A 461,373-nucleotide genomic window follows, 5' to 3' on the forward strand; every position below is an offset into this window, starting at 1 on the left:
ATATAAATTAGCACTTTCTAAACATTTTACTATCGATTTTATGATTGCAGGACCTGGTTCAGGAACATATAAATTCAAATTTAAAAATCATAAAGATCTACCTAACGAATTTTATGAAGATTTCAATGAAGCTTTAGAGAATTACAGTATATTAGATTTTATTAATTCAGATTTTAGATTATCTGAAGTGAATAGACGATCACAATTTTCAGCATTTTCATTTAGATATGGTATCGCTCTAGGTTATACTTTTTAATTGTAATTAAAATTTAAACACTATTATAATGATCACATTAGCTAAAAATGAAAAACTTATTCTTTTTGATGGTGTTTGTAATTTATGTGATAATTCTGTGCAATTTGTAATTAGACATGATAAGAACAACAACTTTAAGTTTACGACGTTACAAGGTGAAACGGCAAAGCCGATACTAGAATCTTTTAAAATCGATACCACTACAACCGACTCTATTTTACTTTATACTCCAGACCGTAAATTATACACAAAATCTAGTGCAGCGTTAAGAATCGCTACCCAATTAAATTTTCCTATAAATGTATTAGGTATATTTTTAATCGTTCCTAAAGGGATAAGAGACGTTATTTACGATTATATCGCAAAGAACAGATACCGTTGGTATGGTAGAAAAGATGATTGTATGATACCAACAAAAGCTTTAAAATCTAAATTTTTTGAATAATTTTACAATTTATTCATTGTTTTTTCTTTCAAATCAAGTTTTAACCATTTACTTTTGAAATCTTATTTTAACCAATTAATACACACTTTATGAAAACATCAAATTACTCACTTTTAATACTTATGATTACTTTAGTTTTAAGTAGTTGTTCTAGTGTAAAAGTTTTAGACTCTTGGAAAGCAGATAATGTATCTTCTATTAAAGATAAAAACATTCTTGTAATTGCGAGAACAGATAATAACCAAGCACGTATAGCTTTCGAACAAGAAATTGCTAGCCATTTACGTGAAAAGGGTTTTAAAGCAACTGAAAGTTTTAAAAAATTACCTCATATCGAGCCAAATAAAAAATTAGATGAAGCTCAAACTGCTGCACTTTCGGCAACTATTAAAAGAGAAGGATTTGATGGTGTTGTACTAAGTGTTATTAAAGATTATACTGAACAACAACAAACAACGACCGATGGCGGATATTACGCTGGAGGAACTATGGGTGGTATGTACGGAATGTACCCTGGCTACTATGGTGGTTTTGGTGGTTATTACGGACACCCAATGGGTTACGTTGGTGTTGGAACTTATATGCCAGCAACATCTACAACGAGAACAGTTAAAACATTTGTTTTAGAAACTGTAGCTTATAATTTAGATGAAGTAGAAGGTAAACAACTTGTAGCTGTAGTTACTTCAAGCATTGAAGACCCAAGTAGTGTAAGTAAAAATGCTGCTGAATACGCTGATAAAATAGAAAAAGCTTTAAAATAATTTATAGTTTATTTCATATAGAAAAAGCCTCATAACATATTATGAGGCTTTTTTATGCTTTAAAATTAGTCGTTCAAAATGTCTTAAGACGCCTCTAAAAGTTCTTGTAACACACTTTTAAAGACATCCACGGGTTGTGCACCTGTAACGGCACTCTTTCTGTTAAAAACAATAGTTGGTACAGAAGACACTCCCATTTGTTGCCAATACAACTCTTTACTTTTTACTTCTTCACGAGCTTCTTTATTATCTAATAAAGCTAAACCTTCTTCTGCATTTAAACCGACATCTAATAATGCTTGTTTTAATATAGATCTGTCAGAAACATCTTTTCTCTCGCTAAAAAACGCAGTCATTAATCGCATTTTTAATTCGGTTTGTTTCCCAAATTTATGAGCATATTCTAATAAAATATGATTTTCGAAGGTGTTTACCATTTTAAATTTATCAAAATAATCGAAGGTAAAACCAAGTTCCGCGCCAGCATCTGCCATATGTTGCTGAGAATCTTTTTGCTGCTCTAAAGACGATCCATATTTTTCTTCAATATGTTCCGTTAAGTCCTGCCCTTCTACAGGCATATTCGGATTTAATTCGAAAGGTTGCCATTCGATCTCTACTTGATCTTGAATACCTAATTCTGAAATCGCTTTTTCTAAGCGCTTATATCCAATAGTACACCACGGGCATACAACATCTGATACAATATCTATTTTTAATTTATCTTTCATCTTTAAAATTTTATAAGTTCACTTATTTGAAGTTCTCCATTTACGTTTGAATAATTCTTTAAATCGGCAGCAAATGTTTCGGCATTTGGCCCAAAAGCGTTCTGAAAAGACTCAAGATTTTCAAATGTTAAATGTGCAATGGCGACATATGGAGCAGGTTCATTTGGTGTTCTACCTGCAAGACCTAAATCTAACTCTAAACCTTTTAAAGCATCACCACAAGCTTTAGAAACCATTGGTAAATGTGTGTTTTTATAATAATCTGTATCAAACTTAACATCTTTAGTGTTTGGATACATTACAGATACTTTTATCATAATTTCATGTTTTTATAAAATTAATACACCTTCTGTAAAAATACAAAAGGTGTACAAGCTATTAATCAATAGTAACTAGGGAGGTTACTTATTTTCTTTAGTCCAAGCAAATTTTTTGAATGGCGCATCTACAGGTGTATTTGCTATATGGTTTGTATAATTACTAATTACTTTTTGAGATAGACCTAAAATAATATCTAGTACTTGTCTTTCTCCGTAACCTACAGCATAAAATGCTTCTAATTCTTCTTGAGACACATGTCCGCGATTACGAACCATAGCTAAAGTTAAAGTACGTAAAGCTTCCAATTTAGCATCTGCTAGAGGTGTCTCGTTACGTAAAGCTTCAGTAATCGCATCATCTACTTTCATCATTTTCGCGATTCCAGTGTGTGCAGGAACACAATAATGACATGCGTGCTCAACGTTAATCGTTTGCCAAACAACAGTTAGTTCTTCTTTATTAAAAGATGAATTAGAGAATAGTTCGTGTAAAGTTTGGTAGGCTTCAAATAACTGAGGAGACCCTGCCAATACACCGTGTAAACCAGGAATCATTCCATTAGCTTTTTCAGATTTTTCTAATAACGCAATGCTTTCGTTAGGTGCTGTTTCTTTATTTTGAATTTTTAATGTTGTCATAATTTATTATTTTAAGTATTATTAATAACTAAACATTCATTTAGTTATGTGATAAAAAAATATTATACGTTTTTAAAAATGTGTTCTATATAATGATCTAATTGAATTCTATTAAATAATTTTGAAGCAGATGATAAACCAATCATAGATATTATTAAATAATCGGCTTGTGCTTCTAATGTTAACTCGTCTTTAGACTTGTCTTGTGCTAATACAGATTTGAATACGTCTCTCACTTCATTAGTAAAAGAACTTAAAACCTGTTTAATTTTTTCATCTGTATCTTCCCTAACTTCATGCGCTGTATTTGTAATTAAACACCCTTTACCGATTTCATTATCCTTACTAAATTCTATAAAGTCTATAAAATAATCCTTCAAGCCGTCTAAACCTTTAGTCGAAGATTTTAAAAGACCTATCAGTTTATTTAATTTTTTCTTATAACATTTAACACTTTCAAGGAACAAACCGTGCTTACTTCCAAAACTTGAATAAATTGAAAACTTATTTATGCCCATTTCTTTTTCAAGCATTTGCATAGACGTTGTCTCGTAACCATTACGCCAAAAAACATTCATCGCTTTTTCGATAACGTCTGCTTCAATATATTCTTTTTTTCTAGCCATTGTTTCTAAATACAGTACAAATCTAACCAATCGTTTAGTTATAGCCAAAAAATTAACCTTTCATTTAGAAATAAAGATGAAAGGTTAATGAGATTTGTATTGATAAAAACGCTTAATTAATCTAACAAAAAGTTTAAATAAACACATTCAATACACTCTAAGCAAGTAGATTGTGTTAAATTTATAAATTATTTTTGTTTTTTATAATTATCGTCCCAATGTTTTTCTTTTGGATCACCTAGTTTCCCTACAGATTTAGCAACGATCATGGAAACAGCGGCATCTCCAGTAATATTTACAGTAGTACGACACATGTCTAAAGGCCTATCTACCGCAAAAATAAGTGCTAAACCAGCTTCTGGAATACCAGCTTGAGCCAATACAATAACCAACATTACCATACCTGCACCGGGAACAGCAGCGCTCCCAATAGACGCTAAAGTAGCTGTGGCGATAATTCCTAATTGTGCACTTAAACTTAAATCCATTCCGAAAGCTTGAGCAATAAACACAGCAGCAACGGCTTGATATAAACTTGTTCCGTCCATATTAATAGTTGCACCAATAGGTAATACAAAACTTGCCACTTCTTCTTCTACCCCTAAATGTTCTTCAACACGTTCCATTGTAAGCGGTAATGTTGCCGCACTACTACTTGTTGAAAAGGCTAAAAGTTGTGCAGGAGAAATTCCGTTGAAAAAGAATTTTGGTGTCTTTTTAGTAAAAAGGTATACAATTCCAGCATAAACCATCATCATAAGTGCTAATCCTAAAACAACACTCAAGGCATACCAACTTAGCGCTTTAAACAGATCTGTACTAGGTGCTTCTACAATTAACGCAGCTAATAACGCGAATACACCATAAGGTGCCACCAACATAATAATATCGATAAGCTTTAAAATAACTTCATTAAAACCATCGAAAAAGTCTTTAACTGGTTTCGATTGCTCTTCTGGAATAAGGATTAATCCCACACCAAAAAATATAGCAAAGAAAATAACCTGTAACATATTACCGTTATCACTAGCGGCTAGAAAGATGTTACTTGGCACAATATCTTCTAATGATTGTAAAGGTCCTGCTTCCTTTTGTTTTGCAGCGGCAGCAATTTTAGAATCGGCATCCCCTTTATAACTTTCAACCAATTGTAATCTGGTTTCTTCTGTAATCGAGTGACCTGGCTTAATAATATTTACAACAGCTAAACCGATAGAAACCGCAATTAAAGTTGTAATAATATAAGTTCCTATAGTCCGTCCTCCCATTTGAGACAGTTTGGAAATATCTTTTAAATCTGAAACTCCTTTTATTAAAGACCCCAATATTAAAGGAACTGCTATTAATTTTAACGAACTAATAAACATGTTTCCGAAAGGTTTTATCCAATTGCTAACAAATTTACTTCCCCATTCAAATTGTGTCATAATTAAAGCGAACACAACGCCTAAAACCATTCCTAATAATATTTGCCAATGCAATGCGAGTTTCTTCATAGTGAAAATGTGGTATTTTTTTATATTGTTGGTTAAGTTAGCCGTTTGCGTAAAAAAACAAAAGGTTTTCTAATAGAATTTTTATCGACAAGATATCGATTTATGAATTCATATAGAAAACCTTAAAAAAATGTATGTATTTATTTTATTGATAGGTTTTATCTAGTAAAAAGTAATCGGCTAAAACTAATGCTGCCATAGCTTCAACAATAGGTACGGCTCTTGGTACAACACAAGGATCGTGTCTTCCTTTTCCTTCCATTTTCACAATATTACCATCTTTATCGATCGTATCCTGCGTTTGCATAATAGTTGCAACAGGTTTAAACGCTACTCTAAAGTATATGTCCATACCGTTACTTATACCACCTTGAATACCACCTGAAAGATTAGTTTTAGTCGTTCCGTCTGTGTTATATAAATCGTTATGCTCGCTACCTTTCATTTTCGCACCACAGAATCCGCTGCCGTATTCAAAGCCTTTTACAGCGTTAATAGATAACATGGCTTTTCCTAATTCTGCATGTAATTTATCGAAAACAGGTTCGCCTAAACCGACAGGTACATTTTTAATCACACAAGTCACTGTACCTCCAATTGTATCTCCTGATTTTCTAATTTCCTTAATTTTAGAAATCATTTTATCTGCAGTTTCTGTATCTGGACAACGTACGATGTTACTTTCAGTGTTTTTAAAATCGATATCTTGGTATGGTTTTTCCATGAATATATCACCTACAGAAGATGTAAATGCATGAAATTCCATCTGACTTAAAAATTGTTTAGCAACAGCACCTGCCACTACACGACAAGCTGTTTCTCTTGCAGAACTTCTTCCTCCACCTCTATAATCGCGAATGCCATATTTTTTTTCGTACACATAATCGGCATGCGACGGACGAAAAGAATCTTTTATATGAGAATAATCGTGAGACTTCTGATTTGCGTTTTCAATAATAAATCCTATTGAAGTTCCGGTCGTTTTACCTTCAAAAATACCTGATAAAAATTTAACTTCATCTGGTTCTTTTCGTTGAGTAACAATTGCAGATTGCCCGGGTTTTCTGCGATTCATTTCATTTTGAATGGCATCAAAATCTATTGCAATCCCAGCTGGGCACCCATCGATTACACCACCTAGTGCAATACCATGCGATTCACCAAAAGTAGTGAGTTTAAATATTTTTCCGAAGGAATTTCCTGCCATAACAACCTGTATTTTTTTGCTAATTTAACTGTATTATTATGAATAATAAAATAGAATGGCAGGAATTGCAAAATTATCTATCATCATATAGGTAACATTAATTTTACAAAAACCTATTTATTAATTAATTAGGAGTTTAAGTTAAAGTAACATGTGTTTATGTTATTTGTTTAAAACAATATTTAAATCCCTTAAATTAGTTGAAAATCAAAAGAAAAATTGAGGTTGCCGTTATATCAGATGTGCATTTAGGAACATTTGGATGCCATGCCAAAGAACTTTATTCTTACCTAAATAGCATAGATCCAAAGACATTAATTTTAAATGGCGATATCATTGATGTTTGGCAATTTAATAAGCGTTATTTTCCTAAATCGCATATGCAAGTCATCAAAAAAATAATGGATATGGCTTCAGACGGTGTAGAGGTGATTTACATCACTGGAAACCACGACGAAATGCTTAGACGCTTTAGCGGAGCTAAAATCGGTAATTTTTCTATAGTCGATAAATATGTTACCGAGTTAAACGGGAAAAGCGCTTGGTTTTTTCATGGCGATATTTTCGATGTTTCTATACAGAATGCGAAATGGCTAGCTAAACTGGGTGGCTATGGCTATGACTTTTTAATCTTAATCAATCAAATGGTAAATTGGGGGTTATCTAAAATGGGGAAAGAAAAATATTCGATCTCTAAACGTATAAAAAACGGTGTAAAAGGTGCTATTAAATATATTAGTGATTTCGAAAAAGTAGCCACAGATCTAGCCATAGAGCAAGGCTATGACTATGTGATTTGCGGACATATACACCAACCAAAAATGCTCATTAAAGAAAATAAGATTGGGAAAACCATGTATTTAAATTCTGGAGATTGGGTAGAAAACTTCACGGCTTTAGAATATCAATTTAAGCGTTGGAAAATTTACAACTATAACTACGACAAACTATCTCCGTTTTTTGTAGATGAAGACTTAAAAGACATGGACATGCAAGATCTAATAGCTGCTATAACTATAGTAGACAAAAAGAAGAAGAAATCTAAAAAGAAAAAATCAGAGTAAAGCTCGTCTTAAAATAGTCACTGGATGAAGCGCTTCGCGATTTGTACCATCCTTAATTTGGTGTCGACAACTTGTACCATTTGCAGCAATAACAACTTGTTCCTTTGCTTTTCGTATCGCAGGAAATAAAGTTTGCTCACCAACGGCCATACTGACCTCATAATGTTCTTTTTCGTAGCCAAAGCTACCGGCCATACCACAACACCCACTTGGAATAATTGTCGCTTTATAATTTACTGGCAGGTTTAATATTTTAAACGTAGATAACTGATTGCTCATTGCCTTTTGATGACAATGGGAATGAATCTTGATTGTTTTTTCATCTGTTTTAAATTGACTCGCACGAATGTGACCTTTTTCCATTTCTGAAAACAGAAAATCTTCAATTAAAAATGTGTGTTTAGCAATTTTGCGTGCGCCTTCTTTATCTTCAGCCAACATGAGATATTCATCTTTAAATGTAAATATTGCAGATGGCTCTACCCCTATTAAAGGCGCTTCTTTTGAGATTAAATCTTTATATATATTTACATTGTTAGTCGCACAAACTTTAGCGTGATCTAAAAAGCCTTTAGATATTAGCGCACGACCAGATTCATCATGTTTTACAAACCTTAATTCATAATTCAACCCTCGTAATAAGGCTATAGCATCTAAACCTATTTGCGTATCTAAAAGGTTCGTGAACTCGTCTACAAAAAAATAAATAGATTTTATATACTTTTCAACAACTACTTTATTATCAGTATTCTGAATATATTTATTTAAACTTTTAGATGAAACTAAAGGCATGCTTCGTTTTTCAGCAATACCAAACGTTTTTTTAATGATATCTGACGTAAATTTGGTTGTAAAAAAGAAGTTCGTAATACCAGAGACATGAGTCGACAATTCGTTAATCTTATTGTTATGGGCGAATAATTTTGAGCGTAAACTGAAACCATTTTCTTTTTGATACTGGTATAAAAATTCAGCTTTCATAGTAGAAATATCTACGGTACTTGGACATTCGTTCAGGCATGCTTTACAACTTAAACATAAATCTAAAATATCTTTTAATTCCTCGTGATTAAACGGATTTTTATCAGCTCCAGTATTAGTTAAAAATTCACGAAGTGCATTTGCTCTAGCACGTGTAGAATCTTTCTCGTTTCGAGTCGCGCGATAACTCGGACACATAGTTCCTCCTAATTCAGGTGGTTTTCTGCAATCTCCACTCCCATTACATTTTTCTGCTTGTCTCAGGATTCCTTCTGAAGCTGAGAAATCCATCAACGTTTTTATTTCAGGTTCTTTACGATCGGGAACATAGCGCAACCCTTCATCCATTGGAAAAGCATCTACAATCTTTCCCGCATTGAATATGTTTTTAGGATCGAAAACGGTTTTAATTCGTCTAATTATGTCATAGTTCGCTTCCCCAATCATTAACGGAATAAATTCAGCTCGTACAATTCCATCTCCGTGTTCACCTGACATAGAACCACCATATTTCTTAACTAAATGCGCAACATCGGTTGTTATTTTACGAAATAAAACGACATCTTTACTAAGCTTAAGGTTTAATATGGGACGTAAATGTAATTCTCCTGCTCCGGCGTGTGCGTAATAAATGGCTTTCTGATTATACCCCTTCATTAAAGCCGTAAATTCATTTATATAATTAGCAAAATCTGGAAGTGCTACCGCAGTATCTTCAATACATGCCGCCGATTTCTTGTCTCCGATAATATTTCCCAAAAGTCCTAAACCCGCTTTTCGCAATTCAATAGCTTTATCGATATCATCGTCAAGTAAAACAGCATTCGCATAACTTAAACCTTCTACCTGTAATGCGTTTACTAGAGCTTCTGCCTGAAGTTTAACATCGGTTATAGAATTACTTTTTAATTCACACATTAAAATAGCCTCTGGGTCTCCAACCACAAATTGCCTGTTTTCCTGCTGTTTTAAGTTGTTTTTAGTACAATCTAATATGGTTTTATCCATCATCTCGCACAAATACAAATGGTGCTGCATACACGTCGTTGTAGCGACTAATGCATCTTCAACACTTTTAAAATGCGCAGCTACCATAACACGTTCTGTTGGTGGCAAAACATCTAATTTCAGAGTGATTTCTGTTGAAAAAGCCAAAGTACCTTCGCTACCTGCTAACAAATTACACATGTTAAAAGGCTTTGAAGACTCTTTAAAAACAGAACAATCTACCAATTTATCGATTGCATATCCTGTATTTCTGCGATGAATTTCAGGTTTTGGAAACTCCTTATGGATTTGAGATCGAACCGTATCTAATTTTAATTCGTTGAAAATGGTATTGTATAATCGACCTTCTAAATTTGATAATGCCGTTTTCTTCAGAAACTCTTCTGGTGTTAGATTCCCAAAGACAGCATCGCTTCCATCACTTAAAATGGTTTTTAATTCTATTACCTTATCTCGAGTTACACCATATTGAATAGATGTAGTCCCCGACGAGTTATTCCCCACCATACCACCAATCATACAACGATTAGAGGTTGACGTATCTGGTGCAAAAAACAAACCATACGGTTTTAATTGAAGGTTTAAAAAATCCCTAACAATTCCGGGTTGTACCGTAACCGTTCTGGCATCTTTATTTATAGATATAATTTCTGTAAAATGTTTAGAAACATCTACAATAATACCATCGCCAACACATTGACCAGCTAAAGACGTCCCCGCAGTTCTTGGAATTAATGTTATATCATTAGAATTAGCAAAGGCTATTAAAACTTTTAAATCTGCATCATGTTTCGGGTAAGCTACTGCTAGAGGTAATCGTCTGTATACTGAGGCGTCTGTAGCGTAGATAGACTTCATTAAATCGTCGTAAAACAATTCGCCATCTAAGGTATTGTGTAAAGCTTGTAAATGAGAAAAAACAGATTTGATCATAATAGTCTGAAATAAAATGCTCCGAGTTCCGGAATCAAATAAATGTAATGATAGTTGATAAAATGAGCAAGAGTATCCCATTCAATCTTAAAAAAGGGTATCGTTTTAAACCTAAAACACTTCAGATTATAACTAAACCTGAAGTGTTTCTATACTATTTATATGTAAAATAATTTAACTAATTCTGAAGACCGTTCACAATAGTTTGTTCGTATATTTTCTCGTATTGAGGTACGATATTATGCAAATCGAATAGGTAAGAACGCTCTTTTGCATTATGCTTAAACTGTTGTAATCGTGCTTCGTCACTTAATATATGAATCGCATTTGCACTCATATCTTCTACATCACCAACGTTACTTAAAAACCCAGTAATACCATTAATATTCACTTCAGGAATACCTCCTGTATTACTAGAAATTACAGGAACCCCAGAAGCCATTGCTTCTAAAGCAGCTAGTCCAAAACTTTCTGTTTCCGATGGTAGAAGAAACAAATCAGAGAAACATAAAATTTTATCTATCTCGTTACTACGGCCAAAGAATACAACTTTATCTGATATACCTAATTCCTGACATAAATTTTCAGCTTTTTCCTTATCAGGACCTTCACCAATTAACATCAGTTTAGCAGGGATTTCTTTCTGAATATTATAGAAAACTTTAATCACATCTGTTATCCGTTTTACGGGTCTTAAATTACTAATGTGCGTAATAATTTTTTCGTTATCTGGCGCCATCATACCACGCTGACAATCGGTATAACTGTGTTTATATTTTTCAATATCAATAAAATTGGTAATCACATGGATCTCATTTTTAATATCAAATAATCTAAAGGTGTCATACTTTAAACTTTCAGAAACCGCTGTAACCGCATCCGACTTATTGATACTAAAAGTAACTGCCGATTTATAAAAGGGATGACTACCAACCAATGTTATATCTGTACCGTGAAGTGTGGTTACAATTGGAAGATGAATACCTTCTTCTTGTAACATTTTTTTAGCCATATAAGCTGCATACGCGTGAGGTATAGCATAATGTACATGTAGCACTTCTATTTTATGAAGTTTTACGGTATCTACTAATTTACTAGATAACGCCAACTCATAGGGTTGATAATGAAATAAAGGATATTCGGGTACATTAACTTCGTGAAAATGCACTTTGTTACCTAATAGATCCAACCGTACTGGCTGATTATAAGTAATAAAATGTATTTCGTGTCCGCGTTTTGCTAACTCTAATCCTAATTCTGTTGCAACTACGCCACTCCCTCCAAATGTTGGATAACAAACAAGTCCTATTATCATTTTTATTTTATAATTGCTTCGTAAATAAGTTCCTGAATATCGGTTCTAATATTCTCTCGTAATAACATGTTAATTTCGGCAGACGGATACGTTCTATTTGCCAAAAACACATACACTAATTCTTCATCTGGATCTGCCCAAGTATACGTTCCTGTAAAGCCAGAATGACCAAAACTTTTCATAGATACACATCCACAAGTTGGTCCACTTTTTCCTAATTGCGGTTTATCGAACCCTAAACCACGTCGGTTTCCTTTACTAGAATAGTATGTTTTATTAAACATATCTATTGTTTCAGGCTTTAGAAAACGTTTATCACCATAAAATCCTTTTTGCAAATACATCTGCATAATTTTAGCAATATCATTGGCGTTACTAAATACACCTGCATGACCGCCAATACCATTCTGCATAGCAGCTCCCATATCGTGAACATACCCCTGCACGACTTGATGTCTGTAATACGTATCATTTTCGGTCGGTACTATGTCTTTCATAGGAAACTTTAAATATGGGTTATAGGTTGATAAATTCATCCCTAATGGCTCATAAAATTTAGTTTGAATCAGGTAATCTAATGTTCTGTCGTAATAAACTTCAATAAATTTCTTTAAAATATAATAAGGCAAGTCACTGTAGCGATATCCCGTCTTAGTTAATAAATCTGTTTCTTTTATAATCTTCTGAATCGTATCCGGATAATCGCGTTTTAAATAAATATTATTCGCCACTTTAATATTAAAAAGCTCACTTGGGGCATTGCTATAATATTCAGAACTCGGCTGTTTAGCCGAGTCAAGTGTTGCAACATAAAAAGGGATCCAGGGTTTTAATCGGGCATAATGCGATAACATTTCCTTAAGCGTAATATTCTCTTTATTAGATCCGACATACTCTGGTAATAAGTTTGAAAGTTTTGAATTTATTGAAATTTCGTCATCCTGTTCAACAATTTCCATCAATAAAGGCAGACTAGATAAAATTTTGGTTAATGAAGCAACATCATAAACATCATTAAATTTTACAGGTTCCGAGTCTTTTTCGTAAGTATGTTTTCCAAAGTTCTGATTGTAAATCACCTTTCCTTTTCTAGCCACTAGAAGCTGTATCCCTGGCGTCATATGGTCATCTACCGCACGTTGTGCAACAGCATCTATTTTATGTAATTTCTTCGAATCGATTCCCACACGCTCAGGAACCGTATATCCCAATCGTGAAATGGAATTGATACTAATACCATCTCCCACGTGTAAACCATTACCAACCGAAACAGGTAATTTTCCTTTAGCGGCAAGTGCTCCAAAAATAATTTGAGCCGATTTTTCCTGAGACACAACGCTGTTCTGGTAACTTACCATAATGCCTTCAATATTTTCTACAGAAGGTAAATCTAATAAAGCATATGGTTTAACAAATACATCTAAAATAACAGTATGGTTTTTAGCAATACTATCTAGAAGCTGTATTTCCTGAGACGTAAAACTATAACTTTTCCAAGGATTAGCATTCGAGCGATGTAAACCAACAATAACCGTATTATAACTATCTAATTTATTTTTCACAAACTCGTAAGCATCCGACCTCACTTCGTGGACTTTCGTATATTTTTTTAATTCGTTTAAAAATGGTGTTCCACTATCGTCTCCCAATTTTATATAGGCAATTGATTTTTTGTCTAAATCGCGAAGAGGTAAAATGTCCTTATCGTTTTTTACAACTGTAATGGCATTTTCAAATAACTCTTCATTTAGAATATCATCTTCAAGTCTATTTAAATCGTTAACCAAATTGGCTAATTCTATGGGTTTGTATTTATTTAAGCCGACCTTATACTTAGACATTAGAATTTTCTTTACAGAATATGCTAAACGTTCTTCAGTAATTGTTTTGTTATTATACGCTTCAGTGATTTTAGCCATTGCTTTTGGCACATCTTCAGAAATTAATAAAATGTCATTTCCTGCTAAGAACGCAGCCAAATCGATATCTCCAGGACTACTAAAATTTGCAACCCCTTTCATCTCTAAAGCATCGGTGAAGATTAAACCTTCAAATCCCATCTTATCTTTTAATAAATCGGTTATAATCGCTTTCGATAAAGATGATGGAAAATCGGGTCTAGATTCTAAACTCGGAACATTTAAATGCGCTACCATTACGCTTTCCATGCCATTTTTAATCATTTTCTTATACGGATATAACTCAATAGAATCAATTCGTTTTTCAGAAAAAGTTATTGTTGGTAATGCTTTATGAGAATCTGTTTCGGTATCTCCGTGACCAGGAAAATGTTTTCCTGTTGCCATGACACCTGCGCTTTGCAATCCTTTCATAAAGGCTACGGCATGCTCTGTAACTTCATCCCGATCTTCACCAAAAGAACGGTTTCCAATAATTGGGTTTTTCGGATTTGTATTAATATCTACATCAGGACCAAAATTAAAATGAATCCCCAGACGCTTACAATGTTCTCCGATATGTTTTCCTGCTTGCTCTACTAAAGCCTTGTCCTTAATTGCTCCTAAAGTCATATTCCAAGGAAATGCGTAAGTCGAATCAAGACGCATGCTCAATCCCCACTCTGCATCCATACCAATTAACATGGGTACTTTAGACATCCCTTGATAGCTGTTATTAAGCTTAGCCAGTTTTACAGGACCACCTTTTGAATAGATAATACCTCCGATGTGGTTGTTTTTAATTAGGTTTTTAACAGCCGTAACATCTCTTGTATTTGCAGATGTCATGGCACGAACCATAAATAACTGACCAATACGTTCTTTGAGTGTTAATTTTGTATACACACTATCTACCCATTTTTGTTGAGCTATAGCGTCCTTTGTGACTAAAGGATTTGTAGAATTTTGACCAAATGAAAAGTTGATACTAAAAATTATGAGAGAGATATATAAAATATTGCGCATGAAAATTCTGTTTGAATGTAAATATATTCTTGAGGGTAAATATTAAGGCAAAATACCATATTTAAAATGAAGTTAAAAAGACTTTATGATAGATTTATAAAGATTTAATTAACAGTTGAAAATCTGACGTATTAAAAATCCAGATTAGATATTTATACAACCTTAAGTTACTGATATACAATCCTTACTTTTAATTTATAAGTGATTAAAGTCTTAAAACAAAAAGCTTCATTCAAAATAAATTGAATGAAGCTTTTTTATAATTTATATAATCTGAAGTTATTCTACTAAATCAATATATCTATCATGATATCCTAATAAATATAAAACACCATCTAGACCAATACTCGAAATAGAACTTTGTGCATTGTCTTTTACCTTAGGTTTTGCATGGAAAGCAATACCTAAGCCAGCAAGATTAAGCATTGGTAAATCGTTAGCACCATCTCCTACAGCAATTGTTTGAGCGATATCGATGCCTTCTTTAATTGCGATTTCTTTTAAATACTCTGCTTTTTTATTTCCGTCTACAATATCACCAAGATAACCACCAGTAAGTTTACCATCTTTTATTTCTAATTGATTCGCGTATACATAATCGATACCCAATTCTTTTTGTAAATAATGTCCGAAATACGTAAATCCACCTGATAGAATGGCTGTTTTAAATCCGTATTTTTTAAGTGTATCAATAAGACGTCTCGCACCTTTGGTAATCGGTAAATTTACAGCGACTTGTTGCAATACATCTTCGCTTAATCCTTCCAAAAGTTTCATACGTTTTTTAAAACTTTCATTAAAATCAATTTCACCTTGCATCGCAGATTCCGTAATAGCTTTAACTTCTGCTCCAACGCCAGCAAGTTCTGCTAATTCATCAATTACTTCTGTCTGAATCAAAGTAGAATCCATATCAAAACACACCAAACGTCTGTTGCGTCGATAAATATTATCTTCTTGAAATGCAATATCTACATCTAGTTCACGAGAAATTTCCATAAACTTTGCTGTAATATCGGACTTATCTTTAATTTCTCCTCTAATCGATAATTGAATAGAAGCTCTAGGATATTCCTCCTCTTTAACTAAAGACAAACGACCAGTAAGACGTTTTATCGCATCGATGTTTAAATTCTTTTCAGAAATCACTTTCGTGACTTCCGAAATTTGCTCTGCCGCCAATTTTTCTCCTAAAATGGTTATAATATAACGATCCTTACCTTGAAGCGTTACCCAATTTTCATAATCATCTAAAGTAATAGGTGTAAACTTGGCTGTAATTCCTAGTTCGTATGCCTTAAATAATAAATCTTTTAAAACAGCAGCCGATTTTTTCTTCGATTTTATTTCAAACAGAATACCCAAAGACAGTGTATCGTGAATATTGGCTTGTCCAATATCTAGAACTTTAGCACCATATTGCGCTAAAACACCTGTTAAACTTGATGTTAATCCTGGCTTATCTTGCCCCGAAATGTTTAATAAGAAAATCTCATTATTCATAATATCGTTTGGTTTTTAAAATGAAAATTTAAAGTCTTTTGGTTTTAAAGACCTTATTGAATTAATTAATAGATTCTTTAAGTTTTAAATTAAGCGTTAAACAGCTATCACATTTTAAACTTTTAGTGAAGATTATTTAAGAAACCTGTTGTGCCAACTGTCGCTAGCAGGAACTTCCCAATTTTCGTTATATTCTGCAATATTTGTCACTAAATTATTAAAAACAATTGTGTTTTTTGACACCGCTTTATCCTTAGCCATTTTTCTAAATTCGGTTAAGGTTTTATAGGCTACAAATTCTCCTTGTTTGTAAGACACATTCATTTTATCCAATAAATCGACATTGTAGTCTTTTTCTAATTGCTGAATAAAATGTACAGAAGCATCTACAGAACATCCTGTAGCATTATTAACTTCTTGATTTAAACCAAGAATAATAAAACGCTTATATTTAATATCGTATCCCGCATTTAAATCGGCACCATGAGCCGTCCAATTTTCTATAAAGACATCTAATTTAGATTTTATCTCTTCTAATTCTTGATCATTAAATGAACGATTTGCTTGATAAATCCAAACCTTTGAAGTTTCTGGTAATGTATTAAAATCTACTAACATTTATTGTGCTGTTAACTTAGTTATTATTTTAAAATTGCGATAGTCTTCAATTTTTGAATCATAAAAATCTTGTTCTTTATATTGAATACTAAAGTTTGTTTTCTTTATTTTTTTTGTGTCTTGTAAATATTGTGACCCTTCAAAATACGTTAACCATAAAAAACTATATGATCTTCCGCTTGAAGCATCTTTAAAACGAATGACATTGAAAAGTTGATCACGCTCTAACTTAGAAAACTCCATGTTATCTAAAGCATATTCTTCTGCGTTAATATTAGCATCTGATTCTATTTCGTCCATGTAATTCCCTACAAGTAAAGACATAACATCCGGACAACTATTCATCATTCTAAGCGCAATTAACTCACCTAATTTTTCTAAAGATTTATCATCTTCAAAGGAAACATTTAATGCGGAAACAGCTTCTGGGTATTTACCATAACTCTCCATAACACAAAGCCCGAAAGTCATTTCTATAGTTGATTTATCCACAGTAGCTAAATTAAAATCTTTAGCAGCCATACATACACAAGTGTCGTCTGAAATTTTTTGAATGAGTTCGTCTTTAGTTAGTTCTTGCGCAAAAGAAACACAAGACACAAAACCGACTATTAATAATGCAACGATGTTTCTCATTATAAATCTTGTGCATTTGCAATAAGCTCGGCGATATCCATAACCTCTACTTCAGCTTCTTTGTCTTTTGCTTTTACTCCATCAGTCATCATGGTGTTGCAAAACGGACATCCTGCTGCAATAATATCAGGCTTAACTTCTATAGCCTGTTCTGTGCGCTCCACATTGACTTCTTTATCCCCTTTTTCGGCATCTTTAAACATTTGCGCTCCACCTGCTCCGCAACATAAACCTTTGCTTTTGCAATTTTTCATCTCGACCAACTCGGCTTCTAGTTTTCTAATTAAATCCCGAGGTGCCTCATAAACGTTATTTGCACGACCTAAATAACATGGATCGTGGAATGTAATACGTTTACCTTTATATTGACCACCTTCAATACTTAATTTACCTTCTTCTAATAAAGATTTTAAAAACTGCGTATGGTGCATAACCTCATAGTTTCCACCTAATTGAGGATATTCATTTTTGATGGTATTAAAGCAATGCGGACATGCAGTAACGATTTTTTTAACCTCGTAAGCATTTAAAACTTCGATATTTGTAACCGCTTGCATTTGAAATAAAAACTCGTTTCCTGCACGTTTTGCAGGATCTCCAGTACAACTTTCTTCTGTACCTAAAACCGCAAAATCAACATTCGCTTTATTTAGTAGTTTCACAAATGCTTTGGTGATTTTTTTTGCTCTATCATCAAAACTTCCGGCACAGCCTACCCAAAATAAAACATCTGGTTGCTTACCTTGAGCCATATATTCTGCCATAGTAGGCACTTTTAGTAATTCGCTCATTTTTCTATTCTGATTTAATGTATGTGTTAACTTTAAGCATAATACACTTATTCGTCTTTCCAGTTTAAACGGTCCATTTGATTGTAAGGCCAAGGGGCACCGTTATTTTCTATGTTTGTCATCATGTTATTTAATTCTACAGGAGCAGCAGACTGTTCCATAACTAAATAACGTCTCATTTCAATAATTATCGATAACGGATCGATACTAATCGGGCAGGCTTCTACACAAGCATTACACGATGTGCATGCCCATAATTCTTCGTTAGTAATATAATCGCCTAATAATTGTTTTCCGTCGTCGGTAAAGACACCATTATTAGCATCTATATTCTTACCTACTTCTTCCAAGCGATCTCTCGTATCCATCATGATTTTACGAGGCGATAATTTTTTTCCTGTTTGGTTGGCAGGACATTCACTAGTACAACGTCCGCATTCAGTACATGTATACGCATTTAACAATTGTACCCAATTTAAATCCTGAACATCGCTAGCTCCAAATTTAACCACCTCTTCTTCTGCAGCATTTTCATCAGGAGTAGCAAATGGGTCGGCATTAGGATCCATCATTAACATAACCTCTTTAGTTACAGCTTCAAGATTATCAAGTTGTCCTTTAGGTTTTGTTTTTCCATAATACGTGTTTGGAAATGCTAAAAGAATATGTAAATGTTTAGAGAAATATAAATAATTTAAGAATGCTAAAATACCAGTAATATGTAGCCACCATGCTCCTCTTTCAATACCATGCAATGTTGACTCTGAAAGATTACTAAATAAAGGTGCAATAAACTGACTGATTACATTTCCGCTATTCATGGCTTGAAAATGCACATCGGTGGCATTCATAACAAGAAACAATAGCATTAGCACCATTTCGATATATAAAATAATGTTTCCATCATTTTTTGGCCAACCTTTCATTTCAGGTTTCCAGAATCGCTGTAACTTAATAACATTTCGTCGCATCCAAAATATAATTACAGATACGAATACTAAAAATGCTAGAACCTCGAAAGTACCAATTAGAATACCGTAAAAATGACCTAAAGAAGAGAATATCCTATGCGTGCCAAAAAGACCATCAATAATAATTTCTAAAACCTCAATATTAATAACTACAAATCCTACATATACAATAACGTGTAAAAAACCTGCAATTGGTCGCGTAACCATCTTACTCTGCCCAAGAGCAATCATGGCCATGTTTTTCCAACGTTGTGATTTATTATCACTAACATCGACATCTTGACCAAGATTAATATTTCGGATTAATTTCTTTACGTTTTTCGTAAAATAACCGATTCCGACAATTAAAAGTATTGCAAATAATATGTTAGGAATGAAGCTCATATTTTAGTTAGTTGTTTTTGGCTCGACGTCTACATTTAAACCGTTATCATCGGCTTGGTTTTCTTCAGCATCAAAATCGCCTGCTCGTTTTCCAAATAATGAAAAATGTACATAACGTTTTGGGTTTAATTTCATATCCTGAAGTAATTGTTCTAATTGAAGTGATGCTCCTTCTAAATTACCGTAAAGTTTATCGTCTTTTAATAATTTTCCTAAAGAACCTTTTCCATTATTAACGTCGGCTAATACCCCATTAAATGTTGTTAAGGTTTCTTCTAAATTATTTACAACTGCAGAAAAATTAGTCGCAGCTAGAGAATCTGAAATTTTAGAAATGTTACCAGACGCATTACTAAAATTAGTAAGCGTTGTATTCAAGTTTTCTTTATTAGATTCTATAACACCATTTAAACTATTAGAAGTTTTTTGAAACGAAGAAATCGTTTGGTCTAAAGATGCAATCGCCTTTTTTAAACTCAATTTAGTGTCTTCGTCGAAAATACTATTCACATTTAAAAGTAATGAATCTGCATTATTCGTTAACGATTCTATTTTTTCTTGCAACGGCGCTAATTTTTCGCCAACAAGATCTGTTAATCCAGATTTTCTTGCAGCCAACAAATAATCATTGTCTTTAGCCAATTCCGCGTTATCTAAAGCAGGAACAATAGCTACAGATTTACCACCTATTAAACTGGTATCGTATAATTCGGCTTTACTATTCTTTGAAAAAGAATAATCGTTATCTATAATTAGTGTGACTAATAATTTAGCATCGTCTTGTAAGGTAATGTCTTTTACATTACCAACTTGTAATCCACTAATGGTTACAGGTGTTGAAGGCGTTAACCCTTCGACATTTTCATATATTACATAAAATGTTCTGGAAGATGAAAATAAATTTACACCCTTCAGAAAGTTTATTCCAAATATTAAAAATAATACTCCAGCAATAACTAGGATAGCTGTTTTAACTTCTCTTGATATCTTCAAAGCAATGATTTTAGTTTATAAACAAAATTAGAAATAATAAAATTAGAATACAGTTAATTTGAGGTACTATTTAGCACTTTGTCTAAATGTACTTTTTCTCCATTTTTAAATGCAACTATAAAACTTGTATCGAATCCTTTGGCTTTTGCGTGAATAAGCAAATCCTTTATTACGGAATAATCCGAGGTATCTCCATAATAATATTTATAAATATCACCTACTTTATCTCTAGAGATAGGGCTTAATCCATTAAAGTTAAATGCTTTTGTTTCCAATTTCTTAGAACTCGCCGCAATTTGAACTTTAAATACCACATCGCTTTTTACTACCGTCTCTTTTGTATCTGAAACAACATCCTCCTTAACTATAGGTTGCACTCGTGAGGAACCTATATTCTCTCCAATATTTAGATCTAATGATGTTTTGTATTCTAAAATAGCATCTTTTATTGATGTTGAAATCTCTGATTGTCCTTTTTTCGAATTTAAATACTGTCCTTCAGAACTGTTGGTAATAAAACCAGTTTCAATAAGCACACTAGGCATATAGGTATTATGCATAACCCATAAACTAGCTTGCTTTACCCCACGACTTTTGCGTTTCAGTTTATTCGCAAAATTACTTTCAATCATTCCTGCAAGCATAATACTATAATCGATATAATCTTCTTGCATTAAGGTTAACCCGATTAAAGACTCAGGCGCATTAGGATTAAATCCGTCGTAATGAGTTTCATAATCATCCTCCAATAGTATTACTTCGTTTTCCTGTTTGGCAACGTCAAAATTACGTTTGGTATTCGCAACTCCTACAACATAGGTCTCAGTTCCATAAGCTTGAGAATTATGAGCATTGCAATGCACAGAAACAAATAAATCGGCATCTGCTTGGTTTGCAATTTGGGCACGACCTCTTAAAGTTACAAAGACATCGGTTTTACGTGTGTAAATAACTTTTATATCCTTGTTTTTTTCTAACTCTGCTCCTATTTTTAAAACAATTTTTAAAGCCACTTCTTTTTCCGTAAATCCAAATTTTGTTGGTTTTCCAGGATCATGACCACCATGTCCTGCATCTAACACAACTACAAATTTGCTAGAATAGAGCGGTTTATCGCTCTTAAAAGAGGTTAATAAAATTAATGATATAAAGGACAAGAAAAATAATATAGATTTTGTTTTCATATAGACTATAACACTTAAGGCATCTGTTTATTATTAAAATTTAGTGAATATTAATCAATCACAAAAAAATATATGTAATTTTGGCCTTTCATACACTAAACCTGACTTTACAAAAATACATTTAAAAGCATTGCGTACAAACTACTTTCAAATACTTTTAGCTTTAAGTTTTACTGTGCTTATAAACACGTCTGTCTTTTCTCAAGACCTACCCACTCGCGCTAAGGTTATACGTCCTATTACTCAGGACATTCCGCTTTACACGCCTAGTATAAGTGTAGATTCCGTAGCTATAAGAAGCATCACAGAAGCAGTCCAAGATACAGTTAGATTAGATAGTATTAAACTAAAAAAAGAATTTTTAACCGATGTAGTAGATTACGATGCTAAAGGTTACACGTCTTTTAAGCGGTTGGAGCAAAAATTATACTTGTATGATGAAGCTGAAGTTAATTATCAAGATATGAATATCAAGTCCGGTGTAATTATTATTGATTACAGTAAAAATGAAGTTTATGCAGGACGAATAAAAGATACTTCTGGCGTTTTAACACAAAAACCGGTATTTACACAAGGCCAAAGTGTTATTGAACCTGATTCTATTCGTTTTAATTTCGACACAAAGAAAGCCTTAATTTTTAATTCGAAAACAGAACAAAGCGGATTTAATATTCTTGCACCCGTAGTAAAAAAGGAAAATGATTCTGTGGTATTTATGGCTAAAGCCCGTTTTACGACTTCGGAAGATTTAGAAAATCCGGATTACTATTTTAAGGCTAGTAAAATTAAATTTGTTCCTGGTAAAAAGATTGTAGTTGGGCCAACACATATGGTTATTGCCAATGTGCCTACTCCTATTGCTGTACCCTTCGGATTTTTCCCATTAACAGATACCCAAACTTCAGGTATAATTATACCTACTTTTGGAGAAGATAGTACACGAGGCTATTTTATTCAGAATGGAGGTTACTATTTTGCAATAAGTGATTATGTCGATTTGGCACTTTTAGCCGACTATTACACCAATGGAAGTTACGGATTTAGAGCAGAAACTACCTATGCAACGAAATATCAATATAGAGGTAGTGCCGCGTTTAGATATGAAAGTTTGATTAGTAGTGAAAAAGGATTTCCAGATTACTCGAAGTCTACCGTGTATAACATTCGTTGGTCTCATAGTCAGGATTCTAAATCTAATCCCAGTTCACAATTTTCGGCTTCTGTAAACTTAGGTAGTAGTTCCTATTATCAGCAATCTGTAAATCAGATTAACACGGGTAACTTTCTAAATAATACGTTGTCTTCATCTGTATCATATTCAAAATCTTTTACAGGAGAACCACAAGTAAACTTAAGTGTTACTGCCACACATTCGCAAAACACACAAACCGAACAAATAAACATGACCTTACCAACCTTTCAAGGAAGTGTAGGACGTGTATTTCCATTCGCTCCTAAAACAGGTTCATCAAAAGGAATTATTCAGAATATAAATTTACAGTACTCTGTACGTGCCGAAAATCAAATTCAAACTACAGATTCTTTATTTTTTAAACCTCAAATGTTTGAAGACGCCAGAGCTGGAGTACAACATAATGTTCCTTTAAGTACAAACTTTAAATTATTTAAGCATTTTAGTTTAAGCGCAGGATCGACTTTCCAAGAAAATTGGACATTTAAAACAGTCGAAAAATATTACGATCAAGATTTAGATGAAGTTATTACCGAAAGTGTTAACGGTTTTGATGCCTACAGAACTTATAATTTTAGTACAAGTTTAGGAACCACTATTTATGGTATGTTCGATTTTAAGAAAGAGGGAAAAGATCCAAAGGTACAAGCTATTAGACACGTAATTAGACCTGCTATTAGTTATAACATTAATCCGTCTTTCGATCAATATTACGACACTTATGATGTGATTTCTGCCGACGGAACGACCCAGGATACCTATTCTAGATTCGAAGAAAGTATATTTGGTTCTCCAAATCAAAACTTTTCATCGTCTGTAGGACTATCACTTTCAAATAATTTTGAAGCTAAAGTAAGAGATAATGATAGTACTGCCACTGAACCTAAAAAAGTGATGTTACTTAATAACTTAAATTTTTCTACTGCTTATAATATTGCAGGAGATTCTTTACAGTGGAGTCCAGTAAGAGTTAGCGGTGGTACTCAGATTTTGAATAATAAAATGAATGTTAATTTTGGTGCGACCTTAGATCCATATGCTTTAGACAATAACAACAATAAAGTAGACGTCTATAATATTAATAACAATGGTAGTTTATTTCGATTAACATCTGCTAATTTAACATTAAGCTATTCTTTATCTAGTGATATATTTAGTAAGGAAAAAAAGGATGAAGAGGATGAACGTGGTATTGAAGAAAATCTACGTGGTGGTGGTCGAGATGATGATTTATTTGGTATATCACAAGATTTTTCTGACCAGAGTTTCTTTGACAATAAAGATGAAGAAGATGATGAAGAAAAGAAAGATAACGAGTTTTATAAATTTAAAATTCCGTGGACTTTAAATTTAGCGTATGCCGTAAATTATTCCAATACACAACGTCAAAATGAAGTATCGTCGCATTCCTTAATGTTTTCTGGAGACGTCACTCTTTCTCCAAAATGGAGTGTTGGTGCATCATCAGGTTACGACTTTAAAAATCTAGGATTCACATATACCCAATTGCGATTAGAACGTGATTTAGAAAGTTGGAGAATGAATTTTAGTTGGGTGCCTTTTAGCTCAAGAAAATCTTGGTATTTCTTTATAGGAATTAAATCTAGTATTTTAAGCGACCTTAAATACGATAAACGTTTACAACCAGATCAACAACTTTAAACTTACAGATATGAAAACGATAATTACAACACCAAATGCTCCTGCTCCTATCGGACCTTATAATCAGGCTGTTTTAAAAAATGGAATGTTATATGCTTCAGGTCAAATTGCAATTAATCCTGCTACTAGTGAATTGGTTTTAGACGATATTAAAACGGAGACAAAACAAGTAATGGAAAACATAAATGCGATTTTAAAAGCTGCAGATATGACATTTGAAGACATAATTAAAACATCGATATTTATTAGCGACATGAATAATTTCGCGCAAATTAACGAGGTTTACGGTCAGTATTTCGACGAAGCAACTGCTCCTGCAAGAGAAACTGTAGAAGTCGCAAACTTACCAAAATTTGTAAATGTTGAAATTAGCTTTTTAGCATCTAAATAACAGACCTCTTTTTTAAAATTAAAGCTCAAGTTTAATGTACAGTGTACGTTAAATTTGAGCTTTTTTTTGGAATCTACTTTCGCATACAGAACTTAACCCGTATTTTTATAACATAACTTATTCCCTTTTATATGCGTATTGAAAATGATATTAAATTAGGCTTTAAAGATGTTATGTTCCGTCCAAAACGATCGACCTTAAAAAGTCGTTCGCAAGTGAGTTTGGACCGCGAGTTTACATTTTTACACAGTCAGAAAACATGGACAGGTGTTCCTATTATGGCAGCCAATATGGATACCGTAGGGACGTTTCCTTTAGCTTTAGCGCTTGCAAAACAGAATTTATTCACAGCCATTCATAAACATTATAGTTTCCAAGATTGGGACCAATTTCTTTCTGAAGCTCCTGAACATATCGAAAACCATATTGCAGTAAGTACTGGAACAGGTAGTAAAGACATAGCAAAATTAAAACAGATTTTTGATAAACATCCCAAACTTCAATTTATCTGTATAGATGTCGCTAACGGGTATTCTGAACATTTTGTGAAGTTTGTAAAAAAGACACGAGCACAATTTCCTGACAAAGTTATAATCGCAGGAAATGTGGTTACAGGAGAAATGGTTGAAGAATTAATACTATCTGGTGCCGACATCGTAAAAGTAGGTATAGGTCCCGGATCTGTATGCACAACACGTGTGAAAACTGGAGTGGGTTACCCACAATTATCTGCTATTATAGAATGTGCTGATGCCGCACATGGCTTAGGCGGACAAATAATTAGTGACGGTGGTTGTGCTGTTCCTGGAGATGTATCGAAAGCTTTCGGTGCTGGTGCAGATTTCGTTATGCTTGGCGGAATGCTCGCTGGACATGAAGAAAGTGGTGGTGAATTAATTGAAGTAGACGGTAAACAATACAAACAATTTTATGGAATGAGTAGCGAAACGGCTATGGAAAAATATGTAGGTGGCGTGGCCGAATATAGAGCGAGCGAAGGTAAAACTGTTCAGGTGCCATTTAAAGGCCCTGTAGACGATACACTACATGATATTTTGGGAGGCATTAGAAGCACCTGCACCTATGTAGGCGCACAACGCCTGAAAGAATTAACTAAGCGCACTACATTTATTCGTGTTGCAGAGCAAGAAAATCAAGTGTATACAAAGTAATAAATATCTTATCATATTCTAAAAACAGGTCTATTATATAAACAAAAAATCTCGAGATTTACGTCTCGAGATTTTTTGTTTTATTTTTTAAAAAACTAGAATTCTAATAGTTCATGATTTTATTGACTACCAATTGTCTCATACCTTCATTATCTTCTAAATTATACTGAATTTGTCTAATTTTTTCTGTGGGTTCATTATTTTCATAAATCGGAAAACGTCTAATAAAAGTACCTTCAACCATTGCAAATTCATCATAACCTTGATAGCCTTCGTTCGTTTCCGTATTATCAGAAACTTTAGAAATAGAAATTCTATTCATCGATTTTCCATTATTTACAGAAAACCCGATAACTTCACCTCTATTATTTACTCCAGATTTGGTATAGATTAACAACTCCGGATATGTGTCGTTATTTAAGTCGTCTACTTCAGCATTAATAATCTCGCCTTTTACAGGGTAACTTTCTGCTTTACCTACTTCTAAACCTTCGGGAGTTACAGTTACCATTCCCTCATTTTCCTCAATTCTAAATAAAATATTATTATAAACTAAGGATTTAGAGTACCCTGTTTTATCTATTTGATTGGTATCTAATACACCATCAATTTTAGAATAGGTGTCTGCTAAATTTGCTCCACCCGAACAGAAGTATGTCAATTTATCTGTAGACATTTCAGAAACCGTTGCAATTGTTACTTCTTTATCAGTAAAAGTAAATACGATGTTGATTCCATTTTCAGAAACTTTTAAAGTATGCTCGTCATTAACATAGCCAATAGCATCGAACGTACAGGTTTCCTTTTTTTTATCGGCTCTAGAACGCACAGATAACTTTACTCTAAATCTATCGATAGGCTTAACAATAACAGCAACCCAATCGCTACCTTCATCTCTATTTTCGTAATCACTATTAACAAAATTTCCATAATGCTTACTATTGAATTTGGAAATTTCCACCTCTTTTTCAACTGAAACTTCAGTCGTTTTTAAAGTGCCTTTAGCAATGGTTTCGTTTCCTTTACCCCAGGTGAACTCACTGCCTTTTGTCCATAATGTATAGCCGTTTTTACTTTCGTATTTAATACCACTTTCACTCTCTACACGTTGTAAAGCATATTCTTTATTTTCTTTAGAATCGTGTACAGTGATTTTACCATCTACACTTCCTGGATTAGCAATAACTACATATTCATGCAGCTTATCATTAGAAATAAAGATTGTTGAGGAACTCGAATCTGCAAATTGAGATACTGCTATATTTTCATTTTTTTCTTTATTACAAGAATAGAAACTTAACGATATAACTAAAGCACTGGCAATGAAATGATACTTATTAAAAGAAAACATACGTTGCATTTTTAGAAAGTTAAAGTGTTAAATTTAGTTAATAAATAAATTACCATCCAAATTTAATTTAAAAATATTAGAACAGAATAAAGGCTTGAAAAATTTACTTTAAGTCCACTTAATTTAGAATTTAGTAGATAAAATCATTATATAAATCGACAGTCACTACTCACTTTTAATCAAGGTGATAAACGTTCCTTTGTCCAATCGTAATTTTCTTCGAGCTTATAACGAATACGATCGTGTAACCTATTTGGTCTACCTTGCCAGAATTCTAATTCTACAGGACGTACCATAAAACCACCCCAATATGCTGGTCTAGGGATTTCTTTACCTATAAAAGATTCCTCTAATGCTTTTAAATTAAGATCTAACACATCACGACTTTCTACAACTTCACTTTGTTGAGATACAATGGCGCCTAATTGACTACCTCGCGGACGAGATTCGAAGTATCCATCGCTCATGTTTTCAGGAATCTTTTCAGCTTTACCTTTAATAATAATTTGTCGTTCGGCTTTAGGCCAAAAGAAAGATAAACATACATTTGGATTGGCTAAAATGGCTTTTCCTTTTTCACTTTCGTAATTCGTGTAAAATATAAATCCTTCGTAAGTATATCGTTTTAATAGTACCACCCTACTTTTTGGAAATCCGTCTAAACCTATGGTCGAAACCGTCATAGCATTCGTTTCATCTTCCAAAAAATGTTGATCGACTTCTAAAAACCAACTTCTAAATAATTCTAACGGATTTTCGGGAGTGTCTTCTGTAAGCAGTTCACGCTTCTCGTAAACTTTTCTATAATTACTTAAATCTTGTTCTTTCATTGGTCAATCAAATTACAGATTATATTTGAAATACTTTTCCTGCACATGCAATATCTACTGGCTCGTAAATTTCTTGAGCTTCAGTTTTAAATTCATTTAAATCGTCGTAACGCGTCGAAAAATGACCTAAAACAAGTTGCTTAGCTTGGGCTTGTTTCGCAATACTAGCAGCTTGTTTTGCTGTACAGTGCTTTGTTGGAAACGCATTTTTTTCGTGTTTTTCTAAAAAAGTAGATTCGTGATATAATAAATCGACATCTTTAATAAGCGGGACAATAGCTTCATTATATACCGTATCGCTACAAAACGCGTAACTTTTAGGAGGTGTTGGTTCTGATGTCACATCTTCATTTTTAACTAACTCTCCAACTTCGTTTATAACATCTGCACCCTGTTTTAATTTTCTATAATACGCGACATTAATATCATCGTTCAAAATGGCATTCATATCTAGTTTACGTTCACCTACTTTTTCTTTGAATAAGAAACCGTTAGTATAAACGCGATGTTTTAATGGAATAGTATGTACTTCAACCAATTCGTCTTCGTAAATAAGTTCTGATTCTTTGGACGATAATTCATGAAATATCAAATTAAAATTAGTCCAAGATCCACCTAATTTCATTTGTAGTAGAATCACCTCTTCTAGCCCTTTTGGACCATAAATATGTAAATCGGTATCGCGAGTTAGTAGTCTAAATGTAGACACTAATCCAATGAGCCCAAAATAATGGTCGCCGTGAAGGTGTGATATAAATATATGTTTAATGCGGTTAAATTTAACCTTGTACTTTCTAAGTTGTACTTGCGTGCCTTCGCCACAGTCTATTAAAAACACATGGTTTCTAATTTCTAGAACTTGAGAAGTTTGATGAGCTGAAATTCGTGGTGTTGCACTATGGCAACCTAGAATAGTTAATTGCATAGATTAAAATCCTAAATCACGTTCCATATCTTCCATTTCAATAATATCGTAAGCCTCTTTTAAGGTAGGCACAACGATAATTTCTACTGGAGTCTGATCTACATTTATTTTATCAGTAACAATAACAAACGAATGTTTTGCTTTTCTATGTGTGTTAGAAAGTTGAAGAAATTCAACAATATTTTCTAATGATAGTGAATCTAAAGACGATAAATTCACAATAATATTATCGCTTTTAAATTTAGTATACGAGGCTTCAATTTTTTTGACTAATTGAATTGGTGTCGCATTTTCTTGAGTAATAATGGTAATATTACCTTCTGTATTTAAAATCATAATTACTGTTTTATTTTTGAAGCTAGTAAATAAATTACAGCCATCCTAATCGCTACACCATTTTGAACTTGATCTAAAATAATAGCCTGTTTAGAATCTGCCACATCACTTGTAATTTCGACACCACGGTTTATTGGTCCAGGGTGCATGATGATAATCTCTTTATTTAAGCTATCTAGCAAGGTTTTATCTACTCCAAATTGTTGCGTATATTCTCTAGTAGAAGGAAAATAACTAATATCCATACGCTCGTTTTGAACGCGAAGCATATTTGCTACGTCGCACCACTCTAAGGCCTTTCGCAAGTCTGTCTCCACTTTTACTCCAAGTTTATCTATAAATTTAGGAATTAAAGTTTTTGGTCCGCAAACCATAACTTTAGCACCTTGAAGTTGTAAAGCATATATATTTGAAAGAGCGACTCTACTATGAAGAATATCGCCAACGATAACTACGTTTTTACCTTTAACTTCTCCTAATCTTTCGCGTATAGAATACGAATCTAATAAGGCTTGTGTTGGATGTTCGTGAGCACCGTCTCCGGCATTAACAATACTTGCATTAACGTGTTTTGATAGAAATACACCTGCTCCAGGATTTGGATGACGCATAACAACCATATCTACTTTCATAGATAAAATGTTGTTCACCGTATCGATTAAGGTTTCTCCTTTTTTAACTGAAGATTGTCCTGCAGAGAAATTAATAACATCTGCAGATAATCGCTTTTCTGCCAATTCGAAAGATAATTTCGTTCGTGTAGAATTTTCGAAAAACAGATTGGCAATAGTTATGTCTCGAAGTGAAGGCACTTTTTTAATGGGCCTATTGATAACTTCTTTAAAATGATCGGCAGTTTCAAAAATTAACTGAATATCTTCTTTCTTAAGATATTTAATACCTAGTAAGTGATTCACACTTAATTCGCTCATCTTAGTCTAATTATTAATTAAGTACACAGCATCCTCATCAGCTTGTTCTTGCCATTGTACTATTACTTTTTCCTTGTTTATTGCATCTACTTGTCGACCGCGATAATTGGGTTGAATTGGTAAATGTCTGCTAAAGCGTCTATCTATTAACGTTAGTAGTTCTATTTCTTCTGGTCTTCCAAAAGATTGAATTGCAGTTAGTGCAGCACGTATACTACGTCCTGTATATAAAACATCGTCTATAAAAACGATATTTTTATTATCGACTACAAAATTAATTTCTGTGGTATTGGCTTCCAAGGGTTTGTCACTTCTTCTAAAATCGTCTCGATAAAAAGTAATATCTAATAGGCCTAATTTAAGGTCTTTAATCTTATACTCTTCTTTAAGAATCTTAGCTAACCGTTTTGCTAAAAATATTCCTCTAGGTTGTAATCCTATTAAAACGGTATTTGAAAAATCGTTATGTTTTTCAATAAGTTGACAAGCCAATCGATGAAGAATGATGTTTACCTCTGTTGCATTAAGTAACACTTTTTGACTCATATTGTTTCCAAACGTATTTGCTAAACAAAGGTAAGGTAAAATTTTAATAATACGGATTGCCTTTAATACAAAACATAAAAAAAGCCTTCCAAATAATGGAAGGCTTTTAAGTTATAAATAGTTAGGAGAATTATTTCCCTTCCATTTTGTCTTTAAGAGCTTGTAAAGCATCGTTAGCATCACCTAAAGTTGGTTTAGCTTCTGAAGCTTGAGCTGTTTGTTTTTTAACAGCAGCTTTTACATTTGCAATCTCTTCTTCTTTAAAAATAGCAGTATGTGAAGCAACTACTCTTTTAAATTCTTTGTTAAATTCAATGATTTTGAATTCAGCAGAATCTCCTTTACCAAGTTTCTTACCATCTTCTTTCTCTAAATGACGAGAAGGAACAAAAGCAACGATATCTTCGTTAAAGTCGATTGTAGCACCTTTATCTACTACTTCAGCAATTTCAGCAGTGTGAATAGTTCCTACAGCGAATTCAGTTTCATACTTATCCCAAGGATTAGGAGTAGTTTGTTTGTGACCTAAAGATAATTTACGTCCTTCAACATCTAACTCAAGTACAACAACTTCTAATTTATCTCCAACCGCACAGAATTCTGATGGATGTTTGATTTTCTTAGTCCAAGATAAATCAGAGATATAAATTAATCCGTCAATTCCTTCTTCTAATTCAACAAAAACACCAAAGTTTGTGAAGTTACGTACGATACCTGTATGCTTAGAGCTTAATGGGTATTTAGTCGTAATATCAGTCCATGGATCTGGAGTTAATTGCTTAATACCAAGAGACATTTTACGCTCTTCTCTATCTAGAGTTAAGATAACTGCTTCAACTTCGTCTCCAACAGATACGAAATCTTGAGCTGAACGTAAGTGAGTAGACCAAGACATTTCAGAAACGTGAACTAAACCTTCAACACCTTCTGCAACTTCGATAAATGCACCGTAATCTGCGATTACAACAACTTTACCTTTAACTTTGTCACCAACTTTAACTTCTTCACCTAAAGCATCCCATGGGTGCTTAGATAATTGTTTAAGACCTAATTGGATTCTTGATTTATCTTCATCGAAGTCAAGAATAACAACGTTTAATTTTTGATCTAATTCAACGATTTCGTTAGGGTGATTAATTCTAGACCAAGAAAGATCTGTAATGTGAATTAATCCGTCTACTCCACCAAGGTCGATGAATACACCGTAAGAAGTAATGTTTTTAACAACACCTTCTAATACTTGACCTTTTTCTAATTGACCAATAATTTCTTTTTTCTGTTCTTCAATATCAGCTTCAATAAGCGCTTTATGAGACACAACAACGTTTTTAAATTCGTGGTTGATTTTCACAACTTTGAATTCCATTGTTTTGTTTACATACTGATCGTAATCTCTAATTGGCTTAACATCGATTTGAGAACCTGGTAAGAATGCTTCAATACCAAATACGTCAACGATCATACCACCCTTAGTTCTACACTTAACAAAACCGTTAACGATTTCACCAGTATCATGAGCGTTATTTACGCGATCCCATGCTTTAATTACACGAGCTTTTCTGTGAGATAATACTAATTGACCAGTTGCGTCTTCACGAACATCAATTAATACTTCTACTTTGTCACCAACTGCTAAGTTCGGGTTGTAACGGAATTCGTTTAACGAAATTACACCTTCAGATTTAGCGTTAATGTCAATAATAGCATCACGGTCAGAAAGGTGTACTACCGTTCCTTCTACTACTTCGTCGTTTAATGTGTCAACGAAATTTTCTGCTACTAACTTTTCAAATTCTTGTAATTGAACATCATCAACTTCGTCAATACCTTCTTCGTAATTGTGCCAGTTAAAATCTGCTAAGAATTGTTTAGGATTTGCTTGAGCTTCAGATACTTTTGGAGCTTCTACATTTTGTGCTTCAGTTGCTTCAACTTCAGCTTGTTTTGCTTTTTCAGCCATTAAATAAAAATTTAATAATGTATTTGTATTTGCTTTCGCACAAATTACATTACATCTTGTATCCTATATGTTCTTGGAAGAATTAAGCGACAAACACATAGAAGTGTTATATATAAATTTTTCAGCTCCTCTTATCTTTCCAACTGTCGCTAAAAGGAGTGCAAAATTAATTATATTTTATTAAATAGCCTAATAATTGTTATTTAAATTAAAATACTGAAAACAAGTCAGTTATTCAACAAAATCAATATTTAATTAATACAAATACTAATACCTTTTTATTTAAGCGGAATTCCTGTTTCACATTAACTAATCAGATGCTCAAACATGAGCTGTCGTATACTTTTATTTATGATTAATTGAATCAGACCTTTTATTATGATAAAAGTAATCTTAATAAAGAAAGAGTACTACCTATAGCGTTTATAAATATAGTTAGATTAAAACTGATTTATACAGAAGTAAAGCATTCCAATTATTTTATTACCTAAAAAAACGGCAACTTTTAAAAGAAAATTAATATCTTGTATACTTAAAATCAAACTCAATTATGGCAGTAAAATCAAAATATCAGGACGTTCTTGATTTAGGAGAATCACTAAACATTCAAAACGGAGATGTAACTGAAGAAAATGGTGTATTAAAAGTAAAAGGTACAGCTCAAACTCAGTACGAAAAAAATATAATGTGGGATAAAATTAAAGCTATTGGTGGTGAGAACCCAACAGATATTATCGCAGATATCACTGTAGCAGACACTAGTGTTTTCCACAGACATATAGTTAAAAGTGGTGATACTTTAGGAAAAATAGCAAAACAATATTACGGTGAAGCTTCTAAATATCAAGATATATTTAAAGCGAATACAGATATTCTTAAAAATCCAGATGTAATTCATCCAGATCAAGTATTAGTTATTCCTAATTTGTAATACCTAATAGAGCTACTATATTAAGAGCAATCTAACCGATTGCTCTTTTTTTTATGCCTTTAAAACTGAATTGACAAGTTTTAAAATATTTTGAAATTGTTCTTCTATTGTAACGTCAGAATTATCGATTTCTATAGCATCTTCAGCTTTTAATAATGGTGAATCTTTACGGGTACTATCTAAATGATCTCGTTTTTGGACGTTCTCTAGAATGGCATCAAAAGTAATCGCTTCGCCATTGTCTTTAATTTCATTATAACGACGCAATGCTCGTGTTTGTGCTGAAGCATTCATGAAAATTTTAAGCTCTGCATCTGGAAACACTACGGTACCGATATCCCGACCGTCCATAACAACAGCTTTATTTTTTCCAATTTCTTTTTGAATTTTAACCAATTGCTTTCTCACTTCTGGAACAGCGGCAACCGTACTTACTAAATTAGATACTTCTAGAGTACGTATGTTCTTTTCTATATTTATATCGTTTAAATACACTTCGGCAAACCCGAGACTATCATTAAACTTAAAGGACACTTTTGCATTTGGTAATTCCGAAATCAATCCATCTCTATCAAAATGTTCTGTAGAAATCTTGCCTTCCTTCATGGCAAAAAACGTAATTGCACGATACATGGCTCCAGAATCTACGTACACATAACCTAAAGATTTGGCTAATAATTTGGCAATGGTACTTTTTCCTGTAGATGAAAAGCCGTCGATAGCAATGGTAATATCTTTCATTATTGTAAATCTATATTTAATCCGAAAAAGCTAGAACTTGACGCACTCGAATATCTCGCATACGTATAACTAAATCGTAATTTATTCATTTTAATTCCTATTCCTGCCGAAAGTCCGGAGAAGTTTCTCTCGTCTACAATCCGCAATTCCTCTCCCCGTCTAAAACTATACCCGAACCGAAGGTTGAATCCGCTTTCAGGAAACAACTCTGCTCCTATTATAGTATGTCGGATCACATTTGATAAGAAGCTAACATCTTCAGAGGTCTTATTTCCTTCTAAGTCACTAGTAGAACGTGCCGGATTGGCAACAGCAATTGGCCATTGTTGTAAATTTTCTAAAGTAAGGTGCCACCGAATGGGAACATTCTCTAATCTTTGGGAAAATCCCAAATCGATTTCTAAAGGTAAAGGTTCATGCTGACCTGCATACGTTGTTATCTGAGTTCCTAAATTTCGAACCACTAAAGCGGCATTAAAATTTATATTCTCATTGATATAAATCGCACCGATATCCACAGCGGCCCCAAAAGAAGAATATTGCTCTAATTTAGAGGTGATTAATTTTAAATTTCCTCCAACATAAATATTAGACCGTCCTAATTGTGTGGCGTAACCTAAGGATAAAGCCGATTCTCCACCACTAAATGTACCGGTTTTATTTCCTTCTTCGTCATACCCTTCAAACTGTCCGTAATTTACATATGTAATTCCAGCATGAAATGTCTGGGTTCGTCGGTCATAAGTATAAGCATAAGCGGCAGTCCCGTAACTTATAGCTCCTAAATGACTGGTGTAATTTAATGCCAACTGATTATCCATTTCAACATTTATAGTTGCAGGATTATACAGAGCTTGAGTTACGTCGTAATCGACATTCGTAATAACTTTTCCTCCCAAAGCAGCTTGGCGTGGCGACGACACTAAATTTAAAAATTGGTAAGTAGACTCACCCCCCAACTGAGCGGACGCGACGTAACTACAACAACCAATAAATAATAATGCCAATTTTTGCCTCATACGGGTGCAAATTAAATAAATCTTATGTTTAAAACGTGGTTTTATCAATTATATTTTCAGACATATTCAATGTTTCTAAGCCAACTAATTGCACGTTTAACTTTGATTAAAATTTTAGCAAGATTAAATAGATCACTTTGTCTTTTTAATATAGAAAACATAGTACAACAAACAGTCAAACATAAAAAAAGCATCCAAAACCGTCAGTTTTTGGATGCTTTTAAATAGTTTAAAAAGAAATAACTCTAATTTAAAATTATAATGTTTTTGCGTTTTTTACTTTTTCCGTAGTTAAAGCAAATTTTAAAACATCACTCATTTCTGAAACATAATGAAAGGTTAAACCTTTTAAATATTCCTGTTTTATTTCTGCGATATCACGTCTATTTTCTTCACACAACATAATTTCTTTGATTCTAGCACGTTTCGCAGCAAGGATTTTCTCCTTAATACCACCAACAGGTAATACTTTTCCACGAAGTGTAATTTCTCCTGTCATAGCCAAACTACTTTTCACTTTACGTTGCGTAAATAGCGACACTAAAGACGTTAACATGGTTACACCTGCACTAGGACCATCTTTAGGCGTTGCTCCTTCTGGCACGTGAATATGCACATTATATTTATCGAAAATATCGGAATCTAATCCTAATTCTTCTGCATTTGCTTTAATGTATTCCATTGCAATGGTTGCAGATTCTTTCATCACTTTCCCTAAATTTCCAGTAATCGTTAAATTCCCTTTTCCTTTAGATAAAATAGATTCAATAAATAAAATATCTCCACCAACGCTTGTCCACGCTAATCCTGTAACAACTCCTGCTACATTATTATTTTCGTATTTATCGCGTTCTAACTTCGGACCACCAAGTACAGATATAATATCTTCGTTAGAAATTTTCACATTGTACTCGTCTTCCATTGCAATATTTTTAGCTGCGTAACGCACCATTTTTGCAATTTGCTTTTCAAGTCCACGAACACCAGATTCTCTAGTGTACCCTTCAACTATTTTTTCTAATTGAGGTTTTCCTATTTTAATATCTTTCTCGGTTAAACCGTGTTCCTTAATTTGCTTTGGAAGTAAATGACGTTTCGCGATTTCTACCTTTTCTTCAATAGTATATCCCGTGACGTTAATAATTTCCATACGGTCCAATAACGCTGGCTGGATAGTATTTAAACTATTCGAAGTCGCAACGAACATTACTTTAGATAAGTCGTAACCTAATTCTAAGAAATTATCGTGAAACTCATTATTTTGCTCGGGATCTAAAACTTCTAATAATGCCGAAGATGGATCGCCTTGATGTGAGTTCGATAACTTATCAATTTCATCTAATACAAAAACAGGATTCGATGTTCCCGCCTTTTTAAGACCTTGAATAATACGTCCTGACATGGCTCCGATATACGTTTTTCTATGTCCGCGTATTTCTGCTTCATCACGTAAACCTCCTAAAGACACACGCACATATTCTCTTCCTAAAGCTTCAGCAATAGATTTCCCTAAAGATGTTTTACCAACTCCCGGAGGTCCATAAAGACATAAAATCGGGGATTTCATATCGTTACGTAACTTTAAAACCGCTAAATACTCTATAATACGACGTTTTACATCTTCTAAACCATAATGATCACGGTCTAAAATACGTTGTGCACGTTTTAAGTCAAATTTATCTTTACTGAATTTATCCCAAGGTAAATCTAGAAATAGATCTAAATAATTACGCTGTATAGAATACTCCGCTACTTGCGGATTCATACGTTGCATTTTAGCTAATTCCTTTTCGAAATGCTTAGAAACCTCTTCATTCCATTTTTTCTTTTTAGAACGCACTCGCATTTCCTCTACTTCTTCTTCGTAACTCACGCCTCCCAATTCTTCCTGAATGGTTTTCATTTGTTGATGTAAGAAATATTCACGTTGTTGTTGATTCATATCACTTTGAACTTTTAACTGTATGTCGTTTTTAAGTTCTAGTTTCTGAAATTCAACATTCATATAACGCAACGTTTCTAAAGCACGCTCTTTAAGTGAATTGTTTTCTAAAAGACTTTGTTTTTCCTGAACCGTTAAGTTCATGTTAGAAGACACAAAGTTGATTAAAAACGAATTGCTCTCGATGTTCTTTATCGCGAAAGACGCTTCGCTTGGTATGTTCGGACTTTCCTTAATAATTTGAAGCGATAATTCTTTAATTGAATCTAATATCGCAGCAAATTCTTCATTTTTCTTTGCTGGTTTTTCTTCTGGCACTTCAGAAATTGTAGCCGTTAAGTACGGTTCTTCTGTAGTAACTTCATTTATTTTAAAGCGTTTTTTACCCTGAATTATAACGGTTGTATTTCCGTCAGGCATTTTTAAAACACGTAAAATACGGGCAACCGTACCTGTTTTAAAAATATCTTTTGCAGTCGGGTCTTCAATGCTTTCGTCCTTTTGAGAGACAACACCAATGACTTTTCCGCCTTTATTAGCATCATTAATAAGCTTAATCGATTTGTCTCTTCCGGCAGTAATCGGAATGACAACGCCCGGAAACAATACAGTATTTCTTAAAGATAATATAGGTAAAGTGTCTGGAAGCTCTTCGTTATTTATTTTTTCTTCATCTTCCGGAGTCATTAAAGGAATTAATTCTGAATTCTCATCAAACTCTTGAAGTGACATATTGTCTAGAGTTAAAAAATTAGATTTTTTCATATATATATTTAGGTCAATCTGTCATTACAATTACGTATAAACACATTGTTTTGTTTTATTCATTAATCAACTAATCTTTTATGTAGCTCTAAATTAGAGCATTAATATTATATACATTCGAATAGTTACTAATATTTTTCAATTAATATGCCAAGCTAAGAACAAATAGAAAAACTTTATAGATTATACTGTAACAATTAATCAATACCTTCATCTTTATATTAAACCACTTGATCATAATTGTAATTGTCACTAACCAACCAACATATAGATACCCTTGTAGAACTCTGTAAAACAGGAAACCAATCTGCACAATTGGAAGTTTATAACAGATATTATAAGGCCATGTATAATACGTCGTTTAGAATTGTAAAAAACAGTTTTGAAGCGGAAGATATTATGCAAGATTCATTTTTGTCGGCTTTTACAAAACTAGACACATTAAAAGACATTAAGACTTTTGGTGGTTGGTTAAAGCGTATTGTAGTAAACAATAGTATTCATCATTTTAATAAAAATAGTAAATATGAAGATGTGCCTTTTGAAACGGTAATGTATAAGGTTGAAGATACATACGTAGATACCAACCAAGATGAAGATGCCAACGCGCAAGCCAAAGTTGTTTTAAAAACCATGAATACCTTAAAAGATAATTACAGAATTGCACTCACGTTGCATTTAATTGAAGGGTACGATTATGAGGAAATTTCAAGCATTATGGATGTGAGTTACGCCAATTGCAGAACAACTATTTCGAGAGCAAAAGAAAGTTTAAGACAAAAATTACAACACGTCGTTTAAAACATATAGATTATGAAACCAGAAGATAATTTAGACCATCTTTTTAAAACGTTACAAAACGATTTTGATGTTGCAACCCCAAATACACATCATGAAGATCGGTTTTTAGCCAAGTTAAAAAAGCAGGAAATAAACATTAGACCTGCAAAAAAAACATATCCGTTTTTAAAACCATTACTTGCTGTAGCCGCAACTGTGGTTTTAATTATAACCTTAACATTTACATTAAAAACCAAAGATAATAATACGTCGGATTTAGCAAGTGTATCTCCAGAAATGGCTAAAACACAAAGCTTTTTCACGGCAACAATTACTCAGGAATTAAAACAATTAAAGAAAGAAAGTGCACCAGAAGTGCAGCCCTTAATACAAGATGCTTTAAAACAATTAAATGTGCTTGAAGTAAATTACGAAAAATTAAAATTAGACTTAACAAAAAGTGGTAACGATAAACGCGTAATCTATGCCATGATTGCAAATTTTCAGAGTCGAATTGAAATTTTAGAAAGTGTTATGGAAACTATAGATAATGTAAAACAATTAAAAAATATTTCTCATGAGAAACAAACAACCATATAAAATCACTTTTTTGCTCTTGCTGATTCCATTTATAGCTTTAGCGAACAATCCGATTAAGGAAAGGCACACTGAAGAACGTGTTATTAAAAAAGAGTTTTCTGTAAATAGTAATGCCACTTTAAGTATTGATAACAGTTATGGTAATTTAGATATTATAACATGGAAAGAAAACCGTATTGTTTTTGAAATTACCATTACAACTAATGGTCGAGATTCGGAAACAGTTCAAAATAAACTAAAAGAAATTTCTGTAGAATTTAACGGATCGCCAAGTCATGTTTCTGCAAAAACCATATTTAGCAAAACGAAATCGAAATGGTGGGATTGGAACGGTGCCGATAATGTGAACATGAAAATTAATTACATTGTTAAAATGCCAATCACCAATAACGTCGATTTAACTAACGATTATGGCGCAATTAACCTAGATAAATTGGAAGGTCGAGCAAAAATTAATTGCGATTATGGAAAGATAACGACCAAAGAATTGATGGCCGATAATAATGATATTGAATTTGACTATACCTCTAATTCTTATTTTGAATACATTAAAAGTGGAACAATAAATGCCGATTATAGTGGCTTTACCGTTGCAAAAACAAAAAAACTATTTATTGAAGCAGATTATACTAATAGCAAAGTAGAAATCGGAGAAAATGTAGATTACAATTGCGATTACGGAAGTATGACAGTAGATAAAGTAAACTACTTTAAAGGCGATGGCGATTACCTTACCGTTGTAATTGGAGATGTTTATAAATCGGTAGACATTACTGCAGATTACGGTTCAATAAAAATAAAAAACATGACGGCAAATGCCAACAATGTACATATCGATTCCGATTATGTGGGCATCAAGATTGGCTACGATCCGAATTACCATTTTAATTTTGAATTAGACTTGGACTACGCCGATTTACGAGATCAAGAGGATTTTGAATTCAGTTCGAAACGCACCGAATCGAGCAACAATTATTACAAAGGCCATTATGGAAGTTCTAACACAACCAACACCATAAAAATTAATTCAGATTACGGAAGCGTATCATTTATAAAAAATTAACCTCAACTAATTAATCAACATATGAAAAGCGTTATTTTAAAAAAAGCCAGTTTATTAATCGTAGCCATTATAACTTTAAACTCTTGTGTGAGTATAAATAAAGGAATTCAAGGAAATGGTGAGTTTGTTACCGACCAAAGATCAACCTCTAGTTACGATAATATAAGTTGTACAGGATCTATGAATTATATACTTATAAAAGGTACTGAAGGAAAAATCACAGTTGAAGGTGAATCTAACTTAATACAGTATATCATAACCGAAGTACACGGGAATACATTAACTGTAAAAACCGAAGATGGCGTAAGTTTAAGTCCAAGTAATAACAGAGATATTATAATTACAATCCCTTTTGAAGCTGTTTCTAAAGTATCACTAACTGGTTCTGGAGATCTTATAAGCAAAGATGTTATTAAAACCGAAAATTTAAACGTAAGCATTACCGGTTCTGGAGATGTTATATTAGATATAGAAACTGTATCTGCAGAAGGAAGTGTGACAGGTTCAGGAGATTTAACATTAAAAGGAAAAACAGAAAACCTAAATGTTAATGTTACCGGTTCTGGAGATTTTCATGGATATGGTTTAGACTCCAAAAATACAGACGCTTCTGTTACAGGTTCTGGAGATGCTGAAGTTATAAGCACTGAAGTTTTTAAAGGTCGCGTGTCTGGATCGGGAGATATAGATTATAAAGGAAATCCTAAGAAAGAAGACACCAAGGTGTCTGGTTCTGGAGGTATAGAAATGCAATAGAATCTGAAGTATAAAACTAAAAAAGCATCCATATTCGGATGCTTTTTTTATGCTTTAAAGTTTCTGTTTTTCATCTCTAGGAACTCGATATAACAGTATAATTCCGATTAAAAAGAAGATAAAAAGGAATAATATAGAATTCCGCATACTCCCTGTAATCTGATCGATACTACCATAAATAACCATTCCGATTACAATTCCTATTTTTTCTGCAACATCGTAAAAACTAAAGTAAGAGGTGGTGTCTTTAGTATCTGGTAAAAATTTTGAATACGTCGATCTTGACAATGCTTGAATTCCGCCCATCACTAAACCTACAAACATAGCCGTGATATAAAACTGAGTTGGTGTTTCTACAAAATAACCATAGAAACATAAACACATCCATATAAAGTTGATTACGATAAGTGTCCTGATATTTCCAAATTTCTCGGAAGCTCTAGACGTTAAAAAAGCGCCTAAAATCGCTACAATTTGGATTACCAAAATACTCACAATAAGTCCCATTGTTTTTTCTTGTTCTCCGCCCCACTCCACTTCTTGTTCTCCAAAATAAGTCGCCACTAACATAATTGTTTGCACCGCCATACTATACACAAAAAAGGCTCTTAAATAACGTTTTAATCTTAGGTTTTCTTTGATATCTGCAAAAACCAATTTCAATTCTTTGAAACCATTGAAGACCACATCTTTCGTTACTTTTCTATCCGTTTTAACACCTTTTGGTAATATATAATAGGTGTATTGACTAAAAAGAATCCACCAAATTCCTACCATTATAAACGAGTAGCGCATAGCTTTCATAGCGGCTTCACCTTCAGTTCCTGTAATTCCAAAGAGCTCAGGTTTCATTACCATCGCTAAATTAACGATCAGTAATAAGACACTTCCTATATAACCTAAAGAAAATCCTTTAGCACTAATTCTATCTTGTTGTTCAGGAAAAGCAATATCAGGGAGATACGAATTATAGAATACTAAACTCCCCCAATACCCTATTAAACCAAGAAAATAAAATGCCAAACTCACATAAATATAATCGAGACTAAACCAATTTAAACCAATACACGCGAGAGCTCCTGTATAACAGAAGAATTTCATAAATACTTTCTTATTCCCAATATAATCGGCTATACCAGATAAGATTGGAGACATAAAAGCGATCACTAAAAAAGCAAAAGCAGTCACGAACGAAATAAGCGCCGTGTTCTTGATATCTGTTCCAAAAACATTTACCTGTTTATTGTCGGTTAAAAACAGAGCACCATAATAAATAGGAAAAATCGTTGAAGCTATAGTTAACGTATAAACTGAATTTGCCCAGTCGTAAAATGCCCAAGCATTTAATAATTTCTTACTGCCTTTTGGATAACTTTTCATGTCGTAAAAAATATAAAATCTAAAGTTGAATGTCCTCTGATGTGAATTTAGAACTAGTTACTAAGTTTATTCTGTAAATGTTGTTACACCAAACTTCTTCGCTTCAGATATAGCACCAGGAACTAATGAGGTTAAGGCTGAAATCCGAGTTGCATTGGCTGGGTGTGTACTTAGAAGTTCCGGCGTGCCAGAAGACTCCATACGCGTCCATAATGCCGGTGCAGCCTCAGGATTATATCCTGCTAATGCCATTAATACAATGCCGATTCTATCTGCTTCAGATTCATGACTACGGCTAAAAGGTAACATTGCTCCTACATTAGAACCAATTCCGTAATACTGATTAAACATATCACGACTTTTTTCATCCGTGATTGCCACATTTCCAGCAATAGCAATACCTTGTTGTATATACGCCGCACTCATACGTTGCTGTCCGTGGTTTGCTAAAGCGTGAGCAACTTCGTGACCCATTATAGCCGCAATTCCGGCATCACTTTGTGCAACGGGTAAGATACCTGTATAAAACACAATTTTACCACCTGGCATACACCACGCATTTTTTTGATCGTCTTCTATTAAATGATATTCCCACTTATAATCTTTTAAATACCCTACATAACCGTTTGCATTTAAATACGTCTCGGCAGCCTTTGCAATACGTTGTCCTATGCGTTTTATACGGGCAGCGTCAGTCGTTCCTTCAATAACTTTATTTGATTGTAAAAATTCATCGTATTGTTGAAATGCAGTTGGAAATAATTGATCGTTAGACACAAGTGCCATAGTTTGCTTCCCTGTAAACGGATTTGTTGCACAAGAACTTAAAGCTAACATACTAGCTAAAAAGCAAACACGAAGAGTTGTTTTCATAAATATTTATTTTTAATTAAAATCACAAAACACTAAAACTTTGTTATTCTAAAAACTAATAGTATAATTTTTCCGTAAGTATAACCATATAAAACGACAATATAAATAAAACAAAAACATTATGAAATCTATTTTATTATTATGCTTAGCTTTTAGTTTGTTTACTTGCCAAGGATTTTCTCAAAAAAAAGAATCTAAATCGGCGACTACTTATAAAGTAAGTAAAAGTGAAACCGAGTGGAAAGCAGAACTTACCGATTTACAATATAAAGTTTTAAGACAAGAAGGTACGGAACGTGCTTTTTCTAGTCCGCTAGACAAAAATTACAAGCCAGGAACATACGTTTGTGCCGCTTGTGACACCCCATTATTTGAAAGCGAAAATAAATTCGATTCAGGTACAGGATGGCCAAGTTTCGACAAGTTTATTGATGGTAATGTAATTGCATCTTCTGGAGGTAGTGCCATGTACGGTATCGAAGAACATTGTGCAACTTGCGGTGGCCACCTAGGTCATGTGTTTAGCGATGGACCTAGAAAAACAACAGGAAAAAGACATTGTATTAATGGTGTGGCTTTAAAATTTATACCTAAATCTAATTAACATCAGATTTTAGTTTCTTTTTAAACGGACGGATAATTAATCGTGCTTCCCTATCAAATCGGATGTAATTGTATACCCAATTCACAAATACAATCATCCGATTTCTAAATCCGATTAAAAAGAAAAGATGTACAAACATCCACACAAACCATGCAAAAATGCCTTGAAATTTAAAATTTGGCATATCTACTACAGCTTTATTTCTACCTACTGTGGCCATTGCTCCTTTATCTTTATAAATAAAAGGAACCATACGTTTCTCTTCCAATAGTCGTTTTAAATTACGCCCTAATTGCTTTCCTTGTTGTATAGCAGGTTGCGCCATCATAGGATAACCTAAAGGATGTGTCTCAGTTTCAACCTGTGCAACATCTCCAATCGCAAAAATATTAGGATAGGTTTTTAATTGATTGCAGGCGTTAACAATTATTCTATTACTTCTAGATACCAAATCGGCACCTTCTATACCTTTTATATTAGCCCCTTTTACACCAGCGGCCCAAATCATAGTTGCTGTTTCAAAAGTCGTATCGCAATTTGTAGTCACCGTTTTTCCGTCGTAACCAGAAACACGTAAATTTTTCCAAACGTTTACACCCAATTCTTCTAGAAATTCTTCAGCTTTTTCGGAAGCTTTATCGCTCATTTCTTTTAAAATCCGATCTCCAGATTGAATTAAGTGAATCTGCGCCAATCGGGTATCTAAGTCAGGATAATCCTTTGGAAGAATACCTTTTTTAATTTCGGCTAAAGCGCCTGCAAGCTCTACTCCCGTCGGCCCCGCACCTACAATTACAAAATTCATTAATGTATTACGTTCTTGCAAATCTGTTGTAAGTAAAGCTTCTTCAAAATTTTCAAGAATCAAACTTCTTAAATCTAAAGCTTGCGGAATGGTTTTCATGGCCATACTATGTGCTTCAATAGATTCGTTTCCGAAAAAATTTGTTTCAGAACCAGAAGCAATCACCAAATAATCGAATTTTAACTCCCCAATATCCGTAATTACTTTACTTTCAATAGGATCTATTTCTAGAACTTTAGCGAGTCTAAACTGAAAATTCGAATAATCTTTAAGGATTTTCCGAATAGGATAAGCAATAGAATCAGGTTCTAATCCACCGGTAGATACTTGATATAGTAGGGGTTGAAAATTATGATAATTATGCTGATCCAGCAGAACGACCTGCACGTCTTGTTTAGAGAGTTGCTTAGCAAGCGAAACACCTGCAAATCCGCCACCAACAATTACAATGCGCGGATTACTCGTTCTGTTTATATTCATATATAGTCTGTTACAAAACAAAGGTAATAAAAGATCTATTTTTTATCGGATCTAAATACAATATTTGGAATAGGTTTCGTAAATTCGTAGCTGTAAACGATTTAATGAATTAATCATGAGTAAATACGATATTATTGTTCTTGGAAGTGGTCCTGGAGGCTACGTAACCGCTATTAGAGCGTCTCAATTAGGTTTTAAAACTGCCATAGTAGAAAAAGAAAACTTAGGTGGTGTATGTCTAAATTGGGGATGTATTCCTACCAAAGCCCTTTTAAAATCCGCACAAGTATTCGAATATTTAAAACATGCAGACGACTATGGTTTAACGGTTAAAGAATTCGATAAAGATTTCGGTGCTGTTGTAAAACGTAGCCGTGGTGTAGCTGATGGAATGAGCAAGGGTATTCAATTTTTAATGAAGAAAAATAAAATTGATGTCATTGAAGGTTATGGTACATTAAAAACTGGAAAGAAAATCGATGTAGATGGTACTGTATATAGTGCAGACCATATTATTGTTGCAACTGGAGCACGTTCTCGCGAATTACCTAACTTACCACAAGATGGTAAAAAAGTAATTGGTTACCGTGAAGCCATGACTTTACCGACTCAACCAAAGAAAATGATTGTTGTGGGTTCTGGTGCCATTGGTGTTGAATTTGCATACTTCTACAACTCTATGGGTACGGATGTAACTATTGTTGAATACTTACCAAACGTAGTTCCTGTAGAAGACGAAGATATCTCTAAACAATTAGAGCGTTCTTTCAAAAAGATTGGAATTAATGTAATGACATCTGCTGAAGTTACTACTATTGATACATCTGGAGAAGGTGTTAAAGCAACAGTAAAAACAGCTAAAGGTGAAGAAGTTCTTGAAGCTGACATTATTCTTTCTGCTGTAGGAATTAAAACAAACATTGAAAACATCGGATTAGAAGATGTTGGAATTGCTGTAGATCGCGATAAGATTTTAGTAAACGATTTCTATCAAACTAATATCCCTGGATATTACGCGATTGGAGATGTTACTCCTGGTCAAGCTTTAGCTCACGTAGCTTCTGCTGAAGGAATTTTATGTGTTGAAAAAATTGCAGGAATGCACGTTGAACCAATCGACTACGGAAACATTCCTGGTTGTACATATGCATCTCCAGAGATTGCAAGTGTTGGTTTAACTGAAAAACAAGCCAAAGAAAAAGGTTACGAATTAAAAATTGGTAAATTCCCATTCTCTGCTTCTGGAAAAGCAAGTGCTGCTGGAAACAAAGAAGGTTTCGTAAAAGTAATTTTCGATGCTAAATATGGCGAATGGTTAGGATGCCACATGATTGGTGCTGGTGTTACCGATATGATTGCTGAAGCTGTTTTAGGTCGTAAACTAGAAACTACTGGTCATGAAGTATTAAAAACAATTCACCCTCACCCAACTATGAGTGAAGCGGTAATGGAAGCTGTTGCAGCTGCTTATGATGAAGTAATTCACATCTAATAAAACACAATATTTATTACCATAAAAAAAGGAGATTCAATTTGAATCTCCTTTTTTTATGTCCAATTTACATTTGTACATAAACGAGATTATTCTCAAAAGTTGTGTCTGAATTGATAAATAGTTTTACTTCTGTTAAATAGAAACGCATTGAATTTATCATTAGACGTTCTTAAACTATTGCTATCAGAGTTGCATATAGATTATTTTATAATCACGAATCACACGATCAATTAAAGCAATGGAAAATTGTTTGGAGATTATCATGGCGAGAACATAACAATCGCTCTTGATCCCATAACAGTATAAACAACTAGAAAACTTTAAAGCATAAAAAAAAGTCTCAGAACTATTCTGAGACTTTTTTTATGTCATATATGTGGTGCGGTTTAGAACATATAACCTAAACCAAATTGCCAAACATCGTTCTTACCATCTACATTTTCAAAAACAGTATCGTCTTCAAATATATTGGTTAATCCTAAAGTATATCGTGCACTTACAAAGAAACCACCATCAAACTTATAAGATGTACCAAATGCTAAGCTTGTATCAAAATCTTTAACGTAAGAGTCGTTACTATCGATTTCGAAATCACCTCCATCAGAATTTGGCTCTGAATCAAATTCTTCATGAATTTTAAATCCGAATTGCGGACCAGCTTCAACGCTTAATCCTTTTATTAAATACACTTTTAATAGCAATGGCACTTGAATATAATCTAATTGATATTCTACATTTTGATCGGTATCAAAAATATTATCTTGGTCTATCTCTACGACATCAAAACCTTGACCAGAGTAAAAGACCTCAGGTTGAAAAGAGAATCTTTCAGAGATTGGAATTTCGGCAAGTAAACCGGCATTAAAACTTGTTCTTGAATCTACATCTTGGAAATCATCTCCACTAAGCTTAGAAAAATTCACTCCTGCTTTTGCACCAAATTGTACTGCTTTTGAATCTGATTGTGCATAACCTGATGTTAATGCAAATAATAATGCTCCTGTAAATACAATTAATTTTTTCATAATTTTTAATGTTTTATTTGGGTTATAAGCACAAATCTAAAGACCGAAAACCTACTGACAATAAGGCTTAACATCAAATTAACAAGATGTTTGTTTCTTCAAAAAAAGAATCGTAATTATTATATTTAAGGGTCAACTCTATTGAAATAATTGTTAACTCCATTGTGATTTTTTATAAACTAAAGCCAAAAATCATGAGTCATCATAAAATCATCTTAGACGGAAAAATCTTTCAATTGATACACATATTAGCATAAATTAAAAATAAGAGTACATGAAAACTGAAACATCGTTTCCATTTCATTTCATTTAAAAGTTTTATTTAACGCTCTATTTTATGCGATATTTTTGAAATAGTATAAATATGAGCCCCTCTATTCTTACTTTTGAAAAAAATGATATCACATGGAATTAAAAGACCTTATAAAAAATAGACGCTCAGTTTTTCCTGATCAATATAATTCTGACCCCATTTCTAAAGACACTATAAATCAACTTTTAGAAGCTGCGAATTGGGCACCGACACATAAACGTACAGAGCCTTGGCGTTTTAAAGTATTACAAGGCCATTCTCAAGAAAAATTAGGCATATTTCTTTCTGAAAAATTTAAAGAAACTGCCGATAAATTTTCAGAATTTAAGTATAATAAAATTCAAAGAAATTCTAAGAAGGCAGGTGCTATTATCGCAATCTGCATGGAAAGAGATCCGGAGGAAAGCATTCCTGAATGGGAAGAAATTGCATCTACAGCCATGGCAGTACAAAATATGTGGCTTACAGCAACACAATTAGGACTAGGTGCTTATTGGAGTTCACCAGGATTAATTTCTACGATGGACGAATTCTTCAATTTGAAAGCAAATGAAAAATGTATAGGCTTTTTCTATTTAGGTTATTATGACAACACAGCCCCAGAGCGTACCCCTAAACCGATCGAGGATAAAGTAGAATGGATTTAATTTATCAAATATTTAGTGCTCTAAACAAAGCTTAAAAAAGAGAAAGATAGTATCTTTATGCAATAAAAGACAAGTTTATCTTTTATTGCATAAAGACTATATTATGAACACTGTTATACCAGTAATAGATACATTAGCAGAAGGGCATCCTGTGCGTGTATATTTTGAAGAGGCTAAATTAATTGAAGGTTTATTAAAGGAATTACATACTGTTAATCCGTCTGAAGACTTTCAGAAGTACTATAATATCTTTAACCAATTAGCAACCATAGAGAAACGTTTTGCACGTAAAGAAAATCAGTTGTTTCCCTATTTAGAAAAGTACGAATGGTATGGACCTACTAAACAAATGTGGTCGTTTCATGATACTTTAAGGGATCAAATTCGATTATTAAATACACATAACGAAGCTCATAATATCTCTAAAATTAAAGAAGATTTGCCATATTTATCTGATGGTATTAAACGTCTATTAGAAATTGAAAAAATGCGTTTATTTCCGAATGCAATAGATTTATTAAGCGAAGCAGATTGGAAAGAATTTTATGAAGGTGATGAAGAAATTGGTTGGATGTTACCAAATAAACCAATGCCCTATCCCGCTATCGTTAAACGCGCCTACGAGCATCCTAGTCAAGCCACAAATGCACCAGATTTATCGTTCTCTTTAGATAACACTTTTCATTACGATGAGGGTTATATGACACCAGAGCAAGTAAATTTACTATTGCGTGTTTTACCTTTTGATGTAACGTATGTCGATGAAAATGATAAAGTGATTTTTTATAATCGTGGAGACAATCGTGTATTTCCAAGAAGCAAAGGAATAATTGGTCGTGAAGTGAAATTTTGCCACCCGCCAAAAAGTGTAGATACCGTTCTAAAAATTTTAGAAGAATTTAAAGCTGGCCGACAAGATGTAGCCGATTTCTGGTTTGATATGAAAGGACAAATAATATATATAAGATATTTCGCTATTCGCGATAATAACAAAGCATATAAGGGCGTGCTAGAAGTTTCTCAAGACATCACCAATATTAAAAAGCTAGAAGGTCAGAAACGACTTTTAGATTGGGCTTAGATTTCTATTTATAGTAAAAAAGACAAAAGGCACTTTATATAAAGTGCCCTTTGTTTATATAAAACTCTTTATTGCCAACTCGTAACTTTGTAGACCAAAACCTAGAATAACACCTTTAGCATTTGGAGAAATATAAGACTGGTGTCTAAACTCTTCTCTAGAAAACGTATTCGAGATATGAACTTCCACTACAGGAGTTTCAATAGCTTTAACCGCATCTCCTATCGCAACCGATGTATGTGTATAAGCCGCCGCGTTTAATACGATTCCGTCGAAACTAAAACCAACTTCGTGCATTTTATCTATTATTTCTCCTTCAACATTAGATTGAAAATACGATAACTCGACTGTAGTATAGCGTTCCTTAACGGTCTCAAAAAATTCCGTAAACGTTAAACTTCCATAAATAGCAGGTTCACGTTTTCCTAATAAATTTAAATTGGGTCCGTTTATAATTAAAATTTTCTTCATAGAGTAAATGTAAAAAAGATTAAGACATAAAAAAAGAGCGATTGTTAAAATCGCTCTTTAAAATTATATTGTAGGTTATATTTAGTTCAAGTTAAACATGACACCAAAATTTAATGTAGACCAAGTTACCCAACTTCTGTTGTTACTTACACCCGTATACGAGAAGTTTAATTGAATTAAATCTGTTACATTAAATCCAATCACAGGTCTGTAGTAAAATCCGCCATCAAATAAATCATCTGTTAGTGAAATTGCATACCCTAAATCGGCTCCAAATTCCACTTTAGAAGTCGGTATGTAACGTGTTGCTATAGACACAGGAATAAACTGAACGTCTTCCGCAAACCATGACTCAGAAAAAATGCCATCGTAATCATTATAAACCACACTATATCCAGTAGCAAACCCCATATTTATACTTGGTGCAATAGGGTATAAATAATTAATATCTAAAGCTAAACCTGCAGAAGAATAATCACTTAATACATCTATAGGAAGCATAAAACTAGCTCCTACGTTTAAACCGTCGTGACCGTTAGGCAATGCTCTATACATTGTTTGTTGATTACTAGTTGTAGTTGTACGTACTACTGTTTGAGAAAACGCACCAAATACCATTAATACTGTGAAAACGGTTGCTAAGTAAATTTTTTTCATAATATCTTAAATTATTGATTTAAAATTATAGTCTATTTTAAATGGTTATTTAGAATCAAAAATAATATTTTTAGATCAAAATCCTAATTTCTAAAACAAATAAAGTAATCATTCAGATAGATTGAAAAGTTTAAGATATATTCTCTAATCACTTAAGTTTAAAGTAACTCCAAAATTTATGGCAGACCAAATCCAATCATTTGCAATACCTGTATAGGATATATTTAGTTGCATTTTTTTAGAAAAATTATAACCAAATACAGGTCTATAATACGCACCACCGGTATAGTCGTTACTAAACACGTAAGCATAACCAATATCTCCGCCAATAATTAATCCTGAATTTAAAGCATAGCGTGTAGCAATTGCAAAAGGAACATATCTAAATTCAGAATCAGTAGTTATCGGTCCCCAAGTATCATCCGTGTCTTTTCCAAAATACCAACCATATCCAAAGGCAATACCCAAAGCTAAATTTCTGTCTGATTGAATTAAAAAATTCACATCTAAAAGGAAACCAACAGGAACTATTTTATTTGCTTTACTTATAGGTGTAGATAGACTTAAACCAACATTTAATCCTTCTTGCACATTGCTCCCTCCAAATGAACCAGAAGCTGCCGTAGATTCCCAGTCGTTAAAGCACAAATAATTGCGTTCGATGACTAAGGGTTGAGCGATAATTCCGATAGTAAAAAATGTTAAAATAACAGTCGTAAGTAGTCTTTTTCCCATGAATAATTAAGTTTATGAAGATTATTGGGGATACTAAATTTACGAAATTTTCATATAACTACCATTCAATTTGTCAGTTTAATAATTCGGGATTGTACAGTTTATTCCGCCTTGAAATGGGAAGTAGCAAATGCCTTAAAAGATTACAATTCATCATTAAAAACGAATCATAATCAATCTATATTTATGTTGTAAACAGCTCTAAACTTATGTTTTAAAAGATACTATTGTATTCAGGTTACAAAGGGTTAGGCAACTCCCCTTTTTTTGAAGTGTTGGAATCTTATGTCGTAATTCAATTAAAAATCGTCTCAAGCATTAAAAAACGTATACTCACCAATGTTTAGTCTCTCACCTTTTGGAACTTTTAGGCTACTTTATTTTTAATTATGAATTCAAATACTTATTAAATTATTCTGAAGCAAACTTGATATAAAAATAGAATTTTAGGTTTAACCTATTCTATCCTCTTTTTTGGTTTTGATTATATTTTCTTTTAAAATAAGCTTATAATCCTTAGAAGACCTCTTATTATCTTTAAATACTTTAAAATAAAGCAAAGAAATTAAAACCACTCCAATTACTAAAATAGCAATATAGAATACCTGCAAATAATTTATTATAGTAATATGACCCATTAAATTCTGTATATATTATTATGACGCATAAAATCAAAATGGTCACTCAAAAAATTAATGTTTTTTACGAAAAATTAATCGATTATTTCTATCTTACTATTTACTATATACTTAACTGGATATACTACTTTTTTATCTTGAAATTTCACTATAATACTTATGTTATCCATACTAAAGACAACACCTTCTTTGTCGTCTAAAACAATTCTTTGCCCTACAAAATAATTTCTTTTACTATAGAACCCTAATAAAAGTCTATAGATAACATCTCTCGCTCCTAACCCGAAAGCAATCGCAAAAGAAACCATTACAGTTCCTAATATGAGTAACAAATTACTCGTAATGATATCTGTATTAAAGCCTGCTTGATTAAGCGCCATAATGGCCACCATAATAAAAGCAATTATAAAAATAATATTGCTTATCCCTTTTGAGCCATTAATATCCACCGCTTTCAAGAACGTCTGAACTGTTTTTTTTAAATAATTCGCGCCGTACAATCCGAATATTAAAATAACTAAAGCACTAAAAAACTTAGGCAGATAATTAATCAATTTACCTATTTCATTAGAGACCAGACTTAAATTTAAAATTTCGGATCCGATAATGATAAAAGCTAATATTAGAAACAATTTTACAAAGACCAGAATAATTTTTTCGGGTTTAATCTTTATAGCAGAATCTAAAATTGGAAGCTCATTTATTTTTTTGGTTAGTGTCTCAATTCTCGCAAATTTTAATGATTTTTTGACTACAAAAAGAATTAGTTTTAAAAGTATCCAACTAATTATAATAAACAGAATTCCAAAAACAACCTTCGGTAAAAAAGTATATATATTTTCAATTAATTTATCTAAAAGGTTAAAATTTATTTCTGTATTCATAACTCACTATAGTTTATTAATTATTGTTTTTTGTTTTGATTCTTATTTTTTAAAATATCACCTATGGTATCCGGAAACTTAATTACAATTAAATCCGCAACATCTAATGCCAGCTTGATGACATTTATGTCGTCAAGCACCTTCTTCTTGATTAAATCAGGAAGTTTTTCATTATTAATTACTTTTTTAAATGGGTTTCCCAAAATTACAATTGATTATAAATTTTTATTAATTTACTTTTGGCTCTACTTAACCTCATTTTAACCGCACTTTTACCTAAATTTAAGGCAAGTTCTATTTCTTCTATCGTCATATCATCTTGATATTTCATGAACAATAAAATTTTATCATTAGGATCGATTAAATCAATAGCTTTTTCGAAATTTTCGTAATCCAAATTAAAAATTTGTTCATCATCTATCTCATCATGTAAATAATCAAGCTGATTCTCATCGTCTGTAAATAGAATTTTTTTCTTTCTTTTATTCAAATCTCTTTGTAAATAACTTACGCAGTGATTATATGTAAAGGAATATAACCATGTGGAGAATTTTGACTGATTGTTAAACGTTTTAATTTTAACAAATAGTTTTACAAAAATATCATGGGTTAGGTCTTGAGCTTCCTCATTGTTCTTTACAAAACTAAGGCATTTATTATATATTATTTCAGAATATCTATCATAAACAACCGAAAACAGCTCAGAACTTTTAGTTCTAACTATCTCTGCGACAAGATTCTCGTCGCTTAATAAGCTGTCTGTTTGTAATTCGTTCAAGGTTGGGTTGTGATGTATATGCCTATTAAGACACACGCTTTTAATTAAAGTCACATTAAAAAGTAACTTTAATTAAAAGAATGTGTATAAAATAAATGCGTTTTAAAAAGTTCTGCAAACTTAATAATATAAGGTTGGTAATGGCTATAAAATAGTCTGGATCGTTAATTCATTATTTCACCACGTATTACCTACGCTAATTTTTATCTCGTAGGTCGTTTAAAAGCATAGATACATACAATTTTCATTATAAAATGTTTTTAAATAGTATCCCTTCAAATTAAACCTTATTTCGTTTAGCTTAATTCTACTTAAAATATCAATTTAATAATTCGAGATTGTGATATTTATTCTACTTTTAAGCATGAAATGGGAAAATGCCTTAAAAGATTACAGTTTATTTTTAAAAATAGAACGAGGATTATCTACAAACTCTGTAAATAGTTATGTTTTAGACGTTAGAAAATTGATTTTATTTTTAGAGCTAAAGGCATTAAACATCTCTCCTATTTCCATTCCTACAGATTTAATTCAGCAATTTATTTACGAATCGGCTAAATCGTTAAACGCACGATCTCAAGCCCGCTTAATTTCTGGGCTTCGTAGTTTTTTCGACTATCTAATTTTTGAAGATTACCGTCCTGATAATCCTTTAGAATTAATTGAATCGCCAAAAATTGGTCGCAAATTGCCAGACACCTTAACTGAAGACGATATCGATTGTTTAATAGAAGCTATAGATCTATCGACTAATGAAGGGGAACGCAACCGTGCCATGCTAGAAACGCTTTACAGCTGTGGATTACGTGTAAGTGAATTAACGCATCTTAAGATATCTGACTTATATTTTGATGAAGGTTTTATAAATGTAACGGGAAAAGGCGATAAACAGCGTTTTGTACCAATAGTACCTTCGACCATAAAATACATAACTATTTATATGGAGCAAGTACGTCCACATTTAAATATACAGCCAGGACATGAAGATACCGTGTTTTTGAACCGTCGAGGTAAACAACTCACACGGGCCATGATTTTCACAATTATTAAACAATTAGCGGTGAAAATAGATTTAGGTAAGAAAATATCTCCGCATACTTTTAGACATTCGTTTGCTACACATTTACTTCAGAATAATGCCGATTTAAGATCCATACAGTTGTTATTAGGACATGAAAGCATTACCACTACCGAAATTTATGTACACCTTGACAAAAAACATTTAACCGAAGTCGTCGAGAAATATCATCCAAGAAAATAAACTGTTGTTTGGTATTACATATGAATAGCAACCTTTAAAAATATTAATTAACATCGTTAGTTACTAGAACAAAAAAAAGGTTCACAACATGAATGTTATGAACCTTTTTACAAAATATTTAAAATACGTTTAGCCTTTTAACCACGCTTTACGTAATTCATTTTGATCTGCTGTAGCATCAGGATTAGGTTGTAATACGGTTCCTGTTGTGTACGTTTTTGTTAATTTAGTTTTAATAATAACGTCTTCTCCATTTCTATCTAATACCACTTCAATATCTTGACCAGGCTGAATAGATATCATCTTCTGTAGCATTTCATTCGCATTTAAAATGGTCATTTCGTCCCCATTTACACTCTTAATAACATCGTTTGGTAACACGCCATTATCATTCCAAAAACTATTATCAGAAACTAAATCGCTAAAAAAGATGGCTCTTTTTACAGGATCTCCGCCTAAAATTAGATTTCCGTTATTTAATAAAATATTAGTTTCAACCTTAGCTTCAGCTTCAATTAATCCTACTTTATCAAAATATACGTTATAATCTATTGGTGTTGTTCCTACAACATGTTTCTCTAAAAACGTACCAACTTCAGGATATGTCATCGTAATAATTTCATCTATAATCGTGTCATCATTAAATGGTTTATTGCTTCCGTATTTAAGAGATAATTCTTTCATTAAAGATAACACACTGCGTTCTCCATTGCTTTCTTCTCTCATTATAATATCGAGACACATACCTATTAATGCCCCTTTTTGGTAAACATTAAAGTAGTTAGATGCATAAGGCTCGTCTATAACATTTTCACTCATTTTAGTAAAACTCATGGTATCGTCCATACGTAACGACATACTAATTTTATCTACTAATGTCGAATAGAACTTAGATTCATCTACTAAACCTTCCTGCACTTGAAATAAAGTTGCAAAATATTCTGTAATTCCTTCGTACATCCAAAGGTGTTTAGAAAATGTCGGATTGTTATAATCGAAATAATGAACATCCTCAGAATGGACACTTAAAGGTGTTACAATATGAAAGAATTCGTGAGATACCACATCAATCATACTTTCGTCTAAAGATGCTTCAGATTCAGATTCTTGAAGTACAACCACAGTAGACGTATTATGCTCTAAAGCTCCAAAACCTTTGGGTTGCCCTTCGCCATCTCCAGCTAAATACAAATAGATATCGTAACGTGGTGTAGAATTAATATCACCTAAAAATGCTTTTTGCGCTTGCATCATTTTTTCCATGGTCTCGCGCAATTTCTTAGCATTATGCGCCTTTGTTGGAGAATACACACTTAAAACAATTTTAATATCGCCTACTTGAAACTCTTCAACATCTAAATCGCCATACATCATCGGGTTATCCGTAATATCGAAATATCTAGGAGCGGCGTAACTTGTAGTGATAACTTTACCATCTTCACTAGGCGTATCTTTAACTTTTTCTAATGCAGAAGAACGCTTAAATGAAGCCGGAGCAGTTACATCTAAAGTATATTGGTTATTTTTTAGAGAATCGAAATATCCTATAAATCCGTGTAAATTCAACACATAATTATCTGTTTCGATATTTGTTCCTGCCGGAGAAAATGGCTGTTCTCCACCTATTCCACCTTCTTCTTCAATATCGAACGTGTCATTCACATTATAAGTTATATAATCTAAATTTGAAGCATTTGCTATAGACCAAGAATTCACGTCTAGTTTACTAGTAGGAATTTCTACACCTTTATAATCGAAAGCTTTAAAATCGTCTATATATTTTCCGAAATCACTTATAGAATATGTGCCTTGTACAACACGAGGTAATCTGTAAGTCACTGTATCTTGAGTAAAACGTCCAGGATTTATAATTACTGGGGCTTTATCGTTTACAACTTTTGTTAAATTAATAGACGTCGCAATCGGAGTTTTTAAAGCCGAATCGTCTTTAGAAACGTTTTTAGTAGAGCCACAACCTACAAGTACGACACTCGCAAATGTTAAGGCTAAAAAATGATTTTTCATGAATTGTTATTTGGTTTTTCTATTTGTATCTCAAAGGTACAATCTGTTACAAAAAAATGAATATAAGGTTTTGTTAAAAGAAAAATGCCCGATTACAGGCAAAACTAAATTTTTAATTGAATTTTAAAATATTCTTATTAATTCTGCATGCAATTATTATCTTTGACAAACATATTTTAGGAATGCAGTTTAAACACCCAGAACTTCTTTACGCTCTATTTTTATTACTTATTCCTATTATTATTCACTTATTTCAGCTCCGACGTTTTAAAAAAGAAGCATTTACCAATGTTGCCATTTTAAAAACAGTTTCTCAGCAAACACGAAAAAGTTCCCAAATTAAGAAGTGGCTCACTTTATTGACACGTTTATTACTTTTAACATGTCTTATTCTTGCATTTGCACAACCTTTTACAACAAACAAGAATAATGCAAAGACCGCTAAGGAGACCGTTATTTTCTTAGATAATTCATTCAGTTTACAACAAAAAGGCCCTCAAGGCGATTTATTAAAACGTGCCGTACACCATTTAATCTCCGAAACAGATTTTGACAAAACGGTAACTTTGGTCACTCATAATGCCGTTTATAAAAACACCACCTTAAAGGCGATAAAAAAAGAACTATTGCAACTGCCTTATGCTTCTAATCCATTGTCTTATAAAGCGGCACTTTTAAAATGCAAATCTTTACTTAGTACAACTTCAACAGAAAATAAACAACTTATTTTTATTTCTGATTTTCAACAAATGGAGGAACCTTTTACTGCTGAAACAGATTCATTAACTCAAATAAACTTAGTAAAATTAACACCTACAAACACAAACAATGTCGCTTTAGATAGTGTGTTTTTTTCTAAAAACAATCCGAATCAAACGGAATTAACATTGGTATTAAAAAACTTTGGAACTCCAGTGAACAATATATCGGTTGCTTTACATAACGCTGATAAATTAATCGCAAAATCTGCGGTATCTATTACAGAACAAGCAGAAATACAATTTACAGTTCCGAGTAAAGACGTTATTAAAGGTACATTTAGTATTGAAGATAATGGATTACAATTCGACAACACTTTATTCTTTAATATAAATACACCATCTAAAGTGAATGTATTAAGTATAACAGATGGAGATGATGGGTATTTAAGTAAAATTTATTCTGAAGATGAGTTTAAATTCACTTCAATTTTAGCAAATCAATTAGATTATAATATCATTGAAAACCAAAACACCATTGTTTTAAATGAATTGAAAGATATACCTACAAATCTTATAAATAGTTTAAAAGCGTTTACAGATCAAGGTGGAAATTTAATTATTATTCCTTCAGAACAAGCCAATATAAACGCTTACAACTCATTATTGATTAACTATCAAACAAAATTTGAATCACTTATAACATCTGAAAAACAAATTACTACAATTAATTATTCTCACCCTATTTATAAGGATGATGTGTTTGAAAAACAGGTGAAAAATTTTCAATATCCTAAAGTGAATCAGTATTTTAACCTTAGCCAGAATACAGGAAGTATTGCTTTAAGTTTTGAAGATAGTAAACCTTTTTTAACGCAATTCTCAAATGTATTTCTTTTTACATCCCCAATAAACGCGGATGCCTCTAATTTTAAAAGTTGGGCATTAATTGTACCGTCATTTTACAAAATAGCAATGCGTAGTTTACAGCACCCAAAACTGTATTATACAATTGGAACTCAAAATACTTTTGATGTAGATGTATCCTTAAATCAAGACGATATTATTTCGATTACAAACGAGCAAGAGCAATTTATTCCACGACAACACTATTTTAATAATAAAGTGAGTGTAATTACAAAAGAGCGACCTGAGTCTTCAGGAATTTTCAATATTGAAAACAAGTTAAAAGCGATTAAAAATATCAGTTTTAACTATAATCGCGCCGAGAGTAATTTAGTGTATCAAGATCTTTCTACGCTTAAAAATGTAACCATCAGTGATTCTATACCGAGCCTTTTCGACACGTTAAAAAGTAATACAAAAATTAATGAGCTATGGAAATGGTTTACTATTTTTGCATTAGCCTTTTTGATTATTGAAATGCTCATCTTAAAATTTTTTAAATGAACGTACTTATAAAATCTGCAACTATAATTGATACTAAAAGTGAGTTTCATAACCAAACTCTTGATATTTTAGTAGAAAAAGGCAGTATTTCCAACATTGGAAAATCTTTAGAAAACCCTAAAAACTACAACGAAATCGCACTCGATAATCTCCATATCTCTCAAGGTTGGTTTGATAGTAGTGTGAGTTTTGGTGAACCTGGCTTAGAACAACGCGATACCATAGCAAACGGACTAAAAACAGCAGCGTATTCTGGTTTCACTACGGTGGCATTAAATGCTAATAGTCATCCTATTATAGATACCAATAGCGACATTGTTTTTGTAACAAGCAAATCGAACAACAATGCGGTAAAATTATTACCAATTGGAGCATTAACTCGAGAAAGTGAAGGTGTAGATTTAGCAGAGTTATACGACATGAAAAATGCTGGAGCTGTAGCCTATTACGATTACATGAAACCTATTACTAATGCAAATCTTATGAAAATTGCTTTGCAATATGCGAGTAATTTTAACGGATTAGTATGCTCCTTCCCTCAAGATAATAAAATTGCAGGAAAAGGTGTTATGAATGAAAACATAACAAGTACTTCTTTAGGATTAAAAGGTATTCCGTCTATTGCCGAAGAACTACAAATTGCTCGCGATTTATTTTTATTGGAATATACAGGTGGTAAACTTCATATTCCTACCATATCTACAGCAAAATCTGTTGAACTTATTCGTGATGCTAAAGCGAAAAAACTAGATATAAGTTGTAGTGTGGCTATTCATAATCTGTTTTTCGATGATAGTGTTTTAAACGATTTCAATACACATTATAAAGTATTACCTCCACTACGTATTCAAAGTGATATTGATGCTTTAATTGAAGGTGTAAAAGATGGCACTATAGATATGGTTACTAGCGATCATAATCCATTTAACATTGAAGAAAAGAAAGTAGAATTCGATTATGCTGCTTACGGAACTATTGGATTAGAAAGTGCTTTTGGTGCTTTACAAAGCATCTTTTCTTTAAAGAAAACAATCGATATTTTAACTAAAGGAAAGCAACGTTTTAGTACAGTAGGCACTCCTATAAACATAGGTAATTCTGCAAATATCACGTTATTTAATCCAGACACCAAATACACATTTACTAGAGAAGATATACTATCCAAATCTAAAAATGCCATTTTCGAAGGGGCCAAATTAAAAGGTAAAGCCTACGGAATCCTTAGTAATAATCAACTTGTATTAAACACAAAATAATGATAGACCAAACCGTGAATGAAGGTAAAAATTTAGCCGTAATAAGTTATCTAACTTTTATCGGATTAATTATTGCCATAATAATGAATCTTGAAAAACGAAACCCGTTTACCTCTTTCCATATAAGACAAATGCTAGGCTTAGTAATTATGGTTATTGTTGCCAATATGATTGAAAAATATATAAACAGTTGGCTTGGTACCATGTTTTGGTTCCTTTCTGCTGCAGGTTGGCTTTATGCTTTCTATTATGTAATTAAAGGACAGATGAAACCAATACCTTATATTGGCGAATATTTTCAAGAATGGTTTAGAAACGTTAGATAAAATGAAAGACCTTAGTTTATATCACATTACCCGCCCTTCAACATTGAAGGAAAATGCACCACTTTTAATTATGTTTCATGGTTATGGTAGCGACGAAAACGATTTGTTTTCATTTGCTTCAGAATTACCAGAAGAACTTTTTATAATTTCTGTACGTGCACCTTTTGCCATGCAACCACAAGGAAATGCGTGGTACGCTATTAATTTTGATGAAGTGAATGGAAAATGGAGTGACGATGACCAAGCACGTACCTCTAGAGATTTAATTTCCAAATTTATAGATGAAGCCGTAGACGGTTATCCTGTTAATAAAGATAATGTTACCCTTTTAGGATTTAGTCAAGGTAGTATTTTAAGTTATGCTGTGGCCTTAACTTACCCTGAACAAGTAAATAATATTATCGCTTTAAGCGGCTATATAAACACAGAATTATTACCTAAAAACAATAATCTTGAAGACTATAAGCATCTAAATTTCTTTTGTTCTCACGGGAGTGTAGACCAAGTGATTCCTGTAGATTGGGCAAGAAAAACGCCTAGCATCTTAGATGGATTAGAAATTAAACACGAATACCATGAATATCCTGTTGGCCATGGTGTAGCACCACAAAACTTCTATGACTTAAAACAGTGGTTATCTAAATTGATTTAGATTATAAAATAGAAATTTCAAATGTGGTTATGAAAAACAAATTGTTCTCTTTAATTTTAGGTATTATAGCATTAATACAGGTTATTTATAGCTTTTTTAACGATGCCACAACGGATAGAATTTTAACATTCGAAATAAACATCTGGCTTTATAGATTCGTTTGGTTTTTAGTCACTATTGGTTTTTTCTTTGATTATTATAAATCCTTAAGAAAGGAGAAAACGCAACAAAAATAGATTTCACGCATAGTAGTTATTGTAAGTAGCCTATATGAGATTGGCTTAAATTTAAAAGTGTTTTGAAAATCACGTAACATATGATTTTCAAAACACTTTTAATATATTATAAAACAAGTAATACAATATTACTGTAGCGGATACAATAAAGAATCTATAACTTCAAAAGTTACATCATTCTGATTAATGACTTCGTATTTAAGAAGAAGTTCTCCCCAGAAAATACCATCTGAAAAATCGGTGATTATCCATTTATGATTTAATATTTTAATCGAATTAATTAGCATGGATTTACCTTCATTAGCCGCATATGGAATTAAAGGGTTTCCTCCTTTTACATTTTGCTTGTAAATTTCGTCTTTAATAAACGGAATTAATGCAGGCACATCTAAACCTTTATTTTCAAAATAGGTATATGCATCTTCATTATGTTCGATATTAAAATAAGATAAATCTAAATTCTTATCATTTAAAACCGCTATCGAATCTGTTAAGGCTTCGACCCTCGCTTTACTTTTTTCAATCGTTCGTATATCATCCTCGAATACATTTTTTGCGTTTACGTATTGAAATAAAATAAGGAGTAATGAAAATAAAAACAGGTACATGAAAATTTTTTGCTTCATTATATTGTGATTTGGAGATTATCGTATGCTAAAAATACGTTGTTTGGTAATTCGTTTTGAACGGTTTCATGAAACCCAAGTAAATGACTAATGTGTGTTAAATACGCACGCTCAGGCTTTACTTTGCTAATAAACTCTAAGGCTTCTTCTAAATTAAAATGTGAAATATGTGGTTCTTTTCTAAGTGCATTTATCACTAAAACTTTCACGCCTTTTAACTTCTCAATTTCATCTTCTTCCACAGTCTTCATATCTGTTAAATAAGCAAAATCCTTAAATCTAAATCCAAAAACTTGTAATTTAAAATGTTGTCCATTTATAGGTACAACCTCAATATTACCTATAGAAAATGGGCTATTTGTAATAATATGGGATTCTACATTAGGTGCCCCAGGATATTTGTTTTCTGTAGTGAAAATATAATCGAAACGTTGTTTTAGTTCATTAAAAACCCGTTCGTGAGCATAGAGATCTATATCGCCTTGACGAAAGAAAAACGGACGAATATCATCCAAGCCAGCCGTGTGATCTGAATGTTCGTGAGTAAATAAAATCCCGTCTATTTTTTCGACAGCGTTACTTAACATTTGCTGTCTAAAATCGGGGCCGCAATCTACGACATAACAAAAATTATCCCATTCAATTAAAACAGAAACGCGAAGCCGTTTGTCCCTCGGGTCTTCACTTAAACAAACAGGATGTTTACTCCCTATTATTGGGATGCCTTGTGATGTTCCAGTACCTAAAAAAGTGATTTTCAAAAGTGTAAAAATTTAGTACAAAAATATGGTTATTTTTTTGTTAAGTAGGCTATTTTGATATCTTTGTTAAACACATACAAATCTACATTTAAACATGGAAATCACCCTAAAAGGAGACAGAAAAGTTAATGACATACCTTCCCTGAAAACGAAAGCTCTTCGAATTAATTTAAACGAAAATATTTATGGTACGTTTGCGGAGATAGGTGCAGGACAGGAAACCGTTCGTCATTTCTTTAGGGCTGGTGGAGCTTCAGGAACCATAGCAAAAGCAATGTCTGCTTACGACAAATCGTTTAGTGATGCTGTTTATGGCGTCGAAAAAGATGGTAGATATGTAACTGAGGCGCGTTTAATGAAAATGCTAGATCACGAAATTCGTTTAATTGAAGAACGTATTACTAGAGATAAGCACCCTAATAAAATGTTCTTTTCGTTTGCAAACACGGTAACTACCATCGATTTTGCAAAACAATTTAAAGGCCACGGTTGGGTTGGACTGCGTTATCAAGTAGAACCAGATCAAGAATACAATCAAATCTCATTGCACCTTCGTTTTAAAGAATCGGATGCTAGGTTGCAACAAGAGACCCTTGGTGTTTTAGGAACAAACCTAATTTACGGTGCATTTTATAAATATAACGAGCCTAAAAAATTACTTCGTTATTTGTATGATCATTTAGATAAAGATCAGATAGAAATTGATACCATTAATTTCTCTGGACCTATTTTCGAAAACGTAGATAATCGTTTAATGAGTTTACAATTGGTAAAAAACGGAATGACAGATGCCGTAATGTTTGATCCTGCTGGAAATAATGTTTTACCTGCGCGTATTCTTTACAAGAAAAATATTTTAGCACTTCGTGGTAGTTATAGACCGGTAACGAAAGTGAATATGGATATGTTTCATAAATCGTATGAAATGTTTATTAAAGAGAATAAGGTCGATGAGAATAACACGCAAGTTATTTTTGAAATTACCTTATCTAATTTACGTGCCGAAGGTGAGATTGATGAGCAAGATTTCTTAGATCGTGCAAAACTATTATGTTCTTTAGGACAAACCGTTTTAATATCTAATTTTCAAGAGTATTATAAATTAGTTGAATATTTCTCTCAGTATACTAAGAACCGTATGGGATTAGCTATGGGAGTAAATAATTTAGTCGATATATTCGATGAAAAATATTACCGCCATTTAAGTGGTGGAATTCTGGAAGCTTTCGGAAAATTATTCTTTAAAGATCTTCGTGTATATCTGTATCCAATGACAGACGAAAATGGACATTTAACAGATAGTGAAAACTTAAAAGTACACCCACGTATGAAAGAATTGTACAAGTTCTTTAAATACAATGGTAAAGTTGTAGATATCACGGATTACGATCAGACCATCTTATCTGTATTCTCTAGAGAAGTATTAAGAATGATCGCTAATAACGAACCAGGTTGGGAAGCCATGTTGCCAGAAGGAGTCTCTAGCTTAATAAAACAAAAGTGTTTATTTAGTTGTGTCTCGGATGATAGCATAAAAGAAATCAAAGAATAAACTAAAATATCTTATATACGAAAGCGACCATATTTTAAAAATATGGTCGCTTTTTTTTTGTGGTTATAATGTTTTAGAAAACAATTATTTAAAACTAAAAACTAATGCTTTAACATTTTAAATTGATTTCAATTTATATGCAATTTTAGATTAAACTTTTTTGGATTTGAAAAAATCAATTTCAGATTGAGATAATTTAGATGTTGGTATTGAGATCGCAAATGGTCTTGCTTCATTTAAAGTTAACCAAACTCTATCTTTTTTAACATCGATAGTATTTATCCAATTCCAATCTTTAACGTCAATCGTATCACTATTATTATGACATACTTTAATTTCATGTTCGTTAAACTCGACCAATGCATCAAAATTAATTAATTTACTAAATCGTTTCGCGCTTAAATACTGTAAAGGCCATAGTAAACCCATAACAGCAATAAAATACACCATACCAGATAGTATTGGGCTCATTTCATTTATTGGCAATGCGAACCCCATAATGATTGTTAATATCACATATTTCCAAATTGATTTCTTAAAAAATAAATATAATTTTGCACTCCATATTGTGTCAAAATTCAGGACCAATCTTTGTTTAACCATTATCAATTATTTTATCTTTAAAAGGTTACTTATTTTCCATTCTGAAAAATATAAACTTCAGTAGCTCCTACCCCATATTTTTGATAGTTAGCATCGTAAAACTTTAAATTATCGTAATGATTAAATAAATATTCCAATTCCATTTTAAGGACACCTTCTCCAACTCCATGAATAAACACCACCTTTTGGATTCTGTTTTTCATTGCGAACTCTAACTTATGTTTCGCTGTTTCCAATTGTAACGTCAACATATCGTAATTCCCCATGCTCCTTGTCGATTTAGTGAGATTATGGATATGTAAATCGACTTCCATAGTCGGTTCAAAACGTTCCTTAGGTTTAATTCGAACCGATTTTTTAGGCTTGTATTCTTCTTTTTCTGAAATGACATGAACCGACGGATTGTTAAAAAACAAATCTGAATCTAAACCTTTCTCAGATTTAATTTTAATGAGTTCATGCGCTTCAAAATTCAATATAAATCCATCTTCAGTTTCAACTGAAATAGTATTTCCACCAACTTTTAAAACAACGCCAGATATATCTTCATCTAAAACAGAAACGGTATCTCCTTTCTTAAAACTCATATTATTCCTCTTCAGTATTAAAATCGTTTTCTTTTTCTGTTTTACTTGGTATAGTTTGGGATATTTTAAACACACCAAATAATAAACTACAAATACCTAAAATTAAGAGATAAGTGTTTTCCGAATCGTTCACCTTGGCGTACATAGCCACAAGTATTCCGAAAATAATTAAGATATAATTTAATGTTTGAGAAGTTTTCATGGGTTCAGTTTCGAATTAAAAGTCAAAATTACAATTTTAAATAAAGTAGTTTCATTTTCTTACGTATAAAATGCATAATACTATATTTGTAGTCCTAAACGAAACCTTATATGTCTTCTATTGAAGATTACATGTTACCTTGTCTTACTAAGAAGCTATTTGGCTACGACTGCCTAGGTTGCGGACTACAACGTGCGATCTCCTTAATTTACAATGGTCAGTTAATAGAAGCATTTAAAATGTATCCCGCAATTTACACTTTATTAATTTTAGTCATTTTTCTAATCGTTACTATTTTTAGAACTATTAAACACCAAGAGGCTATTAAGAAATGGCTATTTATAATTAATATTGCCATTATTTTAATCAGTTATTTTATAAAACTATCAACTACAAACATTAATTAATACTATGGAAAGAATTTATTTAAAGACTACAACAATATATGTGCTTGCCGGACTTGGACTTTTATGCTGTTGCTTTGGGGGTTTAGGTGTTATCCCTGCGGGAATAGCATTTTACATGGCTCACACAAAATTAAAAGAAGTTACCCTTAATCCTGAAAATTACGACAATGTTAAAGGTATGAGTGATGCCAAAACGGTAACCATGATTATTTTAATTATTTGTGCCTTAAATTTTATTTATACCGTGTATACAGTTTCTACAACGGACTGGGATGTTTTGATTGAACAAACTCAGGAAATTATGAATGAGAATCGTTATGAGGATTAAGTAGCGGTTATTTAGAAACGTCGCATAGTGGCATATAAACTATGCGGAGTATTATTAAAAAATTATTTAAAGCTGAACAATTTCAAGTCTGTTCAGCTTTTTCTTATTTGTACTGCTTCCTTCTCAAAAGTGTAAATTAAGTCAAAGAATATGACTAAAATAAAATATTACACTGTTACAAAAGTGAACCATATCATACGTCACTTTCTTTCTCAATACCTTTTATTGAATCTGATATACAATTAAAAACGACCCTGTTTTTCAATTTTACTTATAAAGAACATCTTCTAGCCTTTCAGAAATTTTAGAAAAACTCGGACGAGATTTTACGTCTGGATTAAAACAATCTAAAACTAATTTATCCCAAGATTTTCGAGTGGTGCCATCCATAGAATGATCTGGTATTAAGTTTAAAAGATCTTCTATCAAGCAGCCATAAGCACGGACTTCAACACGCTCTATAGTATTGGACCAGACTGAATTTTTATCATAAAAAGTAGCAGCTCCAAAATCACCTAAAAGACAATCTGCTGTAGTATTAACCAATATATTATGCGCATAAAAATCCCCATGGTTAATTCCTTTACCATGTAATTGATAGCATACGGATGCCATGCTTTTTGCAATTTTCAGCAATTCTTCACTAGTAAACAGAGACTGGGCATCGAAAACATCTCGTGTACAGCTTTCCATACTTGGCGGATTACCTAAATTAACAAAGGCAGGAGAAATCAGTTTCATAATTAAACCACTTTTATCTTCTGGATGCGACTTAATCTTTCCTAAAACTTCAATTAAACTATCGTGAGCACCAGCAGCAATGGAAACATTCATTTCATCGTCTGGTAATCCGTCACTCGTTACATCTCCTTTAAAAACCTTAATGGCCACATCTTCTTCTCTAGAAATCCACTTTGCTTTAGAAATATATCCTGAAGCTCCCTCTCCTAACAATTCATTAATCGTAAAATCGCCCCAATGAAACGATTCCAAATTAGTATCCAATTGAAATTTATAGGTGCCCGGATTTCCACTAAACGCAATCCATGATAATTTAGGCAATTCAAACAACCATTCTGGAATTTCTTTTAAACGATTCGCCGAAATTCTAAGGAGCTCCAGATTTTTACAATTAGACATTTCTTTGGGCAACGTTTCGATACGGTTTCCTGCCAACGCACATTTTTGAAGTAATGTACAATCACCAATACTTTTAGGTAATTTTTCAATTTTATTATCGGTTAAAATCAACCAATTTAATTTTGGAGGAAATCCGTGGCCTGCCACCGTTTGAATCTGATTTGTTTTAAATCCAATCATATTCAATTCAGGACATTGCGCTAATATCACAGGGTATTCGGTGAATTTATTACGTGCAAAGAATATAATTCTTAATTTTTTGAATTGAGAAATCCACTCTGGGATAGAAGCTAACTGATTATCTGACAAATCTAATACCTCCAAAGTATCGGCAAGTTCTAATATTTCTTCCGGAAATGTCTTTAAACCACAGGCTAATTTTAGTGTTTTAGTTCCTTTTAATTGCCCTGATTTTAATGCCTCTAAAGTATGCGTCATATCCAAAATATTAGGATGCAAACTTAAGTATTATTGACTTTAATTAACAATTAAATCTGTGAATAAGTAAGGTGATTACAATACTGAAAATGACTATGTATAATTGTAAATAAATATTGAACACTTAGTGAAATTACTCCGAATACGCTTACGATCTACCCTAAGTAGAGTAAATCATCTCTTAGTACTAACCCCTTTCTAGCGGAATTTATCCGCTTATAGCAATTACCAAAACGCACGCATACTAGTGTGAAACGCCAACTGAACTAAAAGGTGATCAAGACATACGATTCCTCTATAAACTAATTGAGCAGCTTAATTGAAGGTATAGTGTTTACGAATTAAAAAAAAATTATTCGTTCCCACTTTTAGCAAGTAAGGTTTTGACTTCCTCTAAACTATTTTCGTTATCTAATAGGAACACTAAAGTATCGTTAGCTTCGATAATTGTAGAACCTCCTGGGCGGACAAATTTACCATCTCGTTTAATCATGACAATAAAAGCGGACTTCGGGAAGTGTAAATCAATGATACGTTTTTCTACAGCATAACTATTTTCAGGAATAGATATTTCTTCCATCCCCGATTTAGGCAAGTCTAGAATATAACGCTCATCATCCGATGGGGATTTAATTTTTTCTGGTAAGCCTACCTTTAACCACTTCGCAAATACCGATAAGGTGGTTCCTTGGATTAAAATTGACGTTACAGAAATAAAGAATACAATATTAAAAATCATATTGGCTTTTTCTATTCCTGCTAAAAGCGGATATGTTGCAAATACAATAGGTACTGCACCACGTAATCCTACCCAAGAGATATAGAATCGTCTTCTCATCCTCATTTTAAAAAACATCGTACTTATAAATACACTTACTGGTCGAGCCACAAGAATAAGAAAAACAGAAATTAATAATCCGACACCGATATAAGGAACTATTTGAGACGGAAAGACTAATAAACCTAGAGTTAAGAATAACACAATTTGCATTAGCCAAGCCATACCATCGAACATTTTTAGTATCGTAGATTTATGAATTAAATCTTGATTCCCTAAATAAACAGAACAAATATAAATGGCTAAAAATCCGTTTCCTCCAAGCGCATTGGTCGCAGAAAACGTAATAAACATAAGAGCTATTACTAAAACAGGATATAGTCCCTCGAAATCTAAAGTGATTCTGTTAATGATTAATTTACTCAGTTTTCCAAATCCAAAACCTGCAATTCCTCCAACAATCATTTGTTGAAAAAACATAAAGATTATAGAAAACACATCCTGATCTTGATTTATAACTAAAGATAAAAAGGCTAAAGTAAGCACATAAGCCATGGGGTCGTTACTCCCACTTTCCAATTCTAATGTCGGTCTTAAGTTTTCTTTTAAAGCTAAATTTTTGGATCGCAATATTGAAAATACAGCTGCCGCATCTGTAGACGATACGATAGACCCTAATAACATACTTTCGAATATGGTAAAATCTGTAATATACCATACAAAAGTTCCAAGCGTTACTGCAGTAAGTAAAACCCCTAAAGTAGATAAAACAAGTCCTTCTTTTAAAATTGGTTTTACCGCATTAAAATTAGTATCTAATCCCCCTGAAAACAAAATAAAATTTAGTGATACGACCCCTATAAACTGAGCGATTTTGGGATCGTTAAACAGAATTCCACCAACACCTTCGGATCCTGCTAACATTCCAATAGACAAGAATAGTATTAAAGTAGGTACACCAAATTTATAAGATGTTTTTCCAACCACAATACTTATAAAAAGTAAAAAGGAACCGATTAAAAGTATGTTTTCAATAGTTAAATTCATGCTTTGCTTTGTTAAATCTATCGAAACAAATTTAGTTTATTTATTTAGTAGGGCTAAAATAAATCCGTAAACATTTCAAAGAATTCACTCTTATTTCGAAATAAATTTAAATCCACCGATTACTTTAGAATCTAACAAAATTAACATCCTTTCTTTTGATATAAAGATTATTAACTCTGGTAATACCTTTTGTAGTATTTAATGAAACCACACACCTTTTAAACCAAAATAACAGACTTAAACTCTAAAGAAATCTTTATGTCTTTTAATTGTTTTTTCTTTATGCTTTTCTTTATTGGAGATACTCTTGTACCTTTTATAATACGTATATTAATAAATAAACCAGAACGCAAAAAACAAGCATAAAAAAACACACAAACCAGAACGTATAAAATGCTTTTGGCTTGTGCGTTTTGAGGTTTTTATAACCCAATTACCCTAATCCAATAAATCAGGCGTATTAAGTATTAATTCAATTTTTCTTATTATAACAATAACTTGATTCATTTGCGCTTCAATATTTCTAAAATAGATGCTTATATCTCTATTTACCCAACTTTCTGAAATGACTCTTGCACCTAAGCTAATTCTAAGAATGGCACTTTGAAGATCGTTACCATATTTTACATTTACAGCTTGCCCAATATGGCATCTTTGAGCCGCTAATCTAACCGTTTCTAATGGATAGCCTTCAAACAGTTCTGAAATGTCGGAGTTTAATAATTTATAGAGTTTTTTCACATTATCTACAGACAATGCTTCGTTATCTTTTATAATGAAGAACGGAAAAATGGTACGTATATTTCTAATTCCGAATTCATGCACTGTAGTACTATCCGTTTTAGTTAAATCGGTATAAAGTTGTTCCAAAAATGGAGCATCTTTTATAGAATCTTCAATAAAATTACAGAACATTTCGATTCCTAAATTACGATATAAAATGGGTGTCTTATAATATCTATCCATTTCTACTATGGCCGCATTCCAACGCATATAAGAGCCATAATTAAAACCAACTGATAAATTTTTAGAGCACGTCCAAGCCGCTGGCCAATCTGAACGATTATAATATTGGTTTAAGCTAGAAGGCAATGGTGTTTTCGCAGATTCAATTTGTTTACCAATACGTTCTGGAATAATTAATGCACCGGCATATGGAGGGCCTGTAAAATATTTACTTCCTGTAATTGAAACTATATAATCTTTGTTTAAATAATTTTGAATATCAGTAGGATCTAATCGCAGTTGCGCAGCATCTACAACAATTTGTAAAGATAGATCTTCTGCTTCACTTAACTTTTGCATCATATCTTCACTAGGCGATTGATATCCTAATTTTGAATGATCCATTACATGTAATACAATCTGTTTGCCTTGTTTATTGGTTTCTAAGATTACATCAAGAATCTCTGCATCCAATTGATCTGCAGATTTTAGCTTCCCACTTTCATCTCTAAACGGGATTTTAATGATATCGACAGGTCTAAAGCCGTCAATTTTATCGCCCTTTTTAACTGGAAAATTTAGTGCTGTTGTGTTCTCAAAATGACATCCATTTAAAGCACCTGCCACGCCACTTCCTGTTTCATCTGATGCGATTAAAACATGTGTAATTTCTTTTTCAGTTATAATTTGAGTAATAGCTGCTACCTGAAGAGAAGAATCTGTACCAGATGGTGAAAAGATAATTTGGCATTCATCATTTAATTCAAACAGGTTTTTAAGATTGTTCTTTAAAGATTCGGCATATGACATTGTGGTGTCTTTAAAACCATTTTTTAAACTATCCTTAATTAAGATACTTCTAACTTTGGCCGCCTTATCGAAAGCATAATTTGAAACACTCGTCGCTGTAGAAGATGCAAAGGTAAAAGCATCAGGTCGTGGGAATGGGCGGCACCCATATTTATTTAGTAAATCAATTTCGTCTATATTTAATCTAAGATCTCCACCAGACATTAATAAATACTCTGTGGGCTTAGCTAGATTTTCTACTATAGGTTTCCAAGAGTCTTGAAATACTTTATTAGCGTTATTTATACCATGAAAACCTTGCAATTCTCCATTAGCTAAAAGCGATTCCGGACTTGAATCGGCATCATTTTTTATAAAATCTATTAACGTATAACCTATATTATCTAGCTTCTCTTTATCTTCTTTTGGTAACAATTGATAGAAGATTCTAGCCACTTCAAAAGCTGCGATATCACATAACACCGTATCTTCTTCTTTATCGTTTAACGCCTTATACCAAAGTTGCCACTCTATACCATATCTTAAATATACCAAAGCTAGCACCGGTTTTCTTAAATATAACGAACCAATTACAATAGCCTTATTTGGTATAATTTTAAATATTCTAGGTTCCTTTTCGGATGTAATAATGTGTATGTTATTAAGTTTAGGAACCGTATTAAAACGTTTTAAAACGTGAACAAGATCATTTACATTCTCTTTTTCAAATAAATGAGTTCTTTTATATTGATCCTCAATAGGTAAATTATTCAGCATAGGTAGTTAAATTAAAAACGCTCCTAAGAACGGTATCTTCAATGACAATTTTTTACAAAGTAAATAATCAGTTAATTATTAATATTTTTTAACCTTATTTAAATAAGGTTTATTCGTCTCTCTTACAAAGTTTACAATTCTTACATATGGCGCCTTTTTCAGTATGAGTAATGCTTCCAAAACATCTATCACATTTACAAGCTACCGAATTGAATTCGTATTCACCACCCTCAAATATAATAGACTTTCCTTCAACGAACGCCCGACCTATTTTTTTTAACGCAGAATTATAAATTCTAGTCAGTGTAGGTCTCGAAACTTCCATCTTAATTGATGCATCACCTTGTGAGAGATCATCATGAATAACTAATTTTATGGTTTCGTATTCCTCATATTCCATTAAAACATGCTCATTATCGTTTCCAAGCATTCCAAAAGGCTTAAAGCCCTTCATTCTTGGAGGAGCATCGACTTTTCTCTTTTTTCTTCGACGTGGCATTTATTTAAAATTTGGGCAAAAATAATGAACTTGCGTTCATATCAAAACAATTATTCTAATAAAATTTAAAAGGATATCAATATATTTTAATGTATAACTTGGCACATCATTCTAATTTTCGCGCAATCTCCCTTAAAATCAATCACATGCATAATTTTATTTACATTTATTTTCAACTGAAAAACAATTTATATAATTTGCTTGATAAGAACAGACTTATAGCATGATCGTAATTTCTCCAAAAAGTTAAAACTAGATTTATAAAACCATTGATTAACTTAAATCCTAAAAATGAAAATAAATTGACTGCTTTAAAACCGATAGTTCCTTAATTATAAATATTTGTTTTTTTTTATCTTTATAGTGAGTTAGGAATGAAGCATTATTATGACTATTAAACCTACACTCTAATCATAAAAATTAAAATCTCGATTTATGAATACTAAAATCATCTTACTTTTCGCCATTCTATTTTCATTCTTAGCTTGCGAATCTGTACAAAAAAGCGAGACTAATACCGAAACTGTTATCCCTAACAAAAAAGAGAAGCCCAAACAACATGATTTTAATTCGTATTGGTTTTCTGGTAAAGCAGAAATTAGTAGTTACGATGTAAAACAATCTAGATATGGTGAAATGCGAGATGCAGAGGTGGTTTTAGTTTTTGTAACAGAACCTTTTTCATTAAGCAAGCAAGTTAAATTAGATCGTCCGAAAACTGCTGGGGAAGATATGATTTCTGTTATGAAACTTAACAATGTCCGAAAATTTAATACAGGTATTTACGATTATTCAATACTCACATCTACCTTTACCCCTATCAATTCTAAAAAACATCCTCTAACATTAAAATCGACCACTAGCATTCAGGAATGGTGCGGCCAAACTTATACGCAACTGAATCTAGATGGGAATAACTACCAATTTAAACAATTCTCTTATTTTGAATCTGATGGAGATGAAGAAAAAATAGTACCTGCCGTGCTATTAGAAGAAGATCTTATGACACGCATTCGGATTAATAACGGAGAACTGACGCTAGGTGAAATGACATTAATGCCTTCGACCATTTACAGTCGTTTTTCACATAAAACCATGCAAGCTGAAAAAGCGATGATTAACAAAGCAACTTTTAATAACACCATACAATATACTATTTCATATGTAAATATAGATCGCACATTAACAATTGATGTAGAAAATTCATTTCCTTATAAAATCATGAAGTGGACAGAAGATAACGGCGATGATTTAATTACTACAGCAGTATTGAAATCTAGTGTACACGAACCGTATTGGAATCAGAAAAGTGTAGCTGACGAAGCGCAACGCGATATTCTTAAATTAGTAAAATAAAGCATAATCTATAATTGAAGGAATCTATTTCTGGCTTAAACAACTAATAAGAAATTACTAGGATAAAGCTGAAACACGATTATTTAAGGTAAATTATATTCTATTAATAATATATAATCTACCTTAAACAGGTCACCTAATTATTTTATAATCTTCTGTATTTTCTATAGTAAGTCTATCTGGCTATGAACAATCCTCCAACACTAAATATCAAAGTTTCAGGTTTTAGTTTTTATCATTCCGATTGAAACATTTCTAATGCTCTACAGCGGAATATCAATTCCGAATCATTAGAATAAACAACTAAACCTTTCATTAGATCTTTCATTTTTTTCTAAAAAAACAGCTTTTATAAATTAGTCAAATCCTATTGGCTGAATATAAACACCCGTTTACTTAAAAGTTTACCGCTTTAATTGATTGTATTAATATTATATCTGGGTAATCCTTAGTTTTATCCCACAAATTGAAATTATTTAAAAAGAATCGATTAACACACAAGAAAAAAACACCTAAAAAATGAAAAAAACATTCAGAACATTAATATTCACAACATTGGCTATCTCATTATTTATGGGATGCTCAAGTGACGAGTCGAGTTCAACTAGCGACTCGAGCTCTACAGACGACCCTACAAATCAGGACGATGATGATGGTGATACCGTAACAGAACTACACGCAGCATTCGCTGCATTTAATACAGAAGCAACCACTATTTATTTAGACGGGTCGAAAGTGGTTATAGAAACTACAGGCTTACCAGATCACGAAAGCGTATACTGGGGAGAAGGAAATTCGTTATACAGAGAAGAATCTGACGTAGCCACAACCCCATCAATTATGTCTAGTAACAATAATGCAGTGACAATTTCCGTAGACGCTACACCTGATTTAACTGGAAATACAGTAGATACAGAATTAAATACCATAGGTATTGCAGTAAGTGGGGCTTCAATCTTTAACGACCAAGAAGGTGCTGGAGATTTAGATCAAGCTGCTGCAAGTTTAGACTGGACAGGAGCACATATTGGTCCTGGTGTATATCACTATCATCTAGAACCAGTTGCATTTACAGACGACGACAATAGCTTGGCTGGAATCTTGTTAGATGGTGTGTTTTTATACGGTAGAAAATGTTTTTCTACAGGAACTTACCCTACAGATTTAGATGCCTCTGGCGGACATACTTCTACAACACAATATACCGATGGCGCAGAAGAGTACCATTATCATATAATAAACGAAATATATTCTACTACAGGATCTTATTTAGCATTTGCTGGTCCTTTTCAAGGTTATTAATTCATGAAAACACGATATCTCATAGCTTTTTTCTCTTTACTTTTTCTTATCGGCTGTCATACAAAGACGGCTGAAAAAAGAGAGGTTGCTACAGAAGCTCCCTTAGAAATTAACAATCTTGAGGTATTAAAAGCAGACTTGGTTTTAAATCAGCTTGAAGGCCGATGGTACTATAAAGACAAACCGTATTTTGGCTACTCCGTAACTTATCACGCTAACGATACTCTGGCAGAACGCATAGGTTTTGTTAACGGAAAAAGAGAAGGTTTAGCCAGAAGATGGTCGGATAAAGGGATACTTCGTGTAGAATTATATTACAAAAACAACCGTTTAAATGGCGCATATAAAACATGGTGGGACAACACTGTTTTATCTTCGCAAACCTATTACGAAAATGGCGTAAAACAAGGGTTTGAAAAAGAATGGTATCCTACAGGGCAATTGGCAAAACATAGACAACTTGTTAATGGGAAAGAAAACGGTTTACAGAAAGCATGGTTAAAAAACGGAACCTTATATGTAAATTATGAAGCCAAAAACGGACGTATTTTTGGTATGAAAAGAGCAAATTCATGTTATACACTAGAAAATGAAGTTATTAAAAGAGATAAATAAATATAGCCCATTATTAATTATACTACTTGTACTAAGTACCAGTTGTAAAAATGAGCAAAAAAAGGAAGATATTATAACTGTTGAAACAAGCAGAGTTGATTATCTGCCATATTACGAAGACGAGTCTTTTACACCGAATTGGATCACTCCTGGCTCTGAAGAGGAAAAAGCATTTCATAAGATTCCTGATTTTAAATTAGTGAATCAATTAGGAGATACTATTTCTCAAAACACTTTTAAGGATAAAATATATGTCACCGATTTTTTCTTTACCATTTGCCCTGGAATTTGTCCGCAATTGGCCGAAAGCATGCTAAAAGTTCAAGGTGAATTTATAGACGACCCTGAGGTCCTTATGCTATCTCATTCTGTAATGCCTACAAAAGATTCTGTTCCCGTATTAAAGGAATATGCAAAATCTCATGATGTTATCGATAACAAATGGCACTTAGCAACGGGTGATAAAAAAGAAATTTACGATCTAGGTAGAAATCAGTATTTTGTTGAAAACGACTTGGGTGTACCAAAAAGTTTAGACGATTTTCTTCACACCGAAAACTTCTTGCTTATTGATAGAAACAAACATATAAGAGGTATTTATAATGGCTTAAACAGAGCTTCAATAGCACAACTAATAACAGATATTAAAGCACTTAAAAAAGAACAATTATAGAAAAGGTTACACCACTTTTTATATCATTTAAGTAAAGTAATGCTTGATAATTTAAATTATGAAGAACGCTTACACTTTGTATACTTTAATACAATATTAGATAACATTTTGTTAAAAAAGGAAACGCTAAGCTTATAAGCTTAGCGTTTCCTTTTTTTCATTACTAATAAGAAGAAAGCGACAAACTAAATAATATTGAAAGACTAATAAAATCTAAAATTTTCTATTTAAGCAATAAGAGTACAATTATTCGTAACTTTGTTCACTTTAATTTAGGCAAAATCCTAGGTTAATTTGGAACCAATAACAGTGTAATGAATTATAAACACTTAGTAGAAGAGATAAAAGAAAACAGTCAGCATTTTAAAAATAAAAATGCAGTCTATTTTAAGGACAATACGCGTAATACATGGGAAGGTATATCTTGGTTAGATTTTGAGTCTCGAATAGAAATCTTATCTAAAGCACTCTTGAATTACGGCATTTCGGAACAACAAAATGTTGCGATTTTTTCAGAAAACATGCCAAATTGGGTCATTGCAGATTGCGCAATTATGCGAGTTAGAGCTGTGACGATACCAATTTATGCTACAAATTCTAAAAAAGAAGTTGAATATGTCGTAAATGATGCGGAGGTAAGTTTACTTTTTGCAGGAGACCAAAACGAATATGATAAAGCATACGAGCTTCTTGAAACATCTAGTTACTTAAAACAGATTGTAGCTTTAACAAAAACAATAAAACTTCAGCCGTCAGGTAATTCTATTTATTTAGAAGATTTTATAGCCTTTGAACCTTCAGAAATGATCGATACCGAACTTCAGAAAAGATATTACGAGTGTAATTTTGAAGATACAGCAAGTATCATTTACACCTCTGGAACTACTGGAGAACCTAAGGGTGTTATGCTAGATTACACGAACTTTGGAGGATCCTTGTATGGCCATGATTATGAACTAGACGTTTCAGAAAAAGATGTCTCGTTAAGTTTTCTTCCTTTAAGTCATATATACGAACGTAGCTGGGTATTTTTCTGTTTGAAAAAAGGAATTGAAGTCTACTTTAATCAAGATCCTAAAAAAATTGTAGATGTTATAAAAGAAGTTAAGCCTACTTTAATGTGTACAGTTCCTCGCATATTCGAGAAGATTTTTGCAGCTATTCAAGATAAAAGAAAAGAAGCTTCTCCTACTAAAATGAAATTAGCAAGCTGGGCTTTAGGTATTGGTAATAATTATTATAACAAGCACAAACGCCTAGAAAAGAAAATTCCACTTGCTCTAAAATTAAAATATAACATAGCCGATAAATTGGTGTTAAGCAAATTACGTGACGTATTTGGCGGACGTATAAAATTTATGCCTTGCGGAGGAGCTCCCCTAGCACCAGATATGGTGTCGTTTTTCCATTCATTTGGTTTAAATATAAAATGTGGCTATGGCTTAACCGAAACCACAGCAACCGTCACACTCTTTGGAGATACACATTTTGAATTTAATTCGGCTGGAAAACCTATAGAAGGCTCTGAAATTAAAATTGGACATAATAATGAAATTTTAGTCAAAGGTCCAGGAGTTATGAAAGGTTATTATAAAAAACCCGAAGCTACAGCTGAAGTTTTTGATAATGGTTGGTTTAAAACGGGTGATGCAGGTAAGATTGACGAGAAAGGGAACTTGATTATTACAGATAGAATTAAGGATTTAATGAAAACGTCTGGAGGTAAATATATTGCCCCTCAAAAATTAGAAAATGCGTTAATTACGGATTCGTTTATAGAACAAATTGCCGTGATTGGAGATCAGCAAAAATATGTTACAGCTCTTGCTGTTCCTAGTTTCGACAATCTAAAAAAATATGCTTTAGAACACAAAATCAGTTTTAAAAATGCTGAAGATCTAATTTCTAATAATCAGATTATTGATCTTTTTGAAAAACGCTTTGAAGAACTACAGAAAGAATTCTCGAAATTTGAAAAAATCAAAAAGTTCACTTTATTACCTAAAGAGTTTAGTATAGAGGCAGGAGAAATTACCGCTACTTTAAAATTAAAACGAAAGGTCATTCATAATAAATACAAAGAACTAATCGATAAGATGTATTCAGAATAAAAGCTTCTTTTATTTTGAAATTTATTTCCTTCAGAAATATGTTTATCCATACGATAAACATATTAGCAATTAAAAAGGACAAAAAATAGTGAAGCCTGGCGACACCCCAACTGTCGCCAAAATGCTTCTCAACACAAAACAATCTTTCCTTTTTTAGATAGAATTAAATTTTAAGAACTCAAGTCTTGTTATTATAGATTCTACTCTTTATTTTTAGTCAGGTACTTTTAAGGACTAATTTTAGTAAATTCTTAATTCAGATATTTTCAACACATTAAAATAATTTGCTTTTAAAATAGAGGACTTAAAATCTACAAGTTCAATTGAAAAAACAACGATTCTATTTTAGACGAAACAGAGGTTATTGTAATATTGCTATATAAGAATTCGTATTGAAAACATCAAAACAAAATAAATTGCATTGGACCATGTGTTTGGAATGCCAAGGACTTGGAAAAAAAAAGCGTAGAATCCGAAAGCAAGATCGGCTACGTTACCAAAAGGCATTAGTTGTATTCAATAAATCCGATGGCCAAGGAAAACCACCAACACCATTAAAGCATAGTCTCTATCCTTGCGAGAAATGTAATGGATCTGGAATAATTCCTAGTGCTACTCAGCCAATTCCAGACACAGATAACTATCCGCATATTGCCATTATTGGAGGCGGAATTGGAGGTGTTGCGTTAGCAGTTGCCTGTTTACATAGAAATATACCATTTACACTTTATGAACGCGATCATAATTTTGATGCACGATCTCAGGGCTACGGCCTAACGTTACAACAAGCAAGTAAAGCCATGTCGGGATTCGGAATTTTAGAACTCGACGCTGGTATTATATCCACTCGCCATGTCGTGCACACCACAGATGGTACTGTGATTGGCGAATGGGGTTTTAGAAAATGGATGCAAACTGATTCGCAAAACAAAGGAAAAAAAACCAACGTACATATTCCTAGACAATCGTTACGATTAGCACTTCTAGACCAACTACCAAGCCATAATGATGTGCAATGGGGACATAAATTGATAGATTTTAAAATAAATGAAGGCGAAAAGACAGAACTTAATTTTCAAGTAGATGGCCAAATAATAAAAACCTATGCAGATTTAGTCGTTGGTGCAGACGGTATTCGCAGTACAGTACGAAAACTTCTTATTGGCGAAGATCATTCACCTTTACGTTACCTTGATTGTATAGTCATTTTAGGTATTTGTCCGTTAAAAAACCTTAAAGGTATTGAAAGCGATTTGTTAGATTCTGCCACTGTATTTCAAACAGCAAATGGTAATGAACGCATTTACATGATGCCATTTTCTTCAGATTCTATCATGTGGCAACTTAGTTTTCCGATGGCTGAAAACGATGCTAAATTATTAAGTTCCCAAGGCTCAAAAGCGCTTAAAAAAGAAGCTTGTAAAAGAACACTATGGCATAATCCTATTCCTCAGATCATGGAAGCCACTAATGAATCTCAAATTTCAGGTTACCCCGTTTACGATCGTGCGTTACTTACAGATGAAGAATTATCACAAGAACGCCAAATCACACTTTTAGGAGATGCAGCTCATCCTATGAGTCCCTTTAAAGGACAAGGTGCCAATCAGGCCTTGTTAGATGCATTATCTCTCGCTCGTGGTATTACGAAAGGATGTAAATGGTCTTCAGATTGGAAAGAAAACGGAATACGAGAACAGGTGTTAACAGAATTTGAAGCTGAAATGCTAGCCCGTAGCACTTCAAAAGTTAAAGATTCTGCAGCGGCTGCAAAGTTTTTACATTCCGAAATTGTACTACTAAAAGATGATGCTCCAAGAGGAAGTACATTAAAAAAAAATGATAAATAACAAATCGATTCTTGTATTATAACACTCCTCTTCTAACCTTCGATACAGCTTAAAATCTATTCCTTAGAATCCTTTAAACCCCAAGCATCTAATCCTCTCAAAACAGATTCCAGAGACATTCCTCTTTCCGTTAACTTATATTCCACACGAGGAGGCACTACAGGAAACACTTTTCTAACAACAAGACCATCTTTTTCTAACTCTCTAACCGTTTGTGTAAACATTTTATTAGAAATACCATCAATATGTTTTTGTAGAATTCCAGAACGTAATTCCCCTTCTAATAAATGAAATAAAATCAACGGTTTCCATTTTGTTCCTATTAAATTCATAGTATAATTAAGCGGACATTTAACTTCTTTATTCAAAATTTTAATTATATTTAATTGATATATAGTATTTTACTCGTTTAGGTAACTATAGCACAATAATGTAAGTACTTGCCTAACATGCAAATATAGTCTAAATTTGTAATCTAAATAAAAAATTATGTCAGCAAAACAAGATTATCCAAAATCATTTTCACATATTGGAATCACTGTTCCAGATATTCAGAAGGCTGTAAAATTCTATACCGAAGTTATGGGTTGGTATACGATAATGGAGCCATCGACTATTAAAAAAGAAAAAGAAACGGCCATTGGCATCATGTGTATCGATGTTTTTGGCGAAGATTGGGACCAATTTGAAATCGCACATTTATCGACTTCAGATGGTGTTGGTGTCGAAATTTTTTGCTTCCCTCACGGTGTAAAAGAAGCCCCTGAATTTAGTCCGTTTAACACGGGCTTATTTCACTTCAGTATTCAAGATCCAAACATTGAAGATTTAATTGATAAAATAGTGGCCTATGGTGGTAAACAACGGATGCCAATTAGAGAATATTATCCGAATGAAAAACCTTTTAAAATGTGTTATGTAGAGGATCCTTTCGGGATTGTTTTCGAAATATACACCCACAGTTACGAATTAACATATTCTTCTGGAGCTTATACAAAATAAGCCTTTTAACATACAATTCGCTATAAAGCGTAAGTCGAAATGGGCTTACGTTTTTTTTGTTTGCTATGGATACAGCTGTTACTTTACTATCGTTACACTGAACTTGTTTTAGGGTGACGTTTTATATATAATAAAGTTTAACAACTATTTTAATTTATAGGATAAAAATATCTTATTTAAAAAGCTAAAAAACAGTTAAACAAACAGATAGAAGCTTTTTTAAAAATGTTATATTTGAGTGTACATTTAATATTTTTTACGCAAAAAAATCAATGAAAATCAAATTCATAAAAGCTCATAATGGAGATTCAATAATTATATCATTTAAAGATACTAACGAAAAAAACAGAAATATTCTCATAGATGGTGGAATGCCAAAAACATATTATGGATCAGGTAAATATGGAGATCTATATGATACTATTGAACAAATTAAAATAAAAGAAGAAAAAATTGATCTTCTTATACTCACACACATTGATGAGGACCATATTGGAGGCTTGAAAAAATGGTTTGAAAAAGACAAAGATGCATTTGAAATAATTGAAAAGGTTTGGTTCAATTCAGGACGATCTATTGCTAAATATTTTGATGAGGAAGAGAATAAAGAATTAATTGAAACCCTTAAAATATTTGAAACAACTCAGACCAGTGTGCCTCAAGCAATAGTTTTTGAAGATTATATTGAAAAATTTAATGTTTGGGATAAGGAGATTTTAAAAACAGGACAAACCGTTAATCAAAATGGAGTTGAGATAAAACTTCTTTCCCCTAATGATAAAGCTCTTAAAAGATTATTAAAGGAATATAAAAAACCAAAACATAATTATCAAACCTCAGGAGCTTCAACCGATTGGAATACTTCTATTAGTGACTTTATAAAAGAAGAAAATAATCCTAATTATAAATTAGAAGAAGATGGTAGCGTGCCTAATGGTAGTTCAATTGCTTTTATATTAACTTTTGAATCTAAAAACTATTTATTTTTAGGAGATGCGCATCCATCAATTATTATAGACTCTTTAAAGGACTTAGGATACACTAAAGAGAACCCCATTAAATTAGAATTTTTAAAGGTTTCTCATCACGGAAGTTGCAAAAACACGAACCAAGAATTATTAGAACTTATTAAAGCAGATAATTATGTTATAAGCTCAAATAGTGAAGTTCATGGGCTACCAAATAAAAGAACTATTGCACGTTTAATTAATCATAACTCAAACTCTAATATTCATTTTAATTATGATAGCGTAAGGCAGAACATATTTAATGAAAAGGATTTTGAAGATTTTGAAGGTTTCAAAATAAACACTATTGATGAATGGGAATAGACGATTTAAAATTATATAGTGTAAAAGTTGGCGAAGGTAGCGGTGTTTTATTTCAACCTATGAATAAACTGGAATACACATATATTCTAACAGCTAAACATAACCTGTATATTGAAAAACCAAACGAAAGAGGAGTAGATGAAAAGCAATTATTGAATGATCTTATTATTTACATTCAAAAACAGGAAGTCCCAATTAAGCTAGAATTGAAAGAAAATGACACCTATTTTCCACACAAAGATGCTGATATTGCAATATTGAAAATCGCCTTTTTAGAAGGTTATGAAAAAATTTATAGTAATACTTCTTTTTCTGAATTAACTAATACTGATTTATGTGGTTATCCTGGATATTTAAAAGAAAAAGCTACCCTAAGTGAAAAGTATAATAGTTTTAAAATTGATTCTTTTAAAAATGAGAGCAGTAAACTTTGTCGAGCTCAATTAATTGATACAACTAAAGAACAAACACAAATATCAGGATTTTCTGGAGGTGGGATAATGAAAATAGAAAATAATACTATTTCATTATTTGGAATACAAAGCGAAGTTACTTCTCAAGTTCCGAATGGAGAAATAGAATTTGTACCAATAAAGTATTTTGATGACATTATAAATTACCCAGAAAATAAAGATAAATTATGGCTATTGTTACCTCCATATATGGGAAGTTTTATATACTTAAAAGATAAAGCATTTAATATTGATGCTGGAATTGATGATGAAGACATATCCTTCACAAGAGCTTATCTAAAAAGTAAAGCAAATGAAGTTATTACAAGCGGCATCACTCCTATTTATATAAAAGAATATTTCAAAGAACGTTTACTTCTAAATGAAAGTGAATCTTTCAAATTAAACAATGAACTTATATACTTAACTTGGTTAGAATTTATCTGTATAATTAATATTGCAAAGGACAAAGGTCATTGTAGTAAAGATTTAGAAGATGTTTTTAATACCTTGAGATTAATCTATCGAGACACAGATGCTAATTGGCAAGATCCTGATTTTCTTACAGAATGTATTCTGTATGATTATCCCAATTTGAAAATTGGTGGAACAGTAATGATTAAAACAAATAAATTACCTATTAAAGCAGATATAAGGCATTATAAAATTGATAAAGAAAGTATTATACCTAGGATTGATTACTTGAAGAATCAATTCGAAAAAGGAAATATTGGAGATATTTTTATTGACAATGCTTCTAACGAGTTAAAAGAATTTGCTTTTGAAAAATATAATTTTATACATTTTGAATATATAAAAGAATTTTTGTTAGTGGCGAACTCTAAAGATTACAGTGCATATAACACTAAAAACATTGAGGCTTTAAAAGATAAACTTAAAAAAGAATATGGAAAATTATTCAGCATATAGTACTACAGTTTTAGATGACTTATCCAAAAGATTTGAGAATTTAAATTTTAAATTTTTAGTACATGACATAGGTGTAAAAATAAGTGTATTTATAGTGAACGGTAAATCTTCTGATATTGAGCAAAAAGATAATTGGCGTTTAGTTTCAGAAGAAATTGCACTAAAATTTCAAAGCAAAATGGATTCCAAAGATGATAAATGGAATTTATATATAATCTATACTTTCTCAGATAAAGTAGACAAAGAATTAAAAGCAAAAATAGAAAACAATAAATTCTCAAGTAGAAAAATTGTTGTAGACAGTCAAATAGATAAACTAAGAGATGAATTAATAAATAATTTAATTATTCAACATATTACCAATACTGATTTAATAGATATCGTGAATAAAACAGATGAAAGTGTTGAAAAAAAATACGAACCAAAAAACAAATCAATTTGGGATTTAATTCCCAAAACTGATTCAATTATAGGAAATACGAAGTTACAAACAAATATTATCGAACAATTAAAAAAAGCTTACTATGAAGATTAAGAAAGTTGAAATTTCTGCGTTTAGAGCTTATGATAATGTTGAACATTCTACATTCGATTTTTCTATTGGAAAAGACACAGCTAATTTTATTTCTATATATGCACCGAATGGATATGGAAAAACATCATTCTATGATGCTGTCGAATGGGGAGTAACTGGACAAATATCTAGATTCCAGAAGAATGCATCTGAAAATCAAAAGATTGGAAAAGAAAACAGAAAAATTAACAAAGACAATTATCTCTTACAGCATAAAGGTCAAGATAAATTAGGGTTTGTTGATGTTTTCACAAACGATACAAAGAAAATATTTCCAAAAAGGAATATATCGAATTCCAAAGTCTATAATTTTAAAAAAGAACCAATAAATGGGTATTTCAGAGATGTTGTCTTATCCCAAGATTTAATAGACTCTTTTATAAAAGAAGAAAAAGCTGATGATAGATATAAGAAATTTATATCTAATATTCCACATTTAAATGATTCTAATATTGGTCTTCAAAATTTAGACAAGTTAATCGAAATCACCGAAAAAGAGATATACAATTTAAATAAACAAAAATTAGATTTAGAAAATAAACAACTACAATTTGATTTTGAAGGAGATTCAAAAGTACTTGAAGAAATTAACAATTCCATTAGCTTCCTAATTAATAAAGAAGAAGAATTAAGCTTGATTAAGAAGAACTACTTTGAAAAAACAGAACATACTGTTCTAACTCAAAAAATAGACTCCTCATTAACTGAACTTAAAATTGACATTGAACATTTAAAGTTAAGAAGCAAAAATATTCAACTTGCTTTTAATGGTAGTAAGGATGATGAAAATAAATCTGGAGTTATTCAATATTACAATAATATCGAAAAGTCAAAAGTACTTAATCAAGAAATTAAAAGTCTAACTAAAATACTCTCTGATTTAAAGGAAAAAGAAATCTTAGAAAAAACAAGTTTAGAATTAAATAAAGAACTAGACAAAAATATAAATACTCTTGATGAATCTTTAAAAATTAAAAAGCAATATCCAAGATACTTAACTATACTTGATAATATTAATCAATTAGAAAAGAAGAAAAAAGAAAGTATTAAACTAAATGAAGATCAAAAAACAGTCTTGCAACAATTAAACTTAAGTTTAAGCAACTTAAAAATAGGTCTCTCTAATCATCAAGATAAAATAATTACTCTAAATAAAAAACTAGAAAAAGTAAACTTATTTGAAGCTACGCTTAAGAAAAAGAATGAAGAACAAGAAATTCTTTTAAAAAAAATGTCAACTCTTGAAGTTGATATTAAAAAAACTATAGATTTAGTAAAAAACTCAACAAATAAAATTGAAGCTAATAAAGTCTATTTAATTAAATTAGATAATGATATTGAGTTGTTGTTGGATGATTCATTGTTTAAAGACTACGAAAATGAAATCCAACAAGTTATAGAATCAAGAATTGAAATTGCCAAACTAGGAAACGAACTTTCAATTTTAAACTTACAAATTGACAATCAGAAAAATTTGAATTCTGAATTAAAAGAATTCATATCTAAAGGTTTAAATTTAATTTCTGAAAAAGAAGAATCTTCTTGCCCTCTTTGTCAAACAAACTTTAAAACATTTTCAGAACTTTCTAATAAAATATCTAGCAACCCATTAATAGATGATTTATTAAAATTAAACTTAACAATAAAAGCTAATCTAGAAACAAAAAAAAGTAAACTACAAAAACAAAATTCTAATGTTTTAAATAAACTTAAAGAATATATAAAAACACTAGTATCAAAAGAAGAAATCAATAAAACCAAACATATCAATGAACTAGAAAGACTAAACCTAATACTAAAAAAAAATAATGAATCATTAAGTTTATTAAAAGAAGAAATAACTATTGCGTTACAATTTTTTGAAGGACTTAAAATTAATGATTTTAAAGATAAAATCAGTACTGAATTTGAAAATCATAAAAACCAAATAAATGAACTTAATACTCAAATAAACGATACTAATTTATCAATACAAAAATCAACAGAAATAATAAACAAATCTTTAAAAGAGTTAGAATTGTTTAAGAATAGTATTTTAAAAGAAGAGGAAAATGAAGTTTTTATATTAATTGTTAATTATTTTAGAGAAACTTTAAAAACAAATTCTATTGATAGTATTGTATTAAACACTTTTATCTCTCAATTAGAAACAACTATTACTTCTATCAAAGAAAACATTAAAAATGAAAATTTAAAATTGAAGAAACTTAAAGAGATATTGGTTAATAATGACTTATCAAAAAAAGAGATCAATAAAAAAATAGATCAATCATCAATACTTGAGTCATCAAATAACAAAACAATTAAGAACTTTGAGAATTTTATCTTCAGTGAATATAAAATAAACTTATCTAACCTATTATTAAAAGATACTACAGACCAATTTGACTCTTTAAAAAATAAAATATCAAAGCAAATTGAAGTAAAACAAGAAATTCAAAAACATTATGAAATTGTTCAAAATCTAAAAGATAATGTTCTTAATTTTTTAGAAACAGAAAAAATAAAAGAAAACATTAATTCTTTAAGAAAAGAAATTGGAACATTAGAGAAAGTTAAAACGGCTTTAGAAAATGAAAAAAAGAATCTCGAAGTATACCTAAAAGAAACAATTGATAACTTTTTTTACACTGAATTAATAAACAAAATCTATTCAAAAATAGATCCTCATCCTGATAATTACAAAATAGAGTTTGATTGTGATTTTAGTGAATCAAAACCAAGACTTCAAATTTATACGGTTGATCCTGATGGAAAAAAATCTATTCCTGCTCTTTATTTTAGTTCTGCTCAAATTAACATTTTGAGTTTAAGTATATTTCTTGCCAGAGCATTGAAAGCAACAAATCCTGAAACAAAAGAACCAATAAAATGTATCTTTATTGATGATCCAATTCAATCAATGGATAGTATTAACATTTTATCTTTTATTGATTTATTTAGGAGTCTAACTATTAATCTAGATAGTCAATTAATTGTATCTACACATGAAGAAAATTTTCATTTATTGTTACAAAAAAAGATACCAGAAAAATTACTTAAATCTAAATTCATACAATTTGAAACTTTTGGAAAATTAGAAACAATAAGACACTAGAATTCAACACCATCAACATGAAAACCAACCTACTCTTTACAATACTCAAAGTTACATTTTTAAATTTTTTAGAAAGTAAGGCCGTGTACCTGAACAAATAAAATTGTTCAACCACTCATATATTAGCATGCATCTGGAGTTTTGGTAACCTTTAAAGAAAATAAAAGCTAAGACAAGGAATAATACTAGTCATTTCGGTAAACTCTATATTAGGTTTTTAAATGAAGCTTCAAATTATATAGATAATTCTGTAGTAATAGACATTATGAAAAAGAAACAACCATTAAAATTCTATCTTCCAAAATCTTTAGTAAAAGATAATAGAAACTTAAAATTCAACACCTAAAAACAATCTTAAATTCATGAACATCGCCATCAAAATACACTATGTTTAATGTCATTATTATTCAGAATTTCGTTAAATTTATAGTTCATTTAAGAACGTAAATAAGAGTAATATCATCAATTGAATTTTATTCTAATTTTGTTTATATAACACTAACGTGTTAGTATTTTAAATACTTTTTTATGAATACCAAAACAGAAATTTTAGAGTACGATTTTGAATCTTTATCACATAAAATACTACCTGGAAATTCCGATTATGAATGTCTAAAACATCATATAAATCTAAAAAGCACTACGGCGTTTCATACTGAAGTTGGTACCATAAACGACAATGTCCATATTAAGGATATTTATGTAGACGAAAATCGGTTTTTTAAATACCAGATTATAAAACCCAAAGACACCACCGTTGCTAAAAAAGTGATCTTTCTATTACATGGTTTTAATGAGAAGGATTGGACAAAATATTTGCCATGGGCACAAGCAATTTGCGAAGGTACCGGAAGTCACGTTGTTTTATTTCCGTTAGCGTTTCATATGCAACGCGCACCAAAATATTGGAGTAGTAAACGGGATATGTATAAGTTGAGCGAAAACAGAAAAAGCCGCTATCCTAATGTTGTAAATTCCACGTTGTCTAATGTCGCGATAAGCATGAGGTTGCATGCTATGCCTCAGCGTTTTATTTATTCAGGATTACAAACGTATTACGATTTTATTCAACTTATTGAAAATTTTAGAGCTGGCATGAATCCAGAAGTTAGTAAAGATTTTAAATTCGATATTTTTGCCTATTCCATTGGTGGTTTTCTTGCTCAAATTTTGAAATTAACGAATTATAAGAATTATTTTTCAGACACAAAAATGTGCTTATTCTGTAGCGGAACCACATTTAATCGTCTCTCTTCTGTATCCAAATTTATTTTAGACAGTGAAGCCAATGTCGCTCTATATTCATTTTTAATTGAACATTTTGACAAATTCTTAAAGAAAGATGAAATACTAAATCATTATATTTTAAATGATCATATGGAAGGTGAAGTGTTTAATTGTATGCTTGACTATCAGAAAAAGAGAGAATTTAGAGAAGGATTATTGAAGACATATGAAGATCAAATTTATGCAATCACGCTTAAGAAAGATAAAGTTATCCCTTCCTTTGAAGTCATTAATACTTTAAAAGGTGCCTACAGAGATATAAATATTAAAGTTGATGAAATAGATTTTGATCGCGACTATACTCACGAAAACCCATTCCCGACCAACACAGACTGCGAGGCTCAAATTTCGGAAGATTTCAATATGGTTTTCGATAAAGTTTGTAATTTTTACAATACCTAAAACAGGCATTAGGAATTGACAACCTATTAACCTTTAAGTTGATGCTTTAATAGATCCTTATTTTAATTCCATTCGATTTCTCATTTTCACCTTGAGACAGATCTATAAAATTCAAGGGGAAACTATTTATATGTATGCACAACAGAAGTAATATTTGAAACATTAGCGGATACCTTTAAAACACGAAGTTCTGTATAATGTATTTATGACTATATGTTATAAAACACCTTCTTTCATATAAGCAATGCAGTGTCTCCTTTTCAATTCTTATAAATGTTAAAATTATTTTAAAAAATCGATTGAGTTAAAAATGCCCTACAGAAACCATTAATTTCATAAAAAAGCTATAATTATGAGAAAAAACAGACCCTTATTATTCCTACTGATTTTAATTTCTTTCGCTGCTTGTAAAACGAAAGAGGAAAAAGAGATGAAGGTTTCCGACGAAAAGAAAGAGATAATTTCCCAAAAACCAGCAGACACCGTACAAACTGCAATTGGAGAGTTAATTCTACCCAAACCTTATGCTACAGAATCCGTTAGAAAACAAAATAACCTTGTAGATTGGCCTGAAGGAAAAATGCCTATAGCTCCTGCAGGATTTACAGTAACAAAATTGGCCGACGGATTCAAAAATCCGAGATGGACGTATATTGGTCCAAATGGCGACATGTTTGTATGTGAGGCCAATACTAAAAAAAGTGCTGGGCTTATCACGGTTTTAAGAGACCAAGATAACGATGGTACTATAGAATTACGTGAAACCTTTCTTGAAGAATTAAAACAGCCTCTAGGCATGTTAATTATAGGTGAATATTTTTATGTAGCAAATACCGATGGCTTATATAAATATCCTTACAAAGCTGGGCAAACTAAACTAGATCCTTCTAAAAGTGAAAAAATAGTAGACCTTCCTGCCGGTGGTTATAACAACCATTGGACACGTAATATTATTACAAACACTGCTCAAGACAAAATTTATATTTCTGTCGGTTCTGCAAGTAATGTGGGAGAATACGGTATGGAAGAAGAAATTAGACGTGCCAACATTTTAGAAGTAGATTTAAATGGAGAGAATGAAAAAATCTATGCTAGCGGACTTAGAAATCCAGTAGGAATGGATTGGAATCCGGTAAATGGTGAACTTTGGACCGCTGTTAACGAGCGTGACGAAATTGGAGATAATCTTGTTCCAGATTATGTAACAAGTGTTAAAGAAGATGGTTTTTACGGATGGCCATATGCCTATTTTGGATCTATTGAAGATCCTAGACTTGCAGGAAAAGCTCCCGAATTAGTAGAAAAAACGATAGTGCCCGATGTATCGGTAGGACCGCATACGGCTTCGTTAGGATTAACATTTTACGACCAAAACAGTTTCCCCGAAAAATATAAAAACGGAATATTTGTTGGTCAGCATGGGTCTTGGAACCGTTCAGTGCTTTCTGGTTATCGTGTCGTTTTTATTCCTTTTAAAGATGGTAAACCAACTTCGGAACCTCAAGATTTTCTTACTGGCTTTATTGCCGAAAATAGTGAAACAGATGTATACGGACGACCAGTTTGCGTTACTGTAACTCCTACAGGCGACTTATTAGTAAACGACGATTCTGGAAATACCATTTGGAAAGTAAGTTACACCAATTAATACATTTAGAATCTAAAGTTAATACCTACAACTTAATGAACTTTATACCTTATAAAATAATGGCGGTTATCTTTTTAATCGCCATTATTAATCCCTTATATGCTCAAGAAATTAGCGGTCGCATCTTTAATTTTGAAGACTCCCCTATTTCTAATGTCTCTATTATATTGAATTATGAAGAGATTGCTAAAACAAATTCCGAAGGTCTTTTTACTTTAACTGGCAGCTATAAACTTCCTTTAAAACTTAAATTAGAGCACCCCGATTATTATATAAAATCTGTAACATTATCGCAATACAAAACGGTTTTAAAATTAACGGCTTTAGATACCACTGAAGACCTTGAAAAAGTGATTATCTCTTCAGCTTATCAAAAAGAAAGTAAAGTTATTATTCCTACATCCAAAATATCGTCACAAAAATTTGACGAATATAGCCCGACAGATTTAGTATCTGCCATAAATGAAACTCCAGGTGTGTATATCCAAAGTGGAGCATTAAATACCAATAGAATTGTTATTCGTGGTGTGGGTTCAAGAACCTTGTATGGAACGAATAAAATACGTGCTTATTTTAACGGAATTCCCATTACCAATGGAACCGGAGACACCTCTATAGATGCTTTTGATCCTGAAGATATAGAAAACTTAGAAATTGTAAAAGGTCCGAAAGCAACTCAATATGGTACGAACTTGGGAGGAACGTTATTACTAAATTCAAAAACCGCTTTAGAAGGTGAAACTTATTTTAGAAATAATTTTACTGTCGGGAGCTTCGGGTTGATTAAAAACAATGTATCGGTTGCCACTGCGAACCAAAAACTAGCATTAAATATAAATTACGATCATTTAGAAACCGATGGCTTTCGCGACAATAGTAATTACAATAGAAATGCGCTTTTATTAACTTCTAATTATAAATTCAACGATAAAAATGAAATTGGAGTCTTAGTAAACTACACCGATTATTATGCACAAATACCAAGTTCCATAAGCAAATCTAAATTCGAAGAAGATCCTTCTCAGGCTGCGTTTACTTGGGGATCTTCAAAAGGTTATGAAGACAATAAACAGATCTTAACAGGTATTAGTTATACGCATCGTTTTTCGAAAAACTTTAGTAACACAACCTCAATATTCTACAGTTACCTTGATCACTACGAACCAAGACCCTTTAATATATTAGATGAATTCACTACTGGTTATGGAGCTAGAACGTTATTCGCTAAGGATTTCAAATTTCTAGAAACCAAAGCAAATCTAAGTTTTGGTGGAGAACTATACAAAGATGAATACCATTGGAAAACTATAGAAAATCGTTACGAAGACAATAATGGAAACGGTAGTTTAGAAGGAGAACTTTTGAGCGACAACATTGAAAAGCGAAATAATCTGAATGTTTTTGCCACGGTAACATTACCCTTGACTGAAAAATTAAAAGCGCAATTGGGAATAAACATGAATACAACCAATTACAATTTTAAAGATGAATTTAATTTGGATGAAAACAACAAGGATGCGGATCGAAATTTCGATCCTATTTTTGCCCCGAATTTAAATGTTTTATATCAATTTACTTCTAATGTAAGTGCTTATGCCAATATAAGTCGCGGATTTAACTATCCATCTATTGAAGAAACGCTAACTCCGGAAGGTGTAGTAAATCCAGATTTAGGTCCCGAAACGGGCTTTAATTATGAAATTGGTAGTGAAGTTTACTTATTTAATAGTGCTTTACATATGCAGCTTTCTGCTTACTTACTGGACATCGATAATTTATTAGTTGCAGACCGTGTTGGAGACGATCAATATATAGGTCGTAATGCAGGTAAAACGGAACATAAAGGGATTGAATTATCCCTTTTATATACCCACATGTTTGCAAATGGATTTTATATATCCCCTTATGTAAACGCAGAATTTTCCAATAACAGATTTATAGATTTTGTGGATGATACCAATAATTACTCCGGAAATGAGCTTACCGGCGTGCCTAATAAAAAAGTTAATGGCGGCATACACATTGGATTTAAAAACCTTGTCTTAAACACAAATTTTCTTCATATTGGAGATATGCCTCTAGATGATGCCAACACCCTTAATTCCGATCCGTACACCGTGCTTAACGCAAAATTATCTTATAGTAAAGATATTACAGAGCACTTATTTGTAGGACTTAACGTAGGCTTAAACAATTTTACCAACGAAACCTACGCATCTTCTATACTTATAAATGCTGTAGGCTTCGGAAATTCGGAACCGCGCTATTATTATCCAGGCATGCCAAGAAATTGGTTCGGAGGTATTAAAATTGGATATACAATTTAAAAACTCTCGATTAAAAGAACCAAACAAAACTTATATTTATTCCTTTAATAAAACACCATCAGCTTCAAAACGATACTCAAATTTTGGAGCTGTAATGGCTGCAATTTGATCTTCAGATTCACCAGCATCTTCTGCATAGTGTCTTAACTCTTCTACAGATGTTTCTGTAACAAATGCCTTACCATTTATTACAACATCTCCTACTGCATTTAATGGCATAAAAAATCCGTAGTCCTTAAACTTTACCATGACTTCATTTTCTCCATCCACATCTAAAGTCATCCAACATCCTTTTTTAGGACACACTTTAATAATTTTACCTTTCATTTTAGAATCAACAGTATCACCTACTTTTAAATTCTGATACAGTGTCATTATGCGTTCTGAATCTAAAACATCATCAACTGTTATATCATCCCCAAATGAGGCATAAATCATCTCTGGGCTATCAGCTTCAAGAGTTGTTTTACCAGGTTTTGATTCATTTTTACAAGAAAATATCGTTAAGCTAATTACTAAAAGAAAAATAATTTGTTTCATAGGGAGTAGAATGGGTTTATTAATTGATTGCAAATTTAAATAAATTAAAATAATATAAGCATTTTAAATCATCACACAAAAAAGCCATAGTAAAAAAACTATGGCTTTTTTCTATGCATTAACGTATAACTACATATAAATCAATTTTTTAAAAATTATAAAATCAAATGTTATTTATATATTAAGCTTTCGATGTTACCGATTCATAAGTTCTAGGTGTTTCTGCTTTTATAACCATCATTTTACCATTAGCTTGTTTTAAAACGTCTTGTAAATCTACTTTTTTTACCGTCGGATTTTTATACGTCTTATAATAATAAGCACCATTTTTAGTATCTGCGGCAGAAGTCCAAACGGTATACTCAGACATAGATGTATTTTTTTCCTTCTGCTTTACAATACCTATGGGAATATCAAAATTATTCAAAATATGAAAAGCTCTAAATACACCTTCTTCTTCATCCTTACATGGTTCGGCGGCATTAACAAAAGCGGCGGCTCTAACAAAACGGGATGCCGAAGTAAAATCCCCTGGTAATCCTACCATTCCTGTTCCTTCACTTAATGGAGCATATTCTTCTCCATTTAATTTAATACCATTCACATTATCCGGACTAAGATTAATATAATTTCTAAGGTTAGTAAGATGCCAATCGTAAGATGGATTATTAGTTATAACTTTTACGGTATTATCAAAAATTCGCAAACCATCTTTAGAGTATTCAATAATAATCGATTCTCCAGTTTTATCTGTAACCGTATAATGAAATGGAGCCACACCTTGAATTTGTTCCATAAATGTTCCTACTACTGCGATATCCTTTAAACCCGCTTTTACCTCCTTTACAGTGGCAAAACTTCCTAAGACATAATTGCCCATTTCTTCACTAGAAACAGCCTTAGATTGATTAGCTGCAGTCAATTCTTCGTAAACGGCATAACCACTAAAATAAAAACTACCTAAATATAATCCTGCTTCATTAATACCGTCCACAACAATTTTTTTCCCCACGGCATCCATACCGGCAAAGCCATATTTCGCTTTCATTTTATAACCCTCTTTATCTTTTACGGAACTTAAGAAATTAATCGATGTCCCTTTTGGAATCACTAGAATATTAGATTGAGGATCGAATCCAAATTCTAAAGTTCTTGCTGGAATAACAGCTCCATTTTCAGTTCTAATAATAATTCCGGTACATCCAAAACTGACTTGAATGCATAGAAAATAGCACACAAATAATAACGAAAAACCTTTTTTTACATTCATAATATTTGAAATTAATAGTAAAATATTAATACTATAAATGAAATAGATTTATCATTTAAAAGCATTTTAATTTCACTTTGGTTGATTTACCCTAAAAATAGTAGATTATGATAATTTTTCAACATTAATCTTATTATTTTTATTTAACGAAATTTTTCATTCAATAAATGGTTCTAAAAATGCCAATTTATAATCGATTACATATTAATTACGTCTAAAAATACGGTATTAATAATTTGAAGCCGTTTGCATTTATTTACCATACTTTAATTGCATTTGATCATTTGATAGCCTTGAGTTTTGTTGCGATTTGTAGTATATTGACAACCAAAAAAAAATCCCTTCATGAAATTTAACTTTACATTAGTCTTCCTTTTAATTTCGCTTTTAAGTTTTTCTCAAAAAAAAGTACTTGAGCATTCCGACAAATCCCTTTGGAATAAAATTAAAAGTAAATCTATTTCTCCCGACGGAAATTATGTTATGTATACCTTGGAACAAGGTGAAAAGGATACGTATTTAAAAATTAAAGATGCTAATGCCAAACTCATCCTTGAGCATGATCGTGCTAAAAACGGAAGGTTCACTTATAATTCTGAAATTGCTCTTTTCACAATTAATGCTTGGACCGATAGTATAATAGAATTAAAACGAGATAAAGTAAAGAAAGAAGACCTGCCTAAAGACACCCTTGGTATTTATAATTTTAAGAGCAAAACGACACTAAAAATCGCAAATGTGTCTTCTTACAAAACACCTGAAAAATGGGATGGATATCTTGCCTATATGTTGGCAGACGTAAATCCAATAAAGAAGGACAAAGACAGTATTTCCGATGATAAAAAACAGGACACTTTACCCTCTGTTAAAAAGAAAAAAAAGGGTAAAAAAGTAGGCAAGAAAAATGGATATCATCTTGTGCTTAGACATTTAAAAACACAGAAAGAAGATACCCTAAAATTTGTTACAAATTACACTTTTGCAAAAGAGGGACAACGACTTGCGTATACCACAACGGGAGATAAAGCCAACGTAACCGCGGGCGCCTATGTTCTAAATTTAGAAAACAATACACAAACTCAAGTTTTTGAAGGTCATGAAAAGGTAAAATACTACCAATTAAATTTTAGTGATTCCGGTGAAAAATTAGGATTTATTGCCGATTTAGATTCAACCAAAGTACAGGAGCGTCCAAATGAATTATACGTTTGGAAAGCAGGAGAAACTAAAGCAAATCCTGTTTTAAATAAAGACACCGCTCCAAAAGGGTATCGTGTCTCTGCAGATAGAAGATTAAATTTCTCAAAAAACGAATCTAAACTCTATTTTGGTTTAGCCGCACCAAGTATCATTAAAGACACTACTTTAATAGATGAGGAGATCTCAAGTGTAGAAGTTTGGACGTATAATGAACCTAGATTATATACCGTTCAAGAATTATCTAAAGATAGGGATCAGAAAAAATCATACGAAACAGTTCTAGATTTAAGTACAAACAAAATCACGCAATTGGCTACGCTATCCTATCCCAACATAAATATAGGGGACGAAGGAAATTCGAACACAGCCTTAGTTAGCACCCAAGAACCGTATTATTTAGAAAGTCAGTGGACAGGAATTAGAGCGTCCGATTACGCTTTGGTAAATACCACTACAGGAGAGACTAATCCCATTTTAACTAATATGCCTGGAGGCATGATTTTAAGTCCGAAAGCTAAATATGCTTATGGATACAATCAAATAGATAGTACTTGGGTAAGTTATAATATAAGTACAGGTAAACAAATTAAACTAACCAAAGACAAAGTGTTTTATGATGAGCTTAATGACTCTCCAAAATATCCAAGATCTTACGGTATTGCAGGATGGACAACCAATGATAAGGCTATATTAATCTACGATAGGTTTGATGTTTGGTCGGTTAATCCTGAAACTGGTGAGATGTCAAGATTAACAGAAGGAAGAGAAACAAAAACGCAATACCGTTATATCCAATTGGATAATGAAGAACGTAATTTAAATCCAGAAAAAACGTGGTTATTCTCTAGCTTTAATGAAGACACAAAACACTCTGGTTATTATAAATATGATGTTAAACGACAAAAAGGAAGTCAAATTTTAGAAGGCCCGTTTAAATATTCTACACCGACTATGGCTCAAAAAAGTACAGATGTCATTTTCACTAGAGCCTCTTTCACTGAGTTTCCTGATCTTAGATATTCAGATTTAAGCTTTAAAAAACAAATACAAATTAGTGATGCTAATCCACAACAAAAAGATTACAATTGGGGAACTGCAGAGCTGATAAAATGGACTTCTTTAGATGGAAAACCATTAACAGGAATGCTAATAAAGCCAGAAGATTTCGATCCCTCGAAAAAATATCCCATGATTGTCAATTTCTACGAACGAAGCTCAGATAGATTGTACGATCATAAAGCGCCATCCTTCGGACTTTCAACCATAAATTATAGTTTTTATACTAGTAGAGGTTATCTTATTTTTAATCCCGATATAGAATATCGCGATGGTTATCCTGGTGAAAGCGCTTACAATTGCTTAATGCCTGGTGTGACCTCTCTAATCGAAAAAGGATTTGTAGACAAAGACAATATCGGACTTCAGGGTCATAGTTGGGGAGCTTATCAAATTGCGTATATAATTACTAAAACAGATTTATTTAAAGCAGTAGAATCTGGAGCACCTGTAGTTAATATGGTTAGTGCATATGGAGGTATCCGCTGGGGAACAGGATTAAGCAGACAGTTTCAATACGAGCATACACAAAGTAGAATCGGAGGAACGCCTTGGGAATATCCGATGAGATATATAGAAAACTCACCTATTTTTAATCTCGATAAAATAAATACACCCGTTTTAATAATGCACAACGATGCCGACGGACATGTGCCATGGTATCAAGGTATAGAGTTTTTCGTGGGTTTACGTCGTTTAGGAAAACCCTCGTGGTTATTAAATTATAACGGAGAACCTCACTGGCCTAGAAAATTACAAAACCGAAAAGATTTTAATATTAGAATGTCTCAATATTTTGATTATTATTTAAAAGGCGCTCCAAAACCGGTTTGGATGGAACGCGGTGTACCGGCTTTAGAAAAAGGCATAAATCAAGGTTATGAGCTACAAGATGAATAAAATTTTATTAAGTAATTTATAAATGAGTTCTAAAATATTTAAGCGCTTAAAATCTAATTTATAGCGCTTAAATACACTCAAAATTCAATCCATTAAATTAGTAATTCAATTACTTTTAAGGTAAAAAAATATCTAGTTCTCCCCAAAGACAAAATCATGTTAAGTAAAAATAAAATCAGCACCCTATTTTTTATAGCACTTCTCCCCTTTCTTTTTACGTCTTGCAAAACAGGTGAGACATTAAAAGATTCTACTATAACTACAAATTCTAAAAAATCGGAAAAGGCTTCTTATGTTATATTAGTCTCTTTAGATGGTTTTCGTTGGGATTATGTAGAGAAATACAAACCCAAACATCTTTCAAATTTTATAAAAAACGGTGTTCAAGCGGAGTCATTGATTCCCTCCTATCCTTCTAAAACATTTCCTAACCACTATACCATTGCAACGGGAATGTACCCTGAAAATCATGGTCTTATTGGAAATGCGTTTTATAGCTATAAAAAGGATGTTACCTATGCTATTAGAAACAGAGAAATGGTCGAAGATGGTTCCTTTTATGGAGGTACCCCAATTTGGGTTTTGGCAGATCAGAACAATATGGTGTCGTCCAGCTATTTTTATGTAGGTTCAGAAGCAGATATTCAGGGCGTGCACCCAACCTACTATCGCAAATACGATGGGAAAATTAAAAATGAAACCCGTATTTCGGAAACCTTAGATTGGTTAAAATTACCTAAAGCTGAAAGACCACATATTCTTACAATATATTTCTCAGATCTAGATGATATTGGACATTGGTATAGTCCAGGAAATGATGAAGAACTTAAAAAAGCAATTCTCAAATTAGACACCAATTTAGGAGCTTTATTTGAAGGCGTTGCAGACACAGGTTTAGACGTAAACATTATTATAGTGTCCGATCACGGTATGACTACTGTTGAAGCCACACATTTTATCTCAATAGACGACGTGACGAATACGGAATTGTATACTGTTATAGACAATGGTAGCATTTTAAATATTCATCCTAAAAATAACGTGACTGTAGATTCTATTTTAAACGTTTTAAAACCAAAAGAAAATAATTTTAAAGTATATAGAACCGAAAATACACCCGGTTTTGAATATTCTCCTAAAAATAAAGATTGGGGATCAATCCAAATTATACCTGATTTTGGATATTATTTTTCATCCACCTTGCGTATAGAAAGTATGAAAGCCAATAATACCAAAGCCGTAGGTGTCCATGGTTATGATACCAAATACAAAGACATGCACGGTATTTTTTATGCAAATGGTCCTGCTTTTAAAACCGACTATACAATGCCTTCTTTTAAAAATATTGATATTTACCCATTAATGTGTGAGTTATTGGGACTTAAAATTCCGGCTTCTATAGATGGCAATTTAGACGTTATAAAAGAGGCTTTAAAATAAGAGTTAGCATAAACGATACGGGATCGTTCACTTCATTTAAAAATAAACTGTAAAGAAAATGGAAATATTAAATATAATGCAAAGTCGCTTATTATTAGTAATGCTTATTATCTCCTTTACAAGTTGTAAAAATGAAGTAGAAAGTAGTGATGAAGACCAACGCTGGCAAAATCATGTACAAAACACAGAAATTATAAGAGATAATTTTGGGGTGCCTCACATTTATGGAAAAACAGATGCCGATGCTGTTTTCGGGTTACTATATGCCCAATGTGAAGATGATTTTAACCGTGTAGAACGTAATTATATTTGGGCCATTGGAAGACTTGCCGAAATTGAAGGAGAGTCATTATTATATAGTGATTTAAGAGCACGGTTATATATGACCAAAGATGAAGCTATTGAAAATTTCAATACGAGTCCGAAATGGCTACAAGACTTATGTGTTGCCTTTGCCGATGGTATAAATTACTACCTAGAAACACATCCTAAAGTACAACCAAAACTACTTACACATTTTGAGCCTTGGATGCCCATGTATTTTAGTGAAGGCTCCATTGGCGGTGATATAGAAAGAGTTTCAACTAAAAAAATTAAAGCATTTTATGGTGATCCAGAACATGTATTGGCTGTAAATGATGGATTTATAACACCTAAGGATAATGAACCCAGAGGATCTAATGGCTTTGCTATTTCTGGGGATAAAACAAAGTCAGGAAATGCCATGTTACTGATTAATCCGCATACGTCTTTCTTTTTTCGTGGTGAGGTACATGTTGTTAGTGAAGAAGGACTTAATGCTTATGGTGCCGTAACATGGGGGCAGTTTTTTGTTTATCAAGGTTTTAATGAAAAAACGGGTTGGATGCACACCTCTACAGGAACAGATATTATTGATGAATTTGAAGAAACCATCGTTAAAGACGGCACTAAAAGCCTCTATAAATATGGAGATCAATTAAAACCAGTGGACTCAATCGCAGTGACTCTAAATTATAAAACCGCGAATGGAATAATGGATAAAACATTTATGACCTATCGTACACATCATGGACCAATTACACATGCAAATGAAGATAAATGGGTGTCTACAGCTTTAATGTGGAGCCCCATAAAAGCCTTGGAGCAATCTTATACACGCACAAAGAAATCGAATCATAATGAGTTTCGCGAAATGATGAATATCCGAACCAACTCATCTAACAATACGGTCTACGCCGATGCAGATGGAACCATTGCCTATTATCATGGAAATTTTATTCCAAAGCGTAATGAGAAATTCGATTACACTAAACCTGTCGATGGTAGTAACCCAGAAACAGATTGGAACGGACTTCATGCTTTAGAAGATAATATTACGGTAATAAATCCGCCAAATGGTTGGATACAAAATTGTAATTCTACACCATTTACAAGCGCAGCTTCCTACAGTCCTAAAAAGGAAGATTATCCCAAATACATGCATTCCTTTCCTGAAAATTTTAGAGGTATACACGCCGTGCAATTATTGCAAAAAGCAGATAGTCTAACCTTAGATTCTTTAATAGATTTGGCTTACGATTCCTATTTACCGGGTGCAGATGTTATAATTAGTGGTTTATTAGATGCTAGCAATAGTTCCGAAATCAAATCACAAGACGTTAAAGATGCGCTTAACCTTTTAAGTAAATGGGATTTTAGGGTGAATGTGAATTCTGTAGAAATGACTTTAGCTAGTTTCTATTTAAAAGCCTATCTAGAATCGAATAAAATTCCAAGTATGCGCGACAATAAGAAAATGTCAAGATTAGAGATTTTCGATTATGCTTCTAAAATGTCTTCCCCTTCAGAACGCTTAGACATTTTTGAAACGGCCGTAAATAATCTGAAAAACGATTTTGGTTCATGGCAAACACCTTGGGGAACATTTAATAGATACCAAAGAAATAATGGTGACATTTTTCAAGAATTTAACGATAACGAACCAAGTTTAGCTGTTGGTATGGCTTCTGGAAACTGGGGTGCTTTAGCTTCTTACGGAACACGCTTTGGTAAAGACACTAAACGCCAGTATGGTGTAGCCGGAAATAGTTTTGTTGCCGTGCTCGAGTTCGGAGATAAGGTTAAAGCGAAATCTATGCTTGCCGGCGGACAAAGTAGCGACCCCAATTCGCCTCATTTCTCCGATCAAGCACAGCGCTATGTAGATGGGCTGTTTAAAGACGTTGCTTATTACAGAGAAGATGTAGAAAAAAGAGCTTCATCTAGATATCATCCAGGGAAAATTAACACTTTCTAATTTCATTTTATAAAGTATAATGTATCTTAGCAAAACGATTCGACAATAAATTTTAAATAAGAACTAAATACTCAATTGCAGTGAAAGAGTTCAAAAACAAAACACACGTTTAAAACGAATTATATAAAACTTAAACTATGGCAAAAAAACTGGTAACATTTGGTGAAGTAATGATGCGCTTATCTCCTCCTGGATATTTAAAATTTTCGCAAGCAAACTCTTTCGAACTTGTTTACGGAGGTGGTGAAGCGAACGTTGCAATTTCATGCGCTTATCTTGGTATGAAAGCGGCACATATGACACGGTTCCCTGATAATGCCATAGGACGAGCAGCCACTCAGTTTTTACGTAAGAACTGGTTAAGCACCGATCAGATTATATATGGAGACAATAAATTGGGTATGTATTTTCTTGAAAAAGGAGCGGTACACAGACCAAGCGTAGTCGTTTATGAAAGAGAAGGCTCTGCATTTTCTTTAATTGAACCTGGAATGATAAACTGGAAAGAGGTTTTAGAAGGGGCAGATTGGTTTCATTGGACAGGAATTACACCAGCTATTTCCGATGGTGCTGCTATATGTCTATTAGAAGCTATAAAAACGGCAAACAAAATGGGCATCATGGTTTCTGGAGATATTAATTCAAGAAAAAACATGTGGAAGTACGGAAAAACCATGCAAGAGGTAATGCCTAAATTAGTACAGCATTGTGATATTGTTATTACGAGTCCGCGTGGTATACACGAAATGTTTGGATTAGGAGAAATCGGTGGGAAATTTAAAGATTCTGCGAAGGAACTTATGGATGCGTATCCGAGGATTAAAAATGTTGTAGGAAAAAAAAGAAAATCGATAAGTGCTTCCGAACAGGAAATACAAGGAAGAATCTGGAATGGAACGGAATATATTAAAACCGAAACATTCGAGATTTCTCATGTTATTGATCGCGTAGGTACAGGAGACGCCTTTGCTGCAGGATTAATATATGGACTATTGCATTACGACGATGACTTAGATGCCTTAAATTTTGCTTCGGCTGCATGCGCACTAAAGCACACTATTTTAGGAGATGTAAATATGGCTACATTAGACAATGTTACCAGTTTAATGGGCGGTGATACTTCGGGTGCATTAAAACGATAATTATAAAAACGTAATGGATATGTCTACAAAATTAATACCTATAAAAATATCATCCTTTTTTATAAGTATTAGTCATGATTCATATGATTTCAAAAATGAAAATTAATACTAAAAAAGAAAAATGAAAAACACAGGCTTAATAGTCGTAACGCTTTTAATGTTATGCTTTAGTTGTAAAGAAGAAAAGAAAGAAGAGGTTTCAGAAAAACAGGAACGTCCAAACATTGTTTTTATAATGAGTGACGACCACGCTTATCAGGCAATTAGTGCTTATGGTAAAGGTTTAAACAATACTCCTAATATTGATAGAATCGCTAAAGAAGGTGCTCTATTTAATAGAGGTTTTGTTACAAATTCAATATGTGCACCTAGTAGAGCTGTGCTTTTAACAGGTAAACACAGTTTTGTTAACGGTAAAGTAGATAATGTTAGTCCGTTTGATTGGGAACAAGATAACTTTGCGAAGGCACTTCAAAAATCTGGATATCAAACAGCGATGATAGGTAAAATACATTTAGATGGTTTACCACAAGGTTTTGATTATTCTAATGTACTTCCTGGACAAGGGCTATATTATTCTCCTGAATTTATAGAAAATGGTGTTAAAAAAACCTACCCAGGTTACATCACTCAAGTCACAACAGATATTGCTTTAGATTGGTTAGAAAACAAGAGAGAGAAAGACAAGCCATTTTTAATGATGTATCATCAAAAAGCACCTCACAGAACATGGATGCCAGAGATAAAGTACTTAACATTAATGGATAGTATAACATTTGATCCGCCTGCTAATTTCTTTGACAACTATGAAAGAAGACCTGCTGCTGCGAAACAAGAAATGAGCATTTTTGAAGATATGGATGTTGTTTACGACCTTAAAATGTTAGATAAGGAAGGTGAGATTGAAACCAAATACAGAAAATATTTTCAGAAAAAATATGATCGTATGACAGAAGAGCAAAAAGTGGCTTGGGATGCATATTACGACCCTATTATTGCCGACTTTAAGTCTAAAAATTTACAAGGAAAAGAACTTGCTAAATGGAAATATAACAGATATATGCACGATTATTTAAGAACAGTTCAGTCTGTAGATGATGGTGTTGGTGAAGTATTAGATTATTTAAAAGCAAACGGATTAGAAGAAAATACAATAGTTGTTTATACGTCGGATCAAGGTTTTTATTTAGGAGAACACGGTTGGTTCGACAAGCGTTTTATGTATGAAGAATCTTTTAGAACACCTCTATTAGTTAAATACCCTAAAGAAATTAAACCTGGTACAGTTATTAACGAACTTGTACAAAATATAGATTTTGCACCAACATTTTTAGATTATGCAGGTATCGATATATCTAAAGATATTCAAGGAGAATCTTTTAGAAAACTTGTAAAAGGAGAAGCAAGCGAATGGAGAAATGCTATTTATTATACATACTATGAGTTTCCTGGAGAGCACCATGTAAAACGTCATCATGGTGTGAGAACAGATCGTTATAAATTAATTCATTTTTATTACGATATCGACCAATGGGAATTGTACGATTTAGAAAAAGACCCTTCAGAAATGCATAATCTTTACAATGATCCTGCTTATGTAAGTGTACAAGAAGATATGCACAAGCAATTAGAAAACATGAGAACGAAGTACGGTGACAATGACGCGCTTGACAAACAGAATTTAGAACATTATTTAGAAGTAGTAAAAGAATAGTTTTAAAAGCGATTTGAATATATATATTCAAATCGCTTTTTTTGTTATTACAATTTGAAATGATATTTTTGATGTCTTACAATCACAATTTATCGTTTAGACCTAAATTCATACAAGAAACTGATATCACTCTTGATATAACCTCTAATATAATTTAGTAAAACGATACTTTAAACCTTTTACTAATCATTAGCCTATCTTTTAAAACAAATTAAATGAATCCATTAAAAACAATAGTAATCTCAGGTCGTATTCTTTTAGTAAGCGCATGTCTTACAACCATGTTATCTTGTAAAGAAGACCCTTCTAAACGAATTAACGACGAAAATAAAACTGAGATCGAAACTCAAGATAAAGCTCAAACCCCAGAAAAGGCAGAACCTGAAGACCAAATTGGTGGCGTAGCCCAATTCGAATCTGGAATTAAGGCCGCAGAATCTAATAATATGCCATTAGCATTCGAAAATTTTATGGAAGCTGCTAAAGAAGGACACGAATATGCACAATTCAATATTGGATTAATGTATGAGCAAGGCTTAGGTGTTCAAAAAAACCTAGAGGAAGCATTTAGTTGGTATAGTAAATCTGCAGCTCAAGAAAATTCTGCAGCACAATTCAATCTTGGTGTTTGCTATGAAAATGGGTTTGGTACTGCTGTTGATTTCGATAAAGCGAATGAATGGTACCGTAAAGCTTCTATACAAGGAGACGGTCTGGCTGTTGGTAATTTAGGCATGCTGTATATACGTGGTGATGGTGTTAAAGAAAACATGGTTGCAGGTGTATCACTTCTTATTATGTCAACAACAATGGATCCTTCTCCAGAAAATCAAGCAAAGAAAAATATTTCTTCAATTCGTGGATTAACGCCTGAGATGATTGCTGAAGCGCAAACACTTTCAAGCGAAATGAGTACCACAGAAAACTTTCTAGTACCTCTTGATCAGTATTTAAAAACATCAGAAAACAAACTCTAAGACATCTTGTAATAGAGCATCTTAAAAATAGTTAGTCTTGGTTGGTTTGTCATTATCAAGTTGAAACGAGATATAAAAAAAGCGATTCTTTAATAAAAAGAATCGCTTTTTTTTGTGTTATTACTTTTGAAAAACTATTTCTCAAATTGCTTTAAAGTCTTAATAATTATAGACACGCAATCTAACAATTGCGCTTCGTTAATTACTAAAGGTGGTGCAAAACGAATAATGTTACCATGTGTTGGTTTCGCTAGTAATCCGTTATCGCGAAGTGCTAAACAAATATTCCAAGCGGTATCACTGTCTTCATCTTCATCGATAACAATAGCATTTAGTAATCCTTTTCCTCTTACTAAATTTGCGATTGTACTTGTTTCGATATATTTATCTAACTCACTTCTAAATAATTGTCCTAAAGTTTCAGCATTTTCAGCCAAATTTTCATCTTTTACAACATTCAATGCGGCAATGGCAACGGCAGCGGCGATTGGATTTCCTCCAAACGTACTACCATGGTTTCCTGGTTTAATAACATCCATAATCGCATTATCTGCTAAAACAGCGCTAACAGGATATGCACCACCACTTAATGCTTTACCCAAGATTAATAAATCAGGTTTTACATTTTCATGATTTACAGCTAACAATTGCCCAGTTCGTGCAATACCTGTTTGTACTTCATCAGCAATAAATAATACGTTATATTTTTCGCATAGTGCTTTAGCTTTAGATAAATAACCTTCACTAGGTACGTAAACCCCTGCTTCACCTTGAATAGGTTCTACTAAAAACCCCGCTACATTCGGATTGTTTTTTAAAGCCGCTTCAAGTTCTTTTAAATTATCGTATTCTATTTTAATAAATCCATTTGTAAACGGACCAAAATTATTGCGCGCAATAGGATCGTTAGAAAACGAAATTATAGTTGTTGTTCTTCCGTGAAAGTTATTTTCACAAACAATTATTTCAGCTTCATTTTCTTCAACGCCTTTAACTTCATATGCCCATTTTCTACATAATTTAAGCGCTGTTTCTACAGCTTCTGCTCCGGTATTCATAGGTAGCAGTTTTTCGAAACCGAAATATTCGCAAGCAAATTTCTCGTATTTCCCTAACATATCATTGTAGAAGGCACGAGATGTTAATGTTAACTGTTGGGCCTGTTCCATCATGGCTCCAACAATTTTTGGGTGACAATGTCCTTGGTTTACTGCAGAATAAGCAGATAAGAAATCGTAATATTTTTTTCCTTCTACATCCCAAACAAAAACACCTTCACCTTTAGTTAAAACTACAGGAAGTGGATGGTAATTATGTGCACCATATTGGTTTTCTAGGTCGATTGCTTGTTGTGAAGTTAATGGGTTTAAAACAGCCATTCTAATAAATTTTAAATTGATACTTAGCTATTCCTACCTTGTCTCTTAATTAAAAATGAATTTTGAGATGGAGAGAAATCATCCATTAAACTGTTTGCAAATTACTAAATATAAAAAGCGGATTGAAATAAATAATCAGATTTTTAAATTCAATCTAAATTATATTCATTTTAAATCTCATTCCTTTTCTAAAAAATATGTGAAGACATACAAAAAAAAAGCTAAAAACACCTTATTTTTGCGCCATGTCTAGAAGAAATAAAAAACAAGTTTTTACAAATATAGAAGTCCTTGATGCAGGAGCAAAAGGGAAAACCATCGCAAAATCTCCAGAAGGAGCAGTCATTTTTTTACCAAATGCAGTGCCTGGCGATGTCGTAGATATCCAAACCTATAAAAAGCGTAAAGCTTATTACGAAGGTAAGGCTACCATTTTTCATAAATTATCTGATAAACGTACCACGCCTGAATGTGAGCATTTTGGAGTTTGTGGCGGTTGTAAATGGCAGGATATGGATTACAAATGGCAGTTACATTACAAGCAAAAAGAAACAGAAAACAACTTACGCCGTTTAGGTCATATCGAATTACCTGAGGTTACTCCTATTTTAGGATCGGCCGAACAGTATTTTTATAGAAACAAAATGGAATTTTCATTTAGCGATAGCCGATGGTTGACGTTAGAAGAAATTCAGTCTGATGTAAATTTAGAAGATAAAAATGCACTAGGATTTCATATTCCAGGAATGTGGGATAAAATTTTAGATATTAATAAGTGTCATTTACAAGCAGATCCTTCAAATGCAATTAGAAATGCAGTAAGAGCTTTTGCTGTAGAAAATGATTTAGAATTCTTTAATACAAGAAATCAAACCGGATTGTTACGTACATTAATGATACGTACAGCATCTACAGGAGAGTTAATGATTTTAATACAATTCTTTAAAGAAGATAAAGAAAAACGTGAATTATTACTTAATTATCTTGCTGAAACATTCCCTAAAATTACGTCTTTACTTTATGTGGTAAATACTAAAGCGAACGATACGATTTACGATCAGGAAATTGTATGTTTCAATGGTCGCGATCATATCTTTGAAGAAATGGAAGGTTTGAAATTCAAAATTAACGCGAAGTCATTCTATCAAACAAATTCAGATCAAGCTTACGAATTATATAAATTAACACGTGAATTTTCTGGATTAACTGGAGAAGAATTGGTCTACGATTTATATACAGGTACAGGAACAATCGCTCAATTCGTTGCTAAGAACGCTAAAAAAGTGGTTGGTGTAGAAGCTGTTCCAGATGCAATACTAGCTGCTAAAGAAAACGCAAAAGCAAACAATATAGACAATGTAGATTTTTATGTTGGTGATATGAAAAATGTTTTCAATGCCCAATTTATAAAAACACACGGACATCCAGATGTCATAATAACCGATCCACCACGCGATGGTATGCATAAAGATGTGGTACAAATGTTATTAAACGTGTCTCCTGAAAAAATTGTGTATGTAAGCTGTAATAGTGCAACCCAAGCAAGAGATTTAGCACTAATGGATGCTGTTTATAGAGTGACTAGAATACAAGCTGTAGATATGTTCCCACAAACACATCACGTAGAAAACATCGTACTTTTAGAAAAAAGATAGGTCCTTTATGAAATATTCATTTGTCATTATTCTTTTAATAGCGCTAAGTTTTTTAGGATGCGAAAAAGACGATATTTGCTCTAACGACACGCCTACAACACCAAGTTTAATTATTCGGTTTTACGACGTTACGAATCCAAATACCGATGTCTTAAATAGTGTAACTAATTTAAGAATACAAGGTATTGGTAACGACGACGTACTACCAGATTACGATGTTGTAGCTACCGATTCTATTGCCGTGCCTTTAAAAACCACAGATAACGTCACCCAATATTCTTTATATAAAGAATATGTTTATGATGATAACGATACACCGGATGATGATTCTGACGATACTGTTACAGGTAATGAAGACGTTATTACCATAACTTACGACATGGAAGAAGTTTATGTATCTCGTGCCTGTGGGTATAAAACGGTATACAGAAATGTGAGTATAAATCTAGTGGAAGATGACGATAATTGGATTCAATTAATACGCTCAGTAAACGATAACCAATCTGTAGAGGATGAAAATGAAGTACAATTTAAATTATATCATTAAAACACTTTTTATAGCGCTTTGTTTTAGTGGAACTCTTTTCGCTCAAACCGAAACACCTTTAGTTTCAACTACAGATACTATTGTAGCTGTAGTTAAAGATTCCACTGCAATTAAAGAGAAATACGGTTTACGTGTTGGTGTCGAGTTAAGTAAACTTCTGCGTACCGCCGTCGAAGATGATTATGAAGGTTTTACAGTTGTAGGAGATTACAGATTAACTAAGAATTTATACATCGCAGGAGAATTTGGTGCCGAAAATAATACCGAATACAACGATTTTTATAATGCCACAACCAAAGGATCTTTTTTTAAAGTTGGAGTAGATTATAATACCTACCAAAATTGGCTAGACATGGAAAACATGCTTTATGGTGGTTTTAGAATTGGTGCAAGTACGTTTAGTCAGACCCTAAATAGTTATGCGATTTATACCGAAAATCAATATTGGACACCTCAGTTTTCGTCTACAGATATAAAAGATTATAACGGATTGACAGCAATATGGGCAGAACTTGTTTTAGGATTAAAAGTAGAAATTGCTAATAATTTATATTTAGGAGCTCACATAGAGTTTAAAGGCTTACTTGCGCAGAGTGAACCTGACAATTTCGAAAATCTTTATATTCCTGGTTTTTATAAGACGTATGATAGTATCGGACTTGGCTTTGGTTACGGCTACTCCATTTCCTATTTAATCCCGCTTTACAAAAAGGATAAATAAGTTGTTCTTCTGTTAGTGAATCCAATACATGTTGTATTCGAGTTAAAACATCAGCCGATTGCACAAAAAACGTAATTGATTTATACTTAACTTTATATTAGTAATAATCTAAAATTAATTAAATCATGAACAACTTAAAAAAAATAGTAATGGTGTTTACCATTGGGCTTATGGCTTGGTCTGTAACCGCACAAAGTGATAAGGATAAAGAAATTATTAAAGATGCAGAAATTGCCAAACAAACCTTGTTAGACGGTAACGAAGCATTAAACGATTTCTTTAATAAGGCCGCTGGATATGTTATTTTTCCAAATGTAGGTAAAGGTGGATTTATTGTTGGTGGTGCTTCTGGAAATGGTGTTGTATACGAAAAAGGAGGATCTAAAATAGGAGTGGCTAGTCTTAAAAAAGTAAACATCGGACTTCAAGCTGGTGGTGAAGCAATTATAGAAGTCATTTTCTTTGAAACCAATACAGAATTAGACGAATTTAAAAAAGGTAAATTTAAGTTTGATGCAGGCGCTTCGGCTACCGCAATTAAATCTGGAGAATCCTTTAACGCTAAATATTCTGAAGGTGTTGCCGTTTTCACACAAACAAAAGGTGGTTTAATGGCAGACGCCTCCGTTGGTGGTCAAAAATTTCACTATAAACCCTTTTAAATAATCGCCTTTTCAATATTATTTATAAAAAAAAAAGCAAGTGTTTTACACTTGCTTTTTTGCTTTCTTACTACCTTCATACATCACGTATTTTACAAAACGTGCTTCTAATTTGGCATTAAAAAGTTTTATTTTTCTAGATGGTCGTAATCCAACACATTTTAAAGCTTCTAAGTTAGATGTAATTAACCAAGCATCTGTTCCTGGGTAATTTTGCTTCAACGTATCCCCTATACTACCATAAAATTCTTCCATTTCAATATTCAATCGTTCACCATAAGGCGGATTAAATAACATGTGTAATTTCTCGCTTCCTGATTTTCGCGTTTTAAAGAAATCTTCGTGTTTTACAGAAACAAATTCTTCTAAATGTGCATTTTTTACATTCTCAATGGCTTTAGTCACTGCAGAAGGTGATTTATCGTACCCCATAATTTTATGATGGAAATCACGAGTTTTAGATAATAAAGACGCTTCTATTTTTTCAAATAACTCCACATCCCAATCTTCCCAACGTTCAAATGCAAATTCTTTACGCATTAAGTTAGGCGGAATATTACATGCAATCATTGCAGCTTCAACCAAAATAGTTCCAGAACCACACATAGGATCCATAAAATCACTTTGTCCGTCCCATCCAGAATGCATAATTAAACCTGCTGCTAAAACTTCATTTATAGGAGCAATATTGGTAGCTGTTTTATAACCACGCTTATGTAAAGAATCACCAGAGCTATCTAGCGAAATGGTACATTTTTGTCTATCTATATGAATATTAACCTTTAAGTCAGGAAATTTTAAATCTACATTAGGTCGGGTACCGGTTGTATTTCTAAATTTATCGACAATGGCATCTTTAGTTTTCTGAGCAATATATAATGAATGCGTAAACACATCAGAATTAACTGTTGCATCGATAGCAAGAGTTCCTGTTGGTTTTAAATAATCTTCCCATTGCATTTTATAGACATTGTCGTAAATATCCTGCTCGGTAACCACACGAAAAGTTCGTATTGGTTTTAATATCTTAATAGCTGTTCTTAAACCTAAATTAGCTTTATACATAAAGCCTTTATCTCCAACAAAACTCACGTTTCTTACACCAACTTCAACATCTAGTGCGCCTAACTGAGTTAATTCTTTTGCTAATAATTCTTCAAAGCCAAATAAGGTCTTGGCAACCATTTTAAAATTATTCTCCATTATTTACTTTAAATAGGTTACAAAAATACAGTATTTTTGCACCCTACATAGTTTAGAAATGATAAAAGATAAAACAACTTGGTATGTATCGTGGTTTGACAGCCCTTTTTACCACATATTATATAAAAACAGAGACGATCGCGAAGCTCAAGTCTTCATGGATAATCTAACTCAGTATTTAAATATTGAAGAACAAGGTGAAATTCTTGACTTAGCCTGTGGAAAAGGACGACATTCTGTATATTTAAATTCTTTGGGTTACAATGTTACTGGTGCCGATTTATCTGAAAATAGTATAGAATACGCCAAGCAATTTGAAAATGACACGCTTAAATTTGAAGTTCATGATATGTGTAAACCATTTCCTGGAACCTTTGATGCCGTTTTTAATCTGTTTACCAGTTTTGGATATTTTGATAAGGATGAAGACAATTTAAACACTATAAAAGCAATTAAAAGTGATTTAAACGAATACGGCATCGGAGTTATTGATTTTATGAATTCAGACCATGTGATTGCTAATTTAGTCCCTGAGGATACTAAAGTTGTAGATGGTATCACGTTCCATTTAAAACGTTATGTTGAAGATAATCATATTATAAAGGACATTTCGTTTACTTTTGAAGATCAAGATTATAATTTTCAGGAACGCGTAAGAGCCTTTACCTTAAAAGATTTTGAAGCACTTTTTGAAGCGGCCGATGTTAACTTATTAGAAGTCTTCGGAAATTATAAATTACAGAAATTTGATGTTAAAACATCAGATAGATTGGTTATGCTTATTAAATAATGAATTCGTATTTACTTCCTTTTATTGCCGTAATCTTAGGTGTCGGCTTAGCCTATATTGGTAAATCTAAACAGTTAATAAACACTAAAATATTATTATCTTTTAGTGGTGCTTTTTTATTAGCATTAACCTTGTTTGAACTTCTTCCGGAAGTCTATCATCATTTACCAGCTAGACAAACCGGGCTGTTTATAATGATTGGAATTCTGTTGCAAATTATATTGGAATTCTTCTCTAAAGGAGCCGAACATGGTCATGTACACGTACATAAACACGATACCACATTTCCTTGGTTATTATTTGTAAGTTTATGTATTCATAGTTTTTTAGAAGGTTTCCCAATCCACCATCATAACGATATGGTGTATGGTGTTTTAATTCATAAAATTCCAATTGCAGCATTGATTACCACTTTCTTAATTCAGTCCCATTATAGTAAAATGCAAACTTTTGGTTTTCTTTTGTTTTTCGCTGTAATGACACCTATTGGAACATTTATTTCCAATCACGTGTCTTTAGTTGAAGACTATATTCAGTTTATAAATGCTCTTGTTATCGGAATATTTTTCCATATTTCTACAACTATTCTATTTGAAAGTAGCGAGGGGCATAAATTCAATTTAACCAAACTAATATCAATATTAGCGGGAGTTATCGCCGCTTATGCCATATAATTTATGTTTAGTAAAGAAGAATCAAGACAATTAAGAGAATTATTTTGGACTAGTTTTGGGAAATCATTTCCGAGAAAATGGGTGCTTTATGATACTAAGATCAAAGGATTTAGTTTTAAATTTCATTTCGATACCAAATCTGCTTTTGTCACTTTAGATGTGGAACATGATTTAGAAAACCGCATTAAACACTGGGAAAAATTAGAATCCCTAAAGTCTATTTTACGAGACGATTATTTAGCTGATGCTATTTTTGAAGAAGAGTTTTTACTGGAAAACGGTAAAGAAATTTCAAGAATTTATGTGCCTTTAAATCAAAAAGTATCTATTCATAATAAAAATACGTGGCAAGAGGTTATGGAATTCTTCAACGAAAAAATGGATAAATTTGAATCGTTTTTTGAAGATTATGCAGACATTTTAAAAGACGATTAACCCCCACTATATTACATATAAGAAAATCATAAGGAAATGACTTATGGCTCCTGCCAATACAAATAAGTGCCAGATTACATGATTATAAGGAATCCTATCGATTGCATAAAAAATGATTCCAATAGTATAGAACAAGCCTCCTGCAAATAATAAATACACACCATTTTCTCCTATTACTTCTGCCAAATTAGAGAAGTCGAATACAACAAGCCAGCCCATTACCAAATACAATACTGTAGAAAACACTTCGAATTTACCGGTAAAAAAAAGTTTAAGTAATAAACCAAAACCTGCTATTCCCCAAACAATTAAAAACAAGGTCCATCCTAAACTGTGCTCTAAAGAAATTAAAAGCACAGGCGAATATGTTCCTGCAATTAAGAGATAGATACTAATATGGTCGGCTATCCGTAGGTAATGCTTTTTGTTTTCATTAGAAACGTAATGATACAATGCCGATGCCGAGAATAAAACGATTAGGGATATGCCGTAAATGACCACACTAAATATGGTCCATACTGTTTTTTGTTCGTTATAATAAATCAGCAATCCAAGTCCTATAATTCCTAAAACAGCACCAAAAGCATGCGTAAGCGTATTTAATTTTTCTTCTAAAGGAGATTGAACTTTCATTTTTCAGAAGGATTAACAGGCTGTAATGGCACGGTAATTAACCGCTTTCTCCATTTCTTTTCTGCCTCATAAAAGTCAAAATCCAATACTGAATTCTGACGTTCTAAACGTTGATTTTGGAAATTACGCTCTAGGATATCTTCAATAAAATAATCTTCTTTAGATGTCATAGGGTCAAACTCTTCTTTTAAAGAAATATCGAATATACTCGCTGTACTATTAAACCAAAACGCACGCCATCCGCTTCTTAAATCTTTTATTAAATCGAAAGTTGTTTTCCCTGTTTGCCTATGAATAAGCTTGACTAGTATCTGACCTTCAGTACGTGTCATTTTTTTTAATTCAGCCGAAAACTCATCCTCTAAATATTTCTGCACTTGTTTGGTATATCGTTTTTTGGCACGATTCTTACCCAACATTTCTAACCTTAAATTTAATTCCTGCAAACGATCTGAGGCCATTTTTGCATAAGGATAGACTTTAAGTGTTTTTCTACGCAGAATAAGATATTGAATATGTTCCTTTTTATCGACAAAATTGATTTTATTCAAAATCATAACTTCATCTAAATCGATACTTTTCCGCACTATAGAATCACCTTCGATTATAATATAAGTATCCTGAATACTATCTTGATTAGTCTCATAAACTTGAGACCAAACAAAACATGGAAAAAGTAATAAAAAAGATAGAAAAATTTTCATATAAATCTTGAAGCCAAAAACTATTCCAAAATTAATAAATTACACCTCTTTAACCTCTAAAATCACATTAATATTATTATTTTTATACAAAATTATTACAAATGGCAAACAAGAGTATATTAAATAAAAAATCGCTAGATTTCTTAGAAACATATTTAAATAATGCAGCACCTACCGGGTATGAATGGACTGGGCAAAAGCTGTGGATGGATTATTTAAAACCTTATGTAGACGAATTTATAACAGATACTTATGGAACTGCTGTTGGTGTGATAAACCCTGACGCTCCTTACAAGGTTGTTATTGAAGGACATGCTGATGAAATTTCTTGGTATGTTAATTATATTTCTGATGAAGGCTTTATTTATGTTGTTAGAAATGGAGGAAGTGATCATCAAATTGCACCAAGCAAATTGGTTAATATTCATACTAAAAAAGGCATTGTAAAAGGTGTTTTTGGTTGGCCAGCAATTCATACAAGAGATAAATCTAAGGAAGAAACGCCTAAACCAGACAACATTACTATAGATGTTGGAGCAAAAACTAAAAAAGAAGTTGAAGACATGGGCGTTCATGTTGGTTGTGTAATTACATACCCAGATGAATTTCATATCTTGAATGGCGATAAATTTGTATGTCGTGCTTTAGATAACAGAATGGGCGGATTCATGATCGCTGAAGTAGCGCGTTTACTTCATGAAAACAAGAAAAAACTACCTTTCGGATTATACATTACAAATTCGGTACAAGAAGAAATTGGACTTCGTGGTGCCGAAATGATTTCGCAAACCATTAAACCTAACGTTGCTATTGTAACCGATGTTACTCACGATACAACAACCCCAATGATTGACAGAAAAAAAGAAGGTCATTTGGAATTGGGTCTTGGTCCAGTTATCGCTTATGCTCCTGCTGTACAACAAAAATTAAGAGATTTAATTACAGAGACTGCAGAAACTAACAAAATCCCTTTTCAGCGTTCTGCTTTATCGAGAGCTACAGGAACAGACACAGATGCTTTTGCTTATAGCAATGGTGGTGTTGCCTCTGCCCTAATCTCTTTACCACTTCGTTATATGCATACCACAGTAGAAATGGTACACCGTGAAGATGTTGAGCATGTTATAAAATTAATTTATGAAACGCTTTTAAACATAGAAGACGGAGAAACATTTAGTTATTTCAAATAGATAGTTACATATTCCCGCTAAAAATTGGCGGGAATTTTTTTTATACACCTTATGGACGAACTTATAGATATTGTAAATGAAAACGGATTAGTTACGGGAAATACGGCTTTAAAGTCAGAAATTCATAACAAAGGCTATTACCATAACACGGCGCATGTGTGGTTATATACCAATAGTGGTGAAATATTACTAGCACAACGTAGTTATAAAAAAGCCATCTGTCCGGGTATGTGGGATGTTTCGGTTGCGGGACATGTGGATGCAGGTGAGTCGATAGAAGAAGCCGCCATTCGAGAAACTTTAGAAGAACTCAGTTTAACTTTAACAGAGGCTGATTTGAATAAAATTGGTGTCTTTAAATGTTTTCAAAGTTACACTACAGGAATTCAAGATAATGAGTTTCATCATACCTACATAGCAAAATTAAATCAACCATTACACACATTAACACCACAACCTGAAGAAGTTGAAGCCTTGCAATTGGTTACTATTGATACTTTTAAAACACGTTTACAAAATAGCGAATCTAACGATTACTTTGTCCCTTCTAATAGAGCGTATTATAAACAGATTTTGAGTGCTATTCAAGAAAATGTATAATCCCACTTAACTCCTTCGATGATTTAAATCCTTTTTGAGATTTTGAATTTTGCTTGTTACCAGAAGCCATTTCAATTAAGCGTTCATTTTTCAAGACCGTAAAGTCTTCTAAATTATCTTTAATTATTTGATTCTTTAATCCAAACCACACGCATATAAATGTTGTTAATACAATATCGAAAACAAAAAACTTTCCTTTAGTACACAAAACAATCACTGCCATTAATACCCAGGCAAACCCCATAAAAGCAATTTCTCTAGAAAATTCTGCTATACTTTCTGAAGTAATTATACCTATCAATTTATCTATATCCGAACTAGACTGCTCTAAATTCAGCTTCTGCTTAACCTTGGTAATTTCGTAATTAGAATACGTTAAATCATTAATATACTTCTCGACTCTAGGCTCCCATCGCTCTGATCTTTTCGCATCAGACTGCCAAAATTTTGAAGCTTCTTCTAAAACTCTAACAAAACTAATTTCTTGATTAATAAATTGAAGACTTTGTTCGGAAATATATTGACGATCTATTAAAATAGGCTTAAATTGATTGTTTCCTTGATCTTTAACTACTGTTGTATTTGTATTATTTAATAGAACTGGTTTGGCAGTACTTATATTGACACACAGTAAACAAACAACACATAGTAAAATATGTTTCATTTCGGAAGGTTTGGAGGTTTAAAAGCATAATTAATACGAATATGATTATCAGTTTAATATCAATCAACTTAAGATTCCAAATATAAGCACGAAAAAGCCAAATGTTGTCCACTTCAAGTTTAATTGTAAGAAAAAAGACTGTTTTAGTGTAAATTGACTTTTAAAAAGGTGTGGAACAATTAAAATACAATACATCATGCATTAATCATAATACTCAGACATCTGATTTAAAAGCAGTTTCATTTCAGCTACAACATGCGCAGGTGAAACTATTTTAACCCAGAGATTGTATTTTAGTATTTGCATAAAAAACTCGTAAGTGGGTTCTACATAAATTTTAAGTTCTCCCCATATGCGTTCGTTACTGTAATCTAAATCTTCAGTGTCTAAATTTATTGGTCGAAACGTTATAACCTGAGAATGATGTAAAGGATTATTTTCGACATATTTAAAATGATGATTCGCCACTTTTATATGAATCCAAACCGCTTGTAAGTCTGATTTTAAAATTCCTATTGAATTCTTAAAATAGTCCGATTCATTAAAAGTTATGGGGTCTTTGCATACTCTATTGGTAATAAACAAACTACTAATTCTACGATCTAAGCACATCGAATACATACCAACTTCAGGGTTATGAGCTATTAAGTACCAAGCGTTATTTATTTCTTTAATATGTAGTGGCTGAAACACATTTTTTAATTTCTGAAACCTGTTATCATCATACCAACCTTGATAATCTACTTCTATAAGATACTTACATTCTATGGCATTAATTAGCGCTACCATATCTACATACGCGCTTAACGATGTTCTCGATATACTTACAAATTGTTTCCAAGCATGTGCGTGATGGTGTAATAAATAGAGCTCTGTTTTTTCGAAAATTTCTTTAAGCTTATCCGACATTACGAAATCCTGCTCTAAAATATAATACCCATGATTACGTTTAAGCCTAATTTCGATATGGTAGAACGATTTAATATCTTCTAAATCGCGTTTAATCGTTTTTTTACTATTCGATTCGAGTTTTTCGTAGAGCCTATCGTCATAATTTCTTTCCACAATAAACGCTAAAGCCTGTTTTAATTCTTCGTAAGTGACATAAGGCTTAGTAAGACCATACAATTCTGGATTTTTAATAATACGTAACACATAATAATGTCGAAGGAACTCTGAAGTCATAAAAGGGATTATAAGTAGGCAAAATAATAAATTAGATGCAAACTTCTTTACACAGTAGTATTTTATATATTTGGCTCCTTATTATATAACTATGCCTATTGCTTTTAGCAAAAAAGATTTAAATTCTACCGCCTGGTTTTCATTAGAAAAAGGCATTCAACTATTTGCAGGTGTATTTATAATACCTAAAATATTTAACACATTAGGATCTGTAGATATTGGAAAACTACATTTTGTGGAGGCACTTTTAGGAATGTTTGCCCCTGTGTTTTTTCTAGGTCTTTCTGCTATTTCCATTCGAGAAATGGTATTACATCCTAAGTCGTGTGAAAAAATAATCGCAACCACATTTACAATGCGACTAATAAGTTGGATTGCACTTTGTATTGGTATTTTGAGCTATTTAATCTATACCAAAAATACAGCTTTATTTAATTTATATCTTATTATACTATTTAGTTATTTATTTAGATTAACCGACGTTTTTGAACTCTATTTCCTAGCTAAAAAGCAAGCTAAATTTATCTTCTTAAGTAAAATTTTGAGTCTAATCATTATACTACTACTTCAGTATTATGGCGTTAAAAATAATTTAACTGTTCATTATTTTGCTAAAATTTTCGCCTTAGACTTTCTCATACAGGGCACGATTTATGGTATTGCATTATTACTGAATAAAGGATTTTCTTATAAAAAACTATCAATTTCAGTTCCTTTAGGAAAGCAATTAATAATCATGTCTTTCCCTTTAATTATTTCGAGCGGTTTAGTTATGTTATATATAGGTATAGACGAACTCTTTTTAAAATATTATTACAGCGATCATGCCAACGGTGTTTTCGGGAGTGTCCAATATTTAGTAATTGGCTTAAGTTGGACTATCGGTTTTGCAATAATTAATGCATTATATCCGTCTTTGGCAGAATCTTACAACCAAGATAATAATACGTATAAAACGAAATTTAAACAATTAACGCTGGCCCTGATTATTTTAGGATTGAGTATCGGGTTGTTTTATACTGGTTTTGGTAATTACATCTTGAACACCTATTTCTCAGATCAATATGTCGAAGCAAAATCACCTTTGCAAATTTTTTGTTGGGCGCCTTTACTTATATTCATAGGTATGCTATACGAGAAACATATACTAACAATAAATAAATTGGAACATGAAGTATATCGTTTTACTGTAGGTTGCATATGTAACCTTGTATTTTGTTATATTTTAATTCCATTGTATTACATAAACGGAGCTGCTCTCGCGGTTTTGTTAAGTCATTTTATAACCAATATAGTTTACCCCATTTTACAGTTATCTATTAAAAATCGAAGATTTTATTTCTTAAACCTTAAATAATCCATGGATTTACTTCTGCTTGCCCTCGCTCCTATTTTTGCCATTATAATCTATGTGTACAATAAGGACAAATATGAAAAAGAGCCCAAACTTTTTTTATTTTACAACTTTTTACTTGGCGCCTTTGTAAGTATTTTAATCACTACAATAATATCCTTAGCACTAAATTACTTCTTACCACTAGACGAATCCAGAATACTTCACTTATTTATAAAAGCATTCTTTGTTGTGGCATTCACCGAAGAATTTAGTAAATATATAATTGTACGTTATTATGCGCAGCCTAATAACGTATTTAATGAACCTTACGATGGGATTATGTATGCCGTCATGGTGTCTATGGGCTTTGCCGCTACCGAAAACATTTTTTACGTGGCAGAGGGTGGTATTGCATCTGGAGTTTTAAGAGCTTTTACTGCAATTCCTGCTCATGCGTGCTTTGGTATATTAATGGGATTTTTTATGGGGAAAGCAAAGTTCTCGAACAACAGAATACAACATAACCTATTAGGTTTATTATTTGCCGTAATCTTTCACGGAAGTTACGATTTCTTTCTCTTTATTGATTTTGTACCAGGTATTTGGATAGGAGCCTTTATCTCCCTTGGTGTTGCCATAGTGTTGTCAAGAAAAGCAATAAAAAATCATCAAGAAAAATCATATTTTAAATAATAATACTATCTTTATTTTTCGAAAATGCTCATTAAATGAATACAATGAAAAACACGATAGCCGAACGCGTCGCTGATTTTATAAAAAACTTTCCTCCCTTCGATTTACTCGATAAGAGCCAATTACTTGACCTGTCTAAAGAAGTTAAAATCAGCTATTTAGACAAAGAAAGTACAGTTTACAATATAAACGATCCGCTACATGATCAATTTTATATGATATACAAAGGGGCTGTAAAGCTGAAGAAATATATCAATGAAAAGCTTGAAACCATCGATCAATTTGACGAAGGAGATGTGTTTGGATTGCGTCCTTTATTCGCAAAAGAGAATTATGCTATAACTTCTATTACCGAAGAAGAGACTATTTTGTATTGTATTCCAATAGATATTTTCACGCCTTTTATCGATAATAATAAGGATGTACGACAATATTTAATTGAGAGTTTCGCCTCGAACACCGAAAATCCATTTTCGAACGAGTTTCAGAAAAAACTGCTTGAGGACGATGTGAAATTAGATTTCACAAAAGATATGTTCGAAATGCAACCGGTTCGTCTTATTAAAAATGTTATTACAACAAAGAAAACTTCCAGTATAAAGGAAGCAGCTCAGTTAATGACAGAAAATAATGTTGGTTCTATCATTATTGAAGATAAGGAATGTCCGATTGGGATTATTACGGATAAAGATTTACGATTACATGTTGCCACGGGTAATTACTCGATAAACGACGATGTTTCAAAAATCATGATTTCTCCTGTAAAGTGCTATAAGAAAAATATTACGATTGCTCAGGCTCAAATCACTATGATGAAGCATAAGATCAATCAAATTGTGGTGACTAAAGACGGTACTCCAAGTTCAAAAATTTTGGGTGTCTTTTCAGAACACGATATTATAGTTATGAAAGGGACAAACCCTTCAGTCCTAATGAAAGCGATAAAACGTTCTAATTCTACGAAAGAATTGAAGCGTATTCGTGAAAAAATAATGATGCTTTTAGATGGATATATTCAACAGAATATTCCGCTTACACATATAAATAATATCATTTTCGAATTAAACGATGCCTCTATAAAACGTGTTGTAGAACGTTGTATCGAAAAAATGGACCAAGCACCTCCTGTTAAATTTGCATGGATGTCTTTGGGAAGTCAAGGTCGAAAAGAACAACTACTACATACCGATCAAGATAATGCTATTGTTTTCGAAAACACAGACGATGATCACCTTGAAGAGGTTAGAACGTATTTCTTAACGCTTGCTAAAAAAGTGAATAAGCGTTTAAAAATGATTGGATTTGACTATTGCCCTGGCGAAATGATGGCGAAAAATCCAAAATATTGTTTAAGTATCGACGAATGGGAAAATCAATTTTCATCTTGGACTAGAGAAACTGAAGACGACGAACTACTACTATGTTCTATCTTTTTCGATTTTGCACTTACTTATGGTGATATTAATCTTACCAACCAATTGGCAGATCATATTATAGAAATTACAAAAGGTAATTTGATTTTCCAATCTAAATTAGGAGCTAGTTCACTTAGGAGTCCTTCTCCCCTAGGATTTTTTAGACAATTTTTAGTAGAACAAGATGGAGAGCATAAAGATCATTTCGATTTAAAGAAAAGAGCAATTATGCCAGTAACAGATGCAGGAAGATTGTTGGCGTTACATTATCAAATTAAACATATAAATAATACTGCAGAGCGTTTCGAAAAATTAGCAGAATTATTGCCTGAAGATCAAGAATTATTTTATTCTTGTGCATATGCTTCCAAAGCACTATTAAAATTTAGAACGAAACGTGGTCTCCGCCATCACGATAGCGGTCGTTTTATTGCTTTAGCCGAATTATCGAAAGAAGAAAAAATGAAACTTAAACGTTGTTTTAAAGCGATAAATAAAGTCCAAGAGCTTGTAAAGCTGAAATTTAATTTGAAGAATTTCATTTAATGAAATGGCTTTTCAAGAATAAAGACAAATCATATCCTGAGTACTGGACAACATATGAATCCCTTTTTACAACACAAAATCAAGATGATATACATACATCGACTTACGTCGTTTTAGATACCGAAACTACCGGTTTTAATTACGATAAGGATAGAATGTTATGTATTGGAGCTGTGAAAATTATTGATGGCTATATTGATGTAAGTACCGCTTTTGAAATTTATTTAAAACAAGACTATTTCGATAAGAATACCGTTAAAATACACGGTATTCTTAAAAATGATAAGTTTGAAACAGTATCCGAAGAAGAAGCTATAATTTTACTTTTAGACTATATTAAAGACTCTATCCTAGTGGCTCATCATGCGTTTTTCGATATTAACATGATAAATGTGGCCTTATCTAGATTAGAACTTCCTAAACTTAAAAATGAAGTTTTAGATACTATGCTTATTTTTAGAGCGACACGTATTAAATCTAATCTTATAGATCCTAATAAAAAATATTCGCTAGACGAACTTGCAGAGTTTTATGACATCGATCTTAGCGACAGACACACTGCTTCTGGCGACGCTTTAATTACAGCTATCGCTTTTTTAAGATCTATTCATTTTCTAGTTAAAACAAAGGCATTCACTTTAAAAGATCTGCTTAAATTGTAAATATCTCCATTATAAAGGTTACTCATCCTCGTCTATTTTATTATATTTACTAGACAAACAAACAGTTATGAGTAAATCCACCAAAGTAACCGTAAACGATTTACATCAATTTAATCTCACTAAAGAAGATGTAAATCTTTTGGATTGCGTTCAAAGCAATCCAAATTCATTTCATATTATTCAAAACCATAAAACACTTCATGCTGAAATTTATAAACAAGATTTTCAGCATAAAAGGTATACTGTAAAAATTAATGGTACCGATTATAACGTCAATATTTCAAATGATATAGACAATTTAATTGACGCTATGGGATTGCATATTGGAACTTCGAAAAAGTTCGATACCATAATCGCCCCGATGCCAGGATTAATTTTAGAGATAAACGTGAAGCCAGGCGATCATGTTAAAACCAACGAGTCATTACTTATTTTAGAAGCCATGAAAATGGAAAATAATATTGTAGCTCCGCACGATGGGATTATAAAGTCTATTGAAGTAAAAAAAGGCCTTACTGTTAATAAAGGAGATCTCCTTATCGAATTTGAATAACATATTATGAAAAAAATACTTGTTGCAAATCGTGGGGAAATTGCCCTACGGATTATGAAAACGGTGAAAAAAATGGGGATAAAAACCGTAGCCATTTATTCTACAATAGATAGAATGTCTCCGCATGTAACCTTTGCAGATGAAGCCGTTTGTATTGGAGATCCTCCATCGAATCAATCGTATTTATTAGGTGAAAAAATTATAGAAATTGCTAAATCTCTAGATGTAGATGCGATACATCCTGGATATGGGTTTTTAAGTGAAAATGCCAATTTCGTTAAATTAGTAGAGGCGAACAATATTATTTTTATCGGTCCAAAATCTGAATCTATAAAAATAATGGGGAGTAAATTAGCCGCAAAAGAAGCCGTAAAACATTATAATATTCCAATGGTTCCTGGGACCGATAAAGCCATTTCAGATGTTAATGAAGCTAAGAAAATAGCACACAAAATAGGATTTCCAATTCTTATAAAAGCTTCCGCTGGTGGTGGTGGAAAAGGTATGCGCATTGTAAAGAATGAACATGAACTGGAATCTCAAATGACACGTGCTATTAGTGAAGCGACAAATGCGTTTGGTGATGGTTCTGTATTTATCGAAAAATATATTGCTTCTCCCCGACATATAGAAATTCAGATTTTAGCAGATAGTTTAGGTCATACCGTTCATTTATTCGAACGAGAATGTAGCATCCAACGTCGTCATCAAAAAGTAATTGAAGAAGCCCCATCTACAGTACTAACACCAGAACTTCGCGATATAATGGGGGAAGCAGCCAAAAAAGTGGCGAAAGCTTGTAAGTATATAGGTGCTGGCACAGTTGAGTTTCTTTTAGACGATACTAATAATTTCTATTTCTTGGAAATGAATACACGCCTACAAGTCGAGCATCCAGTAACAGAATGGATCACAGGCTTAGATCTTGTAGAACAGCAAATAAAAATAGCAAGAGGAGAATCTTTACATCTTATTCAAGGCAATTTAGAAATTAAAGGTCATGCGATAGAATTACGCATTTATGCCGAAGATCCACAAAATAATTTCTTACCAAGTGTCGGACATTTAAAGACATATCGTATTCCGGAAGGAGAAAATATACGCGTAGATAATGGTATATTAGAAGGTATGGATGTGCCTATTTATTACGATCCCTTATTAGCTAAATTAATTACGCATGGAAATACACGAGAAGAAGCTATTTTAACCATGCTTGATGCCATAGAAAATTATAAAATTGAGGGTATCGCAACCACATTAACCTTTGGAAAGTTTGTGTTTGAAAATAAAGCCTTTAGAAAAGGTGACTTCGACACTAATTTTGTAAACCTCTATTACAAACCAGAAATATTAGAAAACATTACCAAAAACGAAGCAAAAATAGCAGCTTTAATTGCTTTAAAACAATATCAAGCCGACCTCAAAAAAGTAAGATTACCTAATAGTTAAATTGAAATTATATGGATTCTAAAATAAAAATTCTATCCGATAAAATAGCAAAAGCACATCTTGGAGGCGGTACAGAACGTATTGATAAGCAACATAACAAGAAAAAACTAACTGCCCGAGAGCGTGTTAATTATTTATTAGATGAAAGCTCGTTTGAAGAAATCGGAATTTTAGTCACTCACCGAACTACCGATTTTAATATGGATAAAGAGCTGTATTATGGAGACGGTGTTATAACAGGTTATGGCACTATTCACAATAGATTGGTTTATATTTTTGCGCAAGATTTCACCGTCTTTGGTGGCTCTCTTTCCGAAACTCACGCCGAGAAAATTTGTAAAATTATGGATCTCGCTTTAAAAATGGGAGCACCTCTAATTGGCTTAAACGATTCTGGCGGGGCCCGCATACAAGAAGGCGTACGTTCCCTTGGTGGTTATGCCGAAATATTTCATAGAAATGTAAAAGCGTCTGGAATTATTCCTCAAATTTCGGCTATAATGGGACCCTGTGCTGGAGGTGCTGTTTATTCCCCTGCTATAACAGATTTTACAATGATGGTGGAACACAGTAGTTATATGTTTGTCACGGGGCCAAATGTGGTAAAAACAGTTACTAATGAAGAAGTGACTTCAGAGGCTTTGGGTGGCGCACATACACATGCAACCAAATCAGGTGTAGCGCATACCACATCCTCTAACGATGTAGAATGTTTAGAGGCCATTAAAGCGTTATTAGCTTATTTACCTCAAAATAACACCAAAACCACAGCTAAAATACCTACAGAATTAAACGATGAAATTAGAACACAACTGACAGAGATAATACCGTCTAATGCCAATAAACCGTATGACATGCATTTCGTTATTAATGGGATAATTGACAATGATTCTTTTTTTGAAATTCATAAAGATTACGCTCAAAATATTATCGTTGGTTTTGCACGTCTTGGCGGTCGAAGTATTGGTATTATAGCAAACCAACCACTGCATTTAGCGGGTGTTTTGGATGTAAATAGTTCAAAAAAAGCGGCACGTTTTACGCGATTCTGCGACAGTTTTAATATCCCGCTTTTAGTTTTAGTGGATGTCCCTGGCTTCCTACCTGGAACAGATCAAGAATGGAATGGTATTATTTCTAATGGTGCCAAATTATTATTTGCGTTAAGTGAAGCAACGGTGCCTCGTGTTACGGTAATTACCAGAAAAGCATATGGTGGTGCCTACGACGTTATGAATTCTAAGCATATCGGAGCAGATATAAATTTTGCTTGGCCTAATGCTGAAATTGCAGTTATGGGTGCAAAAGGCGCCAGTGAGATTATTTTTAAACGAGAAATTAATGACGCAGAAGATCCTATTTCTAAATTAGCAGAAAAGGAAACCGAATATGCTAAAACATTTGCTAATCCCTATCGTGCAGCAGAACGTGGTTTTATAGATGAAGTGATTTTACCACAAGATACAAGACGAAAATTACTAAAAGCGTTTAGCATGCTCGAAGATAAAAAGGTAGACTTACCAAAACGGAAACATGGTAATATTCCACTGTAAACGAAAATTATTAAAATAAGAAAGCCTTCAAAACGTATTAAATTTTGAAGGCTTTTTATAGCGTTAAATCTTGTATTTAAATTTTTGCTTGATACGTATATAAATCATAGTATCGTCCTTGAGAAGCTATAAGCTCGTCGTGCGTTCCTCGTTCTTTAATACGTCCTTCTTCAATAACTAAAATCTGATCTGCTTTACGAATTGTACTCAATCTGTGTGCAATTACAATGGTGGTTCTATCTTTAGTTAATTCATTTAAACTTTTCTGAATAAAGCCTTCACTTTCCGTATCTAAATTAGATGTTGCTTCATCTAAAATAATGACTTTCGGATCTGCTAAAATGGCTCTTGCAATGGCGATTCGCTGACGTTGACCTCCAGATAACTTAACACCACGCTCCCCTATCAAGGTATCTAAGCCTTCATCAAAACGATCAGTGAATTCACTCACGTATGCAGAATCTACAGCTTGTAAAAGTTCGGCTTCAGAAGCATTTGGTCTTGGAAATAAAATATTTTCACGAATGGTACCTTCAAACAAAAATTCATCTTGCAATACAACACCCAAGTGTTTTCTAAAACTCTTTAATCGTACTTGCGATAAATCGTAACCATCTACAGAAACTATTCCTGATTTCGGATTTAAAAAAGTAGCAGATAATCCAGCAATAGTCGATTTTCCAGAACCAGAACTTCCTACTAAAGCAGTGACTGAACCTGATGGCGCATCGAAACTAATATTATGCAAGACTTCTTTTCCTTCTTCATAGGCAAAAGAAACATCATTAAAGACCAAATCACCTTTCATGTTTTCAATATCTAGATTTCGATTTTCATCATCGTCTTCCGCCTCCATATTCATTAACTCTTCGGTACGATCTAAACCTGCCAAAGCTTCTGTTAATTGACTTCCAATATTACTCATTTGTACAATGGGAGCGATCATAAACCCTAGAAGTAGAGTAAAGAACATAAAATCTCCAATAGTCAATTCACCTTGCATAATTTTGTAACCACCAATCCCCATAATTCCGGTAGACGCAATTCCCAATAAAAACGTAGACGAACTCGTCATAATAGCCGTAGCAGTCAAACTCTTTTTTACATTCTGAAATAATTTATCGACTCCAGACTCAAAGGTTTTGTTTTCCTGATCTTCAGCATTGAAAGCTTTTATCACTCGAACTCCACTTAGAGTTTCTGTTAAACGGCCAGTAACTTCAGCATTAATTACACCACGTTTTCTAAAAATAGGTCTGATATATTTAAAGGCTTTTAAAGCTAGAACTCCAAATACGGCCACGGGAACTAAGACAAAAAGTGTCATAGACGGACTAATTCTTATTAATAGCACTAAAGAAATTATTGCTGTAAACGTCCCGCCTACTAATTGCACTAAGCCCGTTCCTATTAAATTCCGAACACCTTCTACATCCGTCATAATTCGAGAAACTAAAACCCCAGACTTTGTATTATCGAAAAAACTTATCGGTAAAGACAATACTTTTTTCTGAACTTTAGCTCGTAATTCTGATATTAAATACTGCGCTTGCACACTTAAAATTTTTGTCAGTAAAAATGAAGTGACTGCCTGCACTAATATTGCACCTCCGACTACGGCCAACATAGAATATAACTGATCGTAATCTCTGTTTGGAATTATGTCATCTAGTAACACCTTACTTTTCCACGGCAATATTAAACTCGCCAATCGGCTAAAAACAATTAGAATTAAGCCAACAAATACTAAGTTTCGCTTAGGCCAAATAATAGTCTTAAAGGCTTGCGCCATACTGACTTTTGAAGCCTTTTTTTTATCCCCTTTTATGGGTTGTTTATAATGTCTCATATTTTTATTTAGGCTGCAAAGATAATTTTACTAGCTAAACTATTGACCATTAAAGGAGAAAATTAATATTAAGAGTTTCATAAAACGTTTACGCGTTTACATTGTAATTATTAACTTGAACCGTCTTAAATAACTCATTTATTATGGAATATAGAGCACTTGGAAAATCAGATTTAAAATTATCGGCAATTACTTTCGGAGCATGGGCTGCTGGAGGATGGATGTGGGGAGGAACCGAACAAAATGATGCTGTAAAAGCCATGCAATCGGCATTCGATTATGGCGTTACAACCATCGACACAGCTCCGATTTACGGTATGGGTCACAGTGAAAAAATTGTTGGAGAAGCGATTAAAGATTTACCTCGGGACCAAGTTCAGATTGTAACTAAATATGGCTTACGCTGGGATGCTACCGATGGGGCGTTTTATGTAAACACCCAAGATAACGATGGCAAGGCGATTTCTATTTACAAAAATGCAAGAAAAGCAAGTATTATAAAAGAATGCGAAGATAGTTTAAAACGTTTAGGGACGGATTATATCGATTTATATCAAATTCACTGGCCAGATGTAACTACAGAAATTCAAGAGACCATGGAAGCTGTTTCTCAATTAATTAAGGACGGAAAAGTACGTTATGCAGGGGTTTCTAACTATAGTGTAGACCAATTAAAAGAGGCAAAAAAGTATGTAGATATCGTATCTAATCAAGTTCCATATAGTATGGTAAACCGTGGAATTGAATCGGAACTAATACCTTATACATTAGAAAATAATATTTCTATTTTAGCTTACAGTTCGTTACAACGCGGACTATTAACAGGGAAGATGAAGGCAGGACATCAGTTTTCTGAAGGTGACCACAGAAAAAACTTAGCCTTTTTTAAAGATGAAAATTTAAAACAAACGGCACAGTTTTTAGATAAATTAAGACCGCTTGCAGAAGATAAAAACGCATCACTTTCCCAACTGGTATTGAGATGGACCATAGAACAACCCGGAATTACAATTGCATTGGCTGGAGCAAGAAATACGGAACAAGCCATTTCTAATGCTAAAGCCATCGATGTAAAACTATCTGCCGAGGAATTAGAATTTATCAATAAACATCTGAATCAAGTGAAATTAGATTTGGACTAAAATTAAGCTTTAAACCTATCTCACGATTGAAATTTTATATAGAGTTGATATTCACTTTATATAAAAAAGAAGAACTAAAATTAATATAATTCACTGTTACAATCTCTTTAATTTATAACTCTAAATTAAAGAGATTATAATAATGGAAATGCTATTTTTGATGCATGCAAAAAACCAAAAAGGAATCTCAATTTGAGTTTGTGGCATTAATGGCCTCATTAATGTCTATAGTAGCACTTTCGATAGACGCTTTACTACCTGCTTTTCCGGAAATTGGATTGACAATAGGTAACCAAGACAGTACAGATTTGCAATCTTTAGTCACCATGATCTTTTTAGGTTTTGGTGTCGGACAATTAATTTTAGGTCCACTTTCGGATAGTTTTGGTAGAAAACCACTTATGTATTCTGGTTTTACAATTTTTATAATTGCAAGTTTGGTTTGTATATTTTCTACATCGATAGAAGTTATGCTTGTCGGACGTATTTTTCAAGGTATCGGACTTTCTGCACCGCGAACTATTTGTATTTCTATAATTAGAGACTCCCATAAAGGGGATTATATGGCCAGAATGATGTCTTTTGTAACGGCTTTCTTTATTCTCGTTCCTGTAATTGCTCCTGCCTTAGGGTTATTTATATTACATCATTTTAATTGGCAAAGTATTTTTTACACCCAAATATTTTTTGCAATTATTGTCACCATTTGGTTTTGGAAACGGCAACCGGAAACTCTACATCCTGAATTTAAAGTACCATTTAGTAATAAAGTTTACTTAAGAGGGTTTAAAGAATTAATTCGCTATAAAGAAGCGATGGCTTTTACTATGGTTTCTGGTTTTATAACAGGCGCATTTATGGTCTACTTAAGTTCGTCTCACCACATTTTTGAAGATCAATATGGTATAGGCGATAAATTCCCTTATGTTTTTGCAGGACTTGCCACAACTATTGGAATATCGACTTTATTAAACGGAACTTTAGTGGTCCGAATTGGTATGCGAAGATTGGCCTTTTTAGCACTTTGCATGTTTAGCTTGGTATCTACCACTTATGTTATCTTATTTTGGGGTAAACCAAATCCGAGTTTAACCGTATTAATTCCGTTTTTAGGAGGTTTATTCTTCGCTTTAGGTTTCCTTTTTGGGAATATAAGGGCGATTGCGATGGAGCCTATAGGTCATATTGCAGGGATTGGTGCAGCAATTACAGGTTTTATATCCACGTTAATAGCAATTCCAATCGCTACTTTTATAGGTTCGTTTATGACGGATACAGCATTACCTTTATTTATTGGTTTCTCAATCTGCGGGAGTTTATCTTTAGCTACTTTTATTGTTATGAAACGTCATATATTATATCGAAAACTAAATTTTCGTTCGCATTAGGGATTGAAACGGCATCCTTTTTATGTCTTTTCACATAAAAAGATATAGTGGAAAGCCCGACTTTTTTAATCTAAAAAAGGAATGCCCAAAGGCAACTTCAAGACGACTTAAATGATCTCAAATTTCGAAAAATGAAATGCGTTTTGAGGAATAAGCTAGTCTCTGGATGCTAACTCATTGGGAATTCTAATGCGCTGTTATCTGAATAAATTCTAGTATCTTTATAAGAATGAAAGTAAACAGTTTACATATTTCTGGTATTTACTTAGGACTTTTCGTCTTATTACAATCGTGTAGTTCTATTTCTTATCTTAATAAAAACGATTTACATCATGTAAATACGATGCAAGAAAACACGTTTTTTATAAGTACGTCAGAAGATTCTATTGTGTTGAAGAAGCAATATTTTGAATTCACTAAAAATGGTAGAACGCAATCTTCTTTTACTTTAAACGCAGATAAAGACACGATACAAACGACCGAGAAGAAGATGTTTTTCGAAAAACAAACGTATCCAGAATTACCAAATTACTATTGTAAAACACGATGGAAAACGAAGCAAAGGGAACGTATTAGTTGCTATTCGCAAAAGAAATACAAACAGAACGAAAAGATTGTGCATTATTCTAAAACCGGAAACATATTAAAAAGTATAGATAATTTTAAGACCTTTAATACGCATTATTATAATTACAAAAACAATGCCCTTCAAAGTATCGTTATTAAAAATAACACAGATACTGTATTAGATTCTATAGTGACAAAATGCTTAAAATTAGATATTAATCACAATTGTATTGTACAAGAGCAAAGGCACATTTTAACAGATAGTTTAAAACGGATATATAGAAAAATCAACTATTAATTACACCTCGCGCTTAACAGGTGCCAAAGCACTTTTTTTAATCTTTATACATCCAAAAGCGTTAAGCACTTTCATAATCCCGTAAGTCACATCTAATTCGTACCAGCGTACACCGCCAAAATTAGCACGTCCACCATATTTATGGTGATTGTTATGGTAGCCCTCTCCCATCATTAAAAAATCGAATGGCAGTAAATTCTTAGAAGTGTCGCTTACTTTAAAATTTACATAACCATAAATATGGGCAAACCAATTAATAATAACACCGTGGATTGGTGCCATAAAAAAGGCTACAGGTAAAAATAACCATTGCCACCAAGCTGTAGTAAATACAATAAAGAATACGATGTATAAAGCGGCCCAAATTAATCGAGATACCCGAGAACTAGCAAAATTATCGAATGATTTCCACTGCGGTACATTTTTAGTAAACTTAGCATCTACAGCGACACGTTGCTGGTTAATATCTTGGTAAATAGTTTTAGTACGCCACATCATAGAGAAGACATTACTATCGTATTTTGGAGAATGCGGATCCTTTTCGGTATCTGCATAAGCATGATGCATTCTATGCATCACTCCATAACCGTAAGCACTTAGGTAATTAGAACCTTGGCAAACCCACGTTAGAATATAACACACTTTTTCACCAAATTTAGACATTCTAAACGTTTGATGTGCGGCATATCTATGAAGGAAAAAAGTCTGGAAAAACAAACCAGAATACCACAGAATAATCATGAAGATAATAATTGTCATTTGCTAAATTTTATAATAGCAAAGAACCAATAATATTAGGAGGAAAATCTGAACATGGGTTAAGAAATTCGTTTTCTTATCCGACTTAGAGCTTGTGCGGTTACACCAATATATGAAGCGATATATTTTAAAGGAATATCCTTTAATAGATTTGGACGTTCTGTGAATAAGTTTAAATAACGCTGCTCTGCACTTTCATTTAACAAGGATTGTTCGCGTTTAGATTTTATTAAAAATAAGCGTTCGGAAGACAAACGACCTATTAAGTTCCCGACTTCTGTTTTGGCATATACTTCCTGTAAGTCGGTATAAGAAACACTCCAAATAGTTAAATTTGTTAAGGCTTCTAAAGCATATAACGAAGGTTTTTGAGTTAAAAAAGAATCGTATGCACTTATAAATTCGTTTTCAAAACAAAATCCAAAAGTCACATCCTTATCTTCGTCGACATTTGGAATTAAAAAACGAGCAATACCTTCCCCTATAAAAGAAATATAACGTTCCGTATCTCCAACATTTAAAATACGTTCGCGCTTTTTAAACGTTCGTGTTTTAAGTTTTGAAGAAAACAATTTCCAATCCGCATCACTTATCGATACTGTAGATTCAATATAATCTCTGATTTCAATCATGTATCACTTACTAATTTTACTTTTTTTAAAGGAATGATAAATTTATGAATTTCATCTTATACCAAAGCGTATTTCTAAATGTTTTATAGCAGATTAATTCAATCATACCTACGAGTAAGCGTTTAGAAAACCCCATTATGCTACCTCAAAAATAGCTTAAAATAAAATTAGTAATTTTAATAAATAAGTCAGAAAAATTATTTCAAAGCTTATAGTTTAATAATTAGAACCAAATTGCATAAAAAAACTACTAAATTCTTAAAAACCTATCACCTATCACCTTACTATAATAAATATATTTTCATAAATTTATGGTGGAAAAAAAATAAATTACATGTCTATACTTATAACCAACATAAAACAGTTAGTACAAACACGCACTCACGGAATTTCTAAAGTTTCTGGTAAAGAGATGAAAGAACTACCATTAATAGAAAACGCCTACTTATTAATAGAACATGATACTATTGTAGAATATGGTTCGATGAAAAATTTAGGTGGAATAATTGCGGAAAAAACTATTGATGCCACAGGAAAAGTTGTTTTACCTGCCTGGTGCGATTCGCATACGCATTTGGTTTATGCCGGAAATAGAGAACAAGAATTTGTAGACAAATTAAACGGCTTGAGTGACGAAGAAATAGCCAATCGTGGTGGCGGTATTTTGAATGCTTCTGAAATGATTAAAAACACAAGTGAAGACGAACTTTATGAACAAGCCGTTGTCCGTTTAAAAAACGTAATGCAATTAGGTACTGGTGCCATTGAAATTAAATCTGGTTACGGTATAAGTTTAGAATCTGAACTAAAAATGCTTCGCGTTATAAAACGATTAAAACATGATTTTAATTTATTAGTTAGACCTACATTTTTAGTATCTCTTGCTGTTCCTGAAACTTTTAAGGACAATAAACCTGGATATGTAGATGACGTCATAAATAACTTAATCCCTGAAATAGCAAAGGAACAACTAGCTAAATATATAGATCTTTTTTGTGAAGAAGGTTTCTTCTCTTTGGAAGATACAGATCGTATTTTGGAAGCAGGCGTTAAACACGGTATGGTGCCTAAACTTCATGTAAACAAATTTAATGCTTTAGGAGGTGTTGCATTAGGAGTTAAACATAATGCACGTTCTTTAGATCACCTTGAAGTTATTAGTCCGAAAGATATAAAAGCTATAAAAAATAGCCGTACAATGCCTGTGGCTTTACCGGCTTGTTCTTATTTCTCTAATTTACCATATACACCAGCAAGAGACATTATAGATTCAGGTTTACCACTTGCTATTGCTAGTGACTACAATCCAGGAACTGCACCAAGTGGAAATATGAATTTTATAGTAAGTACAGCATGTATTAAAATGAAAATGACTCCAGAAGAATCTATAAATGCTGCTACAATTAATGGAGCGTACGCTATGGGAGCCCATAAAATGTTTGGAAGTATTACTAGAGGTAAGAAAGCTAACATTATAATTACCAAAGAAATACCTAATTATAACTATTTAGCATATGCGTTTGGAGATAACCATATTGATACAGTTATTATTAACGGAATTATTGTGGAGTAATAAAAGAAAATAAACATAAAAATCCCGAATGATTTAAAACCATTCGGGATTTTTTTATGCTTTTAGACTTTCTATTTAAGTGTAAACTCTGTAGTAGACATTAAGTTCTTTTCATTGTAAACATTTACGATATAACGCCCTTCTTCAAATTCCTCTTCGTCTTTAGACGCTACAAATTCACAAACATTTAAGCTTAGATTTTCATAGTTAAAACGACTGATGATACTATAATTTAAGAATTTGTCTCCAAAAACAACCTGCTCATTCACCCCTAACACATTATTTTTTGGGTCGATAACTTGAATATATAATTCTTGATCTCCCGCTTGCACTAGAGTATTCTTCGCTACAGTAAAGCAAACTCTAAGTTTATCTGTTCGTCTTGCACGTTCTGTTGGAATTAATTTACCAGAGTTTCTTTCTATAACCCCAAATCCTTTTAAATTATCGGCAGATAAAATGGTCGCACTTTCCACAACTTCAGCCAATGCAGTATTTTGCATCAATAAAGAATCTGTAAAAACATTACGTTCTTCTAAACGGATCCGAGTGCTATCTAAAGATGTTGCCAACTGATTATTTTCAGCTTTTAGCTTATTGTTTTCAGTCAGTAAAGCATCCATTTCCTTCTGTAAATTTAAATATTGCTGCTTATACTTCCATAAGCTTTTCACATTCGTTTCAGAAATTTGAAGCGAATCCATTAACCCTTGAATTCGAGTTCGCGCTTCAACTAAATTACTATTAGCCAACTTATTTTCGCTAATGGCCACATCGTACTGTTTGGCCATATTACTCAAATCTGTCATAACTAACTGTTTCTCTTCCGTTAATTGAGCCTCTGTTTCGTTTTTCTTTTTCATAAGGTCAAACGTGTAAAAAGCCGTCCCTAAAAATAAAACTAAAGCGATACCTAAAGCAATTTTTAATCCGTTATTTGATTTATTCTCTTCCATAATTTGTTTGTAAATTGATAGTATTTAATTGGTTAACTAATTAATAGTTATGTTCCATTCTAATAATATTAAATATAAGTTCTTAAAACAAAAAAAACTGTATTTTTAAGATTTAATTAACCGTATTAATGATGGATAAACTAGTTGTTTTTGATAATTCAGATCTTTTAAAATTTTTAAAGATTCGCCCTAACGAATCTAAATTTGGAGAATATGTAAACCTACTTCCTCCGGACTGTAATATATACGAACATATAGAGAATTTAGACGTTGACTATGTATTAGTAGGACTCCCAGAAGACATCGGAGTATTCGCTAATCATGGAACTAGAGGCACTTCAACCACATGGGAAACTACATTAAAAAGTATTTTAAATGTACAGAAAAATGATTTCACTTTTCCTGAACGACTATTAATTTTAGGTTATTTAAATTTTGAAAAAGAACTTGAAAAAATAAATCTTTTAGATCGATCTATAGATAAAGAACTAGCTAAATCTAGAAAAATTGTATCTAAAGTCGATAAACATGTCTCTCACTTAATATATACCATTATTAAAGCAGGCAAAACACCTATTATTATTGGTGGCGGACAAAACAATAGCTACGGAAATATTAAAGGTACGGCACTCGCGTTAAACGCACCTATTAATGTAATAAATTTTGATTCGCAAACGAATTTCAGATCTGAAGAAGGCAGACACAGTGGTAATGGTTTTACTTATGCGTTTACTGAAGGTTTTTTAAAGAATTATTACATCTTTGGATTACATGAAAGTTATATCACCAATACCATTTTAAAAACCATTGAAAAACTAAATCATATTGAATATAGTTCTTATGAAAGTATGGAGATTACCCAATCTTCATCATTTAAAAAGGAAATAAAAAATGGTTTATCTTTTATTGAAGGAAAACCCTTCGGTATAGAAATAGACTGTAACGCTATTGAAAACATTAGTAGTAATACGATGTCTTCTAGCGGATTCAGTATAAAAAAAGCAAGACAATTTACACATTTTTTCGGAAAGCAAGAAAATGCGACATACCTTCATATTTGCGAAGCAGCTCCAACCGAATCCAATGCCGATCAAATCGGTAAACTTATCACCTATTTAATCACAGATTTTATGCAAGCCCATTTAAAATAAATTTGTATTTTACTTGTTAATCAATACCTTAAACTATGAAAAACATCATCTATATTCTTTTTATATCTGCCGGTTTATTCAGTTTTAAACCCTCTAATTCCTCAGACTCAGAAGATCAAATCACATGTTATGAGCAGGATGAAACGACTAAAATAATACCAATATCTCATGCTACTTTTATTATGGAAGTAAAAGATCTTGCCATTTATGTAGATCCCGTAGGTGGTTTGGAAGCGTTTAAAGATCAAAAAGCCCCCAATCTTATCCTTGTTACAGATATTCATGGAGACCATTTAAGTATTGAAACGCTAGAAAGTATCACGAAGTCACATACTACTATTATAGCACCACAAGCAGTCTTCGACAAATTATCAGACCCTTTAAAAAAACAAACGTTGGTGATTAATAATGGAGAAACTAGAAAATATGAACATATATCGATAGAAGCTATACCTATGTATAATTTGCGTCCAGAGGCACTTAAATTTCACGCTAAGGGTCGTGGAAATGGGTATGTATTAAATAACGCAGACGAACGTATTTATATCTCTGGGGATACCGAAGATATTCCTGAAATGAGGGCTTTAAAAGATATTGACATTGCTTTTGTATGTATGAATTTACCTTATACCATGCCTGTAACTAGCGCCGCCGATGCTGTTTTAGACTTTAAGCCTAAAAAAGTTATTCCTTATCACTATCGAGGTACCGAAGGTTTAAGTGATGTAAATGCATTTAAAACCTTAATAGAATCAAAAAACAAAACCATAGAAATTACTTTACTCAACTGGTATTCAAAAAATTAACAAATAAATTGTGATGATTTTAAGATTTAAATCTATATTTACATAATCACTTATCTCTTTAAAATATTTACCCATGTCATTTTCAGCATTTCATACATCGCTATTCAGTGGCAATTTAGGGCTTATGGTTATTGAGCAAGGAATTGTTATTGGATTATCTATAACCGTAGGAATTTTTATTCTTTTATTGCTTTTCGGGCTTAGAACCACATATAAGTTAAAAGCAGAAAGTAAACGTCTTGAAAAATCTAATTTGGAAGACATAGACGATAAAAAGAAAAAATATAAAGATTTCACAGAAGGACATTTATACAATAACAACTAATATGTATATTTCTAAAAACCAAAAAACAGCCTGCTATTAGCAGGCTGTTCTTTTTAATATACCATATATAACTAGTATTATCTTACTAGCTTCTTATACTTAATACGTTTTGGCATTAAATCTCCACCCAAACGTTTTTTCTTATTCTCTTCGTATTCACTAAAACTACCTTCAAAGAAATACACTTGACTTTCACCTTCAAAAGCTAAAATATGCGTACAAATTCTATCTAAGAACCATCTGTCGTGACTAATTACTACAGCACAACCAGCGAAGTTTTCTAAACCTTCTTCTAATGCTCTTAATGTGTTTACATCTAAATCGTTAGTAGGCTCATCTAAAAGCAATACATTACCTTCTTCTTTAAGCGTCATCGCTAAATGCAAGCGGTTACGCTCACCTCCAGAAAGTAATTTAACCTTCTTGTTTTGTTCTCCTCCAGAGAAATTAAATCGACTTAAATAGGCTCTAGAGTTTACTTCCTTTCCGCCCATTAAAACCAATTCTTGCTCGTCACTAAAGTTTTGCCAAATGGTTTTTTCAGGATCAATATTGGTGTGACTCTGATCGACATAAGCGATCTTAGCTGTTTCACCAACTTCAAAAGCACCCTTATCTGGTTCTTGTTCCCCCATAATCATTCTGAAAATAGTTGTTTTACCAGCACCATTCGGGCCAATAATTCCAACAATTCCTGCCTGAGGTAATTTAAAGTTTAAATCTTCGTATAATAATTTATCATCGAAACCTTTACTTATACCTTTTGCTTCAATAACATTGGTTCCTAAGCGAGGTCCGTTAGGGATATAGATTTCTAATTTTTCGTCAAGTTGTTTCTGATCTTGACTCATTAATTTATCGTAATTATTTAAACGCGCTTTTTGCTTAGTCTGACGGCCTTTAGCACCCTGACGTACCCAATCTAATTCGCGCTCTAATGTTTTCTGACGTTTAGAAGCTGTTTTGCTTTCTTGTGCCATACGTTTTGATTTTTGATCTAACCAAGACGAGTAGTTCCCTTTCCAAGGAATACCTTCACCTCTATCTAATTCTAAAATCCATCCCGCAACATTATCTAAGAAGTATCTATCGTGAGTTACAGCAATTACTGTCCCTTTATATTGTGCTAAATGATGCTCTAACCAATGTACAGATTCTGCATCTAAGTGGTTGGTAGGCTCATCTAAAAGTAAAACATCTGGCTCTTGTAAAAGCAAACGACAAAGTGCCACACGTCTGCGTTCTCCTCCTGAAAGCACACTAATTTTCTTATCCCCTTCTGGCGTACGCAACGCATCCATGGCAATTTCCAATTTAGTATCTAATTCCCAAGCATCAGAAGCATCAATTTGATCTTGAAGCTCTGCCTGACGTGCCATTAATTTATCCATTTTGTCGGCATCAGAATATACTTCTTCTAACCCAAACATATCGTTAATTTTATTGTATTCATCAAGAATAGCAACCGTTTCGGCAGCCCCTTCACGTACAATTTCCATTACCGTTTTATCTTCATCTAATTTTGGCTCTTGCTCTAAATAGCCAACCGAATAATCCTGAAGAAATGTAACGTCACCTTGATAGTTTTTATCCGTTCCCGCAATAATTTTTAACAAAGTCGATTTTCCAGAACCATTAAGACCTAAAATCCCAATTTTAGCTCCGTAGAAAAAACTTAAATAAATATTCTTTAAAACCGGTGTATTAGCACCAGGAAATGTCTTGGTTAACCCAGACATCGAAAAAATAACTTTCTTATCGTCACTCATAATTATACTCTACCTTTTAATGCGTTAAATACCCAAGCAATAGCAAAAAAACCAATGCCAACAGCGGCAAATCCCCAACCCGCGACATCTTCATATCTAAAAGCTCCTAAAGCGATTAAAGCTAATCCTACTACAATCATAATGGTTGTTGCCCAAGCTAAAACCGTGTTTTTATTCATTGCCATAATTTGTAATTCTTATTATTAGTGCGCACCTTTACATGGCAAAAGCCATAAAATATCAGGTTATCCGTTTTATCTATTTTAAATAAAAAAGGATGTCTCATTTACCCTTTGCGCAAGTTCAAATACAAATATCGCATTTTTAAGATTAATTCTAAATTATTTGTAATAACATTATTAAATGAATTCTAATATTAGGTTCATTTTTACCAATACGATGTAAATAACAGAGTACTTCAAGATTATTATTCACTTTTATGAGATATTTTCAATACTTAGAAGAATCCATCTATTTAAACAGCCATTAATATCTACACGCTTCAAGCAATTAGGCTACTTTTTATATAAATCTAAATTATTTTTAAACATTAGCTCAACAAAACACAATCAAACATTTGTAATTCAATGGTTTATATGTGAATAATTTAGATTCAGAATTAACGTATATTTCACGTCTATAAAGCATAAATAATTCAAAAGTCAACTTACATTTGCACCTTATTTTTTATCACTCTTATACATTATTTATAAATGAATAAAGCGTTATTATCATTAGCTATTGGTGGATTTGGAATTGGTTTAACCGAGTTTGTTATTATGGGAATTCTGCCGGAAATTGCCACAGCATTCGACGTAACTATACCTACAGCTGGTCATTTTATTTCGGCATATGCCCTAGGTGTGGTTGTAGGTGCTCCCATTTTAACAGGAATCGGAAGTAAATATCCTGCTAACCGTGTCTTATTAGCCTTAATGATATGGTTTACAGTATTTAATACATTATCGGCTTTCGCGACTGGATATAATTCTTTTATAACTTTAAGATTTTTATCAGGATTACCACACGGCGCATTCTTTGGAATTGGCTCTGTAGTAGCTGGACAATTGTCTAAACCAGGGAAACAAGCTCAGGGTATTGCTATTATGTTTAGCGGACTAACATTTGCAAATTTATTAGGGGTGCCTTTAGGGACCTATCTCGGAAAGCATTTTAGCTGGAACTTATCCTTTTTATTAGTTGGATTTGTGGGCGTTTTAGTTGTCTTATCTATAAAACTATGGATGCCTTTATTAAAAAAATCTTCAGAAACACGCTTCTTAGAAGATCTAAAAATATTTAAACGTTTAGAACTGTGGTTAATTATACTTTTAACAACTATAGGTACTGGTGGTTTTTTCGCATGGTATAGCTACATTTCTCCATTAATTACTGAAGTTGCTGGACATGCCCCGGAAATGGTTTCTATAGCCATGATCTTAGCAGGACTCGGAATGGTAATTGGTAATTTTATTGGTGCTAAACTTGCAGAGAAATTTTCTCCTATTCACGCTATCATTATAATTCTAACTTGTATGACCTTTTGCTTGGCTATAAACACGGTACTAGCATCGGATAAAATCATGATATTGGTTATGACATTTATTATTGGTGCGGTAACGTTTTGTATCTCCACACCAATACAAATGCTAATTATTAAAGCCTCTAAAGGATCTGAAACTTTGGGATCTTCACTTAATCAGAGTGCCTTTAACATCGGTAATGCCTCTGGAGCATATTTTGCAGGAATTCCTATTGCCATGGGATATGGTTATACGTCTGCCGATTGGGTTGGAGCAGCTATGGCTGGTAGTGGTGTGTTAATCGCTTTTGTAATTATTATGTTAAGAAAACGAAACAAAAAACAAGAGAAATTAGAAAACTCATATTCGTAACTCCATTTAAATATTACCCCTTTAAAAGCGCATAGGAACTTCAATAATCAATACTGACGTATTGGTATGCGCTTTCATTGTAAATGATTCTGTTTGACTAATACCTATTGCATCTCTAGTGTTTAATAGTGTGTTTTCAATTTCAATTGCTCCATTAATAACCATAACATATACACCATAATGCTCACTTTTTAAATCGTAAGAAAACATTTTGTTTTCATCTAAATCTAACCTTGAAAGTTTTGCATCTTGATGAATTTTTAAACTACCATCATGATCTTCATCTATAGAGGTCACTAACATTTGCAGTTTGTTTTTACGATTAACAACATCAAAAGTTTTCTGTTCATATCGCGGTGCTACATTTTCTTTATTCGGAATTACCCAAATTTGAAACAGACTTAAAGATTCCTCTTGAGAACCATTAATTTCTGAATGCTCTACACCTGTCCCCGCACTCATAACTTGAACTTCTCCCGGCAACACAGACTCCCATGTGTTCCCCATAGAATCCTTATGCTTTAAAACACCTTCTAACGGAATTGTAATAATTTCCATGTTCTTATGCGGATGTGTGCCGAAACCCATTTTTGGAGCTAAAACATCGTCGTTTAAAACGCGTAATGCTCCAAAATTCAACCGATCTTTATCATACCAATTTGCAAAACTAAATGAATGACTCGCTTTCAACCATCCGTGATCGGCATATCCTCTTGTATCTGCTTTGTGTATTATCGTTTCCATTCTTCTAACTTTTTTAAATTATTATAACAACTAATTCATCTTATTTTATCTAATAAATCACTCAACTGACTCGCTTCTTCTTCACTTAAATTCTTTAAAACATCAGTCCTTTGTGCTTCAGAAATAGCTTCTAACAGTTTTAATCCGTCATCCGTAATTTTAATATTAACGACTCTTCTGTCTTCAGAACAAGGTATGCGGTAAATTAAATTTTTAGCAAATAACTTATCCATTAAACGTGTCGTATTTGGGGAGCGTTCTACCATACGCTCTTTAATGGTTTGAACTTTTAAAGGTTGATCTGCCCCTCTTAAAATGCGTAAAATATTATATTGTTGCGATGATACTTTAAAAGGCTTAAAAAACGAGTTCTGATAACTACTAATCCAATTTGCTGTAAACATGATGTTTAGCATCGCTTTCACTTTATTATTTGGAAAAGTAGAATTGATGTCTTTAGAAAAATCTCCCATATTATTTTTTATTTAAAACAGCTATTACTAAACAGTTTATAAAAAAGCTTCAAACTGCTTCACTTCTTTTAGAAGTAGTGCATTCAATTCAGAGTTATTAATTTTACCTTCTGAAAAATTATCGTAAAAAGACGGTAAAGAAAATGTAGCAACTATAGTCCCATCATGACGTGGAAATCGATCTTTAGCCATTTCTAAAACCGATTGTCCGCCTCGCACTCCTGGAGATGTCGCCATTAGAAACATAGGTTTACTTTGAAATGTTTTAGGCTCTACTCTAGACACCCAATCAAACATGTTTTTAAATACCGAAGCGTAAGCTCCGTTATGTTCTGCTAGTGAAATTATAATACCAGCTGAGTTTTTTATGGCTTCGAACATACGTTTTGCATTCTCTGGCAAACCCTGTTCTGCTTCTAAATCTACACTGTAAATTGGCAAGTCAAAATCGTTTAAATCTAGAACGGTAACATCTACTTTTTCTATTAAACTTCCAGTATAACTAACTAATTGCTTATTAATAGATTGTTTACTATTACTTCCTGCAAATGCGATAACATGTTTCATATTAATTTTGAGTTTTTTTATTAAAAATATAAGAGACTATTAATAAGATTAAAGCAACTAAAGCAGCCATTTGTCCGCCATCACCTATCATATAATGTGCAAAAAATGCTAAAATAAAGGCAAAGAAGAAACCTGCATACGCCCATTCTTTTATAGTCGTAAACTTAGAGTTCCAGATGGCAATTAGTCCTAGTAATTTTACAACAGCATAAGGGTAAATGATGTATGTAGGATACCCAAAACCAGTAAACATTTGGGCTACAGCTTCATGCTTAAAAAAATACATATTCACAGAAAACAATAATATTAGAGTTAATAATCCTGTAGATACATAAAAAATAATTTTATCTCTTTTCATCTTGATTGGTTTTAATGAGTTACAAATATACAATAAAATACTTATATTTACCTAGGAATATAATTCCATGTAATATATATGACATAAATATAAATTTCTAATCATTAAATTTGAAACTTTCGTATTTTAGCCCCAAATTGATTTTTACATGGATATCAACTTCAATAAAAACGAAGATCACAATAAACTTTTAGTATCAGATTTAAGAAGACGTTTTGCAAAAGTGAGTCTTGGTGGCGGCTTGAAACGTATAGAAAAACTTCACAGTAAAGGAAAACTTACGGCTAGAGAACGTATCGATTATTTATTAGATTCCAAAGCTAAGAGTATTGAAATCGGGGCTTTTACAGGAGAAGATATGTATGAGGAACATGGCGGGTGCCCTTCTGGTGGCGTCGTTGTTAAAATTGGTTATATACAAGGAAAGCAATGTATTGTAGTCGCTAACGATGCTACAGTTAAAGCTGGTGCATGGTTTCCAATTACTGGTAAAAAGAATTTACGTGCTCAAGAAATTTCTATTGAAAACAAACTGCCAATTATTTATTTAGTAGACAGTGCAGGCGTGTACTTGCCTCTCCAAGACGAAATATTTCCAGATAAAGAGCATTTCGGCCGAATTTTCAGAAATAATGCTCAAATGAGCAGTATGGGAATTACTCAAATTTCTGCTGTTATGGGGAGTTGCGTAGCTGGCGGAGCCTATTTACCCATAATGAGTGATGAAGCCCTTATTGTAGATAAAACGGCAAGTATTTTTCTCGCAGGAAGTTATTTGGTAAAGGCGGCCATTGGCGAATCTATAGATAATGAGACCTTAGGCGGAGCAACCACACATTGCGAAATTAGTGGGGTAACCGATTATAAAGCCAAAGACGATAAAGATGCTTTAGACAAGATTAAATATATAATTGATAAAATAGGTGATTATGATACTGCGGGATTTAGCAGAAAAGAAGCACTAAAACCAAAAGAAGATCCACAAGACATTTATGGTATTTTACCAAAAAGTCGTTCTGATCAATACGATATGAAAGCCATAATTTCGCGTTTGGTAGACGACTCTATATTTGAAGAATACAAAGAGGGTTTCGGAAAAACTATAATTACAGCTTATGCTAGAATCGATGGTTGGGCTGTAGGAATTGTTGCAAATCAGCGTCAGTTAGTGAAAACAAAACAAGGCGAAATGCAATTTGGTGGTGTAATTTATAACGACAGTGCAGATAAAGCCACACGATTTATTTCAAATTGTAATCAGAAAAAAATTCCTTTAGTGTTCTTACAAGATGTTACCGGTTTTATGGTGGGATCGAAGTCGGAACATGGTGGAATAATAAAAGATGGTGCCAAAATGGTAAATGCTGTTAGTAATTCTGTAGTACCAAAATTCACCATTATTATTGGGAATAGTTATGGCGCTGGAAATTATGCCATGTGCGGAAAAGCATACGATCCAAGACTTATAGTGGCTTGGCCTAGTGCAGAGCTTGCTGTGATGAGCGGAAACTCTGCCGCAAAAGTATTACTTCAGATTGAAACAGCATCTTTAAAAGCTAAAGGAGAAACGATTACTCCAGAAAAAGAACAAGAATTATTTAATAAAATTAAATCTAAATACGACAAACAAGTGTCACCTTATTACGCTGCTGCTAGACTGTGGACAGATGGTATTATAGATCCGTTAGATACTAGAACATGGATTTCAATGGGAATAGAAGCTGCCAATCACGCTCCTATAGAAAAGAAATTTAATTTAGGTGTTATCCAAGTTTAATAAATAAACAGATTCTAAAACAAGCAGCTCATCACTCTAAACTTATTTCAGAGTCACATTAAATTAGTTTAAAATTTAAATTAAAAAAGCCACTAATTCACGAATTAGTGGCTTTTTATATTAAAACAACAGAGCATTATTTAAGTAACTCCAATGTTTTTTTACGTTGAATTTTTCTGTTTGGTGTTTCCACAAATTTGTCTACGAAATAAACGTCCTTAGGAATTTCATTTTTTTGAAGATTAGCATAAACCTTATCATCTATAGCTTTTTCTTCTCCTTCAATAACTAAAATTAAACGTTCACCTAATTTATCGTCTGCTTGTCCGGCGACAAAAAAGCGTTCAGAAATCCCATTAGTTAAATGCTTTTCAATTTGTTCAGCAAATAATTTTAATCCACCAGAATTAATTACATTATCAATTCTACCTATTAGTTTAAACTCATTGTCTGATCGCATTACAGCAACATCATTTGTTTCTAAAGTACCATCAAATAGATAATCGGCTTCAAGAACTAAACAATCACTAGCATTAACAGAAACCTTCACATTAGGCATCGCTTTATACCAATCTGTTTTATCCGGACCGTTTAAAGCTCTATATGCAATATGACTCACTGTTTCGGTCATTCCGTAAGTTGAATAACATTTGGTATCTATATCTTGAATATCTTCTAATAATTGATGCGGCACTGCTGCTCCTCCAATAATTAAGGCTTTAAAATGATGAAGTTTAGATTGTAAATTTTCTACCTGCAACGGAATCATGGCACCGAAATGATAAATTTTAGTGGTATCGAAAACCGGTGTAATTTTTGGAGGCACAACATCTAGTTCTAGACCTAAAATCATGGCGCGAACCAACATCATTCGTCCTGCAATAAAGTTAAAAGGTAAACAATGTAACAGACTATCTCCTGGACGTAAATTAAAAGCATCACCTGTAGCAATAGCAGAATTTACCATCGCTTGTTTTTTTAATTTTATCATTTTAGGTTCTCCGATAGATCCTGAAGTCTGAACTGATACGTAATCATTTTTATCTAGCCAAGCTTGTAAAAAATCACCTAATCTTTTTTGGTGAGGCTCTCCTTCTTTTATAAAACAATAAGCAACTGTCCTTAACCCATCTGCATCGTAATAGCGACCATTTAGTTTAAATCTTAAATGAATTTTATCATATGTCGGTATTTTGCTTTCTACTGCTGTTATCATAAGAAATAGTATTTATAGTAATTTATATAATTGTTTATACGTGTTCGTTTAGTGCCGATTCAGGATTGGGTTCTATGACCCGTCCTGTTAATTTTTCTTTCCAATCGGTCCAATTGTATTTCTTTGAAAAGATAAAAAGTAATATTGGAAAAATGACAAACACAGGAAGAAATATTTCGATAAAACTTGCTTCTCCTGGATCTGAAATATCTTTAAAAATAGAATATGTTTGTAAAGCACTCCAATCTGAAGTTACTAATAAAGCTGTAAAAAAATTATTTGCAGCGTGGAATCCGAGTGATAACTCCATGCCTTCGTCCATTAATGTTAAAACGCCTAAAAACAATCCCGTACCAATATAATACACCATTATAGTATATCCCAATTGAGCCACTTCCGGATTAGCAATATGTAATCCTCCAAAGATTAACGAAGTCAGAATTAAAGGAATCAATTTCGATTTAGTAATCACGCCAATACCTTGCATTAGATAACCTCGAAACATATACTCCTCGAAACTTGTTTGAAAAGGTACTAATACAACAGCGATAACAAGTAAGATTAAAAACTTATTAAGCTGAAAGTTATACAAATAGTTTTCAGGAGACATGGTATAGTCAATAAGAATAAACAAAGACGAAATACCACCCCATAGAATAAACGAGAATAACACCCGTTTCCAGTCTATTGAATCTCTAGTAGTCGTTAATTTTAAAAGCGGTAATTTATGAATATACTTTACAGCTATAAATAAGAATATCAATCCACCTAAAAAGGGTAACATCACGAAAATTAAATTCAAATTGGATTCGAACATCCCCATAATATAATTGGTGTCATCCATTTTCGTTAGATCCACGCCACCTTGTAAGGTTTTCAAACTAATGGCAACCACATGTGGTGCAGAAAATATCGCGATTCCGATAAACGCAATAATTACACCTACAATATAACTCCACCATTCATGTAGTCCCTTATATGCCTGACTTATATACATACTTTATTTATAAATTATAGTTCCAATTAGTATTCGTATCATAATGTAATCTACCATTTTTAACCTCTAAAGGAGAATCAAAATTATTGGTAAATAAACCACCTGTTCCTAAACCTTGTGGTAAAGGATTTTGCAAATTATATGTGTATTGCGCAATCGCATTTAAACCAATATTACTTTCCAATGCACTGGTAATCCACCAGCCCATATTTTGCTTTTCGGCAAGAGAAATCCAAGAATCACTACCTTGAAATCCGCCTACTAAACTAGGTTTTAAAATAATATATTGTGGTTTAATCTGATCTAAAAGTAACACTTTCTCATGTTGCTGAAACACACCTATTAGCTCTTCGTCTAAGGCAATCGGCAAAGGTGTCGATTCGCATAAATTAGCCATTTCGTCTATCTGGCCTGCTTTAATAGGTTGTTCGATAGAATGTAAACTGAAGTCTGATAAAACTTTTAATTTTTCTAAAGCTTCATTCGGATTGAAAGCACCATTGGCATCGACTCTTAATTCTATTTCTGAAGCTGAGAATTCTTTCCGAATTGATTTTAATAAATCAACTTCCGTTTGAAAATCTATAGCTCCAATTTTCATTTTTATACAATCGAAACCAGCATCTAATTTTTCTTTGATTTGTGATTTCATAAAAGCCTCACTTCCCATCCAAATTAATCCATTAATAGCAATAGAATCTTGACCCTTTGTGAATTTTGAAGGAAATAATGAAAATGACTGCTCACCCGCTAACGATTTAAAAGCCATTTCTAATCCGAATTGTATACTTGGAAACTCAATTAATTCTACCAATAAAGCTTCTATACCTAAATTGATATGCGAGCACACCCATTTTAACTTTTCTTCATAATCAGGTCGGTCATCTGCCGACAAACCTCTAAAAACGCCACACTCACCTACTCCTCTATTACTAGATTCATCTAAATGAATAAACCATGTTTCTTTAGTTGTAAGCACCCCTCTAGACGTGCCGCTTGGGTTATTAAAATTTAAAATGTATTTGCGATAGGTTGCTGAAATCATAACATCAAAAATAGTCAATTATTTTCTCAAAACAGATAATATACCGTTGATAAAACCTCATAAAAAAGCCTTAAAAAATTTAAAATAAATCTTTTAAGGCATTAATTCTATCTATTAAAAAGATTAAAGTTCTATACTCTCTCCAATTCCAAGTAGCATTAAATCTTTGTCTTTATCGAAAAACTTTCGTTTTGCTTCTTCATGGTCGATTTCAATATAACCAAACGTATCAAAATGATAACCTAAAACTTTATCACATTCCACGAAATCGCTAGCTAAAATAGCATCATCGACCCCCATAGTAAAGTTATCCCCAATGGGTAAAATGGCTAAATCTAGTTTCGTATTTAGCGGAATTAATTTCATATCATACGTTAAAGCCGTATCTCCAGCGATGTAAATGTTTTTTCGCTCGCCTTCAATAACAAAACCACCTGGTTGCCCGCCATAAGTACCATCGGCGAAACCTGAAGAATGAATAGCATTTACATACTTTACGCTTCCAAATTCGAAGTCCCATTTTCCGCCGTGATTCATAGGGTGTCCCTCAAATCCTTTATTACTATAATAGGCTACAATTTCTGCATTAGAAATAATAACAGCGTTTGTGCGTTTCGCAATAGCTTCAACATCTGCAACATGATCTTGATGTGCATGTGTTAATAAAATATAGTCCGCTTTCAGCGTATTAATATCGATGTGAGATGCGTTCTCGTTCGGAGAAATAAATGGATCGACTAAGATGGATATATCATCTACTTCTATCCCAAGACTAGCATGTCCGTAAAATGTAATTTTCATATTTTAATATTTTGAAATTAAAATACAAAAAAACTCAGACATATTAAATTAATTTGTCTGAGTTTTAAATCCCCAAAAATGAAGCTAATTTTAAGTCTACTATTAATACTTATTATTAACTTATTTTAAATATACTATAAATTAGTCGTATTCGTGATTTATAGTCCTATATTCTATTATTTTAACAATATTATACGGAATTATACTACAATAGCTGTCCGATTCCTAACAATAAAGACAAGAAGAACGTACTTAATGCTAACTTCTTTAATTCTGGATCTAAATCTTTAGGAATATCATTTTTATAAACGGTAACCACATGTTTTGTCAATGGAATAAACACCACTATAAATAATAAATTAAAGGGCGAATTATAATATAAAACTCCAAATACAAGAGCTAAAACCATAGCACCACCAACTAAAAAATAATGATAAAATTTAGCGTTTTTACTACCTAATTTTACCACTAAAGTATTCTTATTCGATTTGGCATCAGATACAATATCTCTCATATTATTCAGGTTTAAAACTCCTGCACTTAACATTCCAATTGCTATAGCAGGTATAAACGTTATATAATCTATTTGTTTAACAAACAAAACATAAGTTCCTATTACACTGACTAATCCAAAAAATATAAACACAAATACATCTCCTAAACCACGATAACCATAAGCTGAGTTGCCTACAGTGTATTTAATAGCTGCTACAACACTTGCCACTCCCAATACAAGAAAAAACAAGGACATTAAAAAGTTTTCAGAACCAAATGACACCCATATTAAAGCAACTGCTAAAACGACAGTAATTAAGACATTTAATTTTATTGCAGTGAGCATTTGCTGTTCAGAAATATCTCCGCTTTGTAATGCCCGCATAGGTCCGATTCTATCTTCGTTATCGGTTCCCTTTACACCATCTCCATAATCGTTTGCTAGGTTAGATAAGATTTGTAAACTCAAGGTAGTAAGAATAGCTAGTGTGAAAATTAACGGATTAAAAAATCCATCAAACGCCGCTAAACATCCTCCTACAATAATACCTGAAATAGATAAAGGCAAGGTTCTTAAACGCATGGCCGATATCCATTTTGAAAAATTACTCATATGTAACTATTATGGAATCCATTTTTTCTCGAAGTTCGGCACACGTTTTTCTAAGAATGCATTTCTACCTTCTTTAGCTTCATCTGTCATATAGGCTAAACGCGTAACTTCACCTGCAAAAACTTGTTGTCCGACCATACCATCGTCTGTTAAATTCATTGCGAATTTCAACATTTTTATAGAGGTTGGCGATTTTGCCAATATTTCCTGAGCCCATTCGTAAGCGGTACCTTCTAACTCCGCATGCGGAATTACGGCATTAACCATCCCCATATCGTAAGCTTCTTGTGCGTTATAGTTACGTCCTAAAAAGAAAATTTCTCTTGCTTTTTTTTGTCCTACCATTTTAGCCAAATATGCAGAACCGTACCCCGCATCAAAGCTTGTAACATCGGCATCTGTTTGCTTAAAAATGGCATGTTCTTTACTCGCTAATGTTAAATCACAAATAACATGTAACGAATGTCCGCCACCAACAGCCCAACCTGGAACGACAGCAATAACAACTTTAGGCATAAAACGGATTAAACGTTGTACCTCTAATATGTTTAAACGATGATACCCATCTTCGCCAACATACCCTTGTTTACCTCTAGCATTTTGGTCCCCTCCGCTACAAAATGAATATATGCCATCTTTAGATGAAGGCCCTTCGGCAGATAATAATACGACTCCAATGTTTACATCTTCATTCGCATCGTAAAACGCTTCATATAATTCACTTGTTGTTTTTGGTCTAAATGCATTTCTAATATCTGGTCTGTTAAACGCGATACGAGCCACACCATTACATTTTTTATAAGTAATGTCTTCGTATTCTTTGACAGTTACCCAATTTGGTTGTTCCATTTTTCTTATTTTTACCAAAAATAAATCATTTTAAATAAACCCTTACTTCATAATGAAAAAATATAGTATTTTCTTATTACTACTTGCATTCACTGCAACTGGCTTTACTCAAGCTTACAAATTTGAAACGAAAATAGATTTAGGTGCTTTAGATGTTATAAATCAAGGTGACACAGGAACTTGTTGGAGTTTCTCGACATCGTCTTTCTTAGAAAGTGAAATTTTGAGAAGCACAGGAAAACATATCGATTTATCTGAAATGTATAATGTGAGACAAACCTATCCTGTAAAATCATGGAACTATGTAATGCGTCAAGGAAAAGCTCAATTTAGCGAAGGAGGTTTGGCACACGACGTTATAAATAGCATGGATGCTCACGGTTTAGTTCCAAATGAGGCGTATACAGGTTTACTAAAACGCGAAACCAAACACGACCATTCTGAAATTGTTGGAGAATTAAAATTGATTTTAGACGATTACATTAAAAACCCAAAAACCTATAATGGAGATTGGAAATCTGATGTGTCTAAAGTTTTAGATAAATCATTAGGAGAAAATGTAAAAACATTTACTTACGAAGGCGTATCATACACACCTCAATCTTTTCTTGCCATGACAGGTTTAAAAGCGAATAATTATGTTAGCATTACCTCTTTTACACATCACCCTTACGATTCTTCTTTTATATTAGACATTCCTGATAATTTTTCTAATGGAAGCTTTTACAATGTAGAATTAGACGATTTAGTAGACATTACAAACGATGCGCTTAAAAAAGGATATACTATTGAATTAGATTGCGATGTTAGTGAAAAGACATTCTCTTCTAAATACGGAATTGCTGTTATTCCTAAAGATGAAAAGGACAATGAGTCTGCACTTGAAAAAGTTGAAAAGGAATTAAAAGTTACTGCAGATTACCGTCAGCAAGAATTTGAGAATTTCGATACTACAGACGACCATTTAATGCATATTATTGGTATGGTTGAAGACCAAAAAGGAAATAGTTATTACAAAGTAAAAAACTCTTGGGGCGGAAACTCTGACCGTGTGTCTAACGATGGATATATTTATATGAGTGAAGCTTACTTTAAGTTAAAAACCATTTCAATCATGGTTCATAAAGACGCGTTACCACGTTCAATTCAAAAGAATTTATAGTTGAAATCTCAGATTTCAAAGCATAAAAAAAGCCTCATAATTAAATTATGAGGCTTTTTTATTTTATGAGCTAAACGTATTAATCTATAAGATAAATACCATCGTCTTTAATTTCTATTAAACGCTTTTTGTAAAGTGTTCCCACTGCTTTTTTAAAGTTCTTCTTACTCATTTGTAAGGTTTCTTTAATCGCTTCAGGAGCAGATTTATCGGTTAAATTAAGGTAACCACTGTTATCTTCAAGTTCCTTCATAATTAAATCGGCATTAGGCTCGATACTTCTGTAACCAATTTTACCTAACATAATATCTAACTTATTATCAGGACGTACTTTCTTAACAATACCTTTTAATCTATCACCAACACTTAAATCCTGAAAGATATCATCTTTAAAAATAAGTCCAGTGTGCAATTTGTTTACAATAACATTCATACCAATGTCCGAAGGATGCGATACAATTAAGTCAACCTCATCAAACGCCTGAACAGTCAGTTCTTTATTACTTAAATAATGATTGGTTTTACTAGACGCCACCAAACGATTACTAACCTCATCTTCGAAACAGTACACTAGGTACCATCCTCCTTTTTTCATTTTAAAGGCTTGCTCTTTAAATGGGCAAAATAATTCTTTTACTAATCCCCAATCTAAGAATGCTCCAAAATCGTTCGCTTGGTTACAACGCAATAAAGCAAAATCACCTTTTTTAATATATGGTGTATCCGTAGTAGCAATGATGCGTTCTTCATTATCTAAGTACACAAAAACCTCGATATCGTCTCCGATCTCAAAAGATTCTGGAACATAACGGTTTGGTAATAAAACATCGTTATTCTCGTCGTCTCCTAAAAACAATCCCGGCTCGGTATCGCGTAATATGGTTAATGTGTTGTATTCTCCTAAATGTATCATGGTGCAAAGGTAATAATATTAGTGATTGTATTTATAAAACTTAGTCTAGCAAAATACAACTATTTTAAAGCCTTAAAATAATCCAATAAAATGCTATCGTTTATGGTTGAAGGTGTGAAAATTTCTAATAGTTTAGGTGAAGTAGATGCAGAATAAAATGTATCTAACGCCGTTTCTAATTCGAATTCGTTTGATGCCGTTTGATACTCGAACTTATACATTTCGGCCAATTGTTTCGCTGACAAATGATGCTTGGTTTCGAAGAAACGGTCAAAATTCTGTGTATCCTTATGTCCTGGTAAAATTCTAAAAATCCCACCGCCTTCATTATTTATGACGATAATTCTAAAATTTGCAGGAATATAATTATTCCACAAGGCATTACTATCGTAAAAGAAACTTAAGTCACCAACAATTAAAGTCGTTGGTTTTGCAGTAGCAGACGCACTACCAATGGCTGTAGATGTACTTCCGTCTATACCGCTTGTACCGCGATTACAAAACACCTCAACATCAAACGGAAGCTTGAATAACTGCGCGTAACGCACAGTCGAACTATTCCCCAATTGTAGTACTGAGTCTTTTCTTAATGTTTTTAAAAGCATATCGAAAACTTTAAAATCACTATAAAGCACATCTTTTACATACGCATCGTGCCCTTCTTCTCGAATTTGTCTTACCTGATTCCAATAGTTTTGAAATCCGCTTTCGACAATAGTAGTGCGTATTGTAAGCTGACTTAAAAACTGATTAGGCGTGGTTTTAATATGTTTGTTTAAACTAAAAAAGGTGTCGTTTGCTTTATGCAATCCAACATGCCAATGCTGTTTAGGCTTATACGTTCTAAGAAAGGATTTTATTCGTTTTGATACTATTAATCCTCCAAAAGTTAACAAGATATCAGGCTGAAGTGCTTTAAACTCTTCATCTGTTAAAGGTGTAATTAGTTGATCTATACTTGTAAAAAAACTATCGTGATGTACATTAGAAGTCGTTTCTGTAAATACTAAAACACTTTCATCTTCTGCAAAGACATCTAAATACTTTTGTTCAATTTCATTCGGACCATTTACACCAACAAGAATTAGTTTGCGTTCTGCTGCATTCCAATCGTCTGCACAAAATTCTATAGTTTCAAAATCTAATTCAAGCGCAGGTGTTTCCACGTTAAAAACCTTAGGATTTACCGTTAACTTATCTACACGATTATATAAGGGTTCGTCTAAAGGGATATTTATATGAACAGGACCTTGCTTAGATTTAGCACTATTTAAAGCTTTATTAATTTCAATTTCATTCGTGTCTTGAACATTCTCTTGAAGTTTAAAAAGATGCTCTAATTTCAGTTCGATGGTTTTGAAAATCGGAAATTCTTCTGAAGAAAAATGACGATGCTCCTCTTTTATATCCAATCTTAAATTAGCAGAGTGTAAAATATGATTTTTAAATACGTTTGGCTGATTGATTGTTTGTCCGTCGCCAATTCCTATTTTAAATTCAGGACGATCGGCAGATAAAACCACCAAAGGAATATTGCTATAAAAGGCCTCGGACACCGCAGGGTAATAATTTAACAACGCACTACCCGAAGTACAAAGTACCGCCACAGGTTCTTTTAATTGCTGGGCTATACCTAAAGCAAAAAAGCCAGCACAGCGCTCGTCTACAATACTATAACACTTAAAATAAGGGTCGTGAGTAAACCCTATTGTTAAAGGCGCATTTCTGCTTCCCGGTGAAATAACTATATGTTTTAAACCTTTAGATTTACAAAGTTCTATTACCGTTTGCGCGAGCGGAATCGCAGAATATATCATGGTATACTAATTAAATATAATATGCTGTAAAATTAAGCATTCTTAAATTTATTCACGTAAATAACCCGATTAACTTCTTCTTAATAAATCATAAAATTTAGTCCTTTTTTATTAAATCAGTATAAGAAAGCAACTAATATGCTGGATTTTAAAAAAGCACTTTTTTCATGGTTGATGTTTTATTTACCGTTTCCTCCCATTCAGCTTCAGGATTAGAATCTTTAGTTATTCCGCCTCCTACATATAAAGCAACCTTATTCGCTAACACTTGCATACAGCGTAAATTCACATACAAATTACTTACCGTTTTCACTGTCGCATAGACGTTATTCTCTACATTTCTACGATTAGTATTTCGTGTTTGTCGTTTTTTAAAATGCAATTCGCCCATAAATCCTGAGTAAAACTCACGGTTGTACGTTTCATGATGAAGAATAAATGCTTTAGCTTCTGCTTTAGGCAATCCACAAACCGCAGGCGTTGGATGTAAAGCGCGCACAATTTGCAATAATCCAGTATGATCTTTCCCTAGACGTGCAGAAATTTGAGTTTGAAGATGTAATAATCCTCCTGCTCTAACAGTTCGGCGCTCTGAAGTTGAAACCTGTTCTACCTCAGCTTCTAAATTAGATACAATATAATCGGTTACAAATTGCTGTTCTTCTTCTTCTTTGTTTCCCCAACTTACATCTGTAGTTCCTTTATAAACCTGAGTTCCTGCTAATGCCATAGTTGACATGCGCTGCCCTTCAATTTTTAATAAGGTTTCAGGCGTTGCTCCTAACCACAATCCTATTTTAGGATGATACCAACAATACACAAAGGCTGTTTTATAAGTAGATAACAGACGTTTAAAAACTTCAAAAACCTGAAAATTTTCATTAGATACATAATCTGGTCTGGATAAAACTACTTTTTTCAGGTCTGTTTGTTCTATAGTAGAAAGTGCTTTCTCTATGGTATCCATATACGCCATCTTCTGTTCTGAAGAAGATATCAATTGAGAGGTTTCAGTCACTACCTCCTCGCCTTCATAAGCATCGCAATAGTCTACTTCTGCTTGTTCTAATGGCATTAAGACCATTTTTGAAGCATCGTCGAACGGTGCGAAAACAAATCCTGATTCCGATAAATCTTTGGTTTCGTATAGCGTATCGTCATTTTGAAACACTGCATTTACGCGGTCTTCATTCGGTTTTCTATAAGCGACAAAAGGCAAAGCGTCTTGAAACTGAGCGTTCAGACATTCAAAAAAATCATGGTGATTCATTTACTACTTTTTAGGTAAGGTAATAGTCGATAGTTTACAGATAGATATCAAATTATCGTCGTCGTCTGTGACGCGAATATCTATAAGTTGCGTGGTTCTCCCTTTATGTATAAATGATGCCTTAGCATAAACATAACCAGAAGTCACGCTTTTTAAATGATTGGCCGTAATTTCTATGCCACGCACAAAAAATGCATTCGTGTCTAAAAATATATGAGATGCAAAACTCCCAACACTTTCGGCTAAAGCAGCCGTTGCTCCCCCATGCAGCACACCATCTGGTTGATATACTCTAGAATTCACAGGCATCCTTGCCACTAAAGAGTCTTCTGTATAATCTACAATTTCAATTTGTAACGTTTCCATTAGTGTGTTTTTACAAGCTGCATTCGCTTGTTTTAACACTTGGTCTTTAGTTGGTTTCATATAAAACGTATATTTATACGAACAAAAGTACGAAACACTATTCAGAAAAATTCATCTACTCTATGAACATTCAACAATTAGAAGATAGTCGTGTCAAATTGACTTTATTAGGTTTAAGTAATTACAAAAAAATAGAGTCTATCGCTTATCAAAAAGACTTGGTACAATTTTCTCCTTCAGATATTGCAACACCCCAAGCTTTGAGAGACTATGTACAAACTGCCGTAGATGGATATTACCATAAAAAATGTATTCCGTTTCTCGTATTTGATAAACTGACAAATACCTATGCAGGTTGCAGCAGGTATATGAATATTAATGCCAAAGATAAAGTTTTAGATATTGGTTCAACTTGGATTGGTTACGAGTATCAAGGTACTGGATTAAATACGCACATGAAATTTTTGATGTTGAAGTATGCTTTTGAAAACATGAAATTCGAAAAAGTAGAATTTAAAATCGATGAACGCAATATCCGTTCCCGAAAAGCAGTAGAATCTATTGGAGGTACTTTAGAAGGCATCCTTAGAAAAAACATCTATTTACTTAACGGGTTTAAACGAAACACTTGTATTTATGGCATTTTAAAAGAAGAATGGGATATATTAAAAACAACGGTCTTTAGCGATTATAAATCTTACTAAATTAATTTACCAATTTTGAAACAATATCCTTAACCGGCAAAATAGCTGTGGTATATTCTATACTTGGACCAGCGACCCAAACGGTTTTATAAGTCACTTCTTTAGCAGCCTTTTCAGTAGCTTTCATACCAATGGCAAAGCGCATCATCTTAACCCACTTTTTAAGACTTTTATTTTTATTAAGCAGTTTCTCGTACCAAGGTTGCTCTGTGCCTGTTTTCTGAACATAAGGCGTGTTTATAACAGTACATGGTGTTCCGGAGATACGCTCGGTCATTACAATATCTTTTGCTCCGTAATCTACACAGGCTTGTTTATATTCGTTGGTAACACCAGCTTCTACTGAAGCAATAAACGGACTCCCAACAGAGACACCTTCGGCTCCTAATTGTATCATGGCATCTACATCTTCTTTTCGTCCGACGCCTCCTGCAGATATTACAGGAATATTACAGTTTAGTGTTAGTTCTTGAATTAATGCTCTTGGAGATAATTCGCCACGATGTCCACCTGCTTGGTTATTCACAGCTATTATAGCATCTGCACCTAAGCCCTCTACCTTCTTAGCAAACTTTAAATCGGTGACATCACAAAATACTTTAATGCCGACTTCATGTGCTTGCTTAATGGTTTCTTCAGGACTTCCTAAAGATGTGATAATAAAATCGCAACCTTCCTCGCATAAGACCCGTAGCTGATCCTTAAATTTAATATTAGATTTATTCACAATTAAATTAAATCCGAATGCACCTCCTTTCACTTTCGCTGCTTTTAATTCGTGTATAGCAGATTTTAATTCAGTTAAAGTTCTGTAATTTAAAGCCGGAATACACCCCGCAATTCCACTCTCCATACCTGCAGTAACCATAGCCACATTAGAGACTAAAAACATTGGTGCTTGAATAATAGGATGCGTAATTTGTAGTAGTTCAGTAAGTTTTGTTTGCATTTTTTAAGGATAACGGTTAACACAAATATAATTGATTTTATTATGCACGCATAATTTCATAATACAATTAGCGATTCTAAATACAATAGCACACCCTTTTAACTCATTTTAGAATACTATAAAAATCAAAATCGACCTTAAATTTATATCAAAGTCGATTTTTAAAACTAAAGCATTTAATAGAACACACTACCAAATTATATTTCATTTCATTTAATCCCAAGTCATTCGTTGTAATCGAATGGCATTTAAAATTGCTAAGAATGCGACACCAACATCTGCGAAAACAGCTTCCCACATGGTTGCAATTCCGAACGCACCAAGAATCAACACTATCAATTTTACACCAAAAGCTAAGGCAATATTCTGCCAAACTATCGCTCGTGTAGATTTACTGATTTTTATGGCGGTTACAATTTTAGAAGGTTCGTCTGTTTGAATAATCACATCTGCTGTTTCTATAGCAACATCACTTCCTAAACCTCCCATTGCAATCCCTACATCACTTACTGCAAGAACAGGCGCATCGTTAATACCATCGCCAACAAAAGCAACTTTTACACCTATAGTTTTCTTTAATTCCTCAACATCTTGTAATTTATCTTCAGGTAATAATCCTCCTCTTGCTTCTTTAATACCTAATTCTGAAGCTACTTGCTGGGTAATACTATCTTTATCTCCTGAAAGCATTCTGATTTTTAAAATTCCAACCTCTCGCAATTTCAGTATGGTACTTTTCGCATCGTCTTTTAACTCATCGGCAATTACAATATAACCTGCAAAAGTGTTGTCAACAGCCACCAAGACAACAGACTCTACAATGTCTTCTGTTTCCTTAGGAACTTCAATGTGATTAGACTCCATTAAAGTGGCATTTCCCACTAAAACTGTTTTATTACCGACTAAACCTTTTAAACCTTGACCAGCAAGTTCAGTGACCGCTTTTGCTTCTAATGGAATATCCGATGAATACTTCAAAATCGCTTGTGCAATAGGATGCGTAGATTTTACTTCCATAGCCATAACATAAGTCATTAACTCTTGTTCTTCAATCTGAAATGATTTAATGGTTTTAATTTTGAAGACTCCTTTGGTAACCGTTCCTGTCTTATCCATCACCAACGTGTTAATTTTGGTCATAGCTTCTAAAAATGAAGCGCCTTTAAATAAAATTCCGTTTTTAGACGCGGCTCCCAATCCACCGAAATACCCTAACGGAATAGAAATAACTAAAGCACACGGACACGAAATCACTAAGAAGATTAACGCACGATACAACCAATCTCTAAATACATAATCTGACACAAAGAAGTACGGCAACACAGTAATTCCTACAGCTAATAATGCGACAATGGGCGTATAAATTTTAGCAAATTTTCGGATAAACAATTCCGTTTTTGCTTTTCTAGTCGTTGCATTTTGCACTAGATCTAAAATCCTAGAAATGGAACTGTCTTTGAATAATTTTGTGACTTCAATTTCAATCACGCCCTCTAAATTTATACTTCCTGCGTAAACCTTCTTTCCTTTTGTAATGGTATCTGGTTTGCTTTCTCCCGTTAATGCCGCTGTATTTAAAGATGCCTTTTTAGACAACAATACACCATCTAAAGGTATTTTCTCTCCCACACGAACTTGAATCGTTTCACCAATACGAACCAATTCCGGTTCCTCGGCAACAACAGTATTCTGTCTAACAACATTGGCTTCTTTAGGACGCACATCTAACAATGCCTTTATATTTCCTTTTGCTTTGCTTACCGCCTGCCCTTGAAACAATTCCCCTATAGTATAAAACAACATCACTGTAACACCTTCAGGGTATTCCCCTATAGCGAAGGCTCCTAACGTAGCGATAGTCATTAATAAAAACTCGGTAAACACCTCTCCTTTTTTAATGCTTTCCCAACCTTCCTTAACAACAGGAAGTCCTACCGGAATATAAGCCACACTATACCAAATTAATCGAATGGGATTAGTAAAGAAGGGTACGTTATAATAATCTAAAATAATCCCCGAGATTAGTAATACAAAACTAATTATAGCAGGAATATAGGCTTTGATTTTTGACGTTTCATTAGGATCTTGCGCATGACAATGTCCATGACTACAACATCCGTCTCCATCTTGTATTTGCTCTGATTTATTATCGTTCATCTTTCAATAGTCTTTAATTAACTTAACAATACTTCAAAGTTGACAAATAAATCGATGCAATGGAAGTGCATTATTCTCCGTTACATTTATCACAAATACCTCTAACCACTAAATTAACATGCTCGGCTATAAAACCTTTAGGCACTTTTATCTTTGGAATTTTATGATCGGTTAAACACACTGTCGCTTCACATTGTGTACAGTGGAAGTGCAGATGTAAATCGGTATCTAAATCGCAATGACAATTAGGCTCGCATAACGCATATTTAGTAACCCCCGTACCATCGTCTATTTGATGCACAATTTCTTTTTCTTCAAACGTCTTTATTGTACGGTATAGCGTTGTCCGATCTACTTTATCGAATGCATTCTCAATATCGCTTAGGGTTACTGCTTCTTGTTTTTCTGATAAAAAATCGCAAATAAGTATTCGCATCGCAGTGACACGAATACTTTTAGATTCTAAAAAGGCTTCTACTTCTTGCATAAATTAATGGCTATGTCCTGCACTTGATTTTTTCATTTCTGCACTTAAATAATAGGCGTTGTTTAACGCAAATTTCGTGGTTTTGTCTGGTGTTTCTAAAAACGTAACCGCCTGCCAATTGTCGTCTTTGGCACCTGGAATAACTTCTAAAGGTTCAAACTTCCATTCCGCCTCCTCTTGTTCCGCTTTAAAGACGAAAAAACGATCGCCTTCTTTAAAAATAGCATGTTCAGGAATTGCTAAAGACGCCGCTTCATTAACCTGAATTTTTCCTTTAATATACATACCCGGTATTAAATGTCCCTTTTCATTTTTAATCTCGGCATGCACATGAACGGCTTTCGGATTATCTTCAAAAGTTTTACTTACTGAATAAATTTCGGCAATTAATTCTTCGTCAGGAAACGATTGTACCGTAAATCTTACTTTTTGCCCTTTTTTTACATGATATACGTCTTTTTCGAAAACCATTAAATCGGCATGCACATGATGTGTATTTACAATTTCGAAGACCTCTGTTTCCGGTGCAACGTACTGTCCCATTTTCACATTCACTTTCTGTACAAAACCTTCAATAGGGCTGCGTAATCCCACACGTTGAAAAATGGTTCCATTATTAATGTTTTTCGGATTTAAATGTAATAATTTTAACTGTGCACCTAATCCGTTTACTAATGCTTTAGACGCATCGTATTCGGCTTCTGCTTTCTGAAAATTAGCCCCTGAACCAACACCTGAATCATATAGTTTTTTCTGACGTTCAAAATCCTTTTTCAAGTAATTACTATTACTATAAGCATTCAAATAATCGGTTTGCATTTTAATAATATTCGGATGCGTTAAATAAGCGATTACCTGACCTTTTTCTACTTTATCGCCTTCAATCACTTCAATTGATGCAATATTAGCACCGATAATGGTTGTAACTGAAGCCTCATTTTGTGGTGGCACTTCTAAAGTACCATTAGCCTCTACATAACCACTCATTAAACGATTAGATAATGTATCTACTTTCATTTGTAACGCTTGAAATTGCGACGGTTTTAAATGCACACCTTCTGCTTCTTCGTGATCACCATGTTCTTCATGTTGTGCTTCAGAAGATTCATTACTATTATTAGCGTCATTTGTATTATAGTCTTTAGATCCGCAACTTAAAAGACTGGTAAAAAGTGTAAAGACACCGATATATATGATTTTTTTCATCTTAATTCTGATTAAAATATTGTAATTCAAATAAACTGTTGAAGTAATTTAAAAGCGCCTCTTGTGCGTCTAATTCCGATTGAATCGCTTCTTTTATAAGTTGGGAAAACCCGCTGTAATCTACAGCGCCCTCTTTATATGCTAATAATGCACCTTGACGCTGTTCTTTAGCTAACGGCAACACTTTAGATGTATAAAAGGCCCAAGATTCCGACCATTGTGCATATTGTACTTGAGCTTGCAAATATTCAGATTTTACCTGCTCTTGTCTTAACGACACATTAGACTCTGCAATCTGTTTATCTATTTTAGCTGTTTTAATATCGGCGCGATTGCTACCGGATAAAAACGGAATCGATATTCCGCCTTGAAAACTGTAAAACCCAGAATTACCATCTATACTTTGCAAACCACCTTGAACATTAAATTTTGGTAAACTGTTTGCTTTCGCAGCCTTTAATTGTGCTTCGGATTCTTGAACATATAAATCGGCTACTTGATACGCAGGATGTTTTGCAATATCTAATTCTGATATTAAGTCGTTATCACTCTCAAACGTATCTAGAACCGTATAAAATGTATCTGATGCTAGCCATAGATTTAATTGCTGCAAGGCCATACTATATTCGGTGAATGCTTTTGCTTTATTATTCTGAATGTGATAAAACTGATTTTTAGCCGCCGAATATTCTAATCTAGAAATTGTTTCCACCTCATAATTCAAGGCCACTGCTTTTTCAAACTTGGTATAAATAGAATCTAATTCCGAATATAAATTATACTGCATTTTAGTTTGATACGCTTTTGCCCACGCTTTCTTAACCTCTAATGCCAATTGAAGTTCCGATAATTGATATGCACGTTCCGCAAGCAAAATTCGCTGATTCTGTAACTGCTTTTTAGCTCCAATTCCAAACAGATCAATATTATTCTGACCAACCTGAATTGTAGTGTATATGCCTTCACCTCCCCTTAGTTCTTCACCACCAGTAGACAAATTTGTCGTTCCTAAGTCGAATGCTGTACTTTTTATCGCTTCTTCTCTATCTATCGCCAACGCTTTTTGTTTTAATAATGGGTATTGCGTTTTAGATAACTGTACAGCGTCTTCTAAGGAAATTTCCTGAAATTGATTAGGTAATTGTTGGGCAAATGTGAGTTGAGGAATTCCTAAAAACAACACCAATATCGCAATTGCTGGTCCCATAGAACGTTTTAAGGTGAATTTATCTTGACGCTCTTCTACCCAGTGATATAAAATAGGAAGTACAAATAAGGTTAATAATGTTGAGGTTAATAAGCCACCAATAACCACTGTTGCTAACGGACGTTGCACTTCTGCTCCTGCAGATGATGAAATCGCCATAGGTAGAAATCCTAATACATCGGTAAATGCAGTAAGCATAATTGGGCGTATTCGTCGTTTAGTCCCTTCAAATATCCGGTCTTTAAGATTGACAACACCTTCGTCTTTCAGTTCGTTTAAGCCACTAATCATGACCAATCCGTTTAAAACAGCGACACCAAAGAGGACTATAAATCCGACACCAGCAGAAATACTAAATGGCATATCCCGCAACCAAAGCGCAAAGACACCACCAATGGTTGCCATTGGAATGGCAATGTAAATCATAAGCGTTTGTGGGAATGATTTTAGAGCGAAATAAATAAGTACAAAGATTAATAATAAAGCGATTGGAACCACAGTCTGCAATCGTGAACTGGCACGTTCTAAATTTTCGAATGCACCACCATACCGGATAAAATATCCAGGAGGTAACGTTAGTTCTGCATCTAACTTGGCTTGAATTTCTGTTACCAAAGATTTCACATCTCTACCACGTACATTTATACCAACATATGTTCTGCGATTTGTATTATCCCGACTAATCTGCATAGGACCGGCTTTATAAGAAATATCTGCAATTTCCTTTAACGGAATTTGGGAGCCACCAGGTAATTTGATAAACAAATTCTGAACATCTGTAATATCCGTTCGATTTTTTTCCTGTAAACGCACTACGACATCGAAGCGTTTTTCGCCTTCGAAAATCACTCCTGCTTTTCCGCCAGCAAATGCGGTTTGTACCATCTGATTTAGATTATTAATTTGTAATCCATATTGTGCTAATTTTTGTCGGTTATAGATAATCGTCATTTGTGGTAAACCGGTAGTAGCTTCCGCTTTCATATCTCCAATCCCATCGATACCGGCAATGAGTTTGGTAACTTCTTCTGCCTTTTCTGAAAGCACATAAATATCTTCACCATATAATTTAATAGCAATATCTTCACGAACACCTTCCAGTAATTCATTAAAACGCATTTCCATAGGTTGGGTAAATTCGTAATTTACGCCTGGAACAACTTGTACTGCTTCTTTCATTTTATCGATAAGCTCTTCTTTAGAACTGGCAGACACCCATTCGCTTTTAGGTTTTAGAATAACGATAACATCGGCTAAATCCATTGGCATAGGATCTGTAGGAATTTCGGCAACACCAATACGACTTACTACTTTATCGACTTCTGGAAAATTAGCTTTTACAATTTGTTCAATTTTAGTCGTCGTTTCAATCGTTTCTGTTAGTGAACTTCCTGGTTTTAAAATAGCATGAAACGCAATATCTCCTTCGTCTAACTGCGGAATAAACTCGCCTCCCATTCTGGTAAACATAAACACGGCAAGAGCGAAAAGTAAAACCCCTATTCCGATAATCCACTTGCCTTTATTTAAAGCTGAATCTAATAACGGTTGGTATTTACGTTCTACCCAATGCACAAATTTATCGCCATAAGATAGCTTATCGGATTTTGGAGCACGAAGCACCAAAGCAGACATCATTGGGACGTAGGTTAAACACAATATCATAGCACCAATCATGGCAAATATGAACGTTAACGCCATAGGTTTAAACATTTTCCCTTCTATTCCTTCTAAGGCTAGAATAGGAAGAAAAACTATTAAAATAATTAACTGACCAAAGAAGGCCGCATTCATCATTTTCTTAGATGATTTTGAAGCTATTTCATCACGGTTTTCGGATGTTAGTTTTCCTTTTTTGAGGATTTGAGCTGCAAAGACAAAGACGGTGGCTTCAACAATAATGACCGCTCCATCGACTATAATTCCGAAATCTATCGCTCCCAAACTCATAAGGTTCGCCCATACATCGAAGACATACATTAAAATGAATGCAAACAATAAAGACAACGGAATGGTTGAAGCTACTATAAGTCCGCCACGCCAATTTCCTAATAAAAAAATAAGTACAAATATGACGATTAACGCGCCTTCGGTTAAATTAAAACCAACGGTAGAAGTTGTTTTTTCAATCAGAACACTTCGGTCTAAAAGTGGTTGAATTTCGACACCTTCTGGCAACGATTTTTGAATGAGTTTCATGCGCTCTTTAACAGCTTGAATAACGGCGTTAGAGTTTGCTCCTTTTAACATCATGACTAATCCTCCGACTACTTCACCTTCACCATCTTGGGTAAGTGCGCCATAACGAATGGCAGAACCGAATTTAACATCGGCTATAGATCCAATGGTAATAGGCACACCTTGGGCATGGGACACTACAATTTGTTTAATGTCGTCTAAGCTGCGAATTAAACCTTCACCACGAATAAAATTGGCCTGATGATTCTTCTCGATGTACGCACCTCCAGTATTTTGATTATTGGCTTCTAAAGCTTCAAAAACATCGGTAATAGATAAACCAATCGCATTTAATTCTGAAGGATCTACAGCGACTTCATATTGTTTAATTTTACCACCAATTGCGTTAATTTCAACAACACCAGGCACCATGGCCATTTGACGCTGTACAATCCAATCTTGCATGGTTCGTAAATCTGAAATAGAATATTTGTCTTTAAATTCAGATTTTACTTTTAAAGTGTACTGATAGATTTCTCCTAAACCTGTGGTAATTGGTCCCATGGTTGGCGTACCAAAACCTTCGGGAATATCTTCTTTAACTTCTGATAGTTTTTCGGACACCAATTGCCTTGGTAAATAGGTGCCCATATCGTCGTCGAATACGATAGTCACTACCGATAAACCAAAACGAGATACAGAACGAATTTCTTGTACATTGGGTAGGTTGCTCATTGCAACTTCTACAGGATAGGTTACAAATTGTTCAATGTCTTCTGTTCCTAAATTAGGAGCTTGAGTAATAACTTGAACTTGATTATTTGTAATGTCTGGAACGGCATCTATGGGCACTTTTGTCATGCTCCAAATACCCGCTCCTATTATGGTAAGCGTAAGCAAACCAATAATAAATTTATTATGGATTGAAAAATCAATGATTTTATTAATCATAGAAAATAAGTTATAATGTGATTATATATGAGATGTATTCTTAAAATTTATTTAAGAATTATGTAATATAAACCTGTAAAAACAGGACACATTATACCCGGGGTGGCTGTAGTAAAGTCTGATTAAAATCTTTACCTAGACTATCGAAATGAAGAAATAATTTTGTTGATATGTCTGGTACTGTAAAGGTAATTTGTAAGGGATGAAATTGTGCTACATTAATATGACAGCAATGACATTGGCAAAATGGCGAACATAAATCTAATGTATCGTGATTGTGATCGGCGTCGTTATGCTGTACTAATTCTGAAACGATTTGTTGCGCATCATCTCCCTGCACAACATCCTCGCAAGGCGCAAAGTTAAGTGCTAGTATATAGATAGATAATATGACTGCTAAAAATTTCATCGATTCAAATATACAAATTATTGTATGCAATGCCATTGCAAAATGAATAGACTAAAAAACTAACTCATTACAATACCAATAAGCCGTTTTCTTTTAATGTGTTTATAGGTTTTGAAAACCAAAACAATTCGAAGTTCTCAAATTGAGATTCAAAATCTTTTTTCAACATATTAAATGATTTTTGGGTCCCATTACTAGGCATTACATCATCTAACATTTTTAATAACCACTCGCCTTCATCTAAAGGTGTCATAATTTGAAAAGCGCCTGCTTTATTATAAAAGGTCATTTTTAAACTGATATACGTATTGCCTTTTTTGGTTTTTGACACCTCTTCTACAAATGGTGTTTTTCCTAACCAAACAATTTTAGCTGTCGGTTTTACACTAAAACTCGGTTCGGTTTGTAAGGCACTAAAGATACATTCTGAATCTATGGTTGTATCGGGAACATTAAAATCGAACCAATCTTGAAGCGGTAAATCGAAACCAATCCCATGCATATAATTAAATAATGAAGTTTTTAGTCCGTTACTAAATTTTGAATGATCGATTCCTGTAACATCAGAAAACGCGACATCATTATTCGCAAAAGTAATATCGTTATAATGTGGTGTGACTCCAAATTCGGATGGATTTAATCCAATTGGACTATGCGCTGTTAACGCAAACTGATGCCAAAATCCAGACTGTAAAACGCCTACTTCAAACAACTGACGCACCATTTCTAAACTATCAATGGTTTCTTGTTCGGTTTGTGTGGGATACCCGTACATTAAATACGAATGCACCATGATATTACTCTCGGTTAGGTTACGAGTCACTTGTGCGACCTGCTCTACTGTAACCCCTTTATCAATCAATTTTAATAAACGGTCCGATGCCACTTCTAATCCGCCAGAAACCGCAATACATCCAGAAGCTTTTAAAAGGACACATAAATCTTGTGTAAAGTTTTTCTCGAACCTGATATTTGCCCACCACGTTAAAGTTAAGTCACGCTTTAATATTTCTAAGGCTAACGCTTTCATTAATGAAGGCGGCGCAGCTTCATCTACAAAATGAAATCCGGTGTCTCCCGTTTGCGTTATGAGTTCCTCCATGCGGTCTACTAATGTCTTAGCTGCGACGGGTTCGTAAATTTTTATATAATCTAAAGAAATATCGCAGAACGTACATTTCCCCCAATAGCAACCATGGGCCATGGTGAGCTTATTCCAGCGTCCGTCGCTCCATAAACTATGCATTGGATTGGCTATTTCTATAACTGAAATGTAATTATCCAAAAGTAAATCTGAATAATCTGGTGTGCCAACTTCACTCTGTTTATAATCTGGTAGCGGACTATCATTTTTATAAACTACTGCGTTGCTTTCCAATAACAGCGTCCGTTTGAAGGTAAAAGTATTAATGTCTTTATGGTTGACTACTAAATCGTGTAATAATTCGACAGGTAATTCGCCATCGTCTAATGTAATAAAATCGAAAAACTCGAACACACGAACATCTTTTAAAGAACGCAACTCTGTGTTTGGGAATCCACCTCCCATTTCGACAGTAATATTTGGATAATTAGATTTTATAAACTGTGCACAACGAAACGCACTATATAAATTCCCTGGAAACGGCACGGATAAACATACAATTTTAGGTTGTACCTCTTCTAATTTAGCTTCCAGAATTTGTAGCGTGATATCATCAATAAAGGTAATATCTTGTTGCAGGCTTTCGTACAATTCATCGAACGAATTGGCGCTCATTCCTAAACGTTCTGCGTAACGGCTAAAGCCAAAATTATCGTCGATACATTCTATAATAAAATCTGATAAATCTTCAAGAAACAAGGTCGCCAAGTGTTTGGCTTTATCTTGCATCCCCATGTTTCCAAATGCCCAATCTAAATCTTCTAAATTATCGAATCGTGATGCATGTGGTAAAAAGTTATCAGTGCAAATTTGTCTTGCTAAGGTTGTATTCTTGCCTTGTAAAAATTCAACTATAGGCTCTAATACTTTTAAATAATCTGCTTTTAAGGCATATATACGCTGCGCATTTTCACTCTGAATGGTTTCATTCTCATAAGCAAAATCGAACAACATGATAAATGCATTTTTTGAAAACAACTCCACAATTACTTCAATCCCCAAATCCATTTGAAAAGATGAAATCCCTTTGGTATTTAAAAACCCTTTTATATAAGCTGTAGCCGGATAAGGTGTATTTAATTGCGTAAATGGCGGAGTAATTAGTAAAATATCTTTCAAAATAATGCTCAAATTTTGCGCAAATATAATGTATTTGTTTTCCGAAGTTTAGTCAAGCGATTTAAATCTGAAAGTTCATTCAGAATCCTCATATTTAATTCATTTATAAACCGTTTAAAAAATTATATGTAATTTGTTCCTTCAATTATAAGGTAATACCACGACTCGATGAATCCTGAACACGATTATAAAGCCATAAATAAAGCCACTTGGAATGTTAAAACAGAAGCACATTTAATTTCAGATTTTTATGATGTTGAAGGCTTTCTAAACGGAAAATCCTCGTTAAACTCTATTGAAATGGATTTGCTAGGCGATGTTAAAGGCAAAAAGATACTGCATTTACAATGCCACTTTGGTCAAGATTCATTGTCTTTAGCCCGTTTAGGAGCACATGTTACTGCCGTAGATTTATCTGATGTGGCCATAAAAAACGCAAAACAATTAGCAAATAAGCTTGAATTGGACACCACGTTTATTTGTTGCGATGTTTACGATTTACCGAATCATTTAGACGATACTTTCGATATTATATATACAAGTTATGGTACTATTGGATGGTTACCCGATTTAGACCAATGGGCACAATTGATTTCAAAATTTTTAAAACCAAAAGGAGAGTTTGTATTTGTTGAATTTCATCCTGTTGTTTGGGTGTTTGATGACGATTTTGATAAAATCATATACCGTTATTTTAAATCGGATGCTATTATTGAAACAGAAACTGGAACTTACGCCGATAGAGAAGCAAACATGACGCAACAATCCATTACGTGGAATCATAGTTTAAGTGAAGTCATTACAAGTTTACTTCAAAATAATTTAGAACTAAAAGCTTTTCAGGAGTTTGATTATTCTCCTTATGATTGTTTTAGTCATACCGTTGAGGTACAGCCAAAACAATTTAGAATTAAACATTTAGAAGATAAACTACCAATGGTGTATGCATTGAAAGCTATTAAAAACTAATACGGGTTATTTACTATCACACTAAAACGATTAATCAAATAAATCAATCCACTACGAGTCTGAAATTTATCATTTAACACCCAAACCTTGTTCCGGTTGTTGCTCTAAGAGTGCTAAGTTTTCCTTTTTAAGCTTCTGTTTTTTAAGATATCTACCATAAAACAAAGTAATAATTATGGCCAAAACACCTTGAATTAGAACCATACTCTGCACACCAATATATTGAGATATACTACCAATAGCTAAACTACCTATAGGAAGCAGTCCTGTTAATGTCATGACATAAATACTAATTACACGTCCTCTAAATTCATTTGGAACATTTACCTGAATTATAGTATTTGTAATTGTACGCACCGACATCATACCAAATGCAGCTACCGCGATAAGTAATAAGGCCAAATAATAATTATCTGTATTAGAAAATAGCACCAAACCTATTCCAAAAATTAAAGAATTTACAGCTAAAATTTTACTTAAATCAGTACCAGGTTTTAACGATGCTAAAAATATAGCACCTACAAAAGCTCCGAAACCGATAACCCCATCGATAACCCCTAAAGTGGATGCCGAACCATTAAACACATCTTTTGCAAATGCTGGTGTTAATGTCGTATACGACAACACAAACAAACTCATTAACCCAACAAAAATGAGTATAGAGTGGATTTCAGGTGTGCTTGTTATATAATTAATGGCTTCCTTAAATTCTCTTTTTATATTTCTATCTGCAGATGGTTTTAATTCTTGTTTAGGCAATCGCATTAATAGTAACGATATGATTACGGGAATAAAACTCATCGCATTTAATCCGAAACACACTTGATCCCCATAAGACTCTAGAATAAAACCAGCAATGGCCGGACCTATCAATTTAGATAAATTTACCATGGACGAGTTTAACGCTAGTGCATTGGGCAAATCGTCTTTATTATCTACCATTTCCCGTACTAAAGACTGTCGGGCTGGCACATCGAAACCATTTATAACCCCTAGAACAGCACTTAAAACGATAATGGTCCAAACCGCTTGGTCTTTAATAAAAATGATTGAAATAGTAAGCAAGATGGCCTGAACCAAAGACACGATTTGGGTTATTAATAACACTTTGTGTCTGTTATATCTATCTGCGACAACACCGCCATAAAGGGACATCAAAGCTGTTGGGAATAGTGTAGCAAATACCGTAACACCCAACATAAATTTAGACTGTGTAAGACTGTAAATCACCCAACTTACCGCTGTTTTCTGCATCCAAGTTCCTAAAAGAGATACCGACTGCCCCATGAAGAACAATCTGAAATTTCTACTTTTAAAGGAATTAAAGGTGGTAAAGTTCATGTTTTACTTTTCTAAATTAGCTTGCAAAATTAAACTATTCCTCTTTAAAAATTCTGCATAAACAATACGCATCCTCGATAGGCCATCAATATTTATGATATTCTAGATTTAGAGTGATAAAATGGCTGATCATCTTTTTTTATTCAATTAAAAGTTTAATAAGAAGTCATTATTGTTTTAACTTAGTATCACTTATTTTAATTTAAATTCTATCATACATTGGAAACCTTTACACTTGCCCGAGTTATACATGTATTAGCCGTTGTTTTATGGATTGGAGGTGTTTCTATGGTCACTACGGTTATTATTCCTGCTGTAAAAAAAATGAAAACCAAAGAAGATAAACTGCAAACTTTCGAGCAAATTGAAGGAAAGTTTGCAACCCAAGCTAAAATTACAACCTTACTTACAGGAATTACTGGCTTTTATATGATGTATGAATTAGACGCATGGGATCGCTATCTAGATCCTAAATTTTGGTGGGTCCATGCCATGACTATCATGTGGATTATCTTCACATTAGTATTGTATGTCTTAGAACCACTTTTACTTCATAAGTTATTTAAAAAAGAAGTCGAAAAAAATCCTGATAAAGCGTTTAGAATAATTCATCGTGCGCATTGGATTTTACTTATTCTTAGTTTATGCACCATCTTTGGAGCAGTAGCAGGAAGTCATGGTTGGTATTTATTTTAATAAAATAGTCTTAAAAATATGTGAAGTTATTTTTTATTCTTTGGAAACTATTACATTTGCAATGTGAAAAAATTAATTAAATTTTCTGGTGGAATACTGTTAACGGTATTGTATTGTTATGCACTATTTAGTGTAGCACAGCCTCTGCCTCAAACTTTCACTTATCATTCGAATCATTCTGAGCAACAACAGAAAGTTTCAAAAGTATCTAAATCACTTTTCAGCTTAACTACAGAAGCTGAAAACTTACGTGTATCATTCAGCCCTTCAACGGGACCATTTTTAAAAATTCCGTTTTTTAATTCTGTTTGGTATCCTAAAATTAGCGAGCATATTTTAACTGCACAGCTTTCGCAGTACACAAAATATCATACCAATACGTTGGTTAACTATCGTAAAAACGATTCCATATTCCCGTTTCATTATTTCTGGTAATTTCCGGTTTATTATTAGTGTCATTACACACTAACCGTATACTACAGCTAGGTTATATTTATTTATATAATCTGCACCTTTTATGAAATAATTTAAAACACATTACAATGAATACTGGAACACTAATACTTAGCGCATTCTTTATAGCAATCTGCGCATTACCTTTTATATTATCAAGTCGCGGAAGCAGAAAAAGAAAAAATACGTTACATAAATCGTTACAAACTTTAGCAAATAAACATGATGCCGAAATAAGCATTTACGATGTAGGTGCCGATTTTATTATTGGTATGGACAACATTAAGAACCTAGTCTTTTTCTTCAAAAAAACAGCAGATAATTCGGTTGAAAACTGTTTAGATTTATCGGATTATAAAGATTGTAAAATATTAAAATTCGGTAAGGATTTACACGCAAAAAGCAGTTCTTATGCCATTGAAAAATTGAAATTAGATTTTATTCCTAAAGATAAAACAACTTCTGAACAACAATTTGAATTCTACAACGAAGCGGTAAATACGCAATTAAGTGGAGAGATTCAGATTATCGATACTTGGCATGATTTAATTCAAAAGAAGTTAGCGCTTAACTAATACTAATAAAAGCCCTGTGATTCGTCATGGGGCTTTTAGTTTATAGCTTTAAAGTCATACAATGATAATAAACTGTGAAGGTTTTAAACCTTTACTTTTTTAATCCTTTCTACTAAGAACAATATCATGTTCTATAATTTCGGCATATTATAAAGGACGTTATAGCAGTGAATAGTTTTGTGTTTAAGGACTCCATTTTGAATCTGTAAATAAATCTCGATGACTATTCTTTAAAGACTATTTCATCAATTTATAGTTTCCCTTTAAATATTAAATTTGAAACAAAATGTCTTAAAATACAAAAACCCCAATATAAATTGAGGTTTAAGTACTAGTAAAATAGTTGTTTGCTCGCAAGAGCATTTGTATTAAGCATTTCTGCTTAATTGTCTTAGCTTAGATTTAATTTTTTGTGGAGTAGAACCCGTATTTCCGAACAAATATCCGTAAGGTAATCCTACAAATAAAGCACCTCCAACGATATTTCCTAGAGTCGCTGGAATTAAATTTTTAAATATAAACGTGCTCCATGTAATTCCTGAACCTTCAAAAATTGAAAGTGGAATAAAATACATATTAGCAATACTATGCTCGAATCCTAAAGTTACAAAAGCCATTACAGGTAACCAAATAGCGATAATCTTACCGCTTGAGTTTTCGGCTGCGATACCTTGCCAAAGAGCTAGACACACTAACCAATTCGCTCCGATACCTTTTATAAAAGTGACTAAAAACGAATGACTTGTTTTACCTCGTGCTATACTATAAACCATATCTAGATACGGTTCTTTACTTACAAGGTGTGTTAAATGTGTTATAACATATGCAATAAATAGAGCGCCAATAAAGTTGCCTAAATATACCAACCCCCAATTTTTAAACATGGTTATAACCCGTTGTTTTTTACTTAAAATATTAGGAATAAAATAGGCATTATTCCCAGTAAACAACTCTGCTCCTACCAAAACCACAAGAATTAATCCTAATGGGAATGCCGCTCCAAATAGAAACTTTGCAAAACCAGGATTTCGTGCTATAATCTCGGGTGAACCTCCAGAAATTGTTATGGCTAACAATCCGCCAAAAGCCACATAAGCACCTGCTAAAAACGCAAGAATTAATGTTTTACTTACTGTATATCCCTCTTTATTAAGGGCAATTTCGTTAATTATTTTAATACCTTCTTTGGGTGAATTCATAATAATATTTCAATTTAAAAAGTAAGACACCTTTTAATTTACCTTGACTTTTTTGAAGTAATTTTCTAAAATCTCTTTTGCTACGTCTAATTCTTCTTGAGTATTTTCTCGAGCTTCTTTAAGCTCATATTCCCAACCAAGAGCTTCCCATTTATGGATACCTAGTTTATGATAAGGCTGAAGTTCTATTTGTTCGATAGTTTTATAATCCTTAAAATACGTACCTAATTGATGCAACAACTCCGGTGTATTAGTAGTTCCTGGAATAAGAACATAACGTAACCACATTTTCTTCCCAGAATCTTCTCTATATTTTGCAAAATTGAAAGTCGTCTCTTTATTTTTAGCACCCGCTATATATTGAAACCCTTCTTCGGTCATATGCTTAATATCAAGCATTACCAAATCGGCATAATCATCTAATAACTCTTTTGTAGGATGATTTAATAACCGTCCATTTGTATCGATATTAGTGTGAATACCTTCTTCTTTTAGGCGTTTAAAAAATGTAATTAAATTTTTTGACTGTAATAAAGGTTCTCCTCCAGAAACGGTAACACCACCACGATCTCCAAAATAAGATTTCATTCTAACAGCACGTTGTACAAGATCTTCAATATTGTATTCTGTCCCGCCCTGAGTGTCTATGGTATCCGGATTATGGCAATACAAGCATTTTAATTTACAGCCTTGTAAAAACACAACCATACGGATTCCTGGACCATCATGCGTCCCAAAAGACTCGATAGAATGTACGCTTAAGGTTATATCTGTAGTTTTAATAGTAGTAAGATTTTGATTAAAAAAAAAGAGGTATTCAAAAATATAAGTTACACTAACAATTTAAGGAGATTACTTTATAATAAAGTAAAATTAGTGTGTTATGTTTTTTTTGAATACCTCTTGGAGTTAAATAAACAGAGTTTCGTTTACATAGATTCGTGGAACGAACGTGAAATAACTTCCATTTGTTGTTCTCTTGTTAATCTTATAAAGTTGACAGCATAACCAGACACGCGAATTGTTAATTGCGGGTGATTTTCTGGATGTTCCATAGCATCTAATAAAGTGTCTTTATCTAATACATTTACATTTAAATGTTGTGCGCCATGCTCAAAGTATCCGGTTAAAGTGGCTACTAAGTTATCTATACGTTCTTCGTCTGTAGATCCTAAAGACTTAGGTACTATAGAGAATGTATTTGATACACCATCTTGCGAATCTTTATAGTCTATTTTAGCAACAGAATTTAAAGATGCAATAGCGCCATTAGTATCACGTCCGTGCATTGGATTTGCTCCTGGTGCAAAAGGCACACCTTTAGCTCGACCATCTGGAGTTGCTCCCGTCTTTTTACCATAAACTACGTTAGACGTAATGGTTAACACAGACATTGTTGGTTCTGCATTTTTGTAGACTGCTAACTTTTTTAATTCGTTGTTAAAGTCTTGTACAGCATCATGAGCAAAGATATCTACACGATCATCGTCGTTTCCATATTTAGGGAATTCACCTTCAATTTCGAAACTAACAGTTAATCCTTCTTCATTTCTAATCGGTTTAACTTTAGCATATTTAATAGCTGATAAAGAATCTGCTACGATAGATAAACCAGCAATACCGTACGCGATATTAATATCTGGGTTAGTATCTATTAAAGCCATCTGACCTTTTTCGTAGTAGTATTTATCGTGCATGTAGTGAATAATATTCATAGAATCGTTGTACACGCGAGCTACTTCTTTCATTGCTAATTTAAAATTAGCCATTACTTTATCGAAGTCTAAATACTCATCGTTATCTACTTCAATACCTTTAACCATTTTTTTACCTGTGATCTCACAACGACCAGCATTTACAGCTAAAAGCAATGTTTTTGCTAAGTTAGTACGAGCCCCAAAGAATTGAATTTGTTTTCCGATTTCTTGGTAAGACACACAGCACGCAATTCCATAATCGTCTGATCCTCTAAGAGTACGCATTAAATCATCATTTTCAAACTGAATTGAAGACGTATCAATAGCGACTTTAGCACAATATTTTCTAAAGTTTTCTGGTAAAGAAGGCGACCATAAAACTGTAATATTTGGTTCTGGTGATGGTCCTAGGTTATATAATGTATGTAAGAAACGGAAAGCCGTTTTGGTTACTTTAGTACGTCCGTCTTTAAACATACCTCCAATAGCTTCTGTTACCCATGTTGGATCTCCAGCAAAAATTTCGTCGTATGCAGACATTCTTAAGTGACGCACCATACGTAATTTCATTACAAATTGATCGATATATTCCTGAGCTTCTATTTCTCCAATAACTTCATTATCTAAATCTCTTTGGATAAAAATATCTAAGAACGTAGATACATTACCTAAAGACATAGCAGCACCATCTTGTTCTTTTACTGCAGCTAAATAGGCCATATATGTCCACTGTACAGCTTCTTGAGCATTATCTGCAGGGCGACTCAGGTCTAAACCATAAGCATTACCCATGGTAATCATTTCTTTAAGCGCTTTAATTTGCTCAGAAACTTCTTCTCTTAAGCGAATTACAGCATCTGTCATTGGGCCTTTAATGTTTGCTAAATCTTGTTTTTTAGCGGCAATTAAAGTATCAATACCGTATAAAGCAATTCTTCTGTAGTCACCAATAATTCTTCCACGAGCATAATTATCTGGTAATCCCGTTAAAAATCCTAATGATCTAAATTTTCTAATTTCAGCATTATATGCATCAAACACACCATCATTATGAGTTTTTACATATTTAGAAAATAATTCGTCTACTTGATTTGCTGGTTTTAGACCAATTTCTTCTAATGCTTTCTGAACTACTTTATAACCTCCGAAAGGTTTCATAGCTCTTTTTAATAAACCGTTAGTTTGTAAACCAACAATCGTTTCGTTTTCTTTATCTATATATCCTGCTTCAAAATTTGCAATTCCTGAAACAATATCAGTATCAACAGAGTGTACTCCGTTGTTTGCGCGTTCTATTTTAGTGGCATCTTTACAAACGTCCCATAATTTTTTAGTACGTTCACTTGGTCCTATTAAGAAATTTTGATTTCCTTCATAAGGCGTTATGTTTCTGTACACAAAATCACGTACATTAATAGCTGTATTCCAATCTCCACTTTGGAAGCCTTTAGTCTTTAGGTCTGAATTTTTTAACTCTGCTACTTTCATATTTTTATATATTAAATCTATGTATTCTAAATCTATATATCAAAGTTCAGCTTTAAGCAAGATTTAAAACATGACAAATGACAGGTTTAAAACGAATTAAGAACCTTTTAAAGAAACCCTTTAAAGAAGTGTTAAAAACTGTTAAATAGAGACGTTTTGTAAATTTTCAACAATAAAACAAGTCCTTAAATAAAAATATCATAATCTACTATTTAACAAGTATTTGTAACGTTTGTTTTTCAAACGTTTGAAAAATATATCACACATTTTTTAAATTCTAATAGCACCCAAAAAAACAACTAATTTTAGCTAAAAAATGCAAGATATTACTCCTTTTTAAATCCATAACAATTCAATAAAAATGAAGACACGACTCCCTAAAAAAGGAATACAGACCGTTATTTTTTATACTTTTAATTTCTTTATTTAATATGCACCACAAGAAACCATTTACTATGTCACATTTAAAAGCCATTACCTGTCTTTCTATTCTTATATTATACAGTTTTACAGGAACTTCTCAGAACATAAAAAGTTCTCAAATAGATTCTTTAGTAGCGGTATCTATGGCATTAAAAAGCAATGTGGGTGTAGCTATAGCTGTAGTAAAAGATGGGAAAGTAATTCATTCTGAAGGTTACGGTGTAAAATCGATTACTACCGAAGCAAAAGTAGACGAAAACACACTTTTTGCCATTGCTTCAAATTCGAAAGCATTCACTTCGGCAGCTTTGGCAATCTTGGTAGATGAAGGTAAATTATCTTGGAATGATCGCGTAGTAGATTACATTCCTGAATTTAAAATGTACGACGATTATGTGACCTCAAATTTTACAATCATAGATTTACTAACGCATAGAAGTGGCCTAGGATTAGGTGCCGGAGACTTAATGATATTCCCTGGTGGTGGAGATTTTAAAATCGACGATGTGCTTAAAAGTTTTCAATACCAAACACCGACATCTGCATTTAGAACAAAATACGATTACGACAATTTATTATATCTCGTAGCTGGAGAAGTCCTTTTTAGAGTAACCGGAACATCTTGGTCTGATTTTGTTCAAACTAAAATATTTAATCCTTTAGGCATGCAAAACAGTGTCTCAATTGGTAATCGCGTAACTCCAGAGGCAAATTTAGCTTTACCACATAGTTCTTACAATAATAACATTATAGAAGTGAAACCTTACGACGGTGGAGAACTTGTTGCGGCAGCTGGTGGTATCAATTCTAGTGTCCACGATTTAAGCAAATGGATGCTTATGCAACTCAATAAAGGTAAATATGGAGCAGATTTATCTAAATCACTTTTTTCAGAAAAACGGCAAATAGAAATGTGGGGACCACATACCATAACAGGTTTTGAATTAGATGCAGATCCGAGAACTGGAAATCATTTTTCTGCCTATGGATTGGGTTGGGAGATTTCGGATAGAAAAGGAAAAATAATCGCAGAACACACTGGAGGATTACCAGGAATGTTATCGCGAACTATTTTAGTCCCAGAACTAAATTTAGGAATCGTGGTATTAACAAATTCGGATCCTGGAGGTTATGCTTTCTATTCTATTCCAGAAACTATACTAGATATGTATTTAGATATCGATAAAAAAGATTGGATTACTGAAACTTCAGAATATAGTAAGCTTCAAGAAAAAGATGGAGATAAGGTTCTGAAAGAAGTGTGGGATACCGTGAAAGCCAATAAAAAGACTAAAATTGATATTAAAAATTATTTAGGAACGTATACCGACCCTTGGTTTGGAGATATTACAATTTCTGAAAAAGATGAAAAAATATGGTTTACCTCAAAACGATCACCTAAATTAAACGGACAAATGTTTTTTTATAAGGCTACCACTTTTGCTATAAAATGGGACTATACCGATATGCCTTGCGACGCCTTTGCAACCTTTAATTTAAATGAAGATGGAAAAGCCATGCAAATTAAAATGAAAGGCATCTCGCCTAACATCGATTTTAGCTTCGATTTTCATGATCTCAAATTAACCCGTGTAGAATAATACTTTAATAGAACAACGATATTACGGTAAACCGTACAATAGCTCGACTTAAATCTAATATATTGTGGCATATTCTAAACATATCATGAAAAATATTACGTTATTTATTTTATTATTTTCAATTTGTCTTATTCCTAAAAACTTAAAAGCTCAAGACAACGGAGCTGCTATAGCTGCCGGAGTAGGTGCTTTAGTAGCCATAGGTGTTGGTGTCGCAGCCGTTGAGCAAATGAAAGAACGTGCAGAATTAACTGCAACACAATGGATATTATCTAATAATCCCGAGTTAAATAGTTTCTCTCTAAAAACAATGGATTTTGATGGTAAGAAATTAAAAGACATATCTAGCGCCTCTGTTATAACATTTAAAATTCAAGAATTTACGCCGTCTGATGACATAAAATTAAATGGAAGGAAACAAGTCCTTTTAGGATTTACAAGTCATGGTTGGATTAATGAATATGGAATTGATTTTGAAAAAGTAAAATGGTTTTTAATCGATTCTAACAAATGGATGGATATGATGACCAATTATGTACAAGTTGCATCTGGTAATACAAAAAATGATTTTATACAAGAGCAATTATTAAATGGGAAGATTGTAAATAAAGGCGTTAAAGTAAAAAGCAAAACAACGATTCCTTTTTATAAACTTTCGGGAGACATGTATGTCGTTACAGATTATTCAGATGATATGAAATTCATATATAATGAGAAATCTTTAGGTATTTTCCTTAAAGAAACTAAAAATCTAATTCAAATAAATCGCGGAAGTATCATTGAAATACACGACTTCTTTTTTGAAGACTAATATAACATTCACCGCTTAAGATTTGTTATTACAGATTTTAAGAGGTGAAAATTTCACTTAAAATGGTATACGACTTTTTACGCGCCTCATGATCGTAAATATGAGATACAACTATAAGTTCCTGCACTTGTGTTTTGGTTGCAAAGGCAGTTATTTCTTTTTCAATTGTTTCTTTAGATCCTATAAATGTATAATGTAGCATATTGGTAATCATCGCTTTTTGCTCATCTCTCCATATCCCACTCATAGATTGCACAGGTGGTTGTAACGGACGACGAACATTAGTAATAATCCCCATCGCTAATTGATATAAACTGGTGGCCAATATCTGCGCTTCGGCATCTGTGTCTGCTGCAATAACATTTACACAAGCCATACTATACGGTTTTTGTAATGCTGAAGATGGTGCAAACGAATTGTTATAAATATGTAACGCATCAAATAATTGCGATGGAGCAAAATGACTCGCAAACGCATATGGTAATCCTTTCTTAGCCGCTAAATCTGCGCTAAATGTACTGGATCCTAATAAATAAATGGGCACATCTAAACCTTCTCCTGGAATCGCTCTTACAGGTTCACCTAAATCTTCATTTGTAAAATAATTTTGTAATTCTTGAATATTATTCGGAAAATCCTGAACACTTTCTTGACGTTCGCGACGTAATGCCATTGCTGTACGCTGATCTGTTCCTGGAGCTCTTCCTAAACCCAAATCAATTCGATCAGGGTATAAAGTTGCTAAAGTTCCAAATTGCTCTGCTACAACCAATGGTGCGTGATTTGGCAACATAATCCCACCAGAACCCACTCTAATCTTAGACGTTCCTTGAGCAACATAACCTAATAAAACTACGGTTGCAGAACTTACCAAACTATCCATATTATGGTGTTCAGAAATCCAAAATCTAGTATAATCTAAAGCTTCTACGTGTTGCGCCAAATCCAATGCATTTTTCATGGCGTGTTGTGCAGAATTTCCTTGAGTAACAGGGACTAAATCTAAGACTGAAAATTTTATATTACTTAATATTTTAGAACTCATACTATTATAAAAATGGGGTTGATAATCTGACTCTTACTAAACGAATTAATTCCATTCATTAGATATAGCAAATTTAGGAAGATTTATATGAAGATGACTTAAGTTAAACTTAATCTATTCTTAAAGTTTAAGTAGTATAGGTTCCCCTAGTAACCTTTAAATTTAACGGTTAAAACGAACCCATTAATGCATCATATTATTGGTTAGATAATTAAATCACGTGAAATCTAAACATTTTCCAAAATCATTTAAATGGGGCACGGCAATCTCTTCATACCAAAATGAAGGTGAATACAATACACATGGCAAAGGCCCTTCTATTTGGGATACTTTTACAAATCGTAAAGCATTTAAAAAAGGAAATGGAAATACTGCTACGGACTTTTACAATAACTATAAAGAAGACCTTTTAAAGGTAAAAGCACTTAACTTAAATTGTTTTCGGTTCTCAATATCATGGTCTCGTATATTTCCTCTTGGTGTTGGCGACGTAAATCCTGAAGGTATTTCGTTTTACCATAATATTATAGATCGCTGTTTAGAATTAGATATTGAACCTTGGGTTACTTTATATCATTGGGACTTGCCACAAGCACTACAAGATCAAGGCGGATGGACAAACCGCGAGATTTTAAATTGGTTTGAAACATATGTTGAATTCTGTTCTAAAGAATACGGAAGTAAAGTAAAAACCTGGATAATCTTAAACGAACCTATGAGCTTTGTAGGACTGGGTTATTTTTTAGGTATGCATGCTCCCGGTAAAAAAGGTCTTAAAAATTTCCTACCAGCAGCACACCATGTTACGCTTTGTCAATCTTTAGGCGGAAGAATCGTTCGAAAAAATGTTAAAGATGCCGTTATAGGCACTACATTCTCATGCTCCCATGTTACTCCACTTAACCGACGTGTAATCCATAAAAAAGCAGCAGTTCGTATTGACGCTTTAGTTAATCGTTTTTTTATAGAACCGGCTTTAGGTCTTGGCTATCCCATGGATGCCATTCCTGGATTAAACAGAATTGAAAAATATATCTTACCCGGAGATGAAGATTTAATGCCTTTTGATTTCGATTTTATCGGCATCCAATATTACTTTAAAATTGTAGCTAAATTTAGCTTGCTCCCTCCAGTCCTATTCGCTTCGGAAGTTCCTGCCGTAAAAAGAGGTGTTAACATAAACGCTATGAATTTGGAAATATATCCCAAAGGATTGTACAAGGTTTTAGAGAAATTTAATGCATATCCAGGAATTAAAAATATTTACATCACAGAATCTGGTGTATGTTTTGAAGATGAATTAATTGAAGGAAAAGTAAACGATAAAAATAGGATTAGTTATTTTAAAAGGACTTTTAAATACACGCTTAAAGCCATTGAACAAAATATTCCCGTTAAAGGCTATTTTATTTGGACTTTAGTCGACAATTTTGAGTGGGCCGAAGGCACAAAACCACGATTTGGAATTATTTATACAGATTTTAAGACTCAGAAACGCACCATTAAAAAATCGGGATTGTGGATAAAACGTTTTTTGAGTAAACGGTAATTAACTAACAATCTTCATGTTAATAGACTTTTATATTGCTAAGTAAAATAACAATTGCTTATCTTTAATTTCTTATTGCTTTAATTATAGCCCTTTAGATAAAAAAACTTAAAGCGTATTTTTTATCTTGGTACATCATTTGTTATATACTACTAAATTAAATATCATGAAAAAACATATCTTTTTGGTAATCGCATTAGTTTTCGGAATGCAATTAACCTTTTCACAAACGAAAGCAGAAAAAAAAGCGGCTAAGTTAGAAAAGCAAGAACTTGAATATGCAGAGGTTAAAACCCTAGTTGAAAAAAAACATTTTATTTTTGAAGGCGAATGGGCTACAACACAAAAAGGAAGACGCATAAGTTTAATTGGGAATCCAAATTATTTAGTCATCGATAGTACACAAACGAAAGCAGAATTGCCTTATTTTGGAATAGTACAAATAGCTAATTATGGTGGAGATGGCGGTATTTCATTTGATAATACATATAGCGAATATGATCTAAGTTATAATGACAAAAAACGAAGCGCCACTATAAAATATGATACCTCTAATAAAAATGAAAAATTATCGGTGACACTTCAAATTTATGGCACACAATCAGCTTCTTTAACCCTTTATAGTAGTAACCGGAACAGTATTACTTACCAAGGAAACATAAAGCCTATTGCAGAAAAAAAAGAGGAATAATCCTTACAATAACTTGGTGAAAAATTAATATTAACCCATTGTAGTATACACTAATTTATGAAACGTATAATCAAAATAATCTGTATTATATGTATTGCATTATATAGTCCGTTTACAATTGCACAAACAACAGGAACTGCTTCGTACTACAGCAATACCTTTGAAGGCGAAAATACGGCTAGCGGAGAAAAATACAACAAAAATCATTTAACTGCAGCGCATCCCACACTTCCATTTGACACCTTAGTTATCGTTACAAATTTAGTTAACGGTGAATCTGTAGTTGTGAGAGTAAATGATCGTGGCCCCTATACAAAAAGCAGAATTATAGATGTTTCTGAAGCTGCTGCAAAAAAATTAGACTTACTAAATCAAGGTCTTGCAGAAGTGAAACTCGAAGTTCTAGACGATTATTTTATAAAAAGTATTCCTCATAAAAACAGTAATTAATATAAAAATAATGATCAAGAAAACAATTTTATTATTTACAATACTTATAATGTCACAAAATCTCATTCACGCACAAGGTGAAGATTTAAAGTGGTTAGATTTAGAATTATCAAATTACGAATATCCATATGAAGTTAAAAGTATTAGCCTACACATTCAAAATCAAGATTTGAATATGGCTTACATGGATATAAAACCATCAAATTACAATGGCAAAAATATCATGTTATTACACGGTAAAAATTTTAATGGCGCTTATTGGAAAACGACTATTGAAAGATTAACGCAAGCAGGATTTAGAGTCATAGTCCCAGACCAAATTGGTTTCGGGAAATCGTCTAAACCAGATCATTTTCACTACACCTTTCAACAATTAGCACAAAACACAAAAGCTGTTTTAGATACTTTAAATATTACAAAAACTGCAGTTTTGGGACACTCTATGGGTGGTATGGTAGCAACGCGTTTTGCACTAATGTATCCTGAGCTTACTGAAAAATTGATTTTGGAAAACCCAATCGGATTAGAAGATTGGAAACTAAAAGCACCATATCAATCGGTTGAAGAAAATTATAAAAATGAATTAAAGAAGAGTTACGAGGGTATAAAAAAATATCAATTGGTTAGTTATTACGACAATAAATGGAAACCCGAATACGACCAATGGGTAAATTTATTAGCGGGTTGGACCTTAAATTCTGATTATGAAAAAATTGCTTGGAATGCCGCTTTAACGTCGGACATGATTTTCACTCAACCTGTTGTTTACGAGTTTAGTAAAATTAGCGCACCTACATTACTTATTATTGGAACGCGAGATAGAACTGCCCTAGGCAAACCTTTGGTTACAGATGCCGTTAGAAAAACTATGGGACTATATAACGAATTAGGTAAACAGACAAAAAACACCATACCTAATGCACAATTAGTTGAGCTGGACAATATAGGTCACTTACCACATATCGAAAGTTTTGAACGTTTTATTACACCGCTAATAACCTTCTTAAAATCATAGATAGAACAGACTAAGAATCGATATCGGTTAACTTAAAAACACATTAAAATTTTCTAATACAGAATTTTGATGTGTTTTTTTTATGCCTTTATAAATAAAAAAATGCACTACACCCATTTTAAGGCGCATAAAAGGAAAAGCTTTCAAGTAGACTTTAAATGAAGCTAAAACCGTTTGGCGGTCTTTCCATCGCCCTTCTTCATCCCTATATAAAGACAAGCAATCGCTCACAATTACTTTTATACGTCCTTCAATACATATTTAAATTTGAACAAAAAAAATCCAGCTAAATAGCTGGATTTTTTATAATCTATACTTTGATAACTTTAAATACTACTTCGCAATATTTACAGCTCTTGTTTCTCTGATTACAGTCACTTTTACTTGACCTGGATATGTCATATCCGTTTGAATTTTTTGAGAAATGTTGAATGATAAATCCGATGCATTTTGATCGGTTACTTTTTCACTTTCAACAATAACACGTAATTCTCTACCGGCTTGAATAGCGTAAGCTTTCTTCACTCCTGGGAAACCGAAAGCGATATCTTCTAAGTCTTTTAAACGTTGGATATAACTATCTAAAACTTGACGTCTAGCTCCTGGTCTTGCTCCTGAAATAGCATCACATACTTGAATGATTGGTGCTAATAACGATTTCATTTCGATTTCGTCGTGGTGAGCCCCAATAGCATTGATAACATCATCTTTCTCTCCAAATTTCTCAGCCCATTGCATACCTAAAATAGCGTGAGGTGTTTCCATATCTGCTTCCGCATCTGGCACTTTACCTATATCGTGCAGTAATCCAGCACGTTTTGCTAATTTCGGATTCAATCCTAATTCTGCAGCCATAATCCCACAAAGCTTCGCAACTTCACGCGAGTGCTGTAGTAGGTTCTGACCGTAAGACGAACGGTATTTCATACGTCCTACCATTTTAATAAGCTCGGGGTGCAGGTTGTGTATTCCAAGATCGATTACTGTACGTTTACCAACTTCAATAATTTCTTGTTCAATTTGTTTTCTTGTTTTCTTAACAATCTCCTCGATACGTGCTGGGTGAATACGTCCATCTGTTACTAATTTATGTAACGATAAACGAGCAACCTCACGACGTACAGAATCGAAACATGATAAGATAATTGCTTCTGGTGTATCATCAACAATAATCTCTACACCTGTAGCAGCTTCAATAGCACGAATATTTCGTCCTTCACGACCAATAATACGACCTTTAACATCGTCACTTTCAATATTAAATACAGATACACAGTTATCTACTGCTTCTTCTGTACCAATACGCTGAATGGTGTTAATAATTATTTTTTTAGCCTCTTGTTGTGCAGTAAGTTTAGATTCTTCAATCGTACTTTGTATAAATGCTAAAGCATCATTTTTAGCTTCACCTTTTAAAGACTCTACTAATTGTGATTTAGCTTCTTCTGCAGATAAACTAGAAATAACTTCTAATTGATCTATCTGACTTTTATGTAAACGTTCAATTTCTTCTTCTTTCTTATCTAAAAAATCTAATTTGTAGTTATAGTCTTTAACTTTAACTTCGATCTCAGAATTTAGTTTTTTGTTTTTAGAAAGCTCGTTAGATAGTTGAGATTCCTTATCTCTAGTACGTTTTTCGGCATCGGCCATCTTCTTATCACGTCCTAAGATTACTTTTTCATGCTCAGATTTAAGTTCAATAAACTTTTCTTTAGCTTGTAAAATTTTATCTTTTTTGATGGATTCTCCATCAGTATTAGCTTCTTTTATAATTCGTAGTGCTTCTGCTTTTGCACTTGAAATACCTTTAGCGGCATTGCTTTTCTCTAATGTTTTGGCTATTATAAAGCCTATGATGACGCCAAGTAGCGCCCCTCCTGCAATCAATATAATTGAGTTATCCATGGGTTAAGGTTAGTAATTATTATATATAAAAAAAGCCTGCATCGGTTGTATAGTTTTGTATAAACTCCTTAAAAACAAGTTTAGGGCTAACAAGCTGATCAAGGATCTGCCCAAATATCGAACGAATTCAATACTAGCAGCATGCTTTTACAACTTAAACTCACCCTCTTTAAAGAATTAACGTTGAGTTTATCAAAAAAAATGACCAATACAGGCAGTAACTGTGTTTATTTTAAAGAACGTTAAGAGTTTAATTGTTCGTGTAATAACCGATTTAAAGCGACTAACTTTTCCTCGACATGTTCACTAACAGACTCTTTATCTATTTGTTTTTGTTCTACTTGAGATGCAAATTGTAAAGCACACATCGCTAAAACATCTTGTTTATCTCTTACAGAATAACTTTGCTCAAATTGTTTAATCATTGCCTCAATTTCCTTTGCCGCTTTACGTAATCCCTCTTCCTGCTCTGGAGCAATAGTTAACGGATACACTCTGTTAGCAATAGAAAGTTTAATTTTCAGCATCTCTGACATAAAATCAATGTATGATTACATTATTCGGAGAGTTGTGAAATACAATAATCTATCTCTCTTACTAATGAATTTATTTTAAGCTTAGTTTCTTTTGTGTTATCGTCACTGCCAAGCATACTTTTTGCAATTTTGAGTGCTTCATATTTTTCCTCCCAAGCTTCATTATCACGCTGTTTCAACTGAAGGTTGTTCTGAGATTGTATTAAATCCTCTTGTAACTTAGCATTCGTTTGCTGTAACGCATTAACTTTGCGTAGCATCTTGCTAATTTTATCTTCTAGAGCATCTACAATTTCTTCAATATTACTCATTTGCAATTACCATACTTATCTCACAAAGTTAACATACCTTGGGAAAAATAACAATTGTTTTGCATATAAAATTAAAAATACTTTGTTATCTCTCATTTTCAATATGATGTGAGCCTAATGTGAATTTATACTTTGCATATTGGCATCAAATAATTACTTTAGTGCCTCAATTTTTATATATGCGTATCCCCTTATTCTTATTTCTTTTTCTTCCGGTTGTAATGTATTCACAAAATCCTTATCCTCAAGATTATTTTGCGAATCCGTTGGAAATTCCAATTGTTTTAGCAGGAACTTTTGCAGAGTTACGGTCTAATCATTTTCATTCGGGAATGGATATAAAAACACAACATCGCCAAGGTTTAAACGTTTTAGCTTCTGCCGAAGGTTTTGTTAGTCGTATTAAAATCTCACCTTTTGGTTACGGTAAGGCCCTTTATATTACACATCCTAATGGATATACGACTGTTTATGCACACCTATCGAAACTCGCTCCAAAAATTGAAAGTTATTTAAAAGAACAACAATACGATCAGGAATCTTACGGCATTGAGTTGTTTCCTCCTATTAAAGCTTTAGTCCTTAAAAAAGGAGAACTTGTTGCGTATAGCGGTAATACCGGAAGTTCTGCAGGACCACATTTGCATTTTGAAATTCGCGATAAAAATGAATATCCTATGAATCCGATGTTATTTGGTATTAATACAAAAGATACCACCAGACCTTTAATTAGTGGTTTATACGCATACCCTATTAGTGAAGATGCGCAGATTAACAAATCGAATAGTAAACAACCTATTAGAATTACAAAGCAAGCAGATGGAAATTATATTGCCGAATCTATTACGGCTGTAGGTAAAATAGGCTTTGGAATTGAAACCATAGATCGACAAGATTTAGCGAATAATAAGAATGGTGTGTACAACATACAAACTCAATTTAATGGTAGTACTAATTTTGAAATCGATTTTAAAACATTCTCATTTTACGAAACCAACGACATTAATCGCTTAATTGACTATGATATTTATAAAACTGAAAAAGATAAAATTCAGAAATTATTTATAGATACCAACAACGGATTAAGTTTATATAAGAATACTATCGATCAAGGCTACTTAACAATTACGGACAGTACTTCGGCCGTTTATAAAATAAAAGTTAGCGATTTTCGTGATAACGAAAGCTGGGTAACCATTCCTATAGATGGAAAACTAAGTCAGGATATATTAAAGAAGTCGTTAGACGTTACTCCTAATTATATATATGAAAATCAGACATCGACTATAGCCGAAGAAAATGTGACCGTAACCTTTTATAAAAACACATTTTACGAGGATTTCTTTATCGATTTTAAAATCTCGAACGATACGTTACAAATACTTCCTATTGGTCAAGCTGCAAGAAAAAGCTTCAATATTACTTTCGATATTTCTAAATATAACGATGCCGACAAAGAGAAATTATTTATTGCAGAATTAGTAGGTTATAAAAAATGGCCAAAATATTCTACTACAACAAGAACTGCAAATACCTTAAGTACATATACTAAAAGTCTAGGCTATTACACGATTGCATCAGACACCATTCCTCCTACAATTACAGCACTTAATTTTAAAGACGAACAATGGATAAGTAACGCCGAGACTTTAAACGTTAAAATTACAGATGATCTGTCGGGCATTTCGGATTATAGAGCGACAATTAATGGGAAATGGATTTTAATGGAATACGAGTATAAAACGAATTCATTAACTTACGATTTTAACGACCAAATAAGCACAGAGCCACACAACGATTTTAAACTAATAGTAACCGATAATGTAGGAAATAGTTCTACTTTTGAAGCTAGGTTTCACAGAAAATAATGAACGCAACTCACAACTACAATCGTTTACTTCTAAACGTATTATATTTTTTAATTCCCTTGTTTTCCATAGCTCAAAATGGAACTGTACAAGGTGTTATTTTAGACGAATTAAATCACCCCATTCCTAATGTAAATATTACCGCAAATACTATTGGAACACAATCTAATGAAAACGGATTTTACGCTATTAAAATACCTGATAGTAAAAACGTTACCATCACCTACTCACATGTATCATTTAAATCGATTACAGCTAGTTTTAATTTAAAAAACGGAGAGTTTTTTGAATTTAATCCGGTAATGAATCCGAATGTCGAGCAAATTGAAACTGTTGTTTTATCAGGAACAACACGTAAAGATGTGCAAGGTATTGTAAACTTAAATCCCGCGGTAATTCGTAAAATACCGGGCGCAAACCCAGGTATCGAAAATCTATTAAAAACACTTCCAGGTGTTAGTAGCAATAATGAATTAAGTACTCAATATTCTGTTCGCGGTGGAAATTACGACGAGAATTTAGTCTACGTAAATGGTATTGAAGTTTACAGACCCTTTTTAGTCCGTTCCGGACAACAAGAAGGATTGAGTTTTGTGAATGCCGATATGACTCAGAATGTTGACTTTTCAGCAGGTGGATTTCAAGCAAAGTATGGTGATAAATTATCGTCGGTTTTGGATATAACCTATAGAAAACCTGTCGATTTCGCAATAAATACAGACCTTAGTTTACTTGGAGGAAGCTTAACTGTTGAAGGTGTTAGTAAAGATTCAAAATTAACAGCTTTAGTTGGTATGCGTTACCGAGATAACAGCTTGTTGGTAGACGCTAAAGAAACCCAAACCAATTACGATCCTAAATTTGCAGATATACAAACGTATTTCACGTATCAATTTACGGATAAATTCAGCATGAATTTTCTAGGAAATGCGTCCATAAACAAATACAATTACGAGCCAGAAACCCGTCAGACTAATTTTGGAACGATAAACAATCCCCAGGCCTTATTAGTTTTTTACGACGGACAAGAAAAAGATGCCTACCAAACACTTTTTGGTGCTTTGCAAGCTACTTACAACGTTAGCGACACCTTTAAATTACACTTGATCGGATCGTCTTATCACACCACTGAGGAAGAATATTTCGACATTTTAGCACAATATCGTTTAGGAGAAGTCAACAGTAATATTGGTGACGAAGATTTAGGGGAAGTGGAATACAGCGAAGGTATTGGCGGACAATTAAACCACGGACGTAACGATTTAGACGCATTAATTTCAACTATAGAACACAAAGGAAGTTATAGTACTAATGGAAATGATTTTGAGTGGTCTGTAAAATTGACAAATGAAGATATTAGAGACCGATTGGTAGAATGGGAAATTATAGATTCAGCTGGATTTTCTATCAATCCACCTAAATTTAGAAATCCAAACAATCAGCCTTACGAATCTTACGAAGGGCCTTTAGTTGCATTTCAGAATGTGAGAGCAACAAATAACACGACTATAAATCGACTTCAAGCGTATGTACAATGGAGTCGTCGTTTTGAAATCGGAGCACATGAAGTATGGGCAAATGCAGGAGTACGATCTCATTCGTGGACTGTGAGTGGCGAGGACATCGACAAAACGTCTCAAACTGTGTTTAGTCCGCGTGGACAATTAGCGATAAAGCCCAATTGGAAACGCGATATGTTATTTAGAGTATCTGGAGGATTGTATTATCAACCACCATTCTATAGAGAATTAAGAGATTCTACAGGAACTGTAAATCCTAATGTAAAAGCACAAAAATCCATTCATTTTGTAGCAGGAAACGATTATAGTTTTGAAATTTGGGAACGTCCTTTTAAATTAACTACGGAAGCGTATTATAAAAAAATGACTGATGTAAACCCGTATACTTTAGAAAATGTACGTATTCGTTACCAAGCAGATAATAATGCAGAAGCTTATGCTTACGGATTAGACTTACGCATTAATGGAGAATTTGTACCAGGAACAGAATCGTGGTTTAGTTTCGGATATTTAAAAACTGAAGAAAATATAGATAATCGTGGTTATATCGCTAGACCCACAGACCAGCGTTTAAAATTTGGAGCGTTATTCCAAGATTACGTTCCTAAGATGCCTGAAATGAAAATGTATTTAAACCTCGTATACAATACAGGCTTACCAGGAGGTTCTCCAAGTTATGCCGATCCTTATGTGTACCAAAGCAGACTACCCGATTATAAACGTGCCGATTTAGGATTACAATATGTTATTGTCGATGAGAATAAAGCATTTGATAAAGGTTGGAAAAAACCGTTTAAATATCTATCTGTAGGATTCGAGATTTTCAATGTATTTGACGCACAAAATTCGATTACAAATACTTGGGTACGCGATGTGTATAGCAAACGCCAATATGCCATTCCGAATTATTTAACTCCAAGAGTTTTTAACTTGAGAACGACTATGACGTTTTAATATTCAGTTAAATTGAATACATACTTTGTATATGTAATAAAATAGTTGGTGGCCGCTCTTAATTTATAGTTATAAAATTAGAGAGTCATAAAAAAACGGCATCGATTCTAACATTTATCACTACTAGTGTGTCAATTTATTGTCATTAATTGAAAAATAGATTGTGAACCATTTATTGCATTCAAAAGTATGTTAAACACTTACTATTGTATGAAAACTTCCGCATCTTTGCCTTAAAATTAGCATCATGAATTTTAAAGACAAAGAACTTATCATATTCGATTTTGATGGGACTCTTATCAATAGTATTCCAGACCTTACATTAGCAGTTAATAAAATGTTGTCACATTACAAGGCAACTACTTTAACAGTAGCACAGGTTACTCCATTTATTGGAAATGGAGCAAAACCACTTGTTAAAAGAGCTTTGGAATGTGCTATGCCGGATAAAAATGTTTCTGAAGACTTTTTAGAAGAGGCCTTTAAAATCTATTTTGAAGCGTATAAAGCAGTGACTTGTCAAGATACTTTTATGTATCCTGGTGTACATGACACTCTAATCGATTTAAAGGAAAAAGGTTATAAAATGGCCATTTGCACGAATAAACCGTTTAGTTTTATTGAGCCCATTTTAGATAAATTAGAGATTAAACACTTCTTTTTACTTTGGGTTGGAGAAGATTCATTGTCTAAGAAAAAACCAGACGCTACGCCTCTATTCCATTTGGCAGAAAAACTAGGTGCTACTATAGAGAAATCTGTGATGGTAGGCGATTCTAAAAACGATATCCTTGCTGCTCAAAATGCGGACATGCATAGTATTGGTGTGAGCTATGGTTATAATTATAACGAGAATATAGCAGATTACAACCCAACGCAAGTTGTAGACCATTTTTCGGAACTTCAAAAGCTTTTTTAATATGAGCGAAATTTACAATGTGGGTATCATAGGTGGTGGTGTTTCAGGAGTTGTGACAGCTTTACAATTGGCTGAAAATGGTATAGATTCCATTTTATTCGAACAAGAAAATAGCGTTGTAAACGGACCTCCTTTTTGTCATTTACATGCTGGAGGAAATCTATATCCAGATATTTCGGAAGCGCAATGTAAGATACTTATGAAACAATCTATAGAGATGGCGAAATTATTCCCACAATCTATAGACGAAAGACCAACATTTATTAGTGTTCCTAAATCGGAAAAATACAGCTTAGATAATATAGAACACCGTCTCGAAATGTTGGTTGCATATTATACCGAATTGATTGCAGAAGATCCATCTAATGCGATACTTGGAGCACCTAAAAATTACTATAAAATATACGCTAAGGAAGATTTAAAAGCCTTAGCCGATCATCCAGCAATAGAACGTCCAAAATCTGCTGATGAATGGATGATTAATACCATTCATTTAATTGATTATAACAAATTAAAAACACCAGTAATTCTAGTTCAAGAATTTGGATGGAATTTATTTAGATTGGGAGCTCAGGCACAATTGGCATTATCTAAAACAGAAAAATGCACCCTAAAAACCAATACGAATGTCACATTTATTAAAGATGTTAGTCAGAAAAACGTAGGATACAACTGGGAAATTCACACAGCAGATAAGCTATATAAAGTAAAATACTTGGTGAATTCTTGCGGATTTAAAACAGGGACATTCGATGAATCTTTACATTTAAATTCAGAGCGCTTAATTGAATTTAAAGCCGCTTATGTATCGAAATGGGTGCCGATTCCAGGTTTAATTCCCGAACTTATTTTTCATGGAGAACGCGGGACTCCTCATGGAATGATTCAACTTACACCCTATTGCGATGATTATTATCAAATTCATGGTATGACTAACGATATTACCTTATTTGAACACGGACTAGTACAATCAAAAGATAATATTTCACAACCCGAATTTAATGAAGGCATTACTCAGAAATTAAATTCTGGCTGGGAGACTGATGAAATTAAAAGCAGAACAGAAAACGCTATTGATTCTGTTGTTAAGTTTATCCCTTCATTCCAATCTGCTCAAGTTGGTGGCCCTCCATTATTCGGAGCACAACAAATTCCTGGAAATGATCCAAGTTTAAGAGTTGGTGAAGTTAGTTTTCCGTGTAAATCTTATGCGAGAAGTGAAATTGTTAAAGCGTCTTCGGCCTTAACAGTAGCGAATCAGATTATAACTAAAATGCAAGAAGAGGAAATTATTCCTGCCATTCTAACAGCGTTAAATACAAATACAATATTAGATAGTATTTTAAAAACAGATATTGATGTTTTGGCTAGCGAACTAGCTATTGAGCGTGGTTATCCTGAAGCGTTATCTAGGTTAGTTATTGATAAAGATTAATACCCCTATATTATTTTGATGAATCTAATTCATATTGAAATCTACTAAATTCAAATAAAAAAGTCTAGAAGTAACAACCACTTGTCCACTTGTCATTATAGAGGTTGTTACTTTTAGAACATATTATATCATATTTACTTTCAGCTTCAATTCTGATTTTGCATACCCAATATCTTTTACATATATATTAGTAGTATCATCGTAAACAATATAACCTAAATTTTCATTAAAATTCAGGTTAAATAACGCTGTAGACGAGTATGCTCCAGGGATTGTAGCATTTGAAATAAAGACATTTACCTGCCCCTCTTCATTCGGTTTTATAATATCAGACTCTGTTGTTAGTGTAGTACTAAAAACATTATTTATCCCTGTTTTTGGAGTAATAACATCGACATATTCTGTAGTTCTAAACGTAAGTCTAATCGGATAATTCCCAACATTAGTCCATGTATCTATGTTTAAACCATTATAATTGGTATTCACTGGAGCATCTGAAATTGTAATTTCAGGATTGTTAAACATAACCGGATGATCTGTATCTACAATTACTCTATACACTTTCGATTCTGATTCGTCCGAATTTGAGATCTTAAAATCTACAATATTTGGGTAACTAAAATCAATATTATCTACTGCACTCTCTGAGTAGGTAATAAACTCTTCATTATTTATTCTATACGAAATACTTGTCCCCTCAAATTCAACTATCGGATTAATATTAGCATAATCTACAGGCGCTGGAAAAAGACACACAACCAAAGAATCTACAGAAAAGACATCTGACTTTAAAACAGAAAATGTATGGTCTTTCGATAGCATATCAAAACTTGTAATGGCTATCTTTTCTGCCATAGCTTCTTCAACGTCAGTATCCGTATTAGAATCATCAGAACTGCAGCCTAAGCATAGAACAAAAGTGCATACTATAAAATGAATAGGTGAAAATTTCTCTAAGTATCTCATATGGCAAACATACATTAAAGATTAAATATGTCAGAATAATACTATTACAATTGCCTAAAATTTGAATGCATACATTACCTAGATATTAGTGTTATATTTAACCCCATTTTACACTTAGATATATGACTAAAAATCTCACTAATAAAAAAAGGACTAAAACACCTTGGCCAACAAAAGCTGCTATGGAACAGGTGTACACCATGAAACTTTGGGGAGATAATCACACTAAATTCTATTCTGGAGAAGGCTCTCATCTCCCTGATTTTGTTAATCCATATATACAGGTTGTCACTACTTTTTTAAAACATCACGAAAACGCTTTACATGTATGTGATTTAGGTTGTGGTGATTTTAATATTGGTAAACAATTAGTAAAATATACGAGTAGTTATATTGGTATAGACATTGTATCGGATCTTATTATTCATAATAAAGAAACATTTAAAGCCGATAATTTAAAATTTGCATGCTTAGATCTTGCTGTAGATGAGCTTCCAAGTGGAGACTGTGCTATTTTAAGACAAGTGCTTCAACATCTATCGAATTCAGAAATTCAAAATATCTTAAATAAGTTAACTGCTTTTAGATATGTGATACTCACTGAGCATCTTCCTTCAACTGATTTTGTACCGAACAAAGATATTATTTCAGGACAAGGTATTCGATTGAAAAATGGAAGTGGTGTAAATATTTTAGAGCCTCCATTTAATTTTAAGGTCCAAGAAGTCACTCAACTGTCGTCTATGCCGTTAAAAGATGGTAAAAGTACTATTGTTACGACTTGTTATACCCTTTTTTAGAAATTTGCAATTTAAGTTATGAAGCATAACGTTAACACAAAACACTAGAGACACCCTACATCTTAGCCGAAAACAAGAACGTTGCCAATACCCATAAAATAGCAGACAATATACCTCCAATAATAGCAAAATGGCGGAAGGAATAAATACCGAGTCCATAAATAATGGTATTTGTTTGATAGCCCATAGGTGTGAAAAAGCTAAAGTTGGCCGCGAACAATACGGACAGTATAAAAAATTTAGGGTCTAAATTTAAACCTGCAGCAACAGAAAGCGCAATGGGTGTCATTATAATTGCTGTTGCATTATTAGAAATAACACCGCTAAAAAGCATAGTAATTCCAAATAGAGATGCGATAACCAACATAGGACTTTGGCCTTGAAGCATACCAATTAAATTTTCTGATAACCAGGCCTCTGCCCCTGTGTTTTTCATGGCAATACCAATAGGAATCAATCCTGCTAATAAGAAAATAACTTCCCAATTAACGTCCTTATAAACCGTATTCAATTTTAGACAATTAAATACAAGTAAAAGAAAAACTCCAATAATTGTACTTTTTACAATAGGAAACAGTCCACTCGCCGCCAATGCGATAGTAATTAATAAAATGGCTAGCGATATATACTTTTTTCGGGTATTAGGAAATGTACTGCTCGATAGTTGTTGCATTACTACAACATGCTCTATGCTTTCCAATTTATCTACTTCATCTTCGTCTATTTGAATCAGCAATCTATCGCTTACTTTCAGCCTGATTTTATCTTCACGTTTTCTAATAAGGCGTTCTTTGGTATTCCGTATATTAATACGCTTTTTAATGGCCAGCGGAATAGCATCCATAATCATAGCGGGCTTTATATCTCCTAAACGCAAACCCAATAAATCAGAATTTGGGAGTATTAAAAGCTCTACAATGTGCGTGTCTTTCTTTGTGGTCGGCTTTTCTTCTTCCGGCTTATCTTCAACTTCATTTGTATCCGTTTCAGTTTCATTAAATAAAGTAATTCCTTCCGTTTCCTTTGCCTTCAAAAGGTTTTCCATACTAGCATTTACGAGCAAGGTATCTCCCTCTTTTAGCGTAATGTATTTTCCTGGTGCATTTGTAGTGATGCCACCACGCGTCATTTTAAGTAATTCCACGTTTGGATTGGTAAACAAGAATGTTTCGCCTATAGTCTTACCAATTAAGGTCGATTCTTTATTAATACATAGTTTTGTAATAAAATCCTGAAGTTCCTTTTGGAAATCTTTGGTCTTTTTAGAATCGTAAGGTAGTAAGAACGACAAAGCCGTAACGACCACCACACCAACTCCAAGGAAAATAAGTCCGTAATTAGTAAACTCGAAAAACGATAATTTAGGTACGCCACTTTGTTCGGCAATAGCATTTACGATCAGGTTGGTAGACGTTCCCATTAAAGTACAACTACCTCCCAAAATACCAGCAAAAGAAATGGGCAATAGAAGTTTGGATTGCGATATACCATAGCGTTGATGCAATTCGTTGGTGAGTTTTACAAAAACAATAACAACTGCCGTCGTACTAATAAAAGCAGATATACCCGCTACAATAAACATGATTACAGGAATAAGAAGCAGTAATGGTAGACCTTTGAGCTTCGTCATGGATTCTGACAACATATTAATCACCCCATTTTGCTCCATGGCTGTAGCAATAATCATGAGCATAAGAATGGTAATTGTAGCTGTATTACTAAATCCTGTAAGCGCTTCTTCTGGCGATAGAAAATCAGCTAATAATAGCGAGGCAAGAACGAAAATGGAAATTTTATCGATAGAGAAAAGTTCGAGCGCAAAGAAAATAAGGCTCAATCCCAAAATAACAAATATGATAACAATTTCGATGGTCATTAGCGCAATGGTATTTAATTTTAAAAACTCAGTTCAAAAATTTCTATTAAGCATTTTACTCAGCCTTTTCTTCAATCATGTATTCAAAATTACATTGTCGTAACTACTTTTCGATTTCGGCTATACTATTCTTGCCTCCTAGATCTAATATAGGAGCACACAGACTATATACACCACATGGTTATGACAAGCAACTCAAAATTGTTTCACCTTTATGACATCTTCTAAAATAGAAGCAAGCAAAATTTTCACGTGCTTTGTCACAATCTAAATTAGGTAAAAATTAGATACCCAAATTCGTTTTTATTAACTCAAAAGAAAATTGATATGGGCATTACTTCTCCCATTTATTTAAAATACCGAAGGATTATATGGCATTTAGAATTCTTAAATTGACCTTTTGAAGACATAAAAAATCTTGAATTTTAAAAGGCATACCGCACATAAGACTATTACTACTTTTACAATGATAGAGGTAACTTTAGTGCCCCTGTTTAATAGGTATATTCCAGCGTAATGAATATTATAAAATCTAAAGCATTAAGCCCCCACACTTTTACGTGTATACTTCCTTCTTGTTTTAATTATTTTATATCTAAAATCATCAAAAAACAAACTTGCTAATAATATTAGAGTAGCAAAAATTAAAGTATTTAAAGCGAAATGTAATTGAGAATACAAGAAGCCTCCAATGAATCCACCTGCAAAAAAGAAAAGAATAATATAAATCCGTAATTTAATTTGTGATTTTAATTTCTCGCGATTATGGTGTGATTTCGGAAAAAATAATTGAGAGATATCTATTCCTAAATCTGTAAAAAGTCCTGTTAAGTGTGTTGTTCTAACCACCGCATTGGAAATTTTTGTTACAAAAGAATTCTGAACTCCCATAGAAAATAGTAGAAGACATACAATTAAATCCGGATATTTTAGTTCAATGAAATTGCTTAATACTCCAATAGAAGTTAACACCAAACATTCTATAAGCGTGGGTAAAACAAAAACATTAAGTTGCCTACTTTCTTTAAATTTCTCGATTAGAAAACTCGAAAGAAAAGAACCAAACAAGAACGAGAAAATATAAAGGAAGTAAATGGTACCAATCCAGAACTCTAAATTCGCAACATCATAAATAAATAGCGCAAAGTGACCGGTTACATTAGTGGTAAGTTGTTTAAATGCGAGAAATCCAGAAACGTTTACAATTCCTGCTACAAAAGATAAGATTGTAGCGATACGTAAATTATGCTTTGTAGTTCGACTTTTCCCTTGATGTCTAAACATATGTCTTGTTACTTTTTTATTGAAATTTGGAGTAACAGTTTTAATAGGTTAGTCCATATTATCTGAATATAAACTTCTTTTACCCAACGAAGAAGTGATTCGAGTAAAATCAAAAAAAAATCTCTAGAAGAGATTTTTTTGATTTTATAATGCTTTGATTAACAACTCTGCAGTTGCTGGGTTAGTTGCTAATGGCACATCGTGCACATCGCAAATTCTCATAAGCATAAAAATATCTGGTTCGTGAGGATGTTTTTCTAGAGGATCTCTAAAAAACAAAACCATATGGCATAAACCTTCTGCTACTCGAGCTGCGATTTGAGCATCTCCACCTAAAGGTCCTGATAAAAATGGTATAACCTTAAAACCTGCCTTTTCTACTTTAGTCCCAGTAGTTCCAGTAGAAATTAATGAAATTTTCTTCTGATCTAAGATGTCTCTGTGTTCATTTAAAAACTGAACCATTTCAGCTTTTTTACCATCGTGAGCGATTATTGCTATTTCCATTATTCTATATCTTGAGTATGAAATTTCGCTAAACCTTCAATTGGACGTCTGGCAAAATTACCAACAGTAAAATTCATTTCTTTTGCAACTTCTAATATTTCAGCTTTAGCAAAATAAGCTATTGAACCTGCAAAATGAACTGGTACTGTTTTAATTTCTTCCTTAAATTGTAAAATTTGATTTTTCGCAAACAATCTAATTCCATCTTTAATTAAGTTCTGAATATAATCTGAATCTTTATTTAAAAACATAAATTCAGCAAATGATGCTAAAAACGCATTCGGATTCGGTTGCTTGTAAATGTTATACTTAATATAATCTGCTTCCAAATTATATTTATCAGCCATTGCCACACGAATTGTTTCAGGCATATTATTAAAGTAGTAATCGCGGATTAATTGTTTTCCGTAATAATTCCCACTAGCATCGTCCATTAAACTCCATCCTAGAGACTTAACACGCTGATGTATTTTTGTACCATCAAAATAGCTACAGTTAGAACCTGTTCCTAAAATACAAACCACAGCGGCTTCTGTTGGTGTATTTATTGTAGAATAAACAGCAGCCATAGTATCTTCATCGACAGTAACTTCTGCATTTTCAAAAAAGCCTTCTAAAACATCTTTTAATTGCTGTTTAGGTTTATCTGTTCCACAACCTGCACCGTAGAAAAACACGTGAGTTACGTCCTTTTTGTACTCGGTTAAAACTTCACTTTTTTTTATAATTTTCTTTAATTTCTTTTCAGAAAGAATAGCAGGGTTTAATCCGTTAGTTCTTACTTTTTCGAGAAGTTGTTTCCCATTTTTATCTACTGCAATCCAATCGGATTTTGTAGAACCGCTATCAACAATTAAAATCATAAGGCTAGGTATAAAAAAACCCCACAGAGTACTGTGCTTTATACACAATAACTCTGTGGAGTTATTATTAATTAATATAAATTATTTTACTGTTGCAATGTGTTGTGCTAAATCAACTAATTTAGAAGAATAACCATATTCGTTATCATACCAAGAAACTAATTTAATAAAGTTATCATTTAATGCCATACTTGCGTTTGCATCGAATGTACTTGTTTTTGGCTCAGATACGAAATCTTGAGATACAACGCCTTCTTCAGTATAACCTAAGATACCTTTTAATTCGTTTTCAGAAGCATCTTTTAAAGCAGCTTTAATTTCATCCCAAGAAGCACTTTTCTCGATACGACACGTTAAATCTACAACAGATACATCAACAGTTGGTACTCTAAAAGCCATACCTGTTAATTTTCCGTTTAATTCAGGAATTACTTTTCCTACAGCTTTAGCAGCTCCAGTTGAAGCAGGTACGATGTTGTTTAAAGATGCACGACCTAATCTAAAATCTTTTTTAGATGGACCATCTACTGTAAATTGAGTTGCAGTTGCAGCGTGAACAGTTGTCATTAAACCTTCTACGATACCAAATTTATCGTTAATAACTTTAGCTAAAGGCGCTAAACAGTTAGTAGTACAAGATGCATTAGATACAATAGTATCTGTTGCTTTTACTTCTTTATGGTTAACTCCCATTACAAACATTGGAGCATCTCCTGATGGTGCAGAAATTGCAACTTTTTTAGCTCCAGCAGTAATGTGCTTTTGTGCACCTTCTAATGAAGTAAAAATACCTGTACAATCTAAAACAACTTCAGCTTCTACAGCATCCCATTTTAAATCTTCGGGATTACGTTCTGCTGTAATTCTAATTTCATTACCGTTTACGACTAAGTTACCGTTGTTTGTTGAAATTGTTCCATCAAATCTTCCGTGTACAGAGTCATATTTTAATAAGTAAGCTAAATGATCTACATCTAATAAATCATTAATCCCTACTATTTGAATATCAGGTCTTGAAACTGCTATTCTGAAAGCAATTCTACCTATTCTACCAAATCCGTTAATTCCAATTTTTAATTTTGACATATTCTAAATTTAATGTTTAAGTGGTCATGATATCTGACACACGTAATAATTCTAAGTTAATTTTTGATTGACCTTTTATAGCTTGATCTAAAGGCGTTAATGACATGACATCGTTTAATAAACCAACCATGAAATTAGATTTTCCTTCTAACAAGCTTTCTACTGCTTTTACTCCCATACGACTTGCCAATACACGGTCGAAGCACGATGGTGAACCTCCACGTTGCATATGTCCTAAAACAGATACACGTACTTCATATTCCGACATATGCTCATCGACATAATCTTTTAATTCAAATACGTTTTTACCAATTTTATCGCCTTCTGCAACAATTACTATACTTGATGATTTACCAGAATTTTTACTTCTATGTAACGATTCTAATAATCTATCTAGTCCTAAATTTTCTTCTGGTATTAAGATTTCTTCTGCTCCCCCTGCAACACCAACGTTAAGCGCAATATGCCCAACATCGCGTCCCATTACCTCTATAAAGAATAAACGGTCGTGAGAACTAGCTGTATCTCTAATTTTATCGATAACTTCTACCACGGTGTTTAAAGCCGTATCGTATCCTAATGTATGTGTAGTTCCGAAAATATCGTTATCTATGGTTCCTGGAATCCCCATTACTGGCATATCAAATTCTGAACTAAAAATCATTGCTCCTGTAAAGCTACCATCTCCTCCAATAACAACTAAAGCATCTACGCCTTCTTGTTTTAAATTTTCATAAGCTTTCTGGCGACCTTCTTTCGTTCTGAAATCTTTAGATCTCGCAGTTTTTAAAATGGTACCTCCTTTATTGATGATTCCTTTTACACTACGTGCATCCATAGGAATAAATTCACCACGAATCATACCTTGATAACCTTGAACAATACCCACACATTCAATATTATGAAAAGCACATGTTCTAACTACCGAACGAATCCCAGCATTCATTCCTGGAGAATCTCCTCCCGATGTTAAAACACCTATTTTTTTAATGGTTTTTGACATGTTTTATTGATTTGTTAGTAAAGCTACTAAAGATAATCAACATATAAAACCCCTTTTAAAAGTTTTTAACAAGTGCTCTAACACTATAACGTTTGAATTAACAAAAAAGTAAAAAACTTATTTCTAAATTGATTAAATAGATAAAATAGAAGGGATTATTCGTCCGAATTTTCCGATTTCATATTAATATACTCCGGAAGTGGACTTACAAGTTCTGGCGTTTCATTTTCAGAATTTTCATCATCGGTTTTAGTCTTTTCGCCAACAAATATTTTACGAAGCAATTCTTTGAAGGTGTCGAAATCGACATTATAAGAAATACCCACACCTTGAGTGTAACCTATTTCTTCACCAAAATCTTGAATACTATTTTCTCGGTTAAAAACATTTGCGGTTAAAGTCCCTTCTTCGTTTAGTAAAAAGTTGACTTCAATATCACCTGCAATTACAGTTTGACTAACACCACCAACAGGAACATCGACATTACCATTAATCATAACACGATCACTAATTTGAGTTTGAAGTGTCACCCCAAAACGATCATCTGTTTGATATTCGGGATTATTCTCGCCCAATTCGTAATTTAAACCAATGTTTAACTTGTTATCACTATCTGAAAATAATCCGTTTACAATACCATTTAAACGTTCGGTTAACGTCCCATAAGGATTAATTCCCGTTAATCCGCTAGAAAATGAGCCTGTAGTAAGTAAATATAAAGCCTGATTATCACGATCTTCTTTAGACTCTAGTCTGTATGTTAACTCTGATTTTACTGTCGAATTTACATTTGGAAATTGAAAACCAAAATTAACTTCTGGTTTTTCGAGTTGTTCGGTCAAGTTAATCTCTACATTAACAGGAATACTCTTATTTATAGGATTATCTAATAAAGGAGATGGGTTTGCTTGTGTTTTATAAATCGCTTTTAAATCGATTCTTGCACCTAGTGGATCTCCATCCCAAGCTAAGGTTCCTCCGGGTTCTACAGTAAACTCTTTCTGAATTAAACCACCATACATAAAGTTGTATACCCCTTTAAACACAGCAAAATCACCATAAATATTAAACTTACCGTTTGTATTAATTTCAATTAATAACCCACCTACTCCTCGACCTTTAATCGTACTTCCTGAATCACGATCCATAACAATTTCGATTTCAGCATCGTTATTTACATCCAAATCAAAATCTAACTCCAAGCCTTTAATATCCTTTACAAAAAGTTCTTTTCCATCTAACCTGGCTTGTTTTTCTTCCGGACTTAAAAAATGTATAAACGTATTATCTCCAAAAGATTCGGAGTCGTTCATTGGGATTTTAAAAACAGTTCCTTTTTTTGTTTCTCCAATTACAGAAATAGCGAGTTCGTCTGTAGGTCCATAAATAGTTGCTTTCCCTCCTATATATCCTGTACCATAATATAAAGCATCTTCTGTATAGTCTGTATTAAGCACCAATAAACGATCTGTTGTAATGTCTATGCCTAAATCCCAATCGGAAAAATTATTATGTCGTATAAATCCGCCTAAAATACCTTTTGTATCGAAAGCGTTATCGGTTATTTTAATATTATCGAAACGAAATTCTTGATCTTTTAACAAGACACGAGAGCCTTCAGCAAAATTAAAATTGGTATTTAATAAAGGCACTAGTAATCCTGCTTCTTTTAAGTTTAAAGCACCTTCTATTGATGGTTCATTTAAGTCTCCAATAAGTTTAGCTTCACCTGTAACAAATCCGCGTATATCACTAATAACATCTTTTCCTAGCGGACTAAATGGTTGTAAATTGAAATTTTCAAATTTTAAATCCACATCGATATGGGATTCATTATTTATAGCATCAATATATCCAATAGCGGCAAACGAATTAGTTACATCGTTTTTAATTTTTGCATTCACAAAATACCGTGTCAAGTTCTCGTTTCCTGTAATATTACCAGAAAAGGAACCTAGATTAAACGTATTTACGACTAGAGAATCTATAGTAACATCCGAACTTGGTGTGTAATTTCCTTTTTGCTGAAGTATGTCTATCTTACCATTTAAAATACCGCCCAAGGTCAAGCTGTCAAACTTAGGCGTCACTTTTTCTAAATCTACTTTATCGAAATTAAGAACTAAATCTTTATTTAAAGAATCTTTTAAAAACCCTTCTAGAGTAATTACTTCCTCGCCTAAAGACATGGAAAGTTTATCGATATTAATATCTTGTAAATCGCGAGAAATTTCTATTTTGTTTAACGTATCCCGATCTATATTAATATCCCATTTATTATTTTTAAACGTAACATCTGATTTCTTAAAACCGAAAACAGAATTGTTATCAGCATTAATCGTGTGGTAAAAGTTTAAATTAAAAATATCGTCATTACGCTTTCCTCCCTGAAATTCTGTACGCATAAACAAGGTATCGTTCATGGTTTTATTTACTAAGCTAAATTTTGAAATATCGTAAAGCTTGGTGTAAAAACTATCAATTTCTATATAGGTATTATACAGTGGATTTGTGTTATTCACATCTATCTCGATATTACTAGCAAAATAATCAAAGAGTCTAATTTCTGGCGACTTGAATTTAAAATTCACCATTTCCTGATTACTTTGAACGTGACCATTTACAAAAGTGTTTTTACCAAGTTTGATGTCTGGATAGAAAACTTCTACAATTTTATTATAAATACTAAAATTGAAATCTAAATATTGATTCTGTTTTATAGGATCTGGCTCAAAATTACTATAGATACCGCCAATGGCATTTCTAAACATAATCCCGATATCTCTAAACCTAAAAATCCCGCTCATTTCTCCTTCTATAATATCTGGAGAATCGATCATGACATATCTAATAGAATCTCTAAACACAGAGGTTATCGTAAAATCGTCAAACACATAATTATCGTGTTCGTTTAAATAATTGGCATCAGACATTGCAATAAGTCCTTCTACATCGTTAATAGATGTTCCTATAGCACGCATTTCTACCAATCCTTTAAACGTAGACAGTGTATCTCTTTTTACAAAATTTAATTTTCTTAAATCCGCATATTGCACATCGGCAACGAAATCTACCATATTTGTTTGCCTAGAAAAATCTGCAATACCATTAAAATCTAGCTTAAAATTAGGATCGTCAATCTTTAAATTTCCGTTATAAATACTTTTTTTAAAGTTTCCTAAAACAGAAATATTACTATATGTGTAGTTATTAAATTCAAAAGAAAACACTTTTCCGTTAACCTTAGTGTCTACATTTTCTTCGGTAAAGCCACTTCCTTCTATAGCGATATCTAGAGACGTTTTACCTAATTGTGTATTATCTATATAATCCCCAAGGTCGAAATCTGTAACCACAATATTTCCCTTGTATTTTGCTTTATCAATATCATTAATATCTGTTAAAACCAAATCGGATTCTATTAACCCTAAGGAGGTATTCATCCTTAAATTGGCTTTTATTATTTTGGTAGTTACTTCGGAAGTTCCCGTAATATTAAAATACCCAAATCTATCAAAGTTAGAGGGGATTGTCTGTCCTAGTAAATTTGGCAATAATGTAATTAAATCTTTATATGTTGAAGACAGTCGGGTAAAATTACCTTTCATGTAAAAACTATCATCAGATCTATTAAATAAGTTCTTGAAATTAAAATCGCCAATAATTCTAGACCCTCTGTTGGTTTTTAAATTAAGGTTGTCCAAATTTAAATCGTTTAAAGTCCCCGTTAATAAGACTGAAAAATCGGCATGCTGATTGACACCAAATTCATCATAAAAATAATTCAAGTCATTTAGTGCTAAATCGGCAGATGTAATATTAGCATTCACCTGAACTTTATCTGTGAAAAAACGAAGATCTTCGCGATCAAATTCAAATCGAATATCCCCTTTTAAATTAGACTCCGCTGTTTTTAAATCTAAATTCGCGAACGTAATATCGTTTAACGTATACGCAAAATTAGTACTCATATTATCTATATGCAGTCCCCTACTATCGGTTAACTCTAAAGTATTTATTCGGGTAGACACTTTGGGCCCGTGAATTAAAAAATTAGAAGCATTGATGGTAACATCATTAAAAACCATAACCTCTGGTGTCTCCAAATTGTCATTTGTAAATGTAAAATGCCCATTATAGATAGACACATCGCTGGAGGATAGTAAAAAATTACTCGGAGTATCGTCGTTATTATCATTATCGAAACGCGCCACAAAAACATCCAAGTTTGTTTGCTCTTCGTCTTTGTATGTTTTGATATTGAAATCTAAATCGGTTAATTCAATCTCTGAAAACACCAATCTACCATTATAAAGATTTCTAAAATTTACAATATGCGTTTGAAGGAGTTTTGCACTAATTAAAGTATCTTGCTTATAGTCTTCTATATAGATATTTTTAACCTGAACTTCGCCATTAAAATGAAGACCCACAGCGCCTATATTAATATGCGTGTGGAAAGACTCATTTAATTTAGATGTAGCATATTTCCCTAATCTGGTTTGCACCCCAGGAATTGCTAAAATCACAATTAAAATGACGAATAGCAGAAAAATGATGACTGCTAGTTTGGATAGTATTTTTAAAAATTTTTTGATACGGTTTAAAGTTATAACTTTGAGCCCAAAAATAACAATACTTCTAATACATTCTAATGCATTCAGAAAATATTTACATTTTAGGAATTGAGTCTTCTTGTGACGATACTGCAGCCTCTGTAATACATAACGGAAAAATATTAAGCAATGTTGTTGCTAGTCAAAAGATTCACGAAGAATTTGGAGGTGTAGTTCCAGAACTTGCGTCTAGAGCACACCAGCAAAATATTGTTCCCGTAGTCGCCCAAGCCCTTTTAAAGGCTGGTATTTCTAAGGACGAACTTCATGCCATTGCATTTACGCGTGGCCCTGGACTCATGGGTTCCCTATTAGTAGGAACATCTTTCGCCAAATCTCTAGCTTATGGTTTAGATATCCCACTAATCGATGTAAACCACATGCAAGGTCATATTCTTGCACACTTTATAGACGAAGACGGATTTAATAAACCTCCGTTTCCTTTTCTAGCCATGACAATTTCTGGAGGACATACACAAATTGTAAAAGTGAATAGTTACTTCGACATGGAAGTCATTGGTGAAACTATAGATGATGCGGTTGGTGAAGCTTACGATAAAAGTGGAAAAATTTTAGGTCTGGGTTATCCTGCAGGTCCCGAAATTGATAAACGTGCGCAATTAGGTGATCCGAAAGCTTATAAATTCACGAAACCGAAAGTAGATGGTTTAAATTTTAGCTTTTCAGGCTTAAAAACAGCTATTTTATATTTCATTCAGAAAGAGGTAAAAGCCAATCCTAATTTTATAGAAGAAAATATAAATGATGTTTGTGCATCTATACAATATACCATTATTGGTATTTTAATTGATAAGTTAAAACTTGCGAGCAAACAAACAGGCATAAAACACATTGCAATTGGTGGTGGTGTATCTGCAAATTCAGGTATTAGAAAAGCACTTAAAGATGGTGAACAAAAATTTGGTTGGACCACTTATGTTCCTAAGTTTGAATTTACAACAGATAATGCAGCTATGATTGCCATTGTGGGCTATTTAAAATATTTAGATCAAGATTTTTCAGAAGCCAATATTACTGCTTCTGCACGTTTAAAAATATAAGCTTATCCATAAAACCTTGGTCATTTAATAACCGAAGCTATTTAAATTATGCAATTATTTTACAATCCCGATATTACCGAAATTACCACTCAAATTGCGTTTTCTAGAGAAGAGAGCAGACATATTGTAAAAGTGTTAAGAAAAAGTACGGCCGATAAATTATTCGTCACAAACGGTAAAGGGTGGTTATTTACTGCAGAATTGAATCTGGCCGATGTTAAGAATTGCTTAGCAACAATTGTAGATAAAACATTTCAAAACGCTAGAGATTACAACATTCATCTTGCTGTGGCTCCCACAAAAATGAATGATCGCTACGAATGGTTTTTAGAAAAGGCTACGGAAATAGGTATCGATAGTATTACGCCTATTATTTGCGACCATAGTGAACGAAAAGTTGTAAAGATAGAACGGTACGAAAAAATTTTACAGGCCGCTATGAAACAATCTTTACATTATTATATGCCTACTTTAAACGAACCTGTTGCATTAAAAACATTTATAGAACAACAACAAACAGGAACTTGTTTTATAGCCCATTGCGAAGAAACCGATAAAAAATCGTTAAAACAGTTAATCAAACCCAAAACAGACCTTACTATTTTAATAGGTCCAGAAGGAGATTTTAGTATAAAAGAAATTGCATTGGCTCTTAAAAACAATTTCATTCCTGTAACTTTAGGACACACCAGATTACGCACAGAAACAGCCGCTATTGTTGCCTGTCATACCGCAGCATTAATTAATGAATAAATTACATATGAAGTATTTTTTAGTCCTTACCTTATTTGTAATAACCTCTTTTGTATCTGCTCAAGACGTTGCAGTATTGCATTATAAAGGTGGAGGAGATTGGTATAGTAATCCGACTTCACTTCCAAATTTGGTTAAATATTGTAATACGCATATCAATACAAGGATAAATACTGATGTTCAAACTGTAGAGACGGCAAGTCTCGATATATTTCAGTTTCCTTTTATTCATATGACGGGACATGGAAATGTGTTTTTCGACGACAACGACAAAACAAATCTTAAAAATTATTTAATTTCTGGAGGTTTCTTGCATATCGACGATAATTATGGTTTAAAGCCATACATTACTAAAGCCCTAAAAGACGTATTTCCAGAACAAGATTTAATAGAATTACCAGCGACGCACGAGATTTTTCAAAAACCAAATTCATTTCCTGAAGGCTTACCAAAAATTCATGAACACGATGGCAAACGCCCACAAGCCTCCGCCCTATTTCACAACGGACGTATGATTGTCCTTTTTACAACTGAAAGTGATTTGGGAGATGGTTGGGAAGACCCTGAGGTCCATAACGATCCTGAAGATGTTCGCGAAAAAGCACTTAAAATGGGTGCAAATATAATTTATTACGTTTTTAATCATTAAGATTTAAATGGCTCAACTCAATCATTATAATACGCAATTCAGTAAAAAAACATTTCCAATTACATTGGTTTGCGACAACGTAACTAACGCACCAAACATTGGAAGTTTATTTAGAACAGCTGATGCTTTTGGAGTTGAAAAACTCATTTTATGTGGTCCATATATTCCTTTGGGACGCAAAATGACCAAAACATCTCGGGCAACCGAAAAAGTGGTCCCTTTCGAAATGCAGTCAGATATTAATGAAACGATTTCTAAATTAAAATCTGACGGATATCAAATTATAGCTTTAGAAATTACAGATTCAAGTATACCGCTAAGAGAAGCTAATTTCAATACTTCTCAACCTATTGCACTACTTATTGGAGATGAAAATTTTGGCGTTTCGGAAACCCTTTTAAAAGTGTCGGATATGGTCGTACATATAGATATGTTTGGACAAAACAGCAGTATGAATGTTGTGCAAGCAACTAATATTATTTTATACGAATTAACCAAACAAAGTCTTTAATCCTTTTATCTATATTTACGTTATGAATTCAAGAACGATAGCAAACGGCATTTTAAGGGCAATATTTACACTAGTGTTTATCGCTCTTATCTTATATTTTTTATATCAGATACAATCTGTTATTGTATATATTGTTATTTCTGCAGTCATTTCTCTTACCGGATCCCCTTTAGTGCAACTCTTTAGAGACCGTTTTAAATTTAACGATTCTGTTTCTGTAGTACTGGCTATGCTCTTAATTGTGGGATCACTAATTGGATTAATATTACTTTTTATTCCTTTGGTTATTGAACAAGGTCATAACCTATCGCTCTTAGATATTAATAAACTTCAAGGTAATTTTAATACTGTCTATTTAGAAGTCGCACACTATTTAGAGGGCAAACATATATATTTAGAAAAGTCGTTAAAAGACTATCATTTACTATCCAAAATTAATTATTCCGTTATACCAGATTTCTTAAACTCTATCTTAAGCGGATTCGGAACCTTTAGTATTGCTTTTTTCTCAGTATTATTCATTTCGTTTTTCTTTTTAAAAGATAGAAGAATACTGGAAAACAGTTTTATGATTCTCGTTCCAGAGAGTAAAAAACATCGCGTAAAAAAATCGTTATACACCATTAAACACTTATTATCTAGATATTTCCTTGGCTTACTCATTCAAATTTTAATTTTGTTTGTCATTTATGCCATAGTACTTTCTATTTTCGGAATTAAAAACTCCATTGTCATTGCATTTTTATGCGCTCTATTAAATTTAATCCCATATATCGGACCGTTAATTAGTGCGATTTTAATGATTGTTTTAACGCTATCTAGTAACCTCCAAAATGAATTTAGTATTGCACTTTCTACTACAATTTATGTTTTAATCGGATTTGGTTTTGCACAATTAATCGACAACTTTTTTAGTCAGCCTATAATATTCTCACGTAGCGTTAAATCACATCCCTTAGAGATATTCTTAGTTATAATTATTACCGGAATTCTTTTTGGAATTATAGGTATGGTAATCGCCGTGCCAGCATATACTGCTCTGAAAGTTATTATGAAAGAGTTTTTATCTGAAAACAAGATTGTAAAACACCTTACTAAAGATTTATAGCAACGCGTTGAACAAACTAATATTAAATACTGAAATTCAAGATTTTATAACTCGTAATTTAAAATCTAATGTCACATCTATACTACTAAAAGGAACTACTTTTGAAGGAGTAGAAACATCCGATATTGTAGAACAAATAGAAGCAAAACAACGTTGTGTAAACAAATTACCAAGTTGGTATAACACGCCTAATATTTATTACCCGAATAAATTAAATATAGAGCAAACATCTTCAGAACGTACAGCCGAACACAAAGCGGCCTTACTTTCCGGAGATTCTATTTTAGATATTACAGGTGGTTTTGGAGTGGATTGTTATGCCTTTTCTAAACAGTTTAAACACGTCACTCACTGCGAAATCAACACCAATTTAAGTGACATAGTGGCTCATAACTTTCAGCAATTAAAAGTTGATACTATTAGAACTATTCCTGAAGATGGAATTTCCTATTTAAAAAACTCAACGAAGATATTCGATTGGATTTATGTAGATCCTTCCAGACGTCACGATAGTAAAGGCAAAGTATTTTTCCTTAACGACTGTTTACCTAATGTACCAGAACATTTGGATCTCTTATTTAAACATGCCGATAAAATATTAGTTAAAACCTCTCCCCTTCTAGATATAACTATTGGATGCCAAGAGCTAAAATATGTAAAAGCACTATATGTGGTTGCTTTAAATAACGATGTGAAAGAATTATTATGGGTTTTAGATCGTAGTGCATCTAACACCTTTACGGTACATACAGCTAATATTACCAAGCATACTATAGAATCTTTTGATTTCCCTATTGATCTAGAAAGTGAATTATATACAGAATACAGCACCCCCTTACGCTTCCTTTACGAGCCTAACTCCGCTATTTTAAAAGCTGGGGCTTTCAATTCTGTTGCGCATCAATTGGGCGTATTTAAACTTCAGAAACATTCTCACTTATATACTTCTCAAGAAAAATTAGAATTTCCAGGGCGTGTCTTTGAAATTATTAAAACGATACCTTTTAACAAAAAAGCAATTCAGAAAGAAGGCATAAAAAAGGCGAACATTACGACTCGTAATTTCCAAGACTCGGTTTCAGATTTAAGAAAGAAGCTTAAAATTAAAGACGGTGGCGATGTGTATTTGTTTTTTACCACTGATTTAGAGACGAATAAGATCGTAATTATCTGTAAAAAAGCATAACGCATCTTCAACTAGATGTAAGTATCCTATTCTTGTTTCGACTTTTAATTAAACCTAAACCAATTAAAATGAAACTCAAAATTTTAGCAATTTTCGTTCTAGTCGTATTTCAAAGTAGTTGTTCTTCTAACGACGATTCCACTATTATCAACGATTCCATTACTGTCGGCGAAATGGAACAAGAAGATATTACATCTGTTATGGGAGATTTTATAAACTCTGCTCATCCAACTTCTGGTGTCGCGACTGTAAATGAAGAGCGTACAGAATTAAAACTAACAAATTTTAAATCTGATGACGGCCCGATATTGGAACTATATTTAGCGACCGGTTTAGATGTTAATGATTACATTACTTTGGGTAAATTAAAAGGTTTGGATGGAGATTACACCTACTTATTACCTAATAATACAGATATAACAAAGTATAAATATGCAGTTGTTTGGTGCGTAGATTTCTCTGTTAATTTCGGATATGCCGTTTTAGAATAAAAGGACTACTTTAAAGGGCGTCAATATAAAACCAACAGCCATTTTCCTTAACAAATCTAGAGTTTTCATGTATCATTTGTAGCTCTCCTTCTTCTTGAAAGATCGCTTTAAATTCGACTGTTCCCTCTGTATCTGCTTCTAGTCCTTTAGTCGTTTTTAGGATATCAAGTTTTATCCAATCTACAGATTTAGACCATTGTACAATAGATTTTTTCTCTTTAGAAGGTCTTGTGCTTTCATGATGGCTTGCCATTAAATAATCGCCATTTGCAAAAACAAAAGCAGCATAGCGAGATCGCATTAAATCTTCGGCAGTTTTTACTTGCGTCAGATCCAAATGTGCAATTTCGCAACAATCTTTATACAATTTCTCACTACAACACGGACACTTCATAACACTTATGAATTAGATTGATTTTCTTGAGATTTCTTTACAATAGCCTTTAAACGCTCCTTATGTAATTCTTTTTCGGTGCGTAATTTATTCTTTTTACGATCCATTAATTTGGAATGTTTCGCCTTATTTTTTGTATTCTTTTCTTTTCCCTTTTTAGCCATTGTTCCAAAATTTCGTTTCAAAATTACGATTTAATAAATGCGTACATTCAATAAACGGAATAATTAATTCAATTTATTTTAATGCTTTCTTATAAAATAACCTAAAATGCTTTTATATCTTCGCAAACAAAAATAAAGGATATGTTAAAGGCAGTTTTATTTGATATGGATGGTGTTATTGTAAATACCGAACCCCTACATTACAAGGCATATTACGACATGTTTAAAACTGTTAATATTGAAGTCCCTCTCGATTTATACCAAAGTTACACAGGGCGCTCTACAATTAGTACCTGTAAAGGAATTTGTGAGCATTTTGGGTTGCAAAATGATCCTGAAGAGCTGGTGCAATTAAAACGTAAAGCATTTCAAAAGCTTTTTAAAAACGATCCTGATTTGGACCTCCTTCCTGGAGTACTAGATTTAATACAAAACTATTACAATAACGGAATTACACTTGTTTTAGCATCATCTGCATCACAAATTACAATTCACGATGTGTTTACGCGCTTCGAATTAGATCAATATTTTAAAGGTCGTGTTTCTGGAGCAGATCTTGAAGCCTCTAAACCACATCCAGAGATTTTTGAACGTGCAGCAGAAATTGCAGGTTTTAAACCTTCAGAATGTATGGTTATTGAAGATTCAACGAGTGGTATAAAAGCATCACATGCGGCTGGAATCTATTGCGTGGCTTACAAGAGCGAGCATTCTAAAAATCAATCCTATACATTGGCTAATAAATTGATTTCCGATTATAGTGAAATCACATACGAAAACATAAAATCTGAATTCGAAAATTAAGATTACTTTATCAATAACGCTTTGAAGTCGGGATAGGTACCTTTAAAAATATTTAAATCGATAAATCCTTCTACGCCTTCAACCTGTCCGCGTTCTGTAAACTGCCATATGCTCCACGGTTGTGTAAAGGGCTCGGCATAATTACCATAATTAGCAATCCAAATGGGATATTTATCGAATTCAGGAGTATTTAAGTGCTTGCGATAAAAGTGATCTCCCGTATAAATTATTGGTGTTACACCGTAATGCAGTTCGACATCGACTAACCATTTTTTAATTCCGATTTTTAAATTCTCTACAGACTGAATGGTCGATAAGTTTTCGATATCTAAAATTGGAGGTAAATCTCCTGGATTTAAAGTTACATGACTTTTAAACTGTTTTGCCTGACTTAGCGAGTGCTGGTTTGGTCTATAATAATGGTATGCACCACGAACAACCTCTTTACTTTTTATAGTTTCCCAACGTGTTATAAAAGTACTATCTAGTCCATCTATTCCCATCGTTGCTCTAATAATAATAAAAGCAATAGGAATGCTATCGTTAATGTAATTAACTTGATTCCAATCGATTTGCCCTTGATAATGAGATAAATCTATACCGTATAAATATCTTGGATAGCGCTTAAAAATAGATTCATTTTTAGAATCTGCAGTACTTGGGGCTTGGCTCAGTCTATGGTACAAAATACTTAAATCGATTCTAAAGTAATATATAGCCAAAACAAGCACACTAATACAAGCTATTATTAAAGATATAATTACTTTTTTCCGGACCATGAACACAAAACTAATATATTAAAATTGGATAAAAAAAAGACACATGGAAATACCATGTGCCTATTTTGTATTACCGCTTAGTAATACCCCCTAATTAACTAATAGCTATAACAAATATAAACTTTAGTGATTTAATAGACTTACGGTTTTACCGTAATTCCTGAATCTTTTTTTTAAGCTATTGAAAATCAATTTGTTTGATTGCAAAATAAATTTTGTTTTTTCGAAAAATAAATATAAAAGCGGTTTATGTCTGCCATATTACACGAATTATTGACAAATAAGTGCTAATTCTTTACAATTTTATTATTTTTTTTGATGATTACCCTTTACTTGTAATCATTTATATGAGATACATTACGGAAGATTAATTAAGTACATTCATAGACCTATTTGTACTGATTGTATGTCCCACTTCTTCACCAAATAGATATTCAGTACTTACATTTTTAAGAACTGGCCCATGCAAGCGCTCTGTTTAAATTCCGCTATAATAATTTTCTCAATTAATTTGTAAGTCTCCAATAACCTCACTGTTTTCAACACTAACTCCTGTACATATATAAACAGCTTAATCCCTTAAACAATCCATAACACAAAACCAAGAATCTAAACCTATGGCATTATAAAGGTCTATTAATACGTACCTCTCCTCTTTGGTCATGGTTAATATTACATGTTTCCAACACCATAAATACAATTTAATTTGGCATGATAATCCATTAAAATAGACAACGATAATAGCAAGAATGACGCAATTTATGTCATAGCATTCGATTTCAATTTAATATCAACTGAAATACAAACCAGATTTTTAAAAAAACAGGTGGTATAAGGTGTTTTTAAGCGATAATTTGCATCAAAAACGATTTGTGCATCTTTTATATCAGTAACATTTCACTAATTTTACATCATGGAAAATTCTAATAGAAAATTTACCTTAAAAGTTATTGTAGGTTATATTATTTTAGCTATTGTGGCCGTTACCACAACATTTTTGGTTTTTTCAGAAATTAAAAACTTCTTAAATCTCAAACGTGATGATGTAACTGATAGAAATAAAATCATTGCTGTTGGAAATTTAATTGCAGATATTTATGAAAATGAAAGTTTTGCCAGAGCTGCCATACAAAGCGGATCTGAAAGTCAGTTTGACCTATACATATCTAAAAACAGTGCTTTAAATGCGGATATAGATAGTTTAAAAGTTAAGCTAGACAACGAACATCAATTTCTACTATTAGACAGTGTTAAACAATTAATCGCCGTAAAATTTTATAATATTAAGGCTCTAAAACTGATTAAGGAAGATGATATTTCTGAAAGATCTATAGAAAATGCACTGACAAGAATAAATGCTATAGAAAGTTCTGTTGGCCGATTAACTATTTTAGATTTTGCTGAAGATCCAGAAGCCCTGACACCTGCACACCGAAAATCTATTGAAGAATATATTGCTATTGTAAATAAATATCGTCCTAAAGAACAAGACGAAGAAAAAAGCGAAAAACGATTAGATTCTATTGTTGTGGCTGCACGAGATTTACTTAAGCAAGTTAAAAGGGATGCTCTTATTCAGAAAACCAATTTATCGAATAAAGAAAATTCACTTCTAAAAAGTGATTTAAATGTTTCTCAAAGTTTAAGGAAATTACTTTATAACTTAGAACATGAGATTCTAGAACATTCCGAAAAAATAAACCAACAGCGCGATTCTGCTTTAAATAGAAGTACAAAAATTTTAAGTCTAGCCACTATTATAGGCACTATTTTAGTTATACTATTTTCATTTATCATTTTAAACGATTTTTGGAAAAGTCAGAAATACAGAAGAGATTTAGAAAAAGCGAATGCCTATACAAACTCCCTACTTCAAAGTCGGGAACAACTAATTTCTATGGTAAGTCATGATTTACGCACACCCCTAAGTACCATTACAGGCTATAGCGATTTACTAGCTAAAATTATTAAAGAAAGTAAACCTAAATATTATATCGATAGGATTTCTAAAGCTTCGAAATACATGAAGGATTTAGTGGATGATTTGTTAGAATTTTCGAAATTAGAACGCGGCAACATCTCTATAGATAAAATTCCTTATTTACTGAATCCCATAATTGATGAAGTTATGGTTAGTGTAAAATCGGTATATCCAGATAAGGCCATAAATTTAAATATTGTTTATAATTCTAATATTGAAAAATCCATTCTTGGAGACCCTTTTCGCGTGCGACAAATTCTGTATAATTTGGTTGGAAATGCATACAAGTTCACCGAATCTGGAGAAATAAAAATTGAAACTAAAAGCTTTAAAAACATAGACAGAAAACCGTTTATACAAATTCTAGTTTCAGATACTGGAATTGGAATACCTACTGAAAAACAATCTATAATTTTTGAAGAATTCACTCAAATTGAAAGTCACAATGAAAAGAAATATGAAGGCTTCGGATTGGGATTAACCATTTCTAGAAAATTAGCAAATCTATTAGGCGGCGAATTATCATTTACTAGTGAAGAAAAGAAAGGAAGTACTTTTATACTAACACTTCCTGTAGAATACAGCGTAAAACCTGTTGTTAAACTAAAACCCAACACTGAAGTGATTGCATCAAATTTAAACGTTATTGTAATTGACGATGATGCCTCATTAAGACAATTATTAACAGACATTCTTCAAGATAAAAATATAAATGTAACGGCTTTCGAGACTGCAAAAAAAGCACTTAAAGAGATGAAGAATTTGCCTTACGATTTAGTCATTACCGATATCCAATTACCAAATATGAATGGCTTCCACTTTATGGAAACGTTGAAGGCATCAGACTTTTATAAAAATCAGCCTATAATTGCCTCTACGGGACGAAAGGATTTAAAAGGAAAAGTATATAAGGATAGTGGATTTGTCGATATTATTTTCAAACCCTATGGTGCAGACGATTTAATAAATACCGTTAGCAAATGGTTACCTGGTGTAAAAATAGAGCCTGTTTCTCAGACTAATTCGGAAGATATCCTGAAGTTTAAACATTTTAATTTAACTCCAATTAGTTCATTTTTAAACAACGACATCGAATCTTTAAAAGACACATTACAATTGTTTTTAAATGAAACTGAGATAAACTTAGAGACTTTAGAAACAGGTATTAAAACTAAAAATTTAGAGAGCATACATGCGACAAGTCATAAAATGCTAACAATGTTTAAGCAATTGGAAATTAATAGCGTTATACCGTACTTAAACTACTTAGATAGGCTAGAAGATATTAATGATAGTTCCTTAGAGACAACCTTTGAAAACCTTAAAGCAAATGCAAGTTTAACAGTTATAGAAATGGAACAGTTTATAGACTAATATTGTATTCCTTTATTTTATTGTATAGCGTTTTACGGGTCACATTTAACAATTTTGCTGCGTGTGTTTTATTATTATTCGCTTGTTCTAATGCACGAATAATCAAGTCCTTTTCATTGTCTTTAGTCGAGAAACTCTTTCTTTGTAATGGTTCTTGCTTAGAAGTAGCACTTTGCGTGAGCTCCATAGGTAACACCTGTTGTTCAATTAAATCGCCAGTTGTTAATAAGGTTGCTCGTTTTACGACATTTCCAAATTCCCGTAAATTACCAGGCCAAGAATAATTCTGAAATATCTTTAAAACCTCGTCACTAAATCCTATTACATTTTTATTTAATTGCACATTTGCTTTATCTAAAAAGTAATCTGCAAAAATAATGAGGTCGTCTTTTCGTTCGTGTAAATTTGGAATTTTAATCGTGAATTCGTTTAATCTATGATATAAATCTTCTCTAAACTCACCTTCATCTACAGCTTTTAAAAGATCTTCGTTCGTCGCTGTTATCAATCTTATATCAACCTCAATTTCTGTACTACTCCCTAAAGGTTTTACACGACGTTCTTGCAATGCACGAAGTAATTGAATTTGATTCTCGTAAGATAAATTACCGACTTCATCTAAAAATAACGTTCCATAATTAGCCGACTCAAAATGTCCTTTTTTATCACTTACAGCGCCTGTAAACGATCCTTTTTTATGTCCGAAAAATTCACTTGCAGCGATTTCATTAGGTATAGCACCACAATCTACAGCGACAAAGGGTTTGTTTTTTCTTGAGCTTGTCTTATGAATAGATTTCGCCACTACTTCTTTCCCGGTACCGCTCTCTCCAGTAATTAAAACCGACATATCTGTAGGTCCAACCAACTGAATATATTCATTTAATTTTTTTGAAGATGAACTAATACCTGTCACAAATTCTGAATTAATTCGAGTTTCTTTCTTTACAACCTCCTTCGGAACACTAACTGTTTTTTGTTCAGATTTTAGAGCATTACTTATTACATGTAAGACTTCATCCTGGTTAAAAGGTTTGGATATATAATCGATAGCACCTTGTTTCATAGCTTTTACTGCTGTAGAAACTTCGGCATAGCCAGTCATTAAAATTACGGGGGTTTTCTCTTTATTCTTTTTTACTATTTCTAATAATTCCAATCCATTGCCATCAGGAAGCCTTAGATCGGTAAAAATTAAATCGAAATCATCCTTTAAAATTATGGCTTTGGCATCCTCGAAACCATAACTAATAGTTACGGTATAATCGTGTTTTTCTAAAAACCGTTTAAGCATATTAGAAAAAGCAACATCATCTTCTATTAAAAGGATTGACTTCATGTAGTGTTTGAAAAGTAAAATATTAAGCCCTAAAATTAAGCAAAAAAAAGAGGGTGCTTTAATAAAACACCCTCTTTTCTCTTAATGGATTTAAAATTATATTATAACTTATATTTTAGCTTTATTAGTAACTAAAATCTAAATTTCATAGTCTGTAATTGGTATAAACTCAATCTAAAATATTTCACTAATAGATTAATTTTTATTTTTAAAATCTTCCTTACTGACTAGAAACAAATTAAATAGAATAAATGGTTAATTGGTTTTATCTATTTATTAATCCATTTTCCTGTAGCATCTGCATACACTGTTTCAATGGTTCCTGACATACTTAGGTCTAATTTATATTCATTGACTTCATTCATGTAGGCCTTTAAAATAGTGGCCTTAGGAAAATCTACGGTAACCGCCTCTTGAACAGCAGATGGTAATTCAGTAACTTTAATTTCTTTAAACTCTTCTTGCAACACAAATGCGCCATCCTCAAATGTTAAATGTACCGGTGAAGCGGCATAAAAACTAATATTACTAAATACAAGTGCTGTAAATGCTAATGTTAAAAATATATTTCTCATAACTTAAAAATTTAATGTTAATCAATTATTTATTACTAAACCGCCTTAACGGTTATGCTATTATTTATTTATCCAATGTCCGTTTTCGTCTTTAAAAACAGTGATTATAGAGTTGTCTAAATTAAGTTCGAGTTTGTATTCTCTTAAATCGTTTCTATAGGCTTTAGAAATCTCTACTTCTCCATGATGTTTAACAACTTCGTCTAAAATTGCTCCTGGCAATTGATTGATTTCAATAGGTGTAAAATCTTCTTGAAAAACGACATCCATAATTCCGTCGTGAAAAAACATAGTCTGTGGAGTTGTTGCATAGGTCGAAATTCCTCCGAGTGCCAGTGCCGATGCTATTACAATATTCTTCATTTTCAATATATATTAAACTGTTCTTTTAATTATTCTGATTAGTAATATGAAATAAACATGCCATGCCTAATAAATAGAGAAGCAAACATATAAAAGCTAGTAAACACAAGGGGTTTAATAAAAAACAAAAGGAAGATGATAAGGAGTAAATGGGAAATGTGTGTAATAAAAAAGTGTTTCCTGTAAAAAAATTACACACTATTTACACAGTTGAACATGATATTATTGAATCTAAGCGTATAATAAAAATAAAGGATCCAAGACAAATCTTCCAAATGAATTGAAATCAGAATAGAATTAAGCAAAAAAAATCAGACACCTAAAAAGTAGATGTCTGATTTTTATATGTAAATGTATTTTATAGTAGTTTACAACTCGATTTTAACATTATGCTCTCTCACTTCGTCTAAATATTCTTCAATTTTAAAATCTACAGAATTGAAATTTTCACTGCGTTTACGCGCTTGTTTTTGTCTTTTAATACTTCTTGCAAATCGTCGTATACTATCTGGACTATCTAAAATAAGACCAGGAACTTCAATACTATTATGCGCCTTGTCCTTTGCTACCATGGTAAAATAAGACGAATTACAATGTTTAATGACTCCTGTATGTATATCTTCAGATTCTACTCGTAATCCAACAACCATAGATGTTCTTCCAGTGTAATTTATCGATGCTTTTAAGGTTACCAACTCGCCAACGGCAATCGCATTTAAAAAATCGACCTTATTCACAGAGGCGGTCACCGAGTAATGCTCTGAATGTTTTGAAGCGCAAGCAAATGCAATTTGATCCATTAAATTTAATATAAACCCTCCATGAATATTTCCTCTAAAATTAGAGTGTGAAGGCAACATTAATTGGGTCATTGTGATCTGGGAATCTTTAATATGCTTAAATTTCATAATTCTTAGTTTGTAGTATTCTAACGTTTAAATGTAATTATTTTTCCGATAACGTTACACATCAGTGTAAATTACTATTAATATTAATCTATAACGACCTGTTTTGTAACAATATTTTATTAATTACGCACTAATACTTACAATTAAACAATAAAAAACTACGTATTTAGCAAAAAAACCTAAGTACCACAAAAACGAATTCTATTTATAAATCCTTTTTATACCCAAATATTACTTATTTAGTCATCTTATTGATTGCTTACAGCGGTTTACTACTCTCTTTTCGCTTATTAAATACTCAAAATGGATACTTCTAAAACTTAATTATAATATTTTAGTTATCGTTTAATCCACAGTAATTACATTTGCACAAATGAATCTTAGGATTCTTTAAACCGAAATTTAAATGGCTTCAGGATTTTTTGCTTTATTAGACGATATCGCCGCATTGATGGATGATGTAGCAACCATGGGGAAATTGGCGACTAAAAAAACAGCTGGTATTTTAGGAGATGATTTAGCCGTAAATGCAGAAAAAGCTTCAGGGTTTTTATCGTCCAGAGAAATACCTGTATTATGGGCAATTACCAAAGGATCGCTTAAAAATAAAGCAATCATCTTGCCTTTTGCCTTCTTGCTAAGTGCCTTTTTACCTCAGTCCATCCCTATTATTTTAACTCTAGGAGGATTGTATTTAGCATACGAAGGTGTCGAAAAAATATACGAGTATTTTGTTCCTCACCATCATCACGCCGAAAAAATAGTAGAAGCAAGAACGGAAGATGACTTATTAAAACTAGAACAGGAAAAAGTTAAAGCGGCCATAGTCACCGATTTTATTTTATCTGTAGAAATTGTTATTATCGCTTTAGGAACAGTGGTTGGACATCCATTAACGACTCAAATTATTGTGGTTTCTGTAGTTGCGCTGTTGGCAACAGTAGGTGTTTATGGTATTGTTGCTCTTATTGTAAGAATGGATGATTTCGGGTTAAAACTGATTAATTTAAATGAAGAAGACAATAGTTTTTCTGATAAAGTTGGACGCATCTTAGTACAAGCACTTCCTTGGGTAATAAAAGGACTTGGTGTGGTTGGAACCATCGCCTTACTATTGGTCTCTGGCGGTATTTTTCTTCATAATATCCCGTACTTACATGATCTTTTTCACGCACTTCCAAGTATGTTATCTGAATTAATATCAGGTACCGTTATAGGCTTTCTGGTTTTATTAATTATTACTGCATTTAAAAAATTGAAATCAAAGAATTAATACCGGTAACGGATCATAGAATTAAATATTTCAAATTTTTCAGATTCAAACATATACTAAATCAAAAAAGCGTCATTCTAAAATGACGCTTTTTTTAAAGAGTTAGTTTGCTTGTAAGCTGATTGTTATAAACCAAAAGTAGACATTACATCCCATATTACGCAACAAGTTTCAATATTCCTTATGTTTTTTTTTAAAACAAGACCAATTGACACTTAATTCATTAGCGATTTCATTTAAAAATTAAGAGATATAAACTTTAAGCCATTAAATTTACATTTTAGACTTAACGTCCTTTAATATTAATTATAATGAAAAGAATTATATCCATATTTATTTGTGTTTTATGTTTTGCAAACACCCTTTTAGCCCAAGAAATCCCCGCATTTAAAATCGTGCCATTAGGCGTTAAAGGTGGTATAGACGAAACTAATTTATCGGCGTATATGGTTGCTCCCATTAAAACAAACGATTTTATATGTCTAGATGCAGGCACTCTTTATGCTGGTATTGAAAAAGCCGTTAATAATAAGGTTTTTAACACTTCTACAAGTCATGTGTTACGAAACTACATTAAAGGGTATTTTATATCACACGCACATTTAGATCATGTTTCTGGCCTTATTATTAATTCTCCTGCCGATTCCTCGAAAACAGTTTATGCAACACAAAAATGTATGACTATGATGCAGAACCATTATTTTAATGGAGAGACATGGGCAAATTTTGGAGATGAAGGTCCTGGAGATCACATAAAACGATATCACTTCGAAACATTAAACACGCTTCAAGAGATTGCAATTACAAATACAGATATGTTTGTCACTGCTTTTCCTCTTAGCCATGTGAGCCCATTTGAGAGTACAGCATTTTTAATTAGACAGAATGATGATTATATTTTATACTTGGGAGATACAGGCCCAGATGAAATTGAGCACAGTACCAATTTAAAAGCTTTATGGACAACGATTACTCCATTAATAAAAAAGAAACGGTTACGTGCCATGTTTATAGAAGTTTCATTCCCCAATGAACAAGCAGACTCGGCATTGTATGGACACTTAACACCAAACTGGTTTTATAAAGAATTTAAAGTATTACAACAGTTAACAGGCGAAAAAGCACTAATAGGATTTAAAACGATAATCACGCACCAGAAACCGCCAGAAGAAAATACGATTAAAATTAAAGCGCAATTAGAGAAACAAAATAATTTAGGTTTAGATTTAATATTTCCAGAGCAAGGTGTGTCACTAGAATTCTAAAAAATACGACAGTTATATCCACAAAAAAAGCCTTTCGAAAAATCGAAAGGCTTTTACTTTTTGGGTGGAAGACCGGATTCGAACCGGCGACCCTTGGTACCACAAACCAATGCTCTAACCAACTGAGCTACAACCACCATGTAACTGCATTTTTGTAATGCGTGTGCAAATTTAAGCGATTTTATAGAAATTCCAAACCTTTTTTAAAAAAAATATCATTTTAATTTAAATAAATTTTCGACCGCCACATAACGCTCTGATGTAAAGCCCTCTGCATATTCGACTCCAATCATGCGTCCTAAATCTTTTGCACGATAATTTACACTATCGGTAAAATTTTTGCTGGAAATTGGTGTTTCAGGCTCTTTACTTTCTGGATCGAAGAACTGGGTCTTGTATGCTAAAACTGCTTGTTCTTTAGTTTCTATAAATCCAGTAACATCGACAACGAAATCTGGAGTAATAGGTTTCCACTGTATATAATGATAAACATGTTGTGGTCTCCATTGTATTTGAAGCTCACCTCCTACTTCGGTCTCTATCTTTTTTAATCCGCTTAAAAAACAAGCATCACTAACAAGCTGACTGCCTTTTCCATGATCTATATGCCGATCGTCGATAGCATTGCAAAGCACAATATCCGGTTGATATTTACGAATCATTTTAATAATTTCTAACTGATGCTTTTTATCATTTACAAAAAATGCATCAGCAAAACCTAAATTTTCACGTACAGAAACGCCTAAAATTCTTGCCGCTTCTTTTGCTTCGGCATCACGAGTTTCTGCTGTACCTCGCGTTCCTAATTCACCGCGAGTTAAATCTATAATCCCAACTGTTTTTCCGTTGGCTATTTCTTTTGCAATGGTTGCGCCACATCCCAATTCTACATCGTCTGGGTGTGCCCCGATTGCAAGTATATCTAATTTCATTTACTTTTTTTTAATTTAAAAGATCTGCTGTTCCACCTTAAATATTTAGGCTTCTATTTTAGCCTGTTTCTTCACCGCTGTTATAGCCTGTTCAATATCGTCTATTAAGTCGTCTTTTGTTTCTATTCCTACAGAAAAACGAATCAAACCATTGGTTACACCAATACTGTCGCGTTCCTCTTGACTTAATAATCCGTGCGAGGTCTTATATGGCGATAACATGGTGCTTTCTACCCCAGCCAAACTCATAGACGATTTTATTAATTTTAATTCTTTTTGAAAAGATACCGCGTCTAATTCATCATTCAATTCGAACGATAGCATACCTCCATAACCTCTCATCTGAGATTTTGCTAAAGCATACTGCGGATGACTTTTTAAACCTGGGTAATACACATTTTTAATGTCTGAATGTGATTTTAAAAACTTCGCCAATTTCTTCGCATTTCTGTTCTGAGCCTTTACACGAAGTACCAATGTTTTTATACTACGCTCTAACATCCATACCATAAAATCGCTTAAACTACCTCCTAAATTTTTGGCAACATTCCAAATAATTTTCATGTGCTCATTAGAACACGCTACAGCTCCAGCCAATATATCGCTATGTCCGCCAAGGTATTTGGTAGCAGAATGCAGTACGATATCAATTCCAAAATCTATTGGATTTTGATTTACAGGACTTGCAAATGTATTGTCTATAATAGATAATAATCCTTTCTCTTTGGCCAATGCAGAAATCCCTCTTATATCGGTAATTGTTAGAAGCGGATTGGATGGTGTTTCAATATAAATCACCTTTGTATTCTCTTGTATTTGGGCTTCAAAATCTGATACTTCGTAACCATTAGTAAACGAAAATTCTATCCCATACTTAGGAAACTCCTCACGTATAAAGTTACTCGTCCCTCCATATAATGTATTTTGTACCACAATATGGTCGCCTGTCTTTAAAAAGGCAAGTAAAACGGTACTAATAGCAGCCATTCCTGATCCAAAAATCATTCCAGCTTCAGCATGTTCCAAAGCGGCTATTTTTTTTGATAAATATTCTTGATTTGGCGTGTTAAAATAACGTGGGTAACGTTTTACATCGACGTCTTCAAACTGATAAGATGTAGACATATAAATTGGAGATACAGCACCTTTAAACTGTTCATCCTTTACCTCCCCGACATGGGTACATATCGTTTGTAATCCTAATTTTTTAGTCATGATTTTAGCTTTTTATCCAAGAAATAATTGATTCATCTGTAGGTAATGTTTTTGGTGAAACGACACGCACAACATAACCGTTTTCATCTATTAAATATTTTTGAAAATTCCATTCGACCTCAGAATCTTCTAATCCATTTCTTCCTTTTTGAGTTAAAAATTTATAGACATCGTCCATATCAGATCCTTTAACAGAAATCTTACTCATCATAGGAAAAGTGACACCGTAATTGGCCTCGCAAAATGCTGCGATTTCTGTATCTGTTCCTGGCTCCTGACTTTTAAAGTTATTTGCAGGAAAACCAACAATAGTAAAACCTTGATTTTGGTAGGCTTCGTATATCTCCTGAAGTTGCTCGTATTGTGGTGTTAACCCACATTTACTCGCGGTATTTACAACCATAACTTTTTTTCCTTTTAAGGTTGAAAAGTCAAACAGGTTTCCATACAAATCTTCAACCTTAAATTGGTAAAGTGTTTCCTTTTCCAAGGCACTACTTTTATCCACTGTAGTGGTTATTTCTTCACTAGGTACTATAGACGTTTCTTTCGCATTTTGCTTACAACTACACAGTATAAAAGCAAGTACTATTATTAAAGTATTTTTCATCTTATAAAGGTATAAAATAATTTAATCACAACTATTATTTCTAGATTACCATATGAAGCAAAAAATACCCTAAAATGGGTATTTTATATATTATACATTTCTTTTACTTTTGAAGTATACAATTTGACTATGTTGTCTTTAATTAGGAATTTTAAAGATTAATCATATAAACGTGCTATTAATTAATTCGAAAAAACTACTATAACCTCGTTGTTATGGTAGTTTTTTTTTAGGACTTCGTTTTAGTTTTTAGCATGGCATTTTGTTCTTCTAATAGCTCTGTAATTCCAGCCAATAACTGAATATCTTTTGGCGTAGTAACTGTTTTGTTTTTGGGATCTTGTGATTTATTTCGTAGTCTATTCATAAACTTCACTACTATAAATACGGTAAAACCAATAATTATAAAATCTAAAAATGCCTCAATTAACGCGCCATAACCTATAGCAATGCGCTCTGCTAAAACACTACCACTAGCGTCTTTTACCGCACCCCTTAACACCCATACTTTATCTTGAAAATGAATACCGTCCGATAACAGAGATAATGGAGGCATAAAAACTTGCTTCACCAACACATCGATCACCTTGTTAAACGAGGCCCCTATAATGATACCAACAGCCATGTCGATCATATTTCCCTTAATCGCGAACTCTTTAAACTCTTGTATTAATTTCATGTTTTTTTATGACAAATATATTTTTAATCTCTAGCATCTCAAAATGATTTATTATATCTTAATATTAGTCTTATAACTAATAAACACAAATATTATCTTTTAAGCTAATATTATAAATTATTAGTTTTAGAGCTAATAATTTTGACGTTATTAAAAATTCTAATATATTTGATATAAACCATTATAAAAATGATTGCCATAATAACAGGAGACATTATAAATTCTAGAGCACAAGATGCTAGCGCTTGGCTAACCGAATTAAAAGCCATGCTTAATTTATACGGACAAGCGCCTAAGCAATGGGAAATATACAGAGGCGATAGTTTTCAATTAGAAATAGCTCCTGAAAAGGCCTTAAAGACAGCGATTTTAATAAAAGCGAGTATAAAGCAATTTAAAACTATAGATGTAAGGATAGCCATTGGGATTGGGGAAAAAACATACGATGCCAATACCATTACAGAATCCAACGGAAGTGCTTTTATTAATTCTGGCGAGTGTTTTGAGCAGTTAAAAAAAACAAATCTAGCCATGAAATCTGAAGACTCAGAATTTGATACCGCTATAAACATAATGTTAGAATTGGCTCTATTAACCATGAATACCTGGACACCAACTACAGCATCTTTGGTAAAATTAGCATTAACCAAACCTGAAGTAAATCAAATAGAATTAGCCAAATTAACACAAAGTACTCAAGGCAATGTAAGCCAAGGACTAAAACGTGCAGGCTATGACGAAATCTTAAAAATGATACAGTTCTACACTAAAAATATTTCACTATGATTGCTCTTTTTATAAAACTATTCCTCGCCCACCTTATTGGTGATTTTCTATTGCAACCCACAAAATGGGTTATAGACAAGGAAGAACGCAAATTGAAATCTAAATATTTATATTTTCATATTGCCATTCATTTCACAGCATTACTTGTAGTGCTTCAATTTAACTTTAGTTACATCTGGGGTGTTATTATAATTACCCTTTCACACTTTATAATCGATACTCTAAAATTATATTTAAATACCACAGTGAACTCCCGTTGGCTATTTAGTTTAGACCAATTGGCTCACCTTATTATTTTAGCATTTGTTGTGTCTATTTACGAACCGCTTTCTATTTCTATAGATACATTTTACAACACAACATTCTTACTTGTTATTTGCTCTATTATTTTTGTAACTGTGGTATCTTCTGTGATTATGAAAATTATAATCTCTAAATGGCAATTAGAAGATAATAACGAGGCTTCTCTTAAAGACGCTGGAGCTTATATTGGCATGTTAGAACGCTTATTTGTATTCTTATTTATTGTGATGAATTTCTGGGCAGGAATCGGGTTTTTAATCACTGCAAAATCAGTATTCCGTTTTGGAGATTTATCGAAAGCAAAAGACCGAAAACTAACAGAATACATTTTAATTGGTACCCTGATAAGTTTCGGTCTTGCAATATCTTGCGGATTAGTTTTTAACTATATACTAATACATATTTAAAACTATTTATTTACTTTTTCTATAGTACTTAGCGTATTTCACATAAGCAAATCCTGCTATTACAGCAACAATCCCTAAAGTGATAAAAATGAATTTCACACTTACAATTTGATCTCCACTAGCATAAGAATGTAATCCTGCTAAATAGAAATTCACTCCAAAATACGTCATCATAATACTAGAAAACGCTAGAACAGATGCCAAGTTATACCCGAATTTACCTCTTAAACCAGGAACCAAACGCATGTGAATTACAAACGCATACACCATAATACTAATTAAAGCCCAAGTTTCTTTAGGATCCCATCCCCAGTAACGTCCCCAACTTTCGTTAGCCCACATACCTCCAAGGAAGTTTCCTATAGTTAACATGACTAAACCAATAGTTAATGCCATTTCGTTAATTACGGTTAGCTCATTTATATTAATCAGCATTTTATCCTTGTTCTCTTTATTGGTAAAAATCATAAGGAACAATACTGTTAAACCTAAAATCATACCTATAGTAAATGGTCCATAACTCCCCACAATTACTGCCACGTGAATCATTAACCAATAACTATCTAAAACGGGCTGAAGGTTTGCAATTGCAGGATCCATCCAGTTCCAATGTGCAACCATTAAAATCATCGAAGTCACTAATGCTGTTGAAGCAATAGTTAAATCACTTTTTCTTCCCAGAAGTAAACCGAATAACATCGTTGCCCAAGCCACGTAAATCATAGACTCGTAAGCATCACTCCAAGGCGCATGTCCCGAGATATACCAACGTGCAATTAATCCTAAAGTATGTAATACAAATAAGGCTACAACAATCCATTTAAACACAGTAACACTTACATTTACTGCTTTACTTTTACTCTTAAAAATTTGAACAATTAGTATAGTAAACATTAAAATTCCAGCATACAAATACCAACTAAACAGATTTTTAAAAATATCGTAATGGTTATACAGAATTTCAGTTTTCACCTTTTCATCAGAAAGCATAACATCTCCACCATATTGCAATTGCGTTTTATGAAATGCTTCTAACAACTTATTAGAATCGGTAAAATCGCCAGTTTTCTTTGCCTGATTCAACGTCATTAAATAGGCAGAAAACCCACTATTTATGAAGTTAGAATACAAAGAATCTTCAACTTTAAGCGTTCCTTCTTTATATTCAATTGAAGAGATCCATTTGTTATTATCATCATTTGGAATAGGAAAAATACGTAACGAGCGTCCTTCAATCGTATTATATAATAAATTTACATGCTGATCTGTCTCTTTAAATTCCTTTTGAAATCCGTTAGGAATTGGCGCTTTATAAGCTTCCTCTAAATAAGGTCCTAATTTATAAGCACCGCGATCTGTAAAGAAATCTGCTAAAGTCGCAAATTTCTGATCCTTTGGGATCCCTATAATCGAACGAATAGAATCTGCCTTCTTATACTTTAAAGATACAATTGGTACATTATACCACAACAACGGACTTTCGTGCATAGATAAAAACACCTGATCGGCATCTAAACCTGCGTAAGTATCGGTATTTGATAATTTACGTAACAACTCTGAAGCATACGTGTTAACAGGCATCATACGTCCGCCAATATCTTGAATAACCATATGCCCAAATTTATCGGCATGGTCTTGTGGTGCTTTATTTGCAACTAAAATAGAATCTATTTGCGCTTTTGTTGGCTTTGCTCCATGTGCATGTCCATCGTTTTCTGAATGACCTTGAGCAAATCCATTAAAAGCAAAACACAATAATAAAACCGAAAGAAGTTTAGCTTTCTTAGCTTTAATCTTGTCTAATTTTCTACGCAAATCTCCAAATCGCGTCCCTTTTGTAACTAGCGTTGCTAACATTCCGAAGTACAGTAAAAAGTATCCGATATACGTAAATAGTGTGCCATAATAATCATGATTTACAGAAAGAATTGTTCCTTGTTCGTCGGGATCGAAACCAGATTGAAAGAAGCGATAACCACGATGATCTAAAATATGATTCATAAAAATCTTATAATCGAAATCACCTTCTTCTGCATCTACAACGGTTACCTGACTAGAAAAGGCAGAATAACTATTTTCTGTTCCCGGATAACGTTCGGCTTCAAAATCGTTCAGTTTCACACTAAACGGAAGCTCTATAAGTTTAGACCCATATTTTAATGCGAAATCCAATCCACCGACTTGCACTTGTTTAAAAGCACCGTTAGTTCCTTTACCACCAAGTAAACCAACTTCTTTAGTTTCTCCATTTGCAGTAACATTAAGAATCACTCCGTCTTCATCGTTTTTAAGAAATTCTGCTTTTTTAACGATCCCGAATGTCCCCTTTACAACAGGTTTAGGAAACACAATCTGCATATCGCCAATAACATAACGAGAACGTAGAATTAAAGGTTGTAAACTATCTTTTACCAACTTCCCCGTTGCCATAGTGGCCATGGTTAAATAGTCTCCTTCAAAAGGCGAATCTATAAAAATACCATCGTCGGTAGTGGTAATATTAATCGCACCATCTGTTGGCTTATTTAAAGAAATTAATAAACTATGAATGCTCTGAACCTCTCCTGTTTTTAAAAAGTGATTATGAGGTGCACCATTACCGGCTTCCACTAATTTTAAATACGCTTCTCCATTTTCATCTGGGATAATATCTTCCTCGGCACCACCAATAAAATCAATCATTTCGATAGTAACCGGTTGTTGATCGTATTTAGTTTCAACTTTAAAACTATTTTCTAATCGCTTCGAGAAATCAACTTCTTCCTCTAAAGGCAAACGTTGTGGCACACCATCGATCATATAATCACCATCGATAAAGGCTGTGATATATGTTTTCTGAGATAAGAATGTATTTTCGGTAGCCCCCTCACGGATAGCCATCATACCTTCAAAACCAATATATCTGGTTATAAATGCTCCAAAAAGAATAAGTATAAAAGACAAATGAAGTACTAAAGACGCCCATTTTTCCTTTTTATAAAGACGGTAACGCTTAATATTACCAATAAAATTAATAACGAAAAAAACCATAATGGCTTCGAACCACCAGGTGCTATAAATTAAATTTCGGGAATATGGCGTTGGCGAAGTATCTTGTCCAGCATCAAGGAATGTACCGATAGCCATGGCTGCAGCAAAAACTAAAAACAATATTGATGTTAAACGTGTGGAAAAAAGAATCTTGGCAAGTTTATTTTGCATAGCGGTTTCTCTTGATTTTAAGTGCGCAAATTTAGCTCTTTTTGTTCGGTTGTTTGGTACGTATTAAACGCAAAGACTGTTAAAATTAACCTAATTTTAAGATGACTAAATTCTACTGTTTATTTTGTCTTGCTTGAAATATATTTAAATACAAAAATGTGCCCATTTTACGGGCTCTTTGCTTCGCATTATTAGCTATATCTCCCTCAAAAAGTTCGTCTACTGTCTGCAACCAAAAATTTAACCAAGCTCCAAAATGCTTTTCAGAAATCATATTATTATTCTCTTCGTCTACTTTTATATGTGTTTCTAAAGGATTTCCGTAGTACTTAGTTTTTAAAAACAAACTCGATTCCCAGAACGACGTCAAGCGATCGATATGTTCTGGCCAGTCGGTTATTATTGGTTCAAAAAAAGGACCTAAAAAATCGTCTTTTCTAATTTTTGCATAAAATGTAGACACGAGTTTATGCACATCTTTACGGTCTTTAATATCAGATTTTATAACATCCATTACTTTAAAATTTAAATTCATATAAAGTGAATAGCAAATATAGTTTACATAAAATTAAAGAAGCTGATTACCACTTAATAAGTAAATATGACTTGCAAACTTTTGAATTTATTTAGGTATAGCAATAAAATATTTTTAAAAAATGTATTTTAGCAGGATGATTTCAGTCGTATTACTTGGTGCAGGAAATGTCGCCACTCATTTATATAAAGTGTTTCATAATTCTAATGCAATTACTGTAACACAATGGTACAATAGGCATATTGATAAAATATCCACCTATAAAAATGAAGTTTCTATTACCGATTCCCTTTCAGAATTAGTAGAAGCCGACATCTATATTTTGGCGGTTAGTGACGATTCAATTTCTACCGTGTCTGAAGCTTTACCGTTTCAAGACCGTTTTGTGGTGCATACCTCAGGAACAGCAAGTCTTTACGATTTGGATGAAACACATAGACGAGGTGTTTTTTATCCGTTACAAACCTTTACAAAAGATGCGGATATTGATTTTAATAACATTCCTTTATGTATTGAAGCATTAAAAAAGACAGATTTTAAATTACTAAAAAAATTAGCAGAAGCCATTGGGAGTAAAGACTACAAAGTCTCTACAGAGCAACGTAAGCGCTTACATATCGCGGCGGTTTTTGCAAATAATTTCACCAATCAGATGTATCGTATTGCTCACGAAATCACTGAAGCCAATCAAATAGAATTCGACGTTTTAAAACCTTTAATCCTTGAAACGGCTAAAAAAATTCAGAATATGTCGCCTTATATGGCTCAAACTGGACCAGCAACGCGTGGTGACAAGCAAACCATTAAGAAGCACTTAAATCTAATTGAAAACCCGCAACATAAAGCAATATACAAGCTATTAACCGAATCAATAACAGATACTCATGGAAGAAAAAAGCTATAAAGAATACTTAGAACATATTACCACTTTTATTTTTGATGTGGACGGTGTTTTAACCGATGGAAACGTAACGGTTACCACGACAGGAGAAATGCTTAGAGTGATGAATATTAAAGATGGTTACGCCTTAAAAACGGCGATAGATGCAGGTTATAAGATTTGTATTATCTCTGGAGGCTCTAATGAAGGTGTACGTAAACGTTTAGAAGGTTTAGGCATTACCGATATCTTTTTGGGCGCTCATAACAAACTAGATCAGTTAGATGAGTATGTTCAAAAACACAACATTAAAACAGAAAACATACTTTATATGGGCGACGACATTCCAGATTTCCCTGTGATGCTCGTTGTAGGTTTACCAACTTGTCCGCAAGATGCCGTTCCTGAAATTAAAAACATATCGAAATATGTATCTCATAAAAATGGTGGAAAAGGTGCAGTAAGAGATGTTATTGAACAAGTACTAAAAGTACAAGGTAATTGGAGTGGTAATTTCAACTCGAAATACGATTAACATGAAGGTGTTAAACCTGATACGTTGGAAAAACCTGTTACTCCTTGTTCTTGTTCAAACACTGCTTAAATATGCTTTATTTCCTGTATTTCCAGTAAACTCGGCTTTACAGGATTGGCAATTTGCCATTCTCGTTTTAGCAACCTTATGTCTTGCTTCTGCTGGAAATATTATAAATGATATTTACGATGTAGAAACCGATACTGTAAACAAACCCCATCGGGTTATAATTGGTCGATTTATATCGGAATCTACAGCCTATAATTTATTTATGGCATTAAATGTTGTAGGTGTTGGCTTGGGGTTTTATTTATCTCATGCTATTGGAAAAAGTAGTTTTTTTGCGCTATTTGTTATTATCTCAGCACTACTCTATTTATACGCCAGTTATTTAAAACGCAGCTGTCTGATAGGCAATATTATAATTTCTATTTTAGTAAGCTTAAGTCTAATTATTGTTGGATTATTTGATTTAATTCCTGCCATTACCTTCGAGAATCAAGATAACCAACGCATGGTTTTTAAACTTATTTTGGGATATGCAGGCATGGCCTTTCTCCTCAACTTTATCCGCGAAATTGTTAAAGATATAGAAGATATAAATGGAGACTACGTCGCAGGCATGCAAACCTTACCCATTTTAATTGGGAGAAACAGAGCTTCTAAAGTTGCATTTGTATTATCCTGTATCCCGTTATTAGGTCTAGTATATTATCTAATTACCTATTTATATAGTAAACCGCTTGAAGTTGGCTATTTTACTTTTTTTATTATTGGTCCTATGTTATATATCCTGTTTGAACTTTTTGGTGCGAAATCTAAAAAGGACTATCACAAAATTAGTAATGCGCTTAAATTAGTTATGCTAACGGGTGTATTATCCTTACTTTTATATCCATTAACACTAACGTAATGCTCCATAACAACATAAATAATTACAACCTAATTTTGGCTTCAGGATCTCCAAGGCGTCAACAATTTTTTAAAGATTTAGGTTTAGATTTTACTATTGAATTAAAGCCTGTAGACGAGGTGTTTCCTCCACGTTTACGTCATTTCGAAATCAGTGATTATTTAGCGCAACTTAAAGCGCTTCCTTTTAAAGCGGAATTAAAACTAAACGATATTTTAATTACTAGCGACACCATTGTCTGGAATAATAACACCGCTTTAGGAAAACCTAAGACAGAAACTGAAGCTTTCGAAATGCTGAAATCTTTAAGTAACAAAACACATGAAGTTATTACATCTGTTTGCTTTACATCTTTGGGCTTCGAAAAAACAGTAAATTCTGTAACAAAAGTGACTTTTAAAGTACTTACAGACGCCGAAATTAACTACTACATAAAAAACTTTAAACCCTTCGATAAGGCCGGCGGATATGGCATACAAGAATGGATTGGCTATATTGGCGTAAGTAAACTGGAAGGTTCTTATTTTAATGTTATGGGACTTCCTACAGATGTTGTATATCGTGTATTAAATGACATGGTTTCATAAATAACATCAATCATATAGTTCCTAAAAGACGTTCTGATTGTTGTTTCCTTCTTCTATATTGGTAATTCAATGCATTTCAAAACTCTTTTAAAGTCATCGTTTATAGTACAATATTCATAAATATTTTAGGTTTTAATGTCACTAGAATTCTTTTAATACAATGTTAATCTACACCTCATTCTTAATTAGACTCCTATTTAGATGCTTTATTTAGGCTGCCATGAATTCTACCCCCTTGTCTACACAATTCTTTTGTTGTTCAATAATAGGCTTGAGATTGGGATTATTATAAAATTTTAAACTGTTCAACTTTAAGGCAAGTTAACCAACAAGGTTAATTATTTAATCTAACAGGAATATAAATATTGAACCTAAAATAGATAAAAAAGAGTAATATCTTTACGCTTATAATTTAGATGGAATAATTATGCTGAAATTTTCATATACTATGCTTCTTTTATTAATAATTGCAACGGTACAAGCACAAAATACCAAGACTAATATTGGTATAAACCTAACGGGATACGAACGTTATTGGGAAGGAAAAACGTTAAATTACAAAGACCTAATTACCGATATTGACGAGGTGCATCGCAATGGTATTAACGACATAAGACTCCCTGTTTCATTTGAATATCAATTTGATAAAGAATCAAGAAATAGGTTTTTAAGAGATTTACGTAAAATCGCAAAATATATTAAGAAAAAAAACATGACTCTAATTGTGTGCTATTTTGACCATACAATTAATAAAGAGACTAATTTCACTAATGTTAATACTATAAAAAGCAATTGGAAATTAATTAGCCATGCCTTAAAAAAATATTCTGATCATGTTTACTATGAGCTCGTAAATGAACCCAATTTATACCCAGATCAATGGGACGCTATTGTACCCGAAATTGTTTCTGAAATAAGAAAAGAAGACGAAAACACAAAAATACTTATTGGAGCAACAAACTATAATAGTATTTATGAATTATCTAGAAAAAAACCTTTTCCTTATAAAAATATTATTTACATCTTTCATTTTTATGAACCTTTTATATTTACTCATCAAGGTGCGGATTGGGTTGGAGATCAGACTAAAACTATAAATATTCCTTATCCCTATAATGCAGATAAAATGCCAAGCATGGATAATAATGCAATTGGAACGCCTGGAGAAGTTAACTATAATGACTACAAAGACATGGCTAACAAAACGTCTTTAAGTCATAAAATAGATATTATTTCAAAATGGGCAAAACTAAATAATGTTGAAATATGGTGTACAGAATTTGGAGCGATTAATACAATCGCACCAGAATATAGGTGTGCATATTTTAAGGATGTTACTGATATTTTTAAATCTTATAATATAAAATGTTACTTATGGGAGTATAACGGGAACTTTGGAATATCTGACAACGATAACATTTTAAATTGCTTATAATTATTTTACAACCTTAACAATAGTAAACGAATTAGAATAGTAAACGACATCAGTCCATTCAGAATAAATGCTGAATTTATTATTCTTAATGTTTTTTAAATTAGCATCTACTTTATCTAAAAAGTGATAAGGCGATTTTGTGTTTGTTATAATAATGTAATCACAATGGTTATAAGGGTCATAAGTTGCTTTTTCAAATTCATCTGAACTATTAGAAATGAAATAATTATTTTTACTATTATAGGCTATTATTGGATACAGAATTGATCTATCAGATAGTATAACGGAATTTTCAGGCGTGTTTGAAGCTAAAAATTCTCCCGCTTTTTTATATTCTAATAAAACGCTGTTCTGTTCCTTTTCAACAACACTCTTGTAATAAATCTGCTCTGAAGTAAATGATGATTTTTTTAAATATAAATATTCACCATAAATACTTACCACAAATAAACAAGCATAAAAGAAATAGCTTAATTTCTTTAGTTTAAAAAACTTATAAGGTGTTGTGGCTATAGATGCGAGACCACAAGCAATAAGAATCGTATAATAAGACAAACTCATATAGTCTGTAATGCTATCCCTTACCAAAGTGTACAATAGTATTGGCGCCAGTAATAAAATAAATATTTTTAATCCTTTTTTATAATGTATAATTAATTCGAACAGATAAATTGGCATTAAAAAAATCACAATATCAAGGAACGAAAAATCATTAACTGTTCTATTATTTAAGCCAACGAGAGTATCTGGTTCTAATAAACTAAAAAAGCTATTTCCATTCCATTTAGTTTCTAATGAATCGAAAAAATAAAAGGAATCATTCCCCATTAAATAATTAATAAACAAATACAATAGTAAAGTTGTAACAGGGAAAAAACCTATTATAAATACCATAGAAACTAGACGCCCTCTTAACTTTCGTCTTAACGAGCGATGCTGTGTAATCTTAATATATTTAATAATAATATTGGCAGATCTTAATCCTTTTACCCCGTATATACTAAATACAAATGCATATAATAATAAGAGAAGTAAAAGCCATAAAATTCTATAATCTAAGAAAACTGCTAAACTTAAAATGATACTAAGTATCGTAATATGGTAGGTTGTAAATTTTTTAATATAATTAAACAAGTAGTAAAAAATTAAAAAATACAATGCAAAAAAAGCATAAACAGAAGTCCCTGATGTTGCAGCATAAATAGTCACAGGACTAAATAAGAAGTACAAAAACAAAAGTCCCTTAATTACATTATTTTTTTCTTGCCCTACAATGGTAACCACAGTAGTAGCAAGCAGAGACATATAGAATACAGAAGCAAAAAACGGTGCATCTTCTGGACTAAATATAGAAAAAGGATAAGATAACATATTTGTTATCAACGGATAAGACAAGAAAAAGTTTTTAACCAACTCACCGCCTTCAAATAAGGTAGTAACATGACTCGTAATAAACAGCGGTTCAAAATTTAAATAGCCATCTTCTCGTATTACTGTTATTATAAAACTAAAAAAAGCTATATAAATAAACCAGATTGCAAAAAAGACTATTGTAGAACTCTTTGACTTAATTTTATCCATACCTTGTTTAATTCTTCTTTTTAGTTAAACCATGATTGGTTTTTTCCCAATAAAAAGGTTTGGTTATTAATTGATGTAATCCTTTGTAAGCAGAAATTGAGTGCATTAGCCAATATACAGGATTTGCTAAAGCATATATTATTAATGAATATGATCGTCGTTTAAAAATAGCAATCATATTCGTATAAATCATAATTAGGTTTCCCAAAGTAAAATTAATTATGGAAATAATAATCAACCAATCTGGAAAAAGTAATTCTATCCATTTGCTTTTAAAAAAAATATAAATAAGTAAAAAAAGTAATAGAATAGGATAACTTAAAAATGTAAATACTGTTCCTCCAATAAAAAACTGAAACCCAAAGAAACCTCTAGTTCCAATAGATTTGTATAACTTAATGGGGTTACGCATGTGTACCAAATACGTTTGCATATAACCTTTAATCCATCGCGAACGTTGACGTATCCAGTTAAAAAACTCATTATTAGCTTCCTCGTAAGTCGTAGAATCTAACACCGTAATTTTATAATCTTTCGCATAACAACGCAATCCTAAATCGGCATCCTCGGTAACATTAAAACCGTCCCAACCTCCAAGTTCCATCAGTTTATCAAACTTAAAATGATTACTTGTTCCTCCTAACGGAATTGGAATCCTAAGATTATCTAGCCCTGGCAACATATAATCAAACCAATATGAATACTCTAGAGTAAACATTTTAGTAAGAAAATTTTCATTCTTATTAAAGTAATTTAAGGCACATTGTATCGCGATATAATCTTCTGGAAGCTTTTGAAATAACTTATACGTTTGTTTTAATTGATCACTATCTGGTATATCTTCTGCATCATATATTGTTAAATATTTTCCTTTAGAAAAATACAAACCATAATTACATGCTTTAGGTTTCGTTTTAGGCTGGGCATAGGGAATAATTACCGGTTCAAAATTAGTAGGGAACTTCATTTCCCTAATTGCATTATAAGTCATTTCATCATCCGACTCAATCAGCAATTTAGCATCCAACTTTTCAATAGGATAATCTAAATTATTTAAATTCCAGACTAGTTTCTGAATGACTTCAGATTCTTTAAATACTGGTAAATGAATAGTATAAATAGGTAGATCTTTATCCTTAATTAATTCAATTTCTTCTTTGCTAACTTTACTTTCCAGCTCTGTTTTAGAGCCGTAAATAGTAAGCATAAATTTAAATAGGATAGAGAATAATAAGAATAGATTTAATAATAAGTTAGCTCCAATTAAGGTGTCAATAAAATTGAAATATAAAAATATTAAAAAAATCAAAAACATAACCCCTAAGGCAATAACTTGCTTAAGTGTGAACGTTTCGATAGCACAACTATTAGGGTCGTTTTCATATAAATTAAAAACCGATTTATGTAAAATCTCACCACCATACTTAATGTGCAGTGCTTTTATTAAATCTAACTCATTAGTCACAAATATTTCAGAAACCGTGACTTTTAATTCTTCTTCTACTAGTCTAATATTGTTAATATCCGAAGGGTCTGCTACAACAAAAGCAATTTTATTATTATGCTCAATAGGAAATATTAATGTATCTAAAAACAGAGTAAAACGTTCATGAGTATCAGAAAAAGACTTGTAATCTTCAATGTTATCACAATTAATATTGTACGTAGGAAAATTGTATGCTTCTAAGACTTTATTGTAATGAAAACGAGATATAAAACCATGATTAAGAGCCGTTTTAAGAAAAGACTTATTTAATTTAACTTTAAACCTTTCTATTTCAGAAACTTGCTTATCAGTCAGCAGTTCGCTTTCTATAAATAGTTCTTTTCTATGTATGTTAATATTAAAACTCGCCATACAATTATAGTTTTATAACACTAAATATTTGCCACCCTCTACCAATAGACACATTTCTGTCCCATAAATCGGTAAAGCCACCAGCATATAAAGCAAATTTCGGGTTAAATTCATACCCTAAATTTAGGGTTGCTTTCACATAATCGAAATCTGTGGTCACTTGAATATTATTTTGAGATACTGTAAAGTCGTCCCCTCTTGACATTAGCACTTCTAAACTACCTAAGACTAAAAATTTTTCTGTAATTCTATATCCTTGTGTACCATATAATTTAAGTTGAAGTGGGCCGCCATCGTAAAACTTTTTCGCACTAAGTGATAATTGATGAAAATTATCGTTAATTCCCATCCATTCAGAATTTCCTGAAACATTAATTCTTAACTCGTTTCCCACTTTACCAAAGCCTGTAAATGGTTTCTCATCATTTTTATAGCCAGGAATAATTGTTGTAAATGATCCTGTTAAATAATGGTACTTCCCTAGATTTTTTAAGTGCATGGTTACACCTAATTCTATATCTCCAAATTCACTGTTTTCATCTAATGTAAAATCATCTGAATAGGTACTTTTAACATAGGGTAAAGTTCCAATTAAACTTAATTTACGACTTATTAACGCCGTCGAAAAATAGAGTTTATATGTATAATTTTCATAAAAACCATTATTGTCAAAATCAGACTTATTACCATCTTCATCTCTTTTAGTATCTGTATAATAATGAGATACATATGGAGACAGTAAGATCTCCCCTTTACCTTCTAGCCATGAGTTTTCACCTTTGAACCATGAATTTTCATCCTGCATCTCCGGTTCTTGACCTTGTAACATTGGGGTTTGTGAATAACATACGCATGCATTCAGAAATAAAAGAAGAAGAACAATTTTAATTTTCATCTTTAATTTTTGCTTTAGACTCTTTAGATTTTTGATAAATAAACATTAAAATTAGTATCACTAATATTAACAATACAGAAACGATAAACAATCTGTATTTACCCCAAAACTCATTTAGTAAAGAGCTTAATTTAGTTTTGTCTTGATTGTTTTTTATGACTCTTAGGTCAAAAAAGTAAGCGTCATTGCTCTCTGCAACAATTACATTTCCTGTATTTGAAATGGTTTGTTCTCTAATATTAGAAACTAATGATGATAAAGTACTTTCTTTATAATCCTGTGGTACATTGATTAACATAACAGGAGAATCATTATAATAGAAAAGTTGATTGAATCCCATTTCCTTTTGATATTCTAAATTAAAGAACAAACTAAATTCTTCTAACAGCTGACTGTACTCTTCAGAGTCAAATTCTACTGTGTTATCTTTAAATTTAATAAATGTAGCATCTCCATAAAAGTCAGTAAACTTATCGCCATTAGCACTAATAATGATTTTAGACGTTTCTGCATCTGCTTTAATATCGTTTAAATTAGCAGCTTTAATTTGAGGGTAAATAAACCCTAACAACCCTGCTTCTCCTGGATTAATAATATCGATTAATTCGGAAAGCGTACTAACTAGTTTCTCTTCTGCTCCTAAATCGGTATAAATAGCTAACGGTTTCGATTGAAAGTTTTCTGGAAATCTAAAAAATGATAAAGATGAAGACACATCATATCCAACAGGCTTAAAGTATGAATTTATGTTATCTATTTGACCATAAAAATTTGCTGGAGCGATCTCACACAAACCACCTTTAGGAATAAAATAAAACTCATATTTAAAATTATTATCTTGTTCCATTACAATATCATCAAAATCAAAATCAATATTTAATTCGCCGGTATTGTCTAACTTGTAAGACTTTAAAAAATTATCGTTAAAATATAAGTTAAAATAACCATGTTCCTTCTCATCTAAAGGTCTGTATTTACCTTTAATGCTAACGTTCATTTTCTTTACATTAGATCCAAATTTAGCTCTTGGAATAGAGATATTAGAGCGTAAATACCCAATACCTTCCAGCACACCATTTTGTGCATCTAACTGTTTAAAATAAATTGGATCGTAATCTTTTCTTTCTGGAATATCCAACAACTTGGTTTGTTTGTTAACAAACACATAATCAACATAAGACGAATTTAATAAGTGTTTTTGCAGCATGATATTAGCTGCTTTACTAAATCCTAATTCTGTTTTTCCGGTAACCACTATATTTAGTCCACTATAAACCTCTAAGGTTTCTGGATCTTCATATTCATCTTTAAAAACACTAACTAAACCGGCATCTTCATTTTTAAATTCAGGAAGTTTTTTTGATATTTTATCACTTAACTTATCAAAAGGCATTAAGACAATGGCATTATTAAGGACACTTTCATTAAAGTCTTCAATATTTTTAATTTCTAAGTCTAAACCATAAACACGCTTTAAATAGAACTTAATATAAGATGCATATTGTATATTATCTATATCGTTTTCTTTGTCTAAAACAATATATTTAAGATCCGGAATGGTATAACTAATCGTCTTTTCTACAACCGTTTTCTTACTAGGTAAAACGTTATAAGAGAAAAAAGAATTGTCTGTTAGTTTAACCCAAAAACCACCTTCAGAATATATTTCACAAATATCATCACCAATTCTTAAATTAGTTTTTACCGTTAATTTTATAAACCCAGAAACGATGTGTTTTTCTTTAACAGGTATTTTAAAACTAACAATCTGATTTTGATCTTTAAGAAATCGCGTTTCTATAGGTGTATCTGCTAATAATATCGAAATATAACTCTGATCAAAATTAAGTACACTCGAACAAGCAAACTCCAAATTAATATAACTATTTAAGACATCAATGTTCTCGTTAACTGGAATATAAATATTTTCTACTCCCTTAGAACCGTCAATAGTTATTTCATCGGCATAGTCATACGCGTTAAAATACTCTACCACCTGACTGTACCCTGTTGTCTGTAGGCCTAACAAAATTGTTAATAAAATAAAATAATATTTTTTCATCATCACTTAGTTTTGTTTAAATGTTTTGAATTGAATTTTAAGTTCGAATCCCATGTTTTCTGAAGATACATAACTAAAATACCCATTCATTTTTTCCGTTAATTGTTTAGAAATTCTTAGTCCTATTTTCACACTATCACTGTGTTTTTTATAATCGTAATTTACAAATTCAAGATCTCTAAAATAAGATTCTATCTCTGATGTATTTATACCACTTGTTTTATTAGCTACACTAAAAAAGGTGTATTTTTCATTGGTATCTATGGTTACTTCTATATCATCATTTTCATCAGAAAAAATAACCATGAAATTTAAAATATTGTAAAGTATCGTATTAAATATTTTCTTATTACCGACAATTTGAGGATTGACAGCAATTAACTGTTCTATGAAATTAATATTTTTCCCAACTATTTGATTGGTAAATGATTTAATAACATTTTGATAAATTTTTAAAACGTCTACCTTATCTGTAGAATAATTCTTTTTACTGGTATCTAAATTGGTCGGTCTAAAATACACCGAACTTTGATTTCTTAAATTTTGAATTAAGTCATCTAATTTTTTAATTTTTTTCTTTTTTTCTTCGCTTGTATCATCTTCAATTTGAGCAACAACATCATTAATTTTATTTAAGTCATTACTAATTTGTTGAAACAAAAACTTAGCTTCATTTTCTTTCTTTACAACTTTACTCTGAAGCGATTTATAACTCGTTTGTACGTCAGATAACTCCCCGCCTAAATAACTAATTTTCTCATCTGCTCTAATCTGTACACCAATGCGTTCTACAAGCATACTCCTTCTCACTTTAGGAAAGAAAAAACTCATAAAACCTAATAATAGAAACAAATATCCCCCATTATTTAAAATTTGATAAGGGTCTGTAATCTCCCCCATAAGTACTAAAACAAAGAATGTCGCAACAACTAACATATACTGAATAAAGCTATTGATTATAGACCAAACAGCAAAAGTATTAAAGGCTACAAACAAAGCAATAAGTAAGGATGTGTAGATCATTCTATTTTCGGTTCCTGAATTGGAAATAGAAATTAAAGCCAAAAAATTAAACGAGAATAATGTTAAATGAATTAAGAGATTAGGTGTTTTGTATTTCTGTGTGAAAAATTTATAGGCAAAATAAAAGAATACGAGTAAAAACAGTTTTAGAAGCACAAAGTCTAACCAATTTTTACTTAAAATTATAACATCTAAAAAAATTGTAAATAAGATTACAGCAATCATACTCCAAAAAATTGTTTTACCAATTTTCCATAATTCCTTCTGTAACTCTTTTTCTTTTTGTAATTCCTTTTTCAAAATATATTATTAAAAATTAAAGAGATTAAAGTGTTTTATACTGCCGATTTTTTTTTAAAATTCTAAACCTTCTAAAAACTGGTGCAATGTATATATACATAAATGTACAAATAAAACAATTACGTTCAACTACTTAATTAAAAGATTATCTTCCATTTTAGTAATAATAGTAGTACGTAATTATATACTTTTGTATAAAATATTAAATTCTGCATTATGAAAATATTAGTTATAGACGACAGTAACGTTATTAGAGAATTGATTAAGCACAGTTTAAAAGATAATGATCACTCGATTACTTATGCAACCGATGGTAGTGATGCTATAGAAAAAATTAAAAACGACACCCCTTTCCTTGTTATTACAGACCTTATGATGCCACATGTTTCTGGACTGGAACTTGTAACTTGGATTAAAGAAAACTATAACGATCAAATAAAAATTATTGTATTAACGGCTTTAGGAGAAGAAGACGTTGTCTTGGAAGCTTTTTCTTTAGGAATAGACGATTTTATAACAAAGCCTTTTGATCCTAAAGATTTATCTTTAAGAATAAAAAGATTTGAAATGTAAATACCTTTCATTTCAATAAAATTAAAAAACAGGAATACGCTATCTAGCAAAAAATATTTCGTTTTATTTAATTCTATTCGTCTCTAATTATTAACAAAGAGTTCTCGAGAAATCGATCTTCATATGGTTTTAAACTAAACACATCACCTAAATCAGGTAAGACCTTAGTGTGGCATACCTAAACCGTTACATATATTATAAGACCTCTGCCTTAATACTATGGTACTTTATCAAGATATTGTATACCTTATTTTAAACGTTATGGCATCGTAAATATTTTATAAATTGTAGTTTCCTTAGACTATCTTTGTTTCTTTTAATTCTATATAATTTTATGTTTTTTCAAAATCATTTTAAGATTATTATTTCTAGTATAATTCTACTATTTATCCTCTTAATTATTAGATACATTTCGATCATACTAATCAAGAAAATGGGTAGAAAAAGTGGTATTAACGAAGCGCGAATTCAACTTATTCAGCGCTATTCTACGGTCACTTTATTTTTCATAGGCCTCCTATTTTTATCTGTAATTATGGGCGCTAAACCAGAAGATTTAGCTTTAGTATTTTCTTCTGTTTTTGCTGTTATTGGTATTGCTTTATTTGCGATTTGGTCTATTTTAAGTAATATTACTTCTGGCGTTATAATGTTTTTCTCGTTTCCTTATAAAGTAGGAGACAAAATAAGTATTCATGATAAGGATTTCCCTATTGAAGCTGTTATTGAAGATATCCGTGCGTTTCAATTGCATTTAAGATTAGATAATGGCAATTTAGTCACTTATCCTAACAATTTAATATTACAAAAAGCCGTAACTTTAGTTCAGAAGGATGCAATAACCGATGGTCATGATGCCGTTTAATATGAGTTATTTATAGTATGCAAAAAAAACCTAGAACAAAAAGGAATAAACAAAAACCAGGCTTAGCTCCAGGAACAATTGTATATACGGGACAAAAATCGTCTCAATCTTTATTTATTGAAGTTTTCAATTACAGTTCGCATCATATTACTGAAAAAGAACTAACAAACATTGACGATGCTTTTACTTACAAATCAGAATCTACAGAAGAGGTTACTTGGATTAATATAAACGGCTTAAACCATACCGATTCCATTGAAAAAATGGGTAAACATTATGGTATTCATCCACTTATTTTAGAAGATATTGCCAATATTTCGCAACGCCCTAAAATTGATGAATTTGAAAACTACCTAGCCATAAGCATGAAAATGCTAAGCTACGACGACAAACTAGGTTTAAATTCTGAACAAATTAGTTTTATTCTTGGTCACAATTACGTACTATCCTTTCAAGAGGCCGAAGGCGATGTTTTCGAGGGATTACGTGAACGTCTTCGTCATGGAAAAGGGCGCATAAAATCGTTAGGTTCAGACTATTTACTGTATGCTTTAATAGATAGTGTAGTCGATCATTATTATCTTGTAATAGAAGCTATTGGAGAGAAAATAGAAGATTTAGAAGACGAATTATTTAATGGTACTGCAAAAAATCAAGTAACCAATCAAATTCAAGATCTAAAACGCGAAATTTTACGAATCCGTCGTGCTGTTTTTCCACTTCGCGATATTATAAATCGCATCGAAAAGAGCGAGCACAAACTTATAAATCCAAAAACATTACCTTTCTTTCAAGATGTTTACGACCATACTATTCAGGTAAACGAAAACACAGAAATCTATCGAGAAATGGTTTGGGGGTTAATGGATATGTATATGACGAGTATTAGCAATAAAATGAATGAAGTTATGAAAGTCCTTACGATCATGTCTTCTATTTTTATACCGCTTACGTTTATCGCAGGAATTTACGGGATGAATTTCGATAATATGCCAGAATTACATCATAAAAACGGCTACCCTATTCTTCTCGTTGTCATGGTAATCATGTTTATTTTTATGCTTTTTTACTTTAAGCGTAAAAAATGGCTTTAAAATTTAAAAACTAATTACTTTTATTTTACTGAAATTATTTTGAACGGCTTACGTCTACTTTTAAGGGTTTACGTTAAAGAAACCTTAAAACAGTTTAATTGCCGAGGCTACTTTTTATATTTGAAGCTGAAGCCTAATTTAATTCATTTTAATGAAAAACCAATTCCTCGCACTATTTACTTTAGTATTAGTGTTTCCTGCCTGTTTTGCACAACAGCCTAAAAAACCGAATGCATCTGAAATTCATGAATCCATAAAAAAATTGAACTTTTTAGGTTCCGTTTTATATTTGGCCGCGCATCCTGACGACGAAAACACAAAGATGATTTCGTATATGGCAAATGAAGTCAAAGCGCGAACAGCTTACCTTTCTTTAACACGTGGAGACGGTGGACAAAATTTAGTAGGACCAGAAATTAGGGAACTTTTAGGCGTTATCCGTACCGAAGAATTATTAGCAGCAAGACGCACCGATGGCGGTGAACAATTTTTTACACGTGCAAACGATTTTGGGTATTCTAAACACCCAGACGAAACCTTAGCCATTTGGAATAAAGAAGACGTATTAAGCGATGTGGTTTTAGCGATCAGAAAATTTCAACCAGATGTGATTATTAATAGATTCGATCACAGATCTCCAGGAACAACACACGGCCATCATACCAGTTCGGCAATGCTAAGTGTAGAAGCTTTCGATTTAACTAACGATGCTTCAAAATATCCAGAACAACTTAAAACAACAACTACTTGGCAACCCAAACGCATGTTTTTTAATGCGTCGTACTGGTTTTATGGCTCTCAAGAAAACTTTGATGCGGCAGATAAAAGCAATATGCTTAGTATTGATACTGGTGTTTATTTTCCGTCAAGCGGATTATCGAACACAGAAATATCATCTTTAAGCAGAAGTCAGCATAAATCTCAAGGGTTTGGGAACACCGGAACTCGTGGTTCTAGTTTAGAATATATTGAATTAATTAAAGGCGATATGCCTAAAAACACGAACACTATTTTTGACGGCATCGACACCAGCTGGAATCGCGTTAAAAATGGAAAATCGATTGGCAAATTAATTTCAGAAATTGAAGCAGAATACGATTTTAAAAATCCATCGGCAAGTCTACCTAAATTAGTAAAAGCTTACACCTTAATTCAGGCACTAGATGAAACCCATTGGAAAACCATTAAAACGGAAGACATTAAAAATGTAATCTCAGCGTGTGCAGGATTGTATTTAGAAGCTAGTGCAAAACACAATTGGGCTACAATAAACGAAGACGTTAACGTAACTCTTGAAGTTATTAATAGAAGTGAAGCAGCGATTACACTACAAAGTATTATGAATCCAAATGACATTTCAATTTCAAAAAAAATAAAGTTAGAAAATAATATAAAATTTAGCTTTAATGAACATTATGAAATCAATCCTGAAGCAAAAATAACAACACCTTATTGGTTAACAGAACAAGGTAGTTTAGGGATGTATAAAGTTGATGACAAATCTTTAATCGGCTCTCCCGAAACACCAAGGACCCAGAATGTAACATTCAATTTAGTCATTGAAAAAACCACTATTCCGTTTACAAAACCTATAGTTTATAAAACTAACGATCCTGTTAAAGGAGAAGTTTATATGCCTTTCGAAATTGTTCCTGTAGTGGCCTCTCAACTTGCCGAACCTGTTATTATTTTTGAAAACAATATCCCCAAACAAGTCGCTGTGGTAGTTACTGCCGGAAAAGATAATATTGAAGGTACCGTTAGTTTAAATACTCCAAAAGGTTGGAAGATTACTCCGCAATCATTACCGGTTTCTATCGGGCATCGTGGCGAAACTAAAACTGTTTTATTTACGATTACCCCGCCTAACAGTCAAAGTGAGGTGAATATTACTTCAACAGTAACGGTAAACGGAACTGCTTATAGTAAATCATTAATTGAAATTGATTACGATCATATTCCGTTTCAAACAGTAGTCATGCCTCAACCTAGCAAATTTGTTCGTCTAGATATTATTAAGAAAGGTGAAAATATTGGATATATTCAAGGTGCTGGAGATGTAGTTCCTGAAAGTTTAAGACAAATTGGATATCATGTTGCTATTATTTCTCCAGACGATATTACACCTTCTAATCTTAAACATTTCGATGCGATTGTTATCGGAATTAGAGCCTATAACACCGTAGATGATTTGGCTTATAAACAAAATGTGTTATTCGATTTTGTAAAAGAAGGTGGGAATTTAATCGTACAATATAATACCAATCATCGATTAAAAGTAGAAAATTTAGCTCCTTATAAATTACAATTATCTAGAGATCGTGTCACCGATGAAGATGCAAAAGTGACGTTTTTAGATCCTAAAAACGACCTGTTAAATGTACCCAATAAAATCACTGAAGCAGATTTTGAAGGATGGACACAAGAGCGCGGTTTATACTTCCCTGATACTTGGGGGAAAGAATTTACGCCTGTTTTAGGCATGCACGATAAGAATGAAACTGAGAAACAAGGCAGTTTACTAGTCGCGAAATACGGAAAAGGACATTATATCTATACCGGATTAAGTTTTTTTAGAGAATTCCCTGCTGGGGTTTCTGGAGCATACAGATTATTTGCAAATATGTTATCCATAGGCAAAGAAAATATTAGTACCGAACCTAAATTAAACGAGTAATATGCAAGAAGAAAAGCCAATAAAACAAAATTGGAAACCCATTTACACTTGGGTTTTAATTGCAAATGCTGTTTACATAATTTTGTTTTATATAATCATGAAATCGTTTTAATATGGAGACTTTAGACTGGATTATATTAATAGGCACACTCTTAACCATCGTGGGTTACGGGACTTGGAAAACACGTGGTAGTCAAAATGTTCAAGACTACATCCGTGGTGGAAATCAGGCACAATGGTGGACCATCGGTTTATCGGTAATGGCTACCCAAGCAAGTGCGATTACCTTTTTATCTACTCCTGGACAAGCGTTTAACGACGGGATGGGATTCGTGCAGTTTTACTTCGGTTTACCGATTGCAATGATTATAATTTGTATGGTTTTTATTCCGTTGTACCATCGTTTAAAAGTATACACTGCCTACGAGTTCCTAGAGAATAGATTCGATTTAAAAACCCGAAGTTTAACTGCTGGACTGTTTTTAGTACAACGCGGATTGGCTGCAGGAATTACCATTTATGCACCTGCAATTATTTTGTCAGCTGTGTTAGGCTGGTCTTTAAATCAGTTAAATATTATCATTGGCGTACTTGTAATTATCTACACCGTTTCTGGAGGTACAAAAGCCGTGAGTGTGACACAAAAGCACCAAATGGCCGTGATTTTCACAGGAATGTTTATCGCATTTTTCTTAATTTTAAGCTATTTACCTGACAACATTAACTTCTCGAATGCACTACAAATTGCGACTGTTAATGATAAAATGGACATCTTAGATTTCTCTTTCGACTTTGAAAACAGATACACCTTTTGGAGTGGTATTATTGGTGGAACGTTTTTAATGTTGTCTTATTTCGGAACAGACCAAAGTCAAGTACAACGCTATCTTTCAGGTAAATCCTTACGAGAAATGCAATTAGGCTTGATTTTTAACGGAATTTTGAAAGTACCCATGCAGTTTTTCATTCTGCTTGTTGGGGTTATGGTCTTTGTATTTTATCAATTTAACGAATCCCCTATTCACTTTAATCCGCATGCACAGGAAGTGGTTTCGGCATCCTCTTATTCAGATGAATTTAAAGCCTTGGAATCTGATCAGCATCAATTATTCGAACAGAAAAAGGACTTATTAAATGCTTATGTTTCATCTCCTAATGCCGATTTAAAATCGCAAATTTCAACGGTGAACGCCGCTGAAAAGGAAAACAGAGATGAAGCCAAACTTCTTTTGGAAAAAGCAGCGAACGAACATCAAACAAAAATTGAAACCAACGATAAGGATTATGTTTTCATTCATTTTATATTAAACAACCTACCTCGTGGATTAATTGGACTCTTACTTGCCGTTATTTTAAGTGCAGCCATGTCCAGCACTGCCAGCGAATTAAATGCATTGGCATCTACCACAACTATCGATATTTACAAACGTAGTTTGGCTCCTGGACGTGACGACATGCATTATGTAAAGGCTACAAAATGGTTTACGTTTGGTTGGGGTGTTTTAGCCATTTGTATTGCCTGCGTGGCTTATTTAGCAGATAATTTAATTCAGCTTGTCAATATTATTGGTTCTATTTTTTATGGAAATGTTTTAGGAATCTTCTTACTGGCTTTTTTCTTTAAACAAGTAAAAGCAAATGCCGTATTTATGGCAGCAATTATAACACAAGCTATTGTATTATTAGGATGGTATCAAGATTGGATGCCTTATTTGTGGCTGAATTTATTTGGTTGTACCTTAGTGATTATTATCGCGTTTATAATTCAATTATTTATACCGAAATCAAATGAAATCACAACCACTTAAAACCATAAAATGGGGAATATTAGGACTTGGTAACATTGCTAATAAATTTGCAAAAGACCTACTAACCATAGAAGATGCGCAATTACAAGCGGTCGCTTCAAGATCTATAGATAAAGCTAATGAATTTGGTAAAACATACCACGCCATTCAGTGTTACGATAGTTATGAAGCGTTAGCAAAAGACCCAAATATTGATGCCGTGTACATCGCGACACCACATAGTTTTCATAAAGAACATGCCATATTATGTTTAAAACATGGCAAAGCTGTTTTATGTGAAAAACCTTTCGGAATGAATGCTGAAGAAGTCAAAGAAATGATTGCTGTAGCCAAAGAAAACAATGTGTTATTAATGGAAGCATTATGGACATATTTCTTACCACACTATCAGTTTGCTTTAACTGAATTGAAAAATGAAACGTATGGAAAATTACTAAAAGTTGAAGCCGATTTCGGGTTTACAAGACCGTTTAACACAGCTTCTAGATTATTCGATAAAGCTGTTGGAGGTGGGAGTTTATTAGATATCGGTATTTACCCTATTTTCGCTACACTTTCTACTTTGGGAGAACCAGATGAAATTGAAGCGACATCTACGACTTTTGAAAACGGAGCCGATTCGTCTTGCGATATGCTTTTTAAATATGCAAATGGAACTGAAGCGATTTTAAAGAGCTCTTTAATTGAAGAAACACCCACGGCCTGTGTATTTACCTGCGAGAATGGGGTGATTACTTTAAACACGCAGTTTCATGCCCCATCAACGGTTACAATATCTCAAAACGGAAAAGAAGACACTATAGATTATACTGGTAACACAATTGGCTATAATTTTGAAACCATTCACTTTAATCAATTACTTAGAGATGGCAAAAAAGAAAGCGATATTATGACTTACGATTTCAGTCTAAAACTAATTAAAACCTTAGATAAAGTTAGAGCACTTATTCAGCTTGAGTATTAATAAAAGAAGCCACAATCATTAACAAATGCTTGTGGCTTCTTAATATTTTGGAGTTATTTAGATTATAATGCGCCCCATTCTTTTAAAGAATCGTTATTCATTTTAACGTAATCTTTATTTCCTGCAACTTTAGCACCTTCTAATGATTTTTTAGCCGCATCGATAGCACCTTTTTTATCACCTGCTTTTGCATAAATTAAAGACTGTTTACGATATTGGTAAAACGCTGGTTTCTCAGTCATACTCATAAATGTATCCATCCAAGTTTTAGCTTGATTAATATCTTTATCAGATTCGTAGTAATACACTGCAGACGCATAATAATCGTTTGCCTTTGGGCTTCCTTTCATTGCTGAATTTATATCTTTCATAACCAAAGCATCTGTAGGAACTTCAAATTTAACACCTGCATATACTTTTCCCCATAACATACCTATAACGGCAGAATCACTCGTTAAATCATCGAAAGTCATTGTAAACGTTTCAATATCTACAGGCATTGGGTAGACCTGAGCTTTTGCTTTTAAAGCCACCTTACTATCGTCCCATTTTTTAGGCAAACCACTATTAGTAGCATCTGAATAAAAAATCACATCCCAAGACGTTTTATTTGGAACAGTATAGATAGCATAATCTCCGGCCTTCAAGGTTTTTCCATCGATAAGTACATCGTCAGAAAATGTGATTTTTGTATTTGCATTTGCTCCTGTTCTCCACGTTTCATTAAACGGTACAAGGTTTCCAAAAACTTCTCTTCCTCTCATACTTGGTCTAGAATATTCTAAAGCCACCTGAGTTAACCCAACAGTTTGCTCCATTTTGCTTAACGGACTAGGTTGTGGTGTCTTTATTTGCGCATTAAGGCTAAAAGATGCTGCAAGTACAATAAGACTTAACATTAATTTTTTCATGATTCTGTTTATTTTTAGTTTCAGTAAAATTACATATTCACTGCACCTTAATTTGTTAACAAAACCTTAAATCAGTCAACTATTTCACCGTGCCCAGATTAATATATATTTTAATACATATAGCCAACTGCTTTTAATTATTATATGTACTAATAAGAAATACAAGCAGTCTAACATCATGCGTTCTATAGCATTACTAGCACACACTCTCGAAATCAGCAAAAACGATCAACTATTTTACATATTAGATATACCTATACATATTAAACAATCGAACTTCACTTATGTAACTAGAGATATAAACGATTTAAACATCCAAACCTTAATAAAACGAGTATTTAAATTTCGTTTTAGAAACTCAGTTTTCATACGTTCTTAAATTAAAATTCTAATACTACTCACCTTTTTTTAGCTTAACTTGTAACCTATTATTTAAAATAAATCTATGGTATTTGTTGGTCTAGCCTTCGTTATAATTATGGGATTCGCAATCTTTGCTTTAAGTAAGTTAAAGGCTAAAAAAGCGGATCAATTTCCAAAACAATGGCATGTTTTACTATTGGAACATGTCGATTTTTATAACGCTTTAAATCCAGTGCAACAGAAACATTTTCAAAAGCGAATGATGCAGTTTTTAAGTGAGGTTCATATTGAAGGCATAAAAATAGAATTACAAGATTTAGATAAAATTTTAATAGCAGCAAGTGCAGTAATACCCGTGTTTGGCTTCCCTCAATGGCATTATAGTAATTTAAGCGGAGTGCTTTTATATCCCGATAATTTTAATTCGGATTATGAATTTGATACTAAAAAAGAAAATCGAATTATTGCAGGAATGATCGGTACTGGCCGTTTAGAAAAACAAATGATACTCTCTAAAAAGGCGCTATATCACGGTTTTGAAAATGAAAACGACAAAAGAAATACCGCCATTCATGAATTCGTGCATTTAATAGATAAAATGGATGGTGATACGGACGGCGTTCCTGAATTGATTATGAAACACACCTACACGATACCGTGGTTAAAATTAATTCATAAAGAAATGGAAGCTATTCATAATAACAAATCGGATATTAGAGATTATGGAGGCACGAATCAAGCCGAGTTTTTTGCTGTAGCCTCCGAGTACTTTTTTGAGAATCCAAATCTTATGAAGAAAAAGCATCCGGAATTATTTAAAATGCTTCAGCAGTGTTTTCAAATGACTCCAAACTAACAATCAAAATATATTAAATGAAATTAAAATCGTTTTTACTTACTTTATCTTTTATAATTTTCAGCATTGCAATCGCAAATGCTCAAGGTTTTAGAGTGCGATTAAAAGTACCAAGTGAAGCCTTAAAAAACAACCTTATAAACGATCCTTCAAACCCTAGTGTCACAGTATATTTACCGCCATCTTATCAGACAAGTCTAGATAAGAAATATCCGGTTTTATATTTCCTACACGGATTTACAGATAGCGATAGTAAATGGTTTGGTTGGGAACACCATTGGATAAATTTATACGAAATTTTAAACGAAAGCATGACTAACGGCACATCTAAGGAAATGATTGTGGTAATGCCAAATGCTTATACAACGTATAAAGGTAGTTTTTATGGAAAATCTGAGACTATGGGCGATTGGGAAACTTTTATTACCAAAGACTTAGTAAATTTTATTGATTTAAAATACAGAACACTTCCTAATAAAAACAGTCGCGGGTTGGCAGGACACTCTATGGGCGGTTATGGCACTATCAGACTAGGAATGAAATATCCAGAAGTATATTCTTCTATTTATGCGTTAAGTGCCTGTTGTATGGATGAAAGCTTTATCCCAAGTGCTGAAAACATAAAGAATATGGAAGCATTAAATTCTAAATCAGGTATTGCAGACCTTTCTTTTGTTGAAGGTATAAACCTGGCATTTTCGGCAGCCTGGGCTTCAAATCCTAAAAAATACCCATTGTATATTGATTTGGCTTACAAAGACGGGAAACCTAGAGCAGATATTTTAGCGAAATTCAAAGACAATCAAATTCTTTATACCGTAGACACGTATATTGAGAATTTAAAAACGCTTAAATCCATTGCTATAGACGCAGGAACGGACGACACTGATATTTTTGAAGCTTCAAACAAACTTCACACTAAACTATCAAATAAAGGTGTAAATCATACTTACGAAACTTACAAGGGCGATCATACTAATAAAATTGCCGAGCGTATTTCAACAAAAACGCTACCTTTCTTTTCTAAAAATTTAGAATTTGAGAGCAAATAAATTGTTGTAATTCTCTATAATTTTGCCGATCTTTATAAGAGTTGCATACACCATTTTAATCCTCATGAACACCTATTAATTATGGATTTTATTGATTATTATAAAATTTTAGGAATTGACAAAAAAGCAACGCAAGCCGATATTAAAAAAGCATATCGGAAGTTGGCTAGAAAATATCATCCCGATTTAAACCCGAATGACAAAGAAGCTGAAAAGCAGTTTAAAAACATTAATGAAGCCAACGAAGTATTATCCGATACTGAAAATCGTAAAAAATACGATGCGCATGGCAAAGATTGGAAACATGCCGACGATATAGAACGTAACCAAAGAAGTCAAGGTTCAAGGTCACAAAGTTATTCGGGGCAAGGACAACCTGGCGAAGATTATTCAGATTTCTTCGATTCTATGTTTGGTGGTCAGCGTGGATCTGGATTTGGACAAGGTCGAAATCGAACACAATTTAAAGGGCAAGATTTTAATGCAGAATTACAATTAAATCTAACAGATGTTTATACTAACGAATCTCAAATTCTGACTGTAAACGGAAAGAAAATTAGATTAACGATACCTGCAGGAATAGAAAATGAACAGGTTCTTAAAATTACAGGAAAAGGTGCTCCTGGTGTAAACGGAGGGCCTAATGGCGATTTATATATTAAATTTAATATTCTTAACAATACCAAGTTTAAACGTTATGGTAACAACCTACATTCTGACGTCGATCTAGATTTATACACCTCACTTTTAGGTGGTGATATCATGGTCGACACCTTTTCGGGAAAAGTGAAATTAAAAGTAGCTCCGGAAACTCAGAATGACACCAAAGTTAAATTAAAAGGCAAAGGATTTCCTGTATATAAGAAAGACGGCGAGTTTGGAGATTTTATAATAACCTACCATATTAAAACGCCTACCAACCTTACACATAAAGAAAAAGAGTTATTATCCGAATTAAAAAAACTAAGATAAGATGGCAGAAAATCATTATATATTAGTCAATACTATTTGCGTGCAATACAACATTGAACCTGTATTTATTGAGAACTTACACAGTATAGGTTTAGTAGAAATTATTACGATGGAGAATAATACATTTCTCCATCAAGACACGTTAACAGATCTCGAAAAAATGATTCGCTTGCATAACGAGCTCCATGTTAACATCGAAGGGATTGATGTGGCATTTAATTTACTAAAAAAGGTAGATCGTTTACAACAGGAGCTATCGGTAACAAAGAACAAATTACACTTTTACGAAAACCAATAAATCTCAATTAGAATAAGAAATTCCTTTTATTAACGTTATCCTTGTATTCCTATTTCAAGAATTTTAAATCCACGTTATGAAGATTTCATTTTTTGCCATTATATTTTTAAGTCTTGTATTCTATCCTGAAAACGTTTCTAACTTAGATCATTTATTTCAATCAGAAATAATAGATACTCAAAAACCGTGTAAAACGATTACCAAAGATTTTGTATTGGGTAAATTCGATTTTAAAACAGATTCTTGTTTTGTAAAAGTCGCTCCAGAATTCTCTAACAAAACCATTTATTTACAAAATGAAGTGTACGATGCATTCTTAAAAATGAATGCTGCGGCAAAAGAAGACGGCGTACAATTTAAAGTGATTTCTGGAACACGAAATTTCGCGTATCAAAAATCTATTTGGGACCGTAAATGGAAAGCTAACGGTAGCCTCTCTCCTATTGAAAATGCTAAAAAAATACTACGCTATAGTTCTATGCCTAGCACGTCTAGACACCATTGGGGAACGGATTTAGATATAAATAGTTTATCTAATTCCTATTTTGAGAGCGGTCAAGGCTTACAAGAATACAACTGGTTAATCACTCATGCAAATGCTTTTGGTTTTTACCAAGTATACACGTCTAAAGACAACGGAAGAACAGGATATAATGAAGAAAAATGGCATTGGTCTTACATGCCGCTATCTAGTCAATATTTAAAATTTTACCTCACACATATTACAGAAGCAGATATTTCCGGATTTGAAGGCTCTGAATTAGCCTCGTCATTAGATATGATTTGTAATTATGTAGATGGCATTTCTAAAACAGCGAAAACAAAGTAAAAACAAAACTCCAAATTTAACTTTAATGTTCTACTTGGAGTTTTGTTTTTATTTAATTCTATTTATAGAGTGATTTTCGCTCCCATAATATCTAAAAATCCCTTAATTAATTCAGGATGCCCTGGCCAAGCTGGAGAGGTTACCAAATTGCCATCGACAATTGCTTTATCTGCTGGAATATCTTGGAACTCCCCTCCAGCCATCGTAACTTCTGGAGCAACAGCTGGATATGCTGTTAATTTCCGTCCTCTAACAACATCTGCTGCTGTTAAAATCTGAATCCCATGACAAACGGCCGCAACAGGTTTGTTTTCATTAAAAAAATATTTCACCATTTCGATTACCGTTTTGTTTAATCTTAAATATTCTGGGGCACGACCACCAGCGATTACCAAGCCATCGTAATCTGCAACATTTACATCGTCGAAAGTATAATTTAGCACAAAATTATGTCCTGGCTTTTCGGTATATGTTTGGTCTCCCTCAAAATCATGAATAGCTGTTTTAATAGTATCTCCTTCTTTCTTGTTTGGACATACCGTATGCACCTCGTAACCTACCATTTGTAACATTTGGAAAGGTACCATTGTTTCATAATCTTCAGTAAAATCACCTGTTAGGAAAAGTATTTTTTTCATTATATAAATTTTTAATCGATTAAAATATCTGATTCTTTATGTTATCAAGTTACAATGTTATTTTATTTTACTATAAATCAATATGTTAAAAAACTGATAATCTTAATATGAATGCATCGTAAATACTCCATATCACAACAGAGTTATTTTTTCTCATATTAATAACAGTATATTTACAACCTTAAATACTCTACTCATGAAAAATTCAAGCTTCAAAATCAAGCCTTATTTATACCTCATATTCGCATGTGTAATTACGTCTTGTAGTACATTAGACGAGCTTACAAAATTTGACGTGTCTTATGATAAGTCTGTAACAATACCTTCCATAACTCCAATAAATTTCCCAATTACAATAAACACACCAGAATTTGATACTAATACAGAGTCAACTTTTAGTATTAATAACACAACTAAAAGTTTAGTAGATGATATTAAATTAAAAGAATTTAGGTTAACATTAACGAACCCAAGTACTGAAGATTTTAGTTTTTTAGAAATCTTAGAAATTTATATTGCTTCAGAAGGCTTAGAAGATAAAAAATTAGCTTGGAGTCCAACTCCAATTGAAAATGATAGTAATGTATTGTATTTAGAAACCACTGATGATGATTTAAAGGAATACATTTTTAAAGATTCCTTTTATTTAAAGATTAAGACGACAACAGATGAAGTTTTAACAGAAGATCATGAAATGGAAATTAGTACTGTATTTACTGTGGATGCTAAAATCCTTGGGATTTAAATAAAAAAACAGCCTTACAATTATATTTTGTAAGGCTGTTTCTTTATTTATAATACTTTAATAGTATTGAGTATCAAGTATTTCAGATCATGGTTGTAACTAATTACAGGCAATACACTGTTCTACATTAATTATGGAATGAAAATTTAATATGATGAACAAGTATTCTATTTGTATGATCTAAAACTCACGCTTTCCAAATTCACTTTCAATAAATTTAGATTGATTTTTACGTTTATTGAACGCATATGTTAAGTTTAAAAATACCATATCTACTTCATACACATAATTAGTTGTGGTATAAAACGAACCATCTTTCCATGTACTAATACGTTGTTCGTTCGTGTCTAATAATCCCATATCTATATTTTGCCACTGTAACGTCGCAATCAGTTGATTGTTTAAAAAAGACTTTTTAAAAGATAAATTAGGTGAATAAAATTCGGAATCTTCACCTTGAGCAGTCACACGATCGGATAAATAATTAAATGTAAACTGTAATGAAGCCGTATCCGAGAAGTCGTACGTTGAATTCACATTCAATGAATACACAAAACTACTTGTATCTATTGGATTTCCGTTATAAGCCCCGTCTATACTAAAGTTATATAAGTTTGCACCAATAAAATTACGCCACTTATCGGTGACATTAAACTCTGAACCTAATTCTAATCCTAAAGATTTACCAGACCCAACATTGGAGTAAATTCTATTTAAAATACTATCATTATACACCGTATTTACACGATTTATTAAGTTTTGTACATCGCGATAATAAAACGTCCCGTAAAGTGATGCTCCACTTTCAAAGGCTTTTACAACACCAAGTTCTACTAAATCTATAAATTCAGGTTTTAGAGTTGGATCTCCTTGCTCTAAGGTTTCAGAATGTTCACGCTCTGGAAACGGATTCATTTTAAATGACGTAGTACGCTCTACACGACGACTATAAGCGGTTTTCAATATTAAATTATCGTTTACCTTATATTGTATAGATGCCGAAGGGTATAGTTTTACAAAATCGTACGTATATGTCGTGTCTACTACACCAACTTTATCTTTTAAATAGAGATCTCTGTTCATACTTTCTAGACGAAGTCCAACACTGTAATCAAATTCGTCTGTAGATTTATCTAACTGTACATATCCAGAGTTAATTTGTCTTGTTAAATCTACTTCACTGGAAAACTCTGGAATTAAAACAAATTCGCCTGTATCTAAATCTTTTCGTTCGTAAATAAAATCTCCTTTATGGTCTAAATTTCTGAATTGATATCCTACGGCTAACTGCCCCATTTTCATAGGTTTGAAATTGTAATCGACTTGAAACCGAGTACCATGTAACGGATTGTCATTGGTATTATATTCTTCTTGTAAGATTTCTGACGTATCCGGATATCCTAAATTCTCATTGGTTGTCGGACCTCCCAAAAAGGTGTATTCATACAAAAATGAAGTAGATAAATTAGATTCATTTTCAAAAACATGTGCATAATCGAAACTTGCTACAGCAAAATCACTTTTACGAATTCTTAAATTATCGTTTAGATACTGAAAGGTATAAACACGATCTGCATCACCACCATCGGCAGGTGTTATCGCATGATTATCGTAATACAAAATGGTTGCTAATCTGTCCTTCGATCTTTTTCCTGCATAGGCTCCAATTGAAAAACTATTAGAATCGTCTGGTGTATAATCTAAATTTATACGTCCTGAATAATTAATTTCATCAGAACTGCGCTCGCCGTCCGAAGGAAATCGTGTTAACGTATCGTTTATAATGGTAGATACATCGCCTTCTCTTCGTCCAGAAATATCGTTACGCTGGTAACTCGCTCCCAATGATAGGTTCCATTTATCTTGTCTTAGATTATATGTAAAATCGGCTCCATAACGTCCCGCAGATTCTGCAGTATCGTAATCTTCTATACTTGGAGCTCCTAATTTTAAGTTTATCTGTGTAAAAGCACCGTTAGTTGCTCCTTTTTTAGTGATAATATTTAAAATCCCGGCTTTACCCTCTGGATCGTACTTTGCAGATGGCGCCGTAATAACTTCTACACGCTCAATAGAATTTGCAGGAAGTTGACCTAATATTTGAGTGGCACTACTTTGAATGGGTTTACCATTAAGTAAAAGCATAAAACTGGTACTTCCTCGTAACGCGATTTCTCCTTCCCCATTCACATTTATAGATGGAATATTCTTCAACACATCAATACCGTTCCCTCCTGAAGCATTCTGAAAGTTCCCCGTTGTAAATACTTGTCGATCTACTTTATTAATTACCGAACTGGTTGTGCCCTGAAGTACTACTTCATTTAAAAGTTCTAAACTGGCATTTAAATATATTTTACCTAGAGATAATGCTTCATTTTGTTTTGTAATTGTAAAAGCTTTACTCTTTGTTTTCTCGTATCCTATAAAAGAAGCCTCTAAATAATAACTCCCTTTTTTGACTTCCGATATTTTGAAGCTCCCAGTTTCATCAGTAATAACTCCTGTTACCAGTGTACTGTCTTTTACCTTAAATAAAGCTACGGTGGCATAATCGACAGTAGTTTTATCTTGAGAATTAATAATCTCCCCTGTGATTTGAGAAAACATACTTTGACAAAATCCTACGGTCAAAAGGACTAGAAAAAAACTTTTAAATTTCATTAAATTGGATGATTTAGAATACCAAATATAAATGAATTCATAAGAGTCGGATGATTTTTTTACATTTCGTATAACTTTAGCCCCATTTCTTTGCAAAAACAACTGATTGCTAGCCTATTGTTATTTTACATATTTTAATCACTGAGAAAGTGAATACAAAGAATATTGATCTAAAAAATTGAATACTCGACTATATTATAAAGTATTATGAGTGTTGAAGAATACAATCATAAGAAATAAAAAAACACCTTAAAGCCTAAATCTATAAGGTGTTTCATATTTAAATTTAAAGGTAAGTAAACTGTTTATTTTTCTATATCACGCATACTTTCCATCTTCTTAAGTTTTAAGAAGCCATTAATATCTTCGAAATGTTCTTTTACACGTTTGTCACCGAATTCAAATACTTTGGTTGCTAAACCTGCTAAGAAATCTCTATCGTGAGACACCAGTATCAATGTACCATCGAAATCTTTTAAAGCATCTTTAATGATATCTTTCGTTTTCATATCCAAATGGTTTGTAGGTTCATCCAGAATCAACACATTTACGGGTTCTAACAATAATTTAATCATTGCTAAACGTGTTTTTTCACCTCCAGAAAGCACTTTAACTCTCTTTGTAGATATATCTCCACCAAACATAAAGGCACCTAATAAATCTTTAATTCTATTGCGAACATCACCAACTGCAATACGATCTATAGTTTCGAATATTGTTAGATCACCATCCAATAAAGAAGCTTGATTTTGAGCAAAATATCCTATTTGGGCATTATGACCTAATTCCATACTCCCTTCAAAATCGATCTCGTTCATTATGGCCTTAACCATAGTCGATTTACCTTCACCATTTTTCCCTACAAATGCTACTTTTTGTCCACGTTCGATAACCAAATTGGCACTGTTAAACACCACGTGATCTCCATAAGACTTAGATAATTCATTTACAATAACAGGATATTGTCCCGATCTTGGTGATGGTGGAAACTTTAATTTAAGGGCTGCTGTATCCACTTCATCAACTTCGATAGGCGTTAATTTTTCAAGCATTTTTACACGTGACTGTACTTGTAAAGTTTTAGAATACGTCCCTTTAAATCGGTCGATAAATTCTTGGTTATCGGCAATCATTCTTTGTTGCTCATCATATGCTTTTTGCTGATGTGCACGGCGGTCCTTACGTAATTCTAAATAATGAGAATACTTCGCCTTATAGTCGTAAATACGTCCCATTGTTACTTCAATAGTTCGCGTTGTAATATTATCTACAAAAGCTCTATCGTGAGAAATTACCACAACTGCTTTGGCTTGCGTTATTAAAAAATCTTCCAACCATTGGATACTTTCAATATCCATATGGTTTGTAGGCTCATCTAAAAGTATTAAATCAGGCTTTTGAAGTAAAATTTTAGCAAGCTCTATTCGCATACGCCATCCTCCGCTAAACTCGGATGTTGGCCGATTAAAATCTGAACGCACAAAACCAAGACCTACCAATATCTTTTCGACTTCAGCTTCATAATTAATTTCTTCAATAGAATAGAATTTCTCACTCAATTCCGAAACTTTTTCAATCAGTTTCATATACGCATCACTTTCGTAATCTGTACGTACCGTTAACTCTTCATTTATAGCTTCTATTTCGTTCTTCATTTTAAAGATCGACGCAAAAGCTTTAGATGCTTCCTCCATTACCGTGCAATCATCTTCAGTAAGTAAATGCTGTGGTAAATACGAAATTACATAGTTTTTAGGTGAAGACACATTACCGCGAGAGGCTTTACTTTGTCCCGCAACAATTTTTAACAAAGTCGATTTACCTGCTCCGTTTTTACCCATAAGGGCAATTTTATCATTTTCATTTATGGAAAAAGACACATCGCTAAATAATGTTGTTCCTCCAAATTCTACTGCAATCGAGTCTATTGAAATCATCTAAAAATATATTTATAAGTCGGCAAAGATAAGTTTAATCACTATATGCTTACACATGAATTTAAACAAAAAAACCACCTTCAATTTCTTCATAAAAATTGGAGGTGGTTTTAACTTTTGTAACCGAACCCTTTTATAAAATATCCAATTACTATTCGCAGGTATCCTCTACTTCTTGAATTTCTTCCTCACGTGTTTCTTCATATTCTCGAATCAAAGCCGTCTTCTCATCCTCGGATAAACTCTCATTATTATAGGCTTCTAAAATGTAATTATCATATTCGTCATACAAATCCTCTATTAATGCGTCACAATCTACACTGGTAAATTGATCAATCAACTCTTCAACATCGCAAGACAAACAGAAGAAGACTAATAGTGCAATGGATACCATTTTCTTTAATACATTCATAATTTATATTTTAGCGTAATTAACTAATCTTCAACTACTAAACACTTAATTTCGAATTTATATTTGTGATTTCACACATGGTCTATTCCGACTAGATGCTCTAGTTACATTTATATAAACATCTATTTTCTTAAAATTAATAACAACCCTAAGTTTTAGCAAATTTACAACTTGATAATGAATAGTTCAGCACACTTAAAACCTTGATTGTAATTCCCTGTGATTTACTAGAGATAAAACCTTATGATTTTAAGAACTATCGCACTATCAAGTCCTGTTATGAGTATGATTTATTTACTTCACTCTGGCTTGAATTTCATTCACTAAGGATTCATATTTCTTTAGAATTCTACTCCATTCTTTAAAATGGCGTTCACTTACAACACCATCTTCATGCCGATCTGTATGTTCTGTAACCAGTTTAACTTTATATACTAGTGGACTACTAGAAGATTCTTTTACTATAAAACGGGTTCTAATTGCACTTTTATCGAAACTATCTACAACCCATGCGGTTCGTATATATCCCGTTTCTTTATCATTCATTTCTATAACATCGAAATGAGATAATACAATCTGATTTAATAACTTCCAAGAGTCGTCTTTTCCCTTTACAGCCTTTATAGTAACGTCTGTATTTGCTAACTCCGATTGAATCGACACATCAAAAGCTTCATCTTTTAGCAAAACAAATTGATATTTACTTGGTGGCTTTGGCAACTCTTTTTTATTACAGAAGTCAATTTTTTCGGTTAAGTATCCTGTCTTTCTCACTTCTACAAGGGTACACCCCTTATCAGGAACTTTAATATCCAATGCACCTTTACCTAACAGTTTTCCATTGATATAAATATCGGCATCAGTTTCAGTACAACTCAGTTTAATTTTCTTACTCCCAGGAATATCCTCATAGATAATAGTGCCTGCTAACATCGTAACAGAAGTTAATAGTAATAAAGTAATTAGTATTTTTGATTTCATAATTGGTAGGTTTAGTTATTTATATATTAAAAATTTAAAAGGCATATCCAAGACCAATATTAAGAATAGGGTATCCTTTACCAGAAACGTAATCCAAAACTTCTTCGGTACTGACTTCAAAAGATTCTCTAACTCCATTAATATCTCCTGTTACTGCAATCTCTGTAGGCAGCTCTCCAATGGCATAACCGAGTTCCCATTTAAAATAAAGCGTCTTACCATACTTCCATCCTAATTTTAAATTGAAGGAAGCTAATTCTTCTTTTGCCACACCATTAGTAAATGCTTCGCCATCGGTATTTGTGTTTTCTAGGTTACTGACTTCCCCATTAAATTTCCCATAAGAAATGGAAACGTATCCGCCCTTTCCACGCCCTCCAAAATAAATATTAGATCCGGCTTCAAAATATTTAAAATCATAATCATCGAACGGCAACATTCCATAACTAATAAACGGAGCAATTCTATTACCCAATAATGGGGTTACATATTCAAATTCTACTCCAATCCCAATTGGAATTCCTGCCTTTACACCTATTCTAAATGGATTAACATCTCTTTTTTGCTGCGAGAAGCATAAGCAAGGAATTAATACTATCAAAAGAATTAAAGTATTTTTCATAATTTAAATTATTAATGTTTTTAGTAAAAGAAGGTAAATCAAATGTATAACCTTCATAGGTATAAAGAAATACCCTAAATAGGGTATATTTTAGAAATAAGTAAAACTAAAAACTCCTTTTAGATATAGTGTGCTTTGAATATGGACCATTAAATACACATCTTAAGATAACTTTAAAATAACTCTGGTATAGATTTTGTAATTTTAGAATTCAAACCATTACTCAAAAAAAAACTTACTTATGGAAACATCCTTAAGCGATTTACATATACAAGAATTAACTACTGCTGTAACCTTACTCGAAAACCCTAGTATGGCAGCCAAAATAACAAATGTTATAGGGATGCCAATTGAAAAAGCAATAGAATTCCTTCCTGACAATTGGCAAGAAAACATTGGAAAAATCACGCAAAAATCTTTAATAAAAGCTACTGAAGCCGCCATTTGGTCTTTAGAAGATATTCCTGTGGAGCGACCTTCTAACACCTGGCATAAATTTGGTGTTGCTTTTTCTGGTAGTATGGGTGGATTCTTTGGTCTACCAGGTTTAGCCATAGAGTTACCAATATCGACCACTATAATGTTGCGTTCTATTGCAGATATTGCGCGTTCACAAGGCGAGCTAATAAGTGAAAACGAAACTAAACTAGCATGTATGGAGGTCTTTGCTTTGGGTGGAGAAAGCACGTCTGATGATGATGCAGAAAGCGGTTATTTTGTAGTCCGTGCCGCTTTAGCAAATTCTATTACAGAAGCATCTCGGTTTATTGCGACTAAAAAAATATCTGAAGAAAGTGCGCCTGCATTAGTAAAATTTATTGTTAATATCGCTGCCCGATTTAATGTTATGGTTACTGAAAAAGCAGCTGCGCAAGCAATTCCTGCTATTGGCGCTATTGGCGGAGGAATAATTAACACGCTGTTTATAGATCACTTTCAAGATGTTGCCAAAGGACATTTTATAGTAAGACGATTAGAGCGTATTTATGGACAAGAACTAGTTAAAACGTATTACAATTCAATTTTAGAACTTGCAGAAGACAACTAAAATAATAACGCCTCGAAAATAATTACACATAACATGTTATAATTATTTTCGAGGCGTTTTAATATTAAAACCAAATTTAATTAAGTGTTCTAAGTTATCGATGCCTTGTAAATACTATCAATGGCATGACTTAAAGATGTTGAAAATTCATCATCGCTTTGTTGCTGTTTTAGATCGTTTAGAAGTGCTCTAGAGAAACTGGCTATAACCCCTTTGTTTTTTTCTAATAAAGTATTTGCTGTTTCAATATCGTAACCTCCAGAAAGTGCAAACACGCGTATTACTTTAGCATGATTTACCAAATCCTTATAGAAATCGGGAACCGTAGGTAAAGTAAGTTTTAAAATTATAGCTTGCTCTTTACTTAATTTATCTAATTCTAATCGAATGTTTTTCTTTAAAGTCGATTCTATTTCTGCTTTATCTTTAGCATGAATATCGACTTCCGGTTCTAAAATCGGAATTAGTCCACAGGAAAGGATTTCTAATCCAAATGCAAATTGTTGCTTTACAATAGCCGCAATACCTTTTGCATTATTTTCGTAAATTACTGAACGCATTTTTGTACCGAAAACACCAAGATCCTTGGCTTCTTTTAATCTAGATTCTAGATTCGGAATGGGCTTCATCAGTTTTACACCATCACTTAAATCTTCCAAGCCTTTATCTACTTTCAAAAAAGGGACAAGCTCTTTATTCAATAAAAATGACGGAACAGGTTCCTTGCCAATGACTCCTTTCATTGTACGCTCAAAAAGAATAACTCCTAATATTTTATCACTAGAAAAATGTTCATTTGTAATAACACGAGAACGCATGTCGTGAATACGTTGAAACATTTCGGTTTCATCTTTATATTGATTTTCATCTACACCATATCCAAGTAGTGCTTTTGGGGTGCTTCCTCCACTTTGATCTAAAGCGGCTATAAATCCTTTACCATCTCTAATTCGTTCTATTTGCTGCTGAAATGTATACATAATCGATATATTTTAGTATTAAAAAACTGTTTTATTACGTCTTATAAAGATGCAAAAAGTTAAAGCGTTCGACAACTAAATATATCTAAAAATCCGTTAAAATTTAAGGCATTACGTTCTGTTCACGTTTCGCTAATTTTGAAGCTATAATACTGATTATAAATATTTGAGATGCATGAAAAATCATGAGCGGCAATAAAATTAAACTTGAAGCAGCCGCATTTTTAAATAAGATTTTATAAAAGATTGTTCCGTGAACTAAGGACTTTTTAGTACCGCAAAATTGTGCTGTAATTTTATCTTCAATATTAAATTTTAATTTGGAGGCTATCACACCAATAATGTAAAAAACCGTAAAAAATATCGCGATTACAATCACAAATAATAAGGCGAAATCGAACCAATTAACACTACTAAAAATATTGTTATAGAACGAATCGGCGAAGCTTTTATAAATGATAAGTAGAATTACAGATTTATCGAAAAGCGTAAGTTGTTTACTATATTTCATAGCTAATTCATGTCCGAATCGCTGAAGCATGATTCCTAAAATAACTGGGAGAATAATTCCTAAAATCAGATTCATATAAATAGAGCCATAATCGAATTCTGCTCCTGTTTTTTCGATAAATAAGCCCACCCAAAGTGGCGTTATTAGAATCCCTATAATTCCCGAAATACTTGCATTAAAAATAGCAGCAGGCACGTTTCCGCGAGCCATAGACACCATAACTACAGACGAAGACACGGTTGATGGCAATGCTGCCATAAACAACAGCGCCAACCAAAAACTATGTTGTTCTTGCGTTTGGACAAACGGATAGAACATGAGAATTAATAATGGGAATAATAAAAATGTGGACAACTGCACCAAAACATGAAGTTTCCAATTGTATAATCCGGACTTGATTTGTTTCGGACTTAGTTTTAATCCGTAGAAGAAAAATATTAAAAAGAAACCGATAGAACTTACAGTTGAAATCGGAAACGGACTGCCCTCTATACCCCATTGTGGGAAGAAATATGCAAAAATTATAGTTGCTATAATAGCGAGAATAAAGCGATCCAATTTAAATTTCATAAACACCAATTTTGACCACAAATTTAAATCAACTTATGTATTTCTATGCTTTTCTCAGCCACTTTTATTTTAAAGGTTATATCAGGAGCAAAAAAAAACTTCACCTAAATTATAGATGAAGTTTACATTCTTTGTTCTTCAATTAAATATTGAAGTTATAGCGCACGATTATATTGCAAACCAGTCTTGAACTTTCTGAATGATTTCGGTGTCTTTACTTCCATCTTCAAATTCATTATTCATTTTATTATAAACATAATCTTTACTCCATTCCTCATGGTTTTCTGCAACTTGTTTTATGGCATCACAAATAAATTCTAGTTCTTTATTTGAGGTAATAGGATGCAATGATAAACGTACCCAACCTGGCTTATTTGTTAAGTTTTTAGAATTAAGATCATCTACCATTTCTAGTGACCTGTTTTCGTCGTAATCGAATAAATAATGACCGTAAGTACTAGCACAAGACCAACCACCGCGGACTTGAATTCCGAAACGATCATTCAATAATCTCACGATTAAATTGTAATGCACATCCTGAATACCAAAAGACACGCAACCAATACGCTTAACTTCGGTACTTCCTAAAATAAATAAATTAGGAATCTCATTTAATTTATCAAAACAATACGCTAACAACTCTTCTTCTCGAGCCTCAATATTTTCAGTCCTCATTTTATCTTTTAAACGCATAGATAAAGCTGTGCGCATAACTTGTAGAAAACCTGGAGTTCCACCATCTTCACGAACCTCGATATCCTGAAAATACGCATACTCTCCCCAGGGGTTCGTCCACTGTACATTCCCTCCTCCTGGAACGTCTGGACAATTTGCTTTATATAACGCTTTATTAAATACCAAAACACCACAAGTTCCTGGTCCTCCTAGAAATTTATGAGGCGAAAAGAAAATAGCATCTAAACGTGCATCTTCATCTACTGGATGCATATCTATATCTACATAAGGCGCAGAAGCTGCAAAATCAATGAAACAAAAGCCACCATGTTTATGCATTATTTTAGCTAAATCGTAATAAGGTGTAATTATACCCGTAACATTAGAACACGCTGTGAACGAACCGATTTTAGTTTTTCGATCTTTATACTGAATTAGAGCAGCCTCTAAAGTTTCAGGACAAATTAATTTCTGATCGTTACATTTTAAAATCACCACATCTGCAATGGTTTCATGCCAAGGCACATGATTTGAGTGATGCTCCATGTGAGAAATAAATACTACAGGGCGGTCGTTTTCTGCTATTTGAGTTTTCTTCAATTTTGCATCGGGAAAACGCAATCCCATAACACGTTGTAAATGCGACAAAACTCCCGTCATTCCAGTGTTTGAAGTCACCAAAACATCGTCTTGATTAGCATTTACGTGCTGTTTTATTATTGCTCGTGCATGTTTGTAAGCATACGTTGAAGCTTTTCCTGTTTCACTAGAAAATGAATGTGTATTCGCAACCATTGGTCCGATTTGCTCTTGCATAATCTTTTCTATAGGCGCATATAAACGTCCGCTAGCAATCCAATCGGCATACAATAATTGCTGCTCTCCTAACCTACTTTTAAAAACGAAATCATCTCCAATAACGCCCTCTTTAAAAGATTTAAAATAGGTTTCCAAATTAGAATCTACGGTATTATTAACCTCAACAGTTGTTGCTTCACTCATTTTATCTCAAATTACATGTATCACATAAAAACATAAGTAGGTTATCCCTTTACATTTTTATAATCGAGTGTAAATTTACTATTATATCACACAATCTAAAACTATTTGTGCCTTGTATGCCATATACTTTTTAAAAGTAAACATCAGTTCTTGTAAATCTTTTAAACAAAACACATTATGGCTAGCACTTCGTTTTACGTCCTGTGAGTTGGGTTTTACAACTTAATTGTAAGATGTTTTAGATTACGATTATTACTCGTGAATTATTGCGTGGGTTTAACAAAAAAGACTGCCTTTTCAGACAGTCTTTTTTGTTATAAAATATATAATGTGCTTTTAAAATTAATCAATAACTAGCAAAGGTGTTTTAGACACTTCGGATAATGCTTTAGTTAGAGCACCTTCGGAAGACACTTTACCTTTGGCATGATTACGCGGTAAAATACTAATAAGATCAATATCTTTTTCTTCTGCATATTTAAAAATACTTGTTGGAATATCTGGACCATCAACAAAAAGATGATGCGAATAAAAGTCTTCTAAATAATACATAATTGTATTTTCATTCTTTTCGTCTACGATGGTGTATCCGTAATCGGCTTCTCCTTGTTTCACAGTTAACACATGTACTTTTGCTTTAAATCGTCTAGCAACTTGCAATAAAACGCCTAGAAGTTTACTGTCGTGAATTAAATCTTCACCGATAACCAAAGCTATCTTCTTGATTTTAAAATTTGCGTAATCTTTTGGAATTACAATTATCGGACAATCTACAACCAGTACAAATGAAGAGGTATTCGTGTTTAATTTTTTGTTATTAACTAAACTCGTACCCATAAAAATCAAGTCTATTTCTTCAGCCTTTTGAACGTCTAACAAAGAGGCTTGTAGCAACCCTTTTTTAATAATGGTTTTAATATTATTTCTAGAATGCGATTGAAATTCAACTTTTATAGCTTCTAACTTTTCTTCTGCTTGCTCATCATCTATTTCATTAACATACACTAGAATAATCTCTGTATCCAAATCGTCTGCCACAAAATTCTTAACATAATTAAGTGCGTTATTTGCTGTATCAGAAAAGTCAAAGGGCACCATGATTTTAAATAACTTTTTCATTTATTTTTACTAATTTAGGGATTTACAACCTAATAAAGTTACGAAAAAATGCGTTATTAAACATGACATATATCATTGTATAAACAACTTTAACATACGAAATTTGTATAGTAAAAACTGAAATCCACTGAAGTCAATCTAACTATTTGATTTCTACTGAAATTATTCGTAATGTCAAAAAAAATATGCATTTCTAAGAAATTGATGCTACCGCTACGTAGTTTAAAAACTATAAAATGGACATCCATTTTGACATTAAAATTTCTATTCTTCCCATTAATTAATTACGGACAAACATCAGATTCGTTAATCCCGAAAGTTGAAAATCAGCGATTTACATATACGCTGTTTAATAATCCTGATATTAAAGTAAAACTTGGAGGCACAATACAGCCTTGGGCATTTTATACCCAATGGAACCCTGGAAGTTTGAATGAAGGCGGTGATGCTAAAGACTATAATGTTGGATTAGCCGTTAGACGATTACGACTACAAAGTAGCTTTACTTTTGGTAAGAAAGTTAAACTGACATTTAATTTAGGTGAAAACAACTTTAATGGTAAAGATCGTGATTTTCCTTATTTAAAAATCTTAGATTTTTACGGCCAATATGATATTTCGAAACCATTTGCCGTAGCTTTTGGTAAATCGACTTACGATGGATTATCGCGTTACGCAGCACCATCGACTTCAACCATGTTACAAACCGATTTGCCTTTAATAGCACAACCTACTTTAAATTATTCTGATGATGTTACGCGCGAATTAAGTTTAGTCTTATTGGGAGACCTAGGAAAATTAAATTACCGTATGGTATTTATTCATCCGTTTAGTTATGACTATACAGACGCGAATCCACCAGAACCAAAAAATGGAGCTTCACAGTTTACAGACGACTATAGAAACATACAATACACCACTTATATTAAGTACGATTTCCTAGAAAAAGAAAACAATCGCGGACCAAACTTTGTAGGAACTTATTTGGGAAAGAAGAAATTGCTTTCGGTAGGTATCGGAGCAAAATACCAACATGATGCCTTATATTCTATTGAGAATGAGAACAAATCGTATCACGACATGAATTTATGGTCGGCAGATGTGTTTTGGGATCATCCTGTAACCTCAACATTTATAGATGCCACAAGTGCTTATGTAGGTTACTTTAATTACGATCTAGGGCCTAATAATTTAAGAAGTGTAGGTGTAAATAACACGGCATATGGCTTTGATAACACGAATGATATTGTAAACGGTCTTGGAAATTCGTTTCCTTCTATGGGAACCGGTCAAAGTATATACGGACATTTTGGATTACTATTTAAACCAATGGGTAAAGAAACGGATTGGGGCCAATTGGAACCTTATGTTGTTATGCAAAGTAGTCGTTTTGACGCTCTAAAATCTGATATGATTGTTGGTAGTATTGGACTGAATTGGTACTTACAAGGACAGGATTCTAAATTAAGTTTAGATATCCAAAACCGACCGATTTTTTCAAATATTACAAACGAAGAAACAGATAGAAAGTATATGTGCGTACTGCAATATCAATATAGATTACATTAAACAAGTCTGAATAGATTTTTTCAGTTTTCAATTCGGATCTTGTATTTAGAAAGCGACTTTGAGCAATCAAAGTCGCTTTTGTTATTTAGAAACTACATCTTGCATCAGGTAAAGCTTTTTTTCAGTTCTCGACTCCGCTCGAACACCCTAAAAAACAGAGTACTTTTACTGTTTTATACACGCTTCAGTAGAGAAGGGAAAGAATTAAGCATTGGAATTTAAAAGGTATGCTATACTATTCGAGCATGGTATTCGAGCGGAGTCGAGAATCTACCTTAACATATTAGAAATTATATATAACCAATTCTTGTTCTCGACTCCGCTCGAACGCCCTAAACAAATATGTTGTTTTACTTTTTTATATACGCTTCAGTAGAGAAGTAAAAAGACTAAACATTGAAACTTTAACGGTATTTGAGCGCAGTCGAGAATCCTCCGTACTATCTTAAGAATCACATAAAACCAATACTTGTTCTCGACTCCGCTCGAACGCTCTAGAAAAACAGAGTGCTTTTACTATTTTATACACACTTCAGTAGAGAAGTGAAAAGACTAAACATTGAAACTATACTCTAGTGGAGTCGAGAATCAATCATAATGTACCTCAGTTTTCACAACTCTTACAAGTGCTACTTTTGCCTAAAATACATCATCATATTAAATTAAAATCTTGAGCCTTTTTCGGTTCTCGACTCCGCTCGAACACCCTAGATAAATAAGACGTTTATACTGCTTTTACGTACGATTTAGTAGAGAAGGTAAAGGATTAAAGCATTGGGATTTAAACGGTATGCTATGCTATTCGAGCATGGTATTCGAGCGGAGTCAAGAATCTACCTTAACATATTAGAAATTATATATAACCAATTCTTGTTCTCGACTCCGCTCGAACACCCTAGAAAAACAGAGTGCTTTTACTATTTTATACACGCTTCAGTAGAGAAGTGAAAAGATTAAACATTGAAATTTAAACGGTATTTGAGCAGAGTCGAGAATCCTCCGTACTATATTAAGAATCACATAAAACCAATACCTGTTATCGACTCCGCTCGAACGCCCTAGAGTAATAAGCCGCTTTTACTGTTTTATACACGCTTCAGTAGAGAAGTGAAAAGATTAAACAAAAAAAGAGCTTACGATACACGTAAGCTCCTTTAGTAGTATAACAAGTATGATTTACTAAACCAGTTAGTACATCAATTTCATTTTTAGATTTTGTTCTGTTTTAACTTCTCCAGAATCATCTATAGTATTATTTACCGACGTTTGTCCTTTCTCTCCCCAGAGTACAATGACATAAGAAACAGCATTGTCTTTAAACGTATTTCCATTAAAATCGATGTTTACGATTCCACGAGTTTGTAATAAAATTTTACTTTCCTCTTTAGAGCCACTGTTTTTAAAAGTATTGTTTTTTAATACCAAAGTACCACCAATACTAGACTCGTCATATCCTCCTCTGTAGTAGTTTAAAACATTTTGGTCTACATTTTCGAACGTTGAGTTTTCGATAGTCACAAATTCTGCACTATAATCTCCTTTGTCATCATCTTCTCCTGCTAATAGGATACCATTTGTACAATCTTTAATAGATGAATTTGAAACTACAAGAGAATCTGCTAAAGATCCTTTGTATGTTCTTAAAACGCTAGAGAATTTAGACACCTCGCTGTTTTTAATTTTCAACTTATAAACTGTCGACATGTTTTTCTCTAAGGTTGCGAATGCATCTTGAGTTTTAGATCCTTCGATAGCTACATTTTCTAAATTCAAGTTTCCTTTAGGTAACATTTGGAATAAAGCTGTATTCGAAGCTCCACTATATACAATCTTAGCTTTTTTCTTTCCAGCAGATTTAATCGTAATATCTTTATCTATTTTCATAGTTTCAGATACTTTGTATGTTCCAGACTTTAATTCTACGATATCTCCTGACTTAGCATCAACGATTGCTTTAGCAAGGGCATCAGCTGAAGTTACTTTAAAGGTTTTAGCCTTTACTTTTTTATCACTACGGTCTAACCATTTTGGTCCGTATTGTAATTTATTGATTTCAACTTTACCTTTATTAGTGAAAGGAAACGTTACTGCACCAATAGCACTATTTTCAGATCTGTCGTTTCCAACAAGATCATTAGATATTTTATCAAAATCAAAACCATTATATACATCAGAGAATGCTTTTGAAGGTGCATAGAACCAATCTGATACTTTATTTACTGTAAAATCTTCTTGCGTTAAACCTCCATTAGTCTCAATCCCGCTTACATCTTTAGAATTCAAGATATTGTTATAAAAACTCACACCATCAACTTCGTCGTAAGCAACAATTGGCTTAGTCTCGTTTTTATCGTGATTATAAATCAGGTTGTTCGCTACAATAGTACGCGTAGGTCTTGCAGAACGTAATTCTGTTGCAGGCAATACATCACTTTTATCAGAATTATTCCCAACACTAAATTGTAAAGGAGACAAACAATCGATAAATGAGTTATACGCGATTACAGCATCTGTAACTTGGTTATAACGGTTTAAAGGTGATTTAGGCACACCATTCATTACTGCAATAGCGCTTCTAAAATCGCTACCTAGTATTTTGTAGAAATAATTATTTGTCACCCAGTGTCCCGTATTTACAACACGTACACCACCAATTGCTGTAGAGTTTTCGTTTCCGATAAATACGTTGCCATCTACTTTAGCATAGTTTCCGTGACGTAATACTAAAGAGCCTTCACATTCGAAAAAGATGTTGTTTGTAAACTCATTAAAATTAGATTTACTTGAAATAATTTCAACTTCACCATTACATCTTTCGAATAAATTGTTTGATACCTGAGTATAAGAAGGCGTCATAGATGTGTAACTATCTCCCAACTGAATGGTTTCTCCATGAGGTCCTCCTGCTCTTGGTCTTTCACCAAAATAGTTATTTATAATTTTATGGTGATTATTAATATTCTCGTTACCGTTTAAGTATATTCTTAATGTTGGACCTGGGTTAGATTTCCCTGCAATGTAACAATTACTCAACTCGTTGTGTCTTCCGTAGAATTGCACCCAGTTGTCTTTTTCTTCACGATCTGGTTGTGTAAATCCTTCAATAACACAATTCGTTATTTTACTGTGGTTGGCTACACTTTCGTTATCGGTTCTAAAATCGATAATTGTACTTTTAGGCGTAAATCCGTTTCTGAAGTATAATCCAGAGACCTCTAAATATTCTCCAGATAATCTCAGTCTAGACTGTCCTTCAATAAATACTTGTCCAGGAGTTTCTGCTTCCAAAACAATAGGTTGCGCTTCTGTACCTACCCCTTTAAATTTAATAATAATGTCTGTCCAAACCCCATTAGCCATTACTAAATGGTCTCCTGGTTTTGCAGCCTTAATAGCTTCCTCTAATTCTTTCGCATTATTTACCATGGTCTTTCCTGCTTGTGCGCTAGCTTGAACGGTAAATAAAATTGAAAGGATTAAAATTGAAATCGTACTTTTAATTGTGTTCATTTGTTTTTAGATTAAATTGGTTAACCAATTTGGTGAACCAAAAATACAAATTCTATAATTACTATTCAAGTAGAATTAAATAAAGTTGATTAATAAGTCTTAATTTAACACTGAAAAATTAGCAGTCACCCCCACCTCATCATGAGTTTTATGCATTAAACAAAAAGGATGGATTAAATAAAGCGTCTACACTAAATTATTAAAGAAACAAGGTCCTATCGGCCACTTTAAACTCTAGAATAATTATTACCCTAGTATTTGTATGGAGTACTACTTTATATTTTTTAACTTCGCCAAAAAAAAGAAAACTGTAATTAATTAGCTAAAGACGTTTAGAAGACTGTAATGACTATTTATTTTAATTTAAAATAGGCTTGGCATCGATAAAGTTATATGCATGTCTATTGCAATAAAAGTATATTATCTTAAATAATCCTTATAAAACAGTACTCTTAGCCACGTTTTATATGCTCTTAAAACATCCAAATTCTTTTTAATTTACAAATCAAATCTCTTTTCGTGGGTATAAAACACCTATGTGAAAGGATGTTCGATAAACTGAATTTGATTTTATGCTTAAACATATAGAATGATCAAAACTTTTAAAAATTCCAAAACAGCTAAAAAAACACATAAAGCTGTCCAGGTATTCTCAAAATTAGCAATCATGGGCGTATTGACGCTATTTTCTGTAATGATAGTTTTAGAAAAATATGAAATGAATGCTATAAATTCCGGACTCATTATATCGCTTATTATAGCTGTAATGTGGTTAGGATATCGGTATTTAGATGTACATCAAAACGAATACACTTACGAAGAACTTTTAGTGGTAATTTGGGTGCCAATAGGTGCCGTTATCTGCTATTTACTTAATGTTTTTGGTCATTTAGGTGTCGTCTTATCCACTGCAATTACGGGTACTGTTGCGTCCTTCTTACCTGTGTTTAATAAAAAATCTGAATATTTAAAAAAGATTCCTCCTGCCATTTACTGTGGTTCTTTTGTAGGTATGTCAAGTTTAGAGATTGCACCGTCAATTGAGTTTGTTATTCTTGCAGGTATATTATCTGGAGTCTTTTTACTTTTATCTAAAAGTATATTTCAGGGTATTGGAGGTAAACTTGGTATCGTTGCTTTTGGAGGTGTACTTATGGTGTCTTTTGTGTATTGGTGTTATTTATGGTTAGTATGATGAACAATGTGATTATTATTATAACAGGAATTTTAGGTGCGACTTTAACCTTTTACGTGAACGAACATTTAAAACAAGGAGCGGTTAGAGCTTCCGCATTATTAACTTTAATTGTTAGTCTGTTTTTTTATTTTTTTCCAGAACTTTTAAATCCCTATTTAACGCAGAATATACCGCCTGCATTTATTGGAGCTTCATTTGTCGGCATGGTGTCTTCTAAAGCCATTGTGCATTACCAGTGGTTAATCATGGCTGGAATTATTTTCAGTATTATTTATATTAATAAAAGTATATTCTTTAGAGGTTATGGCGGTGCTTTAGGAACGTCGGCTTTTATAGCCTTATTGGCTACCATGGCCATTCCTGTTGTTTTTTCTAAAAAGAAAAGAATTACAAACGGAATCCTGATATTTCGAAAATGGTTATTTAGAGACAAAGACTAACCAAATAAGAACCAATACTTATGGTTTTAAATGGAATGATATAAACGCAGTCGACTTTTTCATTTTAAAAAATGGTATGATTTATGTTTAATTAAGGTATGAAGCAACTTATATTCACACTCTTAACTGTAGTTACACTGGCATCTTGTAAACAAGCTCAAAAGATTACCGATGCCATTTCGAAACCTTCTGCTAAAACTGTTTTTGAACGCGATTTTAAAGACAATGATAGCCTATTTCAACGGTACGAGAACCATTATTTAAATGCTCAAAATAATACCCTCGAATTAGAACTCCCCACCTCGATACAGTCTAAATCGGATACTTCAAATTTTTATATTTTAGCATATACCCTAAATTTACAGCATGGTGAACGCTTTAAACTGGAAGCGAATAGCGACGTGGATAGCTTGCAATTGGCAATAGATATTTTTCAGTTTGAAAACGATTCCATAGTAGCAATAAAACCTGTGGTCTCAAATACACCCGAATCGAACACCATTACATTCGAGGTTTCTACTACCAATAGCTACAAATTAGTTGTTTTCTCCAATAAAAAACACCATAAAAACTTTAGCATAAAACTATTTACCGAACCGACCCTAGTTTTTCCTGTAAGTGGTAAAAATAATAAAGCGGTGCAAAGTTTTTGGGGTGCGACAAGAAGTGGTGGTAAACGTTCTCACGAAGGCATCGATATTTTTGCTAAACGCGGTACTCCTGTTATTGCGGCTACAAATGGTTTTATTACGAGTACAGGAAACCGAGGTCTTGGAGGAAAACAAGTGTGGTTGCGTGACGGTATATTCGGTCAGTCGCTATATTATGCCCATTTAGATAGTATTGCCGTATCTAGAGGAAATACCGTTACTGCGGGGGATACTTTGGGTTTTGTTGGAAATACAGGGAATGCTAAAACCACGAGTCCGCATTTACATTTTGGAATCTACACCAAAAAAGGTGCTATAGATCCTTACCCGTTTGTTAAGCAAACAGCATCTACCGAATTTGAAAATTACGCATTGTCTTCTCGTGGTGAAACACGTCTTCAAAAAAATGAACTTAGGATTAGTCCTGATGTAAAAAGTAAAAAACTTGAAGATTTAAAAGTGGCCACTCCAGTAGAAATTTTAAGTCAAACACGTAGTTGGTTTCATATTCGTGTTAATGATACTTTAGAAGGGTTTATGCACGAATCTTTGATACAAGAATTGAATGATTGATGTTTCGGTAATTCACTTAAAAATCTTAGTCACCAATAAATGCTACATCACTCAATGTATTCATAAATGAAATAAGATTATCTTTTTCTTGTTCGGTTAGTGCAATTCTGTTGTCGTTATCTTTTAAAATAGGATCTAGATTATCTGCATCTAAAACACCATCACTTAAATAGTCTAGAACGTCTCTTAGTGTTTCAAACTGACCAAAACTTCCGTAAGGTGCAGTATATTCAATATTCCGTAAAGACGGCACACGAAAACGCATATAATCTTCTAGCTGACCAGTAACTCTTGCGCGTCCAGCTTCCTCGTTATCTGGATTTACAGGAAATCCGATATTTCTATAACTCTGATCCGTAAATAATTCTGTACTGTGACAGCTAATACATTTATTCTGAAATGTGGCATAACCCTGAGCTTCTACATCTGTAAATATTTCTCCTTCATCTTGATTTACTCTATCGTATTTACTATTTGCTGAAATTAAAGTATATTCAAATTGAGCGATACTGTTATAAATACCGTCTGCTGTGATGCCTTCACCATTAAAGGCTTTATTGAATAATTCTTCATAAGAGCCATCGGCTTCAAGCTTTCCTATAACTTCTAAAATTGAAGAATCCATTTCTTCATGAGTGATAATTGGAACTAAAACTTGATCTTCTAATCGACTCATATTTCCATCCCAATTATATGCTTTCATAAAGGCCATATTCTGTATTGGTGGAGGATTACGAAGTCCTATTCTATCCGAGACTCCAACACCTATTGTATTATGGTCTGCAAAGGCATTGCCTTGCATATGGCAACTCGAACACGATATGCTATTATCTATACTTAATTTCGTTTCATTAAATAATTTCTCACCCAATGCGACACCATATGTTGTAGGTACATTTGTATAAAAAGCACTATTAAGATCTGGGAAACCCAACGGAATATCTAAAGTGATTTCTGGGTTATTATAAGAAATAAGTTCAGCATCATCGTTACTACAGGATGCCAACAACAGTGCAAATGCAATGTTTCTTAATGCGTTTTTCATTTGATCAAATTATATAATAAAAAGAGCCGGACTAGACTTCTTGCTTTTCCGGCTCTAAAATTTAGGGTTAATTTTCTACGGAAGAAATTGAGAACATACCTGTAAAATCGCTTACTTGGTTACCACCAATATTATCAACATATTCAGACATGGTTACAGACGTGTGTAAACTAGGTGTAGCATTACTAGCATCTAATGTAATCGTGTTTGTTTTTCCGCTTAATAAATTATCAAAATCTGCTTCAATTTTAATGGTTGGAGCGTTTTCACCAACATTAGCATTTGTAGGAAGATCTAAAGTAATATCTCTATACGCATCGTAATACGCATTATATGTACTTTCGTCACCTTCAGTACCATCTACAGTACTTCCTGAATGAAAAGATAATACATTATCCCCGTCGTAAAATCCTTCAATCTTTGTAAAACGGTAGCCTGTTCCCCATTCCCAATGCATCTCTGTATCGTTTGCTCCTGCTGTTGCATAGAAAATTGGATTACTAACTTCGTCCAAAGTATTTAAATCCGATCTTACACCTAATCCAAATATAATCTGACTGTATTCTGCAGTTGGAATATCATTTAGCACAAACGTTGCTGTTTCTGGTTTAGATTGATCTACTACTATTGCTCCTGAATCTAAATTATTTGTATTGTAGGGGATTTCTGTGCCATCGGCTTTTATTAAGCGGACATTACTTATCACATATTTTAGTTCAGAAAATTTGTGAACTTGCCCAACTGCCGAAGTGTTTTCTGTTTCGTTAAGCACTATAGGCGTTCCTTTAAAGGTATTCTCAAATTCTAAAGTCACATGGTTAGCCACTGGCACATCGTCGTCGTTACAAGACACAAGCGCTAAAGCGACCACAGGTAATAAAAGGTACTTTTTAAAATTTTTCATAGTTTTTGATTTAATTGATTATTATATTTTTTAGGTATTAATTATTATAAATTTATTTTTAACGACGTAAATATATTACGACCCATTCTTGGGATATTTCCCCAGTCTGCATACGTGCTGTAGTAGGTATTAAATACATTTTCGGCACCGACTTGTAAGACTGTTTTGTAATTTTTAATATGAAATGTGTAATCTGCAGATAGATTCCAATTGGTATAAGACGGTGTTTCGTCTTCCCCATATTCCGGACTGTAATCTATTTGTTCGAAATCGCCATTAAGCGAGGTTAGAAAGCCAAATTTTTGATACGAAAAGTGCAATGAGGTTTGATAACTTAACGGCCGAATAAATGGTAAATTATTTTCATCATCGTCTAGACCTCGTGCGTAGGTTAGTGTCCCTTTCCAATGTAAATTATCTAAAATAGCATAGTCACCACTTAATGAAAAATTGAATAAGGTCGCAAAATCTAAAGACGTGTATCCTTTAACTCCAACCGATTGATAGTTCATTGGACTTCCTGCACTTAAAATGCGACCAATAATGTAATTTTCGATGTAGAAATAATTCACTTTAGCCTGAATACGTCCTTTCGCATGAGAAAATCCTGCGCTTGCATTGGCTTCATAAGAAATTTCATTGTCTAAATTCGGATCTCCTATATAATCATACCTGTCGAAACTGTTATAGATATAATATCCATACCCTTCGGAAACAGAAGGAGCTCTATGGCCATAACCACCACCTATAGAGGCATCAAATCCACCAGTATTAAACTGATAACTTGCATATAAGTTTGGTAAAAATCGCGTCTTCTCTTGAGGTGCTCCCGGATGAAAGATCCAATTGAATTCAATGTATTTAGAATAATTGTAATTCACCCCTAAGGTCCCTCCAAAATTAAGCTGACTTTTTTCAGACATTTCATAAGAATTACTCATCGATAGTCCGGCATAGCGCGTAGTTACCCATGGCCAGCTATAAGCAAACATAGTGCGTTCACTCCGATCCTGAGGATACATGCGCATTTCGGCAATCGATAAATTATCGTAAGCGTTTAATTGAATTTCTGCCGAATACTTGTCATTTTTAAAATTCACTTTAGACAATAAACCATAGGTTGTGCTCCAACCCGGCATGTCCATATGTACTAAATTTTCTGGCCTTGTGGTGTCGTCCATATAATGTTCAATTGCATTATAATACACCTTGGTGTCCCAAACTTTTAGCAGTTTATCTTCGAAAAACTTCTTGTAAGCCACAGAAGTAATTAAAGCTCTAGATAGTGATAAATCCATAGGAAGCGCGGGATAACCTACATCTTTGGCTTTATCGAAAATAGCATCTACGCGTACAGACGACAATTCGCTAGTTTTATACGCAAGACCTAAAGAACTATTAATTTTTGTGAATTGAGAATGATTAACCTCATCGTCATTTCCGTCGGAATAATTCTCCGCCTTTCTATACGAAATACTTCCATCGGCAACCAGTTTATCACTTGAATACGATACATTACCGAGGTTAAAAAACTGATTATTATTAAACTCATACCCCGTTTGATAGGCTCCACTCCAATCATTACTGCGTCCGAAGGCTGTACTTTTACGTTTTAAATCGATACTTCCTGCTACCGTCGCGCCATGCATACTACCTTCTTGTCCAGATTTTATATCGATATCCGACAAATTATTACTTTCTACATACGATGTTATCGGATCCATTTTATCGGTACATGCTCCAAAAATGTGCATGCCGTCAATAGTCAACGTAGAACGTTCGGTACTCATATTATTTAGTAACGGTTCCCATGCGTAGGCACCACGTTTTATAAAGCTAATATGTTCTGAGGATGCTAAAAATTCATCTACCGAAACAGCCATTTTCAAATCGGTTTTAAGTTTATCTTTTTTAGCAGCGACAATTAAAACCTCATCTAAAACCACATCCAAACTATCGCTTTTCAAAGGTTCTGTTTGCGCATGTGCCAATGTTCCTAATAAAAATAGGGCTAGTGTTATTCGTTTCATTCTTCTAAAATAAAATGTCGATATAAAGCTCACTCTTCACACCTTCTATTCCTGGTGTAAAATCTGTTGGAACTTCCGTACCTTTTATAATTTTCCCGTTTTCATTCTGTAAAATAAAATTCAAGGTCCAATTTCCTGTCATTGTATAATTCACAACGCCATGATATAAACTATCACTTTCTTGCGTTAAATCCTGATTATTTAGCGACGAGTGATTCCCCATAGAAGATTCTGGCATACGCGGATCTAAAAACAAGGTAAAATCGCTTACAACCGTATATGAATACTGAGACACATCTGGGAAATCGGCAGCTTCGCTTGTTGGTTTATTGTATTTATAAATACCCGCAACCAAATCGTTTTCGGCAACTCCTGGACTTTGTGGCGCTACTAATGCAATAAAATACTGTTCGTTATCACTTGCAGTAAAGGCAGTCATATTTAGATTCATATTCGTTTGTTCTTCAATGGTGATGAGTTGATTAATAGCGTACGATTGAGAATCAACTTGGAAATCGATATATGCCTGCCAGCTTACTGTAGTATCACTTTCGCTTGTAAATACAGCATAGCCTGAGTAATACCCCTCTGTACTGTTATACTCTAAATTATAACTATGCGGACAGGAGGTTTTATTCCCATTGGCATCTGTTAGGATAGGCAAAAAAGTGACTAGTGAGTTTTCTAAAGTTTCATTGCTTTGTGAATCAATAATTTTCACACGAATTTCATTATACCCCTTGTATAACGTACCGTTTAAGGCTTCTACACTAATTGTATAATCACCACTGCTAACAGAAAAGGCTTCTTCGAACTCAAAATATTCGGTAGTTTCTGTTGCTATTTCGGCTTCATAGTCAGTTTTTTCTATGGTACAGGATAGCGCCACACCGCATAGCGCAATGACACAATATTTGGAAAATTTCATTATTAAAAATTATTTAATCTGCGCATACCCGATAGCTATCGAGACCACTCCGATTTGTTATTTTCTTTAGATTATCTCTATAAGAAGCAGAAATAATCCGCTTGAAATCTTTTTAAACACAACAGTGTTACATTTATAAAACAACGTCGTTAAAATTTTAAAACGCGTTACGATATGACAGAAAATGCTGTTGTTTAAAGAAGAAAATAGATGTGAATTGTTTTTAAGCATACTATAATGCACCTAAAATAAGAGGTGCAATATTAGTGCTGACCAAGATCAGCAGATGCATAATATAAAAACATGTGGAGGATTACACTTGTGGAGGATGAAAAACAGAGTCCATATCTAAAAATGAATAAGACCTATTATAATCTGAAGCAATTTTTGTTTTATTCGTGTATAAAAAGCATGGTGAAAATAAATGATCTGTTATTTTCTGATAAAAGACAACTATCGTTTCTATAGACACTTGTTTTTTATCGTTTCCACTCTCGGGAGAATCAGAAATTTTAGCCACTTCTTTACCTAAATGGCACTTTCCGTTACACTGCATTTCTACGACTTCTTTGTTTTCACAAAGTTCATTTTTAATATAATCATAAAACGCAACGTATTCCACTAAAGGGATTAGTGGCTTAACTAGAAGAAATATAGCTAAAAAAAGTGTTGCTGTTTTCACGTCGCGAATTTCAATAATTTTTTTAAAACAACCTAATTTTAAATTGTTAATAGCGTATAACTACACAACTTTTAAGATATGCTCAAAGCAACAATATGATGTGTTTTACAAAAAAACTTAAGATTAAAAGATAGCCATTGTCCGTATTATTTTCCCTTTTTCACCGCCTTACCTCTTATTTTCTATGATGAGTAATCCTGCTAATATTCATTTTGGTTTCTATTGCTTACATTAGCTTTTTCTAATATGCATTTTACTCGTAGTATAAGGTATTTGCGCTAAAAAATGAGAACCGTGGATTTTAAAGAAATTATTCAAGACATATACAAAAATGTGAAGGCTATAGAAGATAGTGGCGCATTACCAACTTATATTCCCGATTTAGCAGAAGTTGATCCGAAGAAATTTGGAGTACACATAACAACAATGGATTGTCAGAATTTTGGAATGGGAGATTGTTACGAAAATTTCTCCATTCAGAGTATAGCCAAAGTTCTATCTCTAATCTTAGCCTATAAACTAATAGGTGCCAAAACATGGGAACGTGTAGATGTGGAGCCTTCAGGAAATGCATTTAATTCGCTACTACAATTAGAAGTAGAGAAAGGCATTCCTAGAAATCCATTTATTAATGCTGGAGCACTAGTTATTGCAGACATATTACTAAGCGAGCTTAAGCATCCGAAAGCAGAATTTTTAGCTTTTGTCCGAGATATTAGTAATAATAAAGACATTAATTATTCAAGTAAAATTGCATCCTCAGAAAAGAAAGTAGGTTATAGAAATATAGCACTCTGTAATTTTATAAAATCCTTAGGTAATATTAAAAACGAACCTTCAGATGTTTTAGATTTATATTTTGACATCTGCTCGCTAGAAATGAATTGCAAGGACCTTTCGGAACTCTTTTTATTCTTAGCCAATAATGGTAAAAAAATACTAGGTCAAGACCAAATTCTTACAGAAACGCAATCGAAACGTGTAAATGCACTTATGCAAACTTGTGGATTTTACGACGAGTCGGGAGAATTTGCATTTAGAGTAGGACTACCTGGTAAAAGTGGCGTTGGTGGTGGTATAATCGCTATATATCCAGATAAATATGCCATAGCTGTTTGGAGTCCCAAATTAAACAAAAAAGGAAATTCGTATAAAGGCATGAAGTTTCTTGAACAATTTACCTCGGTTACTAAGCTGTCTATCTTTTAGAGGGTCTATTTTCTTAACACTTCATTAGTTTTAAAAACATATAATGAGACGTCCTTATATAAAGTAACAACATCTGACTTAGATTTAATACATATTAAATCTAAGTCCAGTGAATCAAAAAATCATAGATATGATGGCTTATATATTTACTTGGGTTTGATGATTTAAAATGGATATCACTACATGTCTAAACAATTGATAAGATTTTTTGGTTTCGTGTTTATTTTAAAGGGATTAGACGTTAAACCTTTCTTAATTTTCAGACTTTTAGCCTATATTTTGGGTGCTTCCAACTTAAAATCCTAGCTTTGCTTTTTATTAAAACTTTAAAAACAGAGTATGAGTCAAGTAAAAGAGAATGATACAGTAAAAGTACATTACACAGGAAAGTTAAATGATGGTCGTGTATTCGATAGTTCTTTAGAGCGTGAGCCTATAGAAATTACTATTGGTCAGGGTATGTTAATTCCTGGTTTTGAAAATGCTATCATTGATATGAAAGTGAACGAGAAAAAAACAGTTGAAATAACTAAAGAAGACGCATACGGCGACATTAACGAAGAGTTGTTTCACAAAGTGGCCAACGAACAATTACCTCCAGAAGTAAAACCAGAACTAGGAATGGGACTGACTTCTAAAAGTGAAGATGGTAGAGAGCACCAATTTAGAGTTGTAGATATTCAAGATGATCATATTGTAGTAGATGGAAACCATCCACTTGCTGGTCAGGCTTTAACTTTCGATTTAGAAGTTATAGAGATTAAATAATTACCTCTATTTTATATATAAAAAATCCGGACAGGCGTTCGGATTTTTTTTATGCAAGAAAGTGTTTTAATACGTGTTATACTGAGATGAAGGACATATATAAATACTATATCATTACACTTTTCTTGATGATGAGTCTAAGTACAGACGCCTATGCTCAGAACGTTAACAAGATTGAGAAGGAAACCAATGAGGCTATTATATGGACTAGAGACAGGGCGTTAAAATTATCAGACTTTCAGGCAAAAGTAGATACCACAACGTCCAAAAAAGCAATTACGGGTGCAAACATTATTATTGTGCCTTATGCCTTTAAAAACGGGAAATATGAGTATCACGTTTTAGCGAAGTTTCATAAAGATATCTCTTGGATTAATACCAAGAGTGAATACATTTTAAAGCACGAGCAAGTGCATTTCGATATCGCAGAATTGTATGCCAGAAAAATGAGACGAGACATTGATAAAATAAAAAAATCAGCTGGAGACGTGTTGCAATCCGATTACAGACGCATTCATAAAAGCCTGTTTAGGTCGTATTACTATTTTCAGAAGCAATACGATGATCAAACCCACCATTCCACAGACCATGAAGAACAAGTCCGTTGGAATGCCATCGTTGCAGATGAATTGAAAAAACTAGAACATTTTAAACTGGATCTATAAATATGAATATACCCCTTTAATTTAAAAAACAGTTTAGAACAGATTTTGTTGTCTTATATTCAGGCGCGATTACGACCTTTAATAGCACCAAAATGATTATCAATTTTTATTTATTTACAATTGTCAATAAGTTCTGATAAGTAAATTATTAAAACTTATTTATAGTAGATAAATTTACACCCGATTTTAACTTTAATTGGTTATCAAGTTTACGAACTTGATATTAAAAGGGAATCCGGTGTAATTCTGGAACTGTCCCGCAGCTGTATGCTCACGAACGGAAGCTCAAATAAGGTCACTTTTCGAAAGAATGGGAAGGCCGAGTGAAAGGAGTTAGTCAGAAGACCTGCCATTTAATATTAATAATTCAATGTGCTTTCGGGGATTGAAGCTGGAGTTAGAAGAATGTTGTGCCATATTATATGCGTAGTCTCTTTCTTTTTCTTCCTTATGTTCCCAAGATCAGTATTGCAAATTTAAACATGATTAACAACTAATGGTTTGTAACCAAGATTGAATGCCTCGCTGTAATTTTTATTAAAAGATTACTGTTTTATCTAAATTTATTTAGAAAAGAAGGGGTTTAAATTAAGGTTCACTAGACCAACTTAATATCGTAAGTATGGAAATAATTCAAATTATTAAAAGAAATTTTAAGTCAAAACCATTCGATCTTCAGAAAATTACAGCTGCTGTTACAAAAGCTATGCTAGCCGTTAACCATGGTTCTAGTATTGATGCAGAACTAATAGCAAAAAATGTATATATCGAGCTTTTAGAGCGTCGAAATCAAGATAAAGATTACGTACCAACAGTAGAAGAAGTACAAGATATTGTCGAGAAAAAACTAATGCATAGTGAGTTTGTCGATGTAGCGAAAGCTTATATTATTTATAGAAATAACCAGACGCAGAGTAGAAAAAGTAATATTTTCGAAAAACGTATCAATTTAAAACCTTACGAATACCCACAACTTTACGAATATGTTCCTGCTATTCGTCACTCCTACTGGATTCATACCGAATTTAATTTCACGAGTGATATTCAAGATTTCAAATCGGCTTTAACACCTGTAGAGCAAAGTGCAATAAAAAACACGATGTTGGCTATCTCTCAAATAGAAGTTGCAGTAAAAACCTTTTGGGGCGATATTTATCACCGCATGCCTAAGCCAGAAATAGGATCTGTGGGTGCCACTTTTGCTGAAAGTGAAGTGAGACATCATGATGCGTATTCACACCTATTAGAGATTTTAGGATTAAATAATGAATTCGAAAAATTAAAGAAAAAGCCTGCTATTATGAAGCGCGTTCAGTATTTAGAAACCGCTTTAAAGAACGCTAAAAGTGAGAATAATGAAGAGTATGCAGAATCTGTATTACTATTCTCTCTATTTATAGAACATGTGTCTTTATTCTCTCAGTTCTTAATCATCATGGCTTTCAATAAGCATAAAAATATGCTTAAAGGGATTTCAAATGTCGTAGAGGCCACTTCTAAAGAAGAACAAATTCACGGGGATTTTGGTATCGAGCTTATTAATATTATTAAGGACGAACACCCAGAATGGTTTAACGACACGTATAAGATTATGATTCAGCAACTTTGCGAAGAAGCATATCATTCTGAAAGTAAAATTATAGATTGGATTTTCGAAAAAGGTGAATTAGATTTTATTCCGAAAGCGGTTATAAACGAATTCATAAAAAATCGTTTTAATAACTCTTTAGAGAGTATTGGAATTGATAAAATATTTGAAATTGATCACAAATTATTAGCTCAAACAGAATGGTTTGATGACGAAATAATCGGAACAAAACACGGAGATTTCTTCGTTAAACGTTCAATTAATTATAGTAAAAGAGCCCAAAGTATAACTAGCGACGACTTATTTTAAAAATGGAAAACAACACTTACAATCAAGACCCTGTAACAACATCAGAAAAAAATAATACTCAAAATTTAGTTGATGCTAGACACGCTGCATTAAACACTAAAAACGGTACAATAGATAATGATTCCTTTGGGTGGTTAAACGAAAATAGCCGTAAATTTTTAGAATCTGGATACCTTACAGAAGGTGTTAAACCAAAAGAACGTATTAGAGAAATTGCAGATCGTGCGCAAGACATTTTAAAAATGCCTGGCTTTAGCGATAAGTTTTATAACTATATGTCGCAAGGTTTTTATTCATTAGCATCTCCAATTTGGTCTAATTTCGGACAAAAACGAGGCTTACCAATTAGTTGTTTTGGTTCGCATATCGACGACGATATGGGAAACATCCTGTTTACACAATCTGAAATTGGAATGATGTCTAAATTAGGTGGTGGAACCTCTGGGTATTTTGGTAAAATTCGTCATAGAGGCTCTGAAGTAAAGAATAATGGAACAGCCTCAGGAGCGGTTCATATTATGCGTCTTTTCGAATCTATGGTCGATGTTGTAAGTCAAGGTTCTGTGCGTCGTGGTCGCTTCTCTCCATACTTACCAATAGACCATAAAGACATTATGGAATTCCTAGAAATTGGTTCTGAAGGAAACGCTATTCAAGAATTAACGCACGGGGTAACCGTAACTAATGCTTGGATGCAATCTATGATTGATGGTGATAGTGAAAAAAGAACAATTTGGGCAAAAGTATTACAAAGCAGAGGAGAAATGGGTTACCCATATATCTTCTTTACAGATAATGCAAATGAAGGTTCTGTTGATGTATACAAGGATAAAAATCATCCGATTTACGCGAGTAATTTATGTACAGAAATCATGTTACCTTCAGACGAAAATTGGTCGTTTGTTTGCGTATTATCTAGTATAAATCTACTTAATTACGACAAATGGAAAGATACCGATGCTGTAGAAACTATGGTGTACTTTTTAGATGCTGTAATTTCAGAGTTTCTAGAAAAATTAGAATCTTATAGAGATTCTGAAAGCCGTGAAGACCGTCAGACATTCCTTTTCATGGAGCGTGCGTATAACTTTGCTAAAGAAAACAGAGCTCTAGGCTTAGGTGTTTTAGGATGGCACTCGTTATTACAATCTAAATCGTTGTCTTTTGATAGTCAGGAAGCATTCAGCTTAAATAGTGAAATATTTAAAACTATAAAAGAACGTTCTTATAAAGCGTCAGAAGAACTTGCAACGGTATTAGGAGAACCAGAACTTCTTAAAGGTTATGGCCGTCGAAATACAACTTTAAATGCTATTGCTCCAACAACATCTTCAGCTTTTATTTTAGGACAAGTATCTCAAGGTATCGAACCTATTTGGTCTAACATTTATGTAAAGGATATTGCAAAAATTAAAACCACTATAAAGAATCCGTATTTAGTTAATCTTCTGGAAGAAAAAGGTCAGAATACACCTGAGGTTTGGAACGATATTCGTGGTAGAGATGGTTCTGTACAGCATTTAGAATGCTTAACAGATCACGAAAAGGCGGTATTTAAAACCTATTCGGAAATTGACCAGATGGATATTATTTATCAGGCGGCGAATAGACAAAATCATATCGATCAAGGACAATCCTTAAACATTATTGTACATCCAGATATGCCTACAAAAGACATTAATAAAATCCATATTAATGCATGGAAATTAGGATTAAAATCGTTGTACTATCAGCATAGTATGAACGCCGCGCAGAAATTTAAACAAAAGAAAGACTGTGCGAGTTGCGAAGCGTAATCGCATGTAGCATTATATAATTGAATAAAAAGAACCTCAGTCTTAACTTAAGTCTGAGGTTCTTTTTTATGTTACACTTTTACTATTATACGCAGTCGTTTAAAGCTAGCCTCCTACTCCAGCACAATAATTAAATCATCGGAATGTACCATGCCTCCGGCTTTGCGAATTATCTCTTTTACAGTAGCGTCTACCGAAGCAGTAATGGTGGTTTCCATTTTCATAGCTTCAATAATAAATAAGGGTTGATTTTTAGTTATTTCATCTCCTTTTTCAACTAATATGGTAGATAACATCCCTTGCAATGGAGCTCCTATTTGATTCGGATCGGATTTATCAGATTTTATATGTTCAACGGTATCGACTGTAATCGAAGTATCTTTTATTTGCACACTTCGTCCTTGTCCGTTTACTTTAAAATAGACGGTAACAAGACCTTCGTAATTTGCTTTCCCTATCGATTCTAAAGTAATTAGCAAGGTCTTTCCCTTGTCTAACTCCACGATGATCTCTTCACCCAAATCCATACCGTAAAAGAAATTTTTGGTAGGTAAATTCATCAGGTTATCATATTTCAAGTGTTTGTTAAACGCATCTGTAAATACTTTAGGATACAGCTGATAAGACAGGAAATCTGTATACTCTAATTTTCTACTAAAATCATGTTCGAATATTTTTTTGAATGCCTTAAACTCTTCCTCTAAATCTAAAGGAGGTATATGTGCATTAGGTCTGTCTGTATATGGTTTCTGGTCTTTTAAAATAAGTTTCTGTAGTGCTTTTGGAAACCCACCAACAGGTTGCCCGAGATCCCCTTTAAATAAATCGACTACAGATTGTGGGAAAGACATAGTCTCTCCTCGTTCTAAAACATCTTGAACCGTTAAATTATTACTCACAAGATATTGTGCCATATCACCAACCACTTTAGAACTTGGCGTGACTTTAACGATGTCACCAAACAGCGTATTGACTTCGCCATACATTTTTGTGATTTCATAAAAACGACTTTCCAGTCCCAAAGCTTGCGCCTGCGGTTTTAAATTTGAATATTGTCCGCCCGGGATTTCATGTTTATACACATCTCCTGAACCTGATTTTAAGCCAGATTCAAACGGATAATAGTATGTTCTTACCGTTTCCCAATAATTAGAATAGGCGTTTAACGAATCGGTATTAATGGCACTTGCTCGGTCTTGATATTTTAACATCTCGACCACCGAATTAAAATTAGGTTGCGACGTGAGCCCCGATAAACCGCCCAAAGCCACATCTACAACATCTACTCCGGCTTCGATTGCTTTTAAATAGGTCGCCGATTGAATAGACGACGTATCATGCGTATGTAAATGAATGGGAATGTTTATCTCCGATTTTAAAGCTGATATCAGCTCGTAAGCGGCATAAGGTTTTAGCAAACCGGCCATATCTTTAACACCTAAAATATGAGCGCCGGCACCTTCAATTTCTTTAGCCAGATTGATGTAATACTTCAGGTTATATTTTGTGTTTTTCGGATTCAAAATATCGTTGGTATAACAAATAGAACCTTCTGCTAATCCATTTGTTCGTGTGCGGACATGCTCGATACAAGGTGCTAAGGATTTCATCCAATTCAACGAATCGAAAATTCGAAATACGTCTACTCCATTTTCCCAAGATTGTTGAACAAATTCACCTATTAAATTATCTGAATACGCTTTATATCCCACCCCATTCGAACCTCGAATAAGCATTTGTAACAACACATTAGGCATGGCTTTACGCAACAGCTGTAATCTTTCCCATGGATTTTCTTGAAGAAACCGTAAACACACATCAAAGGTCGCTCCGCCCCAAACTTCCATACTAAAAATTTCTGGATGATTTTTAGCATAACCTTCCGCGACCTTTAGCATATCGAACGTTCGCATTCTAGTAGCCAACAGACTTTGGTGCGCATCACGCATGGTCGTATCTGTAAAATGTACTTGTTTTTCATTTTTTAACCATTCCGAAAATTTCTCCGGTCCTAATTTGGTTAACAGGTCTTTAGTCCCTTCCGGATATCCAGCATTAGCATCAAATTTTGGAACCTTTGGTTTTATAAATGTTTTTGTAGTATCGACCTTTTTAACATCGCTATTTCCATTAACCACGATATCTCCTAAATAAGTAATTAATTTAGTTGCTCTATTTTTAGGCGCTTTAAACACAAATAAGTCCGTATTTGCTTTAATAAAATTGACCGTGACTTTCCCTTGTCTAAAGGTGTCATGTTTTAAAATATTGTCTAGAAATGGCATGTTGGTTTTTACACCACGAATCCTAAACTCCGCTAAGGCGCGACGGATTTTACGACTGGCGCCATCTAACGTTCTTCCATGTGCGGTGACTTTAACCAGCATAGAATCGAAAAAAGGCGAGATTACAGCACCCTGATAAATACTCCCTGCATCTAAGCGAATTCCAAATCCTGCGGCGCTTCGATAAGCAGAAACCGTTCCATAATCAGGCTTAAAATCGTTTTGCGGATCTTCAGTCGTAATTCTACATTGTAACGCGTAGCCACTTATTTTTATAGCCTCTTGACTCGGTATTTTTATTTGCTCGTCCGATAGTTTATAGCCTCCCGCAATAAAGAGTTGCGTTTTTATTAAATCTATATTGGTGACCACTTCGGTAACCGTGTGTTCTACTTGCACTCTCGGATTGACTTCTATAAAATAGATTTTGTCATTTTCGACTAAAAACTCTACCGTACCAATATTATTGTAGTTTACAGCCTTACATATTTTCAACGCATAATCGTAAAGCGCCTGTTTTGTTTCGGCGCTTAAATCGAACGAAGGTGCAAACTCAATTACTTTTTGATATCGCCGTTGTACCGAACAATCCCTTTCGAAAAGATGCACCATATTACCATGGTTATCCCCTACAATCTGAATCTCGATATGTTTCGGATTTTCTACAAATTTTTCTAGAAACACCGTATCATCACCAAAAGCATTTAAAGCTTCACGCTTACTTTCATTAAACGCGCTTTTTAGTTCGTCTGCCTGCCTAATCACCCGCATGCCACGTCCGCCACCTCCAGAAGCAGCTTTTAGCATAATAGGATATCCGATTATTTCGGCTTCGGATAATGCGACGTCAATATCTGTTAGTGGTTTATCATTACTTCTAATAATTGGAATATTATTATCTACGGCAACACGTTTAGCCATGATTTTATCTCCTAACGATTTTAAAACAGATACTTTTGGTCCGATAAAAATAATGCCATGGTCTTCGCAAGCCTGTGCGAAATTGGCATTTTCCGATAGGAATCCATATCCCGGATGAATAGCATCTGCACCATTATCTACCGCCACTTTTATAATGCTTTCGATATCTAAATACGGCTTTAAAGGTTCGTTATCCTCGCCTACTTGATAGGATTCATCTGCTTTATAGCGGTGTAAGGAATACCGATCCTCATAGGTGTAAATCCCTATAGTTTTGACATTAATTTCGGTGCATGCCCGGAAAATCCGTATGGCTATTTCGCCACGATTGGCGACAAGTACTGTTTTGATTTTCAATTTGTTTGGGTTTTAGTTTGTTATTTTTCACTTAAATTTAATGACATTTATTTACAATTAATATGTTTTTCTTATTTAATGTAAATGATTTTTTACACGGAATAAAACACAGCAAATAATGCCTTTTTTATTAAAATGATACAGTGTAAACTAAAACCAACAAAAAAATCCAATGCTTATAGATACATTGGATTTTTAGAATAAGATCGGGAGCGACTCTGTTTTTAATTGACAAATACTTCCATTTTGTCATTAATCTCTAAGGCTCCATATTTCATGAATGGGATCGCCTTTACTGGACTTTCCAGAATGATGCCAATCGCCATCCTCCAATTTAAAATTGAAGGTTAACGACAAACCGACTTTGGTCTGATCTTTAGAAAAGAATTCAATGTTTTCGGTATATTTTCCATTTTCAGTAGTGTATGTACCACCGCCAGTGCCTTTAAATGCTTTTGTTTCTATATCGTAAGCGATCCATTGAAAACGCGTTCCCGATAAGATCTTCATGGTTTTTCGTGAGCCTGACGTGTCTCGCGCTTGTACTGTTCCATCCTTAACCCGACCAGACATTAACCAAGCCCCTTGCAACTTTCCTGGTGTACCATTATCTATTCGCGTAAAGGTTACCTCGTGCTCTACATTTTTAAGTTCGGTAGCTGTAAGGGTAATGGTATCGCTAAGTGCTGTACCAACCTGTTCCGGATGCGTAGCATCAAATTCTATTGTTTTGCTTAGGACATCGCCATCCAACACCCAAGATCCGCCAGAAGTCTGCACAAATTGGCCTGTGTTGGCATCGAACGACGTGAATACGTAATAACCCGCTGTGTAAACAACCACATGCTTTAATGGGGCGCCTTTTTTGTTAGTGGTTTGGCTTTCCCAAGCCCCAATAATATGCTGTGCCTGCGTGGTAAACGACAAACAGAAGCAGATAAGTAATCCTATATAGGTTTTCATAACTTTATAATTTAGAGTATGTAAGCTACAAATAATAAAAGTAAAAGATTAATTAATCGAAAATAGCTACAGAAATTTAAAAATCTTAAAGTAAATCGTGTAAGTATTTTCCGATAGCTGTGACACATGGTGACACAAACTGAAACATTCTGAACTCCGTTGACCGCTCCTGACACAAAGTTCCACTTTTTAGGGGGTTTTGTTCGAGTCTCCTTCGGGTCTTGTTCAGTACCGCTTTGGGTGTGTTTTTAAAAAATGGACCGTTTTGCGAAGGAGGCGCGAGTGAGATACGAATGAGTTCTAAACTAGCCCCTTTTAACTTCTTTTTTTTAGTGGTTTAAATGAAATTAGAAGTTCGAATTATTTAAGAGATATTATTCTTAATAGCTTATATTTGAGAGTGTATTGTATATAAATTTTGAATTTTGACACCTACAAAAATAAACACCGAACTCTAATAAATCAACAATAAGAAAAATGTATCTATCAAATATAAAGCTTTGGAATTTTAGGAAATTTGGTACCGAAGGTGATATAGACACTAATAATCCAAATTTAGATTTAAACCTAACCAAAGGCCTAAATGTAATAATTGGAGAGAATGACTCGGGTAAAACTGCAATTATTGATGCTGTAAAATTGGTTTTAAAGACACATAGCTACGACTACATTAGAGTTGATGATAAAGATTTCTATAAAGAAACAAATCGATTTCGCATTGAATTAAAATTTGAAGATTTAAAACCAGAAGAAGCAAAAAACTTTACTGAATGGTTGGGTTGGACAGGCACTGGAGCAGATGCAAAACCATTTTTAAAACTTAATTACGATGTTAAAAGACAAGCGGATAAAATTATACCAACAGATGTAAAAGCAGGTGTTGAGGAAGAAGGTTATTTACTATCATCAGAAACGAAATATTATTTTAGAGCAACCTATTTAAAGCCTTTGCGTGACGCAGAAAACGAATTAGTTGCCAAACGCAATTCACGCTTGTCGCAAATTCTTTTAGGCGATGAAGCATTTAAAGGAAAAGAGAAAGATAATGATTTGGTAAAAATCTTTTCGGGCTTAAAAGAGGAATTAGAAAATTATTTCAAAGGCGTTGATAATACAGGTCAACCCAAAGCAACAGAAGGAAAGCAGATAAAAGACAAAATTGACAGCTATATTAAAAGCTTTTACAGCGAAAACAACGAAAGTGAATTTCAATCAACATCAACCGATATTAAAAGCATTCTTGAAAAACTTACTTTAACTCTGAAAGGCGAACCTAATCCGGGCTTAGGAACTTTGAATCGTTTATTTATGGCTACGGAATTACTTCACTTAACCAAATCAAACTGGACTGGCTTGCGTTTGGGATTGGTTGAAGAATTAGAGGCACATTTGCACCCACAAGCACAAATGCAAGTGATTGAAGCGTTTCAAAAAGAAAAAGATATTCAATTTATACTAACGACTCACAGTCCAAATTTGGCTTCCAAACTCGACCTTGAAAACTTAATTATTTGCAACAACGGAAATGCTTTTCCAATGGGTTCAACATATACCAAGTTGGGTAAAGATAATTACAAGTTCTTAGAAAAGTTTTTGGACACTACAAAAGCGAATTTGTTTTTCGCCAAAGGGGTAATATTAGTTGAAGGCTGGGCAGAAGAAATTCTAATTCCGAGCATTGCAAAAGCAATTGGAATTAATTTAACAGAGAAAGGTGTTTCTATTGTAAATATTGGGCACACAGGTTTTGACCATTACTCAAAAATTTACTTGAGACAAAAAGAACCAAATATGACAATTCCCGTTGCTGTAATTACGGATTCCGATATTAGAGACTATGAAAAAAACGGAGATAATTTTGTTAAACGTGATGCAACAACAGTTCTACTAGAAACAACGAATAAAATTGCAAAAATAAACGGTAAAGCAGACCAAAATGTAAAATATTTCCCTGCACCAAATTGGACCTTGGAATATTCATTATTTAAATCAACCAGCCTAACAATGCTTTTTCAAAGAGTAGTTAAAGATATTGTTCATACAAAAATAAATTGGGTCAATTTTGAAAAGGTACTTGCTGAAAGATTAATAGACAAAAGCAAAAAGTTTAATAAAACAAAAATTGCTTATGAAATGGCGCACGCCATCGATAAAGATTTAGTGAAAGAAGTTCAATCAATAATAATTTCAGAAGATGAAGATGATACTGTTAATTATCTAATAAAAGCTATTAAATATGCCGCAGGTAATTGATATAACAGACGATGATATTCGTTATGCAGAAAAAACACTTTTACCTGCAGGCAAAGAGTTTGACGATGAACGAATAGAGTTTATTCGTGATTTTCGCACCATAGATTTGCAAGCAGTTCCTGGAAGTGGAAAAACTACAGCTTTATTAGCTAAACTGATTATTTTAGAACGTAAACTTCCATTTGCTGACGGTTCGGGGATTTTGGTTTTGTCGCATACTAACGCAGCTATAGACGAAATCAAAGAAAAAATTCAAAAGCATTGTCCTAAATTATTTACCTATCCAAATTTTATTGGAACAATACAAAGTTTTGTTGATGAGTTTTTGGCTGTTCCCTATTACGTTCAAATTTTTAATAAAAAACCAAACAGAATTGACCATGAAATATACAATGAAGTTGCAACTAAAAGATACAAAAATCTTCCGAATTCAGGAGCTAAAAATTGGCTAAATAACCAAAATGACCCTGAAACTTTATTTAAAAATTTTCGCTTTGATATTGATTTAAACTTGACAAACAACATCAATGGAAAAATAATTTTGAAAAGCAAAAATCAATCCGCTACCTACAAAACTTTCAAAACAATAAAAAAACAAATTTTGCAATCAGGTGTTTTGCATTATGACGATGCTTATTTTTTAGCTGAAAGGTATTTAATAAAATTCCCTAACATAAAAACCATATTACAGAAACGCTTTGCTTTTATTTTCGTTGACGAAATGCAAGATATGGACACTCATCAATACAATCTATTAGAAATGTTTTTTTACGATAATGGAAACAGTGTTTCAATAATTCAACGAATTGGCGACAAAAACCAAGCAATCTATAATTCAGTAAAAACAACGGATGTTTGGCAAGACAGAGCAGTTGTTTTGCCATTAAACGAAAGCCAACGACTAAGCAAACCAATTGCTGATGTTGTGAAAAAATTCGCCTTATATAGTAACGAAAATTTTGATATTGTTGGAAGAAATGAATGTACAATTAAACCGCATATTTTGGTTTTTGAAAATTCAAACATAGAAAATATCATTCCTTGTTTTGCTCAAATCGTAAGAGATAATGACTTGGGAAATTCAGAGAAACCAATAAAAGTTGTTTGTTGGAATACAGAATGGAAAGAAGATGAAAAAAGTCGAAATGATGTTACTAAACATCGTTTAGAAGATTATCACAAAACTTTTAAGAAAGATAAAGGTAAACCTAAAATGGATTACGACATCTTAAAAAGTTATTTGCTTTATTTCGAAAAAAAACAAACATTAGAACCTATTAGGAAAAACATATTAAATGCCTTTCTAAAAATTTTGCGTTTAGAAAACGTCAACACAAAAGACGATAGACATTTCACAAAGAAAAAATTGATTGATTTCATTAAAGAAAAAGACGTAAAAAAATATGACGAACTAAATTTGAACCTTTATAACTGGTCAATTGGAATAATTCAAGAAAAAACAATCGAAGTTTGGAATGAAATAAAAGAATACGTTCCAACTTTTCTTACAATGTTTGACAAAGTGATTTCTTTAAGCTCAAATTTCATTAACGCTGACAATGTCGAAATTCTTAATGAAAATGTCGAAATTTCAACGCCAACAAACCATTACAGAGAAAATGGACTTGATATTGAAATTACAAGTGTTCACGCAGTTAAAGGACAAACACATTGTGCGTCTTTATACTTGGAGTCTTATTATCATCAAGACGGTAGAGGAGTTAATGCGAAATCTTATGAATCACAAAGATTACAAAATCAGTTTTTAGGAGCTCAAATATTGTCAACTGTTGGCAAAAGAGTTAAAGAATCTACAAAAATGGCATATGTTGGTTTTTCGCGTCCAACAGACCTACTTTGCGTAGCTGTACATAGAGACAGGTTTGATAGTTTTCTGAGTGAAATAGATAGGGATGTTTGGGAAATAATCGAGATTAAATAATGAGATATTAATAAAAAAACTATTGCAAACAAAGTACTGTAAAAAACAACTAAAACCACATTATCATGTCCCAAAAACACTCCTGCAAGGGTCATCACATAACAATCCTAATAACACAACGCAACATTACAGAATACAGATATCTTATATCTAAAAATCCAGAATTTACGTGTGAAAAATATTTTAGCCCATAATTAGAAGCAACCAAAATGAAATTTCAGCATCTAATAAGAAAATAGAATTATGGAAAAACTAAAATGTATTGGAATCCTCTTTGTAATCGGACTGTGTTTTTCGTGCAGTGTTCATGAAAAAACTCAGGAACAAGAAGCTCAAAATCTAAATCAATTGTATTCCGAAATTAAAAACTTAGCAACAAGCGAAAACTGTAATGATGCTACAACGTGGACGTTTACACCTTACGGAAATAAAGTATGCGGCGGTCCTGTTGGTTATATAGCTTACTCCACTACTATTGATACCGAACTTTTTCTTGAAACCGTAGCACAACATAGAACCGCAGAGAAGGCATTTAATGAAAAATGGGGAATGGTCGGTCCCTGCAATGTTCCACCTCAACCTACTGGCATCAGCTGTGAAGATGGACATCCTGTTTTAGAATATAGATAGTACACGAGCATCAGTTTAAAATATAGCACAATAACCTACTGTGGTAAAAACAAATAAAATCGCATTACCTTTTCCTTAAAGAACATAGATCATTTACGAAAAACGTACTCCTGATTGTGTTCTGCCACCTACACCATAGTACTTTAAATAACACTCAAATATGTTCCCTCAATTTAAAGCGTAAATCCAATTTTAATACCACCCCATTTATAAGGGTCTCCGCTTTCATATTCTTTTGTAATCATAGCGCGTGAATATTCAAAATACAATGTTCTTGTTTTTAAAACAAGACCGTAGTTAAGCTGCCCTGTAAATCGCTCCATATTTGCTGCAGAAATAGTATATACGCTCTGCCTATTAAATAGGCCGCCTTGTAGGGTGGCATCATACCCAATTACATGCAACATGGGTTGTGCATAGGCATAAAGCACAAACCCCTTTTTTTTAGTCAACACCGTAAATGGCGAATTTAGAAGTCCTAATGTGGTATTAAATCCAATTGCCCCATGAGTAAAAAGTGTTCCAACATTTGCTTTCGCATGGGCTTGAAGCGAGAAAAAATCTTTATATCTAATAAGTTGTCTTTCGTAGCCCATTTCGTAATTGATCACGATATCATTCTTAATTTGATGCTGCCATCCTAAAGGTGTTTTATTTCCTGTAGCTTCATGAATCCCTACTTGGATCTCTTCCCCAAAAGCAGCAGGTCCTATAATTCCCAAACTAAATGACGATGTAAAACGACTTTTTTTAACTTGATCTATAGCCATTATAAAACTTTTAAGCATAATGGCCGATGCAAAAGGTCGGTCGCCAAACTGAATTTCGGGCAGTTCGTAATGATTCGGCGTATACCCAATATGTTCTAAGGCCAGACCATAACGAATCTCTGTATCTTTAGGTTTATAAAACAAATAATTAATAGGATTCCGTTTAAAGAACGGTGATACAAGTTCAAAACTATAGCCTTGCGTATAGTTCTCGTCGGTTGCCGCAAAATAATCATTGTCGTAATGAAACCTAAAATACGTTTCACTTTTAACATCCCTAAAAGACACCAAATTGTCTATTTTTTGAGCTTTAGATTGCGTTATACATAGTATTGAAAGGATACAAATTACGAAAGTGTGTCTCATACGTATTTATACGAGAAAATACCAATCGTGGTTTTATGTTAGAAATAGCTAAAACTGTTTTCTTTCAATAAGACCATCTAATCCTTATCGGTTTGCAGCTTAGTGAAAAGGTTTGTGTATTTTTAAGACATCGCAGAATCTTTAGAAATCTGCGAGTTAAGACATGGAAATCAACCAGCTGTTTTTCATCAGTATTTAAAATAATAACATTACGCACTATAAAAATGAAATCAATCGAAATATTAACTGATAGAATGCGGTTGAGATTAATTGAATTATCCGATTTAAACGCCATTCATCAATTACATACCTTACCTGAAACAGACGAATTTAATGCTCTTGGGATTCCTAAAAACAGTGATGAAACGAAAAGGACAATAGAACCTTGGATTGCAGAAAATAAACGCGACAGCATTAAGAATTACACCTTTGCCATTGAAAACAGGCTAGATAATACAGTCTTAGGATTATTTGGACTGAAACTCGGGAACGAAAAATATAAACGCGGTGAGGTTTGGTATAAAATACATTCCGATTATTGGAACAAAGGCTACGCCACAGAGGCTTTAAAAGCCGTAATACAGTTTGGGTTCGAAAATCTAAAATTACATCGCATTGAAGCCGGATGTGCTGTAGAAAATATTGGATCCTTTAAAGTTTTAGAAAAATCTGGAATGCAAAGAGAAGGCAGACTCAGACAAGTACTACCTCTAAAATCAGGTTGGTCGGACAATTTCGAGTACGCTATACTTGAAACCGACGACAGACCAACCATCTAAATCTCCTCATAAAAAAGAACATGCAAAGGATGCACTATTATACAAAAACAGTGCATCCTTTTTTATTCTGGAGGAATTAAAGACTCTCAATGCCTTTCTCTAATTCATCTTTAAACGCTGAAACAAAAATAACTTAACAAAACATTACACCTTCTTACTCTTCCTATTTTGTAATTTTATTAGAATTAATAATGGAAACGCACAAAAAAACAGAAGAATTATGGGAAAGAAAGTAGCAGACCAAATTGTAGAGATGTTGGTAAACAACAATGTGAAACGCATTTATGCCGTTACAGGAGATAGTTTAAATGAATTAAATGATGCGGTTAGAAGAAGTGGAAAAATTAAATGGATTCACGTACGTCATGAAGAAGTTGGTGCTTACGCTGCTGCTGCCGAAGCCGAATTAGACGGACTAGCATGTTGTGCTGGAAGTAGTGGTCCTGGCCATGTGCATTTAATAAATGGTTTATATGATGCTAATCGTTCTGGAGTTCCTGTAATTGCTATTGCATCTACCATTAATACGCCAGAATATGGAGTCGATTATTTCCAGGCAACAAACACTTATAAGTTATTCGACGATTGTAGTGTGTATAATGAAGTGGCCAGCACACCAAAACAAGTTCCTAGAATATTGCAAGCTGCCATACAAAATGCGGTACATAAAAAAGGAGTTGCTGTTTTTGGATTGCCAGGAGATGTGTCTTCAATGCCTGCCGAAGAAAGTGCAACCTCTATGTATAATTTTCATGGTGAAACGGTGTTACGGCCATCAGATCTTGAGATGCATAAATTTGCAGACCTTGTTAACAAACATCCGAAAATTTCCATCTATTGCGGTATTGGAGCACGAGAAGCTCACGACGATATTATAAAACTAGCAGCCCTATTAAAAGCGCCTATTGGCTATTCTTTCCGAGGTAAAATGGGTATGCAATATGACAATCCGTTTGAAGTGGGAATGACTGGTTTATTGGGAGTTCCCTCCGCTTTCCACGCCATGCACGAATCGGATCTTGTGATACTGTTAGGAACAGATTTTCCTTACGAACATTTTATGCCCGTTAAAAATAAAATCATTCAGGTAGACGAGAAACCGGAACGCTTAGGTAGACGCGCAAAATTAGAAATGGGATTGTCTGGAAAAATAACAGATACCATAGCTGCTTTACTACCACTAATTAAAGACAAAGAAGACGATAGTTTCTTAAAAGCACAATTGGAAATTTATGATAAGGTAAAAGAAAACCTAGATATTTACGTCAATGCCACGGGTTCTGAAAATCATATAAGTCCAGAATTTGTAGCTTCAACCATTAATGAAATGGCGAATGATGATACTGTTTTCACTGTAGACACCGGTATGTGTTGTGTTTGGGGCGCAAGATATATTGCAGGTACAGGGAAACGAATGATGTTAGGATCTTTTAATCATGGTTCTATGGCGAATGCGATGCCCATGGCTATCGGAGCACAATTAGCCTATCCTGAACGTCAAATTATAGCCTTTTGTGGAGATGGCGGACTGTCTATGCTACTCGGTGATCTGGCAACCATTAAACAGTATAATCTTCCTATAAAACTTATCGTTTTTAATAACCGTTCTTTAGGAATGGTACAGTTAGAAATGCAAGTGGAAGGTTTGCCTAATAATGAAACCGATATGGTGAATCCTGATTTTGCTATGATTGCTGAAGCTATGGGTTTCAAAGGTATTTCGGTAACAAAACCAGAAGATGTTAAGGCCTCATTAGCGGAAGCCTTTATACATGACGGTCCCGTATTAGTAAATATTTTCACGAATCCGCAAGCCTTAGCGATGCCTCCAGAAATGGAATTTGACCAAATGAAAGGTTACGCGTTATCTATAAGTAAAATGATATTAGGCGGACGTATGGATGAAGTCTTAGAAATGGTAAAAACAAATTACAAGCATATGAAAGAAGTCTTGTAAACAACAATTCCTAGATAAATAATTTTATAGCCCAAGCGTACTGATGTTAATACGATTGCCTTTAAAACAAAGGTTAACATCAGTACGTTATTTTTAGTCCAAAATAAAACTAACCGCTTTGGATTGCTTTATTTCTAGAGTAATTGAGTGCGAAGTAATTAATACCAACTACTGCAAGACCTATACACACGATAATTCCAGAATGTATGGCATTTAAAATAATAAAATCTTTACTTCCACCAGATAAAATAGAATACCAAAGAAACGGACAAAACACACCCACCAAAGCTATATTACGTCCTGTCTGCATGCCTTTTTTATATAAATGACTGTTTTTAGGTGTCTTTTTAGGCGTTACAGATTTACCTTTAATTGCATCTACACAGGTTTTACCGACTAGCGTATACGGACATGCTTGAACAACAGATTTAAAAAAATGACTTACTGGTTTCATATAAATAATTTTAAGTAATAATGTATGTCGAAAATTGAAATTGTAACATAGTCATATGCACAAACAAGCATATAATGACTCAAAAAAAGAGCTATCCACTACTGCGTGCGTTGCAACTTAGTCTAAAAATTTAGTTCTTATTTTTCATTTTAAAAACATATGCAATATAATACATATGTTTAATTCCTCCAAATTTATAAACCTGTTTTCGAACATTTCAATTCTTAAAAAAATGATTTCCCTAATGAACTGTTAAGGTTTTAATCTTCATCTATTTTCTATAGACAAACCACTTACAATTTTAGTAGATTACATCGCTTTAGACGTATAGAAGATATTTTATTAACGACCACGTAATCAATGAAAAAGAAAATTCTAATTATAATATCTATTCTCGTTCTATTCAATTTGGTACTTATATATGGTGCTAATACTGCGATTGAAACGAATGCAAAAAATAAAACATTTACAGAGAGCAATCAAATACCTAAAAATAAGGTTGGATTGGTGCTTGGGACTTCAAAATTTTTAACCAACGGAGAACTAAATTTATACTTTAAATATAGAATAGATGCAACGGTAGATTTATTTGAAAATGGAAAAATTGACTTTGTTCTTGTGAGTGGAGACAACGGAACTATAAACTACGACGAACCTACAGATTTTAAAGCGTCTTTAATGCAACGTGGCATTCCAGAAAACAAAATAGTATTGGATTATGCAGGCTTTAGAACATTAGATTCTGTAGTTCGCGCCAAAGAGATATTTGGTCAGACAGAAATCACCGTAATATCACAACAATTCCATAATGAAAGAGCCATTTATTTAGCAAATAAAAACGGTATAAAAGCCATCGGTTTTAATGCTAAAGATGTCTCTGCACGATACGGACTAAAAGTACAACTGCGAGAGTACTTAGCGCGTACAAAGGTCTTTTTAGATATATTATTTGGCGTACAACCAAAATTTCTCGGAGAGAAAATCGTTATAAAATAAAAACTGATAGTTCTACACAGGATAATTTATCGACAACACTATTAAACTTTTAAAAATGAACAAATTAGCACTTTTAATACTTTTTATTTCATGTCTGTCTTACGGTCAGGAAATTGATTATAGCAATACGTATTCGGATTTCGAGAATGGAAAAAACTATTTTATGTTCGGAGATAACGTGGCATTTCGAGCAGCACCTGATACCGCATCTAAAGCTATAGATGTCTTACATATTGGATCTGAAATTAAAATCCTTGAAAAATCAGAACAGACCGTGCTTTATAATGGAATTGCATCTAATTACTATAAAGTAAATTATAACGGTAAGGTTGGATATGTATTAGGTGGATTGATTTCTTTAGGAAAAAAAGAAAAGGGCACGTCTAAATACTTTTATACTTATGGCAAAAAAGACGATTCATATTACATTATAATTCGCCATTTAAATGAAACATTAGACATAAACGAAGTCACTAGCGCACTTAGTACTCAAACATTTTCCTTAGAGATATACGACAATAAAGGGATTGAAAATATTGGCAATATTATTTTTGTAAATTATCTGGCAGAAGCTTGTGGTGTAGAAGGTGGCGGCATTTACTTTTTCGAATCCCATGGTGTTATGAAAAAAGTGTTTACCATTTCGCAAATTTCTGATGCCGGAGTCTATTGGTTTCATGAAGAACTTATTTTTCCTAATGACACCGATGGCGTTCAAGGAAAAATAGTGTATAAAAAAGAATATGGAACCTATCAAGACGAAGCGACAAATTGGGTAGAGGTTAATACTGTAAGTAGAGAGTTACAATGGAAAGCTGGTGAAATAATTCCAAAATTAAATACAGAAGAATAATACTAGCGTCATGTCTTGAAAATAAGGATTCGAAAAATGAAACCGATTATTTTCTAATCACTCAAAAAAGGGTATAGCACAATATATTACAACCCTAATTCTGGATTTAATCTCATATTATTACTGTTTCTTATCCTCCTAACATCCTTAGAAAGCCTTAAGAAATAGCCAATATATAATAATTACTAGGTAAAATTCATTAATTTTATGGTTCAATACATTGAAGGGTTAAAACGTGTCATTTTTCACATGTTACTCTATTAAAAACAGTTTAAGACTAAATGCCTTAAACATTAAATTAATAATATGAAAATCAATAATATTTTAGAAGGTATTGGTAACACTCCAGTAGTGAAACTAAATAAATTATTTCCAAATGCTAACGTTTGGATGAAACTTGAAAAATACAATCCGGGAGGAAGTATTAAAGATAGAATTGCATTAGCTATGATTGAAGATGCAGAACAAAAAAATATTTTAACTAAAGATACCGAAATCATTGAACCTACATCTGGAAATACAGGTATTGGTCTTGCTATGGTAGCCGCTGTTAAAAACTACAATTTAACCTTAGTAATGCCGGAATCGATGTCTGTAGAGCGTAGAGCTTTAATGGCTGCCTACGGTGCAAAATTAGTACTAACTCCTAAAGAATTAGGTTTAGGTGGTACTATTGCAAAGGCAAAAGAATTGGTTGAAAACAACAAAAATGCTTGGATGCCTTCTCAGTTTACAAATCCTGCAAACCCAAAAATACACGAAGACACAACGGCTTTAGAAATTGTTGAAGATTTCCCAGAAGGTATAGATTATTTAATCACTGGTGTGGGAACAGGTGGACACATTAGTGGTATGTCTAAAGTATTAAAAGATAAATTTTCTGATGTAAAAGTATTCGCTGTAGAGCCTACAGATTCTCCTGTAATTTCTGGAGGCCAACCAGGACCACACGCCTTACAAGGTATCGGACCAGGATTTATACCAGAAACGTTTAACACAGATCTTATAGATGGTGCTATTCAAGTTACAAAAGAAGAAGCGTTTTCAGAAGTTCAGAAATTAGCTAAAACTGAAGGTATTTTAGTTGGTATTTCTACCGGAGCCTCTTTAGCTGCCGTGAGAAAACAATTAGAAAAAACGTCTAGCGACAAAGTTATCTTAACTATGAATTACGATACTGGAGAACGTTACCTTTCTATAGACGGACTGTTTAAAGAATAATATATGAGTTAACGAGATGAAGTTTACAAACTTCGATTTGGAATTAAGAAAGCGCTATGAAACCTGTTTCATGGCGCTTTCTTTTTTTAAACAATTCAAATAATATCAATATAATACTGATGCAAAAAGAACTATTCATTTTTAATAACATCTTACAGATACGCTTAAAGATAGTGTTGGTAATTCGGAAAATACTTGCAGAATTAACTATGGTTCATTTTCTTTTACTATTTTAGGGCAAGTCAACGTCGCATACCAGGTTACATGTGCATTGAAGAATCTTAATTGAGCTCTTAATCTGCTCATTTAATTTCATTAGCATGTAAAACAAAAGTAGAGACACCATATCTAACTAATTTAGACCATAATTATAGCCAATTTAACTTCAACCAAAATGATTAATTTCAGAATAATACTTTCATTATTTACGTTAATAACGTTAAGCTCATGTGACTTTAAAACGACAAATAAGCCTGCTAAAACAGAGAGTGATTGGGTGTATCTTTTTAATGGTAAAGATTTTGATGATTGGACGATAAAAATTAATCACCACGATGTAAACGATAATTATGCGAATACATTTAGAGTTGTAGATAGTACACTACAAATAAATTACGATGGATATTCCGAATTTGGTAGACGCTTTGGTCATATCTATTACAACAAACCTTTTTCGTCTTATCACCTAAAATTTGAATATCGATTTACTGATCAATGGATGGATGATGCGCCTCAGGGTACTTACAGAAATAGCGGTGTTATGATTCATTCTCAGGATCCAAATACTATGACTAAAGATCAGGATTGGCCACTATCTGTAGAATATCAAATTTTAGCAGAGAAAACAGAAGGTGAACCTAGAACAACGGCAAATGTATGTACCCCAAAAACAGAGGTGTTTTTTCAAGATGAGATGGATCCGAGACATTGTGTCCCTTCAAGTTCTAAAACCTACAAATGGAACCAGTGGCTATCGGGAGAAATTATAGTGTACCAAGATTCAATACTAAAACATATCGTAGAGCGCGATACGGTACTTCAATACACCAAACCTCAAATTAGTCGTGGACGATTACAACCAGACGATATTAATTATAAAAATGAAGGTAAATTATTAAAAGAAGGTTATATCGCTTTGCAGGCCGAAGGACAAGGTATCCAATTTAGAGAAATAAAAATTAAAACTATTAATTAGAACATCATGATGACTAAACTAAACACGTCGTTTTCAGAATTAAAACTAATGGTATTAGCAACTGCGTTGTTACTGTCTTTTGGGTTACAATCTCAATCCTTAAAATCGTCTGATGCTTCTAAACAGACAGATTACAAAATATCCCTAGCCCAATGGTCGTTACATGGAGCCTTTAATACCGGAAGTTTGAATCCTACAGATTTCCCAGAAATCGCAGCGTCTTATGGTATTTATTCTATAGAACTGGTAAATAGTTTTTATAAAACCAAAGCGAACGATATGGATTATTGGAAAACCTTTAAACAAAAATGTGACGAGGCCAATGTAAATGTTGGACTCATTATGTGTGATGGCTTAGGACATTTAGGTGATGCCGATGTGCAGAAACGCACGAAAACTGTAGAAAATCATTATGCTTGGGTAGATATTGCAAAATACTTAGGCGCACATTCCATACGTGTAAATGCTGCAGGTACAGGAAGCTCTGATGAGGTTGCATTACACGTTATAGATGGATTGACTAAATTGGGAAAATATGGTGCATCAAAGGGTATAAATATTATTGTAGAAAACCACGGAGGTTACTCTTCTAACGGTGCATGGCTTGCTAACGTAATGGAGAACGTAAATATGAAAAATGTAGGTACACTTCCCGATTTTGGAAATTTCTGTATCACCCGAGATTCAAATAGAAATTGTTTAGATGAATATGATCGCTATAAAGGTATGACGGAATTAATGCCTTTTGCCAAGGGCGTTAGTGCAAAATCGCACGACTTTGATGCCACTGGTAACGATACGAAATCGGATTTTTTTAGAATGATGGCTATTGTAAAAGAATCAGGTTATAAAGGTTATATTGGCATTGAATATGAAGGCCGAGAACTGTCTGAAGACGAAGGTATAAAAGCGACTAAAGCATTGCTTGAAAACGTATTTACAAAATTATAGATATAGACCTATAAAATCGAAAAAACAAAGTTCTAAAAAAAAGTGAACACTTTTTAAATACCTCAGCATCCATCCCTATGATTAATAATACAGAATTGGATTTCTATACAAAACTAAAAAGCTCTAGTGAAAATCTTGTAGATTTATTAGATTGTGAAACTTGTTTTGTTGAGCTTCCAGATACTTGGCATGTTGTGGTTGTAGACATTCAGAATTCGACACGAGCTGTCGATTCTGGAAATCATCATCAAGTCAATTTAACTGCAACGGGTTCGATAATTTCTGTTCTAAATGCTTTAAGAAAAGAAAAACAGGGTATTGAAATCCCTTATTTTTTTGGCGGAGATGGCGCCACGTTTATTATTCCTACTGTGTTTTTAAAAAATATAATACTCATTTTAGAAAACTACAGTTTTCATATTAAAACAAATACCAATTTAACTCTTAGAGTTGGACATGTTTCTGTGAAACATTTAATTACTCTAAAATCGAATCTAAAAATAGCTAAACATAAGCTCACCAACCAATTATCCATTCCTATTGTTTTAGGTAACGGATTAAAAAAAGCTGAAGAGATCATTAAACATGATTTTGAAAAAAATAACGCTACGCATTTCGAAAAAGACCTTTTAAATTTAGAAGGTATGGAATGTAGATGGAAACAGATTAACCCCAATCAGTCGCAAAATAAAGTTATTTGTTTATTATTGGATGCACTTAATGAAGCCGACCAAAGGGCTATTTACAGAGATATTATAAGCAAAATGGATACTATATTTGGAACGTTTGAAAATAGACAACCGATAAAATCTAATAAACTAAAACTGAATTTTAGCATTCGTAATATTTTAGAAGAGATGAAAATTAGTCTCGCTAATCGCGATTGGGTTTACTTAATAAGTAAATGGTTTTCAACACTTTTCGGTAAATTCTATTTAAACCTAACTCAGAACGGGAAGCAATATCTAAAACAAATTGGTCAGTTATCTCATACCTTTATGTTGGATGGTATGATTAATACTATTTTCACAGCCGAACAAGATAAAATAGACCTATTTATAGATTATCTAAATCAGTTAGAAGACGATAAAAAGATCATCTATGGCATTCATATTACTCATGCTTCGGTAATGTCTTGTTACGTACTAGATAGAAAAACGAAGCATTCTCACTTTGTAGATGGCACAGAAGGCGGTTATACTTCGGCCGCAAAAATGTTTAAAATGAAAAGAAAGATTAGCTAGTCAGTATTTAAATACCATCCAAAACATTTAAGCGTATTATATAAACGCAATCATTTTCTTAATCGAACGATTGAATTCAAGTCTTAAAGCGCATCTAAATAACTTTCTTTTTTTGTAATTTTTACTTGACTAATTAGACTTAGTGACCATGACTCACACTTTTAAAGAATTTTCTACTAATGCTATTTTCAATATTGGAAATGAGCACGACTTGGTTCCATTTAAAAATGCAAAACAATCTGAATTTTACACCTTTATTTGGGCAAAATCGGAACCCGTAGATCTTATTATAGACAGTGTCCCATTTACAGTCGAACCACACAGCATATTAGCACTTACGCCTATTCAATATCTTCAGTATATTACAGGGAGCGATGTTACCATGTATCAATTTAATCAAGAATTTTACTGTATTAAAGATCACGACCAAGAAGTGAGTTGCGTGGGCATACTCTTTTTTGGAAATATAAATATTCCGATCATTCATTTAAATACAGTCGAACAAGAAAAGTTTGAAACTTTACACGAAGTTTTTATTGACGAATTAGAAACCGAAGACAACATACAAGCCGAAATGCTTAGAATGCTAATGTCACGATTTATTATAAAAAGCACACGATTATTAAAAGCTAAAGAAGGCATTATTGAAACGCCCAAAAGTTCTAAGGTCGATTTACTACGTGAATTTAATTTCCTGGTAGAACAGCATTTTAAAACAGAACACAGTGTGGCCTTCTATGCCGATAAATTATATAAATCGCCTAAAACCTTATCCAATAATTTTGCCAAACTAAATAGAAGTCCGCTACATATTATTCACCAGCGCATTGTCTTAGAAGCAAAACGCTTATTAAGCTATACAGATAAGACGGCTAAAGAAATTGCTTACGAAATTGGATTTGAAGATGCCTCGCACCTCAGCCGATTATTCAAAAAACACACGACCTTATCCCCTTCAGACTACAAAAAACGCCTAAACACTTTAAGTTAGGAAAAATTGACATGCCTTTGGGCAAATTCTTCATTTTATAGCGTCTTCTTCTATCGCATCTTTGCATTGTAATATTAAAACAATAACAAGATGAAATTAAAAAACATATCCATATTCAACCTGATCGAGATATTCACTAACAATAGAAAAGTGGCAGTGAACACGATCAACACAGAATCACATTGCGATCAAAAACACATTCACGATTATTATTGTGATGCCGAAAACCCATATGTAGGCAACTTTTAACTACAAGGGAAAAAACGACATGCTTTAGGGAATAACGCCCCTTTTATATCACCCTATTCTATCGCAACTTTGTACCAACAAAATACATCAAAAAAAAACATCAATAACAGCTGAATTCATTTCAGAATAAAAATTTAAAATTATGAATACATTTAAAAACATTCTTTCAAGAGAAGACGTAAGCGCAAACAACCAAGCTATTTTCGACAATTTAAAAAAAGCTGTAGGTTTTGTACCAAATTTATACGCCACTTACGCACATAGTGATACCGCTTTAGAAAACTATTTAAACTTTGCTAATGCAAAAACATCCTTATCTGCTAAAGAAAAAGAAGTTGTAAATCTTGCCGTTAGCCAAGTAAACGATTGTTTATATTGTCTTTCTGCACATACTGCAATAGGAAAGATGAATGGTTTTACAGAGGATCAAATCTTAGAGTTAAGAGCTGGATATTCTACAGTTAATGACAAATTAGATGCTTTAGCAAAATTAGCTAAAAACATTACTGAGAATAGAGGAAAAACAGACGAAACAGTTTTAGAAAACTTCTTTAACGCCGGATATACAAAAGGTAACTTAATAGACACTATTTCTTTAGTAGGAGATAAAACAATCTCTAACTACATACATAGTACAACACAGGTTCCTGTAGATTTTCCAGTAGCACAGCCTTTAGAATTAGCAACAAAATAATATTAAATACTAACACAAATAACAATAACAAGATGAAAAAATTTATAGCAGTAATCGTATTCGCATTAGCCTTCACCGTTTCAGGACATGCACAAGATAAAATGAATACAGAAGCAACAACAGTCGCTTTAGAACAAACAAAAGGAGAGTTTACTCAGAAATCTCTTACCTTAAAAGAAGGTGATTATGTTTTTGAAATAGCAAACAAGAACGTTGGGCATCAAGTTGGTTTTGTTTTAGTACCTAAAGGAAAAGATGCTTCTAATCCTGAAAACCATATTAGTAATGCTTATGTGACTAAAGCTGTAGAAAACAACACTACAGAAAGCAGTAAAGTAACTTCTCTTGCCAAAGGAGAATATATTTACTTCTGCCCGTTAAACCCAACACCTCAGTACACCTTAACTGTAGAGTAAATATCTGGAATATTTCTAAAAAAAGCTGGACACTATTAATAGTGTCCAGCTTTTTTATTTTGTACTGTTTAGAAAGGTTATAAAACTTAATTCTAACTATTCTAAATCACTTTTAGGCTGTATAACATTCTTAAAAGTTGGGCCATTCTCACTCATACTAGCCGCTCCTTTTTTATTGATTTTAAACGTAATGTCTTTTGTTGTTGTGAATAAAATAACAGAAGAAAAAGACGTTTTTAAATAAGGCTTTAAATACTCAAACGCTTCCTCTAAAGTAAATTCGAATTCCTCATCCTCCGTTTCTTTAGATTGATAACGCAATTTTACTAAAACTTTAAAATCGTCGTCAGAATATATGGGTCTGACAAAAATATTTTTTAAGTTCGGTTTTCCAATGGTCTTCGCCATAGTTAACTTGGCAAATCTGCCTTCTTGAACACTTTCTTTTACGTGTTCCCAGAAAAGAACAAACACATCTTGATAAGGCATAAACTAAAAATTAAGGATATAATAATTTGATGTTGCAAATTTAATACTAATAATTCGATTAATAAATCCGAACCCATTTTAATCCTGAAATAGAAACAAAGAGCTGCTACTCCCCTTTCCTTTCTCGCCTAAACCGTTGTCAATATCCTAAATTCACAAAATTCATCATCTGTTTCTTGTAAATCTTAAATAATTGAATCAAGTATTGTAAAGAGCGACCTGTTATTTCTTAACCCATTTGCTTTTTCATACTTTAGTAACCAAAGAAATATCCCTAATGAAAAAAGTCTTTATTCTAGCAGTATGCTGCATATTCACGCTAACTAATTGCAAACAATCTAAAGAAAAAACAATCGCCAACACCTATGCGGAAGAACCGCATTCCTTCGCGCAACCGAATAATGCAGTCACTACACATCTAGATTTAGATATTGATGTCGACTTCGATACGCATATTATCAGTGGAACGGCGACTTATGATATCACAAATAATAGCGCAACAGAAATCATTTTAGACACTAAATATTTAAATATTATAGATGTTAAAGCCGATGGAGAAGAAACAGCATTCAGGTTGGGTGCTATGGATGAAAAACTCGGGCAGTCTTTAACTATTAGTATAAAAGATACGACTAAAAAAATTGCAATCACGTACCAGACTACAGATAAAACAGAAGCATTGCAGTGGTTAAATGCCCAACAGACGGCAGATAAAACAAATCCTTTTCTCTTTACTCAAGGTCAGGCTATTTTAACACGTACTTGGATTCCTATTCAAGATAGTCCGCAAATTCGTATGACTTATAATGCAACTGTAAAAGTACCTTCGGAATTAATGGCGGTAATGAGTGCCGAGAATCCTAAAGAAAAGACAGCCGATGGTATTTATAAGTTTAAAATGGCACAACCTATTCCAGCTTATCTTATCGCCCTTGCTGTTGGAGATATTGAATACAAATCTATAAGCGACAGAACGGGTGTATATGCTGAAAAATCTATGATTGAAAAAGCGCACACCGAATTTTCTGATATGGAGAAAATGGTCGCTACTGCCGAGAATTTATATGGTGCTTACGACTGGGAACAATTTGATGTGATCGTCTTACCTCCTAGTTTCCCTTTTGGAGGTATGGAAAACCCGAGATTAACATTTGCTACGCCTACCGTTATTGCCGGAGATAAAAGTTTAACCACGCTCGTTGCTCACGAATTGGCCCATTCATGGTCAGGAAATCTTGTAACAAATGCAACTTGGAATGATTTTTGGCTTAATGAAGGCTTTACCGTTTATTTTGAAATCAGAATTATGGAAGCGCTCTACGGTAAAGAACGTGCCGACATGCTAGCATTAATCGGGCGACAAGATTTAGACGATGAATTGGAAGCGTTAAAAGACAGTCCGAATGACACCAAACTGAAATTAGATTTAAAAGGTCGTGATCCTGACGATGGGATGAATAGTATTGCTTACGACAAAGGCTATTTATTTTTAAGAACACTTGAAGAACACGTTGGACGTAAAAATATGGATGCGTTCTTAAAATCATATTTTAAAACAAATGCGTTTTCTACAACGAACACCGAAGATTTTATCACCTATTTAAACACCAATTTATTAGACAAAAACAACATCGCTTTTAACACAGAAGCGTGGATCTATGAGCCCGGTATTCCAGACAATGCTGCTGTGATACAATCTGATGCCTTTACAACGGTTAAAAACGTTTTAACAACATTTATAGAAACAAACACGATTGATACCGCAAAAACCAGTCAGTGGACGCCACAGGAATGGGTTTATTTTATCCGAAATTTCCCTGAAGATATTACCACCTCTCAGATGCAACACTTAGACGATACTTTTAATTTATCAGAGTCAACCAACTCCTATATTACAATGGTTTGGTACGAGCAGTCTATCCTTAATAATTATCACGGTAATAATGTGGATACACGAATTTCTGAATTTTTAAATACAGTTGGTAGACGTTGGTATGTTACAACATTATTTAAAGCCTTCAAAAAAGCTGACCGCATTGATGAAGCCTTAGCGATTTACAAAACAGCGCGACCAAACTACCATACGGTAACAGCACATACAATAGATGTTTTATTAAACGAGGTATAAATATAAACATAACAACAAAGGAGTCAAATAGATAAGTGTTTTTCAAAATTAACTTTTAGTAAGTATTTTGTGTTGAGTACTTAAAAGAATTTAATTGTACCTTTGCTGCCATATGCATATAAATAAACTTACAGATTGGTTACCAACAACTAACAAAGAAGTCAAACTTCGAGGTTGGGAAGAACTCGATGTTATCCTATTTAGCGGAGACGCTTACGTAGATCACCCTTCATTTGGACCGGCGGTTATTGGTCGTATTTTAGAAAGTTACGGCTTAAAAGTTGCCATTGTTCCGCAACCCAGTGTGAACGATAATTTACAGGATTTTACAAAACTAGGAACACCAAAATTATTTTTTGGAGTAACAGGTGGTTGTATGGATCCCATGGTAAGTAATTACACGGCAAGTAAAAAACGTCGTGATAATGATGCATATACACCAAATGGTGACAAAGGTTTTAGACCCGATTATGCCACCTCTGTATATTCTAATATCTTAAAAGAAAAATTCCCAAATGTCCCTGTCTTAATTGGAGGGATTGAAGCGTCTTTACGTCGTGTAACGCATTACGATTATTGGAGCGATAAACTTATGCCTTCTATTTTAGAAACGTCTAAAGCAGATATGTTGGTTTATGGAATGGGTGAACAGCCTTTACGTGAAGTTGTGGAATTATTACAAAAAGGGGTGCCTTTTTCAAGCTTAAGAACCATAAAACAAACGGCTTTTTTATTGAATGAAGATGAAGATCTTCCGAAAAATAAAAATTGGCAAGATGTCGAAATTCAATCTCATGAAGTCTGTTTACAGGATAAGAAGAAATTTGCGTCTAACTTTAAAGTTATCGAGCAAGAATCTAATAAGCTTAATGCCAATAGAATTTCTCAAAAAATAAGCAATAAGACCTTAGTTATTAATCCGCCATTCCCAACGATGATGGAGGAAGAAATTGATGCGTCTTTCGATTTGCCTTACACACGATTACCGCATCCAAAATACAATAAGCGTGGACCGATTCCTGCGTTCGAGATGATTAAATTTTCTATTAACATTCACCGTGGTTGTTTTGGTGGGTGTAGTTTTTGTACCATTTCGGCACATCAAGGAAAATTTATCGCAAGTCGTAGTCAAGAGTCGGTATTAAGAGAAGTCGACAAAGTCGCTAATATGCCTGATTTTAAAGGCTATTTGTCTGATATTGGCGGACCTTCTGCAAATATGTACAAGATGAAAGGTAAAGTACAATCCATTTGTGATAAATGTGTTGCGCCTTCATGTATTTCACCTGTAATTTGTAGTAATCTAGACACGTCTCATAAGCCTTTAACCGAATTATATCAGGCTGTAGATAAGCATCCTAAAATAAAGAAATCGTTTATTGGTAGTGGTATTCGTCATGATATGTTGGTTCCTGAATTCAATAAGAATGCAGATCCAAAAGAATTAGACGATTATACCGAAGAAGTCATGACCAAACATATCTCTGGTCGTTTAAAAGTAGCTCCTGAGCATACGTCTGATCCTGTTTTAAAGTTAATGCGTAAGCCTTCTTTTAAATATTTTCATAAGTTTAAAGAGCGTTTTGATAAGATCAATATTAAGAAGGATTTAAAACTTCAATTGATTCCTTATTTTATATCAAATCATCCTGCTTGTGAAGTTGAAGACATGGCAAATCTAGCTGCAGAAACTAAAGATATGGGATTCCAGTTGGAGCAAGTACAAGGTTTTACACCAACTCCTATGACGGTTGCTACTGTTATTTATTATAGTGGTTACCATCCGTACACATTAAAACCAACTAAAACACCTAAATCTAAAAAAGAGAAAGACGAGCAACACCGCTTCTTCTTTTGGTATAAACAAGAAAATAAAGATTGGATTAAAAAGACCTTAAACAAGGTTGGAAGATCCGATTTATTGGATGTTTTAATACCTGAGAAAAAGGAAAATAAACCAGCCTGGAAGAAAGTTAATCTTAAACCTGTAAAAAACACATTTGATGATGCTATTCCATCAACAAGTGAGAGCACATCATTCGGGTCTCGACGTAAGAAAAAACAAACTTCTAGAAAGAAAAGACGATAAAAAACTGAGTTATTAATGTCTAATCTTGCACTTGTAGAAGAAACCAACGATTATATTGTTGTAAATAAAACAGCCGGACTTATCACAGAGAAAAGTCCGTATGAGAATAATACGGTAGAAAATCAGGTCTTCAATCATATATTAAAAGGGAAACCGAAACCTTATGTTGGGGTGATACATCGATTAGATCGTGTCACAAGTGGTGTCCTTATTTTTGCTAAGAAAAAAAGTATTTTAGTCTCATTTAATGATCTCTTTAGTACGCGTAAAATTCAGAAAACCTATTTGGCCATTGTTAAAAACAAGCCGCCAAAACCAAAAGGACAATTAGTGAATTTTCTTGTAAAAAATAACCTCGAAAAGAGAGCGGACATCGTGCAATCTAAGTCAAAAAATACTTTAGATTGCAGGCTTTCCTACACTGTTATAGATCAAAATGATTTTGGCTATCTACTTGAAGTCAAACCAAAAACTGGACGATTTCATCAAATTAGAGCACAATTATCGCATATCGGATTGCCTATAATTGGGGACGACAAATATGGCTCGGATCAAAAATACTTGCCTCAATCTGTTTGTCTTCATGCCTGGAAATTAACGTATGAAGACTCTGCAACGAAGACTTCTAAAACCTTCGAAGCTCCTCTGCCAAAGCATAAGTTTTGGAAATTCAAATCCATGTAAATCATAGCAGTTCGAATTTAATTTTATTTTAAGTGGCTTCTTGAAAGTTTACTTAAAATTGAGATAAATCAGAATTTTCTAAAAATAATACAATTCAACATTAAACGCTTTCATATAAAACAGGTCTTACTTTAAAAGTATAGACATGAAAAATTACTTGTTTTTAATGCTGATTTGTATAAGCTTACAGCTATTCGCACAGCGAAACACGGAACAGTTAACAGCCACAATCATTGGTTCTGGGTCTCCAAAATTTAATACAGAACGTTCAGGACCGTCGGTACTTATTTCTTACAAGAACACACACATTTTGGTAGACATGGGAAATGGAACCCAAGCCAATTTAGATAAAAACAACACCAAAATTAAAGACATTGATGGCATCCTTTTTACACACCATCATTTAGACCATAACGAAGAGTTTACACCCATCTTTATTCAATCGCTTCTAGGTAACACTAACTTCATAGTCGCTGGACCAGCGCCAACAACGACGTTAATAGATAATATTCTGGATACTTATGAAGAAGATATAAGTTATCGGCTTTCAAAATCTGGACGCAGTTTAAACAGTGTTAAAAACAATTTCTCTTCTAAGAATTTATTGGGCAATGAATCCTTCAATATTGGTGAAATAAAAATTACCTGTGCCGAAGTAAACCATGCCATTACAACCTATGCATATCGCTTTGATGTTGGCAACCAATCTATCGTTATTTCTGGAGATTTAACCTATTCTAAGTCGTTACCCATTCTAGCAAAAGATGCCGATTATTTAATTATTGATTCCGGTGGGGCCATTGCATTAGGATCTAATAAAAAACCGAGCAGAACCAATAGCAATGCTAAGAATAATAAGCGCACCGGAAACAAAGAAAAAGCTCATGTTAATTTAGAAGAAAGCTCGTTAATGGCAAAAGAAGCTAACGTTAAAAACGTAGTATTAACACACTTCAACTTTACAGAAATAGATGAAGAAGCTACAACATCCGAAATACGTAAAAATTATAGTAGCCCTGTAATATATGGGAGAGATTTACTAACTGTCCCGCTAACCATTTCTACTGTAGATGTCAAAAAATCAAACTACACCTATCCTATTGTAGATACAGATCTGAACAATTATTACTCAGATACAGATCAAATTTCTAAACCAGTTGCGGGCGACGCATTTTATGGGCAGGATGCGAATTACATTGGGAATCAGCCTTCATATACAGATAATCAAGATGGTACTATAACAGATAACATTACAGGACTCACTTGGGAAAAAGATATGGGACCTAAAATAACGTTTGAAGACGCTTTTAAAAAAGCAGAGCAATCTACTTTGGGAGACTATTCAGACTGGAGAGTGCCAACAATAAAGGAGCTTTATTCACTTATATTATTCTCCGGACAAGTAAAAGGAGAACATGCCATTGAAATGTTTATTAATACCGATTACTTTATGCAACCCTTAGGTGATTCTAAAATGGGTGAACGCGAAATTGATGCACAAACATGGTCTTCTACCGAATACGTTGGTCGTACAATGAAAAACAATGCAACGGTTTTCGGTGTTAATTTTGTAGATGGTCGTATTAAAGGGTATTCAAAAACAAATCCGCGAACACGTGAAGACAACACCATGTACTTTCGCATGGTACGTGGAAATACATCCTATGGAAATAATAATTTTATAGACAATAAAGATGGCACTGTAAGTGACTTAGCAACTGGCTTAATGTGGCAAAAAGCAGACGATGGAAACAGTCGTGATTGGAAATCGGCTTTAACCTATACAGAACAGTTGGAACTGGGAACACATTCGGATTGGAGATTACCAAATGCAAAAGAACTTCAGAGTATAGTTGATTATAACCGTTCCCCACAAACTACTCAGTCACCAGCTATACATTCAATTTTTGAAACTACAGAAATTACAGATCCAAACGGAAAATCGGGACAGTATCCTTATTTCTGGTCGAGTACGACTCACTTAGATGGGAAAAACCCGAGTGCCAATGCCGTATATATTGCATTTGGTGACGCACAAGGAGAAATGAGAGACACCTTAATGGATGTGCATGGCGCAGGTGCCCAAAGAAGTGATCCTAAAAGCGGAGACAAAAGTGATTATCCTCAGTACTTCGGACCTCAAGGCGATGTAAGATATGTATATAATTTTGTGAGGGCCGTAAGAGATATCAATCCTTCGGTACAAACTTATTCGGAAACGCCATCCACTCAGAAAAATAATAATACAAAACGTACGCCTAAACAGGCAGGCACTAATCAAACCTCAAATACTCCGCCTTCGTTCGCAAGTATGTTATTGAAAATGGATAGTAATAAGGATAATAAACTCTCAAAATCGGAAGTTAAAGGTAAATTAAAAGAGAATTTCGAAAATAGAGATCGTAATAAGGATGGTTATCTTACAGCAGATGAAATGACACAAAGAAAGCGATAAGAAACGCTTTTCAGAAATGTAAGACACTATATATGATAGATAATCTGTTTCAATAAAAGAATCCCAATGCATGTGATATAAAAAAAGATGACTATTTTTAGGACACCATTCTAACCTATAAAGCATAAATAATTATTGACCATGAATCGCTATTAGACTCCTTTTAATATGCATATTACGGGTAATACAAACAAAATGAATTTAACTGAAGACTACACTAGTGAAACCATTTCTCTTAAGCCAGATTACGAAGGGGAAGTAATTGCTGTGCTAACAGCTTCAAATTTTAATACAGGAGATAGAAAAAGCATCTTGTACATTCATGGATATATCGACTATTTTTTTCATCCGCATTTAGGAGAATTCTTTAACACCAATCATTTCGACTTTTATGCTCTCGATTTACGCAAGTATGGTAGAGCGCTATTACCGCATCAACACCCTAATTATTGTAAAAATATTGAAGAGTATTTCGAAGAATTATCACTAGCCATTCTACATCTAAAAAGCAAAAGTAGTGGTGTTTATTTACTTGGGCACTCTACAGGTGGTTTAACGGCGAGTTGTTATATGAATTCAGGAAAAGAAAGACACCTTGTTGATGGTTTAATTTTAAACTCTCCTTTTTTTGATTTCAATCAAACGAAATTGGAGAAATATATCAGTCAGTGTGTGGCAAAAATGGCCTCTAAAATATCAAGCTATGCCAAAGTTAATGGTGTTCTCACTCCTGCTTATGCAAAAAGTATTCATAAAGATTATTTTGGTGAATGGGATTTTAACTTAGACTGGAAACCTATAAAAGGCTTTCCCACGTATTTTAAATGGGTCTTGGCTATTGCAGCGGCACAACAAAGTTTAGTACACTCAAACATCCAAGTTCCTGTACTGGTCATGCATTCTTCTGGATCTATAAAAACGTCTAAATTTTCCAAGCAAGCCCTGTCTAACGATATTGTACTAAATATAGAAGACATTAAGCGCATTGGAAAAACACTTGGAAATCAAGTTACTTTATTGGAAATTGACCATGCCCAACATGATATCTTTTTATCGCCAAAAGTCGTTAGAGAACGTGCTTTAAATAAAATGATGTCTTGGCTTTTAAGTAATTAGCACCTCAATCAATGTAAAGTTAAGCATACAAGTAAACTCCTATTTCTAACCTTACATTCAAAATCTCATCTCCTAAAAAACTTTTGGCATCCCTTTTGTATCGCATAAATAGTTGCGATCTACCTTATTAGATAATGATCGAAACTAGATGTATATTTGCGCGATAAAAACTTATTTTTTGACACTTATATTATTGTATGTCAATCAAACACATCAATTTTATATTTTTGAATCTTGGAGTTTAGTACAGTACATAACAAACACACAAAACAACTCATTTTAATTGATTCTATATGATCACAAAGGGAATTTTAACCAGTAAATTTTTAATTTTTATATCGATTATACTAAGTATCGCTTGCAGTTCTGACAGAGAAACTACAGATGGCACTATTATAGACGAAACAGAAGATCCAGAAACGGAAGTCCCTGAAGTTGAGGCGGAAAATATAACCTGGAAAAACTGGTATTTATCGGTGCCCATAGATGCAGGAAGTGGAAAAGCAACATCTATAAAATATACGGATATTGTAAATGATAATCTAACCGCGAGTCAGTCTAAATACTTCTATAAAAACGCTGATGGTTCGTATACGCTGTGGACTAAATTTACAGGAATTACCACTTCGGGACTATCTGCTCTAGGCGATAAATATTGCAGAACAGAGCTTAGAGAATACTGGAGAGGAAACCAAACCACTACCGACAATTGGTCTATGAGTACTGGAGTTCACATTTTAGAATCGACTATTAATGTCGATTATGTAGAAGGAAATGGTCGTACTATAGTCGCGCAAATTCACGGTATCGCATCCGAAGGTATTACCGGAAGTCCAGCAACAGTAAAAATTAGATGGAACGATGGGATGATACAAATAGACCATTATATAAAGCCTGAAAATAATGATCCGTGGACGAGTAAATACGATGAAAAAGTTGACTTTGGACGCGTAGATAATGAAATATTCACTTTCAAAATGAAAATTGAAAATGGAAAATTATACTGCGGATTGGTCTGCGAAGCCAAAGACTTAGATATCGCATATACCGAGATCTACGACTATGTAGGAAACGGTTACGTTCATGAAAACTACTTTAAAACAGGTAATTACTTTGGATGGCATGATGATTATGAAAAATCGGCTCAAGTAGTTCTTCATAAAGTGGTTACCGATCACAAATAAACTATGATCTTATAAAAACGCATGACGTGTTATTCTACACATTCATGCACTCCTACACTTTCTAAACTCTGAAATTTTTAATACAAATTAAAAGTTTCAGAGTTTTTAGTTTAAATTTAAAATGTTATAATAACACATCTAAATACAAGCGAAATCAGAATTATGACCATTAGAGAAGCCACCGTTAATGATATTTACGCCATTGTTGAATTACTTTCAGATGATGACTTAGGAAAAACTAGAGAACAACTTGAGAGTCCTATTTCTGTAGATTACAACAACGCATTCCATATTATAAATTCTGATCCGAATCAAGAACTTATGGTTGTTGAAAACGAAGCTAAAGCGGTTATCGCAACCTTTCAATTGACCTTTATTCAATATTTAAATTACTGCGGCGGACTGCGCGTACAAATTGAAGCTGTTCAGGTAAGAAAAGATTTACGCGGTATTGGTGTTGGGAAACACATATTTGAATGGACTATAGAGCGCGCAAAAGAACGTCATGCAGTTATCTTACAGCTAACATCCGACAAAAGAAGACCAAGAGCTATTAAATTTTACGAAGACTTAGGCTTTACAGCCACACATGAAGGCATGAAAATGCACTTTAAATACTGAATCAATTATAAATTGTAAAAACCTCAGCTTTCTTTTCTAATTGTCGACTTATAAATGAATGAAAAAAGGCAAATGAATTAAACTCCATTTGCCTTTTGTGTATCTATTAAATTAATTATTATTTTTTAATAATACGTTTATTTATGGTCTGCGATTTTCCTGATAATCTCACGATATAAAGTCCAGAATTTAGATGTGAAATATCTACAGATTGTCCATTATAAAACTGATTAATAATCAGTTTACCAATATGATCGTATATCTTTAGATTATTAAAATCTTCTGCTCCATTAATTGTTATATTATTAGTAGCAGGATTTGGAGATATAGTGACTTTACTATCATCCAGAGGTGACGCTTCAATACTTAAGGACGAGGCTTCAAAAATTCGAAATTCAGATAAACTTACCCAAGGACCTTCATAAACAGCGGCACCCGTAATTGTTAATTTAACGAAACGTCCTTCTACAGGTGTAAATACATTTACAATTGGATTGCCTTCATCTCCCGGTGTGGTATTCTCAGAACGATCTACAATCTCTGTATAGGTACCATTTTCAGTATCTGAAACCGAAACAGTATATTGGTATGCTCTATCGGTATAACAAACCACTTCCGATCTTCCCATTGTATATACCTTCCCTAAGTCTATAGTAGCAGTTTGCGGAAACCCTGAAACCGACCATCTTGTTGCCGTCGATCCATCTACAAGATTTTCTACAACATTGTTAGCGTCATGAGTTCCTGTTCCCGTTATCACCTTTTTTAAAGCTAAATTAATCCCCAAGGCATCTTCAATAACCGTTACATTACTGCTGTCTGTAAAACCACCATCGACCGTAGTGACAGTAATAACTGCAGATCCCGAAGATTTTCCAGTTAATACACCGCTATTATTCACTGTGACAACACTAGCATCAGACGTGCTGTAAGTCACCATTTTATTTGATGCATGCGCAGGACTAATCGTTTTTGTTAATTGAAACGGACTGCCTATGGAAAGTTCAATATTATTTGGCGAAAGACTTACTCCACTAACCCCTACTTCATCGTGAGCTACAGAAAAATCATACACTAAAACCTCGCCATAATTATCTGGTTTTCCGGTATCGTCTCCTTCTTCTTTTGGATTACTCTGAGTATAATTCCCTACTTTAAAATAGGATTGGTCATATTCTAAATCCATAACATAATCTTTATCACCATCTTTAATTAAATACGCAGAGGCTGTATTATTTTTATAGGCTTCTAGAAGGCCTCCATCCTCAGAATAATAGCAATAGTGCTTATTATCCTGAACTAGAAAAATCACTTCATGAATCGTTCCTAACGTATAATTATTTGTAATACTAATATTAGATCTTAATTTACCACCATTAAAAGATAAAAACAGATGAGAATCTTCTAATCGCATCACCATCGCATCGTCGATACCAGCTTCTTTATCGCCGTGAATTTGGGTTGCAACTAATTCAGATTTATTAATTGGTAAGTGCGTAATGGCTTGTTTTACATAAAGCATATGCGAACCTTCTGTAGTCCAATATACATCGACGCTTCCATCGGGCTCTCTTTCTCTAAGTTCCGAGCGTACGTTATCAGAATTAGGAGTTGTTCCGTTATCACTTCTAATAGGCGTACGAAATACAATAGCATTTTTAGCGTCATTCACATAAAAAAACTCATTATTAGGCGCTCCACATAGTTGTTTTTCTTCTACTCCATTTGGATATGTAATTTTCCATTGCTTACAATTCTCCATGAGATCCGAAGGTACTTGAGCCCATAAATGGCTTCCGAAATTTGAAAATAAAAGTAATAGTATAAAAAATTGTAAGTCGTTTTTGTAGTTTGTTTTCATCGCATTCTATTTAATAAAATAAAAAATATATAAATTGGTGTACCAGTTTATTAGTGTACAAAATATGAAAAAAAAGAGGGTTATAAAAACAATTGGTTAACCAATTTTAAAAACATATTAATAGTGCCGATTTCGTGATTCAAATTAGACCAAATCCATACATAGCCTCCAAAACATTCCGTAATTACAATGACTTAATTTGGAAGTTTCCGAAATTTCGACGCTGTAATCCCTACATTACGTTTAAAGAATTGATTAAAATTCGCTACTTCATTAAAACCTAAGGCATCTGCAACTTCAGAAATACTCAATTCCTTCTGATGAAGCAGTGTTTTAGAATGTAACACTTTATAATCTATAATAACTTTTTGAGCACTTTGTCCTGTCGCTCTTTTTACACATTCTGAAAGATAAATCGGACTAATATTCAGCTTAGAAGCATATGCATTAACCGACAAAAAGTTGTTGTTACTCGCTAAAATTGCATTTTCAAATTTAGCCATGATAACATCAAATCTATTTAAAGGCACAATCCCTTCGTTATTATGTGTGATGCGCTTTACTTTATAAAGCAACTGAAAAAGTAATGCACGTATCATTTCTAAACTATTAACTTCAGAACTTCTAGACTCCTGATATAAAGCTTCTGCCAAAGTAGAAATTTCTATAAAATCATCTTCAGACAGATAATATAAAGGCAGTGTGTGTATCTTAAAAAAGGGAAACTGATTCTGAACCTCGTATGGTTGTTTTAAACTATCTAGAATTGAAGACTTAAAATAAATAACATAGCCCGAATCGTCATCTGCATCACTATTATTTTCGCCATAACTTATGGTCTGAAAAGGAGATACAATAGCTAAACCATTTGTCATTTTTTTAAAATCCTGTTCACCAATTCTCATGTTTTTATTATGCTGAGCGATGATACCCATTTCGAAAAAATCCCGTTTATGTGGTTCTAAAAATTCGGGATCATGATATAGTTTCTCCGTCCCTTTTCTTTTTCCAAAAGACTTAATATAAAACTGATTATTGTAATCTGTAATCGCATCAAGATCGTTTAAAAAGTAAGTCTTTATGTCCTTATATATCTTCATATTTTAGTAATACAACTTCAAAAGTAACAAAAACCTAAATAACAATCTTTTTTACCCATATTACAATATGAAATACAGTTTTTAATCTTGTATTTTTACAAATTCAAATCGACTGTACGAATTATAGTTTTTAACCCTGCGCTTTATAAATTGGTAGCCTAGATTAAACCTTTTATAATATGCGCAGTCTAAATTTCCAAAATGGCCCGAATACTAGTTATGAAAACAAACATACGTATACTCATTTTAGCACTTTTGCTTACACCTTTGTTTTATGGATGTGTAGATAAAAAAAGTAAAAGTGAAACTAAGACAACTCAAAATCTGAATGATAGTATTCCTGTTTACGATTTCGAAGATTTAGAACCATTACTCTATACTAATAGCGATAAAATTCAAATTGTAAATTTTTGGGCGATGTGGTGTGCACCTTGTGTAAAGGAACTCCCTATTATTCAGAAATATGCAGAAAACAACCCAAATGTAGAGATTACATTGGTTAGTCTAGATTTCCCAAGAGGCATTGAAACTAAACTTAAACCTTTCTTAAAAGACAAAGGGATATACTTAAAAGTAGTGCTATTAGACGACCCAGATTCTAATACATGGATAGATAAAATAAATCCAAATTGGTCTGGCTCTATACCATTTACAATCTTATTTAATAATGATAAGCGTTCTTTTCATGAACGTGATTTTGAAAGTCTTGAAGATTTAGAAACCGAAATACATAACACTTTTAATAATTAATATATGAAAAAAGTAAGTCTCCTTTTAGCTGGTCTTGTTTTAGTTGCAGGAACATTAATATCTTGTAAAAATAAATCTGAAACGAAAGAGCAAGGCACTACCGCAGAACATAATGAGGGCCGACCGGAACATCCAGAAGGTGGTCCAGGACACCCTCCAAAAGATCATGGCGATAGAAAAGGACCACCTCCTGGAGGAGACCATAGTCCTGTTCAAACTAAAACTTTAGAAGAAATTGGTGGTTATAAAATAGGAGATGTAGCAACAGATTTCGATCTTAAAAACGTTGATGGTACTCAATTTTCTTTATCTAGTATTACAGACGCAAAAGGTTACATTGTTGTATTTACTTGTAATGGATGTCCGTTTTCTAAAATGTATGAAGACCGTTTAATTTCGCTTCATAACACTTATGCTCCAAAAGGCTATTCGGTTATTGCAATTAATCCTAACGTGAGCCCAGATAATGAAACAGAAAACTATGAGGCTATGCAAAAACGCGCTGAAGAAAAAGCCTTCCCATTTGTGTATCTCGCTGATGAAAAACACGATATATTTCCACAGTACGGAGCTGTAAGAACGCCACATGTATTTTTATTAGATGCTGAACGCAAAGTACAGTACATCGGAACGATTGATGATAATGCAAAATCTGCCGAAGATGTTAAAGTAAAGTTTGTTGAAGATGCTATTGAAGCTTTAGAACATGGTAAAAAACCAGATCCTAACTTTACAAAAGCCATTGGTTGTCCTGTAAAAAGAAGTTAAAAAAAACCATTATAATACCTCCTATTTAATAGCGGTTCGGATGAAAATCTGAGTCGCTATTTATTTTTAAAGACTAACACATCAGATTTCATGTTTACAGTAACCCATTAACGATACAGCATTATCTAGAGCCTTCACATATATGCATCCCAAACCATCACTTCACTAAAGCCTTAATTTGTGATTTTTTTTTGTTTTTATTAACTATAACCAGAAAGTCTTCTTTAATGTAATATGTTACATTAGAAGCTTTGAATCGTACACTATGTCCAAATATACCTCCTTATTACTTATTATTCTATTAAGCGCCTTTTCTTGCCAACCGCAAACACCTAAAATAAATGGTGTGAGTTTTGTGTCGTCTAGAGATACGGTTAAAGGTGATCACATTAAACCATTGGTAGATATCCATGCTAATTATGCTGCTGTGATGCCATTTGGATTTATTAGAGATCTTAATCATCCAACAGTGCAATATAATACCGACAGACAGTGGTTTGGAGAAACCAGATCTGGTGCCAAACATTATATCGAAGCGTTGCAAGGACAACACATAAAGATTATGCTTAAACCACAGATTTGGATTGGGCATGGGGTATTTACAGGGCATATAAATATGCAAAATGAAGAAAATTGGATCCTTTTAGAAGCGTCCTATTCTAAATTTATTTTAGAATATGCACAATTAGCAGAAGACGCGCAAGTGGATATGTTTTGCATAGGAACAGAATTAGAGCAATTTATAATTAACAGACCAGATTACTGGAACTCTTTAATTAAAAGTATTAGAAAAGTATATTCTGGAAAATTAACGTATGCCGCCAATTGGGACGAATTTAAGAAGACTCCATTTTGGGACAACCTTGATTATATTGGGATTAACGCCTATTTTCCTTTGAGTTTAAATAAAACACCAAGTTTTGAAGACGCTTTAGAAGGTTGGAAACCACATAAAAAAGTTATTGCTGAGTTTTCTAAAACACATAAAAAGCCTATCATATTTACAGAATTCGGATATAGAAGTGTCGATTTTAGTGGAAAATCCCCTTGGGATAGTGATAGAAAGATGACACAAGTAAACCTTGAAGCTCAAGTTAATTGTACCAAAGCTTTATTTGAAACCGTATGGGACGAAGATTGGTTTGCGGGTGGTTTTGTTTGGAAATGGTTTATAAATCATGATCAGTCTGGAGGTGAAAACGATTCTAGATTTACGCCACAAAACAAACCTGTAGAACAGGTAATTAAAGCGTATTACAATCAGTTTTCGCGTTAAAGGAGGCTTTTTCTTTGGTCGCTATACTAAAGAGTATTAGAACTGATATATTCTTTCAAACTTAAGCGATTTTATAAAAATTAAAAGTTGAAGTAATAGCTTTTTAAGCTAAAAAAATCATCATCCAAGCCATAATTGACAGTATGACTTGGATGATGATTAATATGGGTTTTGAGATTTAATCAGTAAAAAACTACCAATTGGTCTGCGTCATATTATCTACAACAACTATTATGTAATTCGCAATCGTTGCTTTTTGTTCAGCGGTCATTGCATTCCATTCAGACTCTAAAACTGTGGTAATAGATTTTAGTGTTAAACCGGGTTGAATTTTGTTAATCCACCAAATTATGCCTTGTTCGTAATTCGAATGGTACGAGCCTTCAAAATGAAGTAAAAGGTTGCCTTGTTCAAAATTTTTAAGGGAAAAATGCGCCATAGTTGCATCCTTTGCGGCTTGAGCCATTTGAATATTTAGCATGTTTGGTGGCACATGTCCGCCCATATTGTCGGCCATTTCTGCATACGCTTTAACTGTTGGATCGAAAAACGTTTCTAAATCTGGACCAATTAATTCTAGTGCCTCGGGACTTAATTCTTTTAATCCGTCTATTCCCTTTTTGTTAATCATAGAAGCATAACGTCTAGGAATATTAGTCGCGATAAATCGAAGGTTTTTGTCTTTAGCAAACTCTACCAAGGGTCTATAATCGGTTTTATAATTCCCCCACATTTGTGTCATTTCCGGAATCATTTTATCTTCAGCATATACGCCGTTTAAATATTCATTTAAAACCAATTGATTGCCACTTTCAAACATTTCTGCACCAAAAAACAAAGCATCTCCCTTTGTTGCGAATAAACTTTTACTTACTTCTAACTGCATCCAATGAGAAATAGGATTTGTATGATATTCTCCAAAAAACACCATATCACTATTGGATAAATCTGCAATCATCTCTTCATAATTAGCAAGATCACCATTGCTTTTAAATAATTGGTACACGGGCTTAGTTTGTGCTCTTGCCACATTTAATAATGAGGTTATAAGTAGGATTATAAATAAAATTAACTGTTTCATGGATTTAGATTTATGTGTTTGTTGAATTGAGTAATTTAAAAGATCTTAATTTGTGTTTACTATTTTATATGGCATTTGGTCGCTTCAGTGTTTAAGAGCAGACTAAAGTTTCAGTTTATTTCCTTGTTCATCATAATACATAACATCTCCAAACGGTTCTAGTGTCCCTTTTAATTCAGAAATTTTACCTTCAACAGTAATCACACATGTAAAAGGGTTTATATATTTTTGAGACATTTCCATAATATCATCTATGGTAACATCGTAATACTGTTCGACTTTACTTTGTAAATAATCGTCTGGTAAATTATAAATATCTTTCTGCATTGCAAACGTAATGTATGGGATAGGTGCAATAGGATTTAAAGACCTCGTGTAATCCCCTATTAAATTATTTTTAGCAATTTTTAAATCCGATGCACTCACTTTAGTATTACGTAATCGTAACATTTCTAAGATAATATTTTCTACTGCATATGCCGTTTGTGCTGTCCTTACACTTGTATACACAGCTCCTACGCCTCCATCTGCAGAACTACCAACAGATGATCTAATAAAATAACAAAGGCCTTTATCTTCTCGTAAGTTTTTATACAAATACGACAGTTGACTTTCTCCAAAAATGTTGTTTAAAACCTGTAGTTTAATATCGTTATTAAAGTAAGTATAGGCATCGCCTAAATGCCAGCTAAAGGCTATTTTAGATTGTACCGCATTGGGCGCATCATGTACAATAATTTTTCTGCTTTGTATGATTGATGTTTTTTTGGTAATCGGACTTTCTTTAACATAAGGTTCTCCTGTTTTCCAGGCTCCGAAATACCGATTCATTAACGTTTTACATTCTGTTTCTGAAAAATTTCCAACCACAACAATTAAGGCATTGTTAGACACAATTCTATCATTTTTATACTCTTCAACGTCTTTTACGGTTATCCCTTTATATTCCGCTTTTGCAGTTTTAGTTGTTTTTACCCTATCTTTTTTAGGCCCGAAAAGCAAGGAATCTTTTACTGCTGTAATAGAAAATTCTTTTATAGGTTTACCTATCTCTACGTTTTTGTTTTTTGTATGTTTTTGTTTTTCTAGTTCAGATTTATACTTCTCGTCTATAGACGCTTTAGTAATTACAGGATGCAATAACGCATCTACATAGATATCTAGTAATTGATCTATATCTTGGGTCAGCCCTTTAATCGTGCCGCCATACATATTGGCATTTAGCATGGCACCAAAATAGTTTACTAGAGAATCTATTTCCTGATTTGGATATTTTTCTGAACGTTTATTCGCGTAGGCTGTATTTAGTATGTTTTTCTCTGCTAACCTAGTTTCTTCGTCGTATCCTGGTAATTCTATATTGACAGATATGGTAAATTTTGGATAATCTTGAACAGGTGCTAAATAAACCCGAAGTCCGTTGTCTAAGGTTATCGGAATTAATTTTCCGACATTTAATTTGCTCGGTGTGTTTGCTTCTGGTGGCATAGAACGGTCTATTTGAGCCATACCAGTAATACTGAAACACATACTTAAAATAAAAATAAAGATAGTTTTCATAACGAAGAGTTATTCTGGGTGATACGCAATTAGAATGCGATTATTTTTATCAAAATATTTTTTGGCAACGCGTTGAATATCATCAGCTGTTACTTTATTAAAATCGTCTAAAAGCGTTCTAATATCAGACGTTTTTTTATAGGTATGATAATAATTAGTTACCTTATCGGCAAAGGTTTCTGCATGATAAAAGTAATCGACATAAGCCATTTCAAATTGCTTTTTTACTTGTTGCAATACAATAGGATTTACAGGAGTATTTTTCAATAACTCCAATTGTTTATCTACTTTTTCAAGTACGTAAGTCTCACTATTTTTATTAGCAACCGTTACATTAATACTTAATGTCCCTACGTTTTCCCAAAAATCTGCCGACGCTTTTATATGTTTAATTACAGTATCGTTTTCGATGTTTAAATTATTTTCGAAATACGAATACTTACTGTTTCCTGATAAAATTGAGGTCAGTATTTGCATAACAGGAGCATCTGGATGACTCTGATCCATGAGCGGATACCCTATTAATAGCGACTCGTCTTTTAAGCCTTTTATGCTTTTATCTGTATGTTTTTCTATTCCGGATGATTTTTTAAAAGCTTTAGGTCTGCTAATCTTTTTCCCCTTCGGAATGTCTTTAAAGTACAAATTAATCCACGTTTTGGTGTCGTCGACATCTATATTTCCCGAGACCACTAAACACGCATTATTTGGCACATAATAGGTTTTAAAAAAGGCATCGAAATCGTCTTTAGAAGCGCTATTAAGATCGTCCATAGAACCAATCATATTATGTCCATAAGTATTAAAAGCATACAGTTTAGACATCATGTCAAAATACGAGTTCCCTAAAGGTTTACTATCGTAACGCATGCGTCTTTCTTCCTTTACAATTTCACGTTCGCGATCTATACCTTCTTGAGTAATTACAGGATGTAACATGCGCTCGGATTCTACCCAAAGTCCCAACTTAAATTCGTGTGCAGGTAATAACTGATAATAATATGTGACGTCGTAATTGGTATATGCATTACAATAGCCGCCAGCATTTAAAATAAAATTTTCTAATTCGCCTTGAGGTATATTTTTAGTACCGTGAAATAAAAGATGCTCATAAAAATGGGCATAACCAGTATGTCCCACTTCTTCATTTTTAGAACCGACATGATATTTGGTTCCAACAATTACATTAGGTTCGTTTACATCTTTATGAAGTATAACATGCAAACCATTGGACAGATCATATTCTTCAATATGAATATTATCCATGTTCTGACTCCACATTAAAAATGGAATACAAAACATGATACTACTTAATACCTGTTTCATTTTTTAATTTTTAAACTGATTCGGCACAATTATTACATGTAATTTATATGCTTAGAAATAGAGTTTTAGACCTGCAACTAAACTTAGATAGTCATCGTTTTTAGAATAATAATTCACGCTATCCTCAGGTAATTGTGTAGCTTTTGTATAGTCTGTAGTTAGCGAACATTCCAGTTTATTTTCATTTTTCAATTTTAAATCAAAACCCAGTTTAGTATTAAAATTAAAGGCATCTACACCGGTATAATTGGCTACCTTATTCCCTATCCAATCCACATAAATATTGTTTGCTGCAAAAGGATCGTGCTCCACATTTAGTACCATATGGTATGCGGTCTCTATAGTTGCAAAAACGGCTGTTTTATTCGAAATACGTTTATTTAAACCGATTTCAATTTTAGGATCTAAATACTGATAATCGAACACATACGCATAATTTAAATCTAACTGACTCTTGTTATAATAGTTTAAACCTAAACTTATTTTATTCAACAGTTTATTATAAAATAACATATTAGCCTCGGCATTTACAAGATAGCTCGTGGTGGTGAAATTTTTATAATAATAGGCACCACTATCTTCCCAAACTTTTCCGTTACCTTTTAAATATTCAGCTTTTAAGTACAGTGATAAGAGGCTATTGTCTTTATATTTATTATAAAATACTTTCACACTTTCTTTAAGAAAACTATACTTGGTAAGTTCATCGTTTTCTCCAAGATTAACTATGTTTTTATCTATCCAACGTTCTAAACCGTATTTAGTATCACTGCTTACCGATAAGTCCCAATCACTTTTTCTAGTGATCCAGCTAAATTGTAATTCGGGTATATTTCTTTTCGTTTGAAAACCGTTATCAATATTTTTTATGTATGATCCTAATCCTGTGTTTAAATAATAATTGGCCGTAGTTGCTGTATTATTTTCAGGAAACTTATTCCCGAGTTCAGAATCTGTTTTAAAAAATTCGTTACTTATGGCTACGCTTAAAATATGCTCTGGATTGAGCTGATAACTTAAAGATAGTTTGGTAAGAATTTTTAAAGCAGTGAGCTCATTTCTCGTATCTGTTTTTCTGAAGTAGAAATTAGTATCATAATTTAAATAACCTCCTAAGGTTAGTTTCGAATTTATTTTATTTGCTGCGCTTGCTTCAAAATTATAATCCTGATGGTTCCACACTCCGTTAGTTTCTTGAAAGAAATAGTATGGCGAGTTATACTCTGTGATGCCATACGTTAAATTATTTTCTACATCTTCTAATCTTGTATTTAAATATTCTAAACTACCGTATAACGTCCAATTTGTATTTTGTACAGCAGATAATGATGCCGTTTCTACATACAAACCATTTTGCTTTTTGTAGTCTTGAGGATGTCTTAATTCGCCTTCAGAATACAAATAGTTCGCTTGACCGTAAGAAAACTTTTGAAGATTAGCTTGATTAATTAAAGAGGGAATATCGAAATACCTGTTTTCAAAAATTTGAAATTGAAAGTCTCTCTCGATAACAGATAAACTATTCACATTAGTTATTGTTTGAGACGATGCATGTAACACAACTAAAAATAAAGAGAATGTAAAAAACATTCTCTTTATTTTTAAATGGTTTATTCTTTTAGTTATTGTAACCATATTTATCTGGGAAAGCTATAGCTTCAAAATCTACAGTTGAATTATTTGTGTCTATTAAAATAGTTCTACCAAAACGGTCTGAAGCTATTTCATCTACCTTTCTTCTAGAACTTAATCCTGTATAAGAAATCGCTCCATCTGCATTTACAAATGTAAAACCAGCATCTAAAGCACTTGGGATACGTTTAAATTCTGAAGCTCCAGAATTATCTAAAACATCTACAGCATCTACCACTAAATCTGCAGGAATACGCATTAATTTATATGTTGTTGTAGAACCTGCTTCTGTATAATCTACAATACCCGTATCTATAAAAGTAGCATCACTACTTACTAAAACAACACTTGCAGAAGCTGTAATTAATCTGAAGAAATTCGTTTCGTTAAACATATAAATATTTGTCATGTTAGGAACAGACGGATTATCTAATTCGAAAAAAGAGTTACCTGAACGTCCTTGTGCTTCTAACCAATCTATAGAATAATGCTCTAAAGTAGCATCTGTATTGTCTAATTGACCGTCTGGTGCAGTACTTCCTTCTTTATAGTTTACAGCGTTTAATGCAATTACAATACTCTTTCCTGGCTCTACTGGATAATCTTCTCCTGCACCTGGAATTTGGCTCATTACATCTGTATACACATAATCGCTATCTGTTAAAATAGAAGATAATGCTGTATCTCCAGACATACCTGTATCTCCAAAAATGTTAGCAATATACATCCCATCTGCGTATAATGTTTCAGATGAATTATTGAATATTTCAATAAAAGAATCTTTAAAAAGGGTGATATAACCTGATCCTGAAGAATAAATTTCTTTGATGACTAAACCACCATCAGAATTAGCTGCATTAACCACAACTGTAGACACAACCGTTTCTTGTCTTGATATTAAAACATTGTTTGCTGTACCGCTTAAGGTATACTCGTCTAATGATTGTGTGGCCACAACAGCATACGTTCCAACAGAAATATTTGAAAACGTAGCAGAACCAGTTGCATCTGTACTTAAACTAAAACTAGAATTATCTACTGTATTTGTAATGCTAACATCTACCCCTTCTAGAGAGATGTCTCCAAGCTCACTAGCCAGTTCTAATTGCACTTGTAAATTACCTAAATTTGCGACTTCATCGTCGTCACTACAACTAACTGATACTACAGTTAACAACAGAATTGCTAATAATTTTGCCGATTTTACCTTTTTTAAAATTGTGTGTTTCATGTTATTGATTTGATTTGTTATTAATTAATATGGTGACATTAAATCCTACTGATAATTTATTATTCAACGTTCTTCTACTTCCTAAATAGTCGTATGTAGGATTATACCAAGGTGCGTTATTAGCATAAAAACTAAATGAATGCCCTTGTTTCGTTTCCTTACGTACTTGTAAATTAAAATTACTGTAGAATGGTGTTTCTACGGTGGTATAAGTATTTTCGTCTTTCTTTAAATCTGTAAATTCAGGATTTGTTCTACTTTCTTGCGGAATATCAATATAATTTCCATCGGTATCATAATATGCAAATGGGTATAAGCTAGCACCTATATATTCCCTGCTTTCTTTAAAGTTTAATTCTGCCGAAAGTGTTAATACAAATCTTAAAGATGGTATATGCTGTATTAAAGTCACTGTTCCAAAACTTCTAACCGCCTTAGTTAATTCGTTGTCGTACACTCCATAACGCACTGTATTATCGCCTACTACATAAGACGATTTATCTATGCTATAGCCTTTATCTGTAACTAAGGTTTCTAAATAACTGTATCTAAAATTAAATTCGGTGTTGGTTGCTTTTATTCTTTCCGGATTTAAAATAATTTCAACCCCATCGGTAGATTCGTAATAGTTATTTTTCATAACACTTACAGTTCTAGGAATATTATAAACTTCGCCCGTTGGTTCTACGATAGGTTGCACGCCTTCTTCGGCAGTAACAACTTCATAAACAGATTTAGGAAGTAATAATAATTCATTAGTTGTATTTATTCCGCGACGTAAATCCTTTTTAAAATAAGTGAAATTTAGATTCATAAAACCTAGAGACCAATCAAACCCTACTTCTTTTAAATCGGAATAATTAGGCTTTAAATAGTCGTTAGTTGGTTGGTATACATAAGTCGTTACAACCGCTAAACGCTCGGCTGGATTTTCGGCATAATATTGAAAATTTATATAATCTATATAAGATCTTCCTGGGTATAATTGCACCATAGCTGGAGCTTTGTAAGAGACACCCCAAGCTGCTCTGGCTGTAAAATTGTTGTGTTTAGTAGAAAAAGACAGACGTGGAGACAATAGGTTATAGCGCGCTAACATATTATCGTATCTAAGTCCTAAATTAAGTTGTTGTTTTGACGATTCTCCATTCCTTTTAATAACGGTTTGGTGGTAAGCAGAAAACGTTTTAGAAGCTGGAATTTTCTCGAAAGTAGCAGATCTGCTCCCCGCGATATCCTGAGTGTGTGCAATATTCCCTGTTGCAACGCGTCCGCTCCCCTTATTATCATCTAGCGTATATTGTAAGCCGGTTTCAAAACTAAAATCGAAGTTTTCTAAATGTAAATATTGAGAGGCATCTATTCTTGCATTAAAATTTACAGGCCTTCCCTTAATATCTCTTGTTTGGTTAAATGCATTTGGAGTATAAGTGGTATTATATGTTCCACTTTCTATGGCTTCAATGATAGGATAAGGTCCGTTAAGAACATATGTATCGTAAAACGAATGCTGATTTACCAGGCTCCCACTCAAGTTATAATTAATTTTACCTAAAATAGATGACGGGAAATCTCCAGAGAAACTTAATTGATAAGACGTACTCTTTACGTCTGCTTCATTTTTATACACCTCTTCTGGTTCGTGTCGATTACCATCATCAGAATGACCGATTCTTAAAGACGTAAAATGATTCCAATCTAAACCTTCAAAAACAGGGAGTTTCCAACGTAAACCTAGATTAAAACTTTTATAAAATAATTTTCGTTCTGTAGGTGATCCTGAAGAATATGCGAATGAAAAATCGGAGTTTAAAACACCATAATCATTTAATTCATATCCTTTTGCTACAGATGTTTGATAGTTTGTAGATGATACATTTGCCGATACAATATAAGGGGATTTACCCACTTTACTCTTTACTAAAATTCCTCCCGAAGATAGGTTTCCATATTTCGGAGAGGCTACACCTGCTATTACTTCTACAGATTCTACATTGGCTAAGGTTATACTTCTTAAATCTACACCACCTGCAACCACAGATTTTCCACCGTCTAGCGAAGATGAGTTTTTGGTTTGCATATTGGCATCTGTACTAATTGCAGCACCGTCTATTATAATTGCAGTCCCGAACGAATTAGCGTCTGAGGTTACAGCACTACGTATACTCGCTTGTTTTGGAGCTGTTAAATTAACTTGCTCTGTTTTATTACCAGGAAGTAAACTTAAAACATCCGATAAATTCATGGCTTGAACTTGCTTTATGGCCTGACTTTCTATTTTATAAGTTGAAGTCCCTTCCCTACTTTCGGTCTTTTTTGCTGTTACAACAACTGCGTCTAAGCTTAACAAATCCTCTTTTAAGGTAATGGTAATGTTAGATAGATCTGAAAATGAAGCTAAATCTATCACTTCTGTTTTATAGCCAATAAGACTTAATTTTATATGAAAATTTTCATGAGGCAGTTCCATAGAGAACGCACCATCTAAATTGGTAAATGTTCCGATATTTAAATCTGAAATAATAACATTTACATCGGCTAAGGGTTGCTGATTAATATCGAATACGTGCCCTTTAATGTCCACCTTATCATTATAAACTTTACGCGTCCGTTTATCGTTTACAGGCTTTTCTTTTATTAAGATGATGTTATTATCAGTTATCGTAATGTTTACATTTCCATTAGATAAGGCTAAATCCAAAAGTTTATCGATCTTAATAATTCCTTTTTTAAGTTGCACTTTAGGAAAAGATTTGAATAATTTTTCCGGATAAATAAACATGTAATCACTCGATTGTGCTTTAATAATTTTAAAGACTTCATCTACAGTAACCACTTTGTCTTCATTAATACTAATTTCAGCATTTTGAGAGCGCACATGATTAGAACCAAACATTGTAGCACAAAACAAGAATATAAATATTCGCATAATACAGTTTAAGATACCTTTCCTGAATACAGAAGAGGCACTAATTAATTTAAATTTCATTAATTTGTAAATTATTAGTTAATTAAACCTTTTTTTAATTGATTGATATTGTATTGCGGAGAGATGGTCTTGAGCTTGGCGGTTTAAACTATCTCTCCTTTTTTATTATAACATTACTAATCCTGTTTAGACATTAGTGTTATTTTATTATTACCGATTTTTTATTAATTTCGAAAGCATTAATAATGTCGGCAGATTGAAAAATGGTTAGAATACTTTCTATACTATAATTCTTCTTTAAAGACCCATTAAATTTCTGATTTTCTAGATCTTTCTTCTCAAAAGTAACGTCAATATCGTACCATCTAGAAAGCACCGTCATGATGTCTTTAAGTGGTTTATTTTCGAAATTGAAAACACCTTCTTTCCATGCTATTTCGTTATAAACATCGACAGCCGTTATTGCTAAAGCGTTGGTCTCTATATTTAAATGAGCTTGTTGGTTAGGTATTAAGTTTTTGGTTTTATGCCCAGAGCTTACCTTAACTTTCCCTTCTACTAAGGTTGTAAACACATTAGGTTCTTCTTTATATGCTTTAAGATTAAATTCTGTTCCTAGTACTTCTATAGTTTGTTGCTTCGTTATTACCTGAAATGTTGCACCATTATGTTTTGTACTTGGAGACACATCAAAATAAGCCTCTCCATACATAAGCTCTACCAAACGTGGTTTTCCTTTTATAAAATGCACTGGGTATTTTAATTCGGATTCAGAATTTAACCAGACATGTGTACCATCAGACAATGTCACTTGAAATTGGCCTCCTCTTGGAATGGTTAAATAATTGTAGGCTACGTCTTGGGTTGTAGATTCTGTTGTATTATCGTCCTGATAAACAATTTCCTCACCATTAGTTACTACATTTTGAGCCGCGTACTTTACGTCTTTTACAAGTGCTACTGTTTCGCCACTTTCTAATGTTAAGATGGCCTTATCTACACCAGGTTCAATTTGATTGTCGACAATTATTGGCGAATTAAGATTTTTATTTAAACCATGTTCTTTTAAAAAGTACGTGGTTGTAACTAAACCTAATACTATAGCTGCAGCCGCCGCATAATGCCAGTAATACGTTTTTTTAGGGACAACCAACTTCGATTTTAGAATTTTCCAATCGGCTTTAGTATCAATCTTTGTTTTTAAATCTAATCGCGATTCTATTGCAGATTCATCCGTTAGTCTTTTAAGGATATCTTCTTTTTCTTGTTCTGAAAATACATCTGAAGATTCTAACGCTTTTGGCTTTTCATCTTTTAACAACGAAGAAGCAATCTGCTTAGTTAATATTATGATTTTATTAAACTTTACCATTAATTGTGATTACTATTTGTACCTAAGACGACAAAATGTTACGATAGGGTTAAAAAAAAATATTTTTTTTTAATCAAGATGTAAAACATTAACATTTTAGGCGGATGAATGTGAAATAATATGAGTTGTTTTTAATTGGAAGACTCGAAGACAAAAGCCAATAAAACGAAGTAGTTTTTTAATAGTGGTCTTAATCTTTTGTAGGCTATTTTTTTTTGAGCTTTAACCGTATTTATAGAAATATTAAGGTGCTGTGCAATTTCTGCATTGGTAAGATCTTTTATACTTAACTTAATAATTTGAGCACACTTATTAGGAAGCGTATTTATAGCCTCTTCTATTCGAGATGAAGCCTCCTCGATAACGACTTCTTTTAAATAAAAAGAATCTTTATTTAGATTATCTATATCTACAACAGACATATGATCTGTTGTTTTGAAACGTTTACTTTTTAAAAAATCTAATGATTTGTTTTTAACTGAAGTATACAAATAAGATTTTACAGCAATCTCGTTTTTGAATTCGATTTTATCTTCCCAAATCTTTATAAAAACATCTTGCACTATATCTTTTGCAACATCTAAATTATCGACATAATTTTCAGCAAAAAGACATAATGAAGTATATAATGTATCAAAAACATTTTTATACGATTTTAAGGACAAAGTATGAATCTCTTTTGTCTCGGGCACTGAGCTTATAATTAAATTAGGGATTCAAATCTAAATAAAAAGTAACCAACTTAAACAGCTAACTTCTTTTTTTATGTTTTGAGAATGTAAACTTGATTAAAAAAATCATTTATTCAAAAAAACATTAAAAATTTACTAATTAAACAATACTTCAGATAAAAACTGCAATGGTTTTAATGGAAAAACGGCACACTAATCACACATAATAATAATAATAATAATAATAAATTTCAATCCTGTTTATATAAAACAATTTTAAAACCGCTATTACTGAAACTCCTACCAAAAAAAGCTTTTTACGGATTGCGGATCACAAGAGCAGGTATACTTTTTTAAGCAGCCAGTTGAGTTGGATAAAACCCGACATCGCTTAAAACTTTAATAATATGGGTGATATCCGTTTTGTATCTCATTAAACGTGTTACTTTTCCATGTAGTCTTGCCACATAATTAAAATATATTTCTCGACGTCATGCTCTGTTTTTCTTAAAAACCCATATTCATATATAAACAAATAAACATCGCCTTTTGTGTTTTTCCAGTAATGTGTAAAGTAGTTTGGATTAAAACCTTCGCTTATTAGTTGGTCTTTTCTAATGATGGCTTTTCCGGATTTATTGTAATTTTTTAATATCCGCCGATTATTTTTTAATTGATTATCTACTTTATTATAAAATCGGGGTGCTTCAGTTATAGACTTTTTGTAATGAAATGAGCTTTTACAATGCATGTCGCAAAACCGTTTATCAGATCGCCCTAACAACACTTCACCACATGCCTTACACTTATTCACTTCCATACATTTCACAATTAACTGAATAACAAACGAATACTATACGTTTAATATACGATTTGGAATTTACTTTTAGGTAATTTAATGCAAAATATTAGACAAAACATGGTTTACAAATCCAACATCACCTTACATCATCTTTATATCGATCAGAAAAAGTACATTGGTTTAAAATTCTATTTCAACAAAGTGCTCAATGCATTAATTAAGGAATTACCTGAATTATTGTGGAGTGACGAGTTTAATATGCATTATATCCCAAATACAAAGTCTAATTTGGATAAGGTATTTATTCTTTTTAAAGGTGTTGCTTGGATAAATTGCAGGTTTTTTTTCGAGATAAACAAGTCTAAACAATTACTTGAAGACTATAATGATGAATGGGTAGATAAACGTGAAAAAGCTCCAAATTATGTAAAGTGTCCGGACTCTTATTTAAAAAAACTTCGGATTAAAAAGTATTCTAATAACACCGTAAAAACCTATGTCAATTGTTTTGAGAAATTTCTTAATTATTATAATACTCAAGATATTGATTCTTTAAATGAAGTAGACATTCGGGCTTATATAGAATGGGTAATAGATAAAGACTATTCTGATGCCTATGTAAACCAAGCGATTAACAGTATTAAATTTTACTTTGAAATTGTTTTAGGAATGCCCAATAGGTTTTACAATATAGAACGCCCCAGGAAAAAAAAGAGACTACCTACTGTTCTAGCTAAATCTGAAGTTCTAAAACTGATTGAAAACACAAATAATATAAAGCACAGATGCATAGTTAGTGTAATCTATTCGGCAGGTTTAAGAAGAAGTGAGCTAATACATCTAAAAATTGAAGATATTGAAAGCGAGCGCATGCTAATAAAGGTCTGTGATGCAAAAGGCGGAAAGGACAGATATACCTTATTATCTAAAAAAGTACTTGATGATTTAAGGATATATTACAGGCAGTATAAACCCAAAATATACTTATTTGAAGGTCAGGAATCTCAGCAATATAGTGCTGCAAGCATTAGTAAAATTATAAAAAATGCGGCATTAAAAGCTGCGATTAAAAAAAACATTACACCGCATACACTCAGGCATAGCTTTGCAACACATTTATTGGAGAATGGCACAGATTTAAGGTATATACAATTGCTATTAGGACATAATTCTAGTAAAACTACAGAAATTTACACTCATGTGGCAAAAAGCAGCTTTGAAGTAATAAAAAACCCCATGGATTTGTAGGAATTTATTTAATATATTTGGTATAAATATAGAGGATATAAACACACCAGTGTGTTTATCCCTACGTTGGCCATAATTACACTGAATGAAATACATTGCCTTTATTATATCATTACTTTTTAATGTCCACCTTTCATTTTCGCAAAAAACTGAAAGTGAATATTTAGAAAAATGTGATTATAACATTAAACTTTTAGCCGGAAAAACGAATGAAGTGGATAAATGGATGTCACGCTTCGACAGTATTAATGCAGAATATGTAAGGATTTCTACTGAAAAAAGTAAAGACGAAAAATATTATTCCAAAGACGGTGTGGGAACAGTATATTCGTTTCAATACCTAAATACCATTTACAATTATTTGTTACCAGAAAAAACCAATTTAGTAAATGCTATCGGCAAAGAACTTTTAAATGAAAAGATAGATAATAAATTATCTAAGAAGTTAGATTCTCTGAACTCAGTATTTGAAAGCCACGCAAGTACCCAAAATGCATCAAGATTACAACCTTTATATATTGAATATTTAAAAATCCGAACAAATTATATTGAGAAGAAAAACAAATTAAAAGTATCTTTTAGCTATATGCACAAGCCAGCTGACAATGTTTATGCTGAACCTTCAAGCATAAACGAATATGTTATTTACGACTGGGCCTATACTATTGATGAACTTTTACTAATAGACAAAAAAACGGACGATTTGGAGATTCAATTATCAGCCGTAAAATATAATATTATCAAAGAGCCATTACCCTATGTGCCAATACTATTTCAAGTGGCAACTCTACTAATTCTTATTTCTAACCTCTTAGTCAATTTTGGATTTGAAGCAAAAACAAAGAAAATAATAGTTGCACTCGTTATTCTCTCAATGGCAACTTCATTTATCCTTCTATTTACTAGTTCTTATACTCTTATTAACTCTTCGATTAATGTATTCGTTCCAGGTGTAATGTACTTAATTTACTATCGAAAAAACAAAAATAAAACTATGGCTAACAATGGCTATAGTTAATACGGGTTTGGTGCTTAACCCAAAGTTTAGAGCTTTAAACTATGTCCGCCAAATCTTTTGATTTGGCTTTGAAAATGAAAATTAAAACAAAATAAAAAAGCTTTGGCTAAATGCTAATTCGAAAGTTCAGTTATCTGAATTCCCGTACTAACCATAGCCGAGACGTTGTGCTTCATTAAAAAAAAGCCAACCCACAAACAGCACATTTGGTTTTTCCAACACATACGCCAACGCTAAAAAAACCAAAAGAGCTGTTTTTTGCCAACGCTCGAATGAACATTTGTAATGATAGAAAAACTTAAAATTCACAAAACAGCTTCATACTCTAATCTAGTAGAAATTGAGCCAAAAGAAATAAATTATTTTTATGGAAGTAATGGAGTAGGAAAATCATCTTTAAGCAACGTAATCGCAGATGAAGATTTATTTCCTGATTGTTCACTTACTTGGAAAACGACACCTATTGAAACTCTAGTTTATAATAAGAGTTTTGTAAAGACAAGTTTCAACCAAAGTAATGCTATTAAAGGTGTTTTCACTTTAGGGAAAGATGCCACAAATGCACAAGAGTTCATCACTAAAGCAAAAGATAAAGTTGATGCTCTCAAAATCGCTATTGATGGCCTAAAAAAAACTTCTTCCATAAAAGAGGATGTTCTTAAAAAGAAAACAGAAGAAACTGTCAATAAAGCTTGGAGCATTAAAGTAAAATATGAATCTAATTTTAAGCCAGCATTTATTGGGTTTATAAAAAGTGGAGAAAATTTCTTTAAAAAATGCCTTCTCGAAATTAATAATACTTCTACCCTCTTAACTGAGTCAGAGATAAAAATAAAATCTGACAAAGTATTTAGTGATAATCTAATGACTTATGATGAAATTCAAGAATTAGATTTTAAGGAACTAAATAATTATGAGAACTCATACATCCTTAAAACAAAAATTATTGGGAAAGAAGATATTGAGATTGGAAAATTAATTCACAAACTCGACAATAGTGATTGGGTAAAAGATGGTGTTGACTATATGCAACAAACAATAAATGAATGTCCATTTTGTCAACAATCCATCAATCAAGAATTAAGAAAAAAAATTGAATCATTTTTTGACGAGTCTTACAACGAGCAAAAACAAGAATTAGATGATTTCATTCAATCATATAAGATTTACATAGCTAACCTAATTACAAAAGCTAAATCTATTTCAGAGTTGGAAATTTCAATTTTAGATTTCTCTATATTAATAGACAAAATCAATATATTAGAAGTACAGTTTAAAAACAATATCAATAAATTGCTTTCTAAAAAGAAAACACCAAGTTTAATTATTGAGTTAGAATCTTTAGAGGCAATTTTAAAGGAAGTTTCAGGTTTAGTTTTACGTTTCAAAAAAGAAATTGAAGAAAATAATAAAACCATCAAAAACATCACTATTGAAAAAGAAAAATTGAAATCCGAAATATGGCGATTTGTTATAAATGAACTAGAGGTTGACCTAAATAGCTACGTTAAAAGAAAAACAGAAATAGATAAGGCAATTCAAGCTATTTCAAAATCTGAAAACGAAAAAAACACTAAAAAATTAGACCTTGAAAAACAAATTAAAGACAAAGAATCATTAGCTACAGACGTAATTCATACAGTTAACGAGATAAATAAAATATTAAACCTTTTTGGTTTTACCAATTTCAAACTAGATGTAACTGAAACAAAAGGATTTTACAAAATTATTAGAGAGGATGGTTCTGAGGTAAAAGAAACTCTAAGTGAAGGAGAATATACTTTTATTACGTTTTTATATTTCTACCATTTAATAAGAGGTAGTATAAACGAATCTGGAATTTCTAAAGATAAAATAGTAGTTATTGACGACCCAATATCTAGTTTAGACAGCAATATTCTATTTATAGTTAGTAACCTTATTAAAACACTCGTTAAGGATACAAGAAATGACACTAACGGAATCAAACAAATTTTTATACTAACTCATAACGTATACTTTTTCAAAGAAGTTACACTTAAAGTTCGAGATGGAAAATGGAAAGAAGAATCATATTGGATAATTAGGAAACTAGACAACAAAACTCAAATAAATGAACATCAAGATAATCCAATAAAAACTACATATGAATTATTATGGCGTGAATTAGACAACTTAGAAAATGTCAACACTGCTACTATATTCAATACTTTGCGTAGAATTTTAGAATATTATTTTAATATTTTGGGAGGGTTGAAATACGAAGAGGCGATTAATCAATTTGAAGGAGAAGAACAAATTATTTGTAAAGCTCTAATATCTTGGATTAATGATGGTTCCCACTTCATTAATGATGACTTAGTTGTATATGTGGAACCTGAAAGTGTTGAAAAATATATAAAGGTCTTTAAACTTATATTTGAAAAAATGGGACATAAAAGCCACTTCGATATGATGAGTAGAAGTCAAACAGAATTTGCCAACGCATAAAGCCATACACTTTTGCAATTCGCTACAGCCATCAACTTCTCCCAAAATTGCAAAAGAGTATGTCTTTGCCAACGCTAGCAACTTTGCGGAAAATAACGAAAGCACAACAATGTATATAAAAAATAGGGCGATAATTGCTTAATTCAAGGCTAGTGATTTTTTATAAAGTCCGCCATATTTTTAATTTGTATTTTAGTAGAAATTTAAAAATAAAATGAAAAATATGGCTAAGTGCAAAACCGAAAGTAAGTGCTTATCAACTGCCCTACTTTTCATATACTAAACGTTCTACGCAATTTGAACAGACTAACCGAAGCAGGTAATTCCCTCAATGAAATAGACAGTTTACTAAATAATATTTTTACCCAGAATTAAAATGAATTAGTTTAGAATTGAACTAATCAGAAACAGATGAATTTTTACAAATCTTTACTAATACTATTCTGCTTTTTAATAAGCATAAAAGCAATATCTCAAGTTCAACTTCAAAAGAAAAAGCTGAATAATGAGTATTCTTGGAACAACTCAACCCAAGAAGAACGAAATGAATATTATTTTGGAATTAAGCCAATTAAACTCTCTAACGAAAAATATCATTTCCGATATGTAAAATATGGTCAAATCGTTGATTTAAAAAGCGATGACGGAATAGAATTTTCAGGACAGCTGATTAATGAAATAACCGAAAGTAAAGTAATTAAAACTGACTATGGAAATGATAGTGAACCGACTAATTATGTATTTGAATTTGTCGAATTAGAAAAAGTTAAATCCTCTAAAATTGGACAACTAATTCTAAAAGAAAAAATATATCAAATACCAACAGACACATTAATAGATAATTGGAATTTTAATTGGTTACATTGTGGTAGTATCAATTTTTATTACAAAACGGAAAATAGTATTAATTCTAAAACTTATTCTTGTCCTTGGAATCAAAATGACACAATTATAAAAGCAATACCAATTAAAAATATTGACAATAAACTAAATGAAATTTTTGAACTAAAAGAAAAATATTCGGAATTCACGAGTAAATTAGAAAAAGGGAAATCCTATTCAAAAGATGGTTATAGGCAAATGTATATTATGACTAAAAAGGAAAGTCAAGGCTGGAGAAATGGCAAACCAGTCAGAGATTATAAAAAATCAATTAAAGATACAATCGACAACTATCTGGAATTTAAACTAAATGAGTTAATTCCAAACTCGACTGAACTGAATTGTTACGATGATTATAATTTAACTTTTTCAAAAAATGGTAAATTGAAAAATATGAAAGTGGATATGGGATTTTGGGAAAGACTTTCTGACAAAGACTACAAAAAATGTAAACGGATTTTAAAAAAGGCTTTTAGAGAGATAAAAATCGATTTTGTTGACCCAAAGTATGAATTTAGCCGAGAATTGAGTTTCGGACAAAAAGGAATTTATATTTACGACAGAATGGTATATTGAATAAAAAACTGCGTAGAACACCGTGTATAATTAATGGCTTGTTCTCGCCTACTTACGAAAATCCTCGCGGATTTTCTATTCAGTTTTTATTTGCTAAATTAGGTGATTAAACACGCCACTAATCATACACAACAACGTTGTGGTGCATTTAAGACGAACATTTGGAAAACACATTTAACATAGAATTACTCGAAATAAATTGGATTGACGAAGTCGATGACCAAACTGATTTATGTGCTCACGGAAACGTAAAATTGACTATCGGCCACGAAATAGTAGTTGATAAAACTGAGGAAATGGACCATTGGAATTTAAGAGCAATGGGAATGCATTTATTGCGAACTCTAAAAGATAATCATACCGAAGAAAAATTAGTTGGAGAACATTTAATTCCTTGTTGTGGACACCATATTGACTTCTTAGAAAACGAAAAGAACGTACATATTCAAGGTTGTTTTACTGGACATAACTTTTGGGTTAGACACGAGAACAAAAAGGTGGAGCTGACAACCGAAACAGGAAAAACACAAATCGTAATGAATTTTGAGGAATATAAAAACGTGATTCTCAATTTTGTCGATAAAATATCTGACTTTTATTCGGACAGTTTACCAAGAATATTACCAGAAGATGAATATGATAAAATTGCGTATTCAAAATTTTGGGACGAATGGAATGAAAGACGTTCGGAATGGAAAAAAAACGCACCACAACACCGTGTATAATTAATTGCTAGGTCACTGCCGACTTACGAAAATTCCGCTGGAATTTTCTATCTGTGATTTGTTTGCTAACTTAGTTGCTTAACCACGCAACTAACCATACACAAACACGTTGGCATTAATTTGGGAATGACAGAATACAGAATAAAAGTTATTAAACAAAAGAGACTATTGATTTCTATTTTACTAGTGTCGATAATCTTCCCTTTTTGTTTTCTGATTCCAACTCAATTTGAATTAATTATCTGGAAAATAACTGTTCCTATTTTGACCGTAGGAATTCTCGGAATTCTATTGTTTTATTTCACTGTTGGAGATTTAAGAATAACACTTAAAAATAGAAAACTCGATTTTCATTGGGAACGAAAACCAATATTGAATTTCAAAGAATATAACTCAATCGGAATTGATGAAATCACAACTATAATAATTGAACAAGGAATATTTTTACGAAAATTAAAAACAAAGGACTGTGAAATCGAACTTGGCGGAATAAAATCCAGAAATACGGATTCATTAAAATTGTTGAATTTATTAAAGACAGAGACAAGTGTTAAACCGAAAGACAGTTGGGATGTCTGGAAAGAAAGAGGCTGGTTAACAATAGCTTACCGAATTAATCTTTTGATTTTAATTATAGCAATTGGAATAGTAATAACATTTATAATTCTGAAAGGATTTGACTCAAAGCTATTATTGTTTATTCCGTTAGTTTTAAGCCAACTGATTTTTAGCCACTTACAGATGAAAGACAAACTGAAATAAAAACTAATGCCAACATCGTATAAAAATAATGCGTAGTTTAGTGCTTAATCGAGAGTTCGTGCGCTTTTGTTACATCTGATTTTCCTGCGGAAAATCCTCGGACACAAAACCGCACTATTCTTATACGTAACCGTCAGACTGTCTAATAACTATTTAAGTTTTTAGTAATATTTAGAAACAGTTATAAAGTAATTTTCAGGTAGTTTTTGTATCTTTTAGTTATGAAATTCATACTTGGAAAAGACCGACAACAGACCTGCCTTTTTCCTGTTTCTCTTGAAGATTCTATAGAATCTGATAACAGCGTAAGGTCTATAGATCAATTTGTAGATTCACTTAACCTCGCAGAACTCGGATTCCGTTCAGACTTTATAGAAAACGGCCCTCCTGCTTATAATCCATCTGTCCTTCTCAAACTTTACATATACGGTTACATGAACCGTATTCGGTCTTCTCGACAATTAGAAAAAGAATGCAGGCGTAACATTGAAGTGATGTGGTTGCTTGAATCACTAGCTCCAGATCATAACACCATTAGTAACTTCAGAAAAGATAATGGAAAGGCTATTAAAAAAGTGTTTTTTGCTACCGTACAAATTGCACGCAATTTTGGGCTTATCGGTGCTACACTTATTGCAGGTGATAGTACTAAGTTTAGAGCGCAGAATAGTAAAAAGAACAATTTCAATCAGAAGAAAATACAACGTCACTTAGATTACATAGACAACAAACTAGAGCAGTACAATAAAGCCCTTGAACAGAGTGATAGTGAAAATGAGAAAGAAGAAATCAAGAAGAATATTGATAAACATCAAGGTCGCAGAAATGAATATGAAAAACTAAATGCACAGTTGAAGGCCTCTGGAGAACCACAAATTTCTACCTCAGACCCGGATAGCAAGCATTTGATTGTACGTAATAATATTACTGAAGTTGCTTACTGTGTACAATCTACTGTAGATGCAGATCATAATATTCCGTTCGACTACTTAGTCACCAATAAGAATGATTCCAAGGCTATGGGAGAGATGTTGCAGCGCGCTAAAACTATTTTAGTAACAAATACCTTTACTGCCCTTTATGACAAAGGATATCATACGGGGAGTGAATTTAAAACTGCTAATCAATTAGGTATTAAAACCCTTGTCGCTATCCCTGGAATAGGAAGAGCTTCACAGGCTCCTGATCCAAATTATAACTCAGAACATTTTAAGTATAATAAAGAAAACGACACGTACTCTTGCCCACAAGGAAACATACTTAAAAGTAATGGAAGCACCTATAAAGCTCGTAATTATCGTTTCAAACAATATAAAACGAACAAATGTAAAACCTGCCCAGTAAGAGCATTATGCACCACTTCTAAAGTAAATGGAAAGATGATACAGCGCAGTGAATACCATCAGTATATTGAAACTAATGCACAAAGCGTATTGCAAAATCCTAATGCTTATAAAAAAAGGCAAGCCATTGTTGAGCATCCTTACGGAACCATAAAACGTCAATGGAGTTTTGATCATATTATGACTAAGAAAACGATGCAACGCGCTAGTGCTGATGTAGGCTTTATGTTTATTGCTTATAATTTAACAAGAATTTGGAATATCATTAGAAAAGCTAATACGTGTGCTTTTAAAGCTTACAAGTCCTTTATTAGGTTCATAGTATCTATTCTAATGGGGTTTAAAGTAGTATACGAAGAAAATTCAGAAAATAAGATCTTAGTATACAGCTAATACAAAAAAATGTATTTTAGTAGAAACATATAAAATTGCAGTCGGTTATTAGACAGACTGCCGTTGGCAACAAGCTGAAAAAATAGAATGAATAAACTAAAAACAGGAGAGTTTTACGGAACACATTACCAAAAAACAGCTTTTGAAAATCTAATAATTACTGATACAGAATATACACACAGTAAAGTTGATTGGCATTATCACGAAAATCCATATTTTACTTATTTACTTCAAGGGAAGTTATTTGAATCTAACAAAAAAGAATCCTACTATTTAGAGCCAGGAAACCTACTATTTCATAATTGGCAAGACTCACATTATAATATAAAATCACCTGATTTTACAAGAGGTTTTCACATTGAATTGAATAAGAATTGGTTTTCAAACTTTGATATTCAGATAACAAATTTTGAAGGAAGCATCAATTTAAAGAATCCTATAATAAAGAACTTGATGAACCATATATTTGTTGAAACTAAAATTAACGACCAGTATTCAAATTTAAGTATTGAAAGTGATTTGATTGAAATTTTCAACACAATTAAGGAAAGTAAAGAAAGAAATTTAAGAAAACCAGATTGGGCAAATAAACTAAAAGAATTGTTGAATGAGGAAAAAATAGACTATTCTCTAAACAGTTTAAGTTCAAAGTTAGAAATACACCCTGTTCATTTGTCCAGAGAATTTAATCGCTATTTTGGAACAAGTCTTGGTAATTATATTCGATTAATAAAACTTAATAAAGCCTTTTGTTTACTTACTTCAAACAAGTTTTCAATGACTGAAATTTGTTATCTATGTGATTTTTATGACCAAAGTCATTTCATTTCAAACTTTAAAAGAATTTATCATACAACACCTACTCAATTTTTAAGAAAAATTAGCGGACGTTAATATTATACTATTTTAATAAAATTATAACTATCAATTTTGCCACCTAGTCTCAAGTAAATCTAAAAAAAAATGAGAATTAAAAACTTAATATTATTACTTATTATTTTTTCTTCACTTGCAACCTATGCTCAAGATATGGCAGAGTACACAAGTGGTTGGGAAGGAACACTAAAAAATCCGAAAACATTCAATCTAAAAGTAGAAATTAAAAATTTAGGCCTTGAAAAGGCTAGATTCAAAATTTCCAACAATAAAAATATAATCGACTATCCTTTTAATTCAAAAAGGACTTCAATATTAGAAATACCTTTTGCCGAGAATTATTCTTTTAAAGGTATATTATCTGAAAATGGTAAAGAAATTAATGGGTTTATCAAATCTGGAATGCTTCTTTATCACATAAAACTTACTCAATCAAAGAGTAGTACTTTTATAGGGGCTTGGAACTTACTTATGTTAGATGAGCTTAAATCACTTAACTTCTATTTGAGTGTTGAAAATGGAGAAGGCGATGATTATCAAGCTTACCCAATTCTTGGAGACAATAGATTTACAGGAACTTGGTGCGACAATTTTCAAAAAGAAAAAGATTTGATTTCGTTTACTGATTTCAAAACTGGATTACATTTTAAAGGAAAGCTAGAAAAGAATAAGATTCAATTAAGTATACTTTTAGGAAACCATTTGCTAACAGAAATAGAACTAAAAAACTCTATAACCGATTGGAAAATTGGTGGCTTCAAAAATGACAACAAAAATTCTATTTTAAAACTTACTGAAATGGAATACCTTATTTCTAAGGATTCATTTCCTAATACACATTCTGTTGTAATTTCAAAAAAAGGGAAAATTGAATATGAAAATTATTTTGATGGTTACAACTCAAATATTCCACACGATATGAAATCTGCTTCAAAAAGTATTTCATCCGCAATAGTTGGAATAGCAAAAGATAAATTGTTATTTAATAGTGTTAAGCAATCTATTTTTGATTTTCTGCCTGAAAAATATCAAACTCGTAAAGACAGTCTAAAAACGAAAATCGATATTCAGAGTCTTTTAACAATGAGTTCTGGTATAGATGCTATAGATTATGGTATCAATGCAAATCCAAAATCTTCTGCAACAGAAAACAATTACCAAAGAACACCTGATTGGATTGAAGCAATTCTAAAAGCTCCAATGATTCATAAGCCAAACACTAATGCTAATTATGGCTCAGCAAACCCAGCTTTGCTAGGTGTTGCTATGGATTCTGTCATTTCAGAACCATTGGAATTATTTATTGATAAGTTTTTATTTCAGAAATTGAAAATTTCAAATTACATTATTCAAACGGACTTAAGAGATAAGCCATATTTTGGAGGAGGAATGTACCTTACTCCAAAAGATATGTTAAAATTTGGAGAACTTTATCTGAATAAAGGAAAATGGCAATCAAAACGTATTATTTCTAAAAATTGGGTTGAAAAATCATTTAAAAACTATCGTAATTTAGAAAATGTAACAGATAAAAATGGTTATGGATATTTATGGTGGCATAATACTTATCAAATTAATGGAAAAAATATAAAATCTATTGAGGCAAGAGGAAATGGAGGACAATATATTTTTGTAATTCCTTGTTTACAAACAGTTGTTGTTATTACATCAGGGAATTATAGAAATGGAAAAACACAGCAACCTGAAATACTTTTTGAAGAATATATTTTACCTTACCTTGAAAATTGAAAAAAACCAGTTGCCAGTCGAGTAGGAAAAGGGGAATCCCCCCCCCACTAAACCTCTCACAGAACCGTACGTGAACCTCTCGACTCATACGGCTGGACTTGCAACCGTTAAAAGAAACCCTGTTAAAAGAAAGGTTCTTGATGTTTTTTTTAAAAGTTTAATTTTATAATCCACGTATTATTTTTCTATAAATTTATAACCACTTCCGTAGGCTGTTTTAATATACTTGGCATCTTCAGCAGTCATTTTTTTTCTCAAATTATTGATATGAACATAAATAAAATCAAAATTATCCAGTAAATCACTATCGTCACCCCAAAGATGTTCTGCAATTATTTCTTTTGAAAGCACCCTACCTTTATTTGATATAAAGAAAACCAATAAATCATATTCCTTACGAGTTAAAAAAATAGCTTTCCCATCTATAAAAACTGTTCTTGATTTGGTGTCAATTCTAATTTCATTGAATTCCATAATTTCATCCCCGTCAAATTTCCCACGACGCAGTACCGCATTAATTCTAGAATTTAATTCAGCAAGATGAAATGGCTTAGTTATATAATCGTCTGCTCCTAAATCTAACCCTTCTAACTTATCCGTTAATGAATTGTTTGTTGAAATTATAATTACACCTGCTCTTCTTTTATCCTTCTTAATAGCTTTAAGAACATCTAATCCACTCCCTGTAATTAAATTTATATCTAAAATAATAACGTCATATTCGTATAAAGCCGCTTTTTCAGAGGCTTCTCCAAAATCTGAAGCAACTTCGCATATGTTACCATCCCTTTGTAAGTAAGTAACAATAAATTGTTGTAAATCTTTTTCGTCTTCTGCTATTAAATATTTCATCACATGTAAATTAAGAGAATAAATTTAAATATCAATTCTAAATTTATTCTAAAGTGAGAAAATAGTATGTGTTTTAAATATTATAAAGTAAGTGATTCAATTGAAAAATAATTTATGGTTTATGGTTTATGGTTTAATCTTAAAGAAAAAATAAAGATTTAGTTAAATAGGAAAGTATTCAATTGATGAAATAAAAACAATTGACACCGATATGATTTACAATATAAATAGCTAATTTATCAGATTCCTTAAGTTCACTTCCATTATTATAATTCACTAACCAAATATTAATCAACCACTTAGACATTATAATTATATGAATTCATAAATTTTAATACTAAAAAACAACAATTAGTACTTAATAAAATGAGAGTGATAAAAAGACCGTATTCTGTACCTATTCTGTACCCATTAAAAACAAGAAAGGCTTCACATTCCTGTGAAGCCTTTTAAACACTTGTAGCGAGAACGAGATTTGAACTCGTGACCTCTGGGTTATGAATCCAACGCTCTAACCAACTGAGCTACCTCGCCATATTTTGAGGGTGCAAATATAACAACTATTTTAAAGTACACAAACTTTTTTTGCAAAAAATTAATTTTTATTTAATTTGTCTGCAAAGTATATAATTAATGTATATATTGAGCCCAATAATTTTTGAATGAACACATGGAAGATAAAATAAAATTTGAACTTGAATTCCCAATAAAAGCTTCACCAGCCCTTTTATACACATACATTTCTACGCCATCAGGATTATCTGAATGGTTTGCCGATAACGTAAATTCTAGAGGCGAACTTTTCAAATTTATTTGGGATGGAGCAGAAGAACAAGCTAAAGTATTAAGTAAAAAAAGTGGTGAACGCATCAAGTTCAGATGGTTACATGACGAAGATGATCCCTATTTCTTCGAACTTCGTATTCAAGTAGACGAAATTACCAAAGATGTTTCTCTTATCGTTGTCGATTTCTCTGAAGAAGATGAAATAGATGAAACTAAAATGTTATGGGAAAATCAAATTTCAGATTTAAAACAGGTCTTAGGCTCAGCTTAATCGATATTTACATATTTTAAAGTATATTTGCCCGAAAACTATTCGGGCATTTTTTATGATCAATTTTAACGGTACAATTCAAGATAATAATTCAGTTTTAAATTCAAATAATAGAGGTTTTGCCTATGGTGATTCACTTTTTGAAACCATAAAAACATCTTATGGTAAAATTCTATTTTGGGAAGATCATTATTTTAGATTAATGGCTTCTATGCGTATCTTGCGTATGGAAATTCCAATGCATTTTAATATGGAGTTTCTTGAAGCCGAAATTAAAAACACTTTAGAAGTTAATGGATTAACCGATGCTTCTGCTCGTGTTAAAATCACCGTATTTAGAAACGAAGGTGGTTTGTATTTACCAGAAACAAACGATATCAGTTTTATTATAGATACGAAACCTTTAGAAGACGACTTCTATTTAATTTCTAACGATCCTTACGAGGTTGATCTGTTTAAAGATTATTACATCTCCCCGAGTTTGCTATCTACATTAAAAACAAATAACAAGGTGCTAAACGTTGTTGGGAGCATCTATGCTAAAGAAAATAATTTGCAGAATTGTTTGACACTTAATACAAACAAAAATGTCGTAGAAGCGCTAAATGGAAATGTTTTTGTAGTAAAAGGAAACGTAATTAAAACAGCTCCTTTAAGCGATGGTTGCCTGAAAGGTATTATGCGTAAACAATTAATCGAAATTATTAACGCCATTCCAGAATACGAATTGATAGAAGAATCTATATCTGCTTTTGAACTTCAAAAATCAGACGAAATCTTTATTAGTAATACGATAACAGGAATTCAACCGGTTTCAAAATACCGCAAGAAGTCATTTACAAGTACGATTTCAAAACTACTTATTCAGAAGTTAAATGTAAAAATGAGATTGAGTTAATTATAACTCGGGTTTTCAGGAGCATTAGACCAAATACTATATTCTCCGCCAAACTCTAACATTTTTTCTTTCCAAAAAAACTCGTAATCCTTTTCGATTATATTTTTCTGGTATACATTTTCGGTGACAACCCAAGAGTTAACATTTAATTCTTCGTCTAACTGATTGCTATCCCATCCCGAATATCCCAAAAAGAATCTGATGTCTTTTTCTTCGATATGTTTATTAGCAATAAGCTCTGCAACGACATTAAAATCGCCTCCCCAGTAAATACCTAAGGAAATCTCAATGCTATCTGGAATGAGGTCGGGAACTTTATGTATAAAGTACAAATTGTCTTGTTCTACTGGCCCGCCATTGTATACTTTAAAATTTGCGTCAAGCTCAGGAATTAGGTCGTTAATTGTGTAATCTAAAGGCTTATTTAAAATAAAACCTATAGAACCATCATTGGTGTAATCTGCCAACAAAACAATTGATCGATTAAAGGATACATCCCCTATAATTGACGGTTCTGCGATTAACAAATTACCTTTTTTTGGTTTAATTGTAATCATATTTCATAGGAATTTATAACTAAATCTAATATTATTTTTGTTAAAATCCAATATTTGATGAAAATATAATAAAAAAGCCTTCTATAAATAGAAGGCTTTCAGTAATATGTATGAAGTAACTAATTAGTTTACAGCACCTGATAATTCAGATCCAGCTTTAAACTTTACAACATTTTTTGCTGCAATTTGAATCGTTTTTCCTGTTTGTGGGTTTCTTCCTTCTCTAGCTGCTCTTTCAGAAACTGAAAAAGAACCAAATCCTACTAAAGATACTCTTTTACCATCTTTTAAAGCACTTCCTATTTCTGTAAGTGCTCCTTCTAATGCTTTTTTAGCTGCTGCTTTTGAAATTCCAGCATGTTCTGCCATTGCATCGATTAAATCTGTTTTGTTCATAATTTTAATTTTAATTATTAATAAATCGTTGGTTAAACTTTTTAATACTATTACAAATTTATACGGATTAGCTAACTACGCAAGTAATAGCAAGGGAAACTCCCCTATTTGTTAATAACTTCACGCATTTGTTAATAACCCTTGAAAATTTTACAAAAATTTAACTAAATCGAGCTATAATAAGGGGTTACAGCATTTTTGATCCCGTTTTAAATTCAAATCCGTTTAATAGATCCTTGGCTGGCATATTTCGCTTTCCTGGCAGTTTCATAAAATGAATGTTTATAAAACCTTTTTCAACAGCAACTTTAATTTCTTTTTTAGTATTCTGAATGGACCCAACTTTAAAATCATGAGCTTCTAACTCCATGGTCGCTTGGTAAATTTTCACATCTACAGACTCACCCCCATTCTCTAAAACACACCATGCAGCTGGATACGGACTCAAGCCACGAATTTTATTATGAATAGCTTCTATAGATCCGGTCCAATCTATTTTACAATTGTCCCTATTTAATTTGTACGCAGTCTTTAAATCGGCATTTTCTATTTGTGGTGTTGTAGTCACATCTTCAGTTTCTAACTTTTTAACTGTCTTTAAAACTAATTCGCTTCCTAAGTGCATTAATCGGTCATGAAGCTCTCCTGCAGTTTCATTTTCCCCAATAGCAATTGATTCTTGCTGAATCATTTCACCTGTATCAATTTCTTCATCTATAAAGAATGTAGAAACTCCCGTTTTTGTTTCTCCATTAATAATAGCCCAGTTTATAGGAGCCGCTCCTCTGTAATTAGGCAGTAGCGAAGCATGTAAATTAAAAGTTCCCAATTCTGGCATATCCCAAACCACTTTTGGCAACATTCTAAACGCTACAACAATGTTTAAATTCGCATTTAAAGCGCTTAATTCTGTTAAAAATGCTTCGTCTTTAAGATTGGTAGGCTGTAATACTTTTAAGTCTTGAGATACGGCGTATTGCTTTACGGCGCTTTCATTTAATTTTCGTCCGCGACCTGCTGGTTTATCTGGTGCAGTAATTACACCTACTATATTACAATTGTTTTCGACCAATGTTTTTAATGTGGAAACAGCGAAATCTGGCGTTCCCATGAATACAATATTTAATGTTTTCATTTTTATTTATTTTGAAATGATATCAATCTAATTCTAAAACTAGGTGTGATATAATTTATAAGTATTCGTTTTTGTAATGGATATAATGTGATGCTCTAACAATAATTTCAACACACTTAACACATCTGCTTCTGTACAATTTACTGCCGAAGCTAATGCTCTGGACGATAAATCGCCATGCTCTAAATGTGTAATAATTTGTTTTCTTAATGCCGTAAAATCTGTTACTTTGGGTTTCTTCAGTGTTTTTACAGCACCTATACAAACCGAACAAATACCGCATGGTTTTCCGTCCTTTTCTCCAAAATAAGATAACAACTGAACCGTTTTACAAACCGTATCGTTATCTACATAATCTAAAACACTTTGTACTTGCTTCTGCTTTAAATCGTTTTGTTGTTCAATAATATTAGCAATTCTATTTATCGTTTTATCGTCTTCACGAGGCTCTATAAAGGTAACTTGCGCGTCGGTTTTTGTTTGCTGAAGTATAATAATTTCATCTTTCTCTAGCGTTGTCAAGGCACGCATTAATACATATTCCTGAATAGATGCTTTTTCTGAAACTAATACTGTATTTATTTTTGTGGCGTGCTCGAAAATTCCGCCGTATGTTCTTAATAAGGATTTTACAATAAGCTGTAATTCCGAATGTGTATCTAAATAATGAAACAAGGCTGCATTAGAAATTACAAACTGAACCAAGGTTTTGTTCTGAAATTGCTTAGTTAGAGTTATAATACTTGTCCGATCTAAAATTTGAAGGGCATTAAACGCCAAAACGCCATTAAATTTATACGCTTTACAAAAGGCATTAAAATTAAAATCGTGAGTGGTTAAAGCGCCTTCACCATAAGAAATCTGACAGTAATTAGACAGTTTTCTGTACACTTGCTTTATAAAACTAATGCTTGGCAAGACATCTAGAAACTGATTTTTAATTAATACGTCATCACTTTTATTTTTTAAAATAACAGCAAATGCTTTTTCTCCATTTCGTCCTGCCCTTCCCGCTTCCTGAAAATAACTCTCCAAACTATCCGGTAAATTAAGGTGAATAACCGTTTTAACATCCGGTTTATCTATTCCCATACCAAAAGCATTTGTCGCGACCATAACTTGTATTTTGTTCGCCAACCAATCGTTTAGACGTTCGTCTTTTTCATGATTACTCAGTCCACCGTGAAACGAAGAGGCTTTAATGCCTTTCTTCTCTAGAAAATTAGCAATCTCTACCGTAAGTTTCCTACTGCGCACATATATAATAGACGAGTTTGCGTACTTTTTTAAAATGGTTTCAATACGATAGTATTTATCGTCTTCATGAAACACCATATAGGCTAAATTCGGCCTAAAAAAAGATTGTTTAAAAATTTTAGGTTGAATAAAATCTAGCTCGTTTATAATATCGTCTACAACCAAAGGTGTTGCCGAAGCCGTTAACGCCATGCAATTTACCGTAGGATGCAATTCGCGAAGCGTGTTAATGCTTTTATAAGCAGGCCTGAAATCGTTTCCCCATTGCGAGATACAATGCGCCTCGTCTATGGCAATTAAATTCACATTCATTTGCCTGATGCGTTCCTGTACTAGCTCCTGTTGTAGACGTTCCGGAGAAATATACAAGAATTTATACTTTCCATAAATGCAATTATCTAACATGGTATCCAACTGACTGTATGAAAGTCCGCTAGTTAGCGCCATTGCTTTTATGCCTTTATCCTGTAAAACCTGAACTTGGTTTTTCATAAGGGCCACAAGCGGAGAAATTACAATACAAATCCCATCCTTAGCTAAAGCCGGAATCTGAAAACACATCGATTTTCCACCTCCAGTGGGCATCAAAACAAAAACATCTTCCCCATCAATTGCAGCTTGAATGGCCTCTTCTTGAAACGGACGAAATTCTGTAAAATTCCAATAACGCTCTAGTATTTTTAAAGGATGTTGCATTAATTACATCGCTTTAATTTTATTTAAAATATAATCGGCTCTGTTTTCAACGGTGTCAAAAGGCACATCAATAAGTGTATAATTAAATCCCTCGTAGGTTTTTACTAAACATTCGTGAATTTCTAAAGCCTGCTCGAAATTTTCGTAACGTACGGCATCACTTTTATAAATTTCCTTCCATGGTTTTAAGATAAAAACGTGATCATAATCTAAAGAATCGCAAATATTTTTAAAGGTTTCAGGGTAAACATCTCCAATAAAATCCATGTATGCCAAAACGTCGTGTACACCCCGATCTATAAAAACACAAGGTGTTGTGATTGTATTTGCTTCGTAAAACTGAGATTCTCGCCCCTTTAAAAGGCGTTCACTAAATAGTAAAGGTTCGGTTAAAAACATGTGCTCTATCCCATTCTCTCTGGCCTCCAAGGTCACTTGCCTAGATATTTCTTCTAAACAAGAGTGTCCTTTTTTTTGCAATTCGTGAATGATAGATGATTTTCCTGTTCCAGGACCTCCTGTTATTACAATTTTCTTCGTCTTCAATTTGGCAAGGTTTTGGCTGTAAAATTCGTGATTTTAATCAACAATAAAAAATGCAAACGAAATACTATCTTTGCATCACAAAATAACACCTATGAGCGATAAGCAAACTCCAGACGAATTTTACGATAAATTAAAAACACAATTATATGATACTACAGCATGGCCTGCCGAATATTTGTATAAATTTATAGTTAAATCCGATCCTAAAAAAATAGCCGAAATAGATGGTATATTTAACAATTTAGGCGCTGTAATTAAAACACAACCTTCAAAAAACGGAAAATATACAAGCATATCTATAAGTGTTAAATTAAAGGATCCAGAAACCGTTGTCGAAAAGTATAAAGAAGTTACAGAAAATGTGGAAGGTGTTATTAGTCTTTAATATTTTTTTGTATTTTGCGAGGGCATAATTACTTCGTGCACACTTTTTAATACTACACTACATTTTGATAGATAACATAGAATACAATACAGAGCGTGAACCTTTGATTATTCCAGAGTATGGAAGACATCTTCAGAAAATGGTTAATCATGCTAAAACTATAGAGAACAGAGACGACAGGAATAAAGAAGCAAATGCTATTATTGCCGTTATGGGGAATTTACAACCGCATTTACGTGACGTCCCTGATTTTCAGCACAAACTTTGGGATCAGCTTTTTATAATTGCTAATTTTGAATTGGATGTAGATTCACCTTATGGGAATCCAGATCGAGAAATTTTAGAACGTAGACCTGATTCTTTAGAGTATCCTCAAAATTTTCCAAAATATCGTTTTTACGGAAACAATATTAAAACCATGATCGATGTGGCAAATACATGGGAAGATGGCGACCTTAAAGAAGCGCTTATCTACTCGATTGCAAATCACATGAAAAAATGTTTTTTAAACTGGAATAAAGATACTGTAGACGATAATGTGATTTTTAATCATTTATATGAATTGTCTGATGGTAAAATCAATTTAAAAAACGCAGAGGAAGATCTTTCCGATTCTACAAGTTTATTGCGGACTAAAAAGAAATACAGTACGTCTACAAATACCAAGAAGACCTACAAGAAAAACACGAATACAAACACAAATTCTAACCGTAATAGAAAACGCTACTAATAGCTATGGCAACATTTATTATAGAAGGACAACACCAATTAAAAGGTAGCATCCAACCCCAAGGCGCAAAAAACGAAGCGTTACAAATATTATGTGCAGTACTTTTAACTGCAGAAGAAATTACAATTAACAACATACCCGATATTGTCGATGTTAATAAACTAATCGACCTTTTACGCAATTTAGGTGTAAAAGTAAATAAAATAGGGAGCGGTTCTTACACCTTTAAAGCAGACGATGTAAATCTAAAATATTTAGAATCTGAAGCTTTTAAACAAGATGGAAAAGGACTTCGTGGTTCAATCATGATCGTTGGTCCGCTTTTAGCACGTTTCGGAAAAGGATATATTCCTAAACCGGGAGGAGATAAAATTGGTCGTCGTAGATTAGATACCCATTTTGAAGGTTTCATTAATTTAGGAGCAGATTTTAGATATAATAAAGAAGATCACTTTTATGGTGTTGAAGCTAAAAAACTAAAAGGAACCTATATGCTTCTTGATGAAGCATCGGTAACCGGAACAGCAAACATTGTAATGGCAGCCGTTTTAGCAGAAGGCAGGACCACCATATATAATGCAGCTTGCGAACCTTATTTACAACAACTTTGTAAGATGTTAAACCGTATGGGCGCTAAAATTAGCGGTGTCGGTTCTAACATGCTAATTATAGACGGTGTTGATAAATTAGGTGGTACAGAACATCGCATGCTTCCAGATATGATCGAAATTGGTAGTTGGATTGGTTTAGCTGCAATGACAAAAAGTGAGCTTACTATTAAAAATGTAAGTTGGGACGATTTGGGACAAATTCCAAATGTGTTTAGAAAACTTGGTATTACTGTTGAAAGACAAGGCGACGATATTCATATTCCTGCACATACAGACGGATATGAAATTCAGAGTTTTATTGATGGTTCTATCCTTACCATTTCCGATGCCCCATGGCCAGGATTTACGCCCGACCTATTAAGTATCGTTTTAGTCGTAGCAACTCAAGCTAGGGGAAGTGTACTTATACATCAGAAAATGTTTGAAAGCCGTTTATTCTTTGTCGATAAATTAATCGATATGGGAGCAAAAATTATTCTTTGCGATCCGCATCGTGCCACTGTTATTGGTCACGATTTTAAATCGAGCTTAAAAGCAACAACTATGACTTCGCCAGACATTCGTGCAGGTGTTTCTCTTTTAATAGCTGCTTTATCTGCTAAAGGAAAGTCTACAATACATAATATTGAACAAATAGATAGAGGTTACGAAAATATAGATGAACGTTTACGTGCTATTGGAGCCAAAATCACGCGAATAGATTCGAATTAAATCAAAATTCATATCTTATAAAAAAGAGGTTTAAAATTTAATTTTAAACCTCTTTTTTATAAGATATGATAATCTAATGACTTTAAAATCTTCTTTAGACTTTTAAACGGTCGTTTGCGTATCACTACATTTAGCACCTCCAAAACCGGTAAAATCAACTTCGCATACTGCTTAGGTTATATTTTATACAGAATCCAAGATTCTAGTTTTATAGTTTGTCACCGCTTCTTCAGGTTTCTTACCATTTCACATCCCCAATTACGCAACTACAATCTTCTGAAATTTTCGCAGCTAATACTTATCGTGTTTTTTCAGGTAATCCATTATAAACTCAATTAAACGTTTACAATCTCCTTTAAAATCATTTATAGCCATTTTCGGATCGTTTGTATTAAGAAAATGACTTGAATCAAAGTATTGTTCTGATATTTTTCTCTTCCACTCCACCCATATAACTTATAGTAGTTTCTAGCAGTTCTGTTGTCGATACTGCGATTTACTCCGGCAATCATCTCTCTATTGAGTGTAATAAGCATAAAAACACCTATCAATCTTTAAAATCTCAATTAGCAAATTATCAATTCGACACTATACCAAACCGCTCCTTTCAATTTAAAATACGTGTCACCAACTAGGTGATTATAAAATGCTTAAAAGTCAAAAACTCTTAAATACACATTTTAATCGTGTTAATTACCGCTATGATATTCGATGTTTTTTAACATTTCAACAGGATAAACATACTATTTATGTTAAAATTCATGGATTTACTAAAGAATGCCCACTTTTATGTAAAACATGATTTTAATCATGTTTTATTCAATGCATTAATACGAAATTCGCATTATAATTAAATAACACACGTGCAAATAATTTAATTGAGAGGTGGAAACAGGTTTACAAAATAGGTAACAATCGAAAATTAACATCGTTTTATGTTAATCTTATAAAACTGAAAATCCTCAAAATTGTTAAAAAAAATTTAGAAACTAAATTAACATTCATATGACAAAAGAATAAATCAAACGACATATCGACATCAATTAATAATCAAATTTTTAAAACATGAAAACTGAAAATCATCCCTTAAAAATTTCTCAATCATTAATTATTCTAGTCACTTTATTGGGCTCGTTAACGGCGTTTTCACAAACGTTTAATTTAAACAACGACAACTCTAAATTAAGTGTATTTGGAACTTCAAGCCTACATGATTGGGAAGTAGTAGCAGAAAAACAAAGCGGTTCTATAACTGTAGAAAATGCAAGCGAAACAGCTTCAATTAGCGCTTTAAACTTTAAAGTAATTGCAGAAAGCCTAAAAAGCGGAAAGTCTGGAATGGACAAAAACGCGTACAAAGCTTTAAATACTAATAAGTTTGAGAGCATCGATTTTAAATTAACAAAAATAAACTCTATTACACCTAGTGGTAGTGGTGTTTATACTGTAAAATCGACTGGAGATTTAACCATTGCAGGAACAAAAAATGCTATACAATTAAACTTCACGTTAACACTTACCGACAGTAAAGCAAAATTAGCAGGATCTTATACTTTTAAAATGACACAATTTAAAATTGATCCTCCAACAGCCATGTTTGGTACAATAACAACTGGTGATGAATTAAAAATTGAATTCAACACTGTATTCCAATAAAAAAAATAATCAAAAAGATAATTACAATGAAAAACTATATAAACTCATTAGTTATTGCCGTAATAGCAATCGCTACAAGTGCTAACGTATACGCGCAAAACAACAGAAATATTGACAATTACAGACAAGCAGATCAACGCGGTGTAAATGTTTTTGAAGACCCTAAAGATACAATTTCTTCTTTCGAAAATATTAAAGTAAAAATGGGAGGATCTTTTGCTCTACAATTTCAAGGTTTAGATCATGAAAATTCTGGCGCTGCACCTTTAGACGGACTAACTTCTAACTTTAACCTACCTACTGCAAACTTAGATTTAGATGTTGCATTAGCTCCTGGTGTAAGAATGCACTTAAGAACATATTTATCTTCTCGTCACCACCACGAACCTTATGTAAAAGGAGGTTTCTTTCAAGTTGATGCATTAGACTTTATACAAGAAGGTTTTTTAGACGATGTTATGAAATACACGACTATTAGAATCGGACAAATGGAGAACAACTATGGTGATGCCCACTTTAGAAGAACAGATAACGCACAAGCTATTTACAACCCATTTGTAGGAAACTTAATCATGGATTCTTTTACTACTGAAATTGGTGCAGAATTATACTACCAAAGAAACGGATTTATTAGTATGATAGGTGCAACAAATGGTAAATTAAACCAATCTGTTATAGAAAATGAGAATGGTAAATCTGGAGGCGCATCTTTCTTAGCAAAATTAGGTTACGACAAACAATTAAACAGCGATTTAAGAGTACGTTTAACTGCATCTTTATACAACTCAGGTTTTATACCAAGCTTATACTTATATAATGCAGATAGAGCAGGGTCTCGTTACTACAACGTACTACAAGCAGAAGGTGCAGCTTCAGACAACTTTAGATCAGGTCGTTTTGCTCCAAGTTTTAAAAACAGCATTACAGCTGTAATGATAAACCCATTTGTAAAGTATAAAGGTTTAGAATTTTTCGGAACGATTGAAATGAACTCAGGTAGTACAAATGCAACAGAAACAACTGTAGCTTTAGATGGAAAAACACAACAATATGCAGGTGAATTAATCTACAGATTTGGTCAAACTGAAAACTTTTACGTAGGTGGTCGTTACAATGTAGTGAACTCTGAGTACGACGGAACTGAAGATATGGATATCACTAGATTTCAAGCAAGTGCTGGTTGGTTCATGACTAAAAACATCTTAGCTAAAGTTGAATATGTAAACCAATCTTACGATGGAGGAACAGGTCTTTACGACGATGCTCAATTTGACGGATTCATGTTCGAAGCTGTAATTAGTTTCTAATATTAGAAATATATAAAGGATTTAAACCAGACTGATTAGCATCTTTTTTAAGTGTGTCATTTATAAATTACAAACTTATAAATCTTAAAAAAGAGTATTAAAAAGTCATTATTACACTCAAACTAAAATAAAAATCCTTACCACATTCGGTAGGGATTTTTTTTTCACATTCTACAACCCGAATATACTTTCAAGATTCTTTATAAGTGTAATACAGAGTAGTTTTAATCTTTTCGTTAAACCGAGCCCTTTAAAGGAACAGTAAATAATTATACGTTATTAAATTTAAGAATTCAGAAATAAATTCCAACTTTTATAGAGAAACAGACTTCTGGATTAAAAATGAAATAAAATAACTATATTTTAAAGCTATTCTAAATCAATAACTACATAATAGACATTAATTTATGATACTAAAAAAGCTAGCCATCGCCTTATCTGTACTTCTAGCAGTATCGTTTTCAGGAAGTCCAGTTAAAACCGAAGCAGAAATTGTAATTAAACCAAGTAGTAAACTCACTATACAAGGGATAACTAATATCACTAATTTTGCATGTAAGTTTAATACAGTAACCCTAAAGGATCAAATTGCTATTTCATATACAGCCACAAATAATGAAGCTACATTTGAAAATGCATTATTAATTTTAGATAATCAAGAATTTGACTGCGGAAAGAGAATAATAAACAAAGATTTTAATAATCTTTTAAAATCAGATACTCATCCCCAAATTGCCATTCGTTTAAAAGAAGTTATACGCTCTAAAACGGAGCCTAAAAAGATAACAGCACATGTAGATTTCATAATAGCTGGAGTTACAAAAACATATCAAATTCCAATATCTGTTTCCCGAGATCATTCTCTTAAAATTAATGGTAAGATCAGACTAAACATTAGAGATTTTGATTTAGAAAATCCTAAAAAAATGTTAGGTTTAATAAAAATAGAAGATGTTGTAACTGTACATTTTCATTTAGATATGGATGTTCTGTAAATGCTATTTTAATAGCAAATGTTTATACTACTAAAATCTTTTTACCTTAATGTGATTACAGACATCTTGTTTGTAAGACATTGTATTTCCTTTTAAAAACACCTCCGTTTTATACTAATTCCAATATATACTAGGTCTTTTTTGTTATGTCTTCATTATCAGTCCGACAAAAAACTTAGCATTAAAAAACAGATGTTGTCTCCGTCAGGTTACATTAGGTAATCTTTGTAATCTACCAGAGATTCTATTTTTTAATTAGAATTAAATCAGTTAAAACACAATACACATGTCAGAAATCACAGAACCTACACTAAAAAGTCAATTAGATGCCAAAAAAGATGATTTTGAGGCCCATGCTCCCGTAGATAAAAAACAAGACTATGCTGAAGGCTTAGAAGCTGTAGAAAAAAGTGGTGTCATTAAAAAAGCCAAGCAAGTAGGCGATCAAGCTCCTGAGTTTACCCTTAAAAATGCTATTGGTAATGACGTTACTTTAAGTGAGTATCTAAAAAAGGGACCTGTAGTTTTAACTTGGTATCGCGGTGGTTGGTGTCCCTATTGCAATTTGACTTTACAACGTTTACAACAAGAGCTAGGTAATATTCAAGCAGAAGGTGCAAATCTATTAGCGCTCTCCCCAGAATTACCCGATAACTCTTTGAATACAACAGAGAAAAACGACCTGAAATTCGAAGTTTTAAGTGATGTAGGAAACCAAGTTGGTAAAGCCTATGGCATTATTTTTAAACTTACAGCTGCTGTGGCTAACAGATATCAAGATGGATTTAATTTACATGGGTTTAATGGTGATGAGAGTAATGAATTACCATTAGCAGCAACCTATATTATAAATCAGAATGGTGAAATTAATTACGCTTTTTTAGAGGTAGATTATCGTAAGCGCGCTGAGCCTGCAGATATTATTGACGCTTTAAAAACTTTAGAATAAAAACCCACTACTTTATAAAAAAAGTAAAGAGGTTGCCCTCCCAAACAACCTCTTTGTTAATCTAAGTAGTATTAACTACTTCAACTAATAGCTATTACAAAGATAAGCGGTTAATTGTTTATATTTTACTGAAAACCGTAATTTGATGAAAAAAAATGAAAATAATACACACTTTAACTAAAAAAGTCTCGATTTAAATCGAGACTTTTTAGTATAACGAAACTTTTTACTTAAGATGTAACATCTTCTAATAAAGTTTTAAAGTCTACTTTAGTTTGTTCGCCGTCTTTCATATTTTTTAAAGTAAAAACTTCAGACTTTACTTCTTCCTCTCCTACTAGTACCACATACGGAATCGCACGTTTATTTGCATGATTCATCTGCTTCTTCATTTTAGCAGTATCTGGATATAGTTCAGCATTAACTCCTGCTGCTCTTAATTTTTGTATAGCCTGTAAACTATATAGTGCTTCACGATCTCCAAAATTAATAAAAAGGACTTTCACGTTTTTGTTAACCGCTTCAGGGAATAACTCTAATTCTTCTAGAACTAAATAAATACGATCTAATCCAAAACTAATACCTACACCACTTACGTCTTTAAGACCAAATATTCCAGTTAAATCGTCGTAACGACCACCTCCACCGATAGATCCCATCTGTACAGATTTTGGTGCTGCCACTTCAAAAATAGCTCCTGTATAATAATTTAACCCTCTTGCTAAGGTAACATCTAATTGTAATGTCGCCGTTTTTAAACCTAAAGTGTCAATTCCTGTGTTTATAAACTCTAATTCTTCTACGCCTTTTAAGCCTTCTTCAGACGTACTTAAAATCTGTTTTAAACTTTGTATTTGAGCCTCGAAAGTTCCTGATAATGTAAAAAGAGGTTGCAATTTATCGATTCCACTTTGCGGAATTCCTTTTCCTAACATTTCTTCTTTGACCTTCTCCTCTCCTATCTTATCTAATTTATCTAAAGCAACCGTAAAATCGATAAGTTTATCTTGTGCTCCGATAACTTCGGCTATTCCAGCTAAGATTTTACGATTATTAATTTTAATAGTAACTCCATCTAGGTTTAAAGCAGAAAAAACAGCATCATATAATTGCACAAATTCTACTTCTTGCCAAAGGGATTTAGATCCAACAACATCGGCATCACACTGATTAAATTCTCTAAAACGTCCTTTTTGAGGGCGATCGGCTCTCCAAACTGGTTGCATTTGGTAACGCTTAAACGGAAACTCTATTTCGTTTTGGTGTTGTACGACATACCGTGCAAAAGGCACAGTTAAATCATATCGTAACGCTTTTTCTGAAATACTAGATGTGATTTTAGTAGAATTTTTTTCCGAATACAATGCATCGTTTACCTTGTTCAAATAATCTCCAGAGTTCAAAATTTTAAAAATCAAGCGATCACCTTCATCTCCATATTTACCCATTAAAGTTTCAGAATTCTCAAAACTCGGAGTTTCAATAGGTTGAAAACCGTAAGTTTCAAAAACCTGCTGAATCGTTTTAAATATATATTGTCGTTTTGCAACTTGCTCCGGATTAAAATCTCGAGTTCCTTTTGGAATGCTTGGTTTTTGTGCCATTAGTATTTTAAATTTGAGCACAAATATCTAAATTTTTGATGTGACTTAATAAGATAATTCGATTTTATAGTAACTTTATTCCGTTTTAATAGTCTTACATTAAAAGACTCAACCAATAACACCATTTTCATGTTTTCACTTGTTCGAGAAAATATTAGAATTGCTTTCGATTCTATAAAAGGTCAGCTACTGCGTACCATTCTAACGATACTTATTATTGCCATAGGAATTACGGCTTTAGTAGGGATTTTAAGTGCGGTATCTGCTTTAGAGACCACAATTTCTAGCGACTTCTCTTCTATGGGAGCCAACACCTTCAATATTCAGCGCTATGAGTTTACAGCACAACGCCAACGCGGTAAACGCCAAAAGATAAATCCGATAATTAGTTATCAAAATATTCGTGATTTTGAAAACCAATTCACTTATCCATTTACAAAAACATCTGTTTCATTTACAGGAACTTCAATGGCAGAAGTTAAATATGAAAATGAAAAAACAGATCCGGAAGTGACCGTTATCGGATCAAATGAAAATTTTATTCAGAATTCTGGACTAAAAGTGGATCGCGGCCGTGAATTTAATGCTTTGGAAGTCGACAATAATTCCAATGTCTGTATAATTGGTAGCGATTTAGTGAAGGCGTTATTTAAAGACGAAGATCCTATAGATAAAACAATAACTGTAAGAGGTTTTAAATTTAAGGTTATTGGTGCTTTAGAATCGAAAGGATCCACATTTGGAAACAATCAGGATTTAAGAGTCATTATGCCTTTACAAAAAGCACGTTCTATTTTTACAAATGCAAATATAAACTACGCATTAAGTGTTATGGTTGAAAAGAAAGAACTCTTACAACAAGCCCAAGATGATGCCATAATATCTTTTAGAAACATACGTGGCTTAACTCCTGTAGAAGATAATAATTTCGGTATGGAACGCAGTGACGATTTAATTAATCGTATTGGAGCCATTACAGGCATTTTATCTACAGCCGCTTGGATTATTAGCATCATTACAATTTTAGGCTCCTCTATAGCCCTAATGAACATCATGCTGGTTTCTGTAAGCGAGCGTACTCGAGAAATCGGAGTTCGTAAAGCTTTAGGCGCAAAACAAGGTACTATTGCTTTCCAGTTTTTTATTGAAACGATTATTATTGGTCAGCTTGGAGGCATACTGGGAATGATTCTCGGAATTTTACTCGGCTTTGGATTTGCATCGGTAGTCGATTTTCAATTCAGTATGCCGTGGTCTGCAATGATTTGGGCAAGTCTAATTACTTTCTTTGTCGCAATTATTTCTGGTTCATATCCTGCATCTAAAGCTGCAAAATTAGATCCTATAGAATCCTTACGTTATGAATAGCAACGCATTATTAATTTGCGTTAACCAAATTATTAAAATACGTATATAAATCACCTTTCGTAATATTCGCACCTTGCTGAATTAACTTAAAAATATCAAGGTTTTTATCTTCCGAATAGGTTTTATTTGCTTGTAGAAACTCTACATTGTCATGCATTAAATTATCGCGTAACCATGCAAAACCTTCTTTAGTTGCTAAATCTTTATCGTTTGTTAGCTTAATAGCCACCAAATGCATGTTGGTTTCACCTAAAGCAAATAAGTGCATGTGTTGCCCATTAATATGTTCAAGAAATTTAACTTTACTTAAAACTCCTTCCCAAACCAAGTCACTAAATACATCTAATTCCTGTTCTGCAACTTCTGGTTTTGTCTCTTTAATGGTTTTCCACTCGCTTGCATCGATAGTTTGCGTAGCTAAGAAATTAATAAATTCTTGTTGTAATTCTTCAAACTGTTCTTTTGTTAGTCTAGCGTATTTCATTATTTTTTATTTTATAGCATTATAAACTGCGAAAGGTCTGTCTGTAGCAAAGATATCTACACCCAATGCTTTCCAGCGAACATAACTTTCTTCTCCTTTTACTGCTGCTTGTTTATCTAAGTTTCCTAAGGTCCCCAACATACACACAATATCTTCTGCATGTAATTTCTCGAAAAGTGAGGCATTGGATAATCGCGTACCTGTAAAAGCAAGCATATTTTTTGTTGGAATTTTAGCGTCTAATAAGCGCTTAAATTCTTCTTCGTTTCTAGCTGAAACAGATAATAATAATTCTGGAGCCAAAGCATAGGCTGTAGTTGCCTGCTCCACATCGTAAGTAATAACAACACTTACGTCTTCTGCCTTCACATCTCGAATAGCATCAATTACGACGTTTTGGCTAACACTCCGTTTTATATCTATAGTAAGTATTACATTATTTGCTTTAGCCCATTTTAAAACATCTTTAAATAAAGGTATTTTAAAAACGGTTTCATTACCATAGTCATCTACCAAATTAAACGCAGTCAATTCTTTATACGATAAATCTTTTACCAAGCCAGTACCTGTAGACGTTCTATCTATTGCATTGTCATGCATTAAAACGAGCTTACCATCTTTTGTTTGAGCCACATCAATCTCGTAAATCGCAAAAATACTATCACTAACATATTGCAGTGTTTCCAAGCAATTTTCGGGATAATGAAGTAAGTTTTTCCCACCGCGATGAACACTTATTTGTGGTAACTCTGTGTTAGAAGCTTTAAAAGTTTCAACTAATTTAGAATCTTTAGTAGTGACCTCACTACAACTTAGAAAGCAAAATAATATCGTTGAAAAGATAAAGTATTTCATATTTTTTTGAATTAAAAAAACCGTCTAGAACAAGTCTAAACGGTTTTTAATATTATAATAACTTTTAAATTAGTTAGCTTGAGCTACTACTTCAAAAGGGAAATCTACAGTTACTTCACGGTGTAAACGTACTATGGCTTCGTATTTACCTAAACGTTTAACACTTCCACCAATTACAGTGATGAATTTTTTGTCGATTGACTGACCTTCTTTAGCGATTGCTTCAGCAAGATCGATATTGTTTACAGATCCGAATAATTTATCTCCAGATCCTACTTTAGAAGGAATTTTAATGTCTAAAGCTTTTAATGCTTCAGCAATTACATTTGCTTCATCAACAATTTTTTGTTCTTTAAAAGCTCTTTGCTTTAAGTTTTCAGCTAACACTTTCTTAGAAGAAGGTGTTGCTAAAATAGCACTTCCTTGAGGAATTAAAAAGTTTCTACCATAACCGTTCTTAACTGTTACAACATCGTCTTTAAATCCTAAATTTTCAACGTCTTGTTTTAATATAAGTTCCATTGTTATCGGTATTTTATTTTAATAAATCAGCTACATAAGGCATTAAAGCTAAGTGACGTGCTCTTTTTACAGCTACAGACACTTTTCTTTGATACTTTAATGACGTTCCAGTTAAACGACGAGGTAAAATTTTACCTTGCTCGTTTACAAAACCTAATAACCAATCTGCGTCTTTATAATCCACATATTTGATTCCAGATTTCTTGAAACGACAATATTTCTTTTGCTTATTAGTTTCAATATTTAAAGGCGTTAAGTATCTAATCTCTCCGTCTTTTTTTCCTTTTGCTTGTTGTTCTATAGATGACATAATTACGCTTTTTGTTTAAGTTTAGCTCTTCTTCTTTCAGCCCAAGACACAGCGTGCTTGTCTAATTTTACAGTTAAGTAACGCATAAAACGCTCGTCACGTCTAAATTCCAACTCTAATGGAGTAATTACTTCTCCAGGAACAGTGAATTCAAATAAATGGTAAAAACCACTTTTTTTGTTTTGAATTGGGTAAGCTAATTTTTTTAGTCCCCAATCTTCTTTTGATATCATCTTAGCACCGTTAGAAACAAGAAAGTCTTCGTATTTCTGTACTGTCTCCTTTATCTGTGTTTCAGATAAAACGGGATTTAAGATGAAAACAGCTTCATAATGATTCATATTCAAATCTATTTTTATTGTTAAAAATGGCTGCAAATGTACTCTTAATTATTAGATATAACAAATGCATTGGTAAAAATATTCATTTTTTATTTCTCATCAAAACGTGTACTAAAACTAACATCAAATATACACTTTATCGGATTTTTCTTGTTTTTTATCCTGTTAATTTGTACTATTGTCGATATTCTAACTGAAAAATTAATTGTTATGACTTTAAACTGTGTGGTGGTAGATGATTCTGCAATTCAGCGATTATCTATTGTAAAGTTAATAGAAATTCACCCTGCTCTTAACTTAATTGCAGAGTACAGCAGTGCTCTGGAAACCAAAAATGGTTTAAACTCTCACAAAGTCGACCTTATATTTTTAGATATTGAAATGCCTGTATTAAACGGCTTCGAACTTCTTGACGTATTAAACAATAAGCCTCAAATTATTTTTGTTACAGGTAAAACAGAATATGCTTTTAAAGCTTTTAATTACGATGCTACCGATTATTTAAAGAAACCGATTACGCGTGAACGTTTTATGGTTGCTGTTGAAAAAGCGCTAGAGCAAAATAAATTAAAACTAGATTATAAAGAAGAAGAAGGCGAACATATCTTTGTTAAAAGTAACTTGAAAAAACGTAAAGTATATATTAATGATATTAAATGGATTGAAGCACTTGGCGATTACGTAAAACTAGTAACTACAGAAGGTAGTCTAGTTGTATTATCTACCATGAAAGCTTTTGAACAAGAACTTCCTAATGGAAAATTTCTTAGAATTCATAAATCCTATATCGTTAATCTAGATAAAATTGATAGATTTAATAGTAAAAATGTTGAAGTTGGCACTTTCGAAATTCCATTAAGCCGAAATAAAAAATCACAACTTGTTGAAGCTTTAAATAGTATTTAATACGCATCCACATTTAAGATTAATCTTACAGATCGAAATTCTTTTACATTCATAAAGCTATTGTTAATTCTAACAATGGCTTTTTTTGTACCTCCTAACGATTGTTTGGAAGGAATTTTTATTAGAATGTTTTTATGAAACTGATTTCTAATTCTTGCTACTGGCGGATCTACAGGACCAAGCACATAATCCCCAAACACTTGCCTAAATGCCTTACCTAACCAAATTGAAGCCATATTTACGCGGTTAAAATCTTTATGCTTTAACGTAACTCGAATTAAACGATACACGGGCGGATACTTAAAATTATAGCGTTCGTCCATTTGCTCCTTATACATCGCACCATAATTATTAGTCGAGACTTGCTGTAATATATTATGAAACGGATTATAGGTTTGAATCAATACCTTTCCTTGTTTCTCTGTTCTTCCAGCACGTCCTGATACTTGCGAGAGTAATTGGTAACTCCGTTCGTGTGCTCTAAAATCTGGAAAATTCAATAAATTATCGGCATTCATAATCCCGACTAAAGCCACATTTCTAAAATCCAATCCTTTGGTAAGCATTTGTGTACCCACCAAAATATCCATTTCTTGTTGCTCAAAGGCCGTAATTATTTTCTCATAGCCATATTTCCCACGCGTTGTATCTAAATCCATACGTCCCGCTTTATGGTTCGGAAACAACAACTTTACCTCCTCCTCTATTTGCTCGGTTCCAAATCCTTTGGTATCTAAAGATGTATCTCCACAAGCTTGGCACTTTAAAGGCATCGCCATATTGTATCCACAATAATGACAACGTAACTGATTCCGATAACTGTGATACGTTAAACTCACATCACAATTTGGACATTCGGGTGCATGCCCACACGTTTTACATTCTACTATGGGTGAAAACCCACGTCGGTTTTGAAACAAAATAATCTGATGACCTTCTTCTAAAGTCTCAGTCATAACTTGAATCATTCTATCGCTAAAATGACCTTTCATCAACTTTCGTTTTTGCTTATCTTTTACATCGATTAACTCGATATCCGGCATCAATACATTATTATAGCGCTTAGTAATTTCTACCAAACCATATTTTCCTTGCTGCACATTAAAATAGCTTTCTAAACTTGGCGTTGCCGAACCTAACAATGTTTTGGCACCATGAAAATGCGCTAAAACCACTGCTGTATCCCTTGCATGATACCGTGGTGCTGGATCGAATTGCTTAAAAGATTGCTCGTGCTCTTCGTCTACTATAATTAATCCTAAAGATTTAAATGGCAAAAATATTGACGACCGCGCACCTAAAACCACCTGAGCTTTTGGTGAATTATACAGTACGTTATTCCAAACCTCAACACGTTCGTGAGCAGAATATTTAGAATGAAAAACCGCCACTTGTTCTCCAAAATATATTTGTAATCGATTTACCAATTGCGTGGTTAATGCGATTTCAGGTAGTAAATACAAGACTTGTTTTCCTGTCTTTAAAACGTCTTCTATTAACTTTACATAGACTTCGGTTTTCCCTGAAGATGTAACGCCATGAAGTAATGTAACCTGATGCGTTTCGAAAGACGTTTTTATCTGACTAAGCGCTTCCGTTTGCTCTGGGTTTAGTGCTTTGGATGCTTCTGAAGCTTCGCCGTTAAATTCAACGCGATCAGTTTGAATAAAATACTCTTCTAAAACCGATTTATCGATTAATGATTTTATAATACTTGCTGAAGCACCACTGGCTTCTGCCAGTTCTGAAACTTTTATGGCTTTCTTTGTCTTAGCGGTTAGCTGAAACAAACTCATCACCACATCGCGTTGTTTAGGAGCGCGATTTAAGTCTTCCATTAATATTTTAAGCCCTTCTTGTGTGGTATGTTCTGATTGAAGTTTGACATACTTTACCAGTTTAGGTTTGTATTTTTCAAAAACCTCTTCTTCTATAATTATCGCTTCTTTTTCTAAAAGACGCTTTATAACAGGAAAGACTTGTTTTCTATCCACAATATCTACAATGTCTTGGATACGCAGAGATGATTGATGTTGCAAGGCTTCATAAATCAAGAACTCATCATCCTTTAAATCGGCTTCATTTATCTCTTTGTCTTTATTCTTACTTATTAAGGTTTCGCTTTCTAAAATAAATGCGTTTGGCAATGAAGCACGCATCACATCTCCAACCGTACACAGATAATAGTTAGCCATCCAATCCCACAACTTCAGTTGCGTCTCTGTTACGATAGGATATTCATCTAAAATTTGCTGAATTTGTTTCGCTTCGTAGATTTCCGGTGGTGTGTTATGTATCCTTTTCACTATTGCAGTATACACCTTTGTTTTACCAAAAGGTACCGCCACCCGCATTCCTGGTTTAATAAAATCAGATTCAGCTTCTGTAATTACATAAGTAAACAGATTTTCGACAGGAATAGGAAGAATAACATCTATAAAATGAAGCATAAATTAACAGTTTTTACCTAATTGACGCAAGGATATATTTAATTCGTATCCTAACAATATGATATTGGAATTTAACCACAAATAAAACATTAAAATCAATAAAGCACCTATAGAACCGTAAAGTTCATTGTACTGTGAAAACTCTTCAATATACACTCCAAATAAATAAGACACGCATACAATTAACATGGTCGTAAACAGTGCCCCCGCGGAGAGAAACCGACTATATTTACCTTCTCTAGTACCAAAGTAATACAAGGTCGCGGTAGACAAATACACCATAATTATTCCGAAAACGTATTTAGAGATATTTATCCATATAATACTACTATTACCTATCTCTACACCTTGCTCTGTTAAGGTTTCAAACAAACTTCCAAGGATATAAATCTCTACAAAACCAAAGCCTGCAACCGAAATCACCACTAAAAAAGCAAGAATTAACGCCACCCCTAAAGCGTATAAATATTGTCGTAATATACTTCTAGATAATTCGATATGATACGAACTTTCGAAAGCAGAAAACACAGCACTAACACCATTAGCCATTAAGAAGATAGACAGTAAAAACACTGTAGACAATAAGCCACCGCGTTCGTTACTATCAATATTTTCAAAAATATTTTTAAAGAAAAAGTCCGATGTTGTTGGTGGTAAAAACGATTCTAAGAAATCTAAGAACTCCGCTTTAAAACCTTCTATTGGAATATGCGGAATAAGAATTAAAATGAATAATAAGAAAGGAAAAATAGCCATAAAAAAATTAAAAGCTATCGCACTTGCTCTTGAAGTTAACGCGCCTTTTATTATTCCTGTTATATAAAGTTCTAATAAATCGTAAATTGATAACCCTTCTAAACCTGGTAGTTTTAAGGTCTTAAAAAACTTTACTAATAAATTTATAACCGGTATGTTCGCTAGCTTATCTTCAATATGCTTTGTCATGTTAAACCGCTTTCAGGCTTAAATCCATATTATAAACCGAATGTGTTAAGGCTCCAGACGAAATGCAATTCACACCACACTCGGCATATTTACGCAGTGTTTTTTCGTTTATACCTCCTGAAGATTCTGTTAGACACGAATCTCCTATCAGTTTTACTGCGGTTCTGGTATCTTCGTAATTAAAATTGTCTATTAATATGCGATACACTCCTCCATTTTGAAGGATCTCTTCAATTTCCTGAAGATTCCGCGCTTCAACAATAATTTTTAAATCTTTATCATTTGTCTTTAAATACGCCTTAGTCTTTGTAATTGCAGCTGTAATTCCGCCTGCAAAATCGATATGATTATCCTTTAACATAATCATGTCGTACAACGCAAATCTATGGTTTTCGCCACCTCCAATTTTTACAGCCCATTTTTCTAAAGCACGAATTCCGGGAGTTGTTTTTCTAGTATCTAAAATTTTGGTTCCTGTACCTTCTAATAAATCCACATACGATTTTGTCTTGGTTGCTATTGCACTCATACGTTGCATGGCATTTAAAACCAAACGTTCTGCTTTTAGAATAGATTGAGAAGCACCCTCTACATAAAAGACCACATCCCCAAATTTTACTTGGCTACCATCTTCTATTAAAGTTTCAACTTTTAAATTCTTGTCGACATATTCAAAAACCTTTTTAGCAAATGCCACACCAGCAATAACGCCATTATCTTTTACCAATAACTTTGCTTTCCCTTGCGCCGATTCTGGAATACACGCCAAAGAACTATGGTCGCCATCTCCAACATCTTCTCGAACAGCATTTGCAATGATTCCTTCTATTTCTTTTTCAAATTGAGCTTGACTAATCATATAAATTCTTTGATACAAAATTACTAATTGCGGATTTAAAACGGTTTAAAAACCAATTAAAAAATCTCTAAACTTCCTTTTCCTTCCCTAACAATTACAGGCTCAGCCTCTGAGAAATCGATTACTGTAGATGCTTGATTATCTCCGTAACCACCATCGATAACTAAATCGACTAGATTATCCCATTTTTCATAGATTAATTCTGGATCTGTGGTATATTCAATAACCTCATCTTCATCTCGAATAGAAGTCGAAACAATTGGGTTCCCAAGTGCTTTAACAATCTCTAGTGCGATTTTGTTATTCGGTACACGAATACCAACAGTCTTCTTTTTCTTAAATACTACCGGTAATGTTTTAGCTCCCGGAAGGATAAAAGTATAAGGACCTGGCAAAGCACGCTTTAATATTTTAAATGTAGACGAATCTATTTGCTTCACATAATCGCTTAAATTACTTAAGTCGTGACAAATAAAAGAAAAATTAGCCTTCTCCAGCTTCACACCTTTAATCCTTGCTATGCGCTCTAAAGCTTTGGTATTAGTGATATCGCACCCCAAACCATAAACAGTATCTGTAGGATAAATAATCAATCCGCCACGTTTTAAGACGTCGACTATTTTTTTTATCTCTTTGGGGTTCGGATTTTCTTCGTAAATTTTTATAAACTCGGCCATAATAAGTATATTGTAATATCGTTCTACAAAGTAATTAATAATTTATAATGAAACCAATAAAAACCATTATCATCCTGCTATTTATTGCAGTCACGTGTTTTTCGTGTACTTCAGACTCTACATCCGAGGGTAGTGATTTTTTAGATTTAGAAGCCACAATTAAAACGGATGTAGAATATGGTATCGAGGAATTTCAGACATACGACATCTATTTACCTGCACACCGGGATATTGACACCAAAACATTAATTTTAGTTCATGGTGGCGGATGGACTTCCGTCGATAAAAAAGATATGAATACGTTTATTGAATTGATTCAAAAAGATTTACCAAATCTTGCCATATTAAATATGAATTACCGCTTGGTAGACGAAACTTCTGAAGCTTACCCCATGCAAATAAACGACATCACAGCTGTTGTTAATCATTTAAACTCTAATATTGATGCGTATCAAATCTCTAAAGATTTCGGATTTGTAGGCGTTAGTGCGGGTGCACATTTGGCAATGTTATGGAGTTATGCTTTTGATGACACCCAGCAAACTAAAATGGTTGGTAGTATTGTTGGCCCTACAAATTTTACAGATCCAGCATATTTAGAAGATTTAAATTTTAATACCTTAAACCAACTTGAGCAATTATATGGCTTAGACTTAACCACTGAGTTTTTAGAAAAAATAAGTCCTTACCATCAGATCACGGAATTAGCACCGCCAACCATTCTATTTTATGGCGGAAAAGACCCCTTAATACCAACATCTCAAGGTGACCAACTACAAAGTAAACTTCAAGAACTTGGCATCATGCATGAATACACCTTATATCCTGAAGCGGGTCATGGTTGGGAAGGATTAGAGTTATTAGATACGTGGTCTAAATTAAAAGTGTTTATTGGAGCTAATTTGGAGTGATTTATTTGGTTGTATTGCCTCTTGCTGAATACCTTTCGGCACACCGTAATAAACTCAACACATACTTAAACTGCAATAAATATAATATTACAATCACTCGAATGTGACCCTGAACTAAATTCAGGGTGACGGTAAGATGAAAATTGCGTCATGCTGAACTTGTTTCAGCATCACACAACAAGCAAACTATTCATAATAATAGGTTGCTTGAGCAGAGTCTAAAGCCTTCTAAACTTATATCTCGACTCCGCTCGACAAACATTCATGTTCGGCTAAAACGGCACAAAAAAACATTCAATTTTATATTAATATATTTTCTCATTTCAGTTTTCAATTATCAAGATTAGAAGAAGAATTTAAACACTATTATTAACGAAAAATTGAAGAAGAAATGAATAAAATATCAGTGTTAAACACTATCCGAAATAAATTAATTCATAGAATTTTTGCTTTAATTAAAAATCAAAAACTCTATGAATTAATTTTACAAGTGACATAGAAATAAGGGTAACGCACTACAAAAAACCAAACTTCCCCTACCCTATAACTTCCAATTTAGCAAATCGAAGTAAAAGATTTTTATTTCCTCCGTTTTCAAATTTTATTTCAGCTTTTGTATCTGCTCCGGCACCTTCAATTTTTAAAACTTCACCTTTACCAAAACGTAAATGCTTCACGATGTTTCCGGCAATTAATTTATTATCGAATAAATTACCACCTTCTGCTCCACTAGTTTTACTAACAGGTTTTAAATTTTTAGACGTATTTACCGGAACTTTTGCTGGTCCTTGTAATTTAGTTGCGCCTTTTTTCTGAATAGGTAATTGTTTAGCTGGCTTGAAGCGAATGTTTCTGTTAGGCACATCGTCTCCAAAAATATTGGCATCTAACATCGGGTTCATTCTGCGTTCTTCAATAGGCGTTAGTATATCTAAATACTGCTCGTCTATTTCTTGAATAAATCGACTAGGATCAGAATCCACTAATTTCCCCCAACGGTATCTTGACACCGCATAGGTTAAATAGGCTTGCTTTTCGGCACGTGTTAAGGCCACATAAAACAAACGACGCTCTTCTTCCAATTCGCTTCGTGTGTTCATACTCATCGCACTCGGAAATAAATCCTCCTCTAGTCCGACAATAAATACATATGGAAATTCCAGTCCTTTTGCCAAGTGAATCGTCATTAACGCCACACGATCGTCTTCCCCAGTATCATTATCTAAATCGGTTGCCAATGCAACGTCTTCCAAAAATTCGGTTAAAGATCCTGTTGTATCTGCAATCTCTCTTTGCTCTTCAACGAAATCTTTAATACCATTTAAAAGCTCTTCAATGTTTTCTACTTTAGCAACACCTTCTGGCGTTGTATCTTTATTGAATTCTTTTATTAAACCTGTAGTTTTCGCAACGTGATCTGCAAGTTCGAAGGCATTCACATTCTGATTCATAACTTGGAAACTTTCAACCATAGTTACAAAATCCATCAATTTATTCTTCGTTCCTGAATTGATTTTCACTTCGGTTTTATCGATGTGTTTCATCACTTCAAAAATAGAGCGCTTATAACCGTTCGCTGCAATTAGCAATTTATCGATTGTGGTTTGACCAATTCCACGTGGTGGAAAATTAATCACACGTTTTAAAGCTTCCTCATCAGACGGATTTATAATAATCCGTAAATAAGACAGGATATCTTTAATTTCTTTACGCTGATAGAACGATAAACCTCCATAAATTCGATACGGAATATCTCGTTTACGCAACGCGTCTTCCATAGATCGGGATTGTGCATTGGTACGATACAAAATGGCAAAATCGGAATGATTAAGTTGCTCGTTCATCTTTGTTTCAAAAATGGTACTCGCCACATATCGTCCTTCTTCCCCATCGGTCATAGAACGGTTTACCTTAATCTTATTTCCTTCGTCATTCGCTGTCCAAACAACCTTATCTAATTTTGTTTCGTTTTTATCGATTATAGAATTCGCTGCATTTACAATCGTTTTAGTCGATCTGTAATTTTGTTCTAATCGGAACATTTTCACATCGTCGTAATCCTTTTGGAAATTCAGTATATTATTAATATTCGCACCACGGAACGCATAAATACTCTGCGCATCATCCCCTACCACACAAATGTTTTGGAAACGATCGGACAGTGCTCTTACTATTAAATATTGCGAATGGTTTGTATCTTGATACTCATCGACCAATATATATCTAAATCGATCTTGGTATTTTGCTAACACTTCAGGGAATCGTGTTAAAAGTTCGTTGGTTTTCAATAGTAAATCATCGAAATCCATTGCTCCCGATTTAAAACAACGCTCTACATATTCCTTATATATATCTCCAATACGCGGGCGTCTAGCCATGGTATCTGCTTCTATTAATTCTGGATTCTGAAAGTAAGCACGAACCGTAATTAAACTGTTTTTGTATGAAGAAATTCTTGAAAATACAGATTTATACTTGTACAACTCTTTATCTAATCCCATCTCCTTAATTATAGATGAAATTAAACGCTGAGAATCTTGCGCATCGTAAATGGTGAAGTTTGCAGGATACCCCAAACGATCCGATTCAATTCGAAGAATCTTAGCAAATACCGAGTGAAAGGTTCCCATCCAAAGGTTTTTCGCTTCACTTTGCCCAACAATAGAGGCAATACGCTCTTTCATTTCGCGCGCTGCTTTGTTGGTAAACGTTAACGATAAGATGTTAAAAGGGTCTATACCTTTATGCATTAAATAGGCAATTCGATAAGTAAGCACACGTGTTTTTCCTGAGCCGGCACCCGCTATAACTATCATAGGGCCGTTCATTTGAATGGTTGGTGCTAACTGTGCTTCATTTAACTGACTTAAATACTTCTCCAAAGTTTATACAATTTAGACTGTAAAATTAACCTTTGTAACCCGTTTAAGTAAATAGATTTATAAATAATTATAAACATTGACCACTTTGCACCATTAATTGAACTGAGAAACACCTAAATTATACCGTCACCAATAAAAACAAGTTTCAGGCCTTCCTGTATATTTAACCAGAAAAAATTAAAAACGGACTTTGTTTTGTCACGTTCAACTTGACCTGTTTTTGAAATAAAACCATCTTCATTTTTATCAGAATCATTTCTAAGAAATAAATTCGCTACTGAAGACAGAAACTTATTCTTCTTATGTTTTTTATTTAGAATATCAAGTTTCATGTTTTCATATTTCACACTAAAATCGACATTAGAACGATTTACATTACCATTAATATTAGCATAGACTTTATCAAACTGACCTTCTAATTTTATATTTAAATTGTGTTCCGTAAATTTATTTAGCTGAGAAACGGGTAACAAACCTATTTCAGTTTTAAAGTTAAATTCGTCTTTTTCATTATTTACATCAAAAGTCCAAACGGCGTGTAAAGGTGCAGTATCGAAAAAATCAGTATGAATATCTAGTTCTGTTTGCGTTGGAGATACATAGGTATTACTTACATTTTTAATGGTGGCATTAAAATTAGCGAACGAAATACTTCCGGCATGAATACCTGCTTTCACCTTCTCTTCGTATTCTATATAACCTTCCTTTAATAACAACGTAGGTAAGGTTAAATCGATTTTTAAATCGCGTAACATTTTACTATACAATGGTTTTATAGAATTATCGTCGGCGATCATTTTATTTCTATAAATTTTCAAATTCGGTTTCTGAATCGTGATCGTATCTGTTTTAAAATAAAAGCGATTGTCTTTAAAACCAAATTCAGGTTGCTCTATATACAACGAATCCATCTCGACATTAAAATGATCCCGCTCTTTCTTTATCACCTTACTAAGCTCTTGTTTAGAATACTTTGTTTTCAGCTTAAAATCTCTAACCACCCAATGGCTTTTAGTCAACTCAAGCTCTTGCAAACTTAAAGTTTCAAACTCTCCAACATTAAACTTTAAAGAATCTGTTAACACATGATAGTTAGAATATTCGAAAGGAATGCTGTGTTCTGCAGTAGCGGCGTCAAAATGAATATCGCGAAATGCAATATTCACATTTTCAGATTTTAAAAATATCGAATCCCGAGAGCCTTTAAATAAAGTCACGGTAGCATGATTTAAATCGAAATTATCAATTTTAATCGTTTTATTAAAGGTCTTTAAGGCTTCGGATTGTGAAGATGATGAATCTGAGCTTGTAGAATCCTGACTCTTCTTTTGTGCTTTCACATAAGACACTTGCGCATTGAGTAGCAAAATACTATCCAAATGGATCGTATTATTAACCACATACTCCCAATAACTTACATCTTTCAGTTTAAAATCTTCTAACTTGATTTTTAAATCGACACCTTTATTAACACCTTCTATTAATTCTAATTCTGGATTTTCGACAAATAACATCCCTTGAAACACATTTACATGCAAAGCAGAATATTTAAAACTTACCGATGCCGGCAATGTTTTTAGTGTGTTTTCTAATTTATTCTCAACAAAACTATTGGCGAAAAACAAACAAACCACAACACACGCACAAACAATTAAAAATAGGACAGTTAGACTTTTTTTGATTCGGTTTGACATTGATCACGATGGATTTATATTACTATAATAATTAAACAATATAATGTTAAGGAAATCTTCCTTTATCTTTTTGCTTTATTTATAATATATTTAACCCGTTAACAAAAAAAGAGATGTAATATGGCTTTAAGCGACATAAGTTGGTGGATTTGGGTAATCCTTTTCCTTTTAATAGTAGCAATTCGAGATGTATTTGTTCAGAAAAAGCATACTATTAGTCATAACTTCCCGATTGTAGGGCATCTCCGATTTCTTTTAGAGAGTATTGGTCCAGAAATGCGTCAGTATTTTGTAGCAAATAACCGTGAAGAATTACCTTTTAATCGTATTGAACGCGGTTGGATTTATGCTTCGGCAAAAAAAGAGAATAACTACGAAGGTTTTGGTACAGATCGCGATATTTATGCCAATCAGCATGTGTTTGTAAACAATGCCATGTTACCTTATAAACCAAAAGAAAATCATCCAAACCTAATAGACAAGACCTTTTTACCCTGTGCAAAAATAATGGGGGCATACAATAATAGAAGACGTCCTTTTAGACCTGCTTCTGTTATTAATGTTTCTGCAATGAGTTTTGGTTCTTTATCTGCTAAAGCTATGGAATCTCTAAATAAAGGCGTGAAAATTGCGGGTGCATATCACAATACGGGAGAAGGTGGTTTGTCGCCTTACCATAGTAACGGAGGAGATATTATATTTCAAATAGGAACAGGATATTTTGGAATTCGTGATGATGACGGAAATTTTTCGATGGATAAACTTGTTGCCCTAGTTGAAGCAAATCCGTTTGTTAAGGCTATAGAAATTAAATTATCTCAAGGCGCTAAACCTGGAAAAGGAGGCGTTTTACCCGCTGCAAAAATTACAGAAGAAATTTCTAAAATCAGACACGTTCCTCTTGGTAGAGATGTTATTTCTCCACCAAATCATTCTGCTTTTAAAGATATTCCTGGACTTATAGAATTTATTGAGAAAATAGCACAGCTTACCGGTTTACCTGTGGGCGTAAAAGCTGCTATAGGAAAAATAGAACAATGGGAAGAACTTGCCGATCTTATGATTGCAACAGGAAAGGGACCTGACTTTATCACTATAGATGGTGGTGAAGGTGGTACTGGTGCTGCCCCTCCAAGTTTTGCAGATCACGTGTCTCTACCTTGGGTTTACGGATTTAGCGATTTATATAAAGTCTTTTTAAAACGAAAATTAACAGAGCGTATTGTATTTATAGGAAGTGGTCGCTTAGGTTTCCCTGCGAAAGCAGCTATGGCTTTTTCAATGGGAGCAGATTGTATAAATGTTGCCAGAGAAGCCATGTTAAGTATTGGATGTATACAAGCACAAGTATGCCATACTAACCGCTGCCCTAGTGGTGTAGCTACCCAAAATAAATGGTTGCAAAACGGTATAGATCCTACTTTAAAATCTGAAAGGTTAGCTCAGTACTTTAAAACCTTCAGTAAAGAATTTATAGAAGTAACTCACGCTGCTGGTTACGAACATCCCTGCCAGTTTACCATGCGCGATATTAATATTAATGTAGACGATAAAAACCTAACGTCTAAACTACACAAAACCTACAAATACGAAAAATCGCCTGTTGCGTTTACAAGCATGCAGGATTTAAAAGATTGTCCGCATTTGGGAGGGAAAACACTTCAATCTTAATTATTAGTACCATTTACCCTGTTTGTACACATATAAAAACCTAGTAAGTTTGCTTTAAACACTAAATAAATGAATTTCGAATCTATAGTAAGTCTATTTTCTTACACCATACCAACCATTGTTACAGGCCTAATCGCCTATTACTTCTTTAAGGAACACACAAAAAACGAAGATGGTCGCAGACGTTTTTTATTGAAAAAAGAAATGCAAGTAAACGCCATGCCAATACGGTTACAAGCTTACGAACGCATGGCTTTGTTCTTGGAGCGCATATCACCTTCAAAATTATTGATTCGCGTACAACCAACTTCGACAGATAAAGATGACTACGAGTTGTTATTAATCAGCACCATAGAACAGGAATTTGAACATAATTTATCGCAACAAATTTATATCACCGACGATTGTTGGAGCGTAATTACGACAGCTAAAAACTCAACGATTCAATTAATTAGAAAAGCAGCTATGCTAGAAAAAACAGATTCTGCAAATAAGATTCGTGAAGTCGTTTTATCTGAAATGATGGAAAAACGCGCACCTAGCGACACCGCTCTATCCTATGTAAAAAAAGAAGTGAGCGATATGTGGTAAAACATTAACTACTATACAATTTAAAATATACATGTATTAAAACAAAAAGCTTCGTGGTATTCGCGAAGCTTTTTGTTTTAAGAAACAGCTAGCACTGCGTTCTGCAAACCACATGTGGATTTCAATTTTTTAACGCACTTTAAAGGTTTTTCATAAAATACTCCTAAAGTGAACAGAATATACTTTCAACCCATTCTAAATTTATAATTTTAATGTCATAGTAATGATATAAAAGTGAATTTTCAAATTATATATAGGGTTAAATATTCTATTTGTAACAATTTGCTTAAAAAAATAAAAACATTATGAATCGTATAAAATTAAGAGATCAATTAGTAGGCGCTTGGGCCTTGAAAGATTTTACACAAAAAAATGAAGATGGAGACATCACCTATCCGTTAGACAAAAACCCTTCTGGATTTATAATATACACACCAGATGGTTATATGTCGGCACAAATGCAAAAAAAAGATCGTGCTATGTTTGATTCCGATGATATGTTTGGCGGAAAGCCAGAAGAATACAAGGAAGCAGCAAGTGGTTATTTAGCCTATTCTGGTCGCTTTTTTGTAGATGAAGAAAAACAAACCGTTACCCACGAGTTAACCGCCAGTCTATTCCCAAATTGGCTAGGCAAAGAACAAGTACGCTTAATTAAATTAGACGATAAAACATTACTATTAACTACGGAGCAACCCGTAAAGTTTAATGGCGAACTGCAAACCGCTAAAGTCGTATGGGAACGCGCTCCCGAAAATTACTAGAAGCTGTAAACGCATAAAATCTCGGCTACAATTTTAATAAATAGCTTATACATTGAAGCTAGGTTACCTAAAACCCTTTATACGAAAACAGATTACGATGCATTAAATGTCGACGTGTTTTCTTTAAAGGGTCTTATTATTTTTAGAAACCGCTGATGCTCCATTAAAATGTTTTTCTTCTTCAACTACATAATTTTACTTTCCCTATTTAATACTACCTTAAATAAAAGACTAAACTTTAATGTATTACGGAAATCCGTACAAATTACACAACCAAAATCAGTATTTTTATAGTTCGTAAGTACGATATTGGTTTATCCTGATGATAACCCAATTAATTATGAGCTAATGTTTGAATATGATACGTTGTAGGTAATGCAAGAAACAGCCGACTTAAGATAAAAACAGCTAATTATAAATATTAAATTATATTTGCCTAATGGCAACAAGGATTGAAAATATAAATTCTGATATTATAAACTGGGCAATTACTCGAGCAGGTAATAGTCTTGAGGAATTTTATGCAGATAATCCTGATGTTTTAGATTGGATAGAAGGAAATAAAAAACCTACTTTAAAACAATTAGAAAACTTCACTCATAAAGTCCACGTACCTTTTGGATATATGTTTATGAATGAGCCTCCTAAAGAGGAAATTCCTATACCTTTTTTCAGAACAGGAGCAGCACCAAGAGATAAAGTTTCTTTAAATGTTTACCATACTATCCAGATTATAAAAGACAGACAAAATTGGTTGACAAACTATCTGAATGAAAGCGATTATCCTGATTTAGGTTTTGTGGGAAAATATAATGATAGCTCTGATTATAAAGAAATTGCAAATGACATCAGGAATACTTTAAAATTACCTATTAATTGGGCTAGTAAACTTGGAACTTGGGAACAAGCTTTAGATTATTTGACATTACAGATTGAGGAAATTGGTATAATTATCAATTTTAATGGAATTGTTGGTAACAATACTAGAAGAAAAATTCTGGTCGAAGAATGTAGAGGTTTTGTTTTAGTAAATAATAAAGCCCCCTTTCTATTTATAAATTCCGCAGACGCTAAAGCTGCTCAAATGTTTACTTTAATTCACGAAATTGCTCATATTTGGTTAGGAGAAAGTGCTGGTTTTGATAATAAACAAATGCTTCCAGCTGATGACCCAACGGAATTATTATGTGATAAAGTTGCTGCAGAATTTTTAGTTCCTGAAATTTTCTTTCGAGAAAAATGGAATAGTAGTCAAAATATAAAATATTTAAGTAGAGTTTTTAAAGTTAGTCCAATTGTAATTGCAAGAAGAGCTTTAGATTTAAATTTAATTTCTAAACCTTCTTTTTTTGAATTTTATAACAATTATATAGCTGAATTTAAAAACAAAAAAGAAAATCAAAGTTCTGGTGGTAATTTTTATGCAACTGCTAAAAAGAGAATAAGTTTAAGATTTGCTAGTTATGTTAATAATGCAGTAAACGAAAACAATCTTTTATATAGAGACGCTTATAAATTAACTAGTTTAAAAGGTAACACGTACGAGAAGTTTATTAATGAATATCTATATCAAGTATGAGTAAATACATTGTAGATTCAAACTTCTTTATACAAGCTCATCGTTCAATTTATCCTCTTGATGTTGTTCAAAGTTTTTGGGTAAAAGTGAATGCATTATCTCAAAATGGAACTATAGTAAGTATTGATAAAGTAAAAAAAGAAATTTACGACAATTCTTCTCACGAAGATGAACTTAAAATATGGTGTGATTCTAATTTACCAGACGATTTTTTTATCAATACAGATACTGTCCTTCAAAATTATATTTCGATTGTAAATTGGACGAATTCCATGTCTCATCATTTCATGCCAAATGCGATTCAGGAATTTCTTGAAACCGACTTGGCTGATCCTTGGCTTATTGCTTTCGCTATGAGCAATAATTGGACTATTGTTACTTATGAAAAAAGCCAACCCGAAAGAAAAAACAGAATAAAAATACCTGAAGTTTGTAGTCAATTTAATGTAAGACATATTGATACAATCCAAATGTTTAGAGAATTAAACGAAAGCTTCTAAAGCTCTACCTACAACAAAGTACTGTACTAAAAAGCAAGTAAAATGTATTAATTTTTCACTAAAATACTTCTGTGAGCATCATCATATAATAATCCTGATTTTGCTATGGCAAATGCTTGTTTTAATATCTTATTCAATCAACACCAACCAACACTCCTTAGCCCCGTTCTCCTTCCAAAACACCCTAAGAACCATTAAAATGTTTTTCTTCGGCATACGCATAGCCTTGCTTCCACCATTGTTCCATTAAAGGTTTACTAAAAATCAAGGAGTTCTCGGTTAGTTTTGTTGGGGTGTAGTACAAATTGAGCTTTACAGTTTTCTGAATCGCGGCGAGTTTTCCTATCACAATATCATGTTGTTCTACTTGGTCTAATAAATGCCCGAATAAATTCATCATTAATGAAAATGGATTCTTGCCTAACACCTTATTCTTTTTCATCTGTTCAGATTCTAGAATTACCGCATCAATTTCTGTGGCCCCGCGTTTTATAGCTTCTTGTATAGGCACCACACACGAAAATCCGCCATCGGCATATTCATAACCATTTACCGTAGCTAAAGACATAAACGGAATGTAATTGCATGAAATCCAAATCCATTCGCAGAATTCTTCATAGGTATAATCATGAATAGATTTATATTCCACTTTACTTTTAGACAGATTGGTTACGGTTACCACAACATCTTCCTTCGTGCGCTTAATAAGATTATACTCTTCTAAAGTAAAACTCTTTTTAATATTTCGTTTTAAGGATTTACTTTCTCCAAACGTTCGTTTTCGTTTTATAAACTGCAGGATTGAACTTAAATAATTTATCGTCACATATTCACGACCTTCCTTTTTACGTTGTATAAATGGACTCACACTAAAAATATCGCGCTGCGTCACATTGGTGTACATTTTATGTAATTTTTTCAAATCGCCTGTTGCCAAATGCGGAATTAACAAACTCCCTGTAGATGTGCCTAAAAACATATCGTATTCTCGCTTATTGCGTTCTATTAAATATTGGGCGACACCGCCCGCAAAGGCACCTTTACTTCCGCCTCCCGAAATTACTAATGCTCTCATTTATTTTCTAATTGGCTAGTTTCTTCATTTTTATATTTTGCGAAATCAAATCCGCTTTGCCACCACTTGGTCATTTTAGTTTTATTAAAAACCAACGAATTTGTAGTCAATATTGTAGGCGTATAATAAAAGTTAATAATCGCATCGTTATTGGTCGCGACATATTTCCCAATCTTTATATTCTGACTTTCAATACGATCCAGTATAAATGCAAACATATTGGTAAGTAACGAGAACGCATTTAAAGACGGCATGCGATTAAACTGAGTCACTTCGGTTTTTAAAACAATAGCGTCTACCTCTTTTGCGCCTCGTTTAATAGCTTCTTCTATAGGCACCATTGATCCCAAACCACCATCGGCATATTCGTAACTATTCTTTTTCACTAAACTCATAAACGGAGTATAATTACAGGAAATCCAAATCCATTCGCAAAACTCCTCGTAATCGAAGTCTTTAATCGATTTATATTCCGTTTTATTAATAGATATGTTTGAAACCGTAACAACCACATCTACTCTGCTGTGTTTTAAATCGAAAAACTCCGCTTCGGTAAAAACTTTTTTAATCAGCTTTTTTAAATTTAAACTCTCCCCAAACGTTTTACTTCCATTTAAAATGTTTCGCAACACATTAACATGATTGATGCTAATCGTCTCAACACCTTTCTTCTTTTTGATCAAAAACGGACAACTATTAAAAATATCGTCTTGAGTAACATTCGTATAAATAGCTTTAATTTTCTCAACTTTCTTCAAAGCTAAATGCGATGCCAACAAGCTTCCTGTGGACGTTCCGATTATAATATCGTAATCGTGTTTTTTATGTTCTATAAGATACTGAGCTACGCCTCCGGCAAATGCGCCCTTACTCCCACCTCCAGAAATTACGAGTGCTCTCATGGTGTTGTTTTATCTTGTTGAAGCTGAATAATAAGTGGTTTATATTGCGGATGCTCCTCTAAAGAAGACAAGGTTTGTTTCGCATATTTACTTAATCTCCAATTATGATGTTTTGTAGCTTGCATTAGATTTGTAATAGACATGACATTATACAATTGAAGCGCATCTACATAGTTAAAAGCCAATTCTCTGACTTCAAAATCATATTTCGGCCCCGTGTAATCAATTAATTCATTTATGTATAATTGATTCTTTTCGGCTTCAAATTCAGGTGTCGACAACGCTAATACTAACCACAATTGTCTGATGTTTTTCGACTTAAAACCTACTCGATCTGTAGTTAGTTTCAAATATTTCGAGCGATTCTCAGGAAAATTAGACCATAAATTATACAACGCTATTTCTTGAGTTTGATATGATTTGTCGTTTAGCAATGTTTCGTAAACGGATTGTAGTTCGTGCGGTATCTCTCTCAAGGTTTGAGCAACGGCCTGCCGCACTTCTACGCCATTTTGAAGTAATACTTCTTCTGTAATTAATTCCGGGTGCTTTTTAATAATTTCCTGTTTTTCAAAATAAAACTTAGAGGAATCCATTAAAAAGTCAATGTCTTTATCTACCGAACATTCAATATGATCTAGATGTTTTATATAAAAACTCATAGCGTCTTTAGCATCTTCTACAATAGACTCCTTTGGAAATTCAACAGTGTTTAACCACAAATCGAAAAATGCATCTAAACGTTCTCCACTAGTCGCTTCTACTGCTTTAATAAAATCATCTGTTTCGACATTCTCAAACTCATGATCCTCTAAATACTGCTTAACTGCCATTTTAAAAGCCTTATCCCCTACTTTAACACGCAAAGCATGTAAGAGCCACGCTCCCTTCTTATAAAACGTTGTACTGCTCGATTTCGGATTTAATAACGCCGTACTTTGTCCGCTTGCATCCTGCGCCTCCAATTCTTTAGCATATTCATACAACCGCATTTTATAATAATCGTTTCCAAAAATATCGCGTTCGGCTAGCAAGGCATAATAAGTTGCAAATCCCTCTTGTAACCAATGGTGAGTCCCTGAGGTTTCGGTTACTAAATCACCAAACCATTGATGTGCCAATTCGTGAGCATTAACATTAACATAATTACGATCTACAAAACCAATAGTATCTACAACATACGCATCAGAAAAAATCGTTGCCGTAGTGTTTTCCATTCCAGCATACAGAAAATCTGCGACAGGTATTTGTTTGTAGTTTTTCCATGGATATGGCACACCGATTTCGGCTTCTAAAAAATTAAATAGCTGTTCACTATATCGATATGTTGGTTCTATTTTAGTTGAATCTTCAGGATAATAGTACAGGTCTAGAGGAATTCCGCTCTTAGATTTAAGTGTTTTTTTATCATATTTCCCAATAGCAATGGCAAACAAATAATTACTCATGGGTTTAGCCGAAACATAATTCCAAGATGTTAAAGAATCCGTTTTCACCTTCTCTTTTAACTCGCCGTTTGCAATAACGTCATAATCATTAAGAAAATTTACCGTCAGGTCTAAAGTTGTTTTCTCATTCATGTCGTCGAAACTAGGTAACCAATTACTCGTGTATTTCCCTTGACCTTGTGTCCAAACTTGCTGTCTACCATCGTATTCCCACCCTACAAAATACATGGCTTTTTTAGGGATTGCTATATATTCTAGCTTCAGAATATTGTTATCACTTCTTTTAAAATCTGAAAATAACCACAATTTTTCACCATCGTTTTTAAAGACTATGTCTTGCTTATTTAAGGTCACTTTCGAAATTTTCATCTGCTGAGCATCAATAAAAATGGAATCTGCAGCATTTAACATATCAAAAACATAAGATACGTTACCTGAAATTTGTTTCTCTATTGGGTGGATTGAAACCGTTGCAGTAATCGACTTAAAATCAACCACATCAATTTGTTGTCCCCATAATACACTGCTGAATACCCCAATTAAAAGGTGTAAAAAATGCTTCATCTCTTAAATATAACAAAGGTTTTAGTAAAATTCGTGAAATTTAGGGTTTTATGTTTCAAGTATAAGATTTATCTTCGTTTTTATGAATTCCAAGCTTCAAACCCCAATTGACTACTTAAAAGGTGTCGGCCCCAATCGTGCCGATTTACTTAGAAAAGAACTTGGCATACATACCTATCAGGATTTAATTAACTTATTTCCAAACCGGTATTTAGATCGCACTCAATATTACAAAATAGCCCAATTACAACGCAACAATGCCGATGTTCAAATTGTTGGACGTGTTACGGGCCTTAAAGAAGTATCGCAAGGCAAAGGAAAACGCTTAGTCGCCTCTTTTAAAGACGACACAGGAGCCATGGAACTCGTTTGGTTTCGAGGTGCAAAATGGTTAAAAGAAAGCATTAAATTGAATACCGATTATGTGATCTTTGGGAAAGCTAATGCATTCGGCACTAATTTTAGTATGCCACACCCTGAAATGGAACTGTTAGAAGAACATGAGAAAAATCTACGTTCTGCTATGCAACCCATTTATCCTTCGACTGAAAAATTATCGAATAAAGGAATTACAAATCGTGTACTGAATAAAATCATGCAACAATTGTTTCTTGAAACTCATGGGAAATTTGAAGAAACATTATCTCAAAATTTATTATCTGATTTAAAATTAGTGTCCAAATCTGAAGCACTTTTTAATGTTCATTTTCCAAAAAACCAAGAGCTTCTCGCACGCTCACAATTCCGATTAAAATTTGAAGAATTATTCTACATTCAACTGCAATTAATTCTGAAAAATCTAATTCATAAATCAAAAATAAAAGGGTTTACTTTCGACCAAGTTGGCGAACATTTCAACACCTTTTTCAAACACTATTTACCCTTCGATTTAACCAACGCACAGAAACGCGTAATTAAAGAAATTCGTGCCGATTTAGGGAGTAATGCCCAAATGAATCGTCTTTTACAAGGCGATGTGGGATCGGGGAAGACCATAGTCGCACTTATGTCAATGTTAATCGCACTTGACAACGGTTTTCAAGCCTGCTTAATGGCGCCGACTGAAATTTTGTCAGTCCAGCACTTTAACGGATTAAGTGAACTATGTAACAATCTAAATATCAGAATTAAACTACTCACGGGTTCAACTAAAACTTCAGATAGACGAATAATTCACGAAGCACTTGAAAATGGCGAATTAGACATCTTAATTGGCACACATGCACTCCTTGAGGATAAGGTGAAATTTAAGAATTTAGGCCTTGCCATTATAGACGAGCAGCACCGTTTTGGAGTTGCCCAACGAAGTAAATTGTGGAAAAAAAACACTATTCCCCCACACATATTAGTGATGACGGCAACACCTATTCCGAGGACTTTGGCGATGTCTGTATACGGCGATTTAGACATCTCGATTATTGACGAATTACCCCCTGGAAGACGCCCAATAAAAACAGTTCACAGATTCGATTCTAACCGCTTAAAAGTGTTACGATTTATTCGAGATGAAATAGATAAGGGTCGACAAGTTTATATTGTATATCCATTGATTCAGGAAAGCGAAAACATGGATTATAAAGACTTGATGGATGGTTACGAAAGTATATCTCGTGATTTCCCAAGTCCGAAATACCAAATCTCGATTGTTCACGGAAAAATGAAACCCGCCGACAAAGAGTTTGAAATGCAACGTTTTATAAAAGGCGAAACACAAATTATGGTTGCCACTACAGTTATTGAAGTTGGTGTTAACGTACCAAATGCTTCTGTAATGATTATTGAAAGTGCCGAACGTTTTGGATTATCGCAACTTCACCAATTACGAGGTCGTGTAGGCCGTGGAGCAGAACAGAGTTTCTGTATTTTAATGACGAGTCACAAATTGAGTAGCGATAGCAAGACACGTTTAGAGACCATGGTAAGAACTAGCGATGGCTTTGAAATCGCAGAAGTCGACTTACGCTTACGTGGTCCTGGAGATATTATGGGAACACAACAAAGTGGAATTTTAAACCTTAAAATTGCCGATATTATTAAAGATAACGACATTTTAAAACTAGCCCGTTTTCATGCAAAAGAAATCCTAAAAGACGACCCTAGACTTATTAAAGACCAGCATCGTCCGATTCTTTTTACTTACCAACAAGTAGCAAAATATAAAAACATCTGGAATTATATCAGTTAAACTACTCATTCACCAATTCAGAAATAAATGATTCAAAATCAGATTTATACTCAACATATAAATCTCCTGTAGCAGGCCCATTAAATCCAGTATGTATTTTTCTAACCTTTCCTTTTTTGTCCACATAAATAGCAGTGGGATAAGACAACACATGGTTTAACATAGGTAATTTTTCTTGGGCAGTTTCTTTGTTTGTAGATCCATATTGAGCTAATAAAACAGGATACGTAATACCCAACCTAGAGGTTAAACGTTCAATATTTTCAAAGGCTTTTTCTTCAGTTTTAGCATACTCGAAAGCCAATCCAACGAAAGCGATATCTTCAGAATTATGAGATTTTAGATACTCTACAAAGTATTTACTTTCATCTAAACAGTTCGGACACCAACTCCCCATGAGCTGAACCACCACCACTTTATTTTTAAATTGGGCATCAGACAACGACACCATATTTCCTTTATGGTCAGGAAATGAAAACGCCAAAGCATCAAACCCTGGCTTTAAAAACGTTAAAGAATCCGCATCGGCTAATTCAAATTTATCGTTGCGCTTTGCTATAAATGGCTCCTTATAGTGATTCCCGGAGTAAAACATCCCTGACATTGTACTATCGCTTACTTGGGCAGTAAATAAAAAGGCATGAGCCCCATCGAAAGCAGATAACTTCATGGTACTCCCTTCAACAGAACCTTCTAAAAACCGATAATCTCCAGTTGTTGTTCTAAATGTCCCTGTAACCTTATCTCCGTCTTGCTTAAATATCCCTTTGGCTTTATATACATCCTCTGAACTATCTGGACTAAAAGTTGTTTCCCAATTCCCATCAACATTTACATCTGCGTTTTTAGTGGTTTTAAACCGAAAAGATTCACCAAAAACAGCTTTAAAAGGCACTGATCGGTTTAAATCATCGATAATAAAAAATCCGTTTAAAGATTTTCCGTCTACAAGTTTCGCTTTTAAATACCCTTCAAAAACAGGAAGCTTTATTATTACGCTATCATTTTCAAATGAAATCTCGTCTACTTTAATTTCCTCATCTGCATTAAAAACAGTGAGTAAACTATCATTAATCACCTCAAAATTAAAAGGCAAGGCTTCTTGGTCTTGAGTTTCTATAAGTCCTCTCCACATACCTTTTTCAAGTTTTTCCGGATCCGATTGTCCACAATTAACAAGACAAATTGCAGAAAATAACAATAAAAAATAACGCATAAAATAAAGTTTAAAATAGTATTCGAAGAAACAGCAAATTCCTTACAATAAAAAACATTTTACAATTTTATAGACGTTGAACTATTACTATCTTTGCGCTTTTAAGAAAACACGCTTTAGATGAAGATTTCATACAATTGGTTAAAACAATTTATTAAAACGGACTGGTCTGCAGAGCAAACCGGAGAACTTTTAACCGACCTTGGTTTAGAGGTTGAAGGCATAGATGCTTTTCAATCCGTAAAAGGAGGCTTAGAAGGTATTGTAGTAGGAGAAGTACTAACCTGTATACAACACCCAAACGCTGACCGATTAAAAATTACAACGGTAAATATTGGAGCAGAAACTCCAGTACAAATTGTTTGTGGAGCACCTAATGTAGACGCTGGACAAAAAGTTCCTGTGGCGACTATTGGTACCACTCTATATACTGAAACTGGTGAAGCTTGGACAATTAAGAAGGGTAAAATTAGAGGCGAAGAAAGTTTTGGAATGATTTGCGCTGAAGACGAACTTGGATTAGGAAAATCTCATGACGGGATTATGGTTTTAGATGCCGACTTAAAAGTTGGAACGCCTGTTGCCGACATTTTTGATGTTGAAAATGATTTAGTCTTCGAAATTGGATTAACACCTAACCGTTCGGATGCCATGAGTCATTATGGAACCGCTCGCGACTTGAGAGCTGGGTTACTTCAAAAGGAAATTCACTCAGAGTTAATTACACCTTCTGTAAGTTCTTTTCATGTAAATAACAGATCGTTTCGTATAGACGTCGATGTACAAAATAAAGAGTTAGCACCACGTTATTGCGGTGTTAGTATTTCAGGAATTAAAGTAGAAGAATCTCCTGAATGGCTAAAAAACAGACTTAAAGCTATCGGATTAACGCCTAAAAACAATGTTGTAGATGCTACCAATTATGTATTGCACGATTTAGGACAGCCATTACATGCTTTCGACTATAATAAAATTTCTGGTCAGAAAGTGATTGTAAAAACGGTAGAAGCAGGTACAAAATTCACAACTTTAGACGGTATTGAACGCACGTTACATGAAGACGATTTAATGATTTGCGATGCTGAAAAACCAATGTGTATTGCCGGTGTTTTTGGAGGTGCACAATCTGGAGTTACAGAAAACACAACTAATATTTTCTTAGAAAGCGCCTATTTTAACCCTGTAAGCGTTAGAAAAACAGCTAAACGTTACGGATTAAACACAGATGCTTCTTTTAGATTTGAAAGAGGTATAGATCCTAATTTATGTGAATATGCATTAAAACGCGCTGCATTACTTATTGTTGAGCTTGCTGGTGGTGAAATTTCAAGTGAAATTGAAGACTCTTACAGTAATAAAATCGAAGATTTTCAAGTCCGTTTAAGTTTTGATAATGCAAAACGTCTTATTGGAGAAGAAATCCCTAAAGATGTAATTAAACGCATTTTAATGTCTTTAGATATCAAAATAAACAACGTTACCGAAACAGGTTTAGGCTTAACTGTTCCTGCTTACAGAAACGATGTACAACGTGAAGCTGATGTTATTGAAGAAATTCTACGTGTTTACGGTTACAACAATGTAAAAACAACTGAAAAATTAAACGCCTCAATTTCTAATTCATCTCGTTTTGAAGATCATAAAATTCAAAATAAGATTGGAAATCAATTAGCCGCTCAAGGTTTTTACGAAATCATGGCCAACTCTTTAACCTCGCCAGATTACGTTGGTTTAAGCGAGCAATTAAAAGCAGAGCATAACATTAGTATGCTAAACCCGTTAAGTAACGACTTATCTGTTTTAAGACAATCTTTACTGTTCTCAGGTTTAGAAGCTGTATCTCACAATATAAACAGAAGACGTCCCAATTTAAAATTCTTTGAATTTGGAAAAACGTATCATCATTACAACGAAAATCGTGAAGAATTTAAACACTTATCGCTTTTTGTAACCGGTAATAAATCTACCGAAACATGGAACTCGGCACCTTTAAAAGGAGATTTCTTTTACATGAAAGGAATTATTAATACGGTTTTAGAGCGCTTAGGATTAACCAGATTTAGAACCTCTCCTATTTCTAACGATATATTTAGCGAAGGCCTTCAATTGGGATTAGGAAAAACTAAGTTAGTCGAATTTGGCTTAGTTAAATCTAGTATTTTAAAACATTTTGATATTTCTCAAGAAGTATTATTTGCAGACTTTAACTGGGATGCCATTATCGATTTGGTAAAACATAATAAAACGAAATACACGGAAATTGCTAAGCATCCAGAAGTACGTCGTGATTTTGCTTTATTGCTAGACGATCAAGTATCTTTTGAAGAAATCTTTACGATAGCAAAACAAACAGAAAAGCAACTTTTAAAGGATGTAAACCTGTTTGATGTTTATCAAGGTAAAAACTTACCTGAAGGCAAAAAGAGTTATGCAGTGAGCTTTATTTTGCAGGATGAGCAAAAGACTCTTACCGATAAACAAATCGATAAGATCATGAATAAACTACAATCTAATTTTGAAAGCAAATTAGGCGCAGAATTAAGATAGTCGACTGATAATATATAAATAAAAAAGCCTGCAAATTGCAGGCTTTCTTTTGTGTCAAAAATTAAAGAATAAAGTTAAATTACTTTTACGTTTATTGCGTTTAACCCTTTTTTTCCTTCTTTTAATTCAAATTCAACTGTATCTCCTTCTTCGATTCTGTCAATTAAGCCAGAAACGTGTACAAAATACTCTTCGTTTGAACCCTCTTCTGTTACAAATCCAAATCCTTTAGATTCGTTGAAGAATTTTACTGTTCCGTTTTTCACTGTGTATAAGAAATAATATTATTAATAGTAACAAATTTAAGATTATAAACCACTCGGCAAAACAAATACCCATTTATATTTTCAGTTAATAAAATTAGGTAAAATCTTCATAATCTAAATTATAAGCATAAAAAAACCCTATCAATAAATTGATAGGGTTTCAAGATCTTAAAAAGTATATATACTACTGAAAGTATTAGATTACTTTTACATTTACTGCGTTTAATCCTTTTTTACCTTCTTGTAAATCGAATTCTACTGCATCACCTTCGCGAATTTCATCAATTAATCCAGAGATGTGTACGAAATGTTCTTTGTTTGTGTCGTCTTCAATAATGAATCCAAATCCTTTAGAGTCGTTAAAGAATTTTACTGTTCCTTTGTTCATTGTAAAATATTAAATAATTATAATTACTACAAATGTAAGGTTATAAATGAGATAACAACCTATTTTTTTAATTTATTTTCAAAAAACTTTTCATCCCCCTATTTACAGGCATTTTTCAATTGTTTAAAAAAAATGATTTAAAAGTTTGTATCTTTAAGTATAACTAAATTTTTAAAACATGGACGATTCAAATTATATAAGAGTATTTACAGGAAGTTTTATTATCACCCAGAGAATTATTCAAGATCTTGAAGCTGCTGGCATTAATGCCATTGTTAAAGATGAGAGTGAATCTGGAAGGTTAGCTGGTTTTGGAAGCTCCATTCAGGGCCAACAAGATTTATACGTTAATAAAGACGAGCAACAAGCGGCTGCTAAAATTATTGAAGCCACAGCTTCGGAATTAGACGCATAAAAAAACCCTGACGAATCAGGGTTTTTAAAGCAATATTTTAATTTATAACTTAGACAGCGTACATTTTGTTACGCTGTTCTTTTGTTTTTGAGTCAGACATATACTCATCGAACGTTGTATAACGATCTATAATACCGGTTGGTGTTAATTCTATCACACGATTTGCTAAAGTTTGAGCAAATTCATGATCATGTGTAGAGAATAACACGGTTCCTTTAAAATTAGTTAACGAGTTATTAAACGCTGTAATACTCTCCAAATCTAAATGGTTTGTTGGTTCGTCTAACATTAATACGTTAGCTCTAACCATCATCATACGACTTAACATACAACGTACCTTTTCTCCTCCGGATAATACATTAGATGTTTTTAAAGCTTCTTCCCCACTAAAAATCATCTTTCCTAAGAATCCACGAACATAAACTTCCTCGCGTTCTTCTTCTGTAGTTGCCCATTGGCGTAACCAATCTACTAAGGTTAGGTTATTATTAAAAAAAGCACTGTTATCTAAAGGTAAATAAGATTGTGATGTTGTAACACCCCAATCGAAAGAACCTGAATCTGCTTGCTCCTTATTATTAAGTATTTGATAAAATGCAGTAGTAGCTCTAGAATCTTTAGAGTATATAACGACTTTATCTCCTTTATTTAAGTTTAAATTGATGTTTTTAAACAACACTTCCCCGTCTATTGAAGCCGATAGATTTTCAACATTTAAAATCTGATCTCCCGCTTCTCTATCACGTTCGAATATAATAGCAGGATAACGTCTACTTGTACGTCTAATATCTTCTATATTCAATTTATCGATCATTTTCTTTCTACTAGTTGCTTGTTTACTTTTTGCAACGTTAGCAGAGAAACGACGAATAAATTCTTCTAATTCTTTCTTCTTCTCTTCAGCTTTTTTGTTTTGCTGTGCATGCTGTCTTGCCGCCAATTGAGACGACTCGTACCAGAATGTATAATTCCCTGAGTAATGATTAATTTTAGCAAAATCGATATCTGAAATATGTGTACACACCGCATCTAAAAAGTGTCTATCGTGAGATACCACAATTACACAGTTATCGAAATTAGCAATAAAATGTTCCAACCACGTAATTGTTTCGTAATCCAAGTCGTTAGTAGGCTCATCCATTATTAAAACGTCTGGGTTTCCAAATAATGCTTGTGCTAACAACACACGGACTTTTTGTTTACCATCTAAATCTTTCATTAAGGTGTAATGATGTTCTTCATTAATCCCTAAGTTAGATAATAAGGCAGCCGCGTCGCTATCGGCATTCCAACCATTAATTTCTTCAAACTGTACTTGAAGTTCTCCAATTTTTTCAGCGTTTTCATCTGTATAATCAGCGTAAAGCGCATCTATTTCTGTTTTAATTTTAAACAGAGGCTTGTTTCCGATTATAACGGTTTCTAATACCGTATGCTCGTCGTACAAGTTGTGGTTTTGCTCTAAAACCGACATACGTTTGCCTGGTTCTAAATGCACACGTCCTGAAGTAGGCTCTTGCTTTCCAGCAATTATATTAAGAAAAGTTGATTTTCCAGCGCCATTAGCACCAATAATCCCGTAACAATTACCTTGATTAAAAACTGTACTTACTTCATCGAAAAGCACACGCTTCCCAAATTGAACGGAAAGATTTGAAACTGATAACATATATTGTGTTTTAATTAGCCGCAAAAATAGAAAATAACATCCATTACACGAAAGAAATAATATCTTAAAAATATTTAACACCCTGTTAACAGACGAAGTTGACTGCTTCCCATATTTTTGTTTGTACCTGTTTAATCAAGAGAGCTCTTATTTATGAAGCACCTTTACTTAATTCTTTTACTTTCAATTTGTTTTACATCCTGTAAAAAGGAGAACAAATATGGACATGATGCCTGTGCTTTTTTAGGAGGAGAAATAATTAATCCCATTAATAATTATGTGGTTATTTCTCAAGACAAAAATGTATTAGACACCGTACACTTAGACCAAAATAACAGGTTTTTATTTAAGATAAACCCTGTAAATTCTGGACTCTATACGTTTTCACACGGTGGAGAAATACAAATGGTTTTACTAGAACCTAACGACAGTATTATTTTTAGATTAAACAATCTAGATTTCGACGAATCCCTTGTATTTACTGGGCGTGGCGCAAAGGAAAACAATTACTTAATTAATATGTTTTTACAAAATGAACGCTCTAACCGTATCATTTTAAAATTTAGCCAGACCACTCCGGAAATTTTTGCTTTTAAAGTCGATTCTATTAAAGCCATTTATCAGAATAATTTAGATCAATTTCAAGCAAAATATAAAACATCAGATCAATTTAAACACATCGCTCAAGCCAACATTGATTATAATTTTTACGCACAGAAAGAATTGTACCCCTTTACCTTTTACGCGAATAATGAATTAAAAAACATGAAATCTTTACCTAGCGATTTCTATAATTACAGATCTAAAGTAGATTATAACGACGCAGCTTTAAAAGATTACTTTCCGTATTTTACCTTTTTAAGATATCATTTTAACAATATTGCTTTACAAAAACATTTTAATCAGTCTAACGATAGTATTTTTGATAATAAGAATTTAGATTTCAACTTATCTAAACTAGAATTAATTGATAATTTAGTCTCTAACGATTCTATAAAAAATTCGTTATTAAATTTTGCAGCATTACGTTACATTAACTCGTCTGCTAAAATTAGTAACTACACACCGTATTTAAAATCTTATCTAGAAAAAAGCACACTACCTAAAAACAATGAACAAATAACGGGTTTAATCGAATCTTTAGAAAAGTTAAAACCTGGAAACGTATTACCAAATACCATTGTTACAAATAATTTAAATGAAGAACTTTATTTAAGCGACTTTGTTAAACGTCCAACAGTGATTTACTTTTGGTCTTTTACATTAAAAAATCATTTTTTAGATAGCCATAAAATGACTCAGGAATTAGCCAAAAAATATCCTGAAATAGATTTTATAGCCATGAATATTGATAAAGATAATGCTGAATGGATAAATTATTTGGAGCAACACAAGTATTCGCTTAAAAATGAATATCACTTTAAAGATCCTCACTTTTCTAGACAAACATTAGCCATCAATTCCATTAATAGAGTGATGCTAATTAATAAGAACCTGACTATTATTAACAGTCATACAAACATGTTCTCTAAAGATTTTGAGGTGCAATTACTAGGCATGCTAAATCAGTAAGTATACCTTTTACATAAAATATAGATCACAAAAAAAATCCTCAACATAACATATGTTGAGGATCTTTATTTATTAGACTATTAGGAATTAATTTCCTTTTTGGTAATCTTCTAAAAATTTAGCTAAACCACTATCTGTAAGTGGGTGCTTTAACAACCCTTCGATAGAGCTTAACGGTCCCGTCATAACATCTGCTCCTAATTTAGCACAGTCAATAACGTGCATTGTATGGCGCACAGAAGCTGCTAAAATTTGAGTTTCGAAAGCATAGTTATCATAGATGTGACGAATTTCAGCAATCAGGTTTAAACCATCTGTAGAGATATCATCTAAACGACCAATAAACGGAGAAACATACGTTGCTCCTGCTTTTGCAGCCAATAACGCTTGTCCTGGAGAAAATACTAAAGTAACGTTGGTTCTAATTCCTTTATTAGAAAAATATTTACATGCTTTAATACCATCTTTTATCATTGGTAATTTTACAACAATTTGCTCATGTAATTCAGCTAAGGCTTCACCTTCTCTAACCATACCTTCAAAATCTGTTGCAATCACTTCCGCACTTACATCACCTTCAACAATATTACAAATGTCTACGTAATGTTTTAAAATATTATCGTGTCCAGTAATACCTTCTTTTGCCATTAATGACGGGTTTGTAGTTACCCCATCTAAAACACCTAATTCTTGTGCTTCTTTAATTTGAGCTAAATTTGCTGTATCAATAAAAAATTTCATTATTATATATTTATTTTAATTGTATTATATCTATGTTGCTAATTTACAATATTAAGCGTATTTGGAATGCTATTTCACCAAAATAACCGCCTTTATTTACGTAAACGTTTACGTTTTATAATTTATAATGATTTAACAGCATTTTTTCATATACTTTATCGGGTAGTACACGTTTTAGAACGATAGAGAATTTCTGTAATAATTCCCCAACTTTATAATGAATTTTTGGATTTTCGGTATTTATAATCTTAAAAATAGCTTCCGCCATAATTATAGGATCTTTACCGGAATCGACATGGGAATCCATTAATTTTAAAGTGTTCTCGTACTGTAATTTATAAGGAGAATTCTCGTGCACAGGCGCATGGAAACGACCTGAAGCAATATTAGTTGCAAAATCGCCCGGTGCCACATTGGTCATTTTAATATTAAATGCTTTCACTTCCATCCTTAGTGCCTCGGTGGCTAACTCTAAAGCACCTTTACTTGCGCTATAAATACCACGATATGGCAATCCCATATACCCCGCAATAGAAGTAACATTTATAATTAAACCACTTTGTTGCTTTCGCATTTGAGGTAAAACCGCTTTAATAACTTCTAGCGGACCGAAAAAATTGGTGTTGAAATGATTTTTCATTTCGTCTAAAGGAATTTCTTCTATCGGCCCTGTAATACCAACACCCGCGTTGTTAATTACAATATCGATTCGATCTTCTTTTTCCAATAGTGATTGCACACAAGTTGAAATTGTAGATACATCTTTTACATCTAATTTTAAAATGGGAAATTTGCTTGAAGTGTAACGTTCTGGAGACCGACTGGTACCGTAAACTTTGAATCCTTTATGAGATAAAAATTCTCCTATAGATTTTCCTATTCCTGAAGAACCTCCTGTAATTAAAACAACTTTAGACATAAATTAATACTATGATTTAAGTTGGTAAAAATACAATTTTAATAAGTGAAAAGTGAATAGAAATTTAGGAAACTATAAGGCATAAAAAAAGGCAAGCTACCTACATCACACTGCTACGACCATTTACCTTTGCTGCGTTCCCGCCCTGGAGGATTCAACAGGAGCTAGTTGTGTAGGACTTGCCGGTGCAAATATACATCCTTTTTATTTTTACGCAATGATTTTTTTAACTGATTTTAAATAAATAAATTGCTTAAAATTAAATTTTACAGATGAAAGCAATTAACATACTCATTGTCATATTTTTAACTGCCACATTAATTTCTTGTGGAAGTAGCACAAATGATAAAAAAAGTGATTTTTCACTACAAACAAATGCTCCAGGTAACGGAATATCCCTTCATAAGGACCTAAATCTTTCTGTAAACAACTCGAAAAACATCAAAATCGATTCCGTCGTTTATTTTATTAATGACATTCAAATTTCTGAAAACACAAATTTGAGTCAGCAGAAACTAGGAAAACAAAATATAAAAGCGATGATTTATACGGCTGGAGAAATTCAAACGATAAATTCGCCCCTACTTATACTAAACGATGCATCTCCAAAAGTGTACACTTTCGAATTATTAAACACATTTCCTCACGATATTACATCGTACACTCAAGGTTTAGAATTCCATAACGATACGATTTACGAAAGCACAGGCCAGTATGAAGAATCTAAGCTTAGAAAAATCGACTATAAAACTGGAGCCATTTTACAAAATATAAAATTAGCCGACGAATATTTTGGTGAAGGCTTAACCGTTTTAAACGATAAACTATATCAATTAACATGGCAAAAAGGTACTGGCTTTGTTTACAACGTAAACACTTTAGAAAAGATATCTAGCTTTAAATACAATAATAGTAAGGAAGGTTGGGGAATTTGTAACGATGGCCACGTATTATATAAAAGTGACGGAACGGAGAAAATTTGGATTTTAGATCCTGAAACTTTAGAAGAGAAAAGTTATATCCAAGTATATACGAACAAAGGAAAAATTGGGCGTGTAAATGAATTGGAATGGATAGACGGAAAAATCTATGCTAATATTTACCAAAAAGATGGTGTCGCCATTATTAATCCGAAAAATGGTGCTGTAGAAGGTGTTATCGATTTTACACCACTAAAAAAGAAAGTGACCCAACACCAAGGTTTAGACGTATTAAACGGTATGGCTTTTAACCCAACAACAAAAACACTATTTGTAACAGGAAAACGTTGGGATAAATTATTTGAGGTCACCGTAAAACCTAAGAAATAATTCATGAAAGAATTTGAACTTAAGGTTACCGTTACCGAAGACGATTTAGACGAACTAAACCATGTAAACAATGTGCGTTATGTGCAATGGATTCAAGATGTAGCAAAAGGACATTGGCAAAACACGGCAACTGCAGAAATGCAAGACCTATATATATGGGTGGTTATAGAACATCACATATATTATAAAGGTGAAGCCCTTTTAGGGGATGAGTTGGTCTTAAAAACCTTCATTAAAAAAGCTACTGGCGTAAAATCTATTCGTGTGGTAGAACTATTTCATGCGAAGACAAAGAAACTCATGCTAACTGCAGAAACACATTGGTGCTTAATACACACCGAGACAAAACGCCCAACACGAATACCGGAAGATGTAAAAGTCATCTTTCAATAAAATTGTAATCAAAACGTTAAAAGATAAAATCTTTATTATCGACCAAAAGTTATATTTTCACCTAATATCTCTCTAAAAGAGATTCAGTTTACATTATGAAACGTATTATCTATTTTATATCATGTTGTCTTTTTTTAATGCTTTGGAGTTCATGTCGAAAAGATTTCGAATTTTCTCAAAGTAACGGAACCCTAACTTTCTCTAAAGATACCGTGTACCTAGATACCGTTTTTACCAATATTGGTTCGAGCACTTACAATTTAAAAGTGTATAATAATAGTAATGAAGATATCGTAATCCCGTCGCTAAAATTAATGCGTGGAGAAAGCTCAAGCTATCGTCTTAATGTAGATGGAATGTCGGGTAAAGTATTTCAAAATGTTAAAATTTTAGCAAAAGACAGCATGTATGTGTTTATTGAAACCACTATAGATTATAACGATTTTAGCAACCTTGAGGCTACTTATTTATATACCGATGAAATTGAATTCACTTCAGCAACGAACTCTCAGAAAGTAGATTTAGTGACTTTAGTTAAAGATGCTGTTTTTATTTACCCGAGTAAAGGTGATGATGGAATAGTAGAAACCTTAACTATTGAAATTGATGGCGAACAGGTTTCTACCGAAATTCAAGGGAGATACTTAACCGATGACGAATTAATTTTTACCAACGCGAAACCATATGTTATTTACGGCTATGCCGCAGTTCCTAACACTAAAACATTAACTATTGATGCGGGGTCTCGCCTTCATTTTCATAGTGATTCCGGATTATTTGTTGGCGAAAATGCTTCTTTACAGGTTAATGGAAGCTATAGTAACGATCAAGAACTTTTAGAAAATGAAGTGATTTTTGAAGGCGACCGACTAGAACCTAACTTTTCGGACACTCCTGGACAGTGGGGCACAATTTGGTTATATGAAGACAGCCGAAATAACAGCTTAAATTATGCTACTATAAAAAATGCAACCGTTGCAATTTTAAGTGAAGGCAATCCCAACGACAATAAATTAACGCTAAAAAATACACAAATTTATAACAGTAGTAATTTTGGAGTTTTAGGGAGAAACACCTCTATTACCGCAGAAAATCTTGTAATAAATAACAGCGGACAATCGTCTTTTGCAGCGACTTTGGGTGGACGTTACAATATAACACACGCTACCATTGCAAATTACTGGAATAACAGTTTTAGACAATATCCTGCATTATTGATTAATAATTATATGTTAGACGAAGAGAATACAGCGTATTTAGCCAATTTGTCTGAAGCTAATTTTAATAATTGTATTATTTACGGAAATGATAATCCTGAGTTTATTCTTGATGAAATTGAAGACGATCAGGTGGCTTTTAATTTTAAATTCACCAATTGTTTAGTCCGTTTCCAAAATTCATTTGGCACTAATTATACGGGACCAAATTATGATTTTGATGATGCCACGCATTACGAAAACATGTTATTTAATGAAGATCCAGAATTCAAAAGTCCAAATGCGAACCAAATGATTATCGGGAGTAATTCTAAAGCGATAAATCTTGGTGCTTCTAGTTTTGCAAATCAGGTGCCTTTAGATATCTTAAATAATAACAGAACAGCTGAGCCAGATCTAGGAGCTTACCAACATATTATTTTTGATAAAAAGTAACGCACGTTTAATTTTTACTCACTAAATCGCAATACCAAAATCCTGCAGGTTTACTTTCTTTATTTGGGGCTGGATATTCACGATAGGTCTTCTCCCCTATTTCGAATAGAATTGACGATTTAAACAACGGTCCATCAAAACAGAAGGTATGAAATTCACCATTTTCGCCACAAGGATCGACGTCTTTTGGTAGATTATTAATAACATCTAGCGTTAAAACAGTCCCTACAAAATCTTCTGTAAAATATTTAGCATCGGCACAAACTACAATAGCTTTAAATCCTAATTCGAGAAACTCCGTGATTAGTTTTTTAGTATTTCGCTTCCACAACGGGAATATGCCTTGAATTCCAACTTCTAAAAGTTGCATTTCTCTATAGAATTTTAAATCCTCTAGAAAAATATCACCGAAGGCTGCATGTGTATAATTTTCAGCTTTTAATTGGTTTACAGCCGTATTCATTATGGTATTATAATCATCCATATTTGGTTGCTCCGGTAACTCTATATAATCTATAGAAATCCCTATAGCTTCAGCCTGCGTTTTTAATAATTCTACACGCAACCCATGCATAGACACTCGATTAAAATGAGAATTTATAGTTGTAACTAATTTTTCAACCAAGTAAGATTCATCCTGTAGCAATTCATATAACGCCAAAGCAGAGTCCTTTCCAGAACTCCAATTGAAATAGATTTTATTCATCCTTAAAAATTAATCTACATACATAGCATTTGGTAAAGGCTGAAGCATTTTACTATGACTTAACTCTTCAGATTTCGAAGTTTCTATAGTATATTGTCTCCGTGCTGTTCCGGTAATATCGGCTATAGCTGCAGCCAACAATGGCTCATTAAGATCTCCTAAGATTCCTAAATTCCCATAATTTTCACTCAATAGGATATCTGGTGTTAATCCATCAAAATAATCAGTATTACCCAAAACATTAAGCGATTTAAAGATTAAAGGTTGCATGGCGTATGTATGCTTAGTATTCACTTCTGCTTTACTAAATGTTGGCGAATCGTAAACCGTTCGTGATGCCTGATATTTACCAGTTGTAATTCCTCCAATCTGAACGACATCTATATAAGGTGTTAATCCGTTAATAATAAGTTCGCTTGCAGAAGCTGTATTACCCGTGGTAATCACATAAACTTTACTTAAATTTAAATGATTTATAGTTTCACTAAAAGACACTGAACCTGACGTACTACGTTTTTCCATAGTGTCTACAAATGGGTTTAATAAACCCTCAGGATCATTATTTTCAAAATAGGTTTGCCAATCACTATTCCACTCTTCTTTAATAAAAACGTCGCCTGTAAATTGTCCTGTAATCATAGAGGCTAACCAAGTCGCTGTGCTCACAGAACCTCCAGGGTTATACCTTAAATCTAAAACTAAATCGGTTATTCCTTCACTCCTAAACGTACCAAAAGCACTATTTAATTGTGAGTCGAAAACATCTGTCCCTGTAAAACCATTATACATTAAATAGCCTATTTTTTTTCCGTTAACCGCCAAGATTTTTTGATCATAAATGGGGTTTTCAGTATATGTCGATTTCACCAAAGCAACTTCTTCTGCTATGCTTTCAAAACTATCGTCGTCCCTAGTTTCTGTACCTTTATCGTCGTAAGCAGCCATACCTATAGTATACGACGTGCCTTGCACTAAATCTATATTTGAATCTGTTGAAGAATTATAAAACAACTCGACTCCATCTATACGATTAAAGATATCGCCTCGTTTTATGCCCTTGCTTTCGGCATCGGTATTTGGCATAACATAACGCACATAGCCAAAAACTTTATTCCCTCCATTTTTTAATATCACCAAACCGTATTCCATACCGTGGGTAATAGATTCTCCATTAAATTGCTGTTCAAGTGCTATATAATCGTCGGTTATCCAGCTAAATCGATCTTCCGTACTTGTATTATACAGTAAGCTATGAAACAAATCTTCTGGTGTAGAAAAACCATTTAAATAGTTTTGATATTCGGTAATCGATGAAAACCGAGCATCTGACAGCTCCGGAGTATTGTCTTTATATAAATAAAAAGCATTCATGCCTTTCCAAACAAAATCGTTTATTTCTGAGGTGGTAACTAGAAAATCATCTTCATCTTTAGCACAATTTGTAAAACACAATACAATCGCACATAGATAAAAGGAAATCTTTAAATGTTGCATATATAATCTGGGTATAAAGTATAAATTTACTTTATTTAATAGCAGTTATAAAATTTTTTGTAACAAATTATATAATCATTCGTCGTAATATTAAACCACCAATAATAGACCATCAACCGAATTAAACAAATGACTCAGTCTGAATTTTTAAATACTGTATTGCCTTTTAAAGATAAAGTATATCGTTTAGCAAAACGTTTATTAATATCTAGTGAAGAAGCTGAAGATGCGACGCAAGAAGTTTTAATTAAACTGTGGTCGAATAAAAATAAAATGGAGGCCTATAAAAATATAGAGGCGTTTTCCATGACTATGACGAAAAATTTATGTTTTGACAAATTAAAATCTAAGCAAGCACAGAATTTAAAAATAGTACATACTAATTATGAAGATCACAATACAAGTCTTCAGAAGCAAGTTGAAACGACAGATAGTTTAGATTGGGTGGGGAAAATTATTGAAACTTTACCAGAACAACAACGCATGGTTATTCAGCTTAGAGATATCGAGCAATACGATTTAGACGAAATTTCAAAAATGCTAGATATGAAAAATACAGCTGTAAGAGTTGCATTATCTAGAGCGCGAAAAACAATAAGAGAACAGTTAACTAATACACATAATTATGGTATTAAATAGTATAGAACATTTACTTGAAAAGTACGAAAACGGAGAAACAACACTGCAAGAAGAGCAACAGTTACAAACCTACTTTTCTCAAGACAATATAGAACCGCACCTAGAAGTTTACAGACCTTTATTTGCTTATTTTAAAGCCAGTAAACAGGAAACCTTTAACAAAGACATTCCGCTAAAATCGAATAAAAAACCAATTTACACCTGGTTAAGTGTCGCTGCTATTGCTGTATTAATGTTAGGCTTTTATTTTAAATCGACTCAGAATATAACGCCTACAAGTGACGAGTTGGGAACCATCCAAGATCCGCAATTGGCATACGAAGAAGTGGTAAGATCTTTAGAACTCATTTCTAAATCACTAAACAAAGGCGCTTCTACCATGAGCTATTTAGAATCTTATAATAAAGGCATAGCGACAGTAGGATATATTAACGAATTAGAACACTCTACAAATATCATTTTTACAAACAAAAAATAAAGTATTATGAAAACTATATTAAATAAAAATTCCAAATCGATGACTCAAAAATTAATCTTATTTGCACTTGCCATGGTATTATTACCAGCAAGTATGATGGCCCAAACGATTTTCGACAAATACAGTGAAAATCCAAATGTAACGTATGTAAATATTAAACCAAAAATGTTTCAGATGTTAGCAAAATTAGACATTAGCACCGACGATGCTGAGTCTCAAGCCTACTTAGAAATGGTAAATAGTATTACTAGTTTCAAAACTATAATTACAGACGACAAAGCTATTGCTGCTGATATTTCTACTTGGATGACTTCTAAAAAAGGAGGTTTAGACGAACTTATGGAAGTAAAAGACGACGGAAAAGAAGTGAAATTTTACGTAAAAGAAGGTAAGGATGCAGATCATGTAAAAGAACTCCTGATTTTTGTAAATGGTATTGGCGATTTAACTAAAGATGCCAATATAGAAATTAATGGTAATAGTCGTAGGATTGAAACCGTAGTTGCCCTTTTAACTGGAGATATCGATTTAAATCAAATCTCTAAACTGACGAGTAAGATGAATATCCCTGGAGGAGAACACTTAAAAAACAACAAATAAATTCACACTTAAAGCGCGTTCTAATTTAAAACTATTAGAACGCCGTTTTACAATATTATAATATTATGAAATCTTATAAATTAACTTTCGCCATACTCTTTTATTTCGGATTATTACTTACAAGTTGTAAATCTGAACCGACTTTACAAACCTATATTGTAGACCACCAAGAATCACAAAATTTCACAACAGTAGACTTACCGCTTTCTGTTTTGAATATAGATGAATCGAAGCTAGATGAAGCGCAAAAAACAACCTACAAATCCATTAAGCGATTAAATTTCTTAGGATATAAAAAAGATGCAGCACAGCCTGAAGACTATATTTCGGAAAAAGAAAAAGTAGAACTTATTTTAAATAATAAAGCATACAATGAGCTTATGGTTATTAATAACCATGGCGGTAAATTTACTTTAAAATATCTTGGAGATGATGAAGAATCTATAGACGAATTAATTGTTTATGGAAATGCTAAAGATACGGGATTTGGTGTTTTAAGAGTCCTTGGAGACCAAATGAAACCTTCTCAAATTATGTCGTTAGCAAAAGTATTAGAAAAAGGAGATATTGATATGTCTAAAATGAAAGGTGTAATGGATTTCTTTAATAAATAAATTTATCCAAAAAATACGATTCTAAAAACGGTCTAAATGAAAATCATTTAGACCGTTTTTTTTATTAACTATTATTTTTCCTAGGAGCAATAGTACACTCAATTCTACTCTTCTGGTAGTATACTATATATAACGTGTACCTGTTTTTTTCACTGCTGTCGAAAGAACCCAAATAAAGGTTATTAAAATATAGTGCAAATAAAAAGGCTACCCCTATAGGATAGCCTTTTCAATATACTAATAAACTAAAATTTATTTAGTTACTTCTGTTTTAGTTAAAGCAGAACTCATTTCCATAGAAATTGAAGAACGTTCAAACTTAATTTTACCTGCAAGCGTTTCAATAACGCATGAATTATCTTTATCGTTTAAATCAACTACTTTTCCGTGCATACCACTTTTAGTAATTACGCGATCTCCACGTTTTAATTCGCTAGCGAATTTTTTTTCTTTTTTCTGACGTTTCATTTGTGGTGCAATCATAAAGAAATACACAACCACAAACATTAATATAAACGGTAAAAATTGACTTATACCTTCCATTATTTAAGATTGAATTTGAGGTGTTGCTAAAGTTGGTTTCATAGGTGAGTTTGGATCAGGCTTAACAAATGCTTTTATTCTAACCATTTCTTTACCTTTTGCCGTATTAGAGCTCACTGTAATTGTTTTTGTTACATTATTTGCTCCAGAACCATTAAATTTTACTGTAAATTTCCCTGATTCTCCTGGTGCTAAAGGTGCTTTACTCCAATCTTGAGGTACTGTACAACCACAAGAACTTGCGATATTTGTAATTACCAAAGGTGCTTCACCTGTGTTTTTATATTCAAAAACAGTTTCTACATTTTGTTTAGATTCAATTGTACCAAAATCATGTTCAGTTTCAGTAAACACAATTTGAGGAAATTTTGAAGAATTAGCATCACGCTCAGCAGCAACAACTACGTTTTCTTCATTTACTTTTTTCGAAGCATCTTCTTTACAAGCTGTAAAAGCAATTAAGCAAAATGCGCTTAATCCTAATATTAATTTTTTCATAATAAATATATTTTTTTAAAAGGCTAAATGTACTAATAATTTACAACTACATCAACCCTCTCCCTATTTTATTTAAGGTTCCGTTCTCCTGATATTCCTTAACTAACTTATCTAAAATACCATTAATAAAAATGCTGCTTTTAGGCGTAGAATACTCTTTGGCTATTTCTAAATATTCGTTTATTGTCACTTTTACAGGAATAGAAGGGAAATGTAACAACTCGCAAACTGCCATTTGCATTAAGATATAATCGATTTGTGCAATACGATCGGCTTCCCAATTTTTTGCTTTATTATCAATTTCGGCATTTAATTTAGTTTGGCTTAAAATGGTCTTTTTAAACAAGCTTACTCCAAAGGCTTTATCGTCTAAATCCTTATATAATTTAGGTGTAAAATAAGCATCGGCAGCATCGGGTTTACATTTACGTAATAACTTCGCTATGGTTGTATTTACAGTAGGTAAATCGTCTAACCACGTTAAATTTTTATCTTCTAAATAATCGTAAAGTTTTTCGTTTGGTGCGATAATTTCTTTGAACACATCGACAATAAAGTTCTTGTCTGCTTTAAAGTCTGAAGTACGCGTTTTCATGTACTCCGTGTAAATATCACTAGCAAGAATGGCTTTGTAAATAACATCTACATATTCGTCGTCTAATTCCCAATTGTCTACACCATAGGTTCTAATGGTATCTCCTAAAGTACGGTTGTATCTTAGCAACTGTAGCACTTCGTTATTAACTAATTTTTTATTGGGATCTTTATCTTCAGACGTTGCAAGATGCTTTAATTGAGATTTATCGATTTGATTTTCAACTCGTTTTTGAACCTCAATAAGTAAAGATAATTGTAACAGATATAAATGATACATATCGTCAAAACTGTTAAGTAAAAACTTTTGATCGTTTTTAAAATCGTCACTTTCCCCACCTTTAAATGCATAAATGGTTTGCATTACTTTTACGCGAATATGTCTTCTATTAAGCATAGTTACAAAGAACTTTTAACCTCCCTTTCAGGAGCATGAATGATAGCCTTAATGGCATTATTTTTAGTAAAAAAGCCGAAAGTTTTAAAAACTTTCGGCTGCAAAAATACGATTTTTAAGCAAATAACTTATTTATTATTCTCTTTTTTTCTAGCTTCTATATTTGCTTTAGCAACATTTAAAGCTGCTTGATTTGTTGTTATTTTATGAACATCGGCATTATTAAGAATTTCTAATGTCGTATTGTAAATATTCTGAGTTCTATTCATAATCTCGGCTTTATCGTATTTTGCAATTTCTGCATATACGTTAATAATACCTCCTGCATTTATTAAAAAATCTGGGGCATATACAATACCTCTATTTTGTAAAATACCACCATGAACTTGCTCGTTAGCTAACTGATTGTTCGCAGCACCTGCAATAACTTGGGCTTGAATTTTATTTACAGTATCGTCGTTTATAGTTGCTCCTAAAGCACAAGGTGCATAAATATCTACAGCTTCGCTATATAAATCTGATCCTCTATAAATGGTTGCTCCGTAAGATTTACTTACTGCTTCTAAACGCTCTTCGCTAATATCGCTGATAATAACTTTTGCGCCTTCTTTAGTTAAATAATCTACTAAAGTTTCTCCAACATGTCCAATTCCTTGAACTAGAATAGATTTTCCTTCAAGATTATCTGTACCGAATTTAAATTTTGCAGCAGCTTTCATTCCCATATACACGCCATAAGCAGTCACTGGAGAAGGATTTCCTGCACCTCCTTTAGATTCAGAGATACCCGTAACGTAAGGTGTTACTTCACGAACTAAATCCATATCGGATGTTTCCATTCCTACATCTTCAGCAGTTATATATTTTCCGCTTAAAGAATTTACATACTCACCGAATTTTTTCATCAATTCTGGAGTCTTTTGTGTTTTGGCATCACCAATTATAACAGCTTTTCCACCACCTAAGTTTAAACCTGTTACAGCCGCTTTATATGTCATCCCACGAGACAAACGCAAAACATCGTTTAATGCCTCCCATTCATTATTGTAATTCCACATTCTAGTTCCTCCCAAAGCAGGTCCTAATACCGTGTTATGAATACCAATAATTGCTTTTAAACCTGTATCTTTGTCATTGCAAAATACAATTTGCTCATGATTGTTAAATGAGTGTTGTCCGAATACGGGATCAACTTTATACAGTTCATTTGCATTTAAAACCTCTGAAACCATTTTAATTATGTATTAATTAGTATTGATTATTTTGATGTATTAATAAAATATAAACGCAAATCTATATTATTATTATCATATTTTCAAACAAACTGGTATTAAATAGAGAATAACAAAAAATAAAAAATAGACTCCCGGTTAATGAAAGCCCTTAAACACGTTAATAAATACTTCCTTAAATATAAATATCAATTACTCTTCGGAATAGCAATTACTATTATAGCGCGTATTTTCATGTTGTTTACACCGCGTTTTGTAAGAGAAATTTTTAAAGTTGTCGAAGATTATAATCAAGGTATTATTACAGACGTAGCGGTGGTACGTTCCGAACTTTTAGAAGACATACTCTATATAATAGGAGCTGCTATAATCGCTGGAATTTTTACTTTTTTAATGCGTCAAACCATTATTAATATGTCCCGACATATAGAATTCGATTTAAAAAATGAAATCTATCAGCAGTACCAAAGGTTATCTTTAAACTTCTACAAAAAGAATAGAACCGGAGATTTAATGAATAGAATTAGTGAAGATGTAAGTCGTGTGCGTATGTACGCAGGACCTGCCATAATGTACACTATAAACACCATTACACTTTTCGTAATTGCCCTGTTATATATGTACAGCGAAGCTCCATCTCTTACGTTATATACCGTTTTACCGCTTCCTGTTTTATCTTTTGCCATTTACAGATTAAGTAAAGAAATACATAAACGTAGCACTATTGTACAAGTCTATTTATCGAAACTATCCACCTTTACTCAAGAAAGTTTTAGTGGTATTTCTGTAATAAAGGCTAACGGTATAGAATTACAAACATCAGAAAATTTCGAAGAACTATCGGAAGGTAGTAAAGAAAAACAATTAGCATTAGTACGCATTCAAGCGTTCTTTTTCCCCATGATGGTTTTACTAATCGGACTTAGTAATTTAATTGTAATTTATATTGGAGGTAAACAATATATAGATGGAGAAATAGAGAGTTTAGGAACCATTGCCGAATTTATAATTTATGTAAACATGTTAACCTGGCCCGTCGCTACTGTGGGTTGGGTAACTTCAATTATTCAACAAGCAGAGGCCTCTCAAAAACGTATAAACGAATTTTTAGAGATTGAACCTGAAATAAAAAACAATACAGAAGCGCCTTCTATAATTAAAGGAAATATTGAGTTTAAAAATGTGTCTTTTACTTACGACGACACTAATATTCAAGCCTTAAAAGACATATCCTTTACTATTAATCATGGAGAAACCTTAGCCATTATTGGAAAAACAGGTTCTGGTAAATCGACAATATTAGATCTAATTGGTCGCTTATACGACATAAATAGTGGTGCTATTTTAGTTGACGATCTCGAGATAGATCAATTAAACCTGTACAGCTTAAGGGACAGTATTGGGTATGTTCCTCAGGATGCCTTTTTGTTTTCAGATTCTATAAAAAATAATATCAAGTTTGGGAAAGAAGATGCAACCGACGAGGATGTTTATCAAGCCGCAAAACTAGCTCAAGTTCATAGTAATATTTCAAAATTTGCTAAAGGCTACGATACGGTGTTAGGAGAACGCGGAATTACATTATCTGGCGGACAAAAACAACGTGTTTCTATTGCTAGAGCGATTATAAAAGATCCTCAAATATTATTGTTCGACGATTGTTTATCGGCCGTAGACACTGAAACCGAAGAAAAAATCCTAAAAAACTTATACAAAGTATCTTCAGGAAAAACTACTATAATTGTAAGTCATCGTGTCTCTTCTGCTAAAAACGCAGACAAGATAATTGTATTAGAGGATGGAAAAATTATTCAGCAAGGTTCTCATAACAGCTTAATTAACATTGAAGGTTATTATAAAACCTTATATTTAAAGCAACTTAGTGAAAAAGAAATATCATAATTTGTTGGTTAGTATGTCTTTTTTTTAGATTTTTGAAAGGAAATTGATTTACCTATATAAATAATTTTAACAACTTGAATTAAACATTTTAAATCTTATTAATAGTAAACATGAGTATGGATAGTAAGGACATGATGGAGAAAGAGGAGATTTTTTCTAAAGTATTAAGAGCAGGGAGACGAACATATTTTTTTGATGTTAGAGCTACAAAAGCAGGGGATTATTATTTAACAATTACTGAAAGTAAAAAATTCACAAACGACGACGGGTCGTACCATTACAAAAAACATAAGATATACTTGTACAAAGAGGATTTTTCTGAGTTTAGAGATATTTTAAACGAAATGACAGATTACATTATTGATGAAAAGGGAGATGAAGTAATTAGTGAACGTCATCAAAAAGATTTCAAAAAAGAATACGACGAGAATCAAGAAGAAGTTATTGAAGCTGCTCATGAATCTGCTGAAAAATTCACAGATATTAGTTTTGACGATATTTAATCGAATCTAAAATAAACACCAATTAAACCGTTATTTTGTAACGGTTTTTTTGTGCTCTATTTTCAACTATAATTTAACGGCACCAAGACCAAGACAGCATATCCCTAATAAAGCACTTAATGCCATAAACCATCCTAGGTTAATCCCTATACTTAGCACTACAATAAAAATCCAAAGTGGTACAATAGTTAATCCAATCGCAAATCTAAAAGTCCCCGTAAACTCCTTCTCTTTTATTTTAGGTTGTAAAACCAATTTCCAAAGCATATAAACTGGTAATAAAACGACTTTAAAAAGGATTCTAAAAATGAATCCTATAGGTTCTAAAACAGATTTTTTACTTACAAATCCAGGCACTTTTTCATTGTATTCTAAAAAATAATTTACAGCCTCTGGATTTAAAAAATCCGCTCCATTATTTTCTAAGTGTAGCAACACCTCATCATAATCATCCTCAATGTGAGTTGTAAGTAACTGAATCTCTTTTTGAATATCACACTTTAACGCATTCACTGCTTCTGTTTTCTCTAGACCTAGATAGTGCTGCGCGTTTATAGGTTTCCCAATATTAAGCGACATACTGTCTCCAAAAGCAAGCGCATTTTTATAATTTACACCTACAGGTAATAATTGCAAATCTAAATCCGGATAAGATTCTAAAGTATCCAAAACAATACGCGTAAAGCCTTTACTTAACGGACGAACTTTTCTATTTAAGTTATGACTGCCCTCTGGAAAAATAACAAGCGCTTCTTGATCTTTTAACAAATCTCTACATGTTTCAAAAATCGCATTATTATTCAAGATTGTTTGCCACCCATCTCTAACCCGATACACAGGAAGCATATTCAAACCTTTTAATAATTTTGAAATGAATGGTTTTTGAAACACCGCTGCGCGTGTTAAATAATAACAAAATCGATTAGAATGAGTCGCTATTATTAAAGGATCAAGCAATGCATTCTGGTGATTAGATAATAAAAGAACAGGTTTTGTTTTTGGGATAAATTCCTGTCCCTTAACACTTATCTTTTTATAATAAAAAAATAAACCCATCGAAATATATCCTTTAACGCACTGTAACTTAAATTGTTTTAATGTCATATATACCCTTAGTTAGTTTGGACCAATATAAAGCTAAAAATAATCCTGAAATAATATGCCAGATACCCCAAAAAGCAGCGATAATAGCCATACCTCCTAGCCCATCAAAAAACGTAAATATTAAAAGTAAACCCAGTCCCGAATTTTGAATTCCTGTTTCAATAGCTAAGGTTTTCTGATTGCTAAAAGACAACTTAAAGCCTTTAGCCATATAAAAACCTAAAGCCAACGCTAAAATATTATGTCCAATTCCTAAAAACAAAACGTCAAAGATATAGGCTTTAAAAATATCTATGTTTTTAGAAAACGCAATAATAACAATAATTACAAATACAAGTATAGAAAATGGTTTAAGTAATTTCGATATTTTAATAGCAAGATCAGGCTTAAAATATCTAACACCCATTCCTAAGAATAAAGGTATCCCTAGAGTAAGAAGCACAACCTGAATTAGGTCTTTCGGATTTAAAGCCACTTCCCTTAATAAATGAGATGTTGGCTCGTATAAATTGCCGTAAAATTGAAAATTAAACGGTGTCATTATTAAAGCAATACATGTAGAAAACGCAGTTAAACTCACCGATAAGGCTGTATTTCCTTTTGCTAAATGCGTCATGAAATTAGAAATATTACCACCAGGACATGCCGAGACTAGCATCATACCCAGAGCGATACTAGGTTTTGGCTGTGCAATAAGAATCAATAAAAAAGTAACTAAAGGCAATAAAAAGAACTGAGAGAGCACACCTATAAGTACAACTTTCCGCTCTTTTAATAAAGTATTAAAATCATCTACAGAGATCCCTAAAGCGACACCAAACATTACAATGGCCAAAGCCATGTTCATGACCCAGATCGCATTGTTATCGAAATTTATGTGCACTAAATCTATATCTTGCATGAATTACAGCACAGAAGTTCCGTTTTTAACCTGTTGTTCAGGATGTAATAACATCACGTCTTTTCCTGTAACAGCTCCCATAATTAAACACTCGCTCATAAATTTAGCGATTTGCTTTCTCGGAAAATTTACAACCGCTACAATTTGTCTGTTTAACAATTCAGTTTTAGTATATAAGGTTGTAATTTGCGCAGATGTTTTTTTTAAACCCAAATCGCCAAAATCGATGGTAAGTTGATACGCTGGTTTTCTTGCTTCGGGAAAATCGTTAACTTCTAGAATAGTTCCGACACGTAAATCGACAATACTAAAGTCTTCGAAATTTATAGTTGGTTTCATTTTTTAAAAGTACAAATAATTACGAACTTTGATAAAAACAGAATTATGTCCGATACACTTTCTACAATGATGCCTTTAGGTACCAAAGCTCCAGATTTCACTTTACAAGACACAATATCTGATACAGAGTTGTCCTTAAACGATATTAAAGGAGAACATGCAACGGTTATATTTTTTATCTGTAACCATTGTCCTTTTGTACTTCATGTAAATACACAACTAGTCCAATTAGCAAAAGATTACAAATCGAAAGGTGTTAATTGTATCGCTATCTCTAGTAATGATATTGAAAATTATCCGCAAGACGCTCCCGATAAAATGAAATTAGTCGCTAAAAGAGAAGGCTACATTTTCCCATATTTGTTTGACGAAACACAGACCGTCGCCCATGCTTACAACGCGGCTTGTACTCCAGATTTTTTTGTGTTTGATTCTGAATTATCTTTAAAATATCGCGGACAGTTAGACGATTCTAGACCTGGAAATACGATCGCAGTTACGGGTCAGGATATTCGTTATGCATTAGATTGTATCTTAAATAAAGAAGATCATTTAAATCGGCAAAAGCCAAGTATTGGGTGCAATATAAAATGGTTTAAAGCTTAGCCCACCCCTTACGTTCTAGAGCTGAAACTATGTGAGCAAAGTGATGACTACTGTGCCAAGCGTACATGCCTATATTTTCTTTTAAGATTACCGTTTTATTCGATTCTGGATGAATAAAGCTTCGGTTTAAATCTATATCATTTAAAGATTTTAAAAGATACACCAAGCGTTTATGGACAGCCTCTATGTGCATTAAAGACATACTAACAGGTGCTTTTATAGCATCGTCTAGATTAGACCAATCGTCTTGATTGTAAGCCTTAATTACAGGATTATCCTCGGTTAAACTCCATTTAAAACGCGTATAACTATGATGATGACTATCGGCTATATGATGCACAAGTTGCCTGATAGTCCACCCTTCTGGACGATATTCTGTATCTAGTTGAAAATCGGTTAACGGATTAACCAAAGACTTTAACCGGTTCGGAAATTCTTCCAAAACAGAAATCCAATTTTCGAGATGTTTGCCTGTAATATGTTCTGGACATTTAAATTGCCCTATAGGATATTTTAATTGTTGATCTGTAGTTTCCATGGTTATTGGGTTGTTTGTCTGTATTCAATATTCTAAAAGTAATACATAAATCCGAAACTAATACGCATAGCATCACGACTTTGGTTAATTTTACCTTCAATTTGATTGACTTCACCAGAAATATCCAAATCTTTCTCACCATAATCTAATTCTAGACCTACAGTCATCCGATCGTAAGCATCATACATAAAATTTAAAATACCGTAATAATGTTGATGAATAAAATTACCTCTTAAAAATGCCACATCATTATTTAAATCTTGAGTAACAATGAAGCGATCTGAGTCTTTTAAATTAAAACGAGTGAAACCTAGTACTACGTTTGTGTGAAGTTTATCGGTAATATAATATTCGTAAGAGGCCCATCCTCCCATGGCTGGAGTGGCATTAAACTCATTTCCTGTTGCTGGATATCCATCGTAACCATTTCCAGCGACTGTAGTTAAATAGGCAGAAATACCTTTTCCTCCAACAATTTGAAATTGAAAATTATTCCTATTAGCTTTATAAATACCACTAAAAGTAAAACCGTAACCAACAAAGCTATCAATATCGTCGTCCAATTTATACCGTACATTTCTTAACACAGAAGACATCCTTAAATGTCCCCATTCTCGTTTATATTTTACAGAAAACGTAAGGTCTGGAGTGATTTGGTCTACCTCGTCTATTAATGGCTGAAACTCTTCATAAGCAAAATTAGTAGCTATAGGCGCTTCTATACTAGCTTCGTAAATCCAATTTGGATTCTTAAAAGTATTCATATATTTTATGTGTGGCGTTCTTAACCAAATTCCAGAAGGCGGTCCTTCCCATTCCATAATATTGGGCCAAATACTTTCGTCTCCAAAGTTATTCCAGTTCTGCCCTACTTGCCAGTGCGTGGTTTCTACAAATGCTTTTCTTAAGCGAAGTCTTCCGTCTCCTCCCCAAAAATCAGATTCGACTACTGCTGTTATAACCCGTCCGTCCTTTTGAATATACTTCGTACTAAACTTTAATTGAGTTTGGTACATATCGACATTTAAGCTTTTGGTATCGTCGGTATCAAATACATTAATTAACCCCACATTAAACGTCTCACTGTTATTTAATCCACCATACACATCTAAGTATCCATTTAGCTTCATGTTTACACCTAAACTACTTTTATATCGGGGATCATTACCCACGGAATCTTTAGAAGTTACTGTTAAAAATGGATCTTGAGCAAAGGCTAAAAACCCTAAACATAAGCATAACGTGGTTAAAGTTAGTTTCATCAAATTGTGGTTTAAGAAAATGAAAATACTCATTTTTTAAGATAAACCTAAATACTCGACATAAAAAAAGCTGCCTTTTCAGACAGCTTTTACAATATTATAAGTAAAGAAAGTATTATTTAACTTCCATTAATTCTACATCAAAAATAAGTGTTGCATCTGGAGGAATAACGCCACCAGCTCCACGAGAACCGTATCCTAAATCACTAGGAATAACTAATCTCGCCTTATCTCCTACTTCTAATAATAGGATGCCTTCATCCCATCCAGAAATAACTTGTCCTACTCCAACTGGAAATTCGATAGGCTCTTTACGTTTGTAAGAAGAATCGAAAACGGTACCGTCTTGTAATTGTCCTTTATAATGTACAGAAACTGTTTGTCCTGATTTTGCTTTTTTACCACTTTTAGAGGCTTGTAAAATTTGGTAGCGTAAACCACTTTCTGTTTTACTAAAACCTGATGCGATTTTATCTAAAGCAGCATCTTGTTCTGCTCTAGCTTCAGCTAAACGCTTTTCACGAGAACCTTCAAAAGTTCTAAAAGATTCAACGGCATTAAAAGCTTCTGCTTCTGCACCAACTCTAATAATTTCTAAAGTTTCAATACTATCAGCTTGAGCAATAGCATCTACGACATCCTGACCTTCAACAACATGTCCAAAAACAGTGTGAGCGTTATCCAACCAAGGCGTCTCTACGTGTGTGATAAAAAACTGACTTCCATTTGTTCCAGGACCAGCATTAGCCATAGAAAGAATACCAGGACGATCATGCTTTAATTCTGGATGAAATTCATCATCAAATTTATATCCTGCATCACCAGTACCTGTTCCTAATGGACAACCACCTTGAACCATAAAATCTGGTATAACACGGTGAAATTTTAATCCGTCGTAATAAGGGGTTCCTTGTTTTTTAACTGAGTTTTCTAAATTACCTTCTGCTAAAGCAACAAAATTCCCTACCGTTCCCGGCGTCTTTTGAAATTCTAAGGCTACTAAAACTGAACCTTTTGTAGTATTAAATTTCGCGTATAATCCGTCTTGCATTTGTTTCTATTTTATTAAAGTGCAAATATAGAAAAATGATTTGCTAATAAAAAGTACTGTGCGCGTTATCATACTGTTAAAAACTTGCTTCTAATTAATTTCCAAAACATGATAATAATCAGTTGCTAATCGGTATTAAATCTAGAAATTTGCAAAGATTTTTAGATAAGAAAGGGAATAGAAACTTTTAGTAGCTTTATATCTTATTAAAATACTGAAAATCATTATTTTCGTAAAAACCAAATTAAAACTGAAAATGAGTAAAGGACTTTATATTGCCACTCTAGAACCCAATAGTGGTAAATCGATTATTTCTTTAGGGTTAATGCAAAACTTATTAGGAAAAACGGCTAAGGTTGCCTATTTCAGGCCAATTATAGATAAGGAAGAAGGCGATAAACGAGATAACCATATAGATACATTACTTTCTCATTTTAATTTAGATATTCCTTATACTGAAACCTATGCATTAACTAGAAATGAAATTGTTCAGAATAGAAATGCAGGGAAAATTGGTGATTCTTTAGATTTAATCATTAAGAAATATAAGGCGTTAGAGGAACAATACGATTTTATTTTAGTTGAAGGTACAGACTTCCAAGGAGAAGGAACTGTTTTTGAATTTGACTGGAATGTAAATATTGCTAAAAACTTAGGTTTACCGGCTTTAATTGTAAGCACATGTTTAGACAAATCTGTAGAAGAATTTGCGAGCAGTGCAGAAATGGCTTACAAGACTTTTAAAAATCACGATGTAGAAGTTATTGCACTAGTCGCAAACAAAGTACAACCTGAAAACATTGAAACGATACAAACTGCAGTTCATGCATTCTTACCTAAAGATGTTGAGTTTTCGACTATACCAATGGTAAAATCTTTAGCCTCTCCAACCATGAAGGAGATTAAAGAAACTTTAGATGGAAAAGTACTTTTCGGGGAAGAACATTTAGGAAACTTATCTGGGAAATTTGCTGTAGGAGCTATGCAATTGCGTAATTTTTTATCTCACCTACGCGAAGGCTCTGTGGTCATAACTCCTGGTGATCGTGCCGATTTAATTTTAGGATCTTTACAAGCGCATTCCTCTAGTAATTACCCTAATATTTCTGGTATTATTTTAACAGGAGGTATTATTCCTGAAGACACGATATTAAAATTAATAGATGGACTTACAACAGTCGTTCCTATTATTTCGGTAAACGATGGTACTTTTAATGCAACACATAGAATTGGAAATATAAAATCTAACATCTATGCAGAGAGCAAAACAAAGATCTTAACATCTTTAGAAACGTTTCAAAAACACATACAAGCAGACAGCTTATTGGAGAAACTGACTTCTTTCGAAAATAAAGTGACTACACCACGCATGTTTCAATATAATTTAATTGAAAAAGCACGGAAAGCGAAAAAACGTATTGTTTTACCAGAAGCATCAGATCCTCGTATCTTAACTGCAGCTGCGCGTTTAGAGGTCTTAGATTTAGTAGATATTATTCTTTTGGGAGACCCTAAAGTCATTAAAGAAAAAGCAACTGAACTTGGTTTATCTTTAGACTATAATAAAACAAAAGTTATTTTCCCATCGGATTACGAAGGCTTTGAAGATTACGTTGAAACCTTCTACGAATTACGTAAACATAAAAATGTAAATATGGATATGGCGAGAGACATTATGAACGATGTGTCTTATTTTGGTACCATGATGATTTACAAAAATGACGCCGATGGTATGGTATCAGGAGCAGTAAATACTACAGGTCATACTATTTTACCTGCTTTACAATTCATTAAAACTAAACCAGAATGTTCTATCGTATCGTCTGTATTCTTTATGTGTTTAGACGACCGTGTTTCTGTATTTGGAGATTGTGCAATTAACCCAAATCCAAACGCTGCTCAATTGGCAGAGATTGCGATTTCTTCTGCAAGAAGCTCAGAAGCTTTCGGTATTGAACCACGCATAGCGATGTTATCTTACTCTTCTGGATCTTCTGGTAAAGGTGAAGATGTAGACAAAGTACGTGAAGCTACAGAGATAGTAAGAGCGAAACGTCCTGACCTTAAAATTGAAGGGCCTATTCAATATGACGCCGCTGTAGATTTAAAAGTTGGTCAGAGTAAAATGCCAGGATCAGAAGTTGCGGGTAAAGCGACTGTACTTATTTTCCCTGATTTAAATACAGGAAATAATACTTACAAAGCTGTACAAAGAGAAACTGGGGCCTTAGCAATTGGACCAATGCTACAAGGTTTAAACAAACCTGTTAACGATTTAAGTCGCGGATGTACTGTAGACGATATCTTTAACACCGTAATCTTAACAGCTATTCAAGCGCAAGGTATTTAACAACTATTTATTAAAACTATATAAAACAAACTCATGAAAATTCTTGTTATAAACTCTGGTAGCTCCTCTATTAAGTTTCAACTCATCGAGATGCCTGCTGAAACAGTAATTGCTTCTGGTTTAGTAGAACGTATCGGCTTAGAAGATGGCGCTATTCATTATAAAGATCAAAAAGATAAAATTTCTTTAACATTACCTATTCCTAACCATGCCATAGGATTGGCTAAAGTTGCAGAAATGTTAATGGATAGAACAACAGGTGTCATTAAAGATGTTTCAGAAATAGATCTTGTAGGACACCGTGTAGTTCATGGTGGAAAAAAATTCTCTGATCCCGTAGAAGTTACTCAAGAAATTAAAGATAAAATCCGTGATCTTATTTTATTAGCTCCACTTCACAATCCGCCAAATTTAGACGGTATTGAAGTTGCCGAAAAAATATTTACAAAATCGAAACAAATTGCTCTTTTCGACACGGCTTTTCACCAAACGTTACCTGCTGTAGCTTATAAATATGCTATTGCTAATAAATTTTTAACAGAAGATAATGTTCGTGTATACGGATTCCATGGTTTATCTCATAAATACGTTACAGACCGTGCTGTTGAATTTTTAGATAAACCAGATGCTAAATTAGTTTCTATTCACTTAGGAAATGGATGTAGTATGACGGCTGTTCAGAATGGGAAAAGTTTTGACCATACCTTAGGATTCGGACCAAACGATGGTTTAATTATGGGAACACGTAGTGGTGCGATAGACCAATCTGTTATCTTTTTTTTAATGGATAAATACAACTACAATAAACAAGAAATCATTAACATTTTGTCTAAAGAAAGTGGTATGCTTGGTTTAACAGGGTATAGTGATTTACGTGATATTGAAGCTCAAGCAGAACTAGGCAATACAGATTGTATTCTTGCTTTAGAAATGAATGCATATCGTGTTAAGAAATTTATTGGTGCTTATACCGCTGCTTTAAATGGTCTAGATGCCATTATATTCACTGCTGGAATTGGAGAAAACAGTTCAACCATTAGAAAAATGATTTGCGACCAAATGGATTATTTCGGTATACATTTAGATCAAGAATTAAATGCAGAACGTTTACCTAACATTAGGAGTATTAATACAGCCGACTCTAAAACTAAAATCTTAATTGTTCCTACAAATGAGGAATTAGAGATTGCTACAGAATGTTATGAGAATTTTAAATAAGACTTATTTTTTGATTTATATTTAACTTAAAAGCCTCGTTTATATACTATATAAACGAGGCTTTTTATTTTTTGATTTAGAAAACTAAATTAGTTTGCGACTTCACTAATAAATTTAATACGATACAAACGTAATTCTTCATCGTCGTAATCGCCATCAAATTCTTCAATAGCCAAATCTATTTTATCGGTTTCAGATTCCATGAAATACTCATGAATTTCTTCTTGCTGATCTTCATCTAAAATATCGTCAATCCAATAGTCTAAATTTAATTTAGTTCCCGAAAAGACAATAGCTTCCATTTCTTTTATAAAATCTCCCATCTCCATACCTTTTGCTGAAGCGATATCATCTAATGGTAATTTTCGATCTATATTCTGAATGATGTAGAGTTTTAGAGCGGAATTCATCCCTGTAGACTTCACGACCAAATCGTCTGGACGCATAATGTCGTTATCTTCGACATATTTTGCTATTAAATTAACAAAATCCGAACCATATTTCTTGGCTTTTCCTTCTCCTACACCATGAACATTAGATAATTCGGCAACCGTCATTGGGTATTTTAAAGCCATATCTTCTAACGATGGATCTTGAAAAATAACAAAAGGTGGAACCCCTAATTTCTTAGCATTAGACTTCCGTAAATCTTTAAGCATGCGCATTAAGACTTCGTCTGTAACCGCTCCTCCGCCTTTAGTAACCGCTGTCGCTTTTGCTTCTTGCTCACTATTAAAGATATGATCCTCGGTCATCATAAACGAGCTAGGCGATTTAATAAAACCTTTACCTGCTTCCGTTATTTTTAAAACACCGTAGGTTTCAATATCTTTCTTTAAATATCCAGCAACTAATACTTGACGTAAAAGTGCCATCCAATATTTATCTTCTTGATGTTTTCCTAGTCCAAAAAAGGGCTGGTCGTCTGTTTTATGAGATTTAATTAAGGCATTTGTTTTACCTATAATAACACTTACTAAATCTTTAGACTTATATTTTTCTTTGGTTTTACTTACTGTTTTTAAAAGTAAAACGGCATCATCTTGAGCTTCCGTTTGCTTTTTTGGGTGACGTACATTATCATCCATATCTCCACCATCACCAGTTTCAGAATCAAATTCTTCACCAAAATAATGAAGAATAAATTTTCGTCTAGAAATTGAGGTTTCTGCAAATGCTACAACTTCTTGCAACAGTGCATGACCAATTTCTTGTTCGGCAACAGGTTTTCCAGACATGAATTTTTCAAGCTTCTCAATATCCTTATAAGAATAATAGGCTAAACAATGTCCTTCTCCTCCATCTCGACCTGCTCTACCAGTTTCTTGATAGTAACTTTCTATACTTTTAGGAATATCGTGGTGAATAACAAAACGCACATCAGGTTTATCGATTCCCATACCAAAAGCGATCGTGGCTACAATAACATCTACATCTTCCATTAAGAACATATCTTGATGTTTAACACGGGTTTTTGCATCTAACCCAGCATGGTATGGCAAGGCTTTCACACCATTTACTTGAAGTACTTGTGCTAATTCCTCTACACGCTTTCTACTTAAACAGTAAATAATACCCGACTTTCCATCGTTTTGTTTTACAAATCGAATAATGTCGCTATCTACTTGTTTTGTTTTTGGGCGTACTTCGTAATATAAATTAGGTCTATTAAACGAAGCCTTATACGTAACAGCATCATGAATTCCTAAATTTTTAAGAATATCTTCTTGAACCTTAGGTGTCGCTGTTGCTGTTAGTCCTATTATAGGAATAGTGTCGTCAATACGCTGTATAATATGTCTTAGGTTTCTGTATTCTGGTCTAAAATCATGACCCCATTCACTTATACAATGGGCTTCGTCTATGGCCATGAATGAAATTTTTACAGAGCGCAAAAATTCTACATTTTCTTCCTTAGTTAAAGACTCGGGAGCGACATACAGTAATTTTGTAACGCCATCTACAATGTCTTGTTTTACACGCTTAATTTCTGTTTTATTAAGCGAAGAGTTCAAAACGTGAGCGATACCTTCTTCGTTAGAGATCCCACGAATGGCATCTACTTGGTTTTTCATTAGTGCGATTAAGGGAGAAACAATAATCGCTGTACCTTCTTGCATTAAAGCGGGAAGTTGATAGCATAAGGATTTACCTCCTCCTGTTGGCATAATAACAAATGTATTTTTACCGTCCAGAAGACTTTCTATAACAGATTCTTGTAACCCTTTAAATGCGTTAAATCCAAAATGTTCTTTAAGAGCAGAATGCAAATCAATGTTAACTTTTGACATGTACTTGTTTATATTTTTATTTACACATTTAATACAGCGAAAAAAAACATTAGCTATTAGTTAATTCGTTGTATTTAGAGAACCTTCATTATTTTTTTCGTTAGTTTTGCAATCTAATTACTAAGCGAAAATTATTATAAAAAGTTCGTTTCAGTTTAAAGGTAATAAAATCTTTAAAAGCATCAACCTAAAAAATTATTAAATTTTGAATAAAAATCATGACATTATAAACTCGGCTAAACAAGTTTTTGAGTTAGAAGGTCAGTCTATATTGAATTTAAAATCCTATATTGATGACAATTTCGTCAATGTTGTAGACCTTATTTTTAAATCTAAAGGACGTGTTATCATCACTGGTATTGGGAAAAGCGCAATTATCGGTAATAAGATTGTAGCGACATTAAACTCTACAGGAACACCTGCACTTTTTATGCATGCTGCCGAAGCGATTCATGGCGATTTAGGTCTTATTTTAAAAGACGACATTGTTATATGTATTTCGAAAAGTGGAAATACACCAGAAATTAAAGTGCTAATCCCTCTTATTAAGAGCACTAAAAACAAATTAATAGGTATTACCGGAAACAAAGACTCTTTTTTAGGACAACATTGTGATTACTTTTTAAACACATATGTCGAAAAAGAAGCTTGTCCGTTAAATCTAGCTCCAACAACAAGTACAACAGCCCAATTGGTTATGGGAGATGCTCTAGCGGTATGTCTTTTAGAATTACGCGGATTTTCGAGTGGTGATTTTGCAAAATATCATCCTGGAGGTGCCTTAGGTAAAAAATTATATTTGCGTGTTTCCGATATTTCAAACGAAAACAACAAACCCGAAGTACACCCCGACACGAATATTAAAGAGGTTATTCTAAATATCTCTAAAAACATGTTAGGTGTTACTGCTGTTATTGAAAACCAAAAGGTTGTAGGTATAATTACCGATGGAGATTTAAGGCGTATGCTTACAAAAACAGATCATTTTATCAATCTAACCGCTAAAGATATTATGGGTAATATGCCTAAAACTATCAATGAAAACGCCATGGCGATTGAAGCGTTAGAACTTATGGAAACTAACGATATCTCTCAGCTTTTAGTTTCTAAAGACGATAACACCTATGCTGGAGTTGTTCATATTCACGATTTAATAAAAGAAGGTATTATATAATGGCTCAAAAGATTAAAAAAAATATAAACGAGATGTCGTTCTTAGATCATCTTGAAGATTTAAGGTGGCATTTAATTCGAGCAACGTTATCGGTAATGATAGCAGCTACATTGGCCTTTTTGGCTAAGAGCTTTATTTTTGATACCATTCTATTTGGACCAACAAGGCCGAGTTTTGTTACTTATGATATTTTATGTCGTATTTCGAATTATTTAGGACTAGACGATAGTTTTTGTTTTAACGAAGCGGCATTTCAGATACAGAGTAGAACGATGGCTGGACAATTTTCGGCCCACATTTGGACAGCAATAACCGCTGGTTTTATTATTTCATTCCCATATATTCTTTATGAACTATGGCAATTTATTAGTCCAGGTATGCACTCAAACGAACGTAAAAACTCAAGAGGATTTATCTTTATCTCGTCTTTCTTGTTTTTCGTAGGTGTTCTTTTTGGATACTACGTCATTTGTCCGCTGTCAATAAACTTCTTGGGGACGTATCAAGTCAGTGAAAAAGTACATAACGATTTCGATTTAAGTAGTTATATCAGTTTAATTAGATCGTCCGTCATCGCATGTGGTATTATTTTTGAACTACCTATTATTATATACTTCCTTGCTAAAGGTGGTATCATTACTCCTGAATTCTTAAGAAAATATAGAAAAATAGCAATGGTAATTGTACTTATAGTTTCGGCTGTAATCACACCTCCAGATATTGCAAGTCAGGTTATTGTAGCAATTCCTGTTCTTATTTTATATGAAGTAAGTATTTATATTGCCAAATTTGTAACTAGAAAAGAACGTAAAAAATCTAAAGCTGTAAAAAATGTCAGATAATATTAACGAGTTTAACGACTATAGAGCCAAAATGAATGACCGCATTTTGAGCGATGATAATAAAATTATAAAACGCATCTTTAATTTAGACACCAATGCCTTTCAAGCTGGAGCCTTAGATGTTAAAACAAAAGAACTTCTAGGTCTAGTTGCTTCTACCGTTTTACGTTGCGACGATTGTGTAAAGTATCATTTAGAAACGGCGCATAAATCTGGATTAACACGAGCAGAAGTTGTCGAAGCTTTAAGTATTGCAACACTTGTTGGTGGTACAATTGTTATCCCACATTTAAGACGTGCTTACGAGTTTTGGGATGAGTTAGAAGCTTCAGAAGCTTAATTTAAAGTAGAATAATCAGTAACAGAAAGTGCTATGATTTTAGTATTTTAGCACTTCTGTAATTTTAAAACAGATAATAAAAACACCGCATCGTGAAACTAAAAGCTGAACATTTAATGAAGTCCTACAACGGACGAAAAGTTGTAAAAGATGTCTCTCTAGAGGTTAATCAAGGTGAAATCGTGGGGTTACTTGGTCCAAATGGAGCAGGAAAAACTACGTCTTTCTATATGATTGTAGGCTTAGTTAAACCAAATGGTGGCTCTATTTATTTAGAAGATAAAGAAATTACCAAATACCCCATGTACAAACGTGCACAGAACGGTATAGGTTATTTAGCTCAAGAAGCATCTGTTTTTAGAAAATTAAGTATAGAGGATAATATTTTAAGTGTGCTACAACTCACAAAAATGAGTAAAAAAGAACAGCTCATGAAAATGGAATCTCTAATTGATGAATTCAGTTTGGGACATATTCGTAAGAGTCGTGGCGATTTATTATCCGGAGGAGAACGTAGACGTACAGAAATTGCTCGTGCCTTAGCAACCGATCCTAATTTTATTTTATTAGACGAACCCTTTGCAGGAGTAGATCCTGTTGCTGTAGAAGACATTCAGCGTATTGTGGCACAACTTACCAAAAAAAACATTGGTATATTAATTACAGACCACAACGTACAGGAAACCTTAGCCATTACAGACCGTACCTATTTAATGTTTGAAGGTGGTATTTTAAAAGCCGGAAAACCTGAAGAACTTGCCGAAGATGAAATGGTTCGAAAAGTATATTTAGGACAGAATTTTGAATTACGTAAGAAGAAGCTAGATTTTTAAATCTTACGCTACTTTAGTTCTAATTTTGGTATCCTTCCTGGTTTTATAAGGTATTCCAATAAGAAAGAGACTGCAGATTATGTAATTTCAGTGTCCTCGTTTCGAGGTGCAGCAAGTAATCATTTCTAGTAAAATTAGTATCTAAATCTACAAATGAGAGTTTTGGATAACTATGATTCTTTTTTAAGCTCTTAGAAATAATAGAAACTCCTAAACCATTTCTTACTAATTGAATTATCGCGCTACTATTATCCGATTCGTAAACCATATTTGGTATAAATCCCTATTGAGAACAGGAAGATTCGCTCAGATCTCGATGATGTATCAATAATAATTATCGAAAAAAACAAGATTCAGACAAATCGAAATACAGCACAAAAACGTGAGTTCTGGAACTTTTAGAGGCATCAAATAACACGAAAATGCAACTATATTTAAGGAACCTATTATTTATTAGAAGTTGATTAGAAACTATAGATAAAATCTAATAACTCCCCTTCATCACCACATCTAACATAGACATCGCCACATACACCAAAATGATTAATGGGATGGCAGCAAATTGTAGTAATACAAGTAACAAAACACATACCATTAGAAATATATAGCGAATGGCATTCGGTTTAAAATCCCAGGATTTAAACTTTAAAGCAAATAATACGACAGGCGCGTTTAACAAAAAGGTACTGGTTAAGGTTAACGCAATCAAAAATCCTTGATTCATTATTATGGCATTCATCATCGCATTATGCTGTAACTCCATAATTAAAGGCAGTGATATAATTAAGAGCGTATTTGCCGGTGTTGGTAATCCTTTAAAATAATCTTGCTGCTCTTCGTCTAAATTAAATTTAGCCAATCGATATGCCGAAGACAATGTGATTAAAAAACCTAGAAGTGGTAAAAATGAAGGCATCACCGTATCACCACTAAAAAAAGCATTCCATGAGCCTGCATCAGTAGAAATCTCTGGCTTACCAATGCTTAAAGCGAGTAATTTATACATTACAATACCTGGCACGACACCACTTGTAACCATATCTGCTAAAGAATCTAATTGTAATCCTAATTCTGAAGACACACCTAGTTTTCGGGCGGCAAATCCATCGAAAAAATCAAAAAACACACCTCCAAAAACAAAAGTTGCGGCTGCTATAAAATGATTGTGAGTTGCAAAAATAACGGCAACACAACCACAAAATAAATTTAATAAAGTCAGCGCATTTGGCACATAATTCTTAATCGACATACAGTAAATTGTTTAGGTAAAAGTAATAAAGATTTATGGTCTAATATAAGACCATTTACAAAAATAACACAATAAGCGACACTATTTTAAGTTAAAGATTAAGTTACCAATGAATCTAAATCATTTTAAAATCTGAATTTCAACTTCATATAAGCCATAAATAAAGTTTTTAACCCAATTAAATAATCCGCATATTTGTAAAAAATTAGAATTGAAGATACTTTTCACTTCCTTGCTCCTATTACTTACTACTACAGCATTTAGCCAAGCAGTAAGAAAGTACTCCAACGAATTCATGAATATTGGAGTAGATGCCGCAGCATTGGGGATGAGCCATGCGGTTACTGCACAATCTGCAGATGTTAACTCGGGCTATTGGAATCCTGCAGGATTGGTTCACCTGGAAGACAATCAGCTTTCATTAATGCATTCTAGTTATTTTGCCAACATTGCCAATTACGATTATGTAGCTTATGCCATGCCTATAGACAACCAAAGTGCCATGGGAATTTCGTTAATTCGATTTGGAGTAGATGATATTTTAGACACCACGCAATTAATAGACGACGAAGGAAATATTAATTATGATAGAATTCAGTTATTTTCTACTGCCGATTACGGTGTGACCTTTTCTTATGCCAGACAACCTACATTTATTGAAGGGTTTAGTTATGGTGTAAACGCTAAGGTGATCCGACGTATCATTGGAGATTTTGCAAATTCTTGGGGTTTTGGCTTTGATGCTGGAATTCAGTACGAATCAAAATCTTGGAAATTCGGATTAATGGCTAGAGATATTACCACTACGTTTAATGCTTGGCAAATCGATGAAGATAAATTTCAGACCATTCAAGATGCCATTGGTGGTGAGAATCAAGAATTACCAGAGACTACAGAAATTACGATTCCTAAATTACAATTAGGAATTTCTAAAACCTTTATTTTTAATTACGATTATTCTTTAGAAACTGCAATTGATTTACAAATGCGATTCGCCGAAAATAATGATATAATTTCTACAAGTGTTGTAAGTATAAATCCCTCTTTCGGATTTGAATTCGGGTATTTAGACATGGTGTATTTACGCGGCGGGATGGGTAATTTCCAAAATGAATTACAAATCGATAATACCGAACGTGTGAGCTTTCAGCCTAGTTTAGGCGTCGGATTTAAATACCAAGGGATACAAGTCGATTATGCATTTACAGATATTGGCGACCAAAGTGTTGCTTTATACTCGAATGTGTTTTCTGTGACATTGGATTTTAGTATCTTTAGACACTAATTTATAGGATGAAACAGGCCTTTAAAAAATAAGATTAAACACTGTGAAACATCTTTTATTAGCCCTTGCAACAGGATTATTATTAGCCTTTGGCTGGCCCACTTACGGATTCCCTGTCCTTTTATTTGTCGCATTTATTCCCTTACTTCATATAGCTCAACAAATTAGAATCGATGAATCTTTAAAATATAAAGGTTTACGTTTATTTGGCCTATCGTATTTAGCATTCTTTATTTGGAATTTTATCACCACTAATTGGTTGCAATATGCCGATATGTTTGGTGCTTGTTTTGCTATTTTGGTGAATAGTATGCTCATGGCATTTATTGTTTTAATTTATCAAGCCGTTGCTAAGCGCACCACCACTAATAAATCGCTTTGCTTTTTAATTACACTTTGGATTTGTTTTGAAAAATTACACTTAGGTTGGGAATTTTCTTGGCCTTGGCTTAATCTAGGGAATGCCTTCTCCGATTATCCAAAATGGATACAGTGGTATGAGCTTACAGGTACTTTTGGAGGTACCCTTTGGGTATGGCTTGTAAACGTGATACTTTTTAAAGCGCTTTTAAACTTTTTTGAAACTTCAGAAAAAAAGATTTTAAAACGTGCTGCATTTCAAACTCTAGCTATTATCTGTATTCCAATTGCAGGCTCTATAGTACGCTATTATACCTATACACCGGAAAGTAATACGATTGAAGCAGTTGTACTTCAACCAAATATAGACCCATACAGCGAAAAATATAACGCAACTAATAAAGAGGTTGGCGAACTACTAGAACATTTAGCTAAAGAAAAAACTACTCAAGAAACAAATCTTTTAGTCACACCAGAAACCGTAATGGCGGAAGGTTACGGCGTAGATTTACCACGTTTTAATAGCAGTAAAGAATTTTTTCAAGCCAAATCTTTTGTGTACAATTATCCCAATTTAAATTATTTATTGGGATTTCAATTTTACCAAAAACATACGAATAAAGCGGATATTTTACCGACCTCCAATAAATATAACGAACATCTTTGGGTTGATTATTACAATTCGGCAGCCTTTATAAATTCCGATAAAGAACCTTTAATTTATCACAAATCAAAATTAGTTGTTGGTGTAGAAAACTTCCCGTATCAGAGTATTTTAAAACCTCTTATTGGAGATGCCATGTTAGACCTAGGCGGTACGGTAGCTATGAAAACGACGCAGACAGAACGTTCAGCTTTTCTATTAAAGAACACCAATTATAAAGTTGCTCCTGTAATATGTTACGAATCTGTTTACGGAGAATTTGTAACCGGATATGTTCGAGAAGGTGCGAATATTTTAGCGATTATGACAAATGATGCCTGGTGGGGAGATACTCAAGGCCATAAGCAACATTTAAGTTTAGCACGACTTAGAGCTATTGAAACTCGTCGCTCTATTGCCAGAAGTGCCAACACCGGTATTTCTGCATTTATTAGTCCGAAAGGCGAACTTTTACAAACTTTAGCCTATAACACACAAGGGAGTTTAAAAGCAGAAATTCCAGTAAATACAAATCTAACCTTCTATGTAAAAGCAGGAGATTATATTGCGAGAATAAGTATGTTTCTTGCGCTTGGAATATTTTTTATTACATTTTTTCGAAAAGAAAAATAGTAATTTAGGGTTGAAAACGCTAAAATAAATACAACTTGTCGAAACCGGTAACTATGAATGTTGTTTTTTTAATCTCCAATTCCGTTTACCTTGTTACTCTTCAAAACACCTAAAACATTAAAAGCACTAATAGCTCTTTCAACAAATCGCCTTGAGGAACAGCATTAGACCCCACACCTTTACTTTTAACATCAAATTCGCGAAGTATTGCAATATTGGCACTGACTTTTCTCATAGGATAATTTCTCAGCGCCACGAGATACTCATCTACAAAATAAGGGTTTATTTTAATCGCTGAAGCCACGTTTCTAGGGTTCTTATCCGATAAACCATGAACCTGTAATAATTGCGAAAAAAATGCGAATACTAAAGACACAGTAACGACCATAGGATTGTCCTTTGGGTTTTCGGCAAAATATTTTACAATACGCTGTGCCTTTAACACATCCCTTGCTCCTATTGCTTTACGTAATTCAAAATTGTTATAATCCTTACTAATCCCTATATTTTCTTCAATATGCTCGGGCGTAATCTGACTATCTTTAGGTAAAACAATCTGTAATTTATCTAATTCATTATTAATTTTACTCAGATCATTTCCCAAAAACTCCACTAACATCTGAGCCGCTTTTGGTGTAATTGTATACGATTTAGGCGCCAAAATGCGACGAATCCAATCGGCAACCTGATTTTCGTAAAGCTTCTTACTTTCAAAAACTACCCCAGACTTTTTAATCGTTTTGTAAACTGCTTTACGCTTATCTACCGATTTGTATTTGTAGTTAAGAACTAGAATGGTAGACGGTTGCGGATTTTTAGCATAGTCAGCTAATTTATCAATCGTACGCGATAAATCTTGAGCTTCTTTTACAATAATTACCTGATATTCGGCCATCATTGGGTAACGTTTTGCATGCCCAACAATATCTTCTACAGTCACATCGCGACCATACAATACCATTTGGTTAAACCCTTTTTCTTCTTCATTCAAAACATGATCTTCAATATAATCGGAAAGCTTATCTATATAATAGGTCTCTTCTCCCATTAATAGATAAATAGGTTTTAAATTTTTCTGCTTTATATCGGCAACTAATTGTTTTATCTCGTCCAAACTGTAAACTATATAGGATTATTCCAAAAATACGCTCTTGGAATTTGGTTTTTGAATTTTGAAATCTAACTTTGAAAATTCAAGACCTAGCAATGCAAGAACTAAACTTTCCGAAGTTTTCATTTCGATTCAAAAATAGCGAAAATAAAATTTCTATTTTTGATGATATCCGTAAAAAATTTGTGATTCTTCAACCCGAAGAATGGGTACGCCAACATTGTGTACACTATTTAATGCAGGTTAAAGGTTATCCTAAATCGTTAATCAATGTTGAAAAAGAATTAATAGTAAACAAGTTACGCAAACGCTACGATATCGTCATTTTTAATCCCGATGGAAGCATTCATGTTATAGTAGAATGTAAAGCGCCAAAAATTAATATTACACAAACAACGTTCGATCAAATTGCACGTTATAATTTAACACTGAATGCCAGCTACTTAATGGTTACCAACGGATTAAATCATTATTATTGTCAGATGGATTTTGAGACTGAAAAGTATAATTTCTTACAAGACATCCCTAATTACAATGCCTAAGACACTATGAAAATTGCTATTGCTATATTAAATTGGAATGGAAAGGCGTTATTGGAACAGTTTCTACCTTCAGTCCTTTTAAATTCTGAAGAGGCCGATATTTATGTGATTGATAATGCATCTACAGACGATTCTGTACAATTTATTAAATCACAATTTCCTACTGTACACATTATATTAAACTCAGAAAATGGAGGATATGCGAAAGGCTATAACGACGGTTTAAAACATATTACAGCAGATGTTTACTGTTTATTAAACAGCGATATAGAAGTCACTCCAAATTGGTTAACTCCTATAAGAGCGGCTTTTAATCAAGACTCTAAAACCGCAATCATTCAGCCTAAAATTTTAGATTTCAAAAACAAAGATTATTTTGAATATGCTGGCGCTTCCGGCGGATTTATAGATCAATATGGCTATCCGTTTTGTCGCGGACGCATTTTTGATACTTTAGAAAAAGATAACGGACAATACAATTCTAATATAAATATAGATTGGGCAACCGGAGCTTGTCTCTTTATAAGATCGGATGTGTTTAAAACAGTAAACGGCTTCGACAACACGTTTTTCGCACATATGGAGGAAATAGATATGTGTTGGCGTACTAGAAATTTAGGATACCTAATTAATTGTATACCTGCATCTGTGGTTTATCATGTTGGTGGTGCCACACTAAATGCCTCAAACCCGAAGAAAACCTACCTCAATTTCAGGAATAGTTTATTCACATTAGTAAAAAATGCAGGCGGTAATATATGCGCTATAATCTTAATTAGAATGCTGTTAGATGGTATTGCAGGAATTCAGTTCTTATTGCAATTAAAATTTAATCACTTCAGTGCAATAATTCATGCTCATTTTAGTTTTTATAAACAGTTATCAAGAGTATTAAAAGAAAGAAAAACACTGATACAGTCCCAAAATCACTATAAAACAAAATTAATAGTTTGGGATTATTTTGTAAAAAAGAAACAAAAGTTCAGTGAATTAAAAAATAGTTAGCAAAAGTTTTGTTAAACGCTATTTTAACATCTTTTTTTTCATATTTTTGATATGTTTAAATGTAATTTAAGAATTATTATGAAGAAACTAATTTTAAGCAGTGTAGCTGCTTTACTCCTATTATCATCATGTGTATCTAAAAAAGATTATACAGCACTAGAATCTAAGCAAAAAGAAACTCAAGATTTATTAAATACAGCAACAGTTAAACTGAATAGTTGTTTAACAGAAAAAGCTGCAGCTACTGCAAGAGCAGAAGCCTTGAAAGATCAAATTACAGATCTAATTGACACTAAAGGGAATCTAACAACACTGACTCAAAAAGGTGCTGAAAACTTAGAGAAATCTTTAGAAAGCATGAAAGAAAAAGATCTTAAAATCACAAGATTACAAGATGCTTTAACAAGAAAGGATAGCGTTACTTTAGCTGTTGTTACTAGTTTAAAGAAAGAAGTTGGTATTAACGATCCAGACATTGAAATTAATGTTGAAAAAGGTGTTGTGTTTATTTCTATTGCTGATAAATTATTATTTAGAAGCGGAAGTTATATCGTAACAGATAAAGCAAAAGATGTTTTAGCGAAAGTTGCTAAAGTTGTAAATAGCAAACCAAACTTTGAAGCAATGGTTGAAGGTCATACAGATAACGTACCTTACAAAAAAGGTGGTATTCTTGAAGACAACTGGGATTTAAGTGTAAAACGTGCAACTTCTGTTGTAAGAGTATTACAAGAAATGAATGTTAATCCTGCTCAATTAATTGCAGCTGGTAGAAGTCATTACGTACCATTAGTTGATAATGATACTGCTGAAAACAGAGCTACAAACAGACGTACTCGTATTGTTGTACTTCCTAAAATTGACCAATTCTACGAAATGGTTGAAAAAGAAATGAAAAGCATGGTAGAAGCTGATAAGCAATAAATCATCTTCCCTCATATATTAAAAAGCTCAATCGTAAGATTGGGCTTTTTTTATACCTTTACTTTTGAAAAATTAAAATAGAAGTTTAGCTTTGACTATCTTTATTTTTGAAGAAGTAAACAAACCTAAAGTAGCTAAGAACTATGGCTGAAGAAAAAACAACTCCACCAGCTTTAATAACACGAGATTGGTTAGCAATAGAACGGACAAAACTCGCAAACGAACGCACATTTCTTGCCTATTTTAGATCGTTTATGGTATTTTTAGGAACAGGACTAACCATAATAAAACTACATATGCTTGAACAGATGGAATGGTTTGGAATTGTATTAATTATTATGGCTCCAATTATATTAGGAATAGGTGCTTATAGATTAATAAGAGTAAGAAACATTATTAGACAGCATTACAACGTATAAATGAAGGCAGCCACAGTAAGACAGTTAAAAGTAGAATTAAAAGATCAAACGCAAGACGAGCTTATTGAATTATGTTTACGTTTATCCAAGTTTAAAAAAGAAAACAAAGAGCTACTCACCTACTTATTGTTCGAATCGCATAACGAAGCCGAATACATAAATCAAATTAAAACAGAAATCTCAGAACAGTTTTCAACGATTAATACCAAAAGTTATTTCTATATAACAAAAAGTGTACGTAAAATATTACGTCAGCTTAAAATCTATGTCCGCTATTCTGGAAAGAAAGAAACTGAAGTCGAACTTTTGTTGTTTTTTTGTACGGAACTGAAAGCGTTTAGGCCATCTATTAATCGTAATACTACCCTAACAAATTTATACGATAGACAGATTGCTAGTATTAAGAAAAGCATTTCTACCTTACATGAAGATTTACAATACGATTACGAATTAGAGCTAGAACAATTATAAAAAATCAATACTGTAATTGGTCATTTTTAAGGTTATTTTTCCTGTTTTAACGTCCTCTTCTTTCATTTGCCTTCTATCGATAGATGTATCTTTTCCCATATAGTTTAGCGGTATTTTTAAACGTTCAATTTCAAAATTCACATCTACTAATTCAGGTAAAACGGTATCATCATTTTCAAAATGAAACCATAAAGTATAGGTTCCATTTTTTTTAGTGTTAATTTCAGATTCAGAAATTCTAACATGTGTCGTGTCTAATAATAAGGTCGCTATCGAAAAGTCGGCGCGCTTATCTGTTGGAATTATATTTATGGCTTTATAAGACTTTCCATTCCTTATTGCTTCGCCACGATCTACAGTAATAAAAGGGTATTCAAACAACTGCTGAAGCGAAAAATCTAATCCTCGTTTCGGAATCATTACAAAGTCAGACGATTCAAACATCGCTTTCTCACCTTTGGTGTAGGTCATCTTAGCATGCTTGGTTGGCATATTTATAAAACTAATATCTACATCCAATTGTATATCTACTGTAAATGCCTGTACAGCATCCATTCGGGATTTAATGGCTAATAAATCTGCATCAATCTGTTGTGCTACAGCTGTCGAAACACAAAAAAACAAAAGTAAAAATCGTATCATCCTATATCTTTTTTATTGAAAACGTAAACACCAACCCCCATAATTAATACAATATAAACGCTTAAAAACAATGTATTTTGTAATATGGCATCCCAATGAATTTCGGTATAAAAAAAGTATTGCCACGTATCATTTAACTTGGCAAAAAACAACCGGTTTATCCAGGCGATTCCAAAATCTACTTTTAACAAAATATTAGAAAGAATTAAGAAAAATGCAGAAACAATCCAAGTCTTTGTGGCTTCCTTAAAAAACACTGCGATAGTTAAACTCGCCACCGAGAAAAAGACCATTGAAAAGGCACCAGATACAAAGGCCCATTTTAAGCGGTAAAACGCATCCTGATGTTCAAAGAAATTTAAAGCATTTAAATAGACTATTAAATCTCCTTTTCCGAAAATCCCATACGACAATGCAAATGCAGAAAGTGCAACAAAAAAGACAACCACTAAAGTAAAAATAACAGCAACTATGTATTTACTTAAAATAAACTGCCATTTACTAATGGGTTGTAATAACATCGCTTGGACGGTTCTATCCTTGTATTCCGATGTTAATGTTCCTGATACGATAATCATTAAAATTAAGGGTAAATGGAACCATAATGTATTTAAAATAAGATACACTAAAAGGTTACCGTTAAGCAAATTTCCTTCGAAATAAAAAGTTTGCTTTAAGTTATCTAGTAAAATATCTATAATGCTTGTTCCTTGAAAATAAGCACTGACTAGTACTACTGCTTCAATTATAAAAAGTGCTACCAAAGCATAATACGTTTTACTTTGCTTGTAGAGTTTATAAAATTCTGAAGAAATTAATGCACGCATATTCAGGGGTATTGAAACAGTTTATCCATATCTAATTCAGGCACACAAGAAGTAATAAAAATTTTCTCCTCAGATAATTCCTGAATTAATTTAGGCACTTGATTTGTACTTACAGACACCTGCGCTATTTCTCCTTTAAATTTAACATCGTAACACTTTAAAGCTTCAGATAATTTTATATTAGGCGCACTAAAACTAAAGCTAGTGGTATTTTCTAAAATGATATCTTGAGCCGAACCAGATTTAATAATTTCACCTTCTTTAATCACATACAGTGTATTACATATTTTACTGAGCTCGTCAATAATATGAGACGAGATTAAGATGGCCAAATGCTGTTTCTCGGCTAAATCAATAATTAATTTTCGTAAGGCAGAAATCCCTAAAGGATCTAATCCTGAAAAGGGTTCGTCTAAAATTAAGCTTTTCGGGTTATTTAATAATGCAATGGCTATCCCCAAACGCTGCTTCATTCCCATAGAATAATTACGTACAGGATCTGTTCTATCTATAGGTAACCCTACTTGTTGCAATCGATTATAAATATCTGTAGCTGTCGGTTTTAAGCCTTGGCTTTTGCAAAATAGATTCAGGTTATCGTAGGCATTTAAATAGTCGTAAAGTGCTGGTTTCTCTACGATTCCTCCTATAGGTTTAATCCCTTGGGCCTTTAAATTAACACGTCCAGAATCAGGCTTAACTAATCCTAAAATTATTTTGAACAAAGTAGTTTTGCCTGCACCATTAGCCCCCAAAACACCACAAATATCGCCTGCTTTACATTGCATATTTACAGATTTTAACACCTGTAATTTACCGTACGATTTACATAAATCTGTTACTACTAACATCATGACGTTAACTTGGGTTGAAGTTCCTTAAAATTAAATTTAGACGTATAACTACGCTCTAAAAACGTACGCGACCAGAATGCTTTACGCAATAAAAACAAAGGGTCTTTAACCATAAAATACGGAATATAATGAAACCATTTTACGCCGTGTTGCTTATAGTAATGAGCAACTTTTTTTTCTATTCCCAATTCACTAGCTGCAACTAAAGCGGCTTCACGCTGACATTTAGAAATGATATAATTTGCTGCAATACGTTTTCTAAACCCATACTCGAAAAACTGATCTTTTGCCCGTTTATAATTCTGATAACGCGACCAGCCATCCATTAGCACTAAAAAGATATGGACAAATGAAAAAAGAAAACACCAAATCCAAAAGCCTTGGATCCATAAATTATCCTTTTGAAATGCGGCTTTAAGATATATCCAATACACCCAAGATTCTAAGATAAAGAGGAAAAGAGAATAGTACAACAACCGACCTACTCGTAAGTAAGAAATAAACGCACTAGGCTGTCTAGGTAGGTTTACAAATTCCATAATGGAAAAATAAATAAATCTTTAATAGATTCAAATTTTAAACTGTACTAAAATAAAAAAACCTGTAAAGAATTACAGGTTTTTAATATTTTATAGAGATTTTGTCTTAAAACATTTCTCTTCCAGAAAAATGGAACGCGCCTTCTATAGCAGCATTCTCATCACTATCACTACCATGCACAGCATTTTCTCCGATAGATGCAGCAAACAATTTACGAATTGTTCCTTCTGCAGCTTCAGCTGGATTAGTTGCACCAATAAGAGTTCTAAAGTCTTCAACTGCATTTTCTTTTTCTAAGATTGCAGCAACTATAGGTCCTCTAGTCATAAACTCAACTAATTCACCAAAGAAAGGTCTTTCATTATGTATTGCATAAAATTCTTGAGCATCTGCAATTGTCATTTGCGTTAATTTTAGTGCAACGATTCTAAATCCTGAAGCGTTGATCTTTTCTAAAATTGCGCCAATGTGTCCGTTTTCAACCGCATCCGGCTTAAGCATTGTAAAAGTTCTATTTGTTGCCATTCTTTTTATAAATTTGCTCCAAAAGTAATATATTTCTTAAGAAATACAATATAATCACATATTAAAAAATTGTATCTTCGCCCCTTATGACAACAGCAGAAATCACCCAAATAAAAGTACTTTTAAGTACACCAAAAAAAATAATTATTGTTCCTCATAAAAATCCAGATGGAGATGCTATGGGGTCTACCTTAGCATTATATCATTATTTAAAATCGGCTAATCACGATGCCATTGTTATGGCTCCAAATGATTATCCGCACTTTTTAAAATGGTTACCAGGAGATGAAACCGTCTTAAAACATGATGCAGAAACAGATCGTTGTAATGCTTTATTACAGGATGCAGATATTATATTTACATTAGATTTTAATGCATTACACCGTGTCGGGCACATGGGAGATTGTATTGGTGAAAGTCAAGCTATTAAAATCATGATCGACCACCACCAACAACCAGACGATTATGCAAAATTTGTATTTTCTGATGTTACTATGAGTTCTACCTGCGAAATGGTATACCTTTTTATAAAGATGCTGGGTGATGAAAATTTAGTAACTGCAGATATTGCAACTTGTTTATATACTGGAATTATGACTGATACCGGTTCTTTTAGATTCTCTTCAACAACAAGTCAGACGCATGAAATTGTAGGAAAACTAATTGCTTGTGGTGCTAATAACTCGGATATTCACAATGCCATTTACGATACCAATAGTTATGCTAAACTTCAACTTTTAGGTTGCGCTTTAAAAAATTTAAAAGTCATCCCGGAGTTAAGAACGGCATATATTACGCTATCTCAAGACGAATTAAACCAATTTGATTTTAAAAAAGGAGATACCGAAGGTTTTGTAAATTACGGTTTATCCTTAGATAATATTATTTTTGCAGCTATTTTTATAGAGCATAAAAAGGACAATATTATTAAAATATCGTTACGCTCTAAAGGCGATTTTTCCGTAAACGAATTCTCTAGACAATATTTTGAAGGCGGTGGACATACCAATGCTGCAGGCGGAAAAAGTGATCTAAGTTTAACTGAAACCGTTGAAAAATTTATTACTATATTACCAGACCATAAAAAGGAACTAATTTCATGAAAAAAATCGGATTGTGTTGCTTGGTAATTTTAAGTATACTAAGCTGTAAATCTCCAGAAGCAAGACGACCAATTTCTGTAAAAAGTGGGACGTTTGTAACGGAATCTGTAGAACGAAATATTAAATTATACGAAAACGAAAAAACACGTTTCCAAGATATTATGGATGCCAATCCGGACCAGACGTATTTAACATCTCAAAATGGATTTTGGTACACCTATAATACTAAAGTAGAAGCCGATTCTTTACCGAATCCAAGCTTTGGGGATCTAGTAAAATTCGATTATAACGTTAAAACTATAAATGGAGAATTAGTATATTCATTTTCAGAAACTAAGCCCGACAGCTACCTCGTTGATAAACAAGAGTTATTTACAGGTTTACGAGAAGGACTAAAATTAATGAAAGCTGGAGAAACGGCAACATTCTTGTTTCCTTCGGCAACTGCTTATGGCTATTATGGCGACCAAAATAAAATAAACACAAATACACCACTTATTTGTAAAGTAACAATTCATTCAATAACCGAAAATTAATTTCACACAATGACATTATTAAAACAATCAATGAAACTTTTTTTACTTGCCCTTTTGGTAAGTTTTACAGCATGCGATAATAAATACCCAGATTTAGAAGATGGGATGTATGCAGAAATTAACACTAACAAAGGAACCATGGTTGCTAACCTTGAGTTCGAAAAAACGCCAGTTACTGTAGCTAATTTTGTGTCTCTTGCAGAGGGAACAAATACTAAAGTAGACAGTGCTTTTGCTGGAAAAAGATATTACGACGGCCTTACTTTTCACCGTATAATCGATGGATTTATGATTCAAGGAGGTGATCCTACAGGAATGGGAAGTGGAGGTCCTGGTTACAGATTCGCAGACGAATTTAATGATAGTTTAAGACACAACAAACCAGGTATTTTATCTATGGCAAATGCCGGACCTGGCACTAATGGGAGTCAGTTTTTTATCACAGATCTTGCTACACCTAATTTAGATAATAGACATACTGTTTTTGGTGAATTGGTTTTAGGACAAGACGTTCAGGATTCTATTTCTAGTGTAGAAGTGGGTCCAGGCGACAAACCTGTAGAGGATGTAGTAATTACATCTGTAAACATTATTAGAAAAGGTTCTGCTGCCAAAAAATTCGATTCTAATGCAGTATTCTTAAATAGTTTTGCTGAAATTGAACGTAGAAAAGAGGAGGCTTTGGCTAATTTAGAACGAGAAAAAGAAGACTTTATTAAGGAAAATGAGTCTTTAAAAGGTGAAGTAAAAAAATTAGAAACAGGTGTTGTTATGATTTATACTGAGCGTGGAGAAGGAAACGTTACACCAACGAGTTCAGATCGTGTACTTATAAACTATGCTGGTTATTTTGAAAACGGTGAGTTATTTGATACTTCTATGCCAGAAATTGCTAAGAAATACGAAAAATACGAAGAACAACGTGATGCTCAAGGTGGTTACAAACCTTTCCCTATGATATATAGTGAACGTGCTGGATTAGTTCCTGGTTTTAGAGAAGCTATGTTAAACATGAATTTAGGAGATAAAGCTCGCGTATTTATTCCTTCTTACTTAGCATACGGAGAAAGAGGTGCACCTCCGGTAATTGCACCAAACACAAACTTAATTTTCGATCTAGAAATTGTAGGTTTAGCTGAATAACAGTTCACTTTAACACATAATAAAGCCGCTAATTATAGCGGCTTTTTTTATATATAATCTTATCTATTTTTTAGGAATCTCTTTTAAAATTTCAAGAACAAATTTCCAATATTTCTGAACTGAAGAAATACTAGCACGTTCGTCTGGAGAATGCGCTCCTTTAATGGTAGGTCCAAAACTAATCATTTCCATATCTGGATAATTAGTACCAATAATTCCACATTCTAATCCTGCGTGACAAGCAGCAACATGCGCTTTTTCACCGTACATTTTCTGGTAAGTCGCATCTAACACTTTTAAAATAGACGAATCCATATTTGGTGCCCATCCTGGATAATCTCCAGTACACTCCACTTCACACCCCGTTAATTCGAAAGCAGAACGTAATGTGTTTGCTAAATCCCATTTAGAACTATCTACCGAAGAACGCGTTAAACAGCCTACTTTAATATGTCCGTCTTTTACAAGTACGCGAGCAATATTATTAGACGTTTCAACCAATTCCGGAATATCTGCACTCATACGAAACACACCATTGTGTGCTGCATATAACGCTCTTGATAATCCTTCTTGTACACCTAAATCCATAATCGTTTCAGGTAATTCAACAGCTTCAACAGTTACCAATAAATCTGGTTCCATTGTTTTTAATTCCTCTTGGATTGTAGCACCCTGAAGTTTCATTTCTAACTCGAAAGCCGCTTGGTGAATCGCATCTACAGCGACAATAGCAAAACTTTCACGCGGGATAGCGTTACGTAAACTTCCACCGTCAATTTCAGAAATACGTAATCCGAAATTTTCAAAACCATCAAATAATAAGCGGTTTAAAATCTTATTCGAATTTCCTAAACCTTCATGAATTTGCATCCCTGAATGTCCCCCTTGTAAGCCGTTAACTGTAATTTTATATCCTAATTTAAATTCAGGAGTTTCTTCTACTTCATACGTTCTAGTTGCAGTAACATCGATTCCTCCGGCACAACCTACTCCAATTTCATCATCTTCTTCAGTATCTAAATTTAAAAGAATGTTTCCTTCCAAAACACCTCCTTTTAAACCTTGTGCACCTGTCATTCCGGTTTCTTCATCTATAGTAAATAACGCTTCAAGTGGCGGATGCGCAATCTCGTTACTTTCAAGAATAGCCATAATTGTAGCCACTCCTAAACCATTATCTGCTCCTAAAGTTGTACCATTTGCACGAACCCAATCTCCGTCTACTAACATCTCTATACCTTGAGTGGCAAAATCGAAAACCGTATCGTTATTTTTTTGATGAACCATATCTAAATGCGATTGCATTACAATAGGTGCTCTGTCTTCCATACCGGCACTTGCTGGCTTCTTAATAATTACATTTCCAACTTCATCTTCAATAGTTTCCAATCCTAAAGACGACCCAAAATCTTTCATAAAGGCAATCACTTGCTCTTCTTTTTTCGACGCTCTTGGTACAGCATTTAAATCTGCAAATTTGTTCCAAAGGGCTTTTGGTTCTAGCGCTCTTATTTCTGAATTCATAATTTCGTTTTATAATGTTACACAAAGGTACATATTAGCGCTCACCTATTACAAACATTTACTTATTTTTGAAGCATGTATAAAAACCCAAAAACATATCTAGCATTTTCTTTGCTTCCAGTATATTTTCTAGTAAAATTCTTATCGAATTACCCTGAAATCATAGAACATTATTATAGTAATGGGATCTATCCTATAATTTCTAAAACATTACGTTACGGCTTGGGCTGGATTCCGTTTTCATTTGGAGATTTAGTCTACGCATTTGGAATTATTTATATGGTAAGGTGGCTAATTGTAAATAGAAAAGGATTTTTTAGAAATACCCAAGAATGGCTTATCGATATCCTATCGACCGTGACCTTATTATATTTTGCATTTCATCTATTCTGGGGTATGAATTACTACAGATTACCGCTGCATCAGAATTTAAATTTAAAGGCCGATTATACAACAGAGCAACTTATTTCTGTAACTCAGGAATTAATAAAAAAAACCAATGCCCTACAGCTAGAAATCACTAAGAATGATACCATAAAAGTTGAAATGCCTTACAGTAAATCGGAAATTATGAAGCGTTCGGAATCTGGATACAAAAATCTAGAAGCACAATATCCACATTTAGCATATCAGCCTCGAAGTATTAAAAAGTCCTTGTTTAGTGTCCCTCTTACCTATATGGGATTTAGCGGATATTTGAATCCGTTGACCAATGAAGCACAAGTAGATTATTTAATTCCGAGCTATAAATTCCCAACAACTTCTGCTCATGAAATGGCACATCAATTGGGTTATGCTGCCGAAAATGAAGCTAATTTCATAGGGTGCTTAGCAACAATAAACAACGATGATATTTATATGAAATACTCCGGATACGCATTCGGATTACGCCACTGTTTAAATGAAATTTACCGTCGCGACCCTGCTCAATATGAAATTTTAGTAGACACAGTAAATAAGGGTACTTTAAAGAATTACGACGAAACACGTGTCTTTTGGGAAAGCTATCAAAATCCTTTAGAACCCCTTTTTAAGATGACCTATAACTCTTATTTAGAAGCTAATAATCAGCAAGGTGGTATGGAAAGTTATAGTTATATCGTGGCCCTTTTGGTTAATTATTTTAATAAATAAAACGGTATAACACAAAAAATGTTAACAGCGGTATATGAAGTACGCTGTTAACATTTTAAATCTATAGTTTTCTAAAGGCTCTAAATGACTCTAGAAATTTATAAGTAAATTATTCTACAATTTCAGCACCTTCAGGAGCCTCATAAAACGAAGCATCTTGCTTGTCTTTAGATAGTTTTATATCAGAAAACTTCACTTCATTTCTCACTTCTACAGGTTGGCCTTCAACCACTTTATACCATTGTATCGCTTTTGGCAATTTCACGCCATTTACGTCTTCCCAATCTCCATATTTTATATAACTGAACTTTTTACTTTTCTCCTTAGCAAAAAAGGTCATGGTATATGCTAACCAAGCCATTTCATTTGTCTTGGCGTCATAATATAAAATGTATTCATCATCTGGCGACTCGCCTACTCCTGCTCCGTAAGAAATTTGAATTCCAGGATATTCTACACCTTCAAAAAGTAATGGTTCCGCGTCACTGTATGTAATTCCATCATCCGATAAAACAAAAGGCATCGCATAGAAATAGAACATTAAATTATAATAAAATTTAGGCTTCCCTCTGTAAGCTGTGGTATCTTTAGAGTGCAACCACACGTCTTTCCCATTAAAACCTAAAGTGTGGTTTGGCATATCAATATGTGCTTTTCTACGTTTTAAATCAGTAGTTGTAACTTCAGGTCCTGTTGGTTTTTCCATGGTAAATGCTAAAGTTTGCATAGCATTCCAAGTGGCTATACCACCATGTGCTTCAAACACTTTTGCGATGCTCTCAGGATAGCTTTTGGCTACTGCTTTTTGAGTTGCGACATCTTCTACAGGCAGCTGTTCTGTCGTTTTCTTTTCTGATGATTGTTTACATGATGCAAACGCAACAAGTAATAAAAGTAGTAAAGTATTTTTCATGTGTTTTATAATGATTTATGGTCTTTGACGAATTGAAAAGGTATTAATTACAGCTAAAACAATTACTTTTGTTTTTTTTAGGTTATGAAAGAAATTACAAGCACTCAAAATAGTTACATCAAGCAGTTGGTTCAATTAAAAGAAAAGTCTCGAGACCGCAAGAAATCAGGAATGTTCTTAATTGAAGGTCAGCGTGAAATTTCACTTGCATTAAAAGGTCAGTACACCATAGACACCCTTTTATATTGTAACGATTATATTGAAAATATTCAAATTGAATCCTTAACATCGACGGACACCGAGATTATTGAAGTCTCTAAAGATGTCTACCAAAAATTAGCCTATCGCGATACCACTGAAGGTGTACTTGCTGTAGCAAAAACAAAAACTTTAGAATTATCTGATTTGACTTTCGATAAACCAAATCCCTTAATTTTAATTGCTGAAGCTCCAGAAAAACCAGGAAACATAGGTGCTTTACTAAGAACTGCCGATGCTGCAAACGTTGATGCTTTTATTATTGCTAACCCTAAAACGGATTTGTACAATCCTAATATTATCCGTTCTAGTGTAGGTTGTGTATTTACAAATCAGGTTGCTTCTGGAACAACAGACGATATTATTTCGTTTTTAAAATCGAAAGGCATCCATATATTTTGTGCTGCATTACAAGCTTCAAAACCGTATCACACCCAAGATTTCACAACGGCTACAGCTTTAGTGGTTGGTACTGAAGCTACTGGATTAAGTCAGGAATGGCGAAATCATGCCACTCAAAACATCATTATTCCAATGCAGGGCGAAATCGATTCTATGAACGTCTCTGTAGCTGCCGGAATCTTAGTTTTCGAAGCTAAGCGTCAGCGTCAATTTGCTTAATTTTTCAGTTAAATTCCCATTTCATTTTATGACTTCTACTACGCTTTTCTATATCATAATTGCCATCATTATAATCGATTTTATAATCGATAAAGTTTTGGATGCATTAAACGCAAAGCATTTTAAGGATGCTTTACCAACGGAATTACAAGATGTTTACGACGACGAAGCGTATAAAAAATCACAACGTTATAAGGCGACAAATTATAAGTTCGGATTATTAACATCTACATTTTCCATCGTTCTAACTTTATCCTTTTTGTTTTTGGATGGCTTTGAATACGTAGATAATATTGCAAGAAGTTTCAGTGACAATTCTATTGTTATTGCAATTATATTCTTCGGAATAATAATGATGGGAAGCGACATATTAACCACACCTTTTAATTACTATCAGACTTTTGTGATTGAAGCACAATTCGGGTTTAACAAAACCACTAAGACCACTTTTTTAATCGACAAAATAAAAGGCTGGCTAATGTTGGCTGTAATTGGCGGTGGAATTTTAGCTCTTATTATCTGGTTTTACGATATAGCAGGCGAACAGTTCTGGCTTTATGCCTGGGCATTAATTGCCGTATTTAGCCTACTAATGAATATGTTTTATGCTAAATTAATTGTGCCTCTTTTTAATAAACAAACACCTTTAGAAAACGGGAGTTTAAGAGATAAAATCTCTACATATGCAAAAACCGTAGGTTTTAAATTAGATAACATTTTTGTGATTGATGGCTCTAAGCGAAGTACAAAAGCAAATGCCTATTTCTCGGGATTTGGGAGTGAGAAACGCGTGACATTATACGATACCTTAATTAAGGATTTAAGCGAAAATGAAATTGTAGCGGTACTAGCTCATGAAGTTGGACATTATAAAAAGAAACATATTATTTTTAATCTTGTAGCTTCTATTTTACTAACAGGAGTAACACTTTTTGTGTTATCGCTATTCATTTCAAACCCTTTATTATCGAATGCTATTGGAGTTGAAATTCCGAGTTTCCATGTCGGTTTAATCGCTTTTGGGTTACTTTATAGTCCGATAAGTGAATTGACAAGTTTAGTGATGAATCTCTTCTCTAGAACGTTTGAATATCAAGCAGACGATTATGCAAAAAACACGTATAATCCAACCGACTTAATATCGTCTCTTAAGAAATTATCAAAAACAAGTTTAAGTAATTTAACACCACATCCGGCGTACGTATTTATGCATTATTCGCATCCTACATTATTCAGTAGAATTCAGAATTTAAAGCGTAAATAGATTCCTTAAGTTTACAATAAAGGCGATAATAAACGCGCTATTTTTTCTGACAGTTCATGATACCAAGACCGTTCCATCCAACGTTCTAAATCAATTTCATCGGCATCATTTAAATCGTTATAAAAGGCATCTTTAAGTTGCTTATTTATATCTCTATCGTATACAATGGCGTTCACTTCGAAATTTAAATCGAAACTACGCATATCCATATTTGCAGATCCTACAATGGCTATTTCATTATCTATTGTCGTTGTTTTGGAATGTATAAAGCCTTTTGTATAGCGATATATTTGTACCCCTGACTCCAGTAATTCTGTATAATAAGAGCTCGCTGCAGCATTTACAATTCTAGAATCGGAAACACGAGGCACCAATAATTTTACCTTCACCCCACTCATTGCAGCAATACATAAGGCATCCATAATACTTTCGTTAGGCACAAAATAAGGTGTCGTAATAAGTATTTCTTCTTGTGCTAAACTAATCGCTTGTAACAACGAATATAAAATTGTTGGCGAAGGAGAATCGGGTCCGCTAGCTGCAATTTGAACGGCAACATTACTTGTCGTTTTAAAAGTATCTAAATTAGGAAAAAAATGATCTTCGGGCTCTAGCTCACAATCTGCACAAAAATTCCAATCGCATAAAAACAGGTATTGAAGGTACCAAACTGCAGGCCCTTGAATTTTTAAATGCGTATCTCTCCAAAAAGGGAATATACTCGTCTTAATATCATTTGTATACCTATCACTCACATTTATACCGCCTACAAACCCAACACGACCATCGATAACAATAATTTTTCTATGGTTTCGATAATTCATGCGGTTCGCTAAATAAATCAGTTTAATTTTATAAAACGGATACGCTTCTATACCAGCTTCTCGCAAGCGATACACCAAACTTTTACGAATTGAACTACTTCCATAATCATCGTACATAAATTTTACTTGTACACCTTCCTTAGCTTTTTTAATTAGAAGTGCTTCAATTTTACGACCAATAATGTCTTCCGTAAACACATAATACTCAATATGAATATGGTGCTTTGCGGCTTCTAGAGCTTTAAAAACTTCAGGAAATTTTTGTTCTCCATTAATTAATAAATCAACTTCATTTTTATTAGTTAACGGACTAGAAATATCCTTAAACAGCAAACGGATTAACTTTTTATTAGACTCTAAAAGCGCTCCTTTATTTTTTATAATTTGTTTTGCATAATGCTGCAATTGAATTTCTAACTTTTCTTCAAATTGAATATTTATAAAAAGTTTTTTACTGTATATTTTTCTATTTCTATAATTTACTCCAAATGAAAAGTAAAAAATGATCC

The 461,373-nt window shown here is 33.1% G+C and carries 409 protein-coding genes, 2 tRNA genes, 2 other RNA genes and 1 riboswitch (2 of these 414 running past the window's edge); of the genes, 209 read left to right on the forward strand and 204 right to left on the reverse strand.

Annotated elements, in window-relative coordinates; translation table 11 throughout:
- The 3 genes from ACFFVB_RS03925 to ACFFVB_RS03935 all read left to right on the forward strand — a co-directional run.
- On the forward strand, positions 1-256 hold the 3' end of the coding sequence (locus ACFFVB_RS03925) for a DUF3575 domain-containing protein (RefSeq protein ID WP_382381369.1). 476 nt of this gene lie to the left of the window's left edge; the window shows 256 of its 732 coding nt (coding positions 477-732); its start codon lies beyond the left edge, outside the window; it ends in the stop codon at positions 254-256.
- A gap of 28 nt (positions 257-284) precedes the next feature.
- Positions 285-701 carry a thiol-disulfide oxidoreductase DCC family protein gene (locus ACFFVB_RS03930; protein WP_382381371.1) on the forward strand — a complete coding sequence of 139 codons (417 nt, stop codon included), beginning with the start codon at positions 285-287 and terminating at the stop codon, positions 699-701.
- 89 nt (positions 702-790) lie between these two features.
- Positions 791-1,465 (forward strand): hypothetical protein, encoded by a 675-nt coding sequence (locus ACFFVB_RS03935; RefSeq protein ID WP_382381373.1) that lies wholly within the window; start codon positions 791-793, stop codon positions 1,463-1,465.
- Positions 1,466-1,548: 83 nt separating this feature from the next.
- On the opposite strand, the gene ACFFVB_RS03940 is transcribed toward ACFFVB_RS03935, so the two are convergent.
- The 6 genes from ACFFVB_RS03940 to aroC form a co-directional block, all read right to left on the reverse strand.
- The gene (locus ACFFVB_RS03940) at positions 1,549-2,196 is read right to left on the reverse strand and encodes a DsbA family oxidoreductase (RefSeq protein WP_382381375.1); all 648 of its coding nucleotides are present in this window, start codon (positions 2,194-2,196) and stop codon (positions 1,549-1,551) included.
- A 2-nt stretch (positions 2,197-2,198) separates the two neighbouring features.
- Positions 2,199-2,513 (reverse strand): EthD family reductase, encoded by a 315-nt coding sequence (locus ACFFVB_RS03945; protein WP_382381377.1) that lies wholly within the window; start codon positions 2,511-2,513, stop codon positions 2,199-2,201.
- 84 nt (positions 2,514-2,597) lie between these two features.
- Positions 2,598-3,155, reverse strand: a complete 558-nt coding sequence (locus tag ACFFVB_RS03950) for a carboxymuconolactone decarboxylase family protein (protein ID WP_382381379.1) — start codon at positions 3,153-3,155, stop codon at positions 2,598-2,600.
- Positions 3,156-3,217: 62 nt separating this feature from the next.
- The gene (locus tag ACFFVB_RS03955) at positions 3,218-3,781 is read right to left on the reverse strand and encodes a TetR/AcrR family transcriptional regulator (RefSeq protein WP_382381381.1); all 564 of its coding nucleotides are present in this window, start codon (positions 3,779-3,781) and stop codon (positions 3,218-3,220) included.
- 188 nt (positions 3,782-3,969) lie between these two features.
- Positions 3,970-5,277 (reverse strand): dicarboxylate/amino acid:cation symporter, encoded by a 1,308-nt coding sequence (locus ACFFVB_RS03960; RefSeq protein ID WP_382381383.1) that lies wholly within the window; start codon positions 5,275-5,277, stop codon positions 3,970-3,972.
- Between the two features lie 145 nt (positions 5,278-5,422).
- The gene (gene aroC / locus ACFFVB_RS03965) at positions 5,423-6,484 is read right to left on the reverse strand and encodes a chorismate synthase (protein ID WP_382381385.1); all 1,062 of its coding nucleotides are present in this window, start codon (positions 6,482-6,484) and stop codon (positions 5,423-5,425) included.
- 200 nt (positions 6,485-6,684) lie between these two features.
- Between aroC and ACFFVB_RS03970 the strand changes: the two genes are divergently transcribed.
- On the forward strand, positions 6,685-7,548 hold the full coding sequence (locus ACFFVB_RS03970) for a UDP-2,3-diacylglucosamine diphosphatase (protein ID WP_382381387.1): 864 nt from the start codon (positions 6,685-6,687) through the stop codon (positions 7,546-7,548).
- Here ACFFVB_RS03970 and ACFFVB_RS03975 read toward each other — a convergent pair.
- From ACFFVB_RS03975 to ACFFVB_RS04020, 10 genes are all read right to left on the reverse strand, one after another.
- Positions 7,540-10,470: an FAD-binding and (Fe-S)-binding domain-containing protein gene (locus ACFFVB_RS03975; protein ID WP_382381389.1), complete on the reverse strand. Its 2,931-nt coding sequence runs from the start codon at positions 10,468-10,470 to the stop codon at positions 7,540-7,542. The two genes, ACFFVB_RS03970 and ACFFVB_RS03975, sit on opposite strands and share 9 nt — an antisense overlap.
- A 178-nt stretch (positions 10,471-10,648) precedes the next feature.
- Entirely contained in the window at positions 10,649-11,785 is a 1,137-nt protein-coding gene (gene bshA, locus ACFFVB_RS03980; protein ID WP_382381391.1) for an N-acetyl-alpha-D-glucosaminyl L-malate synthase BshA, read from the reverse strand.
- A gap of 2 nt (positions 11,786-11,787) precedes the next feature.
- Positions 11,788-14,709 carry a serine hydrolase domain-containing protein gene (locus ACFFVB_RS03985; RefSeq protein ID WP_382381393.1) on the reverse strand — a complete coding sequence of 974 codons (2,922 nt, stop codon included), beginning with the start codon at positions 14,707-14,709 and terminating at the stop codon, positions 11,788-11,790.
- A 279-nt stretch (positions 14,710-14,988) separates the two neighbouring features.
- Positions 14,989-16,212 (reverse strand): phosphoserine phosphatase SerB, encoded by a 1,224-nt coding sequence (serB, locus tag ACFFVB_RS03990; RefSeq protein WP_382381395.1) that lies wholly within the window; start codon positions 16,210-16,212, stop codon positions 14,989-14,991.
- A 132-nt stretch (positions 16,213-16,344) separates the two neighbouring features.
- Positions 16,345-16,830: an ABC transporter ATPase gene (locus ACFFVB_RS03995; protein ID WP_382381397.1), complete on the reverse strand. Its 486-nt coding sequence runs from the start codon at positions 16,828-16,830 to the stop codon at positions 16,345-16,347.
- Positions 16,831-17,466: a hypothetical protein gene (locus tag ACFFVB_RS04000; protein WP_382381399.1), complete on the reverse strand. Its 636-nt coding sequence runs from the start codon at positions 17,464-17,466 to the stop codon at positions 16,831-16,833. It abuts the gene before it with no gap.
- Positions 17,466-18,257, reverse strand: coding sequence for a (Fe-S)-binding protein (locus ACFFVB_RS04005; protein WP_382381401.1), 792 nt, complete (start codon positions 18,255-18,257; stop codon positions 17,466-17,468). Before ACFFVB_RS04005 ends, ACFFVB_RS04000 begins: the two co-directional genes overlap by 1 nt.
- Before the next feature lie 47 nt (positions 18,258-18,304).
- Positions 18,305-19,612, reverse strand: coding sequence for a 4Fe-4S dicluster domain-containing protein (locus tag ACFFVB_RS04010; RefSeq protein ID WP_382381403.1), 1,308 nt, complete (start codon positions 19,610-19,612; stop codon positions 18,305-18,307).
- A 3-nt stretch (positions 19,613-19,615) separates the two neighbouring features.
- Complete coding sequence (locus ACFFVB_RS04015; RefSeq protein ID WP_382381405.1) at positions 19,616-20,605, reverse strand: MlaD family protein; 990 nt, start codon at positions 20,603-20,605, stop codon at positions 19,616-19,618.
- Positions 20,606-20,658: 53 nt separating this feature from the next.
- On the reverse strand, positions 20,659-21,789 hold the full coding sequence (locus ACFFVB_RS04020) for an N-acetylmuramoyl-L-alanine amidase family protein (RefSeq protein WP_382381407.1): 1,131 nt from the start codon (positions 21,787-21,789) through the stop codon (positions 20,659-20,661).
- A 130-nt stretch (positions 21,790-21,919) separates the two neighbouring features.
- Here ACFFVB_RS04020 and ACFFVB_RS04025 point away from each other — a divergent pair, with 130 nt between their 5' ends.
- The 3 genes from ACFFVB_RS04025 to ACFFVB_RS04035 all read left to right on the forward strand — a co-directional run bounded on the left by ACFFVB_RS04025 (position 21,920) and on the right by ACFFVB_RS04035 (position 26,206).
- On the forward strand, positions 21,920-24,643 hold the full coding sequence (locus ACFFVB_RS04025) for a putative LPS assembly protein LptD (RefSeq protein ID WP_382381409.1): 2,724 nt from the start codon (positions 21,920-21,922) through the stop codon (positions 24,641-24,643).
- 10 nt (positions 24,644-24,653) lie between these two features.
- The gene (locus ACFFVB_RS04030; RefSeq protein WP_382381411.1) at positions 24,654-25,034 is read left to right on the forward strand and encodes a Rid family detoxifying hydrolase; all 381 of its coding nucleotides are present in this window, start codon (positions 24,654-24,656) and stop codon (positions 25,032-25,034) included.
- 131 nt (positions 25,035-25,165) lie between these two features.
- On the forward strand, positions 25,166-26,206 hold the full coding sequence (locus ACFFVB_RS04035) for a GMP reductase (protein ID WP_382381413.1): 1,041 nt from the start codon (positions 25,166-25,168) through the stop codon (positions 26,204-26,206).
- Positions 26,207-26,309: 103 nt separating this feature from the next.
- Here the strand turns inward: ACFFVB_RS04035 and ACFFVB_RS04040 are convergent, their stop codons facing one another.
- From ACFFVB_RS04040 to rpsA, 7 genes are all read right to left on the reverse strand, one after another.
- On the reverse strand, positions 26,310-27,557 hold the full coding sequence (locus ACFFVB_RS04040; RefSeq protein WP_382381415.1) for an MliC family protein: 1,248 nt from the start codon (positions 27,555-27,557) through the stop codon (positions 26,310-26,312).
- A gap of 179 nt (positions 27,558-27,736) precedes the next feature.
- Entirely contained in the window at positions 27,737-28,387 is a 651-nt protein-coding gene (gene pdxH / locus ACFFVB_RS04045) for a pyridoxamine 5'-phosphate oxidase (RefSeq protein WP_382381417.1), read from the reverse strand.
- Between the two features lie 19 nt (positions 28,388-28,406).
- Positions 28,407-29,312: a ribonuclease Z gene (locus ACFFVB_RS04050; protein ID WP_382381419.1), complete on the reverse strand. Its 906-nt coding sequence runs from the start codon at positions 29,310-29,312 to the stop codon at positions 28,407-28,409.
- Between the two features lie 3 nt (positions 29,313-29,315).
- Positions 29,316-29,648: a ribonuclease Z gene (locus tag ACFFVB_RS04055; RefSeq protein WP_382381421.1), complete on the reverse strand. Its 333-nt coding sequence runs from the start codon at positions 29,646-29,648 to the stop codon at positions 29,316-29,318.
- Positions 29,649-29,650: 2 nt separating this feature from the next.
- A complete protein-coding gene (locus ACFFVB_RS04060; RefSeq protein WP_382381423.1) occupies positions 29,651-30,580 on the reverse strand; it encodes an aspartate carbamoyltransferase catalytic subunit in 930 nt (309 codons plus the stop codon).
- A 6-nt stretch (positions 30,581-30,586) separates the two neighbouring features.
- The gene (gene pyrR / locus ACFFVB_RS04065; RefSeq protein WP_382381425.1) at positions 30,587-31,126 is read right to left on the reverse strand and encodes a bifunctional pyr operon transcriptional regulator/uracil phosphoribosyltransferase PyrR; all 540 of its coding nucleotides are present in this window, start codon (positions 31,124-31,126) and stop codon (positions 30,587-30,589) included.
- Positions 31,127-31,256: 130 nt separating this feature from the next.
- Entirely contained in the window at positions 31,257-33,086 is a 1,830-nt protein-coding gene (gene rpsA / locus ACFFVB_RS04070) for a 30S ribosomal protein S1 (protein WP_382381427.1), read from the reverse strand.
- Positions 33,087-33,636: 550 nt separating this feature from the next.
- Between rpsA and ACFFVB_RS04075 the strand changes: the two genes are divergently transcribed.
- Positions 33,637-34,017 (forward strand): LysM peptidoglycan-binding domain-containing protein, encoded by a 381-nt coding sequence (locus ACFFVB_RS04075; RefSeq protein WP_382381429.1) that lies wholly within the window; start codon positions 33,637-33,639, stop codon positions 34,015-34,017.
- 51 nt (positions 34,018-34,068) lie between these two features.
- On the opposite strand, the gene cmk is transcribed toward ACFFVB_RS04075, so the two are convergent.
- The 3 genes from cmk to lon form a co-directional block, all read right to left on the reverse strand.
- Positions 34,069-34,758 (reverse strand): (d)CMP kinase, encoded by a 690-nt coding sequence (cmk, locus tag ACFFVB_RS04080; protein ID WP_382381431.1) that lies wholly within the window; start codon positions 34,756-34,758, stop codon positions 34,069-34,071.
- Complete coding sequence (porQ, locus tag ACFFVB_RS04085; protein ID WP_382381433.1) at positions 34,758-35,777, reverse strand: type IX secretion system protein PorQ; 1,020 nt, start codon at positions 35,775-35,777, stop codon at positions 34,758-34,760. Before porQ ends, cmk begins: the two co-directional genes overlap by 1 nt.
- Before the next feature lie 256 nt (positions 35,778-36,033).
- Entirely contained in the window at positions 36,034-38,484 is a 2,451-nt protein-coding gene (gene lon / locus ACFFVB_RS04090) for an endopeptidase La (RefSeq protein WP_382381435.1), read from the reverse strand.
- 246 nt (positions 38,485-38,730) lie between these two features.
- Here lon and ACFFVB_RS04095 point away from each other — a divergent pair, with 246 nt between their 5' ends.
- Genes ACFFVB_RS04095 through ACFFVB_RS04110 form a run of 4 tightly spaced genes read left to right on the forward strand, consistent with a single transcriptional unit; the run spans position 38,731 to position 41,683 of the window.
- Positions 38,731-39,285 (forward strand): RNA polymerase sigma factor, encoded by a 555-nt coding sequence (locus tag ACFFVB_RS04095; RefSeq protein WP_382381437.1) that lies wholly within the window; start codon positions 38,731-38,733, stop codon positions 39,283-39,285.
- A gap of 12 nt (positions 39,286-39,297) precedes the next feature.
- Positions 39,298-39,864 carry a hypothetical protein gene (locus ACFFVB_RS04100; RefSeq protein WP_382381439.1) on the forward strand — a complete coding sequence of 189 codons (567 nt, stop codon included), beginning with the start codon at positions 39,298-39,300 and terminating at the stop codon, positions 39,862-39,864.
- On the forward strand, positions 39,842-40,927 hold the full coding sequence (locus tag ACFFVB_RS04105; protein WP_382381441.1) for a hypothetical protein: 1,086 nt from the start codon (positions 39,842-39,844) through the stop codon (positions 40,925-40,927). The genes ACFFVB_RS04100 and ACFFVB_RS04105 overlap by 23 nt, the downstream gene beginning before the upstream one ends.
- A 21-nt stretch (positions 40,928-40,948) precedes the next feature.
- Positions 40,949-41,683, forward strand: a complete 735-nt coding sequence (locus tag ACFFVB_RS04110) for a head GIN domain-containing protein (RefSeq protein WP_382381443.1) — start codon at positions 40,949-40,951, stop codon at positions 41,681-41,683.
- 54 nt (positions 41,684-41,737) lie between these two features.
- Here the strand turns inward: ACFFVB_RS04110 and ACFFVB_RS04115 are convergent, their stop codons facing one another.
- Both ACFFVB_RS04115 and ACFFVB_RS04120 read right to left on the reverse strand, forming a co-directional pair.
- Complete coding sequence (locus tag ACFFVB_RS04115) at positions 41,738-43,063, reverse strand: MFS transporter (RefSeq protein ID WP_382381444.1); 1,326 nt, start codon at positions 43,061-43,063, stop codon at positions 41,738-41,740.
- Positions 43,064-43,129: 66 nt separating this feature from the next.
- Complete coding sequence (locus ACFFVB_RS04120; protein ID WP_382381445.1) at positions 43,130-43,936, reverse strand: M48 family metallopeptidase; 807 nt, start codon at positions 43,934-43,936, stop codon at positions 43,130-43,132.
- A 121-nt stretch (positions 43,937-44,057) separates the two neighbouring features.
- Here ACFFVB_RS04120 and msrB point away from each other — a divergent pair, with 121 nt between their 5' ends.
- Positions 44,058-44,540 carry a peptide-methionine (R)-S-oxide reductase MsrB gene (gene msrB, locus ACFFVB_RS04125; protein WP_382381446.1) on the forward strand — a complete coding sequence of 161 codons (483 nt, stop codon included), beginning with the start codon at positions 44,058-44,060 and terminating at the stop codon, positions 44,538-44,540.
- On the opposite strand, the gene ACFFVB_RS04130 is transcribed toward msrB, so the two are convergent.
- The gene (locus ACFFVB_RS04130; protein ID WP_382381447.1) at positions 44,533-45,825 is read right to left on the reverse strand and encodes an NAD(P)/FAD-dependent oxidoreductase; all 1,293 of its coding nucleotides are present in this window, start codon (positions 45,823-45,825) and stop codon (positions 44,533-44,535) included. The two genes, msrB and ACFFVB_RS04130, sit on opposite strands and share 8 nt — an antisense overlap.
- Before the next feature lie 115 nt (positions 45,826-45,940).
- Here ACFFVB_RS04130 and lpdA point away from each other — a divergent pair, with 115 nt between their 5' ends.
- On the forward strand, positions 45,941-47,317 hold the full coding sequence (gene lpdA / locus ACFFVB_RS04135; protein WP_382381448.1) for a dihydrolipoyl dehydrogenase: 1,377 nt from the start codon (positions 45,941-45,943) through the stop codon (positions 47,315-47,317).
- A 389-nt stretch (positions 47,318-47,706) separates the two neighbouring features.
- Here the strand turns inward: lpdA and ACFFVB_RS04140 are convergent, their stop codons facing one another.
- Positions 47,707-48,345, reverse strand: a complete 639-nt coding sequence (locus tag ACFFVB_RS04140; RefSeq protein WP_382381449.1) for a porin family protein — start codon at positions 48,343-48,345, stop codon at positions 47,707-47,709.
- 405 nt (positions 48,346-48,750) lie between these two features.
- Here ACFFVB_RS04140 and ACFFVB_RS04145 point away from each other — a divergent pair, with 405 nt between their 5' ends.
- Positions 48,751-49,305: a nitroreductase family protein gene (locus tag ACFFVB_RS04145; protein ID WP_382381450.1), complete on the forward strand. Its 555-nt coding sequence runs from the start codon at positions 48,751-48,753 to the stop codon at positions 49,303-49,305.
- Between the two features lie 103 nt (positions 49,306-49,408).
- Positions 49,409-50,386 carry a DUF438 domain-containing protein gene (locus tag ACFFVB_RS04150; protein ID WP_382381451.1) on the forward strand — a complete coding sequence of 326 codons (978 nt, stop codon included), beginning with the start codon at positions 49,409-49,411 and terminating at the stop codon, positions 50,384-50,386.
- A gap of 54 nt (positions 50,387-50,440) precedes the next feature.
- Here ACFFVB_RS04150 and aroQ read toward each other — a convergent pair whose 3' ends face one another.
- From aroQ to ACFFVB_RS04180, 6 genes are all read right to left on the reverse strand, one after another.
- The gene (gene aroQ, locus ACFFVB_RS04155; protein WP_382381452.1) at positions 50,441-50,857 is read right to left on the reverse strand and encodes a type II 3-dehydroquinate dehydratase; all 417 of its coding nucleotides are present in this window, start codon (positions 50,855-50,857) and stop codon (positions 50,441-50,443) included.
- Between the two features lie 81 nt (positions 50,858-50,938).
- The gene (locus ACFFVB_RS04160) at positions 50,939-51,514 is read right to left on the reverse strand and encodes a hypothetical protein (protein ID WP_382381453.1); all 576 of its coding nucleotides are present in this window, start codon (positions 51,512-51,514) and stop codon (positions 50,939-50,941) included.
- Positions 51,515-51,658: 144 nt separating this feature from the next.
- Entirely contained in the window at positions 51,659-52,249 is a 591-nt protein-coding gene (locus ACFFVB_RS04165) for a hypothetical protein (protein ID WP_382381454.1), read from the reverse strand.
- A gap of 712 nt (positions 52,250-52,961) precedes the next feature.
- The gene (locus ACFFVB_RS04170; RefSeq protein ID WP_382381455.1) at positions 52,962-53,771 is read right to left on the reverse strand and encodes a mechanosensitive ion channel family protein; all 810 of its coding nucleotides are present in this window, start codon (positions 53,769-53,771) and stop codon (positions 52,962-52,964) included.
- A 20-nt stretch (positions 53,772-53,791) separates the two neighbouring features.
- Positions 53,792-53,974 (reverse strand): hypothetical protein, encoded by a 183-nt coding sequence (locus ACFFVB_RS04175; protein ID WP_382381456.1) that lies wholly within the window; start codon positions 53,972-53,974, stop codon positions 53,792-53,794.
- Between the two features lie 2 nt (positions 53,975-53,976).
- Positions 53,977-54,549 carry an RNA polymerase sigma factor gene (locus tag ACFFVB_RS04180; RefSeq protein ID WP_382381457.1) on the reverse strand — a complete coding sequence of 191 codons (573 nt, stop codon included), beginning with the start codon at positions 54,547-54,549 and terminating at the stop codon, positions 53,977-53,979.
- 364 nt (positions 54,550-54,913) lie between these two features.
- On the opposite strand from ACFFVB_RS04180, the gene ACFFVB_RS04185 reads away from it, so the two are divergent.
- The gene (locus ACFFVB_RS04185; protein ID WP_382381458.1) at positions 54,914-55,810 is read left to right on the forward strand and encodes a site-specific tyrosine recombinase; all 897 of its coding nucleotides are present in this window, start codon (positions 54,914-54,916) and stop codon (positions 55,808-55,810) included.
- 129 nt (positions 55,811-55,939) lie between these two features.
- On the opposite strand, the gene ACFFVB_RS04190 is transcribed toward ACFFVB_RS04185, so the two are convergent.
- Entirely contained in the window at positions 55,940-57,835 is a 1,896-nt protein-coding gene (locus tag ACFFVB_RS04190) for a M61 family metallopeptidase (protein ID WP_382381459.1), read from the reverse strand.
- 116 nt (positions 57,836-57,951) lie between these two features.
- Here ACFFVB_RS04190 and ACFFVB_RS04195 point away from each other — a divergent pair, with 116 nt between their 5' ends.
- From ACFFVB_RS04195 to ACFFVB_RS04210, 4 genes are read left to right on the forward strand one after another with little or no spacing between them, the layout of a single operon-like run.
- Positions 57,952-59,943, forward strand: a complete 1,992-nt coding sequence (locus ACFFVB_RS04195; RefSeq protein WP_382381460.1) for a BatA domain-containing protein — start codon at positions 57,952-57,954, stop codon at positions 59,941-59,943.
- Positions 59,940-61,199 carry a dihydroorotase gene (locus ACFFVB_RS04200; protein ID WP_382381461.1) on the forward strand — a complete coding sequence of 420 codons (1,260 nt, stop codon included), beginning with the start codon at positions 59,940-59,942 and terminating at the stop codon, positions 61,197-61,199. Before ACFFVB_RS04195 ends, ACFFVB_RS04200 begins: the two co-directional genes overlap by 4 nt.
- A complete protein-coding gene (locus ACFFVB_RS04205) occupies positions 61,199-61,525 on the forward strand; it encodes a DUF4870 domain-containing protein (RefSeq protein ID WP_382381462.1) in 327 nt (108 codons plus the stop codon). Before ACFFVB_RS04200 ends, ACFFVB_RS04205 begins: the two co-directional genes overlap by 1 nt.
- A 1-nt stretch (position 61,526) precedes the next feature.
- Entirely contained in the window at positions 61,527-62,177 is a 651-nt protein-coding gene (locus tag ACFFVB_RS04210; protein ID WP_382381463.1) for an alpha/beta hydrolase, read from the forward strand.
- Positions 62,178-62,541: 364 nt separating this feature from the next.
- On the opposite strand, the gene ACFFVB_RS04215 is transcribed toward ACFFVB_RS04210, so the two are convergent.
- Both ACFFVB_RS04215 and ACFFVB_RS04220 read right to left on the reverse strand, forming a co-directional pair.
- A complete protein-coding gene (locus tag ACFFVB_RS04215) occupies positions 62,542-63,039 on the reverse strand; it encodes a hydrolase (RefSeq protein ID WP_382381464.1) in 498 nt (165 codons plus the stop codon).
- On the reverse strand, positions 63,039-63,800 hold the full coding sequence (locus tag ACFFVB_RS04220) for an MBL fold metallo-hydrolase (protein WP_382381465.1): 762 nt from the start codon (positions 63,798-63,800) through the stop codon (positions 63,039-63,041). The genes ACFFVB_RS04215 and ACFFVB_RS04220 overlap by 1 nt, the downstream gene beginning before the upstream one ends.
- 94 nt (positions 63,801-63,894) lie before the next feature.
- On the opposite strand from ACFFVB_RS04220, the gene ACFFVB_RS04225 reads away from it, so the two are divergent.
- On the forward strand, positions 63,895-65,352 hold the full coding sequence (locus ACFFVB_RS04225; RefSeq protein ID WP_382381466.1) for a TonB-dependent receptor: 1,458 nt from the start codon (positions 63,895-63,897) through the stop codon (positions 65,350-65,352).
- A gap of 150 nt (positions 65,353-65,502) precedes the next feature.
- Here the strand turns inward: ACFFVB_RS04225 and ACFFVB_RS04230 are convergent, their stop codons facing one another.
- From ACFFVB_RS04230 to ACFFVB_RS04240, 3 genes are all read right to left on the reverse strand, one after another.
- Positions 65,503-65,868 (reverse strand): hypothetical protein, encoded by a 366-nt coding sequence (locus ACFFVB_RS04230; RefSeq protein ID WP_382381467.1) that lies wholly within the window; start codon positions 65,866-65,868, stop codon positions 65,503-65,505.
- A 116-nt stretch (positions 65,869-65,984) separates the two neighbouring features.
- Positions 65,985-66,542, reverse strand: coding sequence for a DUF8465 domain-containing protein (locus tag ACFFVB_RS04235; RefSeq protein ID WP_382381468.1), 558 nt, complete (start codon positions 66,540-66,542; stop codon positions 65,985-65,987).
- A 1-nt stretch (position 66,543) separates the two neighbouring features.
- Positions 66,544-66,744, reverse strand: a complete 201-nt coding sequence (locus tag ACFFVB_RS04240; RefSeq protein ID WP_382381469.1) for a hypothetical protein — start codon at positions 66,742-66,744, stop codon at positions 66,544-66,546.
- A gap of 110 nt (positions 66,745-66,854) precedes the next feature.
- On the opposite strand from ACFFVB_RS04240, the gene ACFFVB_RS04245 reads away from it, so the two are divergent.
- Positions 66,855-67,151, forward strand: coding sequence for a DUF2752 domain-containing protein (locus ACFFVB_RS04245; protein ID WP_382381470.1), 297 nt, complete (start codon positions 66,855-66,857; stop codon positions 67,149-67,151).
- Between the two features lie 4 nt (positions 67,152-67,155).
- Entirely contained in the window at positions 67,156-67,479 is a 324-nt protein-coding gene (locus ACFFVB_RS04250; protein ID WP_382381471.1) for a CCC motif membrane protein, read from the forward strand.
- 267 nt (positions 67,480-67,746) lie between these two features.
- Here ACFFVB_RS04250 and ACFFVB_RS04255 read toward each other — a convergent pair whose 3' ends face one another.
- The 4 genes from ACFFVB_RS04255 to ACFFVB_RS04270 all read right to left on the reverse strand — a co-directional run bounded on the left by ACFFVB_RS04255 (position 67,747) and on the right by ACFFVB_RS04270 (position 73,892).
- Positions 67,747-69,057, reverse strand: a complete 1,311-nt coding sequence (locus ACFFVB_RS04255; RefSeq protein WP_382381472.1) for a leucine-rich repeat-containing protein kinase family protein — start codon at positions 69,055-69,057, stop codon at positions 67,747-67,749.
- Positions 69,058-69,409: 352 nt separating this feature from the next.
- Entirely contained in the window at positions 69,410-70,882 is a 1,473-nt protein-coding gene (locus ACFFVB_RS04260; protein WP_382381473.1) for a potassium/proton antiporter, read from the reverse strand.
- 438 nt (positions 70,883-71,320) lie between these two features.
- Positions 71,321-73,393 (reverse strand): hypothetical protein, encoded by a 2,073-nt coding sequence (locus tag ACFFVB_RS04265; protein WP_382381474.1) that lies wholly within the window; start codon positions 73,391-73,393, stop codon positions 71,321-71,323.
- A 109-nt stretch (positions 73,394-73,502) separates the two neighbouring features.
- Positions 73,503-73,892, reverse strand: a complete 390-nt coding sequence (locus tag ACFFVB_RS04270; RefSeq protein ID WP_382381475.1) for a DUF134 domain-containing protein — start codon at positions 73,890-73,892, stop codon at positions 73,503-73,505.
- 435 nt (positions 73,893-74,327) lie between these two features.
- Between ACFFVB_RS04270 and ACFFVB_RS04275 the strand changes: the two genes are divergently transcribed.
- The 6 genes from ACFFVB_RS04275 to ACFFVB_RS04300 all read left to right on the forward strand — a co-directional run bounded on the left by ACFFVB_RS04275 (position 74,328) and on the right by ACFFVB_RS04300 (position 81,799).
- A complete protein-coding gene (locus ACFFVB_RS04275; protein WP_382381476.1) occupies positions 74,328-75,248 on the forward strand; it encodes a septum formation inhibitor Maf in 921 nt (306 codons plus the stop codon).
- A gap of 519 nt (positions 75,249-75,767) precedes the next feature.
- Complete coding sequence (locus ACFFVB_RS04280) at positions 75,768-76,550, forward strand: YHYH protein (protein WP_382381477.1); 783 nt, start codon at positions 75,768-75,770, stop codon at positions 76,548-76,550.
- Positions 76,551-76,553: 3 nt separating this feature from the next.
- A complete protein-coding gene (locus ACFFVB_RS04285; RefSeq protein WP_382381478.1) occupies positions 76,554-77,165 on the forward strand; it encodes a toxin-antitoxin system YwqK family antitoxin in 612 nt (203 codons plus the stop codon).
- Positions 77,140-77,838, forward strand: a complete 699-nt coding sequence (locus tag ACFFVB_RS04290) for an SCO family protein (RefSeq protein ID WP_382381479.1) — start codon at positions 77,140-77,142, stop codon at positions 77,836-77,838. Before ACFFVB_RS04285 ends, ACFFVB_RS04290 begins: the two co-directional genes overlap by 26 nt.
- A 314-nt stretch (positions 77,839-78,152) precedes the next feature.
- Positions 78,153-79,949, forward strand: a complete 1,797-nt coding sequence (locus ACFFVB_RS04295; protein ID WP_382381480.1) for an AMP-dependent synthetase/ligase — start codon at positions 78,153-78,155, stop codon at positions 79,947-79,949.
- Positions 79,950-80,341: 392 nt separating this feature from the next.
- A complete protein-coding gene (locus tag ACFFVB_RS04300; protein ID WP_382381481.1) occupies positions 80,342-81,799 on the forward strand; it encodes an FAD-dependent oxidoreductase in 1,458 nt (485 codons plus the stop codon).
- 56 nt (positions 81,800-81,855) lie between these two features.
- Here ACFFVB_RS04300 and ACFFVB_RS04305 read toward each other — a convergent pair whose 3' ends face one another.
- Complete coding sequence (locus ACFFVB_RS04305) at positions 81,856-82,131, reverse strand: winged helix-turn-helix transcriptional regulator (protein ID WP_382382227.1); 276 nt, start codon at positions 82,129-82,131, stop codon at positions 81,856-81,858.
- A 157-nt stretch (positions 82,132-82,288) separates the two neighbouring features.
- Here ACFFVB_RS04305 and ACFFVB_RS04310 point away from each other — a divergent pair, with 157 nt between their 5' ends.
- The 8 genes from ACFFVB_RS04310 to ACFFVB_RS04345 all read left to right on the forward strand — a co-directional run bounded on the left by ACFFVB_RS04310 (position 82,289) and on the right by ACFFVB_RS04345 (position 94,849).
- Positions 82,289-82,801: a VOC family protein gene (locus ACFFVB_RS04310; RefSeq protein WP_382381482.1), complete on the forward strand. Its 513-nt coding sequence runs from the start codon at positions 82,289-82,291 to the stop codon at positions 82,799-82,801.
- Between the two features lie 272 nt (positions 82,802-83,073).
- Positions 83,074-84,132, forward strand: a complete 1,059-nt coding sequence (locus ACFFVB_RS04315) for a ComEC/Rec2 family competence protein (RefSeq protein WP_382381483.1) — start codon at positions 83,074-83,076, stop codon at positions 84,130-84,132.
- A complete protein-coding gene (locus ACFFVB_RS04320; protein WP_382381484.1) occupies positions 84,123-85,514 on the forward strand; it encodes an ABC-three component system protein in 1,392 nt (463 codons plus the stop codon). Before ACFFVB_RS04315 ends, ACFFVB_RS04320 begins: the two co-directional genes overlap by 10 nt.
- Positions 85,492-86,049, forward strand: coding sequence for an ABC-three component system middle component 1 (locus ACFFVB_RS04325; RefSeq protein WP_382381485.1), 558 nt, complete (start codon positions 85,492-85,494; stop codon positions 86,047-86,049). Before ACFFVB_RS04320 ends, ACFFVB_RS04325 begins: the two co-directional genes overlap by 23 nt.
- Positions 86,039-89,185, forward strand: coding sequence for an AAA family ATPase (locus ACFFVB_RS04330; RefSeq protein ID WP_382381486.1), 3,147 nt, complete (start codon positions 86,039-86,041; stop codon positions 89,183-89,185). The genes ACFFVB_RS04325 and ACFFVB_RS04330 overlap by 11 nt, the downstream gene beginning before the upstream one ends.
- 528 nt (positions 89,186-89,713) lie before the next feature.
- Positions 89,714-90,874 carry a DUF6051 family protein gene (locus ACFFVB_RS04335; protein ID WP_382381487.1) on the forward strand — a complete coding sequence of 387 codons (1,161 nt, stop codon included), beginning with the start codon at positions 89,714-89,716 and terminating at the stop codon, positions 90,872-90,874.
- 352 nt (positions 90,875-91,226) lie between these two features.
- Positions 91,227-92,522 carry a PQQ-dependent sugar dehydrogenase gene (locus ACFFVB_RS04340; protein WP_382381488.1) on the forward strand — a complete coding sequence of 432 codons (1,296 nt, stop codon included), beginning with the start codon at positions 91,227-91,229 and terminating at the stop codon, positions 92,520-92,522.
- A gap of 59 nt (positions 92,523-92,581) precedes the next feature.
- Positions 92,582-94,849, forward strand: coding sequence for a TonB-dependent receptor family protein (locus ACFFVB_RS04345; protein ID WP_382381489.1), 2,268 nt, complete (start codon positions 92,582-92,584; stop codon positions 94,847-94,849).
- 36 nt (positions 94,850-94,885) lie between these two features.
- Here the strand turns inward: ACFFVB_RS04345 and ACFFVB_RS04350 are convergent, their stop codons facing one another.
- Entirely contained in the window at positions 94,886-95,389 is a 504-nt protein-coding gene (locus ACFFVB_RS04350; protein ID WP_382381490.1) for a DUF4920 domain-containing protein, read from the reverse strand.
- A gap of 181 nt (positions 95,390-95,570) precedes the next feature.
- Positions 95,571-96,659, reverse strand: coding sequence for a linear amide C-N hydrolase (locus tag ACFFVB_RS04355; RefSeq protein WP_382381491.1), 1,089 nt, complete (start codon positions 96,657-96,659; stop codon positions 95,571-95,573).
- Positions 96,660-97,004: 345 nt separating this feature from the next.
- Between ACFFVB_RS04355 and ACFFVB_RS04360 the strand changes: the two genes are divergently transcribed.
- From ACFFVB_RS04360 to ACFFVB_RS04385, 6 genes are all read left to right on the forward strand, one after another.
- Positions 97,005-99,815 carry an alpha/beta hydrolase family protein gene (locus tag ACFFVB_RS04360; RefSeq protein WP_382381492.1) on the forward strand — a complete coding sequence of 937 codons (2,811 nt, stop codon included), beginning with the start codon at positions 97,005-97,007 and terminating at the stop codon, positions 99,813-99,815.
- A gap of 156 nt (positions 99,816-99,971) precedes the next feature.
- Positions 99,972-101,255 (forward strand): alkaline phosphatase family protein, encoded by a 1,284-nt coding sequence (locus ACFFVB_RS04365; RefSeq protein ID WP_382381493.1) that lies wholly within the window; start codon positions 99,972-99,974, stop codon positions 101,253-101,255.
- A gap of 58 nt (positions 101,256-101,313) precedes the next feature.
- The gene (locus tag ACFFVB_RS04370; RefSeq protein ID WP_382381494.1) at positions 101,314-103,533 is read left to right on the forward strand and encodes an acylase; all 2,220 of its coding nucleotides are present in this window, start codon (positions 101,314-101,316) and stop codon (positions 103,531-103,533) included.
- 137 nt (positions 103,534-103,670) lie between these two features.
- Positions 103,671-104,675 (forward strand): sugar kinase, encoded by a 1,005-nt coding sequence (locus ACFFVB_RS04375; RefSeq protein ID WP_382381495.1) that lies wholly within the window; start codon positions 103,671-103,673, stop codon positions 104,673-104,675.
- 121 nt (positions 104,676-104,796) lie between these two features.
- Positions 104,797-106,389 carry a sulfatase family protein gene (locus tag ACFFVB_RS04380; RefSeq protein WP_382381496.1) on the forward strand — a complete coding sequence of 531 codons (1,593 nt, stop codon included), beginning with the start codon at positions 104,797-104,799 and terminating at the stop codon, positions 106,387-106,389.
- 215 nt (positions 106,390-106,604) lie between these two features.
- Positions 106,605-107,366, forward strand: a complete 762-nt coding sequence (locus ACFFVB_RS04385) for a tetratricopeptide repeat protein (protein ID WP_382381497.1) — start codon at positions 106,605-106,607, stop codon at positions 107,364-107,366.
- 134 nt (positions 107,367-107,500) lie between these two features.
- On the opposite strand, the gene rocD is transcribed toward ACFFVB_RS04385, so the two are convergent.
- Entirely contained in the window at positions 107,501-108,745 is a 1,245-nt protein-coding gene (rocD, locus tag ACFFVB_RS04390; protein ID WP_382381498.1) for an ornithine--oxo-acid transaminase, read from the reverse strand.
- Between the two features lie 245 nt (positions 108,746-108,990).
- Between rocD and rlmD the strand changes: the two genes are divergently transcribed.
- The 4 genes from rlmD (at position 108,991) to ACFFVB_RS04410 (ending at position 112,330) form a co-directional block, all read left to right on the forward strand.
- Positions 108,991-110,400 carry a 23S rRNA (uracil(1939)-C(5))-methyltransferase RlmD gene (gene rlmD / locus ACFFVB_RS04395; protein ID WP_382381499.1) on the forward strand — a complete coding sequence of 470 codons (1,410 nt, stop codon included), beginning with the start codon at positions 108,991-108,993 and terminating at the stop codon, positions 110,398-110,400.
- 7 nt (positions 110,401-110,407) lie between these two features.
- Positions 110,408-110,947 (forward strand): DUF6452 family protein, encoded by a 540-nt coding sequence (locus ACFFVB_RS04400; RefSeq protein ID WP_382381500.1) that lies wholly within the window; start codon positions 110,408-110,410, stop codon positions 110,945-110,947.
- Positions 110,919-111,668, forward strand: a complete 750-nt coding sequence (locus ACFFVB_RS04405) for a DUF6048 family protein (RefSeq protein ID WP_382381501.1) — start codon at positions 110,919-110,921, stop codon at positions 111,666-111,668. Before ACFFVB_RS04400 ends, ACFFVB_RS04405 begins: the two co-directional genes overlap by 29 nt.
- A 125-nt stretch (positions 111,669-111,793) precedes the next feature.
- Positions 111,794-112,330 (forward strand): lipid-binding SYLF domain-containing protein, encoded by a 537-nt coding sequence (locus ACFFVB_RS04410; RefSeq protein WP_382381502.1) that lies wholly within the window; start codon positions 111,794-111,796, stop codon positions 112,328-112,330.
- Positions 112,331-112,375: 45 nt separating this feature from the next.
- On the opposite strand, the gene ACFFVB_RS04415 is transcribed toward ACFFVB_RS04410, so the two are convergent.
- Entirely contained in the window at positions 112,376-113,533 is a 1,158-nt protein-coding gene (locus tag ACFFVB_RS04415) for a THUMP domain-containing class I SAM-dependent RNA methyltransferase (RefSeq protein ID WP_382381503.1), read from the reverse strand.
- Positions 113,534-113,591: 58 nt separating this feature from the next.
- Between ACFFVB_RS04415 and ACFFVB_RS04420 the strand changes: the two genes are divergently transcribed.
- Genes ACFFVB_RS04420 through ACFFVB_RS04430 form a run of 3 tightly spaced genes read left to right on the forward strand, consistent with a single transcriptional unit; the run spans position 113,592 to position 115,432 of the window.
- On the forward strand, positions 113,592-114,323 hold the full coding sequence (locus ACFFVB_RS04420) for a class I SAM-dependent methyltransferase (RefSeq protein WP_382381504.1): 732 nt from the start codon (positions 113,592-113,594) through the stop codon (positions 114,321-114,323).
- Positions 114,323-114,997: a ZIP family metal transporter gene (locus ACFFVB_RS04425; protein ID WP_382381505.1), complete on the forward strand. Its 675-nt coding sequence runs from the start codon at positions 114,323-114,325 to the stop codon at positions 114,995-114,997. Before ACFFVB_RS04420 ends, ACFFVB_RS04425 begins: the two co-directional genes overlap by 1 nt.
- 3 nt (positions 114,998-115,000) lie before the next feature.
- Positions 115,001-115,432: a DUF4268 domain-containing protein gene (locus tag ACFFVB_RS04430; RefSeq protein WP_382381506.1), complete on the forward strand. Its 432-nt coding sequence runs from the start codon at positions 115,001-115,003 to the stop codon at positions 115,430-115,432.
- Between the two features lie 6 nt (positions 115,433-115,438).
- On the opposite strand, the gene trhA is transcribed toward ACFFVB_RS04430, so the two are convergent.
- Both trhA and ACFFVB_RS04440 read right to left on the reverse strand, forming a co-directional pair.
- The gene (gene trhA, locus ACFFVB_RS04435; protein WP_382381507.1) at positions 115,439-116,065 is read right to left on the reverse strand and encodes a PAQR family membrane homeostasis protein TrhA; all 627 of its coding nucleotides are present in this window, start codon (positions 116,063-116,065) and stop codon (positions 115,439-115,441) included.
- Entirely contained in the window at positions 116,062-116,769 is a 708-nt protein-coding gene (locus ACFFVB_RS04440) for a DUF4294 domain-containing protein (RefSeq protein ID WP_382381508.1), read from the reverse strand. The genes trhA and ACFFVB_RS04440 overlap by 4 nt, the downstream gene beginning before the upstream one ends.
- A gap of 101 nt (positions 116,770-116,870) precedes the next feature.
- Here ACFFVB_RS04440 and ACFFVB_RS04445 point away from each other — a divergent pair, with 101 nt between their 5' ends.
- Together ACFFVB_RS04445 and ACFFVB_RS04450 are read left to right on the forward strand one after the other, a co-directional pair.
- Entirely contained in the window at positions 116,871-117,959 is a 1,089-nt protein-coding gene (locus ACFFVB_RS04445; protein ID WP_382381509.1) for a M42 family metallopeptidase, read from the forward strand.
- Between the two features lie 51 nt (positions 117,960-118,010).
- Entirely contained in the window at positions 118,011-118,559 is a 549-nt protein-coding gene (locus ACFFVB_RS04450) for an NUDIX hydrolase (protein ID WP_382381510.1), read from the forward strand.
- Here ACFFVB_RS04450 and ACFFVB_RS04455 read toward each other — a convergent pair.
- Both ACFFVB_RS04455 and ACFFVB_RS04460 read right to left on the reverse strand, forming a co-directional pair.
- Positions 118,540-119,223, reverse strand: coding sequence for a hypothetical protein (locus ACFFVB_RS04455; RefSeq protein WP_382381511.1), 684 nt, complete (start codon positions 119,221-119,223; stop codon positions 118,540-118,542). The two genes, ACFFVB_RS04450 and ACFFVB_RS04455, sit on opposite strands and share 20 nt — an antisense overlap.
- A gap of 201 nt (positions 119,224-119,424) precedes the next feature.
- Positions 119,425-120,408 (reverse strand): helix-turn-helix transcriptional regulator, encoded by a 984-nt coding sequence (locus ACFFVB_RS04460; RefSeq protein ID WP_382381512.1) that lies wholly within the window; start codon positions 120,406-120,408, stop codon positions 119,425-119,427.
- Between the two features lie 91 nt (positions 120,409-120,499).
- On the opposite strand from ACFFVB_RS04460, the gene ACFFVB_RS04465 reads away from it, so the two are divergent.
- The 7 genes from ACFFVB_RS04465 to ACFFVB_RS04495 all read left to right on the forward strand — a co-directional run bounded on the left by ACFFVB_RS04465 (position 120,500) and on the right by ACFFVB_RS04495 (position 128,615).
- Positions 120,500-121,765: an oligosaccharide flippase family protein gene (locus ACFFVB_RS04465; RefSeq protein WP_382381513.1), complete on the forward strand. Its 1,266-nt coding sequence runs from the start codon at positions 120,500-120,502 to the stop codon at positions 121,763-121,765.
- 3 nt (positions 121,766-121,768) lie between these two features.
- Entirely contained in the window at positions 121,769-122,437 is a 669-nt protein-coding gene (locus tag ACFFVB_RS04470; protein WP_382381514.1) for a PrsW family intramembrane metalloprotease, read from the forward strand.
- 44 nt (positions 122,438-122,481) lie between these two features.
- A complete protein-coding gene (locus ACFFVB_RS04475) occupies positions 122,482-124,398 on the forward strand; it encodes a DUF294 nucleotidyltransferase-like domain-containing protein (RefSeq protein ID WP_382381515.1) in 1,917 nt (638 codons plus the stop codon).
- Positions 124,398-125,060 (forward strand): 3'-5' exonuclease, encoded by a 663-nt coding sequence (locus ACFFVB_RS04480; RefSeq protein WP_382381516.1) that lies wholly within the window; start codon positions 124,398-124,400, stop codon positions 125,058-125,060. The genes ACFFVB_RS04475 and ACFFVB_RS04480 overlap by 1 nt, the downstream gene beginning before the upstream one ends.
- Before the next feature lie 67 nt (positions 125,061-125,127).
- On the forward strand, positions 125,128-125,613 hold the full coding sequence (locus tag ACFFVB_RS04485; protein WP_382381517.1) for an acyl-CoA carboxylase biotin carboxyl carrier protein subunit: 486 nt from the start codon (positions 125,128-125,130) through the stop codon (positions 125,611-125,613).
- Between the two features lie 6 nt (positions 125,614-125,619).
- Positions 125,620-127,062, forward strand: a complete 1,443-nt coding sequence (locus ACFFVB_RS04490; RefSeq protein ID WP_382381518.1) for an acetyl-CoA carboxylase biotin carboxylase subunit — start codon at positions 125,620-125,622, stop codon at positions 127,060-127,062.
- An 11-nt stretch (positions 127,063-127,073) separates the two neighbouring features.
- Positions 127,074-128,615, forward strand: a complete 1,542-nt coding sequence (locus ACFFVB_RS04495) for an acyl-CoA carboxylase subunit beta (RefSeq protein ID WP_382381519.1) — start codon at positions 127,074-127,076, stop codon at positions 128,613-128,615.
- A 76-nt stretch (positions 128,616-128,691) separates the two neighbouring features.
- On the opposite strand, the gene ACFFVB_RS04500 is transcribed toward ACFFVB_RS04495, so the two are convergent.
- Positions 128,692-130,464, reverse strand: a complete 1,773-nt coding sequence (locus ACFFVB_RS04500; protein ID WP_382381520.1) for an ABC transporter ATP-binding protein — start codon at positions 130,462-130,464, stop codon at positions 128,692-128,694.
- Between the two features lie 143 nt (positions 130,465-130,607).
- Here ACFFVB_RS04500 and ACFFVB_RS04505 point away from each other — a divergent pair, with 143 nt between their 5' ends.
- From ACFFVB_RS04505 to ACFFVB_RS04515, 3 genes are all read left to right on the forward strand, one after another.
- A complete protein-coding gene (locus ACFFVB_RS04505; protein ID WP_382381521.1) occupies positions 130,608-131,606 on the forward strand; it encodes an aldo/keto reductase in 999 nt (332 codons plus the stop codon).
- Positions 131,607-131,770: 164 nt separating this feature from the next.
- The gene (locus ACFFVB_RS04510; RefSeq protein WP_382381522.1) at positions 131,771-132,994 is read left to right on the forward strand and encodes a multidrug effflux MFS transporter; all 1,224 of its coding nucleotides are present in this window, start codon (positions 131,771-131,773) and stop codon (positions 132,992-132,994) included.
- 229 nt (positions 132,995-133,223) lie between these two features.
- The gene (locus tag ACFFVB_RS04515) at positions 133,224-133,859 is read left to right on the forward strand and encodes a hypothetical protein (RefSeq protein ID WP_382381523.1); all 636 of its coding nucleotides are present in this window, start codon (positions 133,224-133,226) and stop codon (positions 133,857-133,859) included.
- On the opposite strand, the gene ACFFVB_RS04520 is transcribed toward ACFFVB_RS04515, so the two are convergent.
- Together ACFFVB_RS04520 and ACFFVB_RS04525 are read right to left on the reverse strand one after the other, a co-directional pair.
- The gene (locus tag ACFFVB_RS04520; RefSeq protein WP_382381524.1) at positions 133,860-134,618 is read right to left on the reverse strand and encodes an acyl-CoA desaturase; all 759 of its coding nucleotides are present in this window, start codon (positions 134,616-134,618) and stop codon (positions 133,860-133,862) included.
- A 59-nt stretch (positions 134,619-134,677) separates the two neighbouring features.
- Positions 134,678-135,250, reverse strand: a complete 573-nt coding sequence (locus tag ACFFVB_RS04525) for a Crp/Fnr family transcriptional regulator (protein ID WP_382381525.1) — start codon at positions 135,248-135,250, stop codon at positions 134,678-134,680.
- Positions 135,251-135,584: 334 nt separating this feature from the next.
- Between ACFFVB_RS04525 and hutI the strand changes: the two genes are divergently transcribed.
- Positions 135,585-136,823, forward strand: a complete 1,239-nt coding sequence (gene hutI / locus ACFFVB_RS04530) for an imidazolonepropionase (RefSeq protein WP_382381526.1) — start codon at positions 135,585-135,587, stop codon at positions 136,821-136,823.
- 71 nt (positions 136,824-136,894) lie between these two features.
- On the opposite strand, the gene ACFFVB_RS04535 is transcribed toward hutI, so the two are convergent.
- Complete coding sequence (locus ACFFVB_RS04535) at positions 136,895-137,779, reverse strand: DUF8428 domain-containing protein (RefSeq protein ID WP_382381527.1); 885 nt, start codon at positions 137,777-137,779, stop codon at positions 136,895-136,897.
- Between the two features lie 128 nt (positions 137,780-137,907).
- On the opposite strand from ACFFVB_RS04535, the gene ACFFVB_RS04540 reads away from it, so the two are divergent.
- The 3 genes from ACFFVB_RS04540 (at position 137,908) to ACFFVB_RS04550 (ending at position 140,061) form a co-directional block, all read left to right on the forward strand.
- Positions 137,908-138,930, forward strand: a complete 1,023-nt coding sequence (locus ACFFVB_RS04540; protein ID WP_382381528.1) for a formimidoylglutamase — start codon at positions 137,908-137,910, stop codon at positions 138,928-138,930.
- 35 nt (positions 138,931-138,965) lie between these two features.
- A complete protein-coding gene (locus ACFFVB_RS04545) occupies positions 138,966-139,736 on the forward strand; it encodes an MBL fold metallo-hydrolase (RefSeq protein ID WP_382381529.1) in 771 nt (256 codons plus the stop codon).
- Positions 139,737-139,809: 73 nt separating this feature from the next.
- Positions 139,810-140,061: a hypothetical protein gene (locus ACFFVB_RS04550; protein WP_382381530.1), complete on the forward strand. Its 252-nt coding sequence runs from the start codon at positions 139,810-139,812 to the stop codon at positions 140,059-140,061.
- Positions 140,062-140,138: 77 nt separating this feature from the next.
- Here ACFFVB_RS04550 and ettA read toward each other — a convergent pair whose 3' ends face one another.
- Entirely contained in the window at positions 140,139-141,830 is a 1,692-nt protein-coding gene (gene ettA / locus ACFFVB_RS04555) for an energy-dependent translational throttle protein EttA (protein ID WP_382381531.1), read from the reverse strand.
- Between the two features lie 2 nt (positions 141,831-141,832).
- Positions 141,833-142,015, reverse strand: a complete 183-nt coding sequence (locus ACFFVB_RS04560) for a CAL67264 family membrane protein (RefSeq protein ID WP_057779529.1) — start codon at positions 142,013-142,015, stop codon at positions 141,833-141,835.
- Positions 142,016-142,543: 528 nt separating this feature from the next.
- Between ACFFVB_RS04560 and ACFFVB_RS04565 the strand changes: the two genes are divergently transcribed.
- Positions 142,544-143,725 (forward strand): MFS transporter, encoded by a 1,182-nt coding sequence (locus ACFFVB_RS04565; protein ID WP_382381532.1) that lies wholly within the window; start codon positions 142,544-142,546, stop codon positions 143,723-143,725.
- A gap of 21 nt (positions 143,726-143,746) precedes the next feature.
- On the opposite strand, the gene ACFFVB_RS04570 is transcribed toward ACFFVB_RS04565, so the two are convergent.
- Genes ACFFVB_RS04570 through ACFFVB_RS04585 form a run of 4 tightly spaced genes read right to left on the reverse strand, consistent with a single transcriptional unit; the run spans position 143,747 to position 145,867 of the window.
- The gene (locus tag ACFFVB_RS04570) at positions 143,747-144,469 is read right to left on the reverse strand and encodes a pirin family protein (RefSeq protein WP_382381533.1); all 723 of its coding nucleotides are present in this window, start codon (positions 144,467-144,469) and stop codon (positions 143,747-143,749) included.
- Positions 144,470-144,504: 35 nt separating this feature from the next.
- Entirely contained in the window at positions 144,505-144,942 is a 438-nt protein-coding gene (locus ACFFVB_RS04575; RefSeq protein ID WP_382381534.1) for a MarR family winged helix-turn-helix transcriptional regulator, read from the reverse strand.
- A gap of 36 nt (positions 144,943-144,978) precedes the next feature.
- Positions 144,979-145,509 carry an NADPH-dependent FMN reductase gene (locus ACFFVB_RS04580; protein WP_382381535.1) on the reverse strand — a complete coding sequence of 177 codons (531 nt, stop codon included), beginning with the start codon at positions 145,507-145,509 and terminating at the stop codon, positions 144,979-144,981.
- Between the two features lies 1 nt (position 145,510).
- On the reverse strand, positions 145,511-145,867 hold the full coding sequence (locus ACFFVB_RS04585; protein WP_382381536.1) for a DoxX family protein: 357 nt from the start codon (positions 145,865-145,867) through the stop codon (positions 145,511-145,513).
- A gap of 148 nt (positions 145,868-146,015) precedes the next feature.
- Between ACFFVB_RS04585 and ACFFVB_RS04590 the strand changes: the two genes are divergently transcribed.
- Positions 146,016-147,644, forward strand: a complete 1,629-nt coding sequence (locus tag ACFFVB_RS04590; protein ID WP_382381537.1) for an acyl-CoA carboxylase subunit beta — start codon at positions 146,016-146,018, stop codon at positions 147,642-147,644.
- Positions 147,645-147,780: 136 nt separating this feature from the next.
- On the opposite strand, the gene ACFFVB_RS04595 is transcribed toward ACFFVB_RS04590, so the two are convergent.
- The 6 genes from ACFFVB_RS04595 to ACFFVB_RS04620 form a co-directional block, all read right to left on the reverse strand.
- On the reverse strand, positions 147,781-148,860 hold the full coding sequence (locus tag ACFFVB_RS04595; protein ID WP_382381538.1) for an AMP-binding protein: 1,080 nt from the start codon (positions 148,858-148,860) through the stop codon (positions 147,781-147,783).
- A gap of 34 nt (positions 148,861-148,894) precedes the next feature.
- A complete protein-coding gene (locus ACFFVB_RS04600; protein ID WP_382381539.1) occupies positions 148,895-149,857 on the reverse strand; it encodes a CPBP family glutamic-type intramembrane protease in 963 nt (320 codons plus the stop codon).
- 7 nt (positions 149,858-149,864) lie between these two features.
- The gene (locus ACFFVB_RS04605) at positions 149,865-150,902 is read right to left on the reverse strand and encodes an o-succinylbenzoate synthase (RefSeq protein ID WP_382381540.1); all 1,038 of its coding nucleotides are present in this window, start codon (positions 150,900-150,902) and stop codon (positions 149,865-149,867) included.
- Between the two features lie 123 nt (positions 150,903-151,025).
- On the reverse strand, positions 151,026-151,703 hold the full coding sequence (locus ACFFVB_RS04610) for a metal-dependent hydrolase (protein ID WP_382381541.1): 678 nt from the start codon (positions 151,701-151,703) through the stop codon (positions 151,026-151,028).
- Positions 151,704-151,908: 205 nt separating this feature from the next.
- A complete protein-coding gene (gene menA, locus ACFFVB_RS04615; RefSeq protein ID WP_382381542.1) occupies positions 151,909-152,811 on the reverse strand; it encodes a 1,4-dihydroxy-2-naphthoate octaprenyltransferase in 903 nt (300 codons plus the stop codon).
- 9 nt (positions 152,812-152,820) lie between these two features.
- A complete protein-coding gene (locus ACFFVB_RS04620) occupies positions 152,821-153,660 on the reverse strand; it encodes a 1,4-dihydroxy-2-naphthoyl-CoA synthase (protein ID WP_382381543.1) in 840 nt (279 codons plus the stop codon).
- 52 nt (positions 153,661-153,712) lie between these two features.
- Between ACFFVB_RS04620 and ACFFVB_RS04625 the strand changes: the two genes are divergently transcribed.
- Positions 153,713-154,822: a C1 family peptidase gene (locus ACFFVB_RS04625; protein ID WP_382381544.1), complete on the forward strand. Its 1,110-nt coding sequence runs from the start codon at positions 153,713-153,715 to the stop codon at positions 154,820-154,822.
- Between the two features lie 79 nt (positions 154,823-154,901).
- Here the strand turns inward: ACFFVB_RS04625 and ACFFVB_RS04630 are convergent, their stop codons facing one another.
- From ACFFVB_RS04630 to ACFFVB_RS04645, 4 genes are all read right to left on the reverse strand, one after another.
- Positions 154,902-155,735 carry a CvfB family protein gene (locus ACFFVB_RS04630; RefSeq protein ID WP_382381545.1) on the reverse strand — a complete coding sequence of 278 codons (834 nt, stop codon included), beginning with the start codon at positions 155,733-155,735 and terminating at the stop codon, positions 154,902-154,904.
- 59 nt (positions 155,736-155,794) lie between these two features.
- Complete coding sequence (menD, locus tag ACFFVB_RS04635; protein WP_382381546.1) at positions 155,795-157,552, reverse strand: 2-succinyl-5-enolpyruvyl-6-hydroxy-3-cyclohexene-1-carboxylate synthase; 1,758 nt, start codon at positions 157,550-157,552, stop codon at positions 155,795-155,797.
- A 148-nt stretch (positions 157,553-157,700) separates the two neighbouring features.
- The gene (locus ACFFVB_RS04640; protein WP_382381547.1) at positions 157,701-158,822 is read right to left on the reverse strand and encodes a chorismate-binding protein; all 1,122 of its coding nucleotides are present in this window, start codon (positions 158,820-158,822) and stop codon (positions 157,701-157,703) included.
- Between the two features lie 3 nt (positions 158,823-158,825).
- The gene (locus ACFFVB_RS04645; RefSeq protein WP_382381548.1) at positions 158,826-159,248 is read right to left on the reverse strand and encodes a PaaI family thioesterase; all 423 of its coding nucleotides are present in this window, start codon (positions 159,246-159,248) and stop codon (positions 158,826-158,828) included.
- A gap of 62 nt (positions 159,249-159,310) precedes the next feature.
- Between ACFFVB_RS04645 and ACFFVB_RS04650 the strand changes: the two genes are divergently transcribed.
- The gene (locus ACFFVB_RS04650) at positions 159,311-159,892 is read left to right on the forward strand and encodes a GNAT family N-acetyltransferase (RefSeq protein ID WP_382381549.1); all 582 of its coding nucleotides are present in this window, start codon (positions 159,311-159,313) and stop codon (positions 159,890-159,892) included.
- 1 nt (position 159,893) lies between these two features.
- On the opposite strand, the gene ACFFVB_RS04655 is transcribed toward ACFFVB_RS04650, so the two are convergent.
- The 7 genes from ACFFVB_RS04655 to ACFFVB_RS04685 all read right to left on the reverse strand — a co-directional run bounded on the left by ACFFVB_RS04655 (position 159,894) and on the right by ACFFVB_RS04685 (position 171,699).
- Entirely contained in the window at positions 159,894-160,841 is a 948-nt protein-coding gene (locus ACFFVB_RS04655) for an NAD(P)H-dependent flavin oxidoreductase (RefSeq protein ID WP_382381550.1), read from the reverse strand.
- A 213-nt stretch (positions 160,842-161,054) separates the two neighbouring features.
- Entirely contained in the window at positions 161,055-162,998 is a 1,944-nt protein-coding gene (locus ACFFVB_RS04660; protein ID WP_382381551.1) for a heavy metal translocating P-type ATPase, read from the reverse strand.
- Between the two features lie 70 nt (positions 162,999-163,068).
- Positions 163,069-163,485, reverse strand: a complete 417-nt coding sequence (locus ACFFVB_RS04665) for a Fur family transcriptional regulator (protein ID WP_382381552.1) — start codon at positions 163,483-163,485, stop codon at positions 163,069-163,071.
- A gap of 3 nt (positions 163,486-163,488) precedes the next feature.
- Positions 163,489-164,691: an efflux RND transporter periplasmic adaptor subunit gene (locus ACFFVB_RS04670; protein ID WP_382381553.1), complete on the reverse strand. Its 1,203-nt coding sequence runs from the start codon at positions 164,689-164,691 to the stop codon at positions 163,489-163,491.
- 1 nt (position 164,692) lies between these two features.
- Complete coding sequence (locus ACFFVB_RS04675; protein ID WP_382381554.1) at positions 164,693-169,027, reverse strand: CusA/CzcA family heavy metal efflux RND transporter; 4,335 nt, start codon at positions 169,025-169,027, stop codon at positions 164,693-164,695.
- Positions 169,028-169,118: 91 nt separating this feature from the next.
- On the reverse strand, positions 169,119-169,436 hold the full coding sequence (locus ACFFVB_RS04680) for a DUF6660 family protein (RefSeq protein ID WP_382381555.1): 318 nt from the start codon (positions 169,434-169,436) through the stop codon (positions 169,119-169,121).
- A 67-nt stretch (positions 169,437-169,503) separates the two neighbouring features.
- Positions 169,504-171,699: a B12-binding domain-containing radical SAM protein gene (locus ACFFVB_RS04685; protein WP_382381556.1), complete on the reverse strand. Its 2,196-nt coding sequence runs from the start codon at positions 171,697-171,699 to the stop codon at positions 169,504-169,506.
- 168 nt (positions 171,700-171,867) lie between these two features.
- Here ACFFVB_RS04685 and ACFFVB_RS04690 point away from each other — a divergent pair, with 168 nt between their 5' ends.
- The gene (locus ACFFVB_RS04690) at positions 171,868-172,668 is read left to right on the forward strand and encodes a class I SAM-dependent methyltransferase (protein ID WP_382381557.1); all 801 of its coding nucleotides are present in this window, start codon (positions 171,868-171,870) and stop codon (positions 172,666-172,668) included.
- Positions 172,669-172,737: 69 nt separating this feature from the next.
- Here the strand turns inward: ACFFVB_RS04690 and ACFFVB_RS04695 are convergent, their stop codons facing one another.
- On the reverse strand, positions 172,738-174,009 hold the full coding sequence (locus ACFFVB_RS04695; RefSeq protein WP_382381558.1) for an MFS transporter: 1,272 nt from the start codon (positions 174,007-174,009) through the stop codon (positions 172,738-172,740).
- A gap of 219 nt (positions 174,010-174,228) precedes the next feature.
- Between ACFFVB_RS04695 and ACFFVB_RS04700 the strand changes: the two genes are divergently transcribed.
- The 3 genes from ACFFVB_RS04700 to ACFFVB_RS04710 all read left to right on the forward strand — a co-directional run bounded on the left by ACFFVB_RS04700 (position 174,229) and on the right by ACFFVB_RS04710 (position 175,733).
- Complete coding sequence (locus tag ACFFVB_RS04700) at positions 174,229-174,705, forward strand: hypothetical protein (protein ID WP_382381559.1); 477 nt, start codon at positions 174,229-174,231, stop codon at positions 174,703-174,705.
- A gap of 63 nt (positions 174,706-174,768) precedes the next feature.
- Positions 174,769-175,140 carry a hypothetical protein gene (locus tag ACFFVB_RS04705; RefSeq protein WP_382381560.1) on the forward strand — a complete coding sequence of 124 codons (372 nt, stop codon included), beginning with the start codon at positions 174,769-174,771 and terminating at the stop codon, positions 175,138-175,140.
- A 107-nt stretch (positions 175,141-175,247) separates the two neighbouring features.
- The gene (locus tag ACFFVB_RS04710; protein ID WP_382381561.1) at positions 175,248-175,733 is read left to right on the forward strand and encodes a hypothetical protein; all 486 of its coding nucleotides are present in this window, start codon (positions 175,248-175,250) and stop codon (positions 175,731-175,733) included.
- Between the two features lie 368 nt (positions 175,734-176,101).
- Here the strand turns inward: ACFFVB_RS04710 and ACFFVB_RS04715 are convergent, their stop codons facing one another.
- From ACFFVB_RS04715 to pflB, 3 genes are all read right to left on the reverse strand, one after another.
- Positions 176,102-176,932: a formate/nitrite transporter family protein gene (locus ACFFVB_RS04715; protein ID WP_382381562.1), complete on the reverse strand. Its 831-nt coding sequence runs from the start codon at positions 176,930-176,932 to the stop codon at positions 176,102-176,104.
- A 33-nt stretch (positions 176,933-176,965) separates the two neighbouring features.
- Positions 176,966-177,775 (reverse strand): pyruvate formate-lyase-activating protein, encoded by an 810-nt coding sequence (gene pflA, locus ACFFVB_RS04720; RefSeq protein ID WP_382382228.1) that lies wholly within the window; start codon positions 177,773-177,775, stop codon positions 176,966-176,968.
- Positions 177,776-177,861: 86 nt separating this feature from the next.
- Entirely contained in the window at positions 177,862-180,117 is a 2,256-nt protein-coding gene (gene pflB, locus ACFFVB_RS04725) for a formate C-acetyltransferase (protein ID WP_382381563.1), read from the reverse strand.
- A 455-nt stretch (positions 180,118-180,572) separates the two neighbouring features.
- Here pflB and ACFFVB_RS04730 point away from each other — a divergent pair, with 455 nt between their 5' ends.
- On the forward strand, positions 180,573-182,141 hold the full coding sequence (locus tag ACFFVB_RS04730; RefSeq protein WP_382381564.1) for a serine hydrolase: 1,569 nt from the start codon (positions 180,573-180,575) through the stop codon (positions 182,139-182,141).
- 85 nt (positions 182,142-182,226) lie between these two features.
- Complete coding sequence (locus ACFFVB_RS04735; protein ID WP_382381565.1) at positions 182,227-182,952, forward strand: hypothetical protein; 726 nt, start codon at positions 182,227-182,229, stop codon at positions 182,950-182,952.
- 37 nt (positions 182,953-182,989) lie between these two features.
- Here ACFFVB_RS04735 and ACFFVB_RS04740 read toward each other — a convergent pair whose 3' ends face one another.
- Positions 182,990-183,997: an LLM class flavin-dependent oxidoreductase gene (locus tag ACFFVB_RS04740; RefSeq protein ID WP_382381566.1), complete on the reverse strand. Its 1,008-nt coding sequence runs from the start codon at positions 183,995-183,997 to the stop codon at positions 182,990-182,992.
- Positions 183,998-184,217: 220 nt separating this feature from the next.
- On the opposite strand from ACFFVB_RS04740, the gene ACFFVB_RS04745 reads away from it, so the two are divergent.
- From ACFFVB_RS04745 to ACFFVB_RS04760, 4 genes are all read left to right on the forward strand, one after another.
- The gene (locus tag ACFFVB_RS04745; RefSeq protein WP_382381567.1) at positions 184,218-185,546 is read left to right on the forward strand and encodes a glycoside hydrolase family 1 protein; all 1,329 of its coding nucleotides are present in this window, start codon (positions 184,218-184,220) and stop codon (positions 185,544-185,546) included.
- Positions 185,547-185,712: 166 nt separating this feature from the next.
- The gene (locus ACFFVB_RS04750; protein WP_382381568.1) at positions 185,713-186,237 is read left to right on the forward strand and encodes a DUF4251 domain-containing protein; all 525 of its coding nucleotides are present in this window, start codon (positions 185,713-185,715) and stop codon (positions 186,235-186,237) included.
- A gap of 57 nt (positions 186,238-186,294) precedes the next feature.
- On the forward strand, positions 186,295-186,687 hold the full coding sequence (locus ACFFVB_RS04755) for a septal ring lytic transglycosylase RlpA family protein (protein ID WP_382381569.1): 393 nt from the start codon (positions 186,295-186,297) through the stop codon (positions 186,685-186,687).
- 49 nt (positions 186,688-186,736) lie between these two features.
- Positions 186,737-187,702: an alpha/beta fold hydrolase gene (locus ACFFVB_RS04760; RefSeq protein ID WP_382381570.1), complete on the forward strand. Its 966-nt coding sequence runs from the start codon at positions 186,737-186,739 to the stop codon at positions 187,700-187,702.
- 27 nt (positions 187,703-187,729) lie between these two features.
- Here ACFFVB_RS04760 and ACFFVB_RS04765 read toward each other — a convergent pair whose 3' ends face one another.
- From ACFFVB_RS04765 to ACFFVB_RS04785, 5 genes are all read right to left on the reverse strand, one after another.
- Positions 187,730-187,933, reverse strand: a complete 204-nt coding sequence (locus tag ACFFVB_RS04765; RefSeq protein WP_382381571.1) for a hypothetical protein — start codon at positions 187,931-187,933, stop codon at positions 187,730-187,732.
- A gap of 102 nt (positions 187,934-188,035) precedes the next feature.
- Positions 188,036-189,610 (reverse strand): ribonuclease Y, encoded by a 1,575-nt coding sequence (gene rny, locus ACFFVB_RS04770; protein WP_382381572.1) that lies wholly within the window; start codon positions 189,608-189,610, stop codon positions 188,036-188,038.
- A gap of 61 nt (positions 189,611-189,671) precedes the next feature.
- Positions 189,672-189,799, reverse strand: a non-coding RNA gene (gene ssrS, locus ACFFVB_RS04775) — 6S RNA.
- 53 nt (positions 189,800-189,852) lie between these two features.
- Positions 189,853-190,146 (reverse strand): cell division protein ZapA, encoded by a 294-nt coding sequence (locus ACFFVB_RS04780; RefSeq protein WP_382381573.1) that lies wholly within the window; start codon positions 190,144-190,146, stop codon positions 189,853-189,855.
- 20 nt (positions 190,147-190,166) lie between these two features.
- Positions 190,167-190,457 carry a coiled-coil domain-containing protein gene (locus tag ACFFVB_RS04785; RefSeq protein ID WP_382381574.1) on the reverse strand — a complete coding sequence of 97 codons (291 nt, stop codon included), beginning with the start codon at positions 190,455-190,457 and terminating at the stop codon, positions 190,167-190,169.
- Positions 190,458-190,678: 221 nt separating this feature from the next.
- Here ACFFVB_RS04785 and ACFFVB_RS04790 point away from each other — a divergent pair, with 221 nt between their 5' ends.
- From ACFFVB_RS04790 to ACFFVB_RS04805, 4 genes are all read left to right on the forward strand, one after another.
- On the forward strand, positions 190,679-192,325 hold the full coding sequence (locus tag ACFFVB_RS04790; RefSeq protein ID WP_382381575.1) for a peptidoglycan DD-metalloendopeptidase family protein: 1,647 nt from the start codon (positions 190,679-190,681) through the stop codon (positions 192,323-192,325).
- Positions 192,325-194,799, forward strand: a complete 2,475-nt coding sequence (locus tag ACFFVB_RS04795; protein WP_382381576.1) for a TonB-dependent receptor — start codon at positions 192,325-192,327, stop codon at positions 194,797-194,799. The genes ACFFVB_RS04790 and ACFFVB_RS04795 overlap by 1 nt, the downstream gene beginning before the upstream one ends.
- Before the next feature lie 247 nt (positions 194,800-195,046).
- Positions 195,047-195,718, forward strand: a complete 672-nt coding sequence (locus tag ACFFVB_RS04800) for a phosphoglycolate phosphatase (protein WP_382381577.1) — start codon at positions 195,047-195,049, stop codon at positions 195,716-195,718.
- 1 nt (position 195,719) lies between these two features.
- Complete coding sequence (locus ACFFVB_RS04805) at positions 195,720-197,153, forward strand: hypothetical protein (RefSeq protein WP_382381578.1); 1,434 nt, start codon at positions 195,720-195,722, stop codon at positions 197,151-197,153.
- A 123-nt stretch (positions 197,154-197,276) separates the two neighbouring features.
- Here the strand turns inward: ACFFVB_RS04805 and ACFFVB_RS04810 are convergent, their stop codons facing one another.
- Positions 197,277-198,119 (reverse strand): hypothetical protein, encoded by an 843-nt coding sequence (locus ACFFVB_RS04810; RefSeq protein ID WP_382381579.1) that lies wholly within the window; start codon positions 198,117-198,119, stop codon positions 197,277-197,279.
- A 122-nt stretch (positions 198,120-198,241) separates the two neighbouring features.
- Between ACFFVB_RS04810 and ACFFVB_RS04815 the strand changes: the two genes are divergently transcribed.
- Positions 198,242-198,919, forward strand: coding sequence for a methyltransferase (locus ACFFVB_RS04815; protein ID WP_382381580.1), 678 nt, complete (start codon positions 198,242-198,244; stop codon positions 198,917-198,919).
- 55 nt (positions 198,920-198,974) lie between these two features.
- On the opposite strand, the gene ACFFVB_RS04820 is transcribed toward ACFFVB_RS04815, so the two are convergent.
- The 7 genes from ACFFVB_RS04820 to ACFFVB_RS04850 all read right to left on the reverse strand — a co-directional run bounded on the left by ACFFVB_RS04820 (position 198,975) and on the right by ACFFVB_RS04850 (position 210,067).
- Positions 198,975-200,795, reverse strand: a complete 1,821-nt coding sequence (locus ACFFVB_RS04820) for an SLC13 family permease (protein ID WP_382381581.1) — start codon at positions 200,793-200,795, stop codon at positions 198,975-198,977.
- Between the two features lie 540 nt (positions 200,796-201,335).
- Positions 201,336-202,079 carry a YoaK family protein gene (locus ACFFVB_RS04825; RefSeq protein ID WP_382381582.1) on the reverse strand — a complete coding sequence of 248 codons (744 nt, stop codon included), beginning with the start codon at positions 202,077-202,079 and terminating at the stop codon, positions 201,336-201,338.
- 144 nt (positions 202,080-202,223) lie between these two features.
- Positions 202,224-202,586 (reverse strand): methylglyoxal synthase, encoded by a 363-nt coding sequence (locus ACFFVB_RS04830; protein ID WP_382381583.1) that lies wholly within the window; start codon positions 202,584-202,586, stop codon positions 202,224-202,226.
- Positions 202,586-203,449 carry a BadF/BadG/BcrA/BcrD ATPase family protein gene (locus ACFFVB_RS04835; protein ID WP_382381584.1) on the reverse strand — a complete coding sequence of 288 codons (864 nt, stop codon included), beginning with the start codon at positions 203,447-203,449 and terminating at the stop codon, positions 202,586-202,588. The genes ACFFVB_RS04830 and ACFFVB_RS04835 overlap by 1 nt, the downstream gene beginning before the upstream one ends.
- Positions 203,450-203,530: 81 nt before the next feature.
- On the reverse strand, positions 203,531-204,535 hold the full coding sequence (gene gap / locus ACFFVB_RS04840; protein ID WP_382381585.1) for a type I glyceraldehyde-3-phosphate dehydrogenase: 1,005 nt from the start codon (positions 204,533-204,535) through the stop codon (positions 203,531-203,533).
- Positions 204,536-204,551: 16 nt separating this feature from the next.
- On the reverse strand, positions 204,552-205,538 hold the full coding sequence (gene pfkA / locus ACFFVB_RS04845; protein ID WP_382381586.1) for a 6-phosphofructokinase: 987 nt from the start codon (positions 205,536-205,538) through the stop codon (positions 204,552-204,554).
- 155 nt (positions 205,539-205,693) lie between these two features.
- Entirely contained in the window at positions 205,694-210,067 is a 4,374-nt protein-coding gene (locus ACFFVB_RS04850) for a translocation/assembly module TamB domain-containing protein (protein WP_382381587.1), read from the reverse strand.
- A gap of 125 nt (positions 210,068-210,192) precedes the next feature.
- Here ACFFVB_RS04850 and tsaD point away from each other — a divergent pair, with 125 nt between their 5' ends.
- From tsaD to ACFFVB_RS04885, 7 genes are all read left to right on the forward strand, one after another.
- Positions 210,193-211,215, forward strand: a complete 1,023-nt coding sequence (gene tsaD, locus ACFFVB_RS04855; protein WP_382381588.1) for a tRNA (adenosine(37)-N6)-threonylcarbamoyltransferase complex transferase subunit TsaD — start codon at positions 210,193-210,195, stop codon at positions 211,213-211,215.
- A 48-nt stretch (positions 211,216-211,263) separates the two neighbouring features.
- Positions 211,264-211,968, forward strand: coding sequence for a 16S rRNA (uracil(1498)-N(3))-methyltransferase (locus ACFFVB_RS04860; RefSeq protein ID WP_382381589.1), 705 nt, complete (start codon positions 211,264-211,266; stop codon positions 211,966-211,968).
- Complete coding sequence (locus ACFFVB_RS04865; RefSeq protein ID WP_382381590.1) at positions 211,961-212,617, forward strand: DUF4159 domain-containing protein; 657 nt, start codon at positions 211,961-211,963, stop codon at positions 212,615-212,617. The genes ACFFVB_RS04860 and ACFFVB_RS04865 overlap by 8 nt, the downstream gene beginning before the upstream one ends.
- A 7-nt stretch (positions 212,618-212,624) precedes the next feature.
- A complete protein-coding gene (locus tag ACFFVB_RS04870; protein ID WP_382381591.1) occupies positions 212,625-213,128 on the forward strand; it encodes a TrmH family RNA methyltransferase in 504 nt (167 codons plus the stop codon).
- Positions 213,129-213,150: 22 nt separating this feature from the next.
- Positions 213,151-214,236: an AI-2E family transporter gene (locus ACFFVB_RS04875; RefSeq protein ID WP_382381592.1), complete on the forward strand. Its 1,086-nt coding sequence runs from the start codon at positions 213,151-213,153 to the stop codon at positions 214,234-214,236.
- 7 nt (positions 214,237-214,243) lie between these two features.
- On the forward strand, positions 214,244-215,422 hold the full coding sequence (locus ACFFVB_RS04880; protein WP_382381593.1) for a THUMP-like domain-containing protein: 1,179 nt from the start codon (positions 214,244-214,246) through the stop codon (positions 215,420-215,422).
- Between the two features lie 68 nt (positions 215,423-215,490).
- Complete coding sequence (locus ACFFVB_RS04885) at positions 215,491-215,913, forward strand: DM13 domain-containing protein (protein ID WP_382381594.1); 423 nt, start codon at positions 215,491-215,493, stop codon at positions 215,911-215,913.
- Between the two features lie 10 nt (positions 215,914-215,923).
- Here the strand turns inward: ACFFVB_RS04885 and ACFFVB_RS04890 are convergent, their stop codons facing one another.
- Entirely contained in the window at positions 215,924-216,307 is a 384-nt protein-coding gene (locus tag ACFFVB_RS04890; RefSeq protein ID WP_382381595.1) for a YchJ family protein, read from the reverse strand.
- A 5-nt stretch (positions 216,308-216,312) separates the two neighbouring features.
- Positions 216,313-216,492: a hypothetical protein gene (locus tag ACFFVB_RS04895; RefSeq protein ID WP_382382239.1), complete on the reverse strand. Its 180-nt coding sequence runs from the start codon at positions 216,490-216,492 to the stop codon at positions 216,313-216,315.
- 120 nt (positions 216,493-216,612) lie between these two features.
- On the opposite strand from ACFFVB_RS04895, the gene ACFFVB_RS04900 reads away from it, so the two are divergent.
- Entirely contained in the window at positions 216,613-217,275 is a 663-nt protein-coding gene (locus ACFFVB_RS04900; protein ID WP_382381596.1) for an HAD family hydrolase, read from the forward strand.
- Between the two features lie 2 nt (positions 217,276-217,277).
- Here ACFFVB_RS04900 and ACFFVB_RS04905 read toward each other — a convergent pair whose 3' ends face one another.
- The gene (locus tag ACFFVB_RS04905; protein WP_382381597.1) at positions 217,278-218,054 is read right to left on the reverse strand and encodes a GH25 family lysozyme; all 777 of its coding nucleotides are present in this window, start codon (positions 218,052-218,054) and stop codon (positions 217,278-217,280) included.
- A 913-nt stretch (positions 218,055-218,967) separates the two neighbouring features.
- On the opposite strand from ACFFVB_RS04905, the gene ACFFVB_RS04910 reads away from it, so the two are divergent.
- Complete coding sequence (locus ACFFVB_RS04910; protein ID WP_382381598.1) at positions 218,968-221,409, forward strand: ATP-binding response regulator; 2,442 nt, start codon at positions 218,968-218,970, stop codon at positions 221,407-221,409.
- On the opposite strand, the gene ACFFVB_RS04915 is transcribed toward ACFFVB_RS04910, so the two are convergent.
- The 4 genes from ACFFVB_RS04915 to ACFFVB_RS04930 all read right to left on the reverse strand — a co-directional run bounded on the left by ACFFVB_RS04915 (position 221,399) and on the right by ACFFVB_RS04930 (position 224,594).
- A complete protein-coding gene (locus ACFFVB_RS04915; RefSeq protein WP_382381599.1) occupies positions 221,399-222,748 on the reverse strand; it encodes a sigma-54-dependent transcriptional regulator in 1,350 nt (449 codons plus the stop codon). The genes ACFFVB_RS04910 and ACFFVB_RS04915 overlap by 11 nt on opposite strands.
- 269 nt (positions 222,749-223,017) lie before the next feature.
- Positions 223,018-223,323, reverse strand: coding sequence for a hypothetical protein (locus tag ACFFVB_RS04920; protein WP_382381600.1), 306 nt, complete (start codon positions 223,321-223,323; stop codon positions 223,018-223,020).
- Positions 223,324-223,383: 60 nt separating this feature from the next.
- Positions 223,384-223,686, reverse strand: coding sequence for a hypothetical protein (locus tag ACFFVB_RS04925; RefSeq protein WP_382381601.1), 303 nt, complete (start codon positions 223,684-223,686; stop codon positions 223,384-223,386).
- Positions 223,687-224,054: 368 nt separating this feature from the next.
- Entirely contained in the window at positions 224,055-224,594 is a 540-nt protein-coding gene (locus tag ACFFVB_RS04930) for an acyl-CoA thioesterase (protein WP_382381602.1), read from the reverse strand.
- 406 nt (positions 224,595-225,000) lie between these two features.
- On the opposite strand from ACFFVB_RS04930, the gene ACFFVB_RS04935 reads away from it, so the two are divergent.
- Both ACFFVB_RS04935 and ACFFVB_RS04940 read left to right on the forward strand, forming a co-directional pair.
- Positions 225,001-225,867 carry a DUF808 domain-containing protein gene (locus ACFFVB_RS04935; RefSeq protein ID WP_382381603.1) on the forward strand — a complete coding sequence of 289 codons (867 nt, stop codon included), beginning with the start codon at positions 225,001-225,003 and terminating at the stop codon, positions 225,865-225,867.
- 311 nt (positions 225,868-226,178) lie between these two features.
- Positions 226,179-227,132, forward strand: coding sequence for an MBL fold metallo-hydrolase (locus tag ACFFVB_RS04940; protein ID WP_382381604.1), 954 nt, complete (start codon positions 226,179-226,181; stop codon positions 227,130-227,132).
- A gap of 62 nt (positions 227,133-227,194) precedes the next feature.
- Here the strand turns inward: ACFFVB_RS04940 and ACFFVB_RS04945 are convergent.
- The 5 genes from ACFFVB_RS04945 to mscL form a co-directional block, all read right to left on the reverse strand.
- Positions 227,195-227,270 (reverse strand) — tRNA-His (locus tag ACFFVB_RS04945).
- 77 nt (positions 227,271-227,347) lie between these two features.
- A complete protein-coding gene (gene bshB1, locus ACFFVB_RS04950) occupies positions 227,348-228,064 on the reverse strand; it encodes a bacillithiol biosynthesis deacetylase BshB1 (RefSeq protein WP_382381605.1) in 717 nt (238 codons plus the stop codon).
- A 45-nt stretch (positions 228,065-228,109) separates the two neighbouring features.
- Positions 228,110-229,279, reverse strand: coding sequence for a trans-sulfuration enzyme family protein (locus ACFFVB_RS04955; protein WP_382381606.1), 1,170 nt, complete (start codon positions 229,277-229,279; stop codon positions 228,110-228,112).
- Positions 229,280-229,283: 4 nt separating this feature from the next.
- Entirely contained in the window at positions 229,284-229,889 is a 606-nt protein-coding gene (locus ACFFVB_RS04960) for a glutathione peroxidase (RefSeq protein WP_382381607.1), read from the reverse strand.
- A 229-nt stretch (positions 229,890-230,118) separates the two neighbouring features.
- Positions 230,119-230,568 (reverse strand): large conductance mechanosensitive channel protein MscL, encoded by a 450-nt coding sequence (mscL, locus tag ACFFVB_RS04965; protein WP_382381608.1) that lies wholly within the window; start codon positions 230,566-230,568, stop codon positions 230,119-230,121.
- A gap of 189 nt (positions 230,569-230,757) precedes the next feature.
- Between mscL and ACFFVB_RS04970 the strand changes: the two genes are divergently transcribed.
- Together ACFFVB_RS04970 and ACFFVB_RS04975 are read left to right on the forward strand one after the other, a co-directional pair.
- The gene (locus ACFFVB_RS04970; RefSeq protein WP_382381609.1) at positions 230,758-231,354 is read left to right on the forward strand and encodes a transcriptional regulator; all 597 of its coding nucleotides are present in this window, start codon (positions 230,758-230,760) and stop codon (positions 231,352-231,354) included.
- Entirely contained in the window at positions 231,351-232,064 is a 714-nt protein-coding gene (locus ACFFVB_RS04975; protein WP_382381610.1) for a DUF3307 domain-containing protein, read from the forward strand. The genes ACFFVB_RS04970 and ACFFVB_RS04975 overlap by 4 nt, the downstream gene beginning before the upstream one ends.
- Before the next feature lie 6 nt (positions 232,065-232,070).
- On the opposite strand, the gene ACFFVB_RS04980 is transcribed toward ACFFVB_RS04975, so the two are convergent.
- Both ACFFVB_RS04980 and ACFFVB_RS04985 read right to left on the reverse strand, forming a co-directional pair.
- Positions 232,071-235,265: a cytochrome c biogenesis protein CcsA gene (locus ACFFVB_RS04980; RefSeq protein ID WP_382381611.1), complete on the reverse strand. Its 3,195-nt coding sequence runs from the start codon at positions 235,263-235,265 to the stop codon at positions 232,071-232,073.
- A gap of 112 nt (positions 235,266-235,377) precedes the next feature.
- Positions 235,378-235,779, reverse strand: a complete 402-nt coding sequence (locus ACFFVB_RS04985) for a group III truncated hemoglobin (RefSeq protein WP_382381612.1) — start codon at positions 235,777-235,779, stop codon at positions 235,378-235,380.
- A gap of 142 nt (positions 235,780-235,921) precedes the next feature.
- Between ACFFVB_RS04985 and ACFFVB_RS04990 the strand changes: the two genes are divergently transcribed.
- From ACFFVB_RS04990 to ACFFVB_RS05010, 5 genes are all read left to right on the forward strand, one after another.
- On the forward strand, positions 235,922-236,704 hold the full coding sequence (locus tag ACFFVB_RS04990; RefSeq protein ID WP_382381613.1) for a Rossmann-like and DUF2520 domain-containing protein: 783 nt from the start codon (positions 235,922-235,924) through the stop codon (positions 236,702-236,704).
- Positions 236,685-237,215: a KdsC family phosphatase gene (locus tag ACFFVB_RS04995; RefSeq protein ID WP_382381614.1), complete on the forward strand. Its 531-nt coding sequence runs from the start codon at positions 236,685-236,687 to the stop codon at positions 237,213-237,215. The genes ACFFVB_RS04990 and ACFFVB_RS04995 overlap by 20 nt, the downstream gene beginning before the upstream one ends.
- 1 nt (position 237,216) lies before the next feature.
- Complete coding sequence (locus ACFFVB_RS05000) at positions 237,217-238,128, forward strand: geranylgeranylglycerol-phosphate geranylgeranyltransferase (protein ID WP_382381615.1); 912 nt, start codon at positions 237,217-237,219, stop codon at positions 238,126-238,128.
- Positions 238,128-238,715 (forward strand): Maf family nucleotide pyrophosphatase, encoded by a 588-nt coding sequence (locus tag ACFFVB_RS05005; protein WP_382381616.1) that lies wholly within the window; start codon positions 238,128-238,130, stop codon positions 238,713-238,715. The genes ACFFVB_RS05000 and ACFFVB_RS05005 overlap by 1 nt, the downstream gene beginning before the upstream one ends.
- Positions 238,716-239,142: 427 nt before the next feature.
- Positions 239,143-240,150, forward strand: coding sequence for a glycoside hydrolase family 5 protein (locus ACFFVB_RS05010; protein ID WP_382381617.1), 1,008 nt, complete (start codon positions 239,143-239,145; stop codon positions 240,148-240,150).
- On the opposite strand, the gene ACFFVB_RS05015 is transcribed toward ACFFVB_RS05010, so the two are convergent.
- From ACFFVB_RS05015 to ACFFVB_RS05035, 5 genes are read right to left on the reverse strand one after another with little or no spacing between them, the layout of a single operon-like run.
- The gene (locus tag ACFFVB_RS05015) at positions 240,151-241,731 is read right to left on the reverse strand and encodes a hypothetical protein (protein ID WP_382381618.1); all 1,581 of its coding nucleotides are present in this window, start codon (positions 241,729-241,731) and stop codon (positions 240,151-240,153) included.
- A 7-nt stretch (positions 241,732-241,738) separates the two neighbouring features.
- Positions 241,739-243,589, reverse strand: a complete 1,851-nt coding sequence (locus tag ACFFVB_RS05020) for a glycosyltransferase family 2 protein (protein ID WP_382381619.1) — start codon at positions 243,587-243,589, stop codon at positions 241,739-241,741.
- 4 nt (positions 243,590-243,593) lie between these two features.
- Positions 243,594-244,484: a hypothetical protein gene (locus ACFFVB_RS05025; protein ID WP_382381620.1), complete on the reverse strand. Its 891-nt coding sequence runs from the start codon at positions 244,482-244,484 to the stop codon at positions 243,594-243,596.
- Positions 244,474-246,546: a cellulose biosynthesis cyclic di-GMP-binding regulatory protein BcsB gene (locus ACFFVB_RS05030; protein ID WP_382381621.1), complete on the reverse strand. Its 2,073-nt coding sequence runs from the start codon at positions 246,544-246,546 to the stop codon at positions 244,474-244,476. The genes ACFFVB_RS05025 and ACFFVB_RS05030 overlap by 11 nt, the downstream gene beginning before the upstream one ends.
- A 6-nt stretch (positions 246,547-246,552) precedes the next feature.
- Positions 246,553-247,869: an ATP-binding protein gene (locus ACFFVB_RS05035; protein ID WP_382381622.1), complete on the reverse strand. Its 1,317-nt coding sequence runs from the start codon at positions 247,867-247,869 to the stop codon at positions 246,553-246,555.
- A gap of 216 nt (positions 247,870-248,085) precedes the next feature.
- Between ACFFVB_RS05035 and ACFFVB_RS05040 the strand changes: the two genes are divergently transcribed.
- The 6 genes from ACFFVB_RS05040 (at position 248,086) to ACFFVB_RS05065 (ending at position 255,850) form a co-directional block, all read left to right on the forward strand.
- Positions 248,086-248,442 (forward strand): response regulator, encoded by a 357-nt coding sequence (locus ACFFVB_RS05040; RefSeq protein WP_382381623.1) that lies wholly within the window; start codon positions 248,086-248,088, stop codon positions 248,440-248,442.
- 334 nt (positions 248,443-248,776) lie between these two features.
- Positions 248,777-249,307 (forward strand): mechanosensitive ion channel domain-containing protein, encoded by a 531-nt coding sequence (locus tag ACFFVB_RS05045; protein WP_382381624.1) that lies wholly within the window; start codon positions 248,777-248,779, stop codon positions 249,305-249,307.
- A 17-nt stretch (positions 249,308-249,324) separates the two neighbouring features.
- Complete coding sequence (gene corA, locus ACFFVB_RS05050; RefSeq protein WP_382381625.1) at positions 249,325-250,401, forward strand: magnesium/cobalt transporter CorA; 1,077 nt, start codon at positions 249,325-249,327, stop codon at positions 250,399-250,401.
- 151 nt (positions 250,402-250,552) lie between these two features.
- On the forward strand, positions 250,553-253,078 hold the full coding sequence (locus ACFFVB_RS05055; RefSeq protein WP_382381626.1) for a PIG-L family deacetylase: 2,526 nt from the start codon (positions 250,553-250,555) through the stop codon (positions 253,076-253,078).
- Positions 253,079-253,191: 113 nt separating this feature from the next.
- Entirely contained in the window at positions 253,192-254,886 is a 1,695-nt protein-coding gene (locus ACFFVB_RS05060; RefSeq protein ID WP_382381627.1) for a sodium:solute symporter family protein, read from the forward strand.
- Positions 254,867-255,850 carry a Gfo/Idh/MocA family protein gene (locus tag ACFFVB_RS05065; RefSeq protein ID WP_382381628.1) on the forward strand — a complete coding sequence of 328 codons (984 nt, stop codon included), beginning with the start codon at positions 254,867-254,869 and terminating at the stop codon, positions 255,848-255,850. The genes ACFFVB_RS05060 and ACFFVB_RS05065 overlap by 20 nt, the downstream gene beginning before the upstream one ends.
- Before the next feature lie 62 nt (positions 255,851-255,912).
- Here ACFFVB_RS05065 and ACFFVB_RS05070 read toward each other — a convergent pair whose 3' ends face one another.
- A complete protein-coding gene (locus tag ACFFVB_RS05070; protein WP_382381629.1) occupies positions 255,913-256,761 on the reverse strand; it encodes a DUF2911 domain-containing protein in 849 nt (282 codons plus the stop codon).
- A gap of 445 nt (positions 256,762-257,206) precedes the next feature.
- Between ACFFVB_RS05070 and ACFFVB_RS05075 the strand changes: the two genes are divergently transcribed.
- The 5 genes from ACFFVB_RS05075 (at position 257,207) to ACFFVB_RS05095 (ending at position 261,131) form a co-directional block, all read left to right on the forward strand.
- A complete protein-coding gene (locus ACFFVB_RS05075) occupies positions 257,207-257,980 on the forward strand; it encodes a M90 family metallopeptidase (RefSeq protein WP_382381630.1) in 774 nt (257 codons plus the stop codon).
- Between the two features lie 17 nt (positions 257,981-257,997).
- Positions 257,998-259,032, forward strand: a complete 1,035-nt coding sequence (locus tag ACFFVB_RS05080; protein ID WP_382381631.1) for an alpha/beta hydrolase — start codon at positions 257,998-258,000, stop codon at positions 259,030-259,032.
- An 81-nt stretch (positions 259,033-259,113) separates the two neighbouring features.
- Positions 259,114-260,004 (forward strand): DnaJ C-terminal domain-containing protein, encoded by an 891-nt coding sequence (locus ACFFVB_RS05085; RefSeq protein WP_382381632.1) that lies wholly within the window; start codon positions 259,114-259,116, stop codon positions 260,002-260,004.
- A 1-nt stretch (position 260,005) separates the two neighbouring features.
- A complete protein-coding gene (locus ACFFVB_RS05090) occupies positions 260,006-260,302 on the forward strand; it encodes a chaperone modulator CbpM (RefSeq protein ID WP_382381633.1) in 297 nt (98 codons plus the stop codon).
- A gap of 76 nt (positions 260,303-260,378) precedes the next feature.
- The gene (locus ACFFVB_RS05095) at positions 260,379-261,131 is read left to right on the forward strand and encodes a M15 family metallopeptidase (RefSeq protein ID WP_382381634.1); all 753 of its coding nucleotides are present in this window, start codon (positions 260,379-260,381) and stop codon (positions 261,129-261,131) included.
- Between the two features lie 62 nt (positions 261,132-261,193).
- Here ACFFVB_RS05095 and ACFFVB_RS05100 read toward each other — a convergent pair whose 3' ends face one another.
- Entirely contained in the window at positions 261,194-261,769 is a 576-nt protein-coding gene (locus tag ACFFVB_RS05100) for a DJ-1/PfpI family protein (protein WP_382381635.1), read from the reverse strand.
- Between the two features lie 196 nt (positions 261,770-261,965).
- Between ACFFVB_RS05100 and ACFFVB_RS05105 the strand changes: the two genes are divergently transcribed.
- Positions 261,966-262,514 carry a hypothetical protein gene (locus tag ACFFVB_RS05105; protein WP_382381636.1) on the forward strand — a complete coding sequence of 183 codons (549 nt, stop codon included), beginning with the start codon at positions 261,966-261,968 and terminating at the stop codon, positions 262,512-262,514.
- A gap of 180 nt (positions 262,515-262,694) precedes the next feature.
- Here ACFFVB_RS05105 and ACFFVB_RS05110 read toward each other — a convergent pair whose 3' ends face one another.
- From ACFFVB_RS05110 to ACFFVB_RS05130, 5 genes are all read right to left on the reverse strand, one after another.
- Positions 262,695-265,178, reverse strand: a complete 2,484-nt coding sequence (locus ACFFVB_RS05110) for a TonB-dependent receptor (RefSeq protein ID WP_382381637.1) — start codon at positions 265,176-265,178, stop codon at positions 262,695-262,697.
- Positions 265,179-265,483: 305 nt separating this feature from the next.
- Positions 265,484-267,115, reverse strand: coding sequence for an ABC-F family ATP-binding cassette domain-containing protein (locus ACFFVB_RS05115; protein ID WP_382381638.1), 1,632 nt, complete (start codon positions 267,113-267,115; stop codon positions 265,484-265,486).
- Between the two features lie 151 nt (positions 267,116-267,266).
- Positions 267,267-267,509 (reverse strand): hypothetical protein, encoded by a 243-nt coding sequence (locus tag ACFFVB_RS05120; RefSeq protein ID WP_382381639.1) that lies wholly within the window; start codon positions 267,507-267,509, stop codon positions 267,267-267,269.
- 312 nt (positions 267,510-267,821) lie between these two features.
- On the reverse strand, positions 267,822-268,508 hold the full coding sequence (locus ACFFVB_RS05125; RefSeq protein WP_382381640.1) for a hypothetical protein: 687 nt from the start codon (positions 268,506-268,508) through the stop codon (positions 267,822-267,824).
- A gap of 34 nt (positions 268,509-268,542) precedes the next feature.
- Positions 268,543-269,130: a hypothetical protein gene (locus ACFFVB_RS05130; protein WP_382381641.1), complete on the reverse strand. Its 588-nt coding sequence runs from the start codon at positions 269,128-269,130 to the stop codon at positions 268,543-268,545.
- Between the two features lie 241 nt (positions 269,131-269,371).
- On the opposite strand from ACFFVB_RS05130, the gene ACFFVB_RS05135 reads away from it, so the two are divergent.
- Positions 269,372-270,178: an EcsC family protein gene (locus tag ACFFVB_RS05135; RefSeq protein ID WP_382381642.1), complete on the forward strand. Its 807-nt coding sequence runs from the start codon at positions 269,372-269,374 to the stop codon at positions 270,176-270,178.
- 89 nt (positions 270,179-270,267) lie between these two features.
- Here the strand turns inward: ACFFVB_RS05135 and ACFFVB_RS05140 are convergent, their stop codons facing one another.
- The 4 genes from ACFFVB_RS05140 to ACFFVB_RS05155 all read right to left on the reverse strand — a co-directional run bounded on the left by ACFFVB_RS05140 (position 270,268) and on the right by ACFFVB_RS05155 (position 275,035).
- Positions 270,268-271,158 (reverse strand): fructose bisphosphate aldolase, encoded by an 891-nt coding sequence (locus ACFFVB_RS05140; protein ID WP_382381643.1) that lies wholly within the window; start codon positions 271,156-271,158, stop codon positions 270,268-270,270.
- Between the two features lie 103 nt (positions 271,159-271,261).
- Positions 271,262-272,239: a bile acid:sodium symporter family protein gene (locus tag ACFFVB_RS05145; RefSeq protein WP_382381644.1), complete on the reverse strand. Its 978-nt coding sequence runs from the start codon at positions 272,237-272,239 to the stop codon at positions 271,262-271,264.
- Between the two features lie 168 nt (positions 272,240-272,407).
- Positions 272,408-273,916 (reverse strand): aminotransferase class V-fold PLP-dependent enzyme, encoded by a 1,509-nt coding sequence (locus ACFFVB_RS05150; protein WP_382381645.1) that lies wholly within the window; start codon positions 273,914-273,916, stop codon positions 272,408-272,410.
- Between the two features lie 342 nt (positions 273,917-274,258).
- Positions 274,259-275,035 (reverse strand): universal stress protein, encoded by a 777-nt coding sequence (locus tag ACFFVB_RS05155; protein WP_382381646.1) that lies wholly within the window; start codon positions 275,033-275,035, stop codon positions 274,259-274,261.
- Between the two features lie 171 nt (positions 275,036-275,206).
- Between ACFFVB_RS05155 and ACFFVB_RS05160 the strand changes: the two genes are divergently transcribed.
- Positions 275,207-276,604, forward strand: coding sequence for a hypothetical protein (locus tag ACFFVB_RS05160; RefSeq protein ID WP_382381647.1), 1,398 nt, complete (start codon positions 275,207-275,209; stop codon positions 276,602-276,604).
- A gap of 1,188 nt (positions 276,605-277,792) precedes the next feature.
- Here ACFFVB_RS05160 and ACFFVB_RS05165 read toward each other — a convergent pair.
- Positions 277,793-280,114: a chondroitinase-B domain-containing protein gene (locus tag ACFFVB_RS05165; RefSeq protein WP_382381648.1), complete on the reverse strand. Its 2,322-nt coding sequence runs from the start codon at positions 280,112-280,114 to the stop codon at positions 277,793-277,795.
- Positions 280,115-280,703: 589 nt separating this feature from the next.
- On the opposite strand from ACFFVB_RS05165, the gene ACFFVB_RS05170 reads away from it, so the two are divergent.
- The 3 genes from ACFFVB_RS05170 (at position 280,704) to ACFFVB_RS05180 (ending at position 282,975) form a co-directional block, all read left to right on the forward strand.
- On the forward strand, positions 280,704-281,309 hold the full coding sequence (locus ACFFVB_RS05170) for a hypothetical protein (RefSeq protein WP_382381649.1): 606 nt from the start codon (positions 280,704-280,706) through the stop codon (positions 281,307-281,309).
- Complete coding sequence (locus tag ACFFVB_RS05175; RefSeq protein WP_382381650.1) at positions 281,306-281,752, forward strand: hypothetical protein; 447 nt, start codon at positions 281,306-281,308, stop codon at positions 281,750-281,752. Before ACFFVB_RS05170 ends, ACFFVB_RS05175 begins: the two co-directional genes overlap by 4 nt.
- Positions 281,753-281,850: 98 nt before the next feature.
- A complete protein-coding gene (locus ACFFVB_RS05180) occupies positions 281,851-282,975 on the forward strand; it encodes a peptidoglycan DD-metalloendopeptidase family protein (RefSeq protein WP_382381651.1) in 1,125 nt (374 codons plus the stop codon).
- A gap of 25 nt (positions 282,976-283,000) precedes the next feature.
- Here the strand turns inward: ACFFVB_RS05180 and ACFFVB_RS05185 are convergent, their stop codons facing one another.
- From ACFFVB_RS05185 to ACFFVB_RS05205, 5 genes are all read right to left on the reverse strand, one after another.
- Positions 283,001-284,020 (reverse strand): cytochrome-c peroxidase, encoded by a 1,020-nt coding sequence (locus tag ACFFVB_RS05185; RefSeq protein WP_382381652.1) that lies wholly within the window; start codon positions 284,018-284,020, stop codon positions 283,001-283,003.
- Positions 284,021-284,087: 67 nt separating this feature from the next.
- Positions 284,088-284,924, reverse strand: coding sequence for an MbnP family protein (locus tag ACFFVB_RS05190; RefSeq protein ID WP_382381653.1), 837 nt, complete (start codon positions 284,922-284,924; stop codon positions 284,088-284,090).
- 44 nt (positions 284,925-284,968) lie between these two features.
- A complete protein-coding gene (locus ACFFVB_RS05195; protein WP_382381654.1) occupies positions 284,969-286,954 on the reverse strand; it encodes a TonB-dependent receptor plug domain-containing protein in 1,986 nt (661 codons plus the stop codon).
- A 4-nt stretch (positions 286,955-286,958) separates the two neighbouring features.
- Positions 286,959-287,882, reverse strand: coding sequence for a hypothetical protein (locus ACFFVB_RS05200; RefSeq protein WP_382381655.1), 924 nt, complete (start codon positions 287,880-287,882; stop codon positions 286,959-286,961).
- A gap of 313 nt (positions 287,883-288,195) precedes the next feature.
- Entirely contained in the window at positions 288,196-288,564 is a 369-nt protein-coding gene (locus ACFFVB_RS05205) for a hypothetical protein (RefSeq protein ID WP_382381656.1), read from the reverse strand.
- A 294-nt stretch (positions 288,565-288,858) separates the two neighbouring features.
- Here ACFFVB_RS05205 and ACFFVB_RS05210 point away from each other — a divergent pair, with 294 nt between their 5' ends.
- From ACFFVB_RS05210 to ACFFVB_RS05230, 5 genes are all read left to right on the forward strand, one after another.
- Positions 288,859-289,773, forward strand: coding sequence for a glutaminase (locus ACFFVB_RS05210; RefSeq protein ID WP_382382229.1), 915 nt, complete (start codon positions 288,859-288,861; stop codon positions 289,771-289,773).
- A gap of 339 nt (positions 289,774-290,112) precedes the next feature.
- A complete protein-coding gene (locus ACFFVB_RS05215; RefSeq protein WP_382381657.1) occupies positions 290,113-290,541 on the forward strand; it encodes an FKBP-type peptidyl-prolyl cis-trans isomerase in 429 nt (142 codons plus the stop codon).
- A gap of 86 nt (positions 290,542-290,627) precedes the next feature.
- The gene (locus ACFFVB_RS05220) at positions 290,628-291,206 is read left to right on the forward strand and encodes a DUF922 domain-containing protein (RefSeq protein ID WP_382381658.1); all 579 of its coding nucleotides are present in this window, start codon (positions 290,628-290,630) and stop codon (positions 291,204-291,206) included.
- Positions 291,207-291,386: 180 nt separating this feature from the next.
- Positions 291,387-291,574: riboswitch (cobalamin riboswitch) on the forward strand.
- Positions 291,575-291,828: 254 nt separating this feature from the next.
- Entirely contained in the window at positions 291,829-293,103 is a 1,275-nt protein-coding gene (locus ACFFVB_RS05225; protein ID WP_382381659.1) for a ribonucleotide-diphosphate reductase subunit beta, read from the forward strand.
- 2 nt (positions 293,104-293,105) lie between these two features.
- A complete protein-coding gene (locus tag ACFFVB_RS05230) occupies positions 293,106-294,899 on the forward strand; it encodes a ribonucleoside-diphosphate reductase subunit alpha (protein ID WP_382381660.1) in 1,794 nt (597 codons plus the stop codon).
- Positions 294,900-295,012: 113 nt separating this feature from the next.
- Here the strand turns inward: ACFFVB_RS05230 and ACFFVB_RS05235 are convergent, their stop codons facing one another.
- Together ACFFVB_RS05235 and ACFFVB_RS05240 are read right to left on the reverse strand one after the other, a co-directional pair.
- Positions 295,013-298,462, reverse strand: a complete 3,450-nt coding sequence (locus ACFFVB_RS05235) for a pyruvate carboxylase (protein ID WP_382381661.1) — start codon at positions 298,460-298,462, stop codon at positions 295,013-295,015.
- Between the two features lie 252 nt (positions 298,463-298,714).
- The gene (locus tag ACFFVB_RS05240; RefSeq protein ID WP_382381662.1) at positions 298,715-299,425 is read right to left on the reverse strand and encodes a membrane or secreted protein; all 711 of its coding nucleotides are present in this window, start codon (positions 299,423-299,425) and stop codon (positions 298,715-298,717) included.
- A 477-nt stretch (positions 299,426-299,902) separates the two neighbouring features.
- Here ACFFVB_RS05240 and ACFFVB_RS05245 point away from each other — a divergent pair, with 477 nt between their 5' ends.
- The 3 genes from ACFFVB_RS05245 (at position 299,903) to ACFFVB_RS05255 (ending at position 304,250) form a co-directional block, all read left to right on the forward strand.
- Positions 299,903-301,678, forward strand: coding sequence for an ATP-dependent nuclease (locus ACFFVB_RS05245; protein ID WP_382381663.1), 1,776 nt, complete (start codon positions 299,903-299,905; stop codon positions 301,676-301,678).
- Positions 301,662-303,620 carry a UvrD-helicase domain-containing protein gene (locus ACFFVB_RS05250; protein ID WP_382381664.1) on the forward strand — a complete coding sequence of 653 codons (1,959 nt, stop codon included), beginning with the start codon at positions 301,662-301,664 and terminating at the stop codon, positions 303,618-303,620. Before ACFFVB_RS05245 ends, ACFFVB_RS05250 begins: the two co-directional genes overlap by 17 nt.
- 243 nt (positions 303,621-303,863) lie before the next feature.
- Complete coding sequence (locus ACFFVB_RS05255; protein WP_382381665.1) at positions 303,864-304,250, forward strand: hypothetical protein; 387 nt, start codon at positions 303,864-303,866, stop codon at positions 304,248-304,250.
- Between the two features lie 173 nt (positions 304,251-304,423).
- On the opposite strand, the gene ACFFVB_RS05260 is transcribed toward ACFFVB_RS05255, so the two are convergent.
- The gene (locus ACFFVB_RS05260) at positions 304,424-305,386 is read right to left on the reverse strand and encodes a lipid A deacylase LpxR family protein (RefSeq protein WP_382381666.1); all 963 of its coding nucleotides are present in this window, start codon (positions 305,384-305,386) and stop codon (positions 304,424-304,426) included.
- Positions 305,387-305,610: 224 nt separating this feature from the next.
- Here ACFFVB_RS05260 and ACFFVB_RS05265 point away from each other — a divergent pair, with 224 nt between their 5' ends.
- Together ACFFVB_RS05265 and ACFFVB_RS05270 are read left to right on the forward strand one after the other, a co-directional pair.
- Positions 305,611-306,165, forward strand: coding sequence for a GNAT family N-acetyltransferase (locus ACFFVB_RS05265; protein WP_382381667.1), 555 nt, complete (start codon positions 305,611-305,613; stop codon positions 306,163-306,165).
- A gap of 220 nt (positions 306,166-306,385) precedes the next feature.
- Entirely contained in the window at positions 306,386-308,122 is a 1,737-nt protein-coding gene (locus tag ACFFVB_RS05270; RefSeq protein ID WP_382381668.1) for a thiamine pyrophosphate-dependent enzyme, read from the forward strand.
- Positions 308,123-308,231: 109 nt separating this feature from the next.
- Here ACFFVB_RS05270 and ACFFVB_RS05275 read toward each other — a convergent pair whose 3' ends face one another.
- Positions 308,232-308,576 (reverse strand): hypothetical protein, encoded by a 345-nt coding sequence (locus ACFFVB_RS05275; RefSeq protein WP_382381669.1) that lies wholly within the window; start codon positions 308,574-308,576, stop codon positions 308,232-308,234.
- 360 nt (positions 308,577-308,936) lie between these two features.
- On the opposite strand from ACFFVB_RS05275, the gene ACFFVB_RS05280 reads away from it, so the two are divergent.
- From ACFFVB_RS05280 to ACFFVB_RS05320, 9 genes are all read left to right on the forward strand, one after another.
- The gene (locus ACFFVB_RS05280) at positions 308,937-309,572 is read left to right on the forward strand and encodes a SanA/YdcF family protein (RefSeq protein ID WP_382381670.1); all 636 of its coding nucleotides are present in this window, start codon (positions 308,937-308,939) and stop codon (positions 309,570-309,572) included.
- A gap of 55 nt (positions 309,573-309,627) precedes the next feature.
- Entirely contained in the window at positions 309,628-310,425 is a 798-nt protein-coding gene (locus ACFFVB_RS05285) for an SH3 domain-containing protein (protein WP_382381671.1), read from the forward strand.
- 306 nt (positions 310,426-310,731) lie between these two features.
- Positions 310,732-311,646 carry a cysteine synthase A gene (gene cysK, locus ACFFVB_RS05290; RefSeq protein WP_382381672.1) on the forward strand — a complete coding sequence of 305 codons (915 nt, stop codon included), beginning with the start codon at positions 310,732-310,734 and terminating at the stop codon, positions 311,644-311,646.
- Between the two features lie 394 nt (positions 311,647-312,040).
- Complete coding sequence (locus ACFFVB_RS05295) at positions 312,041-312,841, forward strand: 3-keto-disaccharide hydrolase (RefSeq protein ID WP_382381673.1); 801 nt, start codon at positions 312,041-312,043, stop codon at positions 312,839-312,841.
- A 6-nt stretch (positions 312,842-312,847) separates the two neighbouring features.
- Complete coding sequence (locus ACFFVB_RS05300) at positions 312,848-313,792, forward strand: sugar phosphate isomerase/epimerase family protein (RefSeq protein ID WP_382381674.1); 945 nt, start codon at positions 312,848-312,850, stop codon at positions 313,790-313,792.
- Positions 313,793-313,869: 77 nt separating this feature from the next.
- Entirely contained in the window at positions 313,870-315,036 is a 1,167-nt protein-coding gene (locus tag ACFFVB_RS05305) for a DUF3095 family protein (RefSeq protein WP_382381675.1), read from the forward strand.
- A 148-nt stretch (positions 315,037-315,184) separates the two neighbouring features.
- Positions 315,185-316,027 carry an AraC family transcriptional regulator gene (locus ACFFVB_RS05310; protein WP_382381676.1) on the forward strand — a complete coding sequence of 281 codons (843 nt, stop codon included), beginning with the start codon at positions 315,185-315,187 and terminating at the stop codon, positions 316,025-316,027.
- A gap of 391 nt (positions 316,028-316,418) precedes the next feature.
- Positions 316,419-316,970 carry a carboxymuconolactone decarboxylase family protein gene (locus ACFFVB_RS05315; protein ID WP_382381677.1) on the forward strand — a complete coding sequence of 184 codons (552 nt, stop codon included), beginning with the start codon at positions 316,419-316,421 and terminating at the stop codon, positions 316,968-316,970.
- Between the two features lie 32 nt (positions 316,971-317,002).
- A complete protein-coding gene (locus tag ACFFVB_RS05320; protein ID WP_382381678.1) occupies positions 317,003-317,386 on the forward strand; it encodes a cupredoxin domain-containing protein in 384 nt (127 codons plus the stop codon).
- A 96-nt stretch (positions 317,387-317,482) separates the two neighbouring features.
- Here ACFFVB_RS05320 and ACFFVB_RS05325 read toward each other — a convergent pair whose 3' ends face one another.
- Positions 317,483-317,875, reverse strand: a complete 393-nt coding sequence (locus ACFFVB_RS05325; protein WP_382381679.1) for a hypothetical protein — start codon at positions 317,873-317,875, stop codon at positions 317,483-317,485.
- Between the two features lie 277 nt (positions 317,876-318,152).
- On the opposite strand from ACFFVB_RS05325, the gene ACFFVB_RS05330 reads away from it, so the two are divergent.
- The 7 genes from ACFFVB_RS05330 to ACFFVB_RS05360 all read left to right on the forward strand — a co-directional run bounded on the left by ACFFVB_RS05330 (position 318,153) and on the right by ACFFVB_RS05360 (position 328,152).
- A complete protein-coding gene (locus ACFFVB_RS05330) occupies positions 318,153-320,003 on the forward strand; it encodes a M1 family metallopeptidase (RefSeq protein ID WP_382381680.1) in 1,851 nt (616 codons plus the stop codon).
- Between the two features lie 112 nt (positions 320,004-320,115).
- A complete protein-coding gene (locus ACFFVB_RS05335) occupies positions 320,116-322,092 on the forward strand; it encodes a YgiQ family radical SAM protein (RefSeq protein ID WP_382381681.1) in 1,977 nt (658 codons plus the stop codon).
- Between the two features lie 15 nt (positions 322,093-322,107).
- Entirely contained in the window at positions 322,108-322,776 is a 669-nt protein-coding gene (locus ACFFVB_RS05340) for an RluA family pseudouridine synthase (RefSeq protein WP_382381682.1), read from the forward strand.
- A 145-nt stretch (positions 322,777-322,921) separates the two neighbouring features.
- Positions 322,922-325,231: an Lcl domain-containing protein gene (locus ACFFVB_RS05345; RefSeq protein ID WP_382381683.1), complete on the forward strand. Its 2,310-nt coding sequence runs from the start codon at positions 322,922-322,924 to the stop codon at positions 325,229-325,231.
- Positions 325,232-325,426: 195 nt separating this feature from the next.
- Positions 325,427-326,347 (forward strand): alpha/beta hydrolase, encoded by a 921-nt coding sequence (locus ACFFVB_RS05350; RefSeq protein ID WP_382381684.1) that lies wholly within the window; start codon positions 325,427-325,429, stop codon positions 326,345-326,347.
- Between the two features lie 293 nt (positions 326,348-326,640).
- Positions 326,641-327,531: a polysaccharide lyase family 7 protein gene (locus ACFFVB_RS05355; protein ID WP_382381685.1), complete on the forward strand. Its 891-nt coding sequence runs from the start codon at positions 326,641-326,643 to the stop codon at positions 327,529-327,531.
- 162 nt (positions 327,532-327,693) lie between these two features.
- Positions 327,694-328,152, forward strand: coding sequence for a GNAT family N-acetyltransferase (locus tag ACFFVB_RS05360; protein WP_382381686.1), 459 nt, complete (start codon positions 327,694-327,696; stop codon positions 328,150-328,152).
- Positions 328,153-328,270: 118 nt separating this feature from the next.
- Here ACFFVB_RS05360 and ACFFVB_RS05365 read toward each other — a convergent pair whose 3' ends face one another.
- Together ACFFVB_RS05365 and ACFFVB_RS05370 are read right to left on the reverse strand one after the other, a co-directional pair.
- On the reverse strand, positions 328,271-330,013 hold the full coding sequence (locus ACFFVB_RS05365; RefSeq protein WP_382381687.1) for a polysaccharide lyase family 7 protein: 1,743 nt from the start codon (positions 330,011-330,013) through the stop codon (positions 328,271-328,273).
- Between the two features lie 194 nt (positions 330,014-330,207).
- A complete protein-coding gene (locus ACFFVB_RS05370; protein ID WP_382381688.1) occupies positions 330,208-331,113 on the reverse strand; it encodes an AraC family transcriptional regulator in 906 nt (301 codons plus the stop codon).
- Between the two features lie 219 nt (positions 331,114-331,332).
- Between ACFFVB_RS05370 and ACFFVB_RS05375 the strand changes: the two genes are divergently transcribed.
- The 3 genes from ACFFVB_RS05375 (at position 331,333) to ACFFVB_RS05385 (ending at position 333,907) form a co-directional block, all read left to right on the forward strand.
- On the forward strand, positions 331,333-331,863 hold the full coding sequence (locus ACFFVB_RS05375; protein WP_382381689.1) for a TlpA family protein disulfide reductase: 531 nt from the start codon (positions 331,333-331,335) through the stop codon (positions 331,861-331,863).
- A gap of 3 nt (positions 331,864-331,866) precedes the next feature.
- Positions 331,867-332,631, forward strand: coding sequence for a thioredoxin family protein (locus ACFFVB_RS05380; protein WP_382381690.1), 765 nt, complete (start codon positions 331,867-331,869; stop codon positions 332,629-332,631).
- 265 nt (positions 332,632-332,896) lie between these two features.
- Positions 332,897-333,907 (forward strand): glycoside hydrolase family 113, encoded by a 1,011-nt coding sequence (locus ACFFVB_RS05385; protein ID WP_382381691.1) that lies wholly within the window; start codon positions 332,897-332,899, stop codon positions 333,905-333,907.
- A gap of 193 nt (positions 333,908-334,100) precedes the next feature.
- On the opposite strand, the gene ACFFVB_RS05390 is transcribed toward ACFFVB_RS05385, so the two are convergent.
- The 9 genes from ACFFVB_RS05390 to ACFFVB_RS05430 form a co-directional block, all read right to left on the reverse strand.
- On the reverse strand, positions 334,101-334,988 hold the full coding sequence (locus tag ACFFVB_RS05390) for a ChaN family lipoprotein (protein WP_382381692.1): 888 nt from the start codon (positions 334,986-334,988) through the stop codon (positions 334,101-334,103).
- A gap of 102 nt (positions 334,989-335,090) precedes the next feature.
- Complete coding sequence (locus ACFFVB_RS05395) at positions 335,091-336,548, reverse strand: M16 family metallopeptidase (protein WP_382381693.1); 1,458 nt, start codon at positions 336,546-336,548, stop codon at positions 335,091-335,093.
- A gap of 9 nt (positions 336,549-336,557) precedes the next feature.
- On the reverse strand, positions 336,558-337,874 hold the full coding sequence (locus tag ACFFVB_RS05400) for a M16 family metallopeptidase (protein WP_382381694.1): 1,317 nt from the start codon (positions 337,872-337,874) through the stop codon (positions 336,558-336,560).
- A 51-nt stretch (positions 337,875-337,925) separates the two neighbouring features.
- Entirely contained in the window at positions 337,926-339,464 is a 1,539-nt protein-coding gene (locus ACFFVB_RS05405) for a DUF6850 family outer membrane beta-barrel protein (RefSeq protein ID WP_382381695.1), read from the reverse strand.
- 28 nt (positions 339,465-339,492) lie between these two features.
- Positions 339,493-340,737 (reverse strand): DUF4876 domain-containing protein, encoded by a 1,245-nt coding sequence (locus ACFFVB_RS05410; protein ID WP_382381696.1) that lies wholly within the window; start codon positions 340,735-340,737, stop codon positions 339,493-339,495.
- Between the two features lies 1 nt (position 340,738).
- Complete coding sequence (locus ACFFVB_RS05415; protein ID WP_382381697.1) at positions 340,739-343,666, reverse strand: TonB-dependent receptor; 2,928 nt, start codon at positions 343,664-343,666, stop codon at positions 340,739-340,741.
- A 199-nt stretch (positions 343,667-343,865) separates the two neighbouring features.
- Positions 343,866-345,038: a FecR family protein gene (locus tag ACFFVB_RS05420; protein ID WP_382381698.1), complete on the reverse strand. Its 1,173-nt coding sequence runs from the start codon at positions 345,036-345,038 to the stop codon at positions 343,866-343,868.
- Positions 345,039-345,169: 131 nt separating this feature from the next.
- On the reverse strand, positions 345,170-345,730 hold the full coding sequence (locus tag ACFFVB_RS05425; protein ID WP_382381699.1) for an RNA polymerase sigma-70 factor: 561 nt from the start codon (positions 345,728-345,730) through the stop codon (positions 345,170-345,172).
- A gap of 421 nt (positions 345,731-346,151) precedes the next feature.
- Positions 346,152-346,529 carry a hypothetical protein gene (locus ACFFVB_RS05430; protein ID WP_382381700.1) on the reverse strand — a complete coding sequence of 126 codons (378 nt, stop codon included), beginning with the start codon at positions 346,527-346,529 and terminating at the stop codon, positions 346,152-346,154.
- 99 nt (positions 346,530-346,628) lie between these two features.
- Here ACFFVB_RS05430 and xerA point away from each other — a divergent pair, with 99 nt between their 5' ends.
- The 9 genes from xerA to ACFFVB_RS05475 all read left to right on the forward strand — a co-directional run bounded on the left by xerA (position 346,629) and on the right by ACFFVB_RS05475 (position 358,552).
- Positions 346,629-347,759, forward strand: a complete 1,131-nt coding sequence (gene xerA / locus ACFFVB_RS05435; protein ID WP_446685091.1) for a site-specific tyrosine recombinase/integron integrase — start codon at positions 346,629-346,631, stop codon at positions 347,757-347,759.
- 85 nt (positions 347,760-347,844) lie between these two features.
- Positions 347,845-348,777, forward strand: coding sequence for a hypothetical protein (locus ACFFVB_RS05440; protein WP_382381702.1), 933 nt, complete (start codon positions 347,845-347,847; stop codon positions 348,775-348,777).
- 285 nt (positions 348,778-349,062) lie between these two features.
- Complete coding sequence (locus ACFFVB_RS05445; RefSeq protein ID WP_382381703.1) at positions 349,063-351,246, forward strand: AAA family ATPase; 2,184 nt, start codon at positions 349,063-349,065, stop codon at positions 351,244-351,246.
- A 411-nt stretch (positions 351,247-351,657) separates the two neighbouring features.
- Complete coding sequence (locus ACFFVB_RS05450) at positions 351,658-352,704, forward strand: hypothetical protein (RefSeq protein ID WP_382381704.1); 1,047 nt, start codon at positions 351,658-351,660, stop codon at positions 352,702-352,704.
- A 161-nt stretch (positions 352,705-352,865) separates the two neighbouring features.
- Positions 352,866-353,429 carry a hypothetical protein gene (locus tag ACFFVB_RS05455; RefSeq protein ID WP_382381705.1) on the forward strand — a complete coding sequence of 188 codons (564 nt, stop codon included), beginning with the start codon at positions 352,866-352,868 and terminating at the stop codon, positions 353,427-353,429.
- A 126-nt stretch (positions 353,430-353,555) separates the two neighbouring features.
- Positions 353,556-354,191: a hypothetical protein gene (locus ACFFVB_RS05460; RefSeq protein ID WP_382381706.1), complete on the forward strand. Its 636-nt coding sequence runs from the start codon at positions 353,556-353,558 to the stop codon at positions 354,189-354,191.
- Positions 354,192-354,412: 221 nt separating this feature from the next.
- On the forward strand, positions 354,413-355,927 hold the full coding sequence (locus ACFFVB_RS05465; protein ID WP_382381707.1) for an IS1182 family transposase: 1,515 nt from the start codon (positions 354,413-354,415) through the stop codon (positions 355,925-355,927).
- A gap of 87 nt (positions 355,928-356,014) precedes the next feature.
- The gene (locus tag ACFFVB_RS05470) at positions 356,015-356,821 is read left to right on the forward strand and encodes a helix-turn-helix domain-containing protein (RefSeq protein WP_382381708.1); all 807 of its coding nucleotides are present in this window, start codon (positions 356,015-356,017) and stop codon (positions 356,819-356,821) included.
- Between the two features lie 69 nt (positions 356,822-356,890).
- Positions 356,891-358,552 (forward strand): serine hydrolase domain-containing protein, encoded by a 1,662-nt coding sequence (locus ACFFVB_RS05475; RefSeq protein ID WP_382381709.1) that lies wholly within the window; start codon positions 356,891-356,893, stop codon positions 358,550-358,552.
- Between the two features lie 177 nt (positions 358,553-358,729).
- On the opposite strand, the gene ACFFVB_RS05480 is transcribed toward ACFFVB_RS05475, so the two are convergent.
- Together ACFFVB_RS05480 and ACFFVB_RS05485 are read right to left on the reverse strand one after the other, a co-directional pair.
- Positions 358,730-359,404 (reverse strand): response regulator transcription factor, encoded by a 675-nt coding sequence (locus ACFFVB_RS05480; RefSeq protein ID WP_382381710.1) that lies wholly within the window; start codon positions 359,402-359,404, stop codon positions 358,730-358,732.
- A 460-nt stretch (positions 359,405-359,864) separates the two neighbouring features.
- Positions 359,865-359,938 (reverse strand) — tRNA-Met (locus ACFFVB_RS05485).
- A gap of 136 nt (positions 359,939-360,074) precedes the next feature.
- Here ACFFVB_RS05485 and ACFFVB_RS05490 point away from each other — a divergent pair.
- Together ACFFVB_RS05490 and ACFFVB_RS05495 are read left to right on the forward strand one after the other, a co-directional pair.
- Positions 360,075-360,461: an START-like domain-containing protein gene (locus ACFFVB_RS05490; RefSeq protein WP_038528468.1), complete on the forward strand. Its 387-nt coding sequence runs from the start codon at positions 360,075-360,077 to the stop codon at positions 360,459-360,461.
- 55 nt (positions 360,462-360,516) lie between these two features.
- Positions 360,517-361,359 (forward strand): aminotransferase class IV, encoded by an 843-nt coding sequence (locus ACFFVB_RS05495; protein ID WP_382381711.1) that lies wholly within the window; start codon positions 360,517-360,519, stop codon positions 361,357-361,359.
- Here ACFFVB_RS05495 and ACFFVB_RS05500 read toward each other — a convergent pair.
- The 5 genes from ACFFVB_RS05500 to ACFFVB_RS05520 form a co-directional block, all read right to left on the reverse strand.
- Positions 361,356-361,916, reverse strand: coding sequence for a YqgE/AlgH family protein (locus tag ACFFVB_RS05500; protein WP_382381712.1), 561 nt, complete (start codon positions 361,914-361,916; stop codon positions 361,356-361,358). The two genes, ACFFVB_RS05495 and ACFFVB_RS05500, sit on opposite strands and share 4 nt — an antisense overlap.
- A 123-nt stretch (positions 361,917-362,039) precedes the next feature.
- Positions 362,040-362,312 (reverse strand): HU family DNA-binding protein, encoded by a 273-nt coding sequence (locus ACFFVB_RS05505; protein ID WP_382381713.1) that lies wholly within the window; start codon positions 362,310-362,312, stop codon positions 362,040-362,042.
- A gap of 187 nt (positions 362,313-362,499) precedes the next feature.
- A complete protein-coding gene (gene fmt / locus ACFFVB_RS05510) occupies positions 362,500-363,447 on the reverse strand; it encodes a methionyl-tRNA formyltransferase (protein WP_382381714.1) in 948 nt (315 codons plus the stop codon).
- Between the two features lie 39 nt (positions 363,448-363,486).
- A complete protein-coding gene (locus ACFFVB_RS05515; protein ID WP_382381715.1) occupies positions 363,487-365,400 on the reverse strand; it encodes a RecQ family ATP-dependent DNA helicase in 1,914 nt (637 codons plus the stop codon).
- Between the two features lie 3 nt (positions 365,401-365,403).
- Positions 365,404-365,946, reverse strand: a complete 543-nt coding sequence (locus ACFFVB_RS05520) for an AAA family ATPase (protein ID WP_382381716.1) — start codon at positions 365,944-365,946, stop codon at positions 365,404-365,406.
- Positions 365,947-366,037: 91 nt separating this feature from the next.
- Here ACFFVB_RS05520 and ACFFVB_RS05525 point away from each other — a divergent pair, with 91 nt between their 5' ends.
- From ACFFVB_RS05525 to ACFFVB_RS05555, 7 genes are all read left to right on the forward strand, one after another.
- Entirely contained in the window at positions 366,038-366,331 is a 294-nt protein-coding gene (locus ACFFVB_RS05525) for a DUF493 family protein (RefSeq protein WP_382381717.1), read from the forward strand.
- Positions 366,332-366,395: 64 nt separating this feature from the next.
- On the forward strand, positions 366,396-367,061 hold the full coding sequence (locus ACFFVB_RS05530; protein ID WP_382381718.1) for a DUF4290 domain-containing protein: 666 nt from the start codon (positions 366,396-366,398) through the stop codon (positions 367,059-367,061).
- Positions 367,062-367,066: 5 nt separating this feature from the next.
- Positions 367,067-368,383 carry a UDP-N-acetylglucosamine 1-carboxyvinyltransferase gene (gene murA / locus ACFFVB_RS05535; protein ID WP_382381719.1) on the forward strand — a complete coding sequence of 439 codons (1,317 nt, stop codon included), beginning with the start codon at positions 367,067-367,069 and terminating at the stop codon, positions 368,381-368,383.
- A 1,065-nt stretch (positions 368,384-369,448) separates the two neighbouring features.
- Positions 369,449-370,039, forward strand: coding sequence for a YceI family protein (locus ACFFVB_RS05540; protein WP_382381720.1), 591 nt, complete (start codon positions 369,449-369,451; stop codon positions 370,037-370,039).
- 26 nt (positions 370,040-370,065) lie between these two features.
- Positions 370,066-371,346: a hypothetical protein gene (locus tag ACFFVB_RS05545; protein ID WP_382381721.1), complete on the forward strand. Its 1,281-nt coding sequence runs from the start codon at positions 370,066-370,068 to the stop codon at positions 371,344-371,346.
- Positions 371,347-371,753: 407 nt separating this feature from the next.
- Complete coding sequence (locus tag ACFFVB_RS05550) at positions 371,754-372,341, forward strand: YceI family protein (RefSeq protein ID WP_382381722.1); 588 nt, start codon at positions 371,754-371,756, stop codon at positions 372,339-372,341.
- A gap of 286 nt (positions 372,342-372,627) precedes the next feature.
- Positions 372,628-373,290 carry a peroxiredoxin-like family protein gene (locus ACFFVB_RS05555; RefSeq protein ID WP_382381723.1) on the forward strand — a complete coding sequence of 221 codons (663 nt, stop codon included), beginning with the start codon at positions 372,628-372,630 and terminating at the stop codon, positions 373,288-373,290.
- Between the two features lie 230 nt (positions 373,291-373,520).
- On the opposite strand, the gene hisS is transcribed toward ACFFVB_RS05555, so the two are convergent.
- Complete coding sequence (gene hisS, locus ACFFVB_RS05560) at positions 373,521-374,894, reverse strand: histidine--tRNA ligase (RefSeq protein WP_382381724.1); 1,374 nt, start codon at positions 374,892-374,894, stop codon at positions 373,521-373,523.
- 129 nt (positions 374,895-375,023) lie between these two features.
- On the opposite strand from hisS, the gene ACFFVB_RS05565 reads away from it, so the two are divergent.
- Positions 375,024-376,262, forward strand: a complete 1,239-nt coding sequence (locus tag ACFFVB_RS05565; protein WP_382381725.1) for an ABC transporter permease — start codon at positions 375,024-375,026, stop codon at positions 376,260-376,262.
- Positions 376,263-376,272: 10 nt separating this feature from the next.
- Here the strand turns inward: ACFFVB_RS05565 and ACFFVB_RS05570 are convergent, their stop codons facing one another.
- From ACFFVB_RS05570 to rpsF, 5 genes are all read right to left on the reverse strand, one after another.
- Positions 376,273-376,746, reverse strand: a complete 474-nt coding sequence (locus ACFFVB_RS05570; RefSeq protein ID WP_382381726.1) for a DUF6495 family protein — start codon at positions 376,744-376,746, stop codon at positions 376,273-376,275.
- Between the two features lie 6 nt (positions 376,747-376,752).
- Positions 376,753-377,601 (reverse strand): glycerophosphodiester phosphodiesterase family protein, encoded by an 849-nt coding sequence (locus tag ACFFVB_RS05575; RefSeq protein WP_382381727.1) that lies wholly within the window; start codon positions 377,599-377,601, stop codon positions 376,753-376,755.
- Positions 377,602-377,670: 69 nt separating this feature from the next.
- Positions 377,671-378,123, reverse strand: a complete 453-nt coding sequence (rplI, locus tag ACFFVB_RS05580) for a 50S ribosomal protein L9 (protein WP_382381728.1) — start codon at positions 378,121-378,123, stop codon at positions 377,671-377,673.
- 13 nt (positions 378,124-378,136) lie between these two features.
- Positions 378,137-378,433, reverse strand: a complete 297-nt coding sequence (gene rpsR / locus ACFFVB_RS05585; protein WP_382381729.1) for a 30S ribosomal protein S18 — start codon at positions 378,431-378,433, stop codon at positions 378,137-378,139.
- 2 nt (positions 378,434-378,435) lie between these two features.
- On the reverse strand, positions 378,436-378,774 hold the full coding sequence (gene rpsF, locus ACFFVB_RS05590; RefSeq protein WP_318500767.1) for a 30S ribosomal protein S6: 339 nt from the start codon (positions 378,772-378,774) through the stop codon (positions 378,436-378,438).
- A 210-nt stretch (positions 378,775-378,984) separates the two neighbouring features.
- On the opposite strand from rpsF, the gene ACFFVB_RS05595 reads away from it, so the two are divergent.
- Positions 378,985-379,680, forward strand: a complete 696-nt coding sequence (locus ACFFVB_RS05595; protein WP_382381730.1) for a LytR/AlgR family response regulator transcription factor — start codon at positions 378,985-378,987, stop codon at positions 379,678-379,680.
- Here the strand turns inward: ACFFVB_RS05595 and priA are convergent.
- Genes priA through ACFFVB_RS05615 form a run of 4 tightly spaced genes read right to left on the reverse strand, consistent with a single transcriptional unit; the run spans position 379,677 to position 384,611 of the window.
- A complete protein-coding gene (gene priA / locus ACFFVB_RS05600; protein WP_382381731.1) occupies positions 379,677-382,130 on the reverse strand; it encodes a replication restart helicase PriA in 2,454 nt (817 codons plus the stop codon). The two genes, ACFFVB_RS05595 and priA, sit on opposite strands and share 4 nt — an antisense overlap.
- Positions 382,131-382,133: 3 nt before the next feature.
- On the reverse strand, positions 382,134-383,075 hold the full coding sequence (locus ACFFVB_RS05605; protein ID WP_382381732.1) for a YihY/virulence factor BrkB family protein: 942 nt from the start codon (positions 383,073-383,075) through the stop codon (positions 382,134-382,136).
- A 1-nt stretch (position 383,076) separates the two neighbouring features.
- Positions 383,077-383,934, reverse strand: coding sequence for a carboxylating nicotinate-nucleotide diphosphorylase (gene nadC, locus ACFFVB_RS05610; protein ID WP_382381733.1), 858 nt, complete (start codon positions 383,932-383,934; stop codon positions 383,077-383,079).
- Between the two features lie 56 nt (positions 383,935-383,990).
- A complete protein-coding gene (locus ACFFVB_RS05615) occupies positions 383,991-384,611 on the reverse strand; it encodes an L-threonylcarbamoyladenylate synthase (RefSeq protein ID WP_382381734.1) in 621 nt (206 codons plus the stop codon).
- A gap of 47 nt (positions 384,612-384,658) precedes the next feature.
- Between ACFFVB_RS05615 and ACFFVB_RS05620 the strand changes: the two genes are divergently transcribed.
- Positions 384,659-385,522, forward strand: a complete 864-nt coding sequence (locus tag ACFFVB_RS05620) for an alpha/beta hydrolase fold domain-containing protein (RefSeq protein WP_382381735.1) — start codon at positions 384,659-384,661, stop codon at positions 385,520-385,522.
- 536 nt (positions 385,523-386,058) lie between these two features.
- Here the strand turns inward: ACFFVB_RS05620 and ACFFVB_RS05625 are convergent.
- Entirely contained in the window at positions 386,059-388,404 is a 2,346-nt protein-coding gene (locus tag ACFFVB_RS05625; protein WP_382381736.1) for an ATP-dependent helicase, read from the reverse strand.
- Between the two features lie 113 nt (positions 388,405-388,517).
- On the reverse strand, positions 388,518-390,098 hold the full coding sequence (locus ACFFVB_RS05630; protein WP_382381737.1) for a hypothetical protein: 1,581 nt from the start codon (positions 390,096-390,098) through the stop codon (positions 388,518-388,520).
- A gap of 120 nt (positions 390,099-390,218) precedes the next feature.
- Here ACFFVB_RS05630 and ACFFVB_RS05635 point away from each other — a divergent pair, with 120 nt between their 5' ends.
- The 5 genes from ACFFVB_RS05635 to ACFFVB_RS05655 all read left to right on the forward strand — a co-directional run bounded on the left by ACFFVB_RS05635 (position 390,219) and on the right by ACFFVB_RS05655 (position 395,203).
- On the forward strand, positions 390,219-391,769 hold the full coding sequence (locus ACFFVB_RS05635; protein ID WP_382381738.1) for an FMN-binding glutamate synthase family protein: 1,551 nt from the start codon (positions 390,219-390,221) through the stop codon (positions 391,767-391,769).
- Between the two features lie 69 nt (positions 391,770-391,838).
- The gene (locus tag ACFFVB_RS05640; protein ID WP_382381739.1) at positions 391,839-392,360 is read left to right on the forward strand and encodes a DUF7935 family protein; all 522 of its coding nucleotides are present in this window, start codon (positions 391,839-391,841) and stop codon (positions 392,358-392,360) included.
- A gap of 305 nt (positions 392,361-392,665) precedes the next feature.
- Positions 392,666-393,124 carry a lipocalin-like domain-containing protein gene (locus tag ACFFVB_RS05645; RefSeq protein WP_382381740.1) on the forward strand — a complete coding sequence of 153 codons (459 nt, stop codon included), beginning with the start codon at positions 392,666-392,668 and terminating at the stop codon, positions 393,122-393,124.
- 439 nt (positions 393,125-393,563) lie between these two features.
- Positions 393,564-394,703, forward strand: coding sequence for an ImmA/IrrE family metallo-endopeptidase (locus ACFFVB_RS05650; protein WP_382381741.1), 1,140 nt, complete (start codon positions 393,564-393,566; stop codon positions 394,701-394,703).
- Complete coding sequence (locus tag ACFFVB_RS05655; RefSeq protein WP_382381742.1) at positions 394,700-395,203, forward strand: DUF4411 family protein; 504 nt, start codon at positions 394,700-394,702, stop codon at positions 395,201-395,203. Before ACFFVB_RS05650 ends, ACFFVB_RS05655 begins: the two co-directional genes overlap by 4 nt.
- A gap of 184 nt (positions 395,204-395,387) precedes the next feature.
- Here ACFFVB_RS05655 and ACFFVB_RS05660 read toward each other — a convergent pair whose 3' ends face one another.
- The 3 genes from ACFFVB_RS05660 to ACFFVB_RS05670 are packed head-to-tail and all read right to left on the reverse strand — an operon-like array spanning position 395,388 to position 399,192.
- Positions 395,388-396,278, reverse strand: coding sequence for a patatin-like phospholipase family protein (locus ACFFVB_RS05660; protein WP_382381743.1), 891 nt, complete (start codon positions 396,276-396,278; stop codon positions 395,388-395,390).
- Positions 396,275-397,180, reverse strand: a complete 906-nt coding sequence (locus ACFFVB_RS05665) for a patatin-like phospholipase family protein (protein ID WP_382381744.1) — start codon at positions 397,178-397,180, stop codon at positions 396,275-396,277. The genes ACFFVB_RS05660 and ACFFVB_RS05665 overlap by 4 nt, the downstream gene beginning before the upstream one ends.
- Positions 397,177-399,192 (reverse strand): M1 family metallopeptidase, encoded by a 2,016-nt coding sequence (locus ACFFVB_RS05670; RefSeq protein ID WP_382381745.1) that lies wholly within the window; start codon positions 399,190-399,192, stop codon positions 397,177-397,179. The genes ACFFVB_RS05665 and ACFFVB_RS05670 overlap by 4 nt, the downstream gene beginning before the upstream one ends.
- Positions 399,193-399,274: 82 nt before the next feature.
- Between ACFFVB_RS05670 and recG the strand changes: the two genes are divergently transcribed.
- Positions 399,275-401,377, forward strand: coding sequence for an ATP-dependent DNA helicase RecG (gene recG, locus ACFFVB_RS05675; RefSeq protein ID WP_382381746.1), 2,103 nt, complete (start codon positions 399,275-399,277; stop codon positions 401,375-401,377).
- Between the two features lies 1 nt (position 401,378).
- Here the strand turns inward: recG and ACFFVB_RS05680 are convergent, their stop codons facing one another.
- Positions 401,379-402,593, reverse strand: a complete 1,215-nt coding sequence (locus tag ACFFVB_RS05680; protein ID WP_382381747.1) for a peroxiredoxin family protein — start codon at positions 402,591-402,593, stop codon at positions 401,379-401,381.
- Positions 402,594-402,713: 120 nt separating this feature from the next.
- Between ACFFVB_RS05680 and pheT the strand changes: the two genes are divergently transcribed.
- Positions 402,714-405,140 carry a phenylalanine--tRNA ligase subunit beta gene (gene pheT / locus ACFFVB_RS05685; protein WP_382381748.1) on the forward strand — a complete coding sequence of 809 codons (2,427 nt, stop codon included), beginning with the start codon at positions 402,714-402,716 and terminating at the stop codon, positions 405,138-405,140.
- A gap of 74 nt (positions 405,141-405,214) precedes the next feature.
- Here the strand turns inward: pheT and ACFFVB_RS05690 are convergent, their stop codons facing one another.
- Together ACFFVB_RS05690 and ACFFVB_RS05695 are read right to left on the reverse strand one after the other, a co-directional pair.
- Positions 405,215-405,406 carry a cold-shock protein gene (locus ACFFVB_RS05690; RefSeq protein ID WP_382381749.1) on the reverse strand — a complete coding sequence of 64 codons (192 nt, stop codon included), beginning with the start codon at positions 405,404-405,406 and terminating at the stop codon, positions 405,215-405,217.
- Positions 405,407-405,602: 196 nt separating this feature from the next.
- A complete protein-coding gene (locus ACFFVB_RS05695) occupies positions 405,603-405,794 on the reverse strand; it encodes a cold-shock protein (protein WP_038528380.1) in 192 nt (63 codons plus the stop codon).
- Positions 405,795-405,972: 178 nt separating this feature from the next.
- Between ACFFVB_RS05695 and ACFFVB_RS05700 the strand changes: the two genes are divergently transcribed.
- A complete protein-coding gene (locus ACFFVB_RS05700) occupies positions 405,973-406,209 on the forward strand; it encodes a putative signal transducing protein (protein ID WP_382381750.1) in 237 nt (78 codons plus the stop codon).
- A gap of 49 nt (positions 406,210-406,258) precedes the next feature.
- Here ACFFVB_RS05700 and ACFFVB_RS05705 read toward each other — a convergent pair whose 3' ends face one another.
- The gene (locus tag ACFFVB_RS05705; protein WP_382381751.1) at positions 406,259-407,878 is read right to left on the reverse strand and encodes an ABC-F family ATP-binding cassette domain-containing protein; all 1,620 of its coding nucleotides are present in this window, start codon (positions 407,876-407,878) and stop codon (positions 406,259-406,261) included.
- 153 nt (positions 407,879-408,031) lie between these two features.
- Between ACFFVB_RS05705 and ACFFVB_RS05710 the strand changes: the two genes are divergently transcribed.
- Positions 408,032-409,450 carry a TlpA family protein disulfide reductase gene (locus ACFFVB_RS05710; RefSeq protein WP_382381752.1) on the forward strand — a complete coding sequence of 473 codons (1,419 nt, stop codon included), beginning with the start codon at positions 408,032-408,034 and terminating at the stop codon, positions 409,448-409,450.
- Between the two features lie 87 nt (positions 409,451-409,537).
- Here the strand turns inward: ACFFVB_RS05710 and fsa are convergent, their stop codons facing one another.
- The 3 genes from fsa to ffs all read right to left on the reverse strand — a co-directional run bounded on the left by fsa (position 409,538) and on the right by ffs (position 411,295).
- Complete coding sequence (gene fsa / locus ACFFVB_RS05715) at positions 409,538-410,191, reverse strand: fructose-6-phosphate aldolase (protein ID WP_382381753.1); 654 nt, start codon at positions 410,189-410,191, stop codon at positions 409,538-409,540.
- A gap of 115 nt (positions 410,192-410,306) precedes the next feature.
- Positions 410,307-411,110 (reverse strand): SDR family oxidoreductase, encoded by an 804-nt coding sequence (locus tag ACFFVB_RS05720; RefSeq protein WP_382381754.1) that lies wholly within the window; start codon positions 411,108-411,110, stop codon positions 410,307-410,309.
- A gap of 86 nt (positions 411,111-411,196) precedes the next feature.
- Positions 411,197-411,295: signal recognition particle sRNA small type (gene ffs / locus ACFFVB_RS05725), an RNA gene on the reverse strand.
- 87 nt (positions 411,296-411,382) lie between these two features.
- Here ffs and ACFFVB_RS05730 point away from each other — a divergent pair.
- The 3 genes from ACFFVB_RS05730 to ACFFVB_RS05740 all read left to right on the forward strand — a co-directional run bounded on the left by ACFFVB_RS05730 (position 411,383) and on the right by ACFFVB_RS05740 (position 414,465).
- A complete protein-coding gene (locus ACFFVB_RS05730) occupies positions 411,383-412,420 on the forward strand; it encodes a glutaminyl-peptide cyclotransferase (RefSeq protein ID WP_382381755.1) in 1,038 nt (345 codons plus the stop codon).
- 3 nt (positions 412,421-412,423) lie between these two features.
- On the forward strand, positions 412,424-412,813 hold the full coding sequence (locus ACFFVB_RS05735; RefSeq protein ID WP_382381756.1) for an acyl-CoA thioesterase: 390 nt from the start codon (positions 412,424-412,426) through the stop codon (positions 412,811-412,813).
- Positions 412,814-412,908: 95 nt separating this feature from the next.
- Positions 412,909-414,465 carry a hypothetical protein gene (locus ACFFVB_RS05740; protein ID WP_382381757.1) on the forward strand — a complete coding sequence of 519 codons (1,557 nt, stop codon included), beginning with the start codon at positions 412,909-412,911 and terminating at the stop codon, positions 414,463-414,465.
- Between the two features lie 7 nt (positions 414,466-414,472).
- Here the strand turns inward: ACFFVB_RS05740 and ACFFVB_RS05745 are convergent, their stop codons facing one another.
- Both ACFFVB_RS05745 and ACFFVB_RS05750 read right to left on the reverse strand, forming a co-directional pair.
- Positions 414,473-415,171: a Dph6-related ATP pyrophosphatase gene (locus tag ACFFVB_RS05745; RefSeq protein WP_382381758.1), complete on the reverse strand. Its 699-nt coding sequence runs from the start codon at positions 415,169-415,171 to the stop codon at positions 414,473-414,475.
- Between the two features lie 9 nt (positions 415,172-415,180).
- On the reverse strand, positions 415,181-416,665 hold the full coding sequence (locus ACFFVB_RS05750; protein ID WP_382381759.1) for a GFO_1087 family putative carboxy terminal peptidase: 1,485 nt from the start codon (positions 416,663-416,665) through the stop codon (positions 415,181-415,183).
- Positions 416,666-416,794: 129 nt separating this feature from the next.
- Between ACFFVB_RS05750 and ACFFVB_RS05755 the strand changes: the two genes are divergently transcribed.
- The 4 genes from ACFFVB_RS05755 to ACFFVB_RS05770 all read left to right on the forward strand — a co-directional run bounded on the left by ACFFVB_RS05755 (position 416,795) and on the right by ACFFVB_RS05770 (position 418,996).
- Positions 416,795-417,304: a GFO_1088 family ECF-type sigma factor gene (locus tag ACFFVB_RS05755; RefSeq protein WP_382381760.1), complete on the forward strand. Its 510-nt coding sequence runs from the start codon at positions 416,795-416,797 to the stop codon at positions 417,302-417,304.
- Positions 417,291-417,782, forward strand: coding sequence for a PG0215 family putative anti-sigma factor (locus tag ACFFVB_RS05760; protein WP_382381761.1), 492 nt, complete (start codon positions 417,291-417,293; stop codon positions 417,780-417,782). The genes ACFFVB_RS05755 and ACFFVB_RS05760 overlap by 14 nt, the downstream gene beginning before the upstream one ends.
- 39 nt (positions 417,783-417,821) lie before the next feature.
- Positions 417,822-418,382, forward strand: a complete 561-nt coding sequence (locus tag ACFFVB_RS05765) for a GFO_1090 family protein (protein ID WP_512699229.1) — start codon at positions 417,822-417,824, stop codon at positions 418,380-418,382.
- 65 nt (positions 418,383-418,447) lie between these two features.
- A complete protein-coding gene (locus tag ACFFVB_RS05770) occupies positions 418,448-418,996 on the forward strand; it encodes a GFO_1091 family lipoprotein (RefSeq protein ID WP_382381763.1) in 549 nt (182 codons plus the stop codon).
- A gap of 252 nt (positions 418,997-419,248) precedes the next feature.
- Here ACFFVB_RS05770 and yajC read toward each other — a convergent pair whose 3' ends face one another.
- The 4 genes from yajC to ACFFVB_RS05790 form a co-directional block, all read right to left on the reverse strand.
- Complete coding sequence (gene yajC / locus ACFFVB_RS05775; RefSeq protein ID WP_382381764.1) at positions 419,249-419,539, reverse strand: preprotein translocase subunit YajC; 291 nt, start codon at positions 419,537-419,539, stop codon at positions 419,249-419,251.
- A 3-nt stretch (positions 419,540-419,542) separates the two neighbouring features.
- Positions 419,543-420,037, reverse strand: a complete 495-nt coding sequence (locus tag ACFFVB_RS05780) for a DUF1573 domain-containing protein (protein ID WP_382381765.1) — start codon at positions 420,035-420,037, stop codon at positions 419,543-419,545.
- Positions 420,038-420,083: 46 nt separating this feature from the next.
- Entirely contained in the window at positions 420,084-421,028 is a 945-nt protein-coding gene (gene nusB, locus ACFFVB_RS05785; RefSeq protein ID WP_382381766.1) for a transcription antitermination factor NusB, read from the reverse strand.
- Between the two features lie 128 nt (positions 421,029-421,156).
- Positions 421,157-422,260 carry a Glu/Leu/Phe/Val family dehydrogenase gene (locus ACFFVB_RS05790; RefSeq protein ID WP_382381767.1) on the reverse strand — a complete coding sequence of 368 codons (1,104 nt, stop codon included), beginning with the start codon at positions 422,258-422,260 and terminating at the stop codon, positions 421,157-421,159.
- Positions 422,261-422,401: 141 nt separating this feature from the next.
- Between ACFFVB_RS05790 and ACFFVB_RS05795 the strand changes: the two genes are divergently transcribed.
- Both ACFFVB_RS05795 and ACFFVB_RS05800 read left to right on the forward strand, forming a co-directional pair.
- Positions 422,402-424,162: an ABC transporter ATP-binding protein gene (locus ACFFVB_RS05795; RefSeq protein ID WP_382381768.1), complete on the forward strand. Its 1,761-nt coding sequence runs from the start codon at positions 422,402-422,404 to the stop codon at positions 424,160-424,162.
- Positions 424,163-424,278: 116 nt separating this feature from the next.
- Entirely contained in the window at positions 424,279-424,665 is a 387-nt protein-coding gene (locus ACFFVB_RS05800; protein ID WP_382381769.1) for a PUR family DNA/RNA-binding protein, read from the forward strand.
- Positions 424,666-424,731: 66 nt separating this feature from the next.
- Here the strand turns inward: ACFFVB_RS05800 and ACFFVB_RS05805 are convergent, their stop codons facing one another.
- From ACFFVB_RS05805 to ACFFVB_RS05815, 3 genes are read right to left on the reverse strand one after another with little or no spacing between them, the layout of a single operon-like run.
- The gene (locus ACFFVB_RS05805; protein WP_382381770.1) at positions 424,732-425,721 is read right to left on the reverse strand and encodes a lysophospholipid acyltransferase family protein; all 990 of its coding nucleotides are present in this window, start codon (positions 425,719-425,721) and stop codon (positions 424,732-424,734) included.
- A 28-nt stretch (positions 425,722-425,749) separates the two neighbouring features.
- Positions 425,750-426,670, reverse strand: a complete 921-nt coding sequence (locus ACFFVB_RS05810; RefSeq protein ID WP_382381771.1) for a bile acid:sodium symporter family protein — start codon at positions 426,668-426,670, stop codon at positions 425,750-425,752.
- A gap of 3 nt (positions 426,671-426,673) precedes the next feature.
- The gene (locus ACFFVB_RS05815) at positions 426,674-427,009 is read right to left on the reverse strand and encodes a tRNA-binding protein (protein WP_382381772.1); all 336 of its coding nucleotides are present in this window, start codon (positions 427,007-427,009) and stop codon (positions 426,674-426,676) included.
- A 45-nt stretch (positions 427,010-427,054) separates the two neighbouring features.
- On the opposite strand from ACFFVB_RS05815, the gene ACFFVB_RS05820 reads away from it, so the two are divergent.
- On the forward strand, positions 427,055-427,615 hold the full coding sequence (locus ACFFVB_RS05820) for a thioredoxin family protein (RefSeq protein WP_382381773.1): 561 nt from the start codon (positions 427,055-427,057) through the stop codon (positions 427,613-427,615).
- Here the strand turns inward: ACFFVB_RS05820 and ACFFVB_RS05825 are convergent.
- From ACFFVB_RS05825 to ACFFVB_RS05835, 3 genes are all read right to left on the reverse strand, one after another.
- Positions 427,605-428,153, reverse strand: a complete 549-nt coding sequence (locus ACFFVB_RS05825; protein WP_382381774.1) for a YfiT family bacillithiol transferase — start codon at positions 428,151-428,153, stop codon at positions 427,605-427,607. The genes ACFFVB_RS05820 and ACFFVB_RS05825 overlap by 11 nt on opposite strands.
- Before the next feature lie 32 nt (positions 428,154-428,185).
- Entirely contained in the window at positions 428,186-429,415 is a 1,230-nt protein-coding gene (locus ACFFVB_RS05830) for a porin family protein (protein ID WP_382381775.1), read from the reverse strand.
- 115 nt (positions 429,416-429,530) lie between these two features.
- Positions 429,531-430,466: a peptidylprolyl isomerase gene (locus tag ACFFVB_RS05835; RefSeq protein WP_382381776.1), complete on the reverse strand. Its 936-nt coding sequence runs from the start codon at positions 430,464-430,466 to the stop codon at positions 429,531-429,533.
- A 256-nt stretch (positions 430,467-430,722) separates the two neighbouring features.
- Here ACFFVB_RS05835 and pta point away from each other — a divergent pair, with 256 nt between their 5' ends.
- Together pta and ACFFVB_RS05845 are read left to right on the forward strand one after the other, a co-directional pair.
- Complete coding sequence (pta, locus tag ACFFVB_RS05840; RefSeq protein ID WP_382381777.1) at positions 430,723-432,816, forward strand: phosphate acetyltransferase; 2,094 nt, start codon at positions 430,723-430,725, stop codon at positions 432,814-432,816.
- 33 nt (positions 432,817-432,849) lie between these two features.
- Complete coding sequence (locus tag ACFFVB_RS05845) at positions 432,850-434,034, forward strand: acetate/propionate family kinase (protein ID WP_382381778.1); 1,185 nt, start codon at positions 432,850-432,852, stop codon at positions 434,032-434,034.
- Positions 434,035-434,123: 89 nt separating this feature from the next.
- On the opposite strand, the gene recQ is transcribed toward ACFFVB_RS05845, so the two are convergent.
- Positions 434,124-436,325, reverse strand: coding sequence for a DNA helicase RecQ (recQ, locus tag ACFFVB_RS05850; protein ID WP_382381779.1), 2,202 nt, complete (start codon positions 436,323-436,325; stop codon positions 434,124-434,126).
- A gap of 205 nt (positions 436,326-436,530) precedes the next feature.
- On the opposite strand from recQ, the gene ACFFVB_RS05855 reads away from it, so the two are divergent.
- From ACFFVB_RS05855 to lptB, 4 genes are all read left to right on the forward strand, one after another.
- A complete protein-coding gene (locus ACFFVB_RS05855; protein WP_382381780.1) occupies positions 436,531-437,499 on the forward strand; it encodes a KpsF/GutQ family sugar-phosphate isomerase in 969 nt (322 codons plus the stop codon).
- Positions 437,499-438,341, forward strand: coding sequence for a twin-arginine translocase subunit TatC (tatC, locus tag ACFFVB_RS05860; protein WP_382381781.1), 843 nt, complete (start codon positions 437,499-437,501; stop codon positions 438,339-438,341). Before ACFFVB_RS05855 ends, tatC begins: the two co-directional genes overlap by 1 nt.
- Positions 438,331-438,681, forward strand: a complete 351-nt coding sequence (locus tag ACFFVB_RS05865) for a carboxymuconolactone decarboxylase family protein (RefSeq protein WP_382381782.1) — start codon at positions 438,331-438,333, stop codon at positions 438,679-438,681. The genes tatC and ACFFVB_RS05865 overlap by 11 nt, the downstream gene beginning before the upstream one ends.
- A 92-nt stretch (positions 438,682-438,773) precedes the next feature.
- A complete protein-coding gene (gene lptB / locus ACFFVB_RS05870) occupies positions 438,774-439,514 on the forward strand; it encodes an LPS export ABC transporter ATP-binding protein (protein WP_382381783.1) in 741 nt (246 codons plus the stop codon).
- A 484-nt stretch (positions 439,515-439,998) separates the two neighbouring features.
- Here the strand turns inward: lptB and ACFFVB_RS05875 are convergent, their stop codons facing one another.
- The gene (locus ACFFVB_RS05875) at positions 439,999-440,763 is read right to left on the reverse strand and encodes a CDP-alcohol phosphatidyltransferase family protein (RefSeq protein WP_382381784.1); all 765 of its coding nucleotides are present in this window, start codon (positions 440,761-440,763) and stop codon (positions 439,999-440,001) included.
- 211 nt (positions 440,764-440,974) lie between these two features.
- Between ACFFVB_RS05875 and ACFFVB_RS05880 the strand changes: the two genes are divergently transcribed.
- Both ACFFVB_RS05880 and lnt read left to right on the forward strand, forming a co-directional pair.
- On the forward strand, positions 440,975-442,048 hold the full coding sequence (locus tag ACFFVB_RS05880) for a putative type IX sorting system protein PorV2 (protein ID WP_382381785.1): 1,074 nt from the start codon (positions 440,975-440,977) through the stop codon (positions 442,046-442,048).
- Between the two features lie 43 nt (positions 442,049-442,091).
- Positions 442,092-443,684 carry an apolipoprotein N-acyltransferase gene (lnt, locus tag ACFFVB_RS05885; RefSeq protein WP_382381786.1) on the forward strand — a complete coding sequence of 531 codons (1,593 nt, stop codon included), beginning with the start codon at positions 442,092-442,094 and terminating at the stop codon, positions 443,682-443,684.
- A 109-nt stretch (positions 443,685-443,793) separates the two neighbouring features.
- Here lnt and holA read toward each other — a convergent pair whose 3' ends face one another.
- Positions 443,794-444,798 carry a DNA polymerase III subunit delta gene (holA, locus tag ACFFVB_RS05890; protein ID WP_382381787.1) on the reverse strand — a complete coding sequence of 335 codons (1,005 nt, stop codon included), beginning with the start codon at positions 444,796-444,798 and terminating at the stop codon, positions 443,794-443,796.
- Positions 444,799-444,890: 92 nt separating this feature from the next.
- Between holA and ACFFVB_RS05895 the strand changes: the two genes are divergently transcribed.
- The 5 genes from ACFFVB_RS05895 to ACFFVB_RS05915 all read left to right on the forward strand — a co-directional run bounded on the left by ACFFVB_RS05895 (position 444,891) and on the right by ACFFVB_RS05915 (position 448,156).
- Positions 444,891-445,337: a type I restriction enzyme HsdR N-terminal domain-containing protein gene (locus ACFFVB_RS05895; protein WP_382382230.1), complete on the forward strand. Its 447-nt coding sequence runs from the start codon at positions 444,891-444,893 to the stop codon at positions 445,335-445,337.
- 6 nt (positions 445,338-445,343) lie between these two features.
- Positions 445,344-446,342: a glycosyltransferase family 2 protein gene (locus ACFFVB_RS05900; RefSeq protein ID WP_382381788.1), complete on the forward strand. Its 999-nt coding sequence runs from the start codon at positions 445,344-445,346 to the stop codon at positions 446,340-446,342.
- Positions 446,343-446,420: 78 nt separating this feature from the next.
- Positions 446,421-447,266, forward strand: a complete 846-nt coding sequence (locus ACFFVB_RS05905; RefSeq protein WP_382381789.1) for an OmpA/MotB family protein — start codon at positions 446,421-446,423, stop codon at positions 447,264-447,266.
- Positions 447,267-447,409: 143 nt separating this feature from the next.
- Positions 447,410-447,685 (forward strand): DUF202 domain-containing protein, encoded by a 276-nt coding sequence (locus ACFFVB_RS05910; protein ID WP_382381790.1) that lies wholly within the window; start codon positions 447,410-447,412, stop codon positions 447,683-447,685.
- Positions 447,686-448,156, forward strand: a complete 471-nt coding sequence (locus ACFFVB_RS05915) for a hypothetical protein (RefSeq protein ID WP_382381791.1) — start codon at positions 447,686-447,688, stop codon at positions 448,154-448,156.
- Here ACFFVB_RS05915 and ACFFVB_RS05920 read toward each other — a convergent pair.
- The 5 genes from ACFFVB_RS05920 to ACFFVB_RS05940 all read right to left on the reverse strand — a co-directional run bounded on the left by ACFFVB_RS05920 (position 448,151) and on the right by ACFFVB_RS05940 (position 451,544).
- The gene (locus ACFFVB_RS05920) at positions 448,151-448,798 is read right to left on the reverse strand and encodes a hypothetical protein (protein WP_382381792.1); all 648 of its coding nucleotides are present in this window, start codon (positions 448,796-448,798) and stop codon (positions 448,151-448,153) included. The two genes, ACFFVB_RS05915 and ACFFVB_RS05920, sit on opposite strands and share 6 nt — an antisense overlap.
- Positions 448,795-449,625: an ABC transporter permease gene (locus ACFFVB_RS05925; RefSeq protein WP_382381793.1), complete on the reverse strand. Its 831-nt coding sequence runs from the start codon at positions 449,623-449,625 to the stop codon at positions 448,795-448,797. The genes ACFFVB_RS05920 and ACFFVB_RS05925 overlap by 4 nt, the downstream gene beginning before the upstream one ends.
- 2 nt (positions 449,626-449,627) lie before the next feature.
- Positions 449,628-450,479: an ABC transporter ATP-binding protein gene (locus ACFFVB_RS05930; protein ID WP_382381794.1), complete on the reverse strand. Its 852-nt coding sequence runs from the start codon at positions 450,477-450,479 to the stop codon at positions 449,628-449,630.
- Complete coding sequence (locus ACFFVB_RS05935; protein WP_382381795.1) at positions 450,476-451,018, reverse strand: hypothetical protein; 543 nt, start codon at positions 451,016-451,018, stop codon at positions 450,476-450,478. Before ACFFVB_RS05935 ends, ACFFVB_RS05930 begins: the two co-directional genes overlap by 4 nt.
- Before the next feature lie 106 nt (positions 451,019-451,124).
- On the reverse strand, positions 451,125-451,544 hold the full coding sequence (locus tag ACFFVB_RS05940) for a nucleoside-diphosphate kinase (protein WP_382381796.1): 420 nt from the start codon (positions 451,542-451,544) through the stop codon (positions 451,125-451,127).
- A gap of 86 nt (positions 451,545-451,630) precedes the next feature.
- Here ACFFVB_RS05940 and ACFFVB_RS05945 point away from each other — a divergent pair, with 86 nt between their 5' ends.
- The 3 genes from ACFFVB_RS05945 to ACFFVB_RS05955 are packed head-to-tail and all read left to right on the forward strand — an operon-like array spanning position 451,631 to position 454,326.
- A complete protein-coding gene (locus ACFFVB_RS05945) occupies positions 451,631-452,647 on the forward strand; it encodes a DHH family phosphoesterase (protein WP_382381797.1) in 1,017 nt (338 codons plus the stop codon).
- A complete protein-coding gene (gene gldI / locus ACFFVB_RS05950) occupies positions 452,644-453,183 on the forward strand; it encodes a gliding motility-associated peptidyl-prolyl isomerase GldI (RefSeq protein ID WP_382381798.1) in 540 nt (179 codons plus the stop codon). Before ACFFVB_RS05945 ends, gldI begins: the two co-directional genes overlap by 4 nt.
- A 30-nt stretch (positions 453,184-453,213) precedes the next feature.
- The gene (locus ACFFVB_RS05955) at positions 453,214-454,326 is read left to right on the forward strand and encodes a peptidylprolyl isomerase (protein ID WP_382381799.1); all 1,113 of its coding nucleotides are present in this window, start codon (positions 453,214-453,216) and stop codon (positions 454,324-454,326) included.
- A 63-nt stretch (positions 454,327-454,389) separates the two neighbouring features.
- On the opposite strand, the gene ACFFVB_RS05960 is transcribed toward ACFFVB_RS05955, so the two are convergent.
- On the reverse strand, positions 454,390-455,850 hold the full coding sequence (locus ACFFVB_RS05960) for an aminoacyl-histidine dipeptidase (RefSeq protein ID WP_382381800.1): 1,461 nt from the start codon (positions 455,848-455,850) through the stop codon (positions 454,390-454,392).
- 75 nt (positions 455,851-455,925) lie between these two features.
- Between ACFFVB_RS05960 and ACFFVB_RS05965 the strand changes: the two genes are divergently transcribed.
- On the forward strand, positions 455,926-456,984 hold the full coding sequence (locus ACFFVB_RS05965; protein ID WP_382381801.1) for a DUF3810 domain-containing protein: 1,059 nt from the start codon (positions 455,926-455,928) through the stop codon (positions 456,982-456,984).
- A gap of 109 nt (positions 456,985-457,093) precedes the next feature.
- Here the strand turns inward: ACFFVB_RS05965 and ACFFVB_RS05970 are convergent, their stop codons facing one another.
- Positions 457,094-457,897 (reverse strand): hypothetical protein, encoded by an 804-nt coding sequence (locus ACFFVB_RS05970; RefSeq protein ID WP_382381802.1) that lies wholly within the window; start codon positions 457,895-457,897, stop codon positions 457,094-457,096.
- 84 nt (positions 457,898-457,981) lie between these two features.
- Between ACFFVB_RS05970 and ACFFVB_RS05975 the strand changes: the two genes are divergently transcribed.
- Both ACFFVB_RS05975 and ACFFVB_RS05980 read left to right on the forward strand, forming a co-directional pair.
- The gene (locus tag ACFFVB_RS05975; RefSeq protein WP_382381803.1) at positions 457,982-458,776 is read left to right on the forward strand and encodes a TrmH family RNA methyltransferase; all 795 of its coding nucleotides are present in this window, start codon (positions 457,982-457,984) and stop codon (positions 458,774-458,776) included.
- A 28-nt stretch (positions 458,777-458,804) separates the two neighbouring features.
- The gene (locus ACFFVB_RS05980; RefSeq protein ID WP_382381804.1) at positions 458,805-460,040 is read left to right on the forward strand and encodes a M48 family metallopeptidase; all 1,236 of its coding nucleotides are present in this window, start codon (positions 458,805-458,807) and stop codon (positions 460,038-460,040) included.
- Positions 460,041-460,051: 11 nt separating this feature from the next.
- Here ACFFVB_RS05980 and cls read toward each other — a convergent pair whose 3' ends face one another.
- Positions 460,052-461,373, reverse strand: partial view of a cardiolipin synthase gene (gene cls, locus ACFFVB_RS05985; protein ID WP_382381805.1) — the 3' portion only. 136 nt of this gene lie beyond the right edge of the window; only the last 1,322 of its 1,458 coding nucleotides appear in the window; its start codon lies beyond the right edge, outside the window — the gene reads right to left on this strand; the stop codon is at positions 460,052-460,054.

Source organism: Formosa undariae (assembly GCF_042427615.1).
In the GTDB taxonomy this organism is placed as follows: Bacteria; Bacteroidota; Bacteroidia; order Flavobacteriales; family Flavobacteriaceae; genus Formosa; species Formosa undariae.

What these genes read in the sequence shown, in the direction of transcription:
- ACFFVB_RS03930 (WP_382381371.1), top strand. Translation starts at nt 285, where the DNA reads ATGATCACATTAGCTAAAAATGAAAAACTTATTCTTTTTGATGGTGTT.
- ACFFVB_RS03935 (WP_382381373.1), top strand. Translation starts at nt 791, where the DNA reads ATGAAAACATCAAATTACTCACTTTTAATACTTATGATTACTTTAGTT.
- ACFFVB_RS03940 (WP_382381375.1), bottom strand. Translation starts at nt 2,196, where the DNA reads ATGAAAGATAAATTAAAAATAGATATTGTATCAGATGTTGTATGCCCG.
- ACFFVB_RS03945 (WP_382381377.1), bottom strand. Translation starts at nt 2,513, where the DNA reads ATGATAAAAGTATCTGTAATGTATCCAAACACTAAAGATGTTAAGTTT.
- ACFFVB_RS03950 (WP_382381379.1), bottom strand. Translation starts at nt 3,155, where the DNA reads ATGACAACATTAAAAATTCAAAATAAAGAAACAGCACCTAACGAAAGC.
- ACFFVB_RS03955 (WP_382381381.1), bottom strand. Translation starts at nt 3,781, where the DNA reads ATGGCTAGAAAAAAAGAATATATTGAAGCAGACGTTATCGAAAAAGCG.
- ACFFVB_RS03960 (WP_382381383.1), bottom strand. Translation starts at nt 5,277, where the DNA reads ATGAAGAAACTCGCATTGCATTGGCAAATATTATTAGGAATGGTTTTA.
- aroC (WP_382381385.1), bottom strand. Translation starts at nt 6,484, where the DNA reads ATGGCAGGAAATTCCTTCGGAAAAATATTTAAACTCACTACTTTTGGT.
- ACFFVB_RS03975 (WP_382381389.1), bottom strand. Translation starts at nt 10,470, where the DNA reads ATGATCAAATCTGTTTTTTCTCATTTACAAGCTTTACACAATACCTTA.
- bshA (WP_382381391.1), bottom strand. Translation starts at nt 11,785, where the DNA reads ATGATAATAGGACTTGTTTGTTATCCAACATTTGGAGGGAGTGGCGTA.
- ACFFVB_RS03985 (WP_382381393.1), bottom strand. Translation starts at nt 14,709, where the DNA reads ATGCGCAATATTTTATATATCTCTCTCATAATTTTTAGTATCAACTTT.
- serB (WP_382381395.1), bottom strand. Translation starts at nt 16,212, where the DNA reads ATGAATAATGAGATTTTCTTATTAAACATTTCGGGGCAAGATAAGCCA.
- ACFFVB_RS03995 (WP_382381397.1), bottom strand. Translation starts at nt 16,830, where the DNA reads ATGTTAGTAGATTTTAATACATTACCAGAAACTTCAAAGGTTTGGATT.
- ACFFVB_RS04000 (WP_382381399.1), bottom strand. Translation starts at nt 17,466, where the DNA reads ATGAGAAACATCGTTGCATTATTAATAGTCGGTTTTGTGTCTTGTGTT.
- ACFFVB_RS04005 (WP_382381401.1), bottom strand. Translation starts at nt 18,257, where the DNA reads ATGAGCGAATTACTAAAAGTGCCTACTATGGCAGAATATATGGCTCAA.
- ACFFVB_RS04010 (WP_382381403.1), bottom strand. Translation starts at nt 19,612, where the DNA reads ATGAGCTTCATTCCTAACATATTATTTGCAATACTTTTAATTGTCGGA.
- ACFFVB_RS04020 (WP_382381407.1), bottom strand. Translation starts at nt 21,789, where the DNA reads ATGAAAACAAAATCTATATTATTTTTCTTGTCCTTTATATCATTAATT.
- ACFFVB_RS04030 (WP_382381411.1), top strand. Translation starts at nt 24,654, where the DNA reads ATGAAAACGATAATTACAACACCAAATGCTCCTGCTCCTATCGGACCT.
- ACFFVB_RS04035 (WP_382381413.1), top strand. Translation starts at nt 25,166, where the DNA reads ATGCGTATTGAAAATGATATTAAATTAGGCTTTAAAGATGTTATGTTC.
- ACFFVB_RS04040 (WP_382381415.1), bottom strand. Translation starts at nt 27,557, where the DNA reads ATGTTTTCTTTTAATAAGTATCATTTCATTGCCAGTGCTTTAGTTATA.
- pdxH (WP_382381417.1), bottom strand. Translation starts at nt 28,387, where the DNA reads ATGAAAGAACAAGATTTAAGTAATTATAGAAAAGTTTACGAGAAGCGT.
- ACFFVB_RS04050 (WP_382381419.1), bottom strand. Translation starts at nt 29,312, where the DNA reads ATGCAATTAACTATTCTAGGTTGCCATAGTGCAACACCACGAATTTCA.
- ACFFVB_RS04055 (WP_382381421.1), bottom strand. Translation starts at nt 29,648, where the DNA reads ATGATTTTAAATACAGAAGGTAATATTACCATTATTACTCAAGAAAAT.
- ACFFVB_RS04060 (WP_382381423.1), bottom strand. Translation starts at nt 30,580, where the DNA reads ATGAGCGAATTAAGTGTGAATCACTTACTAGGTATTAAATATCTTAAG.
- pyrR (WP_382381425.1), bottom strand. Translation starts at nt 31,126, where the DNA reads ATGAGTCAAAAAGTGTTACTTAATGCAACAGAGGTAAACATCATTCTT.
- rpsA (WP_382381427.1), bottom strand. Translation starts at nt 33,086, where the DNA reads ATGGCTGAAAAAGCAAAACAAGCTGAAGTTGAAGCAACTGAAGCACAA.
- ACFFVB_RS04075 (WP_382381429.1), top strand. Translation starts at nt 33,637, where the DNA reads ATGGCAGTAAAATCAAAATATCAGGACGTTCTTGATTTAGGAGAATCA.
- cmk (WP_382381431.1), bottom strand. Translation starts at nt 34,758, where the DNA reads ATGAAAGATATTACCATTGCTATCGACGGCTTTTCATCTACAGGAAAA.
- porQ (WP_382381433.1), bottom strand. Translation starts at nt 35,777, where the DNA reads ATGAGGCAAAAATTGGCATTATTATTTATTGGTTGTTGTAGTTACGTC.
- lon (WP_382381435.1), bottom strand. Translation starts at nt 38,484, where the DNA reads ATGAAAAAATCTAATTTTTTAACTCTAGACAATATGTCACTTCAAGAG.
- ACFFVB_RS04100 (WP_382381439.1), top strand. Translation starts at nt 39,298, where the DNA reads ATGAAACCAGAAGATAATTTAGACCATCTTTTTAAAACGTTACAAAAC.
- ACFFVB_RS04105 (WP_382381441.1), top strand. Translation starts at nt 39,842, where the DNA reads ATGAGAAACAAACAACCATATAAAATCACTTTTTTGCTCTTGCTGATT.
- ACFFVB_RS04110 (WP_382381443.1), top strand. Translation starts at nt 40,949, where the DNA reads ATGAAAAGCGTTATTTTAAAAAAAGCCAGTTTATTAATCGTAGCCATT.
- ACFFVB_RS04115 (WP_382381444.1), bottom strand. Translation starts at nt 43,063, where the DNA reads ATGAAAAGTTATCCAAAAGGCAGTAAGAAATTATTAAATGCTTGGGCA.
- ACFFVB_RS04120 (WP_382381445.1), bottom strand. Translation starts at nt 43,936, where the DNA reads ATGAAAACAACTCTTCGTGTTTGCTTTTTAGCTAGTATGTTAGCTTTA.
- msrB (WP_382381446.1), top strand. Translation starts at nt 44,058, where the DNA reads ATGAAATCTATTTTATTATTATGCTTAGCTTTTAGTTTGTTTACTTGC.
- ACFFVB_RS04130 (WP_382381447.1), bottom strand. Translation starts at nt 45,825, where the DNA reads ATGAATATAAACAGAACGAGTAATCCGCGCATTGTAATTGTTGGTGGC.
- lpdA (WP_382381448.1), top strand. Translation starts at nt 45,941, where the DNA reads ATGAGTAAATACGATATTATTGTTCTTGGAAGTGGTCCTGGAGGCTAC.
- ACFFVB_RS04140 (WP_382381449.1), bottom strand. Translation starts at nt 48,345, where the DNA reads ATGAAAAAATTAATTGTATTTACAGGAGCATTATTATTTGCATTAACA.
- ACFFVB_RS04145 (WP_382381450.1), top strand. Translation starts at nt 48,751, where the DNA reads ATGGAATTAAAAGACCTTATAAAAAATAGACGCTCAGTTTTTCCTGAT.
- ACFFVB_RS04150 (WP_382381451.1), top strand. Translation starts at nt 49,409, where the DNA reads ATGAACACTGTTATACCAGTAATAGATACATTAGCAGAAGGGCATCCT.
- aroQ (WP_382381452.1), bottom strand. Translation starts at nt 50,857, where the DNA reads ATGAAGAAAATTTTAATTATAAACGGACCCAATTTAAATTTATTAGGA.
- ACFFVB_RS04160 (WP_382381453.1), bottom strand. Translation starts at nt 51,514, where the DNA reads ATGAAAAAAATTTACTTAGCAACCGTTTTCACAGTATTAATGGTATTT.
- ACFFVB_RS04165 (WP_382381454.1), bottom strand. Translation starts at nt 52,249, where the DNA reads ATGGGAAAAAGACTACTTACGACTGTTATTTTAACATTTTTTACTATC.
- ACFFVB_RS04170 (WP_382381455.1), bottom strand. Translation starts at nt 53,771, where the DNA reads ATGAATACAGAAATAAATTTTAACCTTTTAGATAAATTAATTGAAAAT.
- ACFFVB_RS04185 (WP_382381458.1), top strand. Translation starts at nt 54,914, where the DNA reads ATGAAATGGGAAAATGCCTTAAAAGATTACAGTTTATTTTTAAAAATA.
- ACFFVB_RS04190 (WP_382381459.1), bottom strand. Translation starts at nt 57,835, where the DNA reads ATGAAAAATCATTTTTTAGCCTTAACATTTGCGAGTGTCGTACTTGTA.
- ACFFVB_RS04200 (WP_382381461.1), top strand. Translation starts at nt 59,940, where the DNA reads ATGAACGTACTTATAAAATCTGCAACTATAATTGATACTAAAAGTGAG.
- ACFFVB_RS04205 (WP_382381462.1), top strand. Translation starts at nt 61,199, where the DNA reads ATGATAGACCAAACCGTGAATGAAGGTAAAAATTTAGCCGTAATAAGT.
- ACFFVB_RS04210 (WP_382381463.1), top strand. Translation starts at nt 61,527, where the DNA reads ATGAAAGACCTTAGTTTATATCACATTACCCGCCCTTCAACATTGAAG.
- ACFFVB_RS04215 (WP_382381464.1), bottom strand. Translation starts at nt 63,039, where the DNA reads ATGAAGCAAAAAATTTTCATGTACCTGTTTTTATTTTCATTACTCCTT.
- ACFFVB_RS04225 (WP_382381466.1), top strand. Translation starts at nt 63,895, where the DNA reads ATGGAAATCACCCTAAAAGGAGACAGAAAAGTTAATGACATACCTTCC.
- ACFFVB_RS04235 (WP_382381468.1), bottom strand. Translation starts at nt 66,542, where the DNA reads ATGAGTTTTAAGAAAGGAGATACCGTTTCTGTTTTAGATGAAGATATA.
- ACFFVB_RS04240 (WP_382381469.1), bottom strand. Translation starts at nt 66,744, where the DNA reads ATGAAAACTTCTCAAACATTAAATTATATCTTAATTATTTTCGGAATA.
- ACFFVB_RS04245 (WP_382381470.1), top strand. Translation starts at nt 66,855, where the DNA reads ATGTCTTCTATTGAAGATTACATGTTACCTTGTCTTACTAAGAAGCTA.
- ACFFVB_RS04250 (WP_382381471.1), top strand. Translation starts at nt 67,156, where the DNA reads ATGGAAAGAATTTATTTAAAGACTACAACAATATATGTGCTTGCCGGA.
- ACFFVB_RS04255 (WP_382381472.1), bottom strand. Translation starts at nt 69,057, where the DNA reads ATGACGCATACTTTAGAGGCATTAAAATCAGGGCAATTAAAAGGAACT.
- ACFFVB_RS04260 (WP_382381473.1), bottom strand. Translation starts at nt 70,882, where the DNA reads ATGAATTTAACTATTGAAAACATACTTTTAATCGGTTCCTTTTTACTT.
- ACFFVB_RS04265 (WP_382381474.1), bottom strand. Translation starts at nt 73,393, where the DNA reads ATGCTGAATAATTTACCTATTGAGGATCAATATAAAAGAACTCATTTA.
- ACFFVB_RS04270 (WP_382381475.1), bottom strand. Translation starts at nt 73,892, where the DNA reads ATGCCACGTCGAAGAAAAAAGAGAAAAGTCGATGCTCCTCCAAGAATG.
- ACFFVB_RS04275 (WP_382381476.1), top strand. Translation starts at nt 74,328, where the DNA reads ATGAATACTAAAATCATCTTACTTTTCGCCATTCTATTTTCATTCTTA.
- ACFFVB_RS04280 (WP_382381477.1), top strand. Translation starts at nt 75,768, where the DNA reads ATGAAAAAAACATTCAGAACATTAATATTCACAACATTGGCTATCTCA.
- ACFFVB_RS04285 (WP_382381478.1), top strand. Translation starts at nt 76,554, where the DNA reads ATGAAAACACGATATCTCATAGCTTTTTTCTCTTTACTTTTTCTTATC.
- ACFFVB_RS04290 (WP_382381479.1), top strand. Translation starts at nt 77,140, where the DNA reads ATGAAGTTATTAAAAGAGATAAATAAATATAGCCCATTATTAATTATA.
- ACFFVB_RS04295 (WP_382381480.1), top strand. Translation starts at nt 78,153, where the DNA reads ATGAATTATAAACACTTAGTAGAAGAGATAAAAGAAAACAGTCAGCAT.
- ACFFVB_RS04305 (WP_382382227.1), bottom strand. Translation starts at nt 82,131, where the DNA reads ATGAATTTAATAGGAACAAAATGGAAACCGTTGATTTTATTTCATTTA.
- ACFFVB_RS04310 (WP_382381482.1), top strand. Translation starts at nt 82,289, where the DNA reads ATGTCAGCAAAACAAGATTATCCAAAATCATTTTCACATATTGGAATC.
- ACFFVB_RS04315 (WP_382381483.1), top strand. Translation starts at nt 83,074, where the DNA reads ATGAAAATCAAATTCATAAAAGCTCATAATGGAGATTCAATAATTATA.
- ACFFVB_RS04320 (WP_382381484.1), top strand. Translation starts at nt 84,123, where the DNA reads ATGGGAATAGACGATTTAAAATTATATAGTGTAAAAGTTGGCGAAGGT.
- ACFFVB_RS04325 (WP_382381485.1), top strand. Translation starts at nt 85,492, where the DNA reads ATGGAAAATTATTCAGCATATAGTACTACAGTTTTAGATGACTTATCC.
- ACFFVB_RS04330 (WP_382381486.1), top strand. Translation starts at nt 86,039, where the DNA reads ATGAAGATTAAGAAAGTTGAAATTTCTGCGTTTAGAGCTTATGATAAT.
- ACFFVB_RS04335 (WP_382381487.1), top strand. Translation starts at nt 89,714, where the DNA reads ATGAATACCAAAACAGAAATTTTAGAGTACGATTTTGAATCTTTATCA.
- ACFFVB_RS04340 (WP_382381488.1), top strand. Translation starts at nt 91,227, where the DNA reads ATGAGAAAAAACAGACCCTTATTATTCCTACTGATTTTAATTTCTTTC.
- ACFFVB_RS04345 (WP_382381489.1), top strand. Translation starts at nt 92,582, where the DNA reads ATGGCGGTTATCTTTTTAATCGCCATTATTAATCCCTTATATGCTCAA.
- ACFFVB_RS04350 (WP_382381490.1), bottom strand. Translation starts at nt 95,389, where the DNA reads ATGAAACAAATTATTTTTCTTTTAGTAATTAGCTTAACGATATTTTCT.
- ACFFVB_RS04355 (WP_382381491.1), bottom strand. Translation starts at nt 96,659, where the DNA reads ATGAATGTAAAAAAAGGTTTTTCGTTATTATTTGTGTGCTATTTTCTA.
- ACFFVB_RS04360 (WP_382381492.1), top strand. Translation starts at nt 97,005, where the DNA reads ATGAAATTTAACTTTACATTAGTCTTCCTTTTAATTTCGCTTTTAAGT.
- ACFFVB_RS04365 (WP_382381493.1), top strand. Translation starts at nt 99,972, where the DNA reads ATGTTAAGTAAAAATAAAATCAGCACCCTATTTTTTATAGCACTTCTC.
- ACFFVB_RS04370 (WP_382381494.1), top strand. Translation starts at nt 101,314, where the DNA reads ATGGAAATATTAAATATAATGCAAAGTCGCTTATTATTAGTAATGCTT.
- ACFFVB_RS04375 (WP_382381495.1), top strand. Translation starts at nt 103,671, where the DNA reads ATGGCAAAAAAACTGGTAACATTTGGTGAAGTAATGATGCGCTTATCT.
- ACFFVB_RS04380 (WP_382381496.1), top strand. Translation starts at nt 104,797, where the DNA reads ATGAAAAACACAGGCTTAATAGTCGTAACGCTTTTAATGTTATGCTTT.
- ACFFVB_RS04385 (WP_382381497.1), top strand. Translation starts at nt 106,605, where the DNA reads ATGAATCCATTAAAAACAATAGTAATCTCAGGTCGTATTCTTTTAGTA.
- rocD (WP_382381498.1), bottom strand. Translation starts at nt 108,745, where the DNA reads ATGGCTGTTTTAAACCCATTAACTTCACAACAAGCAATCGACCTAGAA.
- rlmD (WP_382381499.1), top strand. Translation starts at nt 108,991, where the DNA reads ATGTCTAGAAGAAATAAAAAACAAGTTTTTACAAATATAGAAGTCCTT.
- ACFFVB_RS04400 (WP_382381500.1), top strand. Translation starts at nt 110,408, where the DNA reads ATGAAATATTCATTTGTCATTATTCTTTTAATAGCGCTAAGTTTTTTA.
- ACFFVB_RS04405 (WP_382381501.1), top strand. Translation starts at nt 110,919, where the DNA reads ATGAAGTACAATTTAAATTATATCATTAAAACACTTTTTATAGCGCTT.
- ACFFVB_RS04410 (WP_382381502.1), top strand. Translation starts at nt 111,794, where the DNA reads ATGAACAACTTAAAAAAAATAGTAATGGTGTTTACCATTGGGCTTATG.
- ACFFVB_RS04415 (WP_382381503.1), bottom strand. Translation starts at nt 113,533, where the DNA reads ATGGAGAATAATTTTAAAATGGTTGCCAAGACCTTATTTGGCTTTGAA.
- ACFFVB_RS04420 (WP_382381504.1), top strand. Translation starts at nt 113,592, where the DNA reads ATGATAAAAGATAAAACAACTTGGTATGTATCGTGGTTTGACAGCCCT.
- ACFFVB_RS04425 (WP_382381505.1), top strand. Translation starts at nt 114,323, where the DNA reads ATGAATTCGTATTTACTTCCTTTTATTGCCGTAATCTTAGGTGTCGGC.
- ACFFVB_RS04430 (WP_382381506.1), top strand. Translation starts at nt 115,001, where the DNA reads ATGTTTAGTAAAGAAGAATCAAGACAATTAAGAGAATTATTTTGGACT.
- trhA (WP_382381507.1), bottom strand. Translation starts at nt 116,065, where the DNA reads ATGAAAGTTCAATCTCCTTTAGAAGAAAAATTAAATACGCTTACGCAT.
- ACFFVB_RS04440 (WP_382381508.1), bottom strand. Translation starts at nt 116,769, where the DNA reads ATGAAAATTTTTCTATCTTTTTTATTACTTTTTCCATGTTTTGTTTGG.
- ACFFVB_RS04445 (WP_382381509.1), top strand. Translation starts at nt 116,871, where the DNA reads ATGGCAAACAAGAGTATATTAAATAAAAAATCGCTAGATTTCTTAGAA.
- ACFFVB_RS04450 (WP_382381510.1), top strand. Translation starts at nt 118,011, where the DNA reads ATGGACGAACTTATAGATATTGTAAATGAAAACGGATTAGTTACGGGA.
- ACFFVB_RS04455 (WP_382381511.1), bottom strand. Translation starts at nt 119,223, where the DNA reads ATGAAACATATTTTACTATGTGTTGTTTGTTTACTGTGTGTCAATATA.
- ACFFVB_RS04460 (WP_382381512.1), bottom strand. Translation starts at nt 120,408, where the DNA reads ATGACTTCAGAGTTCCTTCGACATTATTATGTGTTACGTATTATTAAA.
- ACFFVB_RS04465 (WP_382381513.1), top strand. Translation starts at nt 120,500, where the DNA reads ATGCCTATTGCTTTTAGCAAAAAAGATTTAAATTCTACCGCCTGGTTT.
- ACFFVB_RS04470 (WP_382381514.1), top strand. Translation starts at nt 121,769, where the DNA reads ATGGATTTACTTCTGCTTGCCCTCGCTCCTATTTTTGCCATTATAATC.
- ACFFVB_RS04475 (WP_382381515.1), top strand. Translation starts at nt 122,482, where the DNA reads ATGAAAAACACGATAGCCGAACGCGTCGCTGATTTTATAAAAAACTTT.
- ACFFVB_RS04480 (WP_382381516.1), top strand. Translation starts at nt 124,398, where the DNA reads ATGAAATGGCTTTTCAAGAATAAAGACAAATCATATCCTGAGTACTGG.
- ACFFVB_RS04485 (WP_382381517.1), top strand. Translation starts at nt 125,128, where the DNA reads ATGAGTAAATCCACCAAAGTAACCGTAAACGATTTACATCAATTTAAT.
- ACFFVB_RS04490 (WP_382381518.1), top strand. Translation starts at nt 125,620, where the DNA reads ATGAAAAAAATACTTGTTGCAAATCGTGGGGAAATTGCCCTACGGATT.
- ACFFVB_RS04495 (WP_382381519.1), top strand. Translation starts at nt 127,074, where the DNA reads ATGGATTCTAAAATAAAAATTCTATCCGATAAAATAGCAAAAGCACAT.
- ACFFVB_RS04500 (WP_382381520.1), bottom strand. Translation starts at nt 130,464, where the DNA reads ATGAGACATTATAAACAACCCATAAAAGGGGATAAAAAAAAGGCTTCA.
- ACFFVB_RS04505 (WP_382381521.1), top strand. Translation starts at nt 130,608, where the DNA reads ATGGAATATAGAGCACTTGGAAAATCAGATTTAAAATTATCGGCAATT.
- ACFFVB_RS04510 (WP_382381522.1), top strand. Translation starts at nt 131,771, where the DNA reads ATGCAAAAAACCAAAAAGGAATCTCAATTTGAGTTTGTGGCATTAATG.
- ACFFVB_RS04515 (WP_382381523.1), top strand. Translation starts at nt 133,224, where the DNA reads ATGAAAGTAAACAGTTTACATATTTCTGGTATTTACTTAGGACTTTTC.
- ACFFVB_RS04520 (WP_382381524.1), bottom strand. Translation starts at nt 134,618, where the DNA reads ATGACAATTATTATCTTCATGATTATTCTGTGGTATTCTGGTTTGTTT.
- ACFFVB_RS04525 (WP_382381525.1), bottom strand. Translation starts at nt 135,250, where the DNA reads ATGATTGAAATCAGAGATTATATTGAATCTACAGTATCGATAAGTGAT.
- hutI (WP_382381526.1), top strand. Translation starts at nt 135,585, where the DNA reads ATGTCTATACTTATAACCAACATAAAACAGTTAGTACAAACACGCACT.
- ACFFVB_RS04535 (WP_382381527.1), bottom strand. Translation starts at nt 137,779, where the DNA reads ATGGAAGAGAATAAATCAAATAACGGATTAAAAATTGCTTTAGGTATC.
- ACFFVB_RS04540 (WP_382381528.1), top strand. Translation starts at nt 137,908, where the DNA reads ATGATGGATAAACTAGTTGTTTTTGATAATTCAGATCTTTTAAAATTT.
- ACFFVB_RS04545 (WP_382381529.1), top strand. Translation starts at nt 138,966, where the DNA reads ATGAAAAACATCATCTATATTCTTTTTATATCTGCCGGTTTATTCAGT.
- ACFFVB_RS04550 (WP_382381530.1), top strand. Translation starts at nt 139,810, where the DNA reads ATGTCATTTTCAGCATTTCATACATCGCTATTCAGTGGCAATTTAGGG.
- ettA (WP_382381531.1), bottom strand. Translation starts at nt 141,830, where the DNA reads ATGAGTGACGATAAGAAAGTTATTTTTTCGATGTCTGGGTTAACCAAG.
- ACFFVB_RS04560 (WP_057779529.1), bottom strand. Translation starts at nt 142,015, where the DNA reads ATGGCAATGAATAAAAACACGGTTTTAGCTTGGGCAACAACCATTATG.
- ACFFVB_RS04565 (WP_382381532.1), top strand. Translation starts at nt 142,544, where the DNA reads ATGAATAAAGCGTTATTATCATTAGCTATTGGTGGATTTGGAATTGGT.
- ACFFVB_RS04570 (WP_382381533.1), bottom strand. Translation starts at nt 144,469, where the DNA reads ATGGAAACGATAATACACAAAGCAGATACAAGAGGATATGCCGATCAC.
- ACFFVB_RS04575 (WP_382381534.1), bottom strand. Translation starts at nt 144,942, where the DNA reads ATGGGAGATTTTTCTAAAGACATCAATTCTACTTTTCCAAATAATAAA.
- ACFFVB_RS04580 (WP_382381535.1), bottom strand. Translation starts at nt 145,509, where the DNA reads ATGAAACATGTTATCGCATTTGCAGGAAGTAATAGTAAACAATCTATT.
- ACFFVB_RS04585 (WP_382381536.1), bottom strand. Translation starts at nt 145,867, where the DNA reads ATGAAAAGAGATAAAATTATTTTTTATGTATCTACAGGATTATTAACT.
- ACFFVB_RS04590 (WP_382381537.1), top strand. Translation starts at nt 146,016, where the DNA reads ATGGATATCAACTTCAATAAAAACGAAGATCACAATAAACTTTTAGTA.
- ACFFVB_RS04595 (WP_382381538.1), bottom strand. Translation starts at nt 148,860, where the DNA reads ATGATAACAGCAGTAGAAAGCAAAATACCGACATATGATAAAATTCAT.
- ACFFVB_RS04600 (WP_382381539.1), bottom strand. Translation starts at nt 149,857, where the DNA reads ATGTATATAAGTCAGGCATATAAGGGACTACATGAATGGTGGAGTTAT.
- ACFFVB_RS04605 (WP_382381540.1), bottom strand. Translation starts at nt 150,902, where the DNA reads ATGATTTCAGCAACCTATCGCAAATACATTTTAAATTTTAATAACCCA.
- ACFFVB_RS04610 (WP_382381541.1), bottom strand. Translation starts at nt 151,703, where the DNA reads ATGAAAATTACATTTTACGGACATGCTAGTCTTGGGATAGAAGTAGAT.
- menA (WP_382381542.1), bottom strand. Translation starts at nt 152,811, where the DNA reads ATGAGTAATTTTTCAAAATGGATATCGGCCATGCGTTTAAGAACCTTG.
- ACFFVB_RS04620 (WP_382381543.1), bottom strand. Translation starts at nt 153,660, where the DNA reads ATGGAACAACCAAATTGGGTAACTGTCAAAGAATACGAAGACATTACT.
- ACFFVB_RS04625 (WP_382381544.1), top strand. Translation starts at nt 153,713, where the DNA reads ATGAAAAAATATAGTATTTTCTTATTACTACTTGCATTCACTGCAACT.
- ACFFVB_RS04630 (WP_382381545.1), bottom strand. Translation starts at nt 155,735, where the DNA reads ATGATACATTTAGGAGAATACAACACATTAACCATATTACGCGATACC.
- menD (WP_382381546.1), bottom strand. Translation starts at nt 157,552, where the DNA reads ATGATATATTCTGCGATTCCGCTCGCGCAAACGGTAATAGAACTTTGT.
- ACFFVB_RS04640 (WP_382381547.1), bottom strand. Translation starts at nt 158,822, where the DNA reads ATGAATCACCATGATTTTTTTGAATGTCTGAACGCTCAGTTTCAAGAC.
- ACFFVB_RS04645 (WP_382381548.1), bottom strand. Translation starts at nt 159,248, where the DNA reads ATGAAACCAACTAAAGACCAAGTGTTAAAACAAGCGAATGCAGCTTGT.
- ACFFVB_RS04650 (WP_382381549.1), top strand. Translation starts at nt 159,311, where the DNA reads ATGAACATTCAACAATTAGAAGATAGTCGTGTCAAATTGACTTTATTA.
- ACFFVB_RS04655 (WP_382381550.1), bottom strand. Translation starts at nt 160,841, where the DNA reads ATGCAAACAAAACTTACTGAACTACTACAAATTACGCATCCTATTATT.
- ACFFVB_RS04660 (WP_382381551.1), bottom strand. Translation starts at nt 162,998, where the DNA reads ATGAACGATAATAAATCAGAGCAAATACAAGATGGAGACGGATGTTGT.
- ACFFVB_RS04665 (WP_382381552.1), bottom strand. Translation starts at nt 163,485, where the DNA reads ATGCAAGAAGTAGAAGCCTTTTTAGAATCTAAAAGTATTCGTGTCACT.
- ACFFVB_RS04670 (WP_382381553.1), bottom strand. Translation starts at nt 164,691, where the DNA reads ATGAAAAAAATCATATATATCGGTGTCTTTACACTTTTTACCAGTCTT.
- ACFFVB_RS04675 (WP_382381554.1), bottom strand. Translation starts at nt 169,027, where the DNA reads ATGATTAATAAAATCATTGATTTTTCAATCCATAATAAATTTATTATT.
- ACFFVB_RS04680 (WP_382381555.1), bottom strand. Translation starts at nt 169,436, where the DNA reads ATGAAATTTTTAGCAGTCATATTATCTATCTATATACTAGCACTTAAC.
- ACFFVB_RS04690 (WP_382381557.1), top strand. Translation starts at nt 171,868, where the DNA reads ATGAATCCTGAACACGATTATAAAGCCATAAATAAAGCCACTTGGAAT.
- ACFFVB_RS04695 (WP_382381558.1), bottom strand. Translation starts at nt 174,009, where the DNA reads ATGAACTTTACCACCTTTAATTCCTTTAAAAGTAGAAATTTCAGATTG.
- ACFFVB_RS04710 (WP_382381561.1), top strand. Translation starts at nt 175,248, where the DNA reads ATGAATACTGGAACACTAATACTTAGCGCATTCTTTATAGCAATCTGC.
- ACFFVB_RS04715 (WP_382381562.1), bottom strand. Translation starts at nt 176,932, where the DNA reads ATGAATTCACCCAAAGAAGGTATTAAAATAATTAACGAAATTGCCCTT.
- pflB (WP_382381563.1), bottom strand. Translation starts at nt 180,117, where the DNA reads ATGAAAGTAGCAGAGTTAAAAAATTCAGACCTAAAGACTAAAGGCTTC.
- ACFFVB_RS04730 (WP_382381564.1), top strand. Translation starts at nt 180,573, where the DNA reads ATGTCACATTTAAAAGCCATTACCTGTCTTTCTATTCTTATATTATAC.
- ACFFVB_RS04735 (WP_382381565.1), top strand. Translation starts at nt 182,227, where the DNA reads ATGAAAAATATTACGTTATTTATTTTATTATTTTCAATTTGTCTTATT.
- ACFFVB_RS04740 (WP_382381566.1), bottom strand. Translation starts at nt 183,997, where the DNA reads ATGAGTTCTAAAATATTAAGTAATATAAAATTTTCAGTCTTAGATTTA.
- ACFFVB_RS04750 (WP_382381568.1), top strand. Translation starts at nt 185,713, where the DNA reads ATGAAAAAACATATCTTTTTGGTAATCGCATTAGTTTTCGGAATGCAA.
- ACFFVB_RS04755 (WP_382381569.1), top strand. Translation starts at nt 186,295, where the DNA reads ATGAAACGTATAATCAAAATAATCTGTATTATATGTATTGCATTATAT.
- ACFFVB_RS04760 (WP_382381570.1), top strand. Translation starts at nt 186,737, where the DNA reads ATGTCACAAAATCTCATTCACGCACAAGGTGAAGATTTAAAGTGGTTA.
- rny (WP_382381572.1), bottom strand. Translation starts at nt 189,610, where the DNA reads ATGGATAACTCAATTATATTGATTGCAGGAGGGGCGCTACTTGGCGTC.
- ACFFVB_RS04780 (WP_382381573.1), bottom strand. Translation starts at nt 190,146, where the DNA reads ATGTCAGAGATGCTGAAAATTAAACTTTCTATTGCTAACAGAGTGTAT.
- ACFFVB_RS04785 (WP_382381574.1), bottom strand. Translation starts at nt 190,457, where the DNA reads ATGAGTAATATTGAAGAAATTGTAGATGCTCTAGAAGATAAAATTAGC.
- ACFFVB_RS04790 (WP_382381575.1), top strand. Translation starts at nt 190,679, where the DNA reads ATGTATTCACAAAATCCTTATCCTCAAGATTATTTTGCGAATCCGTTG.
- ACFFVB_RS04795 (WP_382381576.1), top strand. Translation starts at nt 192,325, where the DNA reads ATGAACGCAACTCACAACTACAATCGTTTACTTCTAAACGTATTATAT.
- ACFFVB_RS04800 (WP_382381577.1), top strand. Translation starts at nt 195,047, where the DNA reads ATGAATTTTAAAGACAAAGAACTTATCATATTCGATTTTGATGGGACT.
- ACFFVB_RS04805 (WP_382381578.1), top strand. Translation starts at nt 195,720, where the DNA reads ATGAGCGAAATTTACAATGTGGGTATCATAGGTGGTGGTGTTTCAGGA.
- ACFFVB_RS04810 (WP_382381579.1), bottom strand. Translation starts at nt 198,119, where the DNA reads ATGAGATACTTAGAGAAATTTTCACCTATTCATTTTATAGTATGCACT.
- ACFFVB_RS04815 (WP_382381580.1), top strand. Translation starts at nt 198,242, where the DNA reads ATGACTAAAAATCTCACTAATAAAAAAAGGACTAAAACACCTTGGCCA.
- ACFFVB_RS04820 (WP_382381581.1), bottom strand. Translation starts at nt 200,795, where the DNA reads ATGACCATCGAAATTGTTATCATATTTGTTATTTTGGGATTGAGCCTT.
- ACFFVB_RS04825 (WP_382381582.1), bottom strand. Translation starts at nt 202,079, where the DNA reads ATGTTTAGACATCAAGGGAAAAGTCGAACTACAAAGCATAATTTACGT.
- ACFFVB_RS04830 (WP_382381583.1), bottom strand. Translation starts at nt 202,586, where the DNA reads ATGGAAATAGCAATAATCGCTCACGATGGTAAAAAAGCTGAAATGGTT.
- ACFFVB_RS04835 (WP_382381584.1), bottom strand. Translation starts at nt 203,449, where the DNA reads ATGATTTTAATTGTTGATAGCGGTTCTACAAAATCCGATTGGATTGCA.
- gap (WP_382381585.1), bottom strand. Translation starts at nt 204,535, where the DNA reads ATGTCAAAATTAAAAATTGGAATTAACGGATTTGGTAGAATAGGTAGA.
- pfkA (WP_382381586.1), bottom strand. Translation starts at nt 205,538, where the DNA reads ATGTCAAAAACCATTAAAAAAATAGGTGTTTTAACATCGGGAGGAGAT.
- tsaD (WP_382381588.1), top strand. Translation starts at nt 210,193, where the DNA reads ATGCATTCAGAAAATATTTACATTTTAGGAATTGAGTCTTCTTGTGAC.
- ACFFVB_RS04860 (WP_382381589.1), top strand. Translation starts at nt 211,264, where the DNA reads ATGCAATTATTTTACAATCCCGATATTACCGAAATTACCACTCAAATT.
- ACFFVB_RS04865 (WP_382381590.1), top strand. Translation starts at nt 211,961, where the DNA reads ATGAATAAATTACATATGAAGTATTTTTTAGTCCTTACCTTATTTGTA.
- ACFFVB_RS04870 (WP_382381591.1), top strand. Translation starts at nt 212,625, where the DNA reads ATGGCTCAACTCAATCATTATAATACGCAATTCAGTAAAAAAACATTT.
- ACFFVB_RS04875 (WP_382381592.1), top strand. Translation starts at nt 213,151, where the DNA reads ATGAATTCAAGAACGATAGCAAACGGCATTTTAAGGGCAATATTTACA.
- ACFFVB_RS04885 (WP_382381594.1), top strand. Translation starts at nt 215,491, where the DNA reads ATGAAACTCAAAATTTTAGCAATTTTCGTTCTAGTCGTATTTCAAAGT.
- ACFFVB_RS04890 (WP_382381595.1), bottom strand. Translation starts at nt 216,307, where the DNA reads ATGAAGTGTCCGTGTTGTAGTGAGAAATTGTATAAAGATTGTTGCGAA.
- ACFFVB_RS04900 (WP_382381596.1), top strand. Translation starts at nt 216,613, where the DNA reads ATGTTAAAGGCAGTTTTATTTGATATGGATGGTGTTATTGTAAATACC.
- ACFFVB_RS04905 (WP_382381597.1), bottom strand. Translation starts at nt 218,054, where the DNA reads ATGGTCCGGAAAAAAGTAATTATATCTTTAATAATAGCTTGTATTAGT.
- ACFFVB_RS04910 (WP_382381598.1), top strand. Translation starts at nt 218,968, where the DNA reads ATGGAAAATTCTAATAGAAAATTTACCTTAAAAGTTATTGTAGGTTAT.
- ACFFVB_RS04915 (WP_382381599.1), bottom strand. Translation starts at nt 222,748, where the DNA reads ATGAAGTCAATCCTTTTAATAGAAGATGATGTTGCTTTTTCTAATATG.
- ACFFVB_RS04920 (WP_382381600.1), bottom strand. Translation starts at nt 223,323, where the DNA reads ATGAGAAATATATTTTTAACATTAGCATTTACAGCACTTGTATTTAGT.
- ACFFVB_RS04925 (WP_382381601.1), bottom strand. Translation starts at nt 223,686, where the DNA reads ATGAAGAATATTGTAATAGCATCGGCACTGGCACTCGGAGGAATTTCG.
- ACFFVB_RS04930 (WP_382381602.1), bottom strand. Translation starts at nt 224,594, where the DNA reads ATGAAATTTAAGCATATTAAAGATTCCCAGATCACAATGACCCAATTA.
- ACFFVB_RS04935 (WP_382381603.1), top strand. Translation starts at nt 225,001, where the DNA reads ATGGCTTCAGGATTTTTTGCTTTATTAGACGATATCGCCGCATTGATG.
- ACFFVB_RS04940 (WP_382381604.1), top strand. Translation starts at nt 226,179, where the DNA reads ATGAAAAGAATTATATCCATATTTATTTGTGTTTTATGTTTTGCAAAC.
- bshB1 (WP_382381605.1), bottom strand. Translation starts at nt 228,064, where the DNA reads ATGAAATTAGATATACTTGCAATCGGGGCACACCCAGACGATGTAGAA.
- ACFFVB_RS04955 (WP_382381606.1), bottom strand. Translation starts at nt 229,279, where the DNA reads ATGACTAAAAAATTAGGATTACAAACGATATGTACCCATGTCGGGGAG.
- ACFFVB_RS04960 (WP_382381607.1), bottom strand. Translation starts at nt 229,889, where the DNA reads ATGAAAAATACTTTAATAATAGTACTTGCTTTTATACTGTGTAGTTGT.
- mscL (WP_382381608.1), bottom strand. Translation starts at nt 230,568, where the DNA reads ATGAAATTAATACAAGAGTTTAAAGAGTTCGCGATTAAGGGAAATATG.
- ACFFVB_RS04970 (WP_382381609.1), top strand. Translation starts at nt 230,758, where the DNA reads ATGATTGCCATAATAACAGGAGACATTATAAATTCTAGAGCACAAGAT.
- ACFFVB_RS04975 (WP_382381610.1), top strand. Translation starts at nt 231,351, where the DNA reads ATGATTGCTCTTTTTATAAAACTATTCCTCGCCCACCTTATTGGTGAT.
- ACFFVB_RS04980 (WP_382381611.1), bottom strand. Translation starts at nt 235,265, where the DNA reads ATGCAAAATAAACTTGCCAAGATTCTTTTTTCCACACGTTTAACATCA.
- ACFFVB_RS04985 (WP_382381612.1), bottom strand. Translation starts at nt 235,779, where the DNA reads ATGGATGTTATAAAATCTGATATTAAAGACCGTAAAGATGTGCATAAA.
- ACFFVB_RS04990 (WP_382381613.1), top strand. Translation starts at nt 235,922, where the DNA reads ATGTATTTTAGCAGGATGATTTCAGTCGTATTACTTGGTGCAGGAAAT.
- ACFFVB_RS04995 (WP_382381614.1), top strand. Translation starts at nt 236,685, where the DNA reads ATGGAAGAAAAAAGCTATAAAGAATACTTAGAACATATTACCACTTTT.
- ACFFVB_RS05000 (WP_382381615.1), top strand. Translation starts at nt 237,217, where the DNA reads ATGAAGGTGTTAAACCTGATACGTTGGAAAAACCTGTTACTCCTTGTT.
- ACFFVB_RS05005 (WP_382381616.1), top strand. Translation starts at nt 238,128, where the DNA reads ATGCTCCATAACAACATAAATAATTACAACCTAATTTTGGCTTCAGGA.
- ACFFVB_RS05010 (WP_382381617.1), top strand. Translation starts at nt 239,143, where the DNA reads ATGCTGAAATTTTCATATACTATGCTTCTTTTATTAATAATTGCAACG.
- ACFFVB_RS05015 (WP_382381618.1), bottom strand. Translation starts at nt 241,731, where the DNA reads ATGGATAAAATTAAGTCAAAGAGTTCTACAATAGTCTTTTTTGCAATC.
- ACFFVB_RS05020 (WP_382381619.1), bottom strand. Translation starts at nt 243,589, where the DNA reads ATGGCGAGTTTTAATATTAACATACATAGAAAAGAACTATTTATAGAA.
- ACFFVB_RS05025 (WP_382381620.1), bottom strand. Translation starts at nt 244,484, where the DNA reads ATGAAAATTAAAATTGTTCTTCTTCTTTTATTTCTGAATGCATGCGTA.
- ACFFVB_RS05030 (WP_382381621.1), bottom strand. Translation starts at nt 246,546, where the DNA reads ATGAAAAAATATTATTTTATTTTATTAACAATTTTGTTAGGCCTACAG.
- ACFFVB_RS05040 (WP_382381623.1), top strand. Translation starts at nt 248,086, where the DNA reads ATGAAAATATTAGTTATAGACGACAGTAACGTTATTAGAGAATTGATT.
- ACFFVB_RS05045 (WP_382381624.1), top strand. Translation starts at nt 248,777, where the DNA reads ATGTTTTTTCAAAATCATTTTAAGATTATTATTTCTAGTATAATTCTA.
- corA (WP_382381625.1), top strand. Translation starts at nt 249,325, where the DNA reads ATGCAAAAAAAACCTAGAACAAAAAGGAATAAACAAAAACCAGGCTTA.
- ACFFVB_RS05055 (WP_382381626.1), top strand. Translation starts at nt 250,553, where the DNA reads ATGAAAAACCAATTCCTCGCACTATTTACTTTAGTATTAGTGTTTCCT.
- ACFFVB_RS05060 (WP_382381627.1), top strand. Translation starts at nt 253,192, where the DNA reads ATGGAGACTTTAGACTGGATTATATTAATAGGCACACTCTTAACCATC.
- ACFFVB_RS05065 (WP_382381628.1), top strand. Translation starts at nt 254,867, where the DNA reads ATGAAATCACAACCACTTAAAACCATAAAATGGGGAATATTAGGACTT.
- ACFFVB_RS05070 (WP_382381629.1), bottom strand. Translation starts at nt 256,761, where the DNA reads ATGAAAAAATTAATGTTAAGTCTTATTGTACTTGCAGCATCTTTTAGC.
- ACFFVB_RS05075 (WP_382381630.1), top strand. Translation starts at nt 257,207, where the DNA reads ATGGTATTTGTTGGTCTAGCCTTCGTTATAATTATGGGATTCGCAATC.
- ACFFVB_RS05080 (WP_382381631.1), top strand. Translation starts at nt 257,998, where the DNA reads ATGAAATTAAAATCGTTTTTACTTACTTTATCTTTTATAATTTTCAGC.
- ACFFVB_RS05085 (WP_382381632.1), top strand. Translation starts at nt 259,114, where the DNA reads ATGGATTTTATTGATTATTATAAAATTTTAGGAATTGACAAAAAAGCA.
- ACFFVB_RS05090 (WP_382381633.1), top strand. Translation starts at nt 260,006, where the DNA reads ATGGCAGAAAATCATTATATATTAGTCAATACTATTTGCGTGCAATAC.
- ACFFVB_RS05095 (WP_382381634.1), top strand. Translation starts at nt 260,379, where the DNA reads ATGAAGATTTCATTTTTTGCCATTATATTTTTAAGTCTTGTATTCTAT.
- ACFFVB_RS05100 (WP_382381635.1), bottom strand. Translation starts at nt 261,769, where the DNA reads ATGAAAAAAATACTTTTCCTAACAGGTGATTTTACTGAAGATTATGAA.
- ACFFVB_RS05105 (WP_382381636.1), top strand. Translation starts at nt 261,966, where the DNA reads ATGAAAAATTCAAGCTTCAAAATCAAGCCTTATTTATACCTCATATTC.
- ACFFVB_RS05110 (WP_382381637.1), bottom strand. Translation starts at nt 265,178, where the DNA reads ATGAAATTTAAAAGTTTTTTTCTAGTCCTTTTGACCGTAGGATTTTGT.
- ACFFVB_RS05115 (WP_382381638.1), bottom strand. Translation starts at nt 267,115, where the DNA reads ATGATTTCAATAGACTCGATTGCAGTAGAATTTGGAGGAACAACATTA.
- ACFFVB_RS05120 (WP_382381639.1), bottom strand. Translation starts at nt 267,509, where the DNA reads ATGGTATCCATTGCACTATTAGTCTTCTTCTGTTTGTCTTGCGATGTT.
- ACFFVB_RS05125 (WP_382381640.1), bottom strand. Translation starts at nt 268,508, where the DNA reads ATGAAATCAAAAATACTAATTACTTTATTACTATTAACTTCTGTTACG.
- ACFFVB_RS05130 (WP_382381641.1), bottom strand. Translation starts at nt 269,130, where the DNA reads ATGAAAAATACTTTAATTCTTTTGATAGTATTAATTCCTTGCTTATGC.
- ACFFVB_RS05135 (WP_382381642.1), top strand. Translation starts at nt 269,372, where the DNA reads ATGGAAACATCCTTAAGCGATTTACATATACAAGAATTAACTACTGCT.
- ACFFVB_RS05140 (WP_382381643.1), bottom strand. Translation starts at nt 271,158, where the DNA reads ATGTATACATTTCAGCAGCAAATAGAACGAATTAGAGATGGTAAAGGA.
- ACFFVB_RS05145 (WP_382381644.1), bottom strand. Translation starts at nt 272,239, where the DNA reads ATGAAATTTAAATTGGATCGCTTTATTCTCGCTATTATAGCAACTATA.
- ACFFVB_RS05150 (WP_382381645.1), bottom strand. Translation starts at nt 273,916, where the DNA reads ATGAGTGAAGCAACAACTGTTGAGGTTAATAATACCGTAGATTCTAAT.
- ACFFVB_RS05155 (WP_382381646.1), bottom strand. Translation starts at nt 275,035, where the DNA reads ATGAAAAAGTTATTTAAAATCATGGTGCCCTTTGACTTTTCTGATACA.
- ACFFVB_RS05160 (WP_382381647.1), top strand. Translation starts at nt 275,207, where the DNA reads ATGTCAAAAAAAATATGCATTTCTAAGAAATTGATGCTACCGCTACGT.
- ACFFVB_RS05165 (WP_382381648.1), bottom strand. Translation starts at nt 280,114, where the DNA reads ATGAACACAATTAAAAGTACGATTTCAATTTTAATCCTTTCAATTTTA.
- ACFFVB_RS05170 (WP_382381649.1), top strand. Translation starts at nt 280,704, where the DNA reads ATGATCAAAACTTTTAAAAATTCCAAAACAGCTAAAAAAACACATAAA.
- ACFFVB_RS05175 (WP_382381650.1), top strand. Translation starts at nt 281,306, where the DNA reads ATGATGAACAATGTGATTATTATTATAACAGGAATTTTAGGTGCGACT.
- ACFFVB_RS05180 (WP_382381651.1), top strand. Translation starts at nt 281,851, where the DNA reads ATGAAGCAACTTATATTCACACTCTTAACTGTAGTTACACTGGCATCT.
- ACFFVB_RS05185 (WP_382381652.1), bottom strand. Translation starts at nt 284,020, where the DNA reads ATGAAAAACGCATTAAGAAACATTGCATTTGCACTGTTGTTGGCATCC.
- ACFFVB_RS05190 (WP_382381653.1), bottom strand. Translation starts at nt 284,924, where the DNA reads ATGAAAAATTTTAAAAAGTACCTTTTATTACCTGTGGTCGCTTTAGCG.
- ACFFVB_RS05195 (WP_382381654.1), bottom strand. Translation starts at nt 286,954, where the DNA reads ATGAAACGAATAACACTAGCCCTATTTTTATTAGGAACATTGGCACAT.
- ACFFVB_RS05200 (WP_382381655.1), bottom strand. Translation starts at nt 287,882, where the DNA reads ATGAAATTTTCCAAATATTGTGTCATTGCGCTATGCGGTGTGGCGCTA.
- ACFFVB_RS05215 (WP_382381657.1), top strand. Translation starts at nt 290,113, where the DNA reads ATGAGTCAAGTAAAAGAGAATGATACAGTAAAAGTACATTACACAGGA.
- ACFFVB_RS05220 (WP_382381658.1), top strand. Translation starts at nt 290,628, where the DNA reads ATGAAGGACATATATAAATACTATATCATTACACTTTTCTTGATGATG.
- ACFFVB_RS05225 (WP_382381659.1), top strand. Translation starts at nt 291,829, where the DNA reads ATGGAAATAATTCAAATTATTAAAAGAAATTTTAAGTCAAAACCATTC.
- ACFFVB_RS05230 (WP_382381660.1), top strand. Translation starts at nt 293,106, where the DNA reads ATGGAAAACAACACTTACAATCAAGACCCTGTAACAACATCAGAAAAA.
- ACFFVB_RS05240 (WP_382381662.1), bottom strand. Translation starts at nt 299,425, where the DNA reads ATGAAAACCTATATAGGATTACTTATCTGCTTCTGTTTGTCGTTTACC.
- ACFFVB_RS05245 (WP_382381663.1), top strand. Translation starts at nt 299,903, where the DNA reads ATGTATCTATCAAATATAAAGCTTTGGAATTTTAGGAAATTTGGTACC.
- ACFFVB_RS05250 (WP_382381664.1), top strand. Translation starts at nt 301,662, where the DNA reads ATGCCGCAGGTAATTGATATAACAGACGATGATATTCGTTATGCAGAA.
- ACFFVB_RS05255 (WP_382381665.1), top strand. Translation starts at nt 303,864, where the DNA reads ATGGAAAAACTAAAATGTATTGGAATCCTCTTTGTAATCGGACTGTGT.
- ACFFVB_RS05260 (WP_382381666.1), bottom strand. Translation starts at nt 305,386, where the DNA reads ATGAGACACACTTTCGTAATTTGTATCCTTTCAATACTATGTATAACG.
- ACFFVB_RS05265 (WP_382381667.1), top strand. Translation starts at nt 305,611, where the DNA reads ATGAAATCAATCGAAATATTAACTGATAGAATGCGGTTGAGATTAATT.
- ACFFVB_RS05270 (WP_382381668.1), top strand. Translation starts at nt 306,386, where the DNA reads ATGGGAAAGAAAGTAGCAGACCAAATTGTAGAGATGTTGGTAAACAAC.
- ACFFVB_RS05275 (WP_382381669.1), bottom strand. Translation starts at nt 308,576, where the DNA reads ATGAAACCAGTAAGTCATTTTTTTAAATCTGTTGTTCAAGCATGTCCG.
- ACFFVB_RS05280 (WP_382381670.1), top strand. Translation starts at nt 308,937, where the DNA reads ATGAAAAAGAAAATTCTAATTATAATATCTATTCTCGTTCTATTCAAT.
- ACFFVB_RS05285 (WP_382381671.1), top strand. Translation starts at nt 309,628, where the DNA reads ATGAACAAATTAGCACTTTTAATACTTTTTATTTCATGTCTGTCTTAC.
- cysK (WP_382381672.1), top strand. Translation starts at nt 310,732, where the DNA reads ATGAAAATCAATAATATTTTAGAAGGTATTGGTAACACTCCAGTAGTG.
- ACFFVB_RS05295 (WP_382381673.1), top strand. Translation starts at nt 312,041, where the DNA reads ATGATTAATTTCAGAATAATACTTTCATTATTTACGTTAATAACGTTA.
- ACFFVB_RS05300 (WP_382381674.1), top strand. Translation starts at nt 312,848, where the DNA reads ATGATGACTAAACTAAACACGTCGTTTTCAGAATTAAAACTAATGGTA.
- ACFFVB_RS05305 (WP_382381675.1), top strand. Translation starts at nt 313,870, where the DNA reads ATGATTAATAATACAGAATTGGATTTCTATACAAAACTAAAAAGCTCT.
- ACFFVB_RS05310 (WP_382381676.1), top strand. Translation starts at nt 315,185, where the DNA reads ATGACTCACACTTTTAAAGAATTTTCTACTAATGCTATTTTCAATATT.
- ACFFVB_RS05315 (WP_382381677.1), top strand. Translation starts at nt 316,419, where the DNA reads ATGAATACATTTAAAAACATTCTTTCAAGAGAAGACGTAAGCGCAAAC.
- ACFFVB_RS05320 (WP_382381678.1), top strand. Translation starts at nt 317,003, where the DNA reads ATGAAAAAATTTATAGCAGTAATCGTATTCGCATTAGCCTTCACCGTT.
- ACFFVB_RS05325 (WP_382381679.1), bottom strand. Translation starts at nt 317,875, where the DNA reads ATGCCTTATCAAGATGTGTTTGTTCTTTTCTGGGAACACGTAAAAGAA.
- ACFFVB_RS05330 (WP_382381680.1), top strand. Translation starts at nt 318,153, where the DNA reads ATGAAAAAAGTCTTTATTCTAGCAGTATGCTGCATATTCACGCTAACT.
- ACFFVB_RS05335 (WP_382381681.1), top strand. Translation starts at nt 320,116, where the DNA reads ATGCATATAAATAAACTTACAGATTGGTTACCAACAACTAACAAAGAA.
- ACFFVB_RS05340 (WP_382381682.1), top strand. Translation starts at nt 322,108, where the DNA reads ATGTCTAATCTTGCACTTGTAGAAGAAACCAACGATTATATTGTTGTA.
- ACFFVB_RS05345 (WP_382381683.1), top strand. Translation starts at nt 322,922, where the DNA reads ATGAAAAATTACTTGTTTTTAATGCTGATTTGTATAAGCTTACAGCTA.
- ACFFVB_RS05350 (WP_382381684.1), top strand. Translation starts at nt 325,427, where the DNA reads ATGAATTTAACTGAAGACTACACTAGTGAAACCATTTCTCTTAAGCCA.
- ACFFVB_RS05355 (WP_382381685.1), top strand. Translation starts at nt 326,641, where the DNA reads ATGATCACAAAGGGAATTTTAACCAGTAAATTTTTAATTTTTATATCG.
- ACFFVB_RS05360 (WP_382381686.1), top strand. Translation starts at nt 327,694, where the DNA reads ATGACCATTAGAGAAGCCACCGTTAATGATATTTACGCCATTGTTGAA.
- ACFFVB_RS05365 (WP_382381687.1), bottom strand. Translation starts at nt 330,013, where the DNA reads ATGAAAACAAACTACAAAAACGACTTACAATTTTTTATACTATTACTT.
- ACFFVB_RS05370 (WP_382381688.1), bottom strand. Translation starts at nt 331,113, where the DNA reads ATGAAGATATATAAGGACATAAAGACTTACTTTTTAAACGATCTTGAT.
- ACFFVB_RS05375 (WP_382381689.1), top strand. Translation starts at nt 331,333, where the DNA reads ATGAAAACAAACATACGTATACTCATTTTAGCACTTTTGCTTACACCT.
- ACFFVB_RS05380 (WP_382381690.1), top strand. Translation starts at nt 331,867, where the DNA reads ATGAAAAAAGTAAGTCTCCTTTTAGCTGGTCTTGTTTTAGTTGCAGGA.
- ACFFVB_RS05385 (WP_382381691.1), top strand. Translation starts at nt 332,897, where the DNA reads ATGTCCAAATATACCTCCTTATTACTTATTATTCTATTAAGCGCCTTT.
- ACFFVB_RS05390 (WP_382381692.1), bottom strand. Translation starts at nt 334,988, where the DNA reads ATGAAACAGTTAATTTTATTTATAATCCTACTTATAACCTCATTATTA.
- ACFFVB_RS05395 (WP_382381693.1), bottom strand. Translation starts at nt 336,548, where the DNA reads ATGAAAACTATCTTTATTTTTATTTTAAGTATGTGTTTCAGTATTACT.
- ACFFVB_RS05400 (WP_382381694.1), bottom strand. Translation starts at nt 337,874, where the DNA reads ATGAAACAGGTATTAAGTAGTATCATGTTTTGTATTCCATTTTTAATG.
- ACFFVB_RS05405 (WP_382381695.1), bottom strand. Translation starts at nt 339,464, where the DNA reads ATGTTTTTTACATTCTCTTTATTTTTAGTTGTGTTACATGCATCGTCT.
- ACFFVB_RS05410 (WP_382381696.1), bottom strand. Translation starts at nt 340,737, where the DNA reads ATGAAACACACAATTTTAAAAAAGGTAAAATCGGCAAAATTATTAGCA.
- ACFFVB_RS05415 (WP_382381697.1), bottom strand. Translation starts at nt 343,666, where the DNA reads ATGCGAATATTTATATTCTTGTTTTGTGCTACAATGTTTGGTTCTAAT.
- ACFFVB_RS05420 (WP_382381698.1), bottom strand. Translation starts at nt 345,038, where the DNA reads ATGGTAAAGTTTAATAAAATCATAATATTAACTAAGCAGATTGCTTCT.
- ACFFVB_RS05430 (WP_382381700.1), bottom strand. Translation starts at nt 346,529, where the DNA reads ATGGAAGTGAATAAGTGTAAGGCATGTGGTGAAGTGTTGTTAGGGCGA.
- xerA (WP_446685091.1), top strand. Translation starts at nt 346,629, where the DNA reads ATGGTTTACAAATCCAACATCACCTTACATCATCTTTATATCGATCAG.
- ACFFVB_RS05440 (WP_382381702.1), top strand. Translation starts at nt 347,845, where the DNA reads ATGAAATACATTGCCTTTATTATATCATTACTTTTTAATGTCCACCTT.
- ACFFVB_RS05445 (WP_382381703.1), top strand. Translation starts at nt 349,063, where the DNA reads ATGATAGAAAAACTTAAAATTCACAAAACAGCTTCATACTCTAATCTA.
- ACFFVB_RS05450 (WP_382381704.1), top strand. Translation starts at nt 351,658, where the DNA reads ATGAATTTTTACAAATCTTTACTAATACTATTCTGCTTTTTAATAAGC.
- ACFFVB_RS05460 (WP_382381706.1), top strand. Translation starts at nt 353,556, where the DNA reads ATGACAGAATACAGAATAAAAGTTATTAAACAAAAGAGACTATTGATT.
- ACFFVB_RS05465 (WP_382381707.1), top strand. Translation starts at nt 354,413, where the DNA reads ATGAAATTCATACTTGGAAAAGACCGACAACAGACCTGCCTTTTTCCT.
- ACFFVB_RS05470 (WP_382381708.1), top strand. Translation starts at nt 356,015, where the DNA reads ATGAATAAACTAAAAACAGGAGAGTTTTACGGAACACATTACCAAAAA.
- ACFFVB_RS05475 (WP_382381709.1), top strand. Translation starts at nt 356,891, where the DNA reads ATGAGAATTAAAAACTTAATATTATTACTTATTATTTTTTCTTCACTT.
- ACFFVB_RS05480 (WP_382381710.1), bottom strand. Translation starts at nt 359,404, where the DNA reads ATGAAATATTTAATAGCAGAAGACGAAAAAGATTTACAACAATTTATT.
- ACFFVB_RS05490 (WP_038528468.1), top strand. Translation starts at nt 360,075, where the DNA reads ATGGAAGATAAAATAAAATTTGAACTTGAATTCCCAATAAAAGCTTCA.
- ACFFVB_RS05495 (WP_382381711.1), top strand. Translation starts at nt 360,517, where the DNA reads ATGATCAATTTTAACGGTACAATTCAAGATAATAATTCAGTTTTAAAT.
- ACFFVB_RS05500 (WP_382381712.1), bottom strand. Translation starts at nt 361,916, where the DNA reads ATGATTACAATTAAACCAAAAAAAGGTAATTTGTTAATCGCAGAACCG.
- ACFFVB_RS05505 (WP_382381713.1), bottom strand. Translation starts at nt 362,312, where the DNA reads ATGAACAAAACAGATTTAATCGATGCAATGGCAGAACATGCTGGAATT.
- fmt (WP_382381714.1), bottom strand. Translation starts at nt 363,447, where the DNA reads ATGAAAACATTAAATATTGTATTCATGGGAACGCCAGATTTCGCTGTT.
- ACFFVB_RS05515 (WP_382381715.1), bottom strand. Translation starts at nt 365,400, where the DNA reads ATGCAACATCCTTTAAAAATACTAGAGCGTTATTGGAATTTTACAGAA.
- ACFFVB_RS05525 (WP_382381717.1), top strand. Translation starts at nt 366,038, where the DNA reads ATGAGCGATAAGCAAACTCCAGACGAATTTTACGATAAATTAAAAACA.
- murA (WP_382381719.1), top strand. Translation starts at nt 367,067, where the DNA reads ATGGCAACATTTATTATAGAAGGACAACACCAATTAAAAGGTAGCATC.
- ACFFVB_RS05540 (WP_382381720.1), top strand. Translation starts at nt 369,449, where the DNA reads ATGAAAACTGAAAATCATCCCTTAAAAATTTCTCAATCATTAATTATT.
- ACFFVB_RS05545 (WP_382381721.1), top strand. Translation starts at nt 370,066, where the DNA reads ATGAAAAACTATATAAACTCATTAGTTATTGCCGTAATAGCAATCGCT.
- ACFFVB_RS05550 (WP_382381722.1), top strand. Translation starts at nt 371,754, where the DNA reads ATGATACTAAAAAAGCTAGCCATCGCCTTATCTGTACTTCTAGCAGTA.
- ACFFVB_RS05555 (WP_382381723.1), top strand. Translation starts at nt 372,628, where the DNA reads ATGTCAGAAATCACAGAACCTACACTAAAAAGTCAATTAGATGCCAAA.
- hisS (WP_382381724.1), bottom strand. Translation starts at nt 374,894, where the DNA reads ATGGCACAAAAACCAAGCATTCCAAAAGGAACTCGAGATTTTAATCCG.
- ACFFVB_RS05565 (WP_382381725.1), top strand. Translation starts at nt 375,024, where the DNA reads ATGTTTTCACTTGTTCGAGAAAATATTAGAATTGCTTTCGATTCTATA.
- ACFFVB_RS05570 (WP_382381726.1), bottom strand. Translation starts at nt 376,746, where the DNA reads ATGAAATACGCTAGACTAACAAAAGAACAGTTTGAAGAATTACAACAA.
- ACFFVB_RS05575 (WP_382381727.1), bottom strand. Translation starts at nt 377,601, where the DNA reads ATGAAATACTTTATCTTTTCAACGATATTATTTTGCTTTCTAAGTTGT.
- rplI (WP_382381728.1), bottom strand. Translation starts at nt 378,123, where the DNA reads ATGGAACTTATATTAAAACAAGACGTTGAAAATTTAGGATTTAAAGAC.
- rpsR (WP_382381729.1), bottom strand. Translation starts at nt 378,433, where the DNA reads ATGTCATCTATAGAACAACAAGCAAAAGGAAAAAAAGACGGAGAGATT.
- rpsF (WP_318500767.1), bottom strand. Translation starts at nt 378,774, where the DNA reads ATGAATCATTATGAAGCTGTTTTCATCTTAAATCCCGTTTTATCTGAA.
- ACFFVB_RS05595 (WP_382381730.1), top strand. Translation starts at nt 378,985, where the DNA reads ATGACTTTAAACTGTGTGGTGGTAGATGATTCTGCAATTCAGCGATTA.
- priA (WP_382381731.1), bottom strand. Translation starts at nt 382,130, where the DNA reads ATGCTTCATTTTATAGATGTTATTCTTCCTATTCCTGTCGAAAATCTG.
- ACFFVB_RS05605 (WP_382381732.1), bottom strand. Translation starts at nt 383,075, where the DNA reads ATGACAAAGCATATTGAAGATAAGCTAGCGAACATACCGGTTATAAAT.
- nadC (WP_382381733.1), bottom strand. Translation starts at nt 383,934, where the DNA reads ATGATTAGTCAAGCTCAATTTGAAAAAGAAATAGAAGGAATCATTGCA.
- ACFFVB_RS05615 (WP_382381734.1), bottom strand. Translation starts at nt 384,611, where the DNA reads ATGGCCGAGTTTATAAAAATTTACGAAGAAAATCCGAACCCCAAAGAG.
- ACFFVB_RS05620 (WP_382381735.1), top strand. Translation starts at nt 384,659, where the DNA reads ATGAAACCAATAAAAACCATTATCATCCTGCTATTTATTGCAGTCACG.
- ACFFVB_RS05630 (WP_382381737.1), bottom strand. Translation starts at nt 390,098, where the DNA reads ATGTCAAACCGAATCAAAAAAAGTCTAACTGTCCTATTTTTAATTGTT.
- ACFFVB_RS05635 (WP_382381738.1), top strand. Translation starts at nt 390,219, where the DNA reads ATGGCTTTAAGCGACATAAGTTGGTGGATTTGGGTAATCCTTTTCCTT.
- ACFFVB_RS05640 (WP_382381739.1), top strand. Translation starts at nt 391,839, where the DNA reads ATGAATTTCGAATCTATAGTAAGTCTATTTTCTTACACCATACCAACC.
- ACFFVB_RS05645 (WP_382381740.1), top strand. Translation starts at nt 392,666, where the DNA reads ATGAATCGTATAAAATTAAGAGATCAATTAGTAGGCGCTTGGGCCTTG.
- ACFFVB_RS05650 (WP_382381741.1), top strand. Translation starts at nt 393,564, where the DNA reads ATGGCAACAAGGATTGAAAATATAAATTCTGATATTATAAACTGGGCA.
- ACFFVB_RS05655 (WP_382381742.1), top strand. Translation starts at nt 394,700, where the DNA reads ATGAGTAAATACATTGTAGATTCAAACTTCTTTATACAAGCTCATCGT.
- ACFFVB_RS05660 (WP_382381743.1), bottom strand. Translation starts at nt 396,278, where the DNA reads ATGAGAGCATTAGTAATTTCGGGAGGCGGAAGTAAAGGTGCCTTTGCG.
- ACFFVB_RS05665 (WP_382381744.1), bottom strand. Translation starts at nt 397,180, where the DNA reads ATGAGAGCACTCGTAATTTCTGGAGGTGGGAGTAAGGGCGCATTTGCC.
- ACFFVB_RS05670 (WP_382381745.1), bottom strand. Translation starts at nt 399,192, where the DNA reads ATGAAGCATTTTTTACACCTTTTAATTGGGGTATTCAGCAGTGTATTA.
- recG (WP_382381746.1), top strand. Translation starts at nt 399,275, where the DNA reads ATGAATTCCAAGCTTCAAACCCCAATTGACTACTTAAAAGGTGTCGGC.
- ACFFVB_RS05680 (WP_382381747.1), bottom strand. Translation starts at nt 402,593, where the DNA reads ATGCGTTATTTTTTATTGTTATTTTCTGCAATTTGTCTTGTTAATTGT.
- pheT (WP_382381748.1), top strand. Translation starts at nt 402,714, where the DNA reads ATGAAGATTTCATACAATTGGTTAAAACAATTTATTAAAACGGACTGG.
- ACFFVB_RS05695 (WP_038528380.1), bottom strand. Translation starts at nt 405,794, where the DNA reads ATGAACAAAGGAACAGTAAAATTCTTTAACGACTCTAAAGGATTTGGA.
- ACFFVB_RS05700 (WP_382381750.1), top strand. Translation starts at nt 405,973, where the DNA reads ATGGACGATTCAAATTATATAAGAGTATTTACAGGAAGTTTTATTATC.
- ACFFVB_RS05705 (WP_382381751.1), bottom strand. Translation starts at nt 407,878, where the DNA reads ATGTTATCAGTTTCAAATCTTTCCGTTCAATTTGGGAAGCGTGTGCTT.
- ACFFVB_RS05710 (WP_382381752.1), top strand. Translation starts at nt 408,032, where the DNA reads ATGAAGCACCTTTACTTAATTCTTTTACTTTCAATTTGTTTTACATCC.
- fsa (WP_382381753.1), bottom strand. Translation starts at nt 410,191, where the DNA reads ATGAAATTTTTTATTGATACAGCAAATTTAGCTCAAATTAAAGAAGCA.
- ACFFVB_RS05720 (WP_382381754.1), bottom strand. Translation starts at nt 411,110, where the DNA reads ATGTCTAAAGTTGTTTTAATTACAGGAGGTTCTTCAGGAATAGGAAAA.
- ACFFVB_RS05730 (WP_382381755.1), top strand. Translation starts at nt 411,383, where the DNA reads ATGAAAGCAATTAACATACTCATTGTCATATTTTTAACTGCCACATTA.
- ACFFVB_RS05735 (WP_382381756.1), top strand. Translation starts at nt 412,424, where the DNA reads ATGAAAGAATTTGAACTTAAGGTTACCGTTACCGAAGACGATTTAGAC.
- ACFFVB_RS05740 (WP_382381757.1), top strand. Translation starts at nt 412,909, where the DNA reads ATGAAACGTATTATCTATTTTATATCATGTTGTCTTTTTTTAATGCTT.
- ACFFVB_RS05745 (WP_382381758.1), bottom strand. Translation starts at nt 415,171, where the DNA reads ATGAATAAAATCTATTTCAATTGGAGTTCTGGAAAGGACTCTGCTTTG.
- ACFFVB_RS05750 (WP_382381759.1), bottom strand. Translation starts at nt 416,665, where the DNA reads ATGCAACATTTAAAGATTTCCTTTTATCTATGTGCGATTGTATTGTGT.
- ACFFVB_RS05755 (WP_382381760.1), top strand. Translation starts at nt 416,795, where the DNA reads ATGACTCAGTCTGAATTTTTAAATACTGTATTGCCTTTTAAAGATAAA.
- ACFFVB_RS05760 (WP_382381761.1), top strand. Translation starts at nt 417,291, where the DNA reads ATGGTATTAAATAGTATAGAACATTTACTTGAAAAGTACGAAAACGGA.
- ACFFVB_RS05765 (WP_512699229.1), top strand. Translation starts at nt 417,822, where the DNA reads ATGACTCAAAAATTAATCTTATTTGCACTTGCCATGGTATTATTACCA.
- ACFFVB_RS05770 (WP_382381763.1), top strand. Translation starts at nt 418,448, where the DNA reads ATGAAATCTTATAAATTAACTTTCGCCATACTCTTTTATTTCGGATTA.
- yajC (WP_382381764.1), bottom strand. Translation starts at nt 419,539, where the DNA reads ATGGAAGGTATAAGTCAATTTTTACCGTTTATATTAATGTTTGTGGTT.
- ACFFVB_RS05780 (WP_382381765.1), bottom strand. Translation starts at nt 420,037, where the DNA reads ATGAAAAAATTAATATTAGGATTAAGCGCATTTTGCTTAATTGCTTTT.
- nusB (WP_382381766.1), bottom strand. Translation starts at nt 421,028, where the DNA reads ATGCTTAATAGAAGACATATTCGCGTAAAAGTAATGCAAACCATTTAT.
- ACFFVB_RS05790 (WP_382381767.1), bottom strand. Translation starts at nt 422,260, where the DNA reads ATGGTTTCAGAGGTTTTAAATGCAAATGAACTGTATAAAGTTGATCCC.
- ACFFVB_RS05795 (WP_382381768.1), top strand. Translation starts at nt 422,402, where the DNA reads ATGAAAGCCCTTAAACACGTTAATAAATACTTCCTTAAATATAAATAT.
- ACFFVB_RS05800 (WP_382381769.1), top strand. Translation starts at nt 424,279, where the DNA reads ATGGATAGTAAGGACATGATGGAGAAAGAGGAGATTTTTTCTAAAGTA.
- ACFFVB_RS05805 (WP_382381770.1), bottom strand. Translation starts at nt 425,721, where the DNA reads ATGGGTTTATTTTTTTATTATAAAAAGATAAGTGTTAAGGGACAGGAA.
- ACFFVB_RS05810 (WP_382381771.1), bottom strand. Translation starts at nt 426,670, where the DNA reads ATGCAAGATATAGATTTAGTGCACATAAATTTCGATAACAATGCGATC.
- ACFFVB_RS05815 (WP_382381772.1), bottom strand. Translation starts at nt 427,009, where the DNA reads ATGAAACCAACTATAAATTTCGAAGACTTTAGTATTGTCGATTTACGT.
- ACFFVB_RS05820 (WP_382381773.1), top strand. Translation starts at nt 427,055, where the DNA reads ATGTCCGATACACTTTCTACAATGATGCCTTTAGGTACCAAAGCTCCA.
- ACFFVB_RS05825 (WP_382381774.1), bottom strand. Translation starts at nt 428,153, where the DNA reads ATGGAAACTACAGATCAACAATTAAAATATCCTATAGGGCAATTTAAA.
- ACFFVB_RS05830 (WP_382381775.1), bottom strand. Translation starts at nt 429,415, where the DNA reads ATGAAACTAACTTTAACCACGTTATGCTTATGTTTAGGGTTTTTAGCC.
- ACFFVB_RS05835 (WP_382381776.1), bottom strand. Translation starts at nt 430,466, where the DNA reads ATGCAAGACGGATTATACGCGAAATTTAATACTACAAAAGGTTCAGTT.
- pta (WP_382381777.1), top strand. Translation starts at nt 430,723, where the DNA reads ATGAGTAAAGGACTTTATATTGCCACTCTAGAACCCAATAGTGGTAAA.
- ACFFVB_RS05845 (WP_382381778.1), top strand. Translation starts at nt 432,850, where the DNA reads ATGAAAATTCTTGTTATAAACTCTGGTAGCTCCTCTATTAAGTTTCAA.
- recQ (WP_382381779.1), bottom strand. Translation starts at nt 436,325, where the DNA reads ATGTCAAAAGTTAACATTGATTTGCATTCTGCTCTTAAAGAACATTTT.
- tatC (WP_382381781.1), top strand. Translation starts at nt 437,499, where the DNA reads ATGGCTCAAAAGATTAAAAAAAATATAAACGAGATGTCGTTCTTAGAT.
- ACFFVB_RS05865 (WP_382381782.1), top strand. Translation starts at nt 438,331, where the DNA reads ATGTCAGATAATATTAACGAGTTTAACGACTATAGAGCCAAAATGAAT.
- ACFFVB_RS05875 (WP_382381784.1), bottom strand. Translation starts at nt 440,763, where the DNA reads ATGTCGATTAAGAATTATGTGCCAAATGCGCTGACTTTATTAAATTTA.
- ACFFVB_RS05895 (WP_382382230.1), top strand. Translation starts at nt 444,891, where the DNA reads ATGCAAGAACTAAACTTTCCGAAGTTTTCATTTCGATTCAAAAATAGC.
- ACFFVB_RS05900 (WP_382381788.1), top strand. Translation starts at nt 445,344, where the DNA reads ATGAAAATTGCTATTGCTATATTAAATTGGAATGGAAAGGCGTTATTG.
- ACFFVB_RS05905 (WP_382381789.1), top strand. Translation starts at nt 446,421, where the DNA reads ATGAAGAAACTAATTTTAAGCAGTGTAGCTGCTTTACTCCTATTATCA.
- ACFFVB_RS05910 (WP_382381790.1), top strand. Translation starts at nt 447,410, where the DNA reads ATGGCTGAAGAAAAAACAACTCCACCAGCTTTAATAACACGAGATTGG.
- ACFFVB_RS05915 (WP_382381791.1), top strand. Translation starts at nt 447,686, where the DNA reads ATGAAGGCAGCCACAGTAAGACAGTTAAAAGTAGAATTAAAAGATCAA.
- ACFFVB_RS05920 (WP_382381792.1), bottom strand. Translation starts at nt 448,798, where the DNA reads ATGATACGATTTTTACTTTTGTTTTTTTGTGTTTCGACAGCTGTAGCA.
- ACFFVB_RS05925 (WP_382381793.1), bottom strand. Translation starts at nt 449,625, where the DNA reads ATGCGTGCATTAATTTCTTCAGAATTTTATAAACTCTACAAGCAAAGT.
- ACFFVB_RS05930 (WP_382381794.1), bottom strand. Translation starts at nt 450,479, where the DNA reads ATGATGTTAGTAGTAACAGATTTATGTAAATCGTACGGTAAATTACAG.
- ACFFVB_RS05935 (WP_382381795.1), bottom strand. Translation starts at nt 451,018, where the DNA reads ATGGAATTTGTAAACCTACCTAGACAGCCTAGTGCGTTTATTTCTTAC.
- ACFFVB_RS05940 (WP_382381796.1), bottom strand. Translation starts at nt 451,544, where the DNA reads ATGGCAACAAATAGAACTTTTACAATGCTTAAGCCGGATGCGGTTGAA.
- ACFFVB_RS05945 (WP_382381797.1), top strand. Translation starts at nt 451,631, where the DNA reads ATGACAACAGCAGAAATCACCCAAATAAAAGTACTTTTAAGTACACCA.
- gldI (WP_382381798.1), top strand. Translation starts at nt 452,644, where the DNA reads ATGAAAAAAATCGGATTGTGTTGCTTGGTAATTTTAAGTATACTAAGC.
- ACFFVB_RS05955 (WP_382381799.1), top strand. Translation starts at nt 453,214, where the DNA reads ATGAAACTTTTTTTACTTGCCCTTTTGGTAAGTTTTACAGCATGCGAT.
- ACFFVB_RS05960 (WP_382381800.1), bottom strand. Translation starts at nt 455,850, where the DNA reads ATGAATTCAGAAATAAGAGCGCTAGAACCAAAAGCCCTTTGGAACAAA.
- ACFFVB_RS05965 (WP_382381801.1), top strand. Translation starts at nt 455,926, where the DNA reads ATGTATAAAAACCCAAAAACATATCTAGCATTTTCTTTGCTTCCAGTA.
- ACFFVB_RS05970 (WP_382381802.1), bottom strand. Translation starts at nt 457,897, where the DNA reads ATGAAAAATACTTTACTACTTTTATTACTTGTTGCGTTTGCATCATGT.
- ACFFVB_RS05975 (WP_382381803.1), top strand. Translation starts at nt 457,982, where the DNA reads ATGAAAGAAATTACAAGCACTCAAAATAGTTACATCAAGCAGTTGGTT.
- ACFFVB_RS05980 (WP_382381804.1), top strand. Translation starts at nt 458,805, where the DNA reads ATGACTTCTACTACGCTTTTCTATATCATAATTGCCATCATTATAATC.